A 458664-nucleotide genomic window follows, 5' to 3' on the forward strand; every position below is an offset into this window, starting at 1 on the left:
AATGGGAGATGGCGAAGCAATTCGTCGGATGTCGTCTGATGCGGGATCCGCTCGCCGGAGCCGTCACCGTGCCGGGCAGACGGGCGCCGCTCTGACGGCCGTCGAACGAGGCCCATCGCGCGCCCCGCGGGCCTGGATCCTCACCGGGCCTTCGAGAGGGGGGCCGCGATGCTCTCCAGAGACTTGCCCTCGGCGTCGACGCCGAGCTTCCACTCCGTGAGCGCGGCGACGAGGAGCAGGAGCGCGGCGCCGCCGTAGCCGGCGGCCAGGGCCGCGTGGTGGCCGGATTCGATCAGCCGGGTGAACAGCCAGGGCGCCATCACGCCGCCGGCCGCGGTGCCGAGGGCGTAGAAGACCGCGATGGCGAGCGCCCGGGTCTCGAGCGGGAAGATCTCGCTCGCCGTGAGGTAGGCGGAGCTCGCCGCCGCCGAGGCGACGAAGAAGATGGCGATCCAGGCGAAGGTCTGGGTCCAGGCGGTGAACAGGTCGAGGCCGAACACCAATGCCGTGACGGCGAGCATCAGGCCGCTCACCGCGAAGGTGCCGGTGATCATGCGGCGGCGCCCGATCGTGTCGAAGTAGTGGCCGAGGAGGAGCGGGCCGAGGAAGTTGCCGATGGCGAGGGGCACCAGGAACAGCCCGGCCCCGGTCTCCGGGATGCCGTAGAACTTCGCGAGCACGAGGCCGTAGGTGAAGAACACGGCGTTGAACAGGAAGGCCTGCGCCGACATCAGCACCAGGGCGAGCAGGCTGCGGCCGCGATGGGGCCCGAGCATGGAGCCGAAGATCTCTCCGAAGCCGAAGCTCGCCTTGGGGTGGACTTCCAGGATGCCGTCGGGCTCGGCGAGGGGCGCGCCCGTCTCGGCCTCGACCTTGCGCTCGATCTCCGCGACGGTGCGCTCCGCTTCCTCCTGGCGGCCATGCACCACGAGCCAGCGCGGGCTCTCGGGGACGTAGCGGCGCAGGACCAGGATGAACAGGCCGAGCACGCCGCCGATGCCGAAGCCGAGGCGCCAGCCGAGATGCGGCGCCACGATGTCCGGATCGAGCAGGAGGAGCGAGCCCGCCGCCCCCGCCGCGGCCCCGACCCAGAAGCTGCCGTTGACGATGAGGTCGACCCGGCCGCGGTACTTGGCCGGGATGAGTTCGTCGATGGCCGAGTTGATGGCCGCGTACTCGCCGCCGATGCCCAGCCCCGTGACCAGCCGGAAGAGGGCGAAGCTCCAGAAGTTCCAGGCGAGCGCGCTCGCGACCACGCCGCCCACGTAGACGACCAGGGTGGTGAAGAAGACGACGCGGCGCCCGTAGCGGTCGGTGACCCAGCCGAAGACGAGCGCCCCCGCCACCGCCCCGACCACGTAGAAGGAGGCGGCGGCGCCGATCTCCTGCACCGAGAGGCCCAGGGCGCGCGGATCCTGCAGCACCGGGCCGATCGCGCCCACGATGGTGACTTCGAGCCCGTCGAGAACCCAGGTGATGCCGAGCGCGATCACGAGGAGGAGGTGGAACCGGCTCCAGGGCAGCCGGTCCATGCGGGCCGGGATGTCGGTGCGGACAGCCTCGTCCGCCAGTGTCGTCGTCGCCCCTGCCGCCAAGACCGCCTCCCAGGATGTGGGAGGCCTAATCTTCGGGCAGCGATCCCGTTCCCGGGCGGGGCCGCCCGCGGCGGCGGGCGGCGGCGGCGCACCCCGACCGGTCTGTTGTGATCGCCCCCGCGGCGACCGACGCGCAACGCCGAGGGCGGCGACGGCCCCTGGGCTGAGTTCTGACTCTTGCTCCGGATCGCTTGTCTTTTGCAATTTCTGCGATGGAGATGAATCCAGTTCAGCAGGATACGCGCTGATTGTGTTCGAACGCCACGACATCCAGCGGCTCAGGGGCCCTCTCGTTTCCTTCTCCGACCACTCTCATCGGCGGTATCCACGAAAATTTGCCCTGTACGTAATCGAACCGGAACGCAATCACCGCACTGTTGAATCTTTCTTGTGTGTGGATGTTGGCTTCGCTCACGCGCCGTGCGGGCGTCTCATCCGTGTCCGGGCAAGCGGGGCGAAACGGCCGCCGTCGGGCAGTTCCGTGACCGCCCGCGGGGGACGGGTCAGTCACGGGGGAGAATGCGACGCGACCTCCTCCCGGAGCGCATCCGCGAGGCGCCGGATGCGCCCATCCTGCAGCCCGTCGCGGCACGCGCGTCCGTCCAGCGCGCGCACCGGTGCGATCAGGCGCAGCGAGTTCGTCACGAACAGCGCCTCCGCGCCCGCGAGATCCTCGGGGCGGAGCGAGCGCTCCTCGGCGGCGATCCCGAGATCCGGCGCCCGCGCCAGGATCCAGCCCCGGATGATGCCGGCCAGCACCCCGTCCGCGAGGGGCGGGGTGACGAGCGCGCCGCCGATCAGCGCGAACAGGCTGCCGGTGCCCGCGCAGGCGACGCGCCCGCGCGTGTTGAGGAACAGGGCCTCGTCGGCGCCCGCACGCGCCGCCTCCTCGGCCGCCAGCACCGCGTCGAGGTAGCCGAGGGTCTTGTGCCGGGAGGTCGGCGAGGTGTCGTTGCGGCGGATGCCGGTCGTGCGCAGCGCGAGCGGCGCGAAGGCGGTGCCGGGATCCGCCAGGGGCGCCGCGGTCACGAGCAGGCGCGGGCGCGGCGCGGGCGGCGGGCGCAGGCCGCGCGGGCCGCTGCCCCGGGTCGCCGTGGTGCGCAGGGCCGCCCGCTCCCGCCCCGCCGCCATCGCGTGCATGCCGGCGGTCACGGCGGCGGGGTCGAGGGGGAAGCCGAGCGCCGCCGCCGAGGCGACGAGGCGCGCCACGTGGGCCGCCTCGAAGATCACGCGGCCGTCGCGCACCAGCGCGGTGTCGAACACGCCGTCGCCGAGGGTCAGGCCGCGGTCGGCGGGGTCGAGCGGGAGCGTCGGCCCCTCGACGAAGGCGCCGTCAAGCCACGGCATCGGCCGGCGCCGCGCGCCACGCCCGCGCGAGGCGCAGGAAATTCGAGAACAGCGCGTGGCCGTGCTCGGTCAGCACCGATTCCGGGTGGAACTGGATGCCGTAGGTCGGGTGGCGGCGGTGGGAGAGCGCCATCACCTCCCCCTCCTCCGAGACCGCGTCGACCGCGAGGCTGCGCTCCAGGGCGGGACGCGGGGCCACGATGAGGGAATGGTAGCGCCCGACCCGCATCGGCGAGGGCAGGCCCTGGAACAGCCCGGTGCCGCCGTGCCGGATCGGCGAGGCCTGCCCGTGCAGGGGCCGGAGGGCCCGCTCGACCCGCCCGCCGAAGGCCGCCCCGATGCATTGGTGGCCCAGGCACACGCCCAGGATCGGCACCTCGCCCGAGAGGGCGCGCACCGCCTCGAGGGACACCCCGGCCTCGGCCGGGCTGCACGGGCCGGGCGAGATCACCAGGGCCTCGGGCGCGCGGGCGCGGATGGAGCCGAGGTCGAGCGCGTCGTTGCGCGCCACCTCGACCGCGGCGCCGAGTTCCTGGAGGTAGCGCACCACGTTGAAGACGAAGGAATCGTAATTGTCGATGACGAGGATCATCCGGGATGCCTTGCGCCGCCCTCCGGCGGCCTGGACGCGCGGGGACGCCCCGCATGATCGCCGCCAGCCGGGACCGTGCCGAGGCGCGGCGGCGTCGCACCCATAAGTGGGGGGCGCGGGCGCGCGTATCATGCGCCATCCGGTTGATTGCGTCGCCATACGGATGGCGGCTTCGCTCAGGCGCCGCGCAGGCTCGTGATCCGCTTCGATCGAGCGGATCCCGGATCAGCCCGCCTCCGGGAAGGCCGCGAAGACCCGCTCCGCCTTGGTCAGCGTCTCCTCGTACTCGGCGAGCGGATCGGAGAGCAGCGTGACCCCGCCGCCCGCCTGCAGCACCGCGCGGCCCGCCTCCATGAACACCGTGCGGATGGCGATGTTGGTGTCGAGGCTGCCGTCGAACCCGATCCAGCCGATGCTGCCGCAGAACAATTCGCGGGCATCGCCCTCGATCTCCGTGATGATGTCCATGGCGCGCAGCTTGGGCGCGCCGGTGATCGAGCCGCCCGGGAAGGTGGCGGCCAGGAGGTCGAGCGCGTCGGCGCCCGCGCGCAGCCGCCCGGTCACCACCGAGACGAGGTGGTGCACCCCCGCGTAGGTTTCGAGCCCGCACAGCACCGGCACGGCGACGCTGTGCGGCTCGCTGATCCGCGACAGGTCGTTGCGCAGGAGGTCGACGATCATCACGTTCTCGGCCCGCTCCTTGTCGCTGGCGAGCAGCGCCTCGGCCCGGGCGCGGTCCTCGGCCGGGTCGGCCGCGCGCGGGGCCGTGCCCTTGATCGGCCGCGTCTCGATCCGGCGGCCGTCGAGGCGCAGGAAGCGCTCGGGCGAGCTCGACGCCACCGTGAGCGCGCCGAGTTCGAGATAGGCCGCGAAGGTCGCGGCGTTGCGCGCCCGCAGCCGCCGGTAGAGCGCGAAGGCGTCGAAGTCCGGCGGCAGCGCGGCCGCGAAGCGCTGCGCGATGTTCGCCTGGTAGATGTCGCCGGCCCGGATGTAGTCCCGCACCCGCTCCACCGCCGCCGCGTAGCCGTCGCGCGTGAAGTTCGACTCCCAGGCGAGCGGCGGGACGGCGCGGCGCGCCGGGGCCGGTTCGGGCGCCGCGAGGGCCGCCTCCCAGGCGTCGAGATCGGCGCGGGCGCGGCGCGCGCGGGCGTCGGGCTCGGTCTCGGGGAAGCCGGTGGCGACGAGGGCGCAGGTCCCCTCGCCGTGGTCGAAGGCGAGGATCGTGGCGTAGAGGTTGAGGGCGAGGTCGTCGCAGAGCCCGGCGCGGCGCGGCGGGGCCGCCACGCGCTCCAGCGCCCGGCCGAAATCGTAGGCGAGGTAGCCGATCGCCCCGCCCTGGAACGGGGGAAGGTCGGGCCTCCGCTCGGCCCGGTAGGGGGCGAGCGCCCGCCGGATTGCGGCGAGCGGCGGCCCCTCGGCGGGTACGCCGTCGAGGAGGGTCCGCCCGTCCCGCACCCGGATCTCGCGGAACGGGTCGGCCGCGACGTAGGAGTAGCGCCCGAGGTCCGGGTGGCGCATCGCGCTGTCGAGGAGGGCGAGCCCCCTGCGCCCCCGCAGGCGCGACGCGGCGGCGATCGGGTCGAGGAGCGGGAGGGGCCGGGTCCACATGGCGCCCTGATACAGGAGGGCGCCGGGCCGGCGGAAGCCGCCAGAAGGTCCGCGGCCCGGCGGCCGCCCCGCTCAGCTCCCGGCCCGCTCGCGCAGGGCCGGGATGAACAGGTCCGACCAGGTCGCCGGCTTCGTCTTGATGATCCCGGCCCGGTGCATGAAGGTCGCGAACTCCATGATCCCGTTCGGCGTCGCCGAGAACCGGCTGTCCGGGTCCTCAAGCATCTGGGCCACCTCCTCGGGCGTCACCTTCACCTTGGAGGCGCGCGCGAAGATCTCCGCCGTCTCGGCCTTGTTGTCCTTGATGAAGGCGCAGGACTGATCGAGCGCGTCCAGGAAGGCCTGGGTCATCTTCGGGTTCTGCTCGGTGAAGCGCCTGAGCGCGAAGACCACGTCGAGGGTGATCGGACCGAACAGCTCCGAGGCCTTCAGGATCGTGCGCACCTTGGGGTCGGCGCGCTCCACCTGCGTGAAGGGCGGCGAGGCGAAGTGCGCCACGATCTCGGTCCGGCCCGAGAGCAGCGCCGCCACCGCCTCCGGGTGCGGCAGCCCGACCGTGCTCGAATCGAGCTTGCCGTAATTCTCCGGGCCGAACTGCTTGGCCACCGCCATCTGCAGCACCACGGCGGCGAGCGAGGTCTTGATGCCCGGGATCGCGATCTTGTCCTTGGGCGTGAAGTCGGCGAGCGACTTGATCTCGGGCTTGTTCACGTTGAGGTCGAGGGCGGTGGTCGACATGCCCGAGACGCCGATCACCTCGGTCTTGGGGCTGCCGCGGCCCTTCGACCAGAGCGCGAGGAAGCCCGGCGCCCCGGTGCCGGCGATGTCGAGGGAGCCGGCGATCATCGCGTCGTTGATGACGTTGCCGCCGTCGAGGGTGAGCCAGGTCACCTTGACGTCGCCGAGCCCGGCCCTGGCGGCCTGGGCCTCCAGGAACTTCTTCTCCTGCATGACGAAGAGCGGCAGGTAGAGCACCCCGTAGCCCTTCGAGATCCGCACCTCGGACACCTCCGCCCGCAGCGGCGATGCCGCGAGCCCGAGCGCGAGGGCGGCCCCCGCCGCCAGCCGAACCAGCCTGCGTCCGATCATCTCTCGTTTCCTCTCCGTTGTGTCTTGTCGGGCCCGCGGCGCCGTCAGTGCTGCATGCCCCAGCGCCGAATGGTGCGCTTCTCGATGTTGGCGAAGATCACGTTCTCGACGAAGAGCCCGATCAGGATCACGGTGAACAGGCCGGCGAAGACGTTGGTGGTCTCGAGCGCGTTGCGGTTCTCGAAGATGTACCAGCCGAGCCCGCCCGAGCCCGAGGAGACGCCGAAGACCAGTTCGGCCGCGATCAGGGTGCGCCACGCGAAGGCCCAGCCGACCTTCAGGCCGGTGAGGATCGACGGGAAGGCCGCCGGGATCAGGATCGCGCGCACCAGCGAGAGGTTGCGCAGCCCGTAATTCAGCCCGACCATGCGCAGGGTGTTCGACACCGAGCGGAAGCCCGCATGGGTGTTGAGCGCGATCGCCCACAGCACCGAGTGGACGAGGACGAAGACCACGCTCCCCTGCCCCAGGCCGAACCAGATCAGCGCCAGCGGCAGGAGCGCGATCGCCGGCAGCGGGTTGAACATCGCGGTCAGCGTCTCGAGCAGGTCGGTGCCGATGCGCGAGCCGATGGCGATCGTGGTGAGGAGGGCGGCGAGCCCGATCCCGATCCCGTAGCCGATCGCCAGGGTTTCGAGCGAGATCAGCGCCTTGCGGGGGATCTCGCCGCTCAGGATCGCGCTCCCGAAGGCCTCGACCGTGGCCCCGAAGGTCGGGAACAGGAGCGGGTTGTCGAGCCAGCGGCCGTAGACTTCCCAGAGGATGGCCAGGGCGGCGAGGACCACGCATTTGCGCAGCCAGCCCTGGCGGTAGAGGAGTTCGGGCAGCGACAGGCGCTGCTCGACCGCGACGGCGCCGGAGGCGGAGGTCTCGCGGACGATGTCCGGCCGCTGATCGAGGCCGAGGGTGCTGACTGTGCTCATGGCGTCTCTCCCGGGCGGTCCGTCGTTCAGGCGAACAGCATGTCGTTGATGCGCGCTTCGAGGGCCCCCTGCGCGGCGGTGCCGAGCTCGGCCGGCGCGAGGCTGTTGAGTTCGGCCTTCACCTGCCCCGGATGGGGCGAGAGCAGCAGGATGCGGGTGCCGACCTTGATCGCCTCCTCGATCGAGTGGGTGACGAACAGCACGGTGAAGCGGGTATCCTCCCACAGGCGCAGCAGCTCGTCCTGCATCTTGCGGCGGGTGAGCGCGTCGAGGGCCGCGAAGGGCTCGTCCATCAGCAGGATGTCGGGCTCCATCGCCATGCCGCGGGCGATGGCGACCCGCTGCTTCATGCCCCCTGACAGCATGTGCGGGTAGGAATCGGCGAATTTCGCCAGGCCGACCTTCTCGATATAGGCCATCGCGCGGTCGTTCGCCTCCGCCCCGGCGGCGCGGCCGCTCGCGGTGAGCGCGAAGGCGACGTTCTGCCGGACGGTCTTCCAGGGCAGGAGCTGGTCGAATTCCTGGAACACCATCATCCGGTCGGGGCCGGGCTCGGTGACCCTGCGGCCCTTGAGCCGGATCTCGCCCTCGACGGGGGTCAGGTAGCCGCCGATCGCCTTGAGCAGGGTCGACTTCCCGCAGCCGGACGGGCCGAGCAGGATGTAGCGGTCGCCGGGCAGCACCTCGAAATCGACCCGGTAGGTCGCCGTGACGAGATGATCGGTCGTCTTGTACTGAAGCGTGACGCCCTGGACCGTGAGCAGCGGCTCCGGAACGAGGCTGGGGCGTACGTTCATCACGGTCCCTCCCTGGATGTTCGAGGGCCCGCTTGGCCGGGCCTTGAGGGATGCTGTAGGCTCGCAACCTGACGCCAACCTGACAGAAGAGGGGCGGGAGGGAGCGCCGGCCGGATGCGGATCCTGCTCGTCGAGGACACGCGGGACCTGGGCGAGGCCATCGCGACGCGGCTGCGGGCGCTCGGCCACGCGGTCGATTGGGAGCGGGACGGCGCGGACGGCGACGCGGCCCTGCAGGTGCAGGCCTACGACCTCGTCATCCTGGACGTGAACCTGCCCGGCCTCGACGGTTTCTCGGTGCTCAGGCGCCTGCGCGCCCGGCGCGGGCGCAGCCCCGTCCTGGTGCTGACCGCCCGCTCCGAGGTGGACGACCGGGTCGGCGCCCTCGATCTCGGGGCGGACGACTACCTCGTGAAGCCCTTCGACTTCCGCGAGCTGGAGGCGCGGGTGCGGGCGCTGCTGCGGCGCCATTCGGGCCACGCCGACAACGCCATCGCGGTGGGCAACCTCGTCCTCGACCGGGCGGCCCGCAGCGCCCGGGTCGCCGGCCAGCCCCTCGACCTCACCCGCCGGGAATGGACCCTGATGGAGATCCTGGCGGCCCGGCCCGGCCGGATCTTCGGCAAGGCGGAACTGCTCGAGCGGGTGACGAGCTTCGAGGAGGATGCGAGCGAGAACGCCGTCGAGCAGATCGTCGCCCGGCTGCGCCGCAAGCTCGCCCAGGCCGGCGCCGAGCCCGAGATCCGCACCCTGCGCGGGCTCGGCTACCAGGTCGTGTGGCCGCAGACGTGATCGCCCGCACCCCGTCCCTGTTCCTGCGCCTCGTCGGGGTGCTCGGGCTGGTGCTGGCCGTCGGGGCGGCCCTGCTGCTCGCCGCCGCCTGGACCTCGGCGCGGCTCGCCGCCGACGAGGCCTACGACCGGCTGCTCGTCGGCGCCGCCCTGCAGATCGCCGAGACCATCGCCAGCGACGGGCGCGAGGTCAGCGTCGATCCACCCTTCTCGGCCTTCGAGACCCTCGGCCTCGCCCCCCGCGACCGGATCTTCTACAAGGTGCTCGACCCGTCCGACCGCCTGCTCACCGGCAATGCCGACCTCGCCGTGACGGTCGATCGCGGCCGGCTCGGCGAGGGGCCGATCCTGCTCGACGGGACCCATCGCGGCGAGCCCGTCCGGGTCGTGGTGGCGGGCCGCTACGTGCCGGACGCCGCGCGGGCGGGCTTCGCCGCCGTGGTGGTGGCCCAGACCCGCGAGGCGCGCTCGGCGCTCGCCGCCGAACTGACCGCCAAGGCGAGCCTCCTCGTCGTCGCCATGAGCGCGCTCGCGCTCGGTGCCGTGATCGTGGCGGTGCGGGCGGCGCTGCGGCCGCTCGCGGCGATCGAGGGCGTGCTGGCGGGGCGCGGCCCCAACGACCTCGACCCGCTCGACGTGGCGGTGCCGCGCGAGATCCACCTCCTCGTCGGCTCGATCAACCACTTCATGGGCCGGCTCTCCGGCCACATGGCGATCATGCGCCGCTTCATCGCCGACGCCGCCCACCAGATCCGCACGCCCCTCGCGGCCCTGTCCGCGCAGGTCGACCTGCTCTCGGCCGAGGACGACCCGAAGCGCCGCCGGGCCCAGGTCTCCCGCGTCCAGGCGCGCACGGCCGAGCTCGGGCGGCTGACGAACCAGCTCCTCAACCACGCCATGGTGATCCACCGGGCCCGGGCCGTGCCCCTCGCGCCGGTCGATCTCGCGGGGATCGCGCGCCAGACCCTGATCGACGCGATCCCGCTCTCGGGCGGGCGCCTGGTCGATATCGGCTACGATGGCCCGGACGAGGCGCTCCCGATCCGCGGCGACCCGATCGCCCTGCGCGAGGCGCTCGCGAACCTGATCCACAACGCCCTCAAGCACGGCGCCCCCCACCGCCTGACCGTGCGCACCCGGCGCGAGCCGGGCCGGGTCTCGGTCGAGGTGGTGGACGACGGGGCCGGCATCCCGGCCGCCGAGTGGGGGCGGGTGCGCGAGCCCTTCCAGGCCGCGACGGGAGGCGGGATCGGCTCGGGCCTCGGCCTCGCCATCGCGGCCGAGGTCGCGGCGGCCCATGGCGGCGAGATGCGCTTCGAATCGCGCTCCGACGAGGGATTCGCCGTGGTCCTGAGCTTTCCCGCCGCCGAGGAGGCGCCGCGGTGAGGCGCTCCCGCGGGCTCTCCGCCGGTCTCTCGGCCGGTCTCTCCGCTGCTCTCTCGGCCGCTTTCCTGGGCCTCGCCCCGGCCGCCGGCCACGAGGTGACGCGCTTTCCCGCCCCGGAATGGCCGCGCGTCGAGCTGACCATCCGCGCCGCCGCCGACCTCGACGTGATGGAGCCGCTGATCCGCGACTTCCAGGCGCTCTCCCCGGACGTGACGGTGATCTACGTCGAGTACGAGACGGCGGAGCTCTACGGCGAGGCCGCGGCGGCCTGCGGCGCGGGCCGCGCCTCGGGCTTCTCCGCCGACCTCGTGATCTCCTCCTCGGTCGATCACCTGGTGAAGCTCGCCAATGACGGCTGCGCCCGGGCCTACCGCTCCGCCGAGACGGCGCGCCTGCCGCCCTACGCGGTGTGGCGCGACGAGGTCTTCGGCTTCACGACCGAGCCCGCGGTGATCGCCTACCGGGTGGACCTCGTCCCGCCCGAGGACGTGCCCCGCAGCCGCCTCGAACTCGTCGACCTCCTGCGCGACAAGGCCGCCGCCTATGCGGGGCGGATCGGCTCCTACGACATCGCCGCCTCCGGGATCGGCTACCTGTTCGCGACCTACGACGCCCGCAGCGCCGCCACCTACGGCCGCCTCGTCGAGGCCTTCGGGCGGGCGCATCTCCGGGTCGCCTGCTGCACCAGCACCCTCATCGCGGATCTCGAGGCCGGCCGCCTCGCCATCGGCTACAACCTGCTCGGCTCCTACGTCTACGCGGCGATGCGCCGGGGGGCGAAGCTCGGGCTCGTGGTGCCGCGCGACTACGCGCTGGTGCTGGTCCGCGGCGCGCTGATCCCGGTGAGCGCGGTCCACGCCGCCGAGGGCTTCGCCTTCCTCGACTACCTGCTCTCGGCGCGCGGGCAGCGCCTCAGCCGAGAGAAGGCCTTCTTCTTCGGGCTCGACGGTCCGTTGCCGCCGGGCGTCGACGGCCCGCCGAGCCTCGCCGCGACGGGGGCCTTCCGGCCGATCGCGCTCGGCCCGGCCCTGCTCGCCGTGCAGGACCGGGCGCGTCGCGCCCGGTTCCTGGCGGAGTGGCGCCACTCGATCGGCCTCGACCGGGCGGCGCCCGCGCGCGGAGGACCCTGAGCATCATTCGCCGAAGTGGTCACCGGTTTGGCGGCAAAAATGATTCGAAAACAAGAGTCCAAGCAGAATTGCGCCATGCAATTCTGCTTCGTTGTTCGGGTGGGCGCTCCCGATCAGGCCGCCTGAATCCGGCGGAGGGTCGCCTTCGTCTCCTGCATGCCGGAGACGGGGTCGAAGCCGAAGGTCGTGACCGTGTTGACGCTCTCGCCCAGCACCACCGGATCCGTGTCGCGCGGGTAGTAGCCCCGCATGTCCCTGCCCTGGTACCAGCCCGAGAAGTGGAACGGCATGAAGGCCACGCCCTTCGCCACCCGGTCGGTCACCAGCGCCTTCACCTTGGTCCTCTTCACCTTGGTCCTGGAGCCGTTCTCCGGGCCGTAGACCCAGACGAACTGCCCGTCCCTGATGCCGCGCTCGGCCGCGTCCTGCGTGTTCACCTCCACGAACACGTCCTGCTGCAACTCGGCGAGCCAGGGGTTCGAGCGCGTCTCCTCGCCGCCGCCCTCGTACTCGACGAGGCGGCCCGACGACAGGATGATCGGGAAGTCCCTGGCGATGGCCCGGTCCACGGCCGCCTTCTGGACCGAGAAGCCGAGGTTCGGCACGCGGAACTGGCGCTCGTCGGGCCGGGTCGGCTACTTGGCGACGAGGTCGGGCCGGGGCGAGTCGATCGGCTCCCGGTGCACCGGCACCGGGTCGGGCAGGAGGATTCCTGGCCGACCCAGACCCCGTTCACCACCTCGGCCGTCACCGTGCAGCCGACCGAACAATGCGTGCAGATGTTCTTGCGGATCGTCACCTCGGGCCCGCTCACCGCCGAGCCGGCGGCCCGGGCGGCCCGGGCGGCGCGCAGGGCGCCGGGCCGCAGCGCGCCGAGGGCGGCGAGCCCGCCCGCGGTCAGCCCGGAGCGGCGCAGGAAGGCGCGCGGTCGAGGCGGGCGGCCTCGTCCCGGGGCGCCGCCGTTCCCCCGCCCCCGCCGGTGTCCCTGCGCGTGGTCAGCATGCGGCCTGCTCCCGGTGGTGCCCCGCCCGGCCGAGCGTCCCTGTGCCGAGCGTTCCTGCACCAACCATCCCGGTTCGGGCCGCGGGCGCGTTCACCGGCGTTGAGCGGGGCGGGAGAATTCCGCGCCGCGCCCGGATCCGGATCCCCGCCGGCTCAGCGGCCGCTCCCCGAACCGGCGCCGGCCCCGGTCCCGCCGGGCGGCACGGCGGCCGCGCCCGTGGTGCCCGTCGACAGGCTGCTGTGGCCCGCGCCCGGGGCTCATGCGCGTCTCCCTCCGTCGCTCCGGTCCGGGGCGGGCGTGATCGGCGCGCGATCCGGTGCCGCCGCGTCTCAGGCGGAATCCGATGGAATGCGTCGCCACGCGGATGTCGGCCTCGCTCACGCGCCGCGCGGGCGTGTCAGACGCGGTCCGGACGTGATCGTCCCGACAGCGTCTCACCTCCGGAAGGTGGCGGTGAGTTCGGCCTCGCTGAGAATGTTCTCCCGGGCCACGTCCCAGACCTGCGCCGCCGAGGGCTGCCCGTCGAGGCCGAGATGCGCGATGCCGAGCGCCAGCAACCGGAAGCGGTAGGTGTGGGGCGGGTCGCCGGGCGGCGGCGCCGGGCCGTCGTAATGGGCGTTGCGGAAACCGTTGACCGCGTGGGGCAGGCCCTCGACCGCCGCGCCCGAACTGCCGCCCTCGGGCAGGTGGCGCCGCTCGTGCGGGATGTCGTAGATCACCCAGTGCCGGAAGGACGGGGCCGGCGCGTCCGGATCCTCCAGGATCAGGACGAAGCTGCGCGTGTCCGGCGGCGGATTGCTCCAGGCGAGCGGCGGCGACAGGTTCTCGCCGTGCCGGGCGTAGCGGGACGGGAGCAGCGCCCCGTTCGCGAAGGCCGGGCTCGTCAGGGTGAAGGCCATCGGGTCCTCCTCTGCATGCGGTCCTGAGCAGGCTTCACAAATGCGGCCGCCGGTCCTGCGACGAAAACCTTGGGCCTATCGACGATCTAGAGCGTCCTCCGACGAAGTGGATACCGGAACGTCGAAGAAAACGCGGCAAAATCAATGACCTAGAGTAGGATCCGAGTGCAGCGTGATCGGGCGCTGCGCGTCGCGGACGACGCGCCGGGCTGCCAAAGCAGGCCCGCTCAGAGGCCGCTCGGGTAGGTCTCGCTCTCGCCCCGCCGGGGCGGGGCGCGGTCGAGCGGCGTCACGGCCGCCGTCTCCTCGAACCACAGGACGGCGTCGAACTGGTCGGGCAGCACGGCCTCGAAATAGTGGCTCTGCAACTCCGTGCGGGGCCGGTAGACGACGCCGATCGCCCGCTCGCGCCGGGGCGCCGCCCAGGCCTCGCGCAGGGCGGCAGCCCTCGGCTCGCGCAGGTCCAGGACGGCGCGGGGGAGGCCCGCCGCCCGGAACAGGGCCTCGTGGCTGTCCTCGCGCACCGGCCGCACGGTCATCACTTCCATGGGCTCGTCCCAGTCGTGGGCGGCCGCCACGGTCCCGCGATCGGTGGCGAAGCCGACCAGCACCGCGTCCTCGCCGTAGGCGGTCTTGGCGAGTTCGCCGATGTTGAACTCGCCCTCCCAGCCCATCGCGGTCGCGCCCGCATGGCCGATATGCGAGTTGTGCGCCCAGACCACCGCCTTGGCGTGCCGCCCCATCAGGTGCTGGAGCGTGTCGAACATGTGACGGTCGCGGATGTTCCACGACTCGACCGAGCCGCGATACATGATGCGGTAATACTGCTCGGCCGCCCGCACGATGCGGGCGTTCTGGGCCGCGTCCAGGTAGGAATCCGGGTCGTCGGCCGCGTAGGCGGCGCGCTTCTCCTGCAGGTCCCGCAGGATCGCGGCGACCGCGTCCTCGCAGGGATGCTTGGCGCCGAACATCACCTCGCGCCCGTAGCGCTCGGGCTTGGCGTGCCAGGGCGAGAGGCAGCCGTAGCGCTCGCGCGCCTGCCGGGCGGCGGCGGGGTCGACCCGGTCGAGGTAGTCGAGCACCGCCGCCATCGAGGCGCCGAGGCTGTAGACGTCGAGGCCGCGCACGCGCACCTGATCCCCCGGCGGGCGCCCGGCATTGACGCTGCGCAGGCCCTCCGCGAGGGCGAGGACCTCGCGGTTGCGCCACATCCAGGTCGGGAAGCGCGCGAAGCCGCCGTCCGGGAACGGCGTCTCGGCCGCGCCGCGCAGGTAGCGGTCGATCCCGGCCGCGTCCGGCCAGTCGGCCTCGAACGCGACGATGCGGAAGCCGTGCTCCGCCACCAGCCGCAGCGTCAGGGCGGCGCGCGCCTCGTAGAACTCGCGCGTGCCGTGCGTGGCCTCGCCGAGCAGCACCACCCGCGCCGCCGCGAAGCGGTCCGCGAGGGCGCCGAACCCGGGCTCGCTCGGCGGCGGCAGCGGCACCAGACGCTCCCGCAGGAGCCTGACAAGGTCCGCCTCGGCGGCTGGATCGGCCATGCTTCAACCTCCGGTTGTATCGCGTGGCCGCGCGGGCTCAGGCGAGGAAGCGCCGGAACGCCTCCGCGACGAGCGGGCTCGGCACCGCGTGGCCGCCGCTGAACGGCCGATAGGCGACGTCGTAGCCGTCCCGCGCCAGCGCGCCCGCCACCCGGTCGCCGCAGCGCGCGAAGGGCAGGACCGGGTCCTCCCGCCCGTGCGAGAGGAAGATCCGCGGCGTTCCCTCCCGGCGCGCGGGAGCGCAGAAGCCCGGCGAGAAGGCGAGGACGTCCCCGAACAGGGATCCGTTCGCGAGGCCGAGGGAGAGGGCGTAGGAGGCCCCGTCCGAGAAGCCCGCGACGGCGATGCGGGCGGGGTCGACGGCCTGGCGCGCGAAGAGCCGCCCGAGGGCCGCGTCCAGGAAGGCCACGTCCGGCCCGTAGCCGCGCTGGATCAGGTCCCAGGTCGCCCCCCGCGAATCCGGGACGAGGACCACGACCGCGTGCTGCTCCGCGCAGGACGCGACCATCGGCAGGACGTCCGCGGACGAGGCGCCCGCCCCGTGCAGCATGACGAGGAGCGGCGGTCGCCGCCCCGGCGGCGCGACGCCCGGCACCTGGACGAGCCCGTCGCGGGTGCCGCCGAGGCCGATCGCATTCGTCCCGGCCGGGAGCCCGGGTCCCGCCGCCGCGTCGGGCCTCGCCATCAGGATGCCCTGCGCATGGGCGGCCGCCTCGGGCATGGTCGCGCTCCCGCTCGTCCCGCTGCCGCGATCCCGGCGCACGCGCCCGATCGCATGTCATCAAAGCAAGATCGGCGGCCGCTGTTCCTGGATTTTTGGCGTGAAGGGTGATCCGGACCGCGATTGATCTGCGTGAATTGCCGGCGGAACGGCCGCAACGGCGCGGCGCGTGGAGGATGGACTGTGGCTCTGCTGATCCGGAACAGGAGGCCGGGTGACCCGTTGGTCAGGGCGGGTGCCGCGGGCCGCGACGGCCGGGGACCCGACCCGCTCCTTCCCTCAGGCGAGAGTGTCATGACGCAGACGAAACCGGAGCCGCGGCCCAACCTGAAGAGCTTCGACGCCTACGCGGACCGCAACGGCCAGGATTTCGGCCAGGACAGCCCGCTCGACGTGGCGAACCCGGAGGACCTGCAGCGGCGCATGAACGAGGAGCCCGACTGGGAGGCGGAGGTGGTCCGCATCGCCTCCGACCGGGCGCGCCTCGACGCCGTGTCGGGCGGCAGCGTCGGGACGGTCGAGGCGACCGAGGCGGAGACGCCGCCGGAAAATCTGAGGAAGCTCTCCGACCCCAGCTCGCGCGGCTGAGGCGGAAGCGGCCCTCGGCGCCCGGGCGCCGAGGGCCTCTCGCGTGGTGGAGGGCCGAGGCGCGGCCTCAGCGGCGGCGCCCGAGGCCGCTCGCCTTGGCGAGCTCGGAGCGCTGCGCCGCGTAGTTCGCCGCCACCATCGGGTAGTCGGGCGGGAGGCCCCACTTGTCCCGGTACTGCTCGGGCGTGAGCCCCCGCGTGCTCAGGTGACGCTTCAGGGACTTGTAGGGCCGGCCGTCCTCCAGCGAGATGATCGCGTCCGGCGTCACCGTCCTCTTGATCGGGATCGGCGGGACCGGCCGCTCGGGCTCGGGAGCCGGCGGCTGCCCGAGCCGCCCGAGCTGGTCGTAGACGGCCTGGATCAGGGCCGGCAGTTCGGCCACCGGGACACTGTTGTGGGAGACGTAGGCCGCGATGATATCCGCCGCCATCGTAATCGGATCGAGCTCGGTTGCGTACTCGTCACTCATCGAACGTACCGGGGGTTGCAAACCTCGGCTGTCTGTGACCGGGCCACCGGTGTGTCAACTGGATTTCACCAGATAACGGCTAAACGTTGCTCGGGCGATGATCGCGGCGGGTGCGGTTCATTCAGACGAGAGGTGGTGCGGGCGGGCGCTCGCCGGGTCCGCGGGGTCGTGCGCCGATGCGGAGGCCGATGCGGAGGATGGGGGCTGCGCGCGACCGGCCACCAGCGGCCACTCGGCCATGCGGGCGATCGGAATGCGGACTTCGAGCAGCAGGTCGTCGTCGAGGAGCCCCGGGGCGAGGGCGATCTGCGCCTCCGGGAAGGTGGCGAGGATGGCGGCCACCGCCGCGTCGATCTCGGCGTCGCGGTCGGGGCCGAACTCGATCAGCACGTGCTTCAGCAGACGGATCATCGCGCCTCTGTCGCATGCCGGGCGCGCCGCCCGCCAGTGCGGCGCGGGCACGCTCGCGCCCGGCTCGGCGGCCGATCATGAACCGTCCGATCCCGTCTCGGGCGTGCCGCGGGCCGGCACGGGCTTTGCGCGCGCCGCACCCGACCGGGTCAGCGCCCGCGGTCGAGGAGCGGCCAGGCGAGGAGGAGCAGCGCCGAGACCGGGAGCGCCACCGTCGCGGGGGCCAGCATCAGGAGCCCCAGCGCCAGGATGGTCAGCAGAGCGGCGGCGAGGCGCATCTGGGCGGACCTCCCCCTGGCGGCGCGCAGGACCAACGCGCCGGGCGCCCGGGCGCTCCGCCCGGCCGCCCCGGGGCGGGCGGCGTCATCCGACATCCGACGGATTGCTTCGCCATCTCCCATTTCGGCCATGCGGATGTCGGCTTCGCTCAGGCGCCGCGCTCAGGCGCCGCGCAGGCTCGTGATCCGGGATCCGCTTCGATCAAGCGGATCCCGGATCACTCGAGCGTGGGCCGCAGCACCTGCGCCTCGCGCTTGGTGGCGAGGATCAGGCTCGACTCGTCGGGCCGGTACCGGTAGCCGATGCCGAAGCCGAGCGGACGCGGCGGCTGCCGCCGGAACAGCTCGGCCAAGCGCGGCTGGTAGCGGCCGGCGAACAGGCCGATCGGGCCGGTGTAGCGGCCGTAGGGCCGCAGCTCCCACTCGGGCCCGAACATCGCCGCCGGCACGCCGGTATCGTCCTGCAGCAGCGTCGAGGTCTGCCGCAGCAGGAAGCGGCGCACCTCCGAGAAATGGCCGTCGTGCATCAGGTAGGAGGCGCTCTTCACGAGCCCGTCGCCGATCCCGAGCCGCTCGCAGAAGGGCGCGAGCCCGCTCTTGGGGAAGCCGTCATTGTCCAGGTTGGCGCTGAAATAGTAGAGCGTCTGGTCGGGCCCGCCGGGGCGCGCGAAGGTGATGCGGACCCCAGGCGTCCCCGCCCCGGCGGCGGCTCCCGCATTCAGGGTTCCCTGCGGATCGAGGTGCACGAACTCGACGCCGCGGATCGTCTTCCCGGCGCGGGCGAGGAAGACGTAGAGCACCGGCAGCGTCCCGGTCGCGGGGCTCGCCCGCAGGTCGTCGCGCATGCTGAGCGTGCGGAAGAAGCTGAAGTTCAGCACGGTGTGCAGCGAGGTCCTCAGGCTGCGCGTCACCGAAGCGAGGCTGCCGCGCGGCAGCTTCGCCGGGTCGGGCACGCTGCCGACCGGCTCGAGCCCGGCCAGCACGTAGGTCGAGGCGTCCGGGAAGAAGCTGTCCGCGTAGAGGAAGTCCGGCCCGCTGAACAGGTAGTAGACGGTGCCGCGGCGGGCCGTGAGGTTGGCCTGCGACCACGCCCGGATCTTCCCGAGCTGGCGCGTTTCGACCGTCCGGAAGGCGGCCGTGAAGGCGCCCGCGTGCTGCTTCCAGGCCGGGTCGGTTTCCAGCCGGGCGAGCATCGCGCCGGGCGGGGCCGGCATCCCGGCGAGGAAGCGCGCGGTCGCGTCCGGGCTCGGCGCCTCCGCGGCGGCGACGCCGAGGGGCAGGACCAGCAGGCTTGCGAGGAGGATCTGTCTCATTGCGAGAGCGCCTTGCGTGCGTCGCCCTGCGGCTGCGCGGCGGCGAGCCCGAAGAGCAGGAGGCCGGCGAGCATCATCAGCAGGCCCGCGAGGGATTCGAGCGGCCGGACCGCGAGCAGGTGGATCATCATGAACAGGGTCACGCCGAGGAAGATCGCCGGCGTGACCGGGTAGCCCCAGGCCCGGTAGGGCCGCGTCAGGTCGGGCCGCACGATCCGCAGCCGCACCAGCCCGAGCACGGTGAGGAAGGAGCAGAGCAGCAGGCAGACCTGGACGAAGTCGAGGACGGCCTCGAAGCTCCGGGTGAGGAGGAGCAGGCTGGCGATGCCCGCCTGCAGCACGATCGCGGCCCGGGGCACGCCGCCGGCGGAGCGCCGCGCCAGCGGCGCGAGGGGCGCGAAATCCTCCCCCATGGCGACGGTGACCCGCGGCCCGATCCAGGTCATGGCGCCGATGGTCGGGATCAGGCCGGCGCAGATCAGCGCCCCGACGACCCGCCCGCCCTCCTCCCCGAAGATGTGCCGGCCCGCGATCAGCGCGACGTCGATCTGTCCCGCGAGCTCCGCGACCGGCGTCGTGGAGAGGAAGACGGCGTTGAGCGCGACGTAGAGCAGGATCACCGTCCCGGTGCCGAGGAGGAGCGCCCGCGGCAGGCTGCGCTGCGGCTCCCGGATCTCGCCCACGATGTAGGTGGCGGCGTTCCAGCCCGAATAGGCGTACATCACGAAGACGAGGCTGACCGCGAAGGACGCGCTCAGCACCTCGGCGGGATCGAGCTGGCTCGGCGCGAAGCTGATCGGCTGCCCGCCGCCCCGCGCGAAGCCGGCCAGGATGAAGGCCAGGATGAGCGCGAGCTTGAGGAGCGTGAAGCCGACCTGGAAGGCCGTGCTGTGCCGCGCCCCGCGCAGGTGCACCGCCGCGACCGCCCAGACGACGCCGAGGCCGAGGAGGAGCGGCGGGGCCTCGGGCAGGATCGCGCGGGCGTACTGGCCGAAGGCCATGGCCGCGAGCGCGACCGGTGCCGAGAAGCCGACCGTCGCCGACAGCCAGCCCGCCTGGAACCCCAGGGCCGGGCCGTAGCAGCGGGTGAGGAAATTGTACTCCCCGCTCGAGCGCGGGAACATCGCGGCGAGTTCGGCGTAGCAGAACGCCCCGCACAGGGCGACGGCGCCCCCGATCACCCAGAGGAGGAGAAGGCCGAATCCGGACGAGATGTCCTTGACCTGAAAGCCCAGGCTGGTGAACACGCCGACGCCGACCATGTCGGCGACCACGATGCTCGTGGCGGCCAGGGTGGTGATCGTCGCGGCCGGCCGGGATGCTGTGGGAGGCTCAGTCATGACTGGTGTCCACGCCGGCCTCGAAAAAGCCACAGCCGCTATTCTTAAAGGATGAGCAGTTTACAAGCCGTATCCGCGCGCGGTTTTCGAATGAACACGGCCGCGTGCGGAGGAGAAGAGCGGGTCCGGTAAGACATCATTAACCATGTTCCGGCCATCGTCCGGCGGTCGGTGACGCGTCCGGGCGGGGCGGGACGGCGAGCGATGGGCGGGCAGATGGGCAGCGGGACCGGTCGGCGCCTCCCCGGCGAAGCGGGGCCTGAGACCCTCGTCGGGGCCTGGCTCCGGGCGGGCCACCGCGCCACCTCCCTGCGCGGCGCCGTCGCGGTGTGCGGCCCGGTGCCGTGGCCGGACGGGCCGGGCGACGCCGTCCCGTCGCCCGGCGCGGGCCTCCTGCCCTTCCGCCGCCCCACGACCCCGGCGGCCCGCTGGCGGCGCCGGAACCGCCACGTCGCCGCCGCGGCGCTGCTCGCCTTCCTGGGCGAGACGGCGGCCTGCCGGTCCCTCGTCGAGCCGTCGGCCGCGCCCGCCCCGCTCGCCGCCGCGCCCGCGCCCCCTGAGCGCTCCGCGGTCCTGGAGCGCTCCGCGACCCGGGAGCGCGCCGCGGTCGAGTCCCCCTCCGCGCCGGAGGAGCGCCCCGCCCGCGCGGGCGAGGTCGCGACGCCCGCGCCCGCGCGCCGGCCCGGCTTCGCCGGCACGACCGAACTCGTCGCCTTCGCGACGGCTCCGTTCCCGTACGACGGCGCGGTGCCCGAGCGCGGTCCCTTCCTCGACGTGGTCCGGGACGGGGCGCGCGGCCACCGCACCGCCCGCGGCCAGGTGCTGTGGGAGAGCGAGACCTTCAACGACAGCCGGGTGCTGATGCATGTTCCGGCGGGGTTCGACCCGAACCGGCCGGCGGTGCTCGTCCTGTACTATCACGGGCACGGGGCGATCCTGGGCCGCGACGTGCTGCTGCGCCAGCGCCTGCCCGCGCAGGTGACGGGCGCGGGCGTCAACGCGGTCCTGCTGGCCCCGCAATTCGCGGTCGATGCCCGCGATTCGAGCGCGGGACGGTTCTGGGAGCCGGGAGGTTTCGGCCGCTTCCTCGACGAGGCCGCCTCGCGGCTGGCGGAGCGGACGGGCGCCCCGCGCGGGCTCTTCGCCACGATGCCGGTCGTGCTCGTCGCCTATAGCGGCGGCTTCGCCCCGGCGGCCTGGAGCCTCAGGGACGCGGCCGGCGCGCGCCGCGTGCGCGGCGTCGTCCTCCTCGACGCCCTCTACGGCGAGGCCGACACTTACGCGGCCTTCGCGGCGCGCGGCGGCGGCCGTTTCCTGGTCAGCGCCTACACGCGGTTCACGGAGGCGCGCAACGCCGAGCTGGAGCGCGGCCTCGCCCGGCGCGGGGTGAGTGTCGGCCGGCAACTCCCCGAGACCCTCGCGGGCGGGGCGACCTTCCTTCCCGCCGGCCCCGACGTGACCCACGCCGATTTCGTCACGCAGGCCTGGGCCGAGGACCCGGTCGCCGACATCCTGCGCCGCCTGCCCCTCGACCGGCCGAGCGACGCCTCCCTCGCGGCCCTCGGGCGCTGAGGCAGGGGCCTCCCCGCAGCAGGTTGTATTCTCCGTCTTACGCACGCAGGGCGCGTGGCTCGCCGCGCGCCCGCGCGCTATGCTGGGCCGGAGGGACGGACAGAGGCCGGACGTGCGGGTTCTGAGACGGATGGCGCGGCGTTTGGTCGGGCGGGCGGGAGGTCCGCGGGCCGCGCAGGCGGACGAGGCCGAGGCGATCCGGCGCTCGGGCCTCCTCGACGTCAATTACTACCTGATGGAGGGACAGGACGTCCTGGCGGCCGGCCTCGACCCGGTGGTTCATTTCTGCGAATTCGGCTGGCGGGAGGGCCGCCGCCCCAACCTCTGCTTCGACCCGGCCTGATACCGGGCGCGCTACCTCGCGCGGGCGCCGCGGGCGGGTTCCCTCGCCAATCCCCTCGCCCATTACCTCGCCGGGGGCGAGGCGGCGGGCTGCCGGCCGATCGCGTATTTCGACCCGGCCTGGTACCGGCGGACCTACGGCGTCCCGGCCGGCACGACCGCCCTCGCCCATTACCTCGCGCATCGCCGCTCCCAGCGCGTCGCGCCGAACCCGCATTTCGACCTCGCCTACTACCTCGCGCGGCACGGGCGGGAGATCGGCCCGAACCGCGATCCCTTCGCGCATCTCCTGCGCTGCGGGGCGACCCGCGACCTCGACCCGTCGCCGCAATTCGACTCCGCCGCCTACCGGCGGGCCGCCATGCCGGCGGCCGCGACCGGCCCCGCGGACCTCACCGCGCACGAACTCCGCGTTCCCCTGGTGCACTTCCTCGACGCCTCGGCCCACCCCTGACGGGCGCGGGCCCCGTCAGGCGAGCCGGTCGAGGCGCAGGCGCTGGCGGTCGTCGGTCAGGGCGCGGCGGGCCAGGAGGGCGGTCGCGAGGGCCGCGAGGCCGCTCGCGCCGGCGAGCAGGAACAGCAGCAGGATCTGGTACTTCACCGCCTCGACCGGGTCCATGCCGGCCAGGATCTGCCCGGTCATGATCCCGGGCAGCGTGATGATGCCGGCGGCCGACATCTGGTTGATGACCGGCAGGAGCCCGCGGCGGACGGCCGTGCGGACGGGGCCCGCGACGGCCTCGGCGAAGGGCACGCCGAGCCCGAGCTGGGCCTCGATCGCCGCCCGCTCCCGCCGGACCCCGCCGAGCAGGCTGTCGAGCGTGAGGCTGGCGGCGTTCAGCACCGAGCCGAGCACGATGCCGGCGAGCGGGATCGCGTAGCGGGGATCGTACCAGGGCGTCGGGCGGATCGCCGTCGCGAGGGCGAGGCCGCAGGTCGCCGCCGTGGCGAGGAGCACGCCGCCGAGGCCGATGCCCTCGGTGACGAGGCCGCGGAAGCGCTGCTCGGGCCGCGCCGCCACCTCGCGCGCCGCCACGAGGCTCATCGCCAGCACCAGCACGAGGGTCGCGCGCGGGTCGTCGAGGGCGAAGACGAGGCGCAGCAGGTAGCCGACGCCGATCAGCTGGACGACCATCCGGGCCGCCGCCAGGGCGATCTGGCGGTGGAGGTCCAGGCGCAGGGCGAGCGAGAGGCCCGCATCCAGCACCACCAGGGCGGCCGCGAGGGCGAGGTCGGCGGCGCCGAGGCTGATCGGCGTCACGCCACCGCCTCGAGCCGCCGGCCCGCCATCCGCAGGCGCCGCGCGGCGAGCCGTCCGCTCTGCGCCGAGTCGTGCGAGACCATCAGGACGATCGTCCCCGCTGCCGCCCGCTCGCGCAGCACGGCCTCGACGGACGCGGTCGCGACCGGATCGAGGGGGCCGGTCGGCTCGTCGAGCAGCAGGGCCGGCGGGGTCAGGACCAGGGCGCGGATCAGCGCGAGGCGCTGGCGCTCGCCCGTCGAGAGGGTGGCGACCGGGCCGTCGAGGCAGCCGGCCGGAAGGCCGAGCCGCGCGGCGAGGGAGGCGGCCGCGCCGCGCCGCCCGGGCGCGAAATGCGCGGCCCCGGTCTCGCCCCACCAGCCGGATTCGGCCGCCACGTAGGGAACGAGCCGGCGCCATTCCGGGGCCGGCATCGCCGCGCGGCAGCGCCCGTCGAGCCGCACGCGCCCGCAATTCACGTCGAGATCGGCGATCATGCGCAGGAACAGGCTCTTGCCGGCACCCGAGGGGCCCGCGATGGTCACGATCTCCCCGGGCGCGACGGACAGGTCGAACGGGCCGGCGAGCGGGCTGCGCAGCGCCTCCACCTGCAGGCCGCGCGGGCCCTCGCGCTCCCTGCCCGGCCCGGGCGCCGGGGCGTCCGTCCGCCCCCGTGCTGCGATGCTCAATCCCGGCCTCCTCCGCCCGCCGCGCCGGCCCCGTTTAGCGCGGCGCGGGCGCCGTGCCAGCGCCGGACGTCACGGCCACCGCCGCGGCGGGCCGCCGGCCGCCCACGCGCCGGCCGGCCTCCTCATCCCCCACAGCTACGATTCGTCGCGCGTTGCCGCTCTGTTCCCGTGCGTTGATGCAGCGCCGCGGCCACGGCGCGGCAGCGACGCGAAGGGGTGTGGATGAGCGGGAACGGCGTGATCGGGGCCGCGGAGCGGGAATCGGTGCTGGAGCGGCAGCGGACCCTGAAGATGGCGAGGTCGGCCCACGCCTACGTGCGGGGCAACACCCTGAAATTCTACGAGTGGCTGGGTACCCTCGCGCGCGGCACCCTGCCCGAGGGGCCGCCGGTCTGGATCTGCGGCGACTGCCACCTGGGCAATCTCGGTCCGCTGGCCGATGCGGAGGGCCGGGTCGAGATCCAGATCCGCGACCTCGACCAGACGGTCATCGGCAACCCGACCCACGATCTCGTGCGGCTCGGCCTGTCCCTCGCCAGCGCCGCCCGCGGCTCGAACCTGCCGGGCGTCGTCACGGCGCGGATGCTCGACGAGATGGTCCGCGGCTACGCGCTCGGCCTCGCCGGCCCCGCGGCGCGGGAGGGCGCGCAGGAGGCCGCCCAGGAGGCCGCGCAGGAGCCCGAGGTGGTCAGGGTGGTCCGCCGCCGCGCCCTCGGGCGGCGCTGGAAGCACCTCGCCCGCGAGCGGCTGAAGGATGTCGAGCCGGCGATCCCCCTCGGCCGCAAGTTCTGGGCCCTGGAGCCGACCGAGCGCGAGGCCATCGAGGCGCTCTTCCGCAGCGAGGGCGTGCGCGACCTCGTCCTGGCGCTCAACCGGCGCAGCCCGCAAGCGGAGGTGCGCCTGATCGACGCCGCCTACTGGATGAAGGGCTGCAGCTCGCTCGGCTTCCTGCGCTACGCGGCGCTGGTGCGCATCGCCGAGCCCGAGGGGCGCAGCCTCGCCCTGGTCGACCTGAAGGAGGCCGTGCGGGCCGCCGCGCCGCCGGCGCCCGGCGTTCGGATGCCCGAGGATCCCGCCGAGCGGGTCGTGGCGGGCGCGCGGGCCCTGTCGCCGGCCCTCGGCGAGCGCATGCTGCCGGCCCGGCTCCTCGGCCGCCCGGTCGTGCTGCGCGAACTTCTGCCCCAGGATCTCAAGCTCGACGTGGACCAGTTCAGCCGCGAGGAGGCCGTCGCGGCGGCCCATTACCTCGCCCGCGTGGTCGGCCGGGCGCATGGCGGGCAGATGCCCGAGGCCGACCGCGCGGCGTGGCGGGAGGAGGTGCTGCGCGACCGGCGCCAGGCCGATGGCGCGCCGTCCTGGCTGTGGTCGAGCGTCGTCGAGCTCGCGGGGCGCCACGAGGTCGGCTACCTGGAGCATTGCCGGCGCTATGCCGAGGCCGCCTGACCGCGGCGCCCCGCATCGGCCGGCCCTCGGCGGCCCGTCCCGAGGGGCTCCATATCCGGGGCGAGGGCCCGGCAGGCGGCCGCGAAGCCGCCCGCGCTGACGACCCGGATCTCGGCCGCGCGGGCGGCCCCGCCCGCCAGGATCGCGGCCCCGCCCGCCAGGAGCGCGGCCGAGCGCGCGAGGGCGCGGCACAGGAGGGTGCGACGGATCACGGGCCTTCTCCTTCGAGGCGGGAGGACGTCGCGGGAGCGAGGCGCCCGAACCGCGCGCCCGTCGAGCCGAGCCGTCCTGCGGCCCCTCCGTCAGGCCTGGAACTCGGGATCCACCGGGATCTGCATCGCGGTGACGAGGGCGTTGGTCTCGGACGCCATGCCGATCACGGCGAGCAACTCGCCGTGCTGCGCCTCGCTCATGCCCTTGGCGCGCGCCGCGGCGGTGTGCGAGTGGATGCAGTAGCTGCAGCCGTTCGCGGTCGACACCGCGATGTAGATCAGCTCCTTGGTCAGCGGGTCGAGGGCGCCGTCCGCCGCCATCACCTGCTTGAGGCTCCTCCAGATGCGCTCCAGCACCGCGGGCTGGTTGGCCAGGCCGCGCCAGAAGTTGTTGATGAAGGGAGAGCCGCGCGTCGCCCGGATGTCGTCGAACACCGCCTTGACGCGCGGATCGGCCTCGGCCTCGCCGTCGCTCCACAATCTCACGGTCGCCATGCCCTCGCGCTCCTCGCTGGTCGGGGTTCGGGCTCAACGCTGCCGGAACAGGGGGAGCGCGTCCACCGAGGCGTCGGGCGCGCTCCCGGCGCCCGGCGCCTGCCCCAACTCCTGCGCCTGCCCCAACTCCGGTGCCTGGGCGCGCAGCCAGCGCGCGAGGGCCGCCACGACGTGGTCCTGCTCGGCCGGTGTGAGCGGGCGGCCGGGCGGGATGCGGTGCCACTTCGCCAGGCAGCCCCGGCAGCAGGTTGCCGTGGCGTGCTGGGCGACGAAGACGGGGTGGCCCCGGAACGGCGTCTGCTTGCCGTCCCGGTCCGGTCGGGCCGGCGCGAGGCGCCGCGCCACGAAGTCCCGCGCATGGGCGGTCATCCCGGCCCACCCGATCCGGCGAAGGACGTCCCGCTCGGCCGCTCCCAGGCCGAAGCGCCGCCGGAAGGCCGAGTGCGGGAGCCGGTCGAACACCTCGTCGAGCGACCGCATCGCTGAGCCCTCCCCACTTCCTCGCAATCGGATGCCCGCCCGGGAGCGGCGGCGCAAGCCGGAGGCGGCGCCGGCCCGGCCTTATCTCTCCCGGTTCTCTCTTGCTTCGAACAGCCTTTCCCGACGTATAATGGCCCAGGAGGGCGGGCCATGACCAGACATACTCAGATCACGCGTGCCAATCGTTGCCGCGATACGACACGCGAGAGGCTGTGGCGCAACCTGATGGTGCGTGAGGTAGACCTTCGATGCTTGGCGCGGTCGATGGAAGCGCTGTCGAGATCCTATGCATTGCTGAATCAGCCGCTCTCTTCCGCCTGGGCCGGTGCGCCGAGGCCGCGCCTGCCGCGCCCGTGAGGGTGGCCACCGGGGCCGCGCCGGGCGGCCCCGGTGGCCATCAGGCCGTCCCGAGCAGGTCGAGGATCCGGCGGCGGGCCTCGACCAGGGCGGGATCATCGCGGTGGCGCGGGCAGGGATGGTCGTGGGCGAGATCCGCCCGGATGCGTGCCGGCCGGTCCGAGAACACCAGAACGCGACCGGCGAGCATCGGCGCCTCCTCGACGTCGTGGGTGACCAGGAGGGCGGCGAAGCCCTTCTCCTGCCAGAGCCGCAGCAATTCGGCCTGCATGGTCAGGCGGGTCAGCGAGTCGAGTTTGCCCAGGGGCTCGTCAAGGAGCAGCAGCGGCGGCTCGTTCACGAGGGCGCGGGCGAGCGCCACGCGCTGGGCCATGCCGCCCGAGAGCTGATGCGGGAAGGCGTCCGCGAAGGGCGACAGCCCGACCAGCGCCAGGGCGGCGGCGGCGCGGTCGCGGGCCAGGACGCCGCTTGCCTCCGGCCCGACCGCCACGTTCCCGGCGACGCTGCGCCAGGGATAGAGGGCTGGGTCCTGGAACACCACGCCCCGCGACGGGTGAGGCCCCTCCAGGGGGGCGCCGTTCACCGCCCGGGTCGCCTCGGGGACGTGGAGCGCGCGCGACCGCTCGGTCCGCGCGTCAAGGTCGCGGCGCCGCCGCGTTGCGGGCCGACACCGTATCGGTTGCGTATCGACACTCGCGGGAACTTTCCGTTGCCCGGCTCGCGCCCTCGGCGCAGCTCGATCGACTGCCTGTAAATTTTTTATCAGCGGGAAATAGTCAGCGTCAACGAGACGAATATATTCTTGTAACGAGAGATCTTGGTAATTTCATCCTCGCGGCGCGGGCCGGGGAGGAGGCCGACCCGCGCGCCGGCCTCAATGGGCCATCAGGACCGGGATCTCCGCCCGCGCCACCACGTGCCTTGTCACGCCGCCGAGCAGGAGCTGGCGCACGCGGCTATGCGTGAAGGCCCCCATCGCGAGCAGGGTCGCGCCGCGCCGCGCGGCCTCCGCCAGGATCCCCTCCCCCTCGGTCTCGCCGGGCGCGAGGCGCACCCGGGCCGAGTCGGCCTGGATGCCGTGCCAGTGCAGATAGGCGCCGAGGTCGGCGAGCCGGGTCTCGCCGCTGCGGGCCGTCTCGGCCTCGATCACCGTGACGCGGTCCGCCTCGTGCAGGAGGGCGATCGACTGCGCGACGAGGTGCGTCGCCTCCAGGCTGCCGTTCCAGGCGATCACCACGTGGCGCAGCAGGTCGTCCGGCACGGCCTCGCCGACCATCAGGACCGGCCGCCCGACCGCGAACAGGGCCGTGTCGAAGGCGGCCTCGGTGAAGGGCGTCCCGGCCCGCGGCCGCCCCACCACGACGAGGTCGTGGATGCGCCCGAGCATGGTCAGGGCGTGGTCCGCGTCGCCCTCGACCTCCGTCCAGCGCAGGAAGGTGGCGTCGAGGCGCTCGGGCGCGTCGGCGAGCGGGATCCCCTCCCGGCCGCACCAGGCGGCGACGCGCTCGCGCGCCTGCGCGGCGGCGAGGCGCTGCCCCTCCTTGATCGCCGAGACGGTCAGGGAGGAGGCGGGCAGCCCGGCGAGCGGGGCCAGGACCTGCTCCACCGTCGGGGCGAGATAGGCCACGGTGACGTGGGCGCGAAGCCGCCGCGCGAGCCGCCCCGCGGCGTCGAGCGCGGGCGATGGGTCGAGGTCGGCCGCGAGCGGCACCAGAATGCAGCGCATCACCATGGTTCGTCTCCTCCGATCCCCGGAGGATGCGCCCGTCCGCCGCCGCTGCCTTGCGCCGGATCAATCTCCGCGTGTGGACGCGCCGCTTTCAGCCGCGCGCCGCCGCGTCCGCGGCGAGGCGGAAGCGGCGCAGGGCGAGCACCAGGAAGAGGCCGCCCATCAGCGCGATCAGCACGAGCCGCGGCCAGACCACGCCGAACCCCGCCCCGCGGTAGAGGATCGCCTGCGCGAAGGCGACGTAGTGCACCGTCGGCGAGGCCTGCAGGATCCGGGCGAGCCAGGCCGGCATGCTCTCCAGCGGCGTGTTGCTGCCCGACAGCATGGCGAGCGGCAGGTAGACGAGGAGGTAGAGCAGGCCGAGCTGCGGCATCGAGCGGGCGAGCGTGCCGAGGAACAGGCCCACCGCCGTCGCGAAGAACAGGTAGACCGCGGTGCCGGTTAGGAAGAGCGGCACGGAGCCGGCGATGGGCACGTGCAGCAGCCGGCGCACCACGATCTCGACCGAGGCCGCCACCGCCACGAGGATGACCGCGCCGTTGGCCCAGACCTTCGCCATCGCGATCTCGAAGGGCCGCACGGGCATCACCAGCAGGTGGTCGAGGGTGCCGTGCTCGCGCTCGCGCACGATCGCCGCGCCCGCCAGGATGATGGCCAGCATGGTGACGTTGTTGATGATGCCCATCACGCTGGTGAACCAGGGCGTCTCGGTGTTGGGATTGTAGGCGACCCGCGACGCGAGGGTGACCGGCGCGGGCCCGGCCCGCCCGGCCCGGGCGAGGAAGCCCGAGATCTCCTCGAGGATGATCTGCTGCGCGTAGGAGGCGCCGAGCCCGGCCTGCACCATGGCGGTGGCGTCGATGTCGAGCTGGAGGGCGGCGGGGCGCCGGTCGAGGAGGTCGCGCTCGAAATTCGGCGGGATGTCGAGGACCAGGGTGTAGCGCCCGGCATTCATCGCCGGGACGATGTCGCGCTCCGCCAGCGGCTGCGGCCGGCGGAAGACCGGCGGCAGGAAGGCGCCGGCGATGCGGCGCGAGAGGGCGGAGCGGTCCTCGTCGACGATCCCCACCGAGGCGTTGCGGACCTCCTGCGAGCTGCTCTGCGCCTGCATCAGGATCGCGAGCGAGAAGCTGTAGATCACGAGGCCGAGCATCACGGTGTCGCGCAGGACGCTGCGCAGCTCCTTGGTGCCGAGCCAGAAGATGGTGAGGGCGGAGCGCATCGGGCCCATGCCTCAGCGCTCCTGCCGGGGCAGCATCAGGAGCGCGAGCCCGGTCAGCGCCGGCACGAACAGCGCGAGGGCGACGAGGTTCGGGGCGAGGTCCGCCAGGCCGAGACCCTTGGTGAAGGTGCCGACGCTCAGCGGCAGGTAGTAGGTCATCGGGAAGAGGCCGCCGATCACCCGCGCCCCGCCCGCCAGGGAGGAGACCGGGACCAGCATGCCGGCGAACATCGTCGCCGGCACCACGGTCAGGATCGCGGTGCCGAACAGGGCCGCGATCTGCGTGCGCGCGAAGGTCGAGACCAGCATCCCGTACGCGGTCGTCGCCGTCACGTAGAGCAGGGTCCCGGCCGCCAGCGTCGCGAGGCTGCCCTTGAGCGGCACGCGGAACACGAGTTCCGCCATGGCGAGCATCAGCCCGAAATTCAGCATGGCCAGCGCCACGTAGGGCAGCTGCTTGCCGACCAGGAATTCGAGGCGCGTCACCGGCGTGACGAACAGGTTGGTAATCGAGCCGAGCTCCCGCTCCCGCACCACGGCGAGCGCCATCAGGATCGCCGGGATCAGGGCGAGCTGGAGCGCGATCTGGGCCGGCACCATCGCGTAGACGCTATTGAAGCTCTGGTTGTACTTGAAGCGCAGCGCGACCTCGGCCGGGGGGCCGGGGCGCGGGGGCACCCGCAGCAGCCTGTCCTCCAGCGCGCTCTCGTTCAGCGCCGAGAGGTAGCCCCGGATCGTCTGGGCGACGAAGGGCCGCGCGCCGTCGATCCAGGCGCCGACCTCGGTCGGGCGGCCATGGGCGAGGTCGCGGCCGAAATGCGGGGGGATCTCCAGCGCCGCCGCGATCTCGCCGCTGGCGAGCCGGCGCGCGAGTTCGGCGTCGTCGGCGAGCGGCGCCCGCTCCTCGAAGTACGGCGACCCGCGCAGGGCCGACAGGTAGGCGCGGCTGGCGTGGCTGTGGTCGCGGTCGAGCACCGCGAAGGTGAGGCTGTTCACGTCGGTCGAGATGCCGAAGCCGAAGACCAGCATCAGGAAGCTCGTGCCCAGGATCGCGAAGCCGAGGCGGACGCGGTCGCGCAGGAGTTCGAGCGTCTCGCGGATCGCGCAGGCCCGCAGGCGGCGCAGGCTGAAGGCCCGCGCCGGCCCGGCCCGGGGCGCCTCCCGGGGGGCGATCCAGGCGGGCGGGCCCGCGGCGGCGCCGCGCTCGGCGGCGGCCTCCTCCAGGCAGGCGATGAAGGCCTCCTCCAGGCTCGCCGCGCCCCGCGCCCGGATCAGGCCCGCGGGCGTGTCGGTCGCCAGCACCCGGCCGGCATCCATCAGGGCGATGCGGTCGCAGCGCTCCGCCTCGTTCATGAAATGGGTCGAGACGAAGATCGTGACGCCGCGGCGGCGCGCGAGGTCGGTGAGGAGGTCCCAGAACTGGTCGCGGGCGATCGGGTCGACGCCGGAGGTCGGCTCGTCGAGGATCAGCAGGTCCGGCGCGTGCACGATGGCGACCGCCAGGGACAGCCGCTGGCGCAGGCCGAGGGGCAGGTCCTCGGCCGCGTGGTCGGCATGGTCGGCGAGGCCGCATTCCGCGATCAGCTCGGCGACCCGGGCCCGCGCGGCCGCGGCCGGCAGGCCGAACAGGCGCGCGTGCAGGTCGAGGTTCTGCCGGACGGTGAGTTCGGCGTAGAGCGAGAAGGCCTGCGACATGTAGCCGACCCGCTTGCGGGTCGCGAGGTCGCCCGGATCGAGCGGCCGGCCGAACAGCAGCGCCTCGCCCTCGCTCGGCGGCAGCAGCCCGGTCAGCATCTTCATGGTCGTGGTCTTGCCGCAGCCGTTCGAGCCGAGGAAGCCGAAGATCTCCCCGCGCCCGATGCTGAAGTTCACCCGGTCGACCGCCGTGAAGGCGCCGAAGCGGCAGGTCAGGCCCCGCGCCGTGATGATCGGCTCGCCCGCACCCTGCGGCCGCGGCGGCGCGGGGGCGCGGGGCGCGGGCGGCGCCCCGTCCGAGATCAGCGCCACGAAGGCCGCCTCGATGTCGTGCGTGCCGGTCGCCCGCTTCAGCGCGGCGGCCGAGCCCGTGGCGACGATCCGGCCCGCATTCATCGCCACGAGCCAGTCGAACCGCTCCGCCTCCTGCATGTAGGCGGTCGCCACCAGCACCGAGAGGCCGGGGCGGCTCTCGCGGATCCGGTCGATCAGGATCCAGAACTGGCGGCGGGAGAGCGGGTCGACGCCGGTCGTGGGCTCGTCGAGGATCAGCAGGTCGGGCTCGTGGATCAGCGCGCAGCACAGCCCGAGCTTCTGCTTCATCCCGCCCGACAGCTTGCCGGCCGGGCGGTCCGCGAAGGGCGCGAGCCCGGTCGCGGCGAGGAGCGCGCCGATGCGCGCCTCCCGCTCCGGCCCGGCCTGCCCGAACAGGCGCGCGAAGGTCAGGATGTTCTCGCGGATGCTGAGGTCCGGATAGAGGTTCCGCCCGAGCCCCTGGGGCATGTAGGCGACGCGCGGGCAGATCGCCGCCCGGTGGGCGGGATCGGCGATGTCGCCGCCGAGCACGCGGGCCCGGCCCTGCTGGATCCGCCGCGCCCCGGCCAGGATCGCGAGCAGCGAGGACTTGCCGACGCCGTCCGGGCCGATCAGCCCGACGACGCACCCCGCCGGGAGCGACAGCGTGACCGCGTCGAGGGCGCGGCGCTTGCCGTAGCGATGCGAGAGCCCCTCGACGCGGGCGACGGGGCCGGCATCCGGTGCGGCCCGCGTCATCGGGCGCTCGCCAGCGGCAGGCTCGGCGGCGCGCTCGGGGCGAGGCGCGCCGGCCAGGCGGCGGCGGCGTCGGTGCGCACGTAGCCGATCCCGGGCAGCCCCGCCCGCACCAGGGCCTCGCGGCCCTTCAGGCGCTCCGGATCGACGCGCAGGCGGATGCGGAACATCAGCTTGTCGCGCTCGTCGCGGGTCTCGACGGTCTTGGGCGTGAACTGCGCGCGGCTCGCCACGAACACCACCTTGGCCGGGATGACGTGGTCCGGATAGGCGTCGAGGACGATGCGTCCCTCGGCCCCGAGCGTCACCCGCCCGGCCTCGGCGGTCGGCAGGTACAGGTCCATGTAGACGTAGCCGGCATCCAGCATGGTGAGGACCTTGCCGCCCGCGGCGAGCACCTCGCCGACATTGGCGATCCGGTACTGGATCGGCCCGTCGCGGGGGGCGGTCAGGGAATTGTCCGCGATGTTGACCCGGTAGAAGTCGACGCTGTGGCGGGCGGCATCGAGGGCGTGGCGGGTCGCCCCGACCCGGGCCGCGGCGGCGTCGCGCGCCGCGACGGCGCCCGCGGCCGCTTCCCGGGCGGCCGCCAGGGCGTGCTCGGCCGCGCCGATCCGGGCGCGGGCCGCGGCCTCCGCCGCGAGGGCAACGTCCACGACCTGCTGGCGGGTATCGAGGGTCTCGTGGGTGGCGAAGCCCTTGCCCACGAGGGTGCTGGTGCGCGCCAGTTCCTGCTTGGCGAGCCGCAGCCGGCTCTGCTCCTGCTGCAGGTTGGCATTCGCCTCGTCGAGGGCGCGCTGGGCCCTGGCGACCGTCGCCTCGCTGCTGCGGATGGCGGTCTCCTGCTGGGCGAGGGTCCTGTCGGCCTCCTCGACCGCCTGGGCGGCCTGGCCGGCCATCGCCTCGGCCTGGCCCATCTGCGCCTGCAGGTCCCGCGTGTCCATGACGGCCACGACCTGACCGGCCCGGACGAGGTCGCCCTCGTCGGCGAGGACCTGGGCGAGGCGCCCGGCGAACTTCGTGCTGATGTCGATCTCGTCGGCTTCGAGGCGGCCGTTCCCCTGCGCGAAACCCGCGGGAAGCCAGGGCTGGTGGGCGCGCCACCACGCGTAGCCCCCGCCGCCCGCCCCGAGCAGGAGCGCGGCGAGGACGGCGAAGCGCAGGGCTCGCCGGGCGGCGGGGATGCGCGGGACGGGGCGGGGCGCGGCCGCGGGCGGCGGCGGCACGGGCACGAGGGATCGGGCGGCGGATGCCGGCCCGTCCGGCCGCACCGAGACCTCGGGCGACGCCTCGGCAGGGGGGGAGGTGGTCACGATCGCTCCTCTCGCGGTGGTCCGGGGAAGCGGTGCCTCCGGCAGGGTCGAGGATCGGGCCGGCGCGGCGCCCGAGCCGGTTCGGGCGGCGCGGCCGCCGAGTCCCGACCCCTCGCGCGGATGGCCCGACCGAGCGCCGGATCACCATGCCCGCAGGATAGGGACCGCTGCGGCGCACGGGATTGATCTGGATCAGGGGGCGTGCCCCCCGCGCGCGGCAACGTCCGGCTGGACGCGCCCGCTTGCGCTGGATCAATGCCCGCGCGAGCGGGCGCGCCATGGTCGCTGCTTCGAGGTGCGGGATTGCTCGAATGCGCAGGTTCACGGTCGATTTTCGCAAGGTCGTCTCGGACGACACCGGGCACGAGCGCTGCGTCCTGCAATGGACCTGCGTCGTCCGCGGCTTCTCGGAGGCCCAGGCCATCCGGGAGGCCAAGCTGATGCTGTGCCACAGCCTGGGCGTGGCGGATTGGCGGGTCCGGGCCGACAGCTGTCAGGCGCGCGAGATCGCCGACAAGGTGGCGTGATCCGCAATCCGACGGATTGCGTCGCGATGCGGATGTCGGCATCTCACGCGCCGCGCGGGCTGGTCATACGACATCCGACGGATTGCTTCGCCATCTCCCATTTCGGCCATGCGGATGTCGGCTTCGCTCACGCGCCGCGCGGGCTTGGGATCCGCTGTCCGGACGATCACCGGACAGCGGATGAGACGGGTTCAGGCCGGATCCGCCGCGCCGGGAGCGGCCGCGCGCCGCAGGATCCAGTCGAGGATCCCGGGCCAGAGCCGCGCATGGGCCGCGGGCCCGACCAGGGGCCCGAGATGCTGCAGCATCGGGCCGGGCTCGCCCTCGTAGGTCAGCAGCTCGGCGGGCGGGCCGGCGACCGCGGCGAGGCCGCGGCGCAGGGACTCGGGCGGGACGATGAGGCCGGAGGGATTGAGCACGGCCAGGATCGGCGCCCTCACTCCGGCGAGCCCGACCCTGTGCGCGCCGACCCGCAGCGTGCCGGCCAGGAACCGGTCCTCCCGGTACAGCTGGGCCAGCACGTCCTCGAAGAACGGCCCGGGCAGCGCGAACTCGTCGAGGGCCCAGCGGGCCACGCGGGCATGCACCGCGAGCGCGAGCGGATCGCCGAGGCAGGCGGCGAGATCGAGGGCCGGCTGGAGGCGGAACACCTCCGGTGCGGCCTGCAGGCTGAGCGCGGTGATGACCGATCCGGGCACCGGGTCGCCGAGGGTCGCGCGCAACCCGGCCAGGTCGGGGATCTCGCGCGCGGCCCGGGCGAGCGGCCCGCCGGCCTCCCCGAAGGCGAGCGGCGCGTCGAGGAGGACGAGTCCGGCCACCGCGCCAGGGTGACGCGCCGCGCAGATCGCCGCGAGGGTGCCGCCCAGCGAGTGGCCGGCGAGGATGGGCGCGGCCCCGCCCGTCTCGGCCGCGATCGCGGCCAGCGCCTCGCTCGGGATGCGGTCGGCGTAGTCGGCGAGGCCCCAGCGATCCTCCGGCGCGGCCGGATCGCGCCACGCGACGAGGTAGACGCGCAGGCCGCGCGCGAGGCAGCGCCGCACCACGCTCACCGGCGGCATCAGGTCCCAGATGTAGGGCCGCTTGAAGGGCGCGGGACAGATCAGCAGGACGGGCCCGTCTTCCCGCTCGCGCGCGTGGTAGGCCCGCAGCTGCGCGCCGGGCAGGTCCGCGACGCTCCGCCAGGGCGTTTCCTGCGGCCCGTAGCCGAGCGCGTCGGCCATCCGCCCAGTCTGGCGGCGCATCTCGTCCAGCCACGCCGTCACGCGCGCCCGAGGCTCCCGCGCGGCGCGCCGAGGGGATCCTGGCGCCGCGGGCCGCGCATCGGGGACAACGGCGGCGCCGGCGCGGAGTTGCGCCCCCGCCGGGCGCGCCGCAACCGGGCTTTCGCCGCCGTCGCCCGCGGCACGGCGCGCTCCCGTCAGGCCGCGTCCATCACGGCCTCGCCGGACAGCCCCTCCGCCTGCAAGTGCCACATCTGCGCGAACAGGCCGCCCGCCTGGCGCAGGTCCCGCACCGTCCCGTCCTCGACGATGCGGCCCTCGTTGACCACCAGGATCCGGTCGAAGGCGGTCAGCGTCGACAGGCGGTGGGCCACCGCGATCACCGTGTGGTCGCGCATCAGCCGCACGAGCGCGGCCTGGATCGCCATCTCGGTCTCGGTGTCGAGGGCCGAGGTGGCCTCGTCGAGGAGCAGGATCGGGGCGCGCTTGAGCAGGGCGCGGGCGATGCCGATGCGCTGGCGCTGCCCGCCGGAGAGGCGCGCGCCCCGCTCGCCCACGATCGTGTCGTAGCCCTCGGGCAGGCGGCGCACGAAGCCGTCGCAGGACGCCGCCCGGGCCGCCGCGCACACCGCCTCGGCGCTCGCCTCCGGCCGCGCGAAGCGGATGTTGTCCATCACCGAGCGGTGCAAGAGCCCGATCTCCTGCGGGACGACCGCGAGCGCCGCGCGCAGCGAATCCTGGCTCACCCCCGCGATCGGCTGGCCGTCGATGCGGATCTCGCCCTCGTCCACGTCGTGGAGCCGCTGGAGCAGCTGCACGAGGGTCGACTTGCCCGCCCCCGAGGGCCCGACGATGCCGACCTTCTGGCCCGCCGGGATGGTGAGGCTGACCTCCCGCAGCGCGGGCCGGCCCGGCCCGTACGCGAAGGTGACGTTCGCGAGCGTGATCGCCCCGCCGCGCGACCGCAGGGCGGGCGCGGCGGGCGCGTCCCGCACGGTGCAGGGCTTGGCGATCACCGCGAGCGTCTCCTCGATGAAGCCGAAATGCTGGGCGAGGTCGACCAGCGAGAGCGCCATGTCCTTCGAGGAGTGCAGGATCCGCAGGGTCAGGCTCGCCACCAGCACGACGCTGCCCGCGCTCGCGCCGCCGCGGCTCCACAGGACGAGGGTCCAGGACAGGATGCCGGCCGCCAGGACCCAGAGCGCGACGTCGTGGATGAGGCGCGCCTTCTCCAGGTAGAGCCAGCTGCGGCGCTGGGCCGCCGCCTCGCGCCGGAAGCCGGCCTCCAGCCGCGCCCGCTCGCGGCTCCGGGCCGAGAAGGCCTTCACGGTCCACATCTGCGTGATGGTGTCGACGAGGTCGCCGGCGATCGTCGCCGCCTCGCCCGAATAGGCGCGGTGGAGCGGCCGGCCCCGGGCGCCGAACCAGATCAGCCCGCCCGTGACGACCAGGATCAGGGCGACGAGCGCCAGGGTGAGGAATCCGTCGAGGCTCGCGAACACGACGACGGCGCCCGCCACGTCGACGACCGGCGGGACGATGCGCCAGACCAGGGTGTTGACGAGGGCGCCGACATTGCCGGCCGTCGCGGTGATGCGCTGGCCGAGCGACCCGGCGAGGTTCTCGGCGAAGTAGCGCATCGCCTGGCCACCGAGGTGGTCGAACAGCTCGGCGCGCAGGTCGACCCCGACGCCCACCGTGGTGCGGCAGGTCAGCCAGCCGGTCAGGCGGGCGAGCGCCGCCTCCAGGGCGATCAGCACCAGGAACAGGGCGAGCGCCGCGAGGGCGGCCCGCCCGAGTTCCGGCGGTCCGGCGAGGGCGTCGACCAGGAGCTTCAGCCCGACCTGCTGCCCGACCCCGCAGGACGCGCAGGCGACGACGAGCAGGAACAGCAGGCCGAAATGCCAGCGCCACGCGCGCAGGTGGCGCAGGATGAAGCGCCCGCCGCTCTGCAGATGCGCCGGCCCGGCCCCCTCCTCCGCAATCCCCGCCGCTCCCGCTTCAGGCCGCATCGGTCTCCTCCTGCGCGGAGCCGGCGAAGCGGGCCCGCTGCTCGCGGATCTCGCGGGCGAGCGGGCCGTCCGTCCGGCGCGCGCCCGCCTCGTCGGGGGCCGAGAGGAGCCCCACCGCGCAGGGCCGCTCGTTCTCCCAGCCCGGATAGTCGAGGATCGGGTAGAGGCAGATCCCGAGCACCGGCACGCCCGCGGCGCGCGCCGCCCGCACCTCGCCGCAGACGTAGTGGAGCCAGGCCGGCCGCGCGCTGCCCTCCGCCCCCGTCTCGGCGACCAGGAGCGGCCGGCCGTAGCGCGCATGCGCCTCGGCGAGGAGGGCCCGGAAGGGCCGGTAGGCGTGGTGGCCGAGCGGGACGGTGCCGCCGCCATGGACCCACTGGTTGTCCGGGTAGAAGTTGAGGCCCACCACGTCGAGCGCGTCCGGACCGCCGCCGAGGTCGGGGGCGAGCCGGCCGCTCGCCATGTCGAGCGCCTCGTACTGCACCTCCCGGTAGGCGGCCGCCGCCGCCGCGCTGCCCGCCTCGGGGCCGCCGACCACGTGGATCGCCGGCTCGGCGTGCGGGAACCGGGCCTCCGGCTCGACCTCGCGCACCGCCCGGGTCGCCGCCAGGGAAGCGCGCACGAGCTGGCGCTTCAGCGCCGCCCCGCAGCCGGTCGCGCAGGGCCCGATCCGGCCGACCTCGCCGCCGGCCCAGGCCCAGTAGGAGATCTCGTTCACCGGGCACAGGAACGGGGGCGCGCCGGAGACTGCCCGCACCTGCCGCGCCGCCGCGGCCGCGAAGGCGGCGAAGCGGCTCACGAAGGCCTCCGACCAGATGTCGAGATCGTCGGGCCAGCCGTAATGGCAGAGGTCCCAGATCACCCGCATCCCGGCCTCGCGCGCCGCCTCCAGCAGCGGCAGGGCGCTCGACCAGTCGTAGCGCCCGGGCTCCGCCTCGATGCGGTGCCAGCGCAGGCCGTCGCGGGCGGCCAGGAGGCCGTGCCGCGCCAGGGCGCGGTAATCGGCGAGCGCGTGCCGGTCGTGCCCGGTCGCCGCCAGGAGGTCGAGGCGCCGCCCGTCGGCGCGGCGATGCGTGGAGCACTCGAAGCCGCCCAGGAACACGCTCCCGAACGGCGAACCGGGTGCGGGCGCCCTCGTCGGTGGGCAGATCATGGGCGGGCAGATCATGGGCGGGCAGATCATGGGCCCGCCGGCCCCGCGGGGACGGGCACGGGCGCCGCGGTCCGGCCGGTGCGCCCGCTGCCGCCATCCCCCCGTTCAAGCATCGCCCGACGCCCCGCACCGGGCCCGATCGCCCGCGACCCTGTCAAATCGGTGCGCCGCCGCACCGTTCCGCGATGCTGACCGGAAAGATCTGATCCCGCAGATACGGCTCAAAATAAACATAAATCGACCTTGGCTCAGAGACTTCTTCGGCTGCGCCGAAGCCAGCACATCCACATTCAACTGCGTTAATCGGTCCGGGAAAAATAGATCTGGCCGCTCGCAGAACCGAGCCTTCGGCTTTGGCGTTGAGGGTCGGCCTGCGGGACCAGCATGAAGGGCACGACGTGAACGATATGCGCCTGACCAGCAGCATCACGGGGGCTGCGCCGGGGCTCTTGGACGACCAGCCTGTGGAACCCCCTTTGCTGCCGCCGGAGGGCGCGGCGCGCGGCCTGCTGGTGTGCTTCTCCCACCTGCGCTGGGCCTTCGTCTGGCAGCGGCCGCAGCACCTGCTCACCCGCGCCGCCCGGCACTTCGACGTGCTCTTCGTCGAGGAGCCGGTCTTCGAGCCCGGCGGCAGCGACCGGCTCCGGGTCGAGGCGGTCGCCCCGGGCATCGACGTCGCCGTGCCGGTCGTCGACCCCGCCCGCGCCTGCGCGGCCGACCCGATCCAGGCCCAGCTCATCGGCGACCACCTGCGCCGGCGCGAGGCCGCCGCCCGGGTGTTCTGGTACTACACCCCCGCCGCGATCAGCGTCTCCGCCGAGCTGCCGCGCGACCTCACCGTCTACGACAACATGGACGAGCTCTCCGCCTTCCGCGGCGCCTCGCCCGACCTGATCGCCCAGGAGGCCGAGCTCCTGTCCCGGGCCGACCTCGTCTTCACGGGCGGGCGCAGCCTCTACGAGGCCAAGCGCGGGGCGCATCCCAGCGTCCACTGCTTCCCCTCCTCGGTCGACGCGGCCCATTTCCGCCAAGCCCGCGACGCCGCCCGGCCCGACCCCGGCGACCAGGCCGCGATCCCGCATCCCCGCATCGGCTTCTTCGGCGTCATCGACGAGCGCCTCGACCGCGACCTCCTCGGCGCGCTCGCGGATCTGCGGCCGGACTGGCAGGTCGTGATGATCGGGCCGGTGGTGAAGATCGACCCGGAGAGCCTGCCGCGGCGGGCCAACATCCACTGGCTCGGCTCCAAACCCTACGCGGCCCTGCCCGACTACCTGCACCACTGGGATCTCGGGCTGATGCCCTTCGCGCGCAACGAGGCGACGCGGTTCATCAGCCCGACCAAGACGCCGGAATTCCTGGCCGCGGGCCTGCGCGTGGTCTCGACGCCGATCCTGGACGTGCTGCGCGACTACGGCGAGGCCGGTCTCGTGGCGATCGCCGACTCGCCGCGCAGCGTGGCGCTCTCGATCGAGGCGCTGCTGGCCCAGCCGCGGCAGGCGTGGCTGGAGCGGGTGGACCGGCACCTGGCGGGCGGTTCGTGGGATCGCACCTACGAAGCCATGCATGCGCTGATGCGGGCGGGCCTGCGGCGGCGCGAGGCCGCCTCCCCCGCCCTTCTGCACTCGGCCGCCTCCCCGGCCTGACGCCTCCTCCCGCCCAGGGGTCAAGACACATGTACGATTGGCTGATCGTGGGCGCGGGCTTCGCCGGCAGCGTGCTCGCGGAGCGGCTCGCGAGCCGGCGCGGCGAGCGCGTCCTCATCATCGACCGGCGCAACCACGTCGGCGGCAACGCCTACGACCGCCTGGACGAGGCGGGCGTGCTGATCCACCAGTACGGGCCGCACATCTTCCACACCAACGCGGAGGCGGTCGTCGCCTACCTGTCGCAGTTCACCGCCTGGCGGCCCTACGAGCACCGGGTGCTGGCGCAGGTGGACGGCATGCTGGTGCCGATCCCGATCAACCTCGACACGGTCAACCGCCTCTACGGCCTCTCGCTCACCTCGGAGGAGCTGGAGGCGTGGTTCGCGGCGCGGGCCGAGCCGGTGACGGAGATCCGGACCTCGGAGGACGTGGTGGTCTCGGCCGTGGGCCGCGATCTCTACGAGAAGTTCTTCCGCGGCTACACGCGCAAGCAATGGGGGCTGGACCCGTCCGAACTGGACCGGCAGGTGACCGCGCGGGTGCCCACGCGCACGAACCGGGACGACCGCTACTTCACCGACACGTTCCAGGCCATGCCGGCCCAGGGCTACACGCGGATGTTCGAGCGGCTCCTCGCTCATCCGAACATCCACGTCATGACGAACGCGGATTACCGCAGCGTGCGGGACGTGATCCCGCACCGGCGGGTGATCTATACCGGCCCGATCGACGAGTATTTCGATTTCCGCTTCGGCCGGCTTCCCTACCGCTCCCTGCGCTTCGTGCACGTGACCCGGGACGCGGATTGCCACCAGCCGGTGGCGGTGGTGAACTACCCGCAGGGCGAGGCCTACACGCGCATCACCGAGTACAAGCACCTCACCGGGCAGGAGCACCCGCGGACCTCGCTCACCTACGAGTATCCGTGCGCGGAGGGCGACCCCTACTACCCGGTGCCGCGGGCCGAGAACCAGGCCCTGTTCAAGCGCTACGAGCGATTGGCGCGGGCGGAGCCGGACGTCTGGTTCGTGGGGCGGCTCGCGACCTACCGCTACTACAACATGGACCAGATCGTCGGCCAGGCGCTCGCCACCTTCCGCCGCCTCGACGAGGCCCTGGGCGGACCCGCCCAGCGGATTCAGCCGGCCCCCCGCGCGACGCCGCGCCGGCCCGCGGCCGCGCTCCCGCCCGCCGAGTAGGCGCGCGGGCCGCGCGCCGCGCCGCGCGGAGCCGCCCGGCGAGGAACAAGCCCGCGCTCCCGCGAGATGACGGCCGCATGACCGACGACCGCGCTCTCGATCCCGACTGCTCCCTCGCGGACGGGCCGTCGCCCTCCCCCCGACCCGACCCCGCGCCGGCCCGAACGGCCGGCGCCCGCGGCGGCCGGCTGCCCTGGATCCGCGTCGCCGGACCGGGCATTCCCTATTTCGAGACCGAGACCGGCGCCGCCTGGACGCCGGTCGGCCAGAACGACGCGATCAGCTGGCACGAGCTCGAAGGCCTGTTCGGCCGCCGCGACCTCGCCGCCGCCGAGGCCCACCTGCGGCACTTGGCGGATCACGGCGTCACCTGCCTGCGCCTGATGCTCGAATACGCGCAGGTGCGCCACCGCTACATCGAGCGCCCGGTCGGCCGCTTCGTCCCGGCCATGGTCCGCCTCTGGGACGACCTCTTCGCCCTGTGCGAGACCGTCGGCCTGCGCATCCTGCTCACGCCCTTCGACACGTTCTGGATGTGGCTGCACTGGCACCGCCATCCCTACAACCGGCGCCACGGGGGCCCGCTCGCGGAGCCGTCGCGGTTCCTGCTCGACCCGCAGGTGCGGGAGGCGATCAAGAACCGGCTCGCCTTCGCGGTCGCGCGCTGGGGCGGCTCGGGCGCGCTGTTCGCCTGGGACCTCTGGAACGAGATCCACCCGGCCCATGCGGAGGGTTCGGCGGAGGGGTTCGCGCCCTTCATCGCGGATCTGAGCCGGCACGTGCGCGCCCTGGAGACGAGGCTCTACGGGCGCGCGCATCCGCAGACCGTGTCGCTGTTCGGACCCGAGCTGGGCTGGCGGCCCCATCTGGGGCTGGAGGAGCCGATCTTCCGCCACCCCGACCTCGATTTCGCGACGCTGCACATCTACGCCGAGGGCACGATCGACGATCCGCGCAACACCGTCGAGCCGGCGATCGCGATGGGGCGGATCGTGCGCGAGGGCCTGGCGCAGATCCGCGACGGCCGGCCCTTCCTCGACAGCGAGCACGGCCCGATCCACAGCTTCAAGGACCGGCGCCTCACCCTGCCGGAGCCGTTCGACGACGAGTATTTCCGCCACATGCAATGGGCGCACCTGGCGAGCGGCGGGGCCGGCGGCGGGATGCGCTGGCCGAACCGCCACCCGCACAGCCTGACGGCCGGGATGCGCGCGGCCCAGCGCGGCCTTTCCGGCTTCCTGCCCCTGATCGACTGGCGCCGCTTCCGGCGCCGCAACCTGAGCGGGGACCTCGGCGATCCCGGGCCGGGCGCGGCCCTCTTCGCCTGCGGCGACGCGGAGCAGGCCGTGATCTGGTGCCTGCGCGCCGATTCCCTGGCGCCGGACGGCCGCTTGCGCCGGGACGCGGCGCCCCTCGGCATCCGCCTCGCGCTGCCGGGCCTGCGGGCCGGGCGCTACGCCCTCACCGCCTGGGACACGCGGGCCGGCCGGCCGTGCGGCCGCCGGGAGGTGACGGCGCGCGACGGGGTGGCGACCGAGATCGAGCCGCCGCCCTTCGTCACCGACGTGGCGCTCGCCGTGCGGCGGGTCTGATCCGGGTCTCGCCTGACCGATGGGGTTGGCCGTGCCGGACGGGCGGCGGACGACCCCCGCTCCGGCCGCCAGCGGGGCCCGCCTCACGGGCGCGCGTCGAGGAGCCCGATCATGCGGTTGAAGCGCTCGCCCGCCACGAAGACCGTGTCCATGATGGCGGGGTCGAGCTCGTCGGGCGAGAGGGCGCCGTCGTCGGCGAGGCCGATCCCGGGCCGCGGCGGGCGGGCCGCGCGCAGGCGGTCGGCCAGGAACATCGCCAGCGCCCGGTAGAAGCGCGCGGCGAAGCCGATATCGGCGTCGAGCCGGCGCTGCAGCACCTCCCGGTCGAGGAAGAGCGCCGCGCCCGGACCGCGGGCCGTGATCGTCGCCGAGGCCGGCGCGGAATCGACCAGCGACACCTCGCCCACCACCTCGCCGACGCCGAGCCGCGCGATCTCGCCGTGCCCCTCCGCGGTGACGGCCAGCACGCCGTCGAGGATCAGGATCAGGGATCGGGTGCGGTCGCCCTCGGCGATCAGCACCTCGCCGTCGCGCAGCGCGCGCCGGGTCGCGGTCCGGGCGATCCAGGCGACGTCCTCGTCGGTGAGAATCCCGAACAGGTAGAGGACCTTGCGCATCGCGGGCTGTCCTACAGGAGCTGGCGCCGGGCGAAGTCGGCGAACAGGCCGGGCGCGGCGGCGAGGTCGTCGAAGGTGCCGGACTGGACGATGCGCCCCTCGGCCAGCACGACGATCCGGTCGGCCTCCCGCACCGTGCTCAGCCGGTGGGCGATCACGATCCGGGTGACGTTGAGGGCGCCGAGCGAGGCGCTCACCACCGCCTGCGAGCGGTTGTCGAGGGCGCTCGTCGCCTCGTCGAAGAGCAGGATCCGCGGCCGCCGCGCGATGGCGCGGGCGATCAGCAGGCGCTGGCGCTGGCCTCCCGAGAGCGTGTTCACCCCCTCGGCCACCACCGTGTGCATGCCCATCGGCATCGCCCGGATGTCCCCCTCCAGCCCCGCCATCCGGGCCGCCTCCCAGGCCTGCTCCAGGGGGAGCTGCACGCCGCCGCAGATATTCTCGTAGAGGCTGCCGGTGGTGAGCCGGCCGTTCTGGAGCACGACCCCGAGCTGGCGGCGCACGGCGCTGACGTCGAGGGTGTCGAGCGCCTTGCCGTCGTAGAAGACGGCGCCGGATTCCGGCGCCTCGAAGCCGAGCAGCAGGCGCAGGAGCGAGGATTTGCCGCTGCCGGAGGGCCCGACGATCGCCACGTACTCGCCGGCCGCGATCCGCAGCGACACCGCGTCGAGCACGGGCGGGCCGGAGGCGCCGTAGCGGAAGGTCAGGCGCGAGACCTCGATCGCGCCCGAGAGGTCGCCCGGGGGCTTGCGGTCGTCGGCGATCTCCGCCTCCGCGGCGAGGAGCGGCCGCATCCGCGTGAGGTGCGGGATCGCCACCAGCGCCTCGCTCAGGCCCGCCGCGAAGGCCCCGATCGCCCCCATCGTCTGGCCGAAGGCGGCGAAGAAGCCGAGGAAGGCGCCGAGATTCTGGGTCAGCGTGCTGCCGAGGGTCGAGGCCGCGGCGAAGATCGCGAGCGTCGCGAGCGTCGGGAGGGCGGTCTCCGCGATGCTGAGCCCGTTGGCGATCCGCTGGGCCGCCAGGAAGTGGCCCTTCTGCTCCGTGAACAGCCGCGACCACACCGCGAGCGCCCGCACGGTGGCGCCGGCCACCCGCAGCTTGCCGATCCCGGCGAAGAGCTGGAGCACGAAGCCCTGAACCCGGCCCTGGCCGTTGAAGGCGCGGCTCTCGTGGTAGAGGCGCAACCCGCTCGCCGCCAGGATCAGGACCCCGCGCAGGAGCGCGAGCGCGACCGCGATCAGCGCCAGCACGGGGTCGTAGACCAGCATCAGGGCGATGCTGAACAGGCCGAACATCCCGGCGAGCAGGCTGCGCAGGGTGCGCCCGGTGAGGAGGCGGCGCACCGCGTCGATCCCCATCGCCCGGTCGACGAGGTCGCCCACGGTGTGGTCGCGGAACAGGGCGGCGCGCAGGCGCAGCAGCCGGTCGATCATCGCGGCCTGCAGCGTCCAGTCGATCAGCCCCTCCAGGCGCAGCATCGCGAGGCTCTCGGCGGCCTGCACGGCGGCCGCCGCCAGCGCCGTGACCGCGAGCGCGATCGCGCAGACCGTGATCTGGTCGAGTTCGCTGCGCGGGATCGCGGAATTGACGAGCGCCTGGGTGATCAGCGGCACGACCAGGGTGAGGAGCCCCATCAGCACCGCCGGCACCGCGACCGAGGCGAGGTTGCCCCTGGCCCGCCGGGCCGCGAAGGCGAGGAGGTCGCGGAAGCTCAGGGCGCGGCCGGGCAGCGTCGGGTAGAAGCCCGCCGCCTCCGGGCCGAGCTCGGCGGCGAGCGCCGCGTCGACCCGCCGCCGCTCCCCGGTGGCGGGATCCACCATCAGGTAGGCGCGGCGCTCGCGCAGGAGCGCCACGGGCGCGCCCGCCTCGCCCCGCCACGCCAGGAGCGGCCCGGCATCCTGCCGCCACCACTCCGCCCGCAGCAGGACGCGGCGGACCCGCAGCCGCGAGGCGCGGGCGATCTCGACCACGTCGCGGTAGTCCCGCGCGGTCCGCACCCGGCCGGCCGGGCGGGTGAGCGGCGCCGCCATGGTCCCGGCCACGAGGGCGCAGGCCGCCATCAGCGGGTCCTCGGGATCGACCGCGGCGGGCGGGGCGTCCCGGCGCACCACGATGCTCCCGAGGCGCCCGAACAGCTCGGCCGCGCGGGCGGCGTCGAGGTCGGCGCGGCGGGCGAGCCGCGCGGCGTCGCGGGTCGGCTGGCCGGCGGCCTCCCCGTGCAGGGCGGCGGCGGCGGCGCGGTGGAAGCGGTCGACGGCCAGGGCCAGGAGGTCGCCCTCCGGGGCCGCGCAGGGCGAGAGCCGGCAGCCCTCCGGCCCGGCCTGGGCCCAGAGGCCGGCCCCGAGGGGGGCCGGCGGGTCGCCCGGCCGGTAGGCGGGGGCCTGGCCGGCGATCGCCGCGCTCCCCTCCTCGACGACGACCCAGCGCAGGGCCCGGGCCGGCCCCCGCCGCCGCTCCCCGGGCTCCAGCGCCTCGCCGGAAGCGGCCTCCCGGATGTCCCAGGCCGGGTGCGGACCCGCGACCAGCGCCGCGAGGCCCAGGACCCAGCCCTCGCAGAGGGGCCCGATCTCGGCCTGCGCCGCCTCGCGCACCGCGGTGCCGGGCGTGCCGACCGCGATGATCTCCAGGCGCTCGCCGCCCGCGCCCGCGTCGGCGGGGACCGGCAGGATGATCCCGCCGCTCTCGATTCGCAGCAGGTGCCGGCGCGGGCCCGCGACGGCACCGTCGCGGCTGCGCAGCGCGAACAGGTCGGCGTGCCCGCTCGCCACGACGAGCGGCGCGCCGAGGGAGGCGAGGCGCTCCGGCCGGCGCCCGTCGAGGGGTTGGGCAGGCGCCTCGGCGGGAACTGGCGCCGCGGGGAGCGGCGCTTGGGCGGGAACTGGCGCCGCGGGGAGCGGCGCTTGGGCGCCGGCCGGCCCGACCAGGGCGAGCCCGCCCTTCGCAAGCGGCTCGCTCACGACTGGGCCAGGAGCGCCGCGTAGGCGCCCTCCCGGGCGAGGAGTTCCTCGTGCCGGCCGCGCTCGGCGATGCGCCCGCGCTCCAGCACGATGATCTCGTCGCAGTCGCGGATCGTGCTGAGCCGGTGCGCGATGATGATGCAGGTGCAGCCGCGCCGCCTCAGGTTGTCGTCGATGATCTTCTCCGTCACCGGATCGAGGGCGGCCGTGGCCTCGTCGAGGACGAGGACGGAGGGGTTCTGCACCAGGGCGCGGGCGATCTCGATGCGCTGGCGCTGGCCGCCGCTGAAATTCGCGCCGCCCTCCAGCACGTGGCCGTCGTAATTGCCGGGCCGCGTCGCGACCTCGCCGTGGACCGCCGCGTCCTTGAGGGCCAGCGAGAGGTCGGGCTCGGGCACGGTCGGGTCCCAGAGGGTGAGGTTGTCCCGCACGCTGCCCTCGAACAGGACGATGTCCTGGTCGACGTAGGCGACCGACTGGGCGAAGACCTCCGGCGGGATGTCGGCGAGGCGCCGCCCGTCGAGGCGCACCTCCCCCGACCAGGGCCGGTTGAGCCCGCAGATCAGCCGCCCGAGGGTCGACTTGCCGCTCCCCGAGAGGCCGACCAGGGCGACGCGGCTGCCCGGCTCGATGGTGATCGAGACATCCTGCAGCAGGGGCGGCTCCAGGATCGCGTAGCCGAAGGACACGCCGACCAGTTCGACCCGCCCGACGAGCCGCGGCGGCGGCGGCGGCAGGGCGGGATCCGGCTCCGGCCGCTCGACCGGGTAGTTGTAGACGTCGTCGAGGCGCTCCAGCCCGCCCTTGATGATCTGGATGCTGCCGATCTGGCCGACCAGGGCCGTGATCGGCTCGGAGAAGCTCGCCATCAGCGACTGGAAGGCGATGAGGCCGCCGAGGGTCAGCGAACCCTCGGTGACCCGCAGGCCGCCGATGCCCAGGATCGCCGCCGTGGTGAGGCCGGAGAGCAGGGTCGGCACCGTGTCGAGCCAGGCCGAGGTGGCGCCGAGCTCCTGCTCGGCGTTGAGGGCGCGGGCCTGGATGCCGGCCCAGTGCCCGAAGGCCTCGTCCTCCAGCCCGCTCGCCTTGAGGGTCTCGATGGTGCGCACCGCCCCGATCGTGCTGCCCAGGAGCTTGCCGCGCTCCATGGCGAGGCTGCGGCTGAGATCCTCGCGGCGCCGCCCGATCAGGTGGAGGGCGAGCACGTTGAGCAGGGACAGCGCCACGCCGATCACCGCCAGGAGCAGGTCGTAGACCGCCATCGCGGCGGCGAAGAAGACCAGGGAGGTCAGGGAGAGCGCGTTGCTGACGAGGCCGCCCGAGAGCAGGCGCGCGATCTGCTCGTTGGTGGAGACCCGGTTGGCGATGTCGCCGGCGTGGCGCTGGGCGAAGAACTCCATCGGCAGCGCGAGGACGTGCCAGAGGAAGCGGCTGGTCATCACCACGGCGAGCTTCGTCTGCAGCCGCGTCATCAGCGACAGCTGCAGGGCGGTGACGCCGGCCCGGAACAGGGCGGTGAGGCCCATCCCGATCAGCAGCGGCGTCAGCCAGCCCGGGGTGTTCTGGATCAGGATCTCGTCGATGAAGATCTTGGTGAAGCCCGGGATCAGGATGCCCGGGACGATCAGCGCGAGGCTCACCGCGACGAGCAGGCCGACCGCCGCGCGGGAGGCGCCGAGTTCGCGCAGGAGCAGCCGGAAGCCCTGCGGCTTGCGGCCGATCCGGCGGAACTCCTCGGTCGGCTCCATGGCGAGGGCGACGCCCGTGAAGGCGAGGTCGAGTTCCTGCATGGTGACGCGGCGGCGCCCCATGGCCGGGTCGTTGATGAAGGCGTGCTCCCCGCGGATCCCCTCCAGCACCACGAAGTGGTTGAAGTTCCAGTGGATGATGCACGGCATCGGCAGGTCGTGCAGGGTCGTCGGCTCCTTGCGGAAGCCCTTGGCGGCGAGCCCGAAGCCCCGCGCCGCCTTGACGATGTTGCTGGCCTTGCTGCCGTCGCGGGAGACCCCGCAGGCCACCCGCAGCTGCTCCAGGGGCACGAAGGCGCCGTGATGGGCGAGCACCATGGCGAGCGCCGCGGCCCCGCACTCCACCGCCTCCATCTGGAGCACGGTCGGGGTGGCGGGCGGGCGGCCCCGGCCGGGCCAGGGCAGCAGGCGGCGCAGGGCGGCGGCGCTCATCCGGCTTTACCCGGCGAGGCCGGTGAGGCGCTTGAGCATCGGCACGACGAGGTCGAGCGGGCGGTGCTGGCGCGTGGTGATCTCGGCCCGCACCAGCGTGCCGCTGGTCAGGCGCAGGTCGGGGCCCCGCCCCACCGCCCAGGCGTAGCCGCTCGCCGTCGCGGGGTCGGGCTGCAGCCGCACCAGGGCCGCGTAGGGCGCGCCCTCCTGCGAGAAGCGGCTCACCAGGCGGTCGTTGTGCAGCACCGCCGCCATGCCCTGCGGGGTGATCGGGAAGTCGGAGATCGACACCACGCTGCCGACCAGGGTGCCGTATTCCTCGCGCTTGACGGTGCTGGGCTCGAGCCGGGTCTCCATGCCGGGCTTCACGGTCTTGCCCTTGTCGGCCGGGATGTAGACCACCGCCTCCAGCGCCTTGCCCTCGCTCTCGACCGCGATCACCGGCATGCCGACCGTGAGGACGGAGCCCGGCGAGACCTTGACCTCCAGGACCCGCCCGTCGATCGGGCTGAGCACCTGGGTGTTGCGGCCGAGCTCCCCGGCGAGCTGCTCCATCTGGCGGCGGGTGTCGTTGAGGCGGAACTGCGAGTCCTGCAATTCGCGCTCGCGCTGGGTCTCCAGATCGGTCTTCTGGGTGCGCAGCTTCAGCACCTCGTTCTGCGCGTCCTCGCGCCGCTGGCGCGCCTCCGTCAGCTCGCGGCGCCGGTCCTCGACCACCCGGCGCGTGGTGATGCCCTTGCCGAGCAGCGTCTCCAGGTTCCTCACCTCGGTCGACAGATACTCGATGCGCTGATCGGTGGCGTGGACGATCTGGTCGAAGGCCTCCTCCAACTTGGCGAAGTTGCGGGCCTTGGCGGCGAGCTCGTCCTTGACCTTGGCCCGCAGGGTGGCGTGCTCGCGCTCGCGCTCGCGATGGACCTCGACGGCGGCGCGGTGGCGCTCCTCGATGTCGGTCTGGGCGATGCGGGCCACCGGCTGGCCCTGGACGACCCGGTCGCCGGCCGCCACCTCGATCGCCGCGAGCCGGCCCGAGGCGGCCGAGACCGCGTCGACCACGCGCCCGCCGACGCTCACCAGGATGCCCTCGCCGGCCGCGCGCGTCGGCACGCGCCCGACCACGCTCCAGGTCAGGGCCGAGACGAGCAGCAGCGCCACCGTGCCGGCGAGGATCCAGTCGGCGGGCTTGGTGATGCGGACGAGGTGGTCGAGCTGCTCGGGCGAGGCGGCGCGCTCGAGCGCGATCGGCCGGAATGCCCGCTGCGGGGATGAACTCATGGCGAGGGACTCACGGCGAGGGGCTCACGGCAAGGAACTCACGGCAATGGACTCACGGCGCCTCGCCCGGACCGGGTCGCTCCCGGCCGCAGAGACGGCCCGCAATCGCCGTTGCGGCGCCGCGCGGAATCTCCTCCGGATGGCCGGTACACGCGCGGCCGAGTGTAGTAGAATTTCGCCCCGTGACCACCCTGAACCTTGCCGGACCCGGTCCGGACTGGGACAGAGTGCCCGGGAGGAGTCCGCGATGCGGAGTGCACTTGGCGCAGATCGGCGGCGGGCCCGACCCGCCCGGCCGCCGCGGCCCGCCGCGCTGGCGGCCCTCCTGCTCCTCGCGCTCCCGCCCGGCGCGGTCGCGCGGGTGCTCTCCGACGGGGACCTCGCCAGCGTCGCGCGGATCAAGCCCCTGTTCACCGCCGTGCTCAGCGACGTCGCGCGCTCGGCCCAGAGCCCGGACCTGTCCGCCCCGGACGGGGATTGCCTGCGCTCGACCCTGCGCTCGCTCATGCAGATCTCCGACGAGCTGAAGGGATACGAATCGCTCATCACCATCGAGGGTGAGATCACGGATTTCGGCGACGACGAATCCCTGCGCAGCGTGCTGCGCTTCGCCGTCGAGAACGCGCTCAAGATCCTCGACACCGAGCGCCGCCGGCTCGGAGAGTTGTCCGATACCTGCTCGCGTTCCCCGCTCGCGGCCGGGAAGACACGCCAAGCGCTCCAGTTCATCGACAGCACGCAGGCGATCCTGCGCGCGGTACAGCCCAGGCTGTGACCGGGCGGCACTGATCCCAGGTTGCGGGACTTTACTTTCTACCAAGATTTCAGTTAGTCTCCACAAGTCGGCTTCGGCACCATCGCGGCGGAGCAACCCCTGTGACATTCTCGGAACAGGTTCTTCTGGTGGTGCCGCCGGTTCTCTATCCCGGCATTCCGACCCTCGGGCCGAGCGTTCTTGTGCCGGCTCTGCGACGGGCTGGCCTCTCCGCGCGGGTTCACTACGCAAATCTGGCATTCGCGGCGCGGTTCGGGTTCGATCTCTGCGCCCGCATCGCCGGCTCGCGCACGCTGATCGGCGAGGCGATCTTCCTCGGGGCAGCCTTCCCGGAGAAGGCGGAGGCGCTGGAGCGCATCCTCGCCCTGCTGCGGCAGGACGCGGAGGCCGACGCCAAGCTGCGCCAGCTCGTGCGCCCGGCCGCGCCGGAGGACGAGGAGGTGGCCCGCGTCGTCGCGGCCATTCCGGACTTCATCGCCGAGACGGCGCGGCGGCTCGTGGCCGGCGCGCCGCGCATCGTCGGCTTCTCGACCATGGTGCAGCAGACCATGGCGAGCATCGCCCTCGCCCGCGAGGTCAAGCGGCTGCGGCCCGACATCGTGACGGTGCTGGGGGGCGCCAACGCGGCGGAGCCGATCGGCAGCGCGCTGATCGAGCTGACGGGCGTGTTCGACGCCGTGTTCTCGGGCGAGTCGGACATCGAGTTCCCGCGCTTCTGCCGCAGGCTCGTGGACGAGGGCACCCTGCCCGCGACCCGGATCATCCGCGGGCGCGGCATTCCCCGCCTCGACGACGTGCCGGCCCCCGATTACGACGATTACTTCGCCGAACTCGCACCCCTGAAGGCGACCGACCCGGTCGCCGCGACGGCGCCGCACTTCCTGATCTTCGAATCCTCGCGCGGCTGCTGGTGGGGCGACAAGAAGACCTGCACCTTCTGCGGCTACAACTTCCCCGGCACGCAGTACCGCGCCAAGTCCCCGGAGCGGGTCGTGAGCGAGCTCGAGGGACTGATCGGGCGCTACGGGGTCGGAAAGTTCTACGCCAGCGACAACATCATGGCGAAGGACTTCCCGAAGGGCGTGCTCGACGCGCTCGCCGAGCGCGGCACGCCCTGCGCGCTCAGCTACGAGGTGAAGTCGCCGATCCGGCCCGAGGATCTCGACCGCTTCGTGCGCGCCGGCATCTTCGAGATCCAGCCCGGGATCGAGTCCTTCTCGACCCGGATCCTCAAGAGCATGGACAAGGGGGTGAGCGGGATCGACAACATCCGCGTCCTGCGCGACGCCACGACCCGCTCCCTGCGCGTGATCTGGAACATCCTGACCGCGATCCCGGGCGAGACGCGCGCGGATTACGAGGAGATGCTGCCGCTGCTGCCGCTCCTGGAGCACCTGCGGCCGCCGACCCGCTGGGGCCCGATCCGGATCTCCCGCTACTCGCCCTACCACAACGAGCCGGAGCGGTTCGGCATCACCGGCCTGCGGGCCTGGCAGGCCTATTACGAACTCTACGGGGATTACGCGGAGCGGATCGCCCTGCACTTCTTCGGCGAGTACCGCACCGAGTTCATGGACGCGCCCGACCTCGTGGCGGCCCTCGACCGGCAGGTCCAGGCCTGGACCGAGGCCTGGGCGGCCCCGGGCGGGCCGCCGCGGCTGAGCCTGCAGCGCCTCGGCGGGGGCTGGCTCCAGGTCACCGACACGCGGCGCTGCGCCAAGGTCGGCGCCTGCCTGCTCGCGCCGGACCTCGCCCGGGTGCTCGATTCGGTGCAGATGCCGGTCTCCGAGCCGCGGGTGCCGGAGGCGGATCGCGAGCGCCTCGGCCACCTCGTCTCGCTCGGCTTCGTGCTTCGCCACGAGCAGCGCTACGTCTCGCTGGTCACCGAGCCGGCGCTGGGCGAGGCCCTGATCGCCGAGCGGGAGCAGAGCCTCGCGCGGCGCGCGGCGGCCGAGTCGCCGGCCTCCCCCTTGCCGGCCTTCAGCCTCGGCGCGCTGCGCGTCGGCACGGAGCGGCCCGTCCTGGTGCCGGAGCACGGCGAGACCCTGCGCCTCTGACGCGAGGCTCGGTTCGGGGACCTGGTCGCTTGGCGACGGCCGGATCCCGCGTGACACGAAAGGCGGCCCGATGAACCGCGAGAAGGGACATCCGGTCCAGGCGACCGTGACCTGCATCCGGGGCACCTGCAATGCCGGGCACCGGGTCGGCGACGTGCTGCCCGTCAGCGCCCGCAACACGGCCGGGATGTGCGGCTACCTCTACCACGCCGCCCATCCGGCGATCCTGATGCTGCAATTCGGCGGCGCCGTGCCCTGGGGGCCGGCCGACCGGGTGGTGCTGAACTGTCCCGATCCCGTCAACCTCCTCACGGTGGAGCTGCGCCGCCTGCCGGAGGGCGTCCCGGGCGAGGCGCCCGCGGCGGAGGCGGCGCCCGCCTCGGCCGAGGCGGCGCCGGTCCGGCTCGGCCGGGTCGTGTGCCGGGTCGAGGGCTGATGGGCGCCGCCACCCGCTTCGAGGCCGCCGCCCGGACCCTGCGGGCGGTGGCGGCGGCGGCGGGGTTCCCGCCGGCCGCGCGCGAGGAGGCCGTGGCCTGCGCCCGGCTCCTCGCGGCCTCCTGGGCCGACGAGCCCCTCGCCGCGCCGCCGCCCTGGTCGGGGCTCGGGGCCGACGCGAGCGGCTTCGACGCCTCGCTGGTCCTCGACGGGACCCGGCGCGAGGTGCGCGTCACGGTCGAGGCGCAGGGGCGCCCGGCGACGCCCGCGCGCTATCTCGCGGCGGCGCGCGCCCTCTCGGAGCACTTGGCGGAACGCCACGGGGCGGACCTGTCGCGGCTGGCTTCGCTGCTGCCGCTCTTCGCGCGGCCCGACCCGCGGGCGGCGGGGGTGCTCTGGCACGGCGCCGTCCTGGCGCCGGGCCGGGCGCCCTGGTTCAAGGTCTACCTGCACCTGATGGCCCCGGGCCGGGCGCGCGCCCGCGCGACCGCGGAGGCCGCCCTCGACCGCCTCGGCCTCGCCCCGGCCTGGCCCGGCCTCGCCGCGCGGCTCGCGCCCGAGGACGAGCCGCTCTTCCTCAGCCTCGACCTCGTGCCCGGCCCGGAGGCGCGGGTGAAGCTCTACGTCCGGCACGGCTGGGCGGGGCCGGAGACGCTCGCCGCACCCCACGATCCCGCCTTCTCCGGCGAGGTCCTGGCCTTCGTGCGGGGGCTCGCCGGGGACGGCCCGATCCGGCGCGGCGCGCTCACCGCCTTCCACCTGCGCCCGGGCCGCGCCGAGCCCTCGCACGTGACCACGCATCTGCGCCTCTACCCGCACTGCGCCCGATCCGACGCGGTGCTCGCCGCGCGGCTGACGCGGGCGCTCGACCGCCTCGGCCTGCCCGCCGCCCCCTACCGCGCCGCCCTGGCGGCGCTCGCCCCCGGCGGGCTCGACGGGGAGGAGGGCCTGCACGGCTGGGCCTCCCTGCAGCGGCACGGGGCGCGGCCGGCGGTCAGCGTCTACGTCTCGCCCCGCCTCTACCTCGCGCGCTTCGGCCCGGTCGCCCTCGATCCGGAGCGGCTCTGGCCCTCGCCCGTGCCGGCGGCGGCCCTGCGGGAGGATGCATGCGCGTCGCCCTGATCTTCCCGCCCGCGACCGACCCGCGCGCGCCGCATCTCGGCCTGCCCTGCCTCGCGGCGGTGCTGCGGGAAGCCGGGATCCGGACCGACCTGATCGACGCCGATATCGGGGGCCTCACCGCGCTCCTGGGCGCCGAGAGCGTGGCCGCGTCCCTCGCCCGCCTCCGCCGCGGGGGGGCGCGGGACGGCGGCGCCGCGCGCCTCCTCGCCCGCGGCGAGGCCCTGGTCGAGGCGGTGCCGCGCGCCCTCGCGACCCTGCGCGACCCGGAGCGCTTCTACGACGTCCACGCCTTCCACGCCGCCCGCGAGACGATCCTCGACGGGCTCGACCTCGTCTCGGCGGCGGCGCCGCGCCCCGTCCGCTACGACCTCTGCCCGATCCGCTACGAGGTCGAGGGCGTCGACGAGCAGAGTCTCGGCGACCTGATCGCGGTCACGGCCGACCCGGACGCCAACCTGTTCGAGGCGCATTGGCGCAGCGACCTCTTCCCGGCCCTCGACGCGGATCGGCCCGACCTCGTCGGGATCTCGATCGTCAACCGCCAGCAGATCCTGCCCGGGCTCACCCTCGCCCGGCGCCTGCGCGCCCGGGGCCTGTTCGTGGTGCTGGGCGGCACCGTCTTCACCAAGTTCGTGAGCGAACTCCTCGCCCGGCCGGACTTCTTCGCCCATTTCGCCGACGGCGTGATCGCCTACGAGGGCGAGACCGCGATCCTCGAACTCGCCGCCCAGCTCGACGGGGCGCGCGACTTCGCCAAGGTCCCGAACTTCCTGCACGTGGCGGAGGGGCGGGTGCGGATGGGGCCGACCCACGTCGAGGACGTGGATGCCCTGCCGACCCCGGACTTCGCCGGCCTGCCGCTCGCCGGCTACCTCGCCCCTGCGCCGATCCTGCCGATCCTCGTCGGCAAGGGTTGCTACTTCAACGCCTGCAAGTTCTGCGACATACCCTTCATCAACCACGTCTCGCGCAAGCCCTACCGGATCCGCCGGCCCGAGCGGATCGCGCAGGACATCCTCACCCTCAACGCGCGCTTCGGCTGCCGCCACTTCGAGTTCACCGACGAGGCGCTGCCGCCGCGCCTCCTCGACGGCGTCGCCGACGCCCTCGGCGCCGAGGCCGCGTCCCGCGGCCTCTCCTTCACGGGCTACGCGCGGCTGGAGCCGGGCTTCACCGCGCCCCTGTGCGCCAAGCTCGCCCGCATGGGCTTCCGCAAGCTCTTCTTCGGCCTCGAATCCGGCGACCAGGCCACCCTCGACCACATGCGCAAGGGCATCCGCCTGGAGAATGTCCGCCCGGTGCTCGGCCATTGCCGGGAGGCCGGGATCCACTTCCACGTCTTCTCGATCATCGGCTTCCCGGAGGAGACGGAGGCGAGCGCGCGCCGCACCCTCGGCTTCTTCGAGGACCATGCCGACCTGATCGACCATCCCGGCAACAGCTTCGACCTCCACCCGTTCGGCCTCGAATTGCGCACGCGCTACTTCGCGGAGGCCGAGGCGCTCGGGCTCGGGCTGCCGCGGGAGGCCCTCGCCAAGGATTTCGTCATCGGCCTGCGCGGCGGCTGGGACAACAGCCGCGGCCTGTCGGAGGCGCGGGTGATCGACCTCGTGGAGCGCTACAACACGGTGCTGCGGCGCCTCTTCGCGCGCTTCCACAACGCCCCGATGCACCTCTGGCCGGGCTTCGAGGAATACGCCCTGCTCTACGCGAGCCGCTACCCGGAGGGCGCCTTCCCCTACCGCACCGCGCTGCCCGAGGCGGGCGTGCCCTTCCGGCTCACCTGGAATCCCGCCGCCGCCCTGCTGCGCCGCGACGGGCGGGTGCAGGTCGCCTCGCGCTGGAAGGCCGTCGAACTCGACGAGCGCGCCTTCCGGGCCCTCGGGGCCGAGCGGGTGCGGACCATGCAGGATCTGATCCGGGACTGCGTCGCGGCGGGCCTCGTCCGCCCGGACGACGCCCCGGAGGAGCGCCTGCGCGGCGCCCTCCACGACCTGATCGGGCACCGGCTCCTCCAGCTCGTGCTGGCGCAGCCGGGGCCGGCCGAGTCCCGCGCCGACCGGCGGCATGCGAGCGAGTTGTGCGCCATGGAACCGCAAGCGCCCGAAGCGGAACTCGCGGGCTCGACTTGGTGAACCTCGACTCCTCTGTTGCGTACCAGTTGAGTAAGGAGTATTATTGTTTCGTAGTGCCCAGCAAAATCGGGAGAGGCCGGATGTCCGAGCAAAATCAACAGCCGAACGGCTTGGTGATCACCGATGGAGGTGGTAATTATTACTATCTTCGGCCCGAGATTCTGGCCCAGACGAAGATGCCCGACGAAGACGTGCAGAAGTTGAAGTCGGGTCTCGCGGCGTCGTCGGCCGGCAAGGACGAGGAATTGAGCGGCGCGGCGCTGGAAGCGGTGGCGGGCGGCGCCGGCATCGGCGGCGGCATTCAGCTGCCGGGCGTGGTGCAGATCCCGAGCTTCAATATCGGCTCGCTCACGGCATCCTTGACGCACAGCAAGCCGGGTCTTCCCGATCTCGGCAAGGTGATGTCCTCGACCGTGATGTGCCCCTGGTGAGCCGGTTCCGGCGCGGGACGGCCGCCCCGCGCCGGATCGCCCGTGACTCCCCGCGTCCTTATCGGTCCCCATGGCAAGGGTCGCTCTCATCTATCCCCCCGGGGGTGACCCGCGCGCCCCGCGCCTGCCGCTGCCCGCGCTGGCGGCGGCCCTGCGCCCGGCCGGGGTGGCGGTCGACCTGTTCGACCTCGACCTCGAGGGCGTGCTGGCCCTGCTGCGGCCCGAGCGCCTGCGGCGCGCCGCCGCCGCGCTCGCCGCCCGCCCGCGCCCCGAGCCCGATTCCGCCCTCGGCCGCCTCGCCGCCCTGGCGCCGGACCTGCCCGACACGATCGAGGACGCGCTCGCGACGATCCGCGACCCGGTGCGCTTCGCCGATCCCTGGCGGCTCAACGCGGCCCGCGAGCGGATCTACGACGCCCTCGACCTCGTCTCCGCGGCCGCGCCCCGGCGCCTGCGCTACCAGACCGAGGTGCTGCGCTACGAGGTCGAGGGGGTCGATCCGAGCCGCCTGTCCGACCTCCTCGCGGTGACCGCCGACCCGGCCGCCAACCTGTTCGAGGAGCATTGGAGCGAGGAGGTCTTCCCCCGGCTGGAGGCGGGCGGGGCCTACGACCTCGTCGGCATCTCCCTGACCCTGCGCTGGCAGCTCATCCCCGGCCTGTCGCTGGCGCGGCGGCTGAGGGCCCGCGGGCACCGGGTGGTGCTCGGCGGCACCGCCATCGCCAAGGTCGGCGAGGCCCTCGCCGGCTGCCCGGCCTTCTTCGCGGCCTTCGCGGAGGCCGTCGTGACCCGCGAGGGCGAGGCGGCGATGCTGGCCCTCCTCGACGCGCTCGCCGGCGACGGGGATCTCGGGCGCGTGCCGAACCTGCTCTACCGCGCGGGCGACAGGGTCGTCGCCACGCCGACGCGGGTCGAGGACTACGCCGCCAACCCGACGCCCGACTTCGACGGCCTGCCCCTCGACCGCTACCTCAGCCCGCACCTCGTCCTGCCGGTGATGCTGGGCAAGGGCTGCTACCACGACGAGTGCAGCTTCTGCGACATACCCTTCATCAACCGGATCTCGCCCAAGCGCTACCGGCTGCGGCGGCCCGAGACGGTGGCGGAGGACATCGACCACCTGGCCGAGCGGCACGGCTGCCGCCACTTCCTCCTCGCCGACGAGGCCCTGCCCCCCCGCGTGCTCGGGCGCGTCGCCGAGGCGCTGGAGGCGCGCGGGCGCACCGACTGCGTCTTCTCGGGCTACGCGCGGCTGGAGCCGGGCTTCACCCGCGACCTCTGCGACCGGCTCGCCCGGGTCGGGATGCGGCGGCTCTATTTCGGCCTCGAATCCGCCGACCAGGACACCCTCGACCGGATGCGCAAGGGCATCCGGGTCGAGCACGCGGCGCCGGTCCTGCGCCATTGCCGCGAGGCCGGGATCCGCTTCCACGTCTTCTCGATAGTCGGCTTCCCGGGCGAGACCGAGGCCAGCGCCCGGCGCACCCTCGCCTTCTTCGAGGAGAATGCCGAGCTGTTCGACGATCCGGGCTGCACCCTCGACGTGCACGAGCTGGAGATCCTGACCGACACCCCCTACTTCGCCGACCCGGACGCCTACGGCATCCGCTTCCTCGTCCCCACGGAGGGCCGCGACTTCCTGTTCGGCGTCGGCACCGCCTGGGAGAGCACGCCCGGGCTCACCCGGCCGCAGATCGCCGCCCTGCTCGACGAGGCCGGAGCGCGGCTGGGGCCCCTCCTCGCCCGCTGCCACGCCTGGCCCCCGGTGCTGTGGCCGGCCCCGGAGGAATGGGCGCTCTGCGCGGCGGGCGCGTGGTTCGGCCGCGACCTGCCCGACCGGCTCGACCTGCCCGGCCCCGCCGACCCGCGCCGCCTGCGCCTCGCCTGGAACCCGGCCGCCTGGGTGCGCCGGGAGGGCGGCCTCTGCCGGATCGCCTCGCGCCGCGGCGCCCTCGTCCTCGACGCGGAGTGGTTCCGCCGCCTCGGCGAGACGCCGGGCTTTCGCACCAGCGCCGAGATCCTGCGCGATCTCGCCGGGCCCGGCGCCTCGCCCGACGACCTGCGCCGCACCCGCGACACCCTCACCGCCCTGCTGCGCCAGCGCCTGCTCGAACTCCATCCGGAGCCCGAGCCGGCCACCGAAGCCCAGATTCCCCGGCCGCGGCTCCCGGAGGCCGCCTGTGCCTGACGCCCTCGCCCCCGATCGCCCCGGCGCCGCCGGCTGGTTCGGCCCCCGCCCGGTCGAGCCGCTCACCGCCTGCGGGGAGACCGTCGCCGTCGTGCGCAAGAAGGCCCTGCTGCGGCTCCTCGCCCGGCGGGAGGCCGCGCGGCTCGGGCTCCGCGCCACGCCCGAGCAGGTCCGGGAGACGGAGAGCCAGTTCCGGCTGTGCTTCGGGCTCGCCGCGGCGGAGGATCTCGCGGGCTGGCTCGCCGAGAGCGGCCTCGATCCGGCCGGCTTCGCCGAGGCGATGCGGGACTTCACCCTGGTGCGCCTGCTGGAGGAGAGCCTCGCCCCCGAGATCGACCGCCTCGCCGCCGCGCAGGTCGCGGTCGGCACCGCCCGCCTGCGTCCGGGGGCCTGACCCGATGGCGCGCGCGGGCCGCTCCTGGCTGCAGGTGAATGTCGGCCTGTCCCGCGAGCGCGGCTCGGCGCTGCCGGCCGCCCGCGCCCTCCTCGGGGAGATCGGCGACGCCCTGCCCGGGTGGCGCAGGACGCGCCTCCTCTCGGCCTTCCTGTTCCAGCGCAAGCCGCCGGACCTGCGCCTGCGCTTCCGGGGCGACCGCGACCGGCTGCTCGCGGAGCTGCGCCCGATCCTCGCGCGGCACGTGGCCGAGGGCAGGGTCACGCGGCACTTCGTCAGCGTCTACGAGCCGGAGGCGCGGCTGTTCGGCGGGGCGCAGGCCATGGAGGCCGTGCACGGGTTCTGGGAGGCCGACAGCCGGCTCTGGATCGCCGTCGACCGGCTCATCGCCGAGAAGGCCCTGACCATCCCCTACCCGTCGCTGCTGACCGCGATCCTCAACGAGACGGCGTGGCGCAGCCTCGGCGACGGCGCCGAGGTCTGGGACACGTGGTGCAACCTCCTCGTCCTGCTGCGGGCGCCGGCCGAGGGCGCGCCCGCCGGGGACGCGCCGCCGCTCCCGGCCTCCCCGCCGATCCATCTCGACGGGCTCCGGACCAGCGCCGGCCCGGCGGAGGCGGCGATCCTCGACGCCTACGGAGAGGCGGCCGGGCAGCTCGCGGCCGGGCTGCTGCGGAGCTGGGAGCGCGGGCGCCTCGCCTGCGGCTTGCGGGCCCTCCTGGCGACGGCCGCCCTCTTCACCCTCAACCGGCACGGCTTCGGCCAGGCCCGCGCGGTGCCGCTGGTGCGCGCCGTGGCGGCCTCCTGGGACGGCCGCAGCCTCCTGCGCGGCGCCCTGCCCGAGCCGCATCCGGGCGCCTTCCACCCGGCCCGGCACCCGGATCGCGGGGCGATCCGGCAGGGTGCCGGATGAGCGCGGTGCGGGGGCTCGGCCCGGCGATCCTGCGCGTCGCGGGCTGGCCGATCGAGACCCTGGCGCCGCTGCGCGCGGCGGCCCTGACGAACCGGGTCGATGCCTGGATCGCGCGGGACGAGGCGCTCCTGCGCGAGGGGGCGGCCCTGGCCGGCGAGGTGCGGGCGGCGTTGCGGGGCGCGGAGGATCCGGCGCGGCGCGGGGCGCTCCTCGACCTGGCGCGGGCCCTGCGGCGCTCGGCGCGCCCCCTGCCGGCCGCGGCGGTCGGGCGGCTCTGGGGCGATCCCTCGCTCGGCGAGGCCGTTCGGGGAGCCGCCGCGTCCCGCCTCGCCCACGCGGCCGAGCGGGCCGGCATCGACGCGGCGCACGCGGCGGAACTCGCCCGCGCGGGGGCGGCCCTCGAGGCCGTCGCCCGCGAGGAGCGCTTTCGGCGCGCCCTCTGCCTCGCCAGTCCCTCGGTCTTCCGCCGCCTGACGGATCCGCCGGGCGACGCGCGCGGCCGGCGCCGGCTCGCCGCGAGCCTGCACCGCTACCTGATGCGGGCGGTCGGCCGCGCGACGCCGAACGGCCTCTGGGCCGGCATCGTCCTCGAGGACGCGGGCGGGGGAGAGGACGTGGGCGGGGGCGAGGACGCGCGATGGTGCGCGCGGGGCCCGCTCGCGGTCGCGCCCGCCCCGGCCGTCACCCGCGTCGCCCCGGTGCTGCACCTGTTCGCGCGGATCCTGGAGGCGCGCGGCCGCGCCCGGCCCTGGATCGACGCGACCGCCTGGCGCCTCAACCCGACGCTGCGGCGCGCGGGGGCCGCGTGGCTGTTCGGCACGGTCGCGGAGGGGATCTGGGTCACCCGGCAGGTCGCCGACCACGCGCCGCTCGGCCACCTCCGCGCCGCCCTGGCGCCCGGGGAGGAGGCGGCGCCCGACGCGATCGCCGACGCGCTGCGCCGCCGCGATCCGGCGCTCCCGGACGAGACCGCGCGGGCCTGGGTCGAGGCCTGGATCGGCGCCGGGATCCTGTCCCCGTCGACCGCCCTGCCGGGCTTCTACGCGGATCCCTGGCAGGCCCTCGACGGGATCGTCGCCGCCCTGCCCGCGGGCGAGGCCGAGAGCTGGCGCGCGGTCCGCGCCGCCCTCGCGCGGATCGCGGCGGAGATCGAGGCGGGGATCGAGACCCTCTCGGCCGAGGCCCTGCGGGCGCGGCTCGACGCGGCCCGGGCGCCGGTGGCCGCCCTGCTGGCCGGCTACGGCCTGGCGCTGCCGGACGGGGCGGACGTGCTCGCGCTCGACCGCACGGCGCCGTTCCGCTTCGCCCTGTCGCGGGACCTCGCCGCCGCGATCGAGGCGCGGATCCGCGCGGCCTGGGCCTTCGACCGCTTCGGCCTCGGCGCCGTCGAGGCGGAGATCGAGACGGAGCGCCTCTTCGGCCCGATCGCCCCGGGCTGCACGGTTCCCCTCGGGGATTTCCTCGCGCCGGAGGCGGAGGCGGAGGCGGGCCTCGGGCGCCGCGCCCGCACCTGGGAGGAGCGCGCGGCGGCCCCGCCCGGCAGCGACCTCGCCCGGCGCGCCCGCGAGGCCTTCGGGCGCTGGGAGCGCGTCCTCGCGCCCGATCCCGCGGCGCGCCGCCTCGCCCTGCCGGAGCCGGAGCCGGAGCCTGAGCCGGGCCCGGGCGGGGAGCCCCTTCCCGCGGGCTCGGCCCTCCTCCTCGTCGATGCGGACGGGCGCCTGCGGCTCGGCGGGATCACGCCGGAGCCCGCCTTCTTTCACGGGCGCTTCGCCGCCCTCCTGGGCGCGGCGTTGGACGGGTCGGACGCCTTCCTCGACTGGCTGCGGGGCGCCCTGCGCGGAATCGAGGCGCGCCACCCCGTGCGCTTCTGCGACATCGCCATCCGCAACCACCGGGCGCCGAACGTCACGGCCCGGCCCGCCAGCGCGCGGCGGGCGCTCGACCCGCTCGCGGGCGGCGGCGAGGCCCTGCGCGGGCTCGGGATCGGCCGCGACGCGCGCGGCCGGCCGGCCCTGCACGCCGCCGGCCTGCCCGAGCGGCTCGTCCCGGCCGCCCGCACCGCCGCCTCCCTCGCCGGGCTCGACCGCATCGCCTGGCTCCTGTCCTCGGTGTCCCTCTGCCTCGGCCGCCCATCCCTGATGGCGCCGATCCCGCCGCTCGCCCGCGAGGTGGCGGAGTGGCGCCACCTGCCGCGGCTCCTCCTCGGCGAGACCGTCCTCGGCCCGGAGCGCTGGACGCCGCGGGAGGCCGTGGGCGCCGGCCTCGCGGCCGCCCGGGGGGCCGAGCGCTTCGTGATCTGGCGCCGCTTCGCGCGCGAGGCCGGGCTCCCCGCCCTCCTCTACGCCTTCGCGGGACGCGGCGAGACCGAGGTGCTGCTGGCGGCTGACAGCCCGCTCGCGATCGACCTCCTCGGCCAGGACCTCGCGGCCCACGGCCCGGCGCTTCGCCTCCAGGAACTGCTCCCGGATCCGAGCGGCTTCGTGGTCCGGGACGAGGCCGGGCGCCGCTACCTCGCAGAACTCGCCGTGGCCTGGGCGGGGGACGACGCATTCTGGGCCGGGCTCGCCCCCGCGGCGGAGGCGTGAGACGAGATCCGTATCATGCGCGTTCCGGACGTGATCGCCCGGACAGCGGATGACGGCTGGTCCCTCTTACCAGCCGAAGGGCGGCGGTGCCGGGCCGCGATAGGCCTGGGCCGGCAATTCGCCCGAGATCGGCTCGGCGCGGGCGGGCGGGCGCGGCGCGGGGGCCGCCTCGGGCATGCGGCCGATCCCGGGGGTCGGGAGGGTATCCGTGATGAAGCGGGGCTGGGCGAGCGTGGCGCCGGCCGGCCCCGGGCGGGGTACCGCGGGCGGCGCCAGGGAGGCGGCCGCCGGCGGGCCGGCGGGCGGCGCGAGGTAGGTCGGGGTCGCGGCCCGGTCCGGGGCGGCGGGCCGCGGGGCGACCGGCGCGGCCGCCATCGCCGGCGGGACGGCCGCCGCGGGCGGGACCGCGGCCGGCGCGGCCGCCAGGACGCGACGGGATGCCGGCCGGCGGCGCGGGGGCGCGTCCGCCGGCACGGGACCGTCGGACCCGAGCCGCAGGCGCGCGAGATTCTCGATCAGCGCCTCGGACGGCGTGCCCGCGCGGCGGCACTGGTGGATGCGCAGCGAGGCGGTGACGGGCGAGGCGGCGGGCGGGAAGGCCGCGCCGAGGCTCGGCACCGCCTCGATCCACTGCCACGCGTAGACGCAGCGCTCGTTCTGGGCGAAGCCCATCGGCCCGTAGGCGTTCCGGGCCGGGCGCGACGAGATCCGGTAGCCCGATCCTCCGGCCAGCGCCGCCAGTTCCGCCGCGATGCCCGAGCGCGTCGGCTTGGCCATGGCGGGCCCGTCCACGGCCCCGCGGCGGCGCAGCGCGAGGTCGATCCAGCCCTCGCCACCCCCGCCCCGCGGGCCGAAGCTGATCCGCTGGCGCAGGCCCTGCGAGTAGCCGTCGACCTGGATGGACTGCCCGGCCTCGGCGCCCGGCAGGTGCACGAGGGCCTGCGACCGGGCCGAGCCGTTGAGCGAGCTGAAGGACGTGGCGCTCTCCGCGCCGCGCAGGACGCGCCGGCCGCTGCCCGACGCGGTGCAGGCGGCGAGCGACGCCGCCGCGGCGGCGAGTGCGACCATCCGGAGGGACGCCGCGGCGAGGGAGGGACGGGGCGAGGTCATGGGCGATCCGGAAGCTGCGCTCACCGCATCGCGGCGGGCGGCGCGTCGAAGAGGCCGAAGCGATCTCCGTCGCGGGTCTGGGTGGGGCGGGCGGGGCCGGCCGGGGCGGCGGCTCCCTCGGCCTGCGCGATGGTTCCGACCGCGGGGGCGGCAGGCCGTCCTGCGGGCTCGCCCGGTCCGAGCCGTTCCAGCTCGGCAGCAGGGCGTAGCCGTAGCGCTCGTAGGGCATCGGCCCGACCCCGGGGACCCGGCGGGCCACCAGCGGCGGCGGCCCCGCGCGGAGGTCGCGCAGGGCGTCCCGCTCGCCGCCCTTCTCGCCCGCGGGCTGGGCGGTGAAGCGCAGCGGGTTCTCCGGCGCGACCGCCTGGGGGAACTCGCCGCGGCGGACGGGCAGGACCGTCTCGGGGGCGGCCGCGGTCGGCTTCGGCACGCGGGGCGCGGCCGGCCGGGTCAGGGCCGCGCGCTGGGGCGCGGGGCCCGAGCGGGGGGGCGCGCAGGGGCCCGGATCGGCGCCCTCGTCCTGCGCCGTGAACAGGAGCCCGACCACCTTCGGGAACAGCCCGTCGTAGCGGTTCACGATTTCCAGGAACTCGCGGTTGCGCTTCTGCCGGGTCAGCGAGAGGGCGTAGCCGAGGATCGCGGCCTCGCGGGGCTTCCAGGCGCTCGCCCGCTCGAACCACTCCGCGGCGGCGTCGAACTGGCAGGCATTGTAGGCGTACCAGCCGAGCGCCTGGGCGCCCTCGCCCGAGCCGGTCGCGAGGACGAGCTTGGCGAAGCGGTCCAGGCGCGGCGCCTCCAGGGGTGCCACCGGGGACTGGGTGAGACGGCGCTCCAGCAGGTCCATGTAGAGGGCCGTGTTGGTGACCGATCCCTCGCGCCACGCGAAGGCGACCTCCTCGGCGTCGCGCTCCTGCCCGACCTCGCGCAGCGAGAGGGCGAGCCCGGTCGCGACGGTGGCCCTGCCCCCGCGGGCGATCGCGCCCTTGAACCAGTCCAGCGCCTCGCGGAATTGCCGCCGCTTGTAGGCGTACCAGCCGAGCAGGCTGAACTGGTCCGGCTCGCCGAGCTTGCGCACGTGGTCGCTCAGGGCGGCGAGGTCGGCCGGCTCGATCCGGCCCACCGGCTCGTCGTGCAGGATGGCGGCGATGCGGGCGCGGGTCACGTCGAGGCGCAGCGCCGCGAACTCGTTGCTCCCGTCCGCGGCCGGCTGACCGAGGGCGAGGAGCGGCTCGACCTGGCCGATCGGCAGGGTCGCCATCGCCTTCTGGATCGTCGCGAGGCGCAGGGCGGATTCCTTCTGCCCCGCCAGGATGCCCCGGTAGAGGCTCGCGGCCTGGCCGGGATCGCCGCCGCGGGCGTAGGCTTCCGCGACGAGCCAGGCGATGTCGATGTCGAGGTCGCGCATCGCCTCCGGCACCGCCCGGACCCGGGCGATCACCTCCGGCCAGGCGCCCTCGCGGGCCGCGGCCTTGACCTCGCTGCGCAGCGTGCCGCGGTTGAGCTTGCGGGCGAGGTCGTCCGAGGGCTGCCAGCCGGGATCGCTCGCCTGGCGGGCCGCGATCGCGGCGCGCAGGTCGTTGAACCGGCCGGCCGTGAACAGGTCCCACATCGGGGCCTCCTCGGGCGGGCTCGGGCGGATGGAATCGAGGTCCGCCGGAACCTTCCAGTTCGGGTAGCGGCGGCGCAGGCGGGCGATCTCGGCCTGGACCCGGTCGGATTGGCGCTGGGCGGCGTAGAAGCGCAGCGCGCTCTCGTCGACGATCTCGGCATCCTCGGCCGGCGCGCCGTCCCTGCCGAGGATCACGGGCGCGCGCCGCTCGTCGAGCTGGATCACCCCGACCGGGGCAGTCGGAGCCTCCGCCCGCGCGGCGCCCCCGCCCGCGGCGAGGAGCGCCGCGAGCATCGCGGCCCGTCGCGACGGCGCTCCGGAACTCAGCGCCCAAGGCATGACGCGTACCTCATGTTGACGGCGGCGAGGGCCAGGAGCTGGAGCGTCGCCGGGTAGTAGTTCTGCGGCGAGGTCGGGTCGGGAAGGGCGGGCGGCAGCGAGGCCGTGCCGGCCGCGCAGGCGGTGAGGGCCGCGACCGCGAGGTAGCCGGGCTCCTGCATCCGTCCGACGACGTCGTTGCTCGCGGTGTCGACCACCGGCAGGCCCGAGGCGCCGACCTCGGCCCAGGCCTTCACGAAGGGGGCGTAGTAGCGGCGCTCCGCGATGCCCGCCATGGCGAGGTAGAGCGGCACCCGGACCGCGTTGTAGGAGAAGACCGGGGGGAAGCCGGCCGCCGCTTTCGGCTCGCCCCCGCGCAGCGAGGTCCACTCGACCGGCAGCGCCGCCTCCCCGAACCGCGCCCGCAGCGCGAGGTCGAGGCCGGCCGCGCTGAGCCGGGCCCAGTCGAATTCGGGCGCCACCGCGGGCAGGCGCGCCAGGGCGGGGAAGATCCAGTAGGACAGGTTGATCACCGGCCCATCCGCCCGGTCCTCGGCCGAGAACCCGGCCATGCCCGGCAGGAGCAGGGCCGCGCCCTCGGAGCGGAACAGCACCGTGCGGCGGCCGATATCGACGGCGATGCGCCGTGCCGCGAGGCGGTAGCCCTCGTCCTGCCAGGCGTCCGCGGCCTCGATGAGGGCCCAGGCCACCAGGAGGTCGCCGTCGGTGGCGTTGTTCATGTCGGCGACGCCCGGGCGCTTGTCCGGCTCCCAGCGCCAGGCCAGCAGGGAATCGTCCCGGACCATGAGGTTGGCGCGGGTCCAGTCCCAGATCCGCTGGAAGGCGTCGCGGTCCCCGGCCGCGACGGCGAGCAGCATGCCGTAGCCCTGCCCCTCGCTGTGGCTGATGCGGCCGTTGGCCGTGTCGACGACGCGGCCCTGGTCGGTGACGAAGCGCGCCTTGTAGGCGCGCCACGCCGCCCCGTTGCCGAGGGCGTTGTGGAGCGACGCCGGCTCGCCAGTCCGGTTCTCGCCAGTCCGGCTCTCGCCATCACGGTTCTTGGCGTCGCGCGCGCGGGGCGGCGGCTCGGCGGCGCCCGGCTGCTGGGCGAGGCCTGGCCGGGCGCCGCCCAGCGCGGCGCTGCCCAGGATCAGGATCGTCGCCGCGAGGCGCAGGAAGGATCTCATCGGGGGGCTCCGGTGCCGCGGTCGGGGTCGCCGCGCCGCCCCGTGCCGGTGCGCCCGACGCCGCGCAGCATGGCCGAGGTGGACAGGCCGAGGGCGGCCGCCGAGGCCAGGATGATCAGCGCGAAGGCGTTCGGATTGGACGAGAACCAGCCCGCCACGATCAGCCGGAGATTCTCGAAGCTGCGGGGCGCCGTCTCGACGAGGATCGCGTGCCGCGCCGCGTAGGTGCGGACCGCGCCGTCATTGCCGTCGAGCACGGCCACCCGCCCTTCGAGCCGGTCCCACACCGACGGCGCGGTCAGGCAGGTCACCGAGGCCTGCAGCGCCGCCGGGGTCGGCGCCGTGAAGACCGTGAGCGTCGCGTCGGGGTCGCGCCCCATCAGGCCCTGCCCGGCGATCAGGGAGGTGCGGGCATCCACCTCGATCTCCGCCTCGCGGACCTGCGCGTCGAGCCAGCGCGAGGCCGCCGCGACCGCCTCCTGGAGGACGGCGCCGAGCCGCGCGCCGATCCCCGCGAGGCCGTCCTCGCCCGCGCCCGCCCCGCGCAGGGAGGCGCCCCAGGAGGTGACGAGGTCGGCGGCCTGCGCGCGCGCCGAGGAGCGCCCGCGCTGGGCCACCGCGATGCTGCGCGACGGGGCGGCCGGGAGCGCGCAGGCGGGAGGGATGTCGGAGCGCAGGCGGTCGAGGCTCAGGCCCCCGCCCTGGCCGGCCGGCTGCGGGATCTCGGCGCCGGCCTGCGCGGCCCGCCCCTGCCAGATCTGCTGCACCTGCTGCGGGTCGAGCCCGACGGTGCGCAGCAGGTCGGGATCGAGCGTGCGGACCGGCCCGACGACCACGGTCGGGCCCCGCCTCTCCGCCGCGCGCTCGGTGGCGAGTTCGAAGTCGATCGGGCGGCCCGCCGCCAGGGCGAGGCGCACCGCGATCGTGGCGGCGGCCGACATCGAGGCCCGGTCGGGCGCCGGCACGACGAGGCGCGGCCGCCGCGGCGCATCGCGATAGGGCGCGCCGCCGCCCGCCGTCGCGGCGAGGTCCGGCAGCCGCAGCGCCCGCGCCAGCCGCGGGAAGGCCACCTTGGTCTCGCCGAGGAACAGGAAGCGCTTGCGGTCCGCCTCCGCGTCGCTGCAGGCGCGGTCCGAGGCGGCGGGCAGCAGCGCCGTGACGTCGACGCGGTTGCGGCCGGGCCGCCAGCGCCCGAGCGGCAGGCCGATCTGCGCGTCGCGGAACACCTCGCCCTCGGCGCGCGGCAGCGGCGCGCTCGCCGCGTTGCGCCGGTTGACGTCGACGATCACCTGCGCCTCCGGGTCGAGGCCGGCGGCGTAGCCGCCCTCCAGCGTCAGGACGACCTTGCCGTAATCCGCCGCGATCACGTCGCTCGGCAGGACCACGTCGAAGCCGGCCCGGAACAGCCGTCCGCTGAATTCGCGGTTCTGCAGGCCGAGATCGGCGAGGCGCAGCGTCTCGCCGCCCCGGATCTCGGCGCCGCGCGCGAGGGCGAGCGCCCGCAACCCCTGCGGGCTCCCGACCGGCTCATGGGCCGCCGAGGCGGTGACCGCCTCGGCGGCGGCGTCGAGATCCGCCGGGGCGGTGCCCGGGACGATCAGGGTCGTGGCCCGGGTCGCCTGGGCCGGCAGGACGGTCAGCGGCTGGCCGCTCGCCACCTCGCCGGCCTCGACATTGGCGACCTCGCGCAGCTCGTCGGGACTCGCGACCACGAGGTTCAGGCCCGAGGGTCCCTGCTGCGCCGATCCGAACTCGACCGCCACGTGGCTGTAGCCGCCGGCCAGCGCGACGCGCTGCACGAGGCCGATGATGCGCTCGAAGGTCTCGAAGGTCGGCCGGCTGCGGAGCATCACCCGGATCGGGACGACGCCGCGCGGATCGGGCGGGACCGCGGCGAGGTCGCGCAGGCTCTGGGCGGTCCCGGTGCCCGGCGGCAGCACGAAGCCGGTCCAGGACGGGTCGACCTGGGTCCAGAGCTCGTAGGTCGCCGGCAGGCTGCAATCGACCCGGTGGCGCTGGACGGCCGCGACCGCGACGGCGTTGTAGCCGGGCCTGAGCAGGCCGGGCGGCACGTCGAACTCGACGACCCGCACGGCGCTCGGGGCGCGGATCGCCGTGCGGCCGACCACCGCGTCGTTGATGGACAGGGTGAGGGAGGAGGTCTCCGGGACCACGGAGATCGCCGCCAGGTAGCCGATGCGGAAGCGCAGGTGCTCGCGCGCCTCGGCCTCCGTCAGGTAGACGCTCCATTGCAGGCCGCTCTCCTCGCCGCTCAGGCGCAGCCCGCTCCGGCCGGCCGGGAGCGGCCGCTGCGGCAGGAGCGCGGGCGCCGGCACCGCGGCGCCCTCGGGGGCGGGCGCGGCCTCGGCCGGGCGGCCGGGCGCCGCGCCGGCCGCGTCCGGGACGGACAGCACCTGGGGGGCGCCGCGTCCGAGGAAGCTCTGGGCGCCGGCGCCCTGGGGCAGGAGCAGGGCGAGGCCGATGAGCGAGGTGCCGGCGATCCGGCGCAGGGCGGCGCCGACCGGGGCGGCGGGGATCGGCAGGAGGTCGGGAAGGCGGGGTTGGGCGGTCATGGCGGCCTCAGCCGAGGCTCGGCTGCGAGGAGGGGTCGAGGTCGGAGCGGCGCCGGCCGCGGTTCTGGGCGAGCGTCGCGTTCTCCGCCTCCAGCATCATGCGCAGCCAGGCCGGCGTGGCGTCGACCGGGTTGGCGGGCACCGGCGGCTGCGCCTCGGGCGCGGCCGGGCGCGGCCTCGCGGGTTCCACGAAGCTGCGCCGCGGCGTCTCGGCCAGGCGCCGATGCATGCGGATCGTCTGCGGGACCGGCACCTCGGCCGGGTCCTTGCGCGCGTCCCGCGCCGCGAGGTCCGACAGGAAGTAGGACAGGGCCCGGCACGGGCCGGCGATCCCCCAGGCGACGAATTGCAGGCTGCCGGCGAGCAGGTTCTTGTGCCCGCGCCGGCGCTGCTGGAAGCGCCGCATCGCCTCCGCGTCGCCGTACATCAGGTCCGCGAGGACGAGGTAGGCGCAGGGCGTCATGTCCTCGAAGACGAGGTCGCAGACCGATTCCTCGCCCGCGAGCGCGACCCCGACCACCCGGGCCGTGATGGCGGCCCGGGCCGTGGCCTCGGGCAGGTCGGCCCGGGGCGCGACCCCGAGCGTCCCCACGCTCGCGTCGCCGTCGCGCCGCATCGGCACGATCGCGTCCATGCGGACCCGCGCGCGCTCGCGGGAGATCCGCTCGACCGCGACGTCGATGGCGAGGCCGTTCAGCGTCAGCACCGCCGGGCGCTCGACCGCGAGGGAGGGCGTCGTCTCGGTCTGCCGGCGCTCCGCCGCCGCCCCGAGCGCCGCCCCCGCGGTGATCAGGTTGAACAGGTTCCACAGGCCGACGACGAGCATCAGGTTCGTGATGCCGGGCTCGTACAGGTAGCGGTAGGTGGCCACGCCCGCCCCGAGCAGCAGGACCAGGAACACCGCCAGGAAGGGCATCGCCAGCGGCGAGAGCTGGTCGCGGTCGAGCGTCACGTTCTTGGCCGTGACGTTGAAGTGCGGCTTGCGCGGCGACAGGATGACGGACGCGGTCGCCTTGATCAGGAACAATCCCTGGACGTACTCGTAGAGCTCCGAGACGAAAGGCCAGCGCAGGCGGCCGTAGAGGTAATTCTGCATCATCAGGTTCACGGCAATGTAGGTCGCGGTGTAGGCGATCGCTTCATCGACGTTGGCCACCACGATCTTGAGGTCCAGGAAGATGTAAAGCAGGGGCGCGACCATGAAGATCAATCGCGGCACCGGAAAGAACCAGAAAGTCATGCTCGACAGGTAGCAGAGCCGCTGGATCGACGTCGGGCCGCGCTTGAGCAGCGGGTTCTTCAGCAGCAGGATCTGCAGCATGCCCTGGCACCAGCGCGACCTCTGACCGATGAAGGAGGTCAGCGTGTCGGGCTGCAGGCCGGCGATCAGGGTCTTGTCGACGTAGACGCTGGTCCAGCCGCGGGAATGCAGCTCGAAGGCGGTCTCGCAATCCTCCGTGATGGTGATGCCGGAGAAGCCGCCCGCCTCCTCGAGCGCCCGGCGGCGCAGCAGCGCGGCCGAGCCGCAGAAGAAGGAGCCGTTCCACTTGTCGAGGCCGCGCTGGGTCTCGGCGTAGAACATCTCGTTCTCCGAGGGCATGCGGTCGAAGGTGCCGAGGTTGCGCTCGATCGGGTCCGGGTTGAGGAAGGCGTGCGGCGTCTGCACGAGGAACAGCTTCGGGTCCTGCGCGAAATGCCCGATCGTGTCGCGCAGGAAGGAGCGGAACGGGACGTGGTCCGCGTCGAGCACGACGACGATCTCGCCCTGCGAGTGCTGGAACCCGTTGTTGAGGTTGCCGGCCTTGGCGTGGAGGTTGCGGCGCCGGGTCAGGTAGTTGACGCCGAGTTCCGCGCACAGCTTCTGGAGCACCGAGCGGCGGGTGCGGGCCTCGACGGCCTTGGCGCGGTTCGGATCGGAGCATTTCTGCTCCGTCCCGCCGTCGTCGAGGAGCCACACGGTGAGCTTGTGGGCGGGGTAGTCCAGGGACTTGGCGGCCGCGAGCGTGGTCGCCAGGACGTCGCTGTCCTCGTTGTAGCTCGGCACGAACACGTCGACGGTCGGCAGGGCGTCGTCGTCCGCGGCGTCGGGCGTCGCGCGCGCGATCGGGTCGGCGTTCACGACGAGGCTGATCATCAGGATGTAGAAGCAGTAGAGTTCCGCCACGAGCAGGATCATGCCGCAGACGAAGCCGGGCACGTCGCTCACGGGCGGCAGCGTGCTGGAGACGCGCCAGTAGAGGTAGCGCAGCACCACCAAACTGCCGATCGCCAGGAAGACCGACCGGGCCACGCGCCCGCGCAGGAACAGCCAGATCAGGCCCATCAGGCCCATCGCGCCGAGGCTCATCTCGAGCTGGACCTGCGTCCCGACGGGCTGAACCAGGAGCGCGAGGACGGCCATCGCGCTGGTCAGCCAGAGCGCTCGCGCGAGAATGACAGGCACGACTCTCATCTCCTCTGTGAAAACAAGACACCGACTCGGTGCTGCATTTCACAGCAATATACGAGCCAAAGTCTGACCAATTTCAGTCCACTCTCGATCGGCATCGCGGCTGTTGATAAACGTCTCCAATGAACGGTTAAATCAGAACGCCGCACGCGCTTCGACGCTGGTGTAGTAACCACTCTTCTGAATGCGATCGAAGACGTAGCCGGCACCGAGCGAGAATTTCATCGGCCCGACGAAGAATCCGGTGAGGTGCGCGCCGACGCGCCACTGGTTGAAGAACTGATCGCCGAGGAACGTGCCCTCGGGGCCGAGGAAGACGCCGTCCGCGACGGCGAATCCGGCGCGCAGGCGGGCGTAGTAGGCGCGGAACAGCGTGGAATAGGAGGCGTTCGCCGCGAACAGCGTGTCGACCGTCGGGTTGAGGTAGATGTCGGCGGCGACCTTCGCGCCGACGCCGGTTCCGACCACCGGGTTGCGCGGATCCGGGATCGAGAGCTCGTTGTGGCGGACATTGAAGCCGATGTAGCCGGCGACGGCGGCCTGCTGCCAGATCCACTCGTAGCCCAAGAGCGCCGACCCCTCCGCCTGGACCCCGTGGACCGTCCGGCCGGCGCCCGCGCCAGGGTAGGAATAGACGCCGTCGACGCTCTGGAGTCGGACCCGCGGGCCGCTCTCGACCAGGGTGTTGGCCGTCGCGATCGTCGCCGTGACCGCGCCGAAAGCGGAGCTGTTCGAGGTCACGGTGGCCGCGGCATCGACCGCAACGATCCAGTCATCCTGCGGGACGACCTGCTCGGCCCCCGTGTACCAATCGGCCGCGAACCCGATCTCCGGCACGGCAATCGACCCAACCAGGGCAACAATGCAGCATTTGATCAAATGATGGGCAGACACGTCGCACCTTCTGGGGCCTTGCTGCGGGTGAACCCGGCTTCGAGCGCCACAAATATTCGTTTTAATGGTTAACGAGGCGTTAAATCCTGTGGCTCTGCGCCGTTGCTCAGGCAATGTGCTGTGAACGACACAGGCCGCGGCGGCCGTCAATCGAGCGATAAGAGTCGTGCTACATGGTTCAATTCTGAGTCTTCACTCCGTATTGGCTGACTCGATCGGGCACCGCGACGGCGTGCCGGATGAGAGAGGCCGCGATCGTGGCGTCCTCCATTGCGGCGCGCGAGCCGGAAGACTGAAACAAATCCCAGAGCACGGCGGCGGGACCGCGCGGCCCGGCGAGGACGCCGCCCGGTCCGGGCGCTTTCTCAGCGGCACGCCCCTCCCCTGCCGGGCGGCTCCCCCCGGGGGCGCCTGAACCCTCAGGCGGCCCGCACGGAAGCGGCCGGAGCCTCGTCCAGCGCGCGGACGAGTTCGGTCAGGCCGAAGGGCTTGTGGAGGCTGCCGAAGACCTGCGCGTTCGCGGGCAGCTGGCCCCGCGCGCCCATGATCACGATCTCCATCGCCGGATGGGTGCGCGAGACGACGGCCGCGAGGTGGAGGCCCTTGGCGCCGGGCAGGAGGTGGTCGCAGAGCAGCAGGTCGAAGTCCCGCCGCTCCGCCAGGGCCTGGAAGGCCTGGTCGGCGGTCGCCGCGAGGGTGACCGCGTGGCCGAGCCCCGCGAGGGCGTCGGCCGTGACCGAGCGCACCAGCGGGTCGGCCTCCGCGAGGAGGACGCGCCGCGCCCGCGCGCGGGCCCCCGGGCGCGCCTGGGCGGGGGCGAGGTCGGAGCCCGGGATCCAGAGCGTGACCTCGGACGGGCCGACGCTGATCGCGCCGCCGATCTCCTCCATGAGCTGGCGCACGGCCGCGATCCCGCTTCCCTCCGCCAAGCGTCCGCCGATCGAGACGCCGATCTGCACGCCCGCCTGCTGGCGGATCGGCGCCCCGGCCGCGTCCCGCGAGGCCCCGACCACGATCGCGACCGCGTCCCCCTCCGTCAGGCAGGCGCGGATGTCGACGGCGAGGTTGAGCAGGGCGATCTCGACGTCGCGCTCGGCGCAGTGCAGCCGCGGCAGGTCGGCGGCCTTCGAGACCGCGACCGGGGTGCCGGCCAGGACCGTGCCGCGCAGGAAGGCCAGGACGTCGTCGAGGATCGGCGCGAGATCGATCTCGCCGGCCGGGGGAGCCTCCCGCCGGCTCAGCGCGAGCACCCGGCGCGTCGTCGAGGCGCCCCGCGCGGCCCCGCGAAACGCCGCCTCGAGCCAGCGCCGGACCGATTCGTCGGGGATGTGGCCCGCCCGCGCGGCCCCCACCGAGGTCAGCACGACGGTCAGGACGTTGTTGATGTCGTGCACGATGCTGTCGACGATCTCGCGGGTGAGCGGGTCCCGGCGGCGCTCCGGCGCCGGCAGCGCGCCCGCATTCTCCGCGGCGAGGCCCGGGCCCGGCGCCGGCAGCGCGGCCGCCACTTCCCGGCTGAGCACGTGCAGCCGCGTGCAGGAGACCTCGTCCCGCGCCGCCTTCGCGATGCGCAGGATCAGGCGCCGCTCGCGGGCATCGCCGTCGCCCGGGAGGATCCGGACGGCCACGTCGCGGGTGACGCCCTCGGCGGCGAGCGCGCCGCGCATGGCGCCCTCGACCAGCGCGCGGTCGTCGCCGGCCACGCGGGAGAGGATCTCGTCCAGGGCGCAGACCCGCTCGGAGGCGCCCGCGTCGCGGTCGGCGGCGGCATCCGTCCAGGCGACCTGCCCGCTCGCGAAATCCACCTCCCAGCAGGTCGCGCCGGTGACGGCGTGGATGAAGCGGAGCCGGTTGCGCGCCCGCGCCAGCGCCGCGCGGGTCTCGTGGAGCAGCCGGTCGCGGCTCTGGGCGCGCGCGGTGACCTCCGCGAGGGTCCCGGCGAGGTCGCCCAGGTCCCGCATCCAGAACCGCTCGGCGCCGAGGCCGGGCCGCTCGTCCCGGGCGGCGCCGCGCAGGCGCGCGAGGCCCCGGGTGGCGTGCCCCCCGACCATCCAGCCCAGGAGGGCGGCCAGGGCCACCACGTCCGCCAGGAGCAGCGAGCCGGCTTGCGACTGCCAGGTCGGCCCGGCCTCGCCCGGCGCCCGCGCGGCGACGAGCCAGCCGAGCCCCGCCCCCTCGGCGTCGGGGAGCGAGGCCACCGCCTCGGGGCCGCCGGCCGGGGCGCCAGCGGCGCCCTCGGATTGCAGGAGGGGCCGCCCGGTGCCGTTGAGGATGCTGAGCTGCAGCGCGCGGCCGGCCTCCCCGAGATCGGCGCGCGCCGCGTCAACGACGCTGCCGATCCATTCCGGCGTGAGCTGCACCGCCAGGATCCCGATCGCGGTCCGGTCCGGTCCCGGCACGGGCGCGCCCAGGATGGTGTTGCGGGGCGCCTCGATGCCGGCCCGGCTGCGCTCGCTGGCATCCGCGATGACGGTCCCGGCGAGGCCCCGCGCGAACCACGTCGCGCCCGACACGTGAGCGCCGGCGAATCTCCCGCTCGCCGTCGCGCGGATCAGGCCGGTCCGGTCGGCCAGGAGGATGTCCGCGTATTCGGGGTGGAGGGCGCGCCAGCGGGCGAAGTAGGCGCGGATCGCGGCGGGATCGGCCTGGGGCTGCAGCAGCGCGTTCTCGGCCGCCAGCGCGACGTCCCGGGAGACCGCGAGCACGGCCGAGGCGAGGCGGTCGGCGACGAGGCGCGCGCCGTCCCGGGCGATCTGCCCCTGCCGCGGCGCCGGCGCGTGCTCGGGCGTCGCGACGCGCAGCGCGGTGAGCCCGGCCGCGACGGCCGAGAGCGCGCAGAGCGCCGCCATCGTGGCGCGCAGGGACAGCATGCCGGACTTGTGCATCGGCGAGGGATCCGTGGGCTCGTGCTCCGCTTCGTCCGCGGCCGCTCACGCTTCGTTCAGAATGGTTAACAGCTGCTTAACTCGGGGGATTCTCTCCCTTAAGCCGTGCAAGATCCCGCTATAGCGCCGCACAGGCAACCGGATCCGCGTGGTCGTGACTGGTACGAGCAGGTCGTGCGGCGGCAGTTCGGGATCCTGGAGGTGTGGGCGATCTTGCCGCAAGGGTCGATCCCGCGATCGCCGGGCGTGCTAGGTTCAAAACCCAATCAGCTTGACCATGTGAATGGCCGCTGAGAGTGGGAGCCGGCATTCAGCCGCACGGCCACAACGTACTGCATCGCCATCGAAAGCGGACATTCGCTGACTGGGTGTTGTGGAGCGTTCGCTATACCGCAGACATGGCATCCGAAGTGTACAGCCATAATTCATGCGATATTATCCGATAATGAATGCCGCTGAAATTTCTGAGAAGATCACCGCAAAATCTTCGCTTTCTGTTTCTGACTTGATTGCTGCCAAAATGACACGTAGGGCAAAATGTAATTACTGCTCAATCACACGTTATAGAGGCGGGCAAATTTTTCGCTTAGGAGCATCATTACCAAAATGTCCGCTGAAATTACCATTTTATTGCGGAGAAATGCTATGAGAGCACTGGTCTGGCACGGCACTGAAGACATCCGATGCGATACAGTCCCGGACCCTAAGATTGAGGATGAGCGCGACGCAATCATCAAGGTGACCACCTGTGCGATCTGCGGCTCGGACCTGCACCTCTACGACCACGTCATGCCCGGCATGGAAAAGGGCGACGTGATGGGCCACGAGTTCATGGGCGAAGTCGTTGAGATGGGCAGAGGCGTCAACGGCGCTCTCAGGAAAGGTGAGCGCATCGTCGTGCCTTTCACAATCATCTGTGGCGAATGCGATCAGTGCAAGCGCGGCTACTTCTCCGTCTGCGAACGCTCGAACCGCAACAAGTCGATCGCCGAGAAAGCCTTCGGGCACACCACCGCGGGCCTGTTCGGCTACACCCACCTCACCGGCGGCTACCAGGGCGGACAAGCCGAGTACGTCCGTGTGCCGTTTGCCGATAAGACCCACATCAAGGTGCCGGATAACCTGAGCGACGAGCAGGTGCTGTTCCTCGGTGATATCTTCCCGACCGGCTGGCAGGCCGCGGTGCAAGCCGACATCCAGCCGACCGATACGGTCGCGATCTGGGGCGCCGGTCCGGTCGGCCAGATGACACTGCGCTCCGCGGTCCTCCTCGGTGCGAAGCAGGTGGTCTGCATCGATAGCGTGCCCGAGCGCCTGGAGATGGCACGCGCGGGAGGGGCTGTAACCATCGACAACGCGCAGGAGAGCGTGATCGAGCGCCTCAATGAGTTGACCAACGGCAAGGGTCCGGAGAAGTGCATCGATGCCGTCGGCATGGAGGCGCATTCGCCGCGCGCTCTGGAACAGGTTTACGACCGACTGAAACAGGCCGTAATGCTGGAGAGCGACCGCGCCTCGGTGCTGCGCGAGATGATTTATGTCTGCCGCCCCGCTGGCATCCTCTCGATCCCGGGTGTCTACGGCGGGCTCGTCGACAAATTGCCGGTGGGAGCCCTGATGAACAAGGGGCTGACCATCCGCACCGGGCAGACCCACGTGAACCGGTGGACGGATGACCTCGTCAAGCGTGTCGCCGACGGGCAGATCGATCCCTCCTTCGTCATCACTCATCGGGTTGGGCTCGAACAAGGGCCCGAGATGTACAAGACCTTCCGCGACAAGAAAGACAACTGCATCAAGGTTGTGCTCCGGCCCTGATTGGCTTTGCAGCCCGTCGCGCTGCGGCGGGTCTGCCATTCCTCTCACATTACGGCATCCATTGCGGCACCGAGGAAGTCAGCATGTCCGATGCCATGTCTCAACGGGACCGGGGTCGCGCTCCTGTGCCCTATTCTCTGCCGAGTTATCTCACCTCAGACCCGCGCCGTAGGCCAGATCCCGCAACCAGGGAACTCGCCCACGGCCTAGGCTGGTTCTCCATCGGCCTCGGCCTGACTGAACTGGCGTGTGGCGGTGCCATTGCCCGCTGGCTCGGAATGCCGCGCGCAGCCCCGGTCATCGAAGCCTACGGCGTGCGCGAACTCCTACAGGGTGCCGGGATCTTGGGCTCGCGTGATCCGACGCCCTGGATCTCGGCACGCGTCGCGGGAGACGCGCTCGACATCGCCACGGTCCTTCCTGGGCTAGTGGGCCATAATCCGCGCAAGGACAACGTGCTCATCGCCCTTGTGGCCTTGGCTGGCGTTACAGCCATCGACGTGATCTGCGCACAGAACCTCTCGGGGGCACCCCTCGCCCCGTCCCGAAAGGTCCGACAGGATTACCGCAGCCGCAGCGGCTTTCGCCGTCCCGCGCAGGCGATGCGGGGTGCGGCACGCGACTTCAAGCCGCCACCCGACATGATCCGCCCGGAGGCGATGCGTCCCTGGACGTTGACCAACGCCTGAGGCTGGAAGGATGCAAGGCTGATGCTGCCTGCTTTCGAACGGGCGTCGGGTGCGCTCGTCATGGGTCTTGTCCTCGCCGACATCTTCCTGACAGTCCTTTACGCGCGCATCGGGACAGGACTGATCGCGGACCGGGTCGCCCATCTCACCTGGGCAATCTTCCGTGCCGTCGATCAAGTCGGGCAGAAGCGGGGCGCTGTGCTCTCCTTCTGCGGCCCGGTCATCCTCATCGTCTACGTCCTGCTCTGGGCACTGGGACTGACCCTCGGAGCCGGCCTGATCATCCACCCCGCGCTCGGGACGGCCGTTCGGGCAAGCAGCGGCGAGACCCCGGCCGACTTCATGACTGCCCTCTATGCAGGCGGCAGCAGCATGGCGATCGTGGGAGCCAGCGACTTCAAGCCGGTCACAGATGCCTACCGCGTCCTCTATCTCGTGAACTCGCTCGTCGGCATGTCGGTGACGTCATTGGTCCTGACCTACGTCATGCAGGTCTACAGCGCGCTTCGGCAGCGCAACGCGCTCGGACTAAAGCTGCATCTGTTAGCGGGCGAAACCGCGGATGCGGCCGAACTCCTCGCGCGGCTCGGGTCACAGGGGCAGCTCGATTCAGGTTACAGCCACTTGGCCGACACCGCGGCGGCCATGGCCGAGATGAAGGAGACCCACCACTTCTATCCTGTGCTGTTCTACTTCCGCTTCCGGCAGCCCTTCTACTCGGTCTCGGCACAGGCATTCATCGTCCTCGACACGGTGTCACTGATCCGCAGCGGGATTGCAGACCGTCAGGCGGCATGGCTGAAGGAGGCCGCCGCCGTCGATGCAATCTGGCGCGTTGCCATGCTGCTCGTCGTCACGCTCGAAACGACGTTTTTACCCGGAGACCTGCCCGCCCCAGCCGACGTGACCAGCGCCGAGAGCGAGGCATGGCGCACCCGCTTCGCAGCGGCTCTCAGACGGCTCTCGGCAGCCGGTGTGGAGACGATGCGCAATGAGGCGGGGGCAGAGACATATCTTGCGCTGAGGGCGCAATGGCAGCCGCATATCGCACGGCTGGCACCCGCGATGGCCTACCGCATAGACGAATTTGAACCGGGTGGGGAGCAGTAGGATTTGCCCTTGCGGAATTCGCTGGACGGCCGCCGAGCCCGTTTTACACTCCTGGCTCAGCACTCTGTAACGCTACCTGCTTGAAGCCCCAGAACTCATTACAACAGGCAACCCCGTCTGCCGTCGCTGGGAAAGGCCCTCAGAGGTCCGCTGTGCCTCCACCAGCAGCCTTTCGTTGATGCCGCATCGAATAGCTTCTTGGGGTCGGAAGCAGCCCCTCGCATGGTCAAGCTGATTGAGTTTTGACCCTAAGGAAACTCTTCCTCGAAAGGTCGTGGCGTTCGACCGGGGATGGGCGCCGCGCGGCCGGGCCCGCTCTCCCGGACCGGACGCCGCGGCCGGCAGGGCCGCGAAGGCTCCCGAGGCCCGCGCGGCCTCACGTCACGGGCGCGGGCGGCGACGGGGAGCCGGCCAGCGTGTCGAGGAGCGGCTCCAGGCCCGGCAGGTCGGCCAAGTCGCGAAGGGCCAGGTAGGCGCTCTCGGCCGCGGACGGCGCGAGCGCGCGGCCCGCGCAGGCGAGGAACTTCGCCCGCCGGTCGGCCTCGCTCAGGGGCCGCTCGGGGTTGCCGACCGCGAGGTCGCGGCTGCCCGAGATCACCCGGCCGCCCTCCACCTCGATCTCCATCTCCACGGGCGCGGTGCCGATGAAGCCGAGCCGCGCGAGGCTCGGGCTCACGGTCATGCGCACCCGTTCCATCACGCGGCGGAGCGCCGGGTCGGCAAGCGTCGCGTCGTCGAACGTGTCGAGCGCGACCCGCCCGCGGACCAGGGCGGCCGCGAGGGCGAATTCCAGCGAGAACCGGGCCTCCGCCGGCGTCCGCGGCGCGTGGCAGACGAGTTCGCGCTCGGCGAGCAGGCTCGTGCCGACCCGGATCTCCCGGACATGCTCCGCCGCGATCCCGTGCGCGCGGCGCAGGTCGAGGATCAGGTCGAGGGCCGGGTGGGCGCCGCTGCAGCAGGGATAGCGCTTGTAGGCGAGCCCGCGGGCGACGAGGTCGAAGGGCTCGCCGAAGCGCACCGCGCCGGGATCGATCCGCGCCCGCGCCGCCGGCCCGGCGAAGCACGCGGCGAACCCGTCCGCGCCCTCGAAGGCCTCGGCCGAGGCGGTCACGCCGGCCATCGCGAGGGACACCGCCTCCAGGCCGCTCCGGGCGGCGAGCCCGGCGTGCAGGGGCTTGGCCTGCGTTCCGAAATTCGCCCGCAGGCCGCCGGACCGGGTCAGCGCGATGGCGAGCGCGTGGATCGTCGCGGCCTCGCCCGGCCGGCGCAGCGCGCAGGCCGCGGCCGCGGCGCCGACGGCGTAGAGCGCGGCCGTGGTGTGCCAGCCGTTGCGCGAGACCTCGGGCATGACGGTCTCGGCGAGGCGGTGGGCGACCTCGACCCCCGCCAGGTAGGCCCCGACCGCCGCGAGACCGGACGCGCCGATCTCCTCCCCGACCGCGAGGGCGACCGGCGCCACGACCACGCTCGGATGGCCGATCGTCGTCCAACTCGTGTCGTCGAAGTCGAGGGCGTGGCCCGCGACGGCGTTGCACAGGGCCGCGTTCTCCGGATCCAGCCGCAGGCGCGTGCCCAGCACCGTGGCGGACCGGCCGGCGGCGCGGGCCCGCGCCCAGGTGCGCAGGTTGCGCGCGACCGGCTCCCGGGAGCCGGCGAGCGCGACGCCGACGCAGTCGGTCAGCGCCTCGCACGCCGCCGCGCGGGCGGCGCCATCGAGCGAGGCGGGATCGAGGGAGGCGAGGAAGGATGCGGCCCGTTCGAGGAGCGTCGGCACGGCGCGCCTTCCCGCTCAGAGGATCTGCGACAGGAAGCTGCGGGTGCGCGGGTCGCGCGGCGCGGCGAAGAACTGCGCGGGCGGCCCGTGCTCGACGATCACGCCCCGGTCCGTGAAGTAGATGTGGTCGGCGACCTCGCGGGCGAAGGCCATCTCGTGGGTCACGAGCAGGCAGGTCATGCCCTCCTCGGCGAGTTCCCGGATGGTGACCAGCACCTCCTTCACGGTCTCGGGATCGAGGGCCGCCGTGACCTCGTCGAACAGCATCACGTCGGGGCGCATGGCCAGCGAGCGGGCGATCGCGACGCGCTGCTGCTGTCCGCCCGATAGCTCGCCCGGGTAGGTGTCCTCCTTGCCCGAGAGGCGGACCTTGGCGAGGAGGGCGCGGGCGCGCGCCTCCACCTCGCGCCGGTCCTGGCCCAGCACGTGGATCGGCGCCATCATGACGTTCTGCAGCGCGGTCTTGTGCGGGAACAGGTTGTACTGCTGGAACACCATGCCGACCTTGCGGCGCAGGGCGAGCTTGTCGAGCTTCGGGTCGGCGACCTCGATCCCCTCGACCCGGATCGTGCCGGAGGTGATCGGCACCAGGGCGTTGATGCAGCGGATCAGGGTCGACTTGCCCGAGCCCGAGGGGCCGATGATGCAGATCACCTCGCCCTTGCGCACCTCCAGGCTGATGCCCTTGAGCACCTCCAGCGCGCCGAAGGACTTGTGCACGTCGATGAGTTGCACGATCGGCTGGTCGGGAGTCCAGGCAGGGGGCATGCGGGGTCTCAGGCGACGTGGAAGCGCCGCTCCAGGCGGGCCGTCCAGCGGTCGATCGGGTAGCAGTAGAGGAAGAAGCAGATGAGGGCGAAGCCGTAGAGCGGCGCGAAGAGCTCGGGCCGCCCGCCCTCGGCGGCGTGGACCTGCGCGGTGAGCGTCAGCATCTCGGAGACGCCCACGATCGAGGCCTGGACGGTCGCCATGGCGACGAGGGCGTAGAGGTTCATCCAGGGCGGCAGCATGCGCTTCAGGCATTGCGGCAGGATGATGCGCCACATCGTCTGGCGCCGGGTGAAGGCCAGGGCCTCCGCCGCCTCCCACTGCGTGGTCGGGATCGAGCGCACGGCCCCGCGCACGATCTCGGCGACGTTGGCCATGACCGGCAGGGCGAAGCCGCCGGTCGCCTTGACCCAGTCGGGCAGCGGGATGCGCAGGCCGAACACCGTGACCTGGAACGGCACCAGGAACATCACGAAGAACAGGAGCACGAGCCAGGGCGCGTTGCGGAAGACCTGCGTGGCGAGCCATGCGACCCCGCGCAGGGCCCGGGTCTCCGCCAGGAGCGCGAGGCCGAGCCAGAGCCCGGCGGCGGTGCCGAGCAGCATCGCGAGCAGCGAGATCGCGATGTTGAAGGCGAAGCCCGTGAGGAGGAGCGGCGCCCACTTGATCAGGACGTCGAGGGCCGGCAGGGGAGCCGCCCCGCTCGGGGCCTGGGCGGGCGCGGCCTGCGCCGCGAGGAGCATCGCCAGCCCGAGCGCGACGCCGTGGTGCGGGCGCAGGCGCAGCCGCGGCGGCGCGGGCGGCCGAGGGGGCAGCAGGACGGGCAGCAGGACGGGCAGCGCGCGGGGCCGGGGCTCGCCGCTCATCGCCCGTATCCCGGGATGCGCAGCGCCCGCTCCCAGCGGTGCATGAGCCACACCAGGATGCCGACCAGGATCCCGTAGGTCGCCAGCAGGACGAGCATCATCTCCAGCACGTTCTGCGACTCGGACCAGATCTGCTTGACCGCGTAGAGGGTTTCCGGGACCGCGATCGCGTAGGCGAGGGTCGTCGTCTTGAGCAGGTTGATCAGGTTGTTGTTGAGGGCAGGCAGGCAGATGCGCAGGGCGAGCGGCAGCACGACGTGGAGGTAGGCCTTGGCGCGGGTGTAGCCGAGCGCCTCGGCCGCCTCGACCGTGGTGCGCGGCACCGCCTCGATCCCGGAGCGGAAGATCTCGACGTTGAAGGCCGCGGCGAACAGGGACAGCGACACGATCGCCCACTGGACGTTGCTGAGCAGCGGCTCGCGCAGGCCCGACGCCGTCTGCGTCGCCGGCAGCAGCGTGCCCAGGCCGAAGTAGAAGAAGAAGATCTGCACCAGCGGGGGCGTGTTGCGGAACACAACCACGAAGCCGTGGACGAGACCGCGCAGCAGGCGGGACGGCCCGCCCTGCAGCAGGGCGCCGAGCGCGCCCAGCACGAGGCTGATCAGGATGGTGGAGACGCTGAGGAGAAGCGTCATCCGCAGGCCGGCGACGTAGCGCCCCCAATCGTAGGGATCGTAGAAGACCGTGAGATTGAAGCCGGTCGTGTCGTAGAGGCGCTGGAACCAGTCCGGAATGCCGCTCATCCCTTCACACCCTGGGGCCCGCCCGGCCGCGGCCGGGCGGGCCGGACTCAGTTGGTGGCGTTCTTGTACTTGTCGTGCATGGCCCGCGCGTAGTCGGTCGGCGCGATGCCCCACTTCTTCTCCTCGTCGACGATGAAGCCGGTCCGCATCCAGTCCTTGGTCGCGGTCTCCATCACGGCCTGGAGGCTGGCATTGCCGGACGCGACCGCCATGATCCAGGGCGCTTCGAGGATGCCCTTGAGCGGCATGGCGTAATCGGCCTTCCACTCGTCCTCGCCGAGCCGGCCCTGGATGAAGGTCTGGTCGTACAGGTAGCCGACGCAATTGCCCTGCTTGAGCGCGAAGAGCGGCTTCTCGGACCCGTCGAAGGCGACGATCTCGGCCCCGTAGGTGCGGGCCACGTCCTTGTTGTACCACGCGCCCGACGTGGCGCAGACCGGCTTGCCCTTGAGCTGACCCCACTCGGTGATGCCGCCCTTCTTCGGCAGCAGGATATTGACGTAGTCCGAGTAGTATTGCGGGTCGATGGCCTGGACCACGCGGCGGCGCTCCGGCTTGTCGGAGATCGTCGCGATCAGGAGATCGACCTTGCCCTGCTGCAGGAACTCGATGCGGTTGGAGGAGACGACCGGCACGAGTTCGAGCTCGACGCCGAGGCGCTTGGCGATGTCGGCCGCGAGGTCCGGCTCCAGGCCGATGATGTTGCCGCTCGGGTCGCGGAAGCCGAAGGGCCGGTAATCGGCCTTCACGCCGACGATCAGCTTGCCGCGCTGCTTGATGGCGTCGACGCCCTCCGCCGCCCTCGCCCCGGACAGCGTAGCGAGGGCGACCCCCGCGAGGGCCAGAGCACGAACCTTCTGTCGCATGGGATCGAACCTCCGTCGGGGGTGAGGAGAAGGGGCGACGCGCGGGCGGTCAACCTGAGGCGCCCCGCACTCGGCCGTTGTCGACCGGATTATCGCCGCGGCGGTGCCGCCGCGTCGATCGGAACACCAAATCAAGCAGCATGATTCGATGCAAGCGGCGCGCCACGGCCGGCGCGATCACTGGAATCGACCGAGGCGGAACGGCGCGAGATCGATCGCGCTGCGTCCCTCGGTGAGGGATTCGGCCACCGTCGCGCCGATGCCCGCGGAATGCTTGAAGCCGTGGCCGGAACAGGCCGAGACGACCGTGACCCTGTCGTGATCGGGGTGGCGGTCGATGATGAAGCCGCGGTCGGGCGTGATCGTGTAGAGGCAGGCGGCGGCCTCGGCCACGCGCGGGGTCGCGCCCGCCAAGCGCCCGGCGACGTGCAGGCGGTACATCTCGGCGGATTCCTCCGGGGAGACGGCGCGGTCGATGGAATCGGCGGTGGTGCGCGTCGCGTACTGCTCGGTGGCGACCTTGAGGCGATGGTCGCCCGGCCCCGGCGGGAAGCCGTAGAGGTAGTCGACGTCGCTCGCGCCGTGCATCCAGACGAAGACCGGCGCGCCGGGGCCGTAGGCGCCGACGTCGTCGAGGGCGAACCAGTGCAGGACCTGCCGCCGCACCGTGAGGAGGCGCGCGAAGGCGGATCCGAGGAGCGGCGCCGTCCAGGCGCCGGCCGACACGACGGCGCGCGCGGCCCTGATCGCGCCGTCGCGGGTGCGCAGGGTCACCCCGGACGCGTCCTGCTCCAGGCCGAGCACCTCGGTGCCGGTGCGGATCTCGGCGCCGAGCGCCTCCGCCCGCCGCAGCTGGGCGGCGATGCAGCGCTCGGGCAGGACGTAGCCGCCGCCCGGCTCGTAATAGGCCTTCTCGTCGCCCGCGAGGTTCAGGAATTGCGGGAAGCGGCGGGCGACCTCGGCGCCCGTCAGCATCTCGTGCGGGATCCCGAAGGCGAGCGCCGCGTCGCGCGAGCGGCCGACGAAGTCCGGCTTGCCGTGGTGCGAGGTCGGGCCCCGCCCCGGCCCCATGACCAGCACCCCGCAGGCGTTCAGCAGCGTCTCCCCGGTCTCGGCCTCGAGCTGGCGCCAGATCCGGTGCGATTCCAGCACGAAGGGCACGTAGTCCCGGCCCTCGCCGACGGCCTGCCGGGTGATGCGGGTCTCGCCGTGGCTCGACCCCATCGCGTGCGGCGGCGCGAAGCGGTCGAGGCCGATCACCGCCGCGCCGCGCCGGGCGAGCTGGAAGAGCGTCGCGCTGCCCATGGCGCCGAGGCCGATCACGGCGACGTCGTAGGTCCTGCTCATCCGGTCCGGTCCCTGCTCATCCCGTGCGCAGGCCCCTTGGTGCCCAATGCCTGGGCGAGCCGGCAATGGCCGCGCCTCCGATGAAGCAGGATTGATGATCGGCATGACAGGGGCTTATGAAGCCGGGCCAGGATGGACACGCTTCCCGATCTCGGCGCGCTCCGGGTGATCCGCGCCGTCGCGGAGACCGGGAGCATCACGGCGGCGGCCCGGCGCCACGGCCTGACCCAATCCGCCGTCTCGCAGGTGGTCCGGCGCGTCGAGGCGGCGATCGGCGCGCCCCTGTTCGACCGCGCCCGCCGGCCGCTCGTCCCGACCGCCGCCGGCCGCATCCTCGCGGCCCGGGTTCAGGACCTGAGCCGCGACCTGGAGGACCTCCTGGCCGTCCTGCGCTCCGCCGCGGCGCAGCCGGAGCGGATCGACCTGCGGCTCGGTCTCGTCGATTCCTTCGCCGGGACGGTGGGGGCGCACCTCGTCCGCGACCTGCTCGACGGGACGGCGGCGCTCACCCTGACCGCGTGGTCGGGCCTCGCCTTCTCGCACGCCGAGGCGCTCCTGCGCCGGGCGATCGACGCGGCGATCACCTGCGACCCGATGGACGGCCTGTCCGGCATCGAGCGCTATCCCGTGTTCCGCGAACCCTACCTGCTGGCGGTGCCGCGCGGGCTCGCCGGGGAGCTCGCGCCCCTGGGCCTGCGCGAGGTCCTCGCCCGCCACCGGCTGGTCCGCCACAGCGAGCGCTCCTTCGTCGGCCAGCAGGTCGAGCGCCACCTGAGCCGCCTCGGGCTGCGGCCCCCGCGCGCCTTCGAGTTCGACACCTCGGACGCGCTCGTCGCCATGGTGGCGATGGGGATGGGCGTGGCGGTCACGACGCCGCTCTGCCTGCTCCAGGGCATCGCCCACGCGCCGGGGATCGAGGTGCTGCCCCTGCCCAAGCCGGGCTTCTCGCGCGACCTGCTCCTCGTCACGCTGCGCGGCGAGATCCCGCGCCTCGCGCCCCGGATCGCCGCCCGCGCGCAGGCCGTCCTGCGCGAGCAGGCCATGCCGCGCCTCGACGCGCTGGTGCCCTGGCTCGGCGCGGGCGCGCCCGCGCTGTTCCCGCCGACGGACGGCGCCGGCGCGCCCTCCCCCGCCTGAGGGCAGCCGCTGGCCGGTCCGACCGGACGCGCCGCGCGATTCCGGCCGCCGACGGGCCCCGATCAGCGCGCCTTCGTGTAGGTGCCGGACACGTCCGAGCCCATCCCGCAGGGTCCCTCGACTTGGCCGAAGGTGATGACGGCGCGTCCGGGCGAGAGGCGCATCTCGATCAGCCGCTCCACGGCGGGATCATCGTCGCGAATGCGCGCGGTCAGCCGCGTGCCCTTCAGGTCGCCATCCGCGACGATGGAGCAGTCGGCGGCCGTGGCCGGTCCTCGCGGCAGCCCTCCCGCCACGATGGAGATCGTCCAGCGCGGTCCTGCCCGCTCGATCCGCATCTCCCCGCGCGACGGCGCGCGGCGGATGTAGAGACCCGCGATCGTGGGCGGTCCGGCGGATGCCTGCTCGCAGGCCGCGATCATCGCCAAGGCCGCGATCATCGCCAGGGCCGCGAGCGGCGGCAGCCGAGACCTCATCGGGCGCTCCATCCGGGCCGCGTGCCGCCGCCTCGACGGGCCGTTCCGCGCTCGCCGGGACCGACCATGGCTCGCGGAGACCTCCGGGATCGCGTCGGCTTCACCGCGCGCCCGGAGGAGGACACGCGCCGCCGCCGCCCGTCAAGTCGCCGCGCCGACGGGGCGACCCGCGGGGGCCTTCCCGCTCACCCGTGCTCCGCGCCGCGGACGTCCCGCCGGCGGCCGCGGGATCCCTCCCCCGCGCCCGATGTCGATCGCCCGGGCTCTGCTCGGGAACCTCGACCTTTATCAGGTGTTGACGGTCCGCCTGTTGGGACTCGACCCGCGGCTTGCCTGAACGCGCGGCCCTTCCGCTCGGGCGGCACGCGGATGCACTTGGGGGCGAAGATGCGCGCCGTCCTGTTTGCGCTTGCCGTCATCTTTCTCGTGCAGGATCGCGGCGCCGCAGCTGAGATCAGTCAGGATGGGATCTTCAGCAAGGAATTCATCGCATTCTTCTTCGAGATCCGACGCTACAACAATTTTACTTCGGAACCGTCCGCCGAGACCGCGAACCAGCCCGACGGCGCGCGCCCGCCGTCCGGCGCGGAGGCCCGGTCGGTCTTCGACGTCTGCGACGACTACGACCTCGACAAGCTCCGGTACTACATCCTCAACCGGGACCGGAAGTACATAGACCGCTTCAATCTCGCCAGCGATCCTGACGACCTGACCTACCGGGACTATTCCATCTCGTACGTGAAGAGGATTATCAGCAGAATCAACAAGCTGACCCACCAGAAGGTGCGCAAGGGGGGTGCGGCGATCGCCTACATCCGGCTCGACACGGAGGGCGTGATCGTCGAGGCGCGCGTCACGGATTTTCTGGGTGACCCGGCGGCCGTCAAGGAGGCTTACGCCGTCGTGACTCCCGGCAGGAAGCTGGGGGAGCCGCCGTCCTTCGTGGACCGGGACAGCCTGCGCTTCACCGTGCCGATCGTGTTCGTGCAGTAGGTCCCTCGCGGGATTCCCCGCTGACCGCGGACGCCGCGCCGATCGCGCGGGTCATCCGAGGCGCCCCTCCCCGCCCGACTGTGATCCGGCTCACAGTACGGCGGCGGCCGGGCGCCGATAACGGATCTCGACCGCATCGGTCGTCACGGAGATCCGAGATGACTCCCTCGAAGGCAGCAAATCTCAAGAACATCGTGTCACGTCCGACGCCGGTGGGGACGGAGGACGACGACCAGGACGCCGTGTTGCTGGCGGATGACGCGCGCCGCGGGCCGGCCGGCCTCGGCACCTCGCCGACCACGCTGGCCCTGGTCGCGACGTTCGGCAACGGGACGGCGACGGTCTTCGGGGACAGTCTCGACAACACCGTCACGCTGAGCCGGAACGCGGCCGGCCAGATCCTCGTCAACGGCGGAGCCGTGCCGATCACCGGCGGCACCGCGACGGTCGCCAATACCGGCCTGATCCAGGTCTTCGGTCAGGGCGGGAACGACGTCCTGACCCTGAACGAGGCCAACGGCGCGCTCCCGCGGGCGAACCTGTTCGGCGGGGCCGGCAACGACGTGATGACCGGCGGCTCGGGCAACGACATGCTCTTCGGTCAGGCGGGCAACGACACGCTGCTCGGCAAGGGCGGGGCGGACTTGCTGTTCGGCGGCGCCGGCAACGACGTGCTGACCGGCGGCGACGGCGACGACCAGGTCTTCGGCGAGGCCGGCGACGACCGCATGATCTGGAATCCCGGCGACGACACCGACCTGTTCGAGGGCGGCGACGGCACCGACACCGCGGAGGTCAACGGCGGCAACGGCGCCGAGACCTTCGCGCTGACGGCGAACGGCACGCGGGTGCGCTTCGACCGGCTGGATCCGGCGCCCTTCTCCCTCGATATCGGGACGACCGAGCGGATCGTCGTCAACATGAACGGGGGGGACGACCGCTTCAGCGCGACCGGGAACCTCGCCGCGCTGATCGGCGTGACGGTCGACGGGGGCTCCGGGAACGACACCATCCTCGGCAGCAACGGCGGCGACCTGTTGCTCGGCGGCGACGGCAACGACGTCGTCGACGGTCAGCAGGGCAGCGACGTCGCCATGCTGGGCGCGGGCGACGACACCTTCCAGTGGGACCCGGGCGACGGCAGCGACGTGGTCGAGGGGCAGGCCGGCAGCGACACCCTGCTCTTCAACGGCGCGAACATCGCCGAGACCATCGACCTAGCGGCCAATGGCGGGCGGGCAGTGCTGCGGCGCGACATCGCCAGCGTGACGATGGACCTCAACGACGTCGAGACGGTCGACGTGAGGGCGCTGGGAGGGGCGGACCGGATCACCGTCGACGACCTGTCGGGCACCGACGTGACGCGGGTCGTCCTGAACCTCGCGGGCGCCGGGGGCGGCGGCGACGGGCAGGCGGACACGGTCGTGATCAACGGCACCGCCGGCGACGACGTGATTCAGCTGATCGCCGGCAGCGACGGGATCCGGGTGCTCGGCCTCGCGGCGGAGATCGACATCGTCGGCTTCGACCCGAGCGACCGCCTCCTGATCAACGGGCTGGGCGGGGACGACGTGATCGAGGCGTCGGGCCTGACGGCCACCGGCATGCTGCTGACCGCGGATGGCGGCGCGGGCAACGACGTCCTGATCGGCGGCCCCGGCCCCGACACGCTCCTCGGGGGCGAGGGCGACGACGTGCTGATCGGGGGACCGGGCCTCGACGTCCTCGACGGCGGGCTCGGCAGCAACGTCGTGATCTCCTGAGCGTCACCCGACGCGGCGGGCGCCGGCCGGCGCATCATGCCGCGACGCGAGCCGGCGAGGAATCGCCCCTGCCTCGAATTGACAGGATCGGATCAGATCGATGCGACACTTCCCTTCGACACCTCCCCGTCATCGGTGCGACCGGCGGCCTGTGGCGGGGCGAGGTCGCCTTCGGCGACGGGAGCCGGAGCTTAGGGCCCCGTGGTTCAAGACGGACCCGGACCCGCGGGGCCACGGCCTCGACGGGATCGCCGCCGACCAGCGGGAGGTGCGCATCACGATCGTCATCCCGTCGGGCGACCGCGCGCTCCGTCAGTGGCTCACGTTCACTCGGACACCGCGCAGCCGCCGGGCCGCCGCGTGCATTGAGCAACTCATCCGACCGGGCGGCCAGCGCGAGGGAGAAACGTGGAGCGTCTCCCCGCACCAGATCCCGCCGACCGAGTTCCGCGCCATCGAGGTCCGTCGGCCCGACGGGAGCGACACGCGGATCGAGCCTGGCGACCTCGCGGCCATGGTGCCGCACGAGGGACTGGAAGAGGAGGTCCGCGCGGAGTTCCGCGACATGCGCACCCGCACGCGCTTCCGGGCCGCCTCACCGGCCTTGGCCTTCCCGGCCCGCCGCTCGATATCCCGGCGGCGGTAGCGGGGCCCGAGTTCCGCGGCGTCGCGGGGCGGCTCCTCGAGACAGGGGGCCGCCCCGCGCGGCATTTGGGCGAATCGCGGCGCCGGGACGGGGATCGGCCGGGGCGACGGCTTCACGATTCTCCCCGTTGCCCGGCGGGCGAACCGCCGGACGTGCGCGCCGCACTGGGTGGTCATGACCGTCGATGCCCGCGCCCCAGAGGCCGCGAACCAGCGGGTTGGCTGCCCTCGTGGAGCGACTCGACCTTGGCCTGGAGCAGCAGCTTGCGACCCGACTCGGACCTTCGATTCGTCCTCGCTCGACCCGAGCTTCGGACGCCACTCGGACCTTCCAGCGGTGCTCGCGCAACCCAGGCTATTGACCCCTTCCGGACATTCGTAGCGCGTGTCGGGAATGTCCGGTTGCGGGTGCTTTCCGGAATGGCGGTCTCCCGATCCACTTGTCTCACATGCCCACGTCCCGGGCGCTCCCGCGTCGGGCGCACCAGCGGGACCGTGCCCCCGCGAAGCTCGGCCGTGCGCAGACGGGCGGGATCCCGGTCTCTATCAGGGCATGACCCTGCAGCCGTTGTCGTCGGCCCTCCTCGGCGCCGCGGCGGGAGGTTTCGCCTTGATCGATGCAGTCAGCAACCTTGTTTCCCGACCTCGCTCCGGGAGGTGGATCGAGGATGCGACGGCGAGCACCGATCTGGCGCTGTCCGTTATCCCGATAAGCGTTGTGCTCGGTGCGAATTTGGTGCTCACCATGCCTTCCCGTCTGTGGATCGTTGGGGTTCGACATGACTGCCATGGCGGCATCGCCGGCCGAAGCCGAGACGGTGATCAGCGAGTTCCTCAACCGGTGCGGGCTGGTGACGCTCGGCGAGCCGACGCGGCTGGTGCCGCTCACCGGTGGGGTCGCGTCGGACATCTTTCGGGTGGAGGTCGGCGAGCGCACCTTCGTCGTCAAAAAGGCGCTGGCGCGCCTGCGCGTCGCGCAGGAATGGAATGCCCCCGTCTCGCGCAATAAGAGCGAGGTGGGCTGGTTCATCGAGGCACGGCGCGCCGTCCCGCACGCCGTGCCGGACATCATCGCGCACGACCCTGACTTGGGCGTGTTCGCGATGACCTACCTGGATCCCGCTCGCCATCCGATCTGGAAGGACGAGCTCCGCGATGGCCGGGCGAGGCCCGCCTTCGCGTCGGCGGTTGGCCAAACCATCGCCACCATCCACAACGCGACGGCTCATTCGGCCGAAGCGGCGCGTCGCTTTGCCAATGACGAGACGTTCCACGCCATCCGCCTCGAACCCTACCTCGAGGCAACAGCGAGGCGCCACGGCGACCTCGCGGAGGAGCTCTTCGCCCTCTCTCGGGCGACGATCCAGAGCAAGGTCGTCATGGTGCATGGCGACGTCAGCCCGAAGAACATCCTTGCCGGTCCGGCCGGACCCGTGCTGCTCGATGCCGAATGTGCGTGGTACGGCGAGCCGGCCTTCGACCTGGCATTCTGCCTCAACCATCTCCTCCTCAAGTGCGTCTGGAAGAGGCCGCACGCGACGGACTACCTGGCCTGCTTCGATGCGCTCGCGTCGTCCTATCTCTCCCGCGTGTGCTGGGAGGCGCCCGAGAGCGTGGAGGTGCGGGCAGCCCGCCTTCTGCCGGCGCTGTTCCTGGGCCGCATCGATGGAAAGTCGCCCGCGGAGTACATCACGGCGGAGGCTGACCGCGAGCTCGTCAGGCGCGTGGCCCGTCATCTGATCGTGAGCCGCCCGCGGCAGCTCTCACAGATCCGGCAAGACTGGGCGAGGGAGGTCCTGAATTGACCAGCATGACCATCACGTCCGTGCACGGACGCCGCCTGTGGGACTCCCGCGGTCGCCCTACTGTCGAGGTGGAGGTCACGGTGGGCGGCCACGCGGTCGGCCGCGCCATCGCGCCGGCGGGAGCGTCCACCGGCTCGGGCGAAGCGATCGACCTGCGTGACGGGGGCGAGGCATTCGGTGGCCTCGACGTGCGCCGGGCGATCGGCAACGTGAACGGGCCGATCGCCCGGGCGCTCGTGGGAATGGACGCGAGCGATCCTCCGGCGATCGATGCGGCGATGATCGCGCTCGACGGCACGCCCGACAAGTCCCGGCTGGGCGGCAACGCCACCGTGGCGACATCCATGGCCGTGCTGCACGCGCGGGCCCGTGCCGTCGGGCTTCCGGTCTGGAAGCTGCTGGCCGGGTCTCGGCAGGTGCGCATCCCCCTTCCGGAGATCCAGATCTTCGGCGGCGGGGCGCACGCCGAGAGGCGCGTCGACATTCAGGACTTCATGGTGATGTGCCCTGGTGCCGGGTCCTTCGCCGAGGCGCTGGACTGGACTGCGGAGATCTATCGCGCAGCCGGTGCGTTGATGCGGAGGGCCGGCAAGCTTCAGGGCGTCGCCGACGAGGGCGGGTACTGGCCCGTTTTCGCGTCCAACGAGGAGGCCCTGGATACCCTCATGCTCGCGCTCGAGGCTGCGGGCTTCAGGCCGGGCGCCGACGTGGCGATCTCGCTGGATGTCGCGGCCTCGGAGTTCGGTCGGGCCGGAGCCTATGTCCTGGCTCTCGACGGCCGGACGCTGGATACGGCCGGGATGATCGACATGCTCGGGAGCTGGCTCGATGCCTACCCGATCGTGTCCATTGAGGATCCGGTGGCCGAGGACGACGTCGACGGGTTCAAGGCGTTCACGGCGAGCTATGGCCGGCACTGTCAGATCATCGGCGATGACTTCTTCGTCACCGATGCGAAGCGCGTGACACGCGCAGCTGGCGATCGTTCGGCCAATGCGGTGCTGATCAAGCCGAACCAAGCGGGCACCCTCGCCGAGACCCACGCGGCCCTCCTCGCTGCGAAGGAGGCGGGTTTCGGCACCATCGTGTCGGCCCGCTCGGGCGAGACGGAAGATACGACCATCGCCCATCTGGCTGTCGGCTGGGATGCCGGCCAGCTCAAGGTCGGTTCGTTCTCCCGGTCGGAGCGAATGGCCAAGTGGAACGAGGTGCTTCGCATCGAGGAGTGCTTGGGGGACGATGCGGTCTTCGCGGGCTGGTCGGCACTGCCGTTCAAGGAGGCTGCGCCATCGTCCTGAGCGCGGCCGGCGGTTGCCGGATGATTTTCCCGATGCTGACGACGGCCGATAGAAGAGATCGAAAGACAAGAAGGGCCTGACCAGCGCCGCGACCGCCGGGAGCATGCGATCGGCACGCCAGAGCATTTTCCGACGAAGTGGATGCCGGTTCGTCGCGGACAATGCGGCAAGATCAAAGATCGAGAGCGGCACCCGGTTGCAACGTGATCGGGTGCCGCTCTAGACGGCGCCGCCGCATACCGAGCGGCGTCTTGTCTGCCGATCGCGAGTTCATCGCGTTGATAGGCCGCCCTGGCGGACCGACCGCGGAGAGGTGATCGATATTGTCGGCAAAGCGTGACCGAAATGACTGCAGGACCGTCGACCTGGCCGATCGATCCGAACGGGGTGAGCTATCCGCCGCCGCCCTGGCACCTTCAGGGGACAGCTTTCGTCTCGCTGTGGCGGGTCGAAGCGTCCCGCCTGCCGGCAGGTTGGTTGGCGCGGGACGTGCGGCCGGTGATCATGATGGGCCGCGCGCTCCTTGGAACGGCCTTCGCGGTGTACGAACCGACCGGTGTTCTGGCCTACAACGAGGCAATGGCCGCGATTCAGGTCGGGTACGGTTGGCAACTCGCGCTGAGCGTGCCCGAGATCTGGGTCGATCACCCAGCCTCGATCGCGGGAGCGCGCGCGATGTGGAGCATCCCCAAGCAGGAAGCCGTGTTCCGGGTTCGGAGGAGTGTCAGTCCTGGAGCCGTAAGTTTTGAGGCAAGGGTAACGGCGGGTGCAGAGCGGGAACTCGCGAAGCTCGTGTTTAGGAACCGAATCGCGATACCGGGCCGTTGGCCGCTGCGGATGACAATCGTGCAGCGGTCATTACGTCACGAAGATCACGAGGATATTCGCGTGACCAAAGCTTTGATACGGGCGAGCGTGTCGTTTGGAGCCGCAACGTGGAGCTTTGCTCGCGGCGGCCCGCTCGATTTCCTGAGCGGATCCATCCCTCTCGTGAACTTTCGGCTATCCCGGATGGCACTCCGAATTGGACGATCTTGACGCGCAGCGGACCCAAAGAAGCGGCCCATCTGAGGTCTGCTTCACGGTTCGAAGCAGACGCAGACCGTCCCCGAATGACATCGCGTCGCCAGGGACGATCCGTGTGGGGAGGTTAGGCGCCGAACAGCGGCCGCTTTCCGTTCACCCCCGTTCGACCGGCGCACCCGCCTTCTCCAGCGCAGAGAAGCCGCCAGCGACGTGAGCCACCCGACCCAGCCCCATGGTCTTGAGCGTCTGGGCGGCCAGGGCCGAGCGGCTCCCTGATCCACAATAGAGGACCAGCCGCCTGCCACCCCCGAGTTCGGCCTTATGGGTCGGGCTTGCCGGATCGGCCTGGAATTCCAGAAAGCCGCGCGGCACGTGAACCGCGCCTGCGATCTTGCCGCTCTTGGCCACCTCCTCGCCCTCGCGCACGTCGACGAACACCGTGTCCGGCTGCCCGAGGCGCGCCAGCGCCTCCTCGGCCGACAGAGTCTCCACCTCGCGGTTGGCCTCAGCCACCAAGTCCTTCGCGCTCTTCGTGGTCATGGTCACCTCCGTCACTCGCCCCAAGCCGCGCCGTCGAGCGCATTCAGCGGGATCTTCAGGTAGCGCCTCCCGTTCGCCTCGGGTTCCGGCAGCCGGCCGCCCCGGATATTCACCTGCAGCGAATGCAGGATGAGCTTGGGCATCGGCAGCTCGCGATCGCGCGCCTCGCGCATCCGCACGAACGCCTCCTCGGTCCCGGTCTCCGTCAGATGCGTGTTCTCGGCCCGCTGCCGGGCGACCGTGCTCTCCCAGGCGGCCTCGCGCCCACCCGGGCGGTAGTCGTGCCCGGTGAACAGCCGCGTCTCGTCCGGAAGCGCCATGATGCGCTGGATGCTGCGCCAGAGCGCGTGCGCGTTGCCGCCAGGGAAGTCGGCCCGCGCCGAGCCGCTGTCCGGCATGAACAAGGTGTCGTGGATGAAGGCGGCATCCCCCACCCGGTAGGCGATGGAGGCCAGGGTGTGGCCCGGCGTGAACATCACCTCGACGTCCAGGGTGCCGATCCGGAAGTGCTCGCCGTCGGCGAACAGGCGCGACCACTGCGAGCCGTCCGTCCGAAACCCGTCGGGCAGGTTGTAGAGTCCCTTCCAGAGCCGCTGCACCTCGACGACCTTCTCGCCGATGGCGGTCGGGACCCCCGTCCTGTCGTGCAGGTAGCCCGCCGCCGAGAAGTGGTCGGCGTGCGGGTGCGTGTCGAGGATCCACTCCAGCGCGTAGCCTTCGCGCTCGATATGGGCGAGCAGGGTGTCGGCGGAACGGGTGGCGGTCGCGCCGGACTTCGGGTCGAAGTCGAGCACCGGGTCGATGATGGCGCAGCGCGTCGTCTCGGGGTCCGCGACGACGTACTGGATGCTGCCGGTCGGCGCGTCGTGGAAGCCCGTCACGATGGGACGCCCGCGCAAGGGCGCGGTGGTCTGGTCCGACATGGATCTCCTCCTTCCGGGTTCAGGTCGCCGCGCCGAGGAGCGGCAGGCCCCCGCGGGCGACGATGGAGAGGCCGACCAGGATGACGAGGCCGGCGAAGGTGAGGGTCAGGGCGCGCTTGTGCCCGGCGAGGCGCTTGCCGAGGCGGGCGCCGACGAGGCCGCCGAGCACGCCGCCCAGGATGAACAGGCCGGCCAGCGGCCAGTCGATCAGGCCGGAGGCGGCGTAACTCGCCGCGGTGGCGGCCCCGAAGGCGCTGACCGCCACCAGCGAGGTGCCGATGGCCATCGGCAGCGGCATGGACGTCGCCAGCATCAGCCCCGGCACGATCAGGAAACCCCCGCCGATGCCGAAGAAGCCGGAGAACAGGCCCACCGAGAACCCGATCCCGAGCAGCCAGGGCAGGAGCACCGGGGCGCTCCGCCTGGTCAGGCGCACGTCCGGATCGCCCTCGCCGCGCCGCTTGCGCAGCATCAGGCCCCCGACGACGAGCATCACCACCCCGAACAGCGCCAGCAGACTCTGTCCGTCGACCGCCTTGGCCGAGGCCGAGCCGGCGAGCGCACCGAGAATGCCGGCGAGCGAGAACGCCGCCGCGCACCGCCACTTCACGTTCCCGGCCCGCCATTGCGGGACGAGGTTGCCGGCCGCGCTGACCGAGACCGCCAGGGCGCTGGTGCCGATGGCCACGTGGGGCGAGCTCACCCCGACCACGTCGGTCAGGAGCGGGACCGCGAGGATCGAGCCACCCCCGCCGACGAGGCCGAGGATCACGCCGACGACCCCGCCCGAGCCGGTCGCGAGGCCGGATGTCAGCAAGCCGGGCATCACGCGTCAGCTCCCTGCACCGCCGCCGGCTTCGAGCCCGCCGAGGGAACGAGGCGGACCAGCAGCATGCCGATGACCATGGCGGCGACGAAAGTCGCGGCGGGGCCCGGCACGACCGTCAGGATGGTCAGAGCGGGCCCGGGGCACAGGCCGGCCAAGCCCCAGCCGAGGCCGAAGACCGCGGCGCCGGCGATCAGGCGCGGGTCGAGATCGCGCCGGGTCGGGATCGCCAGCTGCGATTCCAGCACCGGCCGGCCGCGGCGCCTCGCGACCCAGTCGCCGGCGGCAGAGACCGCGACGGCGCCCGCCATGACGAGGGCGAGGCTCGGGTCCCAGCGTCCGGTCACGTCGAGGAAGGCGAGGACCTTGGCCGGGTTGGCCATGCCGGAGACGAGCAGGCCGAACCCGAACAGCAGGCCGGCGGCGCATGCGGAAGCGATCTTGGCCATGCTCAGCCTCCGAGCAGGCGGCGGGCGACGAGGACGGTCAGGATGGCGACGGCCATGAAGATGCCGGTCGCGACGAGGGAGCGGGGCGAGCCGCGACCGATGCCGCAGACGCCGTGGCCGCTCGTGCAGCCCGCCCCGAGGCGCGCGCCGAACCCGACGAGCAGGCCCGCGAGCACGAGGAGCGGGAACGAGGCGTCGACCGTCACCGGCGGCAGGCTTCCTCCCAGGCAGGCGTAGACCAGCGGTGCGAGGACGAGGCCGGCCAGGAAGGCGACCCGCCACCCGGTCTCGCGCGAGGGTGGGGCGAGCAGCCCGCCGAGGATGCCGCTGATGCCGGCGATGCGTCCGTTGAGGAGCAGGAACAGGGCCGCGGAAGCCCCGATCATGACGCCGCCGAAGGAGGCGCCGAGTGGCGTGAAGCCGTTCATGGTAATCACTCCAGGGCCGCGGCAGGGGCAAACCGGCGGGCGGCGCCCGATCCTTGCGCCGCCTCCGGGGTTGTCATGGACCGGGTGCCCCCGCACCCCGTCGCATCACATTAGATGATGCTTAATTAGTGAAATCTAATTTAACGTCAAGAGGGAGACGGCCGATGATCCCCGGCACCGTGGAGCGGGTCCCGCTTCACACAGGCGCGCGCGACAACCGGCGCATCGCTACCGACCTCGAAGCGAGCGTCCGCTGGCATGCCGAGCACCCGCAGGCGATCGGTCACCGATTGCGTGAGCTCGACGCGGAGTGGGACATCGAGCGGACGCTGGAGGCCAATGCCGCGACGCTGGCGCTCACCGGAACCGTCCTCGGCATGACCGCCGACCGGCGCTGGCTCGCCCTGCCGCTGGCAGTGACGGCGTTCCTGCTCCAGCACGCCGTCCAGGGCTGGTGCCCGCCCTTGCCGGTGCTACGGCGGCTCGGCTTCCGCACGGCCCGCGAGATCGAGGTCGAGCGCAACGCCCTGAAGGCCCTCCGGGGCGATTTCGGCCCCATCGGACCGGGCCCGGGCGACCACGACACCCGGGCGAGTCACGCGCTCATGGCGGCCAGGCTCTGATGGTCGGACGCCGGAACGGCTTCGCCTTCCGCCCGCGCTAAGGGTGGACGTACGCGAACCCGATGCCCTGCAGGCGCGCCAACTCGGCGACGCCGCTCGGCGCAACGACGTCCTCTCTCACGCCGTCGCGCGCGCCACGGTCGAGGCGGTCGAGCCGTGGATGATCGAGGCCGTCGTCCAAGGTGGGACCGGCGGATGCGCTGCTTCCGAGGCTGCCTGTCGCCTCCGGCGTGGCTTGGCGCGCGGCGTGAGCGGTGCCTCTCGAGCCGAGCACCACGACCTTCGTGCCCGTGGGCACGCGCCGGTGCAGGTCGATCACGTCCTGGTTCAGCATGCGGATGCACCCTGAGGAGACCGCCTCGCCGATGCTCCACGGCTCCGTCGTGCCGTGGATGCGGTAGAGCGTGTCCTTGCCGTCCTTGAACAGGTAGAGCGCCCGGGCCCCGAGCGGGTTCCTCTCCCCGCCCGGCATGCCGCCAGCCCAGCGCCCGTTGCGTGTCGGGTCCCGCCGGATCATGTCGGGCGTCGGCGTCCATCGCGGCCACGATGCCTTGCGGGCCACCGTCGCCTCGCCGGTGAACTCGAAGCCGGCCTTGCCGACGCCCACCCCGTAGCGCATCGCCTTGCCGCCCTCCATGACGAGGTAGAGGAAGCGCCCGTAGGGGTCGACCACGAGTGTGCCGGGCCGCTCCTTCGTCGGGTCGTCGACCACCTGGCGAACGTCGCGGGCCTTGAGATCGCGCGGGTCGACCGCCTCGACCGGGAACGGCTCGTCCGTGATGGCCGCGTACCGGCGTAGAGCATCCGGCGCGATCTGCGGCCGGGCCTGCGCGACCGGGGCCGGCGCGCCCATCGAGGCCGTGCAGGCGCCGAGCGCCGAGGCGAGCGCGATCAGCGCCGGGAGACGCGGAACCCGCCGCATCATGGGCGGCCCTTGGCGCGCGCCTGGGTCGCCGCCTCTTTGAAGCCGTCGTAGTCGAGCGCCGCGGCGACCTTCAGCGGGCCGATCAGGAAGACGGGCGTGCCCTGCAGGCCGAGGGCGTCGGCCTGGTCGAGGTTGCGCTGGAGCAGAGCCGCCATCTCACCCTGGCGGGCCTTCCGGTCCTCCTCCAGGCGGGCCATGTCGACACCTGAGGCGGACACGACCTCCAGCATCCGCTCCTTCGGGATCTTGCGGCCCGGAATGGCCATGAGCGCGCGGTGCACCGCGTCGTAGCGACCCTGGTACTTCGCCGCGAGCGCGAGCTGAGCGCCGTAGACGGAGGCGTCGCCGAGGATCGGCCAATCCTTGTGGACGAGACGGATCCGGCCGTCCGATTTCACCAGCCGGATGAGGTCGGGCTCGGACTTCTTGCAGAAGGGACAATTGTAATCGAGGAAGGCGACGATGGTCAGGTCGCCCTTCGGGTTGCCCGAGACCGGCGCCTCGGGGTCGTTGAGGATGGCGTTCGCGTCGATGCCTTCGGCGACGGCTTGGGCGGCTCCTGGCGGTGACGACAGGACCGGCGCGAGCGCGACGGCGGGCAGAAGGGCGAGCAGGGTCCTGCGGTCCATGACGGTCTCCGTGGGTGTGTCGAGGGGGTGGCTCAGGCGCCGACGAGGGCGAGACCGCGCGTCAGGTCCTCGACCGTGAGCTCGCCCTCGGTGCGGGCCTCCCGGACCTCGGCGCCGTCGGGGCGCATCAGGATGAGCGTCGGCGGTCCGACGACCTGGAAGCGTTGCATCAGGGCGCGGGTGTCGGCGTCGTCGCGGGTGACGTCGGCCCGGATGACCCAGACGGCCTTGAGCCTCTCCCGGATGGCGGCATCGGCCAGGACCGTTCGCTCGTTCGTCCTGCAGACGGTGCACCAGTCGGCGGCGAACTCGACGAGCACCGGCTTACCCTCGCCGCGTGCGGCCCGCAGGGCGGTCTCGAATGCAGCGACGGAGGAAACCGTCCGGGCCTCGGCGGCGCGGCCCGCCCGCGCAGTGCCGAACCCGGCGAGCGGTCGCAGGGGGTCGGTCCCGCCCGCCGCGGCGCCGATGACGAGGGCGCAGCCGTAAGCGACGGCCACGATCCCCGCCGTCCTGCCCACGCGCGCCGGGATGCCGCTCGTGGCAATCGCCGCGACCGACAGCCCGAAGCCGATGGCGAGCGCGCCCCAGAGCAGGAGCGACAGCCCGTCCGGCAGCAGACGGGTGACCAGCGAGACCGCGAGCGCCAGGAAGACGAATCCGAAGGCGTGCTTGGCCCGCACCAGCCATGGGCCGGAGCGCGGCAGGATGCCGGCGCCGAAGGTGCCGACCAGCACCAGCGGTGCGCCCATCCCGAGGCCGAGGGCGAAGAGGGCCAGCGCGCCACGAAGGACGGAGCCGGTCTGGGCAACGGACAGGAGCGCGGCCGCAAGCGGCGGCGTCACGCAAGGCCCGACGACCAGGGCCGCGCTGAAGCCGAGCAGCGCGGCGCCGAGGACCGATCCTCCCTTCGCCGGCGACGCGGCGCCGGCACGGTCTCGCCACCAGCGCGGCGCCTGGATGTCGAACAGGCCGAACATCGACAGGGCGAGCGCGGCGAGGGCGGTGGCCATCAGCCCGAGGGCGACCGGCGTCTGAAGCGCAACCTGCAGGTTGCGCCCGAGCCAAGCTGCGGCGAGGCCGAGGCTGGCATAGGCCGCGGCCATCGCGAGGACGTAGCTGCCGGAGAGGACGAGGCCGCGCTCCGGCGTGAGCGCCTGGCCAGAGCGGACCAGCATCCCCGACAGGATGGGCACCATCGGCAGGACGCAGGGGGTGAATGCCAAGAGGATGCCGAGCCCGAACATGCCTGACAGGACGCCGATCAGGTTGCCGGTGAGGAGCGAGGCGGGGCCGCCGGGAGGGACGCCCGAGCGCGAGGCATTCGATGCGTGGATGGCAGGCATCGCAGCGCGCCCGGGCGCGGCACCGCCTCCACGCGGCGGCGCATCCGCGGCGCTCAGGGCAGCCAAGTCCACCCGCCGCGTGACCGGCGGGTAGCAGATGCCCTTGTCGGCGCAGCCCTGATAGGTGATCCGCACTTCGCGCGCGCCTGCGAGAGCCGCGCCCGGCACGATGGCCCCGGCCGAGCCATGATAAACCTCGGTGGGCCCGAAGTTCGGGTCGTCCTTGATCTCGCCCGGTTCCGTTGTGACCGGTAGCCACTGACCGCTCGGTGCGGCGGCGGCGATCCTGTCGCGATAGAGGTAGGTGCCGGGAGCAATGGTCCAACGCAGGTGGAGCGAGAGGTCCGCGTCGCGGGTCACCGCGAGGGAGAACGGCCCTTGCCGCGTGGCGGCGTCCTGGCACTGCCCCGGTGACCACAGCGACGAGCCCGCCCAGACCACGAGAGCGAGGACAAGGTGCGCGAGAACGTTCGGCATGAGCGGCGGGGTCCGGGTTCGGATCGGTCCGTCGCGGGTCGGACACGCAGCTTAAGCCAGCCTTAAGCCAGGCCTGGAGGATGCCGGGCCGGCAAGGGAGACACGCATGCGAATCCTCGTCGTCGAGGACGATCCCATCCTCTCGGACGGCTTGCGGGCCGGGCTCGCCCTGAGCGGGGCGGCCGTCGACTGCGTCGCGACCTGCGCGGACGCCGATGCCGCACTCACGGCAAGTCAGTTCGGGGCTGTCATTCTCGACCTGATGCTGCCGGACGGCTCGGGCCTCGACGTCTTGCGCGGCCTGCGCGGCCGGGGCGACCGGACGCCCGTCGTCCTGCTGACGGCCCGCGACGCCGTGGCCGACCGGATCGCCGGGCTCGACGGGGGCGCCGACGACTATCTCGGCAAGCCCTTCGACCTCGACGAGCTCTCGGCCCGCATCCGTGCGGTCGTCCGGCGCGCCTCAGGGCGGGCCGCCGCCGGCTTGGAGCACGGCGGCATCCGGCTCGACCCCGGCAGCCTGACCGTCACGGTCGACGGGGCGCCGGTCACCGTGTCCCGGCGCGAGTTCATGGTGCTCGCCGCGCTGATGGAACGCCCGAGCGTGCTGCGCTCGAAGGCCGAGCTGGAGGAGCGCCTCTACGGCTGGCAGGAAGAGGTTGAGAGCAACGCGGTCGAGGTGCACGTCCACAACCTGCGCACCAAGATCGGCAAGCACGCCATCGAGACGGTGCGCGGCCTCGGCTACCGCATGAGGGCGCCCGCATGAGGTCGCTGCGCGTCAGGCTCTTCGCCATCCTCCTCCTCGCCACCGGCCTGATCTGGCTCAGCGCGGTTGCCTGGATCTACCTGGGCTCGAGGCGCGAGGTGGAGCAGGTCCTCGACAATCGCCTCCAGGAAGCCGCGCGCATGGTCAGCTCCCTGGTCGGCGCGGTCGGCGGCACGGGCGCGGACGGGACGCCGCGCACCTTCCCGGCGCCGACGGCCTACGAGCGGCAGCTCTCCTGCCAGATCTGGTCCCTCGACGGGCGCATGGTCGCGCGGTCGAGCGGAGCCCCGGAGCGGCGCCTGACCGATGCGCCGGCCGGCTTCTCGGAGCGCGAGGTCGACGGCGAAACCTGGCGGGTGTTCACGGTGGAGGATGGCGAGAAGGGCGTGCGCGTCATGGTCGGCGACCGCCTCGGCCTGCGCGAACGCCTCGTCACCGACCTCATCATGGGTCTGATCACCCCCGCGCTCCTCGTCGTGCCTCTGCTCGGCATGTTGATCTGGGCGAGCCTCGGACGGGGCCTGCGCCCCTTGCGGCTGATGGCCCGGAACCTCGCGGCTCGCGACGCCGACGACATGAGCGCCATCGACGCGGGCCAGGCCCCGACGGAGGTCCGCCCTCTGGCCGACGCCCTCAACGGGCTGTTCCTCAAGGTCGAGGCGGCGCGCCGGCACGAACGGGAGGTGACGGCGTTCGCCGCGCACGAGCTGCGCACCCCGCTCGCCGGCCTGAAGACTCAGGCCCAGGTCGCCATGGCCGCAACGGACCCGGAGGTCGCGAAAGCCGCGCTGCACCAGATTCTCGCGGCCGTGGACCGCACGACGCGCCTCGTCCGCCAGCTCCTCGACACCGCCCGGCTCGACGCCTCGGGGGAAACCCGGCCTCTGACGGAGGTCGATGTGGGTGCGCTGGTGGCCGAGACCGTGGAAGGTCTGCGAGCACCTCCCGGCATCCGGACCGTGGTTGACCCCGGGCTGCGTGGCTACACGATGTGGGCCGACCCGGAGAGCCTGCGTCTCGCCGTCCGAAACCTGCACGAGAACGCCGTGCAGCACATGCAGGCCGGGCTGGTGGAATGGGCCGCGCGGCCGGGCGGCGGGGGCGTCGTCGTGCGCGACGAGGGACCCGGCATCCCCGAGGAGGAGTTGCCGCACGCCATGAAGCGCTTCTTTCGCGGCCGCCACAAGAGCGCGACGGGAAGCGGGCTCGGCCTGGCCATCGCAGAGATGGCATCCCGCCGGAGCGGGTTGAGCCTGCGCCTCCGCAATCGACCGGACCGGCAGGGGCTGGAGGCGGAGATCGTCCGGGGCTGATCACGCCCCGGGCACTCGCTCGGCAACGCGCTCTTGCAGGTTCGGGCGGACCACCTCAAACGACATCCGGTTGATTGCTTCGCCATCCCGAAGGGATCAAGCGGATGTGGTATGACACGCCCGATCCGGTCTCGGCGGCTTCAGAAATCCAGCTTGTCCCGCACCGCCTCGATGCCGGCGGCGGCGCAGGCATCGTCCTTGTCGCCCCCCGGCGCGCCGGAGACCCCGACCGCGCCGACGATGCCCCCGCCCGCCTCGATGGGCAGGCCGCCGGCCATGGCGACCACGTTCGGCAATCGTCCGAGCCCGGCATCGAGGCGCTTCGTCTCGATGCCCTTGGCGAACTCCGCCGTGGAGCTGCGAAAACTCAACGCGGTGTAGGCCTTGGACGAGGCCGTGGTCGCCGCGGGCAGGCCGGCGAAGCGGTCGCGCAGCAGCACGAGGGGTGCGCCGAACCGGTCCATCACCACGATCGCGACCTGAAGCCCGTCCTCTCGGCACCTCCTCAAGGCCGCCTGGGCGATCTCGAAGGCGATGTCGGGCGAGACCGACTTGTAGGTGACGAGGGCCTCCTCCGCGGCGGCCGGGCGGGCGAGGAACACGCTCGCGAAGGCGACGAAGACCGCGCGCCGGATGATCGCCTTACGGCCGCACATAGCTCCACCCCTGCTCCTGCCGCTCCATGATCTGCACCACTCCGGAGGGCACGATCGTCGCCTGCGGCAGCAGCGTGATCGGGTGCCCCTCGGCTCTCTCCATGGCGGTCTTCGTGTTGTTGCAGGCCGAGAACTGGACCTTCGCCGGGAAGCCGTAATCGGCGAAATGCGCGATCCGGTCGGCCACCGTCGATTTGTCGGCCCGGTACATGGCGAGGCCCGGTCCGAAGGCGACGATGTCGATCTCCACCTGTTCGTTCTTGGCGCGGTAGTGGTCGACGACGTTGGTGGCGTTGTTGAGCGTGAGGTTCATCGTGGCCGGATCGGCCGTGTCCACCTGGAACACGACGCGATGCCCCCCGCGTCCCTCGGCGGCCGAGACCGGGGCGGCGGCGAGCCCGGCCAGCAGGAACAGGATCAGGCGTCGAGCGGGCTGTCGCATGGCGGATCCCCGATCAGGGCCGGACCAGGATGTACCCGGCCTCGGCGAGCGTCATGAGTTGCACCACCCCGGCCTCGACCGGGATGGCGTGCGGATTGAGCGCCGGCCGCTGCCCGGTCGCACGGGCGACAGTCTCGACGGTGTTCATGCAGATGTCGAAGCGCACGCCCTGCGAGACGAGGCTGTCGACGCCGGCCCGGTGCGGGCTCTCCGCCCGCAGGATGTCGATGCCGGGTCCGAAGGCGACGACCTCGATGGCGACCTTGTCCGGTCCGTAGGCCTTGAGCACGTTGTTGGCGACGCTGAGCACGAGATCCTGCCGATGCGGCTCGCGCTCGGAGAGCTGGAGGGCGAGGCGATGCTCGGCGAAGGCCGATACCTCCGGCGCCGGGCCGCCACCGACGGTCCCGGCCGCCTGCGCGGCGACCGGGGCCAGGGCCGCGCCGAGCAGCAGCCTGCGCGGGAGGCCGAACCGGCTCACGCCGCTTTGCCGTAGCCGGGATTGTCCGCCACGCCTCCGACCTCGACCGGCTTGTCGGCGGACAGGGTGGCCTTGCCCGAGCGACCGAGATGAGCCTCCAGCACCTCCCAGACCGGCTTGCCCTCCTGCGGGTTCACCGAGGCCCAGCCCGCCACCTTGTAGGTCTTGGCCGGATCGAGGGGGCCGCCCCCGGTGAGGGTGAGGTTCGAGAGGCGCTTGCCGCTCTCGGCCCCAGGCTCGCAGCGGTAGCTCAGGCCGCCGACGCGGACCATGTCGCCGCCCTGCTGGTAGTACGGGTCCGGGTTGAAGAGGTTGTCGCAGATATCCTCCATGATCGAATGGATCTGCGCGCCGGTCATCGGCTGGACGTAGACCTCCGAATAGGTCGTCGCGGTCTGCGCCAGCAGGTCGGCCGCCGTGATGTCGCCGCCGGCGAGCGTCGTCGTGCCCCAGCGAAAGCCCGGCGACAGGGAGATCTGCGCGTCGAGCTGCGCCCGCAGGGCATCGCAGAGCAGGTGGTCCATCGTGCCGGTGAAATTGCCCCGGCGGTAGAGCATGTCCCCGGCGGTGGCGAGGCGCCGCCCAAACGCGGCCGCGTGCGGGGCTTCGAGGGAGGTGATCAACGCCTCCATCTCGGCATCGGGCTTCAGGAGGTCGGCGAAGACCGGGAGCAGGCGGTAGCGGATGCCCCGCAGGGAGCCCGGGGCGAGGTCGAGATCGACCACCGCCAGGAACTTGCCGTTGGAGCCGGCATTCGAGACCAGCGTCTTGCCCCGGGAATTCGTCACCGCGACGGGCTCGGGCACCGCGTCGTGGGTGTGGCCGCCGAGGATCAGGTCGATGCCGGAGACCCGGCTCGCCAGCTTCAGATCGACATCCATGCCGTTGTGAGAGAGCAGCACCACGGCATCGACCTTCTCCTTCGTCCGCAGGTCGTCCACCAGGGTTTGGAGTTCGGCGTCGCGGATGCCGAAGGTCCAGTCCGGCGTGAAGCGCTTCGGGTGGGCGATCGGCACGTAGGGGAATGCTTGACCGATGATCGCCACACGGCGGTCGCCGAACGCCTTCACCGTCGCCGGCTTGAATACCCGGCCGGAGGCGGAATCGAAGGCCGGCGCCTCGTTGAAGGCCGCTTCCTCCGTGAGGAACACGTTCTGCGCCAGGAACTCGCCCTTGAAGCGGTCGAGGTTGGCGCGCACCCCGTCCTGCCCGTAGGTGAACTCCCAGTGGCCGGTCATCGCCTCGATGCCCAGCAGGTTGGCCGCCTCGACCATGTCGGCGCCCTTGCGGGCGTTCGAGAGGCCGCTGCCCTGCCAGAGGTCGCCGCCGTCGACGAGCATGGCTCGGCCTCCCGGCGCCTCGGCGCGCAGGCGGGCGACGAGGCTCTTCAGGTGCGCGAAGCCGCCGAGCCGGCCGTAGCGTCTCGCGCCCTCCTCGAAGTCGAGATAGGTGAAGGCGTAGGCCTCCCGGCTGCCGGGGGCGATGCCGAACCGCTTCAGGAACGCCTCGCCGACGAGGTGCGGCGGGCGGCCCCGCATCGCGCCGATCCCGATGTTGACGCTCGGCTCCCGGAACAGGATCGGCCGCAGCTGCGCATGGGTGTCGGTCATGTGCAGGAGGCGCCCATTGCCGAACGGTTCAAGGTCGTAGAGCCCGGCACCGGCGTCCTGCGCCAGGGCGCGGCGCCACAGGAACGGCAGCGCCAGGGCCGCCCCCGCCTGGAGGAGCCGCCGCCGGGGCAGGCCGGCATTCGATCCGTCGAAGTCGCGCGTCATCGGATCACCGCATTCTTCCAGGCGGTCTTCTCCCGCTCGGTCTGGTCGATGGAGGCGCGGGCAAGGGCTTCGGCCTCCCGGGCCCGGGCGAGAGCCTCGTCGTAGCGGCCCGCCTCGGCGGCGGCCTTGGCGGCGGCGAGCGCCGTCGCCGTGGCGGGCCACTGGTTCTTGTTGGCGGCGGCCTTGTCGGAGAGCGCCTTGGCCGCCGCATAGGCATCGTTCGCCTCCTGCGCGCCTGCCGCCAGGACGGCCGGGGCCGGGAGCAGGAGGGCGACGAGGGCGGCGCGGGCGAATGCCGAAACCATGTCGGACCTCACGGACGCGCGCCGGGGCCGGAGATCGGCAGCCCGTTGCTCATGAAGGACAGGAAGTAATCGACGTCGCGATAGAGGACGTCGTCGGGGGCGAGCGGCGTGCCGCGCACCTGGCTGTTGCAGGACATGTAGCGGCGGGTCGCCGTGCCCATGCCGCCCCATTCCGAGCGGTAGATCGGCAGGGCCGCGGTGATGCCGAACGCCGGCGCCAGCACCTCGGCGCGGATGCGGTTGCCGGGGTTCTGCACGTGGCAGCTCGCGCAGGAGAAGTTGAGCTGCCCCCGGCGGGTGTAGAAGTACTGCTTGCCGGCCTCGTAGGCCGCGAGCGCCCGCGGGTCGTTCGGCACCTCGATGGCGAAGGGCTTGCCGCGCGAGGTGAACGCCATGTAGGCCGTCACGGCGGCCATCTCGTCCTTCACGTAGGAATAAGGCTTCTCGCCGTTCTCGGTGAGGCAGAGGTTGACCGCGTATTCGAGCGTCACGACCTCGCCGAGCTTGGCGTCGAAGCGGGGATAGGTCTGACGAATGCCGATGCCGCCGTTCTCGAAACAGTCCGCGAACGTCTTGCCGTTCTTGAACGGCGTCTCGAACAGCTCCTTGCCCTTGTCGATGGCGAAGTCGTAGGGAGGAAACTCTTCCTTCTCCTCCCATTGCTTGCGCATGCCCGCGTCCATCGAGTACGGCCCGTTCACGAAGTCCTCGTGCTTCACGTCCGGGAACTTCTCGTAGAAATAGGCCTGGAAGGCCTTCAAGTCGGCCTTGGGATCGGCCATCTCGGCGGCCGGCGCGCCGGCGATGCCGCTGGCGGTGAGGCCGAGGGCCAGCGCGAACCCGGCCGCCGGAGCGAGGGCGGCACTCATCCGATCTTGGCGACGGAGGAATCCGTCTTGCCCAGGTTGTCGGTCCAGGTGACCTTGAGATCGTCGCCCTTCTTGGCGCCCGAGAACTTGAATTTGAGGTACGGATCCTTGGAGACCGCGGGTCCCCAGAAGGCGGTGAACACCACCTTGCCGCCGTGCTCGAAGGTGACGGTCTCGATGTAGTGCGGGGGGATCAACTCTCCCTTGGCATCCTTCACGTAGCCGGAATCCATGGGATGCTGGATGAGCGACTGGACATCGGTCTGGTCGCCGCTGGCGGTTGCGCGCACGCGGATGGTGGATGGCATCTGTGTTCCTCCCCTGGTGTGATCGTCGTCAGCCGCCGCAGCCGCCGACCGTGACCTTCACTTCCCTGGTGGCGCTGTAGAGCTTGCCTCCGGCCTCCACGACGGCGATGACCGGCGTGGTCTTGGCCATCTTCAGGCGGCTCGCCACGGTGGGGAGCGTGCCGGGCGCGAACTTGTACACGGCCGCGAGCGCGCTCGGGTTCTCGGCGACGAGGATCGCGATGGAGGTGACGTCCGGCAGGTCGGTGCTGACCGAGACGGGCACGACGGCGCCGTTCTCGGCGATCTCGGGGGCGTCGAGCTTGACCTTGTCGGAGGCGGTGGCGGCCTGCCCGAACAGCTTCTTCACGGCATCCGCCTCGCCCTTCTGCTTGAAGGCGTCGGCCGGGTAGGCGGCGTCGGGATTGGCGGAGGCGCGGAGCGGGAGGCAGAAGGAGGCCGCCGCGATGACACTCCCGAGACCCGCCGCCCGGAGGACGAAGCGGCGGTCGAACATGTTGCTGTCGTAGGCAGCCATGACGGCCTCCCTTTCAGTACGAATACAGGTACTCGACGATGGACCGGATTTCCCGGTCGGAGAGGAGCAGGTTCCGGCCGAACGGCGGCATGACCGTCTCCGGATTGCGAAGGGTCTCGTCCCGGATGATCGCGACGACGTCTTCGCGGTTCGGGTAGCGCTGCTTCAGGCCTGCCAGCGACGGGCCGATATTGCCCGGCAAGTCGCCGCCGGGGATCGCGTGGCAGGAGAGGCAGTTGCCCCGGCCCCGGTCGAACGCGATGGCCTTGCCCTCGGCCGCGTCGCCCTGCGCCAGGGCAGCGCCGGCCCGGGCAAGGACCAGGGTGGCGACCAGGAGTGCCGTACAGGGATGCCGGCGCATGGGGGCCTCCTCCGGGGGCGTCATTTCGGCTGCATGTCGTCGAGGGCCCCCGTGGTGCGCGGGGTCAGGGTCTTGCCCTCGGCGGTCGAGGTGATGGTGATCGCCTTCGGATCGCGGCACTTCGCCATGCAAGGCTCGGCGCGGGTGTCGGGCCGCGGATCCTCCCAGGTGAAGTTGTCGCGGTTGGGCATCCTGACCTTGGGCAGGCTGTCCTTGTCGGCCACGAAGTCGCCGGGCACCAGGTTGTTGAGGTTCAGGATATAGGCGGTGAGCGCGTAGACCTCGTCAGGCGTCAGGCTGCGCGGGTTCGGAAACGGCATCGCCCGGTCGATGTAGTCATAGAGAGTCGCCGCGAACGGCCAGTAGCTGCCCACCGTCGGCTCCGGTCGATCCGCCGTCAGGGTGCCTTCGCCGCCCGCGAGCTTGGGCCAGCGGTCGACGCCCTCGCCGAAAGTGCCGTGGCAGGCGGCGCATTTCTCGGCAAAGACCTCGCTGCCCTGATCGACGCTGCCTTTGCCTGCCGGAAGCCCGAGGCCGTCATGCCCGCGCACGTCGATGTTCCAGGCGTCGATCTGCGCCTGACTCGGGCGCGTGCCGTAGCCGTAGAGGGGCTTGCCCCCGGCCGCGGCGGGGCCGGCGAGCGCGAGGAGCGCGCCGAGGGCGAGAAGGGCGTCAAGCGGTCTGGACATCGAACACGCTGCCATCCGGCTTCACCTGCCAGGTCTGGATCGAGTTGTTGTGGTAGACGGAATTCACGCCGCGGATCCTGCGCAGTTCCGCGATGGTCGGCTGCACGTAGCCGGTCTCGTCGATGACCCGGGATTCGAGCAGGGCCGGTGTGCCGTCCCACTGCCAGGGCAGGGAGAACCGGGTCAGGGCCTTCGACAGCACCGGCTCGTGCAGGGCGGCGGCCTGCCAGTTGGCGCCGCCGTCGACGGACACGTCGACCCGCTTGACCTTGCCGTTGCCGGTCCAGGCGAGGCCGCGCACCTCGTAGAGGCCCGGCTTGGTGAGCGGCTTCTCGGGGCACGGAAAGGTGATGACCGACTTGGCGTCGATGGCCCAGGTGAATCCCCTGGATTTCCCATCGGGCATCAGGTCGGTGTATTTGGACGTCTCCTCGCGGGAGTACCACGGCTGGTCGCCGATCTTGATGCGCCGCAGCCACTTGACGCTGACGTTGCCCTCCCAGCCCGGCACCACGAGCCGCAGCGGGTAGCCCTGCTCGGGCCGCAGCGCCTCGCCGTTCTGACCGTAGGCGATCAGGCAATCGTCCAGGCACTTGGACAGGGGCAGGGAGCGGTTCATGTGGGCGCCGTCCGCGCCCTCGAACATGACCCACTTGCCCTCGGGCTTCACGCCGACCTCGTCGAGGAGGGTCGAGAGCGTCACGCCGGTCCACTCGGCGCAGGAGATCATGCCGTGGGTGAACTGCAGGGAGTTGAGCTGCGCCGCGCGCCATTCCATGCCGCCATTGGCCGGGCACTCGATGAAGTGGATGCGCGAGACGGAAGGGTAGCGGACGATGTCGCCCATCGAGAGCAGCAGCGGGCGCTCCACGAGGCCGTGGATCATCAGGCGGTGCTGCTCCGGGTCCACGTCGGCCCGGCCGGCATGGTAGCGCTCGAAGAACAGGCCGTTGGGCGTGAGGATGCCCTGGAGATCCTGGATCGGGGAGAAGCTGATCGAGGATTGGGTGCCCGCCGTCAGCCAGGGCACGTTGCGGCGGATGACGCCGGCTTCCTGCGCGGCGGGCTGGCCGTAGGGCCTGTCCACGACGCCGGCCCCGAGGCTCTGCGACCAGGGATACTCGGGCGGCGGCCCCGCCTCCCCGGCCCGGGCCGGGACCGGCAGCGCGGCGCCTCCAGCCCCCGCCGCGGCAAGGCGCAGGAAGGTCCGCCGGCCAAGGGAACGGCCAAGGGAACGGGCAAGGGGTAGCGTCGGCGCTCCGCCCCTCGGCGTGCGCCCGTCGGCCCGGTTCGTCACCGGCTTCCTCCCGATTGGACCGGCTTCTGCCGCTTCACTAGGGCTAGCCACCCGCCTTCAATCAGTCAATGCTAAAGTTAGAAAAGTCTGATATACGGGTCCCCGCCCTCTTGCGGCGGCTGGCTGACTGGCCAGGGCGGCGCGTTCGGGCGACCATGGTGACACCTTCCCCCCGCCCAACCCGACTGGGCCAGCCGGTTTTGCGAGACCATGCAGGCGACGACGATCGACGAGACGACTCTGGATGCCTTCGCGGCTCAGGCCGCTGAGGCGGTGCGCTTGTTGCGCCTGCTCGGAAATGAGCACCGGCTGATGATCGCCTGTTTGCTGATCGTGCATGGGGAGCTGTCCGTCGGGCAATTGGTCGAGGAACTTCGGCTCAGCCAGTCGGCTCTGTCGCAGCATCTCGCGCGGATGCGAGAGGACGGAGTGCTGACGTTCCGGCGGGAGGCCCAGACGCTCTACTACAGCATCAAGGACCCGAACGCGGTCGCGGTGATCGGACTTCTGAAGCAGCTTTACTGCAAGGACCTGTGAGGATGATCCGGCGGGCCGCGTTGATCCTGGCTGTCCTGCTCGCGGGGTCGGCGTCGGCGTCCGATTACGCGCCGATCGGCAAGCCGCTCGCCGTCGCGCAGGTGCCTGGCAAGCCGATCTATTACAGTCTCGGGAATACCGGTGTGCCGAGCCAAGCCAACGAGGGCAACACCTCGAATGGCGGCTTCGTGGTCACGGATGACGGGGTGGTGGTGTACGACGCCCTCGGCACGCCGAGCCTCGGCTGGGCGCTGCTGGAGCAGATCCGGACCATCACGGACAAGCCCGTGCGCTACGTCGTGGTGAGCCATTACCACGCCGATCACATCTACGGGCTGCAGGCGTTCAAGGATCATACCGGCGCCGTCGTGATCGCCCAGGAGCGGGCGGCGCAATACCGCGACAACGACGAGACCGCCGACGAACGGGCGGATGCCCGCCTGCGCCAGCGCCAGGGAGCGCTCGCCCCTTGGGTGGACGAGCACACGCGGATCGTCCCGCCCGACCTCACCTTCGCCGAGCGGGCGACCCTCACGCTCGGCGGCAAGCGCTTCGTGCTGCTCTATGCCGGGCCCGCCCATTCGGCGAGCGACATGATGATGATGGTCGAGCCCGACGGGGTGCTGTTCGCGGGCGACATCGTCCAGAACGGCCGCATCCCGCACATGAACAGCGACGACGTCGATACCGGCCGATGGCTGACGGCCCTGAAGCAGGTCGAGGGATTGAAGCCGCGCTTCATCATCCCCGGCCACGGCGAGCCTTCCACCGAGGCGGCCAAGGCCATCGCCTTCACGGCGGGGTACATCACCGACGTGCGACGGGTGATGAAGAACGCGGTCGACAGCTGGACCGATTTCGATGCCGCCTACAAGGCGGCCGACTGGTCCGCCTACGACAAGCTCCCCGCCTTCGCCGCCAACAACCGCGGCAACGCCTACCGCATCTTCCTGGAACTCGAGGGCGCGAATTTCACGGACGGGAAGAAGTCCGAGCCGTAGGCGGTCAGCCTCGCCGCTCCACGAGGTAATAGAGGCCGGCGCGTCCTCCCAGCGCGATCGACGCCAGGGCGATGGCCGACCCGACGGACAGCGTCGCGATCCCGGTCACGCCCTGGCCGATGGTGCAGCCCAGCGCGGTGATGCCGCCGGTGCCCATCAGGAACGCGCCGACGATGTGCCGCCGCAACTCGCCCGGGTCGTCCGGGGCCTCCCAGCGGAAGCGCCGCGCCTGCCGCGCCTCGACGAACGCCCCCACCAGCACGCCAAGGACCGAGGCGATCCCGAAATCGACCTGCATCCCGGATGCCACCATCGCGAAGAGCAGGGCGTCGCCGATGGGCCGGGCGAAGCTCAGCGACGTCGGCCGGCCGGTCCCGAAGGCATCGAACCCGGCGAACCCCGTCGCCCACCATCCCGCGGTCACGCACGTTCCGATCACGACCGCCGCCGCGGCGAGCGTCCGGTCATTCCGGAAAGCTCCATCCGCGAAGGCATAAACGGTGAGGAGGGCGGCGCAGGCGGCCGCGAGGGCCATCGATGCGGGGCTCCCGACGCCGAGCAGGTCCGGAAGGAGCTGCAAGCGCCCGCCGGGGATCGACACGAAGAGAGGATCAACCGCCATCACCCGCACGACGGCGGTGAGCCCCCGCATCGCCATGACCGCAGAGACGGCCGCGACGAGGAGAGCGATCAGGGCCTTCAGGTCCCCGCCGCCGAGTCGCAATAGATTCCCGAAGGCGCAATTGCCGACGAGGGCCATGCCGAACCCGAATGTCAGGCCGCCGAGAATCAAGGGTCCGATCGCGAGCTGTGACGAGGCGTACAGCGTCCGGTGGAGTTCGAGCCCGTACAAGCGCAGGCCATGGACGCCGACCATCGCCACCGCGATGGCGAGCGCCCAGGCGCGCAGCCGCCGCGTGTCCTGGCCATAAACGGCATCTTCCAATGCGCCGAGCGTGCAGAAGCGGCCGCGCCGCGCCGCATAGCCGAGCACGCATCCGATCACGAGTCCAAGGACCGCGCGAATGACATGCGGCTCCATCACTCCCCCCATCAGCCCGCCGAACGAGATCGGCCCAGGCCCATCGACTTCAGAGAGACTTGGAGGCTCGCCTTAAGAGAAGCTTAGCGAAGGTCGAACGTGCGGGGATTGCGGAAGCAGCCTCCTCCGGGAACGCCCCACCGTTGCTCCGGCTTCGCTTCCTTGTTGCCGCGACGACGAGGTCCATGCGGGCCACTCCCGGGAGGCGGAAAGAGGGAAGCCCGACCTTCCCCATCCTCTCGTCCGTGCCGCCCGCGGATTCCTCGAGCCGGCCCCTCTGACCGAGGCGCCAGGATGAGGGGGCGGCGGCACAAGCGTGAAGATGATCGACGCCTCCGCCGCCGTCGCTGACTCGGGCCGCAGCTACTGTCCCCGAAGGAACTTCTGCAGCTCCTCAAGGGTCACCTTGCCGTCCTTGTTGGTATCGGCGGCATTGAAGATGCGCCTATGGATAGCTGTCACCTCGTCGAACGAGAGGGACCCGTCTCCATCCGTATCGGCAATAGCGAACATCATTCTCATCCTGAGGCCGTCATCCATCATGCCCCTGTTCATCCCGCCCATCATGTGGCCCATCATCCCCATTCCACACATGCCGCCTTGGCCCATGCCTCCCATGCCTCCCATGCCTCCCATCATGCCCGGCATCCCAGGCTGAGGAGGCTGGGCGCTTTGGCCGGGCGTGCTCATCGGAGCCGTTGGTGTCTGGGCGGTCGCGCTGGAGCTTGCGCCAGCAGCGAGAATGGCGGTGAGAGCGGTCACGCGCACCAGTGTGGCGAGGGTCATGGACCCCTCCTTCGGCTGCTACCGGGAACGGGCCGAGCCTGACCGTGCAATGCGAGACCCGGCCCGCTGCCCGCCGCGCGAGCTTTAGGTGCGGCGAGCACGGGAAATCTAGCACAGACGGGGGACACACCCGAGAGGCTCCCCCCGGATGCCATTCAACTCGGCCGCGACTAGCGCCTGTCGCCCGGCGCCTGAAAGTCCCTGCAGACACTGTCCGGGGAGGCCGAATCCGATTTCAAGCTTGCGCTTACCCGAACGGGGAAGGCCGGAGTCGCGACGCACGGGACTTCCGAGAGGCCGGTTTCGCGTGATCATCGGCCATTTCGGCAGCCCAAATCGAAATTCCGGAAATCGCGCACAGCCGAACAAGCCGTATGCGAGCGAGGCCGGCGCAGGGAAGCCGACCAGGAACGGGGCGGCGGCCACACCGTCCGTCGCCTCGTCGCGGCGCTCCGCGAGATCCGTCAGGCGCGCGTCGCCGGTCCGCAACAGGAAGCTCTCCTCAAAGCGCAGATCGACGATTCGGAAGCGCCGGCCGCCGCGGAACAGGTCTTCCCCGGAGGCCGGACCGTTGCAGGCGAACAGCACGGCGGTGCCGGCCTCCGCCTCAACCGGCGACACGCCGCGCGCCGAGAGGCGTCCGCTGCCCTCCAGCACGATGCTCAGGGAGAAGGTCGATGCCCCCGCGAGATCGACCGTGAGGTCCCGCTCCAGGAACGCGTCGACCACCACGATGGCGATGTCGGACGCGATCGGATCGATCCGCGCGCTCTGCGACCAGCCGAGGCGGGCCAGTCCCTCCGCCACAGCCTCCTGCCAGGAGGCGACCGGTGCGGCCTCCGCCGGCCCGTCGCGATGTGGATCCGACGACACGCCCCGTTCTCCCATGTGCGAAGACTCGACTTAGTACCGATGCCGTTAATGCCGGCCCCGAAAGCGTTTGACAACATCCATCGAAAAAGATGATGACACCACTGGCGATTTCGACGGCACTGCGGCAGTTTAGAAATGCTCTCAACAGGCAGGATATCATCAGTTTTTGTTACGACTATAGCAACGTTTGTCGGTTTTCCGGCCCTGTCGCAGCCGGCAGGGGGCGAGATCAAGCTCGACGAAGTGATCATTACTTCAAACAAGCGCGAGCAGCGTCTGGACAGGGTCGACGCCTCGGTCACGGCGGTGACGGCGGCGCGGCTCGCCGACAACGACGTGCGCGATGTGAGCGATCTGCAGAAGGTCCTGCCCGGGATCGTGATCGAGAGCCGCGGCAACCGCGCCTACGCCAACTTCACGGTCCGCGGCATTTCCTCGCCGGACTTCTACAACCCGGTCATGCAGGTTTACGTCGACGGCGTGCCTCAGGCTTCGGCGAACCTGGCGCAGGACCTCTTCGACGTCGGCCGGATCGAACTCCTGCGCGGGCCGCAGGGCACGCTCTACGGGATGAACGCCTTCGCGGGCGTGCTCAACATCGCGACCGAGAAGCCGCGCTTCGCCCGCGCCGACGTGTTCGGCACCGCCTCCGAGCGCCTGTTCGAGATCGGCACCTTGACGACGAGCGTGCTCATCCCCGACGCGATGTTCCTCGATCTCGGCTTCAAGGAGCGCTCCTTCACCGGCCAGATCCGGGACATCGACCGCCATCGCGACGACGTCGACTGGTGGAACGGCCTCGGTGGTCGCGCTGCTTTGCGCTACGCGCCGCTCGGGAGTGCCTTCGACGCCAGCCTGATCGTCTCGCACGCTGCGCTCGCGCGAGGAGACCTACATCCTCGACTCCGACGTGAAGCGGCGCGCCTTCCGCTCCTCCGTCATCCCGTTCCCCTGCAGCGTCCTGGGGCGCGAGACGACGACGGCCGGCCTGACCATGAACTACCGGTTGAACGACGTCACCTTCACCAGCGTGACGTCGTTCCAGGCCGTCGACCTCAACCGTCGCATCTTCGGGCAGTCCTTCCCCGAGACCTACCGGACCGTCTATCAGGAGTTCCGCGCGGCCTATGATGGGGCTGGTCCGTTCAAGGGCGTCGCGGGCGTCGTGTTCCTCGACAACCAGTTCACGCGCCGCGCCTCGGGCACGCGCAACGACGTGGATGCGCGCAGCGTCGCGGTGTTCGGCGAGGGCACCTACGCGCTCACCGACCGGCTCGACCTCACCGTCGGCACCCGTGTTGCGGTCGACTGGTCGTCGATCGGCTTCAACGGCGGCAGCTTCGGCTTCAACTTCGACAACGACGCGAGCTTCACGAATTTCCAGCCGAAGGTCTCCCTCGGCTACCAGGTCGACCCGACGACGCGGGTCTACGCCCTCGTCTCCGAGGGCTACAAGCCGGGCGGCTTCAACCGCGCGGTCTCCAACCCCCTCGACGCCGTCGCCTACAAGCCGGAGCGGGCCTGGAACTACGAGGTCGGCGCGCGCACCGAGATGCTGAACGGCCTCGCGACGGTGTCGGGTGCCTTCTACCGCATCGAAACCTCCCACCAGCAGATCAACGCCGGCCCGGTCGGCTTCCAGGTGCTGCGCAATGCCGCCGAGGGCACCAGCACCGGCGTCGAGGTCGAGCTGGCTCTGCGGCCCACCGACCGTCTGACGCTGACCGCGCAGGGCGCGTTCGGCCGCTCCGAGTTCTCCGGCTACGCCGATCCGATCACGGGCCAGCGCATCGCCGGGGGCCGCACGCCTCAGGCGCCGGACCTGGTGACCAATGTCGGGTTCCGCTACCTCATCGACCAGACCTGGCTGCCGGCCCAAATGGCCCTCACCGGCGCCGCCCGGACGGTGAGCCGCACCTACTTCGACCCGGCCAATACCTTCTCGCAGGGCTCCTTCACGACCTTCGATGCCGGGCTCGACGTCGTCTTCGATCCCGCCTCGACCCTGCGCCTGTTCGTCACCAATCTCACCGACCGCACCTACCGAACCTACAGCTTCGCCTACGGCCCGGCCACGCTCAGCACCATCGGCCAGCCGCGGATCGTGGGCCTGTCATGGCGGACGAGGTTCTGATGCGGCTGGGCGCCGGGACCGCCGTCGGGCTGGAGGCCCCGCTCGTCCCCGTCCCGGCCGCGATCGGCGGGATGTCCGTCGCCCGGAGCGTCGTGATGGGGATCGCGCGGGTGGGCCTGCCTGCCGTCATGCGCGAGGCCGGCCAGCCCCTCGACCGGATCGGGCTCGTCTCCCTCACCCTGCTGCCCCGGGTGCTCGAGGGCCTGTGGTCGGGAGCGGTGGAGCGCGACCGCCTGCCGCCGGCCGGACGGCGACGCATGTCGGCGAGCGTGGCCTGCGGGGCCGTACTCTCCGCCCTCGCGCTCGCCGCCGGGGCCGGGATCGGCCCCGCGGCCTTCGCGCCGCTCCTCGTCTGCCTCATCGCCGCCGCCCTGGCCAACGCCGCCATCGGCAGCGCCTGCGACGGCTTCGCCGTCGAGACCCTCCCGGCGGGCCACCGCGGCCGGGGCAACGCCGCGCAGGCCGGGGTCTCCTTCCTCGGCCTCCCAGTCGGCGGCGCCCTGCTCCTGGACCTGATCGCGGCGGCGGGCCGGACGGCCGCGAGTCTGGTTAGGGCGACGCCGGTCCTCGGCCTCAGCCAGCCTTTCCTCGTGCGCGCCTCGGCGCCTCGGCGCTCCGCGAGCACCGGCCCGGCCTCGCGGCGGCGCGCCTCGTGCCGCGCGCGGCGCGGCAGGCCGGCCCGGGCCGCGGCGCGACCGGCGCCGCCCTGCCCTCAACCGGAGAGACCATGGAGACCGGCATGACGGATTTCGGCACCCCTCCCGCCTCAGGCGACTTCGACCTCTCGCGCTGGCCCGTGGCCCGCTACCGGATGCCCGATCGCGTGCCCGATGCCGAGGCCGAGGCCCGCGTCGCCGAGTTCGACGCCCTGCTCGCCAGGGACGAGCGCTTCGTGCTGGTCTTCCACGGCCCGGAGATGCCGAAGGATTCCTCGCGCTTCATGAAGGCGTACCGGGCCTGGTTCAAGGCGCGCAAGGACGCCCAGAAGCGCCTCTGCGCCGGCGCCGTCCGGGTCGAGCCCGACGCGGCGCGGCGCGGGTCCTTCGCCGTGAAGGCGATGTCCCTGATGAACAAGGCTTTCCTGCCCTACCCGTACAGGGTGGTCGCGAGCGACGCGGAAGCCGACGCCCAGGCGCGAGCATGGCTCGCCGCGTGAGCGCGCCCGAGCCCTCAGCGCCCTCCTCCCCGCCCGCGGGCGGGCTCGGCGCCACCTTCGCCCGCCTCGCGGGCCTCCTGCGCACGCGACCGCGGGCGATGGCGGCCGCCATCGCGCTCGGCCTCCTCGCCGCGCTCCTCGGCCTCGCCTGGCAGCTCGGCGTCACGCGCCTGATCCGCGACGCCCTGGAGCCCGCGCCCGACCGGGCCCGGATGGGCTGGACCGTGGCCGGGATCGCCGCCCTGGTCGTGGCGGGTCGTCTCGCCTTCCTGGGCTCGACCGCGCTCTCGCACAGCATCGCCGTCGACGTGCAGCGCGACCTGCGCCTGGCGCTTGCCGAGCACCTCGCCCGCGTGCCGGCGGCGGTGTTCGAGCGCTACGGCGGCAAGGCCCTGCGCCGCCTCGTCCTCGACGACGTCGAGAGCATCGAGGACGGCATCGCCCACCTCGTGCCGGAGGCGACCGCGACCTTCACCGCGCCGCTGATCGTCCTCGTCGGCCTCTTCGCCCTCGACTGGCGGCTCGCCCTGGCCGCCGCCCTGCCGATCCTCCTCGGCCTCGCGGCGATGCGGGCGACGACGCGCGGCTCGGCCGACATCACCCGCGCGTACTACGAGCGCAGCGCCGAGATGGCGGCGCGGGCGGCCGAGCACGTCGCCGGGCTGCCGACCCTGCGCCTGTTCGACGAGGACGACCGGGCCCTCGCGCGCCTGCGCGACATGAACCGGGCCCTCGCGCGCCTGCGCGACATGACCGGCCGCTACCTCGCGGTGATCGGCGACTGGGTGCGCCGGGTGCTGCGGGCGAGCGCGCTGCTCCAGGTCTGCGTGACCTCCGGCCTGCTGATCGTGCTGCCCCTCGGGCTGTGGCTGCTGGCGCGGGGCGATCTGCCGGTCGCGCACCTCGTGCTCTTCGTCGTCTTCGCGCCGAGCCTCGGCGGCCTCGTCACCCGCCTGCCGAACTTCGCCTTCCGCTTCGCGCAGCAGGGCGAGGTGCTGGCCCGGCTCGACGCCCTGCTCGCCGAGGCGCCGTTGCCGCTTCCGGCCGCCCCCGTGAGCCCGGCGGACCGGACCGTGCGCTTCGAGGGCGTCGGCTTCCGCCGCGGCGAGCGCAAGGTGCTCGACGGGATCGACCTCGTGCTGGAGCCCGGCACGGTCACGGCGCTCGTCGGCGCGAGCGGGGCAGGCAAGACGACGCTCGCCAACCTGCTGCTGCGCGCCCAGGACCCGCACGAGGGCCGGATTACGATCGGCGGGGTCGACCTGCGCGATATGGCGCCCGACACGCTCCACGCCCTGGTGGGCACCGTGCCGCAGCACCCCTGGCTGTTCACCGGCACGGTCGCCGAGAACCTGCGCCTCGCGGCGCCCGAGGCCACGCCGCGGGCCATGGCCGAGGCCCTCGCGCGGGCCCGCGCGGCGGACTTCGTCGCCGGCCTGCCGGGCGGCGTCGAGGCGGTGCTCGCAGGCGGGGGGCGGCGCTCTCGGGGGGCGAGCGCCAGCGCCTCAGCGTCGCCCGGGCGATCCTGCGCGACGCGCCGATCCTGGTGCTCGACGAGGCGACCGCAGCGGCCGACCCGGTCAACGAGCGCGAGATCCAGCGCGCCCTGGGCGCCCTCGCCCGCGGCCGGACGGTGCTCGTCATCGCCCACCGCCTCGCCTCGATCGTCGATGCCGACCGGATCGTGGTGCTCGACGCGGGCCGCATCGCGGAGAGCGGCGACCATGCCGGGCTGCTCGCGCGAGGTGGCCGCTACGCCCGCTACTGGTCGCTTCAGAACGGCGGCGCCGCGGGCCCCGGCGGCATTGGCCTTCCGGAGGATGCACACCATGCCGCAGCCCGCTGAGCGCCCGGTCTCCTGGTGGCGCGACCTCACCCGCCGGATGGAGCCCCGGATGCGGGTCCGCTACCGCATCGGGCTCGCCCTCCTCGCCACCGATGCGGGGCTCGCCGCGGTGCCGCTCCTGACGGCGGCGTGGGTCGTCCACGGCCTCGCCGCGGGAACCTGGACGGACGGGCGCTCGCTCGCCGCGACCGCCCTCGTGGCGGGGGCGTTCCTGGCCCGGATCGCCGTGATGCCGGTCGGCTTCGCCCGCGGCTTCGAGTCCGACTATGGCGCCGTGGCAGAACTCCGGCTCGACCTGTTCGCCCATCTGCGGCGCCTCGGCCTCGGCGCGCTCGCGCGGGTCGGCGCGGGCGGCCTGGCGGACCTCGTGACCAACCGCTTTCGCTGGATAGAGGAAGAGGCGGGTTACGGCCTCGGCCGCCAGGTCGGGCAGGCCGCGCTCTCGCTGGTGCTGGTTGCGGCGCTCGGCGCGGTGCACCCGCTCTTCCTCGCCGCGGCGCTCGTCCTCGCGGGCCTCGCCGTCCTCGCCTACCGGGGCCTCGACCGCGCCCTCGCGCGGCTCGCCCGCGACCAGGCGAGCCTCGTCGCCGAGACCGCCGAGCGCATGGTCGAGTTTCTGGCCGGCCTGCCGGTGCTGCGCGCGATGGGGCAGGTCGACGCGCAGCGGGGCGCCTACCGTCGGCAAGTCGAGGCGCTGCACGCCTTCTACCAGCGGGCGATCGGCACCGTGGCTCCCCAGGTGAGCGCCGCGCGCATCCTCCTCGACCTCGCGGTGCTCGCCCTGGTTGGCGTCGCGGTCGCCTTGTTCACGAATGGCGCGATCGACGCGCCCGGCCTCGCCGTCGCGCTCCTCGTGTTGCTGCTCCTGCTCGCCCCCCTGGACGCCTCCCTCGGCGAGGGCTTCATGATGCGCCTCGTCGGCGACGCCCATGCCCGCGCGGCCGCGATCCTGGCGCAGCCGGCCCTGGAGGACGGGACTGAGCCGGTCCGCCCAGGCGAGATCCGCTTCGAGGGGGTGCGCTTCGGCTACGGGCCGGGCCGGCCGGTGCTCGACGGGTTCGACCTCGCGCTCCCGGCCGGGCAGGTGACGGCGGTGGTCGGCCCGAGCGGCGCGGGCAAGTCGACGCTGCTGGCGCTCATCGCGCGTGCCTTCGACCCCGAGGCGGGACGGATCACGGTGGGCGGGCAGGACATCCGCGCGGTGCCTCTGGATCGGCACCTCGCCCGGCTCGGAGTCGTGCCGCAGGACGTGATCCTGTTCGCCGACACGCTGGCCGGCAACCTTCGTCTCGCCCGCCCCGGGGCGTCGCAGGCCGAGTGCCGGGCGGCGGCCGAGCGGGCCTGCTGCGGGGACTTGGTGGCGCACCTGCCGCAGGGCTTCGACACGGTCCTCGGCGAGGGTGGGCGCGACCTCTCCGGCGGCGAACGCCAGCGGGTCGCGATCACCCGCGCTATCCTCAAGGACGCGCCGATCGTGCTGCTCGACGAGGCGACCTCGGCCCTCGATGCGGAGAGCGAGCACGGTGTCGGCGAAGGGCTGCGGGCGCTGTTCCGGGACCGGACCGTGTTGATGGTGGCCCACCGGCTGCAGACCATCCGCGGGCCGACCACATCGTGGTGATGGAGGCCGGTCGCGTCGTCGACAGCGGCACGCCGGCCGAGCTCGAGGCACGCTGCGCCCACTATCGCGACCTCTGGGACGCCTACCGCGACACCGAGCGCTGGCGGCTGAGGGGCTGACGCGCCTCTCCTCTCCGGGCGGTCGTCGAGGAGGACCATCGGTTCCCGATCTCGGGCCTACCCGAGACCGGGGTGATACGACATCCGCATTGCGAAGCAATCAACCGGATGTCGTATGACGCCTCGGCATCCTCGGCTGCTGGTTTTCATCGCGGCAGCGCCCGAATCCGCCGCGCCAAGTCCGGGGCGCCGAGGATCGACCAATGGTCCGCCTCGACCGGCATGGGCGTGGCGCGGCCGGCGAGCAGAGTCTCCCACTCGGCGAGGGCATCGCCCCAGCCCGGCGGGCGCCGGGCCGCGGTGAAGACCGTGACCTCCGGGCCGGCCGGCAGCGGCGCGAGCCTCGCCGCGATCATGGCGCGCAGGTTGGCGGCGACCACGCCGAGGAAGCGATCCAGCCCGGCCTCGTCGGCGAGGAGCGAGGCGGGCAGGCCCTGGCCCGCGAGCAGCCGGCGCCACAGGCCGCGCCGCCCCGCCTCCGGCATGGCATCGATCGACCCCGCATCGTGCCCGTCCGCCGCCAGGGCGGCCCGCGCCGCGTCCCCCGCGCAGGCGAGGAGCAGGCCGCCCGGGGAGCGGATTCCTGCAAAGGGCGCGCGGGGCGAGGGATCGACCAGGATCACGCGCGCCACCGGCTCGCCGGCCGCGAGGAGGTCCTGAGCGAGCTGCCAGGCCGTGTGCGCGCCCATCGACCAGCCGAGGAGCTGGTGGCCGCCCTCAGGGGCCGGCCCGAGACATGCGCGTGCCGGTGCGCGAGGACGTCGAGACGGTCGACCGGCGCCTCGCCGGGCCGGAGACCCGGCGCGTCGAGGGCGAGGACGGCTCTGGCGCCGTCGAGCCCCTCGGCGAGGGGGCGGTAGGCGGCGGCGAAGCCGTCGCTGGCGTGCAGGCAGACGAGCGGCGCGCCCGGCCCGCCGCAGAGCAGGGCCGGGCGCGGCCCGGCCCCGGCCTCGGCCTGCGCGAGGGCGTGCTGGCGGCCCGCGCGGCGGCGCCCGCCGGCGTCGTGGAGCGCCTGCGCCGGGCCGATCCCGACCTCGTCGAGGCGGTCGGCGGCTACTTCGCCCTGCCCGGCTCGCCCCTGTGGGACCGGCTCGCCGCAGGGCGGATCCGCTACTGCCTCCTGCGGGCGCGGCGGCGGCCCGGACCGGCCGGGCGGCCGGAGGCGGGCGACGCGGCCCACCTGCGCGGACGCCCGCGGCGGATGGCCGGCCTTCTGGAGCAGGCCGACGCGGCCGTGCGGGCGGCGCGCGCCTGATTCCCCTTCGGCGGGCCGCACCCGGAGGCCGCCGCCAACGTCCTCGCATTCCCGTTCGCGGCGGGCGGCGCCTCGGTCTTCCGCGGCTGGGAGGCGCACCTGCCGGAGGGCGTCCGCTTCTGCCCGGTCCAGCTCCCGGGGCGCGAGCACCGGGTCGGCGAGCCTGCCTTCCGCAGCGTGGAGGCGGCCGCGGAGGCGCTGCTGCCGCTCCTCGACTCCGTCCGGCACCGGCCTCTCGCCCTCGTCGGCTGGAGCCTCGGCTGCAAGATCGCCTTCGCCCTCGCGCGGCGGCTGGAGGAGACCGGGACCGTCGCGCGCCTGCTCATGCTGGGCGCCTGCCCGTCGCCGGATCGGCCGGTCCCCGCATCGCTCCTGCCGCGGCCGGGCGAGAGCTGGGCGGAGCCGCTGCGCCGCCTCGGCGGCACCGCCGAGGCGGTCCTGGCCCATGACGGGATGCTCGGGACGCTGCGCGACTCCCTGGAGGGGGACTTCGCCATGGCGACCGGCTACCGCAGCGAGGCGGTGGTCGCGGCCCCGATCCTGGCGGTCGCGGCTGAAGCCGACGCCCTGGTGTCGATGGAGGCGGTCGAGGCCTGGGAGGCCCGGACCTCGGCCGGCTTCACCCTCCACAGGCTGCCCGGCGGCCACTTCGCCCTGCGTGACGAGGGACCCGCGCTGGCCCGCCTCCTCGCCGGCCGGCTTGCCGGACCACCGTCCGGCCCCGCGGCGGAGGACCCGCGCGCCTGGTTCCCCTTGACGCCCTCGCCGCCGCGGGGCCGGCCGCAGGTCGTGTGCTTCCACCACGCGGGCGGCAATGCCGGGTTCTTCCGGCCCTGGCTCGATGTGCCGGCTCTCGCGGGCGTCGCGGTCTGCCCCGTCGAACTGCCGGGGCGCGGCGGCCGCTTCGGCGAAGCGCCGCGCGCGGACCTCGCGGGCGTCGCCCGCGCCCTGTCCGACCTCCTCGCCGCGCATCTCGACTGGAGCCGTCCGGTCATCCTGTTCGGGCACAGTCTCGGCGCCCTGATCGCCTACGAGACCGCCCTCCGCCTCGAAGGGAGCGGCCTCGTCCCGGCCCACCTCGTCGTCTCGGCGAGGCGGGCGCCGGACGTCCCCACGCCGCAGCCGTGGCGGCACACGCTGGCGGACGACGCGCTCCTGGCCGAACTCGCCCGCATCGGCGGCACCGACGCGGCAATCCTCGCACACTGGGAGCTGATGGCGCTCATGCTGCCGGCGATCCGCGCGGATTTCACCCTGACCGACCCCTATCACCGCCCCCAGCCGGAGGCGCTCGACTGCCCGATCCTGGCGATCCGCGGGCAGGACGACGCCGAAATCGGCGAGGCCGACATGGCCGGGTGGGAGGCCGTTACCCGCTCCGGCTGCGCGCGCTGGCACCCGGCAGGCGGGCACTTCTACCTCGCGGACCCGCCGGTCCGGAGCGCCCTCGCCGAGCGCCTCGCCCGCCTCGCGGCGGCCGCCGGCTGATGCCGGCCGCGTCCCCCCGCCGCCCGGACGGAAGCCCCTCGCAAGGTGGATCCGCGGCAAGGGACGCGCCGCGTTCCCGTTGCTGCTGGTCCTCGCGCCGGCGGGGGCCGGCGCCCATGGCTGGGGGGTGAGCGAGATCGAGATGGCGCTGCGGCGCGCCTCCAAAGGCTGCGTGCTGGGCGTCACCGGCCAACACAGCGTCTGGTCCTGGATCACGGAACGCCCCATTGCCGGCACGGCCGAGGACATCGCCAAGGGGCTCGCGGAGACGGATTGGATCCGCCTGTCAGCTGGGGCGGGCCCGAAGGGGCGCGCCTGTTCGACTGGGCCTACCTGCCTCTGGCCACCCTGCCGGCCAGCGCCCTGGATCCGGCCCTCGATGAGAGCGAGTGGACGCGCGGCCTGCTGGTCCGGCGCAGCCTGTCGGACGGGGCTCTGGCCTCCTTCACGACCTGGTGCCCCGCCGGCACGCCCGTCACGAGGCTGGTGGCGGTGGAGGGCCGGCGCTGGGCGATCGAGGATGCCTTCGAGACCGCCAAGACGGAACTCGGCTTGGCCCACGACGAGAGCCGCTCCCGGCATGGCTGGCACGGGCACGTCCCGTTGGTGATGCTGGCCTTCGCCTTGCTGGCGCGGGTCCGCCGGTTGGCAAATGGCGCGCCCCCAAAACCCGCGCTCATCGCCACGCCCGCCGGTGCCCTGGTCGGTCCAGGAGATCCGGCGCGTGGCGATGCGGCCAGCACAGCGACGCATTGGGCCCGCTGTCGTCATCGCTTGGTCAGCCTGGAGACGCGCTCACCAAGCGGCAGCCCAAGAGGCGCATCTGAAGCGACGCAGGCAACCGTCATCCCACTCGGCGCGTGTCAGACGATGCCGCTCTTCTCGTACGGCCAGGGCTTCCCGAGATACTGGGCCACACGAGCCGGATCGTTTCCGACTTCCTCGACTGCCTGCTCGATCTTCTCGGCAGGCTCCTGGAAGCGTCGGGCCCAGAATGCTCGTGTCCCCGGATCGTCCAGAAGCACGACCTCCGGATCACCGACAGGCTGGCCGTGAACAGCTTCTGCCATGGCGCTCCTCCTCATCTTCTCTGGTCCACATGTGGGGACGCTCCCGACGGTATCCAGCGAGGCAAAGGTCCTACGGGGCGGGGGATCCCGAAAATTATAGAAATCCAAGGACAAAATACCGCATCGGGTCTCATGCAAAGATTTTTGCCAGCTGCGGCGTTTCACCAAAAGGAGATTGCGATGACGAGATCTTTGGGCATCGGGCGCGGAGGTGCAAGGCCGGGTGCCGGACGTAAGCCGTCGCCGCGACCTGTCCCAGCAACTGGCCCTGGGCTCGTGGTGGAGGAAGTGGCCGCCGTGGGCGAGAGGTTGGAGACGATCGCAGCGGCACTTCGGATCACAGTTGCCCACCTGCAGCGTGATCAGCGCGACGCTCTCCTGTACGGCCAAGCTCGGTGCCGGTGCCAGGCGATAGGATTGCTGTTCGCCAAAGCCCGGGCAGGGAACCTGTCGGCCATTCGGAAGATCCTGCAGCTGACGGCCTCAACGGCAGCAGAGCCAGTGCGCCTGCGGCAGCTCGGCAAGCAAGAGGCTGCTCAGGAAGCAGCCAAAACGGCTGGCGCGGGCAGCGAGCGGGGAGAGGATCTCATCCCTGCCGAGTGGCGCTCACATTGAGCGCGCAAACTATTTGAGTGCGTCCGCCGAGACGGACGAGCGCTGCAACAGACCTGGACACGGTCCATGGGGCGACCGATGTACATTGGCGACGGTATGTTATACTAATGTAATGACCAGCATCATTGTTGTGGCGCCCTCGCTACTCGGTGTTTTGAGCTTATTTTCTTACGCCAATGGGAGACGTGGCTCGGCGGTTCCGCGGCTCTCGAATTTTCGCCAAGCCTCTGGTTCGCCAAGCCTCTGGTTCGCCAAGCCTCTGGCTTGAAATCGAAAATTCGAGATGGAGCAACGGCTCGATGCGTCAGCATCCTGAGCCGTTGGTATGACGCGGCGGCGATTGCGGGCGACCTCCTTGACACCATCGCCAACAGGTGGACCGTAAGGCTTTCTTGGCCCGGGCGCGCGAGCGCCCGTGGCTGGAGGCGGACTTCCGCACCAAGGCGCGGGCCGAACTCGCTGGACCCGGAGCCGGTCCCACTCGCTCACGGCGGAGTCGAGTGGATCACCGTCAATCGGCGGGTTGGCCGATCTGGGTGCCCTGGGCTTGTTGCCACGGGGCGTCCGCCTGCCCAGGTATGCGGCATCCCCGGTGCGTCGCGAGAGATTGCGGGCAGGCAGGCAGCGGCCGCGCCACCTCCGCGGGATCTCGGCGAAGTTCCGCGACGCCCTGAGGCGAATCGGTCTTGATGAACACGTCGACCTGCTGGCCGACGAAGGCCGGGAAGTCGGAAACCTGCAGCGCGTAGATCACTTGGAGAACCCGCGTGTCGACGCGCTCTGTGCTGGCGCCGGTGAGCGACCGCTTCGGCACCACGTAGGGCTCGATGCGCACGAAGGACAGCGGGGCGGAGATCTTCGGGTTGCCGCGCAGCCGCGCGACGGCCGGGCTGCCCGCGTTGATCCTCCAGCTGTCGGCCTCGTCGACATCGGCGCGGACATGCAGGAGATCCGCGCTTCCCATGATCATGAGCGGGGAGGACAGCGCGCCCGCCTGCGCGTACTCGCCGACGCGGACATTGACCTTGAGGATCTTGCCGTCGATCGGCGCCTTCACGACCGTCCTGTCGAGGTCGACGCGCGCCTGCTCCAGCGCCGCCTTCGACTGGGCGACATTGGCCTCCGCCTCGAGCCGCTTGGCGGTCAGGACCTTGCTCTGCTGCTTCGCTGCGGCGACCGCGGCCTCGGCGGCCGCGACCGCCGCGGCGGCCTTCCCCGCATCCGCGATGGCCGCCTCGTAGCGCTGGCGCGAAACCCAGGACCCGCGGGCGAGCGACGCGTACCGGAGGCGGTCGAGCTCCGCCCGGCTCGATTCAGCCTGAGCGTTCTCGAGTTCCGCCGCCGCCTGCGAGATCTTGTGACGCTGCATCGCGATGTTCAGGTCGGCCGAGCTCAGGAGGGCCTCGGCCGCCGCGAGCGCGCCCTCATGCCGCGCAACAACGGCCCGGACCTCACGATCGTCGACGGAGAAGAGCGGCCGTCCGGCCGTGACCCCGGCGCCGGCCACGACCTCCACGCGGGAGACGACGCCGCTGCGCTCGGTGGCGATCGCGACCACCTCGCTCGCCGGCTCGATGATCCCGGCGGCGGACACCCCCTGGGCGTAGGAGTTGGCCGGCGCCGCGATCACCGGCTCGGTGATCGGCCGGGGATCGTACTTCGCCGAAACGGACCAGGCGGTGAAGCCGAACAGGCCGGCGGCCAGCGCGGGAACGCCGAAGCGGAGCAGGACGGAACTGCCGGTCATGTCACGCCACCTCCGATCCCATCCTCGCCTGCGCGACGCGGGCCGAGCGGATTCGCCCGTCCTCCATGGCCGTGATCCGGTCCGCGAAGGAGTAGATTCGGCTGTCATGGGTGACGACGATGACCGCCCGGTCCTCCGCAAGCGCGGCGGCCTTGAGGAGCTCGAGGACCGATCGACCGGTGTCGGCGTCGAGCGCAGCGGTCGGCTCGTCGCAGACGATCAGCCGGGGCTCGTGGACCAGCGCCCGCGCGATCGCGACCCGCTGCTGCTGCCCGCCCGAGAGCTGATTCGGGGTCTTGCCGACGTGGCCGGCCATTCCGAGGCGGGTCAGAATGGGGATTGCCCGCTCCAGCGCCCGCCTCATCGGCATCCCCGCGGCGACCAGCGGGATCGCCGCGTTCTCGGCGACGGTCAGCGCCGGCAGGAGGTTGTACTGCTGGAAGATGAAGCCGATCGTCCGGCGTCGGAAGGCTGTTCTCTCCCGGTCCCCCATGCGGGTGACCGACGCGCCGCAGATCGAGACCTCCCCGGAGGTCGGGCTCAGGATGCCGGCGATGATCGAGATCAGGGTGGTTTTGCCGCAACCGGACGGACCGACCAGCATCGTGAGTTCACCTGCGGGCAGTTCGAAGTCGATCCCGTGCAGCACCGTGACGAGGTCTTCGCCCGCGGTGAACGTCTTCGTGATGCCGCTGCAGCGCACGATGGCGGAGGCACTGCCCATCGCGCTAGCCCCGGAACACGATCGCGGGATCCACGACAAGCACCCTGCGGATGCTGGCGAGGCTCGCGACGGCGATGATGACGAAGACGGCGCCGGCCGTTCCGGCCGCGACCTCCCAGGGCAGCGCGAAGCCGCGGAAGTCGATCGCCGTGCGCGACAACACCTCGAAGAACACGGCGCAGAACCCGATGCCGATGGCGTAGCCGATGCTCGCCACGACCACGGCCTGGAGCAGGACCATGCGCACGATCGTGAGATTGCCGACACCCATGGCCTTCAGGGCGCCGAAGTGGCGCAGGTTCTCAAGGACGAACAGGTAGTAGGTCTGTCCGACGACGACGGCGCCAACGATGAAGCCGAGGGCCGTCGTGATCCCGAAATTCACCGGAATCCCGGTCCGCTTCATGTAGTATTCGACGGTGGCCCAGGCGAAGTCGCGCCACGTCAGGGCCTTCAGGCCCGTCTCCGCGGCGATCCGCCTGGCGAGCGCGCGCGGATCCTGACCCGCACGGGCGCGGGCGAGCACGAAGGACAATTGCTTGCGGGAGCGCCCGTCGAAGCCGAGCGCGCTGGAATACTTGGTGTGCACGACCGGGAAGGTGGCGAAGGGCGCGGAGGCCTCGGAGATCGCGACGACCACCGCGCGGCGGTCGTTGATCTCGAATTCCTTGCCGAGGGCGAGCGCTTCCCCGGGCCACATGAACTGGTATCCCGCCCGGTCGACGATCACGGCATCAGGCTGCCTGAGATCCTCGACCGCGCCGAGGACCAGGTGCGGTGCGACGCCGACCAGCGTGGCGTCGTCGACGCCGAGCAGGATCACCTGCTGCAGCACCCCCTCCCGCGTGTGCGCGACGGGGAGGCTCTTGTGCAGCGGGACGGCCCAGTCGACCCCCTCCACCCCACGCACGCGGTGCAGTTGCATATCCGCCATTCCCTCGACCACGTCGATGTATTCGACGCGCGGATCCATCACCCAGATGTCGGTCTCGCGAACGTCGATGATCTGGCTCGCCGTGCGCAGCATCAGGCCGATGAAGATCGCGACTTGGTTCGACATCAGCATCGTCGAGAAGGCGATACCGAACACGAGCCCAAGATACTTGGCGTGATCCCGGATGAGCATTCTGACGGCCACACCGTTCATCAACCGCTCCTCTGGGGAAAATCTGCCGACTGGGTGCTCGCGGTCCGCTTGTTCGGGATCTCCACCCGCCGTCTCATGCCAAATCCGCCTGATTCGTTCGGAATCGCGGATTTGGTCTTCGCGCCAACGCCGCGCGGGGTGGCTGCCACGGCCCGCCAGGGGTCCCCGGCATGGTCGTGCGGGCGTGCTGCCGCCCGGGCGGACGTTCGGCCCGGCTGCCCCCTCCGCTCGGTGACCGGATCTCGCTGAGTTCATGTTCGCCCACGATGAGCTCGCGGGCGAAGCGGTCGCACCGGATCAAGTACTCAGGCCCCAGCGGCTGGGGCCTGGTCGGAAGCAGGCGCGCGATCCTGCACTGGGCCCCGCTGAGCATGTTGGGGAAACGCGTCTGGGAATAGGTGACGATCTGCCCGACCGTGAACCGATGCGGCGTCATGACTGGCTTCCATGTCCCGGGCGGGGAACTCGGGCGCCAATCTCACTCGCATTAGGCGCGGCATCTGTGCGCCACCTCACGGGGAGGCGGCGCAGGTCCATTCCTCGCACGTCACCGCGGAATTCATCGCACGCTCAACTGCCAGCGCCGACGCGTATCCGGCCATCGGCGGCAGGGCGTGCATGATCCAGGCGGAGGGGACCAGCGCCGCCTCCCGCGATGCCAGGAGCGCCGGGGGCGCCTCCGGGCTCACCTCCACGTCGAAGGCGTCCAGCGGAAAGCGCAAACCGTGCCCCAGCGCCTTCACGACGGCCTCCTTCCTCGCCCACGCCGCGAAGAACGACGCGAGCCGGCCGGCCTCCGGGGCGGCCAGGATGTCCCGCTGCTCGCGGGCGGAGAAGGTCGCTCGAACGAGCCCCTCGAGATCTTTGAGCGGGCGCACGGCCTCGACGTCCACGCCGACTTCGCGTCCGACGGTGATGGCGACCACGGCGAGGTCTCCGGAATGCGTCGGATTGAACCGGAACGGCGCCCGATGCGCGGCCGCGAGTCGGGGCTTCCCGAACGGCCCCGCCTCGAACGTCACCGCGCGGGGCGCCACGTCCATGGACGCCGCGAGGACCCGGCGAAGCATCGCGCGACCGAGCGCGAACAGCTCGGCATCCCGTTCGCGGACGAAGCGGGCCTGACGGGCGCGCTCCTCCTCCGACAGCGTTCCCGTCGCCAGCGGCAGCCATCCCGCCGGCTGCCGCCCGACGCGCGCCCGCCAGACCCGGACCTCGTTCGGCGGGAACATCCTCAAGGATCGCTCCGAAGACGGCGGGCCGACGATGAGACGCCGGTTCGATTCATAAGCTGTCGGCGGGATGCTCTCCCGCATGTCCCGTCCCGGCAAGCCCGCGCGGCCGAGGAGCGCGGAATGCTGGCCTCGCCACCGTAGCCGGTTCCTCGCCGCATGGTCAGCCGCAGCAGGCGATCAACTCCGGCTCGAGGGTCTTCTGGAGCGCCGCGATCACCTCGTCCTCCTTCGGGCGAAGGTAGAAGTGATCGCCATCGAACATCCTGACCGCGAAGCCGGCCGTGGTCAGGTCGGCCCAGGCCTCGAGCTGAGCTTGCGCGACCGCCGGATCCCGGGTGCCGCCCATCGCGGTGATCGGAACGGACAGGGCCGCCCGCGGGACGTAGCGGTAGGTCTCGATGGCTTCCAGGTCGGCCCTCAGGACGTTGAGGAAGATCGGCAGCATCTCGGGGTCCTCCAGGATCTCCCGCGGCAGCGCCGCGTAGCGGTCCCGAAGCACCGCGATGAACTGCGCCTCCGGGAGCCGGTGGAGCGACGGGACCGCGCTCGGAAGATGCGGGGCGTGGCGCGCCGACGCGAAGAAGTGGACCGGGAGCCGCGATCCCCGCTCCGCGAGCGCGTGGATCAGCTCGAACCCGACCGCGGCCCCGAGGCTGTGGCCGAAGACGGCGTAGGGCCGGTCGAGCAGAGGCTCGAACACGTCCGCGACGGCCTTGGCCATTGCCGGGACGCTGCGCAGGGGCGCCTCCTTCAGGCGGCTCCACCGCCCCGGCAACTGGACCGCGCAGACCTCGATCTCGGGGGCGATCCTGCGCTGCCAGGTGTTGAACATCTGCGCGGCACCCCCGGCGTAGTGGAAGCAGACCAGCCTGAGCCGCACGCCCGGCCGGGGAGCCGCGGCGTGAAACCATGTCTTGTCGAGGGTCATGACAGCTCCTCCGCGGCGTCCGCGCCCGTTCCCTCGAGCACCTTGAGCTCGGCCTCGATCAGGGCGCGCAATTCGTCTTCCACCTCGTCGTCCGCGAGTCCCGGCCCGCCGAGGCCCGCTTCGGGCAGGGCACGCACGGCCGGTCGCGGCTCGTCTGCGCCCCGGCGAGGCTCCTGGTCCTCGAACCGCGCCAGGAGGTAGGCCGCGAGCGCGTCCAGGGTCGGGTAGTCGAAGATCACTGTCGGTGGAATCGCGACCGCGTACCCCACCCTGCCCTTGAGCCGGTTCCTGAACTCGACCGCCGCGAGCGAGTCCATGCCCTGTTCGACGAGCCCCGCCCTCGGGTCCACCCGCGCACCCAGAACCTCGGACAGTTCCTCCTGCAGGAACCGGCCGACCGCTTCCGCCCGCTCCGCCAGCGCACTCTCCGCGACGATGTCCGCCAGCGTCCTCGGCGCGGCACTCGATGTGTCCGGCACGTCCGCCTCCGCTTCGTTGAATTCGGCAAGGAAGGTTCCGGCATTCACCCGCTGACTCCCCTTGAGGATCTCCGCCCAGCGGATGTCGAACGCGCCGGCCTGCGCCACCCGGCCCCTCAGCAGGCGGCCGAACACGCGAAGGGCCAGGCCGGAATCCATCAGCGTCCGCCCGGCCGCCCCTGCCCCGGCCGGGCCATGGTCGCCCCGCAGCGCGGCGGCCAGGCCCTTCCCGTCCCAGTTGCCCCAGTTCACCGAGAGGCCCGGCATGCCGAGCCGTGCCCTCTCGTGCATCAGCAGGTCGAGGAACGCGTTCGCGGCGGCGTAGTTGGCCTGCCCGGCATTGCCGAGCAGCGAGGCCGCGGACGAGAAGCACGCGAAGAAGTCCAGAGGAACGGCGAGGTCCTGCGTCGCCGCGTGCAGGTTCCACGCGCCGAGGACCTTGGGACGCGCGACCGCCTCGAACTTGTCCCAGTCCTGGCGCTCCAGGGTCGCGTCGGCGAGCGTGCCCGCCGCGTGGACGATGCCACCGAGCGTCCGGGTTCGGACGTGCCGGGTCAGCCAATCCCGCAGACCGTCCGCGTCGGCGACGTCGAGGGCGACCGTCTCGATCCGGGCCCCGGTCCGACTCCGCAGCGCGTCGATCCTGTCGCGGACCTCCGGACCAGGATCGCTCCGGCCGATCAGGACCAGCGTCCGGGCGCCCTCCTGCTCGGCGAGCCACTGCGCCACGTCGAGGCCCAGCGCCCCGAGGCCGCCCGTCACGAGGTAGCTCTTGCCCGGGTCGCAGAGCGGGCGGTCGGGCGCCGTGCCGAGATCCGCGAGCCTCGTCAGGCGCGGGACGTACCTGACGCCGCCGCGAATCGCCACCTCGCTCTCGGCCGGATCCGCGAGCACCTCCTCCACCCATTCCGCCGATCCCGCCTCGACGTCGATGAGCCGGACGGCGATCTCGGGGCATTCCAGGCGGGCGACGCGCGCGAGCCCGATCAGGGGCGCCTGGGAGACGCTGAGGGGCGCCGCTTCCAGGCCGGTGCCCTGCGCGTTCCGCGTCACGACCAGCAGCCGCGGCCGCTCGGCCGCGCCCGCGCGGCTCCCTTGCGCCCGCGACAGCGCGCGGATCAGCTCCAGGCACGGGCCGTAGCCGCGCCGCGGGTCGAGCAGCGGGGCATCGCCCGCCACGAAGACGACGCTCCTCACCCCTTGGTCGGCGACGAGGCTGCGGGCTTCCGCCAGGGATTGCGCGACGTGCCAGCCGGCCGCCCGCGGGCCGAGCCGTCCCTCGACGATGCGGCGCGCCTGATCCGCGCCGTCCTCGGCGTAGACCAGGGTCGTCCCGCCGAGGAGCGCCTGCGCCGCGGCGGGGGTTCGCTCCCAGCGGACGCCGTAGGTGAGATCCCGGGCCGTGCCGAGGCTGGCCTCCATCACGGTCAGGCCCCGGATCTCGGCCAGCACCGCACCCGCGTCGTCGAGGATCCACACGTCGCCGGTATAGGACCGTCTGCCCGTTCCGGACTGCGAGACGAGGCGGGCGTAGCTCCACACCGCGCGCGCGTCCCCGAGCGCGCCGAAGCATCGCAGCGCGCCGATCCGGACCGGCAGGATCAGGGTCTCGCCGAGGACGCCCTCGGGCAGGCAGCTCGCGAAGGACTGCATGCCGCAATCCAGGACGGCCGGGTCGAGCACGAACCGCGGGGTCGCCTCGCCGACGGCGTCCGATCCCGGGCCGCGGATCCGCGCGAGCGCCTCGCCATCACCCTTCCAGAGGCCCTCGATGCGCCGCAGCGCGGGCCCGTAGCGAAGGCCCATCCTGTCGAACACGGCGTAGAGATCCGCACTCGGCGCGCTGCGGCACCTCCGCCGCACGTCCTCGATGTCGACCGCATCCGCCCGCGCAGCGGCACCGGGCCCGAAACGGCCGGTCGCGCAGCGGGTCCACGGCCCGTCCTTGAAGTGGATCTCGATCTCGCCGGAGGTCCGGTCCCCCGCCGCGCGCGGGCTGACGACGCATTGCAGCCGGTGGCTCTCTCCCGGACGCAGCATCGCGGGATTCTCGAACGCGACGGCCTCCAGGCCGACCGGCGTGGCCGGGCTCGCCTCGCGGCCGGCCTCGAGCATCATCTCGATGAACCCTGCCGCCGGGAAGACCGGCCCCGTCGCCGCCGACGCGACGACGTGGTCCCTCACGAAGTCGAACGATTCCGCGGCGAGCTCGACCTCGTGCACCGCCTTGTCCGACAGGACCGGGGATTCCAGTCGCGTGCCGAGGAGCGGCCGCGCCGCGGCGACCGTGCCGGACGGCGCGGGGTCGCGGCGGCCCGGCCGCGTCTCGATCCAGAAGCGCTTCCTCTGGAAGGGATAGGTCGGAACCCGAACCCTGCGCGGCGCGGCGCCGAAATCGACGCCCCGCCAGCGGACGGGCGCGCCGCTCGCGTAGGCTTGGCCGAGCGCGTGCAGGAACGATGCGTCCTCCGTCTCCCTCTCGTCCGCGGCCCCCGGCCGCTTGCTCCCCATCGTCGGCGTCCAGAGATGGCGGGCCGGATCGGGGACGCAGTCCTGGGCGAGGGCGAGCAGCGTCGGCCGCGGGCCGATCTCGACGACGTGCCACTCCTGCGAGTCCCGGACGAGGGCCTGCGCGCCGGCGCCGAACAAGACTGGCTGCCGGAGCTGGTCCGTCCAGTATCGCGCCGTGCGGATCTCGTCGGTGGCCTCCGCGCCGGTCAGGCTCGAGACGAAGCGGATCTGCGGCCGCGCGAACGCCACCTCGGATGCCCGTGCCTCGAAGGGCTGCAGGATCGGATCCATCAGCGGCGAGTGGAAGGCCCGCGTGACCTGCAGCGGCTTGACCGGAACGCCCTGCGCCTCGAAGTGCCGCGCCACCTCGCGGACGTCCGCCGCCTCACCGGACACCACGATGCTCCGCGGCCCGTTGACCGCCGCCACGCCGACCCTGCCGGCGTGGCGCGCGACGACCTCGTGCACCGCATCGGACGGGGCCGCGATCGCCACCATCGCACCCGGCTCCGTCCCGCGCTGCATCAGGCGTCCGCGGTCGGCGATCAGAAGCAGCCCGTCCTCCCAGCCGAGCACGCCGGCCGTCACGGCCGCGGCAAACTCCCCGACGCTGTGACCCAGGACGGCAGCCGGGCTCACGCCGCAGGATTTCCAGAGTTCGACCAGCCCGTATTGCAGCGAGAACAGGGCGGCTTGCGTGTACTCCGTCTGGTGCAGGCGCTCCTCGCCGCCGTCCGGGCCGCCTCCCCACATGACGTCGAGCAGGTCCACGCTGCGCTCCCGGCGCAGCAGCGCCGCGCAGCGATCCAGCGCGTCCCTGAACACCGGGAAGGTCTGGTAGAGCTGCCGCCCCATCCCGAGATACTGCGAGCCCTGTCCGGTGAAGAGGAATGCGATCCGCTTCGGCTCGGCGGGCGGGGCCGGCTCCCCGGCGGCGAGCGCCACGAGCTTCCGGCTCATCTCCTCCCGGGTGCGGGCCACGACCGCCGCCCGCCAGGGGAACTGGGCCCGGCCCGTGTTGGCGCTCCAGCAGAAGTCGAGGAGCGAGCCCGCTTCGGCCCGGTCGAGGGCCTCCGCGTAGCGGGCGGCCTGCTGACGCAGCGCCGCCCCGCTCTGGGCCGACACGCCGAGGAGGCAGGCCGCCCCCGCCGGCGGCTCCGCCTCGCCGGCGGCCGTCCTCTCGCGGGCCGTCGCGGCGGGTCCCTCTTCGAGGACCACGTGGACGTTCGTGCCCTGCAGGGCGAAGCCGCTGACGCCCGCGATCCGGCGCTTCGCGGTCCCCGTCTCCGGGGCGTCGTCCCGCTTCCAGGCGAGCGGCGCGACCAGCACCTGCGCGGGAATCTCGTCGAGCGCGATGTTCGGGTTGACCCGCTCCACGGGGAGTTGAGGCACCAGCAGCTCGTTGTCGAGCGACAGCGCCACCTTGATGATGCTGGCGATCCCGGCCGCGGCTTCGAGATGGCCGAGATTCGTCTTCACGGATCCGAGAAGCAGCGGCCTGCTCCGGTCTCCCCCCAGCGCGGCGCCGAGGGCGCGGACCTCGATCGGGTCGCCCAGGGGCGTGCCGGTCCCGTGGGCCTCCACGTAGTCGACCTCGTTGGGTTGGACGCCCGCGACGCGCAGGGCATTGCGGATCAGGGCCTCCTGGGCCGAGCCGTTCGGGACCGTGAGCCCGCTGCTCGCCCCGTCGTGGTTCACCGCGGAGCCGCGGATGACCGCGTAGATCCTGTCGCCGTTCGCGAGCGCGTCCCGCACCCGCTTCAGGATCACGACGCCGCAGCCCTCGCCCCGGACGAAGCCGTCCGCCGCCTCGTCGAAGGCCCGGCACTGGCCGGCCCGCGACAGCGCCCGCGCTCGCGACAGCAGGATGGTGTTGTCCGGCGCCAGCATGAGGTTCACGCCGCCCGCCACCGCCAGCGTGCACTCGCCGCGCCTCAGGCTCTGCGCGGCCTGATGCAGGGCGACGAGCGAGGAGGAGCACGCCGTGTCGAGCGTCAGGCAGGGCCCCTGCAGGCCGAGGAAGTGCGAGATCCGTCCCGCGGCGAAGCTCGCGCTGCTGCCGGTGCCGGCGTAGAGGCCGCCGCCGGTGACCCCTGCGCGCTGCACCAGGAGCGCGTAGTCCGAGTAGGAGAGCCCCACGAACACGCCGGTCGAAGTTCCCCGCAGCTCCGTCGGGACGATTCCCCCATCCTCCAGGGCCTCCCAGGTGACCTCGAGCATGAGGCGCTGCTGCGGATCGAGGAGCCGCGCCTCGCCCGGCACGATCCTGAAGAAGCCCGCATCGAAGGAATCGACCGGCTCCTGGAGGAACCCGCCCGTGCGCGCGTACGTCCTGCCCTCCGCGTCCGGATCGGGGTCGTACACGGCGTCGTTGTCCCAGCGCTCGCGGGGCACCGGCACGATGCCGCAGCGCTGCTCGCTCAGCAGGGACCAGTAGGCCTGCGGATCGGAGGCCCCGCCCGGGAACCGGCAGCCCAGGCCGACGATGGCGACCGCGTCCTCGTCCGGCGCGGCGGCTCGCGCCGGCTCGGCCGGAGCGGCCGCGGGGGCCGCGGGGGCGCCGCGCCGGGCCAGCTCGGCATCCAGGTACTCCGACAGCGCCTCGATGTTGGGATGGTCGAAGGCCAGGGAGGCGGCGATTCGCGCGTGCTCGCCGAACTGCTTCTTCAGCCGGTTGCGCAGCTGCACGGTCATCAGGGAGTCCATCCCGAGTTCGGAGAACCCGATCCGCGGATCCAGGGACTCGTCCCGGCCGCGGCCGAGGATCTGCGCCACCTCGGCCTGGACGACCTGCGCCAGCACGGTACGCCGCTCGGATGCGGGCAGCCCGAGGACGCGTTGAACGACGTCGCCCTTCGGCTGCGCGCCCCGCGCGGGCGTCCTGCCATAGGCTTCGAGGAAGCGCGGCACCCCCGCCTCGCCGTGGAGCGTGCGCAGGAAGCGCGGCCAGTCCACCGCCAGCGCACCCACCTGCCGCGCCCCGCCGTCGCGCAGGATCGCCTCCAGGAGCGCCATTCCCTCCTCGGGGTCGAGGGCGATGATCCCGGCCTCCCTGAGAGACCCTTCGGCGAGGTCAGCGACGCGGCCGATCCGGGCCCAGACGCCCCAGTTGATGCCGATCGTCCGCAGGCCCAACCCGCTGCGGTGATGCGCCAGGGCGTCCAGGAAGGCGTTGACCGCCGCGTAGTTCGACTGGCCGGCGAAGCCGAACAGCGACGAGGCCGAGGAGAACAGCACCATGAGCCCGAGGGGCTGGCGCAGCCTCAGGCTCGCCCGGTGCAGGTTCCAGGCCCCGAATACCTTGGCGGGAAGGAGGTCCGCGTAGTCGTCCCAGGTCTGGTCCGCCAGCGCGGCGTCCCGAAGGCTGCCGGCGGCGTGGATCACGCCTCCGAGCGGCGGGATCGCGCCGGAATCCAGCTCCGCGAAGAGCTCCTCGACCTCGCCGAGGTTCGCGAGATCCGTCATGCGCACGAGCACCTGCACGCCCTGCGCCCGCCACGCCTCGATCTCCTGCGACACCGCGGGCGAGGGCGCCCGGCGTCCGACGAGGACGAGGCTCCGCACCACCTTCTCGGCGATCAGCCAGCGCGCGGTCTCGACGCCCAGCCCGCCGAAGGCCCCGGCGATCAGGTAGGTCTTGGCAGCGTCGATGTCCGCCGCCGGCGCGGTCGCGCCCGCCGCCTTGGCGGTCAGCCGGGCGACGAGCCTCGTGCCGCCCGCGTAGCGGACCTGCCGGTCGTCGCGCGCATCCGAGGCGATCTCGTCGAAGAGCGGGGACGGATCCTCCCCGAGGTCGATGGCGACGCAGTCGAGCGCCGGGTGCTCGATCTGGATCACCTTCGCCAGACCCCACAGGGGCGCCTGCGAGAGGGCCGGCGCCGCGCCCGGGGCGTCGGCGTAGACGCCCCGGGTCACCACGTAGAGCGGCCGCTCCCGTCCGGTCCGGACGAGTTCCTGGGCGACGGCGAGCAGGGACGCGTAGCCGAGGCGCTGATCGGCGGCGAGGGCGTCGGGCGTGGGATTGCACGAGAAGGACTCGTCCAGCCCCCAGAGGAACACCACCTTGTCGAAGGCGAGCGCCCCTGCGCCGAGGCGCTCGCGCACGACCGACGCGCAGGCGTCGGCATCCAGGTCGCCGGACGCGGCGGACAGGGCCGTGCACGCGTGTGCGACCTCGACGAGCGTGATGCCGGCGCCCTCGCAGCGGGCGCGCAGGCTCTCTGCCACCCCGCCCCGATCCGCGAAGACGAGCCAGGTCTGCCCGGAGGACGGGGTCGATGCCGGACGCGCCGCCTCCTGCGGCACCCAGGTCACCTCGTGCTGCAAGCCGTGCAGGGACCGGCCGAGCATCCGCCGCAGCTGCCCCTGCGCCACGAGCGAGACCGTGAGCCCCTGGACCGACGCGATGGTCCGCCCGTCCGCATCCAGGATCGTGACGTCACCGGAATACCGGGTCTCGGACTGCTCGCGCAGGACCGCGTGGCTGAGGAGTCTCCCGGCCGGGAGGGTCCCGGTCCACGCCACGCTGTCGATCTGGACGGGAAGTCCGACGCGGGCGGCATCGCCGTCCTTCGCGCCGTCGACGCACTGGGACAGGACCTGGATGCACGCGTCGAGGATCGCGGGGTGGAGGATGTAGGCCGGGCGGGGGCCCGCCGCGAGCTCCTCCGGCCAGACCACCTCGCCGAGCGCTTCGCGCCGGCCCCTGAGCACCCGGGTCACGCCGCGGAAGCCGGGCCCGTACGCGATCCCCTGCGCCGCGAAGGTCGCGAAGCAGTGGTCCGCCGTCAGAACCTCCGGGCACCGCGCGCGCAGGGCATCCGGAGCCGCGGCCGCCGCGGCGGGCTCGGCCCCGAGGATCTCGATCCGGCCGCTCGCGTGGGAGGTCCAGGGCGCGGTGAGCTCCCCCTCGCAGCCGAGGACCGCGAACTCCGCCTCGACGCCGGGCGCCGGCCCCGCGGTCAGGACGCACTGGAGCCGGTAGCGCTTGGCGGGATCCAGCACGAGCGGGGTCGCGAAGTGAACGTCCCGCAGCACGCAGGCCGCCCCCTTCCCCCAGCGGACCGTCACCGCCTCCGCGACCAGTTCCAGGAACCCCGCCGCTGGGAACACGATGCGCCCCAGCACCGCATGGTCCGCGAGGAAGGCGAACCGGGTGGTGTCGATCTCGGCCTCGCACGTGACCTCGCCCGGACGGGATGCGCTCGCGAGGGTCTTGCCGATCCAGGGGTGGGCCCCGGTCTCGCGGTCACCCGCCGGAGCGGCCCGGGAGCCCGACGACACGTCGTTCCAGTAGCTCTTGCGATCGAACGGATAGGTCGGCAGCGAGAGCTTCCTGCGATGCGGGTAATCCCGGTCGAAGCCCTGGAAGTCAACGTCGTGGCCGCGCACGTAGAGCGCGCCGAGGCTCGCCAGCATCTCCTCCCACTCGTCCGCGTCGCGTCTGGCGGAGGGCAGCCAGGCGGTGTCGTCGTCGACCTCCGGGAAGCAGTCCTGGCCCATGCCGAGCAGCACCGGATGCGGCCCGACCTCGAGGAACCGGGTGTAGCCGAGGCGGCGCAGCGTCTGCATGCCGTCGTGGAAGCGGACCGGCTGGCGGATGTGGCGCGTCCAGTAGCCCGAATCGCACACGATCTCGGCCGAGGCCTCGCCGCCCGTCAGGTTCGAGATCAGCTGCAGGCTCGGCCGGCCGTAGGCGACGAGGTCCGCCACCTCCTCGAACGCTTCGAGGATCGGTTCCATCAGAGGCGAGTGCGAGGCGTTCGACACCGCGAGGAGCTTCGCCTTGATGCCCCTCCCCTGGAATTCTTCCACGAGGCGCCGCACCGCCGCCCTCTCGCCCGAGACGACGGTGTTCTGCGGGCCGTTGAGCGCGGCGATGGACACCCGGCCCGCGACAGTCGACAGGGCTTCGGACGCAGCACGCTCGCCGACGGCCAGGGAGGCCATCGCTCCCTCGCCCTGCGACCGCTCGACCTCGTGCATGAGGAGGCCCCGCCGGCAGATCAGCCGCAGGGCGTCCTCGAGGGAGAACACTTCCGCCACCGCCGCCGCCGCGTACTCGCCCAGGCTGTGCCCCATGACGGCGGCGGGCTCGATCCCGAAGCTCCGCCAGAGCGCCGTCATCGCCCACTCGTAGGCGAAGAGCGCCGGCTGCATGTAGTCCATGCGGTCGAGCAGATCGGTCCTGTCCCCGAACATCACGGAGAGCAGCGGCACCTCGCGGTAGGCGCTCACGATCTCGGCGCATCGGTCCAGGGCCCGACGGAAGGTGGGCTGGGTGGCGTAGAGGCGCCGGCCCATCCCGGGATACTGCGCGCCCCCGCCCGAGAACAGGAAGACGACGCCCGTCGCGCGGGCCGGCGCCGGCTGGACGGGGATCGTCACCCCGGCGGGAACCGTCTCGAAGTCCGACTCGACCAGGGTCCTCAGCCGGCCCCGCACGTCGTCGACCGACGCGCCGGTCACGGCCATGCGAAGGTCGAAATGGGCTCGGCCGAGATTCGCGGTGTGGCAGATGTCGGCCAGCGACGGCGCCCAGCGCATGGCGAGGTAGCGGCGCGCCAGATCCCGGAGCGCGCCCTCTGATTTCGCCGACAGCGCCAAGAGGTGAAGCGGCCGGTCGGCCTCCGGCGGCTCGGGGAGGACCGCCTCGGGCGCCTCTTCGAGCACCACGTGCGCGTTGGTGCCCTGCAGGGCGAACCCGCTGATGCCGGCGGCGCGCCTGCGCTCCCCTCTCCTCCACGCCAGCGGCTGCGCGGGCACCTGGGCCGGGATGCGGTCGAGCGCGAGGGACGGGTTGAGCGTCGCGAGGTTCAGGTTCCGGGGGATCAGTTCGTTCTGCAGCGCCAGCGCAACCTTCATCACGCTGGCAACCCCGGCCGCCGATTCCAGGTGGCCGAGATTCGTCTTCACGGAGCCGATCGTCAGGGGCTCGGCCCGGGATCCCGAGAACACCGCGCCGAGGGCGCGCGCCTCGATCGCGTCGCCGACGGGCGTTCCGGTGCCGTGTGCCTCGACGTAGTCGATGTCGGCGGGGCGCAGCGAGGCGGCCTCGAGGGCCTGCCGGATCAGCGCCTCCTGGGCCAGCGCGTTCGGCACGGTCAGGCCCTGGCTCGCCCCGTCCTGGTTGACGGCCGAGCCGCGGACGACTGCGACGATGCGGTCCTGTCGCGCGAGCGCGTCGGCGAGGCGCCTCAGGACCAGGACGCCGCATCCCTCGCTTCGCACGTAGCCGTCGGCCGCCGCGTCGAAGGTCTTGCAGCGGCCGTCCTTCGCGAGCGCCCTCATCTTGGAGAGCATGTCCGTGAAGTGCGGCGTCAGGATCAGGTTGACGCCGCCTGCGAGCGCCATCTCGCATTCCCGGCTTCGGAGAGCGAGGCAGGCTTGGTGTATGGCCACCAGCGACGACGAGCAGGCCGTGTCGATGGCGACCGACGGCCCCTGGAGACCCAGGACGTAAGACACCCGCCCGGCGGCGGCGCTGAAGACGCCCCCGAGCCCGACGTAGAGGCCGCCCTCCTGGATCGCGTGCGGGTTGAGCTGGAGGTGGAGATACTCCGGGTAGGAGATTCCCACGAAGACGCCGGCGCGGCTTCCGCGCAGGCGCGTCGGGTCCTCTCCCGCATTCTCGATGGCCTCCCAGCTGACCTCGAGCAGGAGTCGCTGCTGCGGGTCCAGGAAGCGGGCCTCATCGGGCGGAATGTTGAAGAACCCAGCGTCGAACCGGTCGATCGGCTCCTGCAGGAAGCCGCCCCACTTGGCGTAGGTCTTGCCGAGCCCGGACGGATCCTCGTCGTAGATCTCGGCGGCGTCCCACCTTTCCTTGGGAACCTCGACCACGGCGTCCCTGCCCTCCTTCAGGAGGTTCCAGTAGGAGGCCGGGTCGCCGGCGCCGCCCGGGAAGCGGCACGCCATGCCCACGATTGCGATCGGTTCATTCATGTCAACCGCGCCTCATCTCGGTCCGGGCGGAGCCCACGCACTCAGGCCGCCGCGATCGCGTCCAACAGGTGCTGGGACAGTTCCTCGACCGTGGGGAATTCGAACGCCACGGTGGCCGACAGTTCGATCGTGTCGCCCAGCGCCTCGCTCAGCCGCTGCCGCAGCTGGATGGCCTGCAGCGACTTCAGGCCCATGTCGCGGAAGCCGACGCCCCTGGCGCCGACCGGGGCGGCCCGCGCGGGCCTGTCGCGCCCGTTCAGGACCTCCGCGAGTTCCGCTTCCAGGAACTCGCGGACGATCCGCTTCCTGTCGTAGGGTCCGGCCGCGTCCCGGACCCGCTCCACGATCGACCCGGTGCACGCGCGCGCCGCGCCCTTCCGCGCCATCTCCCGCAGCACCGACTTCTTGATCTTGCCGCTCGCGGTCAGCGGGAAGGTCTCGACGAAGACCACGTCGCGGGGGATCTTATAGTCGGCGATCCGATCCCGGCAGAACGCTGCCACGTCCTCGCCCGTGAGGTCGTGGCCGGCACGGACCTTGACGTAGGCGCGGCAGCGCTCGCCGAGCACCTCGTCCGGCACTCCGACGATCGCGACCTGCTCGACGGCCGGATGCTCGTAGAGGTAATTCTCGATGTCGGACGGGAAGATCGCCATCCCGCCCTGCTTGATCAGGTCCTTCTTGCGGCCGACGATCCGGACGTAGCCCTCGGCGTCGAGGGTGGCGAGGTCGCCAGTGTAGAGCCAGCCGTCGGCGTCGATGATCTCCGCGGTCTGGCGCGGGTCCTTGTAGTAGCCCTTCATCACGGCGTAGCCGCGGCAGGCGAGTTCTCCGGTGGTTCCGAGGGGCACGGGCCTGCGCGTCTCGTCGACCACCCGCAGTTCGATCCCGGGCAGCGCCCGGCCCACCGTCTCGGCCCGGATGGCCGGCGGGTCGTCGAACCGCGTGACCGTCAGCGCGGGCGAGGTCTCGGTCAGGCCGTAGCTGACCGCCACGTTGCAGTGCATCCGGTGCATGATGTCCTTGACCACCTCGACCGGGCACGGCGCCGCGGCGATCATGCCGGTGCGAAGGCTCGTCAGGTCGAACGCGTCGAAGCGCGGCGCATTCAGCTCCAGCACGAACATCGTGGGCGTTCCGTAGAGAACGGTGCACCGCTCCTCCTCGATGGTCGCGAGCACCTCCTCGGCGTCGAACCTGTCCAGGATCACCATCGCGGCGCCAGCCGCGACCGCGCAGGCGATGCCCACGACCGCGCCGAAGACGTGGAAGAACGGCACCACCAGCAGAAGCGAGTCCCGGTTGGTGATCTCCAGGGCGCGATTCTCGTTCATCGCGGTCCAGATCATGTTCTGGTGCGATAGCATTACGCCCTTGGGGGCTCCGGTCGTGCCGGACGTGTAGAGGATCATCGCGACGCGATCCGGGTCCGCCGCCGCCCGTTCGCCGCGCGGCCCCGACAGCAGCGCCTCGTAGGGGATCCAGCCCGGGCCTGCTTCCGCCGCCTCTCCGGCCGCGGGCACGACGACGGCGTGCCGGATCCGGGGCAGCTTGGGCCTGAGATCGTCGATCAGCCGGACGTAGTCGGCGCCGTCGAACCTGTCGGGCACGACGAGCACGGTGATCTCCGCGTGCCCGATCACGTATTCGAGCTCGAGGCTGCGGAGCTGCACGCTCAGCGGCACGATCACGGCGCCGATCCAGGATGCGGCGAAGTACACTTCGAGGAACTCCGGCCAGTTCGGCAGCATCATGCCGACATGGTCGCCGGGCTTGATGCCGATCCCGAGCAACCCTCCGGCCAGACGCCGCGCCCTCTCGAACAGCTGACCGTAACTCATCCTCCGGTCCCGGAACACCACCGCCGGCGCGTCGGGGGTCGTATCGGCGGCGATCTGCAGGAGGTCCGGCAACGTCACCTTCGCGTATTCCATGGAACCAGTCTCCTGCCCGTACAGAGCGAGTGCGTCCGGCGCGTGCGGCGCGGGTGGGCAGCGCGCGGCGCGGCGCGTCTGCGCACGATCGTCATGGTGAGAAGAAGTCTAGTGCCTGCCGGCGGGCCGCTCGGTGCCGGACGTCACACGAGGACCATGCGTGCCAAATCCGCTCGATTGCTTCGGAAGGGCGGATTTGGTCTTGGCTCGACCGTGCGGAGCGTAGCTCCGCCGCGGGCTGGCGGGGGCGGGCTCCGCTTCGTTCGAGCGGAGCCCGCATCACCCGTCGGTCCGATGCCGCCCATCATGCGCTCGCCGAGGTCAGCGAGCGCGTCGATGGGCAGGCGCGGGGAGCACGCCGCCATCACGCTCAGCACCCGCCCGCTGCCCTCGTCCGGGGAAGAGGGGAGCGCACCTGTCCCGACATCGCTGCGGGGCACCCCTCCCGGACGGGAGACGGGCGCCCCGCGCAGCTTCCCTCTCCCGCACGAGCGTCCTCTCGGCGCGCCGATCAGGCCCGGATGCGGGCCAGCAGGTAATCGGCCGCCCCGTCGATAGTCGGGTGATCGAACACCATCATGGCCGGGATCTTCAGGTGAGAACCGAAGCTCTTCTGGATCCGGTTCTTGAACGCCACCGCGACGAGGGAGTCGACGCCGAGGTCCATGAAGTTGGTCTCGAGATCGAAGCGGTCGCGGCTGCCGCTTCCGAGGATGTCCTCCAGCAGCGACGAGATGTGATCCGTCAGGATCTCCTTCCGGGACGCCGGCGGGGCGAGCGTCAGCTGCTCCCACAGGAAGCCGTCTGCCCGTGTGGGCGCCACCTCCTCGACCTGGACCGGAGCGGTCGCGGCGGGGGCAGCGGACTTGCCGTCCACCCAATACCGGCTCCTCTGGAACGGGTAGGTCGGCAGGGCGAGCTTGCGCGCCGGAGCCGTCCCGGTCCCGCCCGTCCAGTCGATCTGCACACCGCGGGCATACAGCTGTCCCACGGCCCCGAGCCACTCCCGCGGATCGTCGTGGTCCTTCCTGAGCGATCCGACCCAGAGCGCCGCCTCCGGCGACGGCAGGCATTCCTGCCCCATCGCGGTCAGGACCGGGTGAGGACCGATCTCGACGAAGACCCGGCACCCGAGCCGGTCGAGTTCGGCGACCCCGTCGCCGAACAGCACCGCGCCGCGCGTCTGCCGCTGCCAGTACTCCGCCCAGTCCATTCCCTCGCCGCCGATGGACCGGCCGGTCAGGTTGGAGACCATGCGGATCTCGGGCGCGCGGTACGCGATCCGCGCCGCGACCGCCCCGAACTCCCTCAGCATCGGCTCGACCAGCGGCGAGTGGAACGCGTGCGACACCGTGAGCGGCCGCACGCGCAGGCCCCGCCCGCGGAGGGCCTCGCCGAGCACCGCGATGGAGTCCGTCTCGCCCGATAGGACGGTGCTGTTCGGCCCGTTCACGGCCGCCACCGCGACCTTGCCGCCGGCCTCGGCGAGCCATCCTTCGAGTTCCGGGAGGCCGGCCGCCACGGCGATCATCTGGCCCGTCTCGCAGAGCTGCCCCATCAGCCGTCCCCGCGCGGCCACGAGCGTGAGCCCGTCCTCCAGGGACATCACGCCGGCCACCGTGGCGGCCACGTACTCGCCGACGCTGTGGCCGAGCACCGCCGAGGGCCGCACGCCGCAGGCGCGCCACGCCTCGGCCAGCGCGTATTCGAGCGCGAACAGGCAGGGCTGCGTGTACTCGGTCCGGTGCAGCCGCCGCTCATCCGCGCCGGACCACAGCAGGTCCAGCAGGGAACATCCGAGCAGGGGCGAGACGATCTCCGCGCAGCGATCCATCGCCGACCGGAAGGCCGGCAACCACGCGTACAGCTGCTGGCCCATGCCGAAGTACTGGGCGCCCTGACCGGTGAACAGGAAGGCGACCTTCCCCGGGTCGCTCGCGGGCGAGAACCTGCGGGCGGATTGCGCCCGCAGCGCCGCGACCAGCTCCTCCGCGGTGGATCCCACCACCGCGAGCCTGTGACCGAAGTGGCCCCTGCCGCGCTGGGCGGTGTGGCACACGTCGCGAAGCGAAACATCCGGATTGGAGGAGAGGAAGGCCGCGTAGTCGGAGGCGAGCCTCTGCAGAGCGGGCTCGCTCTTGGCCGAGAGCGCGAGCACCTCGCAGGGGCTCCGGTCCGCCGCGGGCGAGGCGTCCGCCCCGTCCCGGTACTCCTCGACGATCACGTGGGCATTCGTGCCCTGCAGCGCGAAGGCGCTGACGCCCGCGATCCGGCTCTCCCCGTCGCTCCGCCACGGGGTCAGTTCCGTCGGGATGCGCGCCGGGATGTCGTCGAGCGAGATGTACGGATTGAGCGTCCTGAAGTGCAGGTGCGCCGGGATGGCGTGGTGCTGAAGGGACAGGACCACCTTGAGCAGGCCGGCCATGCCGGCGGCCGGCTCCAGATGACCCAGATTCGTCTTCACCGAGCCGACGTAGAGCGGATGCCCCGCGTCCCGCCCCTCCCCGAGCACCGCGCCGATGGCGCGCATCTCGATCGGATCGCCCAGGGAGGTGCCGGTGCCGTGCGCCTCGACGTAGCTCACCTCCGCCGGAGCCACCGCCGCCTGCCGGAGCGCCTGCCGGATCAGGGCCTCCTGGGCCCGTCCGTTCGGGACCGTGAGGCCGCTGCTCGCCCCGTCCTGGTTGACCGCCGAGCCGCGGATCACCGCCAGGATGCGATCGCCGTCCGCGACCGCGTCGGACAGCCGCTTCAGGAGCACCGCGCCGCAGCCCTCCCCCCGCGAGAAGCCGTTCGCGGAGGCGTCGAACGCCTTGCTCCTGCCGTCCGGCGCCAGCGCCCTGGCGTGCGACAGGGCGATGGTCGATTGCGGCGACAGGAGGAGATTGACGCCCGCCGCGATGGCCAGCGTCGATTCCCGCAGTCGCAGGCTCTGGCACGCTTGGTGAACCGCAACCAGTGACGAGGAGCACGCCGTGTCCAGGGTCACGCTCGGCCCCTGCAGGCCGAGCAGGTACGACACCCGGCCCGAGGCGTAGCTGAGGCCCGTGCCCGTGCCGCTGTAGAGCCCGGCCTCCTGGATGGTCCGGGGATCGTCCTGAAGGCGGGCGTAGTCCATGTTGGACACGCCGACGAAGACGCCGGTGTCGCTGCCGAGCAGGTCGGCCGGCGGGATCCCAGCATTCTCGAGTGCCTCCCAGGTCACTTCGAGCAGCAGCCGCTGCTGCGGGTCCATGAACTTGGCTTCGTGGGCGGGCACGTCGAAGAACGGCGCGTCGAACAGGTCGATCCGCTCCTGCAGGAAGCCGCCCCACTTCGCGTAGGTCTTGCCGACCGCGTCCGGGTCCGGGTCGAAGAGGGCGTCCGCGTCCCAGCGGTCCTTGGGAACCTCGATCACCGCGTCCCGTCCCTCGGTCAGCAGCTGCCAGAACCTGTCCGGATCCGACGAACCCCCGGGGAAGCGGCACCCCATCCCGACGATCGCGATCGGCTCGGCGGCGCCGGGGCGCGCGACCGGCGCCCGCTGCGCCGCCGGGTCTTGCGCCGCCGGGCCTTGCGCGGCCGGCGCCGTCGCGGAGGGCGCGGCGGGGGCCTTGGCGTCGGCGGCGGGGGCCTTGGCGTCGGCGGCGGGGGCCTTGGCGTCGGGAAGCGCCGCCAGGGCGTCGCCCAGGAAGCCGGCCAGCGCCTCGACGGTCGGGTAGTCGAACACCAGCGTGGCCGGGAGCTTGACCCGGTCGCCGATCCCCTTCCGCAGCCGGTTCCGGAGTTCGACCGCCATCAGCGAATCGACACCCAGATCCTTGAAGCCCTTGCGGGGATCGAGCTTCTGCTCGCCCTGCATGCCCAGGACGAGCGCCAGCTCGCCCTGCACGAACGCCGTGAGGACGCTTCCCCGCTCGGCCGACGGCGCCGCCGCGAGCTGCGAGAGGAGCTTCGCGCCGGCCGCGTCGGGCCGCTTGCGCGCCCCGTCCCGCGGCTTGACGATCTCGCTCAGGAAGGGCGGGACCTCTCCCGCGCTCCTGCGCAGCACCTCGTTCCAGTCCATGGGCAGAACGCCCACCTGGCCCCCGCGCTGGCGCAGCAGCTGGCCGAACAGCGCGACGCCCTCCTCCGGGCTGATCGCGCCCATCCCGGTCGCGATGGCGTTCGACCGCACGAGGTCGGCGGCGAGCCCGACCTCGGACCACGCGCCCCAGTTGATGCTCAGCCCGGCGAGGCCGCGGCTGCGCCGGTAGGCCATGAGCGCGTCGAGGAAGGCGTTGGCGGCGGCGTAGTTGGCCTGGCCGCTGTTCCCTAGGAGCGAGGCGGCGGACGAGAAGCATACGAAGAAGTCGAGCGCGCACCCCGCCCGCTGCGCGGCTCGGTGGAGGTTCCACGCCCCGAGCACCTTGGGCGCCATGACCCGCTCGTACTTGTCCCAGCTCTGCTGTTCCAGCACGCCGTCGTCCCGCAGGCCGGCGGCGTGGACGATCCCCGCGAGCGGCGGGCACCCCTCTCGCTCCATCTGCCGCAGCAGGTCCGCGACGGCGTCCGGGTCCGCGACGTCGACCGACCGCACGAGAATCCGCGCGCCCTGCTCCTCGAGCCCGCGCAGGGCCTCCAGGGCGGCGTCCGAGGGACCTGAGCGGCCGACGAGCACCAGCTCGCGGGCACCTTCCCGCTCGACCATCCAGCGCGCCACCGTCAGGCCGAGCCCGCCGAGGCCACCCGTGATCAGGTAGGTCGCGCCCGCGCGGCACGCGCCCGCCTCGCCGGAGGCCGTCGCGTGCGAGACGACGATCTTCCCGGTGTGCTTCCCCTGGGCCATGAACCGGAAGGCGTCCTTGACGTCCAGGAGCGGGTAGCTGCGCCGCGGCAGCGGCGTCAGGCGCCCGGCGGCGAAATCCGCCATGACTTCCCTGAACAGGCCGCCGACCAGCTCCGGCTGCGACGTCAGCTCGTCGAGGGCGATGGTGAAGCTGGAGATGCCGGGGCGGAACGCGAGCGCCTCCGCCTCGGACCAGATTCCCACCTTCCCGATCTCGAGGAAGCGCCCGCCCTCGCGGAGCAGCCCGAGGCTCTTCGGAATGAACTCGCCCGCGAGCGAGTTCAGCACGAGGTCGACGCCCTCCTGCCCCGTCGCCCGGAGCACGTCGTCGTGGAAGTCGAGGCTGCGCGAGGAGAAGACGTGCCGGATCCCCAGCGACCGCATCAGGTCGGCCTTCTCGGGCGACCCGACGGTGACGAAGATCTCGGCGCCCGCGTTCCGGGCGAGCTGGATCGCCGCCATGCCGACCCCGCCCGCCCCGGCGTGGATCAGCACGCGCTCGCCGGCCCTCATGCGTCCGAGACGGTTGAGGGCGTAGTGCGCCGTGAGGAACACGACCGGAATGGTGGCCGCCTCCTCGAAGGACATCCCGTCGGGAATCCGCATCACCACCTGGGGCAGCGTGGCGATGTGCGAGGCGAAGCTGCCCGCCAGGATCGTGAGGACGCGGTCGCCGACCGCGAAGTCCACGACGTCCTCACCCACCGCCGAGACCACGCCGGCCGCGTCCTGCCCGAGGGGACCGGGATCCCCCGGATACATGCCCATCACGCCCAGCACGTCGCGGAAGTTGAGGCCGGTCGCCTTCACGGCGATCTCGACCTCGCCCCGGCCGAGCGGGCGGCGGGTCATCGGCACGACGCGCAGGTTGTCGATCGCGCCGCGCTCGGCGCAGTCCAGGAGGTAGCTCTCCGCCGGAAGCGACAGCCCGCCGGCCCGGTCCCGCCGGGCGAGGCGGGCCACGGACCGCCGGAGCCCGCCGGCCTCACGCGCGTAGGCGATCTGCTCCTCGGCCGGGACAGCGCCGACCTCGGCGCGCAGGGCCGCCGGGTCGATCCGGTCCTCGAAATCGACGCTGATCCACTTCGCCTCCGGATGTTCGAGCCGAAGCGTGGTGAACAGGCCGCGCAGCGGGGAGACGAGGATGCCCTCCCCCTGCACCGCCTCCTCGGTGACGAGGTAGAAGGCCCGCGTGCCGTCCTGCTTCACGAGGAGCTGGACCGCGCGCAGCACGGGCAGGTAGGCGTCCCGCTGCGCGCGCCCAACCGCGTCCGCCGCGAGATCGTCGAGGCGGGTCGCCCCCCCGCGGGCGCCCGGCCCGGGCACGAAGATCGCCTTGTCCGGCGCGCCCTCCGTGTCGAGCATGCGGCGCATCGCGGCAAGCAGCCCCTCGTCGTCGCCATCGAGCGGCAGGCGCTCCACGCGCCGGCCCTCGCCCGCGAGTGCGGCGCAGAGGTCCTCGCCGGCGGGCCCGCTGCCCGCGAAGACCCAGATCCGGCCGGCTCCGGGATCGGCCGGGGCGTCGAGCGGGCGGGGGAGCCAGCGCAGCTCGTACAAGAGATCCTGGTCGGCGACGCCGAGGCTCTTGAGCACGCTCTCCTTGGCGGCTTGCACGACCCTGAGGCCGAGGATCTCGGCCAGGACCTCGCCACGGGCGCCGAGGATCCGCGCGTCGCCCGTGAAGGCCTTGCCCTCGCCGCCGTCGCGCAGGACGACGTGCCCGTTGAGTTCGCCGTCGGACGGGAGCTTGCGGACGCGCAGCGTCTCGATCCCGACCGGCAGGTAGGCGATCCCGGCCGGGCCGTCGTCCGGAATGCTGTGGGCCAGCAACTGGAAGCACGAATCGAGGATGACGGGATGCAGGTGGTAGCCCGTCTCCGGGGAGGCGCGCGCCGCCTCGGGCAGGCTCAGCCGAGCCAAGGCCTCCTTCGGGCCCCGCGACACCCGGTCCAGGCCCTGGAAGGCCGGGCCGTAGGCGATCCCCGTGGTCTGGAAGCGCTCGTAGCACTGCTCCCCGACCAGGTCCTCGGCGCAGCGTGCTCGGATGGCGTCGAGATCCTGGTCGGGCTTGAGCGCGAGCGAATCCTCGCCCGCGACGGCCGCGATCCGGCCGCTCGCGTGGCGGCTCCAGCCCTGGCCCTTGCCGAGGAGCTGGAAGTCGTGAGCGTCGCTGCCCTCCTCGCGGGTCAGGACGCATTGGAGCTGCCGGCCTGCGCCCTCCTCCAGGATGCAGGCCTGCTCGAACACGACGTCCGAGATCGCCAGCTCGTCGGCGCGAAGGCTCTCGGCGCCCGCCGCGAGGGCGATCTCCAGGAACGCGGCCGCCGGCACGAGCACCCGCCCGTACACCCGATGGTCGGCCAGATACTCCGGAGCGCCCGGCTCCAGTTCCGCGATGGCGATCGTGGTGCCCGGAGCCACCGCCGATTCCACCGAGGACGCCAGCAGCGGATGGCGGCGGGATCCGGCCAAGACGAGCCGCGCCGGCTTGTCGTTGGCCATCCAGTAGCGCTGCCGCTGGAACGGATAGGTCGGCAGGCTCAGCTTGCGCCTGCCGAAATCGCGGTCGTAGCTCTCCCAGTCGAGGTTGACACCGGCCGTGTAGAGATGGGCGGCCGCCTCGAGCATCTCCCGGCAATCGTCTTGGCCGCGCCGGAGCGAGGCCCGCCAGATCCGCGAATCCGGATCGGACAGGCAGGTCTGCCCCATTCCGATCAGGACGGGATGCGGCCCGATCTCGAGGAAGCAGCGGCATCCCGCTTGCTCCAGCGTGCGCATGCCCTCGCTGAAGCGCACGGTCCCGCGGACCTGCCGGCTCCAGTAGCCGGGGCGGGCCATCTCCTGGCCGGAGATCGCCTCGCCCGTCACGTTGGAGATCAGCCGGACCCGCGACGCGTGGTGCGTGAGCCCCGCCGCGATCCCCTCGAATTCCTCCAGCATCGGATCCATGAGGGCCGAATGGAAGGCGTGGGATACGGTCAGCCGCTTGACCCTGACATTCCGGCCCTCGAGCGCGGCGGCGGCCGCCGCCACGGCGTCGCGCTCGCCCGAGATGACGGTGGCGGCGGGCCCGTTGATCGCCGCCACGGAGACCCGTCCCTCCCACCGCTCGATCAGCGCCCCCACCTCGGCGGCGTCGGCCTCGACGGCGCACATGTCGCCCGGCGTGCACCGCTCTTGCATCAGGCGGGCCCGGTGGGCGATCAGCGTGAGCCCGTCCTCCAGGCTCAGGACGCCGGCCACGGTGGCCGCGCAATACTCGCCGACGCTGTGGCCCAGGGCCGCGCCGGCCCGGATCCCCCAGGACTGCCACAGCTGCGCGAGGCTGTATTCCAGGGCAAACAGCGCCGGCTGGGTGTAACGCGTCTGGTGAATCAGCTCCGGGCTCGCGCGGCCCCACATCACGTCGAGCAGGTCCACGTCGAGGTGGCTGGCCAGGAGCCCGGCACAGGCGTCCATCGCATTCCGGAAGGACGGCTGGGTCTCGTAGAGCTGCCGCCCCATGCCGAAATACTGGGAGCCCTGGCCGGTGAACAGGAAGGCGACCTTCGGCTGCTCGGTCTCCGCCGCCCCGCCCGCCGCCTGCTCGACGACGTCCTTGAGCTTGCCGACGAGTTCGGGCCGGGTCCCGGCCACCAGGGCGGCGCGCCGTCCGAAGTGGCACCGGCCCGCATTGGCGGTGAAGCAGTAATCCCCCAGGTCCGGTTCGGTCCGCTCCAGCTGCGCGACGTGCCGCGCCGCCAAGTCCCGCAGCGCGGCGTCGTTGGCGGCCGAGAGCGCGAGCAGGTGGGCCGTCCGCTCCGGTCCGGCCGGCCTCTCCGCGGGAGGCGGCGCCTCCCCGAGGACCACGTGGGCGTTGGTTCCGCTGAATCCGAACGCGCTGACGCCCGCCGCCCGCCGCCGCCCGCCGCGCCGCCACGGGGCCGGCTCGGTGACGATGCGGGCGGGAACGTCGTCGATGGCGATGTGCGGGTTCAACTCCTTGAAGTGGAGGTGCGGCGGGATCTCGTCGTTCTGCAGGGCGAGAACGACCTTCATGATGCCGGCCACGCCCGCGGCCACTTCCGTGTGCCCGATATTGGTCTTCACCGAGCCGAGCATCACGGGCTGATCCGCGGAGCGACCCTCGCGCAGGACGTTTCCGGCGGCGCGCACCTCGATCGGGTCGCCGAGCTTCGTGCCCGTCCCGTGCGCCTCGAGGTAGTCGATGTCCGCGGGCCGCAGCTTCGCGCGCTTGAGGGCGGTGCGCATCACCGCCTCCTGGGCCGGTCCGTTCGGCACCGTCAGGCCGCCGCTGGCCCCGTCCTGGTTCACGGCCGAGCCGAGCACGACCGCCAGGATGCGGTCGTTCTGCCGGACAGCGTCGGAGAGGCGCTTCAGCACCAGCACGCCGCAGCCCTCCGACTGGGCGTAGCCGTCCGCGCCCGCGTCGAAGGTGCGGCTGAAGCCCGTGAGGGAGAGCGCCTTCGCCTGAGAGAAGCAGAGCGTTCCGTAGGGGCCGAGGATCAGGTTGACCCCGCCGGCCAGTGCGAGATCGCACTCCCCGCTCCGCAGGCTCTGACAGGCCAGATGCACGCTCACCAGCGAGGACGAGCAGGCCGTGTCCAGGGAGACCGACGGGCCCTGGAGCCCGAGCACGAAGGAGACCCGGCCGGCGACGACGCTGTGGCCGTTGCCCGAGGCCACGTAGAGGCTCTGCTCCTCCACCCGGGAGGGCACCGACAGCATCTTCGAGTAGTCGAAGTTCATGACCCCCATGAAGACGCCGGTCGCGCTGCCGGCGAGCCGCGTCGGGTCGCAGCCGGCATTCTCCAGGGCCTCCCAGGTCACTTCCAGCAGGAGCCGCTGCTGGGGATCGATGTACTGGGCCTCCCGCGGCGAGATCCGGAAGAACGCGGCGTCGAACTGGTCCACGTTCCAGTGCAGGTAGCCGCCCGTCCGCACGTAGGTCTTGCCCGGCCGCCCGGGCTCCGGGTCGTAGAAGGCGTCCGCGTCCCACCGGTCCTTGGGGATCGGCACCATGCCGTGGCGGCCGCCGCGCAGGAGATCCCAGAACGAGTCCGGATCGTGGGCGCCGCCCGGGAAGCGGCAGCCCATGCCGACGATGGCGATGGGCTCGTCCCGCTGGCGCTCCAGCGTGTCGACCTGCGCGCGCAGGCCCTTCAGCACGGCGAGCTGCTGCCTCGCCAGGGCCTGCGACCCGGCCGGTCCGGCCGCTCCGTTCTCAAGGCTCATGCCGTTCCTCCCGTCTGGACCTGCTCGCCCGCGAACCGCACGATCTGCCTCGTGCGGCACACCAGGCCCGCCCGCTGACCGAGCCGCACCAGAAGGACCCAGGTCGGGAGGAAGGTCAGTGCGATAGCAAACAGGAGGGCCACGAAGACGGCGACGAGGGGCTTGCGCGTCGGACCGTTCGGCGTCGAGCAGGTTGCGATCAGCAGCGCGGAGGCGCGGAAGATGCTCTTGCCCACCGCCTCGGAGGTGGCCGTGGTCGTGAGCGCCTCGGATTGGCGCAGGGGCGGGACCGCTTCTCCGGGCCCGGGATCGAGGCCGAGATGGGCCAGCATCGCCCTCCCGAAGCGGCCGGCCGAGCGGATCGCCTCCGGCGCGACGCCGGCCTCGGGGATGTAGCGCGACACCGACTTCCTGCCCGTGATCAGCCAGAGGGGCGTCGACACGAAGGTGACGGGCCGGTTGCCCGAGCGGTCCTTGAAGGTCACGTGACCGATCAGCTTGGAGCCGAGGCGTGCCAGCTGCTCCTGCATGCTGATCTGCGCCTGCGACCACATGCTCCGGCAGGTGACCACCGTGACCACGTCCGTGCCGGCGAGGACGCGGGCCTTCTCGGACTTCAGGAAGCTCATCATCGGAGTCGCGACCGAGAGGAACCATACCGGATAGGCGAGGACCACGAGGTCGTACGTCTCGTCTCGCGGGAAGGACGGCTCCTCGATGGCACCCGCCACCTCGCGGACCGCCTCGGGGAATACCGAGAAGAACGACAGGAAGCTCCACGGGAAAGGATAGGCGGTGGCGGGCCGGATCCGTTCAAGGTGCAGGTCGACCTCGCCGTCGCGCCGCAGCGGTTCCAGCAGATGATCGATGATCATCTCCGTCTGCCCGCTGTTCGAATAGAAGAGGCAGAGGACTTTGCGTGTCATGGCGCAGCCCTCAGACGGCGGTCAGCAGGATGTAGGACATGGTGAAGCGCCCGCTCTCGGGCACGAACAGCAGCACCTGATCGCCGGGCCTGAGCCGGCCCGACTTGAACAGTTCGTCGAGCATGGCGTAGGGCGAAGCCGAGCCGACGTTGCCGACCCGCTCCAGGTTCATGAACCATTTGCTTTCGGGAATATTCAATCCGTACTCCCCCATGTGCTTGAGCATCTGCTCCTTGAAGAAATAAGAAGAGATGTGCGGCAGGAAGTACGTGACTTTGTCCTCGTCGAGCCGGCGGCGGTCCTTGACGGTCCGGTACGCGCGCGCGCCGAGAGCGAGCATGTGCTCGTTCAGGAGTTCCACGTCCTGCTTGAAGGCGAAGACGGAGGCCTTGTGCCATGTCTCCGGGGGCAGGTTGCGGTACCCGACGAGCCGGCCGTCCTCGTCCTTGACTGCGCCGTGATACATGCAGACGTCGTGTTCGCCGGCGTACGAGACGACGTCGACCCACTCGATCCGCAAGGACACCCGGGCGGGGTCGGGCTTCGACCGCACCAGGACCGCGCCGGCCCCGTCCGAGAGCATCCAGCGCAGAAAATCCTTCTCGAAGGCCAGGATCGGGTTCTTTTCCAGCTGGATCTGCCGCTCGCGGAATTCCGGCGTGAAGAAGCTGCCGCGCATGAAGCTCGACGCGGCTTCCGATCCGGTGGCGACGGCGCTCTCCGCCTCGCCGGTCGCGACCATGAGCTGCGCGGATTTCAGGCTCTGCGCCCCGACCACGCACATGCCCTCGAACGAGGCGACCTCGCAGGGCGGGCTCCTGAGGAGCCCGTGCACCATGACCGCGTGGGACGGCCGCACCTGATCCGGCGAGGACGTGCCGCAGGCCAGGAAGTCGAGGCTCTCCAGGCCCTCGGGCTCGCCCGCGAACAGGCCCCTGACCGCCGCCGCGGTCATCTCCGCGTTGGTGTGCGTGGCCCGTCCGGTCTCAGGATCGATCGCGTAGTGGCGCGCCTTGATCCCGTTCTTCTCGAGGATCAGGGGCCGCAGCGCCGAGGGCTTGGACCCCGCGATGCCGAGCACCGCCTCCATCTCGTCGTTGCCGACGGGCCGGTTGGGAAGGAACAGGGACGTGTTCGTGATGTAGGCGTGGTGCATGGTCGCCACCTCTCGGGCCTGCGATGTGGACGTGTGATGGGCTGATGGCCGGCGTCGCGCGCGAGGGCGGCGCCTATCGAGGGCGGCGCCTATGGCGCGACCGCCACGCGGCCGCCCGCCCTGGTCGCGGGCGAGCCGAAGGCCGGCCCCGCTCCCGGGGCGAATTCCGCGGCCATCGCCCCGATGATCTCGCCGCCGGGCCGGGACAGGTCCGCGACGATGGCAGCGACGTGGTCGCTCAGGTCCTGCTCGTCGTTCCTGAAGACGAGCGGCCTCTCATCCGAGGCCGGCCGGCCCAGGAGGGCGCGGACGGTCTCGTAGAGCGGCAGCAGCGTCGGCGACAGGTACCGCCGCCCGTCGAAGCCGCCTCCGGTCGCGCGGGCGCGCAGGTCCATGGCCTGGATGCCGAACACCAGCGAGATCGCGAGATACTGCTTGAACAGCGACACCGATTCGGACGCCAGGGTCGCCGAGTTGAACCCCTGGCTGTTGATGTTCTGGTTGAACTGCTCGGCGTGGGTCGGGAAGAGGACCGAGATTCCGTTCGACAGGTGAAGCAGCTTCGGAACGATCGAGTTCGCACAGATCTGCAGGCCCTTCAGGCCGAACTTGATGCGGTTGTCCTGATCACCGACCAGCGAGGCCGGCAGGCCGCTGTTGAACTCCGGGGCGACCGCGAAGGCGATCTGCACGTCGAGATGCTTGGCCAGCAGGGCCATGTAGGTCCGCAGCTGGTCCATCCCGAGCGCGACGTACTCGGCGAAGAAGTTGCCGCCGTGCAGGAGCCTCTCGTTCTCGAGGTCGATCAGCGGGTTGTCGTCGACCGAGTTGGCTTCGACCTCGATCTGCCCCTCGATAGCGTGGAGGCCGTCGACGATCGGACCGAGATATTGCGGCAGGCACCGCACGGAATAGCGGTCCTGCAGGAGAGATCCCGACCCGTCGGCCTTGCGGTGACCATTCGGCTTGAGGCTCTTCGAGCCGCGCAGCAGGTGGCGCATGGCTGCCGCCACGGCGATCTGGCCGGGGTGAGGCTTGTTCTGATGGATGAAAGGATCGAACGATTCGCTCGACGCGTTGAGCGCCTGGATCAACATCGCGTGCACGTGCAGCGCGAGCCGCGTCAGATGCCGGGTGTCGTGAACGCAGTGGGCACCGATGCTCGACATCATCGAGCTTCCGTTCACCAGCGCCAACCCCTCCTTCGCCCTCAGCTTCAGGGGCTGGAGGTTGAGCATCGACAGGGCCGACAGGGCGTCCATCTCCTCGCCGTCGCGCTCAACGCGGAACGACGGACCGAGGCCTATGAGGCAGCCGGCGATCTGGGCGAGCGGCACCAGATCGCCGCTCGCGCCGATCGAGCCGAGGTCCCGGACCACCGGCGTAATACCGGCGTTGAGGAACACCAAGTATCGCTCGATCAGCTCCGCGCGCGCACCGGAGACGCCCTTCGCGAGCATGTTCGCTCGGATGAACATGGCGGACCTGACCTGCGCCGCCGGCAGCTTCTTCCCGACCCCGCATTTCAGACCCCAGATCAGGTTCTGCTGAAGGTCTTCGACCTCGTTCAGCGACAGGACTTGGTTTGCCATACCGCCGAAGTTGGTATTGATCCCGTAGACCACCTCCTCGTTCGCCACCGCACGATAGACGAAGTCCGCCGCGTCATTGATGGTCCGCCTCAGCTGCGGATCGCACGTGAGGAACAGGTTCCGCTTGTGCAGGCCGACCTCGACGATCTGGTCGACGCTCAGTCGGGAGCCGGAGACGATGATCTGCTGGTTTGAATTCATGGCACACTGGCCTCGTCGCGGGTTGATGAGAACTCGGGCGGTGGAGGCGCTCGGATCCCGCCCCTGCCGCGGGTCTCCGGGCGGCGTGGATACGGTGTCGCCTCAGCAATCGGCGCGGCTGGAACGGCCCCGGAGCGGGTCAGCCCTCGCCATGTGTCACCACGCGCTGATATCCGCCGTGCGGCGGTCAGTGCGGTCTTCAAGCTCAACTTGGTGTCCGGCCGCTGCGTCGACCGCAGCTCCCCAGAATATTGCGCTATACTCGGCAGGCTTGCATGTGTCGGAGCACACTAATCATGCTAACGGCCCAGGATGCTGGCGCATCGGCTCGATCTCGGCGAAGCCCGAGAGCGACAGGGCCGCCGCACCGTCTCGCACATCGGATGCCGAGCGGGAGGCTTGGCGGAAGGTCGAGAACGCCCCCGAAGGTCGTTCCCGCCACCGTCGGTCTGATACCCAATCCGCTTGATCCCTTCGGGATGGCGGATTGGGGCTTCGCTCAGGCCCCGCGCAGGCGTGTGATCCGGGATCCGCTTCGATCAAGCGGAGCCCGGATCAGCCGTCGCAGGTGGGAGGACAGCCGGTCGGCGTGGCGGCGGGGCGGCCGGAGGGTCTCGGGCCGGTGTGCATCAAGCGGGCGAAGCGCCCGGAAATCGAAGGCTGGTTGGTCCGGGGCGGGCGGACAGCTCCGGCCCCGGCTCGGGCCGGCGCGCCGCCCCGCTGCCTGATGGCGGAACGTCGGTGGAACCAGCTCCGGTGTGATACCGCCGCGCTTGTGAACTGATCTGTTCGAGGTAGGGATAGGCGCAGAGGGACTTGATGCGGCCGGTCTCTGCCGCGAGAGCGTTCCAGGCCCGGCAGCGCGCCTCGACGACGGCCTCGTAGTCGGCCAGGAGCCGATGCGAGAGGGAGCGCTCGCGCAGGGAGAGCCAGACGCGTTCGACCGGGTTCAGCTCGGGACTGTAGGGCGTCAGGGGCACCAGGGCGAGGTTGGGCGGGAGCGTCACCGCGCGCGGATGGTGCCGGCCCGCGCCGTCCAGCACCATGACCGCAAGGGTGTCGGGCGGGACGCTGGCCGCAAAGTCGGCCAGGAAGCGGTCCATGGCCTGTGTGCAGACGCGCGGCAGAACGAGGGCGAAGTCCTCGCCTGTGGCCGGGACAGCCTCGGTGCTGCTGATGAGCGCCGTGAACTTCGCGATCCAGTCGGATTTCCGGTGGCTGCTCGTCGCGCCACCAATCGTCTGGACCTTTGGCCTGCTGGTACTGGCCGTGGCAGCCGCTCAGAGATGAGCGGTGCGCAGGCGCAGGGCATTGCCGATCACGCTGACCGAAGAGAGCGCCATCGCCGCGGCGGCGATGATCGGCGAGAGCAGGATGCCGAGGAACGGGTACAGCACCCCGGCCGCCACCGGCACGCCGGCCGCGTTGTAGATGAACGCGAAGAACAGGTTCTGGCGGATGTTGCTCATCGTGGCGCGCGAGAGCCGCCGGGCGCGCACGATCCCGTTCAGGTCGCCCTTGAGCAGGGTGATGCCGGCACTCTCGATCGCCACGTCCGTGCCGCTGCCCATCGCGATGCCGACGTCCGCCGCGGCCAGTGCCGGCGCGTCGTTGACGCCGTCACCGGCCATCGCGACCACCTGCCCCCGCGCCTGGTGGGCTTTGACCACCGCACTCTTCTGGTCGGGCAGCACCTCGGCCTCGACCTCGTCAATGCCGAGGGTGCGGGCCACCGCCTGCGCGGTGGTGCGGTTGTCGCCGGTCAGCATCACCACGCGGATCCCTTCGGCGCGCAGGGCCCGCAGGGCCTCCGGCGTCGTCGCCTTGATCGGATCGGCGATTGCGATGGCGCCGGCCACCCGGTCATCCACGCTCATGAAAATCGCCGTGGCGCCGTCCTGGCGTAGGCGGTCTGCCTGCAGGTCCAGCGCCGCCGTCGGGATCCCGGCTTCGCCCAGGAACTTCGCGTTGCCGAGCCGGATCTTGCGGCCCTCGACGGTGCCCAGGGCGCCCCGGCCGGTCGGACTGTCGAAGTCGCTGACCGGCGCGAGAGCCAGCCCCTGCTTTTCGGCCGCGGCGACGATCGCCACTGCCAGCGGGTGCTCGCTGGCGCGCTCGACGCTGGCGGCCAGCCGCAGGATCTCGGCGTCCGTGAACCCTTCGGCCGGGACCACCTGGGTAACGGCCGGCTTACCCTCGGTGAGCGTACCGGTCTTGTCGACCACCAGCGTGGTGATCGTCTCCATCCGCTCCAGCGCCTCGGCGTTCTTGATCAGCACGCCGGCCTGGGCGCCGCGGCCGACGCCGACCATGATCGACATCGGTGTGGCCAACCCGAGCGCGCACGGGCAGGCGATGATCAGGACCGCCACCGCTGCCAGCAGGCCGTAGGTGAAGCGCGGCTCGGGGCCGAGCGCGAACCAGGCGACGAACGCCAGTGCGGCCACCGCCATCACCACCGGCACGAACCAGCCGGCGACCTGGTCGGCCAGCCGCTGGATCGGCGCGCGGCTGCGCTGGGCCTCGGCGACCAGCTGGACGATGCGCGCCAGCATGGTGTCGCGGCCGACGTTCCTGGCCTCGATCACCAGGGCGCCACTCTGGTTGAGGGTGCCGCCGATCACCGCGGCGCCGACGTCCTTGCTCACCGGCATCGCCTCGCCGGTGACCAGCGCCTCGTCCACCGACGAGCGGCCCTCGATCACGCTGCCGTCGACCGGGACCTTTTCCCCCGGGCGCACGCGCAAGCGGTCGCCGACCTGAACGGTGTCGAGACCGACCTCCTCCTCGCTGCCGTCAGCCCGGAGCCGGCGGGCGGTCTTCGGGGCGAGATCGAGCAGCGCGCGCAGGGCGCCGCTGGTGCTTTCGCGGGCGCGCAGCTCCAGCACCTGGCCCAAGAGCACCAGCACGGTGATCACCGCCGCGGCCTCGAAGTAGGCCGGCACGGCACCGCCATGGCCGCGCAATGCGGCCGGGAACACCCCCGGCGCCGCGGTGGCCACCACGCTGTAGAGCCAGGCCACCCCGGTGCCGAGGGCGATCAGCGTGAACATGTTCAGGTTGCGGCTCTTCACCGACGCCCAGCCGCGCTCGAAGAACGGCGAGCCGGCCCACAGCACCACCGGCGTGGCCAGGACCAGCTGCAGCCAGTTGCTGTTCTGCTGGCCGAGGCGGTCGACCAGTCCCGTCAGGTGACCGCCCATTTCCAGGGCGAACACCGGCAGGGTCAGCACCAGGCCGACCCAGAACCGCCGGGTCATGTCGACCAGCTCGGCACTCGGGCCGGTGTCGGCGCTGACCAGCAGCGGCTCCAGGGCCATGCCGCAGATCGGGCAGGCGCCCGGGCCGACCTGCCGGACCTCGGGGTGCATCGGGCAGGTGTAGATCGTGCCCTCGGGCACGGGATCCGCCTTCGCCGCGGAGCTGGCCGGATCGAGATAGCGCGCCGGATCCGCCGCGAACTTGGCTTGGCAGCCAGCCGAACAGAAGTAGTAGGGACGCCCGTTGTGCTGGGCGCGATGCTTGGCCGTGTGCGGGTCGACGATCATCCCGCAGACCGGATCCTTGACGGCCCCCTCGGCCGCCGGGCCAGCATGGTCATGCCCATGATGATGGTCATGGTCGTGGTGGGCATGGTCATGGGCTGCCGGCGCTGCCTTGCCATGCCCCCCGCAGCAGCTGTGACCGTGTTCGGGAGGCGCCGCGGCCTGATCGACAGCCGTAGCCTTGCCCTTTCCCCCACAGCAGCTGGGAGCGTCGGCAGCCTGATCCTGCGAGCGGTCGCGGGCATGGTCGGTCATGGCCGGGGCCCTGTCTTGATCCTCTTGCCCGGCAGCCTGCACCTTCCCATCATGGGAAGGTCAACAGGGAAAGCGCAGGGACGATGAATATCGGGCAGGCGGCGCAGGCCTCGGGCGTCTCGGCCAAGATGATCCGCTACTACGAGAGCATCGGCCTGGTGCCGCCGGCGGGGCGCCGCGAGAGCGGCTATCGCGACTACGGCCCGGCCGACCTGCACCGCCTCGGGTTCATCCGCCGCGCCCGCGACCTCGGGTTCTCGGTCGAGCGCATCCGGCTCCTCTTGGAGCTGTGGAGCGATCAGGGCCGCAGTAACGCCGAGGTGAAGGCGATCGCACTGACGCATATCAACGAACTGGAAGAGCGGGCGAAGCAGTTGCAGGAGATGGCGGGGGCGCTGCGCGCCCTCGCCAATGCCTGCGACGGCGATGGGCGGCCGGACTGCCCGATCATCCAAGGCCTGGAGGCCGGCGGGGCGGCGGCCTGTCACGGCGCACTCCCCGCACGGCATTAGCAGCGCCGCCGCATCGTTGAGGTGGGCTGCAGGCTCACTTGCCGTGCTGCTTCAGCCAGGCCTGCATGTCGGTGATCTCCTTTTCCTGGTCGTCGATGATCTTCTGGGCCATCTGCTTGGTGCTCGCGTCCTTGGCGTGCTTGAGCGCCACCTTGGCCATGTCGATCGCGCCCTTGTGGTGCGGGATCATGTGCGTGCGGAAATCCACGTCCGGATCGCCGGTATAGGCGATGCTCATGGTGTGCATCATCGCCATGTCGGCCTCTTTGAAGTCCTTGGTCGACGGCGCATCGCCCGGGGCCGACTGCATGTCGGCCATCATCTTCTGCATCTGGTCGTGCATCGCGGTGCTGCCGCCCATGGGCATCTTGCCCATGTCGCCGTGGGGGTTCTGCGCGAGGGCGGCGCCGGCGAGGCCCGTGGCGAGCAGCGCAGTGGCCAGCAGGGCGCGGGTTGTGGTCATGGGTTGTGCTCCTTCTGATTGTCGGGGTTAGTTGAACTTGCCGCTGGCGGTGCTGCCGTTGGGAGTGGTCAGCTGCACCGCGCCTTTGAGAGCGGCGGGAAGGCTCACCGGCGAGGTGCCGGTCAGCCGGTCGCCTTGGGGCTCGAGCGTGATGCGCTGGGGCTTGCCATCGACCACCAGGATCGCCGTTCCCTTGAACCCGGCGGTCGTGACCGGCTGGTCAGCATGGCTCCGCAGGTAAAGCTCAAGCGTGGTTCCGCTCGCGACCAACTCGACATGGTAGGGACCGGCATCGGTTTGCGGCCCTCCGTGCGATCCGGTCTTCGGGGCATGGGCGAGCGCCGGCAGAACCGGGGCGCTCGCCAGCAGGCCGGCCAGGGCGAGGAATTTTGCGGGGATGAGCCGCATGGGCTGGTCTCCTTCTTGGTTGATGTTCGGGGCCTCAGAACGCCTCCCGCGGCGGCGCAGGCGCGCCGGCGGCAGAGGAGGCGGTCGGAACAGGGGCGGCGCGCAGGCGCTCCAGCGGCGTCCGGCCGAACCGCAGGAACAGGATCGGCGTCAGGAACGTGTCGAGCAGCGTCGCGCTGATCAGGCCGCCGAAGATGGTCACCGCGACCGGGTGCAGGATCTCCTTGCCCGGGGCGGTGGCGTCGTAGAGCAGCGGCACCAGGGCGACGCCGGCCGACAAGGCGGTCATCAGCACAGGGGTCAGCCGCTCCAGGCTGCCGCGGATGACGAGGTCCTTGCCGAACGGCACGTCCTCGTGCAGCGCCAGGTTGAGGTAGTGGCTGATCTTCAGGATGCCGTTTCGCGCGGAGATGCCGGTCAGCGTGATGAAGCCGATCATCGAGGCCACGCTGAGCGGCTGGCCGACCAGCCACAGCGCAACCACGCTGCCGATCAGCGCCAGGGGCACGTTGCCCATGATGATCAGCGCCAGGGCCGCCGAGCGGTAGCGGCTGCAGAGGATCGCGAAGATCAGGGCGAGGGAGAGCGCCGACAGGGCGGCGATCGTCCGCGTGGCCTCCTCCTGGGCCTGGAAGGTGCCCTCCAGGCTGGTGAAGAACCCGGGCGGCATCGGCTCCTGCGCCACCGCCAGGCGGATCGCCGCCACGATGGTGGTCATGTCGCTGGCGCCGGTGGTGTTGGCCTGCACGACGATGCGGCGGCGGGCGTTCTCGCGCAGGATCTGGTTGGGGCCGTCGGTCTCCCGAATGTCGGCCACTTGGCGGGCCGGCACCCAACCGGAGGGGGTTTCCAGGAGGAGATCACCGAGGCCAGCCGTGGTGCGCTGGTCCTCCGGCAGGCGGATCAGCACGTCGAAGCGCCGGAGGCCGTCGACCACGGTGGACACCACCCGGCCGTTCGACAGGCGGCTGATCTGATCAACCACCGCGGCGGGCTGAACGCCGTAGAGTGCCGCGCGGGTGTAGTCGACGCGGATCTCCAGCTGCGGGATGCGCACCTGCTTCTCGACCTGCAGGTCTGCGAGGCCTGGGATCTTGCTCAGTCGGTCCTGGAGGCCGTTTGCGATCCGCCGGAGTGCGTCGAGGTCCTCGCCGTAGATCTTGAGGGCCAGCTCGGCGCGCACGCCCGAGAGCATGTGATCAAGGCGATGCGAGATCGGCTGGCCGACGTTGACGCTGACCGGCAACACCGCCAAGCGCTGGCGGATGTCGGCCACCAGCTGCGCCTTGGGCCGTTCGGTGCCCTCGTGCAGCTCCACCTCGATCTCGGACGCGTGCACGCCCTCGGCGTGCTCGTCGAGCTCGGCCCGGCCGGTGCGGCGACCGACGGCCGACACCCCGGGGATCTCCAGCAGCAGCTTCTCGGCGATCAGGCCGACCCGGTTGCTCTCGGCCAGCGAGATGCCCGGGTTGAAGGTCATGTTGACGGTGAACGAGCCCTCGTTGAAGGGCGGCAGGAACGCCCGCGGCAGCTGCCAAGCGGCCACGCCGGCCGCGAGCACCGCCGTCGCCACGCCGCCGATCAGGAGGTGCTGCTGGAGGAAGGCGACCTTGAGCAGCGCGGCGTTGCCGCGCTTCAGTGCCTTGAGAAACCGGCTGTCGTGCGCTTCGAGGTTCTTGAGCCCCGGCAGCAGCCAGGACGCCAGCACGGGCGTCAAGGTGATCGAGGTGATCAAGCTGGCCAGGATCGAGATGATGTAGGCCTGCCCTAGCGGCGCAAACAGCCGCCCCTCGATGCCGGAGAGGGCGAACAGGGGCACGAATACCAGGATGATGATCATCGTCGCGTAGACGATGCCGGAGCGCACCTCGTTGGAGGCTTCCACCACCACCTGGAACACGCTCTTGGGGTTGCCGGCTCGCCGGTTCTCGCCCAAGCGCCGGAAGATGTTCTCGACGTCGACCACCGCGTCGTCGACCAGATCGCCGATCGCGATGGCGAGGCCGCCCAGCGTCATCGTGTTGATCGATAGCCCGAACAGGTGAAAGACCACGGCGGTGGACAGGATCGAGACCGGAATGGCCAGCAGCGAGATCGCCGTGGTGCGCACGTTCAAGAGGAACAGGAACAGCACCACCGCCACCACCGCGACGGCCTCCAGCAGCACCCGCTCGACGTTGCGGATCGAGGTCTCGATGAAGTTGGCCTGCCGGAACAGGATTTGATCCGCCTTGATCCCGCCCGGCAGGGAGGGGGTCAGCTCCTTCAGGGCCTGCTCAATGCTGCGGCTGAGCGTGACGGTATCGACGTCGGGCTGCTTCTCGACCGAGACGATCACCGCCGGCCTGGCCATGTAGCCGGCGTCGCCGCGCTTCACTTTGGCGGCGAACCACACCTCGGCGACTTGGCGCAGGGAGACGGGCGCGTTGTTGACCGTGGCGACCACGACGTTGCGCAGGTCGTCCAGGCTCATCGTGCGGGCGATGTTTCGGATCAGGTACTCGCGGGCGTACTGGTCGGTGAACCCGCCGCCGGCGTTGGTGCCGAACGACTGCAGGGTGGTTTCCAGCTGGGCGTTGCTGACGCCCAGGGCACGCATGGCGGCCGGGTTGGGCGCGACGCGGAACTGGCGCACCTCGCCCCCGATCGGGATGACCTGGGCGACACCCGGAAGGGTCAGGAGCCGCGGGCGGATGGTGAAGTCCGCGACTTCGCGCACCTCCATGGCGCTGGCCTTGTCGCTGGTCACGGCGACCAGCAGGATCTGCCCCATGATCGAGGAGATCGGCCCCATCTGCGGGATCGCGCCGCGCGGCAGCTGATCCTGCAGCAGGGCCAAGCGCTCGGCGATCTGCTGGCGGTTGCGGTAGATGTCGGTGCCCCAGTCGAACTCGACATAGACGATCGATAGGCCGACGCCGGAGACCGAGCGCACGCGGGATACGCCCGGCAGCCCGTTCATGCGGGTTTCGATCGGGTAGGTGACGAGTTGCTCGACCTCCGGCGGGGCGTAGCCCTCGGCCTCGGTCATGATCGTGACGGTCGGCCGGTTGAGGTCCGGAAACACGTCGACCGGCAGCCTGCCGACCGTGAACGCGCCGGAGAGCACCAGCACGGCGGCAGCGGCGAGGACCAGCAGGCGGTTCTTCAGCGACTGGCTGACGAGGAACGTGAACATGCTTTCCGCTCCCCTCAGCGCACCTGGTCCAAGAGCTCGGCGCCCTGGGTGACCACCCGGGTGCCGGCGCCGACGCCGGCAGCGATCAGCACGCGGCTGCCGTCCAGCGGCTCGACGCGGACGGGGCGGGCCTCGAAGCGCTCGGCGGTGGTGTGGGCGTAGACGACGTCCTGGCCGTTGCCGGTGCGCACCACGGCGGCGCGCGGCAGGGCGAGGCCCTGCAGCTCGGCGGTGGTGGCGGCCAGCACGGTGACGAACTGGCCGACCCGCAGGCCGCCGGTGTCGCCCGAAATCGCGAACTGGACCGGGATGGCCTGGTTGCGGTCGGCGAGGCCGGAACCCTGGTAGGTGAGCGTCAGGCTGCGGCCGTCCGCGAGGCGCGCGGTGGCGTTCTCGGCTCCTCCGAGGGCGTCGAAGCTCAGGGCCTCCACCCAGAGGCTCTTGGGATCGACGATCTGAAAGACCATCTGGCCGGGGTTGGCCATCTGGCCGGCGACGGCCGAGGCTTCGGCGATCACGCCACTGACCGGGGCGACCAGCGCCTCGGGTTCGGTGCGCACCTTGTCGAGGGCTGCGCGGCGGTCGTGCAGGCCCTTGAGCTCGTCTTGGGCCTCGTCCAGCTGCACCTGCGAGACGGCGCCCGAGGAGGCCAGCTTGGTGTAGCGCTCGACGCGGCGCTGTACGGTGGCGATCTGCTGGTCCAGCTCGCCCTGGCGCTGGCGCATGTCCGACACGTCGACCCGCTGCACCGGCGGAGTGACGAAGGCGAGCACGTCGCCCTTCTTCACCGGCGTGCCCAGGCGCGGAAACTGGCCGGATGGGGGCTGCGACAGGCGGCCGCCGACGGAAGACTGCACCACGCCGCTCGCGTTGGGGTTGGGAATGATCCGGCCGGGGAGGCCGACGGTGCGGCGATAGCTGCCGACCGCCGTCATTACCGTGCGCAGCTCCAGCAGCCGCTGGGTGGGTTTGGGCACAAAGACGCTGCCGTCGGGCAGGCGCTGCGCCAAGTCGGCCCCCGCGGCACCGTGCGCGGCAGACGGCATCAGGGCGGCCTGGCTCTCCGGGTGGCCGTGATCCCCGTCGCCATGGGCAAAGGCGGTGGCGCTCAGCAGCACCGTCGCGGTGATGGCCAGCACGGCAATCACCGGCACGCGGCGGTGGCCGCGCGCCAGCAGCGTGGCCAGGATCCCCAGCAGAAAGGCGCCGCCGGCTACGGCCACGAGCACCGGGTCCTTCTCAATCAGGCGGGCCTTCAGGCCCTGGGCGACGGCCGGCACGGTCTGGCCGACCGCAGCCGAAAGGGCCTCGGTGGTGCCGACCGGCCCTGCAGGGGCGGCGGGCTGGGCGTGCGGATCACGCAGGTCGAGGGCGAGCGGCAGCACATCGACATCCTCGCCAGCGGTGACCGTGATCATCAGGTCGAAATGGCCGGGCTTTTGGAGCCACGGCGCCAGCAGCTGGTAGGTGCCATCGGCCGCTGCGGTCGCGTCCACTGACCCCGTGGGGGTTTCCACGGTCAGCGTGGCGCCGCGCACCGGCTCATCGGTCGCGAAGCGGTCGAGATAGAGGTGGAGCGTGCCGTTCTTCGGCACCGCGACCAGCTCGAACGCCGCGGACGCGGCCTCGCCGCGGGGTGCCATGGTCTTGGAGACCGGCGGCGGGGACGCACCGTGGTCGTGCCCTTCATGGGCGCAGGCGGGACCTGTCAGCAGGGCCAGCGCCACGGCCAGCGCAGGCAGCGCGGCCGGGATATGGGGAGGCATGGGGGTTCGATCTCTCGCCGGTGGACGCAGGCGTCCACACACGCGCGGCAGCGCCGCTCAGCGCTGCCCCAAGCGTGGGGACGCGGGTTCTAGGCGAGCGATCTGGGAGGTTTCGGGAGGGCTTCGCGGGCGATGCCGGCCAGGAACGGCTCTGCCGCCGTTGTCAGGCGGGCAGCAGGGGCCAGCATGGGCAGGACCCCAGTTGCGGCCGGGAGCATCGCACCGGGTACGCAGCAGGAAGCGCCGATGGCGCAGCAGGTCCCGTGGCAGGGCTTATCGTCGTCCGCTGGGCTGAGACGCGCAGACGCCGCACGCAGCTGCTCGTCGGCCTGTATCGCGGTCACGACCTGGCTGACGGTCACCGCAGCTGCCTGCACAGCTTGGGCAGGCACCGCCACCGGCGCCGGGCTGGCGCTGTGGTGTGCCACGGCCGAAGCCGCGTGATGGGCGTGGCCCTCGTGCGCCTGAGCCGCTGATGCGCCGAACACCGCGGCGATCATCACGATCACCACGGCCATCAGACGCGAGAGGGACGACGGCAGGGTCATACGGTCAGGCTACCATGTCGATCCGGGCTCGGAAACATTCCTGCGGCTGCGGGCGCGACCCGCGCCAGGCGATGTGGTTTCAGGGTGCAGCGGGCGCAAGGCCGACGCCCACTCCACGGGCTGGGAGTGACCCGGGCAGCGAAGCATCGAGCTCCCTATGTCTGGAGTCACGTCCGTCGATGAGGTGGACTTTCAAGGTGGAGTTGGAGCGGCCATCGGTCAGGCGGCCTGCGGCGGAAGAGTGATCGCCTCCTCGATCAACGCCGGTGGGAGCCCGGCCATGCCCTCGACCTGCATGTAGCGGTGCTGCAGCGGCCACTCGTCGTTGACTTCCAGCAGAAGCGCGCCGCTCGGCCTTCTGCAGGGCCTCGATCAGTGCCACTCTGCCGTCGGTCATCGGGTGCTCCCGGCTTGGGTTGAAGTCCGCAAACTCCACCTTGGCCGCCAGCTCCGATGGTCACTTCAAGCTCCCCCGGACCGCCTGAAAATTACACCTCGTCCGTGGACGCTACCGCTTCTCGAAGGCCTCGCCGTAGCGCGCTGTCCCGGGATCCGCGAGCGCCGCCTCCGAGAGCGGCTCGCAGGTGCGCAGGGCCTCCGTCCTGCCCCGCGGGACGAGGTCACACCGGCCTGCCGCGAAAGCCCTCGACCCGGTCGGCCACCGCCGCGCTCAGGCAGATCCGCGTGCCGAGCGCCTTGTTGGCGGCCTCCAGCCGGGCCGCAATGTTGATCCTGTCCCCGTAGGCCGCGTCGTCGAAGGAGCGGCCCCCACCGAAATTGCCCACGATGGCCGGTCCGGCATGCACGCCGATGCGCGTCGCCCCGAGCACCACGCCGCGCGCGGTCCAGCGGGCGCGAAACGCCTCGGCCGCCGCATCGAGGGCGAGCGCGCACGACACCGCCCGCGTGGCGTGATCCGGCTGCTCGCCCGGCGTGCCGAACAGGACGTGGATGGCATCGCCGACGATCTTGGCCACTGTGCCCTCGTGCGAGAACACAACCTCGGTCATCTCGGCGAGGTCGCCGTTGAGGAATTCGGTCAGCAGGGCTGGATCGAGGCTCTCGACGCGGGTCGCGACGCCGGCGATGGCGGTGAAGAGCGAGGCCACGTCGCGCCGGTGGGCGCCCGCGGCCAGCGCCGAGGCGTCGGCCGCCAGCCGCTCGGCGAGGTTGGGCGAGAAGGAGCGCGACAGGCTCCCATGCGCGCGCTCGGCCGCGATCTGCCTGCGGCGCGCCTCGCGCAGGGCGCGGACGTGGAGCACGGTGCGCTCGACGGTGGTCTCGAAGTCGGAAAAGTCGATCGGCTTCGTCAGGAAGTCGAAGGCACCGCGATTCATCGCCGTGCGGATGTTGGCCATGTCGCCGTAGGCCGGGACGATCACGGTCGAGAGCTTCTCGTCCGCCTCCTGGAGCTTGGCCAGGAGCGTCAGACCATCCATGCGCGGCACGTTGATGTCGGAGACGACGAGGTCGACGTCCGGGTGCTCGGCGATGAGCGCGAGCGCGTCGAGTCCGTCGCGGGCAAACAGGACACTGACGGTCCGGTCGCGGATGCTGCGGCGGCGGAACTTCTGCAGGATCAGCGCCTCGAGGTCCGGCTCGTCGACGGCGACGAGGACCTTCGTCGGCGCGGTCCGCGCGCTCACGCGGCCCGGCCGACTTCCGAGAGCCGCCGGTCGACCTCCACCCGCAGGGTCAGGAAGTCGATCGGCTTGGTGAGCAGGCCCGCCGCCCCGCCCTCCGTCGCGCGCCGGCGCGTCTCGGCGTCGCCGTAGGCGGTGATCATGATCACCGGCACGTCGGGCCGGGCGCTGCGCATCCGAGGAAGGAGTTCGAGCCCCGTCATGCCCGGCATGTTGATGTCGGATAGGATCAGGATCAGGGTCTCCTCACCCGCCGCTCCTACCCGGGCGAGCGCCGCCTCGGCCGAGTGCGCGAAGGCGAGCGCGAAGCGGCCGGCCCGCAATTCGCGCCGGAACTGCTGGCGGAACAGGTCGGCCACGTCGGGCTCGTCGTCGACGACGAGGATCAGGACGCTCATGCGGTGCTCCTCTATTGGGTGGGGCCGCCGCGGGGCAGCAAGATGCGGAAGGCCGTGAAGGCGCCGGGCTCGGTCTCGACCTCGATGCTGCCGCCGTGCTGCTTGACCACGATGTCGTGGCTGAGCGAGAGGCCGAGGCCGGTGCCCTCTCCGGCCGGCTTCGTGGTGAAGAAGGGGTTGAACATCTTCGCCCTCACCGCGTCGGGTATGCCGGTGCCGTTGTCGCGAATCGTGATCTCGATCTTGTCCCCGCGATCACAGGTCGCGACGAGAAGCGTCGGCTCATAGCCGGCCGCCTCCGTCTCCGCCTTGCGCTTGGTCACGGCGTGGAAGCCGTTCGAGATCAGATTGAGCAGCACCCGCGCGATCTCCTGCGGGTAGAGGTCGGCGCCCCCCGCCCCGGGGTCGAGGTCGCGGGCGAGGGTCACGGTGAAGCCGGGCTTCTCGGCGCGGGCGCCGTGATAGGCGAGGTTCAGGCTCTCCTCCACGAGGGCGTTGACGTCGACACGCCGGCGCTCGCCCGAGCCCTCGCGGGAGTGCAGCAGCATGTTCCTGACGATCGAATCCGCGCGCTTGCCGTGCTGGACCACCTTCTCGAGATTGCCCCGCAACAGGCCGGTAAGTTCGTCGACCTCCTCCCGGACGGGACCGTCGAGGGCCGGGGGGGCCAGCACCTCGTTCAGCTCGTCGATCAACTCGGCCGACAGGGCGGCGAAATTGTTCACGAAGTTGAGCGGGTTCTTGATCTCGTGCGCGATGCCGGCGGTGAGCTGGCCGAGCGAGGCGAGCTTCTCGGACTGCACGAGGCGATCCTGGGTTGCGCACAGGTTGTCCAGGGAGGCCTGCAACTCCCGCGACTTTGCCTCGACCTCGTTGAACAGGCGGGCATTGGCGATGGCGATGACCGCCTGGTCGGCGAAGGTCTTGGCCACGGCGATCTGGCGGGGCGCGAAGGGTCCCGGTTCGTCCCGGGCGAGGCTGAGAACCCCGATCACGGACCCTTCCCGCACAAGCGGGACGTTGAGCGTGGCGCGGTAGCCGCCAATGCGATGGAGCTCCGATGCGCTCGTGAGTTCCGGGTCCTGAAGGATGTCGGGCACATGGTCGATCTGGCCGGTGACGGCCGCGCGGCTGCTCGGCACATCTCGGGTCAGCGGCTGGGGATGAGCGCGCTTGTAAGCCACCCATTCCGGTCGATTGGCTGTGGAGGCTTCCAGATGAAGGCGGCCCTCATGGAGCAGGTAGAGAGCCGACGTTTCGGTTCGGCAGAGCCGAGTGGCCGAGTGGAGCAGCGTGTTGAGGATGGTCGGCAGATCGAAGACCGAGCGGCTGATCGTCTGCAGCACCTCGCTCGTCGCGGTCTGCTGCTGCAGCGCTTCTTCGAGGTCGCGCGTTTTGCCCTGCACCTCGTTGAACAGGCGAGCGTTCTCGATCGCGATCACGGCCTGGTCGGCAAAGGTCGTGACCAGATCGATCTGTGCTTGTGTGAAGGGCTCCACGCGCTGGCGCGCGATGACGATCACACCGATCGGCTCGTTCTCGCGCAGCAGGGGAACCCCAAGGGCTGTGTGCTGATGAGCCAGGGCCGTCGCTGTGCGCAGCGTGTATTCGGGATCGGCGGCAACATCGAGGATATGGACCGTCCGCCGCTCCATCGCGGCGCGACCCGTGACTGTGCCTCTATCGACCGGAATCGGATGGCTCTTGAGGAACTCAATATAATCTTCTGAGTAGCCGACCGCTGCGCCGGCTTTGTAAATCTCACCCTCGCGACGCAGGATGAAGGCCATGTCGGCCTCACATAGCCGCGCGGCGGTTTCGACCAACGTGTCGAGCACGGGCTGCAGCTCGAAGGTTGAGCTACTGATGATCTTAAGCACGTCGCCGACAGCCGTCTGCTGTTGCAGCGACGCCTCGAGATCACGTGTCTTGGCCTGCGCTTCGTTGAGAAGCCGCGCGTTCTCCACGGCGATCACGGCCTGAGCGCCGAAGTTCTCAAGCAGCGTGATCTCGTTCTCGGTAAAGGGATTTCCATCCCGTCGGGCGGCGGCAATCTGGCCGATCAGTCTTCCGTCCTTGCGCAAGGGAGTAAGCAACACGGTCCGGATGCCGTCGAGTTCAAAGGCCGCACGGACTGTCGGATCGTCGCTCTCGGCGCAGTCGGGAACTTGGGTAAAGCGTGCTCCTTGCAGCAATTGTTGGCTTGGGTGATGGGGGCCTGGGGTGAATCCCTCACGGAGCCGATCGGCAAACGCCTTCACCATTCCGTGCGTCGCAACAGCGCGGAACTTCTCTCCATCATAAAGCTGCAAGCTCCCGTGGCAAACTCCGCACAGGATGTGCATCTTATCCAAGATCATCGCAAATGCAGATGCAAGATCTTTGGTGTCTGAATTGATGAATTCAATTACCTCAGCGGTAGCAGTCTGACGCTCAAGTGCCGCCCTCAACTCACAAGCGAGAACGTCAACCCGCTTCTGCAGATCGGCGACTGACGGGGTCGCGGTCGTGAGAGCCTTGGCACAGCCCTTACGCTCGTTCGCGCGCCGGCCCTTAGCCGGCTCGTTTTCATGGCGTCGCCGCATCTCGCTACCCGCAGGCGGGCCAAGATCAGGCTCAGTGTATGCAAAACCGGGGCCTCGCGCCATTGCGAAAGTTCGGCCCGCGTTTGCTCTCAGGACCCCGTTCCAGAACGGATTGCCTAGAGCATTTTCCGACGAAGTGGATGCCGGTTCGTCGCAGAAAATGCGGCAAGATCAAAGATCGAGAGCGGCACCCGGTTGCAACGTGATCGGGTGCTGCTCTAGCGTGACGGTTCGCGAGAACTACGCGCATGCGTCCTGCTCGGTCGCGTGACATGCAAATCGCTTCGCGTTCCTCGCTCAGAATAGAAAGCGCCCCACTGGGCGCCCTGGCGCGAGAGGACGGATCGCTCATCCGGCGTGCCTCCGCTCAGGCTGTAGCTCTCCGGGTCGAGGTCTTCTTGGATCAGCACCGTGCGCAACGCATCGATGTCGTGGGGCTTCGCGCGCAAGGCGCCCGCACCGCGTTGCGTGCGCGGTCCGTCGATGATCCGAGCGAAGCATCGTCGGCCATCAGGTCCATCCTGATCCTCCACCGTTTCGGTGGACGCGGTTAGCTCACCATCTGCCGCTCGGCCTGCTCGGGTGTCGTATATCCGAGGGCCGCGTGGATCCGTTGCCGATTGGCGTAGCCCTCGCTGTCGGAGAAGAGCTCGCGCCGCGCCTCGTCCCGGGTTGCCCAGCGGCGCTGATGGACGAGCTCGACCTTAAGCGTGTGGAAGAAGCTCTCCATCGGTGCGTTGTCCAGGCCGTTGCCACGGCGGCTCATGGAGGCCTTGAGGCCTGCCGCGTCCAGGAGCCGCCGGTACTCTCCCGACGCATATTGGCAGCCGCGGTCGGTGTGTTGGATCAGCCCCGGCGCGGGGCGCTGCCGCTGAACGGCCATCAGGAGAGCGGCTGCTGCCAGCTCCGTGCGGAGATGCTCGCGCATCGCCCAGCCCACGACCTTGCGCGTCGCGAGATCGAGAACGGCGGCGAGGGAGAGCCAGCCCTCACCGGTGGGCACGTAGGTGATGTCCGCCAGCCAGATCTGGTTGGGAGCCGAGGCGGTGAAGCGCTGCTCGAGCAGGTTGGGGGCAACCGGCAGGCCGTGACGGCTGTCGGTCGTGCCGGGCCGGTCGCGGCCTGCCGCCGTGGCGCGGATGCCGTGTCGCCGCATGAGCCGCTCGATGCGACCACGGCTGACGCCCCGGCCCTCGGCACGCAAAGCCGCGTGCATGCGGGGCGAGCCGTAGCGGCCGTGACGACGCGCATGCAGGCGGCGCACCTCCTCGAGGAGCACGCGGTTCTCGGCTGCCCGGGTGCTCTCGGGCCGCGAGCGCCACGCGTCGTAGCCGGATGGCCAGACCCGCAGCGCGCGGCAGAGGGTGCGCACGGGCCAAGTGCCCTGGTGGTCATCGATGAAACGGAACTTCATCGCGGCGTCTCCGCGAAGATGCCGATGGCCTTTTTTAGAATGTCGCGCTCCGTGCGGGCGCGAGCTCGGGTCGTGTCCCTGGTGGTGGTGTAGCTCGACGGGAGCGAGAGAGCCCGCCTGCGCGCCCTCCACAGCGCCGAAGCAGGCGGGATCTCTCGCGGGGTGGTCATCGGCGGTTGCCGGGTAGGGTCGGGGTGCGAGCACCAACCTCGAACCCGAGAGACCTCCGATGACCGACGAGATGATGAGCCTGCGCGGGCTGCTGGAGAAGAGCGCCGACGCCGACCTGCTGCGCGAGATGATCGGCTTTGCGGCCGAGCGGCTGATGGAACTGGAGGTGGGCGGCCTGACCGGGGCGGCCCACGGCGAGAAGAGCGCCGAGCGGCTGGTCCAGCGCAACGGCTATCGTGACCGGGATTGGCAGACGCGGGCCGGCACGGTCGAGCTGCGCATCCCCAAGCTGCGCAAGGGCTCGTACTTCCCGGCTTTCCTGGAGCCGCGCCGGATGGCCGAGAAGGCACTCACGGCGGTGATCCAGGAGGCCTACATCCAGGGCATCTCGACCCGCTCGGTGGATGACCTCGTCCAAGCCATGGGCGGCACGGGCGTGTCCAAGAGCCAGGTCAGCCGGCTCTGCCAGGAGATCGACGAGCGCGTGGGCGCGTTCCTCGACCGGCCGCTCGAGGGCGAGTGGTCCTATCTCTGGATCGATGCGACCTCCGTGAAGGTGCGCCAAGCCGGGCGCATCGTCTCCGTCGCCGTGATCGTGGCGGTCGGTGTGAACAGCGACGGCCGCAGGGAAGCGCTCGGCATGGACATTGGCCCCTCCGAGGCTGAGACGTTCTGGACCGGGTTCCTGCGCAAGCTGGCGCGCCGCGGCCTGCGCGGTGTGAAGCTGGTGATTTCGGACGCCCACACGGGCCTCAAGGCGTCGGTCGCCAAGGTGATGAACGCGACTTGGCAGCGGTGCCGCGTCCACTTCATGAGGACCGTGCTCGCCCACGCTGGCCGCAGCGGGCGGCGCGTCGTGTCCGCCTTCATCGCCACCGCCTTCGCCCAGGACGACGCGGAGGCCGCCCGTCAGCAATGGCGACGCGTGGCCGACCAACTCCGACCCAAGGTGCCCAAGCTCGCAGCCCTGATGCATGAGGCGGAACCCGACGTGCTGGCCTACATGGGCTTCCCGGCCGCCCACCGGGTCAAGCTTCACAGCACGAACCCGCTGGAGCGCCTCAACGGCGAGATCAAGCGGCGCACCGAGGTGGTCGGCATCTTCCCCAATGAGGCGGCCATCACCCGCTTGGTCGGCGCGCTCCTGCTCGAACAGAACGACGAGTGGGCCGTCCAGCGCGCCCGCTACCTGACCCTGGAAAGCATCGCCCCGATCAGCGATGATCCTCTTGTCAGCCTGCCCACCCTGGCAGCCTGATCGTCCCGGCCCCGCCCGGTGACTGTGGTGGCCACGCCGCAGCTACACCACGCCTGGGGACACGACCGACATCCGACATCCGCAACGCGAAGCGAGACATCGGATGCCGTATGCCTCGCTCGCGGCGCACCGTTGGACCGCCATGAATCTGAGACTACCGCGCAACACGGTGTTCCGCGACGCACCCTGAGCGGATACGATGCGAAGCCGGCATTTAATCTCCCCGACCATGCCTCCTGTCCCTCGAAGCATCTCCAATGGCGTTGGAGCCACTAAAGAGAACTCATGAACCCGGAATGTTGACGGTAAATACTCGGCGGCCGAAAATTTGCTTGTCGTGCAATCGCGGCCGGCAGCAAAAATTTTCTAACTAATCCGCATTATCCCAAGCCGTCGCCGGGCCGCTATCGAAATTACGCTCGCGACATAGTCAGTAATACACGCTCGATTTCTGCCTTTCGAGATCGTTCCTGAGCAGATTCAAACCAACTTCCAAAAATTCTACAAGGCCGCGATCGGAGTCGCTGCAAAACACCGGCAATTCTTGAATACAACAAGCAAACAAATACCATACCATAATAGTTTATGCGCGAGTCTCCAAACATCACCCAAGGTTAACATCGAAGCAGCCGACCTATCACGTTGAAAATCTTCACACAATGCGCGCCTGACCCTACGAACAACGATTCTCAACCTAGAGTCAGTTCCAGGCGGACCAGCCCTATTGACTGTTCCGTCCGAACGCGCCATTCACCGTCGCAAGCTGCACAGGAGCATCAAAATGCAGGAAAATTATAAGAAAATCAATCATTGCAGAGTCGGTGGTTCGAAAAATCTAATCACTGTATTGGATCTAGTACATCAAGCACTTACGGGTGTATTCCCAAAGGATAAGTAGGAACATGTCACGAATGGACCATTGCAGCTTGTTTGGTGCCCAGAGTCCGGGCTTTTGCAACTCGCGCACTCCTACGATCTCGGCGAGATGTATGGAGATAATTACGGGTACCGCTCCGGCCTGAATCAGAGCATGGTAGATCATCTTACCAATAAGATAATCGAACTGTCAAGATTCGCCGACCTGCAGCCCGGCGATGCCGTCCTGGATATCGGCAGCAACGATGCCACCTCACTCAAGGCTTATCCTGTCAGCGGCCTTGTCAGGACGGGTATTGATCCGTCAGGTGCAAAATTCAAGAGTTTTTACCCCGACGATATTGCGCTGGTACCTGATTTTTTCTCAGCTCGAGCGTATTGGAACACTGGGAGCAAGCCACCAAAAATCATAACTTCGATTGCAATGTTCTACGACCTTGAACAACCGATCGACTTTGCAAAGGAAATCGAAAGCGTTTTAGCGCCTGGCGGCATCTGGCATTTTGAGCAAAGCTATATGCCGTCGATGCTCCGCATGAACTCATATGATACAGTGTGTCACGAACACCTGGAATACTACTCGCTCGGAGTAGTCCAAAAGATTTTGGACGCGGCAGGTATGAGACCGGTCGATGTCAAAATGAACGGAATCAATGGCGGTAGCTTCGCGGTGACCGCGGTTCGAAAAGCGGATCCGCGCCGCGGCGGCGAGGGCGTCATAAACTGGTTGCTGGAGCAAGAGGAGCGGATGGGTCTCTCCACTCCTCGCCCCTACCGCCAGTTCGAGGAGCGCGTGTTCAACCACAAACTCGACCTCGTACGGTTGCTGGAGGCACTGAAAGAGGACGGCAAGACGATCGCAGGTTACGGCGCATCGACCAAGGGAAATGTAACGCTCCAGTTTTGCGGGATCGGACCCGATTTGATCCCCTGTATTGCGGACGTAAACCCCGACAAATTCGGTCATTTCACGCCGGGAACACATATTCCTATCTTGCCGGAATCCGAAGTTCGCGCAATGAAGCCGGACTACATGTTGGTGTTGCCGTGGCATTTCCGCGAAAACATCTTGAGACGCGAGAAGGAGTATCTCGCGAGGGGCGGCCGTCTCATTTTTCCATTTCCGGAAATCGAGATCGTCTGACCGACGGAGTCAATGTTGATGCACTCACCATTTGCGATATCGCCGTCGACGATCCTTGTCGACGCGCGAGCGCTTCAGGACCGGGATTACCGTTACCGCGGCGTCGGACAGCATTCCACGGTCATCCTCCGGGCCTTGCGGTTCTGCGTCTGGGGTGATCGGCGCCCCCGCATGGTTGCCCTGATTGATCCAAGCTTGGAACATCTTGCAGATGAACATGCCCTGCTCTTTGATGAGATAAGCGCGACCGGATATCCTGCCGTGACAGGATCTTTGTTCTTAAGTCTTTCGTCTATGACTCACGATCCCGTATGGGCATCTAAATATCTGCTTGATCCAAATATATTTAGAGTATCATTGTTCTACGATCTTATACAACTCCAATTCCCAAATCGATATCTGCCGAATCTGGAGGGTCAGCTGTCGTTTCTAACGAACCTCCTATGGCTCAAGAAGTACGACTGCTTTTCGGCAATTTCAAAATTCTGTGTTGGCGAACTCACCAATATAGTCAATATACCTGCGGACAGGATTTTTGTGTCCTACGTGGCGGTGCGCCAAGGCCTCGAGCCCGCACCTTCCTCGACCGTCCGCCCCTTCGAGGAACGCAAGCACGTCCTGTTCGCGGGAGGCGGAGACCCGCGAAAGAACCCGGATTGCGCGGTGATCGCGCACGCGCGCTCGCGCAGACTGCGCGAGGCGAAAATCGATTTGGTCCTATTTGGAAATTATAATCCGGAAACCCGTCTTAAATTACGAACTCTCCACGCCAGCAATGGCGGAGATCCTCACAGTATATCATTCCTGAACCACCTTACCGATGAGGATCTCCAGCAGTTTTACGCGAACGCGGTACTTACTGTCGTAGCGTCGAAAGCTGAAGGATTCTCTATACCAATAGTGGAGAGCAATGCTGCAGGTACGCCCGTGCTGGCGTCCGACGTAGGTGCACATCCAGAACTGTTTCCTAATCCTGCGCATCGTTTTAACCCTGATGATCCAGACGGGTTGAGAAAGAAACTCGATGAATTATGCACCGATGCACATTCGTGGTCAGTTATAAAAGACGCGCAGGACGGCTTGTGGAGACGCTTTACCGTCGAGGCCGTGGGTGAGGCTTTCCTGCGCGGGCTCGCTGGTGCCTACCGCGGCCGGATCGCCGCCCCCTCCGTCCATCGCGGAACTGCCCGACCGAGCCTCTCCCTGTTGTCGCCTCTGCCGCCCGCGGCGTCGGGAGTCGCCGATTACTCGGCCGCCACGTTCAAGGCGCTTGCCAGAAAGGCTGATCTCCACGTCTACACGTCCGTTCCCGGAGTCGCTCCGTGCTCCTGGTTCGCGTCGTTGAATTCAATAACGCAAGCGCGATTCTCGGCTCGGCAGCGAGATGCAACCGTTGCGGTCATCGGGAATTCGCACTTTCACACGTCCGAGTTCGAGTACCTGTTGGAAAACGGCTGCGCTGCGATCGCACACGACGCACGTATGATCAACTATTACGTCCAGCTCCGCGGGATGGAGAGCGCGATCAAGATCGCCACCCAGGAGTGCGGACATGCGGTCGAGGAGAGCACGGTGCGTGACTGGCTCCATAACCAGGATCGGCTCCCTATCTTATTCATGTCAGAAATTGCCCGTTGCGCGAAACCCTTGATGGTTCATTCTCCCATGACAGCCAACATAATTGAGGAACATTACAGAGAGCGCCCCGTCCTTCTTCCATTTGCGCAATATAATAGCCTTGACCTTACCGCCGCGACACCATCGCGGCGCCGCGAAATACGACAGAAGCTCGGCTGGTCGGACGATGAGGTCGTACTTTGCACTTTCGGTTACGTCAGCGACGATAAAGCACCAGAAGAACTGATTTGGGCAACAAAAATCCTTAATGATTGGAAGATTCCTGCAACTTTAAAGTTTTGCGGCCAGCCGCACTACGATACGGGTGTTCGGGCAGTTCAGTTGGTAGAAGAGCTTGGCATTACCGAGAAGGTGTCATTCGAGAGGAAATTTGTCCCTCAGGACTTGTATCGCGAATATATTTTTGCTGCAGACATAGGCGTGCAGCTGAGAACATATTTCATGGGTGGCCTTTCGGGTGCGCTGAATGATTGCATAGCGGCCGCGCTACCATCCATTGCCAACGATCATCTGGCTGAGGCAATGATCGCTCCATCATTCGTTCGGAGAATTCCGGATAAATTATCGCCGATCCTCATCGCGGAGGCGGTCTTAGATATCCTTGATTCCCGGCAGAACCAGGAACGTCCGATCGACGAGGCCACGTTCTGTGCGCGGGAGCGATCGCCGGATGTCTATGCCGAAAAGTTGCTCGCTGCCTTAGGATTCGCGTAGATGGCCGAAATTTTGGTCGACATTTCACAGTTTGTCGAATTTCCTGCGCGCTCGGGCATCCAGCGCGTCGTTTCGAAGCTGCTGGTGGCCTGGGGCGAGGACAGGTTGTTTCGCTGGGTGCGCTTTGATCCGGCAGCACGGCGTTTCATTCAGATTCCTCCCCGGATGCTCGATCTTTTAAGACACGAATTGTTTCTTGCCGACGACGTCTCCGGCGAGATCGGAAAACGTCTCACACTGGAACTTGCATCACAGCCGGGCTGGCCAGTCGAAGTATCTGATAGCCAAATCGTTTTTGTCCCTGAGGTTTTCTACTCGCAGGAGCGTGTAAAATTCTACCGTGAGTTGCGCGAGGCTCGCAGGATAAGAGATGCTTATCTTGTATTTGATTTCATGCCTTGGCTGAAACCGTCGCACTTTGCGATCGCCAAAGGGTTCGGACCAGCGTCCATGCCCTATATACAGTTACTTCATGAGGCACATCTACGCCTGTTTATCAGCCGAAATACTAGGGAGGAGTACGTCAACCGCGTTCGGCGAGCGGCGGCCGCTTCCCAGGATGCTGTCGTGCGCCTCGGCGCAGACGGACTCGGCGGAGCGAGGCAAGCGTTCTCCACCGACCGGAAAAGAGTTTGTTGTGTTGGTGCATTCGATGGCAAGAAGGGCCAGGATTTGGTTTATGACGCGTTCAACGATGTCGAGACGGATCTGGAATTGCATTTTGCCGGAAAGCTCTTGCCATCTATGATCGAAAAGTATCGGAGGATTGTAGAAACGACGAATACGAAAGTCTGGGTTCACGACGACCTCAGTGACTCCGCTTTGGTCGAACTAGTTTCAGGAGCGCGTGCTTCGATCTTTGTGAGCGAAAATGAAGGATTCGGACTTCCAGCGCTCGAGAGTTTGTTCATTGGAGTGCCGCTCATCGCTTCCGCTTCGTTGCCGGCGCTCGAAGATGTGCCGGAATACGGCCAAATCCAATTAGGTGCCGTCAACAAGGCGACCGTCGCTGGCGCGTTTCATCGAATCGCAGACGATCAGGAAGCGCGACGTCTGGCGGCGGAAATTGCCCTGCTCGGCCTTCCGACTTGGACAGACTTCGCAGCAAACTGCCGAGGACGGCTGCTAAGCCTGATGCACGGCGCGTCGTATACCCCTGCCTTGTAGTGCGGCTCGTGATTGGGATTACACAATGAATGCATCTGTCGACAAACAATCTGCTCACGATGCCGGCGTGACGGCGGACGCGGCGCGGCACACCCCACGGTTCGAGCCGACACCCACCATCACTGATCAGCATCTATTGACTCATGGCAACGAGTTCCAGTGCGTGAGATTGATTAGCGATATTATAGACAAGAATCCATCGAATTTTCATGACCAGCTTTATCAGCTTCTCACATCAAGAGAATTTCACGACGCCTTCATGCGAACGCGCATGGCTCGTCAGTCTTTAGTTGGGGAAATTTTTGCTTCTCTGCTGGGTCGTGAGCCCGATCCGTCCGGATTTGACACCTATTCTCAAGAGCTTACGGTCAAATCGCCTGGACAGGTGATCGCCGGTTTACTTAAGTCAGACGAGTTCAAGGCACGACACCGCGCCGATTTCAGTGGGATCGATGCGGACACGCTTGTCGCCGCGGCCTACACGGCGATCCTGGAACGCGAAGCAGACCCCGCCGGCGTCGAGATGTATGGTAACGCGCTTCGAAGCGGAATGTCCGCGCACGCGCTGCTCAGCGAGTTCATTGCCATGCAACCGGCACAAGCCGCTTTTCGGCAAGCCGTCGTTGAGGGACTGTACAAGTCACTTCTGGGCCGTGCGCCGGACCCGGTCGGCCTCGAAGGACACTCCCAAGCTCTTGCGACCGATACTCCTAGCAAAGTTATTGAAGATATTCTCGGATCCCAGGAGTTTCTCGAGCGTGAGCGTCGTATGCCAGGAAAAACGGACGCGGCCACGCTCGTCGGCGCTGTTTATACGGCGATACTGGGGCGTGATCCCGATCCACGTGGCATTGAGATTTACGGTGAGGCGCTGCGTAACGGCATGACAGTGCACGCGCTGTTGGCGGAGTTCGTGGGGATGCTGCAGCGCGCAGATGCCAGCCCTCCGTCCAACGCTGCTCGCGACACTGCCTTGGAGGTTTGCACCATGGCGCGCGAGATGATGATCGCCAGGCTTGTATCACAGGGATGCAATTTGCAGCTGGGAGCATCAGTTCAAGCTGGAGGTGATCTCGCGAAACTTGGCCGAAAAACAGCCAATGCGCTCCTCTCACTGCAGATGCTTGCGTGACGGGACGGTGCGACCGGATCAGCGCGACTATCCGGAACCGGATGGTCGAGACGGGGCGACCCGGCCTCACCTTCGCCTCGGGCGGGTTCGATCCAGGGCTGGATCTGGCTCTCCTGATCCTGAAGCCTGTGGAAGGATCGTCGAGGAACAGCACCACCGCGTGTCGCGGCGGGTCCATGGAGGGCCCGACAATGTCATCGACTGGCGCGGCGAAGTCAGGGTCGGTGGAGCGCGTGAAGCTGCGCGCACGATGCGGGTTCAGCTGCGCCCGTCCCAGACGCGCCGGACGGAGCGGAACGAGATCCCGACCGCGTCAGCCACGCTGCGGCCTGTACCCTCGCGTGACCTCTGCGGGCGGTCCAGAGCAGGTCAGCGCCAGCACTTTGGCGAGGGGTCCGCGGGGCCGAGGTGGCTTGCCGGGCGGGCGGGTTCTCGTCGCGCAAGTGGCCGAGGCCGCCGATCGCGTCGCTCACGCGAACCCTTCGGGCCGGTCAGGGTTGTACGGCGGGCAGGAGCCGGGGCAGCCGGCCGCAGGGTCACCGGCCGAGCTCGACGACGCGCCTGGCGCGGAACCCTGAGTAGCACAACCCCTGTCTTCGATCCATAACGGCCTCTTGGAATCGACCACAACGAGCTGTTATCATCGCCGTCCAGACGGTACCTTTCTCGATGGTGGATGAGCAAATGGTGGAGAATGCCCTCGTTATTCCAAAGTTGTTTTTGATACATATTCCCAAGACTGCTGGAACAAACATTTTCGTATCTTTGTCAGAACAAGTTCCTGCAGAAATGATCTGCCCGGTCCGTTTCAACGATCTTCATGTTGTACCAAAAAGTCTGCTCAACAAGTGGACGTATTTCGTCCTTCATTGCGGCTTTTCTCACATAAGAGTCATTGATGGTCATCTGATCACTGCCACGTTTATCAGAGATCCAGTCGAGCGCTTCATTTCGATGCTGCGTTTCCTGCGACGACAGAAAGACAATCCGTCAGGATTGATGACCATACTTAATTCTATTAACGATTACGATTTTATCATGTCCAGTGAAACGGAGAACTTCGCGACTCATCTGGCAAACGATGCTACCTTCAGGCTGTCCCAGACTGAATTCGCTGCAAGCGAGTACGACCCAGGCGTTAATATCGCAGATCTCGCGGAATCCAAACTTGGCGTGGCAAGCGAGAATCTCGAGAAGTTAGATTATATAGGCCTTTCGGAGTGTTTCGATTTCTCCTTTATGAACCTTTGCGGCATTCTTGGCATTTCCGCAAGTCAAAAGGGCCGCAAAATCAATGCCTCTGCCGAGCAGCGTCCGAGTATTTATTCCGACGAGGCTGTCCTCACGAGGATAAAGTACCTCACTCGGTTCGATAATGAAATTTATCAACGTGGATCGAAGATTTTTTACGACAAAAACGGCGGCATGAAATTCGAGTTAAGTGCTATTTCGGGAGTCCTGCAAGAGCGCGCAGGAATGAAGTACGTGGTTCACGCCAAGAATGGGCACGTTCTAATCGGGCCCTACATTGATCTGCCAGCCGGTAGATACAAACTCGAATTCCAGATCCTGGAGGCGGAACTCAATTCCAACACAGGATATCTTCGGTTTGATGCCACCGCGGGCATGGGATCACATCTTTTGGCAGTACACGAAGAAGCGGTGACAGATAGTAGAATATCGAACAAAACGATCATATTCGATTTCCAGCTGCTTGAATTTTCGAGCAACATCGAGTTTCGCGTTGCGACGGAGGGAGTGACGGCAGCCGTTTCACGTCATATTCTTGTTAAGAGGATTTTTTGAACGATACTATAAGCCAGACTTACTATTTTTTGCGTGAGTGTTGCCATGATAATGCTGTATCAATCGCAATTTGCGATCGTCAAAGGGTTTGGACTAGCGTCCATGCCCTATATACAGTTACTTCATGGGGCACATATACGCCTGTTTATCAGGCGACATACTATGGAGGATTACGTCAACCGCGTTCGGCGAGCGTCGGTTGCTTCCCAGGCGGCGCTTGAGCGAAGCCGAAATCCGCAGGTCGACGCGATCCGTTGGATTTCGCATAGGTCGGCGCTTGTCAAAGACCCCGTCCGCGGCGGCAGTGGCCAAGTTGCCGTCCACCGGCAGACAGGAACAGGATTTCGCGGCCCGGCACCGTCGCCGGCGCCACGACCGTACGAACCGCACTTCCTGCAAGCAGTGCGGCACCCTCGCTCGTCCCCAACGCGAGGGGTCCATCGCCAAGCCGTGGCCGTGCAGCCAGCGCAGAGCAGTGGCGACCGTGCCCGAGACACCGCGCTCGCCGCCGCCTCGCGCGGTCGCCACCCACGCGCAGGACCGAGCGCCGGGCCGGCGCGGGGCGGTTCCATGTGCATCGACGCGCGGCCATGCCGCTCGGGCGGTTGCCGCGGCTGCGGATGCGGCGGTCATGGCCCCGGCCGGTCATCGGGCGTCGATCGGCCGATCCCCTCTGGACGGGCCCGGTCCCTGCGGCCGGCCTCCGCTCCCGCCGGGTCCCGCGGGGCCCGGCCTTTTCGTCGGCTCAGACGTAGAGGCGTTCCTTCTCCAGCCCCTTGTAGAGCCCGGCCACCTGCTCGGCGTAGCCGTTGAACAGGAGGGTCGGCACCCGCTGGTCCGTGCCGAGCACCCGCTCGCTCGCCTGACTCCAGCGCGGATGCGCCACGGCCGGGTTCACGTTGGCCCAGAACCCGTACTCGGACGCCTGCAGCGCCTCCCAGAAGGTCTTCGGGCGCTCGGCCGTGAACGTGATGCGGTTGATCGATTTCACCGACTTGAACCCGTACTTCCACGGCACGGCCAGCCGCAGGGGCGCGCCGAACTGGTTGAGCAGCGGCCTGCCGTAGACGCCCGTCGCCAGGAAGGCGAGGTCGTGGTTGGCCTCCGCCAGCGTCAAGCCCTCGGTGTAGGGCCAGGGATAGAAGAACTGCCGCTGGCCCGGCGCCATCGCCTTGTCGAGGAAGGTCTGCATCTGGATGTACTTCGCCTCGCCGGTGGGCCTGGCGAGGGCGACCAGGGCGGCGAGCGGGAAGCCCGTCCAGGGCACCGCCATCGACCACGCCTCGACGCAGCGGTGCCGGTAGAGCCGCTCCTCGAGCGGCATCTTGCGCACCAGATCCTCGAAGCCGATCTCGAACGGCTTCTCGACCAACCCGTCGATCCGGATCGTCCAGGGATCGACCTTGAGGGCGTTCGAGGCCGGGGTCACCGTCTTGGCGGTGCTGTACTCGTAGAAGTTGTTGTAGTCGGCGCTATAGCGCTCCTCGGTGAGCGGCCGGTCGAGCGTGTAGGCCGCGTTGCGCTTGGCCGGGTAGAGGTCGGCGGTCCTGCGCGCCCCGGTCCCCTCCCCCGGCACCGCGGCGCGGGCGGGCCCCGCCAGGGCGGCGGCCGCGAGGCCGAGGCCGCCCAGCAGCGCCCGGCGGTCGAAGAACAGGGCTTCGGGGGTCGCCAGATGCTCCGGGATCTCCCAGCCGTGCCGCGCCTTGATGTGCATGCTCGTCTCCCTGCGGCGGCCGCGCCGCCCTCCTGCCGGGCCGCCGATCCACGGTGGCCGATCCCCGGCAGATCGGCACGCGGCGGCGCCGACGCCAATCACGGTTCGGCGAGGCCGGATCCGCGGTTACTCCGCGGCGGGCGGCGAACCCGCCCGGGCGGGCGCCAGGCCCGCCCCGGCCGGCGGCAGCATCGTCCGGGCGAGGGGCAGCGGGCGACCCTGCAGGGTCGCGGCACGCACGCGCAGCGCCTGCGCGGTCCCGGCCGCGAGGGCCGCCGCGACACCGGCGACCTCCTCCACCGGCACCAGCACGAAGACGTCCCCGCCCTGCCCCGAGAAGCGCAGGGCGAGCGTGTCGCCGCTGTCGATCACGTCGGCGGCGGAGAGCCGCGCGGACGGCAGCACGGTCGGCTTCGTGACGCCCATGGGAAAGTTGGTCCGTTGTCCGTAGAGCCGCCAGCATAAGGCAGTGACCTTGCGGCAAGACAAGGGCACGATCGCGCCGCGCTGCAGCGAAGAAAACCGCGGACACCACGGACCGCCCGTGCGATAGAGCCGCATGCCCGCGAAGAATTCGAAGCACATCGCCTACACGGTGGCGGTGTCGGCCCCGGCCGACGAGGCCGGGAGCGTGGCGCTGCAGGTCTACGTGGCGATGGCGCCGGACGCGCCCCGCGCCCTCGCGGCCGTGCGCGCGGTGGCGGCCCCGGACGCGGCGGTGGAACTCAGCGGGACGCTCTCGGACCGCCTGACCGCGCGCCTCAAGTTGCGGCCCGGCGAGGTGCGGCCGATCTGACGGGTGTGGCCCGACCCGCCGCGGCCCTCAATCGGCGCCGTCGCGCAGTTCGCGGCGCAGCACCTTGCCGACATTGCTCTTCGGCAGCGTCCCGTGGAAGACGAATTCCCGCGGGACCTTGTAGGCCGTGAGGTTCTTGCGCGCGAAGGCGCGCAGGGCGTCGGCGGTGAGGTCGGGGTCGCGCCGCACCACGTGGGCGACGACCGTCTCGCCGGTCTCCGGGAGCGGCCGGCCCACCACCGCCACTTCGAGCACGCCCGGATGCGTCGCGAGCACGTCCTCGACCTCGTTCGGGTAGACGTTGAAGCCGGAGACCAGGATCATGTCCTTCATCCGGTCGACGAGGCGCAGCTGCCCGTCGGGCTGCAGCACGGCGACGTCGCCGGTGCGGAAGAACCCGTCCGGGGTCATCACCCGGGCGGTCTCGTCGGGCCGGCGCCAGTAGCCGGGCATGACCTGCGGGCCGCGCACGCAGAGTTCGCCCGCCTCGCCGGCCGCCACCTCCTGCCCGGCGGGATCGCGCACCGACACCTCGGTCGAGGGCACCGGGTAACCGATCGTCCCCGACCACTCGGTCAGGTCGCGGCGATTGATCGAGACGACGGGCGCGGTCTCGGAGAGGCCGTAGCCCTCGATGATCGGCTTGCCGGTGAGCGCCTTCCAGCGCCGCGCCACCACGGCCTGCACCGCCATGCCGCCCGCATTGGCGTATTCGAGGGCGGACCAGTCGACCTGGCCAATGTCGGGATGGTTGAGGAGCGCGTTGAACAGCGTGTTCACGCCCGACAGGTTGGTGAAGCGGTTCGTGCGCAGCAGCTTCACGAAGCCCGCGATGTCCCGCGGGTTGGGCACCAACAGGCAGCACGCCCCGAGCCGCGTCATGAAGAAGAAGCAGCAGGTCAACCCGTAGATGTGGTAGAGCGGCAGCGCCGTGACCATGACGCGGCCGGGGCCCTCGTCGTCGCGCATGCCGAACCAGAGGCGGCTCTGCTCGATATTGGCGGTCACGTTGCGGTGGGTGAGCATCGCACCCTTGGAGATGCCGGTCGTGCCCCCCGTATATTGCAGGAAGGCGAGGTCGTCGGGCGCGATGTCGACCGGCGTGAAGCCGGCCCCCCGGCGCCCGGCCGCGAGGCTCGCCCGGAAGGCGACGAAGCGCCCGGCGGGCAGGCTGTAGGGCGGCACCGCCTTCTTCAGGTGCCGCGAGGCGAGATCGATCAGCCGCCCGCGCAGGCCGAGCGCGTCGCCGGGCCCCGCCACCACCACCCGCTCCAGGCCGGGGAGCGCGGGCAGCGCCTCGGCGACCACGCCGGCGAAGTTCTCCAGCACGATCAGCACCCGGGCGCCGGCATCGCCGATCTGGTGGGTGAGCTCCCGCGCCGTGTAGAGCGGGTTGACGTTGACCGCGGTCGCCCCCGCGATCAGGGCGCCGAACAGGGCGATCGGGTAGGCCGGGACGTTGGGCAGCATCAGGGCGACGCGGTCGCCCTTGCGGATGCCCTGCGCCTGCAACCAGCCCGCGAAGGCCTCGGCCCCCGCCCTCAGGTCCGCGTAGGTGAGGTCCGCCCCGAAGCAGCGGATGGCCGGCCGGTCGGCGAAGCGCGCGGTCGATCGGGCGAAGAGGTCGGCGAGGGTGCCGAGCTGGTCGGTCGCGATCTCCGCCGGGACGCCCTCGGGATAGGCCCGCAGCCAGGGCCGATCCGGATGGCTGGGCGACGGAACGCGCACAGGGTCACCCATGTCTCTCCTCCCGATGCGCCGAACCGGGCGCCGCTCGATCGTGGTGCGTCCGGCCGGTCCGGATCGTCTCGCCGGGGGCCTCCGGGGTGCCGCGGGGGCCTCCCGCGACCATGCCTAGCCTTTTGTTTTGGCGAAGATTTTTGGTGAAGACCGGCGGCCCGGCTCCGACGCCTGCTTAGCGCCTCCGGGCCCCCGATTCAACCGGGGCGGCGCAGCCCGGCCAGGACTGCGTGGGGCAGGAAGGCGGCGAGCACGAGCCCGGCGGCGAGGAGCGCCTGCGCGCCGTCGAGGGGCCGCTGCGGCCAGGCGGCGAGGCCGGCGGCGCGGCCGAGGCCGAGGAGGCCGAGCGCCCACCAGAGCGCGAGGGCGCGCGCGGCCAGGGCCGGGAGCCAGCCGGGTTTCCGCCGCCGCCCGCCGACGAGTCCGGCGAGCGCCAGCCCCGCCCCGAACGGGAGCAGGGCCGCGAGGGCGCCGAGGGCCCGGGCCGCCGCCAGTGGCACGCCGTTCAGGAAGCTCATGCCCCCGACCATGAACCCGGCCCTCAGGACCGCGCCGCCGAAGGTCGGGTAGAGCGAGAGGCCGAGGAGCAGGGCAGTGCCGAGGACGGCGCCGGCGAGGCGGCGGGCGGCGGAGCGGTCGAGCGCCTCGGCGGTCACCGCGAGGATGCGGGCGACCCCGTAGATAATCGCGACGGCGTAGAGGGGGAATTGGTCGAGGAAGAAGCCGTAGACCCAGGCCCCGTAGCCGGCTGCCTCGGCGCGGGCCTGGCTGAACCCGGTGAGCGCCGCGAGCCCGACCGCCGCCAGGGCGGCCGCCAGGGGGACGAGCGCCGCGACCAGCGTGCGGCCGGAGAAGATCATGCGCCCGCCTCCCCTTCGCGCGAAGCTGCCCCCACGCCCAGGCTTACACCGCGGCGGGTGGGGTTGGAACCGGGCGCCGGGCGCGGCACCGGGACGGAGTCCCGCCCTCGCGCCGCCGGTCCCGGATCCCGCGACGGCGCCCGCCTTCGGCGGGGTCCGGCTTCGACGGGGTCCGGCTTCGGCGGGGTCCGGCTTCGGGGAGCCGGCTTCGGGGAGCCGGCGGGACGTCCGGAGACGCGGCGCGCTGCCGTCGCACCGCGCCGTGGCCGCGCGGGTCTCACCCCCGCGGCGGCGCGGTCCCCTCCACGGCGCAGCGGATCTCGCCATCCGTGCAGCTCAGCACGATGGAGACGGCCGCGAGCGGTCCGCCGGGCGGAAGCGCTGTTCGCGCACGGTCTCGGGCTGCGGCTCTGCTGCCATGGCGCAGACCTCAGATGACGACGATGTTTGACAGTTCGGTCGCGCTGAGAAGGTGCGGGATGTAGAGCAGGCGCCGGAGATAGCCGTTGAGCTGAGAGCCGCCGGCGTAGTGCCCGATGTCCAGCGTGGTCAGGCTCGTCGGCACGGGCCAGGTTGCTGTCGCGACCGATCCGTAGAGGTAGTCGTTGCCGCCGCCAGACTTCGCGGCGATCCAGGCGGAGTCTCGGTACGTGAAGCCCGCACGGATCAGGCCGAACTGCGGCGCGCCGTACATCGCGAGGCCGACGCCGGACGCCGCCACACCAACGGCCGGACCGAAATGACTCCGGCTCATCCCCATGAATGCGCCGCCCTCACCGCGCAGGGCGAACACCTGCTGATCCGAATACGGGCTGCCGTTGGCGATGAACTCGGCGACGAAGGTGCCCTCGACCGGGTTGAACCAGTCGCCCACGGCGAGGGATGCCGTCCGGCCGCACGGGTCGATAGGCCTGCGCCTGACCGCATCGGGGAGGTCGCCTCTTCCCGGGCCTCCATGGAGATCGACAGAACATCGTAGCCGTTGTCGGGGTCCCGCGCCCACCGCCCGAGGCCGACCGTGATCCCGGTATGGCCGTGGGTGTTGCAGGCCGCGAGGATGCAGCGCCACGCCCCGAACGGCGCCGGGACCATCCCGCAGGAGGCGCCGGTGCCAGAGACGACCTTGCCGAGCAACAGGTCGTAGACGGCGCTGCCGCCCTGGTTCCCCGATCCGCCGTGGAAGTGGATGGTGGCCTCGATGGACCTGACCCCGCCGGGGATCGCGCGCGCCGTGAACGCGGCCGAGTACGCGGCGTCGCCGGACCCGACGGCGATGTTCCGGGTGATCAATCCGCGCGACGACCCCGTGTCCACCATGCGGGTGCCGATGCTGCGACCGTCGAGGCCGGAGACGGAGCCGACGTATAGCTGGAGGCCCGTCTTGGTCCAGGCGTCGTTCTCGAAATCCTCGGTGCGGTCCCACAGATCGGCGCTCGGCGGCTCGATCAGCAGGCCGAGCGGCAACCCCGAATGCGGGTGGTAGGAGAGGCGCGGCATGCCCGCGGCGGCTTGGCGAAGCAGGCCGCCGACATCGTAGTCCCAGGCCGTGCCGGCACGGGCGAAGGTGATCGCGTCCTCGAGCGAGGACTTCACGCCGGACACCATCGCCAGCCCGGTGAGTGGATTGAGATCGAGCGACACGCCGGCAGGCGTCAGCGCGCCCAGGCGACCCAGAGCGACCATCCGTTAACTCCGACAGCTGTGAGGGATCAGGCCGCGATCAGGCGCGAGAACTGGACGCACCAATTGTATTGCGGACCGCCACCGACGATGGAGGTGTGAGCCGCGCTGTCCCGCAGGCAGCCCCGGGCACCGGTCAGCGGGCCGTCGCTGGTGTCGGGGCGCGCGTCGTCGCGGCGCTGGGCGTAGTTCACGCGCAGCCGGCGCGCGGTCGGCGCCACCGCGAGGTCGATGTCGAGGCGCGGTGGGCCGGCGTACTGCGTCGAGGGCACCCCGACCGAGACGGCGCTGATCGGAACCACGTTGCCAAGGTCGTCGTACACGTCGAACCCGTAGCCGCCGCCGGTCCCGCTCGGCACCGCCGCCATCCCGGACACCGCGATGACGTTGCCCGAGGCGTCGAGGACGAGGGGCTCGACAGGCACCCGGAACGTGGCGCTGATGCGCGCCGCCACGCCCGCCGGCGGCGTCGCCCGCCACACGTCGAGCGGCGTGAGCGCGACGGCGCGGGCCGAGCCGTACTGGCGCATGAACACCGCGCGACCGAACATCTGGCCCATCTCGTAGGCGCCGCGGCTCGTCTTGTGGACGTGGTCAGCCGGGTTGACCGCGAAGGAGTACATGGGGCCGACGAGGCAGAGCAGCGGATTGCGCGCCGCCGCCCGGATCTGGGCCTCCTGTACCCTCTGTCCGAGGATGCTGTCCCACGTGTTGATGCTGTTGGTCTGGGCGAGGTACAGGATCACCGGCTCGATCTGGCCGGTGATCTGCTGGATTCGCGTCTCCAGCCGCTGCTGCAGCTGATCCAGCATGCCGTCGTAGTGGTCGCCCCAGCCGCCGGTATTGTCGTTCTCGCCCTGCACCCACAGCACGCCCGGGACCAGCACGCGGCAGCCCTTGCGCCGCTGCTGCTGGTAGATCTGGCTGATCGCCCGCATGCCGAACGTGAACTGATCCGAGCCCTCGGTCAGCTGAGGGTAGGATCGCGAGCCGAGCGCGCTGATGAAGCTCGCGACGCGGAAGTTCGTGTTCGGGATCGCCGCGTCGAGGTCGCGCACGAGGTGGGTGGCGAAGCCGGAGGCGATGGTCTCGTGGGCGACGAGGTCGATGCCCTCCTGCATGTCCGCGAGGTTGGCCACCCCGCCGTAGGTGTGCAGCCCGCCCTCCGGCATCAGCACCCGGCCCGGATAGGGGTTCGAGGTGGACACCACGGCGCCGGTGGTGGCGCCGAAGGCGTTGGACTGCCCCATGATCGGGTAGAGCGGGAGCGTGTTCGCCGGGTCCGGGATCGCGATCGAGCGTGCATGCGCGCTGTCGTCCACCCACGAGACCGGCGTGGGGCCCCTGGGGGGCAGGTCGAGGGCCGCGACGGTCCCGAGCAGCGCGCGGAGCTGCGCCCGGGAGCGCGCGCCCTCCTCGCGCTGCGCTCGCGCGATCTCGTTCGTCAGGCTGGTCCGCAAGGTCGAGACGATCGTCGGGTCCACGCCGGTCGCGGCCGAGCAGGCGGTCACCGCGTCGAGCATCCACCGGAGCAGTGCGATGATGTCGCCTTTCGGCGGGTCGTACACGTCGGAGGACGGGTTGTTGGCCGGATTGGCGGCGCGGAACACGTCTTCAGGCAGGACCGGAGGCGGCGCCATGCTGATCTCTCGCGTGGGGATGTCGGGGTGTCGACGCGCGGCTCGACGTCCGCGACGAAGTCGACGGTCGGCGTGCTCAGCGGGCGGGCCGACACGGTGTGAGCGCCGGTGTCATCCGAGGCCAACCGCGACCGGCGGACCGGGCGGTCGACATCGATCACGGTCCCTGACGGGCAAGACGGCGCAAGTCTTCGAGGCGGTGCAGTGACCGGACGACGTCGCAACGACCTGATCTCCGCCCGCGAGGTTCTGGCCGTTGCTCCGCGAGGTGCTGCGCAGCATCCGCGACACGCTGCCGACGGGCAGAAGATCCGGGTTGATGACGAATTGGGCCATCAGGTCACCGCCACTCCGATACGTCATGCCGCAGAGTGAGCGGGACCATACCCGGAATGGTTGTTTGAGCGCAACCACAAATACCATCTGCCCGCGGGCGCGTCGGCGCCGCCCTCGACGGTCTCGATGGCGACCGGGTCGATCCGGGCGCCCGCGGCCGACGCGTCCACGACGTCGAAGGTCTGCGCGAGGACCGCCTGCGCCGATCCGACATTCGCCGAGGTGGGGCCGTCGTTCGGCGCGCTGGCGGGCTAGCTCGGCATGACCGTGCAGATGCTGCGGGACGCGGACGGGCAGCATCACCCGGACCGCCAACGCGGCGCGGCGGAGAGGTTTTCCGCGCGCAGCCGGACGCCTCGATATGTGGGATCTTCGGTGGGCGCCCCACCAGGACCACTGCGCGATCCCGCCAACCTCTCGATGATGGTGGTGGGCCCGGCAGGATTCGAACCTGCAACCAGACCGTTATGAGCGGCCGGCTCTAACCGTTGAGCTACGGGCCCCGCGCGGCGCAGCCGGCGAAGCGATAGCCGACCGGACACGGCGCGTCACCCCCGATCGTGCGGTTCGGGCCGGCACCCGGGCGGGCCGGCGATCCGCGCCGCGCTCCGGGCGGTCGCGCCGATCATCCCTGGGCGCGGCCACGATCTGACGCCGCGCCCCGGCCGACCTCCAGCAAGGTTGCGGCCGCCCGGCCGCCCCGCCGCGGCCCCAGCCCCAGATCCGGCCGGCACGATACTTGGGTGGATCATGCCCGAATCCCTGGCTCGACTGACGCGTCAGGAATTTTTAACCGCGCCGGGCGTAGGCGGATCCCACCGCGACCGACCGGGCAGATTTCTTAAATCGGCGGTGCGATCACAGCCCGACCAGGGTACGGGGTGAATCATGTCTGCCAAGACGCGATCGACAACCGCGCGATCGACAAGGGCGCGATCGACATGGGGCGAGGGCGAGCTCTACGAGGGCCTCTGCCTGCTGGTCATTGCCGGCTTCTGGGGCCTGATCGGCGCCAAGTCCGGCGTGTTCCAGGCCTTCGGCCGATTCATGCTGGAGAGCGGCCTCACCGACCTGTTCACCTTCATGCTGCTGATGGGGCTGACCATGGTCGGCGTCACCGTCCGCAAGTCGCTGAAGCTGCGCCGGGTGATGCGCGAGCGCGATGCCGCCGCCGCCCACGCGGAAGCCGTCGCCCGCCACGACGCGCTCACCGGCCTCGCCAACCGCCGCCTGCTGCTGGAGGCGATCGACCGCCTGATGCGGTCGAGCGCCACCGCGGTCTCCGGCGCCGTCCTGCTGATCGACATCGACCGCTTCAAGCCCGTCAACGACCTCTACGGCCACGCGGCCGGCGACGCGGTGCTCTGCGCCGTCGCCGACCGCCTGCGCTCCCTCGCCCCGAGCCAGGGCCTCGCCGCCCGCCTCGGCGGCGACGAATTCGCCCTCCTGGTCATCGGCGAGACCGGCAGCGAGGCGCTCGCCAGGCTCGCCGAGCAGGTCATCGCCGCCATCGCCCGCCCGGTCGAGTGGGCGCAGGCCGAACTCAAGGTCGGCGCGACGGTCGGCATCACCCTGATCTCCCGCGAGGACGTCGACGCCCACGGCATCATGCACGCCGCCGACCTCGCCATGTACCAGGGCAAGAAGGAAGGCCGCGGCACCTACCGCTTCTTCCAGAGCGCCATGGACCTCGAACTGAAGGAGCGGGCGCTCCTCGAGAGCGAACTGCGCACCGCGATTGAGACCGGCGAGATCGAGCCCTTCTACCAGCCCGTGGTCGCGCTGCCGAACCAGGAACTCGTCGGCGTCGAGGTGCTGGCCCGCTGGCGCCACCCGACCCGCGGCCTCCTCACCCCCAACCAGTTCATCGCGGCGGCGGAGGAGACCGGCATGATCGCCGAACTCAGCTACCGCCTGCTGCGGCAATCCTGCCTCGACGCGCGCAGCTGGCCGAGCCACCTGCGCCTCGCCGTCAACATCGCGCCGCAGCAATTCCAGGACCGCTGGCTCGCCGAGCGCATCCTGGCGATCCTCACCGAGACCGGCTTCCCGCCCAACCGCCTGGAGGTCGAGATCACCGAATCCGCCCTCGTCCAGGATCTCGAGGCCACCCGGGCCACCCTGACCTCGCTGCAGAATCTCGGGGTGCGCATCGCCCTCGACGATTTCGGCACCGGCTATTCGAGCCTCTATCACCTGCGCGAGCTGCGCTTCGACAAGCTGAAGATCGACCGCAGCTACGTCGACTCGATCACCATGAGCGACGAGCGCGCCAAGCTCGTCGACGCGATCATCAAGCTCGGCACCAGCCTCGGCCTGACCACCACCGCCGAGGGGATCGAGACGGCCGCGAGCGTCGAGTGGCTGTCGGGCCAGGGCTGCGATTTCGGGCAGGGCTACCTGTTCGGCGCCCCGATGCCGAAGGACGCCATCGACCGCCTCCTCGGCGCGCCGGCCGACGAGCAGAAGGCCTTCCTGGAGGGGCGCAGCGCCGCCTGACCGCGCCCGGGCGATTCAGGGCTCGGCGCTCGCCGCCGCCGAGGCGACCAAAGCCGGGGCCGGCTCCGCCAGGATCCAGCGGCTCGTGAGGGTGCCGATCAGCAGCGCCCCGGCCAGGAAGGCGACCGGGTAGGCCAGGGCAAGGAGCGGGCTCTGTTTCGGGGGAGTGATCATGCTGCCTCCTCTCGCGCCGCGGGCCCGCCGCCGCGGGCCTCAACGATCCAACGCGGCGTCCGCCCCCGGGTGCCGCGCAACCCCGAGAAGCAGGTTGCGTGCCCGGCCGCTGCGCGGCGGGCGGGCGCCCGGGGCCGCGCGGGTTGTGCGGCGCCGCGAGTCCGCCTAACCTGACGTTGGGTCATCCGGAACGCAAGCTTATGGTCACGCGCGTCGCCACCGTCGCCTTCGAGGGGATCGAGGCGCGGGCCGTGGACGTGCAGGTGCAGATCGCGGCGGGCGCCGTCGCCTTCACGGTGGTGGGACTGCCCGACAAGGCGGTGGCGGAATCCCGCGAGCGGGTGCGCGCGGCCCTGATCGCCTCGGGGCTGGCGCTGCCGGCCAAGCGCATCACGGTCAACCTCGCCCCGGCCGACCTGCCCAAGGAAGGGTCCCACTACGACCTGCCCATCGCCCTCGGGGTGATGGGCGCGATCGGCGCCCTCCCGGCGGACGCGCTCGCCGGCTACTGCGTGCTCGGGGAACTCGCCCTCGACGGCGGCATCACGGCGGTGGCGGGCGTGCTGCCGGCCGCCATGGCCGCCAATGGCCGCGGCCTCGGGCTGATCTGCCCGGCCGCGAGCGGGCCCGAGGCCGCCTGGGCGGGCGGCGACATGGACGTGCTGGCGCCCTGCTCCCTGATCCAGCTCGCCAACCACTTCAAGGGAAGCCAGGTGATGGCCCGGCCGCGCCCGGCCGTGGCGCAGCCCGGCCGGCCCCTCGGCGACCTGCGCGAGATCAAGGGGCAGGAGGGCGGAAAGCGCGTGCTGGAGATCGCCGCGGCGGGCGCCCACAATCTTCTGTTGAGCGGCCCGCCCGGGGCCGGCAAGTCGATGCTCGCCGCCCGCCTGCCCTCGATCCTGCCGCCGCTGGGGCCGCGCGAACTCCTCGAAGTCTCGATGATCCAGTCGGTCGCGGGCGAGCTGAAGGACGGCGCGCTCTCCAACCGCCGCCCGTTCCGGGCGCCTCACCACTCCGCCTCCATGGCGGCCCTGGTCGGCGGCGGCGCCGGGGCGCGGCCCGGCGAGGCCTCCCTCGCCCATGGCGGCGTGCTCTTCCTCGACGAGCTACCGGAATTCTCGCCCCAGGTGCTCGATTCGCTGCGCCAGCCCCTGGAGACCGGCAGCGTGATGATCGCGCGGGCGAATCACCGGGTGTCCTATCCGGCCCGGTTCCAGCTCGTCGCGGCGATGAATCCCTGCCGCTGCGGCCACGCGACGGAGCCGGGCTTCGCCTGCCGCCGCGGCCCCAACGAGCGCTGCGTGGCGCAGTACCAGGCCCGGCTCTCCGGCCCGCTGCTCGACCGCATCGACCTGCGGATCGAGGTGCCGGCCGTCACCGCCGCCGACCTCATCCTGCCGCCGCCGCAGGAGGGCTCGGCGGAGGCCGCCGCCCGCGTCGCCGCCGCGCGCGGGCGCCAGGAGCACCGCTACGCCGAGGCCGGCCTGCCCCCCGGCACCACCAACGCCTCGTGCCCGCCGGGCGTGATCGAGGAGGCGGCGCGGCCGGATCCGGACGGCCAGAAGCTGATCCGCGACGCCGCCGACGCCATGCGCCTCTCGGCCCGCGGCTTCCACCGCGTGCTGCGGGTGGCGCGCACGCTGGCCGACCTCGACGGCGAGGCCCGGGTGCGGCGCGCGCACCTCGCCGAGGCGCTCTCCTACCGGGGCCGCACCCATCCGCGCCCCGAGGCGGCGTAGCGCCGCCCGGCGACGCCGCGGATTCACGCGGATTCGCCGCGGGCCGTTTGCCCGCCGCTAAGCCTGTCCGGCAAGCCATCCTTGAGGAGCCGGCCCCATGCTGCGGCGGCGGGCAGGCGGGGGGATGGCATGGGTGATGGCGCGGGGCCGGCCGGCACGGCGACGACGGCGCAGATCGGCGCGCTTGCGCGGAGCGAGGCCGGGCTCGTCCGCGCCGGCTCCGACGCGCTCGGGGCGACGGGGCTCGTCCTCGCCCTCCTGGTCCTGGCGACCGCCTGGTACGCGCGGCGGCTCGCGCGCTGGCGGCGGGAGCGCGAGGTCGAGCACCTGCACGACCGGATCTGGCACCTCGCCGAGAGCGAGGAGCGCTACCGCAACCTCGTCGAGGCGCAGATCGAGCTGATCGTCCAGCGCGACGCGGAGGGGCGCATCACCTTCGCCAACGAGGGCTTCGCGCGCCTCCTCGGCACCAGCCCGGAGGCGCTCCTCGGCACGACCCGGGAGGCGACCATCGCCGAGAGCCTGGCGGCGGAGACCCGGCCGGACGGCAGCCGCACCGCCGACCTCGCGATCGCCCCGGCCGCGGGCGGGCCGCCGCGCTGGTTCGCCGTCGTGGAGTCGGCCGTGGTCGGGCGCGACGGCCGGCCCGAGGTCCTGCGCGCCGGGCGCGAGATCACCGAGCGCGTCGAGGCGGTGCGCTCCCTCGACGAGGCGCGCAGCCGCGCCGAGGCGGCGAGCGTGGCGAAGTCGCGCTTCCTCGCCACCGTCAGCCACGAGTTCCGCACCCCGCTCAACGGCATCCTGGGCATGGCCGACCTCGTCCTGGAGACGCCGCTCAGCCCCGAGCAGGAGACCTACATCCGCGCCATCAAGACCTCCGGCGAGGCGCTGCTGACCCTGATCGACGGGATCCTCGACTTCTCGAAGATCGAGGCCGGGCGCCTCGACCTCGCCTGCGAGCCCTTCGACCCGGCGGCCCTGGTCGAGAGCGTGGTCGAGCTCCTGGCGCCGCGCGCCCAGGACAAGGGCCTGGAGATCGCCGCCGACCTCGCGGACGACCTGCCGCCGCGGGTCCTGGGCGACGGCGACCGGGTCCGCCAGATCCTCCTCAACCTCGCCGGCAACGCGGTGAAGTTCACGGAGGCCGGCGGCGTCGGGATCACGGCGGAGCGGGTGGGCGAGGACCTCGTCCTCGCCGTCCACGACACCGGCCCCGGCATTCCGGAGGAGCGGCTGCCGCTCCTGTTCGAGGAATTCGAACAGGGCGACGGCAGCGCGAGCCGCCGCCACGAGGGCACCGGGCTCGGCCTCGCCATCACCCGCCGCCTCGTCGACCGGATGGGCGGGCGCATCGAGACGACCTCGCGCCCGGGCGCCGGCAGCTGCTTCCGGGTCGTGCTGCCCCTGCGCGCCCTCGACGGCGAGCGCCCGCGCCCGCCCGCCCTCACCGGCCGGCGCATCCTCGTGGCGGCGGCCTCGGCGGTCGAGGGGCCGTTCCTGCGCGCGCGCCTCACCCGGAGCGGCGCCGAGGTGGTGAGCGCCGACGGCGAGGCGGCGGCCCGCGAGGCCCTGCGGGCCCGCCCCTTCGACGCGGTCCTGGCCGACCGGGCCCTCGGCGACGAGGCGGTGCGGCGCATCGCCGGGGCGGCCAAGCGGGCCGGGGTGCCGCGCAGCATCGTCCTGCTGTCGCCCTTCGACCGGCGGGATTTCGGCTCGCCCGCCGCCGCGGGCTTCGACCGCTACCTGATCAAGCCGGTGCGGGCCCGCTCGCTCTACGCCCGCCTGTGCGAGGCGACGCGGCCGCAGGGGGGCGAGCTGCGCGAGGGCGCGCCGGCCGAGCGGCGCGGCCCGCCGCCGGGGCGGGCGCGGGTGCTGCTGGCCGAGGACAACCCGATCAACGCGCTCCTCGCCCGCAAGGCCCTGGAGCGGCTCGACGCCGCCGTGACCTGGGTGCCGGACGGGGCGGAGGCCCTGCGCCACCTGGAGGCCGCCGCCGCGGGCGCGGCGGAGGGTTTCGACCTCGCCCTGCTCGACATCCGCATGCCGGGCCTCGACGGGCTGGAGGCGGCGCGGCGCCTGCGCGCCTTCGAGCGCGCCCGCGGAGCCGCCCCGGCGCGCCTCGTCGCGCTCACGGCGAATGCCGGCGCCGAGGACGAGGCCGCCGCCCGCGCCGCGGGATTCGACGGGTTCCTGTCGAAGCCCCTCGACCTCGCCGCCCTGCCCCCGCTCCTCGCGGGCGCGGCCCGGGCGGCCTGAGGGGCCGGGCGCCGCCCGGTTGACAGGCCGCGCGCCGGCACGCGAGGAGTGCGCCCATGGCCGAGCCCGTCCCGTCCCCCGACCGCAGCCGCGACGCCACCCTGGCCGGCGGCATCGCCGCGCTCGCCGTCGCGGTCGTCCTCGTCGCGAACCTCGCGCCGAGCCCCCGCCCGGCGCCGGCCGCCCCCCGCCAGCAGGCGGCCTCGCCGGCCGAGGACCCGACCTGCCGCGAATGGACCGACGACTGCACCCTGTGCATCCGGGACGGGGACGCGATCGGCTGCACCACCCCCGGCATCGCCTGCACGCGCGGCAGGATGGTCTGCACCCGGCGCTGAACCGCGGCGGACGGGTCGCGGCGCGCCGGGCGCCCGCCTTCACCCCGCCTCCGCGACGAGCCCCGCCAGCCCCTCCCGGTAGGTCGGGAAGCGCAGGGCGACGCCGAGCTCCTCCCGGATCAGCCGGTTTCGCACCCGCTTGTTCTCGCCGTAGAAGCTGCGCGCCATCGGGCTCAGGGACGCGGTCTCGAAGTCGATCTCCGGCGGCAGCGGCAGGCCCGCGAGCGCGGCCGCGTGGGCGGTCACGTCCTGCGGCGGGGCCGGCTCGTCGTCCGTCACGTTGTAGACCGCCCCCGCCCGCGGCCGGTCGAGGGAGGCCGCCAGCACCGTGGCGATGTCGTCCACGTGGATGCGGTTGAAGACCTGCCCGTCCTTGACGATGCGCTGCGCGCGGCCCTCGCGCAGCTTCACGAAGGCGTTCCGCCCCGGCCCGTAGATGCCCGACAGGCGGAAGACCTGGACCGCCTTGCCGGTCCGCGCCCCGAGGGCCCGCCACGCCTCCTCCACGGCGACCCGGTCCCGGGTGCGCTCATGGGTCGGCGCGGGCGGCGTCGCCTCGTCGATCCAGGCCCCGCCCTGGTCCCCGTAGACGCCGATCGTCGAGAGGTAGCCGATCCAGCGCGCCGGCCCCGCCGCGAGCGCCTCCGCGTAGGCGCGCAGCACCGGATCCCCGTCCTGGGGCGGGATCGAGACCAGGACCGCGTCGCTGCGGGCGACGTCGTCCAGGATCGCCGGATCCGCCCGCACCGGCGAGAACACCCGCGCGATCACGCCCTCGGGCGCGTCCGGCCGCGGCGCCTGCGCGGTCGCGGCGATGCGGGAGAAGCGCGCCCGTTCGCGCTCGACGAAGTGCCGCGCCGTGTAGCCGAGCCCGAAGACGAGGAGGTTCATGCCGAGTGCCCCAGGGAAACCGGTGTGATGCCGGGCTCCGCCCCGGCCGCGCAAGGGGGCTCGCCCTCCCGCCGCCCGGGTATGCTCGCCGCGTGGGCGCGCGCCCACTCGGCCAGCACGTCCGGGTCGTCCTCGCCCGGCGGCGGATGCGGGGGCAGGTGCCCGGGCGCGAGCCGCGCGAGCGCCCACACGGCCATGCCGCGCACCAGCGGCGAGGGATCCGCGAGGAGCCGCGCGGCCTCTCCGGCGAGGCCGGGATCGCCCGAATTGCCGATGGCGACGAGGACGTTGCGCAGGATGCGGGCGCGGCCCGTGCGCTTGATCGGGGTGCCGGCGAACCGCGCCCGGAACGCCGCCTCGTCGAGCCGGGCGAGGTCGCGCAGGGCGGGCGCCGCGAGGTCGCTGCGCGCGGCGAGCCGCGCCTCCCTGGCCGCCCCGGCGAACTTGTTCCAGGGGCAGACCGCGAGGCAATCGTCGCAGCCGAAGACCCGGTTGCCGATCGCCGCGCGGAATTCCGGCGGGATCGGGCCGGCATGCTCGATCGTCAGGTAGGCGATGCAGCGGTTGGCGTCGAGCCGGTAGGGGGCCGGGAAGGCGTCGGTCGGGCAGGCGTCGAGGCAGCGCCGGCAGGCGCCGCAGCGGTCGCGCGCCGGCGCGTCGCGCGGCAGTTCCGCATCGGTGTAGATCGCCCCGAGCAGCAGCCATGTGCCGAAGGCGCGGGACACCGTGAGCGTGTTCTTGCCCTGCCAGCCGAGCCCCGCCGCGGCCGCGAGGGGCTTCTCCATCACGGGCGCGGTATCGACGAAGACCTTGAGGTCGGCGCCGCCCCGCGCGGCCAGCACGGCGCCGAGTTCCTTCAACTTGCCCTTGATCACGTCGTGGTAGTCGCGCCTTTGCGCGTAGACCGCGATGGCGGCCCGGTCGCGGGCGGCGAGCACCGCGCGCGGATCCTCCTGGGGGCCCGCATTGACCCCGAGCATCACGATGCTGCGCACCGCGGGCCAGAGCGCGGCCGGCGAGGCGCGCTGCGCCTCCCGCTCCGCCATCCAGCCCATCCCGGCCTGGTGCCCCGCCGCCAGCCAGGCGCGCAGGCGCCCCGGCAGCTCCGGCACCGCCTCCGGCCCCGTCACCGCCAGCGCGTCGAAGCCGAGGGCGCGGGCGCGCTCCTCCAGGAGGTGCCGCAGCGCCGCGCCGTCCCGCGTCAGAAGTCCAGGTCCGCGTAATGGTCGGCCGGCGCCATCCCGGGCACCCGGTCCGCCAGCAGGCCGCGGAAGGACGGGCGGGATTTCAGCCGCGCGTACCACGTCCGCGCCATCTCGTCCTCGTCCCATGGCACGTCGCCGAGGTAATCCACGCAGGAGAGATGGGCCGCCGCCGCCAGATCCGCATAGGTCAGATGGTCGCCCGCCAGCCAGTTCCGCCGGGCGATCAGGTAGCCGATGTACTTGAGGTGGTAGCGCACGTTGGTGCGCGCCGCCCGGATCGCGTTCATGTCGGGCGGGCCGCCGCCGAGATCCGGGGTCATGAAGCGCTTGTGGATCTTCTCGGTGACGAGGTAGCCGGTCACTTCCTGGTCGAACTTGGCCAGGAACCAGTCCAGGAGGCGGCGCACCTCCACCCGCGCGGCGGGCGCCTCCGGCAGCAGGCGCCGCCCCGACAGGCCGAGCCCCCGCGTCTCGTCGAGATACTCGGCGATCACGCCGGATCCCGGCACCGCGAGCCCGCCCTCCTCCACCAGCACCGGCGTCGTGCCGGCGGGGTTGAGCATCAGGAACTCCTCCCGGCGCTCCCAGGGCCGCTCCTCCGCCAGGACCGGCTCCATGCCCATCTCGGCGAGGACCAGCCGGACGAAGCGGGAATGCGGGCAGAAGGGGGAATGATGCAGCGTCGCCATACGGGCCGTGTCGCGCTTCGTGTCTGGGCTGGCCGGGGCGGGCAGGCCTTGCGCGGCGATTGAGCCCGGAACGGATTAACGGCCGGTCATCGTCCCCGCGGAATGAGCCGCATCCTTAACACGGGCGCGCCGGGCTGGTAACCGACCCGAAACCATGTCGTGCGACGGTTGCAACCATCCCCGACACTGTCCCGCCGCGAGCAGCGGCCTCCCAACGAGCGAGCGAGCGATGATGACGGCTGTGGCATGGCGGGCGGGGCGGCTCCGAGCGGGCCGGGGGATGCGCTGATGGACCTCGCGGGCATCGGCAAGGCCGTCATCCTCGCCCTCGTCGAGGGCGCCACCGAGTTCATCCCGGTCTCCTCGACCGGCCATCAGCTCCTCGTCGGCCACTTCATCGGCTTCCAGTCCCCGAACAACACCTTCGAGGTGCTGATCCAGCTCGGCGCCATCCTGGCCATCGTGAGCGTCTATTTCCGGACCCTGCTCGACCTCGCCCTGCGGGCGCCGCGCGACCCGAAGGCCCGCCGCTTCATCCTGGCGATCCTGCTCGCCTTCCTGCCGGCGGCGATCATCGGCGGCATCTTCTCGAAGACGATCAAACTCTACCTGTTCAATCCCTGGATCGTCTGCTCGACGCTGGTGGCCGGCGGCCTCGTCCTGCTCGTCATCGACGAGACCGAGCTGGATCAGAAGTACGACGACGTCCACCAGTTCTCCCTCGGAATGGCGCTCAAGATCGGCCTGTTCCAGTGCCTCGCGATGATCCCGGGCGTGTCGCGCTCGGGCGCCACCATCGTGGGCGCGATGCTGATGGGCGCGGGCAAGCGCGCCGCGACCGAGTTCTCGTTCTACCTCGCGATGCCGACCATGGCCGGCGCCTTCGCCAAGGACCTGCTCGACAATTACAAGTACCTCTCGCGCGACGACGTCGGCCTGATCGCGATCGGCTTCGTGGTGGCGTTCCTGTCGGCTCTGTTCGTGGTGCGCAGGCTCCTCGACTACGTCTCCCGCCACGGCTTCGGGCTGTTCGCGTGGTGGCGCATCCTGGTGGGGGCGGCGGGCTTCGCGGGGCTGATCGTGTTCGGCTGAGCCGGGGCCGGGCGGCGGCTCAGGGCCGGTCCGCCGCCCCGTCGGCGCGCAGGGCCGCCTCGTGGGCGAGCCGGACCCAGCGCGCCATCGCGTCGGGATCGTCGTAGGCGTCGGCGGGGATCGACCAGTAGGGCATGCGGATCGCCTGGCCCTTGCGGCCCGCATAGCTCCACTGCGTGGCGCCGGCCGCCGCGAAGAGGGGCGCGCTCGCCGCGTCGGCCTTGAGCAGCAAGTCGCCCCGCACCTCCACGGCGACGATCCGGCCGCCGTGATAGATGCCCTTGCCGCCGAACATGCGCCGGACCGTCACCGGCCCGAGCCCCGAGAAGATCTCCTCGATCGCGGTCGCGTCCATTCCGGTCCGAATCCGTCGCAAGGTCCCGCCGGGTGCGGCAGGCCCCGCCAGGTGCTGGAGGCCCCGCCAGGTGCTGGAGGTCCCGCCAGGTGCTGGAGGTCCCGCCAGGTGCTGGAGGTCCCGGCGGCCACGCTCCGGGCGGCGCGGCCGCGAGTCAAGCCGGGGCCGCGACGCCGCGACGGGCGGGCTCGACCATTGACGGGTGGCGCCGCGATCCCGTGTGATGCAGAGGGACATCCGCCGCGAAGGACCCCGCCATGGACGATCTCACGCTCGCCGCCGCGTTCCCCCCCGCCACGGGCGAGCAGTGGCGCGCCCTCGTCGACGGCGTGCTCAAAGGCGCGGAGTACGAGAAGCGCCTCGTGCACCGCACCCGGGACGGGATCCGCGTCGAGCCCCTCTACGGCGCCGCCGCGCCGAGCCCGCAGCCCCTGCGCGGCGCCGGGGCGCCGGCGCCCTGGCGCATCGCCCAGCGGGTCGACCACCCGGACCCGGCCGAGGCCAACGCGCTGGCCCTCGCCGACCTGGAGGGCGGGGCCGACGCGCTCACCCTCGTGCTGGCCGGGGCGCGCGCCGCCCGGGGCTTCGGCCTGCCCGGCCCGGAGGCGCTGGAGCGGGCGCTCGACGGGGTCATGCTGCCGCTGATCGCCCTGCGACTCGACGCGGGCCCCGGCGCCGCGGCCGCGGCCGAGGCCCTGGTCGCGCTCGCGGCGCGGCGGGGCGACGATCTCGGGCGCCTGTCGCTGGACCTCGGCATCGATCCGATCGGGCAATTCGCCACGACGGGCGCCCTGCCCGGCCCCTGGCCGGAGGTCGCCTCCGGCCTCGCCGCCACCCTGGCGGGCCTCGACCGAAGGGGCTTCGCCGGGAGGGCGTTCCTGGCGGATGCGCGGCCCTTCCACGAGGCGGGCGCCACCGAGGCGGGAGAACTCGCCGCCGTGCTGGCGAGCGCCGTCGCGCTGCTGCGGGCCCTGGAGGCCGGCGGGCACGACCTCGAACGGGCGCGCGACGCCATCGCGGTCCTGCTCGTCGCCGACGCGGACGAGTTCCTCACCGTCGCGAAGCTTCGGGCGATGCGCCGGCTCTGGGCGCGGGTCGAGGAATCCTGCGGCCTGACCCCGAAGCCGCTCACCCTCCACGCCGAGACGGCGTGGCGCACCACCACCCGGCGCGACCCCTTCGTGAACCTCCTGCGGGCCACCGCGGCGGCCTTCTCGGCCGGGCTCGGCGGGGCCGATTCCGTCACGGTGCTGCCCTTCACGGCGGCGCTCGGCCTGCCCGACGCCTTCGCCCGCCGCTGCGCCCGCAACACGCAGGTGGTCCTCCTGGAGGAATCGAACCTCTGGCGGGTCGTCGACCCGGCCGCGGGCGCGGGCGGCTTCGAGGCGCTGACCGCCGAACTCTGCGCGCAGGCCTGGGCGCAGTTCCAGGAGATCGAGCGCGAGGGCGGCCTCGTCGAGAGCCTGGCCTCGGGCCGGCTCGGCGGCCGGCTCGCCGCGATCCGAGAGGCGCGCGGGCGCGACCTCGCCACCCGCCGCCAGCCGATCACCGGCACCAGCGAGTTCCCCCACCTCGCCGAGGCGCCGGTGGCGGTGCTGGCCCCCGCCCCCGCGGCGGCGACCCCGGCCGGCGCCCTGCCCTCGCTGCGCTTCGCCGAGCCCTTCGAGCGCCTGCGCGACGCCTCCGACGCGGCCCTGGCCGCGACGGGCCGGCGCCCGCGGGTCTTCCTGGCCAATCTCGGCCCGATCGCCGCCTTCAACACCCGGGCGACCTTCGCCCGCAACGCCTTCGAGGCGGGGGGCGTCGAGGCGCTCACCAATGACGGCTTCCCGGACCTCGCCTCCCTGGTGGCGGCCTTCCGCGCGGCCGGCACGCCGCTCGCCTGCCTGTGCTCGTCCGACGAGGTCTACGCCGCCGAGGCGGTGCCGGCCGCCCGGGCCCTGGCGGAGGCCGGCGCGCGCAGCCTCTACCTCGCCGGCCGGCCCGGCGCCCTGGAGGCGGCCCTGCGCGAGGCCGGCGTGACCCGCGACCTCTACGCCGGCTGCGACCTCCTGCGCCTCCTGGAGGAGGCGCAGGACCTCGCCCGGGCCTGACATCGGGGCTCCCCGCGCGCCGTCGCCCGCCTCGTGCGACGGCGCACCGATCCGGGGCAACCGCCGCGAAGCTCGGGCGTTTGTGGCCGGGGGCTATCCCAAGGGGAGACGAGAGTGACGACGATGCTGCGGGCCGCCCTAGCGGGCATGATCATCCTGACAGCCGCGGCGGGTCCCGCCCTGGCCGCGAAGCGCAGCGCGCCATCGGTCAAGCGCTTCGACGGGACCTGGAGCGTCGAGGTGATCACCGAGACCGGCACCTGCGACCGCGCCTACCGCTACGGCCTGATCATCCAGGACGGGCAAGCCCGCTACGCCGGGGGCTCGGACTTCACCATCACGGGCCGGGTGCAGCCGAACGGGGTCGTGCGCGGCGCGATCAGCCGGGGCGACGCGAGCGCCCAGGTGGTCGGGCGCCTCGCCAATGGCTGGGGCAACGGCACCTGGACGACCTCCGGCGGGACGCGCTGCGGCGGGCGCTGGAACGCCGAGCGCCGCGGCTGACGGTCGCTGGCGGCCCGCGCCACAGCCCTCCGGCGAACCTGCCGCAGATTCGCCCCGGACGGGGGGCAGGGTCGTCGGCTAGGACCCTCGAACCGCTTCGGCCGGCACCGGATGATGAGACCCCTCCTCCTCGGCATGCTCTGCGCGGCGACCGCCACCGCGGCGGCCGCCCGCGAGCCCCAGCACAGCAGCGTCCCGCCGCGCGAGGCGGCCGCGACGGATTGCTTCGCCGAGAGCATCGGCAACAACCCGGCGGCCCTCGCCCATGCCCGCAGCGGGCGCTGGTACGAGGCGGCCGGAGTGATCGGCTACCTCTGCCGCCCCGAGGTCGACGCCATGATGCGCGACCACGACCTGCGCCACGGGCCGGGCACCGGCGCGCGCTACTTCCGCGGCGCCTATACCCGCCACCTCGCCCAATCCCTGGAGGAGCGGCTGAAGCCGATGCTCGAGACCAAGGCCTGGGCCAATGCCGAGCCGCGGCCCGACGCCGAGCCGGCCTCCGCCAAGCCCTGATCGCGGGGCCGCTCAGCGGGTCGGCACCGGCGCCGCGCTCGTCGGCCCGATCCCCTTGGGCACCGGCACGCCGGCCGCGCCGCAATCGGCGTTGATGACGAGGCGGGGACCCGCGACCGGTCGAGCCGGCGCGCCACGATCGCCATGTGCTCGGACTGGTCGGCGACGGCGATGCCGGCGGCCCCGAACAGCACCGGGGCCCCGAGCCCGAACGCCATGACCCCGAATGCCATGACCCCGAATGCCATGACCCCGAATGCCATGACCCCGAATGCCATGACCCCGAATGCCATGACCCCGAATGCCATGACGACGTTCGCGGCGCGGCTCACCCCGACACGCCTCGGCGCCTCCGCGAGGTGTCCCCCATCACCGACCCGTGCTCCGCTCGCCGGACGTATCGGACCGGACTCTCGCTCATGCCGCGCTGACGGGCGCGGCGGGTCGGCCCGCCGGATCGTCAATGCGTCAGGGTCGGCATGGCGCTGGTCGGCCCGATCCCCTTGGGCACCGGCACGTCGGTCGCGCCGTAATCGGCGTTGATGACGAGGCGGGGCGCGCTGGAGAGGTCGATCCCGCGCGCGACGATGGCGGTGAACTCGGACTGGTCGGCCACGACCTGGTTCGTCCTCACCGTGAAGGTGCCGCGCGGCAGGTAGATCGTGCCGACGAGGCGCCGGGCGGAATCGCTCAGCACGGCGAATTGGCGCCCGGGAGGAGCGTCGCGATCCTCGAAGAACAACAGCCCGGCCATGCTCCCGGTCTTGCCCGCCGTGAGGGACACCGTGGAGCGGGGCATGAACTGCACCGGGCGCACCGCGCCGTCCTGGTCCGGCGGGACCTTGCCGGTGAAGTAGAAGCCGACATTCGTCCCCGTGAGGATCCCGGGCGGGGAATTCGTGGTGGTCGTCCTCGGACACCAGAGCGCGTGCGAGCCCGGGACGAGCTCCGGCCAGTAGCACAGCAGCGGGACGAACGGGCGCCAGCCCCGCAACCCCCACCAGCCCCACCCCGTCGAGCGGGTCTCCTGCTTCTCCGAGCCGACCACGAGCGGCCCGTCCTTGATCACGTAGGTGCCCGGCGCGAGGGTGACGCTCGCCCCCGCGTTGATCATCAGGCCGCCGCAATAGGTCCCGGGCATGAGCGTGCGCCGCTCGTCCGCGATGGCGAGGTTGGTGTAGGTGCACCCGCCGACCGGCGGCGGCTCCCGCGCCTGGAGCGGGTCGCGCATGGGCGGGCAGCCCGAGATCGGCCGCGGCCTGACGTAGCCGCCGCCCGCGTAGCCGCCCACCACGCAGGATTTCAGCGAGGTCAGCGCCGCGCCGTCGGTCATCTGGAGGCCCCGGCGATCGGCCGACATCACGTAGACGGAGCAGTTGCCGGCGTCGATCCGGGACTGATCCCTGAGGGCGAGCGCGCCGCTGGCGGCGGCGTCGAGGACGAGGACGCAGACCTTGATCGTGCCGGCCATCTCCGCCGTCGCCTCGACGGTGATGTCCGTCAGGGTCGGCGTGACGAGGCGGCTCATGATCGCGCGCTTGCGCTGCGTGAGGGTCACGGACCAGCCATTGGCCGTGCGCACGTCGCCCTCGACCGGCCCCGGGGCGAACGGGTCGTCCGACGTCTTGCGGTAGCGCGGCGCCGTCCTCACCGCCACCGGCCCGTCGCCCTCCTTCAGCGGCACGAAGCGGCGCACCTGGCTCTCGGCGATGGCCTGCATGCGCTCCAGCTGCGGGGCGGCGATCTGGATGTCCGCGACGATCGCCAGGGCGGCCGCGTCCGCCGCGTTCTGGAGGATCAGCTTCTGATTCAGCCAGATCGCGTAGTCGACCGTGATGCCGACCACCCCGAACAGCACAGGAGCGCCGAGGCCAAAGATGACCAGCACGTTGGCCGCCCCAGCGAGCCAGAAGCTCCGGGCGAGCTTCGCGAGCTTCCCGCGCACCCACGCACCCCCGTCGGAATTCGAAGCGGATTGAACCGCCTCTTCCGTTACGGAACTTCTTATGCGTGCGCCAAAACCTTCAGGTTAGAAGGCCTATGTCCAATCACAACGAAAGGTCTAATCCAAACAACCTTAGGTTATATTTTGCGCGATGTGGTCCTGACGAGGGCGAGCCCGGCAGGGGCGGGCAGGCGCCCGCGGGGGATCGGCCGGTCCTGGCGCCCTCCCCGAGCAGAACGGCTCGCGGCATCTCCGCTCGGGCCGTCGGTCCCGCGCCATCCCGGCGTCCGAGCCGGTGGTGGCCGTGTCGGCAGACCCGCGACGCGTCGGAGGCCGGCGCGACCGCGCCGATCGGCACGGCGGTCGCGCGAGGCGCCGGAGGCTCCCGTTCCCGCGCGGCGCCTCAGCTGTCCATCTTGAGCGCGGCGATGAAGGCTTCCTGGGGGATCTCGACCTTGCCGAACTGGCGCATGCGCTTCTTGCCCTCCTTCTGCTTGTCGAGGAGCTTGCGCTTGCGCGAGATGTCGCCGCCGTAGCACTTGGCGGTGACGTCCTTGGAGAGGGCCCGGATGGTCTCGCGGGCGATGATCTTGCCGCCGATCGCCGCCTGGACCGGGATCTGGAACAGGTGGCGCGGAATCAGGTCCTTGAGCTTCTCGCACATCGCGCGGCCGCGGGACTCCGCCCGGGTCCGGTGGACCAGCATCGACAGCGCGTCGACCGGTTCGGCATTCACGAGGATCGACATCTTCACGAGGTCGCCCTCGCGGTAATCCGAGATGTGGTAGTCGAACGAGGCGTAGCCCTTCGAGATCGACTTCAGGCGGTCGTAGAAGTCGAACACCACCTCGTTGAGCGGCAGATCGTACACGACCATGGCGCGCTTGCCGACGTAGTTGAGGTCGATCTGGGCGCCGCGCCGGTCCTGGCAGAGCTTGAGCACGCCGCCGAGGTAATCGTCCGGCGTGAGGATGGTGGCGCGGATCCAGGGCTCCTCGATCGTATCGATCTTCATCACGTCGGGCATGTCGGCGGGATTGTGCAGTTCCCGCATGGTGCCGTCCGCCATGTTGAGGCGGTAGACCACGCTCGGCGCGGTCGAGATCAGGTCGAGGTTGAATTCGCGCTCCAGCCGCTCCTGGATGATCTCCAGGTGCAGGAGGCCGAGGAAGCCGCAGCGGAAGCCGAAGCCGAGGGCCGCCGAGGTCTCCATCTCGTAGGAGAACGAGGCGTCGTTGAGGCGCAGCTTGCCCATGGCGGCGCGCAGGTTCTCGAACTCGGCGGCGTCGACCGGGAACAGGCCGCAGAACACCACCGGCTGGACCGGCTTGAAGCCCGGCAGGGCCTGGTCCGTCGGGCGCCGGTCCTCCGTGATCGTGTCGCCGACCCGGGTGTCGGCCACCTCCTTGATCGAGGCGGTGAGGAAGCCGACCTCGCCGGGCCCGAGCTCGGCCACGTCCTGCATCTTGGGGCGGAAGACGCCGACGCGGTCGACGCCGTAGACCGCGTCCGCCCCCATCATCCGGATGGTCATGCCCTTGCGCAGCACGCCGTCCACGATGCGCACCAGCACCACGACGCCCAGGTAGACGTCGTACCAGGAATCGACCAGGAGCGCCTTCAGCGGCGCCTCGCAGTCGCCCTTCGGCGGCGGCAGCTTGGCGACGATCGCCTCCAGCACCGCCTCGATGTTGAGGCCGGTCTTGGCCGAGATCGGCACCGCCTCGGAGGCGTCGATGCCGATCACCTCCTCGATCTGCTCCTTGACGCGGTCGGGCTCCGCCGCCGGCAGGTCGATCTTGTTGAGGACCGGGACGATCTCGTGGTTGGCGTCGATCGCCTGATACACGTTGGCGAGGGTCTGGGCCTCGACGCCCTGGCTCGCATCGACGACGAGGAGCGAGCCCTCGCAGGCCGCCAGCGAGCGCGACACCTCGTAGGTGAAGTCGACGTGGCCGGGCGTGTCCATCAGGTTCAGGACGTACTCGCGCCCGTCCTGCGCCTTGTAGTCGAGCCGCACGGTCTGGGCCTTGATGGTGATGCCGCGCTCGCGCTCGATGTCCATCGAGTCGAGCACCTGCTCGGTCATCTCGCGCGCCGAGAGCGCCCCGGTGAGCTGGATCAGCCGGTCGGCGAGGGTCGACTTGCCGTGGTCGATATGCGCGACGATCGAGAAGTTGCGGATCGTGTCGATGGGCTTGGCGGTCATCAGCAGGCGGTCTCCGGCGCCCAGGCGCGGCGAAGGGCGTGGCGCACGGCGTAAATCGGGAAGGCGGACGGGAGATAGCAGCGGGGGATGCGTGCGCCAAGACGGCGGCGGGCCGCACGCCGTCCCAGTGTCGAGCCGGCGGCGGGCCGCACGCGGTCCCCGGCATCGGGCCGGCTTCGGGCCGCCTCCCCTCAGGCGCCGAGCCGGTCCGCCACGTCCTCGGCGAGGGACAGGCTGGAGGTCAGGCCCGGACTCTCGATGCCGAACATCTGCACGAGGCCCGGCAGGCCGTGCTCGGCCGGCCCGTCGATCACGAAATCCATCGCCGGCTGGCCCGGCCCCGACAGTTTCGGGCGGATGCCCGCGTAGTCGGGGAACAGGGCGCCCTCGGGCAGGTCCGGCCAGTAGCGCCGGATCGCCGCGTAGAACAGGGCGCCGCGGGCCGGATCGACCTCGTAATCGGGCCGGTCGATCCACTCGACGTCCGGCCCGAAGCGCGTGCGCCCGGCGAGGTCGAGGGTCAGGTGGATGCCGAGCCCGCCCTCGACCGGGGCGGGGTAGATCAGCCGCGTGAAGGCCGGGCGGCCGAGGCAGCCGAAGTAGTTGCCCTTGGCGAGGACGAGGCGGGGCACCCGCGCCTCCGGGTAGCCCTCGGTGGCGCGGGCCAGCGCCTGCGCGCCGAAGCTCGTCGCGCTCACCACCGCGTCGACCCGCAGCTCGCCCGGCGCCTCGCCGCCGTAGAGCGCGACCCAGCCGCCGCCGTCGCGGATCAGCCGCTCGACGGGCGTGCGGAAGGCGAGCGCGCCGCCATGGGCCTCCAGGTCGCCCTGGAGCGCGAGCATCAGCGCGTGGCTGTCGACGATGCCGGTCTCCGGCGACAGCAGCGCCGCCACGCAGGCGAGGTTGGGTTCGAGGCGCCGCGCCTCGGCGCCGTCGATGAGCGCGAGCCCCTCGACCCCGTTCGCCAGCCCCTGGGCGTGGATCGCCGCGATCTTGGCGCGCTCGGGCTCGGTCGCCGCGACGATGAGCTTGCCGGTCCTGGCATGCGGCACGCCGTGGCTGGCGCAGAAGGCGTAGAGGCGGCGGCGGCCCTCGACGCAGTGGCGCGCCCGCAGCGACCCGGACGGGTAGTACATGCCGCCGTGGATCACCTCGGAATTGCGCGAGGACACCCCGGTGCCGATCTGGGCCTCGGCCTCCGCAACGATGACCTCGTGGCCGCGCAGGGCGAGGGCGCGTCCGCAGGCGAGCCCCACGACGCCCGCGCCGATGACGAGGACCAGCATGTCTCACATCCCCCCGCGCGGCTGTTGCGTGGCGCGGCGCCCCCCGCGAGGAGACCGCCGCGCCCCGTTCGTCACGCTCGGCGGAGCCCCGCCGGGCCCCGCCCGCCCCTCACGCCGCGATCGACATGGTCGGCTCGGCGGCGCGCACGTCGGCGTCGACGTGGGCCTCGAAGCGCTTGAAGTTGGCCTGGAACATCTCGACCAGCCGCTTGGCCGTCTCGGCGAAGGCCGCCTTGTCCGCCCAGGTCTTGACCGGGTAGAGGATGTGCGGCTCGACGCCCGGCACCGAGGTCGGCACCGCGAAGCCGAAATAGGGGTCGCGGCGGTAATCGGCCTTGGCGAGCGAGCCGTCGAGGGCGGCGGTCAGCAGCCGGCGCGTCACCCGGATCGGCATGCGCCGCCCGGTGCCCACGCCCCCGCCGGTCCAGCCCGTGTTGACGAGCCAGCAATCGACGTGGTGGCGGGCGATCAGGTCGCGCAGCAGGTTGCCGTAGACGCTCGGGTGGCGCGGCATGAAGGGCGCGCCGAAGCAGGTCGAGAAGGTCGCCTCGGGCCCCTTCAGCCCCTTCTCGGTGCCCGCCACCTTGGCGGTGTAGCCCGACAGGAAGTGGTACATCGCCTCGGCGCCGGTGAGCTTGGCGATCGGGGGCAGCACCCCGAAGGCGTCGCAGGTCAGCATGACGATGTTCTTCGGGTGCCCCGCCCGGCCCGTCGCGCTCGCGTTCGGGATAAACGGCAGCGGATAGGCGCAGCGCGTGTTCTCGGTCTTCGAGGCGTCGTCGAAATCCGGCAGCCGGGTGACCGGGTCGATGACCACGTTCTCCATCACGGTGCCGAAGCGCTCGGTCGTGGCGTAGATCTCGGGCTCGGCCTCTCGCGACAGGCGGATGGTCTTGGCGTAGCAGCCGCCCTCGAAGTTGAAGATGCCCTTCGGGCCCCAGCCGTGCTCGTCGTCGCCCAGCAGCACCCGGGCCGGGTCGTTCGACAGGGTGGTCTTGCCGGTGCCGGACAGGCCGAAGAACAGGGCCGAGTCGCCCTGCGCGCCCACGTTCGCCGAGCAGTGCATCGGCATCACGCCGGCCTTCGGCAGAATGTAGTTGAGGTAGGTGAAGACCGACTTCTTCATCTCGCCGGCATAGGACGAGCCGCCGATCAGCACGATCTTGCGGGTGAAGTCGCAGGCGATGACCGTCTCGGAGCGGACCCCGTGGCGGGCCGGGTCGGCCTTGAAGCTCGGCAGGTCGATGATGGTCAGGTCGGGCTCGTAGGCGCCGAGCGCGTCGCGCTCCGGCCGGATCAGCAGGTTGCGGATGAACAGGGAGTGCCACGCATACTCGGTGTAGACGCGCGCCCGCACCCGGTAGGCCGGCTCCGCTCCCCCGTAGAGATCCTGCGCGAAGAGGTCCTTGCCCTCCGCGTGCGCGACGAAGTCCGCGTGCAGGCGGTCGAACTGCTCGGCCGTGATCGCGCCGTTGTTGTCCCACCAGACCTGATCCTCGGTCCCGGAATCCCGGACGACGAACTTGTCCTTCGGGGACCGGCCGGTGTGGATGCCGGTCTCGGCCACCAGCGCGCCCCCCGCCGCGAGCTGGGCCTCGCCCCGCTGCAGCGCCTGTTCGTAGAGGCTCGGGGCCTCCAGGTTCCAGAAGACGCGCTTGAGGTTGCGCAGGCCGGCCCGATCCGGACCGAACGCCGCGTTGTATACGCCGATGTCGCTCACGAGTGTTCCTCCTGGCGCCGTCCGGGGCGGGGGTCCACCCGGCACGGGCCGATGCCCTCGTTCCGTCGGACGCCGCAAGGTCTGGACGTGGCGACCGCCGCACCCGGCCGGGTCCGCGCCGCTCACGCGGTGCGTGTGACCAGGTGAGGGCCGTTAGTAGGTGGCGAAACTTCGCGGTTCAATTGCCAACGCGCCGCAGCGGTGTAACAGGCCACAAGTTTTGTCATTCGCCGCCCGGGACCGCCGGCCGTTCCCGGCGGGCCTCGGCGGCCATCTCGACCAGGACCTGCCGCAGGGTTCTGGGGTCGCGAAGGCGGCGCGGGAAGGTCACGCGGGCGGTCCGGTCCGCGGCCAGGAGGTCGAGCCCCTCGGGATCGAGCCCGGTGAGGCGCCAGGGGCCGGGCTCCGCCCCCGCGAAATGCGTCGCGTAGAGGGCGAGCGCGTCGGCATGGTCGTCGTTCATGTGGGCGGCCGCCCCGGCCTCGCTCGCGGCGAGGCCCTCCATCCCGGCGAGGTCGGTGAGGAGTTCGGCCGCGCTCAGGGTCGCGGCCTTGGCGAAGCCGCCGTTCAGGTGCCCGGCCGCCGGCTCCAGCCGGAAGAAGGCGAAGTCCGGGAAGTCGGCGTAGAGCTTCGCCTTCGGGTGGCGGGCGAGGAAGCGGGCGCGCACCCGCGGGTCGTCGCTGCGGGCGGCGCGCCCGGCCACGGTGAGGCGCGGATGGGCGAGCGGGTCGCCCTTGCCGCCCGGGCTGAGCAGGAGCGAGCAGCGCGGCTCGGCCTCCAGGTTGAGCGTGTGGGCCGAGAGGCGCGAGAGCAGCATCAGGGGCGCGCCGTCGAGGTCGGTCGCCACCGTGACGAGCGATGCGAAGGGCGATCCGTCGCCGCGATCGAGCGTGGCGAGGGCCCCCGACCGGGTGCTGCGCAGCAGGTCCTTGGCGAGCCCGACCGCGTCGAACGGCGCCTGGGCGGCCGCGAAGGGGGCTGCCGGTTGTCTGTCGCTCTCCGCCATGGCGTCCAACTCCCGCGTCTCGCGCCACCCTGGCCGGGGCGGGCGCGCCCGTCCATCGCGCCTCGCGTCGCGGGTGCGGCGGGGCCGCGCGCCGCCGCCGCCCCGGGTGCTCGCTTTTTGATCGCTTTGGGCCTAAGGGTGTCGAAACCGTGGCCCGGTTGTCACTGTCCAGCGCTTTGTGGCAGACAGCCGGCGGCCCGCGTCTCAGGCCGGATCCGCACCGGCGCGAAGTCGGGTGGCGTTCAGGAGGATCCTGCGATCCTGTCGCACGACGCCATCCTCGTCCCAGGGAATGACCATGCCGACCATCGCCCTCGTCGACGACGACCGCAACATCCTCACCTCCGTGTCGATCGCGCTCGAAACCGAGGGGTACCGCATCCAGACCTACACGGACGGCGCCTCGGCCCTCGACGGGCTCAAGCACTCGCCGCCGGATCTCGCGATCTTCGACATCAAGATGCCGCGCATGGACGGGATGGAGCTGCTGCGTCGCCTGCGTCAGAAGTCGGACCTGCCGGTGATCTTCCTGACCTCGAAGGACGAGGAGATCGACGAGCTCTTCGGCCTCAAGATGGGCGCCGACGACTTCATCCGGAAGCCGTTCTCGCAGCGCCTGCTGGTCGAGCGGGTGAAGGCGGTGCTGCGCCGCTTCGCCGCCAAGGAGGCCGGCCCGGCCGCCGCCGCCCGCGAGGCCGAGGCCGCCGCCGCTCGCTCGCTGGAGCGCGGCCAGCTGATGATGGATCCCGAGCGGCACACCTGCACCTGGAAGGGCGAGCCCGTGACCCTGACGGTCACCGAGTTCCTGATCCTGCAGGCCCTGGCCCAGCGCCCGGGCGTCGTGAAGAGCCGCAACGCCCTCATGGACGCCGCCTACGACGACCAAGTCTACGTCGACGACCGCACCATCGACAGCCACATCAAGCGGCTGCGCAAGAAGTTCAAGGTGGTCGACACCAACTTCGACATGATCGAGACGCTCTACGGCGTCGGCTACCGCTTCAAGGAAGCTTGAGACCCGGCACGTGAGCAGCGGTTCCGCACTCGGCGCCATGCGGCGCCTCCTCGGGGCCGGTGCGCCCGGAACAGGCAGCGAGGCAGATCCCGACGCCGAGGCGCCGCGGGAGCCCCTCTCCCTGCGGCTGGTCGGCCGCTGGATCGCCCAGCGCGCCTCCTCCAGCCTGACCCGGCGCATCGTCGTGCTCAACCTCGCGGGGCTGATCGCCCTGCTGGTCGGCTTCCTCTACCTCAACCAGTTCCGCCAGGGCCTGATCGAGGCGCGGGTGAAGAGCCTGCTGACCCAGGGCGACATCATCGCGGGGGCGATCGCGGCCTCCGCCACGGTCGACACGGACGCGATCAGCATCGACCCCGACCGCCTGCTGCAGCTCCAAGCGGGCGATCCGGGCGCCGGGGCGGAGGAGCCGGTCTCGGCCCTCGAATTCTCCCTCAACCCGGAGCGGGTGGCGCCGCTGCTGCGCCGGCTGATCACCCCGACCGGCACCCGCGCGCGGGTCTACGACCGCGACGGGTCGAACCTGATCGATTCGCGCGCCCTCTACGTGCGGGGCGACCTCGCCCGGGGCGAGGTGCCGGTGCGCAAGGAGCGCCCGAGCCTGATGGAGCGGGCCTGGGACGGCCTGCGCCAGCACCTGCCCTTCCCGCACCGCGAGCCGGGGCCGGAGGATACCGGGCCCTCGGACGGGCGCAGCCTGCCCGAGGTGCAGCGGGCGCTGGCCGGGAGCCGGGGCACGCTGGTGCGCCGCAACGCCCACGGCGAGACCATCGTGTCGGTCGCGGTGCCGATCATGCGCGCCCGCACGGTGCGCGGCGCCCTGCTGCTCTCGACCCAGGAGGGCGACATCGACAAGATCATCGCCTCCGAGCGCTTCGCCCTGCTGCAGGTGTTCCTGATCGCGGCGCTCGTGATGGTGGTGCTCTCGCTCCTGGTCGCCGGCCAGATCGTCGGGCCGGTGAGCCGCCTGTCGGAGGCGGCCGAGCGGGTGCGGCTCGGGATCAGGTCGCGCCAGGAGATCCCCGACTTCACGACCCGCTCGGACGAGATCGGCCACCTCTCCCGGGCCCTGCGCGACATGACCCAGGCGCTCTACCGCCGCCTGGACGCGATCGAGAACTTCGCGGCCGACGTCTCGCACGAGCTCAAGAACCCGCTCACCTCCCTGCGCAGCGCCGTCGAGACGCTGCCGCTGGCCAAGACCGACGAGTCGCGCGGGCGGCTGATGCAGATCATCCAGCACGACGTGAAGCGCCTCGACCGGCTGATCAGCGACATCTCGGACGCCTCGCGCCTCGACGCGGAGCTCGCCCGGGCCGAGGCCGCGCGGGTCGACCTGAAGAAGCTCCTCACCACCGTGACCTCGGTGGCCAACGAGCGGCGCCGGCCGCGGGACGCCGCCATCACCTTCACGGTGGAGGCGCCGCCGGCCGGCATCGAGGACCCCTTCGCGATCATCGGGCACGACAGCCGGCTCGGCCAGGTGGTGAACAACCTGCTCGACAATGCCCGCTCCTTCTCGCCCAAGGGCGCGACCGTGCGGGTGAACCTGCGCCGCCTGCGCAACACGATCGAGCTCACGGTGGAGGATGACGGGCCGGGCATCCCGCCCCACGCCCTCGAGCGCATCTTCGAGCGCTTCTACACCGACCGGCCCGAGCAGGGCTTCGGCCAGAATTCCGGCCTCGGCCTGTCGATCTCGCGCCAGATCGTGCAGGCCCATCGCGGCACGATCCGGGCCGAGAACCGGCTCGGGCCGCCGGGCGAGGACGGCGAGCCCTGCCTGCTCGGCGCCCGCTTCGTGGTGCGCATCCCGGGGCTGCACCGCTGAGCGCCGGGCCGGTCACGCTCCACGCCACCTGCGTGGTGCTCGGCGAATCGGGCGTGCTGATTCGGGGGCCGGCCGGGAGCGGCAAAACGACCCTGGCGCGCGACCTCCTGGCGGGCGGTTCCCAGTGCGGCCTGCACGCCGCCCTGGTGGGCGACGACAGGGTGATCGTGGAGGCCTGCCACGGCCGCCTGGTGGCGCGGCCGCACCCGGCCCTGGCGGGGCTCGTCGAGATCCGCGGCGTGGGCCTTCAAACCCTTGAGAACACGCTGCCTTCGGCGGTTGTGCGGCTCGTCCTGGACCTCGCCGAGACGGCCCCGCGGATGCCCGAGGCGGGGGCGGAGAAAACGACTCTCCTGGGGGTCTCCCTCCCCCGCATGATCCTTCCCCGGGACCCCTCCCGGACGAGCACCGTGTTGTGGCGCTGGCGCCGCCCTCGTGGCATCATGATGACGGAGTGATGCGGATTCCGCCTCGTTGCTCTTGCGCTCGCCCTTGCGCTGCACAAAATGGCGGCTCGGCTCTGTATGGGGCGTCGGAACTCGTGTCGATGATTGGAATGGTGCTCGTCACCCACGGTTTGCTCGCGACGGAGTTCAAGGCCGCGCTGGAGCATGTCGTGGGTCCGCAGGAGCAGCTCGAAACCATCACGATCGGCCCCGAGGACGACATGGAGGTCCGGCGCAAGGACATCATGTCGGCGGTCTGCCGGGTGAACACGGGCGAGGGCGTGGTGGTCCTCACCGACATGTTCGGGGGTACGCCGTCGAACCTCGCGCTCTCGTGCATGAACGGCGGCTCGGTGGAGGTGGTGGCCGGCATCAATCTGCCGATGCTGATCAAGCTCGCGAGCGTCCGCGACGAGGAGAGCCTCGGCGAGGCCGTCCTGCACGCGCAGGAGGCGGGCCGCAAATACATCAACGTGGCCTCCCGGGTCCTCGCCGGGAAATAGCGCTCGCCCTCCCCGTTTTCGCCACGACGAGAGCCGGACGGCCGCCGACGCCATCGCAACCGGCTCCAGCAGGATCCGATCTCCGATGAACGACGACGATGCGGGTGGATGGGACGCTCCGGCGGTGCCTGAGGGCGCGACGGCGCGGGAATTGCCGATCATCAACCGCCGCGGCCTCCATGCCCGCGCCTCCGCCAAGTTCGTCCAGGCGGTGGAGCGCTTCGAATCCGAGGTGACGGTGACGCGCGCCGGCGAGACGGTGGGCGGGCGCTCGATCATGGGCCTCCTGACCCTCGGGGCCGCGCAGGGAACCAGCATCTTCGTGACCGCTCTCGGCCCCGACCAGGATGCCTGCCTGGAGGCGATCGCGGCGCTCCTGGCCAACCGGTTCGGAGAGGACGAGTAGGGGCGGGGCCGTCGCGCCGCGCGCCCGTCGTCCTCCCCGCGGTGCGCGCGGCGCGACGGCCCGCGCTCCTCTGCGCGCCCCGCTCCCTCAGGCCGAGCGGCGCTCCCCGTCCGCCGCGCGCCGGGCCGGCGCGACGCTCACCGCGGCGTCGAGCAGCATCACGCCCGGCCGCTCGCGCGCCGGCGCGAGCGCGCAGCCGGCCTCGCGCCAGATCCGGTCCTGCCCGGCCGGGCCGAGCCGGATCGCGGCCGCCACCACGGCGCCGTCCCGCCGCACGAGGTCGACCCCGCAGGCGCGGCGCTGGGCGAAGCGCCGGGTGACGACCCGCAGGGCCGTCGCCGCGTCCGCGTCGTGCAGGAGGTTGGGGCCGGGCCGCGCCCCCTCCAGCACCAGGAAATGCTCGACCGCGTCGCGCAGCTGACGGGGCGCGCGCACCCGCTCGAGCGAGGTGCGCCCCCGCGGCAGGGTCGGCAGCGGTTCGGCCGCCGGGCCGGGGGCCGGCCGGGAGGCGACCGTCAGGGGGCGACCGCTCGCGGCGGCGACCTCCCGCAGCGCCGCGATCAGGCGGCCGGCCGGGAGCAGCCCGGGCAGGCGCAGGGTGCCGACGCGCGAGCCCGCCCCCGCGAGGTGGTCGAGGGCCGCGCGCAGGATTGCGGCGGTCTCGCGGGCGTCCACGACCGGCGCCGCCCCCTCGGCGAGCGGCAGGACCCAGAGCTGCGCCGTCCGGCCCGGGCGCAGCCCCGCCGGCAGCTGCAGCGGCAGCACGCCGCGCAGGACGGGCATTCCGTCCCCGTGTTGCCAGACGAGGAGCAGGGCGAGGCGGCGCCCCTCCGCGAGGTGCTGGGCCAGCGTGAGCACGAAGTCGGGGTCGCCGGCGAAGCCCGGCGACAGGGCCCGGGGCAGGAGCGCCCGCCAGGCGGCGATCTCGGCCTCGCGCAGGCTCGCCGGGTGCCGCAATTCGGCGCTCCAGCGCCCCTCCTCCCGGATTCCGCCCTGGATCACCGAGAAGGGTGTCGTCGTCATGCCTGCCCCCCTTTGGCCCGACCGCTCCGGATCGGGTGGCCCGATCGTCCCGGATCGGGACGGATCCGCGGCCGAGGCGGCCGCGCCCGGTTTACCGATCAAGAACCATTCCGGGCGGGGGCGCCCTCAGCCGCCCGGGATCGCCAGGGGGTTGGCCGTGAGGGCGGCGGCGTCCGGCGCGTCCGGGGCCGGGCGGCCGAGGAAGGCGTCCCACAGGCGGCGCACGAAGGCCGGGTCGCCGTCGCGCAGGATCAGGACGAGCCGCGAGGTGCGGTCCGGCCCCGGCCACGCGTCGAGGGTGGCCGGGGCGTGGACGACGTGCTGCACCCCGTGCACCACGACGGGGCGGCCGGGATCCTCGGCGAGGCCGACGAGCCCCTTGAGGCGCAGGAGCTTGGCCCCCTGGCCGGAGCGCAGGAGGTCCAGGAACATCTCGAAGGCCGCCCGCGGCACCGGCTCCGGGCTGACCAGGCTGAAGGCCCGGATCGCGGCGTCGTGCCGGTTCAGGTCGTGGTGGTGGTGGCCGTGATGCTGGGCGTGGTGGTGGCGCGCCTCCGCGGCCGCGACCGCCTCGGCGCCGAGCCAGGCCGCGACGTCCGCGATCTTGCCGTCCGTGCCGAACAGGCCGCCGAGCAGCGCCTCGGCCGGCGCGTCGGGCCCGAGCACCGGGGCGGCCGGGTTGAGGGCGGCGAGGCGCGCCCGCAGCGCCGCCGCCTCCCCGCCCGGGAGATCCGTCTTGGTCAGGACGAGGCGGTCGGCCACGGCGGCCTGGCGCAGGGCCTCGGGATGCGCGTCGAGCGTGCCCGCGCCGTTGACCGCGTCCACGACCGTGACGACGGCCTGGAGGGCGAAGCGCAGGGCCAGGTAGGGGTGGTAGAGGAGCCCGTGCAGGATCGGCGCCGGGTCGGCGAGACCGGTCGTCTCGATGATCACGCGCCGGAAGGGCTGGATGCGCCCGTTGTCGCGCTTGCGCAGCAGGTCCTCCAGCGTGGCGATGAGGTCGCCCCGCACGCTGCAGCACAGGCAGCCGGCGCCGAGCAGGATCATGCCCTCGTCGACGGTCTCGATCAGCAGGTGGTCGAGCCCGACCTCGCCGAACTCGTTGACGATGACGACCGTGTCGGCCAGGGCCGGGTCGCGCAGCAGCCGGTTCAGCAGCGTCGTCTTGCCGGCGCCGAGGAAGCCGGTGAGGACCGTGAGCGGGATCGGGGCCGGCCGGCGGGATGGATCGGGCATCGGGAGGGACTCGAAGGGGGACACCGCCCTTCTCCCCCACGGGGCCCGGGAATCCAACCCCTCCGCGGGCGTTGCCGGCCCCCGGGTCCCGCGGCCTCGCGGGGCTCAGGCCGCGATCAGGCCCCCCATCGCAGCCACCCGGGCGAGGTGGTGGTCGGCATCCCCGAACAGGGTGTCGATCATCGTCACGCGCTTGAAGAAGTGGCCGACGCTGTACTCCATGGTGACGCCGACGCCGCCGTGGAGCTGCACCGCGCCCTGGCCGACGATGCGGCCCGAGCGGCCGATCTGCACCTTGGCGCCCGAGAGCGCCCGCGCGCGCTCCGCCGCATCCTCCTCCCCGGCCATCATGGTGGCCAGGAAGGCCATCGAGCGGGCCTGTTCGAGGGCGATGAACATGTCGGCCGCCCGGTGCTGCAGCACCTGGAATGACCCGATCGGCGTGCCGAACTGCTTGCGGGTCTTGAGGTACTCGACGGTGAGGGCGTGCATCCGGTCCATGGCGCCGACCGCCTCGGCGCAGAGCGCCGCGATCGCCTCCTCGACCACCCGCTCGATCGCCGGCAGCGCGTCCTCCGGCGCGCCCAGCACCGCCTCCGGCCCGACCTTGACCGAGGAGAGCGAGATCTCGGCCGCCCGCTGCCCGTCCTGGGTCGGGTAGCCGCGGCGGGAGACGCCCTCCGCCCTGGCATCGACCAGGAACAGCCCGATCCCGCCCCGGTCGCGCCGGGAGCCGGCGGTGCGGGCCGAGACGATCAGCCGGTCGGCGCTGTCGCCGTGCAGCACCAGGGACTTGTCGCCCTCCAGGACGTAGCCCGCCCCGTCCCGGCGCGCGCTCAGGCCGACGTCGTGGAGGTCGTAGCGCGCCTGCCGCTCGTGATGCGCGAAAGCGTAGCGGGTTTCGCCGCCGATCAGGCCCGGAAGCCACTCGGCCCGCTGCGCCGCCGAGGCCGCGCGGCGCATCAGCCCGCCCGCCAGGACCACGGTGGCGAGGTAGGGTTCGAGGACCAGGGCGCGGCCGAAGGCCTCCATGACGATCATGGTCTCGACCGGCCCGCCGCCGATGCCCCCGTCCTCCTCCGCGAAGGGCACGGCGAGCAGGCCCTGCTCCGCGTAGGACCGCCACATCTCGGGCGAGAACCCCTCCGGGTGGCGGCCGTGGCGCGTGCGGGCCTCGAAATCGTAGCGGTCGGCGAGGAGCCGCTCGACGCTGTCCTTGAGGAGGCTCTGCTCCTCGCTGAGATCGAAATCCATCGACGTCTCTTCCCCGAATTCCAGGCCGCGCGGGCCCGCGAGAGCATTTCCTGACGAAGTGGATGCCGGTTCGTCGAAGAAAACGCGGCAAAACCAAGGACCTGGACCAGCGCCCGATCGCGGCGCGATCGGGCGCCGATCTAGAGGCCCAGGATCGCCTTGGCGATGATGTTCTTCTGGATCTCGTTCGAACCGCCGTAGATCGAGATCTTGCGCCAGTTGAAGTAGGTCGGCGCGGCCGGGCCCGCGTAGTCGGGGCCGATCGGCGGCTCGTTGTGGCCCTGGTCCTCGTCCTCGGGCAGGTACGGCAGGGCGTAGGGGCCGACCACGTCGAGGAGGAGTTCCGTGGTGGCCTGCTGGATCTCCGAGCCCTTGATCTTGAGGATCGAGGAGGCCGGGTCGGGCTTGCCCTTCTCGCGGGTGCGCTCGGCGGCCACGACCCGCAGCTGCGTCATCTCCAGGGCCTTGAGCTCGATCTCGAGGGCCGCCAGCTTCTCGCGGAAGCGCGGATCCTCGATCAGCGGCGCGTCGCCGACCCGCTCCAGGGCCGCCAGTTCCCTGAGGCGCCGGATGCGCTGCTTGGAGACGCCGACCCGCGCTATGTTGGTGCGCTCGTTGCCGAGCAGGAACTTGGCGTAGTCCCAGCCCCTGTTCTCCTGGCCGACCCGGTTCTCGACCGGCACCCGCACGTCGTCGAAGAAGACCTCGTTGACCTCGCGGCCGCCGTCGAGGGTCTGGATCGGCCGCACGGTGATGCCGGGCGTGCGCATGTCGATGAGCAGGAAGGTGATGCCCTCCTGCTTCTTCGCGGCCGTGTCGGTGCGCACCAGGCAGAAGATCCAGTCGGCGTGCTGGGCCAGCGTGGTCCAGGTCTTCTGGCCATTGACCACGTAGTGGTCGCCGTCCCGCACGGCCCGGGTCTTGAGCGAGGCGAGGTCCGAGCCGGCGCCGGGTTCCGAGAAACCCTGGCACCACCAATCGTCGAGGTTGGCGATGCGGGGCAGGAAGTGGCGCTTCTGCGCCTCGGAGCCGAACTGCGCGATCACCGGCCCGACCATGTAGACGCCGAATTGCAGCGGCGAGGGGGCCGGGAAGCTCTGCAGCTCGTCGAGGAAGATGTACTGGCGCACCGGGTCCCATCCGGTGCCGCCCCACTCGACCGGCCAGTTCGGCACCGCCCAGCCCTTGGCGTTGAGGATGCGCTGCCAGGTGACGATGTCCTGCTTCGAGGGATGGTGCCCGTCGATCAGCTTCTGGCGGATCTCGGCGGGCAGGTTCTCCTCGAAGAAGCGGCGGACCTCCTGGCGGAAGGCCCGCTCCTCGGGCGTGAAACGAAGGTCCATGTCAGCCTCCCGATCGTGTGGTTGCCGGGCTTGCCGCCCGGCTGGCCGGGCCGCGGGGGCCGCCCGTCAGAGATCCCGGAACCCCTTCCCCTCGGCGGCGAGCCGCTCCAGCAGGGGCGAGGGCGCGAAGGCGTCGCCGTACTCCGCCTGGTAGGCGCGCAGGCGCTCCAGCACCGTCGGCAGGCCGATGCCGTCCGCCCAGAACATCGGGCCGCCGCGATAGACCGGCCAGCCGTAGCCGTTGATCCAGACGATATCGATGTCGGAGGCGCGGATCGCCTTGCCCTCGTCGAGGATCTTCGCGCCCTCGTTGACCATCGGGTAGAGGCAGCGCTCCAGGATCTCCTGGTCGGAGGCGGGCTTGCGCGCCACGCCCTGCCGGGCCGCGACCCTGGCGATGATCTCCTCGGTGACCGGCGACGGCGAGGCCTTGCGCTTGGCGTCGTAGTCGTAGAAGCCCGCCCCGGTCTTCTGCCCGCGCCGGTCGATCTCGCAGAGGAGGTCGCGCACGCTCTCCGAGCGGTTGGTCTCCCGGCTCCAGCCGATGTCGAGGCCCGCGAGGTCGCTCATCGCGAAGGGGCCCATCGGCAGGCCGAACTCGTAGATCACCCGGTCCACGTCCCAGGGCGTGACGCCCTCCAGGATCAGCCGGTTCGCCTCGCGCTGGCGCTCGGCCAGCATGCGGTTGCCGACGAAGCCGTGGCAGACGCCGACCAGCACGGCGATCTTGCCGACCTTGCGGCCGACCTGCATCGCGGTGGCGATCACGTCCTTGGCCGTCCTCGCCCCGCGCACCACTTCGAGCAGCCGCATGACGTTGGCGGGCGAGAAGAAGTGCATGCCGATCACGTCGGCGGGGCGGCCCGTCACCGAGGCGATCTCGTCGATGTCGAGGTAGGAGGTGTTCGAGGCCAGGATCGCGCCCGGCTTGGCGACGCGGTCGAGCTTGGAGAAGATCTCCTTCTTGATGCCCATGTCCTCGAACACGGCCTCGATGATGAGGTCGCAGTCCTTCAGATCCTCGATCGCCAGCGTGTCGGCGAGGAGGCCCATGCGGGTCTGGACGTCCTCGGGCCGCAGGCGGCCCTTCCTGGCGGTGTTCTCGTAATTGCTGCGGATCACCGCGAGGCCGCGGTCGAGGGCCTCGCGCCTGGCCTCCACGATGGTCACCGGGATGCCGGCATTGAGGAAGTTCATCGCGATGCCGCCGCCCATGGTGCCGGCACCGATCACCCCGACCCGGGCGATCGGGCGGGTCGGGGTGTCCTCGGGCACGTCCGGGATCTTGGCGGTCTGGCGCTCGGCGAAGAAGACGTAGCGCTGCGCGGCGGATTGGCTCCCGGAGACGAGCTTCAGGAACTGCTCGCGCTCGAAGGCGAGGCCCTGCGGGAAGGGCAGGCGGCAGGCGGCCTCGACGCAGGCGATGCAGGCCTCCGGCGCCTCGAAGCCGCGCATCCTGCGGGCATTCTCCTTCCGGAAGGCGTCGAACAGGCCGGGCGCGTCGCGGCCCTCGGCGAGGCGCTCGTCGCGGTCGCGGATCTTGGTGAGCGGCCGCCCCTCGGCGACGACGCGCTGCGCGAAGGCGACCGCGTGGGCGCGCAGGCCCTCCTCGGGGGCGAGCTCGTCGATCAGCCCCATCGCGGCGGCCTGCCCGGCGCCGAGCGGGGCGCCGCCGACGATCACCTCGAGCGCCTTGCGGGGCCCGACGATGCGCGGCAGGCGCTGCGTGCCGCCCGCGCCCGGCAGGATGCCGAGCTTGACCTCCGGCAGCCCGACCTTCGCGGAGGGCACCGCCACCCGGTAGTGGCAGGCGAGCGCCGTCTCGAGCCCGCCGCCGAGGGCGTTGCCGTGGATCGCCGCGACGACCGGCTTCGTCGCGGCCTCGATCCGGTCGAGGAGGTCCGGCAGGGAGATGCCGCGCGGCGGCGTGCCGAACTCGGTGATGTCGGCCCCCGCGGAGAACATCCGCCCGCCGCCGATCAGCACGATCGCCGTCACGGCGGTATCGGCCTCGGCGCGGGCCAGAGCCGCCGCGATGCCCTCGCGCAACGCCGTCCCGAGCGCGTTCACGGGTCCCGATTGCAGCGTCAGGACCGCGACCGCGCCCTCGCGGCTCTCGGAGACGGGGGTGGCTTCAGTCATCGCGAATTGTCCTCCGAGCGCATTGCGACCGCGTCGAACCGGTCCGCCGGCGCGGGGCGCCGTGCCGACCTCGCCCGACGGGCCTCGTTCCGAACGCCTCAATAGATCTCGAACAGGCCGGCCGCCCCCATGCCGCCGCCGACGCACATCGTCACCACCCCGTACTTGGCGCCGCGGCGGCGGCCTTCCAGCAGGATGTGCCCGGTCATCCGGGCGCCCGACATGCCGTAGGGGTGGCCGATGCTGATGGCACCGCCGTTCACGTTCAGCCGCTCGTCCGGGATGCCGAGCCGGTCGCGGCAGTAGAGCACCTGGCAGGCGAAGGCCTCGTTCAGCTCCCAGAGGTCGATGTCCTCGACCGAGAGGCCGTGCTGGCGCAGCAGCTTGGGCACCGCGAAGACCGGGCCGATGCCCATCTCGTCGGGGTTACAGCCCGCCACCGCCATGCCCCGGTAGGCCCCGAGCGGCTGCAGGCCCCGCCGCTCGGCCTCGCGGGCCTCCATCAGGACGCTCGCCGAGGCGCCGTCCGAGAGCTGGCTCGCATTGCCGGCGGTGACGAAGCGCCCCTCCTTCACCCGCTGGCCATCCTTGAACACGGGCTTGAGGGCGGCGAGGTCCTCCGGACGCGTCTGCGGCCGGTTGCCCTCGTCCTGGGCCAGGGTGACCTCCCGCGAGGCGGTCTCGCCGGTCGCCTTGTCGGTGACGGTCATGCGGGTGGCGAGCGGCACGATCTCGTCGGCGAAGCGTCCGGCCGCCTGGGCCTCGGCGGTCCGCCTCTGGGATTGCAGGGCGTAGGCGTCCTGCGCCGCGCGGTCGATCCCGTAGCGCTCCGCCACGGTCTCGGCCGTCTCGATCATTGTCATGTAGAGCGCCGGCACCCGCTCCACGAGCCAGGGGTCGGTCCCCCGGAAGCGGTTGATCCGGTCGTTCTGCACGAGCGAGATCGATTCGAGGCCGCCGCCCACCGCGACGTCGACCCCGTCCGCCACGATCTCCTTGGCGGCGGTGGCGATCGCCATCAGGCCCGAGGCGCATTGCCGGTCCAGGCTCATGCCGGCGACGCTCGCGGGCAGGCCCGCCCGCAGGGCCGCCTGCCGGGCGATGTTGGACCCCGTGGAGCCCTGCTGGAGCGCCGCCCCCATCACCACGTCGCCGACCTCGGCCGGGTCGATGCCGGCCCGCGCCACCGCGGCGGCGATCGCGTGGCCGCCGAGCGCCTGAGCCTGGGTGTCGTTGAAGGCGCCCCGGTAGGCCTTGCCGATGGGCGTGCGCGCGGTCGCGACGATGACGGCTTCCCGCATCTCCAGTTTCCTCCTCGGGCCGGCTTCCGCAGAGGCGGCGGGCCGGGCGCCCTGGCTGTTATCGGGGAATGGGTATGGCGCCGCAAGGCCCGAAACCCCGGCCGTTCCCTCGGCGACCGGATCCCCGCCGCCGCGCTTTTCGAAAACACGGCTTGCTTAATCGCCATTGAGAGCTAAGGTCCGGGCAAAACGCAAGAGAATTTGGCAAGCGAATTTGGAGGGAGGCCCGTGCCGCTGTTCGATCTGACCGGCCGCGTCGCCGTGGTGACCGGCTCCTCGCGCGGCATCGGCCGCGCCATCGCGGAGCGCCTCGCCGAGCACGGCGCGCGGGTCGTGGTCTCCTCGCGCAAGGAGGAGGCCTGCCGGGCGGTGGCGGAGGCGATCAACGCGCGGCACGGGGAGGAGCGGGCCGTCGTGGTGCCGGCCAACATCTCGTCGAAGGCCGACCTCGAGCGCCTCGCGCGCCGCACGGAGGAGCGCTTCGGCCGCATCGACGTGCTGGTCTGCAACGCCGCCTCGAACCCCTATTACGGGCCGATGAGCGGGATCAGCGACGAGGCCTTCCGCAAGATCCTCGACAACAACGTGGTGGCCAATCACTGGCTGATCGGCTTCTGCGCGCCCGGGATGATCGCGCGGCGGGACGGGGCGATCATCATCGTGTCGTCGGTGGGCGGGCTGAAGGGCTCCGGCGTGATCGGCGCCTACAACGTCTCCAAGGCCGCCGATTTCCAGCTCGCCCGCAACCTCGCGGTGGAGCTCGGCCCCCACAACGTGCGGGTCAATTGCCTCGCGCCGGGCCTGATCCAGACCGACTTCGCCCGCGCCCTCTGGGAGGACCCGGCGAGCCGCGCCGCCTACACGGCCCGCACCCCGCTCGGGCGGATCGGCCAGCCGGACGAGATCGCGGGCGCGGCGGTGTTCCTGGCAAGTCCCGCCGGGGCCTTCATGACCGGCCAGAGCATCGTGATCGACGGCGGCCAGACCATCACGTGACGGCGAGGCGGGCCCTCGCCGCGCGGCCTGTCCCGTGCCATACGCTCTCCGGACGATCACGTCCGGACAGCGTCTGACGAGCCCGCGCGGCACTTGAGCGAAGCCGACATCCGCATTGCGGAGCAATCCGTCGGATGTCGTATGACGAGCCCGCGCGGCGCTTGAGCGAAGCCGACATCCGCATCGCGACGCAATCCGTCGGATGTCGGATCACTGATCCCGAGATGCCGATGACCGAATCCCCTGCCTGGCCCGCGCTCTCCTTCGCCGAGGCGACCGCGCGGCTGACCGCGCCGGGCTCGCCCTTCGCGGTGGACGAGGCGGTGATCCGCGGCGTGCCGACCCGGATCTGGGCCGCCGCGCCCCCGACCCTGCGCGACATCCTGCTGGTCGGCCGCCGCCACGGCGAGAAGACCTTCCTGGTCTACGAGGACGAGAGGGCGAGTTTCGAGGCCTTCGCGCGGGCGGTGCTGGCGCTCTCGGCCGACCTGATCCGCGGCGGCGTCCGCCCGGGCGACCGGGTCGCCATCGCGATGCGCAACCTGCCCGAATGGCCGGTCGCCTTCTTCGCCGCGCTGCTGGCGGGCGCGGTGGCGGCGCCCCTCAACGGGTGGTGGACCGGTCCCGAACTCGCCTACGCCCTGGCCGATTGCGGCGCCAGCGTGGCGGTGGTGGACGCGGAGCGCCTCGCGCGCCTCGCGGAGCGGCGGCAGGATTGCCCGGATCTCCGGCGCGTGCTCCTCGCCCGGGGCGAGGCGCCGGATGCGGAGAGCCTCCGGGAGATCATCGGGCCCGTCGCGGCCTGGGCCGCGCTCCCGCCCGGCACGGTGCCGGACGTGCCGCTCGCGCCCGACGACCTCGCGACCCTGTTCTACACGTCGGGGACGACGGGCCGGCCGAAGGGCGCCATGGGCACCCACCGCAACGGCGCCTGCGCGGTCCTGGCCCATCCCTACTCGGCCGCCCGGGCGGCCCTGCGCCGGGGCGAGCCGGTCCCGGTCCCGGATCCGGCGGCGCCCCAGAAGGTGGCGCTGGTCTCGGTGCCGTTCTTCCACGTCACCGGCTGCTTCGCGACTCTGGTCACCAACCTCCACCGCGGCGGGCGCCTCGTCCTGATGCGGCGCTGGGACCTCGCCCAGGCCCTCGACCTGATCGCGCGCGAGCGCTGCACCAGCGCGGGCGGCGTGCCGACCATCGCCTGGCAGCTCCTCGACGGCTGGGCCGCCGGGACGCACGACCTGTCCTCCCTGGAGACGATCACCTACGGGGGGGCCCCGGCCCCCGCCGAGCTGGTCCGCCGCCTGCGCGCGGCCTTCCCGCGGACGACGCCCGCGACCGGCTGGGGCATGACCGAGACCTCCGCCACCTTCACGCACCACATGGGCGAGGATTACCTCCACCGCCCGGACAGCTGCGGCCCGCCGCTGCCGATCGGCGAGGCGCGGATCGTCGATCCGGAGGGCCGCGTCCTGCCGCCCGGCGAGGTCGGAGAGCTGCAGGTGAAGGGCCCCAACGTGGTGGCGGGCTACTGGAACCGCCCGGACGAGACGGCGGCGTCCTTCCGCGACGGCTGGCTCGCGACCGGCGACCTCGCCCGGATGGATGCGGAGGGGTTCCTAACCATCGTGGACCGGGCCCGCGACATGCTGATCCGCGGCGGCGAGAACATCTATTGCTGCGAGGTCGAGAACGCCCTGCACGAGCACCCGGCGGTGGTCGACGCGGCCGTGGTGGCGGTCCCGCACCCGACCCTCGGCGAGGAGCCGGCCGCGGTGGTGGCGCTGGCGCGCGGCGAGAACGCCTCCGAGGAGGAGCTGCGCGCCTTCGTGGCCGCGCGGCTCGCCGCCTTCAAGGTGCCGGTGCGCATCCTCTTCCACGAGGAGATCCTGCCGCGCAATCCGAGCGGCAAGATCCTCAAGAGCGAGCTGCGGAAGCTGTTCTGACCGCGCCGGCGGGGCGGGATCCGCGCGGCGCGGCAGGCGCCGGGCCCGCCTGCCGCGTGGGCGGGCGGCGATCCCGCATCCCGCCCTACATCGGCTCGGCGCCGCGGCTCATCGCGGCGACGCCGGTGCGCGAGATCTCCACGAGCCCGATCTCCGACATCAGCCTGATGAAGCGCTCGATCTCGTCGGTGGAGCCGGTGAGCTCGAACACGAAGGAATTGAGCGTCGCGTCGAGGGTGCGGGCGCCGAAGGACGAGGCGAGGCGCATCGCCTCGACCCGGTGCTCGCCCTTGCCCACCACCTTCACGAGGCAGAGTTCGCGCTCCAGCGACTCGCCCTGCAGGGTCAGGTCGACCACCCGGTGCACCGGCACCAGACGGTCGAGCTGCGCCTTGATCTGGTCGATCACGGCGTTGGTGCCGGTCGTCACGATCGTGATGCGCGAGAGGTGCTGCGTGTGCTCGGTCTCCGAGACGGTCAGGCTCTCGATGTTGTAGCCGCGGCCGGAGAACAGGCCGGCGATCCGGGAGAGCACGCCCGGCTCGTTGTCGACGATCACCGCCAGGGTGTGGCGGGCGACCGGCTCGACCCGGACCGGCTCGGGGTAGTGGGTGTTCATCGCGTTCATCGGTCTCCCCCGCGGCCTTCAGACCAGGACCTTGCCTTCCTCACCGATCACCGAGCCGAGATCGCCCCCCGTCTCGCCGAGATAGTCGGACAGGAGCATCTCGTTGTGCGCCTTGCCGGACGGGATCATCGGGAAGCAGTTCTCGGTCTTGTCGACGATGCAATCGAAGATCACCGGGCCGTCATAGTCCAGCATCTCCTGGATCGCCGCGTCGAGGTCGCCGGGCCTCTCGCAGCGGATGCCCTTGGCCCCGTAGGCCTCGGCCAGCTTCACGAAGTCCGGCAGGCTCGACGAGTAGCTCTCGGAGTAGCGCGAGCCGTGCAGCAGCTCCTGCCACTGCCGCACCATGCCCATGTACTCGTTGTTCAGGATGAAGATCTTGACCGGCAGGCGGTACTGCACGGCCGTCGACATCTCCTGCATGTTCATCAGGATCGAGGCCTCGCCCGCGATGTCGATCACCAGGGCGCCCGGATGGGCGAGCTGCGCGCCGATCGCGGCCGGCAGGCCGTAGCCCATGGTGCCGAGGCCGCCCGACGTCATCCAGCGGTTCGGCTCCTCGAACTTGTAGTACTGGGCCGCCCACATCTGGTGCTGGCCGACCTCGGTGGTGACGTAGGTCTCGCGGTGCTTGGTCGCCTCGTAGAGGCGCTGGACCGCGTGCTGCGGCTTGATGGTGGTAGCGGAGGGCCAGTAGCCGAGGCACTCGCGCGCCTTCCAGCCGTTGATCTTCGACAGCCACTCGGTCAGGCGGCCCTTGTCCGGCGTCGGCGTGATCGCCCGCCACTCCGCCAGCATGTCGGCGAGCACCGAGGCGCAGTCGCCCAGGATGGCGAGATCGGCCTTCACGTTCTTGTTGATCGAGGAGGCGTCGATGTCGACGTGGATCTTCTTGGAGAAGGGCGAGAAGGCGTCGAGCCGGCCGGTGATGCGGTCGTCGAAGCGGGCACCGATGCAGATCATGACGTCGCATTCGTGCATCGCCAAGTTCGCCTCGTAGGTCCCGTGCATGCCGAGCATGCCCAGGAACTGCGGGTCGGATCCCGGATAGGCGCCGAGCCCCATCAGCGTCGAGGTGATCGGGAAGCCGGTGGTGCGGACGAGTTCGCGCAGCAGCCGCGACGCCTCGGGCCCCGAATTGATCACGCCGCCGCCGGTGTAGAAGACCGGGCGCCGGGCGCCGGCCATCAGGGCCACGGCCGCCCGGATCTTGCTCCGATCGCCCTGGATCTGCGGCTTGTAGGTCTTGTGGCCGTTCTCGACCGGCCGCCGGTAGAGGCCGCTCGCGAACTGGACGTCCTTCGGCAGGTCGATCACGACGGGACCGGGCCGGCCGTGCGAGGCGACGTAGAAGGCCTCGTGGAGGATGCGCGGCAGGTCGTCGATCGATTTCACCAGGTAATTGTGCTTGGTGCAGCTGCGGGTGATGCCGACCGTGTCGCATTCCTGGAACGCGTCGGAGCCGATCAGGTGGGTCGGCACCTGGCCGGTGATGCAGACGAGCGGGATCGAGTCGAGGAGCGCGTCGGTCAGGCCCGTGACGACGTTGGTGGCGCCCGGCCCCGAGGTGACGAGGACGCAGCCGACCTTGCCCGAGGAGCGCGCGTAGCCCTCGGCCGCGTGCACCGCCCCCTGCTCGTGGCGGACCAGGATGTGCTTGACGCTGTCCTGGTGGAACAGCGCGTCGTAGATCGGCAGCACCGCGCCGCCCGGATAGCCGAACAGCGTGTCGACGCCCTGATCCTGCAGCGCCCGGATCACCATCTCGGCGCCGGTCATGACCTCAGCCGCACCCATCTGATCCCCTCCTTGTGCTCGCGTCTCGTCTCGTGCAGCGGCCGGTTCGGGCAATAAAAAAGGGCCCCGAAGGACCCTGCATGCGCCACCGGCGGGCTCACGGGCTGTCTCTCAAGCCCGCCCCGTCCGTGGCGCCCACCCTACAATAAGACCCGCGCGCATGTCGCGTCGACCCATCCCGAAAAGTGGCGCGGAACCTACGCGCCCGGACCGGGCCGGTCAACCGGTTTTCCGGCGTCCTCGGCCGCGGAGCCTGCTTCGACTTTCGGGGCAGGCGGCGGCGGAGCATTGGGAATCCCCGCGCCCTCCCCTATCTCGGCCGCATCCGGGTGTCTGGCGGGTAGGCGGAGAATGGCGGGGGCCGCGGCCTTCCTGGTGGTCGATGTCGCCGGCACGGGCTGCGCCGTGCGGCGCGAGGCCGTGCGCGAGGTGCTGCCGCTGCCGCGCCTGTGGCGCCCCCCCGGGGTGCCGGCGGCGCTGGCCGGCTTCTTCAGCCTGGGCGGCGCGGCGGTGCCGGTGCTCGACCTCGCGGTCCTGTTCGGGCTCGCGGGCGCGTCCGCCGGCCGGCCGATGCTCTACCGTCACCTGCTCCTCGTGGGCGAGGCGGCGCCGCTCGCCCTCCTGGTCGACCGCGTCGACGACCTCGTCAGCGTGGAACCCGAGGCCGTGACGCCGCTCCCGCAGGGCACCGCCCTCAACGGCTGCGTCGCCGGGGAATTGCGGTGCGGCGGGCGCCTGCTGCACGAACTCGCCGTGTCCCGCATCCTCCTCGCCGAGGAGCGGGCGCGCCTCGACGCGCAGACGCGGCTCGCCCAGGAGCGGCTCGCCGAATGGGCCGCCTGACCCCGCGGGCGCCGACGGAGGATCCGGCCTTCGCGGCGCTCAAGGCGGCGATCGTCGCCCGCACCGGCCACCACTACTACGCCGACAAGGACGACCTGCTCTGGGACCGCCTGCGGGGCCGGCTGCGCGCCGCCGCCGCGCCGGACGCGGGCGCCTACCTGGCGCATCTGAGCGCCAGCGAGGAGGAATGGGCGGCGCTCGAAGCCGAGATCACCATCGGGGAGACGTTCTTCTTCCGCTACGCGGAGCAGTTCGCGGCCCTGCGCCGGACCATCCTGCCCGAGCGCATCGCCGCGAGGGCGCGGGAGAAGCGGCTGCGGATCTGGAGCGCGGGCTGCTCGACCGGTCCCGAGACCTACTCGCTCGCGATCCTGCTGCACGAGATCCTCGGCGAGGCGCTGGCGGAGTGGCGCATCGCGCTCACCGGCACGGACATCAACCGGGAGGTGCTCGCCGTCGCGCGCCGGGCCGAGTACGGGGCCTGGGCCCTGCGCAGCCTCTCGGCCGAGGAGCGGGCGCGCTACTTCCGGCGCGGCGCGCGCGAGAACACCTTCGCGCTGCGCCCGGAATTCCGCGGCCTCGCCCGCTTCGAGCCGCAGAACCTGCTCCACCTCGTCGACGGCACGGCCTCGCTCGCGCTCACGGATTACGACCTCATCCTGTGCCGCAACGTCCTGATCTACTTCCATCCCGACACGGTCATGGCGGTGGTGCGGGCGCTGGCCGAGCGGCTGCGCCCCGGCGGCTGGCTGCTGCTCGGACATGCCGAGCCCAACCCGGCCTTCGCGGAGATCCTGCGCCCGGTGAGCCTGCCCGGCACCGCCGCCTACCGGCGGCCAGAGGAGGACCCGGCCCCTCTCCCGGCGCTCCCGCCCGGACCGGCCCAGGAATCCTTCCCGCCGCGCGTCCCGCCGCCCGCCCCGTCGCGCCCGGCCCGCCGCGCCCCGGCGCGACCGTCGCCCCCGCCCGCGCCTCCGGCATCCCCGGCCGGCGAGTCCCCGCCAGGCGAGTCCCCGCCAAGCGAGTCCCCGCCAAGCGAGTCCCCGCCCGGCGCGGCGCTCGCCGCCGTGCGGGCGCTCGCGGATGCCGGGGATCTCGACGCGAGCTGGCAGGCCTGCCGGGCGGCCCTGCAGGCCGATCCGACCGACGCGCGGCTGCGCTTCTACGAGGGCCTGCTCGCCCGGGCGCGGGCGCGGCCCGAGGAGGCGGAGCGCGCCTTCCGCGCGGCGATCTACCTCGAGAAAGGCTTCGTCATGGCCCATTACCATCTCGGCCTGACCCTGATCGCCCTCGGGCGCGGGGCGGCGGGACGGCGGGCGGTCGAGAACGCCCTGCGGCTCGCCGCCCCCTGCCGCCCGAGACCGAACTGCCGGAGGGCGACGGCCTGACCGCCGCGCGCCTCACCGACGCGGCCCGGCCGCTCCTCGACGCGGTGGCGCCGTGACGGGTCCGGCTCATCCGACGGCCGCGCCCGGAGCGGCACTTGGCGCGGAGGCCACACTTGGCGCGGGGGCCACACTTGGCGCCGACGCGGCACTTGGCGCCGACGCGGCACTTGGCGCCGAGGCGGCACTTGGCGCCGAGGCGGCACTTGGCGCCGAGGCGGCACTTGGCGCCGACGCGGCACTTGGCGCCGACGCGGCACTTGGTGCCGCCCGGGTCGAGGCGATCCTCGACGCGCGCAGCCGCGCCCTGGCCGAGCGCGGCCGGGCGCCGGCCGAGACGCGGGCGCGCCGCCGCGTGCTCCTGTGCCGGATCGGGACCGAGTGCCTCGCCCTGCCCCTCGACGCGGTGGCCGAGGTGGCGCCGTTCCGGCCCTGCACGCCGGTGCCCGGCGCGCCGCCGGCCCTGATCGGCCTCTCGGGCCGGGGCGGCGCCCTGCTCAGCATCCTCGACCTCGCCACCGCCCTGGACCTGCCGCCGCTCCCGGCCGAGGCGGCCGCGCACCTCGTGGTGCTGCGCCGGGACGCGCCACGGCTGGGCCTGCGGGTCGAGCGGGCGCTCGCCGTGCTCGACGCGCTCCTGGATCCCGGCCCCGCCCCGCCCGGGCGGGCCGTCGCGGGCCACGCCCGCGCCGAGGCGGCCGACGCGGAGCGCTTCGCGCTCCGGGAAAGCTTCGCCCTCCTCGACCTCGCCGCCCTCCTGCAGCCCATCCTCGGCGCCGCGCCGCGGACCTGAATCCCCCCTCACTTCCGGAGCCAGTGACCAGCGTGTCGATCTCGATCGGGAACCGCATCCTCCTCGGCTTCACCGCCGTGATCCTGGTGATCGTGGCGCTCGGCCTCTACGCCCTCGCCCAGATCGGCGACGTGCGCCGCGCGACCGACCTCATCGTCAGCCGCGACCTCGCGGTGATGCACCAGCTGGAAGGAATCCGCGAGGCGCAGCGCCGGATGAGCGACCTGCGCGACGAGGCGACGACCCGCTACTTCCTGCGCGCCCTCAACCGCGAGGTGCCGCCCAAGGAGGAGCCGGCGGTCGGCTGGCGCCGCGCCGCCACCGCGGCCGAGACGGCGCTGGCGAGCGCCATCACCAACGTCAACGAGTATCGCGGCCAGTCCCTCTCCGCCGACCGGGCCGCCGCCTGGCAGCGGATCGGCGAGATCCTGACCGCGGCGGGGGTCGAGTTGCGGGCGATCCGCACCGGGACGGAACGGCAGTTCCAGGCCCTCGATGCCGGCGACGTGGCGACCGTGCAGAATGCGGAGACGGATCTCGATCAGGCGCAGGAGAGCTTCGGGCGCACCATGGTCTCGGCGCGCGACGCGCTCGACGAGGCGATCGCCGCGGGGCAGCGCCGGGTCGGCGCGGTCTACGAGGAGAGCCGCATCTCGACCATCGCGGCGCTCGCCACCTGCGTGGTGATGGCGCTGGTCATCACCGCCCTGATCCGGCGCTCGGTGGCCCATCCGCTCGAGACCGTGATGGCCTTCGTCGGCCGGGTCGGCGAGGGCGATCTCACCGGGCGGATCGCCGACCGGAGCCGGGACGAGTTCGGGCGGCTCGGACTCGTGCTGAACCAGATGGTCGACGGGCTGCGCGAGCTCGCGAGCCAGAACCGCGGCGCCACCGCGAACCTCAACGCGGCCGCGGCCGAGATCCGCGCCTCCGCCCAGGAGCAGGCCGCGAGCGTCGAGGAGCAGTTCGCCGCCGTGCAGGAGACCGCCGCCACGGTCGACGAGATCACCCATGCGGGGGCGCAGATCGGCAAGCGCGCCCAGGAGGTGATCGCCACCGCGCAGGCGACCGCCCAGACCTCGCAGGCGGGGCTGCGCGCCGTCGACGAGACCGCCCGCGCCATGGACGCGATCCGCGAACAGAGCGAGGCGGTGGCGACCAACATCGTCTCCCTGAGCGAGAAGACGCAGGCCATCGGCGAGATCATCGCCACCGTGAACGACGTCTCGGAGCGCACCCATCTCCTCGCCCTCAACGCCGCCATCGAGGCGGCCGCCGCGGGCGAGTCCGGCCGCAGCTTCGCGGTGGTGGCGAGCGAGATGAAGGCGCTCGCCGACCAGGCCAAGGAGGCGACCGGCCAGGTGCGGGCGCTGCTCGGCGACATCCAGCGGGGCATCAACGCCTCGGTGATGCTGACCGAGGAGGCGGTGAAGCGGGTGGCGCTCGGCAAGGAGCGCTCCGACACCACCCACGCGACCATCGAGGAGATCACCGCCCGCGTGCAGGAGAGCGTGCAGACCTTCCAGCAGATCGTCGCCTCGACGAACCAGCAGCAGCTCGGCATCGAGCAGGTGATGGGGGCGCTGCAGAACATCCGGCAGGCGAGCCAGCAGACCGCGGCGGGCACCCGGCAGGTCGAGAGCGCGGCCGCCAACCTGAGCGAGCTCGCGACGGCCCTGACGGCCCTGGCGCAGCGGTACCGGCTGTGACGGCGCCGGGCTGGCGGGCCGGGCCCCGCGGGTGGGCCGAAGCCCGCGGGCGGGCCGGAGCCCGCGGGCGGGCCGGGGCCCGCGGGCGGGCGGGCTGAGGCCGCCGCATGGACATCCGCGCCATGCTGCTCGCGGCCTTCGAGGCCGAGCATCGGGAGCATCTCGGGGCGATCCGGGCCGCCCTCGCCGCCGCGCGCGAGGGCCGCGGCCCGGACTGGAACGACGTCTTCCGGCGCGCCCACAGCCTGAAGGGCGCGGCCCGCGCCGTCGACCTGCCGGCGATCGAGGAGATCGCCCACCGGCTGGAGACCCTGTTCGACCGCATCGTCGAGGGCGCGCACCCCCTCGACGCGGCGGCGCTCGCCGCGGTGACGCTCGCCCTCGACCGGATCGAGGGCATGGCGGCGGGGCTCGCCGAGACGCCCGACCCGCCGCTCCCCGCCGACGCCGCCGCGGCCCTCGACCGGGCGCTCGGCCTGCAGCCGCCGGCCGCGCCGCCTCACCGGGAGGCCGCCCCGGCGACGCCGCCCGCGGCCCCCGCCCCGCAGGCGGAGCCCGCGCCCGAGCCCGCCCTCTCGGTCCTGCGCATCGCCAGCGACGACGTCGAGGGCCTGTCGCGGGCGGTGCACGGCCTCTCCCTCGCCCTTCAGGGCCACGACGAGATCGGCGGCGCCCTCGCGGCGCTCGACGGGCAGGGCCGGATCCTGCGCCGGACCGCCGACGCGTGGCGCGAGCGCACCGGCGAGGTCGCGGCCTTGGCGCGGCGCCTGCGCGAGGCGGGGGATCCCGGCGCCGCCCTCCTGGAGGCCGCCCTCGACCTCGGCCGCCGCCTCGACGGCGAGGCGCGGGTGATGGTGCGCGGCGTCTCGGGCCTCGCCCGCGACCAGCACCGCGCCGCCGGCACGGTCGAGGCGGCGGCGCGACGCCTGCGCGAGAGCAGCGACCGCCTGCTCCTCGTCCCCGCCGAGACGGTGTTCGGCGGCTACGGGCGGATGGTGCGGGAGATCGCCCGCGAGGCGGGCCTTCCCGTCGAGGTGCGGCTGCAGGGCCTCGACGTCCCGATCGACCGCAGCCTGCTGCAGGAGCTGAAGGACCCGGTCCTCCACCTGATGCGCAACGCGGTGAGCCACGGGGCCGAGCCGCCCGACGAGCGCCGCCGCAAGGGGAAGCCCGAGGCGCTCACCGTCACCCTGTCGCTCGCCGTGCGCGGGGGCGACCTCGTGCTCGCCGTGCGCGACGACGGGCGCGGCCCGGACGTCGCCCGCATCGTCGAGACGGCCCGCCGCCAGGGCCTGATCGCCCCGGATGCCAGGCCGACGACCCGGGAGGCCCTCGGCCTCGTCTTCGCGCCCGGCTTCTCGACCACCGACAAGATCGACCGCCTCTCCGGGCGCGGCGTCGGGCTCTCCGTCGTCGCCGAGGCGGCGGCCCGGCTGCGCGGCCGGGCGCGCCTGCGCCGGGCCCAGCCCCACGGGGCCGAGGTCGTCGTGGTGGTGCCGCTCTCGGCGGCGCGCCGGCCGCTCCTCCTCGTCGAGGCGGGGGGCCGCGTCTACGCGATCCCGAGCGGCGCCGCCGCGCGGCTGCTGCGGCTGCGGGCGGCGGAGATCGCGCCGGTCGCGGGCGTGCCCTCGGCCCGGCTCAGCCTCGACGGCCGCGACGCGGTGGTGCCGGTCGTGCCCCTCGCCGGGCTCCTCGGCGGCGACGCCACCCTCCCGGTCGAGGACGGGCTCCTGCGGGGCGTGCTGCTGCGCAGCGGCAGCGACCTCTGCCTCGCCGCCGTCGACCGCCTCCTCGACGTGCGCGCGAGCCTCGTCGGCCCGCCGCCGCCGATCGGGGGCGAGGCGGGGCTGTTCTCCGGCACAATCCTGCTCACGGACGAGACCCCGGCCCTCGTCCTCGACCCGGCCGGCCTCCTCGCCCGGGCCGGGGAGACGGCGGGCCGGGTCGCGCCGGCCCCGGCCCGCGCCGAGGCGCCCGGGCGGCGCTGGACCATCCTGGTGGTCGACGATTCGATCACCACCCGCACCCTGGAGAAGAGCATCCTGGAGGCGCAGGGCTACCGCGTCTTCGTCTGCGTCGACGGCCAGGACGCGCTCGAGCGCCTGCGCCGCGACCACGCCGAGGTGGATCTGGTGGTGGCGGATGTCGAGATGCCCCGCCTCGACGGATTCGGGCTGCTCCAGGCGATCAAGGCCGATCCCGCCTTGACGCGCCTGCCGGTCATCCTGATGACCTCCCGCGGCGACCCCGCGGACATCCGCCGCGGCCTCGATCTCGGCGCGGATGCCTACATCACCAAGCAGAAGTTCGACCAACGCGAATTGCTCGACACGATCGGCCAGCTCCTGTGAACGCGTCCGCCCGCCCCGCCCCCGTTCCGCTCCCGCCGCGCCGCGGACCCCTCCCGCGCGCGGGTCGTCACGCGGATCTCGGGCGCATCCCGGCCCGGAGGGCGCCATGACCGCCCCGGTCCGCGTGATGCTGGTCGAGGATTCCCTCGTCGTCCGCCAGCTCCTCGCCCACATCGTCAGCCGCGACCCGCGGCTCGCCCTCGTCGCGGCGGTCCCTTCCGGGGAGGAGGCCTTGCGGGAGATCCACCGCGTCCAGCCGGACGTGATCTCCATGGACATCCGCCTGCCCGGCATCGACGGGCTGGAGACGACGCGGCGGATCATGGCCGAGCGGCCGACCCCCATCGTGGTCATCGCCGACGCGGTCGAGGATTCCTCGCTCAAGATCTCCATGAACGCCCTGCGGGCCGGGGCGCTCAGCGTGGTCGAGAAGCCGGTCGGCACCGGGCACCGGGCCTACGCGGCGGTGGCGGACGAGATCTGCACGCAGCTGCGCATCATGAGCGAGGTGCCGGTGATCCGCCGCCGGCCGATCGGCGCCGAGCGCGAGCGCCCGCCCCTCTTCGACCCGCCCGCCCGGCCGGACGCGGTCGGCGCGCCGCCGGGCCTCGTCGCGGTCGCGGCCTCGACGGGCGGGCCGCCCGCCTTCGCGCGGCTCCTCGGCGCCCTGCCGGCCGCGTTCCCGGCCCCGATCCTGCTCGTGCAGCACATGGGCGCCGCCTTCATGGACGGCTTCGCCGCCTGGCTGAACGGGGTCGTGCCCCTCGCCGTCGAGATCGCCGCCGAGGGCGTGCGCCCGCTGCCCGGCCACGTCTACGTGGCGCCCGGGGACCGGCACCTCGAATTCGGGCCCGGCGGCCTCATCGCCCTGTCGGACGATCCCCCGATCGGCGGCCAGCGGCCCTCCGCGACCGCCCTGTTCCGCTCGCTCGCGCGCCATGCCGGGTCCCGGGCCCTCGGGATCCTGCTCACCGGGATGGGCGAGGACGGGGCGGCGGGTCTCCTCGACATGCGCCGAGCCGGCGCCCTCACGATCGCCGAGCACGAGACCTCCGCGGTGGTCTACGGCATGCCGGCCGCCGCCGTGCGGCTCAGGGCCGCGAGCGCGGTGCTGCCCCTCGACATGATCGCGCCCCGGATCCTGCGCGCGGTGCAGCCCGGAGCCGCCCGATGAGAGCCGCGCCGACCGGCGCCGCCCCGGCCCGGATCCTCCTCGTCGAGGATTCCGAGACCCAGGCCCTGCAGCTGCGCCTGTTCCTGGAAGGGAGCGGCTTCGCGGTGACGCGCTGCGCCACCGCGGAGGCGGCCCTCGACGCCCTGAACCAGGGCCTGCCCGACCTCGTCGTGGCCGATTACCACCTCCCGGGCATCAACGGCGACGAGCTCACCCGCCAGATGCGCCTGTCGCTGCGCACCCGCGCCACGCCGGTGCTGATGCTGACCGAGGCGCAGGGGCGCGACCTGGAGCGCCAGGGGCTGGAGAGCGGCGCCGACGCCTACGTGCCGAAATCCGCCGACCGCGACCTCCTCGTCCTGCGCATCCGCGCGCTGCTGCGCGAGCGCGGCGCGGGCACCGCCCAGGAGGCGGGGCACGGGGCCTTCCGGCGCGCCCGCATCCTGGTCGTGGACGCGAGCGCGACCTACCGGGCCTACCTCGCGGGCCTGTTCGGGCAGGACGGCCACGCGGTCGTGGCGGCCGAGGGCCCGGACCAGGCCCTGGCGGCGCTGGCCGCGCCCGACGCGGCCTTCGACTGCGTCACCGTCGATCTGCTCTCCACGGCCTACGAGGCGGTCGAGCTGTGCCGGCGCGTCGCTTCCCTGCGGGAGTCGGCGGGCGGCCCCGGCTTCTACCTCGTGGGGATCGGCAGCGCCGCGGCGGCCGGCAAGGACCTGCTGGTCCAGGCCTTCGCGGCGGGGGTCGACGACGTGGTGCCGAAGGGCGCCGAGGGCGAGGTGCTGGCGATCCGGGTGCGCACGCTGGTGCGCCGCAAGCTCCTGGAGGAGGACAACCGCCGGGTCGCGGACGAGCTGCGCCAGCACGAGCGGGCGGTGGAGCGCGCCCAGGCCGAGGCCGCCGCCGCCGAGGCCAAGGCGGCGCTGGCCGGCGCCCTGGAGCGGGCCAACCGCGACCTCGCCGATGCCAACCGCCAGCTCAAGGACGCGCAGGCCAAGCTCGTCCAGGCGGCCAAGATGGCCTCGCTCGGCGAGCTCGTCGCCGGCATCGCCCACGAGATCAACAACCCGCTCGCCTTCATTCTCGCCCACCAGGGCACGGTCGAGCGCTTGGTCGGCGAGGTGGCGGAGCAGGCCGAGGGGCTGCCCGAGCCGGCGCGCCGGGCGCTCGCCAAGGCCCGCGACCGGATCGGCGCGATGCGGCTCGGCCTCGGTCGGATCCAGGACCTCGTCGTCAACCTGCGCAAGTTCTCCCGCCTCGACGAGGGCGAGATGCGGAGCGTCAACGTGCCGGACGCGATCGAGACCGTGCTCGCCCTGCTGCAGCACAAGCTCGGCACCCGCATCGCCGTCGAGCGGCTTTTCGCGGGCGAGCCGGAGATCCGCTGCACGCCCGCCCTCCTCAACCAGGTCGTCATGAACATCATCGGCAACGCCGCGGACGCGATTCCGGGCGAGGGCCGGATCACCGTCGAGACGCTGAGCGAGGCGGAGAACGACGTGATCCGGATCAGCGACACCGGCCCGGGGGTGCCCGAGGCCCTGCGCGAGCGAATTTTCGAACCCTTCTTCACGACGAAGCCGGTCGGCTCCGGCACCGGCCTGGGCCTCGCCATTGCCTACAGCGTGGTTCAGGCGCATAGCGGCACCATCTCGGTCGAGACGGCGCCCGGCGGCGGCGCCTGCTTCGTGATCAGCATTCCGCGGCGGCCCGCATGATCACCGACGAGACGAACCTTCGGAGGGGCATGGACAGGGAGGCGGCGCGCGGCACCATCCTGGCGGTCGACGACGAGCCGGACATCCTCGTCGCGCTCGAGGACCTCCTGGAGGACGAGTTCCGGGTGCTGACGGCGAGCCGCCCGGCCGACGCGCTCGCCCTGCTCGCCGCCGAGCCGGACGTCGCCGTCATCGTCTCCGACCAGCGCATGCCGGGCATGACCGGCGACGCGCTGCTGGCGCGGGCCCGCGAGGTCAGCGACGCGCAGGCGATCCTCCTCACCGGCTACGCCGATCTCTCGGCCGTGACCTCGGCCCTGAACCGCGGCGGCATCACCGGCTACGTGACGAAGCCCTGGGACGCGGCCCTGCTGCGCGGCGCCGTGCGGGCCGCCTACGAGCGCTGCCGGCTCGGGCGCGACCTCGCCACGGAGCGCGCCCTCCTGCGCGGGCTCCTCGACCATGCGGGGGACGCGATCGCCTTCAAGGACCCGCAGGGACGCTTCGTGCGCCTCAACGCCGCCAAGGCCGCCCGGCTCGGCGCCGCCGTCGAGGATTGCCTCGGCGAGCCCGAGAGCCGCTTCCTCGATCCCGAGACGGCCGCCCGCGTCGAGGCCGCGGACCGGGAGGCCGCCGCCGGCCTTCACCCGGTCGAGGCGACGATCGCGGGCGGTCCCGCCGCCGCCCCGACCTGGACCCAGGTGGTGCGGGTGCCGATCCGCGACGCGCACGGGGCGCTCGCGCATCTCGCCACGATCGAGCGGGACGTCACCGAGCAGAAGCAGCTCGAAGCCCGCCTGCGCCAGGCCGACAAGATGCAGGCGCTCGGCACCCTGGCGGGCGGCGTCGCGCACGATTTCAACAACCTCCTCACCGCCATCATGGGCAGCCTCGAACTGGCGCTGCCGAAGGTCGCGGGCGACGCGCGGCTGACGCGGCTGATGACCAACGCCGCGCAGGCCGCCCAGCGCGGCGCCGCCCTGACCAAGCGGCTCCTCAGCTTCAGCCGGCAGCGGGACCTGCAGGCCCGGGTGGTCGACCTCAACGGCGTGATCCGGGGGATGGACGACCTGCTCGGGCGCAGCCTCGGCGGCTTCGTGCAGGTCGACCACGCGCTCGCGCCCGACCTCTGGCCGGCGCGGGTCGATCCCGAGCAGCTCGAACTCGCGATCCTCAACCTCTGCATCAACGGCCGCGACGCGATGCCGGATGGCGGGATCGTCACCCTGTCGACCCGCAACGTCGTGGTGGCGGGCAGCCCCGATCCCGACCTGCCGGACGGCGACTACGCGGTGATCGCGATCGCCGACACGGGGACCGGCATCCCGCCCGAGATCCTGAGCCGGGTCTTCGAGCCCTTCTTCACCACCAAGGCGCAGGGCCAGGGCACCGGGCTCGGCCTCGCCATGGTGTTCAGCCTGCTGCAGCAATCGGGCGGCACGATCCGCATCGACACCGAGGTCGGGCGCGGGACGAGGGTCGACCTCTACCTGCCGCGGGCGCACGAGCCGGTCGAGACCGACGAGGCCCGCGCGGGGGCGGCGGTGCCGCCGCGGCGGCGGGCCCGCATCCTGGTGGTCGACGACGACCCGCAGGTGCGCCACGTGACCGCCTCCTTCCTGAGCGGCTTCGGGCACGAGGCCGTGGAGGTGCCGGAGGCCGAGGCGGCCCTGGCGCGGATCGAGGCGGAGCCCTTCGACCTCGTCGTCGCCGACCTCGCCATGCCGGGCATGACCGGCCTCGACCTCGCCGAGGCGGTGCGCGGGCGCCGGCCGGACCTGCCCTTCCTGATCGTCACCGGTCACGCCGAGGCGGCGCGCATCCCGCACGCCTACGCGGTGCTGGAGAAGCCGTTTCCCTCGGGCGAGCTCGGGACCCGGGTGGCGGCGCTCCTGGCCGACGCGCCCGAGCGCCGCTAGGCGCTCCTGATCGAGGTGCCCGAGCGCCGCCAGGCGCTCCTGGCCGATGCGCCCGAGCGCCGCCAGGCGCTCCTGATCGAGATATCGGAGCGCCCCCGGGCGCTCGCGGCTCCGACACGGGGCAGCCATGCCCGCCGCGCCGCACGACGCGGCCCGGCGAGGTGGGCGATTGACGGCGGCCCGGCAACGATGGATGAGCGACGGCCGTGTCACCCAGGCTGGAGTATCCCCGGATGGTCCGTGTCCCGACCCCGCACGCCGCCCAGGACTCCTCCCCGGTCGGCGAGGCGCTGCCGGCCGGAGCGGGGAGCCGCGCCTGCATCGTGTGGCTGACCGGCCTCTCGGGTGCGGGCAAGTCGACCCTGGCGGGGCAGCTGCGCGATCTCCTGCGCGCCGAGGGGCGGCCGACCACGATCCTCGACGGCGACGCCCTGCGGCGCGGCCTCAACCGCGACCTCGGCTTCTCGGATGCCGACCGGGTCGAGAACATCCGCCGCACCGCCGAGGTGGCGTGGCTGATGGCCGATGCCGGGCTCACCGTGATCGTGGCGCTGATCTCGCCTTTCCGGCGCGAGCGCGCCGAGGCGCGCGCCCTCGCCCGCGGCCTGCCCTTCTTCGAGGTGCACGTGGACGCCTCGCTGCCGGCCTGCGAGCGGCGCGACCCGAAGGGCCTCTACCGGCGGGCGCGGGCCGGGGAGATCCCGCGCTTCACCGGGATCGACTCGGCCTACGAGCCGCCGGAGAGCCCCGACCTGCGCGTCGACACCGAGCGGCTCACGCCGCGGGAGGCGACCGCGCAGGTCCTCGCGCTGCTGCGCGGCTGAGGGCGGCGCGCCGGCGGACGGGCCGAGCCCGATCCCGCGTCCCGCGCGGGCCCGACCACCCGTCCAGAGCAGCGCCCGATCACGGTGCCATCGGGCGCTGCTCTCGGTCCTTGATTGTGCCGCATCGTCTCCGACGAAGCGCTAGATCTTCGACGGATCGAACCAGACGCAGTTCTTCGCCACCACGGCGAAGTTCAGTTCGGAGCGGGCCGGCTGCGGCAGCACCTGGCCATCGATCGCCACCGTGGTCTGGTTCGAGGTGGTCCCGTCCCCGAAGCTCTGCGGCCGCGTCACGTAGCAGTACTGCTTCTCGGGCTTGGCCTCGTCGCCCTTGAAGTTCCAGCCGGTGACGATCGAGCCGTCGAGATAGGGCACGGTCTTGAAGACCGTGAAGCTGGTGCGGATCGCCGTGGAGGCGGGCGCGTCCGACTTGCCCTGGTTGGTGGTGAGCGCCGCCACGTCCGGCCGCCCCGCCTTGGCCGGGGCGCCGCCCTCCAGCCGGAGCGTGTTGTCGGTGAGCGTCACCTCGCCCTTCGTCTTGAGCGTCACGTCGCCGAGCGCGGTGGTCAGGGCCGCCGCCAGCTTGTCGGCCGCGCCCTGCACCTCGTGCATCGCCGCGTAGCCGTAGAAGCCCGCGCCGATCCCGATCCCCGCGAAGGCCGAGAAGGTGCCGAGGCCGAGCGCCCGGAACAGGAAGGCGCGGGCCGCGACGACGCGGGCCTCCGCCCGCAGGCGGCCGTTCACGTGCTGGGCGAGGGCCACGTTCTCAGGGGTGCCGGGGGCGAGGTAGCTCACGGTCTCGGCCTCTCGATGCGGTCGTCATCCCGGCCGGGACCGGGCGGGGGGAGCCCTGCGGGGTGCCGTGCGGGCGGCGCTGGTCGAGGGGGATCGCGACCCCGGCCGCGATCGCCTCGCGCACCGCGCGCTGGGCGTCGTCGAGCTGCCCGGCGCTCTCGGCGATCTGCGTGAGGAGGAGCGGCACGCCCTCCTGGTTGAGCGCGACGCCGAGATCATCCTCGTCCTGGTAGGTGCGGCGCACCTGCACGGCGCAGAGCGCGAGCAGCGTCGAGGCGAAGGCCGCGCACAGGGCCGGCGCGAACACGAAGATGCGCAGGAAGGCGTGGACCTGCTGATCCGTGACGTCGATCGGGTCGACGCCGTAGACCATCGCCGTGAAGGAGTGGAGCTGCGAGCGCCGCACCGCGTCGCGGTAGGCCACCTCCGCCTCGGTCACGCGGCGGTCGGAGGCGCCGCGATCGAGGGCGGCGCGGGCGGCCCGGGCCTCGGCGAGGTTCCTGGCCAGGACCGCGCGCTCGTCGCCCGCGCTCTTCAGGCTGCCGGCGATGGTGGCGGTGCGCGGATCGGTGACGCAGCGCATGTAGGAGTAGCGCCGGCCCCGGCTGTTGGTGCCCTGCAGGCGCTCGCAGCGCTGGCCGGGCAGGCCGGCGAGCTGGGAGGAGGCCTCGCTGCTGCGCTTCTCCAGCGCCTGGGACTCGGCGGTGTACTGGGCGACGCGGGCGTCGGCCTGGCTGATGCGCGTGTCGAGGCTCGCCCGGTCGGCCTGCGCCTCCTTCAGCACGGAGAGGGCCTTGGAGGCCTCGGCGAGGCGGGGATGGAACATCATCTCGCCGAGCTGGGACACCGACTTGGTGGTCACGCCCGCCGCCATCACGATCCCGATCACCGCCAAGCCCTTGATCAGCCAGTCCCGCTGCACCCGGATCAGGATGCCGAGCGGCACCCGGCAGAGCTCGATCGCCGCGTAGACGACCGGCGCGAGCAGCATGAACCAGAAGCTCTGGTCGTGCGGGTCGGCGTAGGTCTGCGCGAAGAACCACGCGCCGGCGAGGGAGGTGCAGATCACCAGCGCCTCGACCACGTAGGCGATGGCGACGTAGCCCCAGCGGATGCGGTAGCCCTTCTCGACCGCGCGGCGCTGCTGCCACGCGGCGGTCTCGTCGCTCCAGGCCCGCCGCTCGCGCGCGACGATCCGGTCCGGGGGCTTTCTCACGAGCATCGACGCTCCTCGCGCGGGCGCGACGGCGGCCGCGTACACGACAACTCAACCCCTGATATGCTTCCGTTTTGTGCCGAAAATGCGCCGCGGGCGACCCCTGCGCCCCGGCCCCTCGCGTCCCGCGTGCCGTTGCGCACCGGAATTCGCGCCTGCCGCGCGCGACGGGCCGCGCTGCCCTATGATCCCGCGAGGGAATCGGCGCGCCTCGCCACCCCGACGGACCCGGAGGGCCCCCCGCATGTCGGACAACCGCTACCACAAGGACCGGCTCGGCAACCGCCGCCTGCATCCCGAGACGCTGATGCTCGGCTACGGCTACGACCCTGCCCTCTCGGAGGGTGCCGTCAAGCCGCCGATCTTCCTCACCTCGACCTTCGTCTTCACCTCCGCCGAGCACGGCAAGGCCTTCTTCGACTACGTTTCGGGCCGGCGCGAACCGCCGAAGGGCGAGGCGGCGGGACTGGTCTATTCGCGCTTCAACCACCCCAACAGCGAGATCGTGGAGGATCGCCTCGCCGTGTTCGAGGAGGCCGAGAGCGCGCTCCTGTTCTCCTCGGGGATGTCGGCCATCGCCACCAGCATCCTGGCCCATGCGCGGCCGGGCGACGCGGTGCTGCATTCGCAGCCCCTCTACGGCGGCACCGAGACGCTGATCGCCAAGACGCTCGGGGGCCTCGGCATCGCCGCGCACGGCTTCGCGAACGGCACCGACCCAGCCTGCGTGCGGGAGGCCGCCGCGGCGGCCCGGGCGGCGGGCCGGGTCAGCGTGGTGATGGTCGAGACGCCCTCCAACCCCCTCAACACGCTGGTCGACCTCGCCCTGGTGCGGCGGGTCGCCGACGAGATCGGGGCCGCGCAGGGCGGCGAGCCGCCGGTCGTGATCTGCGACAACACGCTGCTCGGGCCGCTCTACCAGCAGCCCCTGCGCCACGGGGCGGACATCTCGGTCTACTCGCTCACCAAGTACGTGGGCGGCCATTCGGACCTGATCGCCGGGGCGGCCCTCGGCTCCGCCGCGCGGATGCGGCCGGTGCGGCTGCTGCGCTCGGCGATCGGCACCCAGCTCGACCCGCATTCCTGCTGGATGATCGGCCGCTCCCTGGAGACGCTGTCCCTGCGCATGAGCGCGGCCAACCGCAACGGCGAGCAGGTCGCGGCGATGCTCCACGCCCACCCGAAGGTGACGCGCCTGCACCACCTCGGCTACCTGTCGCCGGGCTCGCCCGAGGCCGCGGTCTGCGCGGCGCAGTGCGGGGCGCCGGGCTCGACCTTCTCGTTCGACGTGGCGGGGGGCGAGGCGGAGGCGTTCCGGGTCCTCAACGCGCTCCAGCTCTTCAAGCTGGCGGTGAGCCTGGGCGGCACCGAGTCGCTGGCGAGCCATCCGGCCTCCACCACCCATTCGGGCGTGCCCAAGGAGGTGCGCGACCGGCTCGGCGTCACCGACGCGACGATCCGGGTCTCGATCGGCATCGAGCACCCGGACGACCTCATCGCCGACCTGGAGGCCGCGCTCGCCACGCTGGACTGAGCGGCGCCGGCGGGCGTGCCGGGACAGGGGCGACGCGGGCGGACCTACGCCGGCTGCCGCCCGCGGATCTCCGCGGCCGCGCGCGAGGGCGGCGCGGGTGCGCGCCCGCGCCTCGATCGGCCTTCCGGACCGCCTCCACCCGGGCCCGGCCGTTCCATTCCCGGCGCGCCCCGTCCCACATCGCCGCGCCTCCCTGGACGGGCGCGTCCGGCCCGCATACGCAGAGATCCGCGCAGCGCGATGCTCCATATTCGATTAGACTTGGCGCATCTGCACCTGAACAATGCCATGGATCGTTTGATTTTCGACATCGGGGAGGTCCAGGGCTGCGCCAAGCAACTGGAAGATCCCCGGTCCACCGCCGAGCCGCGGGCCGAGGCCGGGAAGGCTGCCGGCCGGACGCGCGCGCGCGCCGCCGGCGCGGCCGCGCGCTACGGGATGCGGCCGGACGGGCTCGGCTGGACCCTGTGCGAGCACGGCAGCGGGCGCACCCTGGTCATGAACGGCGTCGTGCAGGCCGGGCTCGACCACGACGTGGCCCGCGTGATCGCGGAGTTCCTGAACGCGCACGGCGACCAGAGCGTCGTCCTGGCGCTGACGGCCTGACGCGCCCCGGAGCCTCGGCGAAACCCCGACGCGGATCCTGCCGCGGGGATCGGACCCGCGCCGCGCCCCCGAACCGGCGGCCTCGGCGCGCGCGGCTCAGGGCCCGCCGGCCACGCCGCGCCCCCCCCGGGAGAGGCGCCAGCGCAGGTCCTCGACCAGGCCGCGGACCCGGCCGAGGAGGGTGCGGTCGGCCGCGTCGTCGGCCGCGTCGATCGCGTCCAGGCGGTCGAAGGCCTCGGCCCGCGCCAGGAGTTCGGCGGCGACCGCGCGCGGATCGCGCACTTGCCAGCCGAAATGGAAGGAGTCCGCCGCCCCGTAGCGGGTGCCGAGCGGGAAGTAGTAGCGCCCTGCCGTCCCCGTGACAGCGTCGAGCAGCGCGAAGTTCGCGTGCAGCTTCCAGGTCCAGTTGAGGCCGAGCACCCGCCGCCCCGGCGCCGCGAAGATCGTGGTGTGGAAGGCCGAGCCGGTCGAGCCCATGACGACCCGGCGCGTCGAGACGAGGCGCACCTGCTCGACGAAGGGCAGCGTCTCGGGGGCGACGATCTCGACGCCCCGCCGGTCGAGCTCCTCGACGATCGCCTCCTCGTTGGCGATGCGGGCGATGCCGGCGGGCAGCCGCGTCTTGGTCAGGTAGACCGGGCGGTCCAGGGCCGGACCGTCCCGGAAGGGCCGGCCGATCTCGCGGCAGAGCGCGCCGTAGACCGCGTGCACGAAGGCCCGCTCCTCGAAGGCTGGCTCGGGCAGCAGCAGGCGCGGCAGGCGCACCGGCCGGTCGAAATGCACGAGGTCGCCGGGGCCGAGGCCGAGGCGCTCCAGGATCACGCGGGCATAGTCGGCGCCGTCGAGCGCGTGGGGCGGCGCCAGCAGGGCGAGGCGCGGCCGCGGCCCCTCCCAGGCGGCGAGGGGCCACAGATGCGCGAGCGTGTCGGTGACGAAGTGGCCGTAATGGGGGGCGAGCGCCGGGACGAAGAGGTAGAGCCCGTCCGGGGCCGGCTCGCCCACCGGCAGCGCGCCGGGAGCCGCCTCGCCGCCCTCGCCGCGCAGCCGCCGCCCCGCCGCGAACAGGCCCGCCGGGACCGGGCCGCCGGGCGGCACGAGGAGCACGTCCTCCAGCACGCGCGCGGCCGGCGGGGCCTCGACGAGGCGGCACGCCCCCCAGAGATCGCGGCAGCGCCGAAGCCTGTGTCCCGTGAAGCCCGTCATGCGCTCCCCATCGCATAGTTTCGGGAATGTCGCGAAGGGGCGAAAAGCCGGCGGGGGGACCCGTTTCCGCTTGCCCCGGCGGCGCGGCTCCTCAAGATGGGCCGGCCCGCCGCGTCGCGAGAGATACCCCTCCCCCCGATGACCGACCCCGTGGTCCACGGCGCCTCCTACAAGGAGGCCATCCTGTTCCTGGTGACGGCCGGCATCGTGGTGCCGTTGTTCCATCGCCTGCGGATCAGCCCGGTCCTCGGCTTCATCGGGGCGGGGGCGCTGCTCGGCCCCTCGGGGCTCGGGCGGCTCACCGGCAGCGCGCCCTGGCTCGCCGAGGTGACGATCGGCAACCGCAGCGAGATCGCGCACCTGGCCGACCTCGGCGTGATCTTCCTGATGTTCATGATCGGCGTGGAACTGTCCTGGGAGCGGCTGCGCATCCTGCGCCGGCTGGTCTTCGGCCTCGGCTCGCTGCAGGTCGCCCTGTCGAGCCTGGTGCTCGGGGCATTGCTGCTGCCGCTCGGCGTGAATCCGACCGCCGCGGGCCTGGTCGGGCTCTCCCTCGCCCTCTCCTCGACCGCCATCGTCCTGCCGGTGCTGGCCGACCAGAAGCGCCTCAACGCCCCGGCGGGCCGGGCGAGCTTCGCGGTGCTGCTGTTCCAGGACCTCGCAGTGGCCCCGGTCCTGTTCGCCATCGCGGTGCTCGGGCGCAAGGACGGGGACGCGATCGGCGGGCTCGCCCTGGCCCTCGGCCAGGCGGCGGTGGCGATCGCGCTCATCGTCGGGGCGGGGCGGCTCGGGCTGCGCCCGCTGTTCCAGCTCGTCGCCCGCACCCGCAGCCCCGAACTCTTCATGGCGGCCTGCCTGCTCGTCATCGTGGCGACGGCGCTCGTCGCGGCGGCGAGCGGGCTCTCGACCACGCTCGGCGCCTTCGTGGCCGGGCTGCTCCTCGCCGAGACCGAGTACCGCCGGGCGATCGAGGCGACCATCGACCCATTCAAGGGCCTGCTGCTCGGCGTGTTCTTCGTCTCGGTGGGCATGAACCTCGATCCGGCCCAGCTCCTCGACGCGCCGGCCGCGATCCTGGGCCTGTCGCTGGCCATGATCCTGATCAAGGGCGGGGTGATCCTGGCCGTCGCGCGGGCGCTGCGCCTGTCGCGGGCGGTGGCGGTCGAGACCGCCCTGCTGCTCGGGGCCGGGGGCGAGTTCGCGTTCGTGCTGATCGGCAGCGCGCTCTCGGCCGACCTCGTGCCCGAGGGTCTCGGGCAGGCGGCGCTCGTCGTCACCACCGTCACCATGGTGATGATCCCGCTCCTGGCGGCGCTCGCCCGCCGCCTCGGCCGCCAGATCGATCGCCGGGCCCTCGCGCAGGTCCCCGCGGAGCCGCCGCCGGAGCGGCAGCAGGGCCGGGTCATCGTGGCGGGCTACGGGCGGGTCGGCAGGCTGGTCGGCGAGATGCTGGCGCGCCACAAGGTGCCCTACCTCGCCCTCGACATGGACGCGGCCCGGGTCGCCGAGCAGCGCCGCCTGGGCAACCCGGTCTATTTCGGCGATTCCGCCAATCCCGAATTGCTGCGCCGCTGCGGCATCGCCGGCGCCCGCGCCCTCGTCGTCACCCTGGACGCGCCGCGCTCGGTGGAGGCGGTGGTGGCGGCGGCCCGGGCCGAGCGCCCCGACCTCACCATCGTGGCGCGCGCCCGCGACGCGCGCCACGCCACCGCCCTCTACGAGCTCGGGGTCGACGACGCGGTGCCGGAGACGATCGAGGCCTCGCTGCAGCTCTCCGAGGCCGTGCTGGTCGATGTCGGAGTGCCGATGGGCCTCGTCATCGCCTCGATCCACGAGCGCCGCGACGAGTTCCGCGCCCTGCTGCGCCGCAGCGAGGCGCCGCCGCCGGAATTCCAGGCCCGGCGCACGGTCGGCAAGGCGCGCTGACGGGCGATGACGCGGTTCAGCCCCGAGCAGGAGGCGGCCCTGCGGGCGGTGTCCGCCTGGCTGAAGGCGGGCGAGCCCCGGGTCTTCCGCCTGTTCGGCTTCGCCGGCACCGGCAAGACCACGCTGGCGCGGCGGGTCGCCGAGGATGTCGAGGGCGGGGTCCTGTTCGCGGCCTACACGGGCAAGGCCGCCTCGGTGATGCGCCAGCGCGGCTGCCACGACGCCGCGACCATCCACAGCCTGATCTACCGCGCCCGCGAGGGCGAGGAGGGCGGCCCGGCCTTCACCCTCAACCGCACCGGCCCGGTGTCGAAGGCGGCCCTCGTGGTCATCGACGAGTGCTCGATGGTCGATGCCGATCTCGGCAACGACCTCCTGTCCTTCGGCAAGCCGGTGCTGGTGCTGGGCGACCCGGCGCAGCTGCCCCCGGTCAAGGGCGGCGGCTTCTTCACGGAGGCCGAGCCCGACGTGATGCTGACCGAGATCCACCGGCAGGCGGCGGACGACCCGATCATCCGGCTGGCCATGGCGGTGCGGGAGGGCGGGCAGCTGGAGACCGGGCGCTACGGGGCGAGCGCGGTGGTGAACCGGCGGGGCATCACCCCGGAGGCGGTGCTCGCCGCCGACCAGGTGCTGGTCGGGCTCAACCGGACCCGGCGGCTCTACAACGGCCGCATCCGCGACCTGATGGGCCAGACCGACCCGATGCCGGCCGTGGGCGAGAAGCTGGTCTGCCTGCGCAACGACCGCACCAAGGGCCTGCTCAACGGCTCGACCTGGACCGTGCAGGCGCTGCGCGCCGCGCCCCGGCCCGACCTCGTGCGGCTCGACGTGGTGCCGGAGGACGACCCCGCCCTGCGCCGCCGGCCGCAGGACATCCGGGTGCTGCGCGCGGTGATCGAGGGCAGCGAGGAGCCGATCCCCGCCATCCTGAAGCGCGAGAGCGACGAGTTCACCTACGGCTACGCGCTCACCGTGCACAAGGCGCAGGGATCGCAATGGGACCGGGTGGTGCTGTTCGACGAATCCTACGCCTTCCGGGAGCATGCCCGGCGCTGGCTCTACACCGGCCTGACCCGGGCCGCCCAGGCGATCACGGTCGTGGTCTGATCGCTCGGAGGCTCGGCCTCGTCGCGGACCGCGCGAGGGCGGCCGGGGACATCCCGCCTCGGCGAGGTGGACGAACGCCTCCCCAACCCCCACCTACGCTTCGGACGAGCCGCACGGGAGAGGTCCTTGGGCAGCGACGAGGCGGGGGCATTGCCCCGCATGCATGCGACGACGATCCTGATGGTCCGCAAGGGCGGGCGCGTCGTCATCGGGGGCGACGGGCAGGTCAGCCTCGGCCAGACCATCGTGAAGGGCAATGCCCGCAAGGTGCGCCGCCTCGCCAAGGGCGCGGTGATCGGCGGCTTCGCGGGCGCGACCGCCGACGCCTTCACGCTGTTCGAGCGGCTGGAGGCCAAGCTGGAGCAGTATCCGGGGCAGCTCACCCGCGCCTGCGTCGAACTCACCAAGGATTGGCGCACCGACCGCTACCTGCGGCGGCTCGAAGCCATGATGCTGGTGGCCGACCGCGAGGTCGGGCTGCTGCTCTCCGGCTCCGGCGACGTGCTGGAGCCCGAGGGCGGCGTGATGGCGATCGGCTCGGGCGGCAATTACGCCCTCGCCGCCGCCCGCGCCCTCGAGGACCAGGACCTCGACGCCGAGGCGATCGTGCGCCGCTCGCTGGCGATCGCGGCCGAGATCTGCGTCTACACCAACGGCAACCTCGTGATCGAGAGCCTGGAGGCGGCCTGAGCCGCACGCCACCCCGTCACGACACGCGACGGCGGCCCCGACCGCCGCATCTCCGGACCCGCCATGACGACCTTCTCCCCCCGCGAAATCGTCTCCGAACTCGACCGCTACATCGTCGGCCAGGCCGACGCGAAGCGCGCGGTCGCGATCGCGCTGCGCAACCGCTGGCGCCGCCAGCAGCTCCACGGCCCCCTGCGCGAGGAGGTGGCGCCCAAGAACATCCTGATGATCGGCCCGACCGGCTGCGGCAAGACCGAGATCTCGCGCCGCCTCGCCCGTCTGGCCAACGCGCCCTTCCTCAAGGTGGAGGCCACCAAGTTCACCGAGGTCGGCTATGTCGGCCGCGACGTCGAGCAGATCGTGCGCGACCTCGTGGAGGTCGGGATCGGCCTCAAGCGCGACGAGAAGCGCCGCTCGGTCCAGGCCAGGGCGGAGGCGGCCGCGGAGGCGCGCATTCTCGACGCGCTCGTCGGGCCGACCGCGGGCCAGGCCACCCGCGACAGCTTCCGGCGCCGCCTGCGCGCGGGCGAACTCGACGACAAGGAGGTCGAGATCGAGCTCGCCAGCGCCGCGCCGAGCGGCCTGCCGATGTTCGAGATCCCGGGCGTGCCCGGCGCCGCCATGGGGGCGATCAACCTCGGCGACATGCTCGGCAAGGCGCTCGGCGGCCAGAAGGGCAAGCCGCGGCGCGTCACCGTGCGGGACGCCCACGCGCCCCTGATGGCCGAGGAATCCGACAAGCTCCTCGACCAGGACGCGATCGTCCAGGAGGCGGTCCGCGAGGTCGAGGACAACGGCATCGTGTTCCTCGACGAGGTCGACAAGATCTGCGCCCGCGAGGGCCGCGGCGGGGCGGACGTCTCCCGCGAGGGGGTCCAGCGCGACCTGCTGCCGCTGATCGAGGGGACGACGGTCGCGACCAAGCACGGGCCGGTCAAGACCGACCACATCCTGTTCATCGCGAGCGGGGCCTTCCACGTCTCGAAACCCTCCGACCTGCTGCCGGAGCTGCAGGGGCGGCTGCCGATCCGGGTGGAGCTCGCGCCGCTCACGGTCGACGATTTCCGGCGCATCCTGACCGAGACCGAGGCGAGCCTGCTCAAGCAGGCGGTGGCGCTGATGGCCACGGAGGGCGTCGCCGTCACCTTCACGGAGGACGCGGTCGACGCCCTCGCCCGGGTGGCCGTGGAGGTGAATTCCTCCGTCGAGAACATCGGCGCGCGCCGGCTGCAGACGGTGCTGGAGCGGGTGCTCGACGAGATCTCGTTCACGGCGCCCGACCGCGCGGGCGAGAGCGTGACGATCGACGCGGCCTATGTGCGGGAGCGGGTCGAGAGCCTCGCCCAGAACGCGGATCTGAGCCGGTTCATCCTGTGAACCGGGATCCGATCACGGCGGATCCCGGATCACGCGCCCGCGCGGCGCCTGAGCGAGGCCCGGATCCGCCGGCCCGAAGGGATCGGGGATGAGGCGGCAGGGGGCGGCCCCGGGCCGCCCCTCAGCGCAGCTTCAGCGTCGCGAGGCCGAGCAGCGCCAGCACCACGGCGATGATCCAGAACCGGATCACCACCTGCGGCTCCTTCCAGCCCTTCTGCTCGAAATGGTGGTGGATCGGCGCCATCCGGAAGACGCGCTTGCCGGTGAGCTTGAAGGAGGCGACCTGGATGATCACCGAGGCGATCTCCAGCACGAACAGGCCGCCCACCACCGCCAGCACGATCTCGTGCTTGGTCGCCACCGCGACGGTGCCCAGCAATCCGCCCAGCGCCAGCGAGCCGGTGTCGCCCATGAAGATCTGGGCCGGCGGCGCGTTGAACCACAGGAAGCCGAGCCCCGCCCCGATCAGCGCCCCGCACACCACCGCGAGTTCGCCCGTGCCCGGGACATAGTTCACCTGCAGGTAGGAGGCGTAGATCACGTTGCCGACCAGGTAGGCGATGATCCCGAAGGTCGCCGCCGCGATCATCACCGGCACGATCGCCAGCCCGTCGAGCCCGTCCGTGATGTTCACGGCATTGCCGGCGCCCACGATCACGAAGCTCGCGAAGAAGATCCAGAACAGGCCGAGGTTGACGATCGCGTCCTTGAAGACCGGGAAGGCGAGCCGGTAGGCGAGCCCCGGCGCCGAGTACTCCGCCACCGCCACGCAGGCCGCCACCGCGATCAGCGCCTCCAGGCCGAGCCGGAACTTGCCCGAGAAGCCCTTGTGGCTCTGCTTCGTCACCTTGAGATAGTCGTCGTAGAAGCCGATCGCCCCGAAGCCGAGCGTCACCACGACGGTGATCCAGACGTAGCTGTTGCGCGGGTTGGCCCACAGGAACACCGCGACCAGGAGCCCGGCCAGGATCATCAGCCCGCCCATGGTCGGCGTGCCGCGCTTGGTCAGCAGGTGGGTCTGGGGCCCGTCCTCGCGGATCGGCTGGCCCTTGCCCTGGCGCAGGCGCAGCAGCGAGATGATCCAGGGCCCGAACCAGAACACGAACAGGCCCGCCGTGAACAGCGCCCCGCCCGTCCGGAAGGTGATGTAGCGAAACACGTTGAACGGCGAGAAGACGCCGCTCAGTTCGGACAGGAGATACAGCATCCCGGGCTCATCCCGATATGGAGGTGAGCGCCGGCGGGGATGACGGCGCCGTTCGGTGGAGGCCGGCCGCGCCGGCGCCCGGAGGCTCGCGCGCGGCGGCTCAGGTCGGTCGCGCGGCGATGGCGTCCGCGCCGCCCCCGTAGCGGGCTTTCAGGGCCTCGACAATCCGGCCCATGCGGGTGCTGTTCGATCCCTTCACCATGACCGCGTCGCCAGGGCGGATCTCGGCCACGACCGCGTCGAGGAGATCGGCGGAACTCGCCGCCGCGACGCCCCGCGTGCCGGCCGGCAGCGCCTCGAACAGCTCCGCCATCAGCGGTCCGGCCACGAAGACGAGGTCGATCCCGTGCTCCGCCACGGCGGCGGCGAGGTCGCGGTGCAGGCGCGCCGCCTCCGCGCCGAGCTCCAGCATGTCGCCGAGCACGGCGATCCGGCGCGCCCGGCCCTGGACCTCGATCCCCGCGAGCGTCGCGAGCGCCGCCCGCACCGAGGCCGGGTTGGCGTTGTAGCTCTCGTCGACGAGCAGCGCCTCGCCGTCGCGCAGGCGCAGCAGCGTGCGCTCGCCGCGCCCGACCGGCGGGCGCAGCTGCGCCAGCGACAGGGCCGCGAGCGCGAGGTCGGCCCCGAGCGCGTGCACGGCCGCCATCACGGCGAGCGAGTTCAGGGCCGTGTGGCGGCCCGGCGTGCCGAGCTGGTAGGTGACCGGGATGCCCATCACCCGCGCGTCCACGATCGAGAGGTCGGGGCGCATCACCACGCGCTCGGCCCGCACATCCGCCCGCGGATGCTCGCCGAAGCTGACGATCCGGCCCGCCCGCGAGGCCAGCGCGTGGTCGCGCAGGCGCTCGAAATGCGGGTTGTCTCGGTTGATCACCGCGACCCCGCCGGGCTCCAGGCCGCAGAAGATCTCGCCCTTGGCGTCCGCGATGCCCGAGAGGGCGCGGAAATGCTCGATGTGGACCGGCTCGACCGTCGTCACGACGGCGACCTCGGGCCGGACCAGGCGGGTGAGCGGGGCGATCTCGCCCGCGTGGTTCATGCCGATCTCGAACACCCCGAAGGCGCTCGCCGCCGGCATGCGCCCGAGCGTCAGGGGCACGCCCCAATGGTTGTTGTAGGAGGCGACCGAGGCGTGGGTGGCGCCCTGCGCCGCCAGGACGTGGCGCAGGGCCTCCTTGGTGCCGGTCTTGCCGACCGAGCCCGTCACCGCGACGATGCGGGCGCGGCTGCGCGCCCGCGCCGCCGCCGCGAGCTTCCGCATGGCGGCGAGCACCGGATCCTCGCCCGCCTCCGGCACCGCGACGAGCGGGCCGGCGCCGGCGAGGTCCGCGGCGCGCGCCTGCGACACCACGGCGGCGCCCGCGCCGCGCGCGAGCGCGTCGCGGACGAAGTCGTGGCCGTCGCGCTGCTCGCCCCGGATGGCGAAGAACAGGTCGCCGACCTTCAGGGTGCGGGTGTCGATCGACAGGCCGGAGAGCGGCGCGTCGGGCGCGCCGTCGAGCGCGCGGCCGCCGGTGGCGGCCAGCACCGCGTCCAGGGTCCAGAGAGGCTCGGTCATGCACGCGTCTCCTCGATCGCGCTCAGCACCGCGTCGCGGTCCGAGAACGGAAGCGTGCGGTCGCCGATGATCTGGCCGGTTTCATGGCCCTTGCCGGCCACGACCAGCACGTCGCCCGGCGCGAGGTCGCGCACGGCGGCGCGGATCGCCTCGGCCCGGTCGCCGATCTCCTCCGCGCCCGGGGCGGCGGCCAGGATCTCGGCCCGGATTGCGGCCGGCTCCTCGCTGCGCGGATTGTCGTCCGTGACGATGACCCGGTCGGCGCCCGCGACCGCGATGCGCCCCATCATCGGGCGCTTGGCCCGGTCGCGGTCGCCGCCGCAGCCCATCACGCAGACGAGGCGCCCGGTCGCGAAGGGCCGCAGGGCCTGGAGCACGCCCGCCAGGGCCTCGGGCTTGTGGGCGTAGTCGACGACGCAGAGCGCCCCGCGATGGGTCGCCACCCGCTCGAGCCGCCCCGGCACGCCCGCGAGGTGGCCGAGCGCCCCGATCACCGCCTCCAGCCGGCCGCGCCCGGCCGGGGTGGCAAGGACGAGGGCCGCCGCCACCAGGGCGTTCTCGACCTGGTAGGAGCCGACCAGGGGCAGGTCCACCGTGAGCGCGCGCCCCTGCGCCGCGAGGGTGAGGCGCTGCGCGAAGCCCCGGGTCTCGACCGCGTCGAGGCGCAGGGTCTCGCCCGCGCGGCCCGTGGTGACGAGGGGCAGGGAGCGGGCGCGGATCGCCGCCACCGCGCGGTCCGCCATCGGCCCGTCCGCGTTGACGATCGCGGTCGCGCCCTCGGGCAGCAGGTCCTCGAACAGGCGCAGCTTGGCGGCGAGGTAGGCCTCGACCGTGCGATGGTAGTCGAGGTGGTCGTGGCCGAGATTGGTGAAGGCGGCGGCGGTCAGGCGCACGCCGTCGAGGCGGCGCTGCTCGATCCCGTGGGAGGAGGCCTCCATGGCGAGGTCGGTGATGCCGTCGCGGGCGAGCCGGTCGAGGGTCTCGTGCAGGGTGACCGGGTCGGGGGTCGTGAGCGCCCCGTAGGCGGCGCCCTCTCCGGTCACCACGCCGAGGGTGCCGAGGCTCGCCGAGCGGCGGCCGAGCCGCGCGAGGATCTGCCGGACGAAATCCGCGACCGAACTCTTGCCGCTGGTGCCGGTCACCGCGACGACCGTGGCGGGCTGGCCCGGATGCAGGCGCGCGGCCGCGAGCGCCAGGGCGCGGCGGGCATCGGGCACGGAGAGGTAGGCCACCGCCTGCGGCAGGTCGGCCGGCCGGGGCCCCTCCGCCACCATGGCGACGGCGCCGGCGGCCGCGGCCTGGGCGGCGAAGAGGCGCCCGTCCGCCCGGGTGCCCGGCACCGCCACGAAGACCGCGCCGGGCCCGACGCGCCGGCTGTCGGCCGTGAGGGCGGCGACCGGCAGCGCGGACGCGGCGCCCGCGGCCTCGGGGAAGAGCGCGCCGAGGGTCGTGGTCCCGCTCATCGCGCGCCGACCTGGTTGGCGTGGTAGGCGCCGAGCTTCACCATCAGCGGGAAGGGATTGGTCGGACCCTCGAATTTCGGCGGAAGCCCCAGGATCGGCGCCACGCGGGACAGGATCCGGCCCGTCACCACGCCGGAATTCCACGCCGCCGTGGCGTAGCCGCCCGATTCCGCCGCCACCGCCTGCGGCTCGTCCATGACCGTGACGAACAGGTACTTGGGCTTGTCCATCGGGGCGGCCGCCATGAAGGTGGTGAACAGCCGGTTCTTCACGTAATGGCCGCGGATCACCTTCTCGGCGGTGCCGGTCTTGCCGCCGACAAAGTAGTAGGGGTTGTCCGCCTTCTTGGCCGAGCCCTCGGTGGCGTTGAGGCGCATGATGAAGCGCATGGCCTCGCTGGTCTGCGGCGTCAAGACCTGGACGGCCTTCTCGCGGGCGGCGGCCTCGTCGCGGCGCAGGAAGGTCGGGGTGATCAGGAAGCCGCCGTTGGTGATCGCCGCGACCGCGGCGGCGGCCTGGAGCGGCGCCACCGCCAAGCCGTGGCCGAACGCGATGGTGATCGTGTTGATCTCGGTCCAGCGCGGCGGGACGATCGGCTCGGCGCTTTCCGGCAATTCCGTGCGCATGCGGTCGAGCAGGCCCATCTTCTTCAGGAAGGCCTTGTGGCCGGGCACGCCGACGCCGAGCGCCATCTTGGCCGAACCGATGTTGGAGGAGTGGGTGAACACCTCCGGCATGGTGATGACGCGGTTGGTGCCGTGGTACTCGTGGATCTTCTGGCGCCCCCAGGACAGCACGCCGCCGCGGGTGTCGAAGGTCGAGTTCACGGTGAACTTGCCGGATTCGAGCGCCATGGCGAGCGTCATGGCCTTGAAGGTCGAGCCCATCTCGTAGACGCCGACGTTCATCCGGTTGATGCGGTCGGGGTTGAGCGCGTCGGCGGGCTCGTTCGGGTCGAAATCGGGCAGGGAGGCCAGGGCCAGAACCTCGCCGGTATTCACGTCGAGGATCATCGCGGCCGCCGCCTTGGCCCGGTAATGCTCCATGCCCCAGGCCAGTTCGTCGCGCACGGCGTGCTGCGCGCGCAGGTCGATCGAGAGCTGGACCGGGGCGAGGTCGGCCGACTTCTCGATGAAGCCGAGGTTGTTGAGGTCCTTCAGGCCCGTCTTGTCGATGTACTTCTCCATCCCGGCGATGCCGACGTTGTCGAGGTTGGCGAAGCCGAGGACGTGGGCGGCCGCGACGCCGTTCGGGTAGACGCGCTTGTGGTCGGGCAGGAAGCCGATCCCCGGGATGCCGAGGCGGTGCACCTCCGCCTGCTGCTTGGGCGTCAGCTCGCGCTTGATCCAGACGAAGCCCGCGCCCTTGCGCTTGGGGGTGAGCTTGGCGCGCAGCTCCGCGGCGTTCAGGTCGGGCAGGACGGCGGTGAGCAGTTCGACCGCCTCGTCCTTGTCGACGATGTTGCCGGGCTCCGCGAAGGCCGACACCGTGCGGATGTCGGTGGCCAGGATCTCGCCGTTGCGGTCGACGATGTCGGGCCGGATCGCGGTCGCGGCGGCCGCGGCGACGCGCTGGGCTTGGCTCGACGGCTCCTCGGGGATCGCCGCCGTGAGGACGAGGCGCCCGATGATCACCGCGAAGACCCCGCCGAAGACGACGCCGACGAGGTTGACGCGCGCGCCGCTGCGCTCGACGGCGAAGCGGAACATCGCGCGCAGGATGGCGAGGAGGCGGGAGGGCCGCGGCGGGGCGGCCTCCGGGGCGGCCTCCGGGGCGGGATCGGGAGAGGCGTCGGACACGGGAGAACCTACCTCGTCGCCGTCGGGGTGCGGGTGGACGTGCGGGGGGCGTGGCGGAGGGAGAGGCGCCGGGCGGCTTGGTGCCGGGAGAATGGGCGGCGGTCGAGCCGGTGGTCCGCGGCTCGTCCCCGCCCCGGCCCGCGCCCGGGCGCTCCCTCGAGGTGGGCGTCGCGGTCGCGAGCAGGCCGAGGGATTCGAGCTTGCGGGCGATCTCGTCGCCGCGATCGGCCCGGGCCGGCAGGTCGGCGAGGCGCCCGAGATGCTCGGTGCCGATCGGTTCGAGCCGGAGGTACTTGTCGACCGCGGCCTGGAGGCGGTCGGGCCGGGTGAGGAGCTGCCACTCGGCCCGCAGCACGGCCGTGGCCTCGCGCTCGCGGCGCAGGCGGCTCTTCAGCTTGGCGACCTGCTCGGCCTGATAGAGGGTCTCGTACTTGATCGAGTAGGCGTAGATAGCCGAGGTGATCAGCCCCGCGATGGCGAGGAGGTGGAGGAGACGGATCACCGGCGGCCTCCCCGCTCGCGGGGCGGCAGGGCGGCGAGGGCCGCGAGCGCCGCCAGGGGCTCGGGCGCCGGGGCGTCGGTGCGCTCGCCCGCGCGCAGCTTGGCCGAGCGCGCCCGCGGATTGGCGGCGGCCTCGGCCTCGCTCGGGCCGACCGGGCCCTTGGTCACCAGGGTGAAGCTGCGCGGGACGGGCCGCTCGGCCATCGGCAGGTGGCGGGAGGCCGAGACCGCCCGGCCGCTGCGCGCCGAGAAGAACTGCTTGACGATGCGATCCTCCAGCGAGTGGAAGGTGACGACGGCGAGCCGCCCGCCGGGGCGGAGGATCCGCTCGGCCGCGTGCAGCGCCCGGTTGAGCTCGCCGAGCTCGTCGTTCACCGCGATGCGCAGGGCCTGGAAGGTGCGGGTCGCCGGATGGATCCCGCTGCCGGGCTCCGCCCGCACCACGCCAGCGACGATCTCGGCGAGCGCCCCGGTCGTGGCGATGGGCGCGCGGCGGCGCGCCTCCAGGATGGCGCGGGCCACGGCCCGCGACCGCCGCTCCTCGCCGAAATGGTAGATGATGTCGGCGAGTTCCGCCTCCGGCGCCCCGTTGACGAGGTCGGCGGCGCTGGTCCCCGCCCCCTCCATGCGCATGTCGAGGGGGCCGTCGGCCCGGAAGGAGAAGCCGCGCTCGGCGCGGTCGAGCTGCATGGAGGACACGCCGATGTCGAGCACGACGCCGTCCACGGCCTCGACGCCCTCCCGGCGCACGATGGCGTCGAGGTCGCCGAAGCGGCCCTGGACCAGGCGCAGGCGCCCGCCCGCCGCCGCCGCGAGCTCCTGCCCGGCCGCGACGGCGGTCGGGTCGCGGTCGATGGCGATGACCCGCAGGTCCGGGTCGGCGGCGAGGAGCGCGCGGCTGTAGCCGCCCGCCCCGAAGGTGCCGTCCACGACGACGCCCGGCCCCTCGCCGAGGCGCAGCACGCCGCGCACCTCCGCGAGCAGCACGGGGATGTGGGGCGCCCCGCTCATCGGGCCGCTCCGCCGGCTTCCGGCCGGCCGCGGCGCCGCCTCGCGGCGGCGGACTCGCTCGCCTGACGGTCCATGATGCTCCGCAATCTGCGAGGGCCGCGCACCCGGCCGGATCCGGCGCCGCACGACCGCCCGCGCCCCGCCCGAGAACGCGCCGGCCCGCTGGCCGCCGGGGACTCGCCCGTGCGCCGGTTTGGGTTGCGCCGTCAATGAGTTGGGCTGGGCTATCATGGGCCTCCGGGAGCGTCAACGCGGCCCTGCGGGGGAGGCCGCCTCGACGGAGCCCGATCAGACGGCAGCAACGTTAATGAAGGCTTGCGGAAATCGCCTCCCACCCGGGGAACGTGCAGCCCGCCCTCGCCTTCGGGTGAGCGGAATGGGGATCAGCCGGCCTGTAAGCCGGGTTCTGTAGGGCCCGGCGGACCCTCGCGGGTCCCCCGGACGTGGCGGCCATTCCTCTGGGACGGCCGTTGCCGGCCGCCTCGAGCAACCAACCCGGGCGACGGGCCTGGGGAGAGGCCTGGGCGGGCCGTCGGCCCGCCCGTGTCGCCCCTATTCGGTCTTGCTCCCGGTGGGGTTTGCCGTGCCGTCCGCGTTGCCGCGTCCGCGGTGCGCTCTTACCGCACCCTTTCACCCTGACCGGCGCGGGCCGCGCGGCCCGCCCGGCGGTCTCCTCTCTGTGGCACTGTCCCTGGGGTCGCCCCCGCCGGATGTTATCCGGCACCGTCTCTCCATGGAGCCCGGACTTTCCTCCCTGCCCGAGGGCAGAGCGGCCGCCCGGCCGGCTGATCGGCGCGATGTGCGACGGGAGGCGCCCCGCGTCAAGGCGCGGCGCGGGTTGCCGGGTCCGGAGGCCGCTCCTACCTGCCCGGGCAAGGCCGCGCCCGACGCGGCCGACGAGACCAGGAGGCAGTCCATGAGCGAGACCGTCGAGGCCGGCTGGACGCTGGAGACCGTGCAGCAATTGCGGGCGATGGCGCGCGAGGGCGTCGCGCCCGCGGTGATGAGCCTGAAGCTCAAGCGCTCGGTCACGCAGATCCACGCCAAGCTCGCCGAACTCGGTATCACGCCGTCCGCCAAGAGCAGAGACTGAGCTGAGACTTGCGGCGGGCGCGGCCGGGATCCGCCGGGGCGCCCGCTCTCCTACGGGATCAGGGCGAAGAACAGGAAGGAGGCGAAGACCACGAGGTGCACGATCCCCTGCAGCACGGTCGTGCGCCCGGTGCCGAGCGTGATCACCGCCACGAGCAGCGTGAGCGCGAGCAGCACCTGATCCTTCGGGGGCAGGCCCAGCACCAGGGGCCGCCCGATCAGGACCGAGACCAGGGCCACGGCCGGGATCGTCAGCCCGATCGTCGCCAGGGCCGAGCCGAGGGCGAGGTTCATGCTGGTCTGGAGCCGGTTCGCCCGGGCGGCGCGCAGGGCCGCCAGCCCCTCCGGCATCAGCACGAGCGCGGCGATCACGATGCCGGAGACGGATTTCGGCACGTCGGCCACGTCGATCGCCCGTTCCAGGGTCGGGGTGAGCGCCTTGGCGAGGCCGACGACCGCCACCAGGCAGGCGAGGAGGAGCCCGAAGCTCGCCAGCGCGACGCGGGCGGGCGGCGGGCCGGCATGCTCCTCCTCGGTGCCCCCCTCGGGCAGGAAGTAGTCCCGGTGGCGCACCGTCTGCACGAACACGAAGGCGCCGTAGAGGGTGAGCGAGGCCGCCCCCGCGAAGAGGAGCTGGGGCACGGTGAAGGCCGGCCCGGGAGTGCTCACGAAGTTCGGCAGGACGAGGGTGAGCGTGACCAGCGCCGCCAGCACCGCCAGGGCCGCGAGCGCTCCCTGCAGGGCGAAGCCCTGCTCGTGGTGGCGCACCCCGCCGGCGAGGAGGCAGAGCCCGACGAGCCCGTTGCAGATGATCATCACGGCGGAGAAGACCGTGTCGCGGGCGAGCGCCGCCTTCTCGGGCCCGCCCGCCACCATCACCGAGACGATCAGCGCGACCTCGATCACCGTGACCGAGAGCGCGAGCACCAGCGTGCCGAAGGGCTCGCCCACCCGGTGGGCCACCACCTCGGCGTGGAAGACGGCCGCGAACACGGTGGCGACGAGCCCGGCCGCCGCGGCCGCGAGGAGCAGCGCGGGCGGCTCCGTCAGGATGGCGGCGGCCAGCAGGAGCCACGCCACCAGCGGCGAGGCCCATGCCCAGACCGGCATCCCGCCCGCGGGAACCTGCATCGTCCCGGCCCTCCTCCCGGCGCCCGCCGCTACCAAGTGCCGGTGTTCGGCATCGACGCCCAGGGCTCCCGCGGCGGCTTCGCCCCGCCCTTCTGCAGGATCTCGATCGAGATGCCGTCGGGCGAGCGCACGAAGGCCATGTGGCCGTCGCGCGGCGGGCGGTTGATGGTCACGCCGGCGGCCTGCAGCTTGGCGCAGGTCTCGTAGATGTCGTCCACCTGATAGGCGAGGTGGCCGAAATTGCGCCCGCCCGTGTAGTCCTCCGGGTCCCAGTTGTAGGTGAGTTCGAGGAGCGGCGACCGCGACTCCCGGGCGCGGGCGACGTCGCCCGGGGCGGCCAGGAAGACCAGGGTGAAGCGGCCCTTCTCGTTCTCGACCCGGCGCACCTCCTCCAGGCCGAACTTGCCGCAATAGAAGTCGAGGGCGCGGTCGAGGTCGGCGACCCGGACCATCGTGTGCAGGTATTCCATCGTCGGGGCTCCTCGGGGACCGCGGCCATATGTGGGTCCGGGCGCCGTCGGGTCAACGCGGGGCGCCCCGCCGCCGCGTTGCGCGGGCCCGGATGCGGGCTACAAGAGGGGACGCCCGCCGCCCGTCAGGAGCCCGCCCGCCCCATGCGCACCGAGTCCCCGCCGATCGTCCGCCTCGCCGATTACCGGCCGAGCGACTACCTGATCGACCGGGTCGATCTCAACGTGCGGCTGCACCCGACCGAGACCCGGATCTCCGCCACCCTGGCGCTGCGGCCCAACCCGCGCGGCGAGGCCGGTGCGCCGCTCCACCTCGACGGCGACGACCTCGCGCTGCTGGCGGTCGCCCTCGACGGCCAGCCGACCGCGCCGGGGGCGATCGAACTCGGCCCCCTGGGCCTCACCCTGCACCGGCCGCCGCAGCGCCCCTTCGTGCTCAGCCTCGAGACGCAGGTGAACCCGAGCGCCAACACCAAGCTGATGGGGCTCTACCGCTCGAACGGCGTCTACTGCACCCAGTGCGAGGCGGACGGGTTCCGGCGCATCACCTACTTCCTCGACCGGCCGGACGTGCTCGCGGTCTACACCACCCGGATCGAGGCCGACCGGGACGAGGCGCCGGTGCTCCTCGGCAACGGCAACCCGGTCGAGGCGGGCGAGGCCGGGCCGGGGCGCCACTACGCCGTCTGGCACGATCCCCACCCGAAGCCCGCCTACCTGTTCGCCCTGGTCGGCGGCCGGCTCGGCCGCATCGCCACCCGCTTCACCACCATGGAGGGCCGCGACGTCGCGGTCGCGGTCTACGTCGAGCCGGGCAAGGAGGCGCGCGCGCCCTACGCCCTCGACGCCGTCACCCGCGCCATGGCCTGGGACGAGCGGCGCTTCGGCCGCGCCTACGACCTCGACGTCTTCAACGTCGTCGCGGTCTCCGACTTCAACATGGGCGCGATGGAGAACAAGGGCCTCAACATCTTCAACGACAAGTACGTGCTGGCCAGCCCCGACACCGCCACCGACACGGACTACGCCAACATCGAGGCGATCATCGCCCACGAGTATTTCCACAACTGGTCGGGCAACCGGGTGACCTGCCGCGACTGGTTCCAGCTCTGCCTCAAGGAGGGCCTGACGGTCTTCCGCGACCAGGAATTCTCCTCCGACGAGCGCTCGCGCCCGGTCCACCGCATCGCCGAGGTGCGCACCCTGCGCGCGCGCCAGTTCCCGGAGGATGCGGGGCCGCTCGCCCATCCGGTCCGGCCCCAGGCCTACCGGGAGATCAACAACTTCTACACGGCGACGGTCTACGAGAAGGGCGCCGAGATCGTCAGGATGCTGGGCACCCTGCTCGGCCCGGCGGCGTTCCGGGCCGGCATGGACCTGTTCTTCGCGCGCTGCGACGGCACCGCCGCCACCGTGGAGGATTTCCTGGCCGCCTTCGCGCAGGTGAGCGGGCGCGACCTCGCCGCCTTCTCGCGCTGGTACGCGCAGGCCGGCACCCCGACCGTGTCGGTGGCCGGGCGCTACGACCCGGCCCAGCGCAGCTACACCCTCGACTTCCACCAGAGCCTGCCGGCCGTCGCCACGGAGGCGGCCGGCGGCGGCCCGCCCCAGCCCCTGGTGATCCCGGTCGCCCTCGGCCTCGTCGGCCGCGGCGGCGGCGCCCTCGAGGCCCGCTCGGACCGGGTGCGGGACGGCGTCTTCGTGCTGGAGGGCGAGAGCGACCGCCTCGTCTTCACGGAGGTGGCGGCCGAGCCGGTGCCCTCCCTGTTCCGGGGCTTCTCGGCCCCCGTGAAGGTCGCCCATTCCCTCGACACGGCCCAGCGCCTGACCCTGCTCGCCCACGACAGCGACCCGTTCAACCGCTGGCAGGCGGCCCAGAACCTCGCCCTCGACCTGGTCACCGCGCGGGCGCGGCTCGGTGCCCCGATCGAGGCCGATGCGGGCCCGGAGGCGGCCGCCCTCGCGGAGGCGCTCGGCGCCTTCCTGGACGGGGAGGCCCTGCGGGACCCGGCCTTCGCGGCCCTGGTCCTGGCGATCCCGGGCGACCAGGAGGCCGCGCAGGAGATCAGCACCAACGTCGACCCGGACGCGATCCACCGCGCCCGCTGGACCCTGCGGGCCCATCTCGGCCGCGCCCTGCTGCCGCGGCTCGTCGCCCTGCGCGACGCGCTCGCGGCCCCGCCCGGCAGCCCGTTCAGCCCCGACGCCGCGAGCGCCGGGCGCCGGTCCCTGCGCAACGCCGCCCTGGACCTGATCGCGGCGGCCGATCCCGCCCGCGGGACGGCGCTCGCCGAGGCGCAGCTGCGCGAGGCCGACAACATGACCGACCGCCTCGCCGCCCTGGCGGTGCTGACGCTCCTGCCCGGCGAGGCGCGCGAGCGCGCCCTCGCGGCGTTCGGGGAGACCTACCGGGGCGAGCCCCTCGTCCTCGACAAGTGGTTCGCCCTCCAGGCGATGATCCCCGAGGCCGGCACCGTGGCGCGGGTGCGGGCGCTGATGCGCCACGAGGGCTTCTCGGCCTCGAACCCGAACCGGGTGCGGGCGCTGGTCGGCAGCTTCAGCCTCAACAACCCGACCCAGTTCCACCGGGCGGACGGTGCCGGCTACGAACTCCTCGCCGAGACGGTGCTCGACGTCGACTCGCGCAACCCCCAGGTCGCGGCACGTTTGCTCACGGCCTTCAACACGTGGCGGATGATGGAGCCGACCCGGCGCGCCCGCGCGGAGGCGCAGCTGCGCGCCATCGCGGCCGCCCCCGGCCTGTCTCCCGACGCGGGCGACATCGCCAGCCGCTCCCTGGCGCCGGCCCGGCACCACATAAACACCTGATAGAGAGACGCAATTTCGATTCGAAGCCATCCCGCGGCGCGACCCCTTAACAAAAGTCTAACGCCCGCCCTGCCCCTGGGATCAGCTGGACAAATCAGCTGTGGAAATGTCACATGAGGCGGTGATTCGGGGGCGGGGCGTGTCGCCGAGTCGCTTCACCGAAGCGTGCGGGGGAAGAGAGTATGCTGGAGGCGGATCCCGCCCCACTCACTGCTCGTGCGGCCACGATCCTCGGCATCGCGCGGGCCCTCACCCCGGCGCACCAGCGCCTGGCTCGCGCCGAATCCTGGCTGCGCGTGGCGATCCCGGCGGTGATCGGCCTGTTCCTGGTCTGCCTGTTCGCGATCACGGCGACCCAGCTGATGTCCCAGCGCCGCGACGCCGTCGCGGAGGCCGGCCGGGAGATCGACCTCCTGGCCCGGCTCGCCGCCGCGACCCTGGCGCAGGGCGGCGGCCTCGACGGGGCGGTGCCCGCGGGCGCGCTCATCCCCGGCCGCGAGATCCACCTGATCGGACCCGACGAGGTGATCACGGCCTCCCTTCCGGTGCCGCTCCCGCCGGGGCGCAGCCTCGGGGAACATCTCGGCGAGGCGCAGCCGCTCCTCATCCTGGGGGAGCGGGCGGGCCTCATGACCGTCGGCCTCCGCGGCGCCCCGGCCCTCGCCACCCTGCGGGCGCTGCCGGGGGGCCAGCAGCGGGTCGCGGTGGTGCAATCCCTCGACACCGTGACGGCGGCCTGGCAGGGCCGGGCCCGCACCGAGGCGATGGTGATCGGCACCGCCACCCTGGTGATCGTCTGCATCGGCCTCGCCTACACCCTGCAGGCCGACCGGGCGCGGGCGGTGGACCGGGTCTGCGAGCAGGTCCGCCAGCGCCTCGACACGGCGCTCTGCCGCGGGCGCTGCGGCCTGTGGGACTGGGACATCGCCCGCGGGCGGATCTACTGGTCGGACTCGATGTACCAGCTCCTCGGCTACACCCGGGAGCACGAGTTCCTGTCCTTCGGCGACGTGAACGCCCTCGTCCACCCGGACGACACCGACCTCTACGGCCTCGCGAGCCAGCTCGCCGCCCAGGACGCCACCGTCGACCACGAGTTCCGGATCCGCAGCGCCGCGGGCGAGTGGATCTGGCTCAAGGCCCGCGCCGAGATCGTGCGCGACCAGGAGGATGGCGGGCGCCACCTGGTCGGGATCGCCATCGACATCTCCGAGCAGCGCCGCCTCGCGGAATCGACCGCGACCGCCGACATGCGCCTGCGCGACGCCGTCGAGGCGGTCTCGGAGGCCTTCGTGCTCTGGGACGCGCAGAACCGCCTCGTCCTGTGCAACTCGAAATTCCGCCGCCTGCACGCCCTCACGCCGGAGGACGCGCAGCCGGGCCGCCGCTACGACACCATCATGGGCCGGGCGGCCGTGCCGCCGGTGCGCCGCGAGATCCAGGCCGGCGAATTCGCCGAGACCGGCGCGCGCACCTTCGAGGCCGAGCTCGCCGACGGGCGATGGCTCCAGATCAGCGAGCGCCGCACCAAGGACGGCGGCTACGTCTCGGTCGGCACCGACATCACCGCCCTCAAGCGCCACCAGGAGCGCCTCGTCGAATCCGAGCGCCAGCTGATCGCCACGATCGCCGACCTCAAGCGCTCCCGCCGCACCCTCGAACTTCAGACCCAGCAGCTCGCCGACCTCGCCGAGCGCTACCTCGACCAGAAGGCCCAGGCCGAGAGCGCCAACCGCTCCAAGTCCGAGTTCCTGGCCAACATGAGCCACGAGCTGCGCACCCCCCTCAACGCGATCCTGGGCTTCGCCGAGGTGATGCAGGACGAGGTCTTCGGGCATCTCGGCTGCGAGAAGTACCGCGAATATTGCCGCGACATCCGTTCCAGCGGCCAGTACCTGCTCTCGGTGATCGACGACATCCTGGACATGTCGCGCATCGAGGCGCGCCGCGTGACCCTCGCCAAGCAACCCCTGCCGGTGGCGGAGGTGCTGGAGCGGGTGCTCAAGGTCGTCGCCGAGGCGGCGCGGGCCAAGGGCCTCACCCTCAGCGTCGAGATGAACGCGGACGCGGTGGTGCTGGCGGATGCCCGCGCCCTGCACCAGATCCTGCTCAACCTGCTCCAGAACGCCGTGAAGTTCACGCCCGACGCGGGCCGCGTCGCGGTGCGCACGCGGCGGGCCCTCGATGCCGTCCACATCTACGTGGAGGATAGCGGCATCGGCATCCCGCGCACGGTGCTGCCGAAGCTCGGCGCGCCCTTCGAGCAGGTCGAGAGCAACCTCTCGCGCAGCTTCAAGGGCTCGGGCCTCGGCCTCGCGATCGCCCGCTCCCTGACCGAGCTGCATGGCGGGCGCCTGCGCATCCGCTCGGAGGTCGGCTCGGGCACCATCGTGCTGGTGCGGCTGCCCCAGCCGCCGGGCGACGCGCCCTTCGCGCGCGAGGGCGCGGTGGCAGCGCTGCCGGCTCCGGTGGCCTGATCCGGGATCCGGTCGATCCAAGCGGCTCCCGGATCATCCGCTGTCCGGACGATCGCTTCCGGAACGCGCATGACGAGCCCGCGCGGCGCGCGAGCGAAGCCCCAATCCGTCATCCCGAAGGGATCGAGCGGATCGGGGATGAGGGGCCGACCCTCCGTGGCCGTGCGGGACGGGGGCTTCGCTCGACCTCGGCTCCCGAGGTCGCGGACCGGTCCCGGCTCGGCGGCGAGGGACGGACCATCGACGGGGAGGGCCGCGGCCCTCCCCGCGCCCGTCACGCCAGCAGGCGCTCGAACCACGCCCTGACCTCGGCGCGCGTCTCCGCCAGCCGGGCCAGCAGCGCCGCCTCGTCGGGCAGGCCCGCGGCGGCGGCGAGGCGGGCGCGGGTAGCGGGGGCGGCGCCCTTCTCGAAGGAGCCCTCCACCATCAGGCGCTGCCAGTGATGCACGTCGTCGAGGAGCCGGTAGGCCTCGCGGAGCGCGTCGGCGGCCTCGTCCGGCAGCAGGCCGCGCGCCCGCGCCGCGGCGAACAGGGACGGGGCGTCGCGCCCGATCAGGTCCGGATGCGCGGCGGCGTGGGTGAGGACCAGGGCCTGGGCCAGGAAATCGAGGTCGAGGAGGCCCCCCGGGGAGAGTTTGAGGTCGTGGGGACCGCCGTCGCCCTTCTCGCGGGCGATGAGCGCGCGCATGTCGCGCACCTCCCGGGCGACGAGGGCGGCGTCGCGGGGACTCTCCAGGATCGCCGCGACGGCCGCCTCGATCTCGGCGCCGAGGTCCGGATCGCCCGCGAGCACCCGCGCGCGGGTCAGCGCCATCTGCTCCCAGAGTCCCGCCTCCTCGTGCTGGTAGGGCACGAAGCGCGGCCATTGCCCGGCGACCGGGCCCTGGCTCCCGCCCGGCCGCAGGCGCAGGTCGACCTCGTAGAGGTGCCCGCGCCGGGTCGGGACGGTGAGCGCCGCGACGAGGCGCTGCGCCAGGCGGTTGTGGTAGACGGCGGCGTCGAGGGGGCGCCGCCCGTCGCTGTCGCGGTGGCGCGGGTCGAAATCGTACAGGACGACGAGGTCGAGGTCGGAATCGGCGGTGAGCTGGCGGGAGCCGAGGCGGCCGAGCCCGAGCACCGCGACCCGGGCGCCCGGCACCTGCCCGTGCTCGGCGGCGAAGACCGCCCGCACGGCGGCGAGCGCCTCGGCGACGATCGCCCGCGCGATGGCCGCGTAGGCCCGCCCGGCCCCGGCCGGCGGCAGGATGCCCGAGAGCATGCGGGCGCCCGCGACGAAGCGCATCTGGCGGGCGGCGTCGCGGCTGCGGTCGAGGAAATCCTCGAAGGCCTGCGGCGCCCCGATCAGGCGGCGGATCTGCTGGGCGATCGCCTCCTCGTCGGTGACCGGGTCGACGAAGGCCGGGTCGATCACCGCGTCGAGGACGTGCGGGCTGTAGGCCACCGTCTCGGCGAGGCGCGGGGCGGTGCCGAGGAGATCGGCGAAGAGCAGGCGCAGCCGCTCGTGCGAGCGCAGGATGGTGAGGAGTTCGACCGCCGCCGGCATGCGCCCGAAGGCGTGGTCGAGGGCGGCGAGCGCCCCGTCCGGATCGGCCGTCCCGGCGAGGGCCTGGAGCAGGGCGGGGACGAGTTCGGTCACGACCTCGCGGGCGCGGGGGCTCGTCACGGCCGGGCGCCGGCCGTGGTGCCAGCCCCGCACCGTCTCGATCGCCCGCTCGGGGTGGCGGAAGCCGAGGTCGCGCAGGGTGGCGAGCGTCGCGGGGTCGTCCTCCGCCCCCGTGAAGACGAGGTCGCCGAGATCGACCGAGAGGTCCGGCCCGGCCTCGAACAGGAGCGCGTAATGGGCCTGGACCCGGGTCGCCTCGGCGACGAGCGCCGCCCCGAGCGCCTCGGCGTCGCGGTAGCCGCAGAACCGGGCGAAGCGCGCGAGCCGGCCCGGCTCCTCGGGCAGGCGCTGCGTCTGCTCGTCGGCGACCATCTGCAGCCGGTGCTCGAGCGTGCGCAGGAACCGGTAGGCGCGCGCGAGCTCGTCGCGGGCCTCGGCGGTGATCCAGCCCTCCGCGTGAAGGGCGGGCAGCATGTCGAGGGTGCGCTGGCCGCGCAGCGACGGGCGGCGCCCGCCGAAGACGAGCTGCTGGGTCTGGACGAAGAACTCGACCTCGCGGATGCCGCCGCGGCCGAGCTTGATGTCGTGTCCCGCCACCGCGATGGCGCCGTGGCCGCGCACGGCGTGGATCTGCCGCTTCATCGCGTGGACGTCGGCGATCGCCGCGAAGTCGAAGTACTTGCGCCAGACGAAGGGGCGCAGCTCGGCGAGGAACTCCTCGGCGAGCGGCAGGTCGCCCGCCACCGGCCGCGCCTTGATGAAGGCGGCCCGCTCCCAGTTCTGGCCGACCGTCTCGTAGTAGGTGAAGGCGGAGTCGAGGGAGAGCGCGGTCGGCGTCGCGCCGGGATCGGGCCTGAGGCGGTAATCGACCCGGTGCACGTAGCCGTCCGCGTCGCGCTCCTGCAGCAGCTTGGCCAGGGTCTGGGCGAGGCGGCTGAAGAAGGGCGTGGCCTCGACGCCCTCGCGCAGGGGCGCCCGCGCGGGATCGAAGAACACGATCAGGTCGATGTCGCTCGAATAGTTGAGCTCGCCCGCCCCGAGCTTCCCCATGCCGAGGACGATGACGCCGCTGTCCTCCTGGGGCGCGGCCGGGTCCCTCGGCCGGAAGCGCCCGCCGGCGGCGGCCTCGTGCAGGGCGGCGTCGAGGGCGGCCTTCACGGAGGCGTCGGCGAAGTCCGACAGCGCCGCCGTGACCGCCTCCAGCGACCAGACCCCGCCGATATCGGCGAGCGCCACGAGCAGCGCGTGCTCGGCGCGGTTGCGGCGCAGGCAGCGGGCCACCTCGGCGCGGGGCGTGCCGGCGGCACCAGCGCCCCACTGCGCCGCGACGAGATCGGCGTGGGCGGCCTCCGGCCCCTGACCGAGCAGGCGGGCGAAGCGCGCGGGCTCGCGGGCGACGAGACCCCACAGGAAGGGGGAGTGATCGGCGAGCCCGAGCGCGAGGGCGCGCACCGGCCCGTCGAGGCGCAGGGCCGCCGCGAGGGCGGCGTGGTCCGGGCAGCCGTCGAGGGCGGCGAGGAGGTCGGCGAGGCGGTCGCGGGCCCGGTCGGGCTCGGACAGGAGCGGGGCGGACCGGATCCGGTCGACGAGCGGGGCTGACATGGCGCGACCTCCCGTCGGGGCCGTGTCGCCCCTCGGGAGCGGTGGTGGCACGATCCCGCGCGGGCGACAACCGGCTGCGGCGCGGGCCGCCCCGGCAGCGCCACCGGTCATGAGAAATGACCGCTGATCTCAGAAGTCGAGGGGCGCCGCGTCGATCACCTCCTTCATCACGAAGAAGGTGCGGGTCTGGCGGACGCCCGGGAGCGCGATCAACTGCTCGCCGTGCAGGCGGTTGAAATCGGCCATGTCGCCGACCCGGATCTTCAGCACGTAGTCGAAATCCCCCGCCACGAGGTGGCAGTCGAGCACGAAGCCGAGGGAGACCACGGCCCGCTCGAAGGTGGCGAAGCTCTCGGGCGTCGAGCGGTCGAGGACCACCCCGACCAGGACCAGCGCGCCCCGCCCCACCGCCCGGGGCGCCACCAGGGCGCGCACGCCGGTGATCAGGCCCTCGCGCAGGAGCCGCTGCATCCGACGGTGGCAGGTGGCGGGGCTGAGATTCACCCTCTGGGCGAGTTCCGCATTCGTCAGCCGCCCGTCCTCCTGCAGGAGGCGCAGCATGCGCAGGTCGGTGCGATCGGGCGCTCTCATGCTGAAAGGATCTTCCACATCGTGCCGTTCCGGCGCGTGGATTACTCATAGCACGGCGTATCCTGCGCGGCTCCTACCGCGCTGGGGCGGAACTTCGGGAGCACCTTTCACCCAACCGCTGCTACGGTCGCGCCGTCATCCCGACCGGAGCCTCACCCCATGCTCGCCCGCTTCGAACGCTATCCCCTGACTTTCGGCCCGACCCCGATCGAGCGGCTCTCGCGGCTCTCGGCCCATCTCGGGGGTAAGGTCGACCTCTACGCCAAGCGCGAGGACTGCAATTCGGGCCTCGCCTTCGGCGGCAACAAGCTGCGCAAGCTCGAATACATCGTGCCGGACGCGATCGCGTCGGGCGCCGACACCCTGGTGTCGATCGGCGGCGTGCAGTCGAACCACACCCGCATGGTCGCGGCGGTGGCCGCCAAGATCGGCATGAAGTGCCGGCTGGTGCAGGAGGCCTGGGTCCCGCACGAGGACGCGGTCTACGACCGGGTCGGCAACATCATGCTGAGCCGGATCATGGGCGCGGATGTCCGCCTGGTCGAGGACGGGTTCGACATCGGCATCCGGTCGAGCTGGGAGCAGGCGATCGCGGAGGTCAAGGCGGCGGGCGGCAAGCCCTACGCGATCCCGGCCGGCGCCTCGGTGCACAAGTACGGCGGGCTCGGCTACGTCGGCTTCGCCGAGGAGGTGCGCGCGCAGGAGCGCGAGCTGGGCTTCGCCTTCGACTACATCGTCGTCTGCACCGTCACCGGCTCGACCCATGCGGGGATGCTGGTGGGCTTCGCCAAGGACGGGCGCGAGCGCCGCGTCATCGGCATCGACGCCTCGGCGACCCCTGCCCAGACCAGGGCGCAGGTGCTCGAGATCGCCCGGCGCACGGCGGATCTGGTGGATCTCGGGCGCGAACTCTCGGCCGACGACGTCGTGCTCAACGAGGATTACGCCTACCCGATCTACGGCGTGCCCTCGGCCGAGACCAAGGAGGCGATCCGCCTCTGCGGGCGGCTCGAAGGCATGATCACGGACCCGGTCTACGAGGGGAAGTCGATGCAGGGGATGATCGACCTCGTGCGCAAGGGCTTCTTCCCCGCCGGTGCCAAGGTGCTCTACGCGCATCTCGGCGGCGCGCCGGCCCTCAACGGCTACGCCTACGCCTTCCGCAACGGCTGACGCGCCGCGGGCCCGCGCGATCCCGCGCGGCGTGCACCGGAGCCTGCGCGCCGCATCCGCCGGGCGCCCCCGTCGCGGGGACCCGGCGGGTCGCGTCGGGCCGCGAGGGCGTGAACGCGGGCCGAGGGGATCGCGGCCTCGGCCCTCCAGACCTTCGCCGCGTGTCCGGCCCAGTCTCGCCCCTCCGGCACGGATCAACGGCCCGTCGATCCCGGTCTCGTCGCAGGATCGAGCCGATGCACGAGCCTTCCCGGCTGCCCGGGCCACACCCCAGCATCACGTCGCGAGGGCGATGACAGAATCGCGGCTTAACTATCTTGTTCGGGATTTTTAATTGAAATTAACTATCTGCCAAACCCGACATTGCGAGGAACTTCGTTCAAATTCGGTACTGCTTACTCTAGGCTAACCTTCCGAAAGGCAAGAGCCTGTTTAACATATTTTTAATATGAACCATTGTAGGCTGAACTGCACTTCAAGCCCACCCCGGCAGGTCGTCTTGAGCCTGATCAGTCGCATCGCCACCGCGAGCGTGGTGGCCAACCTCATCATCCTGGCGACCGCGGCCCTGATCGGAAGCCGGATGTCGAGAGGCTACGAGGCGGAGTTCTTCGCCTTCCACCGCGGCCAGAGTCAGTCGATCCTCGACGCGCAGATCCGCAGCGAGGTCTGGGAGGATTACGGCACCAAGTTGACCGACGTCGCCCGGGAGGTGGCCCAGGGCGAGACGGTCCGGTCGGTCATGGCCGAGAAGGGCAGCGGTTCGGAGCGCTTGGCGGCGGAGTGGTCGCGCGGCGCCGTGTCGAGCGGGAAGATCGCGCTCCTCGGCATCACGCTCCTCGACGGACAAGGCCACCGGATCGCCGAGCACTGGACGGCGGGGGCGAGCCTCCCCCCCGCCCTCGCCGAGGCCGTGATCCGGCGCGAGGGACGCGACCGCTTCCAGGTCCTGCGCAAGGTCTGGTTGGACGACGGGCTTCCTCGCCTGACCGTCGCGGTGCCGATCGGCGGATTGCGGATCTCCGGCTACGCCCTGCTGCATGCCGACCCGATGCCGGCCTTCCAGAACCTGGACGCGCTGGTCGGCATGGCCCTGGAGATCACCAGCCTCTCCGGGGCGCCGCTCCTGGCGGGCCGCGGCGGGTTGCAGGCCGGCTCGGGCAGCACGATCCACGATCTCGTCGCGCACGGCCCGGACGGCACGCCGATCGCCAGGATCCGGGCGCGGGCGGATACCCGCTCGCTGGAGGAGCGGCTCGCCGGCATCGGGGCGCACGCCCTCGTGGTCTTCTGCACCGTCTGCGGGCTGGTGGCGCTGCTCACCGGCGGGGCGATCCTGATGCTGGCGCGGGTCGCCGCCCGGCAGAGCGCAGCCGCCGCCCGCCAGGCGACGCGGCTCGAGCGCGACAGGGAGGAGGCGGCGCGGCGCGAGCGGGAGCGGGCGGAGGAGATCCGCCGCGCCCAGCGCGAGGCCGAGATGCAGTCGTTGGCGGACACCATTGAGGCGCGCGTGCGCCGCACGGCCGCGGCCTGCGTTCAGGACGCCGAGACCGCAGCGGCCGCGTGCCGGCAGCTCACCGGGCAATCCGAGCGGGCCGGCGTCGAGGTCGGCGAGGCGGAGCGGCTCTGCGCCGCCTCGCTCGCCACCGCCCACGCGGTCGCGGCGGCGGGCGCGCAGTTCCGCGCCTCGATCGGCCGGATCGCCGGCGAATCCGCCGCCGCGGCCGACCGCACCGGGGACGTGGTCGCCCTCGCCGAGCAGGCCCGCGATCGGATCGGACAGCTGGTGCGGGCGAGCGAGGAGATCGGACAGGTGGTGCGCCTGATCGGGGCGATCTCGCAGCAGACCAACCTGCTGGCGCTGAATGCCACGATCGAGGCGGCCCGGGCCGGCGAGGCCGGCCGCGGCTTTGCGGTCGTCGCCGCCGAGGTCAAGGAACTCGCCTCCCAGACAGGCCGGGCGACCGAGGACATCGTCGGCCGCATCGGCGCGATCCAGGCCGGAACCGGGGACGCGGTGGCCTCGATCGGCGAGGTGGCGGCGGCGATCGGCGAGGTCGACGGCGCCTTCCGCAGCATCGCGGCGGCGGTGAGCGAGCAGGACGCCGCCGTCGCCCAGATCGCCCGGAACGCGGAGGACTCGGTGGCGGCGGGCCGCGGCCTCTCCGGCAACATCGCGGGGCTCGGCCGGACGATCGAGGCCTTCGATCGCGGCTCGCGGGACTCCGCCGCTTCGATGCAGGACCTCGCGAGCGCCGTGGCGGGCCTCGACCGCGAGGTCGGCGCCCTCGTCCTGCGCCTCAAGTCAGCCTGAGCGGCACCCCGACGGCGCCGTCCCGGTCCCGAATCCACCCCAAGGAGACTCCCCGATGACCCGACTTCTCTGCCTCGTCTGCCTGCTCGTCTGCACCGCCCTGCCTGCCCGGGCACAGGCCCCGATGCAGATTCAGGGCGCGACCACGGTCGACGCGCAGCAGATCCTGGCCCTCGTCGAGGCCAAGCCCGACCTTGCGATCATCGACAATCGCCGTCCGGAGGATTTCAACGCCGGCCATCTCGACGGCGCCGTCCGCCTCCTCGACACCGACCTCACCGCGGAGGCCCTGGCCGGCATCGTCAAGGCGAAGTCCGCACCGGTGCTGTTCTACTGCAACGGCCCGAAATGCGGCCGAGCCGCCAAGGCCGCCAAGGCCGCCGTCGACCTTGGCTACACGCAGGTGTACTATTATTCCTTGGGGATGGACGAGTGGAACAAGCTCAACCTGCCGCTCTCGAAGTGAATCCCCGGAGTGGATGCCGGCTCCCGTGCACCGGCCGGTCGCCCTCGGCGGGACGGGCCTGCGGTCGCGCCGGACGAGCCGCCGCGGCCGCAGCCGCCTGTCGGACGGCGCGGCTCAGGCGGCCGGGAGCGCGAGGCTCGCGCGCAGCCCCGGCCCGTTGTCTTCCAGGACGAAGCGGCCCTGGTGGAGGCGGGCGACGGCGTTGACGAGGCTCAGGCCGAGACCGAAGCCGGGGTTGGAGCGCGCCGTCTCCAGGCGCACGAAGCGCTCCAGCACCCGGCCGCGCTCGGCCGCCGGAATGCCGATGCCCCGGTCGGCCACGGTGAGGCGCACCTCCGCGCCCTCCCGGCGCGCCGCGACGCGGACCTCCGGGGTCTCGGCCTCGGCGCCGTATTTCAGCGCATTGTCGATCAGGTTCGCCAGCGCCTGGCCGATCAGCTCGCGGCTGCCATGCACGACGAGCCCCTCGGCGACGTCGGTCGTGAGCGCGACGCCGCGCTCCTCGGCCACCGCCTCGTAGAGCTCCGCCACCTCCAGCGCGACCGCCCCCGCGTCGAACGCCGCGAGGTTTTCCCGGGTGCCGCCGGCCTCCAGGCGGGCGATCATCAGGAGGGCGTTGAAGACCCGGATGAGGTTGTCGCTCTCCTCGATGTTGGCCTCCAGCGCCGCCCGCAGGGTGGCGGGGTCGCTCCCGGCGCGCAGGGCCTCGTCGGCCTTGTTGCGCAGGCGGGTCAGCGGCGTCTTGAGGTCGTGGGCGATGTTGTCGGAGACCTCGCGCAGGCCCCGCATCAGCTCGCCGATCCGGTCGAGCATGGCGTTGAGGTTCTGGGCGAGGCGGTCGAGCTCGTCGCCGGTCCCGGCGAGCGCCAGCCGCCCGCCGAGGTCGCCCGCCATGATGCCGCGGGTGATCTCCGTCATCGCGTCGACCCGCTTGAGCACCCGCTGGGCGATGAACAGGCTGCCGACGAAGCCGAGCCCCACCACCAGCATCAGCGACCACGCGAAGGCGCGGGCGATCACCGCGCGCAGGCGGTCGCGCTCCTCGACGTCGCGCCCGACGAGCAGGCGGAACCCCCCGGGCAGCGTGAAGATCCGCACGATCGCCCGGTGGTCGAGGCGGTCGCCGTCGGTGCTGCGGCCGTAGGCCGTCTCGGTCTGGCCCGGCTCGGACAGGAGGCCGGGCGGCAGGGTCTCGACGTTGCCGACCACGTGCTCGCCCGCGGGCGTGGTGACGAGGTAGAGCGAGGCCCCCGGCTCGCGCGCCCGCCGCTCCACCACGCCGACGAGGCGGCGGATGCCGCCCGCCGCGTATTGCTCGGAGAGGCCGTTGATCTCCGCCTCGATGGTGGAGACGATCTGGTCGTCGAGCACCTGCCGGGCGTTCCAGGCGACGTAGCCGAGCGCGAAGAAGGCGAAGGCCGCGAAGACCAGGAGGTAGGCCAGGGAGAGCTTGAAGGCGGTGGTGCGAAACAGCGTGACGAGTCGCGCCGGCAGGCCCTCGCTCCCGGGGAGGCGCGCGGTCACGCCTCGCCGCCGGCCCGGACCATGTAGCCGGCCCCCCGCACGGTGTGGATCATCGGCCGGTCGAAGCCCTTGTCGACCTTGGCGCGCAGGCGCGAGACGTGGACGTCGATGACGTTGGTCTGGGGGTCGAAATGGTAGTCCCAGACGTGTTCGAGCAGCATCGTGCGGGTCACGACCTGCCCGGCATGGCGCATCAGGTACTCGAGGAGCCGGAACTCCCGCGGCTGCAGCACGATCTCCTGCCCGCCGCGGGTGACCCTGTGGGAGAGCCGGTCGAGTTCGAGGTCGCCGACCCGGTAGGCGGTCGGCTCGCCCGCCCCTCCCCCGCGGCGGCGCGCCAGCACCTCGACGCGCGCGAGCAGTTCCGAGAAGGCGTAGGGCTTGGGCACGTAATCGTCGCCGCCAGCCCGCAGGCCCTTGACCCGGTCGTCGACCTGCCCGAGCGCCGACAGGATCAGCACGGGGGTCTCGACGCCCTGCTCGCGCAGCGAGCGGATCAGCGACAGCCCGTCGAGCTTCGGCAGCATGCGGTCGACCACCAGGACGTCGTAGCTTCCCTCGCGGGCGAGGGCGTAGCCGTCGAGGCCGTCCGCCGCGAGATCCGCCACGTGGCCGGCCTCTCGGAAGGCCTTGGCGAGGTAGGACGCCGCCTCGCGGTCGTCCTCGATGATCAGCAGGCGCATGGCGGCGGCACCGGGGGCAGTGATGGACCGGGGACAGGGAGCGTGCGGGCCGGGTTGGGCGCCGGGTGCGGCGCCCTCCGCGGCGGCCAGCCACACCCCGGCTGGCCGCGCGGCGGGCTGCACGTCGCTCGCGCGACACGACACTTGTCTCCGGTCCATGACTGCCTCTAGGCAGGTTTGCGCCGGCGGACCACCGCGACCCTGCTCAGCATATCGGGACGACGCGGGTTTTCGAGACGGAACCGCGCGACCCTGTTCCGCTCCCCGCGAGGAGGTCGCGGGGAATCGGCACCCGGCCCCCCGACGTGCCGGCCGGGGGCGCGGCGCGGCACGTCGGGTTCGCCTCCTGGAGGGCGGCAGGCCGGGCGAGGGCCCGGCCTGCCGCGGCGGGAACCGGCGGATCGTCTGGGGGGCGACGATCAGTCCGACGGTCCGGCCCTCGGGGCCGGAGCGGGGGGACCCGTGGGGGGATGAGGCCCCGCCGCGTCCGGCGACGGCACTTGTTCTGGGCCCGGCCGGCTTACGCCCGCGTCTCCGCCAGATGAAATTACGGTAAGGCGCCCTCCGCGGTCTTCGCGGCGCCCGCCCGCTCCGGCTTGGCGATCGGCAGGCCGAGGGTGAGGGCCCGGGCGAGTTCGGAGCGCCGCTTGGAATACTCGGCGGAGGTCATCGGGTAGTCGGGGGGCAGGCCCCATTTCTGGCGGTAGGTCTCGGGCGTCAGGCCGAGGCGGGTCAGGTGCCGGCGCAGCGTCTTGTAGGGCTTGCCGTCCTCGAAGCTGATCAGCGCCTCGGGCGTGACCGAGCGGCGGATCTCGCTGGCGGTGGGCTTGGGCGGCCCCTCCTGGACAGGAGTACCGTGACTGGCCACGCGCAGGGCGCCGTGGATCTCGGCGATCAGGCGGGGCACCTCGCCGGTCTGCAGGTGGTTGCGGCTGAGATAGGCGGTCGCGATGTCAGCCGTCAGCGCAGCCAGCTTGGCGGCATTCGTGTTACTCGGTTGCATGAGACTTGAGGCCTCGGTCTGCGGGTTTCTCCCATTAGGGAAGGTACAATTATCACGGTTACAGCGTCTTAAAAAGAGCGTTGCGTCAGCAGAAAGAACGCATTCGCGCCGGGCCATGCCCTTGCGTCATGAGCCGCCGCTTCACTCTGGCGGCGGGGCGAAGACGAGGGGAATCACTGGTCGTGCGGGGCGCGGCGCGCGCCGGGAGCTGCGCCCCGCCGGGTCGCGGAAGGGCGGGGACGGTTCGCCCGCCGGCGCGTTGGCTCACCGGCAGCCGCCCGCCCACCCGCGACCCGGGCGAGGGCGCGGGGCGGCCCGCGCGGCGGGCGTCGCGCGGAGCAACCAGGGAGAGCGCAGGATGACCCAGGCGAAGGATCCCGGCCCGAGGGGCGGCACGCGGCGGCGCGCGCGGGATTTCGGCGACTCGGCCGGAGAAGGCAGCGGCGGGTCAGGGCTCGACCGGCACGAGGTCGGCGACGGCGTGCCCCTGACCGAGCACCCGCACAACCCGCTCGACGACGTGATGACGCCGCCCCTCGGCACGGCTCCGCGGGAGCGGCGCGGCCCGCGCCGGCCCTGAGACGGGCGGGCCGAACGCGGCAGGGTCTCGGCGCGAGGGCCCGATCAGGGGCCGCCCGCGAGCGCGCCGATCACCGCCATCACGAATTCGTCGAGGGCGATGCGGCCCTGCACCCGCACGGCCGCCTCGCCCTCGTCGGACACGCGGAGGTCGCCCGCTTCCGCCCGGCGCCGCAACTCGGCCGGGATCGCGTCGCGCACGGGATCGTCCTGGGTCACGGGGGAATCCCAGGGCGGCTCGCCGCGGGACAATAGCCGCGAGCGCTCGCAGAGTCCGGCCGGGCCGGAGAGGCCGGGTCCGGCGCCTCAGGCGCAGCGCTGGCCGACCTCGCCGCGCATCATGCGGGCGACGCCCACCACGTCGTCGAGGGCGAAGGGCTTCTGCAGCACGATTCCCCCGCGCGCCCGCCGGGGATCGAGGTGGACCGTCGTCGAGGCGAAGACGACCGGGCGGGTCGCGTGCAGCGCCCGATAGGCCTCGGCCACCATCCAGCCATCGATCAGCCCTGGCAGGACGATGTCGGTGAAGAGCCAGTCCACGGCCGGGCCGTGGCGGCGCAGCAGCGTCAGGGCCGCCTCGCCGCTCGACGCCGCGTGCGCGGTGAGGCCCTCCTGCGCCAGGAGGGCGACGATCAGTTCGAGGAGGAGGTAATTGTCCTCGACGACCAGGACGCTCGTCGGGCGGAGGGAGGTCGCAGCCATGCCGTCGGTCTCGCGGGGGGTTCCCTCACGCTGGCGGGCGAGGGTTAACGAAGGCTGAGGCGTCCCGGCCCCCGCGCCCGCCCTCCCCCGCCACCGTTGCGGATGCGCAACAGCGGGGCCGTTCCTGCGCCCGACGCGTGCTGCGCCGCAGCGTGGCCGCAATTGACGCTTGATTCACCCTGCGTCGCGGTTCCGGAGGCCGCGCGCCCCGCCGCCGGTCCGGCGCAAGGGCCCGTCAAGGTTGACGGAACCTTCGCTTAACCCGGAGGAGCCTAAGCCTGTCGCCAGTGCGGCGGGGCGCGGACCCGCCGGCGCAGGGGCGGCCGCGCCCCTGCCGCCGGGAAGAGCCCCTCCCGCGGGGCCCGGCCCCGCCAAAGGAGTATCCATCGATGTCGCTGCCGCTCGCTCCGTCGCGCGTGCTCAGGGCCGCCGCCGCTCTCGCCTTCGCCCTGTCGATCGCCGCCTGCTCGTCGAACAAGGACCTCGCGGACGCCTCCGCCTACGCGGCGGGCGGCGCCGCCACCCCGGGCAGCGCTCAGGATTTCGTGGTCAATGTCGGCGACCGCGTCTTCTTCGAGACCGATTCCACCGACCTGACCGCCACCGCCACCGCCACCCTCGACAAGCAGGCCCAGTGGCTCTCCCGCTACCCGCGCTACACGTTCCTGATCGAGGGGCACGCGGACGAGCGCGGCACGCGGGAGTACAATTTCTCCCTCGGGGCGCGCCGCTCCCAGGCGGTGCGCGACTACCTGACCTCGCGGGGCATCGCCGCCTCGCGGATGCGCACGGTCTCCTACGGCAAGGAGCGCCCGGTCGCGGTCTGCAACGACATCTCGTGCTGGTCGCAGAACCGCCGCGCCGTCACGGTCCTGGACGGCGGCGCCGGCTCCTGAGGCGCCGCCCTCCGGGCGGGGCGGCCCCGGCCGGGGCCGCCCCACTTTTGCCGCGCGGCGGCGGATCTGCTATCGCGCTCCCCCGCCGCGCCAGCGAAACGCCGCCCATGCTCCGCCGCCTGATCCTCGCCACCGGTCTCCTCCTCGCCGCCTCGCTGCCCGGGCGCGCGCAGGACGCCGCCGACCTCGTCGTGCGGCTCAACCGGCTGGAAAACCAGTCCCGCCAGATGGCCGGACAGATCGAGACCCTCCAGTACGAGAACCGCCAGCTCAAGGAGCAGCTGCGCAAGTTCCAGGAGGACGTCGAGTTCCGCTTCCAGGAGGGCAAGGGCGGGCGCACGGCCGCGCCCGCGGGCAAGCCCCAGAAGCGCGGCGACGCCTTCGATCCGACGACCTCGCCGGGCGCGCCCGGCGCCCCCGGCGCTCGGCGCGGCGCCCGGCGCCGCCCCGGCCCTCGCCACGGCGACGCCCTCGGCGCCCCGCGCCGCCGCCGCCGCGCCCGCGACGCCCAACACCACCGCGACCCTCAGCCCGCCGCCCGCGGCGATCGAGGAGGATCAGGTCCCCTCCTACGGCGAGCCCGTCGATCTCGCGCCCTCGGCCCGCGCCCCCGCGCCCCCGGCCCGCCCGCGCGAGAGCGTGGCCGCCACCGCGACCGGCGACGCGAAGGCCGATTACGAGGCCGCCTACGCCTACGTGCTGCAGCGCCAGTACGAGCAGGCCGAGATGCGGCTGCGCCAGTTCATCCAGTCCCACCCGCGCGACGCGCTGGTGCCCGACGCCACCTACTGGCTCGGCGAGACCTACCTGCAGCGCAACCGCACCCGCGAGGCGGCGGAGCAGTTCCTCAAGGTCTCGACCGACTACGCCCGCTCCCGCAAGGCGCCGGAGGCGATGCTGAAGCTCGGCGCCTCCCTCAACGCCCTCGGGGCCCGCGAGCAGGCCTGCGCCACGCTGGCCGAGCTGGAGCGCAAGTTCCCGCAGGCCCCGGCGAGCGTGCGGCAGGGCGTGGACCGGGAGCAGAAGCGGGCGCGCTGCGCCGCGTGAGCGACGCGGCCCGGCCGCTCGACCCGGACGAGGCCGCGCGCCGGCTCGGGCCCTGGCTCGGCGCCGGGGGCCAGGCGGGCGGCGTCGTGCTGGCGGTCTCCGGGGGACCGGACTCGACCGCCCTGATGGGCTGCGCCGCGGCGCTCCCGCCCCGCGTCCCGGTCCTCGTCGCCACGGTCGATCACGGGCTGCGCCCGGAATCGGGCGAGGAGGCCGCCGGGGTGGCGGCGCTCGCCGGGCGACTCGGCCTGCCGCACCGGATCCTGACCTGGCGCGGCGAGAAGCCCCGGACCCGCCTGCAGGAGGCGGCCCGCGCGGCGCGCTACGACCTCCTCCTCGGCCTCGCCCGCGAGGCGGGCGCCGGGGCGATCCTGACCGCCCACACCCTCGACGACCAGGCCGAGACCGTGCTGATGCGCCTCTGCGCCGGCTCGGGACCGGCGGGCCTCGCCGGCATCGCCCCGGCGCGGCGCCTCGGCGGCCTCCTGCTCGGGCGGCCCTTCCTCGACCTGCCGAAGGCGCGGCTCGTCGCCACCTGCGCGGCGGCGGGCTGGCCCTTCGCGGTCGACCCGGGCAACGCGGCGGCCCGCTTCGCCCGGGCCCGCCTGCGCCGGGTGATGCCGCTTCTCGCCGCCGAGGGTCTGACCCCGGCCCGGCTGGCCCGCCTCGCCGCGCGCCTGCGGCGAAACGAGGCGGCCCTCGCCGCGGCCGCCGAGGCGGCCCGCCCCTCCCTGGCCGCGGCGCCGGCCGGGCCGGGACGCCTCGCCCTCGACGCGGCGGGCCTCGCGGCCCTGCCCGAGGCGGTGGCGCTGCGGGTGCTGGCGGACGCGATCGCCGCCCTCCGGGCCGGGGAGCGCCGCCCGGAGCGCCTGGAGCGCCTGGAGGAGGCCCTGTTCGGGCGGATCCTGCCGGCGATCGCGGCCGGGACGCCCCTGCGCCTCACGCTGGGCGGCGCCCTCCTCGACCTCGCGGGCGGCCGGCTCCTGCTCGCGCCCGAGCCGCCGCGGAGGCGGACGAAGCGGGCGGGCTAGCTCCTCCCCTCCCGGGCGATTTACTTGGCAAGGGTGGGTGCGACCCCTACATTGGGGTCCGAGTGTCGGCAGCCATCCCTGCACGCCCGCATGGCGCCGCGCTCCACAGGGAATGTCGTCTCGATGAACCCCAATTTCCGCAATTTCGCCCTGTGGGTGGTCATCTTCCTGCTCGTCCTCGCGCTCGTGACCCTGTTCCAGAACCCGGGTCACCGCTCCGGCGGCAGCGAGATCGCCTACAGCCAGCTCCTCAACGACGCCGATGCGGGCCGCATCCAGAGCGTCGTGATCTCGGGGCAGGAGGTCAGCGGCAGCTATACGGGCGGCGGCACCTTCACGACCTACGCGCCCAACGATCCGTCGCTGGTGTCGAAGCTGCAGAGCAAGGGCGTGACCATCACGGCCCGGCCGCCCTCCGACAACACCCCCTGGTTCATCGCGCTCCTCGTGAACTGGCTGCCCATCCTGGTCTTCATCGGCGCCTGGATCTTCCTCAGCCGCCAGATGCAGTCCGGCGCCGGCCGCGCCATGGGCTTCGGCAAGTCGAAGGCCAAGCTCCTGACCGAGGCGCACGGCCGCGTCACCTTCGAGGACGTGGCGGGCGTCGACGAGGCCAAGGAGGACCTGCAGGAGATCGTGGAGTTCCTGCGCGATCCGCAGAAGTTCCAGCGCCTCGGCGGCCGCATCCCGCGCGGCGTGCTCCTGGTCGGCCCTCCCGGAACCGGCAAGACGCTGATCGCGCGCGCCGTCGCGGGCGAGGCCAACGTGCCCTTCTTCACCATCTCGGGCTCCGACTTCGTCGAGATGTTCGTGGGCGTCGGCGCCTCGCGGGTGCGCGACATGTTCGACCAGGCGAAGAAGAACGCGCCCTGCATCATCTTCATCGACGAGATCGACGCGGTCGGCCGCCATCGCGGCGCCGGCCTGGGCGGCGGCAACGACGAGCGCGAGCAGACCCTCAACCAGCTCCTCGTGGAGATGGACGGATTCGAGGCCAACGAGGGCATCATCATCATCGCGGCGACGAACCGCCCCGACGTGCTCGACCCGGCGCTGCTGCGGCCCGGCCGCTTCGACCGCCAGATCATCGTGCCGAACCCGGACGTGATCGGCCGCGAGCGCATCCTGCGCGTCCACGTGCGCAAGGTGCCGCTGGCCCCGGACGTCGACCTGAAGGTGATCGCGCGCGGCACGCCCGGCTTCTCGGGCGCGGACCTGATGAACCTCGTCAACGAGGCCGCCCTGCTCGCGGCGCGACGCGGCAAGCGCATCGTCACGATGCACGAGTTCGAGGACTCGAAGGACAAGGTGATGATGGGCGCCGAGCGGCGCACCCTGGTCATGACCGACGACGAGAAGCGGCTCACCGCCTATCACGAGGGCGGCCATGCCATCGTGGCGCTCAACGTCCCGGCGACCGATCCCGTCCACAAGGCGACGATCATCCCGCGCGGCCGCGCGCTGGGCATGGTCATGCAGCTGCCCGAGCGCGACAAGCTCTCGATGTCCTTCGAGCAGATGACCTCGCGCCTCGCCATCATGATGGGCGGGCGCGTGGCCGAGGAGATGATCTTCGGCCCCGAGAAGGTGACCTCGGGCGCGCAGTCGGACATCGAGCAGGCGACCCGCCTCGCCCGCATGATGGTGACCCGCTGGGGCTTCTCGCCGGAACTCGGCACGGTCGCCTACGGCGAGAACAACGACGAGGTCTTCCTCGGCATGCAGGTCAACCGGCAGCAGAACGTGTCGGAGGCCACCGCCCAGAAGATCGACGCGGAGGTGCGCCGCCTCGTCGAGAGCGGCCTGCAGGACGCGCGCCGCATCCTGAGCGATCACCGCAACGACCTCGAGGCCCTCGCCCGCGGGCTCCTGGAATACGAGACCCTCAGCGGCGAGGAGATCCGCGACCTCCTCGACGGCAAGCCGCCGGTCCGCGACACCGGGGATTACCCCCCGGCCCCGGCCCGCGGCTCGCCGGTCCCCTCGGCCGGCCGCGGCCGGCCGCGGGAGAGCGACGGCGGCTACGAGCCGCAGCCGCAGGCCTGAGGCGGCCGCACCGGAACGCGAAGAGGGGCGGCGGGAGAGATCCCGCCGCCCCTCTTCGTTGCGGGCCGCCGCTTCGTCGCGGCGGCGTCCGGCGACCTACTTGCCGCCGCCTCCGGCCCCGCCGCCGCCGCCGCCGGCCGTGCCGGAGACCGGCTTGTTGTTCTGAGTCGCGTTCTCCGCCGCTCCGGCGGAACTGCCGGCCGGACGACCCTGGGCCAGGACGGGGCCGGCGACGAACATCAGCACGGCACTCAACGTCAGAATCTTGCGCATCGACTTCGCTCTCCTCGGACGAGCCGGTTCGATACCGGCACACTCCGCTAGGAACGCTTCATCCTGGCAATCGATCCCGAGTCTTGTGGGGTAAGCTTGGCGCTTCCTCAGGAGATAAGCCAAGCCGAGCAGAACAGCAGCACGAAAAACAAGCCCGAACTGAAAAGGACAGCTCGAACTTCACGGTACTGAAGGGGGATAGGATCGGGACCGGGCAGCATGGCGTGGGAACCGCGAGGAGCAGCGGCATCGTCTTCTCACGGCGAGCCTTAAAAGGCGATGATGATGATTGCGGAAGGTGCGGCAAGTCCGAGCTTGTCACTTGAACGCAACAAAGGCAGGCGGCGGCGGGCACCTGGGCGGTCGAGCCGGGCGCGGATCCGCCGGATCGACGAGTTCCGCCGGCCCGCCGGCGCGCCTCGCGCGGCGTTAACCAACCGGTAACCATCCCGGGCGCTTGATGGTGGCGGGCAACAAAGCGTCAATGACTGTGACCAGCACCCGCCACACCCGTCCCTCTCTGCCGCTGCGCGGCCGCGCCTTCCGGGCGCTGGTGCTGGCGCCCGAGAGACCCCTCGATGCCTGGTTCGCGCAGCTCGACGCGCTCGTCCTGCGCTCGCCCACGCTGTTCGCGGAGCGCGCGGTGATCCTCGACGCGGCCGGCCTCGCGCCGGAGGCGGAGGAGAGCGCCCCCGACCTCGCGCACCTCCTCGCCGAACTGGGCCGGCGGGGGATCCGCATCCTCGGGATCGAGCGGGCGGAGGCGACCTGGACCGACGCCGCGATGCCGCCGCGCCTCGCGGGCGGGCGGCCGGCGCCGATCACGCCGCCGATCGCCGACAAGCCCAAGCTGAATTCCTGCGTGCTGGAGACCTCCCTGCGCTCGGGGCAGAGCATCTTCCACCCGGACGGCGACGTCACCGTGATGGGCTCGGTCTCCTCCGGAGCGGAGATCCTGGCCGGCGGGTCGATCCACGTCTATGGCGCCCTGCGCGGCCGGGCGATCGCGGGGGCGGGCGGCAACCGCCGCGCGCGCATCTACTGCCGCAAGTTCCAGCCGGAGCTGCTCGGCATCGACGGGCTGTTCCGCACGGCCGAGACCACGGATCCGGGCCTGCACAACAAGGCCGTCCAGGTCTGGCTGGAACGCGACGCGCTGCGCATGGCGGCGCTCGACTGAGGTTTGGGCCGGCGACCGCGCCGGCCTCGCGAATGCGGACCTGCGGCGGCCCCAACGCGAGAGAGAACCGGCGCGAGGCCGCCCGCAACACCGAGCAAACAGATCTGGGGGACTGACACGATGGCCAAGGTTCTGGTTGTGACGTCGGGCAAGGGCGGGGTCGGGAAGACGACGACGACCGCCGCCCTGGGCGCCGCCCTCGCGCAGATGGGCGAGAACGTCTGCGTGGTGGATTTCGACGTCGGCCTGCGCAACCTCGACCTGGTGATGGGCGCCGAGCGCCGCGTCGTCTACGACCTCATCAACGTCGTCCAGGGCGACGCCAAGCTCGCCCAGGCCCTAATCCGCGACAAGCGCCTCGACACGCTCTCCCTCCTCCCCGCCTCCCAGACCCGCGACAAGGACGCGCTCACCGAGGAGGGCGTCGCCCGGGTCGTCACGGAACTGCGGGAGCGCTTCGACTGGGTGATCTGCGACAGCCCGGCCGGGATCGAGCGCGGCGCGACCCTGGCGATGCGCCACGCCGACGTGGCCGTGGTGGTCACCAACCCGGAAGTGTCCTCGGTCCGCGACTCGGACCGGATCATCGGGCTGCTCGACTCCAAGACGGTGCGGGCCGAGGCCGGCGAGTCGATCGACAAGCACCTGATCCTGACCCGCTACGAGCCCGCGCGGGCGGACAAGGGCGAGATGCTCCGGATCGAGGACGTGCTGGAGATCCTGTCGATCCCGCTGCTCGCGGTGGTGCCGGAGAGCGAGGAGGTGCTCAAGGCCTCCAACGTCGGCAGCCCGGTGACCCTGCACAACCCGGCGAGCGCGCCCTCCCGCGCCTACGTGGACGCGGTGCGACGCCTGCGCGGCGAGACCGTCGCGATGACGATCCCGACCGAGCGCCGCTCCCTCCTCAACCGCCTGATCCCGCGGAGGGCCGCGTGAAACCCTTCGGCTTCCGCTCCCGCCGGGGATCCGCGCTCGCCGCGCGCGACCGGCTCAAGATCCTCCTCGCCCAGGACCGGGCGCTGTTCGGCCGGCGCGACCTCATCACCCTCCTGCGGGAGGAGGTCATACTGGCGATCGCCAAGCACGTGGCGATCGACGTCGACAAGGTCCGCGTCAACCTGGACCGCCGGGGCGGCATCGCGACGCTGGGGATCGACATCGACCTCCCGGCGCACAAGGGTGCGAGTCTCGCGGGCGCCTGAATCGCCGCGGCGCCCGCCCGCGCGCCGCCGCGGCGAGCGCCCCGCCCGAGAGGTTCCGGATGGCCACCGACGTGCCGACCATCTACGCCAACGCGGTCCTGGGCCTGAGCCTGCGCCGCCCGGGCATCCTGCAGCTGACCCTGGGGGCGGCCGGCTTCGCGGCGGAGGAGGCCGACGCGGTCGTGCGCCTCGCGCTGCCGGACGACACCGTGGTGGAACTCGTCGACGCCCTCGTCGAGGGGCTCCAGGCCGCCGCCGAGTCCGACGAGGAGGACGAGGAGGGCCCCGAGCCCTACGAGGCCTCCGTGGGGGACGTCGCCACGGCCGGGCTCCTCGCCACCACGCTCGCCACCGCGATGGGCGACGCGCTGAGCCTGCTCTCGGAGCGGCCCGACTTCGCCGAGCGCCTGAACGAGATCGAGGAGCGGGCGCTGCTGACCACGCGCAACTCCGTCTCGGAGGGCGTCTCGGTCGAGGACGAGGCCAAGGCCGTGCGCGACACGGTGGCGGTGCTCCAGAGCCTGTTCGCCCATTGGCGCAGCGAGCACGGCCCGCCCTCCGATCCCCCTCCGCCCGAGACGCCGCCGCCCGACTCTCCTCCCGAAGCACCTCCGCCCGGGACGCCGCCGGAACCCGGGCCGACGGGCTGAGCGGCCCCGATCCAGGGCCCGCGGTCGGCTTCGGCTGCGCGAAAGCCGGCCGGGCCCCGCCGCGATCCCGATCCGGCGCGTCGCGTGGCGTCCGCGCGATCGCTCCGCGTCGCGGATGCCGACCCGGGGTCGCGGGGCGTGACCGCTGGAATCATCCCCCATCCGCTCGATCCCTTCGGGATGGCGGATGTGGGCTTCGCTCAGGCGCCGCGCGGGCTCATGATCCGCTCGATCCCTTCGGGATGGCGGATCTGGGCTTCGCTCAGGCGCCGCGCGGGCGCGTGATCCGCTTCGATCAACCCGATCCCGGATCACTCCTCCACGAACAGGCCCGCGATGGCCGCGCTCGTGAAGTTCGACAGGCTGCCCGCCAGGATCGCCCGCAGCCCGTAGGAGGCGACCTCGGCCCGGCGCTCCGGGACGAGGCTGCCGAAGCTCGCGAGCTGGATCGCGATCGAGGCGAGATTGGCGAAGCCGCAGAGGGCGAAGCACAGGATCGCGGTGGTGCGCCGGCCGAGTTCGCCGCTGCGCAGCACCGGCGAGAGGTTGGCGTAGGCCAGGAACTCGTTGAAGGCGACCTTCTGGCCGATCGCCGTGCCCACGATGCCGGCCCGCTCCCAGGGCACGCCGAGGATCCAGGCGAGGGGCCGGAACAGCGCCCCGAGGATCGCCTCGATGGAGGCGCCCGCGACGCCGAGGAGGCCGCCGAGCCAGCCGACGAGGCCGTTCGCGAGCGCGATCAGGCCCACGAAGGCGATCAGCATGGCGCCCACCGCCACCGCGACGGCGAGGCCCTTCTGGGTGCCCTCCGCCGCGGCCTCGATCAGGTTGACGGCCCGGCGCTCGCCGAACTCGGCCCGCATGGTCCTGACCCGGCTCGGCTCCGTCGAGGGCACCAGGATCTTGGCGTAGAGGAGCCCGCCCGGGATCGCCATCACGGAGGCGGCGAGCAGGTACTCCATCGGCACGCCGAGGGCCGCGTAGCCGGCCAGGATCGAGCCCGCCGTTGAGGCCGCGCCGCTCGACATGACGGCGAAGAGCTCGGACCCGGTCAGGAGCGGCAGGAAGGGCCGCAGCGCCACCGCGATCTCGCTCTGGCCGATCGCGATGGTGATCACCGCCGAGAAGGTCTCGATCCGCGAGGTGCCGAGGAGCCGCTGCAGCGCGGCGCCGATCACCCGCGCCATCCCCTGCATGATCCCGAGATGGTAGAGCACCCCGATCAGCGCCGAGACGTAGACGATCTGCGGCAGCACCCGGAAGGCGAGCACGAAGCCGCCCTGGTCGAAGAGATCGAACATCCTGGGCGCGACGAGGCCGCCGAACAGGAAGGCCGCGCCCCGGTCGCCGTAGGCGAGCACCGCCGCGACCGCCTCGGCCGCCGTCCCGAGCAGGCGCCGCCCGGTGGGCAGGAGCAGGATCGCGGCCCCGAGCAGCACCTGGATGGCGAGGGCCGAGAGCACGGTCCGGGGCCGGATCGCCCGCCGGTCGGTGGAGGCCAGGACCGCGATCGCGAGGAGCACCGCGAGGCTCAGCGCGGCGTGCAGGATCCTCTCGGCCATCCGGTCTCCTCGGGTGCGGCACCGTCGCCCGCCGCGATGCGCCGGGACCGGCGCGGGCGCAAAGCTCTGGCAGAGCTCTCCCGGAGCGTGCAAGCGGGGTGCCGCGGCCGTTCAGGCCGAGTTCACGCGCCGCCGCCCGTAGTGCCCGGCGAGACAGGCTCAAGCCGCAGGGGGACGCGATGCCGCAGGCCGCGCGCAGGCTCATCGGATTCGTGGTTGCCCTGGCGGCCCTGGTTCTGCCGCTCGCCGGCCTCCGCGCCGCGCCGGCCGAGACCCGGATCGCGCTGGTGATCGGCAACGGCGCCTACCCGGCGGGCGCGCTCGCCACCGCGGCGAACGATGCCGGCCTCGTCGCCCAGACCCTGCAGGCGGCGGGATTCGACGTGGTCGGCGCCCGCGACCTCGACGAGGACGGGCTGCGCCGGGCGCTGCGCGACTTCACCGACAGGGCCGCGGCGGCCGGGCCGGAGGCGGTGGCCTTCGTGTACCTCGCGGGCTACGGGCTGCAGGTCGAGGGCGAGAACTACTTCGTGCCGGTCGATGCCCGCATCGGCGCGGCCTCGGACGTGCCGCTGCGGGCGCTGCGCGTCTCGGATTACGCCAAGCGCCTCGCCGCCCTGCCGCTGCGCGCCCGCTTCCTGGTGCTCGACGCGGGCCGCCGGGCGCCGTTCCGCGTCGCCGGCGAGCCGCTCGCGGGCGGCCTCGCCCTGGTCGAGGCGGAGCCGGACTCGCTCGTCGCGTTCAACGCGGCGCCCGGCACGGTCGCGCCGGAGGAGCCGGGCCCCTACGGCGCCTACGCGCAGGCCCTCGCCGAGATGATGCGGGAGGGCGGCCTCGCCCCGGCCGAACTGTTCGCGCGCGTCCGCCTGCGGGTGAGCGAGACGACCCGCGGCGCCGCCGTGCCCTGGCACAGCGCCCGGATCGGGGCGCCCTTCGTGTTCTTCGAGCGCGGCGCCGAGGCGCCGCCGCTTCCCGCGCTGGCGGGCACGGACCGGCGGCCCCTCGGGGAGATCGGGCCGCGGGACGCCTTCGCGCGCTGCCTGGAGCAGGACAGCCTGCAGGCCTACGAGGCGTTCCTGGCCGCCTACCCGCAGGACCCGCTCGCCAAGCGCGTGCGGGCGATCCTCGCGGCGCGGCGCGAGGCGCTGACCTGGCGCCGGTCGCGGGTGGCGGACACGCCGAACGCCTACTGGTCCTATCTCGACCGCTACCCGCGGGGCCCGCACGCCCCCGACGCGCGGCGGCGCCTGCGGCAGCTCGCCGCCGCGGCCGAGCCGCCCGACCACTTCGCCGCCCTCGCCTACGACGTGCCCCCGCCCCCGCCCGAGGAGCGCATCTACGTCGAGCGCCCGGTCGTGGTGCTCGACGGCCCGGCCGACGACCTGCCGCCCCCGCCGGTCCTGCTGCCGCCGCGGCCGGCCGCCCTGCTCGACCTGCCCCCGCCCGTGGTCGAGGAATACGTCCTGCCGGCGCCGGTCTTCGTGCCGGTTCCGGCCGCCGTGCGGCTCCCCGCCACCGTCGCCCCGCCCGAGGGCAACCCCCTCGCCGGCCGCATCCACGAGCGCCCGGGCCCGACCGGGAGCGCGATCGCGGCCGGGGTCGCCGGGGCGGCGATCGGCGCCGCGGTGGCGGCCCGGGTGGCGCTGCCGCCCTCCCTCTCGCAGAAGGCGGCCCTGCGCCCGGGCCTGCCGCCCGGCGCGATGCCGGCCGGCGGGCTCCCGGGCCAGCCGCGCGGGCCGGTGCCGCCGCAGGCGGGCCGCCCGGGCCCCCCCGCCGCGATCGGCCAGCCCCTGCCTGGACAACCCCTGCCCGGACAGCCGGGGCGGACGGCGCCGCTGCCCGCCCAGGCGCGTCCCGGCCCGCCGCCGATCCCGGGGCAGGCCCTGCCCGGGCCGGCTGCGCCGGCGAACCGGCCGGGCGCCGGAGCGGCGCCGACGCTACGGGCGCAGCCGGCCCCCGGCGCGCCGCCCCGCGCCGCGCCGCCCGCCGCGCCCGTCCAGGCCCTGCGGCCGGGCTGGCCGCCGCCCGGCCAGCCCCCGGCCGGGCGGCCCGCCTCGCCGCACGGCCCCGTCGCGGCGCCCGCCCCGAACCCGGACTTCGCCCGCCAGCAGCAGGTCCGTCAGGAGCAGGCCGCCCAGGCGCAGGCCGCCCAAGCCCGGGCCGCCCAAGCCCGGGCCGCCCAGGCGCAGCGGGCCGCCGCGGCCCAGCGCCAGCAGATGATGATGCAGCAGCGGCAGCAGGAGGCCGCGCGGGCCTTTCAGCAGAGGCAGCAGGTGATGCAGCAGCAGGCCTCGCAGGCGGCGGCCCGGCAGCAGGCGGCCCAGGCCGCGGCGCGCCAGCAGCAGATGATGATGCAGCAGCAGGCCGCCGCCCAGCGCCAGCACCAGATGCAGATGATGCAGATGCAGCGCCCGCCGCCGGCGGCGCCGCGCGCCGTTCCGCAGCCGGCGCCCCATCCCGGCCATGGCGGCCGGCCCTGCGGTCAGCCCGGCCTGCCGCCCTGCCGCTGACCCCCGCCCTCGCCCGGACGGCCGCGCGGAGATCCGCCGCACCGCCGGGCCGCGCCCTTGCAGAGCGAGAACAAAACAAGTACATACCGGGAGCCGCGCACATTGAGAATCTCTTCGCCCCCGTGCCATAAGGACCCGTCAGATGGCTCAGTCCTCGCTGCGACTGGTGGAAAACCCGACCATGGATAAAGACAAGTCGAAGGCGATCGATGCCGCGCTCGCCCAGATCGAGCGCGCCTTCGGCAAGGGCTCGATCATGCGCCTGGGCAAGGGCGACAAGGTGCAGGAGGTCGAGACCATCTCCACCGGGTCGCTCGGGCTCGACGTGGCGCTCGGCGTCGGCGGCCTGCCGCGCGGGCGGGTGATCGAGATCTACGGCCCGGAATCCTCCGGCAAGACCACGCTGGCGCTGCACACGATCGCGGAGGCGCAGAAGAAGGGCGGGGTCTGCGCCTTCGTGGATGCCGAGCACGCGCTCGATCCGGTCTACGCCCGCAAGCTCGGGGTCAATCTCGACGACTTGCTGATCTCGCAGCCCGACACGGGCGAGCAGGCGCTGGAGATCACCGACACGCTGGTCCGCTCGGGCGCGATCGACGTGCTGGTGGTGGATTCGGTTGCCGCGCTCACCCCCCGGGCCGAGATCGAGGGCGAGATGGGCGACCAGCAGCCGGGCCTCCAGGCCCGCCTGATGAGCCAGGCCCTGCGCAAGCTCACCGGCTCGATCTCGCGCTCGAACTGCATGGTCATCTTCATCAACCAGATCCGGATGAAGATCGGCGTGATGTACGGGAGCCCCGAGACCACCACGGGCGGCAACGCGCTGAAGTTCTACGCCTCGGTGCGGCTCGACATCCGCCGCGTCTCGACCCTGAAGGACCGCGACGAGCCGATCGGCAACAGCGTCCGGGTCAAGGTGGTGAAGAACAAGGTGGCGCCGCCGTTCAAGCAGGTCGAGTTCGACATCATGTTCGGCGAGGGCGTGTCGAAGGTGGGCGAGCTGATCGACCTCGGCGTGAAGGCCGGCATCGTCGAGAAGTCGGGGGCGTGGTTCTCCTACGACAGCCAGCGCCTGGGCCAGGGCCGCGAGAACGCCAAGGGCTTCCTGCGGGACAACCCGGACATCGCCGGGCGCATCGAGGCGGCGATCCGCCAGAACATGGGCCTCGTCGCCGACAAGATCCTGGAGAACGCGGTCCCGACCGCGGAGGATTTCGACGAGGGCGAGGCCTGAGCCAGGCCCGACGGATCGAGGAGGAAGGGGCCGCCGCGGGAGACGCGGCGGCCCCTTCCGTTTGGGGCCGCTCGCGCGGGCCGGCTCATGCGGGATCGCGCTCATGCGGGATCGCGCTCCTGCGCGACGCTCCCGGAGGCGGCGAGGCCGTTCCGAGTCTCCCGCCCCCTCGCGGCGGCCCGGGTCGCCCCGCCCGCCTTGACGGCAGGGTCCGTGAGCCGCCGCGGAGTCACGCCCCTCCCCGGTGCGACCTCGCGCCTTACCTTGGAGCGCATCCAAGCTGTCCGTGTTGTCCACGGGCATCCCGTCCCCGGCGACCGGCGCGGTGCCGGCCCGCCCGCCCTCGGAGGCCGGAATGCCACGACGCGGACACCCAGAACCGAACCGGAGAGACTTGATGGTTGGAGCATCCGCCACCACGGCCCCCGCCGCCGTGCCCGCGGCCGCCGGGGCGCAGCCGGCCGGGCCCGCGGCGCCGGTCACCGCGCGGGTCGCCTTCACGGTGAACGGCGCGCGGCGCGAACTCGACCTCGACCTGCGCACCAGCCTGCTCGACGCCCTGCGCGAGCACCTGCACCTGACCGGCACCAAGAAGGGCTGCGACCACGGCCAGTGCGGCGCCTGCACCATCATCGTCGACGGGCGGCGGATCAACGCCTGCCTGACGCTGGCCGTCATGCACCAGGGCAGCGCGATCACCACCATCGAGGGGCTGGGAGGGCCGGAGAGCCTGCATCCGATGCAGGCCGCCTTCGTGCGTCACGACGGCTACCAGTGCGGCTACTGCACGCCGGGCCAGATCTGCTCGGCGGTCGCCGTGCTCGACGAGATCGCGGCCGGGATCCCGAGCCACGCCACCGCCGATCTCACCGCGGCCCCGGACCTGTCCGAGGCCGAGATCCGCGAGCGCATGAGCGGCAACCTCTGCCGCTGCGGCGCCTATTCCAACATCGTCGAGGCCGTGACCGAGGTCGCCGGGAGGCGGGCATGAAGTCCTTCACCTACGAGCGCCCGGCCTCCCCGGCGGAGGCGGCGTCCGCCGTCGCGCGCAACCCGGGCGCGAAGTTCATCGCCGGCGGCACCAACCTGCTCGACCTGATGAAGCTGCAGATCGAGACGCCGGCCCACCTCGTGGACGTGAACGGGCTCGGGCTCGACGCGATCGAGGCGACGCCGGAGGGGGGCCTGCGCATCGGCGCGCTGGTGCGCAACACCGACCTCGCGGCCGATCCGCGGGTCCGCCGCGACTACCCGGTGCTCTCCCGGGCGCTCCTCGCGGGGGCCACCGGCCAGCTCCGCAACCAGGCGACGACGGCCGGCAACCTGCTCCAGCGCACCCGCTGCCCCTACTTCTACGACACCGCACAGGCCTGCAACAAGCGGCGGCCGGGCTCGGGCTGCGCCGCCCTCGACGGGATCAGCCGGCAGCTCGCGGTGATCGGCGGCAGCGAGGCCTGCATCGCCACCCATCCGGGCGACATGGCGGTGGCGATGCGCGTCCTCGACGCCGCCGTCGAGACCGTCGACGCGACGGGCGCGGCGCGCACGATCCCGATCGCCGAGTTCCACCGCCTGCCCGGGGACGCGCCCGAGCGCGACACGACGCTGCGGCCGGACGAGCTCATCACCGCCGTGACGCTGCCCCGGCCCCTCGGCGGGGCGCAGATCTACCGCAAGGTGCGCGACCGCGCCTCCTACGCCTTCGCGCTGGTCTCGGTCGCCGCCGTGGTGCAGCCGGATGGCAGCGGCCGCGTCGCCTTCGGCGGCCTCGCGCACAAGCCCTGGCGGGTCGAGGCCGCGGAGGCCGAGCTGCCGCGCGGCGCCGCGGCGGTGGCCGCCGGCATGCTGTCGGGCGCGAGGCCGACCCGCGACAACGCGTTCAAGTTGAGGCTCGCCGAGCGGACCCTCGGCGCGGCGCTCAAGCAAGCGAGGGCCTGAGCCATGAAGTTCGACACCCCCGCCGGGCAAAACCCGATCGACCAGCTCAAGGTCGTCGGCCGCCCCACCGACCGCATCGACGGCAAGTTCAAGACCACCGGCACGGCGCCCTACGCCTACGAGCGGCACGACGTCGCGCCGAACCAGGCCTACGGCTACGTGGTCGGCGCCGGCATCGCCAAGGGGCGCGTGCGCGCGATCGAGACCGAGGAGGCCGCGCGCGCGCCGGGCGTCCTGGCGATCGTGACGACCCTCGACACGCCCCGGCTGCCGCGCGGCACGATGAACGCCGCCTACCTGTTCGGCGGCGACGCGATCCAGCACTACCACCAAGCGGTCGCCCTGGTGGTGGCGGAGACCTTCGAGCAGGCGCGGGCGGCGGCCTTCCTGATCCGGGTCGATTGCGCGCCCGAGCCCGGCCGCTTCGACCTGCGCGCCGAGGCGGGGGCGGCGAAGCCGGTCCCGGGCGACAGCGGCGAGGGCAGCAGCGGCGCGGGCGAGGAGCGCGTCGGCGATTTCGAGGGGGCCTTCGCGCAGGCCCCGGTGACCCTCGACGCGACCTATACCACCGCCGACGAGAGCCACGCCATGATGGAGCCGCACGCGAGCGTCGCGGCCTGGGAGGGCGACCGGCTCACGCTCTGGACCTCCAACCAGATGATCGGCTGGGGCAAGGGCAGCATCGCCAAGATCTTCGGCATCCCCAAGGCGAATGTCCGGCTCGACTCGCCCTACGTGGGCGGCGGCTTCGGCGGCAAGCTGTTCGTGCGCGCCGACGCGGTGCTGGCCGCCCTGGGCGCGCGGGCGGCCGGGCGCCCGGTGAAGGTGGCGCTGACCCGGCCAATGATCCCCAACAACACCACGCACCGACCCGCCACGATCCAGCGCATCCGCCTCGGCGCGACCCGGGACGGGATCCTCACGGCCATCGCGCACGAGAGCATCTCCGGCAACCTGCCGGACGGCGACCCGGAGACGGCGGTCAGTCAGACCAAGCTGCTCTACGCGGGGGCGAACCGGCTGACCGCGCTGAAGCTCGCCCATCTCGACCTGCCCGAGGGCAACGCCATGCGGGCCCCCGGCGAGGCGCCCGGCATGCTGGCGCTCGAGGTCGCGATGGACGAGATGGCGGAGAAGCTCGGGCTCGACCCGGTCGAGTTCCGCCTGCGCAACGACACCCAGGTCGACCCGAACCAGCCCGGACGCGCCTTCTCGCACCGCGACTTCGTCGGCTGCCTGCGGCTCGGCGCGGAGCGGTTCGGCTGGGCGCGGCGCAGCCCGACCCCCGGGCAGGTCCGGGACGGGGCGTGGCGGGTCGGGCTCGGGATGGCGTCGGCCTTCCGCAACAACCTGGTGCTGAAATCGGGCGCGCGGGTGCGCCTCGACGGCCGCGGCCGGGTGACGGTCGAGACCGACATGACCGATATCGGCACCGGCAGCTACACCATCATCGCGCAGACCGCGGCGGAGATGATGGGCCTGCCCCTCGACCGGGTCGAGGTGCGGCTGGGCGATTCCGACTTCCCGACCGCGGCCGGCTCGGGCGGCCAGTTCGGCGCCAATTCCTCGACCGCGGGCGTCTACGCCGCCTGCGTGAAGCTGCGGGAGGCGGTGGCGCAGCGGCTCGGCATCAACTCGGCCGACGCGGTCTTCGCCGACGGCCAGGTGCGGGCCGGCAACCGCGCGGTGCCGCTCGGCGAGGCGGCGGCCCAGGGCGAGATCGTTGCCGAGGACGCGATCGAGTTCGGCGGCCTCGACAAGACCTACCAGCAATCGACGTTCGGCGCCCATTTCGTGGAGGTCGGGGTCGATGCCGACACCGCGGAGGTGCGGGTGCGGCGGATGCTGGCTGTCTGCGCGGCCGGCCGCATCCTCAACCCGAAATCGGCCCGCAGCCAGGTCATCGGCGGGATGACCATGGGGGTCGGGGCGGCGCTGATGGAGAAGCTCGCGGTCGACACGCGCCGGGGCTTCTTCGTCAACCACGACCTCGCCGGCTACGAGGTGCCGGTCCACGCCGACATCCCGCACCAGGAGGTGATCTTCCTCGACGAGGTCGACGCGATGTCGTCGCCGATGAAGGCCAAGGGCGTCGGCGAACTCGGCCTGTGCGGGGTCGGCGCCGCGGTGGCGAACGCGGTCTACAACGCCACCGGCGTGCGGGTGCGGGACTATCCCCTCACCGTCGACAAGCTCATCGACCGCATGCCGGAGGCGGCGTGAGGCGGCCCGCCCCCTCGCGCCATCCGGGCGGGCGCTCCTCGCGGCCGCTTCGGCCGCCGGGGCCGTGACGGTCGAGCGGAGCGGCTCGCGCGCGTCCGCCCCAGGGCCCGCCGGCGCCCTCACGGGTGGCGTGCGCGCCGACCCGCTGCTCAGGGAGGCGCCGCCCCGGCGGTCGGGTGCCCTCGTCACCCGCCGCGCCGGGGGCGCGGACGGCGTGGCGCGGCCACCCGCACGGGCAGGCGCCGATCGTCACCGCGGGGGCGGGTTCGGCAACGGGGCCGCCCAGTCCGGGAGATCCGGCGCGGGCTGGTAGGTGCGCTGGCCTGGCTCGGCGACCAACCCGCCTTCGCGGCGCGGGCGGATCACCTGTTCGGACTCATCGCGGGCGCGATCCTGACGGACCGCGCCGGGCGCCGTCACGACGGGGAGACCGCTCGCGCGCGGGTGATCCGGGCCGACCGCCAGCGCGGCGATCGGCCCGTCTTCCGCTCGTCCGCGGCGCGGCTGCCGGGCCCGGCAGCCGCCCGATCACGAGCAGCCGGTCGTGCTGCCGCAGGTGTCGCATTTCAGGCAGGTGCCGTTGCGCACCAGCGTGAAATTCGCGCATTCCGGGCAGGCCTCGCCGACATAGCCCTTCATCTTGGCCTCGGCCCGGCGGTCGGCGACGCTGCGCTCCGCCTTGGGCTCGGGCCGGCCGAAGGGCAGGGCCTCGGCGAGGGCGTCGATCCGGCCGGCCAGGGCGGGCTCGGTCCGCAGCGCCACCGCGCCGCGCACGGCGTGGATGCTGCCGCCCGCCGGGGCCGAGAGGCCGGTCGCGGGCGCCGCCACCCCGGCGGTGCTGCCGCCGGGACCGCCGTGGATCAGGGTCAGCCGGTCGGCCGAGCCGCGCAGCAGGCCCCGCGACACGATCGTGTGCGCCACCACCGGCTCCGGCGCCGGCTGCTTCGACTGCGCCACGCCCCCGCCCATCACGGTCGAGCCGATCTCGGACGGGTCGACATGCGCGAGGTCGGTGCGGCCCAGATACGAGATCGCCAGTTCCCGGAACACGTAGTCGAGGATCGAGGTCGCGTTCTTGATCGCGTCGTTGCCCTGCACGAACCCCGCCGGCTCGAAGCGGGTGAAGGTGAAGGCGTCGACGTACTCCTCCAGCGGCACGCCGTATTGCAGGCCGAGCGAGATCGCGATCGCGAAGTTGTTCATCAGGCTGCGGAAGGCGGCGCCCTCCTTGTGCATGTCGATGAAGATCTCGCCGAGCCGGCCGTCGTCGTACTCGCCGGTGCGCAGGTAGACTTTGTGCCCGCCGACCACCGCCTTCTGGGTGTAGCCCTTGCGGCGGTCCGGCATCTTCTCCCGCGAGCGGATGCGCTCGACGCGCTCGATCACCCGCTCGACGATCTTCTCCGCCACCGCCGCGGCCCGGGCCGCGGCCGGCTGCGCGATCAGCGCCTCCACCGCCTCCTCGGCCTCGTCCTCGTCGTCATCGGCGATGAGCGCGGCGTTGAGGGGCTGCGACAGCTTCGAGCCGTCGCGGTAGAGCGCGTTCGCCTTCAGGCCGAGGGTCCAGGAGAGCCGGTAGGCCTCCTTGCAATCCTCCACCGTGGCGTCGTTCGGCATGTTGATGGTCTTGGAGATCGCCCCCGAGATGAAGGGCTGCGCCGCCGCCATCATGCGGATGTGGCTCTCCACCGAGAGGTAGCGCTTGCCGGTGCGCCCGCACGGATTGGCGCAGTCGAACACCGCGTAATGCTCGCGCTTCAGGTGCGGCGCGCCCTCCAGCGTCATCGCCCCGCAGACGTGGATGTTCGCCGCCTCGATCTCGCGCCGCGTGAAGCCGAGATGCGTCAGCAGGTCGAAGGACGGATCGGCGAGCCTCTCGGCCGGGACCCGCAGGGTCCTGGTCAGGAAATCCTCGCCCAAGGTCCAGCGGTTGAACACGAACTTGATGTCGAAGGCCGATTTCAGCCCCGCCTCGACCGCCGCGATCTTGTCGTCGGTGAAGCCCTTGGCGCGCAGGGCGGCCGGGTTGACGGCCGGCGCCTGGCCGAGCGAGCCGTGGCCGACCGCGTAGGCCTCGATCTCGGCGATCTCGGATTCCCGGTAGCCGAGGGCGCGCAGCGCGTCCGGCACCGCCCGGTTGATGATCTTGAAGTAGCCGCCGCCCGCCAGCTTCTTGAACTTCACCAGGGCGAAGTCGGGCTCGATGCCGGTGGTGTCGCAATCCATCACCAGCCCGATCGTGCCGGTCGGCGCGATCACGGTCGCCTGCGCGTTGCGGTAGCCGTGCTCCTCGCCGAGCACCAGCGCCCGGTCCCAGGCCCGCGTGGCGTGGGCCACGAGGTCGGGCTGCGGGCAGGCCGCGTGGTCGAGGGGCACCGGCTTGGTGCTGAGGAACTCGTAGCCCTCCGCCTCGCCGTGCGCGGCCCGGCGATGGTTGCGGATCACCCGCAGCATCGCGTCGGCATTCTCCTCGTAGGCCGGGAAGGGCCCGAGTTCGCGCGCCATCTCGGCCGAGGTGGCGTAGGCCACGCCGGTCATGATGGCGGTGAGCGCCCCCGCCAGCGCCCGCCCCTCGCGGGAATCGTAGGGCAGGCCCATGGTCATCAGCAGGCCGCCGACATTGGCGTAGCCGAGCCCGAGGGTGCGGTACTTGTAGGAGAGGTCGGCGATCTCCCGGCTCGGGAACTGCGCCATCGTCACCGAGATCTCCAGGACGATGGTCCAGAGCCGGCAGAGATGCTCGTAGGCCTCGACGTCGAAGGTCCGGGTGCCGCGGTCGAACAGCGCCAGCAGGTTGGCCGAGGCGAGGTTGCAGGCGGTGTCGTCCAGGAACATGTACTCGGAGCACGGGTTCGAGGCCCGGATCCGCCCGCCGACCGGGCAGGTGTGCCAGTCGTTCATGGTGGTGTTGAAGTGCAGGCCCGGATCGGCCGAGGCCCAGGCCGCCGCGCCGATCTTCTCCCAGAGGTCGCGGGCCTTCAGCGTCTTGGCGACCTTGCCGCCGATGCGGGTCCTGAGCGGCCAGTCCGCGTCCGCCTCGACGGCGCGCAGGAAGTCGTCGGTGAGCGAGACCGAGTTGTTGGAGTTCTGGCCCGAGACCGTGAGGTAGGCCTCGGAATCCCAGTCCGTGTCGAAGATCGGGAAATCGACCTCGGTCGCGCCCTGGCGGGCGGACTGGATCACCCGCTTGACCGAGGCGTCCGGCACCATGGCGCGGCGGGCCGCCTTGACCTCGCGCTTGAGCGCCGGGTTGCGCTCGGGGTCGAAGCAGGCGTCGCCCTCCGCCTCGCAGTTCAGGCAGGCGCGCATCACCGCCTTGAGGTGCTTGGCGGCGACCTTCGAGCCGGTGACCAGCGCGGCGACCTTCTGCTCCTCCCGCACCTTCCAGTCGATGAAGGCCTCGATGTCGGGATGGTCGATGTCGACGATCACCATCTTGGCGGCGCGCCGCGTGGTGCCGCCCGACTTGATCGCGCCCGCCGCCCGGTCGCCGATCTTGAGGAAGCTCATCAGGCCCGACGAGCGCCCGCCGCCCGCCAGCTTCTCGTTCTCGCCGCGCAGGGCCGAGAAGTTCGAGCCCGTGCCCGAGCCGTACTTGAACAGGCGCGCCTCGCGCACCCAGAGGTCCATGATGCCGCCCTCGTTGACGAGGTCGTCCTGGACCGACTGGATGAAGCAGGCGTGCGGCTGCGGGTGCTCGTAGGCGCTCGCCGACTTGGTCAGCGCGCCGGTGCGGTAATCGACGTAGTAGTGGCCCTGGCTCGGGCCGTCGATGCCGTAGGCCCAGTGCAGGCCGGTGTTGAACCATTGCGGCGAGTTCGGCGCCACCATCTGGCGGGCCAGCATGGCGCGCAGCTCGTCGAGGAAGGCGGCGGCGTCCTCCTCGGAGGAGAAGTAGCCGCCCTTCCAGCCCCAGTAGGTCCAGCAGCCGGCGAGCCGGTCGAAGACCTGGACGGCCGAGGTCTCGGAACCGTAGCGCGCCTCCTCGGGCAGCGCCGCGAGGGCCTCCTCGTCCGGCACCGAGCGCCACAGGAAGGAGGGAACGTCGTTCTCCTCCACGCGCCGGAGCGCCGCGGGCACGCCCGCCTTGCGGAAGTACTTCTGGGCCAGGACGTCGCAGGCGACCTGGCTCCAGGCCTCCGGCACGTCGATGCCGTCGAGGCGAAACACCACCGAGCCGTCCGGATTGCGGATCTCGCTCACCGCTTTCCTGAACGGGATCCCCGCATAGGGGGATTGTCCGGCCGTCGTGATACGCCGCTCGATCCGCATGAAACGTTCTCTCCCGACAGGTGACATGACAACCCGAACCGCGACCCCGCGCGGTCGTTCGCCCAGCATGGTTCAGGATGCCTCGACCCCGGCGCATCAACGCACGCCAGAGTTGCGCCGTCCGCAGCTTTGCGCCGCGCGGCCGTTGAACGTTTCGCCGGCGAACCGGTCGTCCAACCTGCGGGCAAGCTAGCGAGCTTCGGGGCTCCGCGTCAACAACTAGTGTGACGCCCGGCCGTTCCACGCTAGATGTTGTGCCGGCGAGCCAAATCCTGTGGATATCTCGCGACTCCGCCTAAAGCCGCATCGGGCCTCTCGGATTCCGCGCGAGTTTTTTCGCGCTCAACCGGTTCTGCGGCCGGTCGGGCGCGGCGCGGCTGTGAATTTGATGCAAATTCGCCACGCCTGGGCCCGGGTAGCGGGTGTCGGTTGCGCGGCCGGGCGGGCTCAACCGGTGCTCCCGGGCCGGCGCCCGGGGCGGGCGCGGTGCTCCCGGGCCGGCGCCGCGGGCGCCGGGGTGCGACGCGCTGCGGCTGGACTTCGCCGGCCCGCCTCACCATAGTCCGCCGCGACCGAGGACGGGCCCCGGGCCCGGGCAAGCGACGAGACGGCCGCGATGGCGCTGAAAGACACACTCCTGCGCATCTTCACGTGGTGGAGCGGCTCCACCGTGAGCCTGGAGTTCTACACCAAGCGCCACGGCGAGCTCGTCGGCACGGACGAGTTCGGCAACCGCTACTACCGGGCCGAGGGGCCGCTGATCGACCCGTCGGTCGGGCCGGAGCGGCGCTGGGTGATCTACAACGGCGAGGCGGACGCCTCGAAGGTGCCGCCGGGCTGGCGCGGCTGGCTCAGCCACACGGTCGACGTGGCGCCGAGCGAGGAGAGCTATACGCCGCGCGAGTGGCAGAAGCCCTTCGAGCCGAACCTGACCGGTACCGTGGCGGCCTATCGGCCGCGCGGCTCGCAGCTCTCCTACGGCCAGCGCCCGGCCGCGACCGGCGACTACGTGCCGTGGACGCCGGGCGAGTAGGGGCCGCCCTTTTTCCACCACCCTTCGGGGGGAGACAGCGGGCAGCCGAAGGGAGTTCGCGTTGAGCCGCACCACCGCCCGATCCGCCATCCGCGCGGCTTTGGTCCTCAGCCTCGCGGGCGTCCTCGCGCCCGCCGCGCAGGCCGACAAGATCCGCAACCCGACCGCGGTGTTCTCGGGGCTCGACAAGATCACCGGCCGCATCGTGACCTTCGAGGTCTCGGTCGACGAGACGGTGCAGTTCGGCGCCCTGCAGCTGACGCCGCGGGTCTGCTACACCCGCCCGCCGACCGAGAGCGCCAGGACCACGGCCTTCCTGGAGGTCGACGAGGTCACGCTGGAGAACAAGTACCGGCGGATCTTCACCGGCTGGATGTTCGCGGCGAGCCCCGGCCTGCACGCGATCGAGCACCCGATCTACGACGTCTGGCTGGTGGACTGCAAAGGCGGGACGGACATCATCGCCGAAGCCAAGGAGCAGGACGACGCGCCGGTGGCGGCCGCCAAGCCCGAGCGCCGCCGCCGCGACCCGAACCAGCAGCAGGAGGCGCGGCGCGCCCAGCCGGTCAACCGCCAGGGGCAGGTGGACGTGGCGCCGCTGCGCGGCACGCCGGTGCAGCCGCGCCAGACGCCCTCGCGCCGCTTCTTCCCGACGAACGACGCGCCGTCCTTCTTCAACTCGGATCCGCGCTGAGCGGGGCGCGCCGCGCGGGTTCGCGATCCGGGAGCCGCCGTGATCCAACCGGATCCCGGCTCAGCCCTGGAACGCCAGCGTCGCGCGGGTGCCGCGAGGGAGGCGGTCGTACTCGACCTTGGAGCGCAGGTTCGTGCCCATGGCCCGCAGGATGCGCGAGCCGAGGCCGGAGCCGAGCGGGGTCCCCTCCCCCGACCAGCCGATGCCGTCGTCCTCGACCACGAGGCAGAGCGCGTCCTCGCCGCGCCGCGTGATGGCGACCCGGATCTCCCCCGCCACCTCGGGCGGATAGGCGTACTTGTAGGCGTTGGTGACGAGTTCGGTCACGACGACGCCGAGCGAGACCGCCTTGTCGGTGGCGAGCCGGATCGGCTCGGCCCGCAGGCGGATGGCGTGGTCGCGCCCCGCCGCCTTCATGGAGGCTTCGAGTTCCTCGACCAGGCTCGCCAGGTAGGCGTCGACCTCGACCGCCTGGACGTCCTGCGAGGTGTAGAGGCGGCGGTGGATCCCCGCGATGGCGGAGATCCGCGCCTGCATCTCCTCGAGCGCGCTCTTGGCGGCCGGGTCCGTCACCGCGTTGGTCTGCATCCGGGCCAGCGCCGCCACCAGGGCGAGGGAGTTGGCGACGCGGTGATTCACCTCCCGCAGCAGGATCTCGGCCCGGTCGCGGGCGGCCCGCACCTCGGCCTCCGCCCGCTCCTTGTCCCGCCGCAGCGCCTCCTGGCGCAGGGCGGTGTCGATCGCCTCGCCGAGGAGTTCGCGGAAATGGCCCTGCACGTCCTTCCAGACGTAATCCACGGCGCCGGCCTTGAGGGCGGCCACGGCGACGCGGCTGTCCTCCGAGCCGGTCACGTAGACGACCGGGGGCGCCTCGGGCAGGGCCCGGATCGCCGCCAGCACCTCGAGCCCGCTGCGGCCCGGCATGTGGTGGTCGAGGGCGACCACGTCGATGCCGCCCGCCCGCAGCCGCGCCAGCCCCGCCTCCCCGTCCTCGGCGAGGTCCACGGCGTAGCCCCGGCCCCGCAGGGCGCGCTGGACGAGGCGCCCGAGCCCGGGATCGTCGTCGATGTAGAGGATGCGGGCCTGGCCCGGCGCGGCCGCGTCGCTCATGGATTCTCGGGCACCTGCATCACCGAGAAGAACAGGCCGAGCTGCCGGATCGCGTTCGCGAAGCCGTCGTAGTTCACCGGCTTGGTGATGTAGACGTTGGCGCCGAAGTCGTAGCAGCGCTGGATCTCGCGGCTGTCGTCCGTGGTGGTGAGGACGACCACGGGCGAGCGCCGGGTATGCGGGTTCGCCTTCACGGTCTCCAGGATGTCGAGGCCGGTCATGTCCGGCAGGTTGAGGTCGAGCAGGATCAGGAGGTGGCGCCCCGCGCTGACCTCGCCGGTGCCGTCCGGCCCGAGCAGGTAGGCGAGCGCCGAGGTGCCGTCCCGGAACGGCAGGATCTCGTTGTTCACGCCGGCCCGGCGGATGTTGCGCTCGATGAGCCGGGCGTGGCCCTCGTCGTCCTCGATCATCACGATGCAGACGGGATGCATCCGGTCCTCCCCTCACTCGGCCGCCATCCCGGGCGCGCCCCCGGGGGCGGCCTCCGGGGTGCCCTCGAACCCGGCCCGGTCCGGCCCGGGGGCGCTCGCGACCGGGCGGCGCGGCAGCGTCACCGTGAAGGTGGTGCCCTCGCCGAGCCGCGAGGCCACCTCGATGCGCCCGCCGAGGGAGCGCACCAGCGCCTTGACGTGGGCGAGCCCGATCCCCTCCCCCGGCCGGTCCTGGGCGCCCGCCCGGCGGAACAGCTCGAAGACCCGGGCGTGGTCCTGGGGCGCGATGCCGCGCCCGTTGTCGCTGACGGCGAAGCGCACGCGGTCGCCCGGGGCGGCCTCGGCCGCCACGGCGATGCGGCCGGGCCGCTCGGGCGACAGGTATTTCAGGGCGTTGTCGATCAGGTTGGAGAAGATCTGCTCGATCGCGAGCCGGTCGGCGGTGATCGGCGGCAGGCCGGGCGCGACGCTCACCCTTGCCCCGACCGCGTCGGCCTGGTGGCGCTGCGCGTCGGCGAGCCCCTGGATGACCGCCGTCATGTCGAGGGGCTCGGGCCGGAAATTGCGCCGCCCCTCCCGCGACAGCTTCAGGATCGCGGCGATCAGCCCCTCCATCTTGGTGATCGCCGCCCGGATGAAGCCGAGGGCCTCGCTCATGTCGCCGTCGATCTGCGCCGCCTGCGGGTGGCCCTCGAGCGCGCCGCGGATCTCCTCCTGCAGCGCCTCGAGCTCGCTCGTGAAGCCCATCACGTTGACGAGCGGCGCCCGCAGGTCGTGGGAGACGATGTAGGCGTAGCGCTGGATCTCCTCGTTCGACTCGCGCAGCTCGGCCTCGGCCTCGCGCTGGGCGGTGATGTCGGTGTGGACCCCGACCCATTCGCGGATGCGCCCGTCCGGCTCCAGGATCGGCACGGCCCGGATCGCGTAGGGCCGCCACGTGCCGTCGCGGCTGCGCACCCGGTGCTCGAACACGAAGGTCCGCCGCGCCGCGACGGCCGCGTTCCAGGCGTCGATGCTCGGCTGCGCGTCGTCGGGATGCACCGCCCGCGCCCAGCCGTAGCCCTCGTACTCGGCGCGGGTCTGCCCGGTGATGGCCGCCCAGCCGGGCTGCTCGCCGGTCATCCGGCCGGCCGCGTCGTTGGTCCAGAGCACGCCCCGCACCGCCCGCACCGCGGCGCGGAAGCGGTCCTGCTCGTGGCGCACCGAGATCAGGAGGCGCGCATTGTCGAGGGCGATCCCGGCCTGCCCGGCGAAGCCCAGGATCAGGCGCTCCTCCCGGGTCCCGAAGCGGCCCGGCTCGGGATGGCCGAAGAGCAGGGCGCCGAGCGTCTCGCCCGAGCCGGAGACGACCGGCACCGCGAGGTAGCTGCGCACGGGCAGGTGGCCCTCCGGCATGCCGCCGTGGGAGCCGTAGCGGGCATCCGCCGCCACGTCGTCCGAGCGCACCACCCCGTCGGCCCGGAAGGTCGGGGCGAAGAGCGCGGTGGCACGGGGCAGGCCGAAGCGCGTGAAGGCCTCGCGCGGCGCGCCCGTCAGGCTGAACAGGCGCCAGGCCTCCTCCGGATCGCCCTCGCGCCCGGCCGGCACGCGCTCGAAGAAGGCGCCGTAGGCCGCCCCCGTGAGGGCGGTGGCGTTGTCGATGATGCTCTGGACGAGGCGGCCGAGATCGTGCTCGGCGGCCAGGGAGGCGCCGGCGCGGTTGAGCCGCTCCAGGCGCGCGGTCTCCTCCTGGAGCGCGAGCCGCGCCTCCTCGGAGCGCCGGCTGACCCGGACCTGGGCGAGGGCCCCGCCCGCGAGCAGCAGCGTGAGGACGAGGCCGAGCCCGCCGATCGTCGGCGCGAGCGCCCCGGCCGGGTCGTGCGCGAAGGCCGGCGTCGCGGCGGCGCTCAGGGTCCAGGTCCGGCCCGCCAGGGTGAGGGCGCGCCGCGCCGCCAGGCCGGCTTCCGGCCGGCCCGCCCCGGGCGCGGAGGCGTAGAGGAGCCGCTCGGGCATCGGCTCCGAGGCATCGGGCACGGCGCCGTCATGGACCGCGTAGGCGAGTTCGCGCGCGCCGCCCGCGGTGCGGCGGGTGACCACCTGCGGGAAGAAGTCGCCCGCCCGGAACGGGGCGTAGACGAAGCCGCGCAGGGCGCCGCGCCGGTCCGCGACCGCCTCCGGGATGGCCTCCCCCGCGTAGACCGGGAGGTAGAGCAGGAAGCCCGGCTGGCGGTCGCGGTCGATCTCCTGGACGAGTTCGACCTTGCCCGAGAGCGCGACCTCGGCGCCGTCGCGGGCCCGCGCCATCGCCTCCCGGCGCGTCGGCTCGGAGGACATGTCGAAGCCCATCGCGGCGGCGTTGCGCCGGTCCGCGGGTTCGAGCGCGACGATGGCGGTGGGGTCCGGCGCTCCGGTCTCCGGCCACGGCTCGGGCGCGCCCTCCGCGCCGAGCCGCCGCCGCAGCGCCTCGCGCTCGCCGGGGGCGAAGCGCTGCGCGAAGCCGAGGCCGCGGATGCCCGGATAGAGCTCCCCGAGGCGCAGCCGCGCCACGTAGGCGGCGAATTCCGCCCGGCTGACCTCCCGGCTCGCCGCGTAGAGCCCGGCCGCGCCGCGCAGGAGCGCCGCGTAGGTGTCGAGCCGCTCGCGGATGTCCTCGGCCTGCGCGTCGACGAGCCGCGCGAACCGCTCGCCGTCCCGCACCGCACTCACCTGCCGGAGCTGCAGGGCCGCGCCTCCCGACAGGATCAGGCCGACCAGCAGGATCAGCAGCGGCAGCCCGTAGCGTCCGATCGGGCGCGCTGAACCAGACGAGGGCGGAGCAGGCGACGAGATGACGGCGATCCTCTGCGCGAGCGCGACCGGGATGTTCTAGTGCCGCCGCGCTGCACGGCCAGACAGCGGGGCCCGCAACAGGGGAAGTTCGGCCGGTCTCGAGTCAGGCCTTGGCGCGGGAGCCGCGCCGCGGGTGGGCCGGGCGCACCGCCGTGCGGGAACGGCATCGCTGCCAGCCCCAATGCTCGTAGGGGCTCGTCGGCGCGGCCTCGCACCAGCCAGCCCGCCGCAGGCGCTCCGCGAGGATCTGGCGGTCGAGGCAGGCCTGCTCGCTCATCGCGGAGGACGGGAGCCCGCAGGCCGCGTCGGCCCGCTCCCACCGGGCGACGAGATCCTCGGACGCCGCGGCCCGGCCGACGCAGAGGAAGGCGAGCCCGAGCACGAGACCCGGCAAGGTGAGGTGACGGAGCATGGGCGAGTCCTGCGCGCCCGACCGATTCGGGCCCGCGCGGGATAGCACGGCCGGCGCAACCGGCAAGGCGGCAACCGGTCCCGCGCCCGCGATCAGTGCGGGGCGAAGATCGGGCGGCGCGGGACCGGGCGGGGCGGGCGGCGCGGGGGCGGGACGGCGCCCGCCATGCGCCGCGACGCGCCCTCGATGGTGCGCGACCACAGGCTCGCCGCCTCCGCCGCCTCGCCCCTCGACGCGAAGGTCTCGTCGGATCTCAGCAAGGTCTCGTTCTTGCGGCCGATCAGGCGCCACCGCCATCGGCCGGGATCATCCTGCTCGATGAGGAATTCCATAGCCGCCTCCACTGGATTTCCTTTGCGGAGGAATATGCCTCATGCCATGGGCCGCGGGGCGCCGCGCCGGCCCGCGAGGCAGGCGATCTGCCCCGCGGGCGCGATTCGGCGCGAGTCTTCCCCAGGATCCACAGGTCCGCGCCGGCGCGCGGGCGGCGCGAGCGAGGGATCGGCTTGACGGCTGTGCCGGCGACACGAATCCCGGCGCGCATGTCCCGGCGCGCATGTCGGAGCGGAACCGATCGGTCCGCCGCGCCTTCTCTCCGCGGTTCCCGGGGGAGGCCGGGACCGAGGCAGCGGATCCCCGCGCGACGATCCTTCGGTCCCGGTGCCGGTCGAACGGGGCAAGCCGGGCCGCGGCGCCGTGCGCCGCGATCGAGGGGGGACCGCCGCGGCGGATCCGTCGGAGGGAGGCCGCGATGGTCGGTTCGATGTGGAAGCTCGGCATCGAGATGACGATGCTCGGGCTCGAAGCCCAGACGGTGATCGGCCTGCGCCTCGCCAAGATCGCGCTGGGCGGCCCGGCCGCGGCGGCCGAGGCCCAGCTGATGGTGGCCGAGAAGGTGGCCGCGGCCGGCGAGGCGGCCGTCCAGGCCGCGACCGGCGGGTCGCCCCGCAAGATCGTGCGCGGCTACCGGCGCAAGGTGCGCGCGAATACGCGGCGGCTGCGCAGGGGATGAGCGACGGGCGCCGCGCGGCGCCCGTTGCGGATCGGGCGCGCCGGTGTCAGGCGCGCTCCTTGGCGAGGGCCTCCAGGGCCTGATCGAGGCCGCGGAACGACAGCGGCAGCGTCACGTCCCGGCCCGCGGCGTCCTTGAACGTGAGCCGCCCCGGCTCGCTGCCGGCCCGCCAGCGCTTGAGCACGTCCTCCCTGGTCGCCCCATCCGCCACGCAGCCCGCCGGGAGGCAGCGCCGCCAGGCCAGATCGAGCGCCGCCGCCTCGCGGCCCTCCTTGCCCTCCAGGCCCACCCGCACGCCCGACGGGAAGCTGACCGTCACCGGCAGCACCGCCGTCAGCCGCAGGCCGGCCTCGCCGGGCGCCCGCCCCAGCGCGACCTGCGCCAGGGGCGCGGCCTGACCCTGGACCTGGACGGCCTGCGCCACCTCGCAGAACCGGGTCACCTTCTCGCCCTCGGCGAGGCGCTGGCAGCGCAGCGTCCACTCGCCGAAGCTCGCCGTGGTCAGTTCCGGCTCGGCCGGGACCGGCGGCGCGGCGGGCGATGCGGCGGGCGGCGGAGCGACCGCCGGCTTGGGCGCGGGCTGCGCCAGCACCGGCCCCGCGAGACCGAGGGCCGCGGCGAGCGCGGCCGGGACGGAGCGGAGCCCGATCGCGCGGCGCATCACGCGGCCTCCCCCAGGCTCTCGGCATTCGCCGGCGCCGGCGGCGCGAAGGTGAGGGCGAAGTCGCCGATCGCCTGCAGGCTGACGAGATGGGCCGAGATCGCCGCCAGCCAGCCCTCCCGGCGCAACCGCAGGAAGACTTCGTCCGAGAGGCCGTTCAGCGCGCCCTCGTCCACCACCAGCGCCCCGTGCAGGGCGTGGCTCTCCCCCGTCGCCGGGTCCTTCCCGTGCAGCGTCACCCCGCGCAGCAGCCCCAGATCCTGCAGCACCCGCCCGAGCGCGCCCGTGCGCTTGGCCGCCTCGGCATAGTCCGCCACCAGCCGCACCCGCTCCTGCAGCGGCGGCGTCTGCGCCCCGTCCTCCCCGAACAGCGCCAGGCTCTCGCCCGCATCCTCCTCGCGCAGCACGCCCTCGGCGGTGTCGTCGAGGCAGACCAGCGCGGGCCGGCCCTCGCTCTCGCCCAGGATGAAGGGGAAGCGGCGCAGATAGGCCGGCAGGTAGCGCCCGGTCCAGGTGCCGTCCTCGCTCACCAGCGCCGAGCGGCCGGGCACCAGGCCGGTGAGGAAGACCGGGGTCGGGCCGAGGCTCTCGGGCAGGAACAGGATCGGCAGGTGGCGGCAGGCGGCGGCGAACTCGTCGACCACGGCGGGCACGAGGTGGCTCCCGCGCGCGAAGCCGAAACGCTGCGGGTTGGCCAGCCGCAGCCCGCGATGGCCCTCCCGGTCGAGGGGCACGACGGCGCGGTAGAACAGGGGAAGCTGAGTCATGGATCGATCCTCGGCTGGAGGGTTGGGAGGGGGGACGCCCACCGCGCCGCGGCTCCACGGGCGCGAGGGACAGCGGAGCCCGCCGCCCCGGGCGATGTCAGGGGATATTCCGCGCCGCCCGCACCGGCGCGTCAGGGGCGCTCCGGCCGGCGGACACGGCGAGCCAGGGGGAGAGCGGGAGGCGCGGTGTCACGAAGGGCGGTCCGGGCATGTCGGTGATCGCGGCGTCGCCCGCGTCGGGCGGGCCCGGCGCCGCGGAGGACGGAGATCGGGCCGCGCGGGGCGCGGTGCGCCCGCACCTGCCCGACCCGGCCGCCATTCCACCGCCTCGCCCGCTCTCCGCGGTCGGTTCCGTTCCTTCATCTCGGTTCTGCGCTATCCCGACCGCACCGCGCTCTTTCTGGAGAGCATCCGACGCCGGATGCCCCAACGGAAGGCGCTATAACATGGCCCGCGCGCGGGTTTCCAGAGCGGCCCATCAACGAAACGCGACGCGAATTCCGCTGCGCCGGGATGCCTTCGTCCTCGCGTTCGACGAAGCAGTGCGATGCCGGCGGGCGCAGCCGGCCCGGTCCCGGCGCGGGACCCGATTGCACCGTGATCGGATCCTGCTCTAGAGGAACCTGACCCGCGCTCCAGTCGTGCGCGGGCCGCTTTCGGCGGCGTCGCGCCGTGCCTATGGTGATCGTCCGTCACCCAGGCATCACGGTCCGTCATGCCCCGCCGGGTGGTCCGCGGCGGGGCGAAGAGCGCGCGGCTTTCCCCTGAGGCATGGTTCGACAGATGTTGCCTGACCCTGAGGCATTTCGGTCCCCGGCCGGAGACGACAGTGACCTTCTCTCACCGCCTCGCGCGCGCCGCCTGCCGGCTCGGCCTCGCCGCAGCCCCGAGCCTGACCGCGGGCCCCGCGCTGGCCCAGACCGCCTCGCAGATCACCCCGCCCTCCTTCCGGCCGCCCCTGCAACGCCAGGGCGGCGTCCTCGTCATCCCGGACGGAGCGGGCTGGAGGCGCCCGCAGGCGCGGAGCGGCTCACCCTCCCTGCGCGCCCGGCCCGGGTCGCGGCCGCCCTCGCCGGGCCCGCGCCGGCCGTCGCCGCCCGCCTCGCCGGCCGCCCCGTGACGGCCGCCGGGCTCTTCGCGGCCGCGGGCTTCGCGCCGGCGCGGATCGGCCTCCCGGCCCGGGCGCGCGCCGACCGCACCGGCGAGGGCGCGCGGTGCCGGCGGCCGGGCGGCGCGCGCCGGTTCGGAGCCGGCGGGGCGGCGGGAGGGGGTTCGCCTTGACCGGCGCGGCGGAATTGCGGGAGGCCCTGCGCGAGCAGCGGGCCGGCCAGGTCGAGGCGGCCCTGGCGCGCTGCGAGCGGCTCCTGGCGCGCGAGCCGCGCAACGTCGCGGCGGCGCGCCTGGCGGCCTGCCTCTGCTTCGGCCTCGGCCGGTTCGAGGCGGCCCTGGCGCGGTACGACCGCGCCCTCGCCCTGGATCCGGACCACGCCGAGACCCTGCGCGACCGCGGCGTCACCCTGCAGGCCCTGTCGCGGCCCGAGGACTCCCTCGCCTCCCTGGAGCGCGCGCTGGCGCGCGACCCCGCCTCCGCGGCGACGTGGTTCGACCGCGCCAACGCGCTCGTGAGCCTCGGCCGGCCCGAGGACGCTCTGGCGAGTCTCGACCGCGCCCTGGCGCTGAGGCCTGCCGACCCGGACGCGCTCGGCAACCGCGGCAACGTCCTGCACGAGCTCGGGCACCTGGACGAGGCGCTGGCGAGCTACGCGCAGAGCCTCGTCCTGCGGCCGCACGCGCCGGAGGTTCTGACCAACCGGGCGATCACGCTGCTGACGCTCGGCCGCTTCGCGGAAGGGTTCCAGGCCTACGAGTGGCGGCGGCGCCAGCGCGGCTGGGTGGAGCCGCGCCCGCCCGGCCCCGAATGGCAGGGCGACCTGATCGCCGGCCAGCGGCTCCTCCTCTACGCCGAGCAGGGCCTGGGCGACACGATCCAGTTCGTGCGCTTCGCCCGGATCGCGGCCGCGCGGGGGATGGAGGTGGTGCTCAGCGTCCAGGAACCCCTGCGCGCCCTGCTGAGCGGCCTGCCCTTCCTGCGGGTGCTCGCGCCGGACGAGCCGCTGCCGGCCCTGCACGCCCACGCGCCGCTGATGAGCCTGCCGCGCCTGTTGCGGCTCGATGCGGCGGACCTCGCCGCCGGCCCCTACCTCGCGGCGCAGCCGGAGCGGGTCGCGGCCTGGAGGGCGCGGCTGCCGCCCGGATTCCGGGTCGGGGTGGCGTGGCAGGGGCAGCCCGGCCGGGCGATCGACCGCGGCCGCTCGCTGCCCCTCGCGTGCCTCGCGCCCCTGGCGCGGGTGCCGGGCGTGCGGCTCGTCAGCCTGCAGAAGGTGCACGGGCTCGACCAGCTCGACCGCCTGCCCGACGGGATGGCCGTGACGGTGCTGCCGGACCTCGACGCGGGCCCGGACGCCTTCCTGGACACGGCGGCGGTGATGATGTCGCTCGACCTCGTGGTGACGAGCGACACGGCCGTCGCCCACGTGGCGGGCGCGCTCGGCCGGCCGGTCTTCGTGGCGCTCAAGCCGGTGCCGGACTGGCGCTGGGGCCTCGCCGGGGAGCGGACGGCCTGGTACCCGACGATGCGGCTGTTCCGGCAGGAGCGTCGGGGCGACTGGGAGGCGATGGCCGCCGCGATGGCGCGGGAGGTCGCCGGCCTCGCGGGGGCGCCGGCGCGCCGGACGGCGCGCCCGGGACCGTGCGGGTGCCGGTGTCGCTCGGCGAACTCGTCGACAAGATCACGATCCTGGAGCTCAAGGCCGAGCGGATCGCCGATCCCGCCAAGCGCGCGAACGTCGTCCGGGAGCTCGCGCTCCTCGACGCGGCGCTGGCGGCGAGCGGGCTCCTGTCGGAGGAGGTGGCGGCGCTCCAGACCACCCTGCGCGGGATCAACGCCGAGCTCTGGGATGCCGAGGGCCGGATCCGCGCCTGCGCCCAGGACGCCGCCGCCCGGGACGAGCTGGTCGCCCTCGCCCTGCGGATCAGCACCACGAACGAGCGCCGCTCGGCCGTGAAGCGGGAGATCAACCTGCGCGGCGGCTCCGTCCTGATCGAGGAGAAGCAGTACCGCTGAGCAGGCTGCGCCGCGGCCGGCGGGGCGGGGCTAACCGAATCGCAACCGCGGCCGGGGCACCTCGCCGGGATGGCAGCCGTGCGCGTCGTGATCCATGAACTGCGTGACGATCTCCGCCACGGCCACCCGCGCCGCTGGCCCGGCCTCGCCATCAAGGTGACCCACCGGGAGGGCCTGCGGGCGTATCTCGGCGGCTGCACTTGGCCGGACGGCGACGATGCCGAGACGTTCCTGGACTGGTGCGCGAGCCAGCTGCCGGACGCCTGGATCCAGATCCGCACGCCCGACCTGTCGTCGCCCGGCGGGGCGATCAGCATCACCATGGCGGTGGGCATGCGGGGCGCGAAGCCCGACCCGCACGGCCAGATGCGGACGCGGCAGCGGTGGCCCTTCCCGCTCGCCGATTGGTAGGCGGGCCCCTCCGGCCCCGTCCGATGCGGCGAGGGCCGGGGCGCGCTGCCGGTTCCGGGATACGAGATCAGACGGATTGCGTCGCCATCCGGATGTGGGCTTCGCTCAAGCGCCGCGCGGGCTCGTCATCCCGCATCCGCTTGATCCCTTCGGGATGGCGGATGTGGGCTTCGCTCAAGCGCCGCGCGGGCTTGCCATGCGCTGTCCGGACGTGATCGTCCGGCCAGCGGATGACACAACCGTGACGCCGCCCGGCGCGTTAGCGGGATGGCGGCCGGCCCCTCGCCGCCGGAGGCGCAGGAGCGAGGTGCGTGATGACCAGGGATCCCGAGGCCCGCGCGGAGGTGGCCCGCTCCGCCCCGGAGAGCCCATCCCCGGCCCGCCCGGCCGGGCCCCGACGGCCTGCCCCGCGGCGACGGCCATGATCACCACCGCCCACCTGGCCGCCGAGGCGCTCGGCGACCACCTCGCGGCCGCCCTGCGGGGCACCTTCGGGGCGACGCAGGCGCCCCTGGCCGAGATGGTCGGCTCGGTCGCGCGCCTCGCGCTGGAATGCCTGGCGAATTCCGACGCGCTCTACCACGACCTGGAGCACACGCTGCTCGTCACCCAGGTCGGGCTCGACATCCTGCGCGGCCGGACCCTGCTGGAGCCGGTCACCGCCGGCGACTGGGCGCACCTGCTGGTGGCCTGCCTGATGCACGACATCGGCTACGTGCGCGGCATCCTGCCGGGCGACTCGGCCCGCGAGGGCTACGTCGTCGACGCCGCCGGCGGACGCGTGGTGCTGCCGCGCGGCGCCTCCGACGCGGCGCTGACCGCCCACCACGTCGAGCGCTCGAAGCTGTTCGTGAGCGCCCGCCTCGGCCAGTCGGACCTGCTCGACGCGGCCAGGATCGCGCGGTCGATCGAGCATACCCGCTTCCCGGCCGAGGAGACCTGCCCGGGCCGCGACCCGGCGGACGAGGCCTGCCTGGTGCGCGCCGCCGACCTGATCGGCCAGATGGGCGACCCGCTCTACCTGCGCAAGGCGAACGCGCTGTTCCACGAATTCGAGGAGGCCGGCACCAACGCCGCCCTGGGCTACACCTCGCCGGCCGACCTGGTGGAGCGCTACCCGGACTTTTTCTGGCGCAGCGTGTCCTCCCACCTGGACGGGGCGCTGAAATACCTCGACGTGACGGTGAGCGGGCGCCAGTGGATCGCCGGCCTGCAGGCCAACGTGTTCCGGGCGGAGCGCCCGGGCGGCTTCGGCCCGCCCCGGGCCGCGCCGTGAGGTGAGCGCCGGGCCGTCCGCGCCCCCGGCCGGCATGGCCCGTCCCGGCGCTGCGCCAGATCAAAGACCCGGGAGCGGCTCCGGTGCAGCCTGGACGCGGCCCGCCTCCGCGATCCGGCGACACGACCATGACCGGCACCTCCCTCCCCGCCCCGCTCTACGCCCCGCGCAAGAAGATCTACCCGGCCGCGGTCCACGGCCGCTTCCGGCGCATCAAGTGGGGCCTCCTCGTCGTCACGCTCGGGATCTACTACCTGCTGCCCTTCCTGCGCTGGGACCGCGGCCCGAACGCGCCCGACCAGGCGGTCCTGCTCGATCTCCCGGCGCGGCGCTTCTACTTCTTCTTCATCGAGATCTGGCCGCAGGAATTCTACTACGTGACCGGCCTGCTGGTGCTCGCCGCGATGGTGCTGTTCCTGATGAACGCGGTGGCCGGCCGGATCTGGTGCGGCTATCTCTGCCCGCAGACGGTCTGGACCGACCTGTTCCTGGCCGTCGAGCGCCGCATCGAGGGCGACCGGCGCGCCCAGATGCGGGCGGCGGGCGGCGGCTGGAGCGCGGAGCGTCTCGCCCGCGCAATCCTGAAGCACGGGGCGTGGCTCGCCATCGCGTGGTGGACCGGCGGCGCCTGGGTCCTCTACTTCGCGGACGCGCCGACCCTGGTGCACCAGCTCGCCACCTTCCAGGCGCCGTTCGCGGCCTGGCTCTGGATCGGCATCCTCACCTTCACGACCTACCTGCTCGCCGGCCACGCCCGCGAGCAAGTCTGCACCTACATGTGCCCCTGGCCGCGCATCCAGGCGAGCCTGATCGACAAGGAAGCGCTCAACATCACCTACCGGTACGACCGGGGCGAACCGCGCCTGTCGCTCAAGAAGGCCGAGCAGGCCCGCGCGGCGGGCGCGCCGGCGGGCGACTGCGTCGATTGCGGCCAATGCGTCGCCGTCTGCCCGACCGGGGTCGACATCCGGAACGGGCTGCAGCTCTCCTGCATCCAGTGCGGCCTGTGCATCGACGCCTGCGACGCGGTGATGACCCGGATCGGCCGGCCCCCGGGCCTGATCGCCTACGACAGCGACCTCGCCGTGAGGCGCCGCCAGCAGGGCCTGCCGACCCGGATCCGCCCGGTCCGGCCGCGCACGATCCTGTACGCGGCGATGATCGCGGTGGTGGGGAGCGCGATGCTCGCCCGGCTCCTGACCCGCCCGGATCTCGGCCTGCACGTCGCCCACGAGCGCAACCCGCTCTCGGTGACGCTGTCGGACGGCGCCGTGCGCAACGCCTACGCGGTCCGGTTCATCAACAAGCAGCACCGATCGCGCCGGCTCGACCTCTCCCTGGAGGGGATCCCCGGCGCTCGCCTCGCCCTCGCGGGGGACCCGGTCGGCGAGGCGCTCGCGCGCGAGATCGGGCCCGACCGCACCGAGGAGGTCCGCGTCCTCGTCACCGTGCCGCCGCCCGGCACGGCGGCGGCGTCGACGCCGCTGACCTTCGTGCTGCGCGACCCCGCGAGCGGGGCCGAGGCCCGGTTGGCCGACCAGTTCAGCACCCGGCGCTGAGCGCGGGGCGGCGCGGGCGCTCCGCGGTGAGGCGGTGGAGCAGCATGCCGGCGAGCATCGCCGCGACGAAGACCGCCACGGAGGGCAGGCCGAGGGCGAGGCCCGCCAGCGCCGGACCGGGGCAGAACCCGGCCAGGCCCCAGCCCACTCCGAACAGGACGGCGCCGCCGAGCAGGCGCGCGTCGACGCGGCGATTCGCCGGCACCTCGAAGCGCGGGGCGAGGAGGGGCGCCGCCATCCGCGCCTTGAGGGCGTAGCCGAGCGCCGAGACGCCGACCGCGCCGGCCAGCACGAAGGCGAGGCTCGGATCCCAGGCGCCCGCCAGGTCGAGGAAGCCCAGCACCTTCCGAGGGTTCATCATGCCCGAGAGGGCGAGCCCGACGCCGAACAGGAGGCCGCTCGCGAGGGCCGCGAGGAGGCGGGGCGCGGCCCTCATCGCGCGACCCCGTGCCGGACCAGGAACACCGTGACGATGGCGGCGGCCATGAAGGCCGCGACCGCGGCGAGGGAGCGCGGCGACAGGCGCGCGAGGCCGCAGACCCCGTGCCCGCTGGTGCAGCCCGACCCGAGACGCGTGCCGAAGCCGACGAGGAGGCCCGCCGCGATCAGCACCGGCCAGGAGACCTCGACCTCGACGGGAGGCCAGTGGCCGGCGGCGAGGCGGAACAGCACCGGGCCGAGCAGGAGGCCGGCCAGGAAGACCGCCCGCCACGCCGTCTCGCGGCCCGGCGGCCCGAGCAGGCCCCCGGCGATGCCGCTGATGCCGGCGATGCGTCCGTTGGCGAGGAGGAGCAGGGCCGCGGAGGCGCCGATCAGGGCGCCGCCCGCGAGCGGGGCCAGGAAGGGGGTGAGGGCCATCGCCGGGGATCTCCGATCTGTCCGACCAGCGCCGCCCGGCCGTGGCCCGGGCCCGCCGAATCGCGGCGCGGCGGGACCGCTCCGCGCGCCTGATGTCGGCCGGCGCGGCGCGGTGCGCAAGCCCGGCGGCCGGCCCGGGTCCTCGGCGCGCGAGGGCCCGCCCGTCGACCGGGCGGGCCCCGCCGGTTCCGGGATCGTCGTCCGGCCAGGGCCGGGGATCATGCTCCAGACCGATCCGTGGCGGCGCGCGGGCCGGCGCGCGCTCAGGCGTCCGCGGCCGCCCAAATCTCATGCAATCCGCTGAAGCCCTGAAACCAGTAGATCCCGCGATCGGGATCGAAACCGTGGCGTGGATACGAGGTGGCCAACCGCGCGACGAGATGTTCGGCTTGCGCACGGTCCATGATCGAATGGGCCAGAACGAATTCGTTCGCGGGCCCGCGGGTCCTCAACTCTCTGACCCGAATCGTGTAGGCCAACGTTCTCCTCCATCGTCATTGCACAACCGCTGGGGGCTGAATTGACAATCGGAAGTAGTTCGGATTGGTTCACGCGGGTTGGCCCGACGGTTAACCGACGCGCGACGAAATCCCGACAATGAGCGGAAATTCGCGATGGCCGGCGGCAAGGATCACGGGCTCAATGACCCTGGAACCGCCACGCAGAAAAGGCCGCCCTCGCGGTGCGGCCCTTGCGATGTCATGGGGTCTGATGGGTCATGGGGTGTGATGGTGGGCGCGACAGGGATCGAACCTGTGACCCCTACGATGTCAACGTAGTGCTCTCCCGCTGAGCTACGCGCCCCGCAGGGCCGCTCATGCGGGAAGCGGCCCCGGTGTGAGGGGCCGTATAGGGGTGTCGGACGGGGTTGGCAAGCCGGTTTTGCGCGCGGCGCCCCTTTCCGGGCGAGGGAGTGGTGGGCTAGGAGGCCGGCCGACAGCGGCCGCCGGGGGCCGGGACGGGCAGCGGAGAGCGACGGCGATGAGCGAGCGCGCAGGCCAAGTCCGCGGCGGCCACGTCCGCGCGGGCCAAGACCGCGGCGGCCAAGACCGCGGCGGCCAAGACCGCGGTGGCCAAGACCGCGGCGGCCAAGACCACGCGGACCCGATCCGCGCGGGCGCCGCCCGCGGGGCCGTCGAGGCGGCGATCCTCCCCCTGCGGGGCGAGCGGACCACCCGCGCCTTCGCGCCCGACCCGCACGAGGCCGCCTCCCTGGTCCTCGACCTGAGAGGCAGCGGGCTGGGCGGGCGCTGGGTCGAGATCAGCTTCCGCGACGAGGGCCGCGGCTCCTTCAGCCGGGTCGAGCTCGCCGCCGTGGCCGAGCGCCTGAGCCAGCACGAGACCACGAGCCTCGCGGAGCGCGCCTACGGCAACGGCCGCTTCACCTGGACCGGGCGCCTGCCCGCCGGCCTCGTCGCGCTCAAGGTCACGCCCATGCTCGGCGAGACCGAGGTCACCCTCGGCGACATGACGCTGCGGGAGCGCAGCCGCCTCGCCCTCCTCGGCCGCGGCCTCCTGCGCCGGCCCGACCTCGCCGGCCAGGCCGTGTTCTGGCGGCTCCTCGGCAAGCGCGTCCGGGCGCGCAACCGCCTGCTGCGGGCGATCACGCCCCCGGGCCTGACCGGCTACGACACCTGGGTGCGCTGCTTCGACACCCTCTCGGAGGCGGACCGGGCGCGCATCCGCGCCGAGGCCGGCGCCATGACGGACCCGCCGCTGATCTCGGTGGTGATGCCGGTCTACAACCCGGCTCCGAAGGTGCTGGAGGACGCCCTGCGCTCCGTCCGGGCGCAGCTCTACCCGCATTGGGAACTCTGCATCGCCGACGACGCCTCGACGGACCCGGCCGTGCCGCGCCTGCTCGACCGGGCCGCCGCCGCGGACGCGCGGGTGCGGGTCGTCCGCCGCCCGGAGAACGGCCACATCGCGCGGGCCACCAACACGGCCCTCGCGCTGGCGGCCGGCCCCTACGTGGCCTTCATGGACCACGACGACGTCCTGCCCGAGCACGCCCTGTTCGAGGTCGCCAGGGCGATCGCCAAGGACCCGTCCCTCGACCTGATCTACACGGACGAGGACAAGGTCGACGCCAAGGGGCGGCGCTTCGAGCCGCATTTCAAGAGCGACTGGAACCCCGAACTCCTCTACGCGCAGAACTACATCAACCACCTCACGGTGGTGCGCACCAGCCTGGTGCGGGAGGTGGGCGGCCTGCGGCCCGGCTTCGAGGGCAGCCAGGACCACGACCTGCTGCTGCGCCTCGCCGACCGGCTCTCCCCCGACCGCATCCGCCACCTGCCGCACGTGCTCTACCACTGGCGCGCGGCGATCGGCTCGGGCACCTTCTCGGACACGGCGCTCGCCCGGGCCGAGGCCGCCCGCCTCCAGGCCCTGCGCGACCTGATCGCGCGCCGCGGCTGGCCGCACCGGGCCGAGCGCGGTCCGCTCGGCTTCAACCGCCTCGTGCGCGCCGTGCCGGACCCGGCCCCGCGCGTGTCCGTGGTGATCCCGACCCGCGACCGGGCCGAGCTGCTCGCGGTGGCGCTGCGCGGCCTGCTCAAGGGGACCGCCTATCCGGACATCGAGGTGATCATCCTCGACAACGACAGCCGCGAGCCCGCCACCCGGGCGCTGTTCGCCGAGGTCGCGGCCGACCCGCGGGTGCGCGTGCTGCCGAGCCCCGGCGCCTTCAACTTCTCGGCGCTGTCGAACGAGGGCGCCGCCGCCGCGACCGGCCCGCTCCTGCTCTTCCTCAACAACGACATCGAGGTGAGGGAGCCCGGCTGGCTCGCCGAGATGGTCTCGATCGCCGTCGAGCCCGGCATCGGCGCGGTCGGGGCCAAGCTCTCCTACCCGGACGGCACGCTCCAGCACGGCGGCGTCGTGCTGGGCGCGGGGGGCGTCGCCGGCCACAGCCACCTCGGCATCGGGCCCGAGGATCCCGGCTATTTCGGCCGCATGGCGATGGCCCAGGAGGTCTCCGCCGTCACCGGGGCCTGCCTGATGATGCGCGCGAGCGTCTTCCGGGAGGTCGGCGGCTTCGACGCGGAGCGCCTCGCGGTGGCCTTCAACGACGTCGACCTCTGCCTGCGCATCCGGCAGGCCGGCTACGCCATCATCTGGACGCCCCATGCCGGCCTGATCCACCACGAATCGAAGAGCCGGGGCCTGGAGGACACGCCGCAGAAGCGCGCCCGCTTCGAGGCGGAGGTCGCCACGATGCTCGAGCGCTGGGGGGCCCAGCTGCGCAACGACCCGTACTACAACCCGAATTTCGCCCGCGCGAAGGCCCAGTTCCGGCTCTGGTGACGGGCCTGCGCGGCTTGCCGATGCTGCGCCGCAGCGCTAGAGGGAAGCCGGCCCGGTATGCAGCCCCGCCGCGGGGCCGGGCATCCCGGCGGCCAGGGGGGCGAGGCCGATGCAGACCTTCTTCGTCGAGATCAAGTGCCAGCTCGGGCGCACCTACACGGTGGCGAGCGCGCTCGCCGACCGGGAGATCGCCTCAGAGATCTACTCCACCGCCGGGCATTACGACGTTCTCGCCAAGTTCCACGTCGAGGATGGGGTCGATATCGGGCACTTCGTCGCCGAGAACGTGCAGACGATCCCGAACATCCAGGACACCCGGACCATCATCACCTTCAAGGCCTTCTGAGCATCGTCGGCCGGGACGGCCACCGATCCGGCGGACGCGGCGGGGAGAGCGGGCCGGGCGGAACCGCGCGACGCCCCGCCGAGGTCCCCTCCGAAGGTCCCCGCGCGCGGGAACGGGCCTGCGGGTTGGCGGCCGTGCTCAATCCGGGGAAGCGGACGGCGGCTCTGCCGCAATACGACCCGAATTTCCGGCTTACTAGCGGCCTGCGCCAGCACAGTCGCGAGGCACGATGAACTTAACAATGACGGGCGCTGTTCGATGCTGGCAACCGCACGATGTGCCGCGGATCAGGGCAAGCTGCCGAAATTCGCGACGCAGTATCACTGATGAAGTTGTGCAACACCGCCCCGGCATCGGCAGGGGCTGAGGGATGACGGCGGCCTGCGGGGGGTTGGCCTCGGCTCAGGTCGCATACTATGGCTAAGGAAGGTCCGCGTCGGCACACCCGCCGGCTTCCCCTTTGAGCGAGCGTGCGTACCGAACGTGAGACATCGTCCTGACATCGCGATCATCGGTCGGGCCTGCCGACTCCCGGGTGCCACGGGCATCGACGGCCTCTGGCAGCTCCTCGCCGAGGGGCGCTGCGCGGTCTCCCGGATCCCGGAGGACCGCTGGTCCCTGGAGCGCCTGGGGCATCCGCGCGTCCAGGAGCGCGGCAAGAGCTACACCTGGGCGGCGGGCGTGCTCGACGACATCTGGTCGTTCGACCCCACCGTGTTCGGGATCTCGCCCCGCGAGGCGGAGCAGATGGATCCCCAGCAGCGGATGCTGCTCGAACTGACCTGGGAGGCGCTGGAGGATGCGGGCCTGCGGCCCTCCGCCGTCGCCGGGACCGGGATCGGCGTCTTCGTGGGCGCCTCCTCGCTCGATTACGGCAATCTGCGGGTGCTCGACTGCGCCTCCGGCGACGCCTACGCGGCGACCGGCAACACGCTGTCGATCCTCTCGAACCGCATCTCCTACATCTTCGACCTGAAGGGGCCGAGCTTCACCCTCGACACGGCCTGCTCGTCCTCGCTGGTGGCCCTCGACGCGGCCGTCGCGGCGATCGCCTCGGGCCGCATCGACACGGCCGTGGTGGCGGGCGTGAACGTGCTGGCGAGCCCGTTCAACTTCATCTCCTTCTCGAACGCCTCGATGCTGTCGCGCACGGGCCTGTGCCAGGCCTTCTCGGCCAGGGCGGACGGCTACGTGCGCGCGGAGGGCGGCGTCGTCCTGGTGCTGCAATCGGCGGCGGCGGCGGCGCGGACCGGCGCCACGGTGCGCGCGGTGATCGCGGCCTCCAAGGTCAATTCGGACGGGCGCACGACCGGCATCTCGCTGCCCTCGGGCTACGCGCAGGGCGTGCTGCTGGAGGAGATCTACCGCGAGGCCGGCATCGACCTCGACGCGGTCGCCTTCGTGGAGGCGCACGGGACCGGCACGCCGGTCGGCGACCCGATCGAGGCCGGCGCCATCGGATCGAAGATCGGCCGCGGCCGCACCGCCCCGCTGCCGATCGGCTCGATCAAGACCAATATCGGCCATACCGAGCCGGTCTCCGGCCTCGCCGGCCTGCTGAAGGCGAGCCTCGCCCTCGAGCACGACCTGCTGCCGCCCTCGCTGCACTGCGAGGAGCTCAACCCCGCCATCCGCTTCGACGACCTGAACCTCGCCGTGAACACGGCGCCGCGGCCGCTCGCGCGGGGGCGCGGCGAGCGCTTCGCGGGCGTGAACTCGTTCGGCTTCGGCGGCACCAACGCGCACGTGATCCTCACCGACGCCAAGGGCGCCGCCCCGGCGGGCGCGGGCGAGGCCGCGCCGGCGCCGGAGGTGCTGCTCCTGTCGGCGCAGAGCCGCGCCGCCCTCAACGAACTCGCCGAGGCCTACGCGGAGCGCCTCGACGGCGCCGCCCCGGCCGAGATCGGCCGCATCGCCGCGGCGGCCGCCCACCGCCGGGAGCGCCTGCCCACCCGGCTCGCCGTGCCGCTCGCGGATGCCAGCGCCGTCGCCGAGAGCCTGCGGGCCGTCGCGGCCTCCGAGGAGCCGCCCGCCGGCGCCCTCGGCACCGCCTCCGAGCGCTCGGGCCCGGTCGCCTTCGTGTATTCCGGCAACGGCAGCCAATGGGCCGGGATGGGCCGCGACGCCTATGCGGCGAATGCGAGCTTCCGGAGCCGCTTCGAGGCGGTCGACGCGCTGTTCCGGCCGCTCGCCGGCTGGTCGCTGACCGAGGCCCTGTTCGCGGACGACCTGGAGGCGCGCCTCGTCCTCACCAGCGTCTCCCAGCCGCTGATCTTCGCGATCCAGAGCGCCGCGACGGCGGCCCTGCGGGCGGTCGGGCTCACCCCCGGGGTGATCATCGGCCACTCGGTCGGCGAGATCGGCGCCGCGGAGGCCGCCGGCATCCTGAGCCTGCCCCAGGCCGTGCGGGTGATCTTCAACCGCTCGAAGCACCAGGAGACCACGCGCGGCCTCGGCACGATGGCGGTGCTGCTGGCCCCGGTCGAGGAGGTGGAGACCTTCCTGGCCGATTTCCCCGACCTCGACATCGCGGCCCTGAACAGCCCGAAGGCGGTCACGGTGGCGGGCCCGGTCGAGTCGATCGACGCCGCCATGAAGGCGATGGCGCGCAAGCGCCGCCGCGGCCGCAAGCTCGATCTCGACTACGCGTTCCACGGCCGGCTGATGGACCCGATCGAGGGGCCGCTGCTGCGCGACCTCAAGGGGCTCGCGCCCTCATCCGGGACCGTGCCGATGGCCTCGACCGTGACCGGCGACCTGCTGGCGGGCGAGCGGTTCGACGCCGGCTACTGGTGGCGCAACATCCGCGAGCCGGTGCGCTTCAGCGAGGCCGTGCAGGCCGCCGCCCGCGCGGGCGCCCGCGTCTTCGTCGAGGTCGGCCCGCGGCCGACCCTGCTGCCCCATATCGGCGACTGCCTGGAGCCGCTCGGCATCGACGGCGCCACCGTGGGCGTGCTGCACAAGAAGCCGTCCGACCGCGACCCGTTCCTGCAGGCGCTGGCGAGCGCCGTGGTGCAGGGCGCCGCCGTGGACGAGGCGGTGGCCTTCGGGCGCAACCCCGAGGGGCCGGTCGCCCTGCCCTCCTATCCCTGGCAGCGCCGCCCGTTCCGGCTCGCCGAGACCACCGAGGTGCTGAGCCCGGCGAGCCCGCGGCCCTACCACCCGCTGATCGGGTCCCGCCTCTTCGCGGGCGGGCTGGAGTGGCAGGCCCATCTCGACCTCGCCACCAATCCCGACCTCGACGACCACCGCATCGACGGCCAGGCGATCCTGCCCGGGGCGGCCTTCGTGGAGATGGCGCTGGCGGTGGCCCGCGAGCATCTCGGCAGCGAGGCCGTGACGCTGGCCGACGTCGAGATCCAGCAGCCGATGATCTTCGCCGAGGAGGCCCTGCGCGAGGTCCAGGCGCGCTTCGCGCCCGGCGTCAACCAGGTGCAGATCCTGTCGCGGCCCCGCCTCGCGCAGGCCGCCTGGCAGCTCCACGCGGTCGCCAAGATCGTGGAGGGCGAGCGCCCGGTCCCGGCCCGCGTCGAGGTGGCGCTGCCCGAGGACCAGGTCGTGTCCGGCGAGGAGCTCTACGAGCGGGCGCGCCGCTCCGGCCTCGGCTTCGGCCCGAGCTTCCGGCAGGTCGCCCGCAGCGCCCGGCTCGACGAGGCCACCATCGTCTCGGAACTGGTGCCGGCGGAGGCCAATCCGCGCTTCGGCCTGGTGCCCGCCCGCCTCGATTCCTGCTTCCACGGCCTGATCCTGCTCTTCGCCGACCTGCTCGGCGAGAATGCCGGCAAGGCCTACGTGCCGGTGCGCTTCGGCGAGGTGCGCCTGCTGCGGCCCGGCGGCGTGATCGCCCGGGCGATGATCCGGACCCTGCGCTGCAACGAGCGCAGCATCCTGGCCGACTTCACCCTGGTGGACGCGGAGGGCGCGGTGATCGCGACCCTGCGCGAGGGCCGCTTCCAGGCCCTGCGCGCCAAGGGCGGCGGCGACCTCGACGCCTACGCGATCCGGCAAGCGACCGAACTCGCCACCGAGCCGACCGCGATCGCGCTGGAGCCGCAGCCCTCGGTCGCCGCGACCGCGCGCCGGCAGGCGCCGGGCGTGCTGGCGCAGGACGAGGCGGCGCTCTCGCCCGGGCACATGCTGCTGGAAGGCTGGGCGACCGCCCTCGCCTACCGGCTCGCCCGCGGCCTGTCGCGCGGCAGCATCGTCGACCTCGCGTCCCTCGGCCGCCTGCCGGAGGCGCTGCGCCCCTGGTTCGTCAACCAGCTCATCGCCCTCGACGGCAGCGGGCTCGCCGAGGGACTCGGCGACCACCGCTGGAAGCTGCGCACGGACGTGACGCTGCCCGATCCCGACGAGATCATGCGCTGGATCGCGGCGGACCATCCCGACCTCTCGGCGGAGCTGCTGCTCTGCGCCGATCTCGGCGCGGTGGTCGCCCGGATCCTCGACGGGAGCCTGAGCCAGGCCCCCGTCCTGCCCCAGGCCGCCCTCGACGGGTTCAGCCTGCGCGGCGCGACGGTGCGCGCCTCGGCCGAGACGCTGATGCGGCTGCTGGAGCGCAGCCAGTCGGCCCTGCCCCGCGACCGGGCGCTGCGGCTCCTGCAGATCGGCTACGGCCCGCTCTCCGCGCAGGTGGCGGCCTTCGCGGCCGCCTGCGAGGCGAAGCTCACCGTCTTCGAGGCGGATCGCCGCCTCGCCGAGCGGGCGCGCCTCGCGCTCCCGGCCGGGATCACGGTGATCGAGGACCCGGCGGAGCTGCCTCAGGCCGCCATCGACGCGGTGCTGGCGAGCGACGTGCTCCATCGCAGCGACCGCGAGCTGCTCGGCCGGCTCGCGGCCAGCCTCGCCACGGGCGGGCTGTTCGCGGCGGTCGAGCCCGCCGCCTCGCTGTTCCGCGACCTCGTCTTCGGCCTCGCGCCGACCTGGTTCGAGGGCGAGCCCGACCTGCCGGTCGGGCGCCTCGACGACGTCGCGGGCTGGCAGCGGGCGCTCTCGGCGGCCGGCCTCGTGAAGGTCTCGGCCGACCGCGCCGCCACCGAGGCGGGCAACGACCTCCTGCTCCTGGCCGAGGCGCCGCCGCGGCCGAAGCCGGCGCCGGGCCAGACCTTCGCCTTCATCATCGGGTCGGAGGACGATTTCGCGGCCGAGACCGCCTCCTCGCTGGCGACGCTGCTCGTGGCGAGCGGCGTGCACGTCTCGATCATCCTCGATTCCGAGGTGTCGCTGCAGGAACTGGCGCGGGAGACGCCCGACACCGTGATGTACCTCGCCAAGGCCTTCGGCCGCGGCGGGGAGCCGGCGGCGCGCCTGCGCGAGCGGGTGCTCGGGCTCAAGCGCTGCGTCGAGCATCTCGGCACGCGGCCGACCCGGCTCTGGGTGGTCTGCCCCGGCGCGACCCGGGACCGCGGCGGGCCGGCCTGCAGCGTCGAGGCCGGCGTCTGGGCCTTCACGCGCACGCTGGCGAATGAGGTGGCGAGCCTCGACATCCGGCGGGTCGACCTCGCGGCGACGCTGACCTCGAAGCGCACGGCCGAGCGGCTGCGCGACCTCATCCTGTCGGGCACGGCCGAGACCGAGATCGTCCTCGACGAGGACCGCACCCGGGTCGTGCGCTTCGCGGCGGGCGGCACCGGCCGGCGCTCGGTGCGCGAGGCCGGGGCGGCGCCGGCCGCGCGGCTGGAGCGCAGCGCCCATGGCGGCCTCAACGAGATGCGCTGGGGTCCGGCCGAGCGCGTCGCCCCCGGCCCGGGCCAGGTGGAGATCGCGGTCGAGGCGACGGGCCTCAACTTCCGGGACGTGCTCTGGGCGCTCTCGATGCTGCCCGAGGAGATCCTCGAGGACGGCTTCGCCGGCCCGCGGCTCGGTCTCGAATGCTCGGGCCGCGTCACGGCGGTCGGCCCCGGCGTCACCGCGGTGGCGCCCGGCGACGCGGTCGTGGCCTTCGCCCAGTCGGGCTTCGCCACCCACGTGGTGGTGCCCGAGATGGTGGTGGCGCCGGCGCCCAAGGGCATCGGCCTGCAGGCCGCCGCGACGACGCCGGTCGCCTTCCTCACCGCCTATTACGGCCTCGTCACCCTGGCCCGGATCAAGGCCGGCGAGTGGGTGCTGGTCCATGGCGGGGCGGGCGGCGTCGGCCTCGCGGCCCTGCAGATCGCGGCCTCGCGGGGCGCGCGGGTGATCGCCACGGCGGGCTCGACGGAGAAGCGCGCCCTCGTGAAGGCGCTGGGCGCCGAGCACGTGCTCGATTCCCGCTCCCTCGCCTTCGTGGACGAGATCCGCCGGATCACCAGCGACGGCGTCGACGTGGTGCTCAACAGCCTCTCGGGCGAGGCGATGGAGCGCAGCCTCAACGTCCTCAAGCCGTTCGGGCGCTTCGTCGAGCTCGGCAAGCGGGACTACGTGGCCAACACCCATATCGGGCTGCGGCCGTTCCGGCGGAACCTGTCCTATTTCGGGGTCGACCTCGACCAGCTGCTGCAATTCCAGCCGGAGGAGGGCCAGCGCCTGTTCCGCGAGGTGATGGCGCTGTTCGCGGACGGGGTTCTGAAGCCGCTGCCGTTCCAGCCCTTCGCGGCCGAGGAGGTGTCGGACGCGTTCCGGCTGATGCAGCAATCGGGTCACGTGGGCAAGATCGTGATCGCGCCGCCCCGGGCCGGCACGGTCGCGGCGGAGACGCGCCGCCCCTTCGTGGTGGCGCCCGACCGCAGCCACCTCGTCACCGGCGGCCTCGGCGGCTTCGGCATCGAGGCGGCGCGCTGGCTCGCCGATCACGGGGCCAGGCACATCGTGCTCGTCGGCCGCCGGGCCCCGTCGAGCGAGGAGGCCCTCGCCACGATCGCGGAGCTCACCGGCCGCGGCGTGAGCGTGCGCACCCTGGCCTGCGACATCGCGGATCGCGCGGCGGTCGCGACGCTCCTCGACGCGGTCGAGGCGGAGGGCCCGCCCCTCGCCGGCATCATCCACGGCGCCATGGTGCTGCAGGACGGTCTGGTCGCGAACCTCGATCCGGCCGCCCTCGACGCGGTCCTGGCCCCGAAGGTGACCGGCGCGAGCCACCTCGACGCGCTCACCCGCACCCGCAGCCTCGACTACTTCGTGCTGTTCTCCTCGGCCACGACCTTCATCGGCAACCCGGGCCAGGGCGCCTACGTGGCGGCGAACGGCTTCATGGAGGGGCTGGCCCGGCAGCGGCGCCGCCTCGGCCTGCCGGCCCTGGCGGTGGCCTGGGGGGCGATCGGGGATGTCGGCGTGCTCGCCCGCAACCGCGCCGTGATGGAGACCCTGTCCGAGCGCGTCGGCGTGACGCCGGTCGCCGCGCGCAAGTCCCTCGATCTGATGGCCGAGGCGCTGAGCTTGCAGGGCCCGGCCCCGGACGACGCGGTGCTGGCCATCGCGGCGATGCACTGGGGCAAGGCCCGCGAGCGCCTCGCGACGCTGAAATCGCCGAGCTACGCGGCCCTGGGCTCGGAGCAGCAGACGGAGGCCGGCGGGGTCACGGCGATCAGCATCCCGGGCCTCCTGCGCAGCCTCGACCTCGACGAGGTGCGCAAGGTCGTGGCGGACGCGATCGTCGAGGACGTGGCCCGCATCCTGCGCCTGCCGAAGGACGACCTCAGCCGCGTGCGGCAGCTCTCGGAGATCGGCCTCGACTCGCTGATGGGCGTCGAGCTCGGCGCCAGCCTGCAGGAGCGCTTCGGCCTGGAGGCGCCGCCGGCGGGCGTGTCGAGCAGCCAGACCGTGCTCGAACTCGCCGACACGCTGATCCAGTCGGTGGCGGCACCGGTCGACGAGGGCGCGGCGGCGGTGCTGAGCCTCGCCCAGCGCCACGCGGGCGAGAGCCTGGATGCCAGCCAGCTCGACCCGCTCCAGGCCCTCGTCGAGGAGAAGAGCCGCGAGATCAAGGTGATCCTCTGAGATGCGCCCGCCGCGGCTCGCGGAGCCGCGGCGGGCCTCAGAAAATCCCCTTTTGCGTGTCTTCCTGCCTCTCCCGTAGCGGAACATCGGACGGATACGCGCTGCCCATGAGCAGTTCCACCAAACCCACAGGCGGTCGCGAGGCGCTCGCCGGCTTCGTGGCGGCCCGCCTCGGCAAGGCCCCCACCCGCCCGGGCCCGACCCGGCCCGCGCCGAAGCCTGCCCTGGTCCCGGCGCAGGATTTCGAGAGCCTGCCCGGCTACAAGGAGCTGAAGCTGCAGCGCTCCGCGGCGGAGCTGATCGGCCTCGGCAACCCGTTCTTCCGCGTTCACGACGCCAAGGCGGGCGCGACGACGCGCATCGACGGCGAGACGCTGATCAACTTCTCGTCCTATGATTACCTCGGCCTCAACGGCCATGCGGAGGTGAACGCGGCGGCGCAGGCCGCGCTGTCCACCTACGGCACCTCGGCCTCGGCGAGCCGGGTCGTCGCCGGCGAGCGGCCGGGGCACCTCGCCCTGGAGCGGGCGCTGGCGGCCCATTACGGCACCGAATCCTGCGTCGTCATGGTGAGCGGGCACGCCACCAACGTGGCGACCATCGCGGCCCTGATGGAGGCAGGCGACGTGATCTATCACGACGCCCTGATCCACAATTCCGTGGTGACCGGCGCGCAGCTCTCGGGCGCGCAGCGGCGCAGCTTCCCGCACAACGACCTCGCCGCGCTCGAAGGGCTGCTTCACGCCACCCGCCACGAGCACCGCCGCGCCCTCATCATCATCGAGGGCCTCTACAGCATGGACGGCGACGCGCCGGACCTCGCCGGCTTCGTCGCACTGAAGGAGCGCTACGGCGCCTGGCTGATGGTGGACGAGGCGCACGGGCTCGGCGTGCTCGGGCGGCACGGCCACGGGCTGCACGAGCATTGCGACGTCGACCCGCGCTCCGTCGACATCTGGATGGGCACGCTGTCGAAGACGCTCTCGTCCTGCGGCGGCTACGTGGCGGGCTGCGCCGCCCTCGTCGAGTTCCTGAAATGCACGGCGGGCGGCTTCGTCTACTCGGTGGGGATGTCGCCGCCGCTCGCCGCGGCGGCGGCCGCCTCGCTGGACCTGATGCACCGCGAGCCGGAGCGGGTCGAGCGCCTGCGCCGCAACGGCCAGCTCTTCCTCAGCGAGGCGCGCCAGCGCGGCCTCGACACCGGGACCAGCCTCGGCCTCGCCGTCGTGCCGGTGATCATCGGCGACTCGCTCAAGGCCGTGACCCTGTCCGACCGCCTGTTCAAGCGCGGCGTCAACGTGCAGCCGATCATCCACCCGGCCGTGCCCGAGCGCTCGTCGCGCCTGCGCTTCTTCCTGACCTCGGAGCACACGGTGGAGCAGATCCGCCTCACCGTCGCGGCGCTCGCCGAGGAGACGGCGGAGCTGAACCGGGGCGGCTCGCTGGTCGAGCGGCTGATCGCGCGGCGCAGCTGAGGCGGGAACGGGCAGCTCCCGCCGCGGGCAGCCCCCGCCGGAGGGGGCCGCCGCCCGGCGCTCACCCGCTCAGCGCAGCGACAGGCTGAACGCCTCGGCAAGGTCGCGCGCGTCCACGAGGCGGCGGCCGCGGCGCTTCAGGTCGCGCAGCTGCGCGGGGCTCGGGAAGCCGCAATAGGGCAGCACCGGCACGGCGCGGCCCGGCGGCACCCGGCCGTCCCGCCGCACGGCATCGAGGATCCCGGCGAGGAGCGGGCGGCCCGCCTCGTGCAGGCGCATCGCCGCCCGGGTGGCGGTGACGTCGGCGGGCAGGTCCGCCCGCTCCTGCGCCAGGATCGTGCCGGCATCGATCTGCGGGCTCAGGCGATGCACCGTGACCCCGAAATCCGGCGTCTCGTCGAGGAGCGCGTGCAGGGTCGGTACCGGCCCGCGATGGCGCGGCAGCAGCGAGGGATGCAGGTTGATCCCGCCGAGCGGCGCCGCCGCCAGGGTCGCGGCGTCGAAGATCTGGTCGAAATGGTAGGAGACGATGAGGTCGGCCCGGTGCTCGGCGATGAGCGCCGTCGTCTCGGGCGCGTTCACGGCGTCGATGCGGGCATGCGCCAAGCCGAGCCGGCGGCAGAGCGCGGCGAGCGGCGTCGTCTCGGGCTGGTCCAGGCTGCCGCCGAGCCGCTGCGTCACCGGCGCGAGGCCGCGCACGAGGTCGGGCAGGCCGAAATTCACCCCCAGATAGGGCAGGAAGCCGGGGCCCGAGCGCACGAGGTGGCGGCGCACTTGGCCGAGGAGCCCGCCGGCGCTCGGCCGCTCCGGGTTCGAGAGGCCCACGAAGGCGATCTCCGCCGCGTGGTCGGCCACGAAGCGGCGCACCGCGCGGGCGTTGGGCAGGGCTTCGAGGGTGAAGAGGGCGATGCGCAAGGGAGGCTCCGGCGTCGCGATGCGTGGGGGGATCAGCGCTGCTGCCGCTCCCCCGTCCGGAAGCGGAAGCCGCGCATGCCGAGGCGGCGCAGGGATTCCGGCAGGAGGGCGGCGCCGCGGGCCGCCGCCGCGAGGGCGGCCGGGAAGGCGATCACCGCCTCGTCCCGGGCGAGGCCCCTGGCGATCCGCCGCGCCGCCGCCTCGGCGCTCATCTCCAGGGGACGCCAGCCCTGGTAATCGGCCCCCATGGCGGTGCGCACGTAGCCCGGGCAGACCACGTTCATCCGCACGCCTCGCGGCGCGAGCTTCTCGCGGAGGGCGAGGCCGTGGGCGAGGAGCGCCGCCTTGGTGCCGCTATAGGCGGGCGCGTCGGGCAGGGGCGCGATGGCGGCGAGCGAGGAGATCAGGGCGACTTGGCCGCGTCCCCGCGCCGCCATCCGCGCCACGCAGGGCAGCGCCACGTTGAGCGCCCCGAGCAGGTTCACGTCGATGACCAGGAAGGCCGTCTCCTCGGTCTCGATCCCGCCCTCAGGGTGGCCGCCATTCACGCCCGCATTGGCGATGGCGAGGTCGAGGCCGCGGCGGGCGGCGAGGTCCTCGATCCAGGCGCGCGTGGCGGCGCGGTCGCGCACGTCGAGGGCGCGGGTCTCGACCTCCGCCCCGGCGCGCCGGCAGGATTCCGCCACCGCTTCCAGCCGCTCGGCCCCGCGGGCGTTGAGCGCGAGGGTCGTGCCCGGGGCCGCGTAGTGGCGCGCGAGGGCGGCGCCGATCCCGCTCGACGCGCCGCTGATCAGGATGACGGGCATGATCCGGCTCCACGGTCGGGCCGGGGCGGGGCCGCCCGGCGGTCCCGGCTATAGCGGCGACGCGGCCGCGCCGGAAGCCGGCGCACCCGCGCCCCGGCCCGACACCGCCGCGCTTGACGGGGCCCGGCCGATATGGAACGGCGCGGGACCCGCGGCGCGGGCAGACCCGCCCGAGACGAGCACCGGATGGATCACAGCAAGCTCAAGCGGTTCTGGCCCCGCACCGCGTCCGACAGCGAGCCGGAGACGCCGCGCCGGTCGCGCCGGCTGGGCAGCGATCCGACCTCCCGCCGCGTGCGCCTCACCGACCGCTGGGACGACGGCTTCCTGCGCCTGCCCGCGGCGGGGCGCGGCGCGCGCGGCCTCAGCTACATCGTGGACGGGCTCGGCATCTACTACGACGCCACGGCGCCGAGCGAACTCGAGATCATGCTGGAGGAGGGCGGCTGGGAGACGCCCGAGACCCTGGCGCGGGCCGAGGCCGGCAGCGCCCGCCTGCGCGAGGAGCGGCTGAGCCTCGACAACGACCCGCGCCGCCGGCTGCTCGGCGAGGTGCTCGGCGAGGCGCCCGGCCCGCGCGCGGCCCCGCGCGTCGCCATCGTCGACCAGGGGCGCCGGGACGCCACGATCGGCTTCGGGCTCGCCGGGGCGACCTGCTTCACCGCGATGCTGGCCGCCGCGGCCGCCGAGCACCCGCAGGCCGAGCGGGTCGTGGTGATGGACCCGGCCGCCCCGCCCGGCACGGTCGGCCACATCGACGCCGCCACGGCCGCGCGCTTCGGCGCCCGGCTGGTGACCGAGCCGGTCGCCGCCTGGTCGGTGGTGGAGGAATGCGCCCGCCTGTTCGTGGTGACCAGCCATATCGGCCTCGAAGCCGCCCTGGCGGGGCGCCGGGTGACCTGCTTCGGCCTGCCCTTCTACGCCGGCTGGGGCTTCACGGACGACCGGCTGCACCTGCCGCGGCGCTCCCGCCGCCGCAGCCCGCAGGAGGTCTTCGCCGCGGCCTACATCGTCTGCTCCCGCTACTTCGACCCCTATCTGGGCGAGGCCTGCCGGCTGGAGGACGCCCTCGACTACCTGGCCCTGATCGTCGGCCGCGCCCGGGAGAACACGGCGCGCACGCTCTGCCTCGGCTTCTCGGCCTGGAAGCGGCGCTCGGTGAGCGAGACCTTCTCGTCCCCGGGCCAGCGTCCGGTGATCCCGCAGAAGGTCGCGCGCGTGACCGCCTCCGACCTGCGGGGCTTCGCGCGCGTCGTCGCCTGGGCGAGCCGGATGCCGGAGGGGACGGAGGAGGCCTGCCGCGCCGCCGGCATCCCGCTACTGCGGATGGAGGACGGGTTCCTGCGCTCGGTCGGGCTCGGGGTCGCCCTGCGGCCGGGGGCCTCGCACGTCCTCGACCGCGCGGGGGTCTACTACGACGCCACGCGCCCGAGCGACCTGGAGCGGCTGCTGGAGACGGCCGAGTTCGACGAAGCGATGCTGGAGCGCGCGGCCGACCTGCGCGAGACCATCGTCGCCGCACGGGTCAGCAAGTACAATGTCGGCGGCGCGCCGATGCCGCCGCGGCCGCGGCCCGGCCCCCTGGTGCTGGTGGCCGGCCAAGTGGAGAACGACGCCTCGATCCGGCTCGGCTGCCTGGAGGTGCGCACCAACGCGGACCTGCTGCGCCGCGCCCGGGAGCGTCATCCGGAGGCGGTGATCGCCTTCAAGCCGCATCCGGACGTGGAGGCGGGCCTGCGCCCCGGCTGGGTGCCGGCGCAGGACCTGGCGGCCCATGCCGACATGGTGCTGCGGGACGTCTCGGCGGCGGACGCGATCGACGCGGCCGACCACGTCGAGACGCTGACCTCCCTGATCGGCTTCGAGGCGCTGCTGCGGGGCAAGCCGGTGACGACGCACGGCCTGCCCTTCTACGCCGGCTGGGGCCTGACGGAGAGCCCGCCCTGCCCGCGGCGCACGCGGCGGCTCAGCCTGGACGAACTCGTGGCGGGGGCGCTGATCGCCTATCCGCGCTACGTCGATCCGCGCACCGGCCTGCCCTGCCCGCCCGAGGTGCTGGTGCGCCGCCTCGCGGAGGGCGATCCCTCCCTGTCGCGGCGGGAACTCACGGCCGAGGCGGTGATGAAGCAGGTCTGGTCCCTGATCTGGCGCCACGTGCTGCGGCGGGGCTGAGCCCCGCCGGCACGGGGCTGAGCCCCGCCGGCACGGGGCTGAGCCCCGCCGGCGCGGGGCTGAGCCCCGCCGGCGCGCCCCGGGTGCGCCGCGTCCCGGCGCCGTCGGTCGGCCCTAGACCTGCGCGGGCGCGTCGACGGTCACCGGCCCTACCGGCCGCCAGGGGGCGCCGCGGCCGGTGAGGCGCCGCTTCAGGTCCTGGAACCCGAGATAGAGCGCGAGTTCGCGGCCGCGCAGCCCCGGCAGCGCCTTCGGGTCGAGGCCGGTCCAGGGCAGGAACGGGTTGCGGCGGATGTAGGTGTGGACGGTCACCCGCGTGCTCGCCCGGAGGCTCGGGGCGCGGGCGTGGAAGCCGAACGTGTCAGCGATCACCAGGGTGTTGGCCGGCACCGCGACCCGCACCGGCGCGCCGTAGCCGAGGCCGGGCAGGTCCTCCTCGCGGATCCGGAAGGAGCCGGCCGCGTGGTGGCTGTTGGCATGCCCCCGCGCCGCGACGCTCTGCGCGCGCTCCCAGGCCAGGCGCTCCGGCGTCAGCCGGTGCGAGCCGGGCACGTAGACGAAGGGACCCTCCTCCTCCGCCACGTCGTGCAGGAAGAACCAGCCCTTGGTGGTGGCGTGGAAGGTGTCGGCGTGCAGCGCCGTCTGCGGGTCGTTCGGGCCGTCGGGCTCGGCCACGACGGTCTGCAGGTAGTAGACCGGCTCCCCGGCCCGCGAGGCCGCGTAGTAGGTCAGGCCGCGCAGCGCGGGGTGGCTTACCAGCGCCGAGAGCTGCGGCAGGCCGGGGAGCGTGTCGCGGCCGAGCGGGACCATGCGCTGCACGGCCTGGCCCTGGCGCAGCTCCCGGGCCGCGAAGCGCCGCCCGAAGATCTCGTCCTTGAGGGCCCGGAAGGTCTCCGGGTCCAGGAAGTCGCGCTTGATGACGATGCCGTCCCGGTCGAAGGCGGCGCGGTCGGCCGGGTCGACCAGCGGCGCCAGCCGGGCGCGGCGCTGCTCGGCTATGCGGGCGGCGAGTTGCACCCGCGCCGCGTGCAGGCCCAGGCGGTTGAGCGTCGGGCTGCCGAGGATCGGGTTCTTCGCGAAGGACTTGTCGGCGCCGGCGATTCCGGCGAGCCAGACGGGCACGCGGGCGGCGGATGCCAGGGTTCCGGCCGCGCGGGCGGCTGTGCGGGTAAGTGCGGCCATGGGCTTCGTTCGGCTCCTTGCCTCCCGTCCGCCGCGCGGCGCGAGGCCGGCGGGGACGTTCCCGGCTCGCGGGTTTTCTCGGCCAAACTGTGATGTTGGCGGCTTTGCGGGACAATCTAACCGTAAGATCGCGTCACTGTTGCCGATATGCTGTCGGACGACATCCGACGGATGGCTTCGCCATCTCCCCTTTCGGCCATGCGGATGTCGGCGTCGCTCAAGCGCCGCGCGGGCTCGTCATCCCCCATCCGCTTGATCCCTTCGGGATGGCGGATGTGGGCTTCGCTCAGGCGCCGCGCGGGCTGGTGATCCGCTTGATCCCTTCGGGATGGCGGATGTGGGCTTCGCTCAAGCGCCGCGCGGGCTTGGCATCCGCCGTCCGGACGTGATCGCCCGGACGGCGGATCAATCCAATGATCACGCCGGTCGATCCAGGCCGCGGTTTCGTCCGCTGTGTTGATCGATGGTGCCGACGCGCGGGCTCGGACGGGCCGGAGGGCGGCCGGAACGACGAAGCCGGCCCGTTGCCGGGCCGGCTTCGCGGTCGTGTCCTCGCGCGGGGGGCTGAGGATCAGGCGTTCTGCATCGCCTCGATCCCGCCGATCTCCATCTCGGCGGCGAGGGCGGGCGCCTCCCGCTGCCGGCGGGCGGCGCGGCTGCGCACCTCGAGCCAGGTGCCCTGGGCGAGGTCGAGGCGGGAGGCCGCGGCCTCGACCGCCGCGGCGAGCCCCTCGCGCCGGTAATAGACGCCGCGGATCTGGATGTTGGCGACGATCGCCTTGACGAAGGCGTCCCACAGGTCCCGGCGCGGCGGCCGCGCCTCGGTCCAGAACCGGTCGAGGGAGCCCTGATAGGTCAGACCGTCGATGTCGTAGACCGCGGCACCGAGCGTCATGGTCGGCTTGCCGGCGCGCATCGACCACATCCCGACCGTGCTGTTGACGGTCACCACGCCCTGGCAGCCCTCCAGCATGGTGCCGAGATTGCCGCCGTCGATGTAGTCGACCCGGTCCGGCACGTTCCACTTCACGGCGGAGCGGCGCACGATGCGCTTCCAGTTGCGGATGTTCGGATCGAGCGGGTGGATCTTGATGAGCAGCCGCGACCCCGCCGGCGCATGGGCCGCGAAGGAGCGGATCACCATGTGGATCGGCGTCTTGAGGTCGAAGAAGGGCGAGTAGGCCCGCAGCTGGAAGTCGTTCTCCATCTGCAGCGGCATCACGTAGTAGGGCGTGCCCGCCTCGCGCAGGGCCTCGACGTGGCGGTCGCCGCGCGGCCCGGTGCGCTTGGCGCGCAGGATGTGCAGGGCCGTGGCGATGTAGACCAGCGCCGGATGGTGCACCTGATGCGACCGGTAGCCCGGGTAGAGCCACCAGAGCCAGTTGCTCATCAGGTGGTAGGCCATGTCCCAGATCACCTGGGTGACGAAGCTGTCCCGGTAGCGGGGGACGAGATCCGGGTCCGGCACGTCGCGGGCGAGGTCCATCACCGCCTCGGGATCGCGCGGGAAGCAGCTGTCGCCCGACATGCCGTCGCGCTCGAAGGTGATCCAGTCCGGCCGCAGGTAGCCGAAATCCGTGACCGTCACCTTGAGGTCGCGGGCCTTGGCGGCCGCGATCGCCACCTTGTGGTAGAAGCGCTGCTCGCCGAGGAGCACGAGGTCGGTGACGCCCTCGCGGTCGATCAGGTCGGCGACGAAGGCCGGCCACTTCTCGCGCGAGCCGCGGAAGTCGATGCCGCCCGGCCGGCGCCAGAACAGCCAGTCGCCGAAGCAGAGATTGACCCGAAGGCAGCGGTGGCCGCGCGCCTCGAGGGCGTCCGCCGTCTCCGCGAAGAAGGGAGAGATCGGTCCCTGCAGGAACAGGAAGACCTGGCGCTTCGCGCCGTCCCCGACACCGGTTCCGCCGTGTCTCGCAGCATCAGCTCTCACGCAGGCACCTCGGGGCTGGTTGCAGGACGGCGGGGCGGTCATCCCGTCGCGGCGGCAGGGTACGGACGGACCCCGGTGGAGCAATGGCGCCTCTGCAACACTCACCGGGATTCACACGTCGGTTGTCCAGATTGGCCATTTCGCGCAGGGGGACTTGACGGCGACAGGGCCACGGCCCCGCCGCGTCAAGCTGGCGCTAATGATCGCCCAATCGCGGCAGCAACATGGAAAGACGATGATGCGGCTGCGGTTTTCCCCACCCGGTCGCCGCCGCCACACGCCCGTCGCATTCCTGCACGACCAAGCTTCGCCACCACATCCCGCACGGCCCGGCCGCGGGGCCGGCTGTGGATTTCGGGCAACAAGCCGCCGGAGTCCGGGGCCGGCGGACGGCCGGTAGGGTCTGGTAAATCGCCTGCGGGGAGCCTGCCTGCTAGGCTGCCGCCAGCCCCCGGGCCGGCGCTTCGCCCCGGGCGGCGATCCGCGACCGTGGACCGCCCGAGGCGGCCCGCTCTGGAGAGACCAATCGGGCGCGGATGCCGCCGCGCGGCCCCTGCCGCCGGCACCCGCGCCCTCGGGACGACGAATGCCCCGGGCGCGCGGCCCGGCGGCGTTCCGTGTGGAGGACCTTGATGGTGCGTGTCGGACCGCTCGCAGTTGCGGGAGCCGTGCTGCTCTCCGGCTGCAGCAACTTTCTGCCGGCCGCCGGCCCGACGGCCAGCGCCGTGACCGAGGGTGCGGACATCGCCACCGACCAGGGCCTCCTCGCCCGCTACGAGATCATCGACGTCGACGCGGCGGTGGTGGAGGCCCTGCGCGGCCGCCCCCTCGACAGCCTGCTCGCCTCCTTCGGCGACCGCCGCGCCGCGGTCGCGCCGGTGATCGGCATCGGCGACGCCGTCACGGTGACGATCTGGGAGGCGGGGACGGGCGGCCTGTTCTCCGGCCCGGTGCTGGCGGACCGCTTCTCGGCGGGGTCGAAGGCCTCGACCATCCCGGAGCAGATCGTGGGCCGCGACGGCTCGATCTCGGTGCCCTATGCGGGCCGCATCCAGGTCGCGGGCAAGCGCGTCCAGGAGGTGCAGGGCCAGATCGAGCAGGAGCTCGCCGGCAAGGCGATCCAGCCGCAGGTGCTCGTCACCGTGACCTCGCCGCTCAGTTCGAGCGTGACGGTGATCGGCGAGGCGGCGAGCGCGGGCGGAGGCGCCCGGCTCAGCGCGGCCGCCCTGCGCGGGCCGGTCTCCTCGATCGGCGGCGGGCGCGTGCCGCTCTCCGAGCGCGGCGACCGCCTGCTCGACGTGATCGCGGCGGCCGGCGGCGTCTCCGCCCCGGTGAACGAGACCTTCGTGCGGCTCTCCCGCGGCCCGACCACCGCGACGGTGCCGCTGCTCAGCGTCGTCTCGAACCCGCGCGAGAACATCTTCCTGCGCCCGGGCGACACGGTCACGCTGGTGCGCGATCCCCAGACCTTCCTGGCGATCGGCGCGCTCGGCACCCAGTCCGAGATCCCGTTCAGCGCCGACGGCATCACCCTGGCCCAGGCGCTCACCAAGGCGCGCGGTCTGTCGGATTTCCAGGCCGATCCGGCGGGCGTGTTCGTGTTCCGCTTCGAGCCGGCCTCGGTGGTGCGCCGCCTGCGGCCGGGCAGCCCGCTCCTCGGCAGCCCGCAGGTGCCGGTGGTCTACCGGATCAACATGCGCGACCCCAACAGCCTGTTCGTCTCGCAGGCCTTCCGGATGCGCAACCGCGATCTCGTCTACGTCTCGAACGCGCCCTTCACCGAGGTGCAGAAGGTGCTCGGCGCCTTCTCGACCGTCACCGCGCCGGTCGCGGCCGGCGCCTCGATCTACACGGTGACCCGCTGAGCCCCGCCCCGGCGGGCCGGGGCCCGGCCCGCCGGGACCGGCTCAGGCGGCGGGTTCGACCACCCGGACCGGGGCGCCCCGCCGCCAGGCGGCGATCGCCTCGACCGTGTCCTCGTAGAACATCCGGTAGGTCGCGTCGGTGACGTAGCCGAGATGCGGGGTGAGCACCGCGTTCGGCAGGGCGCGCAGCGGGTGGTCCGCCGGCAGCGGCTCGCGGTCGAAGACGTCGAGGCCGGCCGCGCGCAGGCGGCCCTCGCGCAGGGCCGCGATCAGCGCGGCCTCGTCCACCAGCGGGCCGCGGGCGGTGTTGATCAGGACCGCCCCGGGCCGCATCAGCCCGATCTCCGCCGCCCCGACGATGCCGCGGGTCGCGGGCGCCAGCACGAGGTGCAGGCTCACCACGTCGGCGGTGCGAAACAGATCCTCGCGGGAGACGAGGGCCGCGCCGCCGGCCGCGGCGCGCTCGGGCGTGAGGTGCGGGCTCCAGGCGACCGGCTCCATGCCGAAGGCGGCGCCGATCCGGGCCATCCGGCCGCCGATCCGGCCGAGCCCGACGAGGCCGAGCCGCCGCCCGTCGAGCACGCTGCCGATGCTGTCCTGCCAGAGGCCGGCGCGCATGCGGGCGAACTCGCCCGGGAGGTGGCGCAGGCAGGCGAGGATCAGCGCGAAGGCGAGTTCCGCCGTGGCGACGCCCCCCTCGCCGTTGCGCGTGTGGCAGACCGTGACGCCCGCCCGCGCCAGGGCCGGAAAATCGAGCGCGTGCGTGCGCCCGCCCGTGAACACGACGAGGCGCAGGTTCGGCAGGGCCTCGATCAGCGCGGCGTCGAGGGGCATGCGCTCGCGCATCAGGCAGAGCACCGCGTAGGGCGCGAGCCGCGCGGCGGCCTCGGCCCGGGGCACCGGCTCGTGCAGGAAATCGACCGCGATCCCGGGCCCGAGCCCGGCCCAATCGGCCAGCCCGGCGGCGGCGCGCTGGTAATCGTCGAGCACCGCGACGCGAATCGGATCCTGCCCAGCCATCCGGTCCTCCCTGCGGCCGCGTCCCGGGCCGCCGCGGCCATTCTCCGCGCTGCGCGGACGCGCGTCCATGGAGCGTCCGGCCCCGGCCGCGCCCGCCGCCGGCACGGCGAGGATGACGGCCGCGGCGCGGCGCGAGATGATGCGGTCCGGGGCCGCCTCCCGCGCCGCGCCGCCGGTTCGCGGGCGGCTTTCCCCGGCATCCGGCGGGGAGGCGCGATCCGGCGCCGCGCCGCTCAGCGCGCGGCGGACAAGGGGGAGCGCCCGTGCTATGGCGCGGTGCAAACGGGTGCGGAGGACGAGGACGTGACCCAGACGCGCGCAGGCGGGTGGAGGCGGGGCCGGGCCGTGACGCCGTGGCTCGTGGTCGCCTGTCTGCTCGGGGCCGCGCGTCCGGCCGCGGCCGAGGTGGTGGTGGGCGTGGCGGTGCCGCGCACCGGGCCGGTGGCCGGCATCGGCGAGCAGGTGCTGCAGGGCGTCCAGGCCGCCGTGAAGGAGGCGAATGCCCGGGGGGGCCTCGCGGGCGAGCCGATCATCCTCGACGTGCAGGACGATGCCTGCGAGCCGGGCCAGGCCGTCGAGGTGGCGGAGCGCTTCGCGAAGGCGGGGGTCGGCCTGGTGGTCGGCCACGTCTGCTCCAGCGCCTCCCTGGCGGCCTCGGACGTCTACGCGGCGAAGGGCGTGGTGATGATCAGCCCGGCCTCGAACGCCGCGCGCCTGACCGACCGCGGTCTGCCGACCATCTTCCGGGTCTCCGGGCGCGAGGACGACCAGGGGCGGCTCTCCGCCACGATCCTGGCGGAGCGCTTCCGGGACAAGAAGATCGCCATCCTGTACGACGACACCCCGCTCTCGCGCAGCCTCGCGGACTCGACCAAGGCCAACCTCAACAAGATCGGGCAGAACGAGACGCTGTTCGCCGCGATCGTGCCGGGCCAGACCGACGACGCGGCGCTGATCAAGCGGCTGCAGGGGGCCGGGATCGAGGTCGTCTACTATGGCGGCCACTACCAGGAGATGGGCAAGCTGGTGCGCAGCGCCGCCGAGCAGGGCTACCGCCCGCAATGGTTCGGCACCTCCGGCATCGCCACCAAGGAGTTCGGCACCCTGGCCGGCCCGGCCAGCAACGGCGTGCTGATGACCTTCAACCCGGACCTGCGCCGCAAGCCCGAGGCCGCCGCGGCCGTGAAGGCCCTGCAGGCGGACGGGATCGATCCGGGCGGCTTCGTGCTCTACGGCTACGCGGCCATGCAGGCGCTGGTCGAGGCCGGCAACTTCGCCCGCTCCAGCAACCCGAAGACCATCGCCGAGACGCTCCATTCCGAGCGCTTCAACCTCGTGCTCGGCAATGTCGGCTTCGACCAGAAGGGCGACGTGACGGCGCCGGGCTACGTGCTCTACGTCTGGCGCGACGGGGCCTTCACCTACGCGAATTGAGGGCGGGCGGCGCGAGGGGGCGGCCGGCAGGGCCGCCGCCGCTCAGGCGACGGCGCGAAGCCGCGCCTCGGTCGCGGCGAGCAGCGTGCACAGGGCGACGACCTCCGCGGCCGCCTCCACCTCGGCGAGGCTCGGATAGGAGGGGGCGAGCCGCAGCATCCGGTCCTGCGGGTCGCGCCCGTAGGGGTGGGTGGCGCCGGCCGGGGTGAGGGCGAGCCCGCTCCCCGCCGCCAGTTCCACCACCCGGGTGGCGCAGCCCTCGGGCACCTCCAGCAGGATGAAGTAGCCGCCCTCCGGGTTGGTCCAGCGCGCCGCGCCCGATCCGCCGAGTTCCCGCTCCAGGATGGTGGTGACCGCCCGGAACTTCGGCGCGAGGAGCCGCCGGTGGCCGTCCATCAGCGCCTCGAGGGCGCCCTCGCGGGAGAGGAAGCGGGCGTGGCGCAGCTGGTTGAGCTTGTCCGGCCCGATGCTGCGCTTGCCGGCATGGGCGAGGTACCAGCGGAGATTGGCCGGCGAGGCGGCCAGGAAGGCGAGGCCGGCGCCCGCGAGCGTCACCTTCGAGGTCGAGGCGAAGACGATGGGGCGGTCCGGCTGCCCGGCCGCCGCCGCAGCCTCCAGCACGTTGCGCAGGGCCGGCCGGCGCTCGGTCAGGTGGTGGAGCGCGTAGGCATTGTCCCAGAACAGGCGGAAATCGGGCGCGGCCGCCGGCATCGCCGCGAGGCGCTCGACCGTGGATTCCGCGTAGGTCTCGCCGCCCGGATTCGCGTATTGCGGCACGCACCACATCCCCTTCACGCGGGGATCGCGCAGGCGCTCCTCGACCGATCCGAGGTCGGGGCCGTCCGGGTTCATCGGCACCGGCTCCATGACGATGCCGTAGGTCTCGCAGAGCGCGAAGTGGCGGTCGTAGCCGGGGACCGGGCAGAGGAACCGGATCTCCCCCTCGCGCGACCACGGGCCGGCCCCGCCCGGCACGCCCTTGAGCAGCGCGTAGACCAGGCAATCGTGCATCAGCGCGAGGCTCGAATTGTTGCCGACCGCGACCTGCTCCGGCGGGGCGCCAAGGATGGGCGCGAACAGGCGGCGCACCTCGGCGAGGCCCTGCAGCCCGCCGTAATTGCGGGCGTCCTCGCCGGTCTCGGTGAGGTGGTCGCGGTTGCCGGGCAGCGCCAGCAATCCCTCGGAGAGGTCGAGCTGCTCGGGCGCCGGCTTGCCGCGGGTCATGTCGAGCTTGAGGCCGCGCCGCGTCAGGGCGGCGTAGCGCTCCTGGAGCGCGGCCAGGGAGGTGCGCAGGGCCTCGGGCGGGAGTTCGGCGAGCGGAACCATACGGAGCGGGATCATGGCGAGCGCAATCGTGACGGGCGGGGACGCGGCAGGGCCCGCGCCGGAACCGGGCGAGCCTCGCGCGACCGGCCGCCCGGGTCCAGCGGCGCGGCGCGGGGACCGGCCTCGCGCGGGGCTCATGAAAAAGGCGGCCCGGGGGCCGCCTTCGCGTGGGAATCCGGCTTCGGGCCTACTCGGCCGCCTCGGCCGCGGCCTGGGTCGGACCGGAATCCCGGCCGCGGGCGTCGACGTCGCGGTCCACGAACTCGATCACGGCGAGCGGGGCGTTGTCGCCGTAGCGGAAGCCGGCCTTCATGATGCGGCAATAGCCGCCCGGGCGGGCCTGGTAGCGCGGCCCGAGCACCTCGAACAGCTTCTTGACCATGGCCTCGTCGCGGATCTGCGCGATCGCCTGACGGCGGGCGTGCAGGTCGCCGCGCTTGCCGAGGGTGATCAGCTTCTCGACGACCGGGCGCAGGTCCTTGGCCTTCGGCAGCGTCGTGACGATCTGCTCGTGCTTGATCAGCGCGGCCGACATGTTGGCGAACATCGCCTTGCGGTGCTCGGTGGTGCGGTTGAAGCGGCGGCCCCGGTATCCGTGACGCATGGCTGTCTCCATTGATTGTCGGCCGCCGTGCCACGGGCCGGCCGGTCTTCGTTGATTGAGCGGCGAGGGGCGAAGGGGGCAGAGCCCGGCAGCACCCATCGCCTCTCCCGACGGGCCCCGCGAGGCCCGTCGGGAGAGGCGCGGGAAGCGGCGAGGTGGATCTTCCCCCTCGCCGCTCCCGGTCCGCTCAGTAGTGCTCCTCGAAGCGCTTGGCGAGGTCCTCGATGTTCTCCGGCGGCCAGCCGGGCACGTCCATGCCGAGGTGCAGGCCCATCGCGGCGAGCACTTCCTTGATCTCGTTGAGAGACTTGCGGCCGAAATTCGGCGTCCGCAGCATCTCGGCTTCCGTCTTCTGGATCAGGTCGCCGATATAGACGATGTTGTCGTTCTTCAGGCAGTTCGCCGAGCGGACCGACAGTTCGAGCTCGTCCACCTTCTTGAGCAGGGCCGGGTTGAAGGGCAGCTGCGGCGCGAGCGGGGCCGCCTCCTCCTTCCGGGGCTCCTCGAAGTTCACGAAGATCTGGAGCTGGTCCTGGATGATGCGGGCCGCGTAGGCGAGCGCATCCTCGGGCGAGACCGCGCCGTTGGTCTCGACCGTCATGGTCAGCTTGTCCTTGTCGAGATCCTGGCCCTCGCGGGTGTTCTCGATGCGGTAGGACACCTTCGTGACGGGCGAGAACAGCGCGTCGACCGGGATGAGGCCGATCGGCGCGTCCTCGGGCCGGTTGCGGTCGGCCGGGACGTAGCCCTTGCCGGTCGCGACCGTGAACTCCATGCGGATCTCGGCCCCCTCGTCGAGCGTGCACAGCACGAGGTCGGGGTTGAGGATCTGGATGTCGCCGATCGTGCTGATGTCGCCCGCCGTGACCAGGCCGGGGCCGGTCTTGCGCAGGGTCATGCGCTTGGGCGCGTCGCTGTTCGAGCGGATCGCGATGGTCTTGATGTTGAGGACGATGTCGGTGACGTCCTCGCGCACGCCCGGGATCGAGGAGAATTCGTGCAGCACGCCGTCGATGTGGACCGAGGTCACGGCCGCGCCCTGCAGGGACGACAGCAGCACGCGGCGCAGCGCGTTGCCGAGCGTCGTGCCGAAGCCGCGCTCCAGGGGCTCGGCCACCACGGTCGCCACGCGCTTGGGGTCGTGCCCCGGAACGACTTCGAGCTTGTTCGGCTTGATCAGCTCTTGCCAGTTCTTCTGAATCACCACGATGACACCTCTCGTCGACCTGTCGGGCTGCAGCCCGCGCCCGGCCAGCCCGCGACTCGTCCTGATCAGTCTCGAAGCTTGATGGGGAGCGGATGCGGTCAGGACACCGCTGCGACGCTTCCCGAGCCCTCAACGGAGAAACCCAGCGCCCTGGACAGGACGCCGGGTACCCGTTCGCGAATCCCGCCCGGCGCTACGGCGTCCGTCGGGGGGACCGGATCAGACGCGGCGGCGCTTGCGCGGCCGGCAGCCGTTATGCGGGATCGGCGTCACGTCGCGGATCGACGTCACCGTGAAGCCCGCCGCCTGCAGGGCGCGAAGCGCCGATTCGCGGCCCGAACCGGGACCCGACACCTCGACCTCGAGGGTGCGCATGCCGTGCTCGGCGGCCTTGCGGCCCGCATCCTCGGCCGCGACCTGGGCCGCGTAGGGGGTCGACTTGCGCGAGCCCTTGAAGCCCATCGCGCCGGCGGACGACCAGGAGATCGTGTTCCCCTGCGCGTCCGTGATGGTGATCATGGTGTTGTTGAACGACGCATTCACGTGCGCGACGCCGGACACGATGTTCTTGCGCTCGCGACGACGGATGCGGGTTGCTTCCTTGGCCATATTCTCTTTCGATCCTTCAGGCGCGCCCGTCGTGCCAGGCGCTCGGGACGGTGCTGGCGGCGACGGGCCGCGGGGCTCAGGCGGCGCGCGGCGCCGCGGGTCAGGCGGCGCGCCGCGCCGCGAACGGGGGCGGCGACGGGCGCCGCGGACGAGGGCTGGGCGGGGCTCTGCCGGGCCCCTCCCCGCCGCGGATCACTTCTTCTTGCCGGCGATCGGCTTCGCCTTGCCCTTGCGGGTGCGGGCGTTGGTGTGGGTGCGCTGGCCGCGGACCGGCAGGTTGCGGCGGTGCCGCAGGCCGCGGTAGCAGCCGAGGTCCATCAGGCGCTTGATGTTCATCGCGACCTCGCGGCGGAGGTCGCCCTCCACCACGTAGTCGCGGTCGATGGCCTCGCGGATCTGCAGCACTTCGGCGTCGGTCAGCTGGTTGACGCGGCGCTCGGCCGGGATCCCGACCTTCTCGGTGATCTCCTCGGCCTTCTTGGGGCCGATGCCGTGGATGTACTGGAGCGCGATGACGACGCGCTTGTTGGTCGGGATGTTGACGCCTGCGATACGGGCCACTGGTGTGCTCTCCATCGCGTCCGGGGCGGCGAGCCCTCGCGGACGGTCTTCAGGGTGATCGCGCGCGTCCGGTGGAGCCCGGCCCCTGCGCGCCGTCCCGACGACAAATCGGCCCGAGCGGCCTCCGAGGAGACCGCCGGGCCGTCCATGCCTGAACGAAGGAGGGTCGCCTAGCGCGGACGCCCCGGCTTGTCAACCGGCATGTCCGCGCCCGCCTCACGCCGAGACCGGCTGAAGGCCGCCGAGCAACGCTTCGATCTCGCGGCTCACCTGGTCGATCGGCGCCATGCCGTCGATCGGCCGCAGCAGGCCGGTCCCCGCATAATATTCCGAGAGGGGGGCGGTCAGGCTGCGATAGGCGTCGAGGCGGGTCTTGAACACCTCCGGGGTGTCGTCCTTGCGCACCACCTCGCCGCGGGCCAGGGTCTCGGCGGCGCGGTTGGCGATGCGGCCGACCAGCGCGGCCTCGTCGACCTTGAACTCGATCACCGCGTCGAGCCGCAGCCCCTTCCCGGCGAGGAGCGCGTCGAGGGCCTTGGCCTGCGCCACGGTGCGGGGAAAGCCGTCGAGGATGAACCCCTTGCGGGCATCCGGCTCCTCGATGCGGTCGCCCACGATGCCGATCACCACCTCGTCCGGCACGAGGCCGCCGCTCTCCATGATGCTCTTGGCCTGGAGGCCGACCGGCGTGCCCGCCGCCACCGCGGCGCGCAGCATGTCCCCGGTCGAGAGTTGGGGAATCCCGAACCGCTCGACGATCCGCGCCGATTGCGTGCCCTTCCCGGCACCCGGCGGGCCGAGGAGAATGATCCGCATAACCTGTCTCTCCCTTGGACCCCGCGGGCGGTGGCGTCCGCCTTGGGGCCGATTGTTCTCACGCGTGCGGCCGACCTCGGATCCGACCAGGTGCCGACCACCCGAGCATAAGCGCCGAGTCGGCAACCGGCCAATGATGATCGGTCCGGCCGGATCGCGATACCCACCCGGCCCCCGACTATGGACTAACGGCGGCGCGCGCCGCGCAGCTTCGCCTTCTTCACCAGCCCCTCGTACTGATGCGCCAGCAGGTGTCCGTGGACTTGTGCAACGGTGTCCATCGTGACCGAGACGACGATCAGCAGCGAGGTGCCGCCGAAGTAGAACGGCAGCGACGCGTAGGAGACCAGGATCTCCGGGATCAGGCAGATCAGGGTGAGGTAGGCGGCGCCGATCACGGTGACGCGGCTCAGCACCTTGTCGATGTACTCGGCCGTGCGCTCACCCGGCCGGATGCCCGGGATGAAGCCGCCATGCTTCTTGAGGTTGTCGGCCGTCTCCTGCGGATTGAACACCACCGCCGTGTAGAAGAAGGCGAAGAAGATGATCAGGGCGGCGTACAGCACCATGTAGAGCGGCCGGCCATGGCCCAGATAGGTCGCCAGCGTGGCGACGATGCCGGTGCCGCTCGGGTCGCTCTGGAAGCTCGCCGCGGTGGCCGGCAGCAGCAGCAGCGAGGAGGCGAAGATCGGCGGGATCACGCCCGGCGTGTTGAGCTTGAGCGGCATGAACGAGGTCTGCCCCTCGTACATGCGGTTGCCGACCTGGCGCTTGGGGTAGTTGATCAGCAGGCGGCGCTGGGCGCGCTCCATGAAGACGATGAAGTAGACCACCGCGGTGGCCATGACGGCCACGCCGAGGATCACGGCGGTCGAGAGCGCGCCCTGGCGGCCGAGCTCCAGCGTGCCGGCGATGGCCGAGGGCAGGTGCGCGACGATGCCCGCGAAGATGATCAGCGACGAGCCGTTGCCGATGCCGCGCGAGGTGATCTGCTCGCCGATCCACATCAGGAACAGCGTGCCGCCGGTCAGCGTGATCACCGTCGAGATCGCGAAGAACAGGCCGGGCTCCTGCACGATGCCGCCCGAGCTCTGCAGGCCCACCGCGATGCCCCAGGCCTGGAAGATCGCCAGCACCACCGTGAGGTAGCGGGTGTACTGGTTGAGCACCTTGCGGCCGGACTCGCCCTCCTTCTTGAGGGCTTCGAGCGAGGGCAGCACCGAGGTGAGGAGCTGCACGATGATCGAGGCCGAGATGTAGGGCATGATGTTGAGCGCGAAGATCGCCATGCGCTCGACCGCCCCGCCCGAGAACATGTTGAACAGGCCGAGCACGCCGCCCTGCGCATTGGCGAAGCTCTGCCGGAGCGCGTCGGGGTCGATGCCGGGCAGCGGGATGTAGGTCCCGAGCCGGTACACGATCAGGGCGCCCAGGGTGAACCAGATGCGCTTCTTGAGCTCGTCCGCCTTGGCGATGGCGCCGAAGTTCAGGTTTGCGGCGAGCTGCTCGGCTGCAGAGGCCATGACAGGGTCCTTGGAGGAGCGGCGGCGACGAATCGCGTTCAGAAACGGAGACGGCGGCCTCGCGCTGCACGCACGGGCCGCCGCCGATCTCGATCGACTTAAGGTCTGCCCTACGCGGACGCAACCGCGCCGTCGGTCGCGGCGAGCGACTGGGTGACGGAGCCCCCGGCCTTCTCGATGGCCGCGACGGCCGACTTGGAGGCGCGGGCGACCTGGAAGGTCAGGGAGGCGGTGAGCTCGCCGACGCCCAGGATCTTCACGCCGTCGCGCACCCGCGAGACCACGCCGGCGGCGACCAGCGCCTCGACGGTGACGGGCGCGCTCGGATCGAGCTTGCCGGAATCGACCGCCTGCTGGATGCGCCCGACATTGACCTCGTTGAGGTCGGTCGCGCCCGGGTTGTTGAAGCCGCGCTTCGGCAGGCGACGATGCAGCGGCATCTGACCGCCCTCGAAGCCCTTGATGGCCACGCCGGTGCGGGCCTTCTGACCCTTCACGCCGCGGCCCGCGGTCTTGCCCTTGCCCGACCCGATGCCGCGTCCGACGCGCATCCGGTCCTTGGTCGCGCCCTCGTTGTCGCGAATCTCGTTCAGCTTCATGACGCCCTCCTCACGCCGCGCCGTCGAGGACGCGCACGAGGTGATGCACCTTCGCGATCATGCCGCGCACGGACGGGGTGTCCGGCAATTCGGCGATGCGGTGGAGCTTGTTCAGCTTGAGGCCGATCAGCGTCTCGCGCTGGCTGGCCTCGCGGCGGATCGGCGAGCCGATCTGCTGAACCCGCACGGTCTTCTCTGCCATGCCGCCCTCCTTACGCCGCGTCGGCCGAATCGGCCGAGCCCGGCTCGGCGTCGCGGCGGCGGGCCTGCAGGGCCGACACCTTGAGGCCGCGGCGCGCCGCCACCGCCCGCGGGGAATCCTCGCGCTTGAGCGCGTCGAACGTGGCGCGGATCAGGTTGTAGGGGTTCGACGAGCCGAGCGACTTCGCCACCACGTCCTGCATGCCCACCGACTCGAACACGGCGCGCATCGGGCCGCCCGCGATGATGCCGGTGCCCTGGGGGGCGGCGCGCAGGATGACCTTGCCGGAGCCGTGGCGGCCGGCGACGTCGTGGTGGAGCGTGCGGCCCTCGCGCAGGGCCACCCGGATCAGGCCGCGCTTGGCCGCCTCGGTGGCCTTGCGGATCGCCTCGGGCACCTCGCGGGCCTTGCCGTGGCCGAAGCCGACCCGGCCCTTCTGGTCGCCGACGACGACGAGGGCGGCGAAGCCGAAGCGCCGGCCGCCCTTCACCACCTTGGCGACGCGGTTGATGTGGACCAGCCGGTCCACGAATTCGGTATCGCGCTCCTCGCGCTCGTCGCGACGGCGACCCTCACGTTCACGTGCCATCAGATCACTTCCGGTTCACTGGCGCGGGCGGCGGTCCCGCTCGCATGATGTGCTTATGTCCGCCGTTGGCGCGGGGCCCCTGCGCGGCCCCGCCCCCGGATCAGAACTCGAGGCCGCCCTCGCGGGCGGCGTCGGCCAGCGCCTTGACGCGGCCGTGGTAGAGGTAGCCCGAGCGGTCGAAGATCACCTTGGTGACCCCGGCCGCCTTGGCGCGCTCCGCCACCAGCTTGCCGACCTCGAGCGCCGCCGCCTTGTCGGCGCCGGTCTTCAGACGGGCGCGCAGGTCCTTGTCGAGGCTCGACGCCGCCGCGAGCGTGCGCCCGCTCGCGTCGTCGATGACCTGGACGTAGATCTGCTTCGAGGAGCGGAAGACCGAGAGGCGCGGACGGCCATTCGCCGCCGCGCGGAGCGCCCGGCGGACGCGCGCGCGGCGCCGGTCGAGCAGGTCGATTTTGCGAGACATCGTCGGCCGCCCTTACTTCTTCTTGCCTTCCTTGCGGAAGATGAACTCGTCGGAGTACTTCACGCCCTTGCCCTTGTAGGGCTCCGGTCCGCGATACTCGCGGATCTCGGCGGCGATCTGTCCGACGCGCTGCTTGTCGATGCCGGCCACGATGATCTCCACCGGACGCGGGGTGGTGATCGTGATCCCGGCCGGGATCTCGTACTCGACGTCGTGGCTGTAGCCGAGCGACAGCTTGAGCACCTTGCCGGCGACCGCGGCGCGGTAGCCGACGCCGTTGATCTCCAGCTTCTTCTCGAAGCCCTTGGTCACGCCCTCGATGAGGTTGGCGACCTGGGCCCGCGAGAGGCCCCACATCGCGCGGGCCTCCTTGGTCTGGCTGCGGGGCTGGACCGAGATCGCGCCGTCGGCGTGGCTGACCTCGACCAGGTCGGGCACGCGGAACGACAATTCGCCCTTCGCGCCCTTGATCTTCACGTTCTGGCCGTCGACCGTGGCGGTGACGCCGGCCGGGACGGTCACGGGCTTCTTGCCTACGCGGGACATGTTCGTCTCTCCTCGTCGGGTGGGGTCTGCCGGTCAGAAGACCTTGCAGAGCACCTCGCCGCCGACGTTGCGCTCGCGCGCCTCGTGGTCGGCCATGACGCCCAGCGGAGTGGACACGATGGTGACGCCCAGGCCGTCGGCGACGCGCGGCAGGGTATCGACCGACGAATAGACCCGGCGGCCGGGCTTCGAGACGCGCTCGATCGAGCGGATCACGGGCTGGCCGTCATGGTACTTGAGCTCGATCGCGAACTCGGTGCGCCCATTGCCGTAATCGGTGGTCGCGTAGTCGCGGATGTAGCCCTCGGACTTCAGCACGTCGAGGATGCGGGCGCGGAGCTTGGAGCCCGGCGTCTGCACCACGTTGCGGCGGCGCTGCTGACCGTTGCGGATGCGGGTGAGCATATCGCCCACGGGATCGGTGATCATCGGCTGTGCCCTCCCCTCACCAGCTGGACTTCACGAGGCCGGGGATCATCCCGCGGGAGCCGAGGTCCCGCAGCGCGACACGCGAGATGCCGAGCTTGCGGTAATAGGCCCGGGGACGGCCGGTCATCGCGCAGCGATTGCGGATGCGGGTGGGGTTGGCGTTGCGGGGCAGCTCCGCCAGCTTGAGGCGCGCCTCGAAGCGGTCCTCCATCGGCAGCGACTCGTCGTTCGCCGTCGACAGCAGCGCCTCGCGCTTGGCGGCGTAGCGCTTCACCAGCGCCACCCGCTGCTTGTTTCTCTCGATCTTGCTCTTCTTGGCCATGTCTGTCGCTCTCCGGTTGCCGCGTCTGAGGGGCTAGCCGCCCCTCACTGCCGGAACGGGAAGTTGAAGTGCTTGAGCAGGGCGCGGGCCTCGGCATCGGTCTTCGCCGTCGTGGTGACGACGATGTCCATGCCCCAGGCGTTCTGCGCCTTGTCGTAGTTGATCTCCGGGAACACGAGGTGCTCGCGAAGGCCGAGCGCGTAGTTGCCGCGCCCGTCGAAGGATTTCGGGTTCAGGCCGCGGAAATCGCGCACGCGCGGCAGCGCGATGGTGATCAGGCGGTCCATGAACTCGTACATGCGCTGGCGGCGCAGGGTGACCTTGCAGCCGATCGGCATGTTCTCGCGCACCTTGAAGGTCGCGATGGCCTTGCGGGCCCGGGTGATGACCGGCTTCTGGCCGGCGATCAGGCCGAGATCCTCGGCCGCCACGGTCGCCTTCTTGGAATCCTGGGTCGACTCCCCGACGCCCATGTTGATCGTGATCTTCTCGATCGTGGGCACCTGCATGGGGTTCGTGTAGCCGAACTCCTGGATCATCTTCGCACGCACGACCTCGTCGTAGTGCTTCCGCAGTCGCGGCGTGTAGCCGTCCTTGCGCGCCTCAGCCATCGATCAGATCTCCCGAGCGCTTCGCGAAGCGCACCTTGCGCCCGTCCTCCAGGATGCGGAACCCGACCCGGGTCGGCTTGCCGTCCTTGGGGTCGGCGACCGCGAGGTTCGACAGGTCGATCGCGGCCTCCTTCGAGATGATGCCGCCCTCCTGCGTCTGGGTCTGGCGCTGGTGGCGCTTCACCAGGTTCACCCCGCGGACCAGCGCGCGGTTCTCCTTCGGCATCACCTGGATCACTTCGCCGGTGCGGCCCTTGTCGCGCCCGGTCAGGACGACGACCTTGTCGCCCTTCTTCACCTTGGCGGCCATCACAGCACCTCCGGGGCGAGCGAGATAATCTTCATGTGGTTGCGCGCGCGCAGCTCGCGCGGCACCGGTCCGAAGATGCGGGTCCCGATCGGCTCCTTCTGGTTGTTGATCAGCACGGCCGCGTTGCGGTCGAAGCGGATCACCGACCCGTCCGGACGGCGCACGTCCTTGGCGGTGCGCACGACGACGGCCTTCATGACGTCGCCCTTCTTGACGCGCCCGCGCGGAATCGCCTCCTTCACCGACACCACGATGATGTCGCCGACGCCGGCGTATTTCCGCTTGGATCCGCCGAGCACCTTGATGCACATCACGCGACGCGCACCGGAATTGTCGGCGACGTCCAGATTCGTTTGCATCTGGATCACGGCCCAACACCCTTTCCTTGTTTCAGGCAGGTCTCCGCGGCGCGGCATGCGGCGCGGACGGCAGCCTGATGGGGATCTGACGTCCCCGCCATTGAAACGACCGCGCTGCGGCATCGGGGCCGGCGCGGTCAACGATCGCGACGATGGGCGCGAACACCCGGTCAGCTGTCGTGGAGGCCGGTCGGTTACACCGGATCGGCCCCGATGGCAAGCGGCAATCCGGTGCCGGCGCGAGGTGCCCGCTCCCCCGCGGGGGGAGCGGCGCCGCGCCTCACGCCTCGGTGGCCGCCACGTCCCGCGCCTCGCCCTCGACCAGCCGCCAGGTCTTGAGCTTGGAGAACGGCCGCGACTCCTCGATGAACACCGTCTGGCCGACCTTGGCCGCGTTGTTCTCGTCGTGGGCGTGGTAGTTCTTCGACCGCCGGACGGTCTTCTTCATCACCGGGTGGGTGAAGCGGCGCTCCACCTTGACCACGATGGTCTTGTCCTGCTTGTCGCTGACGACGACGCCCTGCAGCACGCGCTTCGGCATGGGCTTCTCTCCTTAGCCTTGCGCCGCCTGCAGCGTCTTGCGGCGCTGCAGGGTCCGGACGCGGGCGATGTCGCGGCGCACCTCGCGGATGCGCGCGACGTTCTCGAGCTGACCCGTCGCCCGCTGGAAGCGCAGGTTGAACTGCTCCTTCTTCAGGTTGACGAGCTCCTCGCCGAGCTGATCGGGCGACATCGCGCTCAGATCAGACAGTCGCTGGGACGACTTCATGGTTGGGCCTCCCTCAATCCGCGATGCGCTGGATGAAGCGCGTGCGGACCGGCAGCTTGGCGGCGCCGAGGCGCAGCGCCTCGCGGGCGATGTCCTCGGCGACGCCGTCGATCTCGAACATGACCCGGCCCGGGTGGACGCGGGCCGCCCAGTACTCGGGCGAGCCCTTGCCCGAGCCCATGCGGACCTCGGTCGGCTTCTGGGTCACGGGCACGTCCGGGAAGATCCGGATCCACACGCGGCCCTGGCGCTTCATCTCGCGGGTGATCGCGCGGCGGGCCGCCTCGATCTGGCGCGCGGTGACGCGCTCGGGCTCCAGGGCCTTGAGGCCGTAGGAGCCGAAGTTCAGGTCCGTCCCGCCCTTCGCGGTGCCGTGGATGCGGCCCTTGAACTGCTTGCGGAACTTCGTCTTCTTGGGTTGCAGCATGGCTGTCTCTCAAACTCCAGCGGGCGTGAGCCGATCAGGCCGCGTCGCGCCCGCCGCGATCGCCGCGGTCGCGATCCCGGTCGCCACGCTCACGATCACGGTCGCGACGCCCGCCCGAGCGGCCGCCCTCCTCCTGGGCCCGCTTGTCCTGGGCCATCGGGTCGTGCTCGAGGATCTCGCCCTTGAACACCCACACCTTGATCCCGCAGGTGCCGTAGGTGGTGAAGGCCGTCGCCGTGCCGTAATCGACGTCGGCGCGCAGGGTGTGCAGCGGCACCCGGCCCTCGCGGTACCATTCGAGCCGCGCGATCTCGGCCCCGCCGAGGCGGCCCGAGCAGTTGATGCGGATGCCCTCGGCGCCGAGGCGCATCGCCGATTGCACGGCGCGCTTCATGGCCCGCCGGAAGGCGACGCGGCGCTCGAGCTGCTGGGCGATCGAGTCGGCGACGAGCGTCGCGTCGATCTCGGGCTTGCGCACCTCGATGATGTTGATCGTCACGTCGGCCTTGGTCATCGTGCCGACGAGCTTGCGCAGCTTCTCGATGTCCGCGCCCTTCTTGCCGATCACCACGCCCGGGCGGCCCGAGTGGATGGTGACGCGGCACTTCCGGTGCGGGCGCTCGATCACGATCTTGGAGACCGCCGCCTGCTTGAGCTGCTTCATCAGCGCCTGGCGGATCGCGACGTCCTCGTGCATGAGGCGGGCATACTCGCCCTTGTTCGCGTACCAGCGCGAGTCCCAGGTCCGGTTGATGCCGAGCCGGAGACCGATCGGATTGACTTTCTGTCCCATCAGTTCCTCCTCAGGCGGCCTCGGCCCGGACCTCACGCACCACGATGGTGAGGTTCGCGAACGGCTTCAGGATGCGGGCCCCCCGGCCGCGGGCGCGGGCGTGGAATCGCTTGAGAACCAGCGCCTTGCCCACGTAGGCCTCCTTGACCACGAGGTCGTCGACGTCGAGGTCGTGGTTGTTCTCGGCGTTGGCGATCGCGCTCTCGAGGCACTTCCGGACCTCGACCGCGATGCGCTTGCGCGAGAACTGCAGGTCGGCGAGCGCGTTCGCCACCTTCTTGCCCCGGATCAGCTGCGCGACGAGGTTGAGCTTCTGCGGGCTGACGCGCAGCATGCGCGCGACGGCCTTCGCCTCGTTCTCGGGGAGCGCGCGGGGTGCTGCTGCCTTGCCCATCTTAGCGCCTCTTCGCCTTCTTGTCGGCCGCGTGACCGTGGAAGGTCCGGGTCGGCGAGAACTCGCCGAACTTGTGCCCGACCATCTCCTCGGTGACGTAGACCGGGATGTGCTTCTGCCCGTTGTAGACCCCGAAGGTCAGGCCAACGAACTGCGGAAGGATCGTGGAGCGGCGGCTCCAGATCTTGATCACCTCGGCGCGGGTCGAGCCGCGCGCGGTCTCCGCCTTCTTCAGGAGGTAGCCGTCGACGAACGGCCCCTTCCAGACTGAACGTGCCATGGGTCGAAGCCCTTACTTCTTGCGGTTGTGGCGGCTCGACACGATGAAGGTGTCGGTGCGCTTGTTCGAGCGGGTCTTCTTGCCCTTGGTCGGGAAGCCCCAGGGGGTGACCGGGTGACGGCCGCCCGAGGTGCGGCCCTCGCCGCCGCCGTGCGGGTGATCGATCGGGTTCATCGCGACGCCGCGGTTGTGCGGGCGCCGGCCGAGCCAGCGCTTGCGCCCCGCCTTGCCGAGCGAGATGTTCATGTGGTCGGGGTTCGAGACCGCGCCCACAGTGGCGTAGCACTGGCCGTGCACGAGGCGCTGCTCGCCCGAGTTGAGGCGCAGCGTCACGTAGCCCTGGTCGCGGCCGACGATCTGGGCGTAGTTGCCCGCCGAGCGCGCCAGCGCCCCGCCCTTGCCGATCTTGAGCTCGACATTGTGGACGATCGTGCCCACCGGCATGTTGCCGATCGGCATGGCGTTGCCCGGCTTGATGTCGACCTGCTCGCCCGAGACCACCCGGTCGCCGGCCTTCACGCGCTGCGGCGCCAGGATGTAGCTCTGGCCGCCGCCCTCGTAGCTCACGAGGGCGATGAAGGCGGTGCGGTTCGGATCGTACTCGATCCGCTCCACGGTCCCGACCTTGCCGGCGAATTCACGCCGCTTGAAGTCGACGTTGCGCAGGGTGCGCTTGTGGCCGCCGCCGCGGAAGCGGACGGTCACCCGGCCGAGGTTGTTGCGGCCGCCGGAGGAGATCTTGCCCTCGGTCAGCGCCTTCACCGGCTTGCCCTTGTAGAGCTCGGACCGGTCCACGATCACGAGCTGGCGAAGGCTCGGCGTGACCGGCTTGAATGTCTTCAAAGCCATCGTCGTGTTCCCTTACCGCCGTTCCGTCACAGCCCGGTCGTGACGTCGATCGTCTGGCCCTCTTCGAGGGTCACGATCGCCTTCTTCACGTCCGAACGCTGGCCCCGCTGCCCGCGGAACATCTTGGTCTTGCCCTTGGTGATCAGCGTGTTGACGCTCTTCACCTTGACCTCGAACAGCCGCTCGACCGCTTCCTTGATCTGCGGCTTGGTGGCCTTCGGGGCGACCCGGAAGACCACCTTGTTCAGCTCCGAGAGGTTGGTGGCCTTCTCGGTGATCACCGGAGCGACGATCACGTCGTAGTGGCGCGGATCCGCACTCATTTGAAACGCGCCTCCAGCGCATCGACGGCCGCGCGCGTCAGGACGAGCTTGTCGCGCCGCAGGATGTCGTAGACGTTGATGCCCTGCACCGGCAGGACGTCGATGGACGGCAGGTTGCGCGCGGCGCGGCCGAAATTCTCGTCCACCTCGGCGCCGCCGATGATCAGCGCGTTCGACCAGCCGAGTGCGCCGAAGCGGTCCTTGAGGGCCTTGGTCTTGCCGTCCTCCAGCCGCACGTCGTCGACGACGACGAGGGAGGCGGCCCGCGCCTTGGCCGAGAGGGCGTGGCGGAGCGCCAGCGCCCGCACCTTCTTGGGAAGGTCGTGGGCGTGGGAGCGCACCACCGGCCCGAAGGCCCGGGCGCCGCCGCGGAATTGCGGGGCCGAGGCGGCGCCGTGGCGGGCGTTGCCGGTGCCCTTCTGCTTGTACATCTTCTTGGTGGTCCGGCTGATCTCGGACCGGGTCTTCACCTTGTGGGTGCCGGCCTGGCGCTTGGCCAGCTGCCAGCGCACGCAGCGCTGGAGCAGGTCGGCGCGCGGCTCGAGCCCGAAGATGGCCTCGTTGACCTCGACCGAACCGGCCTCGCCGCCGTCGAGGGTCGTGATCTCGAACTTCATCACGCGTTCTCCTCAACCGCCGGAGCCTCGGGGGCGGCGTCCACCGCCGGGGCCGCGCCGTCGGCGAGTTCGCGGAACTTGCCCGGCATCGGCGCCTCGGCCGGCAGCTTGCGCTTCACGGCGTCGCGGATCTGGATCCAGCCGCCGGCCACGCCCGGGACCGCGCCCTCGACCAGGATCAGGCCGCGCTCCGGATCGGTGCGCACGACGCGCAGGTTCTGGGTCGTGACCCGCTCGACGCCGAGATGGCCCGGCATCTTCTTGTTCTTGAAGGTCTTGCCCGGGTCCTGGCGGCCGCCGGTCGAGCCGATCGAGCGGTGCGAGATCGACACGCCGTGCGTGGCGCGCAGGCCGCCGAAGTTCCAGCGCTTCATGCCGCCGGCGAAGCCCTTGCCCGTGGTCGTGCCCGTCACGTCGACGAACTGGCCCGGGATGAAGTGGTCCGCGGTGATCTCGGCGCCGACCGGGATCAGCGCGTCCTCGGTCACGCGGAACTCGGCGAGCTTGCGCTTCGGCTCGACCTTGGCGATCGCGAAGCGGCCGCGCTCGGCCTTGGACACGTTCTTGACCTTGGCCTTGCCGACGCCGACCTGCAGCGCGACGTAGCCGTTCTTCTCGACCGTGCGGTGGGCGACCACCTGGCACTGATCGACCTTGAGCACGGTGACCGGAACATGCTCGCCGGCGTCCGTGAAGACGCGGGTCATGCCGACCTTCTGTGCGATGACTCCTGAGCGCATGGTTCTCCCCCGCGCGGTTCTGCCCGAAGCTCCAGCGATCCGTCCGGATCCTAGAGCTTGATCTCCACGTCCACGCCCGCGGCGAGGTCGAGCTTCATCAGCGCGTCCACGGTCTGCGGGGTGGGGTCGACGATGTCGAGCACGCGCTTGTGGGTGCGCATCTCGAACTGCTCGCGCGACTTCTTGTCGATGTGGGGCGAGCGGTTGACGGTGAAGCGCTCGATCCGGGTCGGCAGCGGGATCGGCCCGCGGACCTGGGCCCCGGTCCGCTTCGCCGTCGAGACGATCTCGCGGGTCGACGAATCCAGGATGCGATGATCGAACGCCTTCAGGCGAATGCGGATGTTCTGGCCGTTCATGATGTTCTCGTCCTCGCGACGGGGAAGGGGCGGGCTCGAGGGCCCGCCCCCTCACCTGTCCCGTTGGCTCTGAGCGGGCTCTTCGTTACTCGGAGATGGAGGCGACGACGCCGGCGCCGACGGTGCGGCCGCCCTCGCGGATGGCGAAGCGCAGCTTCTCCTCCATCGCCACCGGCACGATCAGCGTCACGTCCATCGTCACGTTGTCGCCCGGCATCACCATCTCGGTGCCCTCGGGAAGCTGAACCACCCCGGTCACGTCCGTCGTCCGGAAGTAGAATTGCGGACGGTAGTTCGTGAAGAACGGCGTGTGCCGCCCGCCCTCCTCCTTCGTCAGGATGTACGCCTCCGCCTTGAACTTCGTGTGCGGCTTCACCGAGCCCGGCTTGCACACCACCTGACCGCGCTCGACGTCCTCCCGCTTGGTCCCGCGAAGCAGCACGCCGACGTTGTCCCCGGCCTGGCCCTGGTCCAGCAGCTTGCGGAACATCTCCACGCCCGTCACCGTCGTCTTGGTGGTCGGACGGATCCCCACGATCTCGACCTCCTCGCCCACCTTGATGATCCCGCGCTCGACACGGCCCGTCACCACCGTGCCGCGCCCCGAGATCGAGAACACGTCCTCGATCGGCATCAGGAACGGCAGGTCGATCGGACGCTCCGGCTGCGGGATGTACTCGTCCACCGTCTTCATCAGCTCGAGGATCGCGTCGTGACCGATCTTCGGCTCCCGGTTCTCCAGCGCGCACAGCGCCGAGCCCTTGGTGATCGGGATGTCGTCGCCCGGGAAGTCGTACTTCGACAGAAGCTCCCGCACCTCAAGCTCCACAAGGTCGAGAAGCTCCGGGTCGTCGACCATGTCGACCTTGTTCATGAACACCACCAGCGCCGGAACGCCGACCTGCCGCGCCAGCAGGATGTGCTCGCGCGTCTGCGGCATCGGGCCGTCCGCCGCCGACACCACCAGGATCGCGCCGTCCATCTGCGCCGCCCCGGTGATCATGTTCTTCACGTAGTCCGCGTGACCGGGGCAGTCCACGTGCGCGTAGTGACGGTTCGGCGTCTCGTACTCCACGTGCGCCGTCGAGATCGTGATCCCCCGCGCCTTCTCCTCCGGCGCCTTGTCGATCTGGTCGTAGGCCGTGAACGTCGCCCCGCCCGCCTCCGCAAGCACCTTCGTGATCGCCGCCGTCAGGGACGTCTTGCCGTGGTCAACGTGCCCGATCGTCCCGATGTTGCAGTGCGGCTTCGTCCGCGAAAACTTTTCCTTCGCCATCGCCAATCTCCGTCACGATCTGTCTGGTCAGGTCGGGTCCGCGCGGGTCGCCGCGTCGGGCCCTCTCGGGGTCGGGGCGCCCGGCCGTCGGCCGGGGCCCTCGGGGTCGTCAGGCGTACTTCGCCACCACCTTCTCGGCCTCGCCGCGCGGGACCTCCTCGTAGTGGTCGAACTGCATCGTGAAGTTCGCGCGCCCCTGGGTGAAGGAGCGGAGCTGGTTCACGTAGCCGAACATGTTCGCGAGCGGCACCATCGCGTTGATGACGTTGGCGTTGCCGCGCATGTCCTGGCCCTGGATCTGGCCGCGCCGGGAGTTCAGGTCGCCGATGACCGAGCCGGTGTAATCCTCCGGGGTCACGACCTCGACCTTCATCACCGGCTCGAGCAGGACCGAGCCGCCCTTCTGAAGGGCCTCGCGGAGCGCCGCCCGCGAGGCGATCTCGAAGGCGAGCGCCGACGAATCGACCTCGTGGTAGGCGCCGTCGATCAGCTCCACCTTGATGTCGACCACCGGGAAGCCCGCCAGGATGCCCGCGGTGAGCACGCTGTTGAGGCCCTTCTCGACGCCCGGGACGTACTCCTTGGGCACCGCGCCGCCGACGATCTTCGACTCGAAGGCGTAGCCGGCGCCCGGCTCGTTCGGCTCGACCACCAGCTTCACCCGCGCGAACTGACCGGTGCCGCCGGTCTGCTTCTTGTGGGTGTAGTCGATCTCGGTCCGGCGGGTCAGCTTCTCCCGGTAGGCGACCTGCGGCTGGCCGATATTGGCCTCGACCTTGTAGGTGCGCTTCAGGATGTCGACCTTGATGTCGAGGTGGAGCTCGCCCATCCCCTTCAGGATGGTCTGGCCCGATTCCGGATCGGTCGAGACCCGGAAGGACGGGTCCTCGGCGGCGAGCTTCGAGAGCGCGATGCCGAGCTTCTCCTGGTCCGCCTTCGACTTCGGCTCGACGGCGATCTCGATGACCGGCTCGGGGAACTCCATCTTCTCGAGGATCACCGCCTTGGTCGGGTCGCAGAGCGTGTCGCCGGTGCGGGTGTCCTTGAGGCCCGCCAGCGCCACGATGTCGCCCGCGTAGGCCTCCTTGATGTCCTCGCGGTTGTTGGCGTGCATCAGCAGCATGCGGCCGACGCGCTCGCGCTTGTCGCGGGTCGAGTTCAGGAGGTTGGCGCCCGACTCGACCTTGCCGGAATAGATGCGGCAGAAGGTGATGGTGCCGACATGCGGGTCGTCCATGATCTTGAACGCCAGCATCGAGAAGGGCTCGGCGTCGGACGGCCGGCGGACGACCTCCTCCTCGGTCTTGTAGTCGATGCCCTTGATCTCGCCGCGGTCGGCGGGCGAGGGCAGGTAGTCGACCACGGCGTCGAGCAGGGGCTGCACGCCCTTGTTCTTGAAGGCCGAGCCGCAGAGCACCGGGTGGAAGGCGCGCCGCTGCACCGCCGTGCGCACGAGCCGGCGCATCGTGTCCTCGTCCGGCTCGACGCCGTCGAGGTAGGCGGTCATGGCGTCGTCGTCCATCTCGACGCAGGCCTCGATGAGCTTCGTGCGGTACTCCGCCGCCTGCTCGGCGAGGTCGGCCGGGATCGCCTCCTCGGAGAAGTTGGCCCCGAGCGCCTCGCCCGACCACACGATCGCCTTCATCTTGATCAGGTCGATCACGCCGCGGAAATTGTTCTCGGAGCCGATCGGCAGCTGCAGGCAGACCGGCTTGCCGGCGACGCGGTCGATGATGTCGGCGACGCACTTGAAGAAGTCGGCGCCGATCTTGTCCATCTTGTTGACGAAGACGACGCGCGGGACATCGTACTTGTCGGCCTGGCGCCACACGGTCTCGGTCTGGGGCTCGACGCCCTGGTTGCCGTCGAGCACGCAGACCGCACCGTCGAGCACGCGCAGCGAGCGCTCGACCTCGATGGTGAAGTCGACGTGGCCGGGAGTGTCGATGATGTTCAGGCGCTTGTCGCGCCAGAAGCAGGTCGTCGCGGCCGAGGTGATCGTGATGCCACGCTCCTGCTCCTGCTCCATCCAGTCCATCGTGGCGGCGCCCTCGTGGACCTCGCCGATCTTATGGGACTTGCCGGTGTAGTAGAGGATCCGCTCGGTCGTCGTGGTCTTGCCGGCATCGATGTGGGCCATGATGCCGAAGTTGCGGTAGTCCTCGATCGCGTGCGTGCGGGGCATCGGGGGTGCTCCTGGAAAGCGGGAGAGACCGCTGGTTACCAGCGGTAATGCGAGAAGGCGCGGTTGGCCTCGGCCATCCGGTGGGTGTCTTCCCGCTTCTTGACGGCTGCGCCGCGGTTGTTGGCGGCGTCGAGGAGTTCGGCGGAGAGGCGCTCGACCATGGTGCGGTCGTTGCGCGAGCGCGCGGCCTGGATCAGCCAGCGGATCGCCAGGGCCTGCCGGCGCTCGTGACGGACCTCGACCGGCACCTGGTAGGTGGCGCCGCCGACGCGCCGCGAGCGCACCTCGATCGCCGGGGCGACGTTGTCGAGGGCGGCGCGGAACACCTCGATCGGGTTGGCGCGGGCCCGGCTCTCGATGATGTCGAAGGCGCCGTACACGATGCTCTCGGCGACCGACTTCTTGCCCTCGTACATGACCGAGTTCATGAACTTGGTGAGGACCACGTCCCCGTACTTGGGATCCGGGATGATCTCACGCTTCTCGGCAGAGTGGCGGCGGGACATCGCGCGCTTCCTTCAGGTCTTGCAATACGATCTGGTACGCCCCGCGCAGGCCGCCTTGAGCATCGAGGCCGGCGGCATCCTTGCGGGGCAGGCGATGGGGTAACGGGTCGGAGGGGCTTACTTCGGCCGCTTGGCGCCGTACTTCGAGCGGCGCTGCTTGCGGTTCTTGACGCCCTGGGTGTCGAGCACGCCGCGCAGGATGTGGTAGCGCACGCCCGGCAGGTCCTTCACGCGGCCGCCGCGGATCATGACCACGGAATGCTCCTGGAGGTTGTGACCCTCGCCCGGAATGTAGCCGATCACCTCGAAGCCGTTGGTCAGGCGGACCTTCGCCACCTTGCGCAGCGCCGAGTTCGGCTTCTTCGGCGTCGTGGTGTAGACGCGGGTGCAGACGCCGCGCTTCTGCGGGCAGGCATCCAGGGCCGGCACCTTGTTGCGGCTCTTCTGGATCTTCCGCGGATTGGCGATCAGCTGGTTGATCGTCGGCATGCCATTCCTCTCGCAACGCATCGCCGTCCGGGGCGATCGTCAGAATTCCATCTCGTCCGGGCGGGCCGGCGCTTTCAGGTCAGCGCAACGCAAATCGCGCCCCAGGCTGAAAACCAGCCTTTGGCGCGCCATGCGAGCAGAGGACCACCGGAGCGCGAGCTCCCGCGGTCATGCCGGTCTGACACGTGTCAGTCGGTTTGAAGTTCGGTCGCGTTTAGGCGGCGTGGATCGAGGCTCTAAGGGCACGTCGATCAGCTGCCGCCTACGGCCGGCCGTTCAGTGGGAGGGGTCCTAGTCCTTCGGGGTGGCGGTGTCAAGCGTTAAGGCCGGGTTTCGCGGCGCGCGGGTGCGTGCGGCCGGACGGGAGGGGCCTTCGCGTCGCGGGAGCGTCCCCGTGCGGGCGCCTGAGGTGCAGCGTGACGCCGGCGAGGGCGCGGCGTCGTGCCCCCGCCCCTGGGATGGGATGGGCCCAAGAGAAAGGGCCGGCACCGCCCCTCGGCGGCGCCGGCCCTCGCTGGGGCGCGACGGTCTGCCCTCGCCTACTCGGCGGCGGGCAGTTCCTGCAGGGCCGCGCCGCTCTCGGCGGTCTTCTGGGCCATGATCAGCTCGTCGCGGCGCCGCGCGATCGACTTGATGTCGGCGATCATCGCGCCCGTGCCCGCCGGGATCAGCGAGCCGACGATCACGTTCTCCTTCAGCCCCTCGAGGGTGTCGACCTTGCCGTTGACCGCCGCCTCGGTGAGGACGCGGGTGGTCTCCTGGAAGGACGCCGCCGAGATGAACGAGCGGGTCTGCAGCGAGGCCTTGGTGATGCCGAGCAGGACGGGCACGCCCTGCACCGGCTTCTTGCCCTCGGAGACCAACTGCTCGTTGATCTCCTGCAGCTCCGTCCGGTCGATCTGGTCGCCGGTCAGGATCTCGGAATCGCCGCTGTCGGTGATCTCCACCTTCTGCAGCATCTGGCGGACGATCACCTCGATGTGCTTGTCGTTGATCGACACGCCCTGCAGCCGGTAGACCTCCTGGATCTCGTTGACGAGGTAGGCCGCGAGCTCCTCTACGCCCTTGATCGCCAGGATGTCGTGCGGCGCCGGGTTGCCGTCGACGATGAAGTCGCCGACCTCGACCACGTCCCCGTCCTGAAGGTGGATGTGCTTTCCCTTCGGGATCAGGTACTCGACCGGCTCGGACCCGTCATGCGGGGTGAGCGACAGGCGGCGCTTGTTCTTGTAGTCGCGCCCGAACGAGATCGTGCCCGACTTCTCCGCGATGATCGCCGCGTCCTTCGGGCGCCGCGCCTCGAACAGCTCCGCCACCCGCGGCAGACCGCCGGTGATGTCGCGGGTCTTGGCGCTCTCGGTCGAGACGCGGGCCAGGATGTCGCCGGCCTTGACCCGGGCGCCCGGATCCACACCGATGATCGCCTCCACGGGCAGCAGGGCGCGGGCGTCGGAGCCGCGGGGCAGCTTCAGCACCTTGCCGTTCTGGTCGTGGATCGCGAGCGCCGGGCGCAGGTCGGCGGTGCGCGCCGAGCCCCGCCAGTCGATGACGACGCGCTTGGCGATGCCGGTCGACTCGTCGGTGGTCTCGGTGATCGACTGGCCGTCGATCAGGTCCTCGTAGGCGACGATGCCGTCGACCTCGGTCAGGATCGGCCGGGTGTAGGGATCCCACTCGGCGATGCGCTGGCCGCGCTTGATCGAGTCGCCCTCGTCGACCCGGACGCGGGCGCCGTATTGCAGGCGGTGGACCGCCCGCTCGGTGCCGTCCGGCCCGACGATCACCACGGCCACGTTGCGGCCGATGGCGATCAGGTCGCCGTCCGAGTTGCGGGCGAGGCCGCGGTTGCGGATCCTCACCGTGCCCTCGAAGCTCGACTCGATGAAGGACGAATCCGCGATCTGGGCCGCGCCGCCGATGTGGAAGGTCCGCATCGTCAGCTGGGTGCCCGGCTCGCCGATCGACTGCGCCGCGATGACGCCGACCGCCTCGCCCTGGTTGACGGGGGTGCCGCGGGCGAGGTCGCGCCCGTAGCAGGTGGCGCAGACGCCGTTCTTGGTGGCGCAGACCAGCACGGAGCGGATCTTCACCTCCTGGATGCCGGCCTTGTTGATGGCGTCCAGGTGGCGCTCCTCGATCATCTGGCCCTTGGGCACGATGATCGAGCCGTCCTGCGCGACGAGGTCCTCCGCCGTGGCGCGGCCGAGGATGCGGGTCGCGAGCGTCGCCACGACCTGCCCGGCATCGATGATCGCCCGCATGCGGATCCCCGCATCGGTGCCGCAATCCACCTCGCGGATGACCGCGTCCTGCGCCACGTCGACGAGGCGGCGGGTCAGGTAGCCCGAATTCGCGGTCTTCAGGGCGGTGTCGGCGAGGCCCTTGCGGGCGCCGTGCGTCGAGTTGAAGTACTCGAGCACGTCCAGGCCTTCCTTGAAGTTCGAGATGATCGGGCTCTCGATGATCTCGCCCGACGGCTTCGCCATCAGGCCGCGCATCGCCGCGAGCTGCTTCATCTGGGCCGGCGAGCCGCGCGCGCCGGAGTGGCTCATCATGTAGATCGAGTTGACCTGCTTGTCGGCGCCCTTCTCGTCCTTCTGCACCGAGGAGATGCGGTTCATCATCTCGCTGGCGAGCCGGTCCGAGCACTTCGCCCAGGCGTCCACGACCTTGTTGTACTTCTCACCCTGGGTGATCAGACCGTCCTGGTACTGCTGCTCGTAGTCCTTCACCAAGGCGCGGGTCTCGTCGACGATCGTCCACTTGTTCTCCGGCACGACCATGTCGTCCTTGCCGAAGGAGATGCCGGCCTTGAAGGCGTGGCTGAAGCCCAGGCCCATGATGCGGTCGCAGAAGATCACCGACTCCTTCTGACCGCAATGGCGGTAGACGGTGTCGATCATCGCCGAGATCTCCTTCTTGGTCATCAGCTTGTTGACGACGTCGAAGGGAACCTTGGGGTGGCGCGGCAGCACGCTGGAGAGGATGACGCGGCCGGGCGTGGTGTCGTAGGTGCGCGTGACCTCCTCGCCGTCCGGGCCGAGGCCCTTCCAGCGCCACTTGACCTTGGAGTGCAGCGTCACCGCCCGCGAGGCCAGGGCGTGCTCCAGTTCGCCGAAATCGCCGTAGACGCCCTGCATCGGGTTCAGCGGGTTGTTCGACTTGTACTCGCCCGGCGCGCCGTCGGCGACGATCGACAGGTAGTAGAGCCCGAGCACGATGTCCTGCGAGGGCACGATGATCGGGGCGCCGTTCGCCGGGTGCAGGATGTTGTTGGTCGACATCATCAGCACGCGCGCTTCCAGCTGCGCCTCGAGCGACAGCGGGACGTGCACGGCCATCTGGTCGCCGTCGAAATCCGCGTTGAAGGCGGCGCAGACGAGCGGGTGCAGCTGGATCGCCTTGCCCTCGATCAGCTTCGGCTCGAAGGCCTGGATGCCCAGCCGGTGCAGCGTCGGCGCCCGGTTCAGCATCACCGGGTGCTCGCGGATCACCTCGTCGAGGATGTCCCAGACCTCCGGCTTCTCCTTCTCGACCAGCTTCTTGGCCTGCTTCACCGTGGCCGAGAAGCCCTTGGCGTCGAGGCGCGCGTAGATGAACGGCTTGAACAGCTCAAGCGCCATCTTCTTGGGCAGGCCGCACTGGTGCAGCTTCAGTTCGGGGCCGACCACGATGACCGAGCGGCCCGAATAGTCGACGCGCTTGCCGAGCAGGTTCTGGCGGAACCGGCCCTGCTTGCCCTTCAGCATGTCGGCGAGCGACTTCAGCGGGCGCTTGTTGGCGCCCGTGATGACGCGGCCGCGGCGGCCGTTGTCGAACAGCGCGTCGACCGCCTCCTGCAGCATCCGCTTCTCGTTGCGGATGATGATGTCGGGCGCGCGCAGCTCGATCAGCCGCTTCAGGCGGTTGTTGCGGTTGATGACGCGCCGGTAGAGGTCGTTGAGGTCGGAGGTCGCGAAGCGGCCGCCGTCCAGGGGCACCAGCGGCCGCAGGTCCGGCGGGATCACCGGCACGACCGTCAGGATCATCCATTCCGGCTTGTTGCCCGAGAGCTGGAACGCCTCGATGATCTTGAGGCGCTTGAGCAGCTTCTTGGGCTTCAGGTCGGAAGTGGTCGTGGCGATCTCCTGGCGCAGGTCGGCCGCGATCTTCTCCAGGTTGAGGTCCTGGAGGATGCGCCGGATCGCCTCGGCGCCGATCATCGCCGTGAAGGAATCCTCGCCGTACTCCTCCTGCGCGCGCAGGTACTCCTCCTCCGAGAGGAGCTGACGCTCCTTGAGGGGGGTGAGGCCCGGCTCGATGACGACGTAGGACTCGAAGTAGAGGATGCGCTCCAGGTCCTTGAGCGCCATGTCGAGCAGCAGGCCGATGCGGCTCGGCAGGGACTTCAGGAACCAGATATGGGCCACGGGCGCCGCGAGCTCGATGTGGCCCATGCGGTCGCGCCGCACGCGCGCGAGGGTGACCTCGACGCCGCACTTCTCGCAGATGACGCCCTTGTACTTCATCCGCTTGTACTTGCCGCACAAGCACTCGTAATCCTTGATCGGCCCGAAGATCCGCGCGCAGAACAGGCCGTCCCGCTCCGGCTTGAAGGTCCGATAGTTGATGGTCTCGGGCTTCTTGATCTCACCGTAGGACCAAGACAGGATCTTCTCAGGCGACGAGATCGAGATCTTGATCTGGTCGAAGCTCTGAGGCTGAGCCTGCTGGTTGAAAAGATTCATGACCTCTTGGTTCATGATCATCTCCTTGAAGCGGACGTGTCACCCGGGGCGGGTGGGGTGACGCGTCGCGCTTGAACTCCGCGAAGGGTCGTGTCTCCCGCAGACCGGGAGGCGCCCCCCGGCCGGGCCGGGAGGCGTGAGCGGGCGCGCGAGGCCGCGGGATCGCTCCCGCGTCGCGCCCGCCGCGTCGGGTCGGTCCTACTCGGCCGCCTCCGGCGGCGCCTCGAGCTGGTCGTTGGCGGCGCGCTTGGAGGAGATCAGCTCGACGTTGAGGCCGAGCGAGCGCATCTCCTTCACCAGCACGTTGAAGCTCTCCGGGATACCGGCCTCGAAGGTGTCGTCCCCGCGCACGATGGCCTCGTAGACCTTGGTGCGGCCGGCGACGTCGTCCGACTTGACCGTGAGCATCTCCTGCAGCGTGTAGGCCGCCCCGTAGGCTTCGAGCGCCCAGACCTCCATCTCGCCGAAGCGCTGGCCGCCGAACTGCGCCTTGCCGCCCAGCGGCTGCTGGGTGACGAGCGAGTAGGGGCCGATCGACCGGGCGTGGATCTTGTCGTCCACGAGGTGGTGCAGCTTGAGCATGTAGATGTAGCCCACCGTGACCTTGCGGTCGAAGGGCTCGCCGGTGCGCCCGTCGTAGAGCGTCGACTGCCCCGAACGGTCGAGCCCGGCCATCTCCAGCATCGCCTCGATGTCGGCCTCCTTGGCGCCGTTGAAGACCGGCGTCGCCATCGGCACGCCGCGGCGCAGGTTGTTGCCGACCTCGGCGAGTTCGCGATCCGACAGGCCCTCCAGCTCGGAGGGGCTGTAGATCCGGCTCATCTGCTCGCGCAGGGGCTGCGCGTCCTGATTGCGCAGGTAGGCGTCGACCGCCTGCGCCACCTGGCGCCCGAGCCCGGCGGCCGCCCAGCCGAGATGGGTCTCGAGGATCTGCCCGACATTCATGCGGCTCGGCACGCCGAGCGGGTTGAGCACGATGTCCGCGTGCGTGCCGTCCTCCAGGAACGGCATGTCCTCGATCGGCACGATCCGGGACACCACGCCCTTGTTGCCGTGGCGGCCCGCCATCTTGTCGCCGGGCTGGATCTTGCGCTTCACCGCCACGAAGACCTTGACCATCTTCATGACGCCGGGGGGCAGTTCGTCGCCGCGCTGCAGCTTCTCGACCTTGTCGAGGAAGCGCTGCTCCAGGCGCTTCTTCGACTCGTCGTACTGCTTCTGCATCGCCTCGATCTCGGTCATCATCCGATCGTCGACGACCGCGAACTGCCACCATTGCGAGCGGGGATAGTCGGCCAGCACCTCGCGGGTGAGGAGCGTGTCCTTCTTGAACCCCTTCGGGCCGGCGACCGGGGACTGCCCCACCAGCACGTCGGCGAGGCGCGCGTAGGTGTTGCGGTCGAGGATCGCCTGCTCGTCGTCCCGGTCCTTGGCGAGGCGCTCGATCTCCTCGCGCTCGATGGCCTGGGCGCGCTCGTCCTTGTCGACGCCGTGCCGGTTGAACACCCGCACCTCGACGATGGTGCCGGTGACGCCCGGGGGCACGCGCAGGGAGGTGTCGCGCACGTCCGAGGCCTTCTCGCCGAAGATGGCGCGCAGGAGCTTCTCCTCCGGCGTCATCGGGCTCTCGCCCTTCGGCGTGATCTTGCCGACCAGGATGTCGCCCGCGTGGACCTCGGCCCCGATATAGACGATGCCGGCCTCGTCGAGGTTCTTGAGCGCCTCCTCGGAGACGTTCGGGATGTCGCGGGTGATCTCCTCCGGCCCGAGCTTGGTGTCGCGGGCCATCACCTCGAACTCCTCGATGTGGATCGAGGTGAACACGTCATCCTTCACGATCCGCTCGGAGAGCAGGATCGAGTCCTCGAAGTTGTAGCCGTTCCAGGGCATGAACGCGACGAGCACGTTGCGGCCGAGGGCGAGCTCGCCGAACTCCGTCGAGGGGCCGTCCGCGATGATGTCGCCCTTCTTGACGACCTCACCGACCCGGACCAGCGGCTTCTGCGTGATGCAGGTCGACTGGTTCGAGCGCTGGAACTTCTGCAGCCGGTAGATGTCGACGCCGGGCTTGGTCGGGTCGGTCTCCTCGGTGGCGCGGATGACGATGCGGGTGGCGTCGACCTGGTCGATCACCCCGGCGCGGCGGGCCGCGATCGCCGCCCCCGAATCGCGGGCGACCACCGCCTCCATGCCGGTGCCCACGAAGGGCGCGTCGGCCCGCACCAGCGGCACCGCCTGGCGCTGCATGTTCGAGCCCATCAGGGCCCGGTTGGCGTCGTCGTTCTCCAGGAACGGGATCAGCGCCGCGGCGACCGACACCAGCTGCTTGGGCGACACGTCCATCAGGTCGACGCGGTCGGGGGCGACCACGATCACCTCGCCCGCGCGGCGGCAGACCACGAGGTCCTCGGTCAGGCGGCGCTCGGCATCCATCGCGGCGCTCGCCTGCGCCACGTAGTACTTCGCCTCCTCCATGGCCGAGAGGTAGACCACCTCGTCGGTCACGACGCCGCCGCGCACCCGGCGGAACGGGGTCTCGATGAAGCCGTACTTGTTCACCCGCGCGAAGGTGGCGAGCGAGTTGATGAGGCCGATATTGGGCCCCTCCGGCGTCTCGATCGGGCAGATGCGGCCGTAATGGGTCGGGTGCACGTCGCGCACCTCGAAGCCCGCGCGCTCGCGGGTGAGACCGCCCGGCCCGAGCGCCGACAGGCGGCGCTTGTGCGTCACCTCGGAGAGCGGGTTGGTCTGGTCCATGAACTGCGAGAGCTGCGACGAGCCGAAGAACTCGCGCACCGCCGCCGCCGCCGGCTTGGCGTTGATCAGGTCCTGCGGCATCACGGTGTCGATGTCCACGGAGGACATCCGCTCCTTGATGGCGCGCTCCATGCGCAGGAGCCCCAGCCGGTACTGGTTCTCCATGAGCTCGCCGACCGAGCGGACGCGGCGGTTGCCGAGGTGGTCGATGTCGTCGATCTCACCCTTGCCGTCGCGCAGGTCCACCAGCGCCTTGACCACCGCCAGCATGTCCTCGCGCCGCAGCGTCCGCATCGTGTCGGGCGCGTCGAGGTCGAGGCGCATGTTCATCTTCACGCGGCCGACCGCCGAGAGGTCGTAGCGCTCGGCGTCGAAGAACAGCGAGTGGAACATCGCCTCGGCGGTGTCGAGGGTCGGCGGCTCGCCCGGACGCATCACCCGGTAGATGTCGAACAGCGCGCCCTCGCGGGCCGAGTTCTTGTCGACCGCGAGCGTGTTGCGGATGTAGGGACCGACGTTGACGTGGTCGATGTCGAGCACCGGGATCTCCTCGATCCCGACGTCGGAGAGCCCCTTCAGCAGCTTCTCGCTGATCTCGTCGCCCGCCTCCGCGTAGATCTCGCCGGTCTTGTAGTTGACCATGTCCTCGGCGATGTACTGGCCGACCAGATCCTCGTCGGTGGCGCGCAGCGCCTTGGTGCCCTTCTCGGCGATCTGGCGGGCGGCGCGCGCGGTCAGCTTCTTGCCGGCCTCCAGCACGACCTCGCCCGAATCGGCGTCGATGAGGTCGGTCGTGGCCTTGAAGCCCTTCAGGCGCTCGGCGTCGTAGGGCACGCGCCAGTCGCGCCCGTCCCGCGCATAGGTGATGCGGTTGTAGAAGGTCGACAGGATCTCCTCGCCGTCGAGGCCCAGCGCGAACAGCAGCGAGGTGACCGGGATCTTCCGCTTGCGGTCGATGCGCGCGTAGACGATGTCCTTGGCGTCGAACTCGACGTCGAGCCAGGACCCGCGATACGGGATGATGCGCGCGGCGAACAGCAGCTTGCCCGAGGAATGGGTCTTGCCCTTGTCGTGGTCGAAGAAGACGCCCGGCGAGCGGTGCATCTGCGAGACGATCACGCGCTCGGTGCCGTTGACGATGAAGGTGCCGTTCTCCGTCATCAGGGGCATATCGCCCATGTAGACGTCCTGCTCCTTGATGTCCTTGACCGACTTGGCCCCGGTATCCGGATCGACGTCGAACACGATCAGGCGCAGCGTGACCTTCAGCGGCGCCGCGAAGGTGATGCCCCGCTGGCGGCACTCGTCGACGTCGTACTTCGGCGCCTCGAAGGTGTACTTGACGAACTCGAGCAGGGCGGTCGAGGAGAAGTCGGAGATCGGGAAGACCGACTTGAAGACGGACTGCAATCCTTCATCGGGACGGCCGCCCTCGGGCTCGTCGACCATCAGGAACTGGTCGTAGGACGCCTTCTGGACCTCGATGAGGTTCGGCATCTCGGCGACTTCCCGAATCTTGCCGAAGAACTTGCGAATGCGCTTGCGACCGACCAGCGTGTTGGCCATAGGTGACCTCGCTCCTCATCCACCGCGTCACGGGGCCGGAGGGACGCGGGGGGCCCCCTGCCGGGGCACCCCTGCCGCATCGACCTTCCCGGCCGGACCGCTTGCGGCGATCCTCACCCGAACGGAAACATATGGGGATCCATGCCCAGGATCCCGAGGGGGCGTCGAAGCAGCGCGCTCTTCGCCGGAAAACGCTCTAGCCCGCGGGCGCGAACCCGCGGGCTGGAGGGGCCGCGGCGCGCCGGCCTGAGCCGGCGGCCGCGACGCGGAGGTCCGGGCCCGTGCGGACCCGCATCGCCTTACTTGAGCTCGACCTTGGCGCCGGCCTTCTCGAGCTGGGCCTTGAGCTTGGCGGCGTCGTCCTTGGACACGCCCTCCTTGACCGGCTTCGGAGCGCCCTCGACCAGGTCCTTGGCCTCCTTGAGGCCGAGGCCGGTGATCGCGCGGACCTCCTTGATGACCTCGATCTTCTTGTCGCCGGCCGCGGCCAGGACGACGGTGAACTCGGTCTGCTCCTCGGCGGCCGGGGCGGCGGCGCCGCCGGCGGCCGGGCCGGCGGCCACGGCGACGGCCGCGGCGGCCGAGACGCCCCACTTCTCCTCGAGCATCTTCGCGAGCTCGGCGGCCTCGAGGACGGTCAGGGACGACAGGTCGTCGACGAGCTTGGCAAGATCAGCCATTTTCAGTTCCTGCGTGTTGTCGGTTTGAACGGTTGCGATGCGAGCGAAGCGCCGTCAGGCGGCCTCGTCCTTGTTCGCCGTGTCGGCATAGGCCCCGAACACGCGGGCGAGCTTCGCCGCCGGCGCGTTGACGACCTGGGCGATCTTGGTCGCGGGCGCCTGCACGAGGCCCACGATCTTGGCGCGCAGTTCGTCGAGGGACGGCAGCGTGGCCAGGGCCTTCACGCCGTCCGGGTTCAGGGCCGTCGCGCCCATGGCGCCGCCGAGGATCACGAGCTTGTCGTTACCCTTGGCGAAGTCCACCGCCACCTTGGCGGCCGCGACCGGATCGCTCGAATAGGCGAGCAGGGTCGGGCCCTTCAGGAGGGGCTTGATGGAGGCGACGTTCGTGCCGTCGAGAGCGATGTTGGCGAGGCGGTTCTTCGCGACCTTCACGGTGGCGCCGGCCTGCTTCATCTGCCTGCGCAGCTTCTGCATGTCGGCGACCGTGAGGCCCTTGTAGTGGGCCACGACGACCAGCGAGGTGGTGGAGAACACCTCGTTGAGCGACGCGACGAGATCAGCTTTTGCTGCTCTGTCCACCGGGCTCTCTCCGGTTGGCGGGACCGGGATGGTCCCACCGGTTGCACTTGCCGCCCGTGCTGAGCCGGGGCCTCGGAAGACCGCGGCGGCGCGAGCGACGCTTCACGGCCCTGTCCCCAACCGGCGGCCTTGCGGTCGCTGACGTTGGGTGAGATGGTTCAAACCGACGCCCTGCCCGCCCGCGAGGGCGGCGGGGGCGGAAAACTCGGTCTTCCCCGTCTGTGCAGGCTGGGGAATTAAGCCGGCGAGCCGGCGCCTGCAGTCTCGGACAGGACATGGCCGGACGGGGCGCGAGGGGAAACCCCTTGTGCCCGCCGGCCATTCGTCACCCGGTTGCCCGGGGACATCTCGTCAGGCCACGACCGATCGGTCGAGTCCTCTCAATGGTGTGAAAACGTGGAGCGCGGTCTATAGCGGCGTGCAAGCGCCCTGCCAAGTGGGGAGCGAGGTGGGGAACGAGGGATATTCGGTCGCAGGGCGTTGCCGCGCCCCTCCCCGGCAGCCGGCGCGGCGGCCGGCGCGCCCGGCGGCCGCCGCGGGCCGTCAGGCGGCCCGGACGGTCTCGAGGAAGCGCCGCACCTCGGCGGCGAGGTGGTCCGATTCCTCCGACAGGGCCGACGCCGCCGCCAGCACGTGGTTGGCTGCCGCCCCGGTCTCCTCCGCCGCCCCCGCCACGCTGGCGATGTTCCCCGTGACCTCGCCGGTCCCGGTCGCCGCCTGCGTGATGTTGCGGACGATCTCCTGGGTCGCCGCGCCCTGCTCCTCCACCGCCGCCGCGATGCTCGTCGCCACGTCGCTGATCTCCCGGATCCGCGAGCCGATGCCCCCGATCGCCCCCACCGCCTGCCGCGTCGAGGCCTGGATCCGGCCCACCTGCGCGGAGATCTCCTCCGTCGCCTTGGCGGTCTGGTTGGCGAGCTCCTTGACCTCGGCGGCGACCACCGCGAATCCCCGGCCCGCCTCGCCGGCCCGGGCCGCCTCGATCGTGGCGTTGAGGGCCAGCAGGTTGGTCTGGCCCGCGATGGTCGTGATCAGCGAGACCGCCTCGCCGATCTTGGCCGCCGCCCCGGCGAGGTCCTCCACCACGCCGGCCGTCGTCCCGGCCTCCGCCACCGCCGTTCGGGCGAGCTGGGTCGAGCCGGCGACCTGCCGGCCGATCTCCTGCACCGAGGCCCCGAGTTCCTCGGCGGCGGCCGCCACCGTCCCCACGTTCGAGGCGGCCTGCTCGGCGGCGGCGGCCACCGAGGCGGATTGCACCGCGGTCTGCGAGGCGGTGGCGGTCATGGTCCGGGCGGTCGCCTGCAGCTCGGAGGCCGAGCGCGACACGGCGCGCACGATGCCGCTCACGGCGCGCTCGAAACCCTCCGCCATCTCGTGGGTGGCGGCGCGGCGCTGCGCCTCGGCCCCGGCCCGCGCCAGGGCGGCCTCCTCCTCCAGGACGCGGCTGCGCAGCAGGTTGTCCTTGAACACCTGCACGGCGGCCGCGAGGGCGCCGATCTCGTCGCGGCGGCCGCCGCCCGGCACCGCCACCGCCGTGTCGCCCTGCGCGAGGCGCTCGGCCGCGACGGTCATGGCCGAGAGGGGGCGGATGATGCCGCGGGCGATGAAGGCGATGCCGCACACCGCCAGGAGGACGCTGAGGACGAGCAGCCCGGCAAAGACGGCGAGGTTCTGGGTGGCGCTCCGCGCCGCCCGCGCGGCCGCCTCGTCGAGTTCCACCACGAAGGCGGTCGGCACGGCCCCGATGGTGTTGAGGGCGGGCGTCGAGCCCTTGCGCCACTCCGCCACGCTCGGGCGCGGCAGGTCGGGCGAGGCCAGCACCTCCTGGATCCTGCGCAGCGTGTCCTGGTAGGCTCCCTTGTAGTAGCCCGCGTCGGCGTCGGCGATCGCCGCGCGGAGCGCCGGCGCCATCCCGGTCCGGGTGCCGATCTCGCGGGCGGCCGCGAAGGCGAAATCCGAGACGCGGAACAGGGCGTTGATGCTCTGCTGCTCGGTGGGCGTCATCGGGCGCTTCTGCGTGAGCAGTTCGTTGATCTGGACGTTCGCGCTGCCGGAGAGGCTGCGCGCCGCCCAGGACATCGTGCGGCCCAGGATGAGGTCGGAGAGGGTGGGATCCTCGGCGCGGATCTCCGCCTCGACCGCCACCAGCAGCGCCTCGCCCGCCGCGACGAAGCGGTCGCGGCCGGCCATCACCCGCCCGATGACCTCCCTGTCGCGCTCCGCCAGGGGTCTGGCCAGCGCCGCGTCGCTCTCCTGGCGCAGGCGCCGCCACTCCGCCATGACCGCGCGCACCGCCTCCGCGGCGGCGCGGATCGCGGGATGCTCCACCTCTTCGAGCCGGGCCAGGGCCGGCGGCAGGGCGGCCTCCAGCGCCGCCCTCCGCTCCGCGGCCTCGCTGCGCAGGCTCGCCGCCTGGTCCACCTCGATGCGCAGGGCGGCGCTGAGGGCCCCGCCCTCGAACCGCATCGCGCTCAAGGTGTCCAGGAGGGCGCGATCGACGCTGGCGAGACGCGACACCTCCTCGGCCAAGCTCCAGCGCCGCCAAGATTCGTGCAGGCTGCGGCCGCAGAGCGCGATCACGATGATCACGAAGAGGGCGAGAATGGCATTCAGCCGATGCTTGATCTGCATGATCGACTCTGTCTCGAGGGCAGGGCGCCGCGAGCAGCACTTTCGATGCCCGTGCGTGGGCAAATTCTGCTCCCGGGAAACCTGTTCTGAAACAGTTGACGCAAGGTTAAAGAAGTCTCCGGGCGAATTCGGAATCGATCCCGGGCCGCGGCCGCGCCGAATTTTCCGAGACTCGGGGATCCGCAACCGGCGCTGACGCTGGCGAAGGGCGGGAGCGGAGTGCGGCGGCGCGGCGCGAAGACTGGCGCGACGCGCCGCGGGTGCGGCGACGTCGTGCGATCAACGCGAGCGCGCGGCCCGACGCAGCGCGGGGGCGCATTCCTCAGGCGGGCTTGCGCTCGGAGCGGGTGCGGCGCCACCAGCCGACCGCGCCCTCCTTCGACCTCTCCACCGGGCGGGTGGCGTAGAAGGAGGCGTTCTGCTTGCCCTCCAGCGCCTCGCGGGTGAAGCGGATCAGGTGGTGGGCGACGAAGCCCATGTTGAACACCGCCTCGACCTGGCCGCGCCGGAGGGCGTAGCCGGCCGCCCGCCAGAAGGCGCGGCGGTAATCCGACAGCAGCCCCACCCGCACCGCGATGTTGAAGCCCATCACCAGGGCGCGCCGGAGATTGTCCCGGGTCAGGCGGTTCCGCGCCGGGATGGGGACGCGGTTGACGTAGGTCACGTCGATCTGGTGGCGGAAGCGGTCGAACAGCCGCTCGGGCGCGTAGGCGTGGGCGATGGCACGCCGCCAGCTCGCCACCACCTCGTCGTGCGGGCGCAGGAAGCGCACGTTGGATTCGAGGCGCGGGTCGTCCACCAGGCGCCCCTCCTTCGCGAGGCGGTCCCAGAGCGGCGTGCGCGGCAGCGCCTGGAGCAGGTTCATGGTCAGGACCGGCACCCCGGACCGGTCGATGAAGGCGACGAGCTTCTCCTCGGACTCGGCGGTCTCGGTGTCGAGGCCGAGGATGATCCCGGAGGTCACCTCCAGGCCGTAGGAATTCAGGGTCGCGATGCCCTCCAGCATCGGCACGGCGGCGTTGTGGGTCTTGTCGATCACCTTGAGCGCGTCGAGTTCGGGCGTCTCGATCCCGACGAACACCGTGACGAAGTTGGCCTCCCGCATCAGCGCGAGGATCTCGGGCTGCTTGGCCATGTTGAGCGTGGCCTCGCAGGCGAATTGGAGCGGGTAGCCCTTCCGCTTCTGCCACGCGACCAGGTGCGGCAGCATCTCCCGCGTGGCCTTGCGGTTGCCGATGAAGTTGTCGTCGACGAAGTAGACCACGGCCGGGTGGCCGGGCTGGGCCACGATCGCGTCGAGTTCCGCGAGGAGCTGCTCGGGGGTCTTCAGCCGCGGCTGGCGGCCGTAGAGGGCCGGTATGTCGCAGAACTCGCAGCGGTAGGGGCAGCCCGAGGAGAATTGCAGCGAGCCGATCAGGTAGCGGCGGAGCGGCACCTGCGCGTAGGCCGGGGCCGGGAAATCGGACAGGCCGAGGCGCTCCCCGGTCTCCAGGCGCAGCTGCGCGGGCGGCCGGGCGACGTCGGCGTCGAGCCGGCGGATGAGCTCGTCGGTGGCGTCGCCGATCTCGCCGATGTGGAGGTAGTCGAAGTCCGGATACTGCTCGGGCGCGCCCGAGACCGAGGGCCCGCCCAGCACCGCGACCCGGCCGGCCGCGTGGGCGCGCTCGCCGATGTCGCGGATCTGCGGCGCCTGGACGTGCATCCCCGAGACGAAGACCGCGTCCGCCCAGGCGAAATCCTCGGGCGCGGCCGGAGCGATGTTCTCGTCGACGAAGCGGACCTGCCAAGCCTCCGGCAGGTAGGCGGCGATGAGCAGCAATCCTTGCGGCGGCATGAACGCCTTGACCCCGCCCATGAGCGGGTAGGCGTGCTGGAACGTGCCGAAGGACGGCGTGTAGGCGGGGAAGACGCACAGGATGCGTCGCGTGGAGGAGACCGGGACGGTGCTACGCATACGCCCTATCTAGCACAGCAGGACGCGGCGGCGCCCCCCCGCGCCGCGCGGATTTCGCGCGCTCCGTGCACGCGGCACCTCCTGCGGGCGGGTCCCGCCGCGCGGCCAGGCGCTGCGCCGAGGCACGCGGGGGAGCGGCGCGGATGCGCCGGCCCGCGGCCGCGCCCGAAAAGAAACGCCCGGCCGCGAGGCCGGGCGCTCGGATCTCGCCGGAGCGGAGGGATCAGGCCGATTGCGCGGCGAGCACGCTCGCCGGGTCGACCTTGATGCCCGGGCCCATCGTCGAGGAGACGGCGATGCGCTGGATGTAGGTGCCCTTGGCGCCCGTCGGCTTGGCGCGCGCCACCGCGTCCGCGAAGGCGCGGGCGTTCTCGACGATCTTCTGGTCGTCGAACGACACCTTGCCGATCCCGGCATGCACGATGCCGGCCTTCTCGACGCGGAACTCGACCGCGCCGCCCTTGGCGGCGCCGACCGCGCCCTTCACGTCCATGGTGACGGTGCCGACCTTCGGGTTCGGCATCAGGCCGCGCGGGCCCAGCACCTTACCGAGACGGCCGACGAGCGGCATCATGTCGGGGGTCGCGATGCAGCGGTCGAAGTCGATCGTGCCGCCCTGGATCGTCTCCAGCAGATCCTCGGCGCCCACGATGTCGGCGCCGGCCGCGCGGGCCTCGTCCGCCTTGGCGCCGCGGGCGAAGACCGCCACGCGGACCGTGCGGCCCGACCCGTTCGGCAGGTTGCAGACGCCGCGCACCATCTGGTCGGCGTGGCGCGGATCGACGCCGAGATTCATCGAGATCTCGAAGGTCTCGTCGAACTTGGCCTTCGAGCGGTCCTTGATCATCTTCACCGCGTCGGTGAGGGAGTAGACCTTGGTCGGGTCGATGCCCTCGCGCGCGGCGCGGATGCGCTTGCCTTCACGTGCCATGCGTCCCTCCCCTTAGCCGGTGATCTCGAGACCCATGGCCCGGGCGGAGCCGCGGATCATGGCGACGGCGGAATCGACCGAATCGCAGTTCAGGTCGGGCATCTTCTTCTCGGCGATCTCGCGGATCTGCGCCTCGGAGATCCGGCCGGCGGGCGCGCCCTTGCCGGGGGTCTTCGAGCCGGAGGCCGGCTTCTTGCCGATCTTCATGCCGGCCGCCTTCTTGAGGAAGAACGAGACCGGCGGCTGCTTCATCTCGAAGGTGAAGGAGCGGTCCTGATACGCGGTGATGATCACCGGGATCGGGGTGCCCTTCTCGATCTGCGCGGTCTTCGCGTTGAAGGCCTTGCAGAATTCCATGATGTTGAGGCCGCGCTGACCGAGCGCGGGGCCGATCGGCGGGGACGGATTGGCGGCGCCGGCCGGCACCTGAAGCTTCACGTAGCCCGTGATCTTCTTCGCCATGGGACTGCTCCCGTTCTGTGCCTCGCGCCCTCAGGGGCTCGACGAGGCGGTTGCAGGTCGCGGTGCGGCCCGGATGCCCCGGCGGCGAACCGGGCGGGCCTCCCGCGGGTGAGGCGAGGGGCGAGCGGCGCGTGGCGAAGGGTCCTCGTGCCGGCGGACACATGCCGCCGGCGCGACGCCCCAATCGCTCTTGCCCGTTCGCCCTTCGCGGAACGGTCAGACCTTCTCGACCTGACCGTATTCGAGCTCGACCGGGGTCGCCCGGCCGAAGATGGAGACCGCCACCTTGAGGCGGGAGCGGCTCTCGTCGACTTCCTCGACGACGCCGTTGAAGGAGGCGAAGGGGCCGTCCGCCACGCGCACCGACTCGCCGACCTCGAAGGAGATCGAGGCCTTGGGGCGCTCGGTGCCCTCCTGGACCTGTCCCTTGATGCGCTCGGCCTCGGCGTCGGGGATCGGCACCGGCTTCGACTTGTCGGCCCCGAGGAAACCCGTGACCTTCGGGGTGTTCTTGATGAGGTGGTAGACCTCGTCGGTCAGGTCGCACTTCACCAGCACGTAGCCCGGAAAGAACTTGCGCTCGGCGTCGACCTTGCGGCCGCGGCGCACCTCCACGACCTTCTCGGTCGGCACCATCACCTCATCGAATTTGTCGAGCAGGCCGCGCTGGGCAGCCTGGTCCTTGATCGACTGCGCGACCTTGTTCTCGAAATTCGAATAGGCGTGGACGATGTACCAACGCTTGGACACGGCGTCTCTCTCCTCGGGCCCCGTTCTCGGGCCTCAGGCTCCAATGCCCAGGACCAGGGTGACGAGGTAGCGCAGCACCTGATCGACGACGACGAAGAACAGGCTCGCCAGCACCACCATGACGAAGACCATCAGGGTGGTGATCAGGGTCTCCTTGCGGGTCGGCCAGGTGACCTTCCGGCCCTCGTCGCGGACCTGCTGCAGGAACTCGAAGGGCCCGACGCGCTTGGGCGCCGGCCGCACCGGAGGCGGCGTCGGCCCGGCGCCGCGGGGCACGGGCGTGCCGCGGGTCGCATTGCGCCCGAGGTCCACTTTCTTGGTCGCTTCGTTCGATGCCATGATCCGACAGCCGTCGCCGCTCGAAACCAACAGGGGCGCGGGGCCTGGACAAACCCCCAAGCCCACGCCGCCCGTCTGTTCGATCTGGGATGGGCGATGCCTCTAGCGCAGTTGCGCGGGCTTGTCGATGGGCCTGTGGGCCGCGACGTCACGCCACGAGCTTGGCCGCAAAGGTGATCTGGCCGCCAAGGTGATGTCGTCCGGAGCGGCCCCTGGCAGGAGTGGAGGGACTCGAACCCCCAACCCCCGGTTTTGGAGACCGGTGCTCTGACCAGTTGAGCTACACTCCTGCAGCGCCGCGGCGCGCCCGCTCCATGCCGCAACAAGGCGCCGGATGCAAGGGAAATGTCCCCCGTGATCCGGCCACGGGGCGCGCCGCCGGGCGGCGCGCGGGCTTGGCATCCGCTGTCCGGACGTGATCGTCCCGACAGCGGATCAGGCCGCGCGCACGGTCTCGACGAAGCGCGCCACCTCCGCATTCAGCCGCTCGGATTGCCGCGACAGGTCGGAGGACGAGGCCAGCACCTGGGCGGCCACCCGGCCGGCCCCCTCGGCCGTGCTCGCCACCCCGGAGATGTTGCGCGTCACCTCGCCGGTGCCGGCGGCCGCCTGGGTCACGTTGCGCACGATCTCCTGGGTCGCCGCCTCCTGCTGCTCCACCGCGGCGGCGATCGCCGCGGCGACGTCGCTGATCTCGCGGATCTGCCCCGTGATGGCGCCGATGGCCGAGACCGCCTGGCCGGTCACGCCCTGGACCTCCGCGATCTGGGACGAGATCTCGTCGGTGGCCCTGGCGGTCTGGTTGGCGAGTTCCTTGACCTCGGCAGCGACCACCGCGAAGCCGCGCCCGGCCTCGCCGGCCCGGGCGGCCTCGATCGTGGCGTTCAAGGCCAGAAGGTTGGTCTGGCCCGCGATGGTCGAGATCAGGCCGACCACGTCGCCGATCCGGGACGCGGCCTGGCTCAGGGCGCCGACGAGCCCGGCGGTCTCGTCCGCCCGCCGCACCGCCGTGCGGGCGAGCCCGGCCGAGCCCTGCACCTGCCGGCCGATCTCCCGCACCGAGGCGCCGAGCTCCTCGGCCGCGGCCGCCACGGTATTGACGTTCGAGGCCGCCTGCTCGGCCGCCGCCGCCACGGCGGCGGCCTGGCTCGCCGTCTCGGCCGCGCTCGACATCATCCCGCGCGCGGTGTCCTGGAGTGCGCCGGCCGAGGAGGACACGACGCCGACCACGCCGCCGACCGCCCGCTCGAAGCCGTCGGCCATCTCCGCCAGCATGCGCTGGCGCCCGGTCTCCTTCGGGCCCACGTACCAGCCCCCCCTCATGACGCCGTTCGGGTGCAGGTCGCGGCTGTCGTACTCGACGAGGGGCTGGAGCGCGATCGGCCCTCCGCGTTGCGGGTCCAGTAGGGCAGCGCGCGGCCGCTCTGGTCGGATCCGGCGTCGCGCCGGCCGGCGAAGCGCGCGTCGCTGCCGTCGAGCGCGTCGGGCTCCCAGGCGCTGTAGGTTCCGTTGAATTCGGGATTGCGCTTCAGGGTGCTGAGCAGGATCTCGCTCAGCTGGCCGCGCCGCACCTCCGGGTGCGACGCGCTCGCCTTCCCGGACGCGATCACCTCCAGGGCCCCCGCGCAGGGCCCCCGCGCCGTTGCGCGCGGCCGCGAAGGCGAAATCGACCTTGGTCTGGATCACGGCCGCCTGATTGCCGGCCACCGCCCGCAGGTTCTCCTTGGCCTTGGCGTCGAGGATGCGCTCGACCGCGTCGGTGGCGAAGGCGCCGTTGCCCAGCGACGAGGAGGCGCCGAGCCCGAGGAGGAGGCCGGACACGACGATCACGCAGGCCCCCGAGACGGCGACCATCCTGAACGTGATCGACTGAAACACGCCGATTCTGCCGACCGCAGTGGTTTGCCGAGTATCCATTCCAAGCTCCCGAAGGGATCGCCGCGCGTCCGGTGCGTGACGACGGCTCCTGTCCAGGACAGGACACGATACAGGGCGAGTGCCGCAAGGTGATCTCCCAGGTCAGAGATGGCCTTCCATCATCTCTCAACGAGGCCTGGACGACGCGGCGGGCTGAATGACGTTACGTCCCAGCGCTGGGCGCCAGCATAGTCGCGCGCCCGGACAGCCGCGGGATCGCCGCCTCCACGGCCGCCGTCGAAGAATTCCTTATTGGATCGTCTTTGGTTCACAATTTTTTAACTCTATCTGACGCAGTGATATGATCGCGCCGGGGAATCTCCCTACCTGAATACATGGCCATTCCGAGGATTATCATGCTGAATCAGATCTCGATTCGAATAAAGATGATCTTTTGTGCGTCAACCATGCTTCTCCTGACGATCGCGACGGCCTGGCTCGCCAACCATCAGATGAGCGTGCTGAATGAGGCGGCGTCGGATCTCCGCCTCAACGTTCTCCAGGCGACCCAGGCGCTCGGCCAGGTCCAGGCGCAGGCCTTGCGCGTGCGCATCAACGGAAGCCGCCTGCTCTCCGCGAGGACGCCGGAGCAGCAGCGCGACGCGGCCACATCGATGCAGCAGCGCTACCGGGAACTCGCCGCGGCGGAGGAGAACTTCCGCCGCCTCGCCCTGGCCGAGGCGGCGAGCCTCTTCGACACCTACACCCGGCAATGGAAGGCCTATCTCGACCTTCAGGCGGAAGCCGTGGCGACCCTCGAACGGGGCGACGCGGCCGCGGCGATGGAACTCTACAATGGCCGGATGTCCGACGCGATCCGGGCCGTCATCGCGACTCTGGTGAAGCTCGTCGAACTCAACACCGCCTCCGCGGCGGCCAGCGGCGACGCCATGACCAGCACCTTCGACAACGCCCAGATCCAGCTCATGGGCTTCATCATGGTGGCTGCCCTGATGGCGGCGGGCGCGGCCGCGATGATGATCCTCGCGGTCAGCCGCCCCCTCGGCCGGATGACGGCGACGATGCATCGGCTCGCCGCCGGCGACACCGCGACGGAGATCGCGGGCCTCGACCGCCGGGACGAGATCGGCGAGATGAGCCGCGCCGTCCAGGTGTTCAGGGACGGCATGATCCGGGCCGCCGAACTGGAGGCCCAGACCGCCCGGGCCCGGGCCGAGGCCGAGGACCAGCGCCGCGCGGGCATGCGCGAGATGGCCGCCGGCTTCGAGGCGATGGTGGGAGGCATCGTCGCCTCCGTGACCACGGCCGCGGCGGAGCTGCAGGCCACCGCCCGGACCATGAGCGTGACCGCGGGCGAGACCGCGAGCCAGTCGACGAGCGCCGCCGCCGCGGCCGAGGAAGCGTCCTCGAACGTCCGCACCGTGGCGGCCGCGGCCGAGGAGCTCGGCAGTTCGGTGCAGGAGATCGGCCGGCAGGTCGACGGCGCGGCCGAACTCGCCCAGGCGGCGGCCGCCGAGGCCGACCAGACGGCGACGATGGTGCAGGACCTGAGCCGGGCCGCTTCGCAGATCGGCGACGTGGTGAGCCTGATCTCGACCATCGCGGGCCAGACCAACCTGCTGGCCCTCAACGCCACGATCGAGGCCGCCCGGGCCGGCGAGGCGGGCCGGGGATTCGCGGTGGTCGCCGCCGAGGTCAAGGAGCTCGCCAACCAGACCGCCAGGGCCACGGAGGGGATCTCCGGGCAGATCGGCGCGATCCAGACCTCGACCAATCAGGCAGTCGGCGCCATCGGCGGGATCGTGCGACGGATCCAGGAAATCCGCACCGTGGCGATGGGGATCGCCGCCTCGGTCGAGGAGCAGGGCGCGACCACCCAGGAGATCGCCCGCAACGTGGCCGAGGCGGCGAGCGGCACCGGGGAGGTCACCTCGCATGTCGGCAGCGTCGCGCAGGCGGCGGAGCGGACGGGTGCCGCGGCCGGCCAGGTGCTCGACGCGGCGTCGAGCCTGTCCCGGCAGTCGCAGCAGCTCGACGCCGAGGTGGCGCGGTTCCTCGCCTCGGTGCGCGCCGCCTGAGCGGCGCGGTGCGCGCCGCCTGAGCGGCGGGACGCGGATGCGCGAACGGGGCGGGCGCCACGCGCCCGCCCCGTTCGCGGCCGGGGCCCGGACGGCGTCCGGGCCGATCGGGGAGTGCCTACTCGGAGATGGAGGCGACGACGCCGGCGCCGACGGTGCGGCCGCCCTCGCGGATGGCGAAGCGCAGCTTCTCCTCCATCGCCACCGGCACGATCAGCGTCACGTCCATCGTCACGTTGTCGCCCGGCATCACCATCTCGGTGCCCTCGGGAAGCTGAACCACCCCGGTCACGTCCGTCGTCCGGAAGTAGAATTGCGGACGGTAGTTCGTGAAGAACGGCGTGTGCCGCCCGCCCTCCTCCTTCGTCAGGATGTACGCCTCCGCCTTGAACTTCGTGTGCGGCTTCACCGAGCCCGGCTTGCACACCACCTGACCGCGCTCGACGTCCTCCCGCTTGGTCCCGCGAAGCAGCACGCCGACGTTGTCCCCGGCCTGGCCCTGGTCCAGCAGCTTGCGGAACATCTCCACGCCCGTCACCGTCGTCTTGGTGGTCGGACGGATCCCCACGATCTCGACCTCCTCGCCCACCTTGATGATCCCGCGCTCGACACGGCCCGTCACCACCGTGCCGCGCCCCGAGATCGAGAACACGTCCTCGATCGGCATCAGGAACGGCAGGTCGATCGGACGCTCCGGCTGCGGGATGTACTCGTCCACCGTCTTCATCAGCTCGAGGATCGCGTCGTGACCGATCTTCGGCTCCCGGTTCTCCAGCGCGCACAGCGCCGAGCCCTTGGTGATCGGGATGTCGTCGCCCGGGAAGTCGTACTTCGACAGAAGCTCCCGCACCTCAAGCTCCACAAGGTCGAGAAGCTCCGGGTCGTCGACCATGTCGACCTTGTTCATGAACACCACCAGCGCCGGAACGCCGACCTGCCGCGCCAGCAGGATGTGCTCGCGCGTCTGCGGCATCGGGCCGTCCGCCGCCGACACCACCAGGATCGCGCCGTCCATCTGCGCCGCCCCGGTGATCATGTTCTTCACGTAGTCCGCGTGACCGGGGCAGTCCACGTGCGCGTAGTGACGGTTCGGCGTCTCGTACTCCACGTGCGCCGTCGAGATCGTGATCCCCCGCGCCTTCTCCTCCGGCGCCTTGTCGATCTGGTCGTAGGCCGTGAACGTCGCCCCGCCCGCCTCCGCAAGCACCTTCGTGATCGCCGCCGTCAGGGACGTCTTGCCGTGGTCAACGTGCCCGATCGTCCCGATGTTGCAGTGCGGCTTCGTCCGCGAAAACTTTTCCTTCGCCATATCCCTCACCTGCGGCAAGCCCGCCCACGACGTCACGAGCCGGGCGGAAGGCGCGGCCCGCTTAGAGGGTTAGCGGCGCCGGATCAAGCCCGGCGCTGCGGCGCCGGATCGAGCCCGGGCTCCGGACCCGACCCCGCGCCAGGGAGGGCGCGCGTTCCCAGCCGCCCGGCCGCGTGCTACCTCGGCGCGGGAGCGGCGGGCCGGGCGATGATGGGCGGGGACAGAACGGTGCGGGCGGCGATCCGAGGCCGCGTTCAGGGCGTCGGCTTCCGGGCCTGGACCCGGGACGAGGCGACGCGCCTCGGCCTCAGCGGCCACGTCCGCAACTGCCCGGACGGGAGCGTGGAGGCCCTGCTCTCCGGTCCGGCCGAGGCGGTCGGGCAGATGCTCGCGGCGCTGCGCCGGGGCCCGGCCGGGGCCCGCGTCTCCGAGGTGGCGGTGGAGGCCTCGCCGGAGACGGCGCCCTCGGGCTTCGCGATCCGGCGCGGCTGAGGCCGGCGCCGCGTGGGCGACTTCTCCCTCCTCGATCTCGCCGCGGTGGTGAGCTTCGCGGTCGCCTGGATCGGCTACGGCGTCGCGGTGGAGCGGCTCTCGCGGGGGCGCAACAGCCTCAACCGGATGATGAACCTCTACCGCCACACCTGGACCGAGCAGCTCGAACTGCGCGAGAACCGGGTGGTCGACACCACCATCAACGCCTCGCTGCAGAACGGCACCGCCTTCTTCGCCTCGACCTCGCTGATCGCGCTCGGCAGCGTCCTCACCCTGACGCGCTCGGCCGACGACGTGCTGACCCTGTTCTCGACCCTGCCCTTCGGCATGCAGACCACCCGGACCACCTGGGAGATCAAGGTGGCGGGGCTGGCGGTGATCTTCGTCTACGCCTTCTTCAAGTTCGCCTGGGCCTACCGGCTGTTCAACTACGGGGCCATACTGATCGGCGCGGTGCCGCCGCGGGGCGGCGACCCGGACGCGATCCGTCACGCCGCCAAGCGGGCCGCCACCATGAACGTGGTGGCGGGGGCGCATTTCAACCGCGGCCAGCGGGCCTGGTTCTTCGCGCTGGCCTATCTCGGCTGGTTCGTCAGCCCCTACATCCTGTTCGCCACGACCGCCGCCGTGGTTTACGTGATGTGGAAGCGCCAATTCGCCTCCGAGGCGTGCCGCGCCCTGCAGGAGCCCGATGACACCGCACCCTGACGAGGCCGCCATCGCCGAGACGCTGCTGCGCCTCGTCGCGGAGCGCGGGCCGGACAAGACCATCTGCCCCTCGGAGGTCGCCCGGGCGCTGGGCGGCCCGCACCCGGACGGCTGGTCCCCCCTGATGCAGCCGGTCCGCCGTCAGGCGGTGCGGCTCATGAAGGAGGGCCGGATCGCGATCCTGCGCAAGGGACGCGTGGTTCCCGATCCGGACGCGTTTCGCGGGGTCTACCGCCTCTCCCTGCCGCGCTGACCGCGCGGAGGCGAGTGCGCGGAGGCGAGTGCGCGGAGGCGAGTGCTTGGCGGAGACGGCTACTTGGCGGCGGTCTCGGCCTCGTAGCGCGCCCGCGTCTCGGCGTTGGGCGGGTAGAGGCCCGGCAGGGGCAGGCCCTTCTCGACCTCGCGCATGATCCAGAGTTCGAGCCGCTCCTGCTCGACGGCCGCCAGGGCGACCTCCTGGGCGATGGCGGCCGGAATCACCACGGCGCCGTCCCCGTCCGCCACGATCACGTCGTCGGGGAAGACCGCGACGCCGCCGCAGCCGATCGGCTGGTTCCAGCCGACGAAGGTGAGGCCCGCCACCGAGGCCGGGGCGGCGACGCCCGCGCACCAGACCGGCAGCCCGGTCCCGGCGACGCCCTCGCCGTCGCGCATCACCCCGTCCGTGACCAGGGCGGCGACGCCGCGCTTGTGCATCCGCGCCGCCAGGATATCGCCGAAGATGCCGGCCTCGGTCACGCCCATGGCGTCCACGACCGCGATGCAGCCCTCCGGCATCGCCTCGATGGCGCCGCGGGTCGAGGTCGGGCTCGACCAGGATTCGGGGGTCGCGAGGTCCTCGCGGGCGGGGACGAAGCGCAGGGTGAAGGCCGGGCCGACGATGCGGGCATTCGCCGCGAAGCGCGGCTGCGGCCCCTTCATCCAGCAGCGGCGCAGGCCCTTCTTCAGCATCACCGTGGTCAGGGTCGCGGTGGTGACGGCCTGCAGCGCGTCGATGAGGGTCTTGTCGAGGGGCATGGCGTCGGTCCCGGTGGGAGAAACAGGCTGGGGCGAGGGGCTTAGCGGATGGGCGGGCGCCGCAGAAGGCCCGCCGCCGCCGGCCGGGCGGCCGCTCAGGTGATCGGAACGGTCAGCACCTTCGCGGCGGCCGGCCGGGCCGCGACCCGCGCATACCAGGCCTGCAGGTTCGGCCGGGGCTCGCGCGGGACGGCGAGGTGCAGCCAGCGATGGGCCGCGCAGCCGAGCGCGATGTCGGCCGCCGTGAAGGCGTCCCCGACCGCGAAGGGCCGGCCCGCGAGATGCGCGTCGAGGATCGCCGCGGCCGCCTCGCCCGCCGCCACCGAGCGGGCGATCAGGTCCGGGTCGCGCCCTTCGGCGGGCAGGCGGACCGTCTGCCAGAAGGCGTCGCGCATGGCGGGCGTGAAGGTGGTGGCCTGCCAGTCGAGCCACTGGTGGACGTGGCCGCGCGCCCGCTCCTCCTCCGGCATCAGGGCGACGCCGCCCCGCGCCGCCGCCGCGGGGCCGTGTGCCTCGGCGAGGTAGCGCAGGATCGCGTTCGATTCCCAGAGCACGTAGCCGTCCTCCTCGAGGACGGGAACGAGGCCGTTCGGGTTCAGGGCGAGGTAGTCGGGGTCGCGGACGCGCCCGAAGGCCCCGCCCGCCTCCACCCGCTCGCAGGCGAGGCCGAGCTCCTCGAGCGCCCAGACCGCCTTCTGCACGTTCACCGAACTCAGCCGTCCCCAGAGTCTGCGCATCGCTCGTCTCCCTCGGGCGGATAGGCGTGGGCGCGCCCCTCCGGATCGGTCACGGTGAAGCCGCCCGGCCGCGGCTCCAGGTAGGCGGGCCCCACCGGCACCTTGCCGTGCCCGCCCGGGATGTCGAGCACGTAGGTCGGCTGGCAGAGGCCGGAGACGCGCCCGCGCAGGCCGCGCATCAGCGCCTGCCCCACGGGCAGGCTCGTGCGGAAGTGGCCCGTGCCCGGCGCGAGGTCGCCGTGGTGGAGGTAGTAGGGCTTGACCCGGTTCTCCACGAAGGCCCGCATCAGCGCGGCCAGCGTCTCGGGATCGTCGTTGACGCCGCGCAGCAGCACCGATTGCGACACGAGCGGGATGCCCGCATCGACGAGCCGCGCGATCGCGGCGCGCGCGGCCGGCGTGAACTCGCCCGGATGGTTGGCGTGCAGCGCCACGAAGACCGCCCGGCCGAAGCGCTTGAGGGCCGCCACCAGGGCGGCGTCGACGCGCTCCGGCTCCACCGCCGGCACCCGCGTGTGCAGGCGCAGCACCCGGACGTGGTCGGTCGCGGCGAGGGCCGCGCCGATCCGCTCCAGGCGGCGGGGGCTGAGCAGGAACGGGTCGCCCCCGGTGACCACCACCTCCCAGATCTCCGGCCGGGCCGCCACGTAGGCGAGGGCCGCGTCGAGCTGCGCCTCGCTCAGCGCCCCCATCCCGTCGGGCCCGACCACCTCGCGCCGGAAGCAGAAGCGGCAATAGACCGGGCAGACGTGCAAGGGCTTCAGCAGCACCCGGTCCGGGTAGCGGTGCACGATGCCCGGGAGCGGCGCGTGGGCCGCGTCGCCGATCGGGTCCGCCCGCTCGCCGGGCGCCGCGTCGAGCTCCTCGGCCCGGGGCAGGAACTGGCGGCCGATCCCGTCCTCGGGCGTCTCGATCAGGTCCGCCATCGCGGGCGTCACCGCGACCGCGTAGCGGGAGGCGACCCGCTCCAGGGCGGGGAGCGCGGCCCGCGGCACCAGCCCGGCCTCGACCAGGGAGGCGGGGTCGCGCAGGGTGCGACGGCTCACCGGCCGGGCTCCGCCACGGGGGTCCAGATCACCTCCTCGATGCGGCGCGCGCCGGTCGCGAGCATCACCAGCCGGTCGAAGCCGAGCGCGATGCCGCTCGCCTCCGGCATCCGCGCCAGGGCGGCGAGGAAGTCCTCGTCCACCGGGTAGCGCTCGCCGTAGATGCGCTCCTTCTCGTCCATCTCGGCGGCGAAGCGGCGGCGCTGCTCGTCCGCGTCGGTGAGTTCGCCGAAGCCGTTGGCGAGTTCGACCCCGCAGGCATAGAGCTCGAAGCGCTCGGCGACCCGCGGATCGGCCGGGCTCGGGCGGGCCAGCGCCGCCTCGGGGATCGGGTAGTCGCACAGGATCGTCGCCCTCCCGAGCCCGAGGTGCGGCTCGATCCGCTCGACGAGGACGCGGCTGAACAGGTCGGCCCAGGTGTCGTCGGGTGCGGTGCGGATGCCGGAAGCGGTCACGGCGGCGCGCAGCCCCTCCCGGTCGGTGGCGCCGTCCGGCGCCACGGTGGCGAGGAGGTCGATCCCGGCATGGCGCGCGAAGGCCTCCGCGACCGTCAGGCGCTCGGGCTGCGCGAAGGGGTCGGCCTCCCGGTCGCGGTAGCGCAGCCGCTCCGCCCCGGCCGCCTCGGCCGCCCGGGCGAGGAGCGCCGCGCAGTCGCGCATCAGCGCCTCGCAGCCGTCCCCCGCCCGGTACCACTCGACGAGGGTGAATTCCGGATGGTGCAGCGGGCCGCGCTCCCGGTTCCGGTAGACCGGCGCGAAGACGACGAGCCGCCGCTCCCCGGCCGCCAGCAGCTTCTTGCAGGCGAATTCCGGCGAGGTGTGGAGGTAGAGGGGCTGGCCGCGGCCGTCCGGCCCGATCGCCCGGGTGGCGAAGGCGCTGAGATGGGTCTCGTTGCCCGGAGAGACCTGCAGGGCGGCGGTCTCGACCTCGACGAAGCCGCGCTCCGCGAACCACGCGCGCAGGGCGGCCTTGATCCGGTTGCGGGCCAGCAGGCGGGGCCGGCGGTCGGCGTGGACGTGGGGGGCCCACCAGGGCGAGGCGGAGGTCATCGGGTCGGAACCGGTCGCGACTGGCGGTCGCGCGTCAGATGCGATAGGGCGGGCGCTCGGGCTCCCGCTTTCGCCAGCGGCTTGCGGGACGCCGACCGTCTCTGTCAACGCTCGCTGTTAGGACCCGACCCGTGAAGGTGATCGCCAGCTCGCTTCGCAAAGGCAACGTCGTCGAGAAGGACGGCCGCCTCTACGTGATCCTCTCCGCCGAGAACATCCATCCCGGCAAGGGCACCCCGGTCACGCAGCTCGACATGCGCCGCATCACCGACGGCGTGAAGGTCTCGGAGCGCTACCGCACCACCGAGCAGGTGGAGCGAGCCTTCGTGGAGGACCGGGAGCACACCTTCCTGTACAAGGACGGCGAGGGCTCCCACTTCATGAACCCGGAATCCTACGAGCAGGTGGCGGTCCCCGACGACGTCATCGGCGACCAGGCCGCCTACCTGCAGGAGGGCATGGCGGTGATGCTCTCGCTGCACAACGGCGTGCCGCTCGCCATCGAGCTGCCCCAGCGCGTGACCCTCGAGATCGTCGAGACCGAGCCGGTCACCAAGGGCCAGACCGCCTCCTCGTCCTACAAGCCCGCCGTGCTCTCGAACGGCGTGCGCACCCTGGTGCCGCCCCACATCACCACGGGGACCCGCGTCGTCATCATGACCGCGGACGGTTCCTACGTGGAGCGCGCCAAGGACTGACCCGCCGGGGTCACTCGGCAGCCCCGTCGTAGCAGGATTGCGACAGGGCCACGGCCCGGGCCTGCTGCGCGGGGGACAGGGCGCCCTGCCCGGCGGCCTGCCACAGACCGTCCTCGCGCAGCCGTCCGAGCAGGCAGCGTGCCGCGGCCCGGCAGCGCGCGGGGCTGCCGCCCGCCACCGCGCAGGTCTGCGCGTAGTCGCGCCGGAAGCCCGCCTCGCCGGCCCGCGGATGCGGCCCGGTCAGAGCCGCCACGCCCGACAGGAGGGCGAGCAGCAGCGGCTGGTGCAGGAGGTAGATCCCGAGGCTGCGCCGCCCCGCCCCGGCGAGCAGCCGCGCCCCCCGCGAGGCCGGTCGCCACGCCCCGAGGCGCGACGCGGCGAGGCGGGGCCGGGCGATCCGCCCGAGGGCGACGCCCGCGAGCACGCAGCCGAACCAGGGGATCATCGGCACGTAGTCGTTGGTGGCCGGCACCTCGGGGGCGAGGCCGAGGACGAGGAGCAGCGGCGCGGGAAGGACCCACGGCGCGGCGAGCGCCGGGGCGTCGAGGAGCGCCGGCGCGGCCAGGATCGCCGCCGACGCGGCCGCGACGAGCCACGGCGGCAGGCGCAGGGCCGGCAGGGCGAGCAGGCTCGACAGGGCGATGCAGTGCAGGACCCCGAAGAAGATCCAGCTCTCCGGGAACAGGATCCGGGTGGCGAGCGAGATCCCCGCGGCGGCCGCCCCGATGCGCGCGAGCCGCCCCAGGAAGGGGCCGGGCCGGAAGACCTTGCCCTGGGCGAGGACGAGGCTCACGCCGGCGAGGACCAGGAAGCTCCCGGCGATCGCGTGCGCCGCCGCGCGGCCCGGCGGCGTCAGCGCGAGGTTCTCGGGCGTCAGCCGCAGGAAGCCGAGGTCCCAGGTGGCGTGGTAGAGCGCCATCGCGGCGAGCGCCGCCCCGCGCGCCGCGTCGATCACGGCGAGGCGGCCCGCCGCCGGGGCGGCCAGAAGGCGGCGAAGGGCCGCGACGGGGAAGCGGGGCAAGGGGGCCTCGGCTGCGTTCGGCGCGGCGCTCCTAGACGAGCCGCGGGCCGCGGTCGACCCCTGCGACATGCGGGCCATCGCCTGCGACACGAGCGCGCGGTTCCGCCGCGGGGCCCGCGCGGCGCGCGGGGGCGATGGCCAGCCGGGCCGCGTTCTGCCCGCCCGCCATGCAGGGCCGGCGCGGATGGCGCCCGATTCGGCCCGTTTCGCCCGGCGGCGGGCTGGATTAGGCGATGATTCGGGCTTCCCCGGAGTCATGACTTTGTTAAGCTCCCGGGTGAATCGCCGCGCGCGATTCGGTGTGGGTTGCTTACGATGTCGGACGAAGTCGGTTCAGGCCCGCTCGGCCCAAGGCCGGGGAGCACGTTCGAGGCCAGCGCCAAGCGCGCCGCGGACGGCGAAGCGGACGCGCCGCTGGACCTCGTCGAGATCAGCGGCCGCATCAAGTGGTTCGACGTCGCCAAGGGCTTCGGCTTCATCGTGCCGGACAGCGGCGCGCCCGACGTTCTGCTTCACGTGACCTGCCTGCGGCGGGACGGGCACCAGAGCGCCAGCGAGGGCGCGCGCATCGTCGTGGAGGCGGTGCAGCGGGCGCGCGGCTGGCAGGCCTTCCGGGTGGTCTCCCTCGACCAGTCGACCGCCACGCACCCGGCCGAGCTGCCGATGCCGCGCACCCACGTGACCGTGGTGCCGACAAGCGGGCTCGAGACGGCGGTCGTGAAGTGGTTCAACCGCCTGCGCGGCTTCGGCTTCCTCAGCCGCGGCGAGGGCACGCCGGACATCTTCGTCCACATGGAGACCCTGCGCCGCTACGGCATCGCCGAATTGAAGCCCGGCGAGCGGGTGATGGTGCGCTACGGCGACGGCTCGAAGGGGCTGATGGCCGCCGAGGTGCGCCTCGCCGATGGCAGCCTGCCGGCCTCGCACTAGCTCCCCGCCGATGTCGCTCCGGTTCACGCGGCCCCACACCGCCGCGGCGCTCGCCGCCCTCGCCTTCGTGCTCACCCTCCTGGCCGCGCCCGTGCGGGCGGAGGGTCCGACCGAGCCGCTCTCCATCGTCTCGCGCAGCGGGCGCCACGCCTTCCAGGTCGAGGTGATGCGCGACGATGCGGGCCGCGCCCAGGGGCTGATGTTCCGCCGCAGCATGGCGCCGGACCACGGCATGCTGTTCGACTTCGCCCAGGTGGCGCCCGTCACCATGTGGATGAAGAACACCTACCTGCCCCTCGACATGCTGTTCATCCGCGCGGACGGGACGGTGTCGCGCATCGCCGCCGACACCGAGCCGCTCTCGACCCGGGTGATCCCGTCGGGCGGGCCGATCCTGGCCGTGCTCGAACTCAACGCCGGCACCGCCGCCAAGCTCGGAATCCGCGCGGGCGACAAGGTGGAGCACCCGCTCTTCAGGGGGCGCTGAGCGGGCGGGCTCGGCCGCCGCGGCGCGGGGCCGGACCGAGACCCGTCACCGGAGATGAGCCCGAGGCCGGGCTCGGACCTGCGCCGGGCCCCGGGCCCGGCATCGGAACGCCACGCCCGCATCCCGGGCCGAAACCCTCGCCCCACGCGCCTTGGCGCGCGCTCCGGTTCCGCGCGGCGCTGACGTCGGCGCGACGCGTTCAACCGCGGTGCGGTCACAATCGCAGGAAAGATGCGCGCCGCGCGTCGCGGTCCCATCCAGGGTTTTATACCCTCCCGGGGCATGATTCGAAGCTGAGCAAGCGGGCCGACCTCGCCGGGACCAGATCTCGCGATGACGGCCGCGACGCCGGAGACGCGCGACGACTTGCGCCCGGGACGAGAGGGCGCTCCTTTGACGACCTCCGCGGGTGATCTGGCGAAAGATTTTCTTCACTCTCATGACCCAGGGTCAGCGCGGCCGGGTGTTGGTTCCCTCGCCGAGTTCCGTCGGCGCTTCCAATCGTCGAGCCACGCCTCCGCCGCAGCGCGCTTGGGATCAGCAATCATGCAGCTATCGATCGGCAAGAAACTATCGTTGGCAGCCGCCCTCGGGATCACGCTGGTCTCGGGACTCGTGGCGAACCAGTGGGCCAGCGCCCAGCGCATCGCCGCGGCCAATGCCGCGGCGGGGCGCGAGCAGGTCATCCTGGACGGGATCCAGCAGGCGCGCCTGTCGCACGCCCAGATCCGGTCCGCCGCCCAGGACATCCTGGCGGCCGAGACGGCCGGCCAGCTGGCGCAAGCGACCGACCAGATCCGCGCATCCCGGAATGCCGGGGTCGCGGCCCTGGACGAGCCGATCCGCATCGCGCTGCTGCCCGACGTGCTGCGCGAGCTCCAGACCAGCCTCGCGAGCTTCGCCGACCTCGCCACGGCGGGCGCCGCGGCGATCCGCTTCGAGGACGGGTCGCGCCGCCTGGACGCGAACAGGCTCGCGCAGCTCGCGGCCGAGCGGCAGCGGGTCGGCCTCAAGCTTGAGCAGGCCGGCAATGCCTCGGTGACGAACGCCCAGCGCTTCGCCACCGAGGCGCGCCTGAACACGGCCGCCACGGTGGAATCCGCGAACCTGATCGGGCTGGCGGTCGGCGGCACCGTCATCCTGGTCCTCATCGGCTCGGCGGTGTTCTCGGCGCGCTTCGTGGCCCGGCCGGTGCGGGACCTCTCCGCCTGCCTGGGCACCCTCGCGGCGGGGGATCTGCAGGTGGCGGTGCCGTTCACCGGGCGCGGCGACGAGCTCGGCGCGATGGCGGCGGCGGTTCAGGTCTTCAAGGAGACGATGCAGCGGGCGCGGGCGCTCGAGGAGGAGACCGCGCTGGCCAGGGCCGGGGCCGAGGAGCAGCGGCGCGCAACGATGCGGACCATGGCCGAGCGCTTCGAGAGCGCGATGAGCGGGATCATCGGGGCCGTGACCGCGGCCGCGGCCGACCTGCGCGGCACGGCCGAGGCCATGGCCGGCACCGCTTCCGAGACCGCGGCGCAATCGGCCACCGTCGCGAGCGCCGCGCAGCAGGCGGCCAGCAACGTCGGCACCGTCGCGGCGGCCTCGGAGGAACTCGGCTCCTCCATCGCGGAGATCGGCCGCCAAGTGCAGAGTTCGGCGACCCTGTCGCGCAGCGCCGTCGAGGAATCCCGCCAATCCGCCGCCCTGGTGCAGGAGTTGAGCGCCGCCGCGCGGATCGGCGACGTGGTGGCGATGATCACCACGATCGCCGGCCAGACCAACCTTCTCGCGCTGAACGCGACGATCGAGGCGGCGCGGGCCGGCGAGGCCGGGCGCGGCTTCGCGGTGGTCGCCGCCGAGGTCAAGGAACTCGCCAACCAGACCGCCAAGGCCACCGACGAGATCGGATCGCAGATCGGCCGCATCCAGACCTCGACCGGCGAGGCCGTGGCGGCCATCGACGCGATCTCCTCGCGCATCCGGGAGATCAGCGGCGTCGCCTCCGGGATCGCCGCCGCGGTGGAGCAGCAGGGCGCGGCGACCCAGGAGATCGTGCGCAACGTGACCCAGGCGGCTGCCGGCACCGGCGAGGTCACCGCGAACATCACCGGGGTCGCCCACGCCGCCGAGGCGACGGGCGAGGCGGCGAACCGCGTCCTCGCCTCGGCCTCCACCCTCTCGCAGCAATCCGCGCAGCTGTCCCACGAGGTCGGCCGCTTCCTGGAGACGCTGCGGGCGGCCTGACCCCGCGCCGCGCCTCAGCGGCCGAGCGCGGCGAGGCCGCGGCAGTAGCTCTCCGGCAGCCCCGCCTGCCGGGCCGCGGCGATCACCCCCTCCAGGTAGCCCGGCCGCGGCACGCCGCCCTGGCCGCGCCCGAGATAGATCAGGGCGCGGCGCACCCCCTCCCCGGTCACCACCGGCTGCTGCGCCTTGACGTAGAGGCCGCTCGCCACCCCCTCGTAGCGGTCGAGGGCCGGCACGTCGGAGAGGGCGAGGTCCCAGACGAGCCCCCAGACGGTGGCGCCGGGATCGCGCGTCACCGAGGCGTAGCCCTCGCGCATGATGACGAGGCGGTGGCGGTGGAGGCGCCCGATGCCCCGCGGCGTGGAGGCGGGGCAGCGCCGGGCCATCGCGGCCCGGTCCATGTTGGAGCCGTACGCGAAGTAGAGCGGCACGGCGGGTCCGGTCTCAGGCGAATTCCAGGATCACGGCATCGACCGCGAGGCTGTCGCCCTCCTTGGCCTGGATGGTCTGCACCGTGGCGTCGCGCTCGGCCCGCAGCACGTTCTCCATCTTCATCGCCTCGACGATGGCGAGCGGCTCGCCCGCCTTCACCTCCTGGCCGGGCGCGACCATGATGCTCTTCACGAGGCCCGGCATCGGGCAGAGCAGCTGCTTGCCCGAGCCGCCGACCTCCTTGACCGGCATCAGGGCGGCGAGTTCGGCCTCGCGGCGGGTGTAGACCCGGGCCTCGGCCGCCGCGCCCGCATGCTGCAGGAAGACGCCGTTGAGGAGCGGGCGCACCTGCACGGCCGCCCGGGCCCCGCCGATCGTCCCGGTCCAGACCGGATCGCCCGGGCGCCAGTCGCTCTCGAGCGGCCAGGTCGTGCCGTCCGCGAAGGCGACCGCCGTCGCCCCGACCGGGGCCGCCGCGGAGGTCTCGACCGTCGCCTCGAAGCGCTGGTCGCCGAGCCAGACCACCCGGTCGCGCTCGAAGCGCAGGTGCCCCGGGTCGCGCATCTGGCCCGAGATGCCGCGCTTGCGCTCGTTGAGCATGTGGTCGATCGCCGCCGCCACCGCGGCCATGCGCAGGGCCACCTTCCCGGCGGGCCGGGGCGCCTCGAAGCCGCCGGGGAATTCCTCCGCGATGAAGCCGGTCGAGAGGCGGCCCTCCTGCCAGCGCGGATGCTGCATCAGGGCGGAGAGGAACGGGATGTTGTGCCGGATGCCGTCGATCGCGAAGGCGTCGAGGGCCTGGGCCTGCGCGCCGATCGCCTCGGCGCGGGTCGGCGCCCAGCTGACCAGCTTGGCGATCATCGGGTCGTAGTGGATCGCGATCTCGCTCCCCTCCTCGACGCCGGTGTCGTTGCGGATCGTCGCGGCGCCCAGCGCCCCCTCGGCCGGCGGCCGGTAGGTGGTGAGCCGGCCGATCGAGGGCAGGAAGTTGCGGGTCGGGTCCTCGGCGTAGACGCGGCTCTCGACCGCCCAGCCGTTCAGCTTCACGTCCGCCTGGGAGAGCGGCAGCCTCTCGCCGGCCGCGACCCGGATCATCAACTCGACGAGGTCGAGGCCGGTGATCATCTCGGTCACCGGGTGCTCGACCTGCAGCCGGGTGTTCATCTCCAGGAAGTAGAAGGACTTGTCCTGGCCGGCGACGAACTCGACGGTCCCGGCGGAATCGTAGTTCACCGCCTTGGCGAGGGCGACCGCCTGCTCGCCCATCTTGCGGCGGGTCGCCTCGTCGAGGAGGGGCGAGGGCGCCTCCTCGATGACCTTCTGGTTGCGGCGCTGGATCGAGCACTCGCGCTCGCCCAGGTAGATCACGTTGCCGTGCTTGTCGCCGATGACCTGGATCTCGATGTGACGCGGATCGGTGATGAATTTCTCGACGAAGACGCGGTCGTCGCCGAAGGAGGAGGCCGCCTCCGAGCGGGCGCGGGCGAAGCCCTCCGCTACCTCCTCGGCCGAGTGGGCGATGCGCATGCCCTTGCCGCCGCCGCCCGCCGAGGCCTTGATCATCACCGGGTAGCCGATCTCATCGGCGATCCGGACGGCGTGCGCGGGATCCTCGATCACGCCGAGGAAGCCCGGCACCGTCGAGACCTCGGCGGCGGAGGCCGCCTTCTTGGACTCGATCTTGTCGCCCATCGCGGCGATCGCGCCGGGATTGGGACCGATGAAGACGATCCCGGCCTCGGCCAGGGCCTTCGGAAAGGCCTCGCGCTCGGAGAGGAAGCCGTAGCCCGGATGCACCGCCTGGGCGCCGGTCTGCCGGCAGGCCGCGATGATCTTCTCGATCACCAGGTAGGATTGCGCGGCGGGCGCCGGCCCGATCGCGACGGCCTCGTCGGCCATCGCCACGTGCACGGCGTCGCGGTCGGCGTCGGAATAGACCGCGACCGTCTTGATCCCCATCCGGCGCGCCGTCTTGATGATGCGGCAGGCGATCTCGCCCCGGTTTGCGATCAGGATCTTGTCGAACATCGAAGCGCGCACTCGAGCCGTGGGAAGGATGAGACCGGGGCGTCAACGCCCAAGCTCAATTCCCGTTAAAGCATCGGCGCGCGCCGCGAAAGCAGCGAAAAGGATGGGGCGGTGGCGGCGCGCCCCCTCCCTCCGGCCTAGCCCGGGGCCCGGTCAGGCGGCGAGGGCGGGCCGCGGCGCCGGCTCCTCGGCGAGGGCGCGCAGGCGGTTGGCGCTGAGCGCGAAGGCCACCAGGGCCGGGTCGGCGGAGTGCGCCTCGCGCACCACCTCGACGGCGATGCGGGCGCCGGTCGCGGTCGGGCCCGTGCCGCAGCACAGGGAGGCGCAGAGCCAGCGCGCCGTCTCGGCGTCGACGTAGCCGGTCGGGCGCTCGCCCCAGACCGCGAGGTCGACCACGGCGCTGACCAGGAAGTCGGCGAAGTCGGCATCCGCGCCCGGCACCGCCCGGTCGAGGGCGATCAGCATGTCGGCCTCCTCGCGGCTGCCGAGCCCCTCGGGGAGGATCGTGCGGGCCAGTTCGCGCACGTCGCCCGGCCCGATCTCACCCTTCGCGACCATACGGTTACAGAAATCCTGCAGCGAGAACTTGATCATCTGTCGTGCCTCCCCGGCTTTTTTGGATGCCGGTGCTTGTCCCTGCGTGAGAAGGACTATGCACGCCGGTGATCCGCTCACCGGTTAACGCCTGAATCTGAATCAGCGTTCAGGTTAAGCTTGAGCAAGGAGGCAGCGTTGCGAGAATCTTGCGGGCCGGCTCAGCGCACGATGACCTTCGCGTCGGACGCGACGCGGTTGGAGAGGTCGACCACGTCGATGTTGCGCATGCGGATGCAGCCCGAGGAGGCGGCCTGCCCGATCCGCTCCGGCTCGTTGGTGCCGTGGATGCGGTAGAGCGTGTCCCGGGCGCCGTCCGCGAGGTAGAGGGCGCGGGCGCCGAGCGGGTTGGCCGGCCCGCCCTTCATCGGGTGGACGTGCGGCCAGCGCCTGACCATCTCGGCCGGCGGGTTCCAGTCGGGCCACGCCGCCTTGCGGAAGACCCGGGCGGTGCCGGTCCAGCCGTAGGCCTCGTCGCCCACGGTGACGCCGTACCGGATGGCCTTGCGCTCGGGCAGGACGAAGTAGAGCTGGCGCTCCCTCGTCTCGACCACGATGGTGCCGGGGGGCTCGCCGGTCGGGTCGTCGATCAGGTAGCGGGCGAAGCGCGGATCGGTCTCCCCGTCCGGCACCATCGCCATCCAGGCCGCGTCCTGCGCCGAGAGCGTCGGGTCGGGGATGCTCTTGTAGCTGCAGCCCGACAGGAGCGCGGCGGTGAGGACGAGGGCGGGGACGGGGCGGCGCATGGGATCGATCCGGATTTCGGCCAGCCTGTTCGCGTCATGGTTGACCAATGCTTACGATTAGCCCCCCGCTGCTCATCCGCGAAGGCGGCGCCCCGCCCGCCCGCACGATTGACGGCGCGTGTTGCGTCGCGGTCAGCCTCCTGCCACGGTGGAGGGACCAGACAGGGAGGGGCCCCGCGGGCCGAACCAGGCATGACGACCTTGTATCTCTGCCACCCCGCTTCCCTCGACCACGCCACGCCGCACGGTCATCCCGAGCGCGCCGAGCGGATCCGCGCCATCGAGCGCGCGCTCGAGGATGAGCGCTTCTCGGCCCTGGTGCGGGAGCAGGCGCCGCGGGCGGAACTCTCGGTCGCCACGCTCGCGCATCCCGAGGAATACGTGGCGGCGATCGCCGAGGCCTCGCCCCGCGAGGGGCTGGTGGCGATCGATTCCGACACGGTGATGTCGCCGGGCACGCTGGAGGCGGTGCTGCGCTCGCTCGGCGCGGCCGTGCAGGCGGTGGACGAGGTGATGTCCGGCAAGGTGGCGAACGCCTTCGCGGCCATGCGGCCCCCGGGCCACCACGCCGAGCGCCGCCGGGCGATGGGCTTCTGCTTCTTCAACCAGGCGGCGGTGGCGGCCCGCCACGCCCGGAAGGCCTACGGGGCCGAGCGCGTCGCCCTCGTCGACTGGGACGTGCACCACGGCAACGGCTCGCAGGACATCTTCTGGCGCGACAAGTCGGTGCTCTACTGCTCGACCCACCAGATGCCGCTCTACCCGGGCACCGGCGCCACCTCGGAGCGGGGCGACCACGACACGATCGTCAACGCGCCCCTGCGCCCGGGCGACGACGGCGAGCGCTTCCGCGAGGCCTTCGAGACGGCGATCCTGCCGCGGATCGACGCCTTTCACCCCGACCTCATCGTGATCTCGGCCGGTTTCGACGCCCATTGGCGCGACCCGCTCGCCAACCTGCAATTGACCGAGGCCGATTTCGCCTGGACGACGCGGCGGCTGATGGACCTCGCCGACCGGCACGCGGGCGGGCGCGTGGTCTCGGTGCTGGAGGGCGGCTACGACCTCGACGGCCTGTCGCGCTCCGTCGCCGCCCATGTCGAGGCGCTGATGGGGCGCTGAGCCGCCCTCGCCGGAGCGCTCACCGGTCCGGCGGCGGGAGCGATGCGGGACCGACGATCTCGGCCGAAGCGCCCCGTGCCAGCCTAGAAGCCCACGAGCCCGAGCAGGCCGAGCAGCACGAGCGGGATCGCGGCCCCGGCCAGGACCGTCTGGGCGGCCGTGATCCCGGCCATCAGGGGAGCGTCGCCGCCGAGCTGGCGGGCCAGGATGTAGGACGAGGAGGCGGTCGGGAGCGCCTGGAACAGCAGGGCGGTCGCCGCCGCGCTGCCCTGCAGGCCCGTGATCCGGCAGGCCATCAGGGTCGCGGCCGGCATCAGCACGAACTTCGCCGCCGAGGCGACCAGCACCGGCCGCAGCCAGGCGCGGGCCGCCGAGAGGTCGAGGGCCGCCCCGACACAGAGCAGGCCGAGCGGCAGCGAGGCCTGGCCGAGGCTGCGCAGCAGCGCGTCGAGGCCGGGCGGCAGGCCGAGTCCCGTGGCCTGCAGGGCGATGCCGATCAGGCAGGCCGCGAGCAGCGGGTTGAGGGCGAGCTGGCGGGCGAGCGCGAGCGGCCGCGGGCGCCCGCCGGCGCCGAAGCGCGCGAAGACGAGCACGCAGAGCACGTTCACGGTCGGCACGATCGCCGCGTTGGCGACCGCCGCGAGCGCGACGCCCTGCGCGCCGAACAGGCCCGCCGCGGCCGAGACGCCCACGTAGTTGTTGAAGCGCACGCCGCCCTGGAAGACGGAGGTGAAGGCGGCGCCGCTGCCGCCGAGGAGGGGCCGCAGGGCCACGAGCAGGGCCGCCACCGCCAGGGTCGAGGCGACCAGCACGGCCGCGAGGCCTGCCACCGGCACGCCGTCGAGCCGCGCCGTCGCGAGCCCGTGCACGAACAGGGCCGGCAGCAGCAGGTAGTAGCCCAGGCGCTCGGCCTGCGGCCAGAAGCTCTCGGCCAGGAAGCCGGTCCGGCGCAGGCCGGCGCCGAGCCCGATCAGGAGTGCGATGGGGAGGAGTGCGAGGAGGACGGTGCCGATCATGCGGCGACCATAGGGACCTCGCCGCTTGAGGAAAAACGCGAAGATCTCGTCCTGCCCTCGAGCCGCGCTCAAGGGTTGGGCGGGCCGTGCGCCTGCGCGGCCGCCCGCACCGCCTCCGCGAGGGCGCCGGCGAGGCGCTGGGCCGGGCGCTCCTCCCGCTCCAGCAGCACCACGGCCCGGCGCCGCTGCGGCTCGCCGAAGGGCAGGCAGGTCAGCGGCGGCAGGGCGCGGCGGATGACGGGAAGATCCTCCAGGATGCGCCGCGCGCCTCCGGGCCCGGCGGGCGCGGGCGGACCGGCTCGGTGGTGACGACCGCGCCGCGGTCCCCGGTATCGACCCGCGCGGCGCGCGCCGCGGACCGGCCCGAGAGCACCTGACTCCCGAGACCACCTGACCCCCGAGACCACCTGACCCCGCGGATGCGCGTGGCGCAGCCGCGCGAGGGCATCGGCCCCGGCCGCTATTCCAGCGGCTCGTCCCCGAGGAGTTCGATCCCGAAGCCGGAGAGGCCGACATACGAGCGCGAGGCGGTGGCGAGGTTGCGGATCGACACCACCCCGAGGTCGCGCAGGATCTGCGCGCCGAGCCCGATCTCGCGCCACTGGCGCACCCGGGCCGCCTCGGCCTCGGTCTGCTCCTCGCGGAACGTGGTCGGCGGCACGCCCGCGGTGCCGTCGCGCAGGTAGACGAGGACGCCCCGCCCCTCCTGGGCGAAGCGGCGCATCACGCAGGCGATCGCCCGGCCGCCCTCGATCACGTCCGCCACCACGTTGGAGCGGTGCAGGCGCACCAGCGTGTCCCGCCCGTCGCCGATGCGGCCGTGCACGAAGGCGAATTGCTGCATCGGGTCGAAGGGCGTGGTGTAGGCGTAGCCGGTGAGCGTGCCCCACTCGGTCTTGACCGGGAAGGTGCCGACCCGCTCGACCAGCTTCTCGCGGGCCTGCCGGTAGGCGATGAGGTCGGCCACCGAGATCCGGCGCAGGCCGTGCGCCTCCGCGAAGGCCTCGATCTGCGGCCCCTTCATGACGGTGCCGTCGTCGTTGGCGAGTTCGCAGATCACCCCGACCGGCGGCAGCTTGGCGAGGCGGCAGAGGTCGACCGCCGCCTCCGTGTGCCCGGAGCGCATCAGCACGCCGCCGTCGCGGGCGATCAGCGGGAAGACGTGGCCGGGCCGCACGAAATCCGCCGCGCCCATGTTGCCGTTGGCGAGCGCCCGCACGGTGTTGCAGCGCTGCTCGGCCGAGATGCCGGTGGTGAGCCCGTGCTTGACGTCGACCGTCACCGTGAAGGCGGTGCCGAGGGGCGCGTCGTTCGAGGCCACCATCGGCTCGAGCCGCAGGCGCTTGGCCTCCGGCCCGGTGATCGGCGCGCAGACGATGCCGCAGGTGTTGCGGATGATGAAGGCCATCTTCTCCGGCGTGCAGAGGGAGGCCGCGACGACGAGGTCGCCCTCGTTCTCGCGGTCGTCGTCGTCCGTGACGACCACGATCTCGCCGCGGGCGAAGGCCTCGATGGTCTCGACGACGGAAGCGTGGGGCATGGGCATCTCCTGCCGCGGGGGGCTCAGGCCCAGGAAGTCGTTCGGGGTGACGGCGCCGCCTGTCTCGCGGGCCACGAGCGCCGCCGTCTCGCGCGACAGCCAGGCGCCGGGATTGTTGCACAGGCCCGTCACCGCCGCGGGAGAGAGCCCGCAGCGGCGCGCGAAGGTGGTGCGGGACACGCCCTGCTGCCGAAGCCAGTCGCCGAGTTTCACGGGCCGCACCATAGCGGGCCGGTGTTTTCAGCGAAACTGAAATCTGCCGGGCGTTTCAGCCTGGCTGAAATCCGCCCGGGCCGCCGGGATGGGTGCCGGCGGGATCAGCGCCGGCGGGATGAGCGCCGGCGGGATGAGCGCCGACTTGGCCCCGGTGGCGCAGGACGTGGTCGGCCAGCACGCAGGCCATCATGGCCTCCCCGACCGGCACCGCCCGGATGCCGACGCAGGGATCATGGCGGCCCCGGGTGAGCACATCGGTCGGGCGGTTGTCGCGGGTGACGCTGGCGCGGGGCGTGAGGATCGAGGAGGTCGGCTTGACCGCGAAGCGGCAGACGACGGCCTGGCCGGTCGAGATGCCGCCCAGGATTCCGCCCGCGTGGTTGGCGAGGAAGCTCGGCGCGCCGCCGTGGCCCGGGCGCATCTCGTCGGCGTTCTCCTCCCCGCGCAGGGCGGCGGCCGCGAAGCCGTCGCCGATCTCCACGCCCTTGACGGCGTTGATCGACATCATGGCGGCGGCGAGGTCCGCGTCGAGCTTGCCGTAGACTGGGGCGCCGAGCCCCGGCGGCACGCCCTCCGCCACCACCTCGATCACGGCGCCGAGCGAGGAGCCGTCCTTGCGCACCCCGTCCAGGACCTCGGCCCAGCGCGCGGCGGCCTCGGCGTCGGGGCAGAAGAACGGGTTGTTGCCGACCTCGGCCCAGTCGAAGCGGGCGCGGTCGATGGCGTGCGGCCCCATCTGCACCAGCGCCCCGCGAATGGTCACGCCCGGCAGCACCTTGCGGGCGATGGCGCCGGCCGCCACCCGGGCGGCGGTCTCCCGGGCCGAGGAGCGCCCGCCGCCCCGGTAGTCGCGGATGCCGTACTTGGCCTCGTAGGTGTAGTCAGCGTGGCCGGGCCGGTAGGTGTCGCGGATGTCGGAATAATCCTTCGAGCGCTGGTCGACGTTCTCGATCATCAGCGCGATCGGCGTGCCGGTGGTGAGCTGGCGCCCGCCGGTGCGGTCGTCCGCGAAGACGCCCGAGAGGATGCGCACCGCGTCGGGCTCGCGCCGCTGCGTCGTGAAGCGCGACTGGCCGGGCCGGCGGCGGTCGAGTTCCGCCTGGATCTCGGCGGCGTCGAGCGGGATCAGCGGCGGGCAGCCGTCCACGACGCAGCCGAGGGCCGGGCCGTGGCTCTCGCCGAAGGTCGTGACGCGGAAGAGGTGGCCGAAGCTGTTGTGCGACATGGTGGAGGGGGTCTAGCGCGGGACGCGGGCGGGGACAAATGCTCCGGCGCGCCCGAGGCCGGACGCCGTCGCGGCGGGGCCCTGCCGGGGCCGGGCCCCGCCGGACTCGGCCCGCCCGCCGCGGACAGCTTCCCCTTGGTCACGGGCCGGGGAGACCCGGCGCCGGACGGGCCGGGCGCCGCTCCGCCCGGTCTCGGCCGCGCTCCGCGCCGTTTCCCTGCGACGATCCGGCTTGCCAATCCGGTCGAAGCCTCTGTATTGGTATTGACCCCCGCCCGCCGCCGGCTCCCGTCGCGGCCAGCGGACCTGTCCGGCCTCCGCGGGGAGGCCGGGTCCAGGCCCATCGCCGGCCCGCCGTCAGACGGATCAGCCCCAGAGCCGGGCAGGAGTCGCTTTCGCGACGGTGACGCGCTTCATGGAGCGGCGTCGCCGCCAGTTCATCGCCGGCCGGCCTCCCCGCGAGCGTCGGCCCGTCGTTTCGAGAGGTCGGTGGGAGTATGCGCGGACGCACAGCTTCGGGTTCCGTCGCTGCCGTTCCGAGCGCGCGCATCCGGCGTCGCGCCCTTCCGCGCCCCCTGCCCCCGACCGTGGTCAACCCCCCGCGCGCGAGACCGCGCGCAGCGGCGATTGACGGCAAACCCAGCACGAAATCAGCCGCCGCGATCGCAGGATCGCGGCCCATGAGAGCCTTCCGGAGGCCGGCGTCACCGCCGGGCCGGCTCGGTCGAGCTTTGCTGCCGTCACTCGCCATGCCGAAAGTTCGTCATGGCCAACAAGATGCTCATCGATGCCTCCCACCCGGAAGAGACCCGGGTGGTGACGGTCAAGGGTTCGAAGGTCGAGGAATTCGACTTCGAGGCCGCTAACCGCCGCCAGCTGCGCGGCAACATCTACCTCGCCAAGGTCACGCGGGTCGAACCGTCGCTGCAGGCCGCCTTCGTGGAATATGGCGGCAACCGGCACGGCTTCCTCGCCTTCAGCGAGATCCACCCGGACTATTACCAGATCCCGGTCGCGGACCGGCTCGCCCTCCTGGAGGAGGACGCCCGGGCCGAGCGCGAGCAGGAGGAGCGCCCCGAGCGCAACGAGCGCGCCTCCGACGACCGCCGCCGCCGGCGCCGGCGCGGACGGCGCGCCGAGGCCGCCTCGGCCAAGGCCGATCCGGTGGTGAGCGCCCCGGCCGAGGGTCTGGAGGTCGAGGGTCTGGAGGTCGAGGGCGGCGAGGATCCCGCCGCCGAGACCGCCTCGGCGCCCGCCGGAGAGGCGCGCGGGGAGCCGGTCGCCGAGGCCGCGCCCGGCGACGCGGCCCCCGGGAGCGAGGGCGCCGCGGCGGCCCCGGAGGCGCCGGAACCCGCGCCGGCCGAGCCCGCTGCCGTGACGGCGGACGCGCCCGCGGCGGCCGACCAGGCCGCCGCGCCGACGGCCACTTCGGCGGCCGACCAGGCCGCCGCGCCGACGGCCACTTCGGCGGCCGACCAGGCCGCCGCGCCGACGGCCACTTCGGCGGCCGACCAGGCCGCCGCGCCGACGGCCACTTCGGCGGCCGACCAGGCCGCCGCGCCGGCGGCCGAGGTCGCGCCGGAGCCCGACGCCGCCCCGGCGGCCGAGGCCGCGCCCCCGGCCGAGACGCTCGCGGCGATCGACACTGCCCCGACCGACCAGGCCGCCGAGGCCGCGCCGGAAACCGCGGCCGAAACGGCCCCGGGATCGGACGACGCGACGGACGCCGACGAGGATGAGGACGAGGACGACGCGGACGAGCACGACGAGGAGGCGGACGAGGCGCATGCCGAGGCCGCCCACGCGGACGAGCACGATTCCGAGGACGAGGACGAGGACGAGGACGAGGAAGGGGACGACGAGGACGGCGAGGACGAGGGCGAGGGCGACGAGGAGGAGCCGGTGGTCGAGCAGGTCGGCGGCCGCGGCGACGCGCTCGCCGAGATCCCCGACCGGCCCCGCGCGCCCCGCCGCCACTACAAGATCCAGGAGGTCATCAAGCGCCGGCAGGTGATCCTGGTGCAGGTCGTCAAGGAGGAGCGCGGCAACAAGGGCGCGGCGCTCACCACCTACCTGTCGCTGGCCGGCCGCTACTCGGTGCTGATGCCCAATACCGGCCGGGGCGGGGGCATCTCGCGCAAGATCACGAGCGCGGCCGACCGCAAGCGCCTGAAGGAGATCGCGGCCGACCTGGAGGTGCCGGACGGGATGGGCGTCATCCTGCGCACCGCCGGCGCCTCGCGCACCAAGCCCGAGATCAAGCGCGACTTCGAGTACCTGATGCGGCTGTGGGAGAGCGTGCGCGAGCTGACGCTCTCGTCCTCGGCGCCCGCCCTCGTCTACGAGGAGGGGTCGCTGATCAAGCGCGCCATCCGCGACCTCTACAACAAGGACATCGACGAGGTTCTGGTCGCGGGCGACGACGCCTATCGCGAGGCCAAGGACTTCATGCGCATGCTGATGCCGAGCCAGTCCAAGGTCGTGAAGCCCTATCGCGACCCGACGCCGCTCTTCGCCCGCTACGGCGTCGAGCAGCAGCTCGACGCGATGTTCTCGAACCACGTCGCGCTGCGCTCGGGCGGCTACCTCGTCATCAACCCGACCGAGGCCCTCGTCTCGATCGACGTGAATTCGGGCCGGGCCACCCGCGAGCACGACATCGAGGACACCGCGCTCAAGACGAACCTGGAGGCCGCCGAGGAGGTGGCGCGCCAGCTCCGCCTGCGCGACCTCGCCGGGCTGATCGTCATCGACTTCATCGACATGGAGGAGAAGCGCAACAACCGGGCGGTCGAGCGCAAGCTGAACGAGTGCCTGAAGGACGACCGCGCCCGCATCCAGGTCGGGCGGATCTCGCCCTTCGGCCTGCTGGAGATGTCGCGCCAGCGCATCCGCACCGGCGTGCTCGAATCCTCCTCGGTGCCGTGCCCGCATTGCGGCGGCTCGGGCTTCGTGCGCGCCACCTCGTCGGTCGCCCTGCAGATCCTGCGGGCGATCGAGGAGGCGCTGATCAAGTCGAGCAGCCACAACCTGATCCTGCGCACCCGCACGGACGTGGCGCTCTACATCCTCAACCAGAAGCGCGGGCACCTGCGCGAACTCGAGACGCGCTTCGGCGTGTCGATCACGGTGTCGGCCGACGAGCGCCTGCCGCCGACCTCGGCCTTCCACCTCGACCGGGGCGAGCCCGCGCAGCCGCCGGAGCCCCGCCTCCCGGTCACCAGCATCCGGGCGGAGGCGGTGCAGCCGCCGCCCCTGGAGGAGGAGGACGAGGAGGAGGACGAGACGCTCGAGCAGGCCGAGGGCGCCGCCGAGGAGGCCGGCGAGGCCGGGGGTGCGGGCACCGAGGACGAGGGCGGCGGCCGCCGTCGCCGCCGGCGCCGGCGGCGGCGCGGGCGCGGCGAGGGCCGCCCCGGCGAGATCGAGGGCGAGACCGAGACCGCCGGGCAGGAGGCTGTCGGGGACGAGGCCGCCGGGGACGAGGCCGCCGGGGAGGAGGCCGCCGGGGAGGAGACGGGCCTGCCCGCCGCCGGGCCCGAGGGTGACGAGGAGCCGGGCGAGGGCCCGGTCACGATCCCGATCACCGAGGGCGGCGAGGCCGTGATCGCCCGCGAGGGCGACGAGGGCGGCGGTCGCCGCCGCCGGCGCGGGCGCCGCGGCGGGCGCAGCCGCGACCGCCACGAGGAGGCGGAGGTCGGCCATATCGGCGACGAGGTCGTCGTCGGGGCGAGCGAGACCGCCGAGGCGGATCCCGCCGGCACCCTGGCGCAGGATGCGCTGGCCGAGGAGATCGTCGCGGTGGGCGAGATCAGCGGCCCCTCGCCCGAGGCGGTGGCCCCGGCGAGCCCCGCCGAGATGCCCGACCTCACCGCCACCGAGCGCGAGGCGGTCAGGGCCGACGCCATCCAGGCGCCCGAGCCCGAGCAGGCGCCCGCCGCGCCGGAGCCCGAGCCGGTCGCCGTGGTGCTGACGCCGCCCGACCCGGACCGGCCGAAGCGGGCCGGCTGGTGGTCGCGCACGAAGGCCGCGATCGGGGGCGAGTGAGGGCCGGCGCCGCCGGCATCGGGGAGCGATCGGGGCCCGGTCTCGCGGCGAGACCGGGCCTCCTCGTTTCGAGGCCGGCCCGGACCGGCCTCGCGGGGTCCGGGCCGCGGCCGGATCGGCCGCTTCCTTTCGGAAGCACACGCCGATTCCCGTCGGAGTTGCGCTCTCCGCCGACTCGGCTCGACGCGCGCTCCAGGACATCGCAAGTTGAGTGTGTTTCCGGGTGATATTGTCCCATAGTGGACAGCGAAGCCGCCCGGTCGTCGTCGTGATTGGTATTTGTTTATGATGGCCGCACCTGTCGCGGGGGGAGCGGGACGTTATTAACGGTCCGTCAACTGACTTGCACGATAAAGGAGAAATCCAACCGCGAGCACCGCTTGATGTTCCGCTCCCTGCGCTCCTCCCGCACTGCACCCGTGGCCACGATCGAGACCGCCGCGGCGGCTGAGGACCGGATCGCCGACCTGCTCGACCAAGCGATCGCCTCGGGCCAGATGACCGGCCTCGGCGGGAGGATCGGCGCGGCGCTCGCCCAGCTGGTCGCGCGCAGCCGGCGCAGCGCCGGCACCGATCTCGGGCTCAGCGCCCGCGTCTCGGCGGAAGCCTCTGAGGCCGGCACCATCCTGGTCTGGATGACGCACGACGCGTCCGAGATGGCGGCGCAGACCCGCTCGATGGCGTCGGCGGTCGAGGAGGTGGCGGCCTCCACGCGGGAATTGTGGAGCCGCTCGCAGGGCAGCGCCCAGCTCGCCGAGCAGGCGCGCGCGGGCATCGTCGGCTGCGCCTCCGACATGCAGGAGGCGACCCGCACCATGGAGGTGATCGAGGCGGGTGCCGTGCAGATGGAGCAGAGGCTGCGGGGCTTCGAATCCGCGGCCCAGCAGATCCAGGAGATCGCGGGCGCCATCGAGGCGATCTCGAGCCAGACCAACCTGCTCGCCCTGAACGCGACGATCGAGGCGGCGCGGGCCGGCGAGGCCGGCAAGGGCTTCGCGGTGGTCGCCGCCGAGGTGAAGCAGCTCTCCGGCCAGACCGCGCGGGCGACCGACCAGATCCGCACGCGCCTCGCCGCCCTGCTGCAGGAACTCGCCGCCATGCAGGGCGCGGTGTCGGAGAGCCGTCAGGCGGTCGCGACCGGGACCGCCGCCGTGGGGCGCGTCGGCGCGCGGATCGTGGAGGAGGGCCAGACGGTGGCCCATTCCGCCGAGGGCATCCGGGCGCTCGCCGACGTGCTCGGGCAGCAGCAGGCCGCCACGCAGGAAATCTCCGCGGGCGTGCAGCAGGTCGCCGCCAAGACCGAGAAGACCCGCCAGGAGATCGACGGGCTGATGAGCCAGCTCGCCCGGGCCGAAACGCTCGCGATCGAGACGCTGGACGGGTCCGCCGGCCGCGACATCGCGGGCTTCGGCTTCGTGCGCCTGCCCGCCGACCTCGCCGCCTGGAAGCGGCGCCTCGCCCTGGTGCTGATCGGCGCCCGCCCGGCGCGGCCCGAGGAGGCGGTCCTCGGCGCCGTCGACGTGCCGGCGCAGTGCGGGCTCCTCAAGGCCGACCCGGCCTATGCGGGGCTGCCCTTCGAGGCGATCCTGGCCTGCTCCAACGAGGCCCGCCGCCACGCCGCCGAGGTGGTCGAGGGGGTCAGCGCCCAGAACTGGGACAAGGCGACGCCGGCCTTCCAGGCCTTCGAGCGCACGGTGCGCGCGCTCGCGGATCACTGCCGGGCCGTCCTGCAGCGCTGACCCGCGGCAGGCGCGGCCGGCGGGATGCGGGCCGCTCAGGCCGGCGCGGGCCGGGGCGCTGCCGGCCCGGCCGGGTCGCCCGCCTCGGCCGCCCCGTAGCGACGGTTGAGGCTGCTGGCGAGCTGGTCGGCGAACTTCGCCGCCGCCACCGGCAGCATGCGGCCGCGGAACTGCCCGAGGATCATCGCCATCGTGTCGAGGTCCCGGGCGTCGATCGGCCGGGCGCAGAGGCGCGGGTCGCGCGGGATCCCGCTCGGGACCTGGAAGCTCACCACCTCCTCCCGCAGCACCAATTCGCGCAGGAATTCGAGCGAGCCCGATTCCATCGCGGGGGGCGGGGCGCCAGTCCGGGCGAGCGCCCGGTCGAGGTGGTGGCGCAGCGCCAGGGAGCGGTCCGGCAGGGCGAGCGGGTGGGCGAGGCAGTCGCGCAGCCGCACCGGCCCCGCCTCCCGGGCCAGCGCGTGCCCGGCGCGCATCATGGCGCAGACCGGCTGGCGGCAGGCGAACAGCACCTGGAGATCCGACGAGGGCGGCGGCTGCAGCACCAGGGCGAGGTCCGCCTCGAAGGCGGCGAGGGCCGCCACCGCCTGGACGTGGTCGCGCACCTGGACCGTGAAGGTCACCTGCGGAAAGTGCCCCCGGTAGAGCTCCACCTCCTCCGGCACGACCTGGTTGACGAAGGCTTGGCTGCAGGCGAGCGCGACGTGGCCGCGCCGCACCCCCGAGAGGTCGGCGATCTGGGAGCGCACCCGCTCCAGGTCGGCGAGCTGGTCGCGGATGTGGCGCACCAGCAGCTCGCCCGCCGCGTTGAGCCGCATGCCCTGGGCAAGCCGCTCGAAGATCGGAGTGCCGAGTTCGTATTCGAGTTCCTGCACCTGCCGGGTCAGGGCCGAGGGCGCGATGTGCAGCACCTCGGCGGCGCGCCGGATCGAGCCGCTGCGCGCGATCTCCGCCACGTAGGACAAGCTGCGCAGGTGCTTCATCGCCGTCCCCGCTCCCGAGGCGCCAGGGTGTTGCCGATAGCGCAACGGGTCAATCGAAAACCAGCACTCGCCCGCAACACCCGCGCGGAATAGCCTGGCCGCGTCTCAGGTTACCGGAATGCCGCCATGATCCGCCGCCGTGACCTTCTGACCGGCCTCGCCGCCGGCCTGGTGCTCAGCCCCCTGCCCCTGCGCGCGCAGGCCCCGACCGTGATCCGCATGGGCTCGCTCAAGCTCATCCACTCGATCGCGCCCCACTTCTACGACCAGTTCACGCCGGCGGGCGTGCGGGTCGAGGTGGTGCCCTTCGAGAGCCCGACCGAGTGCAAGAACGCCGTCGTCACTAAGTCGGTGGATTTCGGCATGTTCGGCATCGCGGCGGCCACGCTCGGCGCCGCCGCGGGCGAGCCCCTCGTGGTGATCGCCTCCGCCTGCAACCGCGGCATGGCGATCATCGCGAGGAAGGAATCGGGCATCGCCGGCCTCAAGGACCTCCGGGGCAAGCGGGTCGCGATCTGGCCGGGCTCGACGCAGGAGGTCTTCGTCCTGGAGCGCCTGCGCATGGAGGGCATGAGCGTGAAGGACATCACGCCCGTGCGGGTCTCGTTCAGCGAGATGCACATCGCGCTCGCGCGGGGCGACGTGGACGCCTACGTGGGCGCCGAGCCGGGCCCGGGCGTCAGCCTCTCGACGGGGATCGGCAGCCTGGTCGAGTATCCCTACGGCACCGAGATGGGCGCCCTCAACATGGTGTTCGGGGCCCACCGCGACACGCTGGCGGAGAAGCCCGACCTCGTGCGCACCATGCTCGACATCCACCGCAAGGGCACCGAATACGCCGCCAAGAACCGCGACGCCATGGTGGCGATGGCGGTGGCGAAGCTCGGCCAGAAGCGCGAGGCGATCGAGATCTCGGCCCCGAACGTCGAACTGACCTGGCAGCTCGGCGAGACCGAGGTGAAGCAGGCCCGGGCCTACGCCGAGCACATGCTGGTCCTGAAGCAGATCAAGCGCCTGCCCGATTTCGCGAGCTTCATCGACACCCGCTTCGTCAGCGCGATGAGGGCCGCGTGAGCGCCGCCGACCTGACGCAGGCGCCGCCCGCCGCGGCGGGCGAGGCGCCGGTCGTCCCGCGGCGGGCGCCCGGCCTCGCGCGGCTGCGCGAGCCGCTCCTCGCCCTCGCCTTCCCGCTGGCGCTCGGCGCGGTCTGGCACCTCGCCACGGTCGGCCGGCCCTACAGCTTGATCCCGCCGCCGGGCGAGGTCTGGACGGAGCTGCGCGACCTCGCGGTCGGCGGCGTCAACGACGACGCCTTCAGCGGCACGCTCCTCACCCACCTCGCCGCCTCGGTGAGCCGGGTCCTCGGCGGCTTCGGCCTCGCGGTGCTGGCCGCCCTGCCGCTCGGCCTGCTCATCGGCCGGGTGCCCCTGGTGCGCCAGCTCCTCGACCCGACCTTCCAGATCCTGCGGCCGGTGCCGGTCACCGCGTGGCTGCCGCTCGCCATGATCCTGTTCGGCCTCGGTCCGCGCTCGGCCTGCTTCCTGGTCTTCCTCGGCGCCTTCTACCCGATCCTGGTCAACACGGTGTTCGGGGTGCGCTCGGTGGAGCCGCGGCTGTTCGAGGCCGCCGCCATGCTGGGCTGCCGCGGCTCGGCGCAGTTCACCCAGGTGGTGCTGCCGGCCGCCCTGCCGTCGATCTTCACCGGCCTCAGGCTCGGCCTCGGCTTCGCCTGGGTGGTGATCGTGGTCGGCGAGATGACCGGCGTGCCGACCGGCCTCGGCGCCATGATCATGGAGGCGCGCCAGCTCTCCCGCACCGAGATCGTGATCTGCGGCATGGTGGTGATCGGGGTGGCGGGATTCGTCTCCGACCGGATCGTCACCCTGATCGGCCGCCGCCTCCTCGCCTGGAGCCCGACCCATGGCTGACCGAATCAATGGCTGACCGAACCAATGGCTGACCCGACCCTCCCGATCCTCGACATCCGCGGCGTCTCGAAGAGCTTCACGACCCAGGGACGGCGGGTCGACGCGCTCCGGGGCGCGAACCTCACGGTGCGGCGCGGCGAGTTCATCTGCCTGCTGGGCGCCTCGGGCTGCGGCAAGTCCACCCTGCTGCGGATCGTGGCGGGTTTCGAGGCCGCCAGCGAGGGCGAGGCCCTGATGTGGGGCAAGCCCATCGCCGGGCCGGATCCGAGCCGCGGCATGGTGTTCCAGGATTACGGCCTCTTCCCCTGGCTGACCGTGCGCGAGAATATCGGCTTCGGGCCGAAATCCCGTGGCCGGCCCGCCGCGGAGGTGCGCGAGACCGCCGCCCGCTACATCGAGGTGGTCGGCCTGCAGCGCTTCGCCGACGCCTATCCGCACCAGCTCTCGGGCGGCATGAAGCAGCGCGTGGCGATCGCCCGCGTCCTCGCCAACGACGCCGAGATCGTGCTGATGGACGAGCCCTTCGGGGCGCTCGACGCCATGACCCGCGAGCGGCTGCAGGACGAACTCCTCGACCTGTGGAGCCGCACCGGCCTGACCGTGCTGTTCGTGACCCACGCCATCGAGGAGGCGGTCTTCCTCGCCGACCGGGTGGTGATGATGTCGCCGGGCCCCGGCCGCATCGAGACGGTGCACGAGATCGCGCTGCCGCGCCGCCGGGACGTGTCGAGTCCCGCCTTCAACGACGTGCGCCGGATGCTGGCGGGCCAGCTCCACAGCCACCACGCCCGCAGGGCCGCGTGAGCGCGGATCCCCGCCGCCCGGAGCGCCGGCTCGCCTACCGGGCGGCGGTCGACCGGCCGCGCCTCGTCCTGCCCGGGGAGAAGCGCGTCGTCGTCTGGCCCGTGGTCAACGTCGAGCACTGGCTCATCGACAACCCCATGCCCCGGCAGGTGCTGGTGGCGCCGACCGCGGCGGCGCTGCTGCCCGACCTGCCGAACTGGGCCTGGCACGAATACGGGATGCGGGTCGGGTTCTGGCGCTTCCTCGACGCGTTCGCGCGCCGTGGCATCCGCCCGACCCTGTCGATCAACGGCTCGGTCTGCGAGGCCTATCCGCGCGTCGCGGCGGCTTCCCGCGACGCCGGCTGGGAGTTCATGGGCCACGGCTTCCACCAAGTGCCGACGCAGCGGGTCGAGGACGAGCCCGCCATGATCGCCCGCACGGTCGAGGCGATCGCGCGCTTCGCCGGCGGCCCGCCGCTGGGCTGGCTCGGCCCCGGCCTGACCGAGACCCTGGACACGCCCGACCACCTCGCGGCGGCGGGCATCCGCTACGTCGGCGACTGGCCGATGGACGACCGGCCCTGCCGCCTGCGCACCCGCCACGGCCCCCTCGTCACCCTGCCCTACTCGGTCGAGCTGAACGACATCCCGGTCCTGGCGATCCAGCACCACGGGGCCGAGGAGTTCCTCGCGCGGGCCCTCGCGCAGGTCGAGCGGCTCGCGGCCGAGGCCGCGAGCGCGGGGCCGCTCGGGGGCGCCAAGGTGATGGGCTTCGCGATCCACCCCTACATCACCGGCGTGCCCCACCGGATCGCCGTGGTGGAGCGGCTCCTCGACGCCCTCGCGGCCCGATCGGACGTGCTGTTCTGGCAGGGCCGGGATATTCTCGACTGGTATCTCGGGACGGGGGACGATGCCTGACGCCGTGACTGAAGCCATGCCTGACGCCATGCCTGACGCTTGGCGAGCGATGGACCGCGCGGCCCTGAGCGCCGCCTACGACAATTCCGGCGCGGTGGCGGGCAGCGCCGCGATCGTGGCGGGCTGGCGGGAGCGCAGCGCCGCCCTCCGCCAGGCGCATCCGGCGGAGCTCGACCTCGGCTACGGGGCCGAGGCGCGCCAGCGCCTCGACCTGTTCCGGTGCGGCGCCGCCGGGGCGCCGCTGCTGGCCTTCCTGCACGGGGGCTACTGGCAGCGCAACGCCAAGGAGGGCTTCGCCTGCATGGCCGAGGGTCCCCTCGCCCGCGGCCTCGACGTGGCGCTGATCGGCTACACGCTGGCACCCGAGGCGAGCCTGACCCGCATCGCCGAGGAGGTCGGCGCGGCGCTCGCCGTCCTGCGTCGCCGCGAGGCCGGACGCCTCGTCGTCTCGGGCTGGTCGGCGGGCGGGCACCTCGCGGCGCTCGCCCTGACCCGCGGACAGGCCGACGCGGCGCTCGCGGTGAGCGGGATCTTCGACCTCGCGCCGATCCGCGGGACGGCCCTGAACGACGCGCTGAACCTGAGCCCGGAGGAGGTGGAGGCGCTCTCGCCGATCCGCCACCTGCCGGCCGCGTCCGGCCCGCTCACCGTCGCCTACGGGGCGGAGGAGCTGCCGGAGCTCCGCCGGCAATCGGAGACCTACGGGGCGGCCTGGCGCGCGGCCGGGCTGCCCGGCGCGCTGCGGCCCCTGCCCGGGCACGACCATTTCTCGGTGCTGAGCGAGCTGATCCGCCCGGACGGGGCGCTGACCGAGGCGGCCGTGGCGCTCGCGCGGGGGTGAGCCGGGCGAACGGACCGATGGCTCTCCAGCCTCTCCGACGAACCCGATCGATCGCGATCGAGGAACGGTCGGCCTTCCAGGCCCCGGCGCGCGGAGAGCCCCCGTCCCGCCAGCCCCCTCACCCGCGGCACTGCACCGCCACCAGCGCCCCGGCGAGCGGCGCCGCGATGGCGCCCGCGCTCTTCGGGGCGGCGGGCCCGGAGGGTGGAAGCGCCGCGCCTTCCGCCGCCCCGAGGCCGCGCAGGGCCGCGACCCCGACGACCGGATGCGTCAGCGGCGGCATCACGCCCGCGATCAGCCGGGGCTGGGCCGGCATCTGCGCCACGAAGCCGACGAGGCGCCCGGCCCGGTCGAGCACCGGCGCCCCCGCCGCGCCCGGCTGCAGCGGCGCCACAACGCCGCCCGCCGCCCCCGCCACCCCCGGCGCGACGGTCGGGGCGCCGTCGCGGCCCATCCCGAGCACGACGAGGTCCTCTCCCGGCGCCGGGGCCGCCGGCGCGGCGGGCGGGAGGGTCCCGGGGCTCAGCGGCCGCTCGGTCTCCAGGAGGGCGAGGCCCGCCTCCTGCCGCACCACGCGGGCGGGCGCCCCGGCGACGAGGGGCGCCGGGCAGGCGGCCATCGCCGCGGCGGCCGTCACGAGGCGCCGCGGCCCGACCGCGAGCCCGGTCGCCGAGCTGCCGGCCGGGGCCGGTGCGATCGGGGCCGCGGCGGTCGCGGCTGCCGGGGGAGCGGCCGGCGCCTCGGAGGGGAACGGCGCGAAGCTGTTCGCCACCGCGATCACCAGCCTGTCCACCTCCCGGGCCAGGGCCTTGTCGTAGGCGAGGCTGAAGCCGCGCAGCCCCGCCGGGCCGGCCGCGTAGCGGATGTAGAACTTGCCCTGAGGCGTCTCGCCGGTGACGACGACGAAGTCGGGCCGCTTGAGCTTGTAGGTCACCTTGCGCTCGGGGCTGACCGAGGCGGCCTTCTCGAACAGCGCGTCGAGGTCGGTCTCGCCCGGCGCGAAGGCCTTGGTATCGAGGGTGACGCGGCCGTCCGGGCTCTGCCAGCGGCTGCCGTTCGGGATCCTGCCGCGCCGCGACAGCAGCCGCTCCGGCACCCCGAGGGTGATGCCCGTTGCGGCATCGGCCTGCAGGGTGAACTGCGCCGCCTGCTTGGCCGCCTGACCGGCCGCGAGGAGCCGGGCGCGGGCGCGCTCGTCGAGGAGGCCGCTGGGTTCGAGCCCGTTCTGGCCCTGCCAGGCCACGAGCGCCTCGTAGGTGCGCCGGCCGAAGGTGCCGGTCGTGACGCTGGTGTAGTCGCTCGCCCAGACGAGAGCCTCCTGCACCGCCCGGCGCTCGGCCTCGGGCCGGGCCTCGAAGGCGGCGCGGGCGGCCTCGAAGGCCGCGTCGGCGGGCGGGGCGGCGGGGGCGGGCTTGGATTCCGGAGCAGGCTTGGGCGCCGGAGCAGGCTTGGGCGCCGGAGCAGGCTTGGGCGCCGGAGCAGGCTTCGGCGCCGGAGCGGGCCCCGGCCGCGGGGCCGGCTGCTGGGCGGCGGCCGGCAGGCTGAGCAGGACGGCGAGGAGCAGGGCGAGGCGGCGCGGCATGGGCGGCTCTGTCCGGGAGATCGCGCGACCTTGGCAGAAGCCGCGCCCCGCATAAAGTGAGCCCGCCGGACCGGATCGCCGGGTCCGGCGCCGGGCGGCCTTCCCAAGCGTTGCGGCGCGCCGCCCAAATGATAGGCTCGTGCGAGGAACGCACGCGCACGAGGCCAGACGATGTTGAGAGCAACCCGGACGGGGCGCCTCGCCGGCGCCCTCGCGGTGGCGCTGACCCTGATCGTCCCGGCCGCCGCGCAGGCCCCGCAACCGCCCCGGCCCGCCCCGTCCGCCCTCGTGCCCCCGCCCAAGGACCCGGCGCCCAAGGGCTTCGTGCGCCAGGACCTCGCCAGCGAGGCGGTGCGGCTCGAGGCCGAGATCCGCAGCGACGCCGCCGGAAAGCCCCAGAAGCCCGCCGCCCAGTGGCGCCGCGAGGCCGAGAAGCTGTTCAAGGACGACGACCATGACGGGGCGCTCGCCGCCTATGCGGGGGCGATCGCGGCCGAGCCGGGCGATTGGAAGACCTGGTACGCCCTCGCCGAGACCGCCAACGGCGTCGAGAACGACGATTACGACGAGAACCAGAAGCTGCGCCGCCGCGCCCGCGCGGGCGCCTACCTCGCCTACCAGCGGGCGGCGAGCCGCGCGGACGAGGCCAAGGCCCTGGCGCTGCTCGGGCGGGTCCTGGCCGACCAGGAGAGCTGGCGCCCGGCCCTCGACGCCTACAAGGCGAGCCTCGCCCTCGCGGACGCGTCCGACATCCGCGCCGCCTACGAGGAGCTGCGCGAGAAGCACGGCTTCCGCATCACCGACTACAAGGTCGATTCGGAGGCCGCCGCCCCCCGGGCCTGCTTCACCTTCTCGGAGGACCTCTCCGCCAAGACCGACATGGCGCCCTTCGTGGCGGTGTCGGGGGCCGCGAACGCCGCCGTCACCGCCGAGGGCCAGCAGGTCTGCGTCGACGGGCTCAAGCACGGCGAGCGCTACGCCGTGGTGCTGCGCCAGGGACTTCCCTCGGCGATCGCCGGCGAGACCCTGCGGAAATCCGCCGATTACGAGATCTACGTCCGGGACCGCTCGCCCCAGGTGCGCTTCACCGGCCGCAACTACGTCCTGCCGCGCACCGGCCAGGCCGGCGTGCCCCTGGTCTCGGTGAACGCCCCGAAGCTCGACGTCGAGGTGCTGCGCATCGGCGACCGCGGCCTGCTGCCGACCCTGCGCTCGGAGGAGTTCCTGTCGCAGCTCACCGGCGCCACCGCCCGCACCCTCGCGCGCGAGAAGGGCGTGCGGGTCTGGAAGGGCACCCTCGACACCGCCGGGGCCGAGCCGAACCAGGAGGTGGTCACCGCCTTCCCGGTCCTGCAGGCGGTCGGCAAGATCGAGCCCGGGCTCTACGTGATGCTGGCGCAGCCGAGCGGGACGGCCGCCCTCGGCGACGAGGAGACCGGCGGCTACGACCAGCAGGCGACCCAGTGGTTCGTCGTCTCCGATCTCGGCCTGACCGCCCTCAAGGGCGCGGACGGGGTCCACGTCTTCGTGCGCTCGCTGGCCAGCGCCGCGACCGTGCAGGGGGCGGAGATCCGCCTCGTCGCCCGCAACAACGAGGTGCTCGGCGTCAGGACCACCGATGCGCAGGGCCACGCGGCCTTCGATCCGGGCCTGTCCCGGGGCGAGGGCGGCATCGCGCCGAGCCTCGTCGTGGCGCGGCTCGGCGACGATTACGGCTTCCTCGACCTCGCGCTCAGCGCCTTCGACCTCGCCGACCGCGGCGTGAAGGGGCGGCCCGCCCCCGCCGCGGCGGAGGCCTTCGTGTTCCCCGAGCGCGGCGTCTACCGCTCGGGCGAGACCGTCCAGATCACCGCCCTCTTGCGCGACGCGAAGGGCGCGGCGATCCCGGGCCTGCCCCTCACCCTGGTGGTGAAGCGCCCGGACGGGATCGAGTATCGCCGCGCCGCCGTGCCGGATGCGGGGCTCGGCGGGCGCGCCTTCCCGCTGCCGCTCCTCCCCGGCGCCGCGCCCGGCACCTGGCGCGTGCTCGCCTACACCGACCCGAAGGCGGCGCCGGTCGGCGAGGCGAGTTTCCTGGTCGAGGATTACCTGCCCGAGCGGCTGGAGGTGACGCTCACGCCCAAGGCTCCCGCGCTCGCCCCGAACCAGCCGGCCGTGATCGACGTCGCGGCCCGCTTCCTCTACGGAGCGCCGGGCGCGAACCTCCAGGTCGGCGGCAGCGTCGCCGTGCAGGCGGCGGCGTCGAGCGGCATCCGCGGCCTCGACGGCTTCGCGATCGGCCTCGACGACGAGAGCGTGGTGCCGACCACCGCCGAGATCGACGAGCGGGTCACCACCGACGCGCAGGGCAGGGCGACGGTGCGGGCCCCCGTGCCGGCGCTCAGCGCCCCGCGCCCCCTGGAGGCGAAGGTCTCGCTCCAGGTCGGCGAGCCGGGCGGGCGGGCCGTGCAGCGCAGCGTGACGCTGCCGATCCTGCCGGCCGGCCCGGTCGTCGCCCTGCGCAAGACCTTCGGCGACCTGCGCGAGGGCGGGACCGCGACCTTCGAGGTGGTCGCGGCGCAGCCGGACGGCACGCGCCTGCCGGCCCGCGGCGCGGCCTGGACGCTCAAGAAGGTCGAGCGGAACTACCAATGGTACCGGGCGGACGGCCGCTGGTCCTACGAGGCTGTGAGGACCAGCCGCAAGGTGGCGAACGGCGCGCTCGATCTCGCCCCCGACGCCCCGGCCCGGATCGCCGCCCCGGTCGAGTTCGGCACCTACCGGCTGGAGGTGAGCGCGCCGAACCTGCAGGCCGCGAGCCTGAGCTTCACGGTCGGCACCGGCGGCAGCGAGAGCGCCGACGCGCCCGACCTCCTCGACCTCACCCTCGACAAGGCCGCCTACGCCTCCGGCGAGACGCTGAAGGCGCGGTTCGCGCCGCGCTTCGCCGGCACCGCCACGGTCGCGGTGGTGAGCGACCGGGTGCACGAGATCCGCACCCTCTCCGTGCCGGCGGGCGGCGGCGCCGTGGAGATCCCGGTCAAGGCCGAGTGGGGCGCGGGCGCCTACCTGGTCGCCACCGCCTACCGGCCCCTCGACCAAGCGGCCAAGCGCCTGCCGGGCCGGGCGCTCGGCCTCGCGTGGTTCTCCGTCGACCGGGCGGCGCGCAGCCTCGACGTCGCCGTCGAGGCGCCCGCCAAGGTGCGGCCCCGCGGGGACCTGCGCCTGCCGATCCGCCTTTCCGGCCTCAAGCCCGGCGAGGAGGCCCGGGTGACGGTGGCGGCGGTCGATGTCGGCATCCTCAACCTGACCCGCTACGCGGCGCCCGACCCCTTCGCCTTCTTCTTCGGGCAGAAGGCGCTCTCGACCGAGATCCGCGACCTCTACGGATACCTGATCGACGGCATGCAGGGGACGCTCGGCGCGATCCGCTCGGGCGGCGATGCCGGCGGGGCCGAACTCGCCGACGCGCCCCCGACCCAGGAGCCGCTGGTGCGCTATTCCGGCGTCGTCACGGTCGGGCCGGACGGGCGGGCCGAGGTGACCTTCCCGCTTCCGGCCTTCAACGGCACCGCCCGGGTGATGGTGACCGCCTGGACGGCCGGGCGGGTCGGGTCGGCCGCGGCCGACGTGATCGTGCGCGACGCCGTGGTGCTCACCGGCACCCTGCCGCGCTTCCTCAACGTGGGCGACCGCTCGCGCCTGCACGTCGCCCTCGACAATGTCGAGGGAGCGGCGGGGGATTACGCGGTCGATCTCGACCTCTCCGGGCCGGTCGTGGTCCCGGCCGAGGCGCTGACCCGGAAGATCCGCCTGGAGGCGGGCCAGCGGGGCGCGATCGAGATCCCGGTGACGGCGGCCGGTCCCGGCGTGGCGCGGCTCGACCTCAGGCTGACCGGGCCGGGTCTCGACGGCGCGGCCGGGCAGAGCTTCGCGCTCGCGGTGCAGCCCGGGACCGGGGCGCTGCTGCGCCGCTCGGTGCGCTCCCTCGACCCCGGGGCGAGCGTGACCCTGTCGAACGACCTCCTCGCCGACCTGCTGCCGGGCACGGGGACGCTCACGGTCTCGGCCTCGCCGCTCGCGGGGCTGGACGTGCCGGCCCTGCTGCAGGCCCTCGACCGCTACCCCTACGGCTGCACCGAGCAGACGGTGAGCCGGGCGATGCCGCTCCTCTACGTGAACCGCCTCGCCTCCCTCGACCGGCTCGCCCTCGACGACAAGGTGGACGAGCGGATCCGCGGCGCCATCGACCGGGTGCTGTCGCGCCAGGACGCGAGCGGCAGCTTCGGCCTGTGGTCGGCCGCCAATTCCGAGGATCTCTGGCTCAACGCCTACGTGGCCGACTTCCTGACGAGGGCGCGCGAGCGCGGCTTTCCCGTGCCGCAGACCGCCTTCTCGCTCGCCCTCGACCGGCTGCGCAACGCGGTCGCCAACACCAGCGAGGTCAGCGGCGGCGGCATGGATCTCGCCTACGCGGCCTACGTGCTGGCCCGCAACGGCCGGCCGGTGATGGGGGACCTGCGCTACCTCGCCGACACGAAGCTCTCGGACTTCTCGACCCCCCTCGCCCGCGGCCAGATCGCGGCGGCGCTGGCGCTGCTCGGCGACCGCGGCCGGGCGCAGAAGGCCTTCGAGGCCGCCGTGTCGGCCCTGCGCGGGGAGAAGGACAAGGCCGAGTACCGGCCGGATTACGGCTCGCGCCTGCGCGACGGGGCCGGGCTGATCGCGCTCGCGGCCGAGACGGGACTCGTCCGCGACAGCATCGCGCCGCTCGGGGCGGTGATCGGCGAGGAGCGGGCCTCCGGGCGGGTCACCAGCACCCAGGAGAATGCCTGGATGGTGCTCGCCGCCGAGGGCCTGAGCAAGGAGGCCGAATCCATGGCCTTCGCGGTCGACGGCGAGGCGCAGGGCGGCCCCCTCTACCGCAGCTTCAAGGCGGCGCAGCTCGACGCCAAGCCGGTCACGGTGACCAATCGCGGCACGACGAGTGCCCAGCTCGTGCTCGGCGTCGCGGGCAGCCCGATCGTCCCCGAGCCGCCGGAGGCCAGGGGCTACACGGTCGAGCGCCGCTACCACCGCCTCGACGGCTCGCTCGTCGACGTCACGCAGCTGCGCCAGAACGACCGGGTCGTGGTGGTGCTGAAGGTGACGGAGGACAAGGCCCGCGCGGCCCGCCTCCTCCTCGTCGACCGCCTGCCCGCCGGGCTGGAGATCGACAACCCGAAGCTCCTCGACGCCGACGCCGTGCCGGCCCTGTCCTTCGTGAAGAGCGACGTGCAGCCGACCCACAAGGAGTTCCGCGACGACCGCTTCGTGGCGGCCTACGACCGCGACCCGTCGCAGCCGGCCTTCCTCACGGTCGCCTACACGGTGAGGGCGGTGACGCCGGGCCGCTACGTCCACCCGGCGGCGACGATCGAGGACATGTACCGGCCCGAGCGCTACGGCCGCACCGCCTTCGGGGCCATGGAGGTGGGCGCGCCGCGCTGAGGCGGGCGGGCGCCGCCGCGCTCACGCCGCCGCGCTCTCCCGGACGAAATCCAGGAAGGCGCGCAGCGGCGGGGGCGGCTGGCGCCGGCTCGGGTGGTAGAGCAGGAAGCCCGGGAAGGACGGGCACCAGGGTTCGAGCAGGCGCACGAGCCGCCCCTCCGCCAGGAAGGGGGCGGCGTAGCCCTCGAAGACCTGGGCGAGGCCGCTCCCCTCGACCGCGGCCTGGAGCAGCAATTCCTGCTCGTTGAGGATCAGCGGCCCGTCGAGATCGAGGGCGAGGGCGCGACCGTCCCGCTCGAATTCCCAGCGCATCACGGCGCCGCCCGCGAAGCGCTGCCGCAGGCAGGCATGCCCGGCGAGGTCCTCGGGCGTCGCGGGGAGGCCGCGGGCGGCCAGGTAGGCCGGGGAGCCCACCACGGCGAAGCGCTGCCGCCCCCCGAGGGGCACCGCGATCATGTCACGCGGGACGCGCTCGCCGAAGCGCACGCCCGCGTCGAACCCCTCGCGGACGATGTCGGCGAGCGCGTCGTCGCAGGCGATCTCCAGCCGCAGGCCCGGATGCCGGGAGAGGAAGCGCGCGGCGAGCGGCGCCAGGACGAGGCGGCAGGCCGAGCGGGGGGCGTTGAGCCGCAGCGTGCCGGTGAGGCGCCCGCCGGAGGCCGCGACCTCGCCGAGCGCCCGGTCGATCTCGTCGAGCGCCGGCCCGAGCCGCGCCAGCAGGGCGGCGCCCGCCTCGGTCGGCGCCACGCTGCGGGTGGTGCGGTTGAGGAGCCGGGCGCCGAGCCGGGCCTCGAGGTCGCGCAGGGCGTGGCTCAGGGCCGAGGGCGACAGGCCGAGTTCCGCCGCCGCGCGGCGGAAGCTGCGGTGCCGCGCCACGCGGGCGAAGGCGACGAGGTCGGAGAGGTCGCTGCGCGGCATTGGTGAACGGCGCTCAGGAGGTCGTGCGGCCCGGCCGAGCTTATCGGCGCGGCGGCGAGATGCCAGATGGGGGCGCGTCCCCTCAGGAGATCCCCATGCGCCAGCGTCCCCTCGGCCGGTCCGGCCTCACCGTCTCGCTCCCCGGCCTCGGCTGCATGGGCATGTCCGAGTTCTACGGGCCGGCGGACGACGCGCAGTCGCGCGCCGCCCTCGAAGCCGCCCTCGCCCTCGGCTACGACTTCCTCGACACGGCCGACACTTACGGGCACGGCCACAACGAGGCGCTGATCGGCGCGGTCCTGGCCGGGCGGCGCGACCGGGCGGTGGTGGCGACCAAGTTCGGCATCGTGCGCGCGCCCGGCCGCTACGAACGCCGCATCGACAATTCCCCCGCCTACGTGGCGGCGGCCTGCGAGGCCTCGCTCCGGCGCCTGGGGGTCGAGACGATCGACCTCTATTACTGCCACCGGCGGGATCCCGCCGTGCCGATCGAGGAGGTGGTGGGCGCGATGGCCCGCCTCGTCGAGGCCGGCAAGGTGCGGGCCCTCGGCCTCTCGGAGGTCTCGCCGGCGACGCTGCGGGCGGCGCAGGCCGTGCACCCGATCGCGGCGGTGCAGAGCGAGTACTCGCTCTGGACCCGGGAGCCCGAGCAGGGGCTCCTCGCCGCCTGCCGCGACCTCGGCGTCGCCCTCGTGGCCTACTCGCCCCTGGGGCGCGGCTTCCTCACCGGCGCCGTCGACGTCGCGGGCCTCGCGCAGGACGATGTCCGGCGCGCCAATCCCCGCTTCCGGGACGAGGCGCTCGCCCGGAACGCGCGCCTCGCCGCGGCGCTCGGAACCTTCGCGGCGGAGCGCGGCGCCAGCGCGGCCCAGGTCGCGCTGGCCTGGCTCGTCACCCGCGAGCCGCACGTCATCCCGATCCCGGGCACCCGCAAGGAGGCGCGCCTCGCGGAGAACGCGGCGGCGATGGAGATCCGGCTCACGCCCGAGGACCTGCGCGCCCTCGACGCGCTGTTCGCGCCCGGGGCGGTGGCCGGGTCGCGCTACGACGAGGCCGGCATGGTCGGCATCGAGACCGACTGAGACGCTCGACGCCGCCCGAGGCGCTCGACCCCGCCCGCGGCTTTGGGGCGTCGCGTCCGGACGCGAAATGCGCCATGCTCGGCCGATCGGTTCGGGCGGGGGCGGGATGGCGGGAGGCGCGGCGGGTCGGAATGGGGCGTGGCGGCGCGTCGTCCCGGCGCTGCTGCTCGCCGCGGCGCTCGCCGCCGGCGCGGCCGGGCTGTGGCGGGAGATCGGGCGCGATCCCGGCCTCGACCTCGCGGCGGCCGAGCGCCGCTCGCCCGTGGTCCTCGACCGGGCCGGCGTGCTCCTGCGCCCCTTCGCGACGGCGGATGGCCGCTGGCGCCTGCCGCTCGCCCCCGAGGCGGTCGATCCGCGCTTCCTCACCCTGCTGATGGCCTACGAGGACCGGCGCTTCGCCCGGCATCCGGGCGTCGATCCGCTCGCGGTGCTGCGGGCCGCCGGGCAATGGCTGCGGGCGGGACGGATCGTCTCGGGCGGCTCGACCCTCTCGATGCAGGTCGCCCGGCTGGTCGAGCCGCGAGCCGAGCGCTCGCTCGCCGCCAAGCTGCGCCAAGTGCGGGGGGCGGTCGCGCTCGAGCGGCGGCTCGGCAAGGCGGGGGTGCTGCGCCTCTACCTCGCCCTCGCCCCCTATGGCGGGCCGCTCGAAGGGGTGCGGGCGGCGAGCCTCGCCTATTTCGGCCACGAGCCGGGGCGCCTGTCGCTGGCGGAGGCCGCGCTCCTCGTCGCCCTGCCGCAGGCGCCCGAGGCCCGCCGGCCCGACCGCTTCCCGGAGGCGGCGCGGCGCGCCCGCGACCGCGTCCTCGACCTCGCGGCGGCGCGGGGCGCCGTCCGCCGCGACGAGGCCGAGGCGGCCAAGGCCGAGCCGGTGCCGCAGCGGCGCCGCCCCTTCCCGATGCTCGCGGCCCATGCGGCCGAGGCGGCCCTGGCCGAGGCGCCCGACCGGGCGGTCCACCGCCTGACCATCGACGCGCGCCTGCAGGCGAGCCTGGAGGCGCTCGCGGCCGAGCGCGTTGCCGCCCTCGGTCCCGGCCTCTCGACGGCGATCCTGGTCGTCGACAACGCCACCGGCGCGGTGCGGGCGCATGTCGGCAGCGCCGGCTACCTCGATGCCGGCCGCGCGGGCGCCATCGACATGGCCGCCGCCCTGCGCTCGCCGGGCTCGGCGCTGAAGCCCTTCGTCTACGCGCTGGCCTTCGAACTCGGCCTCGCCCATCCCGAGACGCTGATCGAGGACCGGCCCTCGCGCTTCGGGGCCGCCTACGCGCCGGAGAATTTCGACCTCACCTTCCAGGGCACGGTCACGGCCCGGCGCGCCCTGCAGATGTCCCTCAACGTGCCCGCGGTGGAACTGATGGAGTTGGTCGGCCCGGCCCGCTTCATCGCCCGGCTGCGGGCGGGCGGGGCGGGGATCGCGCTCCCCGCGACGCCGCCCCCGGCCTGCCGGTGGCCCTCGGCGGGCTCGGCATCACGCTGACCGACCTCGCCCGGCTCTACGCGGGCCTCGCCCGGGGCGGCCTCGTGCCCGATCTCGTGCGGCGGCCGGAGGCCGGGCCGCCGGCCCGCGAGCCGCCCCGCATCGCCGAGGGGGTGGCGGCGTGGTACGTCACTGACATCCTGCGCGGCACGCCGCCGCCCGAGAACGCCCTGCCGAACCGCATCGCCTACAAGACCGGCACCTCCTACGGCTACCGCGACGCCTGGGCGGTGGGATTCGACCGCCGCATCACCGTGGCGGTCTGGGTCGGCCGCCCGGACGGGGCGAGCGTGCCCGGCCTGGTCGGGCGCGTGGCGGCGGCCCCGATCCTGTTCGACGCCTTCGCGCGCTGCGGCGGCGAGCCGGAGCCGGTGCCGCCGGTCCGCGACGCCCTGGTGACCAGTACGGCCGGCCTGCCGCCGCCGCTCCGCCACCTGCGCCGCGACGCCGCCAAGGTGGCGGGCGAGGCGCCGGGAGCCCCGCTCAGGATCGCCTATCCGCCGGACGGCGCCCGGGTCGATCTCGGCTTCGCGGAGGGGGCGCCGGCCGGGCTCGCCCTGAAGGCGCTGGGCGGCACCCTGCCCCTGACCTGGATGGTGAACAGCCTGCCCCTGCCCGAGGCCGCCCGCCGGCAGGCGGAGTGGCAGCCGGACGGGGCCGGGTTCGCGCGGATCTCCGTGATGGACGCGACGGGCGCGAGCGACAGCGTCGTGGTCCGGCTGGAATAGGACCGACGATGAGAAGTCCATGAAACACAACTCATGGCATCCGCGCAGGTCCTGCCGGAGGCCCGAGCCGCTTCGCGGCAGGCCTCATCCGGGGTCCCGGATCACACCGCCGCGTTCCCGTCGTGCGGATCCCGCCCTATTGCAGGTGCCGGCGATAGGTCTCGCCCGCCTGCGCCTTCAGGTCCGCCCCGGCCTCCCGGCCGATCGAAGCGGCCTCCGCGGCCGGGCCGCTGCGGGTCGTGGCCCAGTGCGCGCTCCCGTCCGGCAGGAACAGCAGCCCGTCGAGGGTCAGCCGGTCGCCGTCGATCTGCGCCAGCGCCGCGATCGGCGTGCGGCAGGACCCGTCGAGTTCCGCGAGCAGGCCCCGCTCGGCGGCCAGCGCCGTCGTCGTGCGCGGGCAGGCCACCGCCTGCAGCAGGGCGATGACGTCCTCGTCCGCCGCGCGGCACTCGATGCCGAGCGCGCCCTGCGCCACGGCCGGCAGCATCTCCTCGACCGGGATCACGGTCCTGGCGAGATGCGCCAGCCCGAGCCGCTCCAGCCCCGCGATGGCGAGGAGGGTCGCGTCGCAGACCCCCTCCTCCAGCTTGCGGATGCGGGTATTGGCGTTGCCGCGCAGGGGCACGATCCGCAGGTCGGGCCGGCGCATCAGCACCTGCGCGCCCCGCCGCAGGGACGAGGTGCCGACGCGGGCGCCGGCGGGCAGCTCGGCGAGGCTGCCGGAAGCGAGCGACAGGAAGGCGTCGCGGGGGTCGTCCCGCTCCAGGATGCAGGCGATGACGAGCCCGTCCGGCAGCCAGGTCTCGACATCCTTCATCGAGTGCACGGCGACGTCGATCTCGCCGGCGAACAGCGCCTGTTCCAGCTCCTTGGTGAACAGACCCTTGCCGCCGATCGCCGAGAGCGGCCGGTCGAGGATCCGGTCCGCCACCGTGTTGACGACGACGAGCTCCATCGCCCCCGGCTCGGCGAGGTGCGGATGCGCGGCGGCGATGCGGTCGCGGACCATGCCGGTCTGCGCGAGCGCCATCGGGCTGCCGCGGGTGCCGATGCGCAGGGGGCGATGAGCCATGGCCGCGTGCCTCGCCGTCAGAGAACCTTCACGTTCCCGAGCGAGTAGCCGCAAGCCAAGGTCCTGTCACCTGCGGCGAAATCCTAATCCCTGGGGATCTGCTCGTCGGCGACCGGCTCGCCCTGCGGCGTGCCGGCCGGATGGGGCGGCTCGGCCGGCTGGCCCGGCGCGTGCCCGGCCGGGCGGCGGCTGGTGGCGAGGCTGGATTCCGCGAGGCCCTCGCGGCGGGGCTGGTCGCCCCCGCGGCGGGGCTGGTCGCCCGCGCGGCGGGGTTGGTCGCGGTCGGGCTGGGTGCGGTCTGCAGTCATGGGGGCGCCTCCGGCCGGATCAACCGCCGAAGGCGGCCGGCGTTCAGAACCCGGCGGCGGTGGTGGTCGTGTGCTCGACGGCCGGGGGCGCGGCGAAATGGTCGGAGACCAAGTCGCGCCAGGCCTGGAAATCGGGCGAGCTGCGGAAATCGACCGTGTGGTTCTCAAGGGTCTCCCACTTCACCATCAGGCGGTAGCGGGTCGGATGCTCGATCGAGCGGTGCAGCTCCATGCCCTTGCAGCCCTTGGCGCGACGAAAGAGGGCGGCCGCCTCGGCGACCCCGTCCTCGAAGGCGGCCTCGTGGCCGGGCTTCACCTCGATCTGCGCGATTTCCAGGACCATGACGTTCCTCCGGTCAACGCCCCCGCATGCGGCATCCGCGCCGGCAAGTCCATGTCGGCAAGTCCATGTCGGCAAGTCGATGCCGACAAGTCCGTCTCGGCAAGTCCATGCGGCTCCTCCATGCGGCCGCCGCGGCGGCCGTCGCCCGACATCGGGCGCCGCGACCGCGCCGCGAGAGCAGTGGATGACGCGCCCGCGCGGTTGCGTCCGGCCCGGCCGGCGCGCACAAACCGTGATCGCCCCGCGGCATCCGACCCCGCCCCAGGCGGGATCGTCGCGCCGATCCGTCGATCCGAGGATGCGCCGATGACGACGCTGAAGGAATTCGAGGAGGCCCTGCGCGAGCACGGGATGCTGATGGCGCTCGCCCTCCTGGAACGGCTGCGCGAGCGCGACCGGGCGAACCGGACCGTGAAGCCGGGCCGGCGCATCGTCGGCAAGAAGATGACCCCGGAACTCGCCCGGGCCATCCTCGACCTGCACGGCTCGACCGAGATGACGCAGCAGGAGATCGCCTTCAAGCTCGGCGTCAATCAGGGCCGGGTGAACGAGGTGATCAAGCGCGGCAAGTGGCTCTCCGGCGACCAGGCCGCGCCGGAGGCGGTGGCGCGCGACAAGGGCAAGGCGCGCATCCGCGGCACCGACGTCAAGCGCCCGCGCAAGGGGAAGGAGAAGGCGCCCACCCCCCGCAAGCCGAAGGCCCAGACGGAGCTGCTGTTCGGGGATCCGTGAGGGGGAGACCCGACGCGCGGCCGGGACGCCCGATGCAAGAACGCCCCGGCCTCCGCCGGGGCGCTCCGCTCTTGCGTGAATACGCCCCGGCTTCCGCCGGGGCGCTCGGCTCTGACGTCAAAACGCCCCGGCCTCCGCCGGGGCGCTCGGCTCTGATGTCAAAACGCCTCGGCCTCCGCCGGGGCGCTCGGCTCTCAGGTCAGGGTGAGGTCGCTCACGCGGCCTGCTGGACCGTGCCCTCGATCGACCGCGGGGCGCTGCCCGTGGCGATCTGGATCTGGCGCGGCTTCTTGGCCTCTGGGATCTCGCGCACGAGATCGACGTGGAGCAGGCCGTTCTCCAGGGTCGCGCCCGTCACCTGGACGTAATCCGCGAGCTGGAAGCGCCGCTCGAAGCTGCGCGCCGCGATGCCCTGATGGAGGAACTCGCCCTTGCGGGCCTCGGCGGCCTTGCGCTCGCCCTTGATCGTCAGCGCGTTCTCACGAACCTCGATCGACAGATCCTGGTCGGTGAAGCCGGCGACGGCGACCGTGATGCGGTACGCGGTCTCGCCGGTGCGCTCGATGTTGTAGGGCGGGTAGGTCGGGGCCGCTTCCGCGCTCACGAACTGGTCGAGCGCCGAGAACAGCCGGTCGAAGCCGACAGTCGAGCGATAGAGGGGAGCAAGGTCGAACTGACGCATGACATATTCTCCGTCCGAAGCAATATGTGATCTTACGGTCCGCCGTAGGGCCGGACCTGTGGTCTTGTCTGCACCGCCTGATGGCCGGCGCAACCGTGATATCGGGAGGGGCTCCTCTTCGTTCAAGAGGGGATTGCGGGAATCGCGAGGGGCCCGCGCTTGATTTTGCCGGCCGGACGGGGTGCTCTCGGGAGACGCATCCCCGAGGCCGCAGCCCCGAGATCCCCGCCCGTGACCGTTCCGCTCATCGCCACGCCGGACAACCCGATCCCGCCCGGCGCCCGCACCCTCGCGGTGCCGACCCGGGACGGGCTGACCCTGCGGGCCGCGACCTGGACGGCGGCCACCCGCACCACCAAGGGCACCGTCTGCCTGGTGCAGGGCCGGGCCGAGTTCATCGAGAAGTACTACGAGACGGTCCAGGACCTGCGGGCGCGGGGCTTCGCCGTGGCGGCCTTCGACTGGCGCGGCCAGGGCGGCTCCGACCGCACCGTCGCGGACGCGCGCAAGGGCCATGTCGGCGATTTCGAGGAGTACCGGCTCGACCTGGAGGCGGTCGCCACGCAGGTGCTGGAGCCGCTGATGCCGCGGCCCTATTTCGGGCTCGCCCACTCGATGGGCGGGGCGGTCTGCCTGGCCGCGGCGCGGGAGGGATGGCTGCCCTTCTCCCGCCTCGTCACGCTCGCGCCGATGCTCGGCATCGTGATGGTGCGCCACCCGCGGGCCGCGATGCGGGCGGCCGCCCTCCTCAACGGGCTCGGCCTCGGCCCGCGCTTCGTCCCGGGCGGCAGCCCGGTCTCGATCGCCACGAAGCCCTTCCCCGGCAATCGCCTCACCACCGATCCGGCGCGCTACGCCCGCAACGCGGCGGCGGCGCTCGCGGTCGGGGCCGGCGCGGTCGGGGATCCGACCGTGGCCTGGCTCGCCGCCGCCTTCCGGACGATGCGCCGCCTCGGCGACCCGCGCTACCCGCTCGCGATCCGGCTGCCCGTGCTGGTGGTGGCGGCGGGCGACGACCCGGTCTGCAGCACGCCCGCCATCGAGCGCTTCGCGGCGAGGCTCAAGGCCGGCCACAGCATCACCCTGCGGGGCGCCCGGCACGAGATCCTGATGGAGCAGGACGCGATCCGGGCCCAGTTCTGGGCCGCCTTCGAGGCCTTCGTCCCGGGCACGCCGCTCCCGGAGCCGCGCGAGGAGGACCTCATCGCGCTCGAGCGGCTGCCGCCCGGCTAAGCGGAATTGCGCCGTGCAATTCCGCTTAGTCCCTTGCTTTGGCAGCATTCTTGCCGCCGAACCGGTGACCCCTTCGGCGAATGATGCTTAGGGCAGGGCCCGGTCACGCGGCCATCGGGTCCTGCGCCAGGTTCTTGCCGTGCGGCCCGAAGCGCCGGTCTCAGCGGTTGAGCATCTCCAGCGCCGCCTCGTGCAGGCGCTTGTCGCCGGCCGCCACGACGTTGCCGCCGCCCGCGGCCGGGCCGCCGTCCCAGCTGGTCACGATCCCGCCCGCGCCCTCCACGATCGGGATCAGCGCGACGATGTCGTAGGGCTTCAGGCCGGCCTCGATCACGAGGTCGATCTGCCCGGCCGCCAGCATGCAGTAGGAGTAGCAGTCGGTGCCGAACCGCATCAGGCGCGTCGCCGCCTCGACGCGGCCGTAGGCCTCGCGGTCCCGGCCCTCGCCGAACAGGCGCGGGTCGGTCGTCGCCGCGATCGCCTCGGAGAGCGCGGCGCGGCGGCGGGTGAGGAGCTTGCGGGTGCCGTTCGGGCCGCGATACTGCGCGCTCCGGCCGTCGCCCGAGAAGCGCTCGCCCAGGAAGGGCTGGTGCATCAGCCCGTAGCAGGGCGTGCCGGCCCGCGTCAGGCCGATCAGCGTCCCCCAGAGCGGCAGGCCGGCGATGAAGCCCCGCGTGCCGTCGATCGGATCGAGGACCCAGACGTACTCCGCCTCCTCCCCCTCGGTGCCGAATTCCTCGCCGAGGATGCCGTGGTCCGGGAAGGTGCGGCGGATGATCTGGCGCATCACCGCCTCGCCGGCCCGGTCCGCCTCCGTCACGGGATCGAAGGGCTTGGGGCCGATCGCCTTGTCCTCGGTGACGAAGGCCGCGCGGAAGAAGGGCAGGATCGCCTGTCCGGACTGCGTGGCGAGCTCGTCCACGAACCGCGCGAAATCGACGACGCTCATTGCGCACCCCTCAGGCCGCTCCCCGGGCCGGCCGCCCCGGCCGGCTCCTCGCGGCGCGCAAGGATCGAAAGGACGCCGCGAGCCCTGCGTCAAGCCCTCAGGCGGGAGCACCCGCCGGGAGGGAGGCCGAACGCGGCGCCGGCGCCACAGGCGCGGGCCGGCCGGCGGACGCCGCCTCGCCCGTCGCGGCCGCCAGGCAGGCCTCCACCGCCTCGCGCAGGGAGGTGACGTGATCGTCCGCCCCCAGGGCGGCGCGGGCCTCCGGATCGGCCAGGGCGAGGTCGTCGGTCGGCCAGAGGCCGACCAGGATGCGGGCCTGCGGCAGGCGCCGCCGCACCCGCTGCACGAGGTAGCGCAGGTGCGCCGGGGTGCCGCTGATCTCCAGGTAGGAGATGCAGACCATCCGGGCCTCGCCCGCGTCGAGGTCGGCGATCCGCGCCCGCGACACCGCCGCGAACGGCACGACCCGGGTGCCGAGGCCGTTCTTCTCCAGGAGCTGCGAGAGCATCGTCGAGGCGGCCTCGTCGAGCGGGCCGCGGCCCGCCACGCAGAGCACGGCCCCCTTCTGCCGCCAGGGCGCCGGCAGGGTCTCCGGGGCCGGCGCGCCCGGCACGGCCGGCTCGCCGTCGCAGGGGGCGGCGGCGTCGGCATCGCGCCCCAGGAGCCGCCCGGCGAGACTGGTCTGGGCGGCGGGCGCGACGTCCTCGCGGTCGGCGAGGTCGGTGACGAGCTCGTCGATCGCCGTGCGGATCCGCTCCAGCTGCTCCTCGGTCAGCACCCCGCGGCGGGCGTCGGAGGCGGCGAGTTGCAGGCCCTTGAGCACCACGTCGTCGTAGTAGGAGGAGAGCGAGCACTCGCTGAGGATCGATTCCGCGAGCTCCTGCGCCTCGTCGGGGTCGTCCGCGAGGAGGCGCTGGTAGAAGTTCTCCACCGGGGTCAGGGCCGGCCGGTCGCCGAACAGGACGTCGAGGAATTCGAGCTGGTCGACGTGGCGGCCGAGCACGACGAGGCAGACCGTGAGCGGGGTCGAGAGCAGCAGCCCGACCGGCCCCCAGAGCCAGGTCCAGAACAGGGCCGAGACCAGGACCGCGAAGGGCGAGAGCCCGGTCGAGTGCCCGTAGAGCAGCGGCTCGACGACCTGGCCGACGATCGGCTCGAGGATCAGGAACAGGGCCGCGGTGGCCAGCACCATGTGCCAGCCCGGATCGACCGCGGCGGCGAGCAGCAGCGGCAGCAGGGCCGACAGGAAGGCGCCGACATAGGGCACGAAGCGCATCAGCGCGGTGAAGATCCCCCACAGGATCGGGCTCGGCACGCCGATGATCCAGAGCCCGATCCCGATCGCCACCCCGAATCCGGCGTTGAGGGCGAGCTGCACCAGGAAGAAGCGGCTCAGGCGCCGCGCCGCGTCGTTCATCGCCACCGTGGTGCGGTGGAGGTCGCTCGACCCGGCGAGGCGGATCAGGCGGTCGCGCAGGTCTTCGCGCTGGCCCAGGATGAACATCAGCACCACGAAGACGATGCCGGTGGTGGCGAGCGGCGCGAGGGCCGGCGAGAGCAGGCGCTCGGCGAGTTCGAGCGGGGTGAGTTCGCGCTCGCGCACCTCGACCAGCACCGGCTTGTCGGGGTTCTGCACGCTGGGGGCCGGCCTCGGCGCGGTCGGGTCCTGCGGCTTGGCCTTGTCCTCCGGGATGCTCCCGGCCTGCTGCAGGTGCTTGCCGATGCTGCGCATGTAGCCGGCGATGGAGCCGACCGGACCCTCCCTGAGATTCTCGAGCTTGCGCTCGATCGTGCGCTGGTACTGGGGCAGGTTGCTGCCGAGATCGGCGACCTGCAGGCCGATGACGAGGGTGAGCAGGCCCACGACCCCGAGGCAGGTGAGCACCGACAGGCCGATCGAGGCCGTGCGCCCGAGGCGCAGCCGCCGCAGCAGGCTCACCAGCGGCCAGAGCACGAAGCTCAGGAGCACCGCGATGGCGATCGGGATCAGGATCTCGCGGCCGAAATACAGGGCCGCCACGATGAGGGCGGCGATGAGCAGCGGCAGGGCGAAGCCGCGGCCGGGCGTCTCCGCGGCGGCAATGCGCTTGGGCACCGCCGGGATCAGGGAGGCCTGCCCACCATCGTCACGCGCCATGCACCGCCCCACGCTCGCGCCCGGCGGGTCAAGCCGGGCCGTACCCGTGTCAGGAACGGCCGGGAGACCGATTGGATCCCCGCGCAGGGCGGGCGGCCGGGGCGAAAAACCGATTGCCGCAGCGGCAGATAGCCGTGCGCCTGGGGGCCGCCCGGGCGGCGCGCCGGATCACACCAGGAGCGGCTGGGCCACCTGCGCCCCGACCGAGAACACGCGCTTGTAGCGCTCGACCTCCTCCTCCGGCCCGAGCGCCTTGGTGGGGTTGTCGGAGAGCTTGACGGTCGGGCGGCCGTTGGCCGAGATCACCTTGCAGACGATGGAGATCGGGTCGAGGCGCCCGTCCGGCGCCAGCCCCCGGAAGTCGTTGGTGAGCAGGGTGCCCCAGCCGTAGCCGATGCGCAGCCGCCCGTGGAAGCGGTGGTGGATGGTCTCGATCGTGTCGACGTCGAGCCCGTCGGAGAAGATCGCGAGCTTCTCCCGCGGGTTGCGCCCGTTCTCGCGCCACCACGCGATCACCTCCTCGCCCCCGATGATCGGGTCCTTCGAGTCGATGCGGATGCCGGTCCAGTCCGCCATCCAGGCGGGGCCGTTGGCCAGGAAGCCGGTCGTCCCGTAGGTGTCCGGCAGGATGACGAGCAGGTTGCCGGCGTAGTCCTGCTGCCAGTCGGCCAGGACCGCGTAGGGCGCCCGGGCCAGGGCCGCGTCGTCCTCCGCCAGGGCGGCGTAGACCATCGGCAGTTCGTGCGCGTTGGTGCCCACCGCCTCGATGTCGTGGCGCAGCGCGATCAGGCAGTTCGAGGTGCCGAGGAAGGCCGGGCCGAGCCCCTCGATCATCGCCTCGACGCACCAATCCTGCCACAGGAAGCCGTGGCGCCGCCGGGTGCCGAAATCGGCGATCGAGAGCCCGGGCAGCAGCTTGAGCCGCTCGATCTTCTCCCAGATCCGCGTCATCGCCCGCGCGTAGAGGATCTGCAGGTCGAACTTGCCCATCCCCTTGAGCACGCCCCGCGAGCGCAGCTCGTTGAGGATCGAGAGCGCCGGGACCTCCCACATCGTGGTCTCGATCCAGGGCCCGTGGAAGGTGAGGACGTACTGGCCGTCCTGCTTCTCCAGCAGGTAGTCGGGGAAGCGGAAGTTCTCCAGCCAGTCCATGAAGTCCGGCGAGAACATCTGGCGCTTGCCGTAGAAGGTGTTGCCGCGCAGCCAGGTCGACTCGCCGCGGGTGAGCCGCAGGGAGCGACAATGGTCGAGCTGCTCGCGCAGCTCCCCCTCGTCGATGATCTCGCCGAGCCGGACCCGCGTGGTGCGGTTATGGATGCCGAACGTGACCTCCACGTCGCGATGGCGGCGAAAGATGGTCTGCGCCATCAGGAGCTTGTAGAAATCGGTGTCGAGCACCGAGCGGATGATCGGGTCGATCTTCCAGGTATGGTTGTAAACCCTGGTGGCGAGGTCGAGCATCACCCGTGCCTGACTGGCCCGGCACCACGGGCCGGGCGGGGTGGCGCACCCCGCACGGTTCAGGCGCCGAAGTCAAGCTGGCGCGGGCGGATCCGCGCCGAACCGCTCCGGCCCGCGCCGGGCCCGGCCTCCCGGATCCGGCGCGGCCGCTTTCAGCGCGCCGAGAGATCGACCGCCTTCTTCTCGGTCTTCGGCGACTCGCCCGTCACCGCGGCCTTCACGTAGCCGTAGAGGTGCAGCATGGTGGCGTTCGGGCTGTCCCAGTACTCGCCCTTCTCGGGATGCACGCGGATCAGCGTCACGGAGGGATCGTCCTTGCCCTTCGGGAACCAGGTCTTCAGGCTCTCGTTCCACTTGGAGTCGATCGTCGCCTTGTCGCGCACGATCTCGGCCTTGCCCGACACCGAGACGTAGTTCTGGTTCGACGGGTCCGCGTAGGCGAGGTTGACCTGCGAGTCGCGGCTGATCTCGCCGGTCACCGGCGCGTCGAGCCTGACGAAGAACCAGAGGTCGCCCTGCGGGTCCGCCTCCTGGCTCCACATCGGGCGGCTGCGCAGCTGGCCGTCCGAATCCACGGTCGTCATCATGGCGACCTTGACGTCCTTGATCAGGCTGAAGAGTTTCTGCGCGCCCTCGTGGTCGCGGTGGCTGCCCTGATGCATGGATCTCCTCGATGGTTGGCCGGCCGGCGCGGCGCCGGCGGCGGGTCGGCGAATCGGCGGGACAACATGCGAGGCCGGGCTTGGTTGCGGTGCGTCACCCGGGCCCTCCCCGCCGCGCACCCTCCCGCTATGTCAGGGGCTGCGGCCGCCAGGGGGCCGCGGGGACCGGCACGATGAGGATCAGCGCGCGCAACCAGCTCTCGGGCACGATCACGTCCGTCACCAAGGGCACGACCACCGCCCACGTCACGCTGGAACTGCCCGGCGGCCAGGTGGTGACGGCGGCGCTCACCAACGACTCCGTCGACGGGCTGCACCTCGCGGTCGGCAAGCCGGCCGTCGCGGTGATCAAGTCCGGCGACGTGACGATCGCGGTCGATTGAGGCCGATGGCCCTCGACCGGCGCGCCCTGCTGCTCGGCCTCGCCGGCCTCTGCGCCGCGGGACGCGCCCGCGCGGCGGGGCGAACCCGCGCGGCGGGCCTCGACGAGGCCGGCAGGCCGCTCCCGGCACCGTCCGGCCCGGTCACCCGGGTCTTCCCGGCCGGGCCGCCGGCCGCGATCCTGCTCTACACGCTCGCGCCCGACCTCCTGGCCGGCTGGCCGCGCGCGATCCGGCCGGCCGAGCGGCCCTACCTCCTGCCGGAGGCCGCCGCGCTGCCGGAGGTCGGCCGCCTGACCGGGCGGGGCAACACCGCCAATCTCGAGACGGTGCTGGCGCTCAAGCCCGACCTCGTCGTGGATACGGGCGACACGGGCGAGACCTACCGCTCCCTCGCCGACCGGCTGCAGCAGCAGACCGGCATCCCGGCGCTCCTGTTCGACGGGCGGCTCCCGGCCGTCCCGGCGACCTATCGGCGGCTCGGCGCGGTGATCGGGCGGGCCGAGCGCGCCGAGCGCCTCGCCGCCCGCTGCGAGGCCATCCTGAACACCGTGCAGGGCCGCCTCGCCGCCGTGCCGCCGGAGGCGCGCCCCAGGGTCTACTTCGCCCGGGGTCCGCGGGGCCTGGAGACCGCGCGGGCGGGGGCGATCAACGTCGAGGTCCTGGATCTGCTCGGCGCCGTCAATGTCGCGGGGGCGGGCGGCAGCCTCGCGCGCGTCTCGCCCGAGGACGTGCTCGCCTGGGCGCCCGAGGTGATCGTCGCCCTCGATCCGGGCTTCGCGGCCGCCGCCCGGACGGATCCCCTCTGGCAGGGCGTGCCGGCGGTGGCGGCCGGGCGCCTCCACCTCTCCCCCGCCCTCCCCTTCGGCTGGGTCGATTCGCCGCCCTCGGTGAACCGCTTCCTGGGCCTGTGGTGGCTCGGCAAGGCGCTCTACCCGTCGCTCTTCCCGGAGGACCTGCGGGCGCTCGCCCGCGACTTCCACCGCGACTTCTACCACGTGGTCCCGGACGAGGCGGCCCTCGACCGCCTGCTCGCGGGGGCCTCGTGAGCGGCCCGCCGGCGCGGGCGGAGGGCCGGATCGGGGCGCGGCGCGCGCCCGGCCTCGGCCCGGCGCTGGCGCTCGGCGCGCTGATCCTCGCGGTCGCCCTCGCCTTCGGGGTCGGGCGCTACCCGGTCGGGCTCGGCGACGTCGCCCGGGTGCTCGCCGCCAAGCTGACCGGGGCCCCCTCGGGGGCGCCCGCCGCCGTGGAGGCGGTGGTGCTGCAGATCCGCGGGCCGCGCATCCTCGCCGCCATCCTGATCGGCGCCGCCCTCTCCCTCGCCGGGGCGGCCTTCCAGGGCCTGTTCCGCAATCCCCTGGTCTCGCCCGACATCCTCGGCGCCTCCTCGGGGGCGGCCTTCGGGGCGGTGCTCGGCATCTGGCTGTCGCTCGGGGTGCTGGCCATCGAGGTCCTGGCCTTCGCGGGCGGGCTCCTCGCCGTCGGGGCGGTCTACGCGGTCGGGGCCGTGCTGGCGCGGCGCGACCCGGTCCTGGTGCTGGTCCTGGCGGGCGTGGTGATCGGCTCGCTCCTGGGGGCGGGGGTCGGCCTCGTGAAGTTCCTCGCCGATCCCTACAACCAGCTGCCGGCCATGACCTTCTGGCTGCTCGGCAGCCTCTCGGCGACGCACGCGACCGACCTCGCGGCGCTCGCCGTCCCGGTGGCGGCCGGGACGGCGCTGCTCCTGCTCCTGCGCTGGCGGCTCGACGCGCTCTCGCTGCCCGACGAGGAGGCGCGGGCGCTCGGCCTCGCCACCGGCCCCCTGCGGCTCGCCGTGGTGGCCGCCGCCACCCTGGTGACGGCCGCGAGCGTGGCGGCGGCCGGCATCGTCGGCTGGGTCGGGCTGGTGGTGCCGCACCTCGCCCGCTTCCTGGTCGGGCCGGGCTTCGCGCGGCTGCTCCCGACCGCGGCCCTCCTCGGGGCCGGCACGCTCCTCGTCATCGACACGCTGGCGCGCACCGTCGCGCCGGTCGAGGTGCCCCTCGGCATCCTCACGGCCGTCGTCGGCACGCCGGTCTTCCTGTGGTTACTCGCGGGCGCGGAGCGGGACTGGTCATGAGCCTCCTCGCCGCACGGGACCTCGCCTTCGGCTATCCGGGCCGGGAGATCGGGCGCGGCATCGACCTCGCGGTGGCGGGGGGCGAGGTGCTGGCGCTGCTCGGCCCCAACGGCGGCGGCAAGACCACGCTCCTCAAGACGCTGCTCGGCCTGCTGGCGCCGCTCGGCGGCACCGTCGCGGTCGCGGGCAGGCCGCTCGCCGCCCTCTCGGCCCGCCAGCGCGCCCGGGCGATGGCCTACGTGCCCCAGAGCGCCGCCAGCCCCTTCGCCTTCACGGCGCGGGCCGTGGTGCTGATGGGGCGCAGCGCCCATGCGGGGCTCCTCGCCGCCCCCTCGCGGGCCGACCGCGCCGCCGCGGACGCGGCCCTCGCCCGGCTCGGCGTGCTCCACCTCGCCGAGCGGCCGGTCACCCGCCTCTCGGGGGGCGAGCGCCAGCTCGTGCTGATCGCCCGGGCACTCGCCTAGGAGCCGCGCCTCGTGATCCTCGACGAGCCGACCGCCAGCCTCGATTTCGGCAACCAGGGCAAGGTGATGCGCGAGATCGCGCGCCTGCGCGCGGACGGGCTCGGCGTGGTGTTCACGACCCACGACCCGAACCAGGCGGCGCGCTACGCCGACCGGGCGCTGCTGCTGCGGGGCGGCGCCCGCCTCGCCGAGGGGCCGGTCGCGGAGGTGCTGGAGCCGTCGCGCCTGCAGGGGCTCTACGGGGCGCCGGTGGAGCTGGTGCGGGACGCGCGCAGCGGGGCCTCGGCCTTCCTGCCGGGGTGAGCCGCCGCGCGGGCTACGGGCCCGCCGCGCGGGCTACACCCGCCGCGCGGCCCCGCTCAGGCGGCCCGGGCGAGGCTCTCGAACAGGCCGCGCCCGTCGGTGCCGCCGACCAGGTCCTCGACGAAGTTCTCAGGGTGCGGCATCAGGCCGAGGACGTTGAGCTCGTCCGAGTAGATACCCGCGATCGAGTTGAGCGAGCCGTTGCGGTTCGCCGTCTCGGTGAGGTCCCCGGCGGCGTCGCTGTAGCGGAAGGCCACGCGGCCCTCGCCCTCCAGGCGGGCGACCGTCTCGGGATCGGCGTAGTAATTGCCCTCGCCGTGCGCGACGCAGACGTCGATCACCTGGCCCTGCCGGTAGGCGCGGGTGAAGGCGGTGTCGGCGCGCTCGACCCGCAGGGTCTGGCGGTGGCAGATGAAGCGGCGGTTGACGTTGCGCATCAGCACGCCGGGCAGCAGGCCCGACTCGCACAGGATCTGGAACCCGTTGCAGATGCCGAGGACGAGCCCGCCCCGGGCCGCGTGGGCCCGCACCGCGTCCATGGCATTGGCGCGGCCCGCGATGGCGCCGCAGCGCAGGTAGTCGCCGTAGGAGAAGCCGCCCGGGAGCACGGCGAGGTCGGTGCCCGAGGGCAGCGCCGTGTCGGCGTGCCAGACCTTCGCGACCTCGGCGCCGGCGAGCCGCAGGGCGCGCGTGACGTCGGCGTCGCGGTTCGAGCCGGGGAAGACGATGACGGCGGCCTTCATCGCGCGATCTCGACCCGGTAATTCTCCACCACCGTGTTGGCGAGGAGCTTGTCGCAGGCGGCCTTCACGGTCGCCTCGGCGGCGGCCGGGTCGCTGCCGTCGACCTCGACCTCGAAGAACTTGCCCTGGCGCACGCTGGCGATGCCCGCGATGCCGAGCGAGCGCAGCGCCCCCTCGATGGCCTTGCCCTGCGGGTCGAGGACGCCGGTCTTCAGGGTGACGGTGACGCGCGCTTTCATCGGCAGGCCTTCGGCAGCGGGAAGGAGGCCCACCGGATAGTGCGGATCCGGCAGGGAGGCAACGGCGGGTTGGCGGGCCCGCCCGATCGTGCGAGGCCGTTCGTCCCGAGAGCAGGGAGGTGGGGCCGATGCGCAGCGAGAAGGAGAAGATGCTGGCGGGGGACCTTTACCGGGCCGACGACCCGGAGCTGGTCGCCGACGCCGCCCGCAACGCGGAATGGCTCGCCCGCTACAACGCCCCGGCCGCCCTCTCGCCGGAGGCGCGTCGCGCCCTGCTGCGCGCCCATCTCGGCGCGGTCGGGGACGGGGTGGTGATCCGGCCGCCCTTCTCCTGCGATTACGGCCTCCACATCCGGCTCGGGCGGGGCGTGTTCCTCAACTTCAACTGCGTGATCCTCGACGTCTGCCCGGTCGAGATCGGCGAGGCGACGCAGATCGGGCCGGGGGTGCAGATCCTGGCAGCCGATCATCCGCGCGACCCGGCGCTGCGCCGCGCGGGCCTCGAGACCGGCAGGCCGGTGCGGATCGGGGCGAATTGCTGGATCGGCGGCGGGGCGCTGATCCTGCCGGGCGTGACGATCGGGGACGACGCGATCGTGGGCGCGGGCAGCGTGGTCACCCGCGACGTCCCGGCCGGCGCGACCGTGGTGGGCAACCCGGCGCGCCCCGCAGCGCCGGGCGGGCGGCGGCCCGCCGGCTGAGCCGCGCAGGGCCGCGGCGCTCGCGCCGCCGCGGGGACGCCGACGGATTGCGTCGCCATGCGGATCACGAGCCCGCGCGGGACCGTCCGGCGGCGAGGTCGTCGAGGTGCGGCGGGTCGATGCGGCGGTAGCGGGCCTGGACGAGGCCGAAGGCCCCGAAGGCCGCCAGGCCCGCCGCCGTCAATCCGAGCAGCACCGGGCCGTAGGGCTGGTCGCGCAGGGCGGCGAGCGCCCCGCCGAGCCCCCTGACCTCGCTCGACCGGCTCTCGACGGCGGCGAGGATCAGGAAGCCGCCGATCAGCCAGAACACCACGGCGCGGGCCGCGTAGCCGAGGCGGCCCGCCGCCCTCGCCCAGCTCCTTGCATCGACCGGCAGCGCGAGCTGGCGGGTCACGTCCCCGCGCCAAGCCTTGAGCAGGAAACCCGCGCCCGCCCCGATCACCACCGCGCCCGCCGCCGCGACCGCGACGGCGCCGAAGGGCTCGCCCAGCAGCCACGCCGTCCAGTCCCGCGCCGCCTGGTCCTGCGGGCCGCTCCCGCCCCAGCCGAGCGCCGCCCGCGCCACCGAGACGGCGAGACCCGCGTAGATCACCCCGCTGACCCCGTGCCCGGCCCGCACCGCGAGGCCCCTGGCCGAGCGCCCGCGCCGGTCCGCGTCGGTCGCGGCCTCGATCCAGCGCCACAGGGCGAAGCCCATCAGGCCGAAAGCCACGGCCCCGAGCATCAGCCGGCCGAAGGGCTTGTCGAGGAGCACCATCAGGGCGCTGCGGCTTCCCCCCGTCCGCCCCCCCTCGCCGAGGGCGGCGAGCAGGGCGAGGCCGCCGACCAGGCAATAGGTCAGGCCCCGGGCGCCGTAGCCGGCCCGGGCGAGGATCTCGAGGAGGGGGGGACGGGGCTCGTGCATCGGGCTGCGCGTCAGGCGCCGACCTCGCGCTCGATCCGGGCGACGGCGTCGGGATCGACGTCGAGGGCCTCGGCGAGCCGGTTCAGGAAGCTCCGCTCCTGGACGGTGTCGGGGTCGATGGCGAGGCGGGCCGCGGCGTAGACCCGCGCCGCCGTCTCGGGATCCGAGACCCGGTCGGCGATCTCGTCCACGTCGGGGGGCTCGCGCAGCAGACCCTCGAAGGCGCTGCGGGCGGGGGCGTCGAGGCCGGCCTCGTCCAGGGCGGCGTCGAGCCGGGCGCGCTCCTGCGCGTCGATCATGCCGTCCGCCACGGTCGCCGCCACCATCGCGCGCAGGAACAGGTTGGCATCGTCGTCGCTGACCTCCTCCGCCCGGAAGGGCTGCCGCGCCGCCCCGCCGGCCGCGCCGCCCGGGGCAGGCGCGGCGCCCGGCCCGGGCGCGGAATCCTGCGGACCGGCTTGCTGCGGACCGGCTTGGCGGCTGAAGGCACGGTAGCCGAGCCCGGCGATCAGGGCGAGGCCCCCGAGGGCCGCGCCCGCCGCCGCGCCGCCGAGCCCCCCGCGCCGGGACCGCACCAGCGCGTCGACCAACCCTCTCGTGTCAACCATGCCGACCTCCATCGCAATCGTCTCGCGCCCGACAACGGCCCGGCCACCCCAGCAGTTCGCCACGCGGCGGGTCGACGCTTCCGGTTGCGCGGCCCGGCGCGACGCCCATCTCAAGGCCATGCTGCTCGCGCTGGCGGCCCTGCGCCTCGTCACCCTCGCCTTCCTCCTCCTCTTCCTGGCTCCCCTGGCCGCCCACGCCCTCTGGTGGTGGTCGCGCGACGACCTCGCCCCCGACTGGGCGACGGCCGATTGGTCGAGCGCGCGCCTGCTCCCGCCGGCCGCCGCGATGCCGGGCGCGGTGGTCCGGGTCTACGCCGCCCGGGTCGGCCGCTGGCGCGGCATCTTCGCCCATCACAGCTGGCTCGTCGTGAAGGAAGCCGGCGCGGCCCGCTACACGCGCTACGACGTTGTCGGCTGGGGCCGGCCCGTGCGCACCGACGCCTATCCGGCCGACGGGCGCTGGTTCGGCAACCCGCCGCAGGTCGTGCTCGCCCTCGACGGCGAGGCCGCCGCGCGCGCGGTGCCGAAGCTGCGCGAGGCGGTCGCCGCCTACCCGTACCAGGACTTCGGGAGCTACCGCGCCTGGCCGGGGCCGAACTCCAACACCTTCGTGGCGCACCTGCTGCGCGCCGTGCCGGAGGTGCAGGCGGCGCTCCCGCCCACCGCGCTCGGCAAGGACTTTTCCGAGGCGCTCGTCGCGCTCACGCCGAGCCGCACCGGGCTGCAGCTCTCGTGGCGGGGCTATGCGGGCCTCACGCTGGGATGGGTCGAGGGGGTCGAGGTGAACCTCCTCGGCGCGGTGGCGGGCCTCGACCTGCGCCGCCCGGCCCTCAAGCTCCCCGGCTGGGGCCGCATCGGCATGGAGCCGGCGGGGGCGACCGGGACGCTGATCGCGCCGACCGCGCGCCCGTAGCGGGCCGTCCCGGTCGCGCCCGCCCGGGCACGGAACCGGGAGCGCCCTACTCGGCGGCGATGCGCGGCGGGGGCGCGTAGGGCGCCGCCGCGTGCGGGTGGGCGGGGGCCTCGTCCACCGCCCCGACGAAGCGGCCGAACAGCCGCACGAACAGCCGGGCGAGGTCGTCCATCAGCACGAAGATCGCCGGCACGAAGAGCAGCGACAGGAGCGTCGAGACGATCAGCCCCGAGATCACCGCGATCGCCATCGGCGAGCGGAACTCGCCGCCGATGCCGAGGGCCATCGCGGAGGGCACCATGCCGGCCGCCATGGCGATCGTCGTCATCACGATCGGGCGGGCGCGCTTGCGGCCCGCATCGGTGATCGCGGTGATGCGGTCGACGCCCCGGGCCATCTCCTCGACGGCGAAATCCACCAGCATGATGGCGTTCTTCGTCACCACGCCCATCAGCATCAGGATGCCGATCACGACCGGCATCGAGATCGGCCGGTTGAAGATCAGGAGGCCGAGGATCGCCCCGCCGATCGAGAGCGGGAGCGAGAACAGGATGGTGAGCGGCTGCAGGAACGAGCCGAAGAGCAGGATCAGCACGCCGAGCACCATCATCAGGCCGGCGCCCATGGCGAGGGCGAAGCCCTCGAAGACCTCGCCCATCACCTCGGCGTCGCCGGTCTGGCGCAGCGCCACCCCCGGCGGCAGAGTCTTCGCGGCCGGGGTCGCCAGCGCCTTGGCGATCGCCTCGGCGAGGGCGTCCGAGCCCTGGAGATTGGCCTCCAGCGCCACCCGGACGGCGCGGTCGTAGCGGTCGATCGCGGTCGGCCCGCGGCCGAGGCTGATGTCGGCCACCGCGGTCAGCGGCACCGCGGCGCCGGTCTTCGTCGGCACCTTCAGCGCCTCCAGCGCCTGCAGGTCGCCGCGGGCCTCGGCCGGCAGCTGCACCCGGATCGGGATCTGCCGGTCGACGGCGTTGAACTTGGCGAGGTTGGCGCCGATGTCGCCGATCGTGCCGACGCGCACGGTCTCGGCGATGGTGTCGGTCGAGACCCCGAGATCGGCCGCGACCGCGGGTTTGGGGCGGATGCGCAGCTCGGTGCGGTCGAGCGGCGCGGTCGACATCACGTTGACGAGGTTCGGCACCTGCGCGACCTCGCGCTGCATCCGCTCGGCCACGTCCCGCACCACCTCGGTGTCGGGCCCCGCCACGATCAGGGTGAAATCGCGCTGGCCGCCCTCGCGCAGGGACCAGTAGCGGATGTCGGGCTCGTCGCGCAGCGCGGCCATGATCGCCGCCTCAAGGTCGCCCTGCGTGCGCGTGCGGGTGTTCTTCGGCGTCAGGTTGATCGTCAGCGTGGCGAGCCGGATCTCCTTCTTGCCCGGGAGCTGGCGCCCACCATCGACGAAGACGGAGCGCACCTCGGGCAATGCGCGGATCTTCTGCACCACCCGGTCCGAGACCGCGATCGTGTCGTCGAGCTTGGCGCCGGGCGGCAGTTCGAGCACCATCAGGGTGCGCGCCGCGTCCTCCTTCGGCAGGAAGCCGGCCGGCAGCAGCTTGGTCGACATGAGGGAGCCGGCGAACAGCGCGAGGCCCACCACCAGCGTCACGAACTTGTGCCGCACCGACCACGCCACCACGCGGGTGTAGGTGCGCATCACCGGGCCGGGCGTCTCCTCCTCGTGGCCGTGGTCGCGCATGAAGTAGGCCGCCATCATCGGGGTGATCAGGCGGGCGACGAGCAGCGACATGAACACCGCGGCCGCGATGGTGAGGCCGAACTGCTTGAAGTACTGGCCGGCGATGCCGCCCATGAAGCTCACCGGCGCGAAGATCGCCACCAGCGTCGCCGTGATGGCGATGACCGCGAGGCCGATCTCGTCGGCCCCCTCGATGGCGGCCCGGTAGGGCGACTTGCCGAGCCGCACGTGCCGGACGATGTTCTCGATCTCCACGATGGCGTCGTCGACCAGGATGCCGGTGACGAGGGTGATGGCGAGCAGGCTGACCGCGTTGAGCGAGAAGCCCATGGCGCTCATCGCCCAGAAGGTCGGGAAGACCGAGAGCGGCAGCGCCACCGCGGCGATCAGCGTCGCCCGCCAGTCGCGCAGGAACAGGAACACCACCAGCACCGCCAGGGCCGCCCCCTCCATCAGGCCGTGCATGGCGGATTCGTAATTGCCGATCGTGTTGGTGACCGAGGTGTCGATCAGGTCGAAGCGGACGTTCGGGTGGGCGGCGCGCAACTCGTCGATCTTCCGGGCCACCAGCTGGGCGACCGAGGCGTCGCTGGCGCCGCTGGCGCGGGAGATCGCGAAGGCGACGACCGGCTCCCCGTTGAGGCGCGCGAAGACGCGGGGCTCCTCCGCCCCGTCCGTCAGGGTGGCGAGGTCGTCGAGGCGCACCTTGCGCCCGCCCGGCAGCACGATCGAGGTGGCCGCGAGGGTGTCGAGGCTCGCGGAGGCCGCCAGGGTGCGGATCGACTGCTCCTGGCCGCCGAGCTCGGCCCGCCCGCCCGCCATGTCGGCGCTGGTGAGGCGCAGCTGCCGGTTCACGTCGGCGGCGGTGATGCCGAGCGAGAGCAGCCGGTCGGGCTTGAGGGTGACGCGCACCTCCCGGTTGACGCCGCCGAGCCGCTCGACGCCGCCGACCCCGCGCAGGCCCTGGATCTGCCGCGCCACCACGTCGTCCACGAACCAGGACAGGTCCTCCGGGGTCATGGCGGGCGCCGAGGCGCCGTAGATCATGATCGGAAGCCCCGCGATCTCGACGCGGTTGATGATCGGCTCCTCGATCGTCCGCGGCAGGTTCATGCGGATCTTGGCGATCGCGTCCTTGACGTCGTTCACCGCCCGGTCGGTGTTGACCTCGAGCCGGAATTCGACCGTGGTGGCCGAGTTGCCCTCGGTGATCGCCGAGGTGATGTGCTTGACGCCCTTCACGCCCGCCACGGCGTCCTCGACCCATTTCGTGACCTGGGTCTGCAGCTCCGAGGGCGCGGCGCCCGGCTGGTTGATCGACACCGAGACGAGCGGCACGTCGATGTTGGGGAAGCGGGTGATCGGCAGGGTGCGGAAGCTGACGAGCCCGAGCAGCCCCAGCACCAGGAACAGCACGATCGAGGGGATCGGCTTGCGGATCGCCCAGGCGGAGACGTTGAGGCGCATCGGGTCGGTCCTTCGGCGGCGGGGGCGGGCGCCGTCGGCGCCGTGGATCAGGGGCGCGGGAGGGCGTCGGCGCTGACCTGCTGGGCGGGAAAGACCGGGCGGACCCGGTCCCCGTCGCGCAGGAAGCTGCCGGCCCGGGCCACGACGGCGTCGCCGGCCCGCACCCCGTCGCGGATCTCGATGAAGCCCGCCGCCGAGAGGCCGGTGCGGACCTGGCGCGCCTCGACCCGGTCGCCCGCCACGACGAGGACGGTCGCCCCGCCATTGCCGTAGACGACCGAGGCGACCGGCACCGCGACGCCGGTGCGGCGCGCCACCTCGACGCTGCCGCGGGCGAAGGCGCCGATGCGCAGGCGCGGATCGGGTTCGAGGCGGATGCGCACCTTGCCGAGGCGGGTCGCGCGGTCGATCTCCGGATAGACCGCGCGCACGCGGCCCGGCACGCCGACGGACCCGTCCGGCGTGTCAAGATCGAGCTGGGCGGGCGCGCCGGGCTTCAGGCGCGGCATGCCGGTCTCGGTCACCTCGCCCTCGAGTTCGATCTCGCCGCGGGCGATCAGCCGGAACAGCGGCTCGGCGGTCGCGCTCGCGGTGGCGCCGACCCGGGCGGTGCGGCGGCTGACGATGCCGCCCTCGGGCGCGCGGATCTCCGTGCGGGCGAGCTTGAGGTCGAGTTCCCGGCGCTGGGCCCGGGCCTGGAGGAGCTCGGCCTCGGCGATCGAGAGCCCGTTGCGGGCCGCGGCGAGCCGCCCCTCCGCCGAGCGCGCCGCCGAGGTGCGCTGCTCCATCTGCACCTCGGTCGCGTTGCCGGTCCGGATCAGGGTCCGGGTGCGCTCCAGCGCCAGGGCCGCCTCGACCTGCGCCGCCTCGGCCTGCACGATGGTGCTGCGGGCCTGCTCCACGGCGGCCTCGGCCCGGGCGATGGCGGCGGCGTTCTGGGCGAGCTGGGTGTCGATCATCTCCCGGGACAGGCGGGCGAGCACCGCGCCCCTGGCGACCCGATCCCCCTCCTCGACCAGGAGTTCGGTGATGCGGCAGCCCTCGATCTCGGGCGAGACCATGATCTCGTCGCGCGGCACCAGGGTGCCGGTGACGACCGTGCGCTCGACGATCTCGCGCTCGGCCGCCACCACCACGGTCACGGCGGGCACGGGCACCTCGGCCCGCGCGGCCGGTGCCGCGGCCTCTGCGGCCCGGGACTCCTGAGTCCAGGATACCAGGGGCGCGAGGGCGAGGGCGGCGAGGGTCCCGGCGAGGAGGCGCAGGCGAGGCATCACGGGCGGTCCTGTCTGGCGGATGCGGGGCCTGGCCCCCCGGTCGGATCGAATTGCCCCGACAGAGCCGCCTCGATCAGCCGCGCCATGGCGTCCAGAACGGGGCCGGGATCGAAATCGGGGATGAGGGCGCGGCGGGCGATGACGCCGTCCGCCATCACCATGACGATCTGGGTCAGGGCCTCGGCATCGACCGCGGGGCCGCCGGCTTCGCGCAGGATTCCCGCGATCATGCCGCGCATCTCGCGCTCGAAGTCCCGGCAGATCGCCGCCATGGCGGGATTGCGCGTCGCCTCCGCCCACATCTCGACGCAGAGGATCGCCTTCTCGGCCGGCTCGTCCGCGAGGTGGCGGCGGGCGAGGCCGACGAAGGCCCCGACCAGGTCGGCGCCGAGGGGCAGGCCGGCGAAGTCCACCGCCACCGCCCCGCGGTCGCGCTCGGCGAGGCCGGCCACGATCGCGTCCTTCGAGGGAAAGTAGCGGTAGAGGTTGCCGGGGCTCATCCCGACCTCGGCGGCCACGTCCTGCATCGTCGTGCGATGGAAGCCGCCGCGCACGAAGCAGCGCTCCGCCGCGTCGAGGATGCGGCCGCGCCGCTCCTCGGCGGGGTCGATGCGATCGGACAGGGTATCGGCCAGCACGGGACGAAGGGGGGTGAGAATGAACGTTCATTCTCTACCGTGGATCGCCCCGCGCCGCAATCCCCGGCCAAGCAACCGGCCCGGCGACGCGGCGTTATGTCAGGGGCGGGTGCCCGGAGGGAGAACGAGCCGCATGACCATCTTCCAGATCAGGCAGGCCGCGACCGGCGCGGTGCTGTGGACAGGCTGCGCGCAGGACGAGCAGCACGCCCTCGACGCCATGGCGCGCGAGGCGGGCTACCGCGACTACGCCTCGCTTCCGGAGACGCTGCGGGGCTCCGGCGCGCGGGTGGACCGGCTGAACCTCGGCTGAGGCCGGGGGCGCCCGACAGGCTCGCCCGTCATGGTTGACGGATCGTGAAGGGCGATCGGCGCGCGCGTCCCGATCCGGGACGGGCCCGCGCCGGCCCCGCGGCGAGGCCGGACCGGTGATGGCCGGATCGGGAGCGGGGCGGCGTCACGCCCCGACCAGCAGTTCCTCGCCCAGGTACCCGTCCGGCGCCGTCACGCCCGGCAGGGCGAAGAAGTAGCCGCCCCCGACCGGCCGGATGTACTCCTCCAGCGGCTCGCCGTTGAGGCGGTTCTGCACGGCCACGAAGCCGGCATCGAGGTCGCGCTGGAACGACACGAAGATCAGCCCCATGTCGAGCTGGCCCGAGGCCGTGATCCCCGCCGAGTAATTGTAGCCGCGGCGCAGGATCAGGTTGCGCGCCGTCTCGGCCTTGCGCGGGTTGGCGAGCCGGATATGCGCGTCGAGGGGGGTGCGCTCGCCCTTCGGGTCCGAGGCGTAGTCCGGCAGCGCGTGCTCGCGGGTCTCGCCGAGCGGAGCGCCGGTGTCCTTGTGGCGCCCCATGATGCGCTCCTGCTCGCCGAGCGGCGTGCGGTCCCAGCGCTCGACGAGGTTCCGCACGAGGCGGATCACCTGGTAGCTGCCGTTGCGCGCCCAGGCCGGCTCGCCGTCCTCCGGCCCGACCCAGACCTGGCGACGCATCAGCTCCGCGTCGCGGGTGTCGAGGTTGGCGGTGCCGTCCTTGAAGCCCAGCATGTTGCGCACCGTGTCCTGCCCGGCGCGCTTGACGACCTGGGGCGGCAGGAAGCCCTCGCGCTTCCAGCGCAGGGACAGGAGGCCCGGGGTCGTGCGGATGACGTCCCGGAGGGCGTGGATGGCGGTGTCGGCCGTGTTGGCGCAGAGCTGCAGCAGCAGGTCGCCGTGGCAGAGCTTCGCGTCGAGGGAATCGTTCGGGAAGCGGTCCATCGGGCGCAGGCGGCGCGGCCTCGCCGCGGCGAGGCCGTAGCGCTCGTCGAACAGGCTGGCACCGACCGCGAGCGTCGCCGTGAGGTTGTCGGGGCGCACGACCGGGCCGAGGATGCCCGAATCCGCCGGCGGAAGGCGCGGATCGAGGCCCGGCACCGGCCCGCCCTCGGTCAGGTAGGCGAAGCGCTCGGTCAGGATGCGCAACAGGCGCGCGAGCTCGCCGCGATCCTGCGCCAGGACGTCGAAGGCCACGAAG

General features: G+C 72.4%; 369 protein-coding genes, 3 tRNA genes, 1 other RNA gene and 15 pseudogenes (1 of these 388 running past the window's edge). 153 read left to right on the top strand and 235 right to left on the bottom strand.

The features are described 5' to 3' along the window. Positions 1-140: 140 nt before the first annotated feature. From QA634_RS00255 to QA634_RS00285, 7 genes are all read right to left on the bottom strand, one after another. Positions 141-1532: an MFS transporter gene (locus QA634_RS00255; protein ID WP_018263039.1), complete on the bottom strand. Its 1392-nt coding sequence runs from the start codon at positions 1530-1532 to the stop codon at positions 141-143. A gap of 570 nt (positions 1533-2102) precedes the next feature. Continuing rightward, positions 2103-2942 (bottom strand): aminotransferase class IV, encoded by an 840-nt coding sequence (locus QA634_RS00260; protein WP_012330057.1) that lies wholly within the window; start codon positions 2940-2942, stop codon positions 2103-2105. Next, entirely contained in the window at positions 2929-3534 is a 606-nt protein-coding gene (locus QA634_RS00265; RefSeq protein ID WP_012330058.1) for an anthranilate synthase component II, read from the bottom strand. Before QA634_RS00265 ends, QA634_RS00260 begins: the two co-directional genes overlap by 14 nt. Before the next feature lie 225 nt (positions 3535-3759). Further along, positions 3760-5142 (bottom strand): aminodeoxychorismate synthase component I, encoded by a 1383-nt coding sequence (gene pabB / locus QA634_RS00270; protein WP_012330059.1) that lies wholly within the window; start codon positions 5140-5142, stop codon positions 3760-3762. A 72-nt stretch (positions 5143-5214) separates the two neighbouring features. Then, the gene (locus tag QA634_RS00275) at positions 5215-6231 is read right to left on the bottom strand and encodes an ABC transporter substrate-binding protein (RefSeq protein WP_012330060.1); all 1017 of its coding nucleotides are present in this window, start codon (positions 6229-6231) and stop codon (positions 5215-5217) included. A gap of 44 nt (positions 6232-6275) precedes the next feature. Then, complete coding sequence (locus QA634_RS00280; RefSeq protein ID WP_012330061.1) at positions 6276-7154, bottom strand: ABC transporter permease; 879 nt, start codon at positions 7152-7154, stop codon at positions 6276-6278. A 26-nt stretch (positions 7155-7180) separates the two neighbouring features. Next, positions 7181-7951, bottom strand: coding sequence for an ABC transporter ATP-binding protein (locus QA634_RS00285; RefSeq protein WP_012330062.1), 771 nt, complete (start codon positions 7949-7951; stop codon positions 7181-7183). A gap of 114 nt (positions 7952-8065) precedes the next feature. On the opposite strand from QA634_RS00285, the gene QA634_RS00290 reads away from it, so the two are divergent. The 3 genes from QA634_RS00290 to QA634_RS00300 are packed head-to-tail and all read left to right on the top strand — an operon-like array spanning position 8066 to position 11258. Further along, complete coding sequence (locus QA634_RS00290) at positions 8066-8743, top strand: response regulator transcription factor (protein WP_012330063.1); 678 nt, start codon at positions 8066-8068, stop codon at positions 8741-8743. Further along, positions 8728-10128 (top strand): sensor histidine kinase, encoded by a 1401-nt coding sequence (locus QA634_RS00295; protein ID WP_018263034.1) that lies wholly within the window; start codon positions 8728-8730, stop codon positions 10126-10128. Before QA634_RS00290 ends, QA634_RS00295 begins: the two co-directional genes overlap by 16 nt. After that, complete coding sequence (locus QA634_RS00300) at positions 10125-11258, top strand: ABC transporter substrate-binding protein (RefSeq protein ID WP_012330065.1); 1134 nt, start codon at positions 10125-10127, stop codon at positions 11256-11258. The genes QA634_RS00295 and QA634_RS00300 overlap by 4 nt, the downstream gene beginning before the upstream one ends. A gap of 113 nt (positions 11259-11371) precedes the next feature. Here the strand turns inward: QA634_RS00300 and QA634_RS00305 are convergent. The 4 genes and pseudogenes from QA634_RS00305 to QA634_RS00320 form a co-directional block, all read right to left on the bottom strand. Beyond that, a pseudogene (locus QA634_RS00305) lies at positions 11372-11962 on the bottom strand (formate dehydrogenase subunit alpha); the annotation flags it as partial. 733 nt (positions 11963-12695) lie between these two features. Continuing rightward, on the bottom strand, positions 12696-13160 hold the full coding sequence (locus QA634_RS00310; protein ID WP_012330066.1) for a YbhB/YbcL family Raf kinase inhibitor-like protein: 465 nt from the start codon (positions 13158-13160) through the stop codon (positions 12696-12698). A 227-nt stretch (positions 13161-13387) separates the two neighbouring features. Continuing rightward, positions 13388-14698: an erythromycin esterase family protein gene (locus QA634_RS00315; RefSeq protein WP_012330067.1), complete on the bottom strand. Its 1311-nt coding sequence runs from the start codon at positions 14696-14698 to the stop codon at positions 13388-13390. 37 nt (positions 14699-14735) lie between these two features. After that, entirely contained in the window at positions 14736-15419 is a 684-nt protein-coding gene (locus QA634_RS00320; RefSeq protein ID WP_012330068.1) for an alpha/beta hydrolase, read from the bottom strand. Between the two features lie 294 nt (positions 15420-15713). Here QA634_RS00320 and QA634_RS00325 point away from each other — a divergent pair, with 294 nt between their 5' ends. Next, positions 15714-16007: a hypothetical protein gene (locus QA634_RS00325; RefSeq protein ID WP_012330069.1), complete on the top strand. Its 294-nt coding sequence runs from the start codon at positions 15714-15716 to the stop codon at positions 16005-16007. A gap of 67 nt (positions 16008-16074) precedes the next feature. On the opposite strand, the gene QA634_RS00330 is transcribed toward QA634_RS00325, so the two are convergent. From QA634_RS00330 to QA634_RS00350, 5 genes are all read right to left on the bottom strand, one after another. Further along, a complete protein-coding gene (locus tag QA634_RS00330) occupies positions 16075-16476 on the bottom strand; it encodes a MucR family transcriptional regulator (RefSeq protein ID WP_012330070.1) in 402 nt (133 codons plus the stop codon). Between the two features lie 117 nt (positions 16477-16593). Beyond that, on the bottom strand, positions 16594-16887 hold the full coding sequence (locus QA634_RS00335; RefSeq protein ID WP_012330071.1) for a hypothetical protein: 294 nt from the start codon (positions 16885-16887) through the stop codon (positions 16594-16596). 149 nt (positions 16888-17036) lie between these two features. Beyond that, positions 17037-17165 carry a hypothetical protein gene (locus QA634_RS00340; RefSeq protein WP_265576495.1) on the bottom strand — a complete coding sequence of 43 codons (129 nt, stop codon included), beginning with the start codon at positions 17163-17165 and terminating at the stop codon, positions 17037-17039. A gap of 218 nt (positions 17166-17383) precedes the next feature. Next, on the bottom strand, positions 17384-18478 hold the full coding sequence (locus QA634_RS00345) for a hypothetical protein (RefSeq protein WP_012330073.1): 1095 nt from the start codon (positions 18476-18478) through the stop codon (positions 17384-17386). Further along, positions 18475-19818: an APC family permease gene (locus tag QA634_RS00350; RefSeq protein WP_012330074.1), complete on the bottom strand. Its 1344-nt coding sequence runs from the start codon at positions 19816-19818 to the stop codon at positions 18475-18477. Before QA634_RS00350 ends, QA634_RS00345 begins: the two co-directional genes overlap by 4 nt. Positions 19819-20022: 204 nt before the next feature. On the opposite strand from QA634_RS00350, the gene QA634_RS00355 reads away from it, so the two are divergent. Both QA634_RS00355 and QA634_RS00360 read left to right on the top strand, forming a co-directional pair. Further along, positions 20023-21390 (top strand): hypothetical protein, encoded by a 1368-nt coding sequence (locus QA634_RS00355; protein ID WP_012330075.1) that lies wholly within the window; start codon positions 20023-20025, stop codon positions 21388-21390. A gap of 130 nt (positions 21391-21520) precedes the next feature. Beyond that, the gene (locus tag QA634_RS00360) at positions 21521-21733 is read left to right on the top strand and encodes a hypothetical protein (protein ID WP_265576496.1); all 213 of its coding nucleotides are present in this window, start codon (positions 21521-21523) and stop codon (positions 21731-21733) included. Positions 21734-22201: 468 nt separating this feature from the next. Here QA634_RS00360 and QA634_RS00365 read toward each other — a convergent pair whose 3' ends face one another. Together QA634_RS00365 and QA634_RS00370 are read right to left on the bottom strand one after the other, a co-directional pair. Further along, positions 22202-22993: an ABC transporter permease gene (locus QA634_RS00365; RefSeq protein WP_012330076.1), complete on the bottom strand. Its 792-nt coding sequence runs from the start codon at positions 22991-22993 to the stop codon at positions 22202-22204. Then, complete coding sequence (locus QA634_RS00370; protein WP_012330077.1) at positions 22990-23661, bottom strand: ABC transporter ATP-binding protein; 672 nt, start codon at positions 23659-23661, stop codon at positions 22990-22992. The genes QA634_RS00365 and QA634_RS00370 overlap by 4 nt, the downstream gene beginning before the upstream one ends. Positions 23662-23883: 222 nt before the next feature. Here QA634_RS00370 and QA634_RS00375 point away from each other — a divergent pair, with 222 nt between their 5' ends. Further along, positions 23884-25104, top strand: a complete 1221-nt coding sequence (locus tag QA634_RS00375; protein ID WP_012330078.1) for a DUF2252 domain-containing protein — start codon at positions 23884-23886, stop codon at positions 25102-25104. On the opposite strand, the gene QA634_RS00380 is transcribed toward QA634_RS00375, so the two are convergent. From QA634_RS00380 to QA634_RS00415, 8 genes and pseudogenes are all read right to left on the bottom strand, one after another. Continuing rightward, positions 25086-25316 carry a hypothetical protein gene (locus QA634_RS00380; RefSeq protein ID WP_012330079.1) on the bottom strand — a complete coding sequence of 77 codons (231 nt, stop codon included), beginning with the start codon at positions 25314-25316 and terminating at the stop codon, positions 25086-25088. The genes QA634_RS00375 and QA634_RS00380 overlap by 19 nt on opposite strands. Positions 25317-25406: 90 nt before the next feature. Further along, entirely contained in the window at positions 25407-25811 is a 405-nt protein-coding gene (locus QA634_RS00385; protein ID WP_012330080.1) for a carboxymuconolactone decarboxylase family protein, read from the bottom strand. Between the two features lie 33 nt (positions 25812-25844). Continuing rightward, entirely contained in the window at positions 25845-26291 is a 447-nt protein-coding gene (locus QA634_RS00390; protein ID WP_012330081.1) for a DUF4186 domain-containing protein, read from the bottom strand. A 397-nt stretch (positions 26292-26688) separates the two neighbouring features. Next, positions 26689-27258 (bottom strand): annotated as a pseudogene (locus tag QA634_RS00395) (ABC transporter ATP-binding protein); the annotation flags it as partial. A gap of 264 nt (positions 27259-27522) precedes the next feature. Continuing rightward, entirely contained in the window at positions 27523-28380 is an 858-nt protein-coding gene (locus QA634_RS00400; protein ID WP_012330082.1) for a universal stress protein, read from the bottom strand. A gap of 88 nt (positions 28381-28468) precedes the next feature. Continuing rightward, entirely contained in the window at positions 28469-29608 is a 1140-nt protein-coding gene (locus tag QA634_RS00405) for an ABC transporter permease (protein ID WP_012330083.1), read from the bottom strand. Between the two features lie 3 nt (positions 29609-29611). Beyond that, a complete protein-coding gene (rbbA, locus tag QA634_RS00410; protein ID WP_012330084.1) occupies positions 29612-32347 on the bottom strand; it encodes a ribosome-associated ATPase/putative transporter RbbA in 2736 nt (911 codons plus the stop codon). Next, positions 32344-33657, bottom strand: coding sequence for an HlyD family secretion protein (locus tag QA634_RS00415; protein WP_012330085.1), 1314 nt, complete (start codon positions 33655-33657; stop codon positions 32344-32346). The genes rbbA and QA634_RS00415 overlap by 4 nt, the downstream gene beginning before the upstream one ends. Before the next feature lie 311 nt (positions 33658-33968). Here QA634_RS00415 and QA634_RS00420 point away from each other — a divergent pair, with 311 nt between their 5' ends. Next, positions 33969-34184, top strand: a complete 216-nt coding sequence (locus QA634_RS00420; RefSeq protein ID WP_012330086.1) for a hypothetical protein — start codon at positions 33969-33971, stop codon at positions 34182-34184. A 191-nt stretch (positions 34185-34375) separates the two neighbouring features. On the opposite strand, the gene QA634_RS00425 is transcribed toward QA634_RS00420, so the two are convergent. The 3 genes from QA634_RS00425 to QA634_RS00435 all read right to left on the bottom strand — a co-directional run bounded on the left by QA634_RS00425 (position 34376) and on the right by QA634_RS00435 (position 38569). Next, positions 34376-35446: an alpha/beta fold hydrolase gene (locus QA634_RS00425; RefSeq protein ID WP_012330087.1), complete on the bottom strand. Its 1071-nt coding sequence runs from the start codon at positions 35444-35446 to the stop codon at positions 34376-34378. A gap of 155 nt (positions 35447-35601) precedes the next feature. After that, positions 35602-37416, bottom strand: a complete 1815-nt coding sequence (locus QA634_RS00430) for an ABC transporter ATP-binding protein (protein WP_012330088.1) — start codon at positions 37414-37416, stop codon at positions 35602-35604. Then, entirely contained in the window at positions 37406-38569 is a 1164-nt protein-coding gene (locus QA634_RS00435) for a beta-glucosidase (RefSeq protein ID WP_043701950.1), read from the bottom strand. Before QA634_RS00435 ends, QA634_RS00430 begins: the two co-directional genes overlap by 11 nt. A gap of 407 nt (positions 38570-38976) precedes the next feature. Between QA634_RS00435 and QA634_RS00440 the strand changes: the two genes are divergently transcribed. The 3 genes from QA634_RS00440 to QA634_RS00450 all read left to right on the top strand — a co-directional run bounded on the left by QA634_RS00440 (position 38977) and on the right by QA634_RS00450 (position 43009). Further along, positions 38977-40215 carry a glycosyltransferase gene (locus tag QA634_RS00440; protein ID WP_012330090.1) on the top strand — a complete coding sequence of 413 codons (1239 nt, stop codon included), beginning with the start codon at positions 38977-38979 and terminating at the stop codon, positions 40213-40215. A 29-nt stretch (positions 40216-40244) separates the two neighbouring features. Continuing rightward, positions 40245-41417 (top strand): UDP-galactopyranose mutase, encoded by a 1173-nt coding sequence (gene glf / locus QA634_RS00445; protein ID WP_012330091.1) that lies wholly within the window; start codon positions 40245-40247, stop codon positions 41415-41417. Positions 41418-41494: 77 nt separating this feature from the next. Then, positions 41495-43009 (top strand): hypothetical protein, encoded by a 1515-nt coding sequence (locus QA634_RS00450; RefSeq protein WP_012330092.1) that lies wholly within the window; start codon positions 41495-41497, stop codon positions 43007-43009. Positions 43010-43092: 83 nt separating this feature from the next. Here QA634_RS00450 and QA634_RS00455 read toward each other — a convergent pair whose 3' ends face one another. Genes QA634_RS00455 through QA634_RS00470 form a run of 4 tightly spaced genes read right to left on the bottom strand, consistent with a single transcriptional unit; the run spans position 43093 to position 50038 of the window. Further along, positions 43093-43626: a cyclic nucleotide-binding domain-containing protein gene (locus QA634_RS00455; RefSeq protein WP_012330093.1), complete on the bottom strand. Its 534-nt coding sequence runs from the start codon at positions 43624-43626 to the stop codon at positions 43093-43095. An 11-nt stretch (positions 43627-43637) separates the two neighbouring features. After that, a complete protein-coding gene (locus tag QA634_RS00460) occupies positions 43638-46583 on the bottom strand; it encodes an NHLP bacteriocin export ABC transporter permease/ATPase subunit (protein WP_012330094.1) in 2946 nt (981 codons plus the stop codon). Beyond that, the gene (locus tag QA634_RS00465; RefSeq protein WP_012330095.1) at positions 46580-48763 is read right to left on the bottom strand and encodes an NHLP family bacteriocin export ABC transporter peptidase/permease/ATPase subunit; all 2184 of its coding nucleotides are present in this window, start codon (positions 48761-48763) and stop codon (positions 46580-46582) included. The genes QA634_RS00460 and QA634_RS00465 overlap by 4 nt, the downstream gene beginning before the upstream one ends. 6 nt (positions 48764-48769) lie before the next feature. Further along, positions 48770-50038, bottom strand: a complete 1269-nt coding sequence (locus tag QA634_RS00470) for an NHLP bacteriocin system secretion protein (protein ID WP_012330096.1) — start codon at positions 50036-50038, stop codon at positions 48770-48772. Between the two features lie 247 nt (positions 50039-50285). Here QA634_RS00470 and QA634_RS00475 point away from each other — a divergent pair, with 247 nt between their 5' ends. The 10 genes from QA634_RS00475 to QA634_RS00520 all read left to right on the top strand — a co-directional run bounded on the left by QA634_RS00475 (position 50286) and on the right by QA634_RS00520 (position 63073). Continuing rightward, positions 50286-50813, top strand: coding sequence for a hypothetical protein (locus QA634_RS00475; protein WP_012330097.1), 528 nt, complete (start codon positions 50286-50288; stop codon positions 50811-50813). A gap of 101 nt (positions 50814-50914) precedes the next feature. Continuing rightward, a complete protein-coding gene (locus QA634_RS00480; protein ID WP_012330098.1) occupies positions 50915-52870 on the top strand; it encodes a RiPP maturation radical SAM C-methyltransferase in 1956 nt (651 codons plus the stop codon). 70 nt (positions 52871-52940) lie between these two features. Next, a complete protein-coding gene (locus QA634_RS00485) occupies positions 52941-53306 on the top strand; it encodes a TIGR04076 family protein (RefSeq protein ID WP_012330099.1) in 366 nt (121 codons plus the stop codon). Next, the gene (locus tag QA634_RS00490) at positions 53306-54427 is read left to right on the top strand and encodes a tryptophan dimethylallyltransferase family protein (RefSeq protein WP_012330100.1); all 1122 of its coding nucleotides are present in this window, start codon (positions 53306-53308) and stop codon (positions 54425-54427) included. Before QA634_RS00485 ends, QA634_RS00490 begins: the two co-directional genes overlap by 1 nt. Beyond that, the gene (locus QA634_RS00495) at positions 54412-56562 is read left to right on the top strand and encodes a B12-binding domain-containing radical SAM protein (protein ID WP_012330101.1); all 2151 of its coding nucleotides are present in this window, start codon (positions 54412-54414) and stop codon (positions 56560-56562) included. The genes QA634_RS00490 and QA634_RS00495 overlap by 16 nt, the downstream gene beginning before the upstream one ends. An 80-nt stretch (positions 56563-56642) precedes the next feature. Beyond that, complete coding sequence (locus QA634_RS00500) at positions 56643-56993, top strand: hypothetical protein (protein ID WP_043700706.1); 351 nt, start codon at positions 56643-56645, stop codon at positions 56991-56993. Between the two features lie 70 nt (positions 56994-57063). Next, a complete protein-coding gene (locus QA634_RS00505; RefSeq protein ID WP_012330103.1) occupies positions 57064-59181 on the top strand; it encodes a B12-binding domain-containing radical SAM protein in 2118 nt (705 codons plus the stop codon). Beyond that, complete coding sequence (locus QA634_RS00510; protein ID WP_012330104.1) at positions 59174-59575, top strand: hypothetical protein; 402 nt, start codon at positions 59174-59176, stop codon at positions 59573-59575. The genes QA634_RS00505 and QA634_RS00510 overlap by 8 nt, the downstream gene beginning before the upstream one ends. Positions 59576-59579: 4 nt before the next feature. Continuing rightward, positions 59580-60488, top strand: coding sequence for a thiopeptide-type bacteriocin biosynthesis protein (locus QA634_RS00515; RefSeq protein WP_012330105.1), 909 nt, complete (start codon positions 59580-59582; stop codon positions 60486-60488). Next, positions 60485-63073 (top strand): lantibiotic dehydratase, encoded by a 2589-nt coding sequence (locus QA634_RS00520; protein WP_012330106.1) that lies wholly within the window; start codon positions 60485-60487, stop codon positions 63071-63073. Before QA634_RS00515 ends, QA634_RS00520 begins: the two co-directional genes overlap by 4 nt. A 66-nt stretch (positions 63074-63139) precedes the next feature. Here QA634_RS00520 and bcsN read toward each other — a convergent pair whose 3' ends face one another. Then, on the bottom strand, positions 63140-64183 hold the full coding sequence (bcsN, locus tag QA634_RS35675) for a cellulose biosynthesis protein BcsN (protein ID WP_445928377.1): 1044 nt from the start codon (positions 64181-64183) through the stop codon (positions 63140-63142). Positions 64184-65258: 1075 nt separating this feature from the next. Between bcsN and QA634_RS35680 the strand changes: the two genes are divergently transcribed. After that, positions 65259-66188 (top strand): hypothetical protein, encoded by a 930-nt coding sequence (locus QA634_RS35680; RefSeq protein ID WP_445928378.1) that lies wholly within the window; start codon positions 65259-65261, stop codon positions 66186-66188. Here QA634_RS35680 and QA634_RS00530 read toward each other — a convergent pair. From QA634_RS00530 to QA634_RS00550, 5 genes are all read right to left on the bottom strand, one after another. Further along, on the bottom strand, positions 66116-67297 hold the full coding sequence (locus QA634_RS00530) for a glycosyl hydrolase family 8 (protein WP_012330108.1): 1182 nt from the start codon (positions 67295-67297) through the stop codon (positions 66116-66118). The two genes, QA634_RS35680 and QA634_RS00530, sit on opposite strands and share 73 nt — an antisense overlap. Beyond that, complete coding sequence (locus QA634_RS00535; RefSeq protein WP_012330109.1) at positions 67294-69870, bottom strand: cellulose biosynthesis cyclic di-GMP-binding regulatory protein BcsB; 2577 nt, start codon at positions 69868-69870, stop codon at positions 67294-67296. The genes QA634_RS00530 and QA634_RS00535 overlap by 4 nt, the downstream gene beginning before the upstream one ends. Before the next feature lie 7 nt (positions 69871-69877). After that, on the bottom strand, positions 69878-72313 hold the full coding sequence (bcsA, locus tag QA634_RS00540; RefSeq protein ID WP_012330110.1) for a UDP-forming cellulose synthase catalytic subunit: 2436 nt from the start codon (positions 72311-72313) through the stop codon (positions 69878-69880). 141 nt (positions 72314-72454) lie between these two features. Next, positions 72455-73156 carry a cellulose biosynthesis protein BcsS gene (bcsS, locus tag QA634_RS00545; protein ID WP_083784608.1) on the bottom strand — a complete coding sequence of 234 codons (702 nt, stop codon included), beginning with the start codon at positions 73154-73156 and terminating at the stop codon, positions 72455-72457. 476 nt (positions 73157-73632) lie between these two features. Next, positions 73633-76098 carry a response regulator gene (locus QA634_RS00550; RefSeq protein WP_012330112.1) on the bottom strand — a complete coding sequence of 822 codons (2466 nt, stop codon included), beginning with the start codon at positions 76096-76098 and terminating at the stop codon, positions 73633-73635. 645 nt (positions 76099-76743) lie between these two features. On the opposite strand from QA634_RS00550, the gene QA634_RS00555 reads away from it, so the two are divergent. The 3 genes from QA634_RS00555 to QA634_RS00565 all read left to right on the top strand — a co-directional run bounded on the left by QA634_RS00555 (position 76744) and on the right by QA634_RS00565 (position 79715). Beyond that, positions 76744-77916 (top strand): zinc-dependent alcohol dehydrogenase, encoded by a 1173-nt coding sequence (locus QA634_RS00555; RefSeq protein WP_012330113.1) that lies wholly within the window; start codon positions 76744-76746, stop codon positions 77914-77916. A gap of 83 nt (positions 77917-77999) precedes the next feature. After that, a complete protein-coding gene (locus QA634_RS00560) occupies positions 78000-78605 on the top strand; it encodes a hypothetical protein (protein ID WP_012330114.1) in 606 nt (201 codons plus the stop codon). Between the two features lie 21 nt (positions 78606-78626). After that, on the top strand, positions 78627-79715 hold the full coding sequence (locus QA634_RS00565) for a hypothetical protein (RefSeq protein WP_012330115.1): 1089 nt from the start codon (positions 78627-78629) through the stop codon (positions 79713-79715). A gap of 376 nt (positions 79716-80091) precedes the next feature. Here the strand turns inward: QA634_RS00565 and QA634_RS00570 are convergent, their stop codons facing one another. The 6 genes from QA634_RS00570 to solA all read right to left on the bottom strand — a co-directional run bounded on the left by QA634_RS00570 (position 80092) and on the right by solA (position 86079). Continuing rightward, a complete protein-coding gene (locus tag QA634_RS00570) occupies positions 80092-81489 on the bottom strand; it encodes an MmgE/PrpD family protein (protein ID WP_012330116.1) in 1398 nt (465 codons plus the stop codon). A gap of 15 nt (positions 81490-81504) precedes the next feature. After that, positions 81505-82257 carry an amino acid ABC transporter ATP-binding protein gene (locus tag QA634_RS00575; RefSeq protein ID WP_012330117.1) on the bottom strand — a complete coding sequence of 251 codons (753 nt, stop codon included), beginning with the start codon at positions 82255-82257 and terminating at the stop codon, positions 81505-81507. A gap of 8 nt (positions 82258-82265) precedes the next feature. Then, positions 82266-83123, bottom strand: coding sequence for an amino acid ABC transporter permease (locus tag QA634_RS00580; RefSeq protein ID WP_012330118.1), 858 nt, complete (start codon positions 83121-83123; stop codon positions 82266-82268). Beyond that, positions 83120-83866 carry an amino acid ABC transporter permease gene (locus QA634_RS00585; protein WP_012330119.1) on the bottom strand — a complete coding sequence of 249 codons (747 nt, stop codon included), beginning with the start codon at positions 83864-83866 and terminating at the stop codon, positions 83120-83122. Before QA634_RS00585 ends, QA634_RS00580 begins: the two co-directional genes overlap by 4 nt. A gap of 47 nt (positions 83867-83913) precedes the next feature. Next, positions 83914-84732 (bottom strand): transporter substrate-binding domain-containing protein, encoded by an 819-nt coding sequence (locus tag QA634_RS00590; RefSeq protein WP_012330120.1) that lies wholly within the window; start codon positions 84730-84732, stop codon positions 83914-83916. A 177-nt stretch (positions 84733-84909) separates the two neighbouring features. Then, positions 84910-86079 (bottom strand): N-methyl-L-tryptophan oxidase, encoded by a 1170-nt coding sequence (gene solA, locus QA634_RS00595; RefSeq protein ID WP_012330121.1) that lies wholly within the window; start codon positions 86077-86079, stop codon positions 84910-84912. Positions 86080-86211: 132 nt separating this feature from the next. Between solA and QA634_RS00600 the strand changes: the two genes are divergently transcribed. Further along, entirely contained in the window at positions 86212-87216 is a 1005-nt protein-coding gene (locus tag QA634_RS00600) for a LysR family transcriptional regulator (protein WP_012330122.1), read from the top strand. A 62-nt stretch (positions 87217-87278) separates the two neighbouring features. Here the strand turns inward: QA634_RS00600 and QA634_RS00605 are convergent, their stop codons facing one another. Beyond that, positions 87279-87692, bottom strand: coding sequence for a hypothetical protein (locus QA634_RS00605; RefSeq protein WP_012330123.1), 414 nt, complete (start codon positions 87690-87692; stop codon positions 87279-87281). 387 nt (positions 87693-88079) lie between these two features. On the opposite strand from QA634_RS00605, the gene QA634_RS00610 reads away from it, so the two are divergent. The 6 genes from QA634_RS00610 to QA634_RS00635 all read left to right on the top strand — a co-directional run bounded on the left by QA634_RS00610 (position 88080) and on the right by QA634_RS00635 (position 95234). Then, a complete protein-coding gene (locus QA634_RS00610) occupies positions 88080-88685 on the top strand; it encodes a hypothetical protein (RefSeq protein ID WP_018262989.1) in 606 nt (201 codons plus the stop codon). Positions 88686-88843: 158 nt separating this feature from the next. Further along, on the top strand, positions 88844-90448 hold the full coding sequence (locus tag QA634_RS00615) for a calcium-binding protein (protein WP_012330125.1): 1605 nt from the start codon (positions 88844-88846) through the stop codon (positions 90446-90448). Between the two features lie 268 nt (positions 90449-90716). Further along, positions 90717-91094 carry a hypothetical protein gene (locus QA634_RS00620; protein ID WP_265576497.1) on the top strand — a complete coding sequence of 126 codons (378 nt, stop codon included), beginning with the start codon at positions 90717-90719 and terminating at the stop codon, positions 91092-91094. A 778-nt stretch (positions 91095-91872) separates the two neighbouring features. After that, complete coding sequence (locus QA634_RS00625) at positions 91873-92898, top strand: phosphotransferase family protein (protein WP_265576498.1); 1026 nt, start codon at positions 91873-91875, stop codon at positions 92896-92898. A 5-nt stretch (positions 92899-92903) separates the two neighbouring features. Then, entirely contained in the window at positions 92904-94196 is a 1293-nt protein-coding gene (eno, locus tag QA634_RS00630; RefSeq protein ID WP_415926926.1) for a phosphopyruvate hydratase, read from the top strand. Positions 94197-94541: 345 nt separating this feature from the next. Beyond that, complete coding sequence (locus QA634_RS00635) at positions 94542-95234, top strand: acetoacetate decarboxylase family protein (protein ID WP_012330129.1); 693 nt, start codon at positions 94542-94544, stop codon at positions 95232-95234. A 141-nt stretch (positions 95235-95375) separates the two neighbouring features. Here QA634_RS00635 and QA634_RS00640 read toward each other — a convergent pair whose 3' ends face one another. Genes QA634_RS00640 through QA634_RS00660 form a run of 5 tightly spaced genes read right to left on the bottom strand, consistent with a single transcriptional unit; the run spans position 95376 to position 98388 of the window. Beyond that, entirely contained in the window at positions 95376-95762 is a 387-nt protein-coding gene (locus tag QA634_RS00640) for a rhodanese-like domain-containing protein (protein WP_012330130.1), read from the bottom strand. An 11-nt stretch (positions 95763-95773) separates the two neighbouring features. Beyond that, positions 95774-96685 (bottom strand): MBL fold metallo-hydrolase, encoded by a 912-nt coding sequence (locus QA634_RS00645; RefSeq protein ID WP_012330131.1) that lies wholly within the window; start codon positions 96683-96685, stop codon positions 95774-95776. Between the two features lie 19 nt (positions 96686-96704). After that, positions 96705-97511, bottom strand: coding sequence for a sulfite exporter TauE/SafE family protein (locus QA634_RS00650; RefSeq protein WP_012330132.1), 807 nt, complete (start codon positions 97509-97511; stop codon positions 96705-96707). Further along, entirely contained in the window at positions 97511-97960 is a 450-nt protein-coding gene (locus QA634_RS00655; protein WP_012330133.1) for a DUF6691 family protein, read from the bottom strand. The genes QA634_RS00650 and QA634_RS00655 overlap by 1 nt, the downstream gene beginning before the upstream one ends. Before the next feature lie 2 nt (positions 97961-97962). Then, complete coding sequence (locus QA634_RS00660) at positions 97963-98388, bottom strand: YeeE/YedE family protein (RefSeq protein WP_012330134.1); 426 nt, start codon at positions 98386-98388, stop codon at positions 97963-97965. A gap of 164 nt (positions 98389-98552) precedes the next feature. Between QA634_RS00660 and QA634_RS00665 the strand changes: the two genes are divergently transcribed. Then, on the top strand, positions 98553-99011 hold the full coding sequence (locus tag QA634_RS00665) for a DUF2892 domain-containing protein (protein ID WP_012330135.1): 459 nt from the start codon (positions 98553-98555) through the stop codon (positions 99009-99011). Between the two features lie 37 nt (positions 99012-99048). On the opposite strand, the gene QA634_RS00670 is transcribed toward QA634_RS00665, so the two are convergent. The 3 genes from QA634_RS00670 to dsbD are packed head-to-tail and all read right to left on the bottom strand — an operon-like array spanning position 99049 to position 102388. Continuing rightward, on the bottom strand, positions 99049-99933 hold the full coding sequence (locus QA634_RS00670; RefSeq protein ID WP_415926927.1) for a L,D-transpeptidase family protein: 885 nt from the start codon (positions 99931-99933) through the stop codon (positions 99049-99051). Further along, positions 99933-100565 (bottom strand): DsbA family protein, encoded by a 633-nt coding sequence (locus QA634_RS00675; RefSeq protein ID WP_012330137.1) that lies wholly within the window; start codon positions 100563-100565, stop codon positions 99933-99935. The genes QA634_RS00670 and QA634_RS00675 overlap by 1 nt, the downstream gene beginning before the upstream one ends. Positions 100566-100597: 32 nt before the next feature. Further along, positions 100598-102388: a protein-disulfide reductase DsbD gene (gene dsbD, locus QA634_RS00680; RefSeq protein ID WP_012330138.1), complete on the bottom strand. Its 1791-nt coding sequence runs from the start codon at positions 102386-102388 to the stop codon at positions 100598-100600. A gap of 106 nt (positions 102389-102494) precedes the next feature. Here dsbD and QA634_RS00685 point away from each other — a divergent pair, with 106 nt between their 5' ends. Next, positions 102495-103157 carry a response regulator gene (locus tag QA634_RS00685; protein WP_012330139.1) on the top strand — a complete coding sequence of 221 codons (663 nt, stop codon included), beginning with the start codon at positions 102495-102497 and terminating at the stop codon, positions 103155-103157. After that, a complete protein-coding gene (locus tag QA634_RS00690) occupies positions 103154-104470 on the top strand; it encodes an ATP-binding protein (RefSeq protein WP_012330140.1) in 1317 nt (438 codons plus the stop codon). The genes QA634_RS00685 and QA634_RS00690 overlap by 4 nt, the downstream gene beginning before the upstream one ends. A gap of 140 nt (positions 104471-104610) precedes the next feature. On the opposite strand, the gene QA634_RS00695 is transcribed toward QA634_RS00690, so the two are convergent. Genes QA634_RS00695 through soxC form a run of 11 tightly spaced genes read right to left on the bottom strand, consistent with a single transcriptional unit; the run spans position 104611 to position 112074 of the window. Further along, positions 104611-105126, bottom strand: coding sequence for a GlcG/HbpS family heme-binding protein (locus QA634_RS00695; protein ID WP_012330141.1), 516 nt, complete (start codon positions 105124-105126; stop codon positions 104611-104613). Beyond that, entirely contained in the window at positions 105113-105568 is a 456-nt protein-coding gene (locus QA634_RS00700; protein ID WP_012330142.1) for a DsrE family protein, read from the bottom strand. Before QA634_RS00700 ends, QA634_RS00695 begins: the two co-directional genes overlap by 14 nt. Positions 105569-105581: 13 nt before the next feature. Continuing rightward, on the bottom strand, positions 105582-106049 hold the full coding sequence (locus QA634_RS00705; RefSeq protein WP_012330143.1) for a DsrE family protein: 468 nt from the start codon (positions 106047-106049) through the stop codon (positions 105582-105584). Then, positions 106046-107824, bottom strand: coding sequence for a thiosulfohydrolase SoxB (gene soxB / locus QA634_RS00710; RefSeq protein ID WP_012330144.1), 1779 nt, complete (start codon positions 107822-107824; stop codon positions 106046-106048). Before soxB ends, QA634_RS00705 begins: the two co-directional genes overlap by 4 nt. After that, a complete protein-coding gene (locus QA634_RS00715) occupies positions 107821-108129 on the bottom strand; it encodes a hypothetical protein (RefSeq protein WP_012330145.1) in 309 nt (102 codons plus the stop codon). Before QA634_RS00715 ends, soxB begins: the two co-directional genes overlap by 4 nt. An 8-nt stretch (positions 108130-108137) precedes the next feature. Then, positions 108138-108998 carry a sulfur oxidation c-type cytochrome SoxA gene (gene soxA / locus QA634_RS00720; RefSeq protein ID WP_012330146.1) on the bottom strand — a complete coding sequence of 287 codons (861 nt, stop codon included), beginning with the start codon at positions 108996-108998 and terminating at the stop codon, positions 108138-108140. Continuing rightward, positions 108995-109306: a thiosulfate oxidation carrier complex protein SoxZ gene (gene soxZ, locus QA634_RS00725; protein WP_012330147.1), complete on the bottom strand. Its 312-nt coding sequence runs from the start codon at positions 109304-109306 to the stop codon at positions 108995-108997. Before soxZ ends, soxA begins: the two co-directional genes overlap by 4 nt. Before the next feature lie 28 nt (positions 109307-109334). Next, on the bottom strand, positions 109335-109823 hold the full coding sequence (soxY, locus tag QA634_RS00730) for a thiosulfate oxidation carrier protein SoxY (RefSeq protein ID WP_012330148.1): 489 nt from the start codon (positions 109821-109823) through the stop codon (positions 109335-109337). Between the two features lie 13 nt (positions 109824-109836). Next, entirely contained in the window at positions 109837-110184 is a 348-nt protein-coding gene (gene soxX / locus QA634_RS00735; protein WP_012330149.1) for a sulfur oxidation c-type cytochrome SoxX, read from the bottom strand. 20 nt (positions 110185-110204) lie between these two features. Continuing rightward, positions 110205-110873: a c-type cytochrome gene (locus tag QA634_RS00740; RefSeq protein WP_012330150.1), complete on the bottom strand. Its 669-nt coding sequence runs from the start codon at positions 110871-110873 to the stop codon at positions 110205-110207. Further along, complete coding sequence (soxC, locus tag QA634_RS00745; RefSeq protein ID WP_043701958.1) at positions 110857-112074, bottom strand: sulfite dehydrogenase; 1218 nt, start codon at positions 112072-112074, stop codon at positions 110857-110859. Before soxC ends, QA634_RS00740 begins: the two co-directional genes overlap by 17 nt. Before the next feature lie 306 nt (positions 112075-112380). On the opposite strand from soxC, the gene QA634_RS00750 reads away from it, so the two are divergent. Beyond that, positions 112381-112707, top strand: a complete 327-nt coding sequence (locus tag QA634_RS00750; RefSeq protein WP_012330152.1) for an ArsR/SmtB family transcription factor — start codon at positions 112381-112383, stop codon at positions 112705-112707. 2 nt (positions 112708-112709) lie between these two features. Then, a complete protein-coding gene (locus QA634_RS00755; protein ID WP_012330153.1) occupies positions 112710-113708 on the top strand; it encodes an MBL fold metallo-hydrolase in 999 nt (332 codons plus the stop codon). A gap of 4 nt (positions 113709-113712) precedes the next feature. On the opposite strand, the gene QA634_RS00760 is transcribed toward QA634_RS00755, so the two are convergent. From QA634_RS00760 to QA634_RS00770, 3 genes are all read right to left on the bottom strand, one after another. After that, positions 113713-114750: a YeeE/YedE family protein gene (locus QA634_RS00760; protein ID WP_012330154.1), complete on the bottom strand. Its 1038-nt coding sequence runs from the start codon at positions 114748-114750 to the stop codon at positions 113713-113715. Positions 114751-115113: 363 nt separating this feature from the next. Continuing rightward, positions 115114-115536 carry an EF-hand domain-containing protein gene (locus tag QA634_RS00765; protein WP_012330155.1) on the bottom strand — a complete coding sequence of 141 codons (423 nt, stop codon included), beginning with the start codon at positions 115534-115536 and terminating at the stop codon, positions 115114-115116. A gap of 108 nt (positions 115537-115644) precedes the next feature. Beyond that, entirely contained in the window at positions 115645-116409 is a 765-nt protein-coding gene (locus QA634_RS00770; protein WP_012330156.1) for a hypothetical protein, read from the bottom strand. 135 nt (positions 116410-116544) lie between these two features. On the opposite strand from QA634_RS00770, the gene QA634_RS00775 reads away from it, so the two are divergent. The 8 genes and pseudogenes from QA634_RS00775 to QA634_RS00800 all read left to right on the top strand — a co-directional run bounded on the left by QA634_RS00775 (position 116545) and on the right by QA634_RS00800 (position 123285). Further along, positions 116545-117540, top strand: a complete 996-nt coding sequence (locus tag QA634_RS00775; protein ID WP_083784609.1) for a TonB-dependent receptor plug domain-containing protein — start codon at positions 116545-116547, stop codon at positions 117538-117540. Continuing rightward, entirely contained in the window at positions 117440-118543 is a 1104-nt protein-coding gene (locus tag QA634_RS00780; RefSeq protein WP_236728928.1) for a TonB-dependent receptor, read from the top strand. The genes QA634_RS00775 and QA634_RS00780 overlap by 101 nt, the downstream gene beginning before the upstream one ends. After that, positions 118525-119286 carry a hypothetical protein gene (locus QA634_RS00785; protein WP_050777452.1) on the top strand — a complete coding sequence of 254 codons (762 nt, stop codon included), beginning with the start codon at positions 118525-118527 and terminating at the stop codon, positions 119284-119286. The genes QA634_RS00780 and QA634_RS00785 overlap by 19 nt, the downstream gene beginning before the upstream one ends. Further along, positions 119271-119699, top strand: a complete 429-nt coding sequence (locus QA634_RS00790) for a hypothetical protein (RefSeq protein ID WP_083784611.1) — start codon at positions 119271-119273, stop codon at positions 119697-119699. The genes QA634_RS00785 and QA634_RS00790 overlap by 16 nt, the downstream gene beginning before the upstream one ends. Before the next feature lie 98 nt (positions 119700-119797). Continuing rightward, positions 119798-121084: pseudogene (locus QA634_RS35685) on the top strand (ABC transporter transmembrane domain-containing protein); the annotation flags it as partial. Beyond that, a pseudogene (locus QA634_RS35690) lies at positions 121021-121218 on the top strand (hypothetical protein); the annotation flags it as partial. The pseudogenes QA634_RS35685 and QA634_RS35690, both read left to right, overlap by 64 nt. Positions 121219-121369: 151 nt before the next feature. Further along, the gene (locus tag QA634_RS35695; protein WP_445928396.1) at positions 121370-123166 is read left to right on the top strand and encodes an ABC transporter ATP-binding protein; all 1797 of its coding nucleotides are present in this window, start codon (positions 121370-121372) and stop codon (positions 123164-123166) included. Continuing rightward, positions 123163-123285, top strand: a complete 123-nt coding sequence (locus QA634_RS00800) for an ABC transporter ATP-binding protein/permease (protein WP_150108557.1) — start codon at positions 123163-123165, stop codon at positions 123283-123285. Before QA634_RS35695 ends, QA634_RS00800 begins: the two co-directional genes overlap by 4 nt. A gap of 146 nt (positions 123286-123431) precedes the next feature. Here the strand turns inward: QA634_RS00800 and QA634_RS00805 are convergent, their stop codons facing one another. Beyond that, entirely contained in the window at positions 123432-123974 is a 543-nt protein-coding gene (locus tag QA634_RS00805; protein WP_043700716.1) for a hypothetical protein, read from the bottom strand. Positions 123975-124027: 53 nt separating this feature from the next. Here QA634_RS00805 and QA634_RS00810 point away from each other — a divergent pair, with 53 nt between their 5' ends. The 3 genes and pseudogenes from QA634_RS00810 to QA634_RS00825 form a co-directional block, all read left to right on the top strand. Beyond that, positions 124028-124540 carry a hypothetical protein gene (locus QA634_RS00810; protein WP_150108558.1) on the top strand — a complete coding sequence of 171 codons (513 nt, stop codon included), beginning with the start codon at positions 124028-124030 and terminating at the stop codon, positions 124538-124540. Positions 124541-124639: 99 nt separating this feature from the next. Next, the gene (locus QA634_RS35700) at positions 124640-126028 is read left to right on the top strand and encodes a thioesterase II family protein (RefSeq protein ID WP_445928397.1); all 1389 of its coding nucleotides are present in this window, start codon (positions 124640-124642) and stop codon (positions 126026-126028) included. 121 nt (positions 126029-126149) lie between these two features. Continuing rightward, positions 126150-126697: pseudogene (locus QA634_RS00825) on the top strand (IS701 family transposase); the annotation flags it as partial. Positions 126698-126891: 194 nt separating this feature from the next. Here QA634_RS00825 and QA634_RS00830 read toward each other — a convergent pair. Continuing rightward, positions 126892-127098, bottom strand: coding sequence for a DUF3606 domain-containing protein (locus tag QA634_RS00830; protein WP_018262955.1), 207 nt, complete (start codon positions 127096-127098; stop codon positions 126892-126894). Positions 127099-127515: 417 nt separating this feature from the next. Between QA634_RS00830 and QA634_RS00835 the strand changes: the two genes are divergently transcribed. Then, the gene (locus tag QA634_RS00835) at positions 127516-127713 is read left to right on the top strand and encodes a hypothetical protein (RefSeq protein ID WP_236728818.1); all 198 of its coding nucleotides are present in this window, start codon (positions 127516-127518) and stop codon (positions 127711-127713) included. A gap of 511 nt (positions 127714-128224) precedes the next feature. Here QA634_RS00835 and QA634_RS00840 read toward each other — a convergent pair. From QA634_RS00840 to QA634_RS00895, 12 genes are all read right to left on the bottom strand, one after another. Next, the gene (locus QA634_RS00840; protein ID WP_012330162.1) at positions 128225-129460 is read right to left on the bottom strand and encodes an HlyD family secretion protein; all 1236 of its coding nucleotides are present in this window, start codon (positions 129458-129460) and stop codon (positions 128225-128227) included. A gap of 1 nt (position 129461) precedes the next feature. Then, on the bottom strand, positions 129462-130184 hold the full coding sequence (locus QA634_RS00845; RefSeq protein ID WP_012330163.1) for an ABC transporter ATP-binding protein: 723 nt from the start codon (positions 130182-130184) through the stop codon (positions 129462-129464). A 4-nt stretch (positions 130185-130188) separates the two neighbouring features. Beyond that, a complete protein-coding gene (locus tag QA634_RS00850; RefSeq protein ID WP_012330164.1) occupies positions 130189-131331 on the bottom strand; it encodes an ABC transporter permease in 1143 nt (380 codons plus the stop codon). A gap of 512 nt (positions 131332-131843) precedes the next feature. Continuing rightward, a complete protein-coding gene (locus QA634_RS00855; RefSeq protein WP_283027157.1) occupies positions 131844-132647 on the bottom strand; it encodes a 4'-phosphopantetheinyl transferase family protein in 804 nt (267 codons plus the stop codon). A 79-nt stretch (positions 132648-132726) separates the two neighbouring features. Further along, on the bottom strand, positions 132727-133494 hold the full coding sequence (locus QA634_RS00860; protein WP_012330166.1) for a thioesterase II family protein: 768 nt from the start codon (positions 133492-133494) through the stop codon (positions 132727-132729). Further along, entirely contained in the window at positions 133491-144428 is a 10938-nt protein-coding gene (locus tag QA634_RS00865) for a type I polyketide synthase (protein ID WP_012330167.1), read from the bottom strand. The genes QA634_RS00860 and QA634_RS00865 overlap by 4 nt, the downstream gene beginning before the upstream one ends. A 41-nt stretch (positions 144429-144469) precedes the next feature. Continuing rightward, complete coding sequence (locus QA634_RS00870) at positions 144470-146362, bottom strand: long-chain-fatty-acid--CoA ligase (RefSeq protein WP_012330168.1); 1893 nt, start codon at positions 146360-146362, stop codon at positions 144470-144472. Between the two features lie 511 nt (positions 146363-146873). Next, on the bottom strand, positions 146874-156404 hold the full coding sequence (locus QA634_RS00875) for a type I polyketide synthase (protein WP_012330169.1): 9531 nt from the start codon (positions 156402-156404) through the stop codon (positions 146874-146876). Then, positions 156401-157330, bottom strand: a complete 930-nt coding sequence (locus QA634_RS00880; RefSeq protein WP_012330170.1) for a flavodoxin family protein — start codon at positions 157328-157330, stop codon at positions 156401-156403. Before QA634_RS00880 ends, QA634_RS00875 begins: the two co-directional genes overlap by 4 nt. A 10-nt stretch (positions 157331-157340) precedes the next feature. After that, complete coding sequence (locus QA634_RS00885) at positions 157341-158486, bottom strand: beta-ketoacyl-ACP synthase III (protein WP_012330171.1); 1146 nt, start codon at positions 158484-158486, stop codon at positions 157341-157343. Between the two features lie 89 nt (positions 158487-158575). Further along, positions 158576-160279 (bottom strand): HAL/PAL/TAL family ammonia-lyase, encoded by a 1704-nt coding sequence (locus tag QA634_RS00890; RefSeq protein ID WP_012330172.1) that lies wholly within the window; start codon positions 160277-160279, stop codon positions 158576-158578. Positions 160280-160908: 629 nt separating this feature from the next. Then, complete coding sequence (locus tag QA634_RS00895) at positions 160909-161382, bottom strand: transposase (protein ID WP_150108560.1); 474 nt, start codon at positions 161380-161382, stop codon at positions 160909-160911. 64 nt (positions 161383-161446) lie between these two features. Here QA634_RS00895 and QA634_RS00900 point away from each other — a divergent pair, with 64 nt between their 5' ends. Further along, on the top strand, positions 161447-161569 hold the full coding sequence (locus tag QA634_RS00900; protein WP_265576501.1) for a hypothetical protein: 123 nt from the start codon (positions 161447-161449) through the stop codon (positions 161567-161569). Here the strand turns inward: QA634_RS00900 and QA634_RS00905 are convergent. Beyond that, positions 161560-163827 carry a heavy metal translocating P-type ATPase gene (locus QA634_RS00905; protein WP_012330173.1) on the bottom strand — a complete coding sequence of 756 codons (2268 nt, stop codon included), beginning with the start codon at positions 163825-163827 and terminating at the stop codon, positions 161560-161562. The genes QA634_RS00900 and QA634_RS00905 overlap by 10 nt on opposite strands. A gap of 335 nt (positions 163828-164162) precedes the next feature. Here QA634_RS00905 and cueR point away from each other — a divergent pair, with 335 nt between their 5' ends. Next, positions 164163-164591 carry a Cu(I)-responsive transcriptional regulator gene (gene cueR, locus QA634_RS00910; protein ID WP_012330174.1) on the top strand — a complete coding sequence of 143 codons (429 nt, stop codon included), beginning with the start codon at positions 164163-164165 and terminating at the stop codon, positions 164589-164591. A 34-nt stretch (positions 164592-164625) separates the two neighbouring features. Here cueR and copM read toward each other — a convergent pair whose 3' ends face one another. From copM to QA634_RS00960, 10 genes and pseudogenes are all read right to left on the bottom strand, one after another. After that, complete coding sequence (gene copM / locus QA634_RS00915; RefSeq protein ID WP_012330175.1) at positions 164626-165054, bottom strand: CopM family metallochaperone; 429 nt, start codon at positions 165052-165054, stop codon at positions 164626-164628. 27 nt (positions 165055-165081) lie between these two features. After that, the gene (locus QA634_RS00920; protein WP_012330176.1) at positions 165082-165462 is read right to left on the bottom strand and encodes a hypothetical protein; all 381 of its coding nucleotides are present in this window, start codon (positions 165460-165462) and stop codon (positions 165082-165084) included. A gap of 34 nt (positions 165463-165496) precedes the next feature. Then, positions 165497-168640: an efflux RND transporter permease subunit gene (locus QA634_RS00925; protein WP_012330177.1), complete on the bottom strand. Its 3144-nt coding sequence runs from the start codon at positions 168638-168640 to the stop codon at positions 165497-165499. A 14-nt stretch (positions 168641-168654) separates the two neighbouring features. After that, positions 168655-170406: an efflux RND transporter periplasmic adaptor subunit gene (locus QA634_RS00930; protein ID WP_012330178.1), complete on the bottom strand. Its 1752-nt coding sequence runs from the start codon at positions 170404-170406 to the stop codon at positions 168655-168657. 89 nt (positions 170407-170495) lie between these two features. After that, a complete protein-coding gene (locus QA634_RS00935) occupies positions 170496-170954 on the bottom strand; it encodes a hypothetical protein (protein ID WP_043700724.1) in 459 nt (152 codons plus the stop codon). A gap of 219 nt (positions 170955-171173) precedes the next feature. After that, positions 171174-171302: pseudogene (locus QA634_RS00940) on the bottom strand (IS256 family transposase); the annotation flags it as partial. A 166-nt stretch (positions 171303-171468) separates the two neighbouring features. Beyond that, positions 171469-172600: pseudogene (locus tag QA634_RS00945) on the bottom strand (adenylate/guanylate cyclase domain-containing protein); the annotation flags it as partial. Further along, entirely contained in the window at positions 172597-172995 is a 399-nt protein-coding gene (locus QA634_RS00950; protein ID WP_012330179.1) for a response regulator, read from the bottom strand. The gene QA634_RS00950 and the pseudogene QA634_RS00945, both read right to left, overlap by 4 nt. Positions 172996-173006: 11 nt before the next feature. Continuing rightward, positions 173007-175580 (bottom strand): GAF domain-containing protein, encoded by a 2574-nt coding sequence (locus QA634_RS00955; protein ID WP_012330180.1) that lies wholly within the window; start codon positions 175578-175580, stop codon positions 173007-173009. 550 nt (positions 175581-176130) lie between these two features. Then, a pseudogene (locus QA634_RS00960) lies at positions 176131-177056 on the bottom strand (IS3 family transposase); the annotation flags it as partial. A 167-nt stretch (positions 177057-177223) separates the two neighbouring features. Between QA634_RS00960 and QA634_RS00965 the strand changes: the two are divergent. The 5 genes from QA634_RS00965 to QA634_RS00985 all read left to right on the top strand — a co-directional run bounded on the left by QA634_RS00965 (position 177224) and on the right by QA634_RS00985 (position 185094). Further along, a complete protein-coding gene (locus QA634_RS00965; RefSeq protein ID WP_012330183.1) occupies positions 177224-178423 on the top strand; it encodes an IS256-like element ISMtsp13 family transposase in 1200 nt (399 codons plus the stop codon). Positions 178424-179453: 1030 nt separating this feature from the next. Continuing rightward, a complete protein-coding gene (locus QA634_RS00970; protein ID WP_283027160.1) occupies positions 179454-180443 on the top strand; it encodes a class I SAM-dependent methyltransferase in 990 nt (329 codons plus the stop codon). Between the two features lie 18 nt (positions 180444-180461). Further along, positions 180462-182795, top strand: coding sequence for a glycosyltransferase (locus QA634_RS00975; RefSeq protein WP_168169124.1), 2334 nt, complete (start codon positions 180462-180464; stop codon positions 182793-182795). Continuing rightward, complete coding sequence (locus tag QA634_RS00980) at positions 182796-183962, top strand: glycosyltransferase (RefSeq protein WP_012330185.1); 1167 nt, start codon at positions 182796-182798, stop codon at positions 183960-183962. A gap of 25 nt (positions 183963-183987) precedes the next feature. After that, on the top strand, positions 183988-185094 hold the full coding sequence (locus QA634_RS00985) for a DUF4214 domain-containing protein (protein ID WP_012330186.1): 1107 nt from the start codon (positions 183988-183990) through the stop codon (positions 185092-185094). A 52-nt stretch (positions 185095-185146) separates the two neighbouring features. Here the strand turns inward: QA634_RS00985 and QA634_RS00990 are convergent. Further along, a pseudogene (locus QA634_RS00990) lies at positions 185147-185527 on the bottom strand (IS630 family transposase); the annotation flags it as partial. A 251-nt stretch (positions 185528-185778) separates the two neighbouring features. Between QA634_RS00990 and QA634_RS00995 the strand changes: the two are divergent. Continuing rightward, positions 185779-186900, top strand: a complete 1122-nt coding sequence (locus QA634_RS00995; protein WP_168169125.1) for a sulfotransferase family 2 domain-containing protein — start codon at positions 185779-185781, stop codon at positions 186898-186900. 745 nt (positions 186901-187645) lie between these two features. Here QA634_RS00995 and msrP read toward each other — a convergent pair. Further along, positions 187646-188614 (bottom strand): protein-methionine-sulfoxide reductase catalytic subunit MsrP, encoded by a 969-nt coding sequence (gene msrP, locus QA634_RS01000; RefSeq protein WP_012330189.1) that lies wholly within the window; start codon positions 188612-188614, stop codon positions 187646-187648. A 126-nt stretch (positions 188615-188740) separates the two neighbouring features. Then, positions 188741-189040, bottom strand: a complete 300-nt coding sequence (locus tag QA634_RS01005) for a hypothetical protein (protein WP_012330190.1) — start codon at positions 189038-189040, stop codon at positions 188741-188743. Between the two features lie 133 nt (positions 189041-189173). On the opposite strand from QA634_RS01005, the gene QA634_RS01010 reads away from it, so the two are divergent. Next, positions 189174-189410: a hypothetical protein gene (locus tag QA634_RS01010; RefSeq protein WP_012330191.1), complete on the top strand. Its 237-nt coding sequence runs from the start codon at positions 189174-189176 to the stop codon at positions 189408-189410. A gap of 27 nt (positions 189411-189437) precedes the next feature. Here QA634_RS01010 and QA634_RS01015 read toward each other — a convergent pair whose 3' ends face one another. From QA634_RS01015 to QA634_RS01035, 5 genes are all read right to left on the bottom strand, one after another. Then, on the bottom strand, positions 189438-191150 hold the full coding sequence (locus QA634_RS01015; RefSeq protein ID WP_050777453.1) for an AMP-binding protein: 1713 nt from the start codon (positions 191148-191150) through the stop codon (positions 189438-189440). A 197-nt stretch (positions 191151-191347) separates the two neighbouring features. Further along, entirely contained in the window at positions 191348-192010 is a 663-nt protein-coding gene (locus tag QA634_RS01020) for a hypothetical protein (protein ID WP_012330193.1), read from the bottom strand. 430 nt (positions 192011-192440) lie between these two features. Further along, a complete protein-coding gene (locus QA634_RS01025; protein WP_168169126.1) occupies positions 192441-192803 on the bottom strand; it encodes a hypothetical protein in 363 nt (120 codons plus the stop codon). Continuing rightward, positions 192761-193693, bottom strand: coding sequence for a phage head spike fiber domain-containing protein (locus tag QA634_RS01030; RefSeq protein WP_012330195.1), 933 nt, complete (start codon positions 193691-193693; stop codon positions 192761-192763). The genes QA634_RS01025 and QA634_RS01030 overlap by 43 nt, the downstream gene beginning before the upstream one ends. 26 nt (positions 193694-193719) lie before the next feature. Beyond that, entirely contained in the window at positions 193720-195330 is a 1611-nt protein-coding gene (locus QA634_RS01035; protein WP_012330196.1) for a sialate O-acetylesterase, read from the bottom strand. Between the two features lie 396 nt (positions 195331-195726). Here QA634_RS01035 and QA634_RS01040 point away from each other — a divergent pair, with 396 nt between their 5' ends. After that, the gene (locus QA634_RS01040) at positions 195727-195921 is read left to right on the top strand and encodes a hypothetical protein (RefSeq protein WP_012330198.1); all 195 of its coding nucleotides are present in this window, start codon (positions 195727-195729) and stop codon (positions 195919-195921) included. Positions 195922-196093: 172 nt separating this feature from the next. On the opposite strand, the gene QA634_RS01045 is transcribed toward QA634_RS01040, so the two are convergent. Beyond that, a tRNA-Ile gene (locus QA634_RS01045) sits at positions 196094-196169 on the bottom strand. A gap of 385 nt (positions 196170-196554) precedes the next feature. On the opposite strand from QA634_RS01045, the gene QA634_RS01050 reads away from it, so the two are divergent. Then, entirely contained in the window at positions 196555-198165 is a 1611-nt protein-coding gene (locus QA634_RS01050; protein WP_012330199.1) for a putative bifunctional diguanylate cyclase/phosphodiesterase, read from the top strand. Positions 198166-198180: 15 nt separating this feature from the next. Here the strand turns inward: QA634_RS01050 and QA634_RS01055 are convergent, their stop codons facing one another. Beyond that, positions 198181-198339, bottom strand: coding sequence for a hypothetical protein (locus QA634_RS01055; protein WP_012330200.1), 159 nt, complete (start codon positions 198337-198339; stop codon positions 198181-198183). A gap of 200 nt (positions 198340-198539) precedes the next feature. Between QA634_RS01055 and QA634_RS01060 the strand changes: the two genes are divergently transcribed. The 3 genes from QA634_RS01060 to QA634_RS01070 all read left to right on the top strand — a co-directional run bounded on the left by QA634_RS01060 (position 198540) and on the right by QA634_RS01070 (position 202672). Further along, positions 198540-200078: a YifB family Mg chelatase-like AAA ATPase gene (locus QA634_RS01060; protein ID WP_012330201.1), complete on the top strand. Its 1539-nt coding sequence runs from the start codon at positions 198540-198542 to the stop codon at positions 200076-200078. Between the two features lie 129 nt (positions 200079-200207). Beyond that, positions 200208-202334 carry an ATP-binding protein gene (locus tag QA634_RS01065; protein ID WP_012330202.1) on the top strand — a complete coding sequence of 709 codons (2127 nt, stop codon included), beginning with the start codon at positions 200208-200210 and terminating at the stop codon, positions 202332-202334. Between the two features lie 56 nt (positions 202335-202390). Further along, positions 202391-202672, top strand: coding sequence for a hypothetical protein (locus QA634_RS01070; RefSeq protein WP_012330203.1), 282 nt, complete (start codon positions 202391-202393; stop codon positions 202670-202672). Between the two features lie 39 nt (positions 202673-202711). Here QA634_RS01070 and QA634_RS01075 read toward each other — a convergent pair whose 3' ends face one another. The 3 genes from QA634_RS01075 to QA634_RS01085 form a co-directional block, all read right to left on the bottom strand. After that, the gene (locus QA634_RS01075; protein WP_012330204.1) at positions 202712-203563 is read right to left on the bottom strand and encodes an SDR family oxidoreductase; all 852 of its coding nucleotides are present in this window, start codon (positions 203561-203563) and stop codon (positions 202712-202714) included. Beyond that, positions 203560-204693 carry a tRNA epoxyqueuosine(34) reductase QueG gene (gene queG, locus QA634_RS01080; RefSeq protein WP_043700727.1) on the bottom strand — a complete coding sequence of 378 codons (1134 nt, stop codon included), beginning with the start codon at positions 204691-204693 and terminating at the stop codon, positions 203560-203562. The genes QA634_RS01075 and queG overlap by 4 nt, the downstream gene beginning before the upstream one ends. Positions 204694-204764: 71 nt before the next feature. Continuing rightward, the gene (locus QA634_RS01085) at positions 204765-205457 is read right to left on the bottom strand and encodes a glutathione S-transferase family protein (RefSeq protein WP_012330205.1); all 693 of its coding nucleotides are present in this window, start codon (positions 205455-205457) and stop codon (positions 204765-204767) included. A gap of 288 nt (positions 205458-205745) precedes the next feature. Between QA634_RS01085 and QA634_RS01090 the strand changes: the two genes are divergently transcribed. Continuing rightward, positions 205746-206549, top strand: coding sequence for an undecaprenyl-diphosphate phosphatase (locus QA634_RS01090; protein ID WP_012330206.1), 804 nt, complete (start codon positions 205746-205748; stop codon positions 206547-206549). 19 nt (positions 206550-206568) lie between these two features. Here QA634_RS01090 and QA634_RS01095 read toward each other — a convergent pair whose 3' ends face one another. Beyond that, a complete protein-coding gene (locus QA634_RS01095) occupies positions 206569-206904 on the bottom strand; it encodes a TfoX/Sxy family protein (protein ID WP_012330207.1) in 336 nt (111 codons plus the stop codon). 257 nt (positions 206905-207161) lie between these two features. Here QA634_RS01095 and QA634_RS01100 point away from each other — a divergent pair, with 257 nt between their 5' ends. The 3 genes from QA634_RS01100 (at position 207162) to QA634_RS01110 (ending at position 210017) form a co-directional block, all read left to right on the top strand. Beyond that, complete coding sequence (locus QA634_RS01100) at positions 207162-208997, top strand: methylmalonyl-CoA mutase subunit beta (protein WP_012330208.1); 1836 nt, start codon at positions 207162-207164, stop codon at positions 208995-208997. Positions 208998-209120: 123 nt separating this feature from the next. Continuing rightward, positions 209121-209501, top strand: a complete 381-nt coding sequence (locus QA634_RS01105; RefSeq protein ID WP_012330209.1) for a hypothetical protein — start codon at positions 209121-209123, stop codon at positions 209499-209501. 114 nt (positions 209502-209615) lie between these two features. Continuing rightward, a complete protein-coding gene (locus QA634_RS01110) occupies positions 209616-210017 on the top strand; it encodes a hypothetical protein (RefSeq protein WP_018262925.1) in 402 nt (133 codons plus the stop codon). Between the two features lie 460 nt (positions 210018-210477). Here the strand turns inward: QA634_RS01110 and QA634_RS01115 are convergent, their stop codons facing one another. The 5 genes from QA634_RS01115 to QA634_RS01135 form a co-directional block, all read right to left on the bottom strand. Next, on the bottom strand, positions 210478-211962 hold the full coding sequence (locus QA634_RS01115) for a TadE/TadG family type IV pilus assembly protein (protein ID WP_012330211.1): 1485 nt from the start codon (positions 211960-211962) through the stop codon (positions 210478-210480). 403 nt (positions 211963-212365) lie between these two features. Next, a complete protein-coding gene (gene lepA, locus QA634_RS01120; RefSeq protein WP_012330212.1) occupies positions 212366-214171 on the bottom strand; it encodes a translation elongation factor 4 in 1806 nt (601 codons plus the stop codon). Positions 214172-214362: 191 nt separating this feature from the next. Further along, positions 214363-215457, bottom strand: coding sequence for an NAD(P)/FAD-dependent oxidoreductase (locus tag QA634_RS01125; RefSeq protein WP_012330213.1), 1095 nt, complete (start codon positions 215455-215457; stop codon positions 214363-214365). 109 nt (positions 215458-215566) lie between these two features. Further along, the gene (locus QA634_RS01130; RefSeq protein ID WP_012330214.1) at positions 215567-217177 is read right to left on the bottom strand and encodes a phosphoenolpyruvate carboxykinase; all 1611 of its coding nucleotides are present in this window, start codon (positions 217175-217177) and stop codon (positions 215567-215569) included. Between the two features lie 223 nt (positions 217178-217400). Next, positions 217401-218183: a HugZ family pyridoxamine 5'-phosphate oxidase gene (locus QA634_RS01135; RefSeq protein WP_012330215.1), complete on the bottom strand. Its 783-nt coding sequence runs from the start codon at positions 218181-218183 to the stop codon at positions 217401-217403. Between the two features lie 298 nt (positions 218184-218481). Between QA634_RS01135 and QA634_RS01140 the strand changes: the two genes are divergently transcribed. From QA634_RS01140 to QA634_RS01160, 5 genes are all read left to right on the top strand, one after another. Beyond that, entirely contained in the window at positions 218482-219198 is a 717-nt protein-coding gene (locus QA634_RS01140) for a response regulator transcription factor (RefSeq protein ID WP_012330216.1), read from the top strand. Between the two features lie 37 nt (positions 219199-219235). Beyond that, complete coding sequence (locus QA634_RS01145) at positions 219236-221029, top strand: sensor histidine kinase (protein WP_012330217.1); 1794 nt, start codon at positions 219236-219238, stop codon at positions 221027-221029. A gap of 53 nt (positions 221030-221082) precedes the next feature. Beyond that, a complete protein-coding gene (locus tag QA634_RS01150) occupies positions 221083-221487 on the top strand; it encodes an HPr kinase/phosphorylase (RefSeq protein WP_236728816.1) in 405 nt (134 codons plus the stop codon). Between the two features lie 89 nt (positions 221488-221576). Next, entirely contained in the window at positions 221577-221978 is a 402-nt protein-coding gene (locus QA634_RS01155; protein ID WP_012330218.1) for a PTS sugar transporter subunit IIA, read from the top strand. Positions 221979-222063: 85 nt separating this feature from the next. Further along, positions 222064-222384 carry an HPr family phosphocarrier protein gene (locus QA634_RS01160; RefSeq protein ID WP_012330219.1) on the top strand — a complete coding sequence of 107 codons (321 nt, stop codon included), beginning with the start codon at positions 222064-222066 and terminating at the stop codon, positions 222382-222384. Positions 222385-222471: 87 nt separating this feature from the next. On the opposite strand, the gene QA634_RS01165 is transcribed toward QA634_RS01160, so the two are convergent. The 6 genes from QA634_RS01165 to QA634_RS01190 form a co-directional block, all read right to left on the bottom strand. Next, positions 222472-223407: a hypothetical protein gene (locus QA634_RS01165; RefSeq protein ID WP_012330220.1), complete on the bottom strand. Its 936-nt coding sequence runs from the start codon at positions 223405-223407 to the stop codon at positions 222472-222474. Between the two features lie 126 nt (positions 223408-223533). Then, positions 223534-224643: a CobW family GTP-binding protein gene (locus tag QA634_RS01170; protein WP_043701974.1), complete on the bottom strand. Its 1110-nt coding sequence runs from the start codon at positions 224641-224643 to the stop codon at positions 223534-223536. A gap of 105 nt (positions 224644-224748) precedes the next feature. Continuing rightward, positions 224749-225897 (bottom strand): acyl-CoA dehydrogenase family protein, encoded by a 1149-nt coding sequence (locus tag QA634_RS01175; protein ID WP_012330222.1) that lies wholly within the window; start codon positions 225895-225897, stop codon positions 224749-224751. 140 nt (positions 225898-226037) lie between these two features. Then, positions 226038-227240 (bottom strand): pimeloyl-CoA dehydrogenase large subunit, encoded by a 1203-nt coding sequence (gene pimC, locus QA634_RS01180; protein ID WP_012330223.1) that lies wholly within the window; start codon positions 227238-227240, stop codon positions 226038-226040. A gap of 66 nt (positions 227241-227306) precedes the next feature. After that, positions 227307-229382 (bottom strand): 3-hydroxyacyl-CoA dehydrogenase NAD-binding domain-containing protein, encoded by a 2076-nt coding sequence (locus tag QA634_RS01185; protein ID WP_012330224.1) that lies wholly within the window; start codon positions 229380-229382, stop codon positions 227307-227309. Between the two features lie 98 nt (positions 229383-229480). Continuing rightward, positions 229481-230683, bottom strand: coding sequence for an acetyl-CoA C-acyltransferase (locus QA634_RS01190; protein WP_012330225.1), 1203 nt, complete (start codon positions 230681-230683; stop codon positions 229481-229483). A 228-nt stretch (positions 230684-230911) separates the two neighbouring features. Between QA634_RS01190 and QA634_RS01195 the strand changes: the two genes are divergently transcribed. Together QA634_RS01195 and QA634_RS01200 are read left to right on the top strand one after the other, a co-directional pair. After that, the gene (locus tag QA634_RS01195) at positions 230912-231679 is read left to right on the top strand and encodes an SDR family NAD(P)-dependent oxidoreductase (protein WP_012330226.1); all 768 of its coding nucleotides are present in this window, start codon (positions 230912-230914) and stop codon (positions 231677-231679) included. 224 nt (positions 231680-231903) lie between these two features. Next, positions 231904-233622 carry a class I adenylate-forming enzyme family protein gene (locus tag QA634_RS01200; protein ID WP_043701977.1) on the top strand — a complete coding sequence of 573 codons (1719 nt, stop codon included), beginning with the start codon at positions 231904-231906 and terminating at the stop codon, positions 233620-233622. A gap of 85 nt (positions 233623-233707) precedes the next feature. Here QA634_RS01200 and ilvN read toward each other — a convergent pair whose 3' ends face one another. Both ilvN and QA634_RS01210 read right to left on the bottom strand, forming a co-directional pair. Beyond that, complete coding sequence (ilvN, locus tag QA634_RS01205; RefSeq protein WP_012330228.1) at positions 233708-234250, bottom strand: acetolactate synthase small subunit; 543 nt, start codon at positions 234248-234250, stop codon at positions 233708-233710. A gap of 18 nt (positions 234251-234268) precedes the next feature. After that, the gene (locus QA634_RS01210; protein WP_012330229.1) at positions 234269-236047 is read right to left on the bottom strand and encodes an acetolactate synthase 3 large subunit; all 1779 of its coding nucleotides are present in this window, start codon (positions 236045-236047) and stop codon (positions 234269-234271) included. A gap of 351 nt (positions 236048-236398) precedes the next feature. Between QA634_RS01210 and QA634_RS01215 the strand changes: the two genes are divergently transcribed. The 9 genes and pseudogenes from QA634_RS01215 to cysC all read left to right on the top strand — a co-directional run bounded on the left by QA634_RS01215 (position 236399) and on the right by cysC (position 248763). Beyond that, positions 236399-236890, top strand: a complete 492-nt coding sequence (locus QA634_RS01215; RefSeq protein WP_012330230.1) for a chemotaxis protein CheW — start codon at positions 236399-236401, stop codon at positions 236888-236890. After that, positions 236878-238334, top strand: a pseudogene (locus QA634_RS01220) (CheR family methyltransferase). The gene QA634_RS01215 and the pseudogene QA634_RS01220 overlap by 13 nt, the downstream one beginning before the upstream one ends. Further along, entirely contained in the window at positions 238331-239068 is a 738-nt protein-coding gene (locus QA634_RS01225) for a chemotaxis protein CheW (RefSeq protein ID WP_083784615.1), read from the top strand. The pseudogene QA634_RS01220 and the gene QA634_RS01225 overlap by 4 nt, the downstream one beginning before the upstream one ends. A gap of 23 nt (positions 239069-239091) precedes the next feature. After that, positions 239092-240777 (top strand): methyl-accepting chemotaxis protein, encoded by a 1686-nt coding sequence (locus QA634_RS01230; protein WP_012330232.1) that lies wholly within the window; start codon positions 239092-239094, stop codon positions 240775-240777. Positions 240778-240884: 107 nt separating this feature from the next. Further along, on the top strand, positions 240885-243128 hold the full coding sequence (locus QA634_RS01235) for a hybrid sensor histidine kinase/response regulator (protein WP_012330233.1): 2244 nt from the start codon (positions 240885-240887) through the stop codon (positions 243126-243128). 106 nt (positions 243129-243234) lie between these two features. Then, positions 243235-244302 (top strand): chemotaxis-specific protein-glutamate methyltransferase CheB, encoded by a 1068-nt coding sequence (gene cheB, locus QA634_RS01240; protein ID WP_012330234.1) that lies wholly within the window; start codon positions 243235-243237, stop codon positions 244300-244302. Beyond that, positions 244299-246020 carry a response regulator gene (locus tag QA634_RS01245; RefSeq protein ID WP_012330235.1) on the top strand — a complete coding sequence of 574 codons (1722 nt, stop codon included), beginning with the start codon at positions 244299-244301 and terminating at the stop codon, positions 246018-246020. Before cheB ends, QA634_RS01245 begins: the two co-directional genes overlap by 4 nt. After that, positions 246017-247939 carry a response regulator gene (locus QA634_RS01250; protein WP_012330236.1) on the top strand — a complete coding sequence of 641 codons (1923 nt, stop codon included), beginning with the start codon at positions 246017-246019 and terminating at the stop codon, positions 247937-247939. Before QA634_RS01245 ends, QA634_RS01250 begins: the two co-directional genes overlap by 4 nt. A gap of 233 nt (positions 247940-248172) precedes the next feature. Next, positions 248173-248763 (top strand): adenylyl-sulfate kinase, encoded by a 591-nt coding sequence (cysC, locus tag QA634_RS01255; RefSeq protein WP_012330237.1) that lies wholly within the window; start codon positions 248173-248175, stop codon positions 248761-248763. A 141-nt stretch (positions 248764-248904) separates the two neighbouring features. Here the strand turns inward: cysC and QA634_RS01260 are convergent, their stop codons facing one another. After that, positions 248905-249558 (bottom strand): hypothetical protein, encoded by a 654-nt coding sequence (locus tag QA634_RS01260; protein WP_012330238.1) that lies wholly within the window; start codon positions 249556-249558, stop codon positions 248905-248907. Then, entirely contained in the window at positions 249530-250780 is a 1251-nt protein-coding gene (locus tag QA634_RS01265) for an ATPase (protein ID WP_283027177.1), read from the bottom strand. The genes QA634_RS01260 and QA634_RS01265 overlap by 29 nt, the downstream gene beginning before the upstream one ends. Before the next feature lie 238 nt (positions 250781-251018). On the opposite strand from QA634_RS01265, the gene QA634_RS01270 reads away from it, so the two are divergent. Then, on the top strand, positions 251019-252308 hold the full coding sequence (locus tag QA634_RS01270; protein WP_012330240.1) for a cystathionine gamma-synthase family protein: 1290 nt from the start codon (positions 251019-251021) through the stop codon (positions 252306-252308). 288 nt (positions 252309-252596) lie between these two features. Continuing rightward, positions 252597-252914 carry a hypothetical protein gene (locus QA634_RS01275; RefSeq protein ID WP_043700730.1) on the top strand — a complete coding sequence of 106 codons (318 nt, stop codon included), beginning with the start codon at positions 252597-252599 and terminating at the stop codon, positions 252912-252914. Between the two features lie 96 nt (positions 252915-253010). Here the strand turns inward: QA634_RS01275 and QA634_RS01280 are convergent, their stop codons facing one another. After that, on the bottom strand, positions 253011-254117 hold the full coding sequence (locus QA634_RS01280) for a glycosyltransferase family 61 protein (protein ID WP_012330242.1): 1107 nt from the start codon (positions 254115-254117) through the stop codon (positions 253011-253013). Positions 254118-254255: 138 nt separating this feature from the next. Between QA634_RS01280 and QA634_RS01285 the strand changes: the two genes are divergently transcribed. From QA634_RS01285 to hslU, 4 genes are all read left to right on the top strand, one after another. Further along, complete coding sequence (locus QA634_RS01285) at positions 254256-256043, top strand: cation:proton antiporter domain-containing protein (protein WP_283027182.1); 1788 nt, start codon at positions 254256-254258, stop codon at positions 256041-256043. 6 nt (positions 256044-256049) lie between these two features. Further along, the gene (locus QA634_RS01290) at positions 256050-257153 is read left to right on the top strand and encodes an ATP-dependent DNA helicase (RefSeq protein ID WP_012330244.1); all 1104 of its coding nucleotides are present in this window, start codon (positions 256050-256052) and stop codon (positions 257151-257153) included. A 159-nt stretch (positions 257154-257312) separates the two neighbouring features. Next, positions 257313-257843, top strand: a complete 531-nt coding sequence (gene hslV, locus QA634_RS01295) for an ATP-dependent protease subunit HslV (protein WP_012330245.1) — start codon at positions 257313-257315, stop codon at positions 257841-257843. A 63-nt stretch (positions 257844-257906) separates the two neighbouring features. Beyond that, positions 257907-259220 carry an ATP-dependent protease ATPase subunit HslU gene (gene hslU, locus QA634_RS01300; RefSeq protein WP_012330246.1) on the top strand — a complete coding sequence of 438 codons (1314 nt, stop codon included), beginning with the start codon at positions 257907-257909 and terminating at the stop codon, positions 259218-259220. Between the two features lie 121 nt (positions 259221-259341). On the opposite strand, the gene mraY is transcribed toward hslU, so the two are convergent. The 7 genes and pseudogenes from mraY to rnpB all read right to left on the bottom strand — a co-directional run bounded on the left by mraY (position 259342) and on the right by rnpB (position 267548). Then, a complete protein-coding gene (mraY, locus tag QA634_RS01305; protein WP_012330247.1) occupies positions 259342-260427 on the bottom strand; it encodes a phospho-N-acetylmuramoyl-pentapeptide-transferase in 1086 nt (361 codons plus the stop codon). Between the two features lie 100 nt (positions 260428-260527). Further along, a complete protein-coding gene (locus QA634_RS01310) occupies positions 260528-261985 on the bottom strand; it encodes a UDP-N-acetylmuramoylalanyl-D-glutamyl-2,6-diaminopimelate--D-alanyl-D-alanine ligase (protein WP_012330248.1) in 1458 nt (485 codons plus the stop codon). Beyond that, on the bottom strand, positions 261982-263448 hold the full coding sequence (locus QA634_RS01315; protein WP_012330249.1) for a UDP-N-acetylmuramoyl-L-alanyl-D-glutamate--2,6-diaminopimelate ligase: 1467 nt from the start codon (positions 263446-263448) through the stop codon (positions 261982-261984). Before QA634_RS01315 ends, QA634_RS01310 begins: the two co-directional genes overlap by 4 nt. Beyond that, positions 263445-265247: a peptidoglycan D,D-transpeptidase FtsI family protein gene (locus tag QA634_RS01320; RefSeq protein WP_012330250.1), complete on the bottom strand. Its 1803-nt coding sequence runs from the start codon at positions 265245-265247 to the stop codon at positions 263445-263447. Before QA634_RS01320 ends, QA634_RS01315 begins: the two co-directional genes overlap by 4 nt. 325 nt (positions 265248-265572) lie before the next feature. Beyond that, a pseudogene (ftsL, locus tag QA634_RS35705) lies at positions 265573-265749 on the bottom strand (cell division protein FtsL); the annotation flags it as partial. Next, complete coding sequence (gene rsmH / locus QA634_RS01325) at positions 265746-266759, bottom strand: 16S rRNA (cytosine(1402)-N(4))-methyltransferase RsmH (protein WP_012330252.1); 1014 nt, start codon at positions 266757-266759, stop codon at positions 265746-265748. The pseudogene ftsL and the gene rsmH, both read right to left, overlap by 4 nt. Before the next feature lie 379 nt (positions 266760-267138). Continuing rightward, positions 267139-267548: RNase P RNA component class A (rnpB, locus tag QA634_RS01330), an RNA gene on the bottom strand. Positions 267549-267675: 127 nt separating this feature from the next. Here rnpB and QA634_RS01335 point away from each other — a divergent pair. After that, positions 267676-267852 (top strand): hypothetical protein, encoded by a 177-nt coding sequence (locus tag QA634_RS01335; protein ID WP_012330253.1) that lies wholly within the window; start codon positions 267676-267678, stop codon positions 267850-267852. A gap of 50 nt (positions 267853-267902) precedes the next feature. Here the strand turns inward: QA634_RS01335 and QA634_RS01340 are convergent, their stop codons facing one another. Together QA634_RS01340 and QA634_RS01345 are read right to left on the bottom strand one after the other, a co-directional pair. Then, the gene (locus QA634_RS01340; protein WP_012330254.1) at positions 267903-268982 is read right to left on the bottom strand and encodes a calcium:proton antiporter; all 1080 of its coding nucleotides are present in this window, start codon (positions 268980-268982) and stop codon (positions 267903-267905) included. Positions 268983-269011: 29 nt separating this feature from the next. Continuing rightward, a complete protein-coding gene (locus QA634_RS01345; protein WP_012330255.1) occupies positions 269012-269452 on the bottom strand; it encodes a VOC family protein in 441 nt (146 codons plus the stop codon). A gap of 144 nt (positions 269453-269596) precedes the next feature. On the opposite strand from QA634_RS01345, the gene pepN reads away from it, so the two are divergent. Together pepN and QA634_RS01355 are read left to right on the top strand one after the other, a co-directional pair. Continuing rightward, on the top strand, positions 269597-272281 hold the full coding sequence (pepN, locus tag QA634_RS01350) for an aminopeptidase N (RefSeq protein WP_012330256.1): 2685 nt from the start codon (positions 269597-269599) through the stop codon (positions 272279-272281). A 182-nt stretch (positions 272282-272463) separates the two neighbouring features. Beyond that, positions 272464-274758: a PAS domain-containing sensor histidine kinase gene (locus QA634_RS01355; protein ID WP_012330257.1), complete on the top strand. Its 2295-nt coding sequence runs from the start codon at positions 272464-272466 to the stop codon at positions 274756-274758. 274 nt (positions 274759-275032) lie between these two features. On the opposite strand, the gene QA634_RS01360 is transcribed toward QA634_RS01355, so the two are convergent. Next, positions 275033-277963, bottom strand: coding sequence for a bifunctional [glutamine synthetase] adenylyltransferase/[glutamine synthetase]-adenylyl-L-tyrosine phosphorylase (locus QA634_RS01360; RefSeq protein WP_012330258.1), 2931 nt, complete (start codon positions 277961-277963; stop codon positions 275033-275035). A 129-nt stretch (positions 277964-278092) separates the two neighbouring features. Beyond that, positions 278093-278554, bottom strand: a complete 462-nt coding sequence (locus QA634_RS01365) for an Lrp/AsnC family transcriptional regulator (RefSeq protein WP_012330259.1) — start codon at positions 278552-278554, stop codon at positions 278093-278095. A gap of 159 nt (positions 278555-278713) precedes the next feature. Here QA634_RS01365 and QA634_RS01370 point away from each other — a divergent pair, with 159 nt between their 5' ends. The 3 genes from QA634_RS01370 to QA634_RS01380 all read left to right on the top strand — a co-directional run bounded on the left by QA634_RS01370 (position 278714) and on the right by QA634_RS01380 (position 282507). Beyond that, positions 278714-279727 (top strand): 1-aminocyclopropane-1-carboxylate deaminase, encoded by a 1014-nt coding sequence (locus QA634_RS01370; RefSeq protein ID WP_012330260.1) that lies wholly within the window; start codon positions 278714-278716, stop codon positions 279725-279727. Between the two features lie 499 nt (positions 279728-280226). After that, a complete protein-coding gene (locus QA634_RS01375; RefSeq protein WP_012330261.1) occupies positions 280227-282041 on the top strand; it encodes a methyl-accepting chemotaxis protein in 1815 nt (604 codons plus the stop codon). 55 nt (positions 282042-282096) lie between these two features. Further along, on the top strand, positions 282097-282507 hold the full coding sequence (locus QA634_RS01380; RefSeq protein ID WP_012330262.1) for a rhodanese-like domain-containing protein: 411 nt from the start codon (positions 282097-282099) through the stop codon (positions 282505-282507). A 114-nt stretch (positions 282508-282621) separates the two neighbouring features. On the opposite strand, the gene QA634_RS01385 is transcribed toward QA634_RS01380, so the two are convergent. The 3 genes from QA634_RS01385 to QA634_RS01395 form a co-directional block, all read right to left on the bottom strand. Then, the gene (locus QA634_RS01385) at positions 282622-284031 is read right to left on the bottom strand and encodes a sensor histidine kinase (protein ID WP_012330263.1); all 1410 of its coding nucleotides are present in this window, start codon (positions 284029-284031) and stop codon (positions 282622-282624) included. Next, positions 284028-284714 carry a response regulator transcription factor gene (locus QA634_RS01390; protein WP_012330264.1) on the bottom strand — a complete coding sequence of 229 codons (687 nt, stop codon included), beginning with the start codon at positions 284712-284714 and terminating at the stop codon, positions 284028-284030. The genes QA634_RS01385 and QA634_RS01390 overlap by 4 nt, the downstream gene beginning before the upstream one ends. A gap of 547 nt (positions 284715-285261) precedes the next feature. Next, the gene (locus QA634_RS01395) at positions 285262-285717 is read right to left on the bottom strand and encodes a MucR family transcriptional regulator (protein WP_012330265.1); all 456 of its coding nucleotides are present in this window, start codon (positions 285715-285717) and stop codon (positions 285262-285264) included. A 358-nt stretch (positions 285718-286075) separates the two neighbouring features. Here QA634_RS01395 and QA634_RS01400 point away from each other — a divergent pair, with 358 nt between their 5' ends. Further along, positions 286076-286297, top strand: coding sequence for a hypothetical protein (locus tag QA634_RS01400; RefSeq protein ID WP_012330266.1), 222 nt, complete (start codon positions 286076-286078; stop codon positions 286295-286297). A gap of 44 nt (positions 286298-286341) precedes the next feature. Here the strand turns inward: QA634_RS01400 and QA634_RS01405 are convergent, their stop codons facing one another. Both QA634_RS01405 and QA634_RS01410 read right to left on the bottom strand, forming a co-directional pair. Continuing rightward, positions 286342-286515 carry a hypothetical protein gene (locus QA634_RS01405; protein ID WP_012330267.1) on the bottom strand — a complete coding sequence of 58 codons (174 nt, stop codon included), beginning with the start codon at positions 286513-286515 and terminating at the stop codon, positions 286342-286344. Between the two features lie 87 nt (positions 286516-286602). Then, positions 286603-286998 (bottom strand): response regulator, encoded by a 396-nt coding sequence (locus QA634_RS01410; RefSeq protein WP_012330268.1) that lies wholly within the window; start codon positions 286996-286998, stop codon positions 286603-286605. 389 nt (positions 286999-287387) lie between these two features. Between QA634_RS01410 and pal the strand changes: the two genes are divergently transcribed. From pal to ftsH, 4 genes and pseudogenes are all read left to right on the top strand, one after another. Then, positions 287388-287894 (top strand): peptidoglycan-associated lipoprotein Pal, encoded by a 507-nt coding sequence (gene pal / locus QA634_RS01415; protein WP_012330269.1) that lies wholly within the window; start codon positions 287388-287390, stop codon positions 287892-287894. Positions 287895-288001: 107 nt separating this feature from the next. Further along, positions 288002-288941 (top strand): annotated as a pseudogene (gene ybgF, locus QA634_RS01420) (tol-pal system protein YbgF). Further along, positions 288938-289972, top strand: a complete 1035-nt coding sequence (gene tilS, locus QA634_RS01425; protein ID WP_012330271.1) for a tRNA lysidine(34) synthetase TilS — start codon at positions 288938-288940, stop codon at positions 289970-289972. Before ybgF ends, tilS begins: the two are co-directional and overlap by 4 nt. Positions 289973-290095: 123 nt before the next feature. Further along, on the top strand, positions 290096-292018 hold the full coding sequence (gene ftsH, locus QA634_RS01430; RefSeq protein ID WP_012330272.1) for an ATP-dependent zinc metalloprotease FtsH: 1923 nt from the start codon (positions 290096-290098) through the stop codon (positions 292016-292018). A 96-nt stretch (positions 292019-292114) separates the two neighbouring features. Here ftsH and QA634_RS01435 read toward each other — a convergent pair whose 3' ends face one another. Continuing rightward, on the bottom strand, positions 292115-292291 hold the full coding sequence (locus QA634_RS01435; protein ID WP_012330273.1) for a hypothetical protein: 177 nt from the start codon (positions 292289-292291) through the stop codon (positions 292115-292117). Positions 292292-292775: 484 nt separating this feature from the next. Between QA634_RS01435 and minC the strand changes: the two genes are divergently transcribed. The 4 genes from minC (at position 292776) to QA634_RS01455 (ending at position 295323) form a co-directional block, all read left to right on the top strand. Next, positions 292776-293471 (top strand): septum site-determining protein MinC, encoded by a 696-nt coding sequence (gene minC, locus QA634_RS01440; RefSeq protein ID WP_012330274.1) that lies wholly within the window; start codon positions 292776-292778, stop codon positions 293469-293471. A gap of 120 nt (positions 293472-293591) precedes the next feature. Further along, entirely contained in the window at positions 293592-294407 is an 816-nt protein-coding gene (minD, locus tag QA634_RS01445; protein WP_012330275.1) for a septum site-determining protein MinD, read from the top strand. Next, a complete protein-coding gene (gene minE, locus QA634_RS01450) occupies positions 294404-294673 on the top strand; it encodes a cell division topological specificity factor MinE (protein WP_012330276.1) in 270 nt (89 codons plus the stop codon). The genes minD and minE overlap by 4 nt, the downstream gene beginning before the upstream one ends. A gap of 59 nt (positions 294674-294732) precedes the next feature. After that, complete coding sequence (locus tag QA634_RS01455; RefSeq protein ID WP_012330277.1) at positions 294733-295323, top strand: hypothetical protein; 591 nt, start codon at positions 294733-294735, stop codon at positions 295321-295323. Between the two features lie 311 nt (positions 295324-295634). Here the strand turns inward: QA634_RS01455 and QA634_RS01460 are convergent, their stop codons facing one another. Continuing rightward, complete coding sequence (locus QA634_RS01460; protein WP_012330278.1) at positions 295635-296885, bottom strand: NupC/NupG family nucleoside CNT transporter; 1251 nt, start codon at positions 296883-296885, stop codon at positions 295635-295637. A 179-nt stretch (positions 296886-297064) separates the two neighbouring features. Here QA634_RS01460 and QA634_RS01465 point away from each other — a divergent pair, with 179 nt between their 5' ends. The 5 genes from QA634_RS01465 (at position 297065) to paoC (ending at position 304790) form a co-directional block, all read left to right on the top strand. Then, positions 297065-299395 carry a caspase family protein gene (locus QA634_RS01465; RefSeq protein WP_012330279.1) on the top strand — a complete coding sequence of 777 codons (2331 nt, stop codon included), beginning with the start codon at positions 297065-297067 and terminating at the stop codon, positions 299393-299395. A gap of 142 nt (positions 299396-299537) precedes the next feature. Beyond that, a complete protein-coding gene (gene recA / locus QA634_RS01470; RefSeq protein ID WP_012330280.1) occupies positions 299538-300629 on the top strand; it encodes a recombinase RecA in 1092 nt (363 codons plus the stop codon). A gap of 397 nt (positions 300630-301026) precedes the next feature. Next, positions 301027-301620 (top strand): aldehyde dehydrogenase iron-sulfur subunit PaoA, encoded by a 594-nt coding sequence (gene paoA, locus QA634_RS01475; protein WP_012330281.1) that lies wholly within the window; start codon positions 301027-301029, stop codon positions 301618-301620. Then, complete coding sequence (locus QA634_RS01480) at positions 301617-302567, top strand: FAD binding domain-containing protein (protein WP_012330282.1); 951 nt, start codon at positions 301617-301619, stop codon at positions 302565-302567. The genes paoA and QA634_RS01480 overlap by 4 nt, the downstream gene beginning before the upstream one ends. A 3-nt stretch (positions 302568-302570) precedes the next feature. Next, entirely contained in the window at positions 302571-304790 is a 2220-nt protein-coding gene (gene paoC, locus QA634_RS01485) for an aldehyde oxidoreductase molybdenum-binding subunit PaoC (protein WP_012330283.1), read from the top strand. Between the two features lie 528 nt (positions 304791-305318). On the opposite strand, the gene QA634_RS01490 is transcribed toward paoC, so the two are convergent. After that, complete coding sequence (locus QA634_RS01490) at positions 305319-309062, bottom strand: vitamin B12-dependent ribonucleotide reductase (RefSeq protein WP_012330284.1); 3744 nt, start codon at positions 309060-309062, stop codon at positions 305319-305321. 616 nt (positions 309063-309678) lie between these two features. Here QA634_RS01490 and QA634_RS01495 point away from each other — a divergent pair. Both QA634_RS01495 and QA634_RS01500 read left to right on the top strand, forming a co-directional pair. After that, positions 309679-310095 carry an NADH:ubiquinone oxidoreductase subunit NDUFA12 gene (locus QA634_RS01495; protein WP_012330285.1) on the top strand — a complete coding sequence of 139 codons (417 nt, stop codon included), beginning with the start codon at positions 309679-309681 and terminating at the stop codon, positions 310093-310095. A gap of 61 nt (positions 310096-310156) precedes the next feature. Further along, a complete protein-coding gene (locus tag QA634_RS01500; protein ID WP_012330286.1) occupies positions 310157-310789 on the top strand; it encodes a DUF2155 domain-containing protein in 633 nt (210 codons plus the stop codon). Positions 310790-310849: 60 nt separating this feature from the next. On the opposite strand, the gene QA634_RS01505 is transcribed toward QA634_RS01500, so the two are convergent. From QA634_RS01505 to QA634_RS01525, 5 genes are all read right to left on the bottom strand, one after another. Next, positions 310850-311899 (bottom strand): sensor histidine kinase, encoded by a 1050-nt coding sequence (locus tag QA634_RS01505; protein WP_012330287.1) that lies wholly within the window; start codon positions 311897-311899, stop codon positions 310850-310852. Next, positions 311896-312330 (bottom strand): response regulator, encoded by a 435-nt coding sequence (locus QA634_RS01510; RefSeq protein ID WP_012330288.1) that lies wholly within the window; start codon positions 312328-312330, stop codon positions 311896-311898. The genes QA634_RS01505 and QA634_RS01510 overlap by 4 nt, the downstream gene beginning before the upstream one ends. Before the next feature lie 12 nt (positions 312331-312342). Beyond that, positions 312343-315006 (bottom strand): CHASE domain-containing protein, encoded by a 2664-nt coding sequence (locus QA634_RS35710; RefSeq protein WP_012330289.1) that lies wholly within the window; start codon positions 315004-315006, stop codon positions 312343-312345. Between the two features lie 235 nt (positions 315007-315241). Beyond that, complete coding sequence (locus QA634_RS01520; protein ID WP_012330290.1) at positions 315242-315550, bottom strand: hypothetical protein; 309 nt, start codon at positions 315548-315550, stop codon at positions 315242-315244. Between the two features lie 92 nt (positions 315551-315642). After that, positions 315643-315882 carry a hypothetical protein gene (locus QA634_RS01525; RefSeq protein WP_012330291.1) on the bottom strand — a complete coding sequence of 80 codons (240 nt, stop codon included), beginning with the start codon at positions 315880-315882 and terminating at the stop codon, positions 315643-315645. A gap of 419 nt (positions 315883-316301) precedes the next feature. Between QA634_RS01525 and QA634_RS01530 the strand changes: the two genes are divergently transcribed. Beyond that, on the top strand, positions 316302-316562 hold the full coding sequence (locus QA634_RS01530; protein ID WP_012330292.1) for a hypothetical protein: 261 nt from the start codon (positions 316302-316304) through the stop codon (positions 316560-316562). Positions 316563-316608: 46 nt separating this feature from the next. Here the strand turns inward: QA634_RS01530 and QA634_RS01535 are convergent, their stop codons facing one another. Together QA634_RS01535 and QA634_RS01540 are read right to left on the bottom strand one after the other, a co-directional pair. Beyond that, positions 316609-317223, bottom strand: a complete 615-nt coding sequence (locus QA634_RS01535) for an invasion associated locus B family protein (protein WP_012330293.1) — start codon at positions 317221-317223, stop codon at positions 316609-316611. Then, positions 317223-317990 (bottom strand): SapC family protein, encoded by a 768-nt coding sequence (locus QA634_RS01540; protein ID WP_012330294.1) that lies wholly within the window; start codon positions 317988-317990, stop codon positions 317223-317225. Before QA634_RS01540 ends, QA634_RS01535 begins: the two co-directional genes overlap by 1 nt. An 829-nt stretch (positions 317991-318819) precedes the next feature. On the opposite strand from QA634_RS01540, the gene QA634_RS01545 reads away from it, so the two are divergent. The 5 genes from QA634_RS01545 (at position 318820) to ccoG (ending at position 324360) form a co-directional block, all read left to right on the top strand. Further along, a complete protein-coding gene (locus QA634_RS01545; protein ID WP_012330296.1) occupies positions 318820-319110 on the top strand; it encodes a hypothetical protein in 291 nt (96 codons plus the stop codon). A gap of 157 nt (positions 319111-319267) precedes the next feature. Next, on the top strand, positions 319268-321055 hold the full coding sequence (locus QA634_RS01550; protein ID WP_283027193.1) for a tetratricopeptide repeat-containing glycosyltransferase family protein: 1788 nt from the start codon (positions 319268-319270) through the stop codon (positions 321053-321055). Positions 321056-321183: 128 nt separating this feature from the next. Next, complete coding sequence (locus QA634_RS01555; RefSeq protein WP_012330298.1) at positions 321184-321525, top strand: hypothetical protein; 342 nt, start codon at positions 321184-321186, stop codon at positions 321523-321525. Between the two features lie 421 nt (positions 321526-321946). Further along, positions 321947-322801, top strand: a complete 855-nt coding sequence (locus tag QA634_RS01560) for an HD domain-containing protein (protein ID WP_012330299.1) — start codon at positions 321947-321949, stop codon at positions 322799-322801. 128 nt (positions 322802-322929) lie between these two features. Further along, a complete protein-coding gene (gene ccoG / locus QA634_RS01565) occupies positions 322930-324360 on the top strand; it encodes a cytochrome c oxidase accessory protein CcoG (protein ID WP_012330300.1) in 1431 nt (476 codons plus the stop codon). Here ccoG and QA634_RS01570 read toward each other — a convergent pair. From QA634_RS01570 to QA634_RS01585, 4 genes are all read right to left on the bottom strand, one after another. Further along, entirely contained in the window at positions 324344-324796 is a 453-nt protein-coding gene (locus QA634_RS01570) for a DUF6691 family protein (RefSeq protein ID WP_012330301.1), read from the bottom strand. The genes ccoG and QA634_RS01570 overlap by 17 nt on opposite strands. Next, positions 324793-325218 (bottom strand): YeeE/YedE family protein, encoded by a 426-nt coding sequence (locus QA634_RS01575; protein ID WP_012330302.1) that lies wholly within the window; start codon positions 325216-325218, stop codon positions 324793-324795. Before QA634_RS01575 ends, QA634_RS01570 begins: the two co-directional genes overlap by 4 nt. A 263-nt stretch (positions 325219-325481) precedes the next feature. After that, positions 325482-325697 (bottom strand): hypothetical protein, encoded by a 216-nt coding sequence (locus QA634_RS01580; protein ID WP_012330303.1) that lies wholly within the window; start codon positions 325695-325697, stop codon positions 325482-325484. A gap of 250 nt (positions 325698-325947) precedes the next feature. Further along, positions 325948-326022: transfer RNA gene (locus tag QA634_RS01585), tRNA-Val, on the bottom strand. Positions 326023-326199: 177 nt separating this feature from the next. Between QA634_RS01585 and QA634_RS01590 the strand changes: the two genes are divergently transcribed. The 4 genes from QA634_RS01590 to QA634_RS01605 all read left to right on the top strand — a co-directional run bounded on the left by QA634_RS01590 (position 326200) and on the right by QA634_RS01605 (position 338262). Further along, positions 326200-328527: a glycosyltransferase family 2 protein gene (locus QA634_RS01590; protein ID WP_012330304.1), complete on the top strand. Its 2328-nt coding sequence runs from the start codon at positions 326200-326202 to the stop codon at positions 328525-328527. 109 nt (positions 328528-328636) lie between these two features. Beyond that, complete coding sequence (locus tag QA634_RS01595) at positions 328637-328873, top strand: Lrp/AsnC ligand binding domain-containing protein (RefSeq protein ID WP_012330305.1); 237 nt, start codon at positions 328637-328639, stop codon at positions 328871-328873. 483 nt (positions 328874-329356) lie between these two features. After that, entirely contained in the window at positions 329357-336787 is a 7431-nt protein-coding gene (locus QA634_RS01600) for a type I polyketide synthase (protein WP_012330306.1), read from the top strand. Between the two features lie 107 nt (positions 336788-336894). Beyond that, positions 336895-338262 carry an aminotransferase class I/II-fold pyridoxal phosphate-dependent enzyme gene (locus tag QA634_RS01605; RefSeq protein ID WP_012330307.1) on the top strand — a complete coding sequence of 456 codons (1368 nt, stop codon included), beginning with the start codon at positions 336895-336897 and terminating at the stop codon, positions 338260-338262. A gap of 69 nt (positions 338263-338331) precedes the next feature. Here QA634_RS01605 and QA634_RS01610 read toward each other — a convergent pair whose 3' ends face one another. Together QA634_RS01610 and QA634_RS01615 are read right to left on the bottom strand one after the other, a co-directional pair. Beyond that, on the bottom strand, positions 338332-339177 hold the full coding sequence (locus tag QA634_RS01610) for a formyltransferase family protein (RefSeq protein ID WP_012330308.1): 846 nt from the start codon (positions 339175-339177) through the stop codon (positions 338332-338334). Between the two features lie 32 nt (positions 339178-339209). Next, positions 339210-339983, bottom strand: coding sequence for an SDR family NAD(P)-dependent oxidoreductase (locus tag QA634_RS01615; protein WP_012330309.1), 774 nt, complete (start codon positions 339981-339983; stop codon positions 339210-339212). Between the two features lie 186 nt (positions 339984-340169). Between QA634_RS01615 and QA634_RS01620 the strand changes: the two genes are divergently transcribed. Continuing rightward, the gene (locus QA634_RS01620) at positions 340170-342155 is read left to right on the top strand and encodes a capsular polysaccharide biosynthesis protein (protein ID WP_012330310.1); all 1986 of its coding nucleotides are present in this window, start codon (positions 340170-340172) and stop codon (positions 342153-342155) included. 114 nt (positions 342156-342269) lie between these two features. Here QA634_RS01620 and QA634_RS01625 read toward each other — a convergent pair whose 3' ends face one another. Then, positions 342270-343337: a phytanoyl-CoA dioxygenase family protein gene (locus tag QA634_RS01625; protein WP_012330311.1), complete on the bottom strand. Its 1068-nt coding sequence runs from the start codon at positions 343335-343337 to the stop codon at positions 342270-342272. Between the two features lie 571 nt (positions 343338-343908). Continuing rightward, a complete protein-coding gene (locus tag QA634_RS01630; RefSeq protein WP_012330312.1) occupies positions 343909-345267 on the bottom strand; it encodes a capsule biosynthesis protein in 1359 nt (452 codons plus the stop codon). 632 nt (positions 345268-345899) lie between these two features. Between QA634_RS01630 and QA634_RS01635 the strand changes: the two genes are divergently transcribed. Continuing rightward, a complete protein-coding gene (locus QA634_RS01635; RefSeq protein WP_012330313.1) occupies positions 345900-347132 on the top strand; it encodes a polysaccharide biosynthesis/export family protein in 1233 nt (410 codons plus the stop codon). Between the two features lie 42 nt (positions 347133-347174). Here the strand turns inward: QA634_RS01635 and QA634_RS01640 are convergent, their stop codons facing one another. After that, positions 347175-348152, bottom strand: a complete 978-nt coding sequence (locus QA634_RS01640) for a D-2-hydroxyacid dehydrogenase family protein (RefSeq protein ID WP_012330314.1) — start codon at positions 348150-348152, stop codon at positions 347175-347177. 345 nt (positions 348153-348497) lie between these two features. Here QA634_RS01640 and QA634_RS01645 point away from each other — a divergent pair, with 345 nt between their 5' ends. Then, positions 348498-349586: a branched-chain amino acid ABC transporter substrate-binding protein gene (locus QA634_RS01645; protein ID WP_012330315.1), complete on the top strand. Its 1089-nt coding sequence runs from the start codon at positions 348498-348500 to the stop codon at positions 349584-349586. A 42-nt stretch (positions 349587-349628) separates the two neighbouring features. Here the strand turns inward: QA634_RS01645 and QA634_RS01650 are convergent, their stop codons facing one another. From QA634_RS01650 to QA634_RS01870, 45 genes and pseudogenes are all read right to left on the bottom strand, one after another. Next, positions 349629-350912: an aminotransferase gene (locus tag QA634_RS01650; protein WP_012330316.1), complete on the bottom strand. Its 1284-nt coding sequence runs from the start codon at positions 350910-350912 to the stop codon at positions 349629-349631. Positions 350913-351099: 187 nt separating this feature from the next. Further along, positions 351100-351516: a 50S ribosomal protein L17 gene (rplQ, locus tag QA634_RS01655; protein WP_012330317.1), complete on the bottom strand. Its 417-nt coding sequence runs from the start codon at positions 351514-351516 to the stop codon at positions 351100-351102. 187 nt (positions 351517-351703) lie between these two features. Next, entirely contained in the window at positions 351704-352756 is a 1053-nt protein-coding gene (locus tag QA634_RS01660; protein ID WP_415926910.1) for a DNA-directed RNA polymerase subunit alpha, read from the bottom strand. A gap of 186 nt (positions 352757-352942) precedes the next feature. Then, positions 352943-353332 carry a 30S ribosomal protein S11 gene (gene rpsK, locus QA634_RS01665; protein WP_012330319.1) on the bottom strand — a complete coding sequence of 130 codons (390 nt, stop codon included), beginning with the start codon at positions 353330-353332 and terminating at the stop codon, positions 352943-352945. 192 nt (positions 353333-353524) lie between these two features. After that, positions 353525-353893: a 30S ribosomal protein S13 gene (rpsM, locus tag QA634_RS01670; protein ID WP_012330320.1), complete on the bottom strand. Its 369-nt coding sequence runs from the start codon at positions 353891-353893 to the stop codon at positions 353525-353527. 216 nt (positions 353894-354109) lie between these two features. Further along, on the bottom strand, positions 354110-354709 hold the full coding sequence (locus QA634_RS01675; RefSeq protein WP_012330321.1) for an adenylate kinase: 600 nt from the start codon (positions 354707-354709) through the stop codon (positions 354110-354112). A gap of 185 nt (positions 354710-354894) precedes the next feature. After that, entirely contained in the window at positions 354895-356232 is a 1338-nt protein-coding gene (gene secY, locus QA634_RS01680) for a preprotein translocase subunit SecY (RefSeq protein WP_012330322.1), read from the bottom strand. Positions 356233-356342: 110 nt separating this feature from the next. Next, the gene (rplO, locus tag QA634_RS01685) at positions 356343-356831 is read right to left on the bottom strand and encodes a 50S ribosomal protein L15 (RefSeq protein WP_012330323.1); all 489 of its coding nucleotides are present in this window, start codon (positions 356829-356831) and stop codon (positions 356343-356345) included. Positions 356832-356841: 10 nt separating this feature from the next. Then, positions 356842-357033, bottom strand: coding sequence for a 50S ribosomal protein L30 (gene rpmD, locus QA634_RS01690; RefSeq protein WP_012330324.1), 192 nt, complete (start codon positions 357031-357033; stop codon positions 356842-356844). A gap of 10 nt (positions 357034-357043) precedes the next feature. Continuing rightward, positions 357044-357622 (bottom strand): 30S ribosomal protein S5, encoded by a 579-nt coding sequence (gene rpsE / locus QA634_RS01695; protein ID WP_012330325.1) that lies wholly within the window; start codon positions 357620-357622, stop codon positions 357044-357046. A 100-nt stretch (positions 357623-357722) separates the two neighbouring features. Beyond that, complete coding sequence (gene rplR, locus QA634_RS01700) at positions 357723-358085, bottom strand: 50S ribosomal protein L18 (protein ID WP_012330326.1); 363 nt, start codon at positions 358083-358085, stop codon at positions 357723-357725. Between the two features lie 12 nt (positions 358086-358097). After that, on the bottom strand, positions 358098-358631 hold the full coding sequence (gene rplF / locus QA634_RS01705) for a 50S ribosomal protein L6 (RefSeq protein WP_012330327.1): 534 nt from the start codon (positions 358629-358631) through the stop codon (positions 358098-358100). 33 nt (positions 358632-358664) lie between these two features. Next, a complete protein-coding gene (gene rpsH, locus QA634_RS01710) occupies positions 358665-359060 on the bottom strand; it encodes a 30S ribosomal protein S8 (RefSeq protein ID WP_012330328.1) in 396 nt (131 codons plus the stop codon). 16 nt (positions 359061-359076) lie between these two features. Beyond that, positions 359077-359382, bottom strand: coding sequence for a 30S ribosomal protein S14 (gene rpsN, locus QA634_RS01715; protein ID WP_012330329.1), 306 nt, complete (start codon positions 359380-359382; stop codon positions 359077-359079). 44 nt (positions 359383-359426) lie between these two features. Further along, entirely contained in the window at positions 359427-359993 is a 567-nt protein-coding gene (gene rplE, locus QA634_RS01720; RefSeq protein ID WP_012330330.1) for a 50S ribosomal protein L5, read from the bottom strand. After that, positions 359986-360303, bottom strand: a complete 318-nt coding sequence (rplX, locus tag QA634_RS01725) for a 50S ribosomal protein L24 (protein ID WP_012330331.1) — start codon at positions 360301-360303, stop codon at positions 359986-359988. The genes rplE and rplX overlap by 8 nt, the downstream gene beginning before the upstream one ends. Continuing rightward, positions 360303-360671 (bottom strand): 50S ribosomal protein L14, encoded by a 369-nt coding sequence (gene rplN / locus QA634_RS01730; RefSeq protein ID WP_012330332.1) that lies wholly within the window; start codon positions 360669-360671, stop codon positions 360303-360305. The genes rplX and rplN overlap by 1 nt, the downstream gene beginning before the upstream one ends. A 271-nt stretch (positions 360672-360942) precedes the next feature. Further along, positions 360943-361203, bottom strand: a complete 261-nt coding sequence (gene rpsQ / locus QA634_RS01735; protein ID WP_012330333.1) for a 30S ribosomal protein S17 — start codon at positions 361201-361203, stop codon at positions 360943-360945. A gap of 12 nt (positions 361204-361215) precedes the next feature. Further along, positions 361216-361431: a 50S ribosomal protein L29 gene (gene rpmC, locus QA634_RS01740; protein WP_012330334.1), complete on the bottom strand. Its 216-nt coding sequence runs from the start codon at positions 361429-361431 to the stop codon at positions 361216-361218. A gap of 13 nt (positions 361432-361444) precedes the next feature. Then, positions 361445-361858: a 50S ribosomal protein L16 gene (gene rplP, locus QA634_RS01745; protein ID WP_012330335.1), complete on the bottom strand. Its 414-nt coding sequence runs from the start codon at positions 361856-361858 to the stop codon at positions 361445-361447. 34 nt (positions 361859-361892) lie between these two features. Then, complete coding sequence (gene rpsC / locus QA634_RS01750) at positions 361893-362651, bottom strand: 30S ribosomal protein S3 (protein ID WP_012330336.1); 759 nt, start codon at positions 362649-362651, stop codon at positions 361893-361895. Between the two features lie 10 nt (positions 362652-362661). Continuing rightward, complete coding sequence (gene rplV / locus QA634_RS01755) at positions 362662-363045, bottom strand: 50S ribosomal protein L22 (RefSeq protein WP_012330337.1); 384 nt, start codon at positions 363043-363045, stop codon at positions 362662-362664. 1 nt (position 363046) lies between these two features. Further along, complete coding sequence (gene rpsS, locus QA634_RS01760) at positions 363047-363325, bottom strand: 30S ribosomal protein S19 (RefSeq protein WP_012330338.1); 279 nt, start codon at positions 363323-363325, stop codon at positions 363047-363049. Positions 363326-363337: 12 nt separating this feature from the next. Next, on the bottom strand, positions 363338-364174 hold the full coding sequence (gene rplB / locus QA634_RS01765) for a 50S ribosomal protein L2 (protein WP_012330339.1): 837 nt from the start codon (positions 364172-364174) through the stop codon (positions 363338-363340). A 26-nt stretch (positions 364175-364200) separates the two neighbouring features. Further along, positions 364201-364497, bottom strand: coding sequence for a 50S ribosomal protein L23 (locus QA634_RS01770; RefSeq protein ID WP_012330340.1), 297 nt, complete (start codon positions 364495-364497; stop codon positions 364201-364203). Next, the gene (gene rplD, locus QA634_RS01775; protein ID WP_012330341.1) at positions 364494-365114 is read right to left on the bottom strand and encodes a 50S ribosomal protein L4; all 621 of its coding nucleotides are present in this window, start codon (positions 365112-365114) and stop codon (positions 364494-364496) included. The genes QA634_RS01770 and rplD overlap by 4 nt, the downstream gene beginning before the upstream one ends. Then, positions 365114-365854 (bottom strand): 50S ribosomal protein L3, encoded by a 741-nt coding sequence (gene rplC, locus QA634_RS01780; protein WP_012330342.1) that lies wholly within the window; start codon positions 365852-365854, stop codon positions 365114-365116. Before rplC ends, rplD begins: the two co-directional genes overlap by 1 nt. 50 nt (positions 365855-365904) lie before the next feature. After that, positions 365905-366213: a 30S ribosomal protein S10 gene (gene rpsJ, locus QA634_RS01785; protein WP_012330343.1), complete on the bottom strand. Its 309-nt coding sequence runs from the start codon at positions 366211-366213 to the stop codon at positions 365905-365907. An 85-nt stretch (positions 366214-366298) separates the two neighbouring features. Continuing rightward, on the bottom strand, positions 366299-367489 hold the full coding sequence (gene tuf / locus QA634_RS01790; RefSeq protein ID WP_012330344.1) for an elongation factor Tu: 1191 nt from the start codon (positions 367487-367489) through the stop codon (positions 366299-366301). A 109-nt stretch (positions 367490-367598) separates the two neighbouring features. Then, positions 367599-369674 (bottom strand): elongation factor G, encoded by a 2076-nt coding sequence (gene fusA / locus QA634_RS01795; protein WP_012330345.1) that lies wholly within the window; start codon positions 369672-369674, stop codon positions 367599-367601. A 35-nt stretch (positions 369675-369709) separates the two neighbouring features. Then, positions 369710-370180 (bottom strand): 30S ribosomal protein S7, encoded by a 471-nt coding sequence (gene rpsG / locus QA634_RS01800; RefSeq protein ID WP_012330346.1) that lies wholly within the window; start codon positions 370178-370180, stop codon positions 369710-369712. Between the two features lie 117 nt (positions 370181-370297). Beyond that, positions 370298-370669 carry a 30S ribosomal protein S12 gene (gene rpsL / locus QA634_RS01805; protein WP_012330347.1) on the bottom strand — a complete coding sequence of 124 codons (372 nt, stop codon included), beginning with the start codon at positions 370667-370669 and terminating at the stop codon, positions 370298-370300. Between the two features lie 539 nt (positions 370670-371208). Beyond that, entirely contained in the window at positions 371209-375411 is a 4203-nt protein-coding gene (gene rpoC / locus QA634_RS01810) for a DNA-directed RNA polymerase subunit beta' (RefSeq protein ID WP_012330348.1), read from the bottom strand. A gap of 183 nt (positions 375412-375594) precedes the next feature. Then, entirely contained in the window at positions 375595-379719 is a 4125-nt protein-coding gene (gene rpoB / locus QA634_RS01815) for a DNA-directed RNA polymerase subunit beta (RefSeq protein WP_012330349.1), read from the bottom strand. Positions 379720-380018: 299 nt separating this feature from the next. Continuing rightward, positions 380019-380399 carry a 50S ribosomal protein L7/L12 gene (gene rplL / locus QA634_RS01820; RefSeq protein WP_012330350.1) on the bottom strand — a complete coding sequence of 127 codons (381 nt, stop codon included), beginning with the start codon at positions 380397-380399 and terminating at the stop codon, positions 380019-380021. A gap of 54 nt (positions 380400-380453) precedes the next feature. Then, the gene (rplJ, locus tag QA634_RS01825) at positions 380454-380981 is read right to left on the bottom strand and encodes a 50S ribosomal protein L10 (protein WP_012330351.1); all 528 of its coding nucleotides are present in this window, start codon (positions 380979-380981) and stop codon (positions 380454-380456) included. 543 nt (positions 380982-381524) lie between these two features. Then, on the bottom strand, positions 381525-383612 hold the full coding sequence (locus QA634_RS01830) for a methyl-accepting chemotaxis protein (RefSeq protein WP_012330352.1): 2088 nt from the start codon (positions 383610-383612) through the stop codon (positions 381525-381527). A 322-nt stretch (positions 383613-383934) separates the two neighbouring features. After that, a complete protein-coding gene (locus tag QA634_RS01835) occupies positions 383935-385566 on the bottom strand; it encodes a B12-binding domain-containing radical SAM protein (protein ID WP_012330353.1) in 1632 nt (543 codons plus the stop codon). Positions 385567-385789: 223 nt separating this feature from the next. Further along, positions 385790-386497, bottom strand: a complete 708-nt coding sequence (rplA, locus tag QA634_RS01840; protein ID WP_012330354.1) for a 50S ribosomal protein L1 — start codon at positions 386495-386497, stop codon at positions 385790-385792. A gap of 12 nt (positions 386498-386509) precedes the next feature. Continuing rightward, positions 386510-386959 carry a 50S ribosomal protein L11 gene (rplK, locus tag QA634_RS01845; RefSeq protein WP_012330355.1) on the bottom strand — a complete coding sequence of 150 codons (450 nt, stop codon included), beginning with the start codon at positions 386957-386959 and terminating at the stop codon, positions 386510-386512. A 216-nt stretch (positions 386960-387175) separates the two neighbouring features. Then, the gene (gene nusG / locus QA634_RS01850) at positions 387176-387709 is read right to left on the bottom strand and encodes a transcription termination/antitermination protein NusG (protein ID WP_012330356.1); all 534 of its coding nucleotides are present in this window, start codon (positions 387707-387709) and stop codon (positions 387176-387178) included. Between the two features lie 33 nt (positions 387710-387742). Further along, on the bottom strand, positions 387743-388048 hold the full coding sequence (secE, locus tag QA634_RS01855) for a preprotein translocase subunit SecE (RefSeq protein ID WP_012330357.1): 306 nt from the start codon (positions 388046-388048) through the stop codon (positions 387743-387745). A 213-nt stretch (positions 388049-388261) separates the two neighbouring features. Then, a tRNA-Trp gene (locus QA634_RS01860) sits at positions 388262-388338 on the bottom strand. A gap of 145 nt (positions 388339-388483) precedes the next feature. Beyond that, positions 388484-389317 (bottom strand): annotated as a pseudogene (locus QA634_RS01865) (methyl-accepting chemotaxis protein); the annotation flags it as partial. Positions 389318-389367: 50 nt separating this feature from the next. Beyond that, on the bottom strand, positions 389368-389658 hold the full coding sequence (locus QA634_RS01870; protein WP_036270533.1) for a hypothetical protein: 291 nt from the start codon (positions 389656-389658) through the stop codon (positions 389368-389370). A 663-nt stretch (positions 389659-390321) separates the two neighbouring features. Here QA634_RS01870 and QA634_RS01875 point away from each other — a divergent pair. Beyond that, positions 390322-392004 (top strand): methyl-accepting chemotaxis protein, encoded by a 1683-nt coding sequence (locus QA634_RS01875; RefSeq protein ID WP_012330358.1) that lies wholly within the window; start codon positions 390322-390324, stop codon positions 392002-392004. Positions 392005-392122: 118 nt separating this feature from the next. Here the strand turns inward: QA634_RS01875 and tuf (QA634_RS01880) are convergent, their stop codons facing one another. Continuing rightward, entirely contained in the window at positions 392123-393313 is a 1191-nt protein-coding gene (gene tuf / locus QA634_RS01880) for an elongation factor Tu (protein WP_012330344.1), read from the bottom strand. A 207-nt stretch (positions 393314-393520) separates the two neighbouring features. Here tuf (QA634_RS01880) and QA634_RS01885 point away from each other — a divergent pair, with 207 nt between their 5' ends. Genes QA634_RS01885 through QA634_RS01895 form a run of 3 tightly spaced genes read left to right on the top strand, consistent with a single transcriptional unit; the run spans position 393521 to position 394766 of the window. After that, a complete protein-coding gene (locus QA634_RS01885) occupies positions 393521-393805 on the top strand; it encodes an acylphosphatase (RefSeq protein WP_012330359.1) in 285 nt (94 codons plus the stop codon). Positions 393806-393817: 12 nt separating this feature from the next. Next, entirely contained in the window at positions 393818-394513 is a 696-nt protein-coding gene (locus QA634_RS01890) for a DUF599 domain-containing protein (protein WP_012330360.1), read from the top strand. Continuing rightward, entirely contained in the window at positions 394497-394766 is a 270-nt protein-coding gene (locus QA634_RS01895; protein WP_012330361.1) for a DUF3253 domain-containing protein, read from the top strand. Before QA634_RS01890 ends, QA634_RS01895 begins: the two co-directional genes overlap by 17 nt. Before the next feature lie 59 nt (positions 394767-394825). Here QA634_RS01895 and QA634_RS01900 read toward each other — a convergent pair whose 3' ends face one another. From QA634_RS01900 to epmA, 4 genes are all read right to left on the bottom strand, one after another. Continuing rightward, complete coding sequence (locus tag QA634_RS01900) at positions 394826-395530, bottom strand: ribonuclease activity regulator RraA (protein WP_012330362.1); 705 nt, start codon at positions 395528-395530, stop codon at positions 394826-394828. 95 nt (positions 395531-395625) lie between these two features. Further along, positions 395626-396267 (bottom strand): glutathione S-transferase family protein, encoded by a 642-nt coding sequence (locus QA634_RS01905; protein ID WP_012330363.1) that lies wholly within the window; start codon positions 396265-396267, stop codon positions 395626-395628. Beyond that, positions 396243-397313 carry a lysine-2,3-aminomutase-like protein gene (locus tag QA634_RS01910; protein WP_012330364.1) on the bottom strand — a complete coding sequence of 357 codons (1071 nt, stop codon included), beginning with the start codon at positions 397311-397313 and terminating at the stop codon, positions 396243-396245. The genes QA634_RS01905 and QA634_RS01910 overlap by 25 nt, the downstream gene beginning before the upstream one ends. Further along, positions 397310-398362 carry an EF-P lysine aminoacylase EpmA gene (gene epmA, locus QA634_RS01915; RefSeq protein ID WP_012330365.1) on the bottom strand — a complete coding sequence of 351 codons (1053 nt, stop codon included), beginning with the start codon at positions 398360-398362 and terminating at the stop codon, positions 397310-397312. Before epmA ends, QA634_RS01910 begins: the two co-directional genes overlap by 4 nt. Before the next feature lie 131 nt (positions 398363-398493). Here epmA and efp point away from each other — a divergent pair, with 131 nt between their 5' ends. Further along, positions 398494-399060 carry an elongation factor P gene (gene efp, locus QA634_RS01920; RefSeq protein ID WP_012330366.1) on the top strand — a complete coding sequence of 189 codons (567 nt, stop codon included), beginning with the start codon at positions 398494-398496 and terminating at the stop codon, positions 399058-399060. A 10-nt stretch (positions 399061-399070) separates the two neighbouring features. On the opposite strand, the gene QA634_RS01925 is transcribed toward efp, so the two are convergent. After that, positions 399071-400081 (bottom strand): heparan-alpha-glucosaminide N-acetyltransferase domain-containing protein, encoded by a 1011-nt coding sequence (locus tag QA634_RS01925; RefSeq protein WP_012330367.1) that lies wholly within the window; start codon positions 400079-400081, stop codon positions 399071-399073. A gap of 315 nt (positions 400082-400396) precedes the next feature. Here QA634_RS01925 and QA634_RS01930 point away from each other — a divergent pair, with 315 nt between their 5' ends. The 3 genes from QA634_RS01930 to QA634_RS01940 all read left to right on the top strand — a co-directional run bounded on the left by QA634_RS01930 (position 400397) and on the right by QA634_RS01940 (position 403724). Further along, a complete protein-coding gene (locus QA634_RS01930; RefSeq protein WP_012330368.1) occupies positions 400397-401011 on the top strand; it encodes a cold-shock protein in 615 nt (204 codons plus the stop codon). A gap of 10 nt (positions 401012-401021) precedes the next feature. Next, positions 401022-401498, top strand: a complete 477-nt coding sequence (locus tag QA634_RS01935) for a DUF192 domain-containing protein (RefSeq protein ID WP_012330369.1) — start codon at positions 401022-401024, stop codon at positions 401496-401498. Positions 401499-402044: 546 nt separating this feature from the next. Beyond that, positions 402045-403724, top strand: coding sequence for a methyl-accepting chemotaxis protein (locus QA634_RS01940; RefSeq protein ID WP_012330370.1), 1680 nt, complete (start codon positions 402045-402047; stop codon positions 403722-403724). 14 nt (positions 403725-403738) lie between these two features. Here QA634_RS01940 and QA634_RS01945 read toward each other — a convergent pair whose 3' ends face one another. The 4 genes from QA634_RS01945 to QA634_RS01960 all read right to left on the bottom strand — a co-directional run bounded on the left by QA634_RS01945 (position 403739) and on the right by QA634_RS01960 (position 407524). Continuing rightward, entirely contained in the window at positions 403739-404155 is a 417-nt protein-coding gene (locus QA634_RS01945) for a gamma-glutamylcyclotransferase family protein (RefSeq protein WP_012330371.1), read from the bottom strand. Positions 404156-404168: 13 nt separating this feature from the next. Then, the gene (locus tag QA634_RS01950; RefSeq protein WP_012330372.1) at positions 404169-406184 is read right to left on the bottom strand and encodes an acetyl-CoA carboxylase biotin carboxylase subunit; all 2016 of its coding nucleotides are present in this window, start codon (positions 406182-406184) and stop codon (positions 404169-404171) included. 153 nt (positions 406185-406337) lie between these two features. Then, positions 406338-406778, bottom strand: a complete 441-nt coding sequence (locus tag QA634_RS01955) for a hypothetical protein (RefSeq protein WP_012330373.1) — start codon at positions 406776-406778, stop codon at positions 406338-406340. A gap of 161 nt (positions 406779-406939) precedes the next feature. Then, positions 406940-407524 carry a L,D-transpeptidase gene (locus QA634_RS01960; protein WP_012330374.1) on the bottom strand — a complete coding sequence of 195 codons (585 nt, stop codon included), beginning with the start codon at positions 407522-407524 and terminating at the stop codon, positions 406940-406942. A gap of 192 nt (positions 407525-407716) precedes the next feature. On the opposite strand from QA634_RS01960, the gene QA634_RS01965 reads away from it, so the two are divergent. Further along, on the top strand, positions 407717-408646 hold the full coding sequence (locus QA634_RS01965) for a histone deacetylase family protein (RefSeq protein WP_012330375.1): 930 nt from the start codon (positions 407717-407719) through the stop codon (positions 408644-408646). 83 nt (positions 408647-408729) lie between these two features. Here the strand turns inward: QA634_RS01965 and QA634_RS01970 are convergent, their stop codons facing one another. Continuing rightward, on the bottom strand, positions 408730-409662 hold the full coding sequence (locus tag QA634_RS01970; RefSeq protein ID WP_012330376.1) for an AEC family transporter: 933 nt from the start codon (positions 409660-409662) through the stop codon (positions 408730-408732). Between the two features lie 86 nt (positions 409663-409748). Between QA634_RS01970 and QA634_RS01975 the strand changes: the two genes are divergently transcribed. Continuing rightward, positions 409749-410039, top strand: a complete 291-nt coding sequence (locus QA634_RS01975) for a hypothetical protein (RefSeq protein ID WP_018262824.1) — start codon at positions 409749-409751, stop codon at positions 410037-410039. 83 nt (positions 410040-410122) lie between these two features. Here QA634_RS01975 and ribB read toward each other — a convergent pair whose 3' ends face one another. Together ribB and aroC are read right to left on the bottom strand one after the other, a co-directional pair. Next, positions 410123-411202, bottom strand: a complete 1080-nt coding sequence (ribB, locus tag QA634_RS01980; RefSeq protein WP_043701993.1) for a 3,4-dihydroxy-2-butanone-4-phosphate synthase — start codon at positions 411200-411202, stop codon at positions 410123-410125. Between the two features lie 268 nt (positions 411203-411470). Continuing rightward, complete coding sequence (aroC, locus tag QA634_RS01985; RefSeq protein WP_012330378.1) at positions 411471-412643, bottom strand: chorismate synthase; 1173 nt, start codon at positions 412641-412643, stop codon at positions 411471-411473. A gap of 765 nt (positions 412644-413408) precedes the next feature. Between aroC and QA634_RS01990 the strand changes: the two genes are divergently transcribed. Together QA634_RS01990 and QA634_RS01995 are read left to right on the top strand one after the other, a co-directional pair. Continuing rightward, positions 413409-416687, top strand: a complete 3279-nt coding sequence (locus QA634_RS01990; RefSeq protein ID WP_012330379.1) for an Rne/Rng family ribonuclease — start codon at positions 413409-413411, stop codon at positions 416685-416687. Between the two features lie 383 nt (positions 416688-417070). Beyond that, complete coding sequence (locus QA634_RS01995) at positions 417071-418426, top strand: methyl-accepting chemotaxis protein (RefSeq protein ID WP_043700738.1); 1356 nt, start codon at positions 417071-417073, stop codon at positions 418424-418426. 35 nt (positions 418427-418461) lie between these two features. On the opposite strand, the gene QA634_RS02000 is transcribed toward QA634_RS01995, so the two are convergent. Next, the gene (locus tag QA634_RS02000) at positions 418462-419409 is read right to left on the bottom strand and encodes a LysR family transcriptional regulator (protein WP_012330381.1); all 948 of its coding nucleotides are present in this window, start codon (positions 419407-419409) and stop codon (positions 418462-418464) included. Positions 419410-419535: 126 nt separating this feature from the next. Between QA634_RS02000 and QA634_RS02005 the strand changes: the two genes are divergently transcribed. The 5 genes from QA634_RS02005 to QA634_RS02025 are packed head-to-tail and all read left to right on the top strand — an operon-like array spanning position 419536 to position 423884. Next, positions 419536-420483: an ABC transporter substrate-binding protein gene (locus QA634_RS02005; protein ID WP_012330382.1), complete on the top strand. Its 948-nt coding sequence runs from the start codon at positions 419536-419538 to the stop codon at positions 420481-420483. After that, positions 420480-421337 carry an ABC transporter permease gene (locus tag QA634_RS02010; protein ID WP_012330383.1) on the top strand — a complete coding sequence of 286 codons (858 nt, stop codon included), beginning with the start codon at positions 420480-420482 and terminating at the stop codon, positions 421335-421337. Before QA634_RS02005 ends, QA634_RS02010 begins: the two co-directional genes overlap by 4 nt. A gap of 24 nt (positions 421338-421361) precedes the next feature. After that, positions 421362-422141, top strand: a complete 780-nt coding sequence (locus QA634_RS02015) for an ABC transporter ATP-binding protein (protein ID WP_012330384.1) — start codon at positions 421362-421364, stop codon at positions 422139-422141. After that, positions 422138-423043: a polysaccharide deacetylase family protein gene (locus tag QA634_RS02020; protein WP_012330385.1), complete on the top strand. Its 906-nt coding sequence runs from the start codon at positions 422138-422140 to the stop codon at positions 423041-423043. Before QA634_RS02015 ends, QA634_RS02020 begins: the two co-directional genes overlap by 4 nt. 16 nt (positions 423044-423059) lie before the next feature. Further along, a complete protein-coding gene (locus QA634_RS02025) occupies positions 423060-423884 on the top strand; it encodes an alpha/beta hydrolase (protein WP_012330386.1) in 825 nt (274 codons plus the stop codon). 118 nt (positions 423885-424002) lie between these two features. Here QA634_RS02025 and QA634_RS02030 read toward each other — a convergent pair whose 3' ends face one another. Continuing rightward, the gene (locus QA634_RS02030; protein ID WP_012330387.1) at positions 424003-425466 is read right to left on the bottom strand and encodes a peptidoglycan-binding domain-containing protein; all 1464 of its coding nucleotides are present in this window, start codon (positions 425464-425466) and stop codon (positions 424003-424005) included. 171 nt (positions 425467-425637) lie between these two features. Between QA634_RS02030 and QA634_RS02035 the strand changes: the two genes are divergently transcribed. Further along, complete coding sequence (locus tag QA634_RS02035; RefSeq protein ID WP_012330388.1) at positions 425638-430935, top strand: alpha-2-macroglobulin family protein; 5298 nt, start codon at positions 425638-425640, stop codon at positions 430933-430935. Between the two features lie 21 nt (positions 430936-430956). On the opposite strand, the gene QA634_RS02040 is transcribed toward QA634_RS02035, so the two are convergent. Beyond that, the gene (locus QA634_RS02040) at positions 430957-431853 is read right to left on the bottom strand and encodes a LysR family transcriptional regulator (protein ID WP_012330389.1); all 897 of its coding nucleotides are present in this window, start codon (positions 431851-431853) and stop codon (positions 430957-430959) included. Positions 431854-431948: 95 nt separating this feature from the next. Here QA634_RS02040 and QA634_RS02045 point away from each other — a divergent pair, with 95 nt between their 5' ends. Further along, positions 431949-432935 (top strand): aldo/keto reductase, encoded by a 987-nt coding sequence (locus QA634_RS02045; RefSeq protein WP_012330390.1) that lies wholly within the window; start codon positions 431949-431951, stop codon positions 432933-432935. Between the two features lie 106 nt (positions 432936-433041). Then, a pseudogene (pbpC, locus tag QA634_RS02050) lies at positions 433042-435140 on the top strand (penicillin-binding protein 1C). A gap of 136 nt (positions 435141-435276) precedes the next feature. Here pbpC and hemC read toward each other — a convergent pair. The 3 genes from hemC to QA634_RS02065 form a co-directional block, all read right to left on the bottom strand. After that, positions 435277-436212, bottom strand: a complete 936-nt coding sequence (gene hemC / locus QA634_RS02055) for a hydroxymethylbilane synthase (RefSeq protein ID WP_012330392.1) — start codon at positions 436210-436212, stop codon at positions 435277-435279. 83 nt (positions 436213-436295) lie between these two features. Next, the gene (locus tag QA634_RS02060) at positions 436296-436520 is read right to left on the bottom strand and encodes a hypothetical protein (RefSeq protein ID WP_012330393.1); all 225 of its coding nucleotides are present in this window, start codon (positions 436518-436520) and stop codon (positions 436296-436298) included. A 43-nt stretch (positions 436521-436563) separates the two neighbouring features. Further along, positions 436564-436863, bottom strand: coding sequence for an antibiotic biosynthesis monooxygenase family protein (locus tag QA634_RS02065; protein ID WP_012330394.1), 300 nt, complete (start codon positions 436861-436863; stop codon positions 436564-436566). Between the two features lie 306 nt (positions 436864-437169). Here QA634_RS02065 and QA634_RS02070 point away from each other — a divergent pair, with 306 nt between their 5' ends. Further along, complete coding sequence (locus QA634_RS02070) at positions 437170-437595, top strand: hypothetical protein (protein ID WP_012330395.1); 426 nt, start codon at positions 437170-437172, stop codon at positions 437593-437595. Positions 437596-437809: 214 nt separating this feature from the next. Here the strand turns inward: QA634_RS02070 and QA634_RS02075 are convergent, their stop codons facing one another. Further along, on the bottom strand, positions 437810-438277 hold the full coding sequence (locus QA634_RS02075; protein WP_012330396.1) for an Hsp20 family protein: 468 nt from the start codon (positions 438275-438277) through the stop codon (positions 437810-437812). 231 nt (positions 438278-438508) lie between these two features. On the opposite strand from QA634_RS02075, the gene QA634_RS02080 reads away from it, so the two are divergent. Then, positions 438509-439510: an alpha/beta fold hydrolase gene (locus tag QA634_RS02080; RefSeq protein ID WP_012330397.1), complete on the top strand. Its 1002-nt coding sequence runs from the start codon at positions 438509-438511 to the stop codon at positions 439508-439510. Positions 439511-439670: 160 nt separating this feature from the next. Here QA634_RS02080 and hisN read toward each other — a convergent pair whose 3' ends face one another. The 4 genes from hisN to QA634_RS02100 all read right to left on the bottom strand — a co-directional run bounded on the left by hisN (position 439671) and on the right by QA634_RS02100 (position 444719). Beyond that, the gene (gene hisN, locus QA634_RS02085; RefSeq protein ID WP_012330398.1) at positions 439671-440459 is read right to left on the bottom strand and encodes a histidinol-phosphatase; all 789 of its coding nucleotides are present in this window, start codon (positions 440457-440459) and stop codon (positions 439671-439673) included. Positions 440460-440556: 97 nt separating this feature from the next. Next, the gene (locus tag QA634_RS02090; protein WP_012330399.1) at positions 440557-442596 is read right to left on the bottom strand and encodes an AI-2E family transporter; all 2040 of its coding nucleotides are present in this window, start codon (positions 442594-442596) and stop codon (positions 440557-440559) included. Between the two features lie 168 nt (positions 442597-442764). Next, positions 442765-444057, bottom strand: coding sequence for a nicotinate phosphoribosyltransferase (gene pncB / locus QA634_RS02095; protein ID WP_012330400.1), 1293 nt, complete (start codon positions 444055-444057; stop codon positions 442765-442767). 152 nt (positions 444058-444209) lie between these two features. Then, on the bottom strand, positions 444210-444719 hold the full coding sequence (locus QA634_RS02100) for a pyridoxamine 5'-phosphate oxidase family protein (RefSeq protein WP_012330401.1): 510 nt from the start codon (positions 444717-444719) through the stop codon (positions 444210-444212). A 173-nt stretch (positions 444720-444892) separates the two neighbouring features. On the opposite strand from QA634_RS02100, the gene QA634_RS02105 reads away from it, so the two are divergent. The 4 genes and pseudogenes from QA634_RS02105 to QA634_RS35715 all read left to right on the top strand — a co-directional run bounded on the left by QA634_RS02105 (position 444893) and on the right by QA634_RS35715 (position 447964). Beyond that, positions 444893-445102 carry a TOBE domain-containing protein gene (locus QA634_RS02105; protein ID WP_012330402.1) on the top strand — a complete coding sequence of 70 codons (210 nt, stop codon included), beginning with the start codon at positions 444893-444895 and terminating at the stop codon, positions 445100-445102. Between the two features lie 5 nt (positions 445103-445107). After that, positions 445108-446148 carry an iron ABC transporter substrate-binding protein gene (locus tag QA634_RS02110; protein WP_012330403.1) on the top strand — a complete coding sequence of 347 codons (1041 nt, stop codon included), beginning with the start codon at positions 445108-445110 and terminating at the stop codon, positions 446146-446148. Beyond that, positions 446145-447197: a FecCD family ABC transporter permease gene (locus QA634_RS02115; protein WP_012330404.1), complete on the top strand. Its 1053-nt coding sequence runs from the start codon at positions 446145-446147 to the stop codon at positions 447195-447197. Before QA634_RS02110 ends, QA634_RS02115 begins: the two co-directional genes overlap by 4 nt. Next, positions 447194-447964: pseudogene (locus QA634_RS35715) on the top strand (ABC transporter ATP-binding protein). Before QA634_RS02115 ends, QA634_RS35715 begins: the two are co-directional and overlap by 4 nt. Positions 447965-448020: 56 nt before the next feature. Here the strand turns inward: QA634_RS35715 and purQ are convergent. Together purQ and purS are read right to left on the bottom strand one after the other, a co-directional pair. After that, entirely contained in the window at positions 448021-448707 is a 687-nt protein-coding gene (gene purQ / locus QA634_RS02130; RefSeq protein ID WP_012330405.1) for a phosphoribosylformylglycinamidine synthase subunit PurQ, read from the bottom strand. Next, positions 448704-448946, bottom strand: a complete 243-nt coding sequence (purS, locus tag QA634_RS02135) for a phosphoribosylformylglycinamidine synthase subunit PurS (protein ID WP_012330406.1) — start codon at positions 448944-448946, stop codon at positions 448704-448706. Before purS ends, purQ begins: the two co-directional genes overlap by 4 nt. 128 nt (positions 448947-449074) lie before the next feature. Here purS and QA634_RS02140 point away from each other — a divergent pair, with 128 nt between their 5' ends. Further along, entirely contained in the window at positions 449075-449647 is a 573-nt protein-coding gene (locus tag QA634_RS02140) for a sugar O-acetyltransferase (RefSeq protein ID WP_012330407.1), read from the top strand. Positions 449648-449711: 64 nt separating this feature from the next. Here the strand turns inward: QA634_RS02140 and QA634_RS02145 are convergent, their stop codons facing one another. Further along, positions 449712-450551 carry a DUF1206 domain-containing protein gene (locus QA634_RS02145; RefSeq protein ID WP_012330408.1) on the bottom strand — a complete coding sequence of 280 codons (840 nt, stop codon included), beginning with the start codon at positions 450549-450551 and terminating at the stop codon, positions 449712-449714. An 11-nt stretch (positions 450552-450562) separates the two neighbouring features. Then, positions 450563-451159, bottom strand: coding sequence for a tellurite resistance TerB family protein (locus QA634_RS02150; protein ID WP_012330409.1), 597 nt, complete (start codon positions 451157-451159; stop codon positions 450563-450565). Positions 451160-451277: 118 nt separating this feature from the next. Between QA634_RS02150 and QA634_RS02155 the strand changes: the two genes are divergently transcribed. Further along, the gene (locus QA634_RS02155) at positions 451278-452072 is read left to right on the top strand and encodes a DUF3750 domain-containing protein (RefSeq protein WP_012330410.1); all 795 of its coding nucleotides are present in this window, start codon (positions 451278-451280) and stop codon (positions 452070-452072) included. Positions 452073-452118: 46 nt separating this feature from the next. Here QA634_RS02155 and QA634_RS02160 read toward each other — a convergent pair whose 3' ends face one another. From QA634_RS02160 to QA634_RS02170, 3 genes are read right to left on the bottom strand one after another with little or no spacing between them, the layout of a single operon-like run. Further along, entirely contained in the window at positions 452119-455238 is a 3120-nt protein-coding gene (locus QA634_RS02160; protein ID WP_012330411.1) for an efflux RND transporter permease subunit, read from the bottom strand. Positions 455239-455285: 47 nt separating this feature from the next. After that, entirely contained in the window at positions 455286-456512 is a 1227-nt protein-coding gene (locus tag QA634_RS02165; protein ID WP_012330412.1) for an efflux RND transporter periplasmic adaptor subunit, read from the bottom strand. Then, a complete protein-coding gene (locus QA634_RS02170) occupies positions 456512-457153 on the bottom strand; it encodes a TetR/AcrR family transcriptional regulator (protein ID WP_012330413.1) in 642 nt (213 codons plus the stop codon). The genes QA634_RS02165 and QA634_RS02170 overlap by 1 nt, the downstream gene beginning before the upstream one ends. A 133-nt stretch (positions 457154-457286) precedes the next feature. On the opposite strand from QA634_RS02170, the gene QA634_RS02175 reads away from it, so the two are divergent. After that, a complete protein-coding gene (locus QA634_RS02175) occupies positions 457287-457466 on the top strand; it encodes a hypothetical protein (protein ID WP_012330414.1) in 180 nt (59 codons plus the stop codon). Positions 457467-457610: 144 nt separating this feature from the next. Here the strand turns inward: QA634_RS02175 and efeB are convergent, their stop codons facing one another. Further along, positions 457611-458664: the 3' portion of an iron uptake transporter deferrochelatase/peroxidase subunit gene (gene efeB / locus QA634_RS02180; protein WP_012330415.1), read on the bottom strand. It continues 185 nt past the right edge of the window; 1054 of the gene's 1239 nt are visible here — the last part of the coding sequence; its start codon lies off the right edge, out of view; it ends in the stop codon at positions 457611-457613.

The organism is Methylobacterium sp. CB376 (genome assembly GCF_029714205.1).
Classification (GTDB): Bacteria; Pseudomonadota; Alphaproteobacteria; order Rhizobiales; family Beijerinckiaceae; genus Methylobacterium.

Bases quoted from the DNA above. Each gene is read 5' to 3' on its own strand.
- bcsN (WP_445928377.1), bottom strand. From the start codon at position 64,183: ATGACCTCGCCCCGTCCCTCCCTCGCCGCGGCGTCCCTCCGGATGGTC.
- QA634_RS35695 (WP_445928396.1), top strand. From the start codon at position 121,370: ATGCCGACCGGATCGTGGTGCTCGACGCGGGCCGCATCGCGGAGAGCG.
- QA634_RS01930 (WP_012330368.1), top strand. From the start codon at position 400,397: ATGTCGGACGAAGTCGGTTCAGGCCCGCTCGGCCCAAGGCCGGGGAGC.
- QA634_RS00685 (WP_012330139.1), top strand. From the start codon at position 102,495: ATGCGAATCCTCGTCGTCGAGGACGATCCCATCCTCTCGGACGGCTTG.
- paoA (WP_012330281.1), top strand. From the start codon at position 301,027: ATGGTTGGAGCATCCGCCACCACGGCCCCCGCCGCCGTGCCCGCGGCC.
- msrP (WP_012330189.1), bottom strand. From the start codon at position 188,614: ATGCACATCAAGGCGCGGCACGGCTGGGAGATCCCGGAGCATCTGGCG.
- QA634_RS01110 (WP_018262925.1), top strand. From the start codon at position 209,616: ATGAGACCCCTCCTCCTCGGCATGCTCTGCGCGGCGACCGCCACCGCG.
- recA (WP_012330280.1), top strand. From the start codon at position 299,538: ATGGCTCAGTCCTCGCTGCGACTGGTGGAAAACCCGACCATGGATAAA.
- ccoG (WP_012330300.1), top strand. From the start codon at position 322,930: ATGACCGGCACCTCCCTCCCCGCCCCGCTCTACGCCCCGCGCAAGAAG.
- QA634_RS00600 (WP_012330122.1), top strand. From the start codon at position 86,212: ATGGACACGCTTCCCGATCTCGGCGCGCTCCGGGTGATCCGCGCCGTC.
- QA634_RS00330 (WP_012330070.1), bottom strand. From the start codon at position 16,476: ATGAGTGACGAGTACGCAACCGAGCTCGATCCGATTACGATGGCGGCG.
- QA634_RS00665 (WP_012330135.1), top strand. From the start codon at position 98,553: ATGATCCCCGGCACCGTGGAGCGGGTCCCGCTTCACACAGGCGCGCGC.
- QA634_RS00750 (WP_012330152.1), top strand. From the start codon at position 112,381: ATGCAGGCGACGACGATCGACGAGACGACTCTGGATGCCTTCGCGGCT.
- QA634_RS01970 (WP_012330376.1), bottom strand. From the start codon at position 409,662: ATGATCGGCACCGTCCTCCTCGCACTCCTCCCCATCGCACTCCTGATC.
- QA634_RS01455 (WP_012330277.1), top strand. From the start codon at position 294,733: ATGGCCACCGACGTGCCGACCATCTACGCCAACGCGGTCCTGGGCCTG.
- QA634_RS01175 (WP_012330222.1), bottom strand. From the start codon at position 225,897: ATGGATTTCGATCTCAGCGAGGAGCAGAGCCTCCTCAAGGACAGCGTC.
- QA634_RS02160 (WP_012330411.1), bottom strand. From the start codon at position 455,238: ATGCGCCTCAACGTCTCCGCCTGGGCGATCCGCAAGCCGATCCCCTCG.
- QA634_RS00840 (WP_012330162.1), bottom strand. From the start codon at position 129,460: ATGACCGGCAGTTCCGTCCTGCTCCGCTTCGGCGTTCCCGCGCTGGCC.
- rplB (WP_012330339.1), bottom strand. From the start codon at position 364,174: ATGGCTTTGAAGACATTCAAGCCGGTCACGCCGAGCCTTCGCCAGCTC.
- QA634_RS01560 (WP_012330299.1), top strand. From the start codon at position 321,947: ATGATCACCACCGCCCACCTGGCCGCCGAGGCGCTCGGCGACCACCTC.
- QA634_RS00925 (WP_012330177.1), bottom strand. From the start codon at position 168,640: ATGTTCACGTTCCTCGTCAGCCAGTCGCTGAAGAACCGCCTGCTGGTC.
- QA634_RS01495 (WP_012330285.1), top strand. From the start codon at position 309,679: ATGGCGCTGAAAGACACACTCCTGCGCATCTTCACGTGGTGGAGCGGC.
- QA634_RS01570 (WP_012330301.1), bottom strand. From the start codon at position 324,796: ATGAGGGCCGCGCCCCGCCTCCTCGCGGCCCTCGCGAGCGGCCTCCTG.
- QA634_RS01505 (WP_012330287.1), bottom strand. From the start codon at position 311,899: ATGAGCGACGCGGCCGCGCCGGGCCAGGCCCGCATCCTCTACATCGAC.
- eno (WP_415926926.1), top strand. From the start codon at position 92,904: ATGACCATCACGTCCGTGCACGGACGCCGCCTGTGGGACTCCCGCGGT.
- QA634_RS01010 (WP_012330191.1), top strand. From the start codon at position 189,174: ATGCCCGCGAAGAATTCGAAGCACATCGCCTACACGGTGGCGGTGTCG.
- QA634_RS01370 (WP_012330260.1), top strand. From the start codon at position 278,714: ATGCTCGCCCGCTTCGAACGCTATCCCCTGACTTTCGGCCCGACCCCG.
- QA634_RS00405 (WP_012330083.1), bottom strand. From the start codon at position 29,608: ATGGGCCCGATGCGCTCCGCCCTCACCATCTTCTGGCTCGGCACCAAG.
- QA634_RS00785 (WP_050777452.1), top strand. From the start codon at position 118,525: ATGGCGGACGAGGTTCTGATGCGGCTGGGCGCCGGGACCGCCGTCGGG.
- QA634_RS00660 (WP_012330134.1), bottom strand. From the start codon at position 98,388: ATGAACGGCTTCACGCCACTCGGCGCCTCCTTCGGCGGCGTCATGATC.
- QA634_RS02155 (WP_012330410.1), top strand. From the start codon at position 451,278: ATGCTGCTCGCGCTGGCGGCCCTGCGCCTCGTCACCCTCGCCTTCCTC.
- QA634_RS01390 (WP_012330264.1), bottom strand. From the start codon at position 284,714: ATGCGCCTGCTGATCATCGAGGACGACCGCGAGGCGGCGTCCTACCTC.
- QA634_RS01490 (WP_012330284.1), bottom strand. From the start codon at position 309,062: ATGCGGATCGAGCGGCGTATCACGACGGCCGGACAATCCCCCTATGCG.
- QA634_RS00585 (WP_012330119.1), bottom strand. From the start codon at position 83,866: ATGAGCGGCATTCCGGACTGGTTCCAGCGCCTCTACGACACGACCGGC.
- QA634_RS00260 (WP_012330057.1), bottom strand. From the start codon at position 2,942: ATGCCGTGGCTTGACGGCGCCTTCGTCGAGGGGCCGACGCTCCCGCTC.
- QA634_RS01285 (WP_283027182.1), top strand. From the start codon at position 254,256: ATGACCGACCCCGTGGTCCACGGCGCCTCCTACAAGGAGGCCATCCTG.
- QA634_RS00495 (WP_012330101.1), top strand. From the start codon at position 54,412: ATGCGCGTCGCCCTGATCTTCCCGCCCGCGACCGACCCGCGCGCGCCG.
- QA634_RS00420 (WP_012330086.1), top strand. From the start codon at position 33,969: ATGCGCAGGTTCACGGTCGATTTTCGCAAGGTCGTCTCGGACGACACC.
- QA634_RS00850 (WP_012330164.1), bottom strand. From the start codon at position 131,331: ATGAACGGTGTGGCCGTCAGAATGCTCATCCGGGATCACGCCAAGTAT.
- QA634_RS01955 (WP_012330373.1), bottom strand. From the start codon at position 406,778: ATGATCAAGTTCTCGCTGCAGGATTTCTGTAACCGTATGGTCGCGAAG.
- QA634_RS01185 (WP_012330224.1), bottom strand. From the start codon at position 229,382: ATGACTGAAGCCACCCCCGTCTCCGAGAGCCGCGAGGGCGCGGTCGCG.
- QA634_RS01465 (WP_012330279.1), top strand. From the start codon at position 297,065: ATGCCGCAGGCCGCGCGCAGGCTCATCGGATTCGTGGTTGCCCTGGCG.
- QA634_RS00400 (WP_012330082.1), bottom strand. From the start codon at position 28,380: ATGGTGATGCGCTGCATTCTGGTGCCGCTCGCGGCCGACCTCGACCCA.
- QA634_RS01250 (WP_012330236.1), top strand. From the start codon at position 246,017: ATGATCACCGACGAGACGAACCTTCGGAGGGGCATGGACAGGGAGGCG.
- QA634_RS02030 (WP_012330387.1), bottom strand. From the start codon at position 425,466: ATGCCGCGCCGCCTCGCCCTGCTCCTCGCCGTCCTGCTCAGCCTGCCG.
- QA634_RS00310 (WP_012330066.1), bottom strand. From the start codon at position 13,160: ATGGCCTTCACCCTGACGAGCCCGGCCTTCGCGAACGGGGCGCTGCTC.
- QA634_RS00535 (WP_012330109.1), bottom strand. From the start codon at position 69,870: ATGACCGCCCAACCCCGCCTTCCCGACCTCCTGCCGATCCCCGCCGCC.
- QA634_RS01675 (WP_012330321.1), bottom strand. From the start codon at position 354,709: ATGCGGATCATTCTCCTCGGCCCGCCGGGTGCCGGGAAGGGCACGCAA.
- QA634_RS00515 (WP_012330105.1), top strand. From the start codon at position 59,580: ATGGCGCGCGCGGGCCGCTCCTGGCTGCAGGTGAATGTCGGCCTGTCC.
- QA634_RS00760 (WP_012330154.1), bottom strand. From the start codon at position 114,750: ATGGAGCCGCATGTCATTCGCGCGGTCCTTGGACTCGTGATCGGATGC.
- QA634_RS01155 (WP_012330218.1), top strand. From the start codon at position 221,577: ATGATTGGAATGGTGCTCGTCACCCACGGTTTGCTCGCGACGGAGTTC.
- soxX (WP_012330149.1), bottom strand. From the start codon at position 110,184: ATGCGCCGGCATCCCTGTACGGCACTCCTGGTCGCCACCCTGGTCCTT.
- rpsG (WP_012330346.1), bottom strand. From the start codon at position 370,180: ATGTCCCGCCGCCACTCTGCCGAGAAGCGTGAGATCATCCCGGATCCC.
- QA634_RS01540 (WP_012330294.1), bottom strand. From the start codon at position 317,990: ATGACTCAGCTTCCCCTGTTCTACCGCGCCGTCGTGCCCCTCGACCGG.
- epmA (WP_012330365.1), bottom strand. From the start codon at position 398,362: ATGACCTCCGCCTCGCCCTGGTGGGCCCCCCACGTCCACGCCGACCGC.
- QA634_RS00385 (WP_012330080.1), bottom strand. From the start codon at position 25,811: ATGGCGACCGTGAGATTGTGGAGCGACGGCGAGGCCGAGGCCGATCCG.
- QA634_RS00315 (WP_012330067.1), bottom strand. From the start codon at position 14,698: ATGGCCGATCCAGCCGCCGAGGCGGACCTTGTCAGGCTCCTGCGGGAG.
- QA634_RS01895 (WP_012330361.1), top strand. From the start codon at position 394,497: ATGACACCGCACCCTGACGAGGCCGCCATCGCCGAGACGCTGCTGCGC.
- QA634_RS01265 (WP_283027177.1), bottom strand. From the start codon at position 250,780: ATGCTCGTGAGAAAGCCCCCGGACCGGATCGTCGCGCGCGAGCGGCGG.
- rpsC (WP_012330336.1), bottom strand. From the start codon at position 362,651: ATGGGACAGAAAGTCAATCCGATCGGTCTCCGGCTCGGCATCAACCGG.
- QA634_RS00855 (WP_283027157.1), bottom strand. From the start codon at position 132,647: ATGCGGGAGAGCATCCCGCCGACAGCTTATGAATCGAACCGGCGTCTC.
- QA634_RS01835 (WP_012330353.1), bottom strand. From the start codon at position 385,566: ATGCGTAGCACCGTCCCGGTCTCCTCCACGCGACGCATCCTGTGCGTC.
- QA634_RS01575 (WP_012330302.1), bottom strand. From the start codon at position 325,218: ATGGCCCTCACCCCCTTCCTGGCCCCGCTCGCGGGCGGCGCCCTGATC.
- secE (WP_012330357.1), bottom strand. From the start codon at position 388,048: ATGGCATCGAACGAAGCGACCAAGAAAGTGGACCTCGGGCGCAATGCG.
- QA634_RS01275 (WP_043700730.1), top strand. From the start codon at position 252,597: ATGGATCGTTTGATTTTCGACATCGGGGAGGTCCAGGGCTGCGCCAAG.
- soxA (WP_012330146.1), bottom strand. From the start codon at position 108,998: ATGAGTGCCGCCCTCGCTCCGGCGGCCGGGTTCGCGCTGGCCCTCGGC.
- minC (WP_012330274.1), top strand. From the start codon at position 292,776: ATGACTGTGACCAGCACCCGCCACACCCGTCCCTCTCTGCCGCTGCGC.
- QA634_RS00455 (WP_012330093.1), bottom strand. From the start codon at position 43,626: ATGCGCAAGGTCCTCTACCTGTTCGGGATTCTCACCGACGAGGACGTC.
- QA634_RS01200 (WP_043701977.1), top strand. From the start codon at position 231,904: ATGCCGATGACCGAATCCCCTGCCTGGCCCGCGCTCTCCTTCGCCGAG.
- rplD (WP_012330341.1), bottom strand. From the start codon at position 365,114: ATGAAGTTCGAGATCACGACCCTCGACGGCGGCGAGGCCGGTTCGGTC.
- QA634_RS00830 (WP_018262955.1), bottom strand. From the start codon at position 127,098: ATGGCAGAAGCTGTTCACGGCCAGCCTGTCGGTGATCCGGAGGTCGTG.
- QA634_RS00470 (WP_012330096.1), bottom strand. From the start codon at position 50,038: ATGAGTTCATCCCCGCAGCGGGCATTCCGGCCGATCGCGCTCGAGCGC.
- QA634_RS01165 (WP_012330220.1), bottom strand. From the start codon at position 223,407: ATGACGACGACACCCTTCTCGGTGATCCAGGGCGGAATCCGGGAGGAG.
- QA634_RS00775 (WP_083784609.1), top strand. From the start codon at position 116,545: ATGCTCTCAACAGGCAGGATATCATCAGTTTTTGTTACGACTATAGCA.
- rplF (WP_012330327.1), bottom strand. From the start codon at position 358,631: ATGTCCCGCGTAGGCAAGAAGCCCGTGACCGTCCCGGCCGGCGTCACC.
- QA634_RS01055 (WP_012330200.1), bottom strand. From the start codon at position 198,339: ATGATCACTCCCCCGAAACAGAGCCCGCTCCTTGCCCTGGCCTACCCG.
- QA634_RS00560 (WP_012330114.1), top strand. From the start codon at position 78,000: ATGTCCGATGCCATGTCTCAACGGGACCGGGGTCGCGCTCCTGTGCCC.
- ribB (WP_043701993.1), bottom strand. From the start codon at position 411,202: ATGCCCCACGCTTCCGTCGTCGAGACCATCGAGGCCTTCGCCCGCGGC.
- pepN (WP_012330256.1), top strand. From the start codon at position 269,597: ATGCGCACCGAGTCCCCGCCGATCGTCCGCCTCGCCGATTACCGGCCG.
- pal (WP_012330269.1), top strand. From the start codon at position 287,388: ATGTCGCTGCCGCTCGCTCCGTCGCGCGTGCTCAGGGCCGCCGCCGCT.
- secY (WP_012330322.1), bottom strand. From the start codon at position 356,232: ATGGCCTCTGCAGCCGAGCAGCTCGCCGCAAACCTGAACTTCGGCGCC.
- QA634_RS00970 (WP_283027160.1), top strand. From the start codon at position 179,454: ATGGTAGATCATCTTACCAATAAGATAATCGAACTGTCAAGATTCGCC.
- QA634_RS02090 (WP_012330399.1), bottom strand. From the start codon at position 442,596: ATGGCGCGTGACGATGGTGGGCAGGCCTCCCTGATCCCGGCGGTGCCC.
- QA634_RS02105 (WP_012330402.1), top strand. From the start codon at position 444,893: ATGAGGATCAGCGCGCGCAACCAGCTCTCGGGCACGATCACGTCCGTC.
- QA634_RS00890 (WP_012330172.1), bottom strand. From the start codon at position 160,279: ATGAATTCAAACCAGCAGATCATCGTCTCCGGCTCCCGACTGAGCGTC.
- QA634_RS00875 (WP_012330169.1), bottom strand. From the start codon at position 156,404: ATGAGCCTTGAGAACGGAGCGGCCGGACCGGCCGGGTCGCAGGCCCTG.
- QA634_RS01995 (WP_043700738.1), top strand. From the start codon at position 417,071: ATGTTCCGCTCCCTGCGCTCCTCCCGCACTGCACCCGTGGCCACGATC.
- QA634_RS00950 (WP_012330179.1), bottom strand. From the start codon at position 172,995: ATGAGCGTCCTGATCCTCGTCGTCGACGACGAGCCCGACGTGGCCGAC.
- QA634_RS00870 (WP_012330168.1), bottom strand. From the start codon at position 146,362: ATGGAATACGCGAAGGTGACGTTGCCGGACCTCCTGCAGATCGCCGCC.
- QA634_RS01590 (WP_012330304.1), top strand. From the start codon at position 326,200: ATGAGCGAGCGCGCAGGCCAAGTCCGCGGCGGCCACGTCCGCGCGGGC.
- QA634_RS00930 (WP_012330178.1), bottom strand. From the start codon at position 170,406: ATGCCTCCCCATATCCCGGCCGCGCTGCCTGCGCTGGCCGTGGCGCTG.
- QA634_RS01410 (WP_012330268.1), bottom strand. From the start codon at position 286,998: ATGGCTGCGACCTCCCTCCGCCCGACGAGCGTCCTGGTCGTCGAGGAC.
- QA634_RS00550 (WP_012330112.1), bottom strand. From the start codon at position 76,098: ATGCACAAGTCCGGCATGCTGTCCCTGCGCGCCACGATGGCGGCGCTC.
- QA634_RS01620 (WP_012330310.1), top strand. From the start codon at position 340,170: ATGGATCACAGCAAGCTCAAGCGGTTCTGGCCCCGCACCGCGTCCGAC.
- QA634_RS00975 (WP_168169124.1), top strand. From the start codon at position 180,462: ATGCACTCACCATTTGCGATATCGCCGTCGACGATCCTTGTCGACGCG.
- QA634_RS01830 (WP_012330352.1), bottom strand. From the start codon at position 383,612: ATGCAGATCAAGCATCGGCTGAATGCCATTCTCGCCCTCTTCGTGATC.
- rplC (WP_012330342.1), bottom strand. From the start codon at position 365,854: ATGCGCTCAGGAGTCATCGCACAGAAGGTCGGCATGACCCGCGTCTTC.
- QA634_RS01885 (WP_012330359.1), top strand. From the start codon at position 393,521: ATGATGGGCGGGGACAGAACGGTGCGGGCGGCGATCCGAGGCCGCGTT.
- rplE (WP_012330330.1), bottom strand. From the start codon at position 359,993: ATGGCTGAGGCGCGCAAGGACGGCTACACGCCGCGACTGCGGAAGCAC.
- tuf (WP_012330344.1), bottom strand. From the start codon at position 393,313: ATGGCGAAGGAAAAGTTTTCGCGGACGAAGCCGCACTGCAACATCGGG.
- glf (WP_012330091.1), top strand. From the start codon at position 40,245: ATGTACGATTGGCTGATCGTGGGCGCGGGCTTCGCCGGCAGCGTGCTC.
- QA634_RS00675 (WP_012330137.1), bottom strand. From the start codon at position 100,565: ATGGACCGCAGGACCCTGCTCGCCCTTCTGCCCGCCGTCGCGCTCGCG.
- QA634_RS00695 (WP_012330141.1), bottom strand. From the start codon at position 105,126: ATGTGCGGCCGTAAGGCGATCATCCGGCGCGCGGTCTTCGTCGCCTTC.
- QA634_RS01605 (WP_012330307.1), top strand. From the start codon at position 336,895: ATGAGCAGTTCCACCAAACCCACAGGCGGTCGCGAGGCGCTCGCCGGC.
- QA634_RS00715 (WP_012330145.1), bottom strand. From the start codon at position 108,129: ATGGTTTCGGCATTCGCCCGCGCCGCCCTCGTCGCCCTCCTGCTCCCG.
- QA634_RS01050 (WP_012330199.1), top strand. From the start codon at position 196,555: ATGTCTGCCAAGACGCGATCGACAACCGCGCGATCGACAAGGGCGCGA.
- rplX (WP_012330331.1), bottom strand. From the start codon at position 360,303: ATGGCCGCCAAGGTGAAGAAGGGCGACAAGGTCGTCGTCCTGACCGGG.
- QA634_RS01020 (WP_012330193.1), bottom strand. From the start codon at position 192,010: ATGATCTTCTCCGGCCGCACGCTGGTCGCGGCGCTCGTCCCCCTGGCG.
- QA634_RS00615 (WP_012330125.1), top strand. From the start codon at position 88,844: ATGACTCCCTCGAAGGCAGCAAATCTCAAGAACATCGTGTCACGTCCG.
- QA634_RS00995 (WP_168169125.1), top strand. From the start codon at position 185,779: ATGGTGGAGAATGCCCTCGTTATTCCAAAGTTGTTTTTGATACATATT.
- QA634_RS01125 (WP_012330213.1), bottom strand. From the start codon at position 215,457: ATGCTGGTCCTCGTCATCGGCGCGGGCGTCGTGGGGCTCGCCTGCGGA.
- QA634_RS00440 (WP_012330090.1), top strand. From the start codon at position 38,977: ATGCGCCTGACCAGCAGCATCACGGGGGCTGCGCCGGGGCTCTTGGAC.
- QA634_RS01905 (WP_012330363.1), bottom strand. From the start codon at position 396,267: ATGCGCAGACTCTGGGGACGGCTGAGTTCGGTGAACGTGCAGAAGGCG.
- rsmH (WP_012330252.1), bottom strand. From the start codon at position 266,759: ATGAGCGGGGCGCCCCACATCCCCGTGCTGCTCGCGGAGGTGCGCGGC.
- QA634_RS02045 (WP_012330390.1), top strand. From the start codon at position 431,949: ATGCGCCAGCGTCCCCTCGGCCGGTCCGGCCTCACCGTCTCGCTCCCC.
- QA634_RS00895 (WP_150108560.1), bottom strand. From the start codon at position 161,382: ATGGACCGCTTCCTGGCCGACTTTGCGGCCAGCGTCCCGCCCGACACC.
- pabB (WP_012330059.1), bottom strand. From the start codon at position 5,142: ATGTGGACCCGGCCCCTCCCGCTCCTCGACCCGATCGCCGCCGCGTCG.
- dsbD (WP_012330138.1), bottom strand. From the start codon at position 102,388: ATGCCGAACGTTCTCGCGCACCTTGTCCTCGCTCTCGTGGTCTGGGCG.
- purQ (WP_012330405.1), bottom strand. From the start codon at position 448,707: ATGAAGGCCGCCGTCATCGTCTTCCCCGGCTCGAACCGCGACGCCGAC.
- QA634_RS00625 (WP_265576498.1), top strand. From the start codon at position 91,873: ATGACTGCCATGGCGGCATCGCCGGCCGAAGCCGAGACGGTGATCAGC.
- QA634_RS00860 (WP_012330166.1), bottom strand. From the start codon at position 133,494: ATGACCCTCGACAAGACATGGTTTCACGCCGCGGCTCCCCGGCCGGGC.
- QA634_RS00255 (WP_018263039.1), bottom strand. From the start codon at position 1,532: ATGGACCGGCTGCCCTGGAGCCGGTTCCACCTCCTCCTCGTGATCGCG.
- rpsN (WP_012330329.1), bottom strand. From the start codon at position 359,382: ATGGCCAAGAAGAGCAAGATCGAGAGAAACAAGCAGCGGGTGGCGCTG.
- QA634_RS00450 (WP_012330092.1), top strand. From the start codon at position 41,495: ATGACCGACGACCGCGCTCTCGATCCCGACTGCTCCCTCGCGGACGGG.
- QA634_RS01965 (WP_012330375.1), top strand. From the start codon at position 407,717: ATGACGACCTTGTATCTCTGCCACCCCGCTTCCCTCGACCACGCCACG.
- QA634_RS01900 (WP_012330362.1), bottom strand. From the start codon at position 395,530: ATGCCCCTCGACAAGACCCTCATCGACGCGCTGCAGGCCGTCACCACC.
- QA634_RS00340 (WP_265576495.1), bottom strand. From the start codon at position 17,165: ATGCGCCTCGCCGCCGCTCTGCTGACCATCCTGGCGCTGGGGCTCCTG.
- QA634_RS00490 (WP_012330100.1), top strand. From the start codon at position 53,306: ATGGGCGCCGCCACCCGCTTCGAGGCCGCCGCCCGGACCCTGCGGGCG.
- cheB (WP_012330234.1), top strand. From the start codon at position 243,235: ATGACCGCCCCGGTCCGCGTGATGCTGGTCGAGGATTCCCTCGTCGTC.
- QA634_RS01935 (WP_012330369.1), top strand. From the start codon at position 401,022: ATGTCGCTCCGGTTCACGCGGCCCCACACCGCCGCGGCGCTCGCCGCC.
- QA634_RS02005 (WP_012330382.1), top strand. From the start codon at position 419,536: ATGATCCGCCGCCGTGACCTTCTGACCGGCCTCGCCGCCGGCCTGGTG.
- tuf (WP_012330344.1), bottom strand. From the start codon at position 367,489: ATGGCGAAGGAAAAGTTTTCGCGGACGAAGCCGCACTGCAACATCGGG.
- rpoC (WP_012330348.1), bottom strand. From the start codon at position 375,411: ATGAACCAAGAGGTCATGAATCTTTTCAACCAGCAGGCTCAGCCTCAG.
- paoC (WP_012330283.1), top strand. From the start codon at position 302,571: ATGAAGTTCGACACCCCCGCCGGGCAAAACCCGATCGACCAGCTCAAG.
- QA634_RS02065 (WP_012330394.1), bottom strand. From the start codon at position 436,863: ATGGTCCTGGAAATCGCGCAGATCGAGGTGAAGCCCGGCCACGAGGCC.
- rpsH (WP_012330328.1), bottom strand. From the start codon at position 359,060: ATGATCACCGATCCCGTGGGCGATATGCTCACCCGCATCCGCAACGGT.
- rplL (WP_012330350.1), bottom strand. From the start codon at position 380,399: ATGGCTGATCTTGCCAAGCTCGTCGACGACCTGTCGTCCCTGACCGTC.
- QA634_RS01070 (WP_012330203.1), top strand. From the start codon at position 202,391: ATGGCCGAGCCCGTCCCGTCCCCCGACCGCAGCCGCGACGCCACCCTG.
- pncB (WP_012330400.1), bottom strand. From the start codon at position 444,057: ATGCTCGACCTCGCCACCAGGGTTTACAACCATACCTGGAAGATCGAC.
- QA634_RS00650 (WP_012330132.1), bottom strand. From the start codon at position 97,511: ATGCCCGGCTTGCTGACATCCGGCCTCGCGACCGGCTCGGGCGGGGTC.
- QA634_RS01030 (WP_012330195.1), bottom strand. From the start codon at position 193,693: ATGGTCGCTCTGGGTCGCCTGGGCGCGCTGACGCCTGCCGGCGTGTCG.
- soxB (WP_012330144.1), bottom strand. From the start codon at position 107,824: ATGACGCGCGACTTCGACGGATCGAATGCCGGCCTGCCCCGGCGGCGG.
- QA634_RS01245 (WP_012330235.1), top strand. From the start codon at position 244,299: ATGAGAGCCGCGCCGACCGGCGCCGCCCCGGCCCGGATCCTCCTCGTC.
- QA634_RS00355 (WP_012330075.1), top strand. From the start codon at position 20,023: ATGGGCGGGCAGATGGGCAGCGGGACCGGTCGGCGCCTCCCCGGCGAA.
- QA634_RS00905 (WP_012330173.1), bottom strand. From the start codon at position 163,827: ATGATCGTCGACCCGCACACGGCCAAGCATCGCGCCCAGCACAACGGG.
- QA634_RS00500 (WP_043700706.1), top strand. From the start codon at position 56,643: ATGTCCGAGCAAAATCAACAGCCGAACGGCTTGGTGATCACCGATGGA.
- QA634_RS00790 (WP_083784611.1), top strand. From the start codon at position 119,271: ATGGAGACCGGCATGACGGATTTCGGCACCCCTCCCGCCTCAGGCGAC.
- QA634_RS00275 (WP_012330060.1), bottom strand. From the start codon at position 6,231: ATGATCGGACGCAGGCTGGTTCGGCTGGCGGCGGGGGCCGCCCTCGCG.
- rpsL (WP_012330347.1), bottom strand. From the start codon at position 370,669: ATGCCGACGATCAACCAGCTGATCGCCAATCCGCGGAAGATCCAGAAG.
- QA634_RS00740 (WP_012330150.1), bottom strand. From the start codon at position 110,873: ATGTCCAGACCGCTTGACGCCCTTCTCGCCCTCGGCGCGCTCCTCGCG.
- rpsK (WP_012330319.1), bottom strand. From the start codon at position 353,332: ATGGCCAAGGAAGCAACCCGCATCCGTCGTCGCGAGCGCAAGAACATC.
- QA634_RS01060 (WP_012330201.1), top strand. From the start codon at position 198,540: ATGGTCACGCGCGTCGCCACCGTCGCCTTCGAGGGGATCGAGGCGCGG.
- QA634_RS01510 (WP_012330288.1), bottom strand. From the start codon at position 312,330: ATGCATCCCGTCTGCATCGTGATGATCGAGGACGACGAGGGCCACGCC.
- QA634_RS00980 (WP_012330185.1), top strand. From the start codon at position 182,796: ATGGCCGAAATTTTGGTCGACATTTCACAGTTTGTCGAATTTCCTGCG.
- QA634_RS01210 (WP_012330229.1), bottom strand. From the start codon at position 236,047: ATGGGTGCGGCTGAGGTCATGACCGGCGCCGAGATGGTGATCCGGGCG.
- QA634_RS01355 (WP_012330257.1), top strand. From the start codon at position 272,464: ATGCTGGAGGCGGATCCCGCCCCACTCACTGCTCGTGCGGCCACGATC.
- QA634_RS00505 (WP_012330103.1), top strand. From the start codon at position 57,064: ATGGCAAGGGTCGCTCTCATCTATCCCCCCGGGGGTGACCCGCGCGCC.
- QA634_RS01310 (WP_012330248.1), bottom strand. From the start codon at position 261,985: ATGACCGAGCCTCTCTGGACCCTGGACGCGGTGCTGGCCGCCACCGGC.
- QA634_RS01005 (WP_012330190.1), bottom strand. From the start codon at position 189,040: ATGGGCGTCACGAAGCCGACCGTGCTGCCGTCCGCGCGGCTCTCCGCC.
- QA634_RS01065 (WP_012330202.1), top strand. From the start codon at position 200,208: ATGGGTGATGGCGCGGGGCCGGCCGGCACGGCGACGACGGCGCAGATC.
- QA634_RS00670 (WP_415926927.1), bottom strand. From the start codon at position 99,933: ATGCGGCGGGTTCCGCGTCTCCCGGCGCTGATCGCGCTCGCCTCGGCG.
- QA634_RS01140 (WP_012330216.1), top strand. From the start codon at position 218,482: ATGCCGACCATCGCCCTCGTCGACGACGACCGCAACATCCTCACCTCC.
- QA634_RS02075 (WP_012330396.1), bottom strand. From the start codon at position 438,277: ATGCGTCAGTTCGACCTTGCTCCCCTCTATCGCTCGACTGTCGGCTTC.
- QA634_RS01650 (WP_012330316.1), bottom strand. From the start codon at position 350,912: ATGGTTCCGCTCGCCGAACTCCCGCCCGAGGCCCTGCGCACCTCCCTG.
- rplV (WP_012330337.1), bottom strand. From the start codon at position 363,045: ATGGGCAAGGCAGCAGCACCCCGCGCGCTCCCCGAGAACGAGGCGAAG.
- lepA (WP_012330212.1), bottom strand. From the start codon at position 214,171: ATGACCGCCAAGCCCATCGACACGATCCGCAACTTCTCGATCGTCGCG.
- cueR (WP_012330174.1), top strand. From the start codon at position 164,163: ATGAATATCGGGCAGGCGGCGCAGGCCTCGGGCGTCTCGGCCAAGATG.
- QA634_RS02110 (WP_012330403.1), top strand. From the start codon at position 445,108: ATGGCCCTCGACCGGCGCGCCCTGCTGCTCGGCCTCGCCGGCCTCTGC.
- QA634_RS01875 (WP_012330358.1), top strand. From the start codon at position 390,322: ATGCTGAATCAGATCTCGATTCGAATAAAGATGATCTTTTGTGCGTCA.
- rplO (WP_012330323.1), bottom strand. From the start codon at position 356,831: ATGAAGCTGAACGAGATTCGCGACAACGAGGGCGCGACCAAGGACCGG.
- QA634_RS01530 (WP_012330292.1), top strand. From the start codon at position 316,302: ATGGTCGGTTCGATGTGGAAGCTCGGCATCGAGATGACGATGCTCGGG.
- copM (WP_012330175.1), bottom strand. From the start codon at position 165,054: ATGACCACAACCCGCGCCCTGCTGGCCACTGCGCTGCTCGCCACGGGC.
- QA634_RS02100 (WP_012330401.1), bottom strand. From the start codon at position 444,719: ATGCATCAGGGCAGCCACCGCGACCACGAGGGCGCGCAGAAACTCTTC.
- pimC (WP_012330223.1), bottom strand. From the start codon at position 227,240: ATGGACCTTCGTTTCACGCCCGAGGAGCGGGCCTTCCGCCAGGAGGTC.
- QA634_RS00555 (WP_012330113.1), top strand. From the start codon at position 76,744: ATGAGAGCACTGGTCTGGCACGGCACTGAAGACATCCGATGCGATACA.
- rpsQ (WP_012330333.1), bottom strand. From the start codon at position 361,203: ATGCCGAAGCGCGTGCTGCAGGGCGTCGTCGTCAGCGACAAGCAGGAC.
- QA634_RS01635 (WP_012330313.1), top strand. From the start codon at position 345,900: ATGGTGCGTGTCGGACCGCTCGCAGTTGCGGGAGCCGTGCTGCTCTCC.
- QA634_RS01625 (WP_012330311.1), bottom strand. From the start codon at position 343,337: ATGGCCGCACTTACCCGCACAGCCGCCCGCGCGGCCGGAACCCTGGCA.
- rpoB (WP_012330349.1), bottom strand. From the start codon at position 379,719: ATGGCCAACACGCTGGTCGGTCGCAAGCGCATTCGCAAGTTCTTCGGC.
- rbbA (WP_012330084.1), bottom strand. From the start codon at position 32,347: ATGACGCGGGCCGCACCGGATGCCGGCCCCGTCGCCCGCGTCGAGGGG.
- QA634_RS01035 (WP_012330196.1), bottom strand. From the start codon at position 195,330: ATGGCGCCGCCTCCGGTCCTGCCTGAAGACGTGTTCCGCGCCGCCAAT.
- QA634_RS00530 (WP_012330108.1), bottom strand. From the start codon at position 67,297: ATGAGATCCTTCCTGCGCCTCGCGGCGACGATCCTGATCCTGGGCAGC.
- QA634_RS01460 (WP_012330278.1), bottom strand. From the start codon at position 296,885: ATGGCCGAGAGGATCCTGCACGCCGCGCTGAGCCTCGCGGTGCTCCTC.
- QA634_RS00430 (WP_012330088.1), bottom strand. From the start codon at position 37,416: ATGCGGCCTGAAGCGGGAGCGGCGGGGATTGCGGAGGAGGGGGCCGGG.
- QA634_RS02165 (WP_012330412.1), bottom strand. From the start codon at position 456,512: ATGCCTCGCCTGCGCCTCCTCGCCGGGACCCTCGCCGCCCTCGCCCTC.
- QA634_RS00845 (WP_012330163.1), bottom strand. From the start codon at position 130,184: ATGGGCAGTGCCTCCGCCATCGTGCGCTGCAGCGGCATCACGAAGACG.
- QA634_RS01400 (WP_012330266.1), top strand. From the start codon at position 286,076: ATGACCCAGGCGAAGGATCCCGGCCCGAGGGGCGGCACGCGGCGGCGC.
- soxZ (WP_012330147.1), bottom strand. From the start codon at position 109,306: ATGCCATCCACCATCCGCGTGCGCGCAACCGCCAGCGGCGACCAGACC.
- QA634_RS00755 (WP_012330153.1), top strand. From the start codon at position 112,710: ATGATCCGGCGGGCCGCGTTGATCCTGGCTGTCCTGCTCGCGGGGTCG.
- QA634_RS01950 (WP_012330372.1), bottom strand. From the start codon at position 406,184: ATGTTCGACAAGATCCTGATCGCAAACCGGGGCGAGATCGCCTGCCGC.
- QA634_RS01270 (WP_012330240.1), top strand. From the start codon at position 251,019: ATGTCGGACAACCGCTACCACAAGGACCGGCTCGGCAACCGCCGCCTG.
- hisN (WP_012330398.1), bottom strand. From the start codon at position 440,459: ATGAGCGTCGTCGATTTCGCGCGGTTCGTGGACGAGCTCGCCACGCAG.
- QA634_RS01360 (WP_012330258.1), bottom strand. From the start codon at position 277,963: ATGTCAGCCCCGCTCGTCGACCGGATCCGGTCCGCCCCGCTCCTGTCC.
- rpsS (WP_012330338.1), bottom strand. From the start codon at position 363,325: ATGGCACGTTCAGTCTGGAAGGGGCCGTTCGTCGACGGCTACCTCCTG.
- QA634_RS01340 (WP_012330254.1), bottom strand. From the start codon at position 268,982: ATGCAGGTTCCCGCGGGCGGGATGCCGGTCTGGGCATGGGCCTCGCCG.
- QA634_RS02140 (WP_012330407.1), top strand. From the start codon at position 449,075: ATGCGCAGCGAGAAGGAGAAGATGCTGGCGGGGGACCTTTACCGGGCC.
- QA634_RS00635 (WP_012330129.1), top strand. From the start codon at position 94,542: ATGACTGCAGGACCGTCGACCTGGCCGATCGATCCGAACGGGGTGAGC.
- QA634_RS01280 (WP_012330242.1), bottom strand. From the start codon at position 254,117: ATGACGGGCTTCACGGGACACAGGCTTCGGCGCTGCCGCGATCTCTGG.
- purS (WP_012330406.1), bottom strand. From the start codon at position 448,946: ATGAAAGCGCGCGTCACCGTCACCCTGAAGACCGGCGTCCTCGACCCG.
- QA634_RS00325 (WP_012330069.1), top strand. From the start codon at position 15,714: ATGACGCAGACGAAACCGGAGCCGCGGCCCAACCTGAAGAGCTTCGAC.
- rpsJ (WP_012330343.1), bottom strand. From the start codon at position 366,213: ATGAACGGCCAGAACATCCGCATTCGCCTGAAGGCGTTCGATCATCGC.
- QA634_RS01615 (WP_012330309.1), bottom strand. From the start codon at position 339,983: ATGCCCGTCATCCTGATCAGCGGCGCGTCGAGCGGGATCGGCGCCGCC.
- QA634_RS01095 (WP_012330207.1), bottom strand. From the start codon at position 206,904: ATGGACGCGACCGCGATCGAGGAGATCTTCTCGGGGCTCGGGCCGGTG.
- QA634_RS02145 (WP_012330408.1), bottom strand. From the start codon at position 450,551: ATGCACGAGCCCCGTCCCCCCCTCCTCGAGATCCTCGCCCGGGCCGGC.
- QA634_RS01215 (WP_012330230.1), top strand. From the start codon at position 236,399: ATGGCGGGGGCCGCGGCCTTCCTGGTGGTCGATGTCGCCGGCACGGGC.
- rpmC (WP_012330334.1), bottom strand. From the start codon at position 361,431: ATGAAGTCGTCCCAGCGACTGTCTGATCTGAGCGCGATGTCGCCCGAT.
- QA634_RS01075 (WP_012330204.1), bottom strand. From the start codon at position 203,563: ATGAACCTCCTCGTCTTCGGGCTCGGCTACACGGCGCGGCACTTCGTC.
- rplR (WP_012330326.1), bottom strand. From the start codon at position 358,085: ATGTCTCGCAAAATCGACCTGCTCGACCGGCGCCGCGCGCGCGTCCGC.
- QA634_RS00485 (WP_012330099.1), top strand. From the start codon at position 52,941: ATGAACCGCGAGAAGGGACATCCGGTCCAGGCGACCGTGACCTGCATC.
- solA (WP_012330121.1), bottom strand. From the start codon at position 86,079: ATGAGCAGGACCTACGACGTCGCCGTGATCGGCCTCGGCGCCATGGGC.
- QA634_RS01190 (WP_012330225.1), bottom strand. From the start codon at position 230,683: ATGCGGGAAGCCGTCATCGTCGCGACCGCGCGCACGCCCATCGGCAAG.
- rpsE (WP_012330325.1), bottom strand. From the start codon at position 357,622: ATGGCACGTGAACGTGAGGGTCGCCGTCGCGACGAGCGCGAGGAGCGC.
- QA634_RS00350 (WP_012330074.1), bottom strand. From the start codon at position 19,818: ATGACTGAGCCTCCCACAGCATCCCGGCCGGCCGCGACGATCACCACC.
- QA634_RS02025 (WP_012330386.1), top strand. From the start codon at position 423,060: ATGCCTGACGCCATGCCTGACGCTTGGCGAGCGATGGACCGCGCGGCC.
- QA634_RS00805 (WP_043700716.1), bottom strand. From the start codon at position 123,974: ATGGGCGCGCACACGGCCTGGCAGCTCGCTCAGGACCTCCTCGCGGCC.
- QA634_RS01535 (WP_012330293.1), bottom strand. From the start codon at position 317,223: ATGCGCCGCGCGATCGGGCTCCGCTCCGTCCCGGCCGCGCTCGCCGCG.
- QA634_RS00640 (WP_012330130.1), bottom strand. From the start codon at position 95,762: ATGACCACGAAGAGCGCGAAGGACTTGGTGGCTGAGGCCAACCGCGAG.
- fusA (WP_012330345.1), bottom strand. From the start codon at position 369,674: ATGCCCCGCACGCACGCGATCGAGGACTACCGCAACTTCGGCATCATG.
- soxY (WP_012330148.1), bottom strand. From the start codon at position 109,823: ATGGCTGCCTACGACAGCAACATGTTCGACCGCCGCTTCGTCCTCCGG.
- QA634_RS01380 (WP_012330262.1), top strand. From the start codon at position 282,097: ATGACCCGACTTCTCTGCCTCGTCTGCCTGCTCGTCTGCACCGCCCTG.
- QA634_RS00700 (WP_012330142.1), bottom strand. From the start codon at position 105,568: ATGCGACAGCCCGCTCGACGCCTGATCCTGTTCCTGCTGGCCGGGCTC.
- QA634_RS01100 (WP_012330208.1), top strand. From the start codon at position 207,162: ATGGACGATCTCACGCTCGCCGCCGCGTTCCCCCCCGCCACGGGCGAG.
- QA634_RS00360 (WP_265576496.1), top strand. From the start codon at position 21,521: ATGGCGCGGCGTTTGGTCGGGCGGGCGGGAGGTCCGCGGGCCGCGCAG.
- rpmD (WP_012330324.1), bottom strand. From the start codon at position 357,033: ATGGCAGAGAAGACCGTGCGGGTTCAGCAGATCGGCTCGCCGATCCGC.
- QA634_RS02040 (WP_012330389.1), bottom strand. From the start codon at position 431,853: ATGCCGCGCAGCGACCTCTCCGACCTCGTCGCCTTCGCCCGCGTGGCG.
- QA634_RS01170 (WP_043701974.1), bottom strand. From the start codon at position 224,643: ATGCCCGATCCATCCCGCCGGCCGGCCCCGATCCCGCTCACGGTCCTC.
- rplP (WP_012330335.1), bottom strand. From the start codon at position 361,858: ATGCTGCAACCCAAGAAGACGAAGTTCCGCAAGCAGTTCAAGGGCCGC.
- QA634_RS00285 (WP_012330062.1), bottom strand. From the start codon at position 7,951: ATGAACGTACGCCCCAGCCTCGTTCCGGAGCCGCTGCTCACGGTCCAG.
- QA634_RS01135 (WP_012330215.1), bottom strand. From the start codon at position 218,183: ATGGCGGAGAGCGACAGACAACCGGCAGCCCCCTTCGCGGCCGCCCAG.
- QA634_RS00435 (WP_043701950.1), bottom strand. From the start codon at position 38,569: ATGATCTGCCCACCGACGAGGGCGCCCGCACCCGGTTCGCCGTTCGGG.
- QA634_RS00565 (WP_012330115.1), top strand. From the start codon at position 78,627: ATGCTGCCTGCTTTCGAACGGGCGTCGGGTGCGCTCGTCATGGGTCTT.
- QA634_RS02035 (WP_012330388.1), top strand. From the start codon at position 425,638: ATGTTGAGAGCAACCCGGACGGGGCGCCTCGCCGGCGCCCTCGCGGTG.
- cysC (WP_012330237.1), top strand. From the start codon at position 248,173: ATGGTCCGTGTCCCGACCCCGCACGCCGCCCAGGACTCCTCCCCGGTC.
- QA634_RS02060 (WP_012330393.1), bottom strand. From the start codon at position 436,520: ATGACTGCAGACCGCACCCAGCCCGACCGCGACCAACCCCGCCGCGCG.
- QA634_RS00375 (WP_012330078.1), top strand. From the start codon at position 23,884: ATGAGCGGGAACGGCGTGATCGGGGCCGCGGAGCGGGAATCGGTGCTG.
- QA634_RS01335 (WP_012330253.1), top strand. From the start codon at position 267,676: ATGAGCGAGACCGTCGAGGCCGGCTGGACGCTGGAGACCGTGCAGCAA.
- QA634_RS00290 (WP_012330063.1), top strand. From the start codon at position 8,066: ATGCGGATCCTGCTCGTCGAGGACACGCGGGACCTGGGCGAGGCCATC.
- mraY (WP_012330247.1), bottom strand. From the start codon at position 260,427: ATGCTGTATCTCCTGTCCGAACTGAGCGGCGTCTTCTCGCCGTTCAAC.
- QA634_RS01315 (WP_012330249.1), bottom strand. From the start codon at position 263,448: ATGAGCGGGACCACGACCCTCGGCGCGCTCTTCCCCGAGGCCGCGGGC.
- QA634_RS01525 (WP_012330291.1), bottom strand. From the start codon at position 315,882: ATGGAATTCCTCATCGAGCAGGATGATCCCGGCCGATGGCGGTGGCGC.
- QA634_RS01435 (WP_012330273.1), bottom strand. From the start codon at position 292,291: ATGCGCAAGATTCTGACGTTGAGTGCCGTGCTGATGTTCGTCGCCGGC.
- QA634_RS01105 (WP_012330209.1), top strand. From the start codon at position 209,121: ATGCTGCGGGCCGCCCTAGCGGGCATGATCATCCTGACAGCCGCGGCG.
- QA634_RS00280 (WP_012330061.1), bottom strand. From the start codon at position 7,154: ATGAGCACAGTCAGCACCCTCGGCCTCGATCAGCGGCCGGACATCGTC.
- QA634_RS00465 (WP_012330095.1), bottom strand. From the start codon at position 48,763: ATGAGCGCCGCCGCCCTGCGCCGCCTGCTGCCCTGGCCCGGCCGGGGC.
- QA634_RS00955 (WP_012330180.1), bottom strand. From the start codon at position 175,580: ATGCGGCGACGCCATGAAAACGAGCCGGCTAAGGGCCGGCGCGCGAAC.
- rplQ (WP_012330317.1), bottom strand. From the start codon at position 351,516: ATGCGTCACGGATACCGGGGCCGCCGCTTCAACCGCACCACCGAGCAC.
- QA634_RS00265 (WP_012330058.1), bottom strand. From the start codon at position 3,534: ATGATCCTCGTCATCGACAATTACGATTCCTTCGTCTTCAACGTGGTG.
- QA634_RS00605 (WP_012330123.1), bottom strand. From the start codon at position 87,692: ATGAGGTCTCGGCTGCCGCCGCTCGCGGCCCTGGCGATGATCGCGGCC.
- rplK (WP_012330355.1), bottom strand. From the start codon at position 386,959: ATGGCGAAGAAGATCACGGGCTACGTGAAGCTTCAGGTGCCGGCCGGC.
- QA634_RS01090 (WP_012330206.1), top strand. From the start codon at position 205,746: ATGGACCTCGCGGGCATCGGCAAGGCCGTCATCCTCGCCCTCGTCGAG.
- QA634_RS00985 (WP_012330186.1), top strand. From the start codon at position 183,988: ATGAATGCATCTGTCGACAAACAATCTGCTCACGATGCCGGCGTGACG.
- ilvN (WP_012330228.1), bottom strand. From the start codon at position 234,250: ATGAACGCGATGAACACCCACTACCCCGAGCCGGTCCGGGTCGAGCCG.
- QA634_RS01595 (WP_012330305.1), top strand. From the start codon at position 328,637: ATGCAGACCTTCTTCGTCGAGATCAAGTGCCAGCTCGGGCGCACCTAC.
- hslU (WP_012330246.1), top strand. From the start codon at position 257,907: ATGACGACCTTCTCCCCCCGCGAAATCGTCTCCGAACTCGACCGCTAC.
- QA634_RS01160 (WP_012330219.1), top strand. From the start codon at position 222,064: ATGAACGACGACGATGCGGGTGGATGGGACGCTCCGGCGGTGCCTGAG.
- QA634_RS00390 (WP_012330081.1), bottom strand. From the start codon at position 26,291: ATGCGGTCGCTCGACGAGGTGTTCGACCGGCTCCCGCACTCGGCCTTC.
- QA634_RS01520 (WP_012330290.1), bottom strand. From the start codon at position 315,550: ATGCTCCGTCACCTCACCTTGCCGGGTCTCGTGCTCGGGCTCGCCTTC.
- QA634_RS01345 (WP_012330255.1), bottom strand. From the start codon at position 269,452: ATGGAATACCTGCACACGATGGTCCGGGTCGCCGACCTCGACCGCGCC.
- QA634_RS00920 (WP_012330176.1), bottom strand. From the start codon at position 165,462: ATGCGGCTCATCCCCGCAAAATTCCTCGCCCTGGCCGGCCTGCTGGCG.
- QA634_RS00520 (WP_012330106.1), top strand. From the start codon at position 60,485: ATGAGCGCGGTGCGGGGGCTCGGCCCGGCGATCCTGCGCGTCGCGGGC.
- QA634_RS00690 (WP_012330140.1), top strand. From the start codon at position 103,154: ATGAGGTCGCTGCGCGTCAGGCTCTTCGCCATCCTCCTCCTCGCCACC.
- QA634_RS00590 (WP_012330120.1), bottom strand. From the start codon at position 84,732: ATGCGACAGAAGGTTCGTGCTCTGGCCCTCGCGGGGGTCGCCCTCGCT.
- minD (WP_012330275.1), top strand. From the start codon at position 293,592: ATGGCCAAGGTTCTGGTTGTGACGTCGGGCAAGGGCGGGGTCGGGAAG.
- QA634_RS01770 (WP_012330340.1), bottom strand. From the start codon at position 364,497: ATGAGTGCGGATCCGCGCCACTACGACGTGATCGTCGCTCCGGTGATC.
- QA634_RS02150 (WP_012330409.1), bottom strand. From the start codon at position 451,159: ATGGTTGACACGAGAGGGTTGGTCGACGCGCTGGTGCGGTCCCGGCGC.
- QA634_RS01290 (WP_012330244.1), top strand. From the start codon at position 256,050: ATGACGCGGTTCAGCCCCGAGCAGGAGGCGGCCCTGCGGGCGGTGTCC.
- QA634_RS00610 (WP_018262989.1), top strand. From the start codon at position 88,080: ATGCGCGCCGTCCTGTTTGCGCTTGCCGTCATCTTTCTCGTGCAGGAT.
- QA634_RS00885 (WP_012330171.1), bottom strand. From the start codon at position 158,486: ATGCACCACGCCTACATCACGAACACGTCCCTGTTCCTTCCCAACCGG.
- QA634_RS01555 (WP_012330298.1), top strand. From the start codon at position 321,184: ATGGCAGCCGTGCGCGTCGTGATCCATGAACTGCGTGACGATCTCCGC.
- QA634_RS00320 (WP_012330068.1), bottom strand. From the start codon at position 15,419: ATGCCCGAGGCGGCCGCCCATGCGCAGGGCATCCTGATGGCGAGGCCC.
- QA634_RS01085 (WP_012330205.1), bottom strand. From the start codon at position 205,457: ATGGCGACGCTGCATCATTCCCCCTTCTGCCCGCATTCCCGCTTCGTC.
- QA634_RS01940 (WP_012330370.1), top strand. From the start codon at position 402,045: ATGCAGCTATCGATCGGCAAGAAACTATCGTTGGCAGCCGCCCTCGGG.
- QA634_RS00645 (WP_012330131.1), bottom strand. From the start codon at position 96,685: ATGTCGGACCAGACCACCGCGCCCTTGCGCGGGCGTCCCATCGTGACG.
- QA634_RS01480 (WP_012330282.1), top strand. From the start codon at position 301,617: ATGAAGTCCTTCACCTACGAGCGCCCGGCCTCCCCGGCGGAGGCGGCG.
- QA634_RS01960 (WP_012330374.1), bottom strand. From the start codon at position 407,524: ATGCGCCGCCCCGTCCCCGCCCTCGTCCTCACCGCCGCGCTCCTGTCG.
- QA634_RS01365 (WP_012330259.1), bottom strand. From the start codon at position 278,554: ATGAGAGCGCCCGATCGCACCGACCTGCGCATGCTGCGCCTCCTGCAG.
- QA634_RS01640 (WP_012330314.1), bottom strand. From the start codon at position 348,152: ATGGCTGGGCAGGATCCGATTCGCGTCGCGGTGCTCGACGATTACCAG.
- QA634_RS01145 (WP_012330217.1), top strand. From the start codon at position 219,236: ATGCGGCGCCTCCTCGGGGCCGGTGCGCCCGGAACAGGCAGCGAGGCA.
- QA634_RS00765 (WP_012330155.1), bottom strand. From the start codon at position 115,536: ATGACCCTCGCCACACTGGTGCGCGTGACCGCTCTCACCGCCATTCTC.
- QA634_RS01395 (WP_012330265.1), bottom strand. From the start codon at position 285,717: ATGCAACCGAGTAACACGAATGCCGCCAAGCTGGCTGCGCTGACGGCT.
- QA634_RS00865 (WP_012330167.1), bottom strand. From the start codon at position 144,428: ATGAATGAACCGATCGCAATCGTGGGCATGGCGTGCCGCTTCCCGGGC.
- QA634_RS00655 (WP_012330133.1), bottom strand. From the start codon at position 97,960: ATGGCCAAGATCGCTTCCGCATGCGCCGCCGGCCTGCTGTTCGGGTTC.
- aroC (WP_012330378.1), bottom strand. From the start codon at position 412,643: ATGTCGCACAACAGCTTCGGCCACCTCTTCCGCGTCACGACCTTCGGC.
- ftsH (WP_012330272.1), top strand. From the start codon at position 290,096: ATGAACCCCAATTTCCGCAATTTCGCCCTGTGGGTGGTCATCTTCCTG.
- QA634_RS02070 (WP_012330395.1), top strand. From the start codon at position 437,170: ATGACGACGCTGAAGGAATTCGAGGAGGCCCTGCGCGAGCACGGGATG.
- QA634_RS02015 (WP_012330384.1), top strand. From the start codon at position 421,362: ATGGCTGACCCGACCCTCCCGATCCTCGACATCCGCGGCGTCTCGAAG.
- QA634_RS00880 (WP_012330170.1), bottom strand. From the start codon at position 157,330: ATGACACGCAAAGTCCTCTGCCTCTTCTATTCGAACAGCGGGCAGACG.
- QA634_RS00335 (WP_012330071.1), bottom strand. From the start codon at position 16,887: ATGATCCGTCTGCTGAAGCACGTGCTGATCGAGTTCGGCCCCGACCGC.
- QA634_RS00475 (WP_012330097.1), top strand. From the start codon at position 50,286: ATGCGGAGTGCACTTGGCGCAGATCGGCGGCGGGCCCGACCCGCCCGG.
- hslV (WP_012330245.1), top strand. From the start codon at position 257,313: ATGCATGCGACGACGATCCTGATGGTCCGCAAGGGCGGGCGCGTCGTC.
- QA634_RS00965 (WP_012330183.1), top strand. From the start codon at position 177,224: ATGACCGACGAGATGATGAGCCTGCGCGGGCTGCTGGAGAAGAGCGCC.
- QA634_RS00580 (WP_012330118.1), bottom strand. From the start codon at position 83,123: ATGAGCGGCGAGCCCCGGCCCCGCGCGCTGCCCGTCCTGCTGCCCGTC.
- hemC (WP_012330392.1), bottom strand. From the start codon at position 436,212: ATGGCTCATCGCCCCCTGCGCATCGGCACCCGCGGCAGCCCGATGGCG.
- QA634_RS02000 (WP_012330381.1), bottom strand. From the start codon at position 419,409: ATGAAGCACCTGCGCAGCTTGTCCTACGTGGCGGAGATCGCGCGCAGC.
- QA634_RS00935 (WP_043700724.1), bottom strand. From the start codon at position 170,954: ATGACCCTGCCGTCGTCCCTCTCGCGTCTGATGGCCGTGGTGATCGTG.
- QA634_RS01235 (WP_012330233.1), top strand. From the start codon at position 240,885: ATGGACATCCGCGCCATGCTGCTCGCGGCCTTCGAGGCCGAGCATCGG.
- QA634_RS01015 (WP_050777453.1), bottom strand. From the start codon at position 191,150: ATGGGTGACCCTGTGCGCGTTCCGTCGCCCAGCCATCCGGATCGGCCC.
- QA634_RS01990 (WP_012330379.1), top strand. From the start codon at position 413,409: ATGGCCAACAAGATGCTCATCGATGCCTCCCACCCGGAAGAGACCCGG.
- QA634_RS00345 (WP_012330073.1), bottom strand. From the start codon at position 18,478: ATGAGACAGATCCTCCTCGCAAGCCTGCTGGTCCTGCCCCTCGGCGTC.
- QA634_RS00575 (WP_012330117.1), bottom strand. From the start codon at position 82,257: ATGCCCCCTGCCTGGACTCCCGACCAGCCGATCGTGCAACTCATCGAC.
- QA634_RS02175 (WP_012330414.1), top strand. From the start codon at position 457,287: ATGACCATCTTCCAGATCAGGCAGGCCGCGACCGGCGCGGTGCTGTGG.
- rplA (WP_012330354.1), bottom strand. From the start codon at position 386,497: ATGGCACGTGAAGGCAAGCGCATCCGCGCCGCGCGCGAGGGCATCGAC.